General features: G+C 39.9%; 441 protein-coding genes, 2 tRNA genes, 5 pseudogenes, 5 riboswitches and 1 other annotated feature (2 of these 454 only partly in view). Of the genes and pseudogenes, 354 read left to right on the plus strand and 94 right to left on the minus strand.

Features of this window, described 5'->3' with window-relative positions; genetic code table 11:
• Together HNR53_RS00940 and HNR53_RS00945 are read left to right on the plus strand one after the other, a co-directional pair.
• Positions 1-7, plus strand: partial view of a class I SAM-dependent methyltransferase gene (locus HNR53_RS00940; protein ID WP_184521595.1) — the end only. It extends 641 nt beyond the left edge of the window; 7 of the gene's 648 nt are visible here — the last part of the coding sequence; the start codon falls outside the window, past its left edge; the stop codon is at positions 5-7.
• A gap of 255 nt (positions 8-262) precedes the next feature.
• On the plus strand, positions 263-1,033 hold the full coding sequence (locus HNR53_RS00945; protein ID WP_184521596.1) for a DUF3050 domain-containing protein: 771 nt from the start codon (positions 263-265) through the stop codon (positions 1,031-1,033).
• Positions 1,034-1,214: 181 nt separating this feature from the next.
• On the opposite strand, the gene HNR53_RS00950 is transcribed toward HNR53_RS00945, so the two are convergent.
• Positions 1,215-2,390, minus strand: coding sequence for a TraB/GumN family protein (locus HNR53_RS00950; protein WP_184521598.1), 1,176 nt, complete (start codon positions 2,388-2,390; stop codon positions 1,215-1,217).
• 208 nt (positions 2,391-2,598) lie between these two features.
• On the opposite strand from HNR53_RS00950, the gene HNR53_RS00955 reads away from it, so the two are divergent.
• Positions 2,599-2,671 (plus strand) — tRNA-Val (locus tag HNR53_RS00955).
• 133 nt (positions 2,672-2,804) lie between these two features.
• Here HNR53_RS00955 and HNR53_RS00960 read toward each other — a convergent pair.
• Entirely contained in the window at positions 2,805-3,053 is a 249-nt protein-coding gene (locus tag HNR53_RS00960) for a hypothetical protein (protein WP_184521600.1), read from the minus strand.
• A 199-nt stretch (positions 3,054-3,252) separates the two neighbouring features.
• On the opposite strand from HNR53_RS00960, the gene HNR53_RS00965 reads away from it, so the two are divergent.
• Positions 3,253-4,056, plus strand: coding sequence for an N-acetylmuramoyl-L-alanine amidase family protein (locus HNR53_RS00965; protein ID WP_184521602.1), 804 nt, complete (start codon positions 3,253-3,255; stop codon positions 4,054-4,056).
• A gap of 253 nt (positions 4,057-4,309) precedes the next feature.
• On the opposite strand, the gene HNR53_RS00970 is transcribed toward HNR53_RS00965, so the two are convergent.
• The 3 genes from HNR53_RS00970 to pxpB are packed head-to-tail and all read right to left on the minus strand — an operon-like array spanning position 4,310 to position 6,808.
• Positions 4,310-5,080: a LamB/YcsF family protein gene (locus HNR53_RS00970; RefSeq protein ID WP_184521604.1), complete on the minus strand. Its 771-nt coding sequence runs from the start codon at positions 5,078-5,080 to the stop codon at positions 4,310-4,312.
• Entirely contained in the window at positions 5,077-6,096 is a 1,020-nt protein-coding gene (locus tag HNR53_RS00975) for a 5-oxoprolinase subunit C family protein (RefSeq protein ID WP_184521606.1), read from the minus strand. Before HNR53_RS00975 ends, HNR53_RS00970 begins: the two co-directional genes overlap by 4 nt.
• On the minus strand, positions 6,089-6,808 hold the full coding sequence (gene pxpB, locus HNR53_RS00980; RefSeq protein ID WP_184521608.1) for a 5-oxoprolinase subunit PxpB: 720 nt from the start codon (positions 6,806-6,808) through the stop codon (positions 6,089-6,091). Before pxpB ends, HNR53_RS00975 begins: the two co-directional genes overlap by 8 nt.
• Before the next feature lie 189 nt (positions 6,809-6,997).
• On the opposite strand from pxpB, the gene fabF reads away from it, so the two are divergent.
• Both fabF and HNR53_RS00990 read left to right on the plus strand, forming a co-directional pair.
• Positions 6,998-8,239, plus strand: a complete 1,242-nt coding sequence (fabF, locus tag HNR53_RS00985) for a beta-ketoacyl-ACP synthase II (protein ID WP_184521610.1) — start codon at positions 6,998-7,000, stop codon at positions 8,237-8,239.
• A 198-nt stretch (positions 8,240-8,437) separates the two neighbouring features.
• Positions 8,438-11,290, plus strand: coding sequence for a cation-translocating P-type ATPase (locus HNR53_RS00990; RefSeq protein ID WP_184521612.1), 2,853 nt, complete (start codon positions 8,438-8,440; stop codon positions 11,288-11,290).
• 61 nt (positions 11,291-11,351) lie between these two features.
• Here HNR53_RS00990 and HNR53_RS00995 read toward each other — a convergent pair whose 3' ends face one another.
• Positions 11,352-13,025, minus strand: a complete 1,674-nt coding sequence (locus tag HNR53_RS00995; protein ID WP_184521613.1) for an ABC1 kinase family protein — start codon at positions 13,023-13,025, stop codon at positions 11,352-11,354.
• Positions 13,026-13,155: 130 nt separating this feature from the next.
• Positions 13,156-13,338: a hypothetical protein gene (locus HNR53_RS01000; protein ID WP_184521615.1), complete on the minus strand. Its 183-nt coding sequence runs from the start codon at positions 13,336-13,338 to the stop codon at positions 13,156-13,158.
• A 537-nt stretch (positions 13,339-13,875) separates the two neighbouring features.
• Between HNR53_RS01000 and HNR53_RS01005 the strand changes: the two genes are divergently transcribed.
• Both HNR53_RS01005 and HNR53_RS01010 read left to right on the plus strand, forming a co-directional pair.
• Positions 13,876-14,217, plus strand: coding sequence for a hypothetical protein (locus HNR53_RS01005; protein WP_184521617.1), 342 nt, complete (start codon positions 13,876-13,878; stop codon positions 14,215-14,217).
• Positions 14,218-14,662: 445 nt separating this feature from the next.
• Entirely contained in the window at positions 14,663-16,111 is a 1,449-nt protein-coding gene (locus HNR53_RS01010) for a tryptophanase (RefSeq protein ID WP_184521619.1), read from the plus strand.
• An 88-nt stretch (positions 16,112-16,199) separates the two neighbouring features.
• Here the strand turns inward: HNR53_RS01010 and HNR53_RS01015 are convergent, their stop codons facing one another.
• The 4 genes from HNR53_RS01015 to HNR53_RS01030 all read right to left on the minus strand — a co-directional run bounded on the left by HNR53_RS01015 (position 16,200) and on the right by HNR53_RS01030 (position 20,609).
• A complete protein-coding gene (locus tag HNR53_RS01015; RefSeq protein ID WP_184521621.1) occupies positions 16,200-17,018 on the minus strand; it encodes an EcsC family protein in 819 nt (272 codons plus the stop codon).
• A 194-nt stretch (positions 17,019-17,212) separates the two neighbouring features.
• The gene (locus HNR53_RS01020) at positions 17,213-18,760 is read right to left on the minus strand and encodes a solute symporter family protein (RefSeq protein ID WP_184521623.1); all 1,548 of its coding nucleotides are present in this window, start codon (positions 18,758-18,760) and stop codon (positions 17,213-17,215) included.
• Positions 18,760-19,119 (minus strand): DUF485 domain-containing protein, encoded by a 360-nt coding sequence (locus tag HNR53_RS01025; protein ID WP_184521625.1) that lies wholly within the window; start codon positions 19,117-19,119, stop codon positions 18,760-18,762. Before HNR53_RS01025 ends, HNR53_RS01020 begins: the two co-directional genes overlap by 1 nt.
• A gap of 353 nt (positions 19,120-19,472) precedes the next feature.
• Entirely contained in the window at positions 19,473-20,609 is a 1,137-nt protein-coding gene (locus tag HNR53_RS01030; RefSeq protein ID WP_184522725.1) for a glycosyltransferase family 4 protein, read from the minus strand.
• A 271-nt stretch (positions 20,610-20,880) separates the two neighbouring features.
• Between HNR53_RS01030 and HNR53_RS01035 the strand changes: the two genes are divergently transcribed.
• The 15 genes from HNR53_RS01035 to paaX all read left to right on the plus strand — a co-directional run bounded on the left by HNR53_RS01035 (position 20,881) and on the right by paaX (position 35,686).
• Entirely contained in the window at positions 20,881-22,014 is a 1,134-nt protein-coding gene (locus HNR53_RS01035) for a TIGR04053 family radical SAM/SPASM domain-containing protein (protein WP_246439172.1), read from the plus strand.
• A gap of 476 nt (positions 22,015-22,490) precedes the next feature.
• Positions 22,491-23,825, plus strand: a complete 1,335-nt coding sequence (locus HNR53_RS01040) for a phenylacetate--CoA ligase family protein (RefSeq protein ID WP_184521627.1) — start codon at positions 22,491-22,493, stop codon at positions 23,823-23,825.
• 210 nt (positions 23,826-24,035) lie between these two features.
• Positions 24,036-25,316 (plus strand): MFS transporter, encoded by a 1,281-nt coding sequence (locus HNR53_RS01045; protein WP_184521629.1) that lies wholly within the window; start codon positions 24,036-24,038, stop codon positions 25,314-25,316.
• A 231-nt stretch (positions 25,317-25,547) separates the two neighbouring features.
• On the plus strand, positions 25,548-26,507 hold the full coding sequence (gene paaA / locus HNR53_RS01050; protein ID WP_184521631.1) for a 1,2-phenylacetyl-CoA epoxidase subunit PaaA: 960 nt from the start codon (positions 25,548-25,550) through the stop codon (positions 26,505-26,507).
• Positions 26,508-26,527: 20 nt separating this feature from the next.
• Positions 26,528-26,875, plus strand: a complete 348-nt coding sequence (paaB, locus tag HNR53_RS01055) for a 1,2-phenylacetyl-CoA epoxidase subunit PaaB (protein ID WP_184521633.1) — start codon at positions 26,528-26,530, stop codon at positions 26,873-26,875.
• On the plus strand, positions 26,872-27,705 hold the full coding sequence (gene paaC, locus HNR53_RS01060; protein ID WP_184521635.1) for a 1,2-phenylacetyl-CoA epoxidase subunit PaaC: 834 nt from the start codon (positions 26,872-26,874) through the stop codon (positions 27,703-27,705). Before paaB ends, paaC begins: the two co-directional genes overlap by 4 nt.
• A gap of 29 nt (positions 27,706-27,734) precedes the next feature.
• Positions 27,735-28,235 carry a 1,2-phenylacetyl-CoA epoxidase subunit PaaD gene (gene paaD / locus HNR53_RS01065; RefSeq protein WP_184521637.1) on the plus strand — a complete coding sequence of 167 codons (501 nt, stop codon included), beginning with the start codon at positions 27,735-27,737 and terminating at the stop codon, positions 28,233-28,235.
• 15 nt (positions 28,236-28,250) lie between these two features.
• Positions 28,251-28,556, plus strand: coding sequence for an EthD family reductase (locus HNR53_RS01070; RefSeq protein ID WP_184521640.1), 306 nt, complete (start codon positions 28,251-28,253; stop codon positions 28,554-28,556).
• Complete coding sequence (locus HNR53_RS01075) at positions 28,553-29,329, plus strand: enoyl-CoA hydratase/isomerase family protein (protein ID WP_184521642.1); 777 nt, start codon at positions 28,553-28,555, stop codon at positions 29,327-29,329. Before HNR53_RS01070 ends, HNR53_RS01075 begins: the two co-directional genes overlap by 4 nt.
• 14 nt (positions 29,330-29,343) lie before the next feature.
• Positions 29,344-30,117, plus strand: coding sequence for an enoyl-CoA hydratase-related protein (locus tag HNR53_RS01080; protein WP_184521644.1), 774 nt, complete (start codon positions 29,344-29,346; stop codon positions 30,115-30,117).
• A 27-nt stretch (positions 30,118-30,144) separates the two neighbouring features.
• Positions 30,145-31,662: an aldehyde dehydrogenase family protein gene (locus HNR53_RS01085; protein WP_184521646.1), complete on the plus strand. Its 1,518-nt coding sequence runs from the start codon at positions 30,145-30,147 to the stop codon at positions 31,660-31,662.
• Positions 31,663-31,753: 91 nt separating this feature from the next.
• Entirely contained in the window at positions 31,754-32,629 is an 876-nt protein-coding gene (locus tag HNR53_RS01090) for a 3-hydroxyacyl-CoA dehydrogenase (RefSeq protein ID WP_184521648.1), read from the plus strand.
• The gene (locus tag HNR53_RS01095; protein WP_184521650.1) at positions 32,626-33,831 is read left to right on the plus strand and encodes an acetyl-CoA C-acyltransferase; all 1,206 of its coding nucleotides are present in this window, start codon (positions 32,626-32,628) and stop codon (positions 33,829-33,831) included. Before HNR53_RS01090 ends, HNR53_RS01095 begins: the two co-directional genes overlap by 4 nt.
• Positions 33,832-33,888: 57 nt before the next feature.
• Positions 33,889-34,665 carry an enoyl-CoA hydratase-related protein gene (locus HNR53_RS01100; RefSeq protein WP_184521651.1) on the plus strand — a complete coding sequence of 259 codons (777 nt, stop codon included), beginning with the start codon at positions 33,889-33,891 and terminating at the stop codon, positions 34,663-34,665.
• Between the two features lie 130 nt (positions 34,666-34,795).
• On the plus strand, positions 34,796-35,686 hold the full coding sequence (gene paaX / locus HNR53_RS01105) for a phenylacetic acid degradation operon negative regulatory protein PaaX (protein WP_184521653.1): 891 nt from the start codon (positions 34,796-34,798) through the stop codon (positions 35,684-35,686).
• 69 nt (positions 35,687-35,755) lie between these two features.
• Here paaX and HNR53_RS01110 read toward each other — a convergent pair whose 3' ends face one another.
• On the minus strand, positions 35,756-36,274 hold the full coding sequence (locus HNR53_RS01110; protein WP_184521655.1) for a gamma carbonic anhydrase family protein: 519 nt from the start codon (positions 36,272-36,274) through the stop codon (positions 35,756-35,758).
• 80 nt (positions 36,275-36,354) lie between these two features.
• On the opposite strand from HNR53_RS01110, the gene HNR53_RS01115 reads away from it, so the two are divergent.
• Together HNR53_RS01115 and HNR53_RS01120 are read left to right on the plus strand one after the other, a co-directional pair.
• The gene (locus HNR53_RS01115; protein WP_184521657.1) at positions 36,355-37,320 is read left to right on the plus strand and encodes an NAD(P)H-dependent flavin oxidoreductase; all 966 of its coding nucleotides are present in this window, start codon (positions 36,355-36,357) and stop codon (positions 37,318-37,320) included.
• A 43-nt stretch (positions 37,321-37,363) separates the two neighbouring features.
• Positions 37,364-37,813 carry a hotdog fold thioesterase gene (locus tag HNR53_RS01120; protein ID WP_184521661.1) on the plus strand — a complete coding sequence of 150 codons (450 nt, stop codon included), beginning with the start codon at positions 37,364-37,366 and terminating at the stop codon, positions 37,811-37,813.
• 2 nt (positions 37,814-37,815) lie between these two features.
• Here the strand turns inward: HNR53_RS01120 and HNR53_RS01125 are convergent, their stop codons facing one another.
• Entirely contained in the window at positions 37,816-37,989 is a 174-nt protein-coding gene (locus HNR53_RS01125; protein ID WP_184521664.1) for a hypothetical protein, read from the minus strand.
• Positions 37,990-38,064: 75 nt separating this feature from the next.
• A riboswitch (cyclic di-AMP (ydaO/yuaA leader) is annotated at positions 38,065-38,214 on the plus strand.
• A gap of 142 nt (positions 38,215-38,356) precedes the next feature.
• On the opposite strand from HNR53_RS01125, the gene HNR53_RS01130 reads away from it, so the two are divergent.
• Positions 38,357-40,177 carry an APC family permease gene (locus HNR53_RS01130; RefSeq protein WP_184521668.1) on the plus strand — a complete coding sequence of 607 codons (1,821 nt, stop codon included), beginning with the start codon at positions 38,357-38,359 and terminating at the stop codon, positions 40,175-40,177.
• A gap of 65 nt (positions 40,178-40,242) precedes the next feature.
• Here the strand turns inward: HNR53_RS01130 and HNR53_RS01135 are convergent, their stop codons facing one another.
• From HNR53_RS01135 to HNR53_RS01145, 3 genes are all read right to left on the minus strand, one after another.
• Positions 40,243-41,256, minus strand: coding sequence for an LLM class flavin-dependent oxidoreductase (locus HNR53_RS01135; RefSeq protein WP_184521671.1), 1,014 nt, complete (start codon positions 41,254-41,256; stop codon positions 40,243-40,245).
• 103 nt (positions 41,257-41,359) lie between these two features.
• A complete protein-coding gene (locus tag HNR53_RS01140; protein WP_377802070.1) occupies positions 41,360-42,556 on the minus strand; it encodes an MFS transporter in 1,197 nt (398 codons plus the stop codon).
• 162 nt (positions 42,557-42,718) lie between these two features.
• Positions 42,719-43,009 (minus strand): hypothetical protein, encoded by a 291-nt coding sequence (locus tag HNR53_RS01145; protein ID WP_184521674.1) that lies wholly within the window; start codon positions 43,007-43,009, stop codon positions 42,719-42,721.
• Between the two features lie 168 nt (positions 43,010-43,177).
• Between HNR53_RS01145 and HNR53_RS01150 the strand changes: the two genes are divergently transcribed.
• From HNR53_RS01150 to HNR53_RS01170, 5 genes are all read left to right on the plus strand, one after another.
• Entirely contained in the window at positions 43,178-43,708 is a 531-nt protein-coding gene (locus HNR53_RS01150) for an NfeD family membrane protein (protein WP_184521677.1), read from the plus strand.
• A gap of 1 nt (position 43,709) precedes the next feature.
• Positions 43,710-45,233, plus strand: coding sequence for a flotillin lipid rafts scaffold protein FloT (gene floT / locus HNR53_RS01155; protein ID WP_184521680.1), 1,524 nt, complete (start codon positions 43,710-43,712; stop codon positions 45,231-45,233).
• Between the two features lie 171 nt (positions 45,234-45,404).
• Entirely contained in the window at positions 45,405-45,503 is a 99-nt protein-coding gene (locus HNR53_RS01160) for a YjcZ family sporulation protein (protein ID WP_184521683.1), read from the plus strand.
• A gap of 42 nt (positions 45,504-45,545) precedes the next feature.
• Entirely contained in the window at positions 45,546-45,686 is a 141-nt protein-coding gene (locus tag HNR53_RS01165; protein ID WP_184521687.1) for a YjcZ family sporulation protein, read from the plus strand.
• A 162-nt stretch (positions 45,687-45,848) separates the two neighbouring features.
• Complete coding sequence (locus tag HNR53_RS01170; protein WP_184521690.1) at positions 45,849-47,429, plus strand: peptide chain release factor 3; 1,581 nt, start codon at positions 45,849-45,851, stop codon at positions 47,427-47,429.
• Between the two features lie 192 nt (positions 47,430-47,621).
• Here the strand turns inward: HNR53_RS01170 and HNR53_RS01175 are convergent, their stop codons facing one another.
• Positions 47,622-47,822 carry an alpha/beta-type small acid-soluble spore protein gene (locus HNR53_RS01175; protein WP_184521693.1) on the minus strand — a complete coding sequence of 67 codons (201 nt, stop codon included), beginning with the start codon at positions 47,820-47,822 and terminating at the stop codon, positions 47,622-47,624.
• A 255-nt stretch (positions 47,823-48,077) separates the two neighbouring features.
• Here HNR53_RS01175 and HNR53_RS01180 point away from each other — a divergent pair, with 255 nt between their 5' ends.
• On the plus strand, positions 48,078-49,442 hold the full coding sequence (locus HNR53_RS01180) for a TrkH family potassium uptake protein (protein ID WP_184521696.1): 1,365 nt from the start codon (positions 48,078-48,080) through the stop codon (positions 49,440-49,442).
• A gap of 49 nt (positions 49,443-49,491) precedes the next feature.
• On the opposite strand, the gene HNR53_RS01185 is transcribed toward HNR53_RS01180, so the two are convergent.
• A complete protein-coding gene (locus HNR53_RS01185) occupies positions 49,492-49,833 on the minus strand; it encodes a DUF3905 domain-containing protein (RefSeq protein WP_184521699.1) in 342 nt (113 codons plus the stop codon).
• Positions 49,834-49,989: 156 nt separating this feature from the next.
• Here HNR53_RS01185 and HNR53_RS01190 point away from each other — a divergent pair, with 156 nt between their 5' ends.
• Positions 49,990-50,151: a hypothetical protein gene (locus HNR53_RS01190; protein WP_184521702.1), complete on the plus strand. Its 162-nt coding sequence runs from the start codon at positions 49,990-49,992 to the stop codon at positions 50,149-50,151.
• Between the two features lie 4 nt (positions 50,152-50,155).
• Positions 50,156-50,287 (plus strand): hypothetical protein, encoded by a 132-nt coding sequence (locus HNR53_RS23370; RefSeq protein ID WP_281391613.1) that lies wholly within the window; start codon positions 50,156-50,158, stop codon positions 50,285-50,287.
• Positions 50,288-50,347: 60 nt separating this feature from the next.
• On the opposite strand, the gene HNR53_RS01195 is transcribed toward HNR53_RS23370, so the two are convergent.
• Complete coding sequence (locus HNR53_RS01195; protein ID WP_184521705.1) at positions 50,348-52,093, minus strand: B12-binding domain-containing radical SAM protein; 1,746 nt, start codon at positions 52,091-52,093, stop codon at positions 50,348-50,350.
• Between the two features lie 123 nt (positions 52,094-52,216).
• Positions 52,217-53,902, minus strand: a complete 1,686-nt coding sequence (locus HNR53_RS01200) for an L-lactate permease (RefSeq protein WP_184521708.1) — start codon at positions 53,900-53,902, stop codon at positions 52,217-52,219.
• A 314-nt stretch (positions 53,903-54,216) separates the two neighbouring features.
• On the opposite strand from HNR53_RS01200, the gene HNR53_RS01205 reads away from it, so the two are divergent.
• The 8 genes from HNR53_RS01205 (at position 54,217) to HNR53_RS01240 (ending at position 60,653) form a co-directional block, all read left to right on the plus strand.
• The gene (locus HNR53_RS01205) at positions 54,217-54,948 is read left to right on the plus strand and encodes a FadR/GntR family transcriptional regulator (protein WP_184521711.1); all 732 of its coding nucleotides are present in this window, start codon (positions 54,217-54,219) and stop codon (positions 54,946-54,948) included.
• A gap of 224 nt (positions 54,949-55,172) precedes the next feature.
• The gene (locus HNR53_RS01210; RefSeq protein WP_184521714.1) at positions 55,173-55,889 is read left to right on the plus strand and encodes a (Fe-S)-binding protein; all 717 of its coding nucleotides are present in this window, start codon (positions 55,173-55,175) and stop codon (positions 55,887-55,889) included.
• A gap of 24 nt (positions 55,890-55,913) precedes the next feature.
• Complete coding sequence (locus HNR53_RS01215) at positions 55,914-57,347, plus strand: LutB/LldF family L-lactate oxidation iron-sulfur protein (RefSeq protein WP_184521717.1); 1,434 nt, start codon at positions 55,914-55,916, stop codon at positions 57,345-57,347.
• Positions 57,347-58,066, plus strand: a complete 720-nt coding sequence (locus HNR53_RS01220) for a LutC/YkgG family protein (RefSeq protein ID WP_184521720.1) — start codon at positions 57,347-57,349, stop codon at positions 58,064-58,066. Before HNR53_RS01215 ends, HNR53_RS01220 begins: the two co-directional genes overlap by 1 nt.
• A 133-nt stretch (positions 58,067-58,199) precedes the next feature.
• On the plus strand, positions 58,200-58,877 hold the full coding sequence (locus HNR53_RS01225) for a stalk domain-containing protein (protein WP_184521723.1): 678 nt from the start codon (positions 58,200-58,202) through the stop codon (positions 58,875-58,877).
• A gap of 15 nt (positions 58,878-58,892) precedes the next feature.
• Positions 58,893-59,150, plus strand: a complete 258-nt coding sequence (locus HNR53_RS01230) for a hypothetical protein (protein ID WP_184521726.1) — start codon at positions 58,893-58,895, stop codon at positions 59,148-59,150.
• 14 nt (positions 59,151-59,164) lie between these two features.
• Positions 59,165-60,070 carry an FAD:protein FMN transferase gene (locus tag HNR53_RS01235; protein WP_246439175.1) on the plus strand — a complete coding sequence of 302 codons (906 nt, stop codon included), beginning with the start codon at positions 59,165-59,167 and terminating at the stop codon, positions 60,068-60,070.
• Complete coding sequence (locus HNR53_RS01240) at positions 60,063-60,653, plus strand: ferric reductase-like transmembrane domain-containing protein (RefSeq protein WP_184521729.1); 591 nt, start codon at positions 60,063-60,065, stop codon at positions 60,651-60,653. The genes HNR53_RS01235 and HNR53_RS01240 overlap by 8 nt, the downstream gene beginning before the upstream one ends.
• A gap of 43 nt (positions 60,654-60,696) precedes the next feature.
• Here the strand turns inward: HNR53_RS01240 and HNR53_RS01245 are convergent, their stop codons facing one another.
• Both HNR53_RS01245 and HNR53_RS01250 read right to left on the minus strand, forming a co-directional pair.
• Positions 60,697-61,947, minus strand: a complete 1,251-nt coding sequence (locus HNR53_RS01245; protein WP_184521732.1) for a sensor histidine kinase — start codon at positions 61,945-61,947, stop codon at positions 60,697-60,699.
• Complete coding sequence (locus tag HNR53_RS01250; RefSeq protein WP_184521736.1) at positions 61,940-62,617, minus strand: response regulator transcription factor; 678 nt, start codon at positions 62,615-62,617, stop codon at positions 61,940-61,942. Before HNR53_RS01250 ends, HNR53_RS01245 begins: the two co-directional genes overlap by 8 nt.
• 699 nt (positions 62,618-63,316) lie before the next feature.
• On the opposite strand from HNR53_RS01250, the gene HNR53_RS01255 reads away from it, so the two are divergent.
• Both HNR53_RS01255 and HNR53_RS01260 read left to right on the plus strand, forming a co-directional pair.
• Positions 63,317-64,321: a 2-oxoacid:acceptor oxidoreductase family protein gene (locus HNR53_RS01255; protein ID WP_184521739.1), complete on the plus strand. Its 1,005-nt coding sequence runs from the start codon at positions 63,317-63,319 to the stop codon at positions 64,319-64,321.
• Positions 64,322-64,344: 23 nt separating this feature from the next.
• Entirely contained in the window at positions 64,345-66,663 is a 2,319-nt protein-coding gene (locus HNR53_RS01260; protein ID WP_184521742.1) for a thiamine pyrophosphate-dependent enzyme, read from the plus strand.
• A gap of 195 nt (positions 66,664-66,858) precedes the next feature.
• Here HNR53_RS01260 and HNR53_RS01265 read toward each other — a convergent pair whose 3' ends face one another.
• On the minus strand, positions 66,859-67,200 hold the full coding sequence (locus HNR53_RS01265) for a hypothetical protein (protein WP_184521745.1): 342 nt from the start codon (positions 67,198-67,200) through the stop codon (positions 66,859-66,861).
• 285 nt (positions 67,201-67,485) lie between these two features.
• Between HNR53_RS01265 and HNR53_RS01270 the strand changes: the two genes are divergently transcribed.
• Positions 67,486-67,926 carry a MarR family winged helix-turn-helix transcriptional regulator gene (locus HNR53_RS01270; protein WP_184521748.1) on the plus strand — a complete coding sequence of 147 codons (441 nt, stop codon included), beginning with the start codon at positions 67,486-67,488 and terminating at the stop codon, positions 67,924-67,926.
• Positions 67,927-68,167: 241 nt separating this feature from the next.
• Positions 68,168-69,214, plus strand: coding sequence for a hypothetical protein (locus HNR53_RS01275; protein ID WP_184521751.1), 1,047 nt, complete (start codon positions 68,168-68,170; stop codon positions 69,212-69,214).
• Between the two features lie 240 nt (positions 69,215-69,454).
• Here HNR53_RS01275 and HNR53_RS01280 read toward each other — a convergent pair whose 3' ends face one another.
• On the minus strand, positions 69,455-70,069 hold the full coding sequence (locus HNR53_RS01280; RefSeq protein ID WP_184521754.1) for a CPBP family glutamic-type intramembrane protease: 615 nt from the start codon (positions 70,067-70,069) through the stop codon (positions 69,455-69,457).
• 225 nt (positions 70,070-70,294) lie between these two features.
• On the opposite strand from HNR53_RS01280, the gene HNR53_RS23080 reads away from it, so the two are divergent.
• Entirely contained in the window at positions 70,295-70,411 is a 117-nt protein-coding gene (locus tag HNR53_RS23080; RefSeq protein WP_221452168.1) for a DUF6254 family protein, read from the plus strand.
• Positions 70,412-70,570: 159 nt separating this feature from the next.
• Here HNR53_RS23080 and HNR53_RS01285 read toward each other — a convergent pair whose 3' ends face one another.
• A complete protein-coding gene (locus HNR53_RS01285) occupies positions 70,571-70,759 on the minus strand; it encodes a YkvS family protein (RefSeq protein WP_184521757.1) in 189 nt (62 codons plus the stop codon).
• 285 nt (positions 70,760-71,044) lie between these two features.
• Between HNR53_RS01285 and HNR53_RS01290 the strand changes: the two genes are divergently transcribed.
• The 4 genes from HNR53_RS01290 to HNR53_RS01305 all read left to right on the plus strand — a co-directional run bounded on the left by HNR53_RS01290 (position 71,045) and on the right by HNR53_RS01305 (position 73,124).
• Positions 71,045-71,311 carry a phosphocarrier protein HPr gene (locus HNR53_RS01290; RefSeq protein ID WP_184521760.1) on the plus strand — a complete coding sequence of 89 codons (267 nt, stop codon included), beginning with the start codon at positions 71,045-71,047 and terminating at the stop codon, positions 71,309-71,311.
• Between the two features lie 105 nt (positions 71,312-71,416).
• Entirely contained in the window at positions 71,417-71,878 is a 462-nt protein-coding gene (locus HNR53_RS01295; RefSeq protein ID WP_221452169.1) for a hypothetical protein, read from the plus strand.
• Positions 71,879-71,994: 116 nt separating this feature from the next.
• On the plus strand, positions 71,995-72,873 hold the full coding sequence (locus HNR53_RS01300) for an NAD(P)-dependent oxidoreductase (RefSeq protein ID WP_184521763.1): 879 nt from the start codon (positions 71,995-71,997) through the stop codon (positions 72,871-72,873).
• 68 nt (positions 72,874-72,941) lie between these two features.
• Positions 72,942-73,124: a hypothetical protein gene (locus HNR53_RS01305; protein WP_184521766.1), complete on the plus strand. Its 183-nt coding sequence runs from the start codon at positions 72,942-72,944 to the stop codon at positions 73,122-73,124.
• 43 nt (positions 73,125-73,167) lie between these two features.
• Here the strand turns inward: HNR53_RS01305 and HNR53_RS01310 are convergent, their stop codons facing one another.
• Complete coding sequence (locus tag HNR53_RS01310; protein ID WP_184521770.1) at positions 73,168-74,322, minus strand: aminotransferase A; 1,155 nt, start codon at positions 74,320-74,322, stop codon at positions 73,168-73,170.
• 409 nt (positions 74,323-74,731) lie between these two features.
• Here HNR53_RS01310 and HNR53_RS01315 point away from each other — a divergent pair, with 409 nt between their 5' ends.
• A complete protein-coding gene (locus HNR53_RS01315) occupies positions 74,732-75,637 on the plus strand; it encodes a chemotaxis protein (protein ID WP_184521774.1) in 906 nt (301 codons plus the stop codon).
• A gap of 128 nt (positions 75,638-75,765) precedes the next feature.
• Here the strand turns inward: HNR53_RS01315 and HNR53_RS01320 are convergent, their stop codons facing one another.
• A complete protein-coding gene (locus tag HNR53_RS01320) occupies positions 75,766-76,239 on the minus strand; it encodes a YkyB family protein (protein ID WP_184521777.1) in 474 nt (157 codons plus the stop codon).
• A gap of 254 nt (positions 76,240-76,493) precedes the next feature.
• Between HNR53_RS01320 and HNR53_RS01325 the strand changes: the two genes are divergently transcribed.
• Together HNR53_RS01325 and HNR53_RS01330 are read left to right on the plus strand one after the other, a co-directional pair.
• A complete protein-coding gene (locus HNR53_RS01325; RefSeq protein WP_184521780.1) occupies positions 76,494-78,062 on the plus strand; it encodes a Ppx/GppA family phosphatase in 1,569 nt (522 codons plus the stop codon).
• Positions 78,063-78,244: 182 nt separating this feature from the next.
• Positions 78,245-80,344, plus strand: coding sequence for an RNA degradosome polyphosphate kinase (locus HNR53_RS01330; RefSeq protein WP_184521783.1), 2,100 nt, complete (start codon positions 78,245-78,247; stop codon positions 80,342-80,344).
• 87 nt (positions 80,345-80,431) lie between these two features.
• Here HNR53_RS01330 and HNR53_RS01335 read toward each other — a convergent pair whose 3' ends face one another.
• Complete coding sequence (locus HNR53_RS01335; protein WP_184521787.1) at positions 80,432-81,310, minus strand: metallophosphoesterase; 879 nt, start codon at positions 81,308-81,310, stop codon at positions 80,432-80,434.
• Positions 81,311-81,508: 198 nt separating this feature from the next.
• Here HNR53_RS01335 and HNR53_RS01340 point away from each other — a divergent pair, with 198 nt between their 5' ends.
• The 9 genes from HNR53_RS01340 to HNR53_RS01380 all read left to right on the plus strand — a co-directional run bounded on the left by HNR53_RS01340 (position 81,509) and on the right by HNR53_RS01380 (position 89,939).
• Positions 81,509-82,717: an EAL domain-containing protein gene (locus HNR53_RS01340; protein WP_184521790.1), complete on the plus strand. Its 1,209-nt coding sequence runs from the start codon at positions 81,509-81,511 to the stop codon at positions 82,715-82,717.
• Positions 82,718-82,988: 271 nt separating this feature from the next.
• On the plus strand, positions 82,989-83,225 hold the full coding sequence (locus HNR53_RS01345; protein WP_184521794.1) for a YkuJ family protein: 237 nt from the start codon (positions 82,989-82,991) through the stop codon (positions 83,223-83,225).
• Between the two features lie 198 nt (positions 83,226-83,423).
• Positions 83,424-83,849: a cyclic-di-AMP-binding protein CbpB gene (cbpB, locus tag HNR53_RS01350; RefSeq protein WP_184521797.1), complete on the plus strand. Its 426-nt coding sequence runs from the start codon at positions 83,424-83,426 to the stop codon at positions 83,847-83,849.
• 60 nt (positions 83,850-83,909) lie between these two features.
• Positions 83,910-85,427, plus strand: a complete 1,518-nt coding sequence (locus tag HNR53_RS01355; RefSeq protein ID WP_184521800.1) for an MDR family MFS transporter — start codon at positions 83,910-83,912, stop codon at positions 85,425-85,427.
• Positions 85,428-85,509: 82 nt separating this feature from the next.
• The gene (locus HNR53_RS01360; RefSeq protein WP_184521803.1) at positions 85,510-86,142 is read left to right on the plus strand and encodes a CAP domain-containing protein; all 633 of its coding nucleotides are present in this window, start codon (positions 85,510-85,512) and stop codon (positions 86,140-86,142) included.
• Positions 86,143-86,273: 131 nt separating this feature from the next.
• Positions 86,274-87,161, plus strand: coding sequence for a transcriptional regulator CcpC (gene ccpC, locus HNR53_RS01365; RefSeq protein WP_184521806.1), 888 nt, complete (start codon positions 86,274-86,276; stop codon positions 87,159-87,161).
• 80 nt (positions 87,162-87,241) lie between these two features.
• Entirely contained in the window at positions 87,242-87,952 is a 711-nt protein-coding gene (gene dapD / locus HNR53_RS01370) for a 2,3,4,5-tetrahydropyridine-2,6-dicarboxylate N-acetyltransferase (RefSeq protein WP_184521809.1), read from the plus strand.
• 112 nt (positions 87,953-88,064) lie between these two features.
• A complete protein-coding gene (locus tag HNR53_RS01375; protein ID WP_184522735.1) occupies positions 88,065-89,195 on the plus strand; it encodes an amidohydrolase in 1,131 nt (376 codons plus the stop codon).
• A gap of 84 nt (positions 89,196-89,279) precedes the next feature.
• Positions 89,280-89,939 (plus strand): NAD-binding protein, encoded by a 660-nt coding sequence (locus HNR53_RS01380; protein ID WP_184521812.1) that lies wholly within the window; start codon positions 89,280-89,282, stop codon positions 89,937-89,939.
• Between the two features lie 41 nt (positions 89,940-89,980).
• Here the strand turns inward: HNR53_RS01380 and rnjA are convergent, their stop codons facing one another.
• From rnjA to def (HNR53_RS01395), 3 genes are all read right to left on the minus strand, one after another.
• Positions 89,981-91,648, minus strand: coding sequence for a ribonuclease J1 (gene rnjA, locus HNR53_RS01385; RefSeq protein ID WP_184521815.1), 1,668 nt, complete (start codon positions 91,646-91,648; stop codon positions 89,981-89,983).
• 3 nt (positions 91,649-91,651) lie between these two features.
• Positions 91,652-91,861: a DNA-dependent RNA polymerase subunit epsilon gene (locus HNR53_RS01390; RefSeq protein ID WP_184521818.1), complete on the minus strand. Its 210-nt coding sequence runs from the start codon at positions 91,859-91,861 to the stop codon at positions 91,652-91,654.
• A 411-nt stretch (positions 91,862-92,272) separates the two neighbouring features.
• Positions 92,273-92,821 (minus strand): peptide deformylase, encoded by a 549-nt coding sequence (gene def, locus HNR53_RS01395; protein WP_184521821.1) that lies wholly within the window; start codon positions 92,819-92,821, stop codon positions 92,273-92,275.
• 590 nt (positions 92,822-93,411) lie between these two features.
• On the opposite strand from def (HNR53_RS01395), the gene pdhA reads away from it, so the two are divergent.
• From pdhA to lpdA, 5 genes and pseudogenes are all read left to right on the plus strand, one after another.
• Complete coding sequence (gene pdhA, locus HNR53_RS01400) at positions 93,412-94,527, plus strand: pyruvate dehydrogenase (acetyl-transferring) E1 component subunit alpha (RefSeq protein ID WP_184521823.1); 1,116 nt, start codon at positions 93,412-93,414, stop codon at positions 94,525-94,527.
• A 3-nt stretch (positions 94,528-94,530) separates the two neighbouring features.
• On the plus strand, positions 94,531-95,508 hold the full coding sequence (locus HNR53_RS01405) for an alpha-ketoacid dehydrogenase subunit beta (protein WP_184521826.1): 978 nt from the start codon (positions 94,531-94,533) through the stop codon (positions 95,506-95,508).
• Between the two features lie 225 nt (positions 95,509-95,733).
• Positions 95,734-95,946 (plus strand): annotated as a pseudogene (locus HNR53_RS23130) (biotin/lipoyl-containing protein); the annotation flags it as partial.
• Between the two features lie 135 nt (positions 95,947-96,081).
• Positions 96,082-97,368, plus strand: coding sequence for a dihydrolipoamide acetyltransferase family protein (locus tag HNR53_RS01410; protein WP_246439199.1), 1,287 nt, complete (start codon positions 96,082-96,084; stop codon positions 97,366-97,368).
• Positions 97,369-97,371: 3 nt separating this feature from the next.
• Entirely contained in the window at positions 97,372-98,784 is a 1,413-nt protein-coding gene (lpdA, locus tag HNR53_RS01415) for a dihydrolipoyl dehydrogenase (protein ID WP_184521832.1), read from the plus strand.
• Positions 98,785-98,866: 82 nt separating this feature from the next.
• Here lpdA and HNR53_RS01420 read toward each other — a convergent pair whose 3' ends face one another.
• Entirely contained in the window at positions 98,867-99,244 is a 378-nt protein-coding gene (locus tag HNR53_RS01420) for a small peptidoglycan-associated lipoprotein (protein ID WP_246439185.1), read from the minus strand.
• A gap of 279 nt (positions 99,245-99,523) precedes the next feature.
• On the opposite strand from HNR53_RS01420, the gene HNR53_RS01425 reads away from it, so the two are divergent.
• Both HNR53_RS01425 and HNR53_RS01430 read left to right on the plus strand, forming a co-directional pair.
• Positions 99,524-99,823, plus strand: a complete 300-nt coding sequence (locus tag HNR53_RS01425) for a DUF3055 domain-containing protein (RefSeq protein ID WP_184521836.1) — start codon at positions 99,524-99,526, stop codon at positions 99,821-99,823.
• 279 nt (positions 99,824-100,102) lie between these two features.
• Positions 100,103-100,228 carry a GapA-binding peptide SR1P gene (locus HNR53_RS01430; protein ID WP_184521839.1) on the plus strand — a complete coding sequence of 42 codons (126 nt, stop codon included), beginning with the start codon at positions 100,103-100,105 and terminating at the stop codon, positions 100,226-100,228.
• Between the two features lie 141 nt (positions 100,229-100,369).
• Here HNR53_RS01430 and HNR53_RS01435 read toward each other — a convergent pair whose 3' ends face one another.
• The gene (locus HNR53_RS01435) at positions 100,370-101,839 is read right to left on the minus strand and encodes an aminotransferase class I/II-fold pyridoxal phosphate-dependent enzyme (protein WP_184521842.1); all 1,470 of its coding nucleotides are present in this window, start codon (positions 101,837-101,839) and stop codon (positions 100,370-100,372) included.
• 249 nt (positions 101,840-102,088) lie between these two features.
• Between HNR53_RS01435 and HNR53_RS23375 the strand changes: the two genes are divergently transcribed.
• The gene (locus HNR53_RS23375; RefSeq protein ID WP_281391614.1) at positions 102,089-102,211 is read left to right on the plus strand and encodes a hypothetical protein; all 123 of its coding nucleotides are present in this window, start codon (positions 102,089-102,091) and stop codon (positions 102,209-102,211) included.
• Positions 102,183-102,455: a UPF0223 family protein gene (locus tag HNR53_RS01440; protein WP_184521845.1), complete on the plus strand. Its 273-nt coding sequence runs from the start codon at positions 102,183-102,185 to the stop codon at positions 102,453-102,455. Before HNR53_RS23375 ends, HNR53_RS01440 begins: the two co-directional genes overlap by 29 nt.
• A 124-nt stretch (positions 102,456-102,579) precedes the next feature.
• On the opposite strand, the gene HNR53_RS01445 is transcribed toward HNR53_RS01440, so the two are convergent.
• The gene (locus tag HNR53_RS01445; protein ID WP_184521848.1) at positions 102,580-103,209 is read right to left on the minus strand and encodes a YktB family protein; all 630 of its coding nucleotides are present in this window, start codon (positions 103,207-103,209) and stop codon (positions 102,580-102,582) included.
• Positions 103,210-103,475: 266 nt separating this feature from the next.
• Here HNR53_RS01445 and HNR53_RS01450 point away from each other — a divergent pair, with 266 nt between their 5' ends.
• The gene (locus tag HNR53_RS01450; RefSeq protein WP_184521851.1) at positions 103,476-103,670 is read left to right on the plus strand and encodes a hypothetical protein; all 195 of its coding nucleotides are present in this window, start codon (positions 103,476-103,478) and stop codon (positions 103,668-103,670) included.
• Between the two features lie 166 nt (positions 103,671-103,836).
• Positions 103,837-104,637 carry an inositol monophosphatase family protein gene (locus HNR53_RS01455; protein WP_184521854.1) on the plus strand — a complete coding sequence of 267 codons (801 nt, stop codon included), beginning with the start codon at positions 103,837-103,839 and terminating at the stop codon, positions 104,635-104,637.
• 59 nt (positions 104,638-104,696) lie between these two features.
• On the opposite strand, the gene HNR53_RS01460 is transcribed toward HNR53_RS01455, so the two are convergent.
• The gene (locus HNR53_RS01460) at positions 104,697-104,882 is read right to left on the minus strand and encodes a YlaF family protein (RefSeq protein ID WP_184521856.1); all 186 of its coding nucleotides are present in this window, start codon (positions 104,880-104,882) and stop codon (positions 104,697-104,699) included.
• Between the two features lie 188 nt (positions 104,883-105,070).
• Between HNR53_RS01460 and typA the strand changes: the two genes are divergently transcribed.
• The 3 genes from typA (at position 105,071) to HNR53_RS01475 (ending at position 107,654) form a co-directional block, all read left to right on the plus strand.
• Positions 105,071-106,909, plus strand: coding sequence for a translational GTPase TypA (gene typA, locus HNR53_RS01465; RefSeq protein WP_184521858.1), 1,839 nt, complete (start codon positions 105,071-105,073; stop codon positions 106,907-106,909).
• Between the two features lie 129 nt (positions 106,910-107,038).
• Entirely contained in the window at positions 107,039-107,341 is a 303-nt protein-coding gene (locus HNR53_RS01470) for a YlaH-like family protein (RefSeq protein ID WP_184521861.1), read from the plus strand.
• 25 nt (positions 107,342-107,366) lie between these two features.
• Positions 107,367-107,654, plus strand: a complete 288-nt coding sequence (locus HNR53_RS01475; protein ID WP_184521863.1) for a hypothetical protein — start codon at positions 107,367-107,369, stop codon at positions 107,652-107,654.
• A 32-nt stretch (positions 107,655-107,686) separates the two neighbouring features.
• Here the strand turns inward: HNR53_RS01475 and HNR53_RS01480 are convergent, their stop codons facing one another.
• Positions 107,687-107,890 carry a YlaI family protein gene (locus HNR53_RS01480; RefSeq protein WP_184521866.1) on the minus strand — a complete coding sequence of 68 codons (204 nt, stop codon included), beginning with the start codon at positions 107,888-107,890 and terminating at the stop codon, positions 107,687-107,689.
• Between the two features lie 203 nt (positions 107,891-108,093).
• Here HNR53_RS01480 and HNR53_RS01485 point away from each other — a divergent pair, with 203 nt between their 5' ends.
• Positions 108,094-108,549, plus strand: a complete 456-nt coding sequence (locus HNR53_RS01485; protein ID WP_184521869.1) for a pyridoxamine 5'-phosphate oxidase family protein — start codon at positions 108,094-108,096, stop codon at positions 108,547-108,549.
• An 80-nt stretch (positions 108,550-108,629) separates the two neighbouring features.
• On the opposite strand, the gene HNR53_RS01490 is transcribed toward HNR53_RS01485, so the two are convergent.
• Positions 108,630-109,214, minus strand: coding sequence for a YhcN/YlaJ family sporulation lipoprotein (locus HNR53_RS01490; protein ID WP_343065251.1), 585 nt, complete (start codon positions 109,212-109,214; stop codon positions 108,630-108,632).
• Between the two features lie 364 nt (positions 109,215-109,578).
• On the opposite strand from HNR53_RS01490, the gene HNR53_RS01495 reads away from it, so the two are divergent.
• On the plus strand, positions 109,579-110,907 hold the full coding sequence (locus tag HNR53_RS01495) for a PhoH family protein (RefSeq protein ID WP_184521872.1): 1,329 nt from the start codon (positions 109,579-109,581) through the stop codon (positions 110,905-110,907).
• Positions 110,908-110,950: 43 nt separating this feature from the next.
• On the opposite strand, the gene HNR53_RS01500 is transcribed toward HNR53_RS01495, so the two are convergent.
• Entirely contained in the window at positions 110,951-111,451 is a 501-nt protein-coding gene (locus tag HNR53_RS01500; protein WP_184521875.1) for a molybdopterin-binding protein, read from the minus strand.
• A gap of 195 nt (positions 111,452-111,646) precedes the next feature.
• Between HNR53_RS01500 and HNR53_RS01505 the strand changes: the two genes are divergently transcribed.
• The 3 genes from HNR53_RS01505 to pyc all read left to right on the plus strand — a co-directional run bounded on the left by HNR53_RS01505 (position 111,647) and on the right by pyc (position 117,061).
• On the plus strand, positions 111,647-111,931 hold the full coding sequence (locus tag HNR53_RS01505) for an Fpa/YlaN family protein (protein WP_184521878.1): 285 nt from the start codon (positions 111,647-111,649) through the stop codon (positions 111,929-111,931).
• Positions 111,932-112,214: 283 nt separating this feature from the next.
• Positions 112,215-113,423, plus strand: a complete 1,209-nt coding sequence (locus tag HNR53_RS01510; protein WP_184521881.1) for an FtsW/RodA/SpoVE family cell cycle protein — start codon at positions 112,215-112,217, stop codon at positions 113,421-113,423.
• A gap of 197 nt (positions 113,424-113,620) precedes the next feature.
• On the plus strand, positions 113,621-117,061 hold the full coding sequence (pyc, locus tag HNR53_RS01515) for a pyruvate carboxylase (RefSeq protein WP_184521885.1): 3,441 nt from the start codon (positions 113,621-113,623) through the stop codon (positions 117,059-117,061).
• A 33-nt stretch (positions 117,062-117,094) separates the two neighbouring features.
• Here pyc and HNR53_RS01520 read toward each other — a convergent pair whose 3' ends face one another.
• Positions 117,095-118,048, minus strand: a complete 954-nt coding sequence (locus HNR53_RS01520; RefSeq protein WP_184521888.1) for a COX15/CtaA family protein — start codon at positions 118,046-118,048, stop codon at positions 117,095-117,097.
• A 583-nt stretch (positions 118,049-118,631) separates the two neighbouring features.
• Between HNR53_RS01520 and cyoE the strand changes: the two genes are divergently transcribed.
• From cyoE to HNR53_RS01555, 7 genes are all read left to right on the plus strand, one after another.
• Positions 118,632-119,570 carry a heme o synthase gene (gene cyoE, locus HNR53_RS01525; protein WP_184521891.1) on the plus strand — a complete coding sequence of 313 codons (939 nt, stop codon included), beginning with the start codon at positions 118,632-118,634 and terminating at the stop codon, positions 119,568-119,570.
• Between the two features lie 257 nt (positions 119,571-119,827).
• On the plus strand, positions 119,828-120,886 hold the full coding sequence (gene coxB, locus HNR53_RS01530; RefSeq protein WP_184521894.1) for a cytochrome c oxidase subunit II: 1,059 nt from the start codon (positions 119,828-119,830) through the stop codon (positions 120,884-120,886).
• Positions 120,887-120,920: 34 nt separating this feature from the next.
• Positions 120,921-122,813, plus strand: a complete 1,893-nt coding sequence (gene ctaD / locus HNR53_RS01535) for a cytochrome c oxidase subunit I (protein WP_184521897.1) — start codon at positions 120,921-120,923, stop codon at positions 122,811-122,813.
• Complete coding sequence (locus tag HNR53_RS01540) at positions 122,813-123,442, plus strand: cytochrome (ubi)quinol oxidase subunit III (RefSeq protein ID WP_184521900.1); 630 nt, start codon at positions 122,813-122,815, stop codon at positions 123,440-123,442. Before ctaD ends, HNR53_RS01540 begins: the two co-directional genes overlap by 1 nt.
• 4 nt (positions 123,443-123,446) lie before the next feature.
• Complete coding sequence (ctaF, locus tag HNR53_RS01545; RefSeq protein ID WP_184521903.1) at positions 123,447-123,779, plus strand: cytochrome c oxidase subunit IVB; 333 nt, start codon at positions 123,447-123,449, stop codon at positions 123,777-123,779.
• A 200-nt stretch (positions 123,780-123,979) separates the two neighbouring features.
• On the plus strand, positions 123,980-124,882 hold the full coding sequence (gene ctaG / locus HNR53_RS01550; protein ID WP_184521905.1) for a cytochrome c oxidase assembly factor CtaG: 903 nt from the start codon (positions 123,980-123,982) through the stop codon (positions 124,880-124,882).
• Positions 124,883-125,113: 231 nt separating this feature from the next.
• Entirely contained in the window at positions 125,114-125,575 is a 462-nt protein-coding gene (locus tag HNR53_RS01555; protein ID WP_184521908.1) for a DUF420 domain-containing protein, read from the plus strand.
• 56 nt (positions 125,576-125,631) lie between these two features.
• Here the strand turns inward: HNR53_RS01555 and HNR53_RS01560 are convergent, their stop codons facing one another.
• On the minus strand, positions 125,632-125,994 hold the full coding sequence (locus HNR53_RS01560) for a YugN family protein (RefSeq protein ID WP_184521911.1): 363 nt from the start codon (positions 125,992-125,994) through the stop codon (positions 125,632-125,634).
• Positions 125,995-126,293: 299 nt separating this feature from the next.
• Here HNR53_RS01560 and HNR53_RS01565 point away from each other — a divergent pair, with 299 nt between their 5' ends.
• The 9 genes from HNR53_RS01565 (at position 126,294) to coaD (ending at position 131,713) form a co-directional block, all read left to right on the plus strand.
• Entirely contained in the window at positions 126,294-126,725 is a 432-nt protein-coding gene (locus tag HNR53_RS01565; RefSeq protein ID WP_184521914.1) for a CBS domain-containing protein, read from the plus strand.
• Positions 126,726-126,923: 198 nt separating this feature from the next.
• Positions 126,924-127,985 (plus strand): CAP-associated domain-containing protein, encoded by a 1,062-nt coding sequence (locus HNR53_RS01570; RefSeq protein ID WP_184521917.1) that lies wholly within the window; start codon positions 126,924-126,926, stop codon positions 127,983-127,985.
• 89 nt (positions 127,986-128,074) lie between these two features.
• Positions 128,075-128,479, plus strand: coding sequence for a YlbD family protein (locus HNR53_RS01575; RefSeq protein WP_184521920.1), 405 nt, complete (start codon positions 128,075-128,077; stop codon positions 128,477-128,479).
• Between the two features lie 20 nt (positions 128,480-128,499).
• Positions 128,500-128,739: a YlbE-like family protein gene (locus tag HNR53_RS01580; RefSeq protein WP_184521922.1), complete on the plus strand. Its 240-nt coding sequence runs from the start codon at positions 128,500-128,502 to the stop codon at positions 128,737-128,739.
• Between the two features lie 199 nt (positions 128,740-128,938).
• Positions 128,939-129,343 carry a hypothetical protein gene (locus HNR53_RS01585; protein WP_246439187.1) on the plus strand — a complete coding sequence of 135 codons (405 nt, stop codon included), beginning with the start codon at positions 128,939-128,941 and terminating at the stop codon, positions 129,341-129,343.
• An 88-nt stretch (positions 129,344-129,431) separates the two neighbouring features.
• The gene (locus HNR53_RS01590) at positions 129,432-129,881 is read left to right on the plus strand and encodes a YlbF/YmcA family competence regulator (RefSeq protein WP_184521925.1); all 450 of its coding nucleotides are present in this window, start codon (positions 129,432-129,434) and stop codon (positions 129,879-129,881) included.
• 115 nt (positions 129,882-129,996) lie between these two features.
• A complete protein-coding gene (locus HNR53_RS01595; protein WP_184521928.1) occupies positions 129,997-130,272 on the plus strand; it encodes a YlbG family protein in 276 nt (91 codons plus the stop codon).
• Between the two features lie 385 nt (positions 130,273-130,657).
• On the plus strand, positions 130,658-131,215 hold the full coding sequence (gene rsmD, locus HNR53_RS01600; protein ID WP_184521931.1) for a 16S rRNA (guanine(966)-N(2))-methyltransferase RsmD: 558 nt from the start codon (positions 130,658-130,660) through the stop codon (positions 131,213-131,215).
• Positions 131,216-131,224: 9 nt separating this feature from the next.
• Positions 131,225-131,713, plus strand: a complete 489-nt coding sequence (gene coaD / locus HNR53_RS01605; protein WP_184521934.1) for a pantetheine-phosphate adenylyltransferase — start codon at positions 131,225-131,227, stop codon at positions 131,711-131,713.
• Positions 131,714-131,749: 36 nt separating this feature from the next.
• Here the strand turns inward: coaD and ylbJ are convergent, their stop codons facing one another.
• The gene (gene ylbJ / locus HNR53_RS01610) at positions 131,750-132,952 is read right to left on the minus strand and encodes a sporulation integral membrane protein YlbJ (protein ID WP_184521937.1); all 1,203 of its coding nucleotides are present in this window, start codon (positions 132,950-132,952) and stop codon (positions 131,750-131,752) included.
• 275 nt (positions 132,953-133,227) lie between these two features.
• On the opposite strand from ylbJ, the gene HNR53_RS01615 reads away from it, so the two are divergent.
• A complete protein-coding gene (locus HNR53_RS01615) occupies positions 133,228-134,019 on the plus strand; it encodes a patatin-like phospholipase family protein (protein WP_184521940.1) in 792 nt (263 codons plus the stop codon).
• Positions 134,016-135,044: a SepM family pheromone-processing serine protease gene (locus tag HNR53_RS01620; protein ID WP_184521943.1), complete on the plus strand. Its 1,029-nt coding sequence runs from the start codon at positions 134,016-134,018 to the stop codon at positions 135,042-135,044. The genes HNR53_RS01615 and HNR53_RS01620 overlap by 4 nt, the downstream gene beginning before the upstream one ends.
• A 13-nt stretch (positions 135,045-135,057) precedes the next feature.
• Here the strand turns inward: HNR53_RS01620 and HNR53_RS01625 are convergent, their stop codons facing one another.
• The gene (locus tag HNR53_RS01625) at positions 135,058-136,278 is read right to left on the minus strand and encodes a nucleotidyltransferase (RefSeq protein ID WP_184521947.1); all 1,221 of its coding nucleotides are present in this window, start codon (positions 136,276-136,278) and stop codon (positions 135,058-135,060) included.
• Positions 136,279-136,484: 206 nt separating this feature from the next.
• Here HNR53_RS01625 and HNR53_RS01630 point away from each other — a divergent pair, with 206 nt between their 5' ends.
• From HNR53_RS01630 to HNR53_RS01645, 4 genes are all read left to right on the plus strand, one after another.
• A complete protein-coding gene (locus tag HNR53_RS01630) occupies positions 136,485-137,009 on the plus strand; it encodes a YceD family protein (protein ID WP_184521950.1) in 525 nt (174 codons plus the stop codon).
• Positions 137,010-137,146: 137 nt separating this feature from the next.
• Entirely contained in the window at positions 137,147-137,320 is a 174-nt protein-coding gene (gene rpmF, locus HNR53_RS01635) for a 50S ribosomal protein L32 (protein ID WP_184521953.1), read from the plus strand.
• A 169-nt stretch (positions 137,321-137,489) separates the two neighbouring features.
• Positions 137,490-138,245, plus strand: a complete 756-nt coding sequence (locus HNR53_RS01640) for an enoyl-CoA hydratase-related protein (RefSeq protein ID WP_184521956.1) — start codon at positions 137,490-137,492, stop codon at positions 138,243-138,245.
• Between the two features lie 84 nt (positions 138,246-138,329).
• The gene (locus HNR53_RS01645; protein ID WP_184521959.1) at positions 138,330-138,980 is read left to right on the plus strand and encodes an RsfA family transcriptional regulator; all 651 of its coding nucleotides are present in this window, start codon (positions 138,330-138,332) and stop codon (positions 138,978-138,980) included.
• Between the two features lie 38 nt (positions 138,981-139,018).
• On the opposite strand, the gene HNR53_RS01650 is transcribed toward HNR53_RS01645, so the two are convergent.
• Entirely contained in the window at positions 139,019-139,495 is a 477-nt protein-coding gene (locus tag HNR53_RS01650; protein ID WP_184521962.1) for an N-acetyltransferase, read from the minus strand.
• 263 nt (positions 139,496-139,758) lie between these two features.
• Here HNR53_RS01650 and HNR53_RS01655 point away from each other — a divergent pair, with 263 nt between their 5' ends.
• The 45 genes and pseudogenes from HNR53_RS01655 to pyrE all read left to right on the plus strand — a co-directional run bounded on the left by HNR53_RS01655 (position 139,759) and on the right by pyrE (position 186,283).
• Complete coding sequence (locus HNR53_RS01655; protein WP_184521964.1) at positions 139,759-140,655, plus strand: 2-dehydropantoate 2-reductase; 897 nt, start codon at positions 139,759-139,761, stop codon at positions 140,653-140,655.
• Positions 140,656-140,657: 2 nt separating this feature from the next.
• Complete coding sequence (locus HNR53_RS01660) at positions 140,658-141,047, plus strand: DUF3397 domain-containing protein (protein ID WP_184521967.1); 390 nt, start codon at positions 140,658-140,660, stop codon at positions 141,045-141,047.
• A gap of 32 nt (positions 141,048-141,079) precedes the next feature.
• Positions 141,080-142,705: a bacillithiol biosynthesis cysteine-adding enzyme BshC gene (bshC, locus tag HNR53_RS01665; protein WP_184521970.1), complete on the plus strand. Its 1,626-nt coding sequence runs from the start codon at positions 141,080-141,082 to the stop codon at positions 142,703-142,705.
• Between the two features lie 198 nt (positions 142,706-142,903).
• Positions 142,904-143,335, plus strand: coding sequence for a division/cell wall cluster transcriptional repressor MraZ (gene mraZ / locus HNR53_RS01670; RefSeq protein ID WP_184521973.1), 432 nt, complete (start codon positions 142,904-142,906; stop codon positions 143,333-143,335).
• Between the two features lie 51 nt (positions 143,336-143,386).
• Positions 143,387-144,319 carry a 16S rRNA (cytosine(1402)-N(4))-methyltransferase RsmH gene (rsmH, locus tag HNR53_RS01675; protein WP_184521976.1) on the plus strand — a complete coding sequence of 311 codons (933 nt, stop codon included), beginning with the start codon at positions 143,387-143,389 and terminating at the stop codon, positions 144,317-144,319.
• Positions 144,320-144,369: 50 nt separating this feature from the next.
• The gene (gene ftsL / locus HNR53_RS01680; RefSeq protein ID WP_184521979.1) at positions 144,370-144,738 is read left to right on the plus strand and encodes a cell division protein FtsL; all 369 of its coding nucleotides are present in this window, start codon (positions 144,370-144,372) and stop codon (positions 144,736-144,738) included.
• On the plus strand, positions 144,738-146,966 hold the full coding sequence (locus HNR53_RS01685) for a penicillin-binding protein (protein WP_184521982.1): 2,229 nt from the start codon (positions 144,738-144,740) through the stop codon (positions 146,964-146,966). The genes ftsL and HNR53_RS01685 overlap by 1 nt, the downstream gene beginning before the upstream one ends.
• Before the next feature lie 90 nt (positions 146,967-147,056).
• A complete protein-coding gene (locus HNR53_RS01690; protein ID WP_184521985.1) occupies positions 147,057-148,979 on the plus strand; it encodes a stage V sporulation protein D in 1,923 nt (640 codons plus the stop codon).
• A 159-nt stretch (positions 148,980-149,138) separates the two neighbouring features.
• Positions 149,139-150,605, plus strand: a complete 1,467-nt coding sequence (locus HNR53_RS01695) for a UDP-N-acetylmuramoyl-L-alanyl-D-glutamate--2,6-diaminopimelate ligase (protein ID WP_184521988.1) — start codon at positions 149,139-149,141, stop codon at positions 150,603-150,605.
• Positions 150,602-150,763, plus strand: a complete 162-nt coding sequence (locus HNR53_RS01700; RefSeq protein ID WP_184521991.1) for a hypothetical protein — start codon at positions 150,602-150,604, stop codon at positions 150,761-150,763. Before HNR53_RS01695 ends, HNR53_RS01700 begins: the two co-directional genes overlap by 4 nt.
• The gene (gene mraY / locus HNR53_RS01705; RefSeq protein WP_184521994.1) at positions 150,730-151,704 is read left to right on the plus strand and encodes a phospho-N-acetylmuramoyl-pentapeptide-transferase; all 975 of its coding nucleotides are present in this window, start codon (positions 150,730-150,732) and stop codon (positions 151,702-151,704) included. The genes HNR53_RS01700 and mraY overlap by 34 nt, the downstream gene beginning before the upstream one ends.
• Positions 151,705-153,057, plus strand: a complete 1,353-nt coding sequence (gene murD / locus HNR53_RS01710; RefSeq protein WP_184521997.1) for a UDP-N-acetylmuramoyl-L-alanine--D-glutamate ligase — start codon at positions 151,705-151,707, stop codon at positions 153,055-153,057.
• Between the two features lie 93 nt (positions 153,058-153,150).
• Positions 153,151-154,251: a stage V sporulation protein E gene (spoVE, locus tag HNR53_RS01715; protein ID WP_184522001.1), complete on the plus strand. Its 1,101-nt coding sequence runs from the start codon at positions 153,151-153,153 to the stop codon at positions 154,249-154,251.
• Between the two features lie 245 nt (positions 154,252-154,496).
• Positions 154,497-155,594, plus strand: a complete 1,098-nt coding sequence (murG, locus tag HNR53_RS01720) for an undecaprenyldiphospho-muramoylpentapeptide beta-N-acetylglucosaminyltransferase (protein ID WP_184522004.1) — start codon at positions 154,497-154,499, stop codon at positions 155,592-155,594.
• Between the two features lie 107 nt (positions 155,595-155,701).
• Entirely contained in the window at positions 155,702-156,610 is a 909-nt protein-coding gene (murB, locus tag HNR53_RS01725; protein ID WP_184522007.1) for a UDP-N-acetylmuramate dehydrogenase, read from the plus strand.
• Positions 156,611-156,812: 202 nt separating this feature from the next.
• Positions 156,813-157,610: a cell division protein FtsQ/DivIB gene (locus HNR53_RS01730; RefSeq protein ID WP_184522010.1), complete on the plus strand. Its 798-nt coding sequence runs from the start codon at positions 156,813-156,815 to the stop codon at positions 157,608-157,610.
• Positions 157,552-158,286 (plus strand): DUF881 domain-containing protein, encoded by a 735-nt coding sequence (locus HNR53_RS01735; RefSeq protein WP_184522743.1) that lies wholly within the window; start codon positions 157,552-157,554, stop codon positions 158,284-158,286. The genes HNR53_RS01730 and HNR53_RS01735 overlap by 59 nt, the downstream gene beginning before the upstream one ends.
• A 52-nt stretch (positions 158,287-158,338) precedes the next feature.
• Positions 158,339-159,037, plus strand: coding sequence for a DUF881 domain-containing protein (locus HNR53_RS01740; protein WP_221452172.1), 699 nt, complete (start codon positions 158,339-158,341; stop codon positions 159,035-159,037).
• A 2-nt stretch (positions 159,038-159,039) separates the two neighbouring features.
• Positions 159,040-159,452: pseudogene (locus HNR53_RS01745) on the plus strand (small basic family protein).
• Positions 159,453-159,572: 120 nt separating this feature from the next.
• On the plus strand, positions 159,573-160,856 hold the full coding sequence (gene ftsA / locus HNR53_RS01750) for a cell division protein FtsA (protein WP_184522017.1): 1,284 nt from the start codon (positions 159,573-159,575) through the stop codon (positions 160,854-160,856).
• Between the two features lie 170 nt (positions 160,857-161,026).
• Positions 161,027-162,166 carry a cell division protein FtsZ gene (ftsZ, locus tag HNR53_RS01755; RefSeq protein ID WP_184522020.1) on the plus strand — a complete coding sequence of 380 codons (1,140 nt, stop codon included), beginning with the start codon at positions 161,027-161,029 and terminating at the stop codon, positions 162,164-162,166.
• Positions 162,167-162,466: 300 nt separating this feature from the next.
• Positions 162,467-163,393, plus strand: coding sequence for a sigma-E processing peptidase SpoIIGA (spoIIGA, locus tag HNR53_RS01760; protein WP_184522024.1), 927 nt, complete (start codon positions 162,467-162,469; stop codon positions 163,391-163,393).
• A 111-nt stretch (positions 163,394-163,504) separates the two neighbouring features.
• Positions 163,505-164,224 carry an RNA polymerase sporulation sigma factor SigE gene (sigE, locus tag HNR53_RS01765; RefSeq protein ID WP_184522027.1) on the plus strand — a complete coding sequence of 240 codons (720 nt, stop codon included), beginning with the start codon at positions 163,505-163,507 and terminating at the stop codon, positions 164,222-164,224.
• A gap of 155 nt (positions 164,225-164,379) precedes the next feature.
• Positions 164,380-165,159 carry an RNA polymerase sporulation sigma factor SigG gene (sigG, locus tag HNR53_RS01770; protein WP_184522030.1) on the plus strand — a complete coding sequence of 260 codons (780 nt, stop codon included), beginning with the start codon at positions 164,380-164,382 and terminating at the stop codon, positions 165,157-165,159.
• A gap of 139 nt (positions 165,160-165,298) precedes the next feature.
• Positions 165,299-165,574 carry a YlmC/YmxH family sporulation protein gene (locus tag HNR53_RS01775; protein ID WP_184522034.1) on the plus strand — a complete coding sequence of 92 codons (276 nt, stop codon included), beginning with the start codon at positions 165,299-165,301 and terminating at the stop codon, positions 165,572-165,574.
• 107 nt (positions 165,575-165,681) lie between these two features.
• A complete protein-coding gene (pgeF, locus tag HNR53_RS01780; RefSeq protein WP_184522037.1) occupies positions 165,682-166,506 on the plus strand; it encodes a peptidoglycan editing factor PgeF in 825 nt (274 codons plus the stop codon).
• A gap of 4 nt (positions 166,507-166,510) precedes the next feature.
• Positions 166,511-167,188 carry a YggS family pyridoxal phosphate-dependent enzyme gene (locus HNR53_RS01785; protein ID WP_184522041.1) on the plus strand — a complete coding sequence of 226 codons (678 nt, stop codon included), beginning with the start codon at positions 166,511-166,513 and terminating at the stop codon, positions 167,186-167,188.
• Between the two features lie 12 nt (positions 167,189-167,200).
• Positions 167,201-167,638, plus strand: a complete 438-nt coding sequence (locus HNR53_RS01790; RefSeq protein ID WP_184522044.1) for a cell division protein SepF — start codon at positions 167,201-167,203, stop codon at positions 167,636-167,638.
• Between the two features lie 6 nt (positions 167,639-167,644).
• Entirely contained in the window at positions 167,645-167,908 is a 264-nt protein-coding gene (locus HNR53_RS01795) for a YggT family protein (RefSeq protein ID WP_184522047.1), read from the plus strand.
• Between the two features lie 70 nt (positions 167,909-167,978).
• Complete coding sequence (locus HNR53_RS01800; protein ID WP_184522051.1) at positions 167,979-168,752, plus strand: YlmH family RNA-binding protein; 774 nt, start codon at positions 167,979-167,981, stop codon at positions 168,750-168,752.
• Between the two features lie 127 nt (positions 168,753-168,879).
• Positions 168,880-169,395, plus strand: a complete 516-nt coding sequence (locus HNR53_RS01805) for a DivIVA domain-containing protein (protein WP_184522054.1) — start codon at positions 168,880-168,882, stop codon at positions 169,393-169,395.
• A gap of 50 nt (positions 169,396-169,445) precedes the next feature.
• Positions 169,446-169,677, plus strand: a binding site (T-box leader).
• A 76-nt stretch (positions 169,678-169,753) separates the two neighbouring features.
• Positions 169,754-172,528, plus strand: a complete 2,775-nt coding sequence (ileS, locus tag HNR53_RS01810; RefSeq protein WP_184522058.1) for an isoleucine--tRNA ligase — start codon at positions 169,754-169,756, stop codon at positions 172,526-172,528.
• Positions 172,529-172,729: 201 nt separating this feature from the next.
• Positions 172,730-173,008: a hypothetical protein gene (locus HNR53_RS01815; RefSeq protein ID WP_184522062.1), complete on the plus strand. Its 279-nt coding sequence runs from the start codon at positions 172,730-172,732 to the stop codon at positions 173,006-173,008.
• A gap of 160 nt (positions 173,009-173,168) precedes the next feature.
• The gene (gene lspA / locus HNR53_RS01820; protein WP_184522065.1) at positions 173,169-173,663 is read left to right on the plus strand and encodes a signal peptidase II; all 495 of its coding nucleotides are present in this window, start codon (positions 173,169-173,171) and stop codon (positions 173,661-173,663) included.
• On the plus strand, positions 173,635-174,546 hold the full coding sequence (locus HNR53_RS01825; RefSeq protein WP_184522068.1) for an RluA family pseudouridine synthase: 912 nt from the start codon (positions 173,635-173,637) through the stop codon (positions 174,544-174,546). Before lspA ends, HNR53_RS01825 begins: the two co-directional genes overlap by 29 nt.
• A 222-nt stretch (positions 174,547-174,768) precedes the next feature.
• On the plus strand, positions 174,769-175,311 hold the full coding sequence (gene pyrR, locus HNR53_RS01830; RefSeq protein WP_184522071.1) for a bifunctional pyr operon transcriptional regulator/uracil phosphoribosyltransferase PyrR: 543 nt from the start codon (positions 174,769-174,771) through the stop codon (positions 175,309-175,311).
• 140 nt (positions 175,312-175,451) lie between these two features.
• Positions 175,452-176,732 (plus strand): solute carrier family 23 protein, encoded by a 1,281-nt coding sequence (locus tag HNR53_RS01835; RefSeq protein ID WP_184522074.1) that lies wholly within the window; start codon positions 175,452-175,454, stop codon positions 176,730-176,732.
• A 53-nt stretch (positions 176,733-176,785) separates the two neighbouring features.
• Positions 176,786-177,721: an aspartate carbamoyltransferase catalytic subunit gene (locus HNR53_RS01840; protein WP_184522077.1), complete on the plus strand. Its 936-nt coding sequence runs from the start codon at positions 176,786-176,788 to the stop codon at positions 177,719-177,721.
• Positions 177,684-178,967, plus strand: a complete 1,284-nt coding sequence (locus HNR53_RS01845; RefSeq protein ID WP_184522080.1) for a dihydroorotase — start codon at positions 177,684-177,686, stop codon at positions 178,965-178,967. The genes HNR53_RS01840 and HNR53_RS01845 overlap by 38 nt, the downstream gene beginning before the upstream one ends.
• On the plus strand, positions 178,964-180,061 hold the full coding sequence (locus tag HNR53_RS01850; protein ID WP_184522083.1) for a carbamoyl phosphate synthase small subunit: 1,098 nt from the start codon (positions 178,964-178,966) through the stop codon (positions 180,059-180,061). Before HNR53_RS01845 ends, HNR53_RS01850 begins: the two co-directional genes overlap by 4 nt.
• Positions 180,048-183,263 carry a carbamoyl-phosphate synthase large subunit gene (gene carB / locus HNR53_RS01855; RefSeq protein ID WP_184522086.1) on the plus strand — a complete coding sequence of 1,072 codons (3,216 nt, stop codon included), beginning with the start codon at positions 180,048-180,050 and terminating at the stop codon, positions 183,261-183,263. The genes HNR53_RS01850 and carB overlap by 14 nt, the downstream gene beginning before the upstream one ends.
• On the plus strand, positions 183,260-184,036 hold the full coding sequence (locus HNR53_RS01860) for a dihydroorotate dehydrogenase electron transfer subunit (protein WP_184522089.1): 777 nt from the start codon (positions 183,260-183,262) through the stop codon (positions 184,034-184,036). The genes carB and HNR53_RS01860 overlap by 4 nt, the downstream gene beginning before the upstream one ends.
• A 2-nt stretch (positions 184,037-184,038) precedes the next feature.
• Positions 184,039-184,947 (plus strand): dihydroorotate dehydrogenase, encoded by a 909-nt coding sequence (locus HNR53_RS01865; protein ID WP_184522747.1) that lies wholly within the window; start codon positions 184,039-184,041, stop codon positions 184,945-184,947.
• Positions 184,947-185,663 carry an orotidine-5'-phosphate decarboxylase gene (pyrF, locus tag HNR53_RS01870; RefSeq protein ID WP_184522092.1) on the plus strand — a complete coding sequence of 239 codons (717 nt, stop codon included), beginning with the start codon at positions 184,947-184,949 and terminating at the stop codon, positions 185,661-185,663. The genes HNR53_RS01865 and pyrF overlap by 1 nt, the downstream gene beginning before the upstream one ends.
• Positions 185,660-186,283, plus strand: coding sequence for an orotate phosphoribosyltransferase (pyrE, locus tag HNR53_RS01875; RefSeq protein ID WP_184522096.1), 624 nt, complete (start codon positions 185,660-185,662; stop codon positions 186,281-186,283). Before pyrF ends, pyrE begins: the two co-directional genes overlap by 4 nt.
• A 98-nt stretch (positions 186,284-186,381) precedes the next feature.
• On the opposite strand, the gene HNR53_RS01880 is transcribed toward pyrE, so the two are convergent.
• A complete protein-coding gene (locus HNR53_RS01880) occupies positions 186,382-188,103 on the minus strand; it encodes an Rqc2 family fibronectin-binding protein (RefSeq protein WP_184522099.1) in 1,722 nt (573 codons plus the stop codon).
• Between the two features lie 284 nt (positions 188,104-188,387).
• On the opposite strand from HNR53_RS01880, the gene HNR53_RS01885 reads away from it, so the two are divergent.
• The 17 genes from HNR53_RS01885 to spoVM all read left to right on the plus strand — a co-directional run bounded on the left by HNR53_RS01885 (position 188,388) and on the right by spoVM (position 206,330).
• Positions 188,388-191,066 (plus strand): calcium-translocating P-type ATPase, SERCA-type, encoded by a 2,679-nt coding sequence (locus HNR53_RS01885; RefSeq protein ID WP_184522102.1) that lies wholly within the window; start codon positions 188,388-188,390, stop codon positions 191,064-191,066.
• A gap of 102 nt (positions 191,067-191,168) precedes the next feature.
• Positions 191,169-192,044, plus strand: a complete 876-nt coding sequence (locus HNR53_RS01890) for a YicC/YloC family endoribonuclease (RefSeq protein WP_184522749.1) — start codon at positions 191,169-191,171, stop codon at positions 192,042-192,044.
• A gap of 244 nt (positions 192,045-192,288) precedes the next feature.
• Entirely contained in the window at positions 192,289-192,549 is a 261-nt protein-coding gene (gene remA / locus HNR53_RS01895) for an extracellular matrix/biofilm regulator RemA (protein ID WP_184522105.1), read from the plus strand.
• Between the two features lie 9 nt (positions 192,550-192,558).
• Positions 192,559-193,173 (plus strand): guanylate kinase, encoded by a 615-nt coding sequence (gene gmk, locus HNR53_RS01900; RefSeq protein WP_184522108.1) that lies wholly within the window; start codon positions 192,559-192,561, stop codon positions 193,171-193,173.
• A gap of 2 nt (positions 193,174-193,175) precedes the next feature.
• On the plus strand, positions 193,176-193,403 hold the full coding sequence (gene rpoZ, locus HNR53_RS01905; protein WP_184522111.1) for a DNA-directed RNA polymerase subunit omega: 228 nt from the start codon (positions 193,176-193,178) through the stop codon (positions 193,401-193,403).
• A gap of 158 nt (positions 193,404-193,561) precedes the next feature.
• Positions 193,562-194,782: a bifunctional phosphopantothenoylcysteine decarboxylase/phosphopantothenate--cysteine ligase CoaBC gene (gene coaBC, locus HNR53_RS01910; RefSeq protein ID WP_184522114.1), complete on the plus strand. Its 1,221-nt coding sequence runs from the start codon at positions 193,562-193,564 to the stop codon at positions 194,780-194,782.
• The gene (gene priA / locus HNR53_RS01915; protein WP_184522117.1) at positions 194,779-197,181 is read left to right on the plus strand and encodes a primosomal protein N'; all 2,403 of its coding nucleotides are present in this window, start codon (positions 194,779-194,781) and stop codon (positions 197,179-197,181) included. The genes coaBC and priA overlap by 4 nt, the downstream gene beginning before the upstream one ends.
• A 50-nt stretch (positions 197,182-197,231) precedes the next feature.
• Entirely contained in the window at positions 197,232-197,714 is a 483-nt protein-coding gene (gene def / locus HNR53_RS01920; RefSeq protein WP_184522120.1) for a peptide deformylase, read from the plus strand.
• Positions 197,714-198,658: a methionyl-tRNA formyltransferase gene (gene fmt, locus HNR53_RS01925; RefSeq protein WP_184522122.1), complete on the plus strand. Its 945-nt coding sequence runs from the start codon at positions 197,714-197,716 to the stop codon at positions 198,656-198,658. Before def (HNR53_RS01920) ends, fmt begins: the two co-directional genes overlap by 1 nt.
• Positions 198,659-198,660: 2 nt before the next feature.
• Positions 198,661-200,010: a 16S rRNA (cytosine(967)-C(5))-methyltransferase RsmB gene (gene rsmB, locus HNR53_RS01930; protein ID WP_184522124.1), complete on the plus strand. Its 1,350-nt coding sequence runs from the start codon at positions 198,661-198,663 to the stop codon at positions 200,008-200,010.
• Entirely contained in the window at positions 200,010-201,098 is a 1,089-nt protein-coding gene (gene rlmN / locus HNR53_RS01935) for a dual-specificity RNA methyltransferase RlmN (protein WP_184522127.1), read from the plus strand. Before rsmB ends, rlmN begins: the two co-directional genes overlap by 1 nt.
• Before the next feature lie 4 nt (positions 201,099-201,102).
• Positions 201,103-201,861 (plus strand): Stp1/IreP family PP2C-type Ser/Thr phosphatase, encoded by a 759-nt coding sequence (locus HNR53_RS01940; RefSeq protein ID WP_184522130.1) that lies wholly within the window; start codon positions 201,103-201,105, stop codon positions 201,859-201,861.
• Positions 201,858-203,834 carry a Stk1 family PASTA domain-containing Ser/Thr kinase gene (gene pknB / locus HNR53_RS01945; protein ID WP_184522133.1) on the plus strand — a complete coding sequence of 659 codons (1,977 nt, stop codon included), beginning with the start codon at positions 201,858-201,860 and terminating at the stop codon, positions 203,832-203,834. Before HNR53_RS01940 ends, pknB begins: the two co-directional genes overlap by 4 nt.
• Positions 203,835-203,856: 22 nt before the next feature.
• Positions 203,857-204,738: a ribosome small subunit-dependent GTPase A gene (gene rsgA, locus HNR53_RS01950; protein WP_184522136.1), complete on the plus strand. Its 882-nt coding sequence runs from the start codon at positions 203,857-203,859 to the stop codon at positions 204,736-204,738.
• 2 nt (positions 204,739-204,740) lie between these two features.
• A complete protein-coding gene (gene rpe, locus HNR53_RS01955; RefSeq protein ID WP_184522139.1) occupies positions 204,741-205,385 on the plus strand; it encodes a ribulose-phosphate 3-epimerase in 645 nt (214 codons plus the stop codon).
• 94 nt (positions 205,386-205,479) lie between these two features.
• The gene (locus HNR53_RS01960) at positions 205,480-206,127 is read left to right on the plus strand and encodes a thiamine diphosphokinase (protein ID WP_184522751.1); all 648 of its coding nucleotides are present in this window, start codon (positions 205,480-205,482) and stop codon (positions 206,125-206,127) included.
• 122 nt (positions 206,128-206,249) lie between these two features.
• Positions 206,250-206,330, plus strand: a complete 81-nt coding sequence (gene spoVM / locus HNR53_RS01965) for a stage V sporulation protein SpoVM (protein ID WP_071395378.1) — start codon at positions 206,250-206,252, stop codon at positions 206,328-206,330.
• 173 nt (positions 206,331-206,503) lie between these two features.
• Here the strand turns inward: spoVM and rpmB are convergent, their stop codons facing one another.
• Positions 206,504-206,692: a 50S ribosomal protein L28 gene (gene rpmB, locus HNR53_RS01970; protein ID WP_184522142.1), complete on the minus strand. Its 189-nt coding sequence runs from the start codon at positions 206,690-206,692 to the stop codon at positions 206,504-206,506.
• A gap of 419 nt (positions 206,693-207,111) precedes the next feature.
• Here rpmB and HNR53_RS01975 point away from each other — a divergent pair, with 419 nt between their 5' ends.
• The 97 genes and pseudogenes from HNR53_RS01975 to HNR53_RS02450 all read left to right on the plus strand — a co-directional run bounded on the left by HNR53_RS01975 (position 207,112) and on the right by HNR53_RS02450 (position 307,490).
• Positions 207,112-207,474 carry an Asp23/Gls24 family envelope stress response protein gene (locus tag HNR53_RS01975; RefSeq protein ID WP_184522145.1) on the plus strand — a complete coding sequence of 121 codons (363 nt, stop codon included), beginning with the start codon at positions 207,112-207,114 and terminating at the stop codon, positions 207,472-207,474.
• A gap of 17 nt (positions 207,475-207,491) precedes the next feature.
• On the plus strand, positions 207,492-209,162 hold the full coding sequence (locus HNR53_RS01980; RefSeq protein ID WP_184522148.1) for a DAK2 domain-containing protein: 1,671 nt from the start codon (positions 207,492-207,494) through the stop codon (positions 209,160-209,162).
• 6 nt (positions 209,163-209,168) lie between these two features.
• Positions 209,169-209,299, plus strand: a pseudogene (locus HNR53_RS23565) (L-serine ammonia-lyase, iron-sulfur-dependent, subunit alpha); the annotation flags it as partial.
• Entirely contained in the window at positions 209,292-211,340 is a 2,049-nt protein-coding gene (gene recG / locus HNR53_RS01985) for an ATP-dependent DNA helicase RecG (protein ID WP_184522151.1), read from the plus strand. The pseudogene HNR53_RS23565 and the gene recG, both read left to right, overlap by 8 nt.
• 177 nt (positions 211,341-211,517) lie before the next feature.
• Positions 211,518-212,081, plus strand: coding sequence for a transcription factor FapR (gene fapR, locus HNR53_RS01990; RefSeq protein WP_184522153.1), 564 nt, complete (start codon positions 211,518-211,520; stop codon positions 212,079-212,081).
• Positions 212,082-212,192: 111 nt separating this feature from the next.
• On the plus strand, positions 212,193-213,197 hold the full coding sequence (gene plsX / locus HNR53_RS01995; protein ID WP_184522156.1) for a phosphate acyltransferase PlsX: 1,005 nt from the start codon (positions 212,193-212,195) through the stop codon (positions 213,195-213,197).
• Between the two features lie 11 nt (positions 213,198-213,208).
• Positions 213,209-214,156 carry an ACP S-malonyltransferase gene (gene fabD, locus HNR53_RS02000; protein ID WP_184522159.1) on the plus strand — a complete coding sequence of 316 codons (948 nt, stop codon included), beginning with the start codon at positions 213,209-213,211 and terminating at the stop codon, positions 214,154-214,156.
• On the plus strand, positions 214,153-214,896 hold the full coding sequence (gene fabG / locus HNR53_RS02005; RefSeq protein WP_184522162.1) for a 3-oxoacyl-[acyl-carrier-protein] reductase: 744 nt from the start codon (positions 214,153-214,155) through the stop codon (positions 214,894-214,896). Before fabD ends, fabG (HNR53_RS02005) begins: the two co-directional genes overlap by 4 nt.
• A gap of 92 nt (positions 214,897-214,988) precedes the next feature.
• Complete coding sequence (locus HNR53_RS02010; RefSeq protein ID WP_184522165.1) at positions 214,989-215,222, plus strand: acyl carrier protein; 234 nt, start codon at positions 214,989-214,991, stop codon at positions 215,220-215,222.
• A gap of 147 nt (positions 215,223-215,369) precedes the next feature.
• Positions 215,370-216,134, plus strand: a complete 765-nt coding sequence (gene rnc, locus HNR53_RS02015; RefSeq protein WP_184522168.1) for a ribonuclease III — start codon at positions 215,370-215,372, stop codon at positions 216,132-216,134.
• A gap of 12 nt (positions 216,135-216,146) precedes the next feature.
• Positions 216,147-219,716: a chromosome segregation protein SMC gene (gene smc, locus HNR53_RS02020; protein ID WP_184522171.1), complete on the plus strand. Its 3,570-nt coding sequence runs from the start codon at positions 216,147-216,149 to the stop codon at positions 219,714-219,716.
• 31 nt (positions 219,717-219,747) lie between these two features.
• A complete protein-coding gene (gene ftsY, locus HNR53_RS02025; protein ID WP_184522753.1) occupies positions 219,748-220,734 on the plus strand; it encodes a signal recognition particle-docking protein FtsY in 987 nt (328 codons plus the stop codon).
• A 196-nt stretch (positions 220,735-220,930) separates the two neighbouring features.
• Positions 220,931-223,330, plus strand: coding sequence for a hypothetical protein (locus HNR53_RS02030; protein WP_184522174.1), 2,400 nt, complete (start codon positions 220,931-220,933; stop codon positions 223,328-223,330).
• Positions 223,327-224,262 (plus strand): ABC transporter ATP-binding protein, encoded by a 936-nt coding sequence (locus tag HNR53_RS02035; protein WP_184522177.1) that lies wholly within the window; start codon positions 223,327-223,329, stop codon positions 224,260-224,262. Before HNR53_RS02030 ends, HNR53_RS02035 begins: the two co-directional genes overlap by 4 nt.
• Positions 224,259-225,095, plus strand: coding sequence for an ABC transporter permease (locus HNR53_RS02040; protein ID WP_184522180.1), 837 nt, complete (start codon positions 224,259-224,261; stop codon positions 225,093-225,095). Before HNR53_RS02035 ends, HNR53_RS02040 begins: the two co-directional genes overlap by 4 nt.
• Positions 225,096-225,110: 15 nt before the next feature.
• Positions 225,111-226,673: a hypothetical protein gene (locus HNR53_RS02045; protein WP_184522183.1), complete on the plus strand. Its 1,563-nt coding sequence runs from the start codon at positions 225,111-225,113 to the stop codon at positions 226,671-226,673.
• A 13-nt stretch (positions 226,674-226,686) separates the two neighbouring features.
• Positions 226,687-227,697 carry an AAA family ATPase gene (locus HNR53_RS02050; RefSeq protein WP_377802079.1) on the plus strand — a complete coding sequence of 337 codons (1,011 nt, stop codon included), beginning with the start codon at positions 226,687-226,689 and terminating at the stop codon, positions 227,695-227,697.
• Positions 227,694-228,560 (plus strand): DUF58 domain-containing protein, encoded by an 867-nt coding sequence (locus HNR53_RS02055; protein WP_184522189.1) that lies wholly within the window; start codon positions 227,694-227,696, stop codon positions 228,558-228,560. Before HNR53_RS02050 ends, HNR53_RS02055 begins: the two co-directional genes overlap by 4 nt.
• A 4-nt stretch (positions 228,561-228,564) precedes the next feature.
• Positions 228,565-230,328: a vWA domain-containing protein gene (locus tag HNR53_RS02060; RefSeq protein ID WP_221452175.1), complete on the plus strand. Its 1,764-nt coding sequence runs from the start codon at positions 228,565-228,567 to the stop codon at positions 230,326-230,328.
• Positions 230,312-233,116, plus strand: a complete 2,805-nt coding sequence (locus HNR53_RS02065) for a VWA domain-containing protein (RefSeq protein WP_184522192.1) — start codon at positions 230,312-230,314, stop codon at positions 233,114-233,116. The genes HNR53_RS02060 and HNR53_RS02065 overlap by 17 nt, the downstream gene beginning before the upstream one ends.
• 166 nt (positions 233,117-233,282) lie before the next feature.
• A complete protein-coding gene (locus tag HNR53_RS02070) occupies positions 233,283-233,615 on the plus strand; it encodes a putative DNA-binding protein (protein WP_184522757.1) in 333 nt (110 codons plus the stop codon).
• A gap of 13 nt (positions 233,616-233,628) precedes the next feature.
• Positions 233,629-234,981: a signal recognition particle protein gene (gene ffh / locus HNR53_RS02075; RefSeq protein ID WP_184522195.1), complete on the plus strand. Its 1,353-nt coding sequence runs from the start codon at positions 233,629-233,631 to the stop codon at positions 234,979-234,981.
• Between the two features lie 133 nt (positions 234,982-235,114).
• Positions 235,115-235,387 (plus strand): 30S ribosomal protein S16, encoded by a 273-nt coding sequence (gene rpsP, locus HNR53_RS02080; RefSeq protein ID WP_184522198.1) that lies wholly within the window; start codon positions 235,115-235,117, stop codon positions 235,385-235,387.
• Positions 235,388-235,395: 8 nt separating this feature from the next.
• Positions 235,396-235,629, plus strand: a complete 234-nt coding sequence (locus tag HNR53_RS02085; protein WP_184522201.1) for a KH domain-containing protein — start codon at positions 235,396-235,398, stop codon at positions 235,627-235,629.
• Positions 235,630-235,796: 167 nt separating this feature from the next.
• Entirely contained in the window at positions 235,797-236,183 is a 387-nt protein-coding gene (locus HNR53_RS02090) for a YlqD family protein (protein WP_184522204.1), read from the plus strand.
• Positions 236,184-236,197: 14 nt separating this feature from the next.
• Entirely contained in the window at positions 236,198-236,716 is a 519-nt protein-coding gene (gene rimM / locus HNR53_RS02095) for a ribosome maturation factor RimM (RefSeq protein WP_184522207.1), read from the plus strand.
• Positions 236,716-237,456, plus strand: coding sequence for a tRNA (guanosine(37)-N1)-methyltransferase TrmD (gene trmD, locus HNR53_RS02100; protein ID WP_184522759.1), 741 nt, complete (start codon positions 236,716-236,718; stop codon positions 237,454-237,456). Before rimM ends, trmD begins: the two co-directional genes overlap by 1 nt.
• Before the next feature lie 133 nt (positions 237,457-237,589).
• Positions 237,590-237,934 (plus strand): 50S ribosomal protein L19, encoded by a 345-nt coding sequence (gene rplS, locus HNR53_RS02105; RefSeq protein WP_184522210.1) that lies wholly within the window; start codon positions 237,590-237,592, stop codon positions 237,932-237,934.
• Between the two features lie 141 nt (positions 237,935-238,075).
• Complete coding sequence (gene lepB / locus HNR53_RS02110) at positions 238,076-238,606, plus strand: signal peptidase I (protein ID WP_184522213.1); 531 nt, start codon at positions 238,076-238,078, stop codon at positions 238,604-238,606.
• An 18-nt stretch (positions 238,607-238,624) separates the two neighbouring features.
• Positions 238,625-239,512, plus strand: a complete 888-nt coding sequence (gene ylqF / locus HNR53_RS02115) for a ribosome biogenesis GTPase YlqF (protein WP_184522216.1) — start codon at positions 238,625-238,627, stop codon at positions 239,510-239,512.
• A 103-nt stretch (positions 239,513-239,615) separates the two neighbouring features.
• Complete coding sequence (locus HNR53_RS02120; protein ID WP_184522762.1) at positions 239,616-240,389, plus strand: ribonuclease HII; 774 nt, start codon at positions 239,616-239,618, stop codon at positions 240,387-240,389.
• Between the two features lie 118 nt (positions 240,390-240,507).
• Positions 240,508-241,860 (plus strand): hypothetical protein, encoded by a 1,353-nt coding sequence (locus HNR53_RS02125; RefSeq protein WP_184522220.1) that lies wholly within the window; start codon positions 240,508-240,510, stop codon positions 241,858-241,860.
• Entirely contained in the window at positions 241,857-242,147 is a 291-nt protein-coding gene (locus HNR53_RS02130; RefSeq protein ID WP_184522223.1) for an EscU/YscU/HrcU family type III secretion system export apparatus switch protein, read from the plus strand. The genes HNR53_RS02125 and HNR53_RS02130 overlap by 4 nt, the downstream gene beginning before the upstream one ends.
• Before the next feature lie 274 nt (positions 242,148-242,421).
• Positions 242,422-243,582 carry an ADP-forming succinate--CoA ligase subunit beta gene (gene sucC / locus HNR53_RS02135; protein WP_184522226.1) on the plus strand — a complete coding sequence of 387 codons (1,161 nt, stop codon included), beginning with the start codon at positions 242,422-242,424 and terminating at the stop codon, positions 243,580-243,582.
• Positions 243,583-243,597: 15 nt separating this feature from the next.
• Positions 243,598-244,500 carry a succinate--CoA ligase subunit alpha gene (sucD, locus tag HNR53_RS02140; RefSeq protein WP_184522229.1) on the plus strand — a complete coding sequence of 301 codons (903 nt, stop codon included), beginning with the start codon at positions 243,598-243,600 and terminating at the stop codon, positions 244,498-244,500.
• A gap of 138 nt (positions 244,501-244,638) precedes the next feature.
• Entirely contained in the window at positions 244,639-245,499 is an 861-nt protein-coding gene (gene dprA, locus HNR53_RS02145; protein ID WP_184522232.1) for a DNA-processing protein DprA, read from the plus strand.
• A gap of 365 nt (positions 245,500-245,864) precedes the next feature.
• Positions 245,865-247,943, plus strand: coding sequence for a type I DNA topoisomerase (gene topA, locus HNR53_RS02150; protein ID WP_184522235.1), 2,079 nt, complete (start codon positions 245,865-245,867; stop codon positions 247,941-247,943).
• Between the two features lie 193 nt (positions 247,944-248,136).
• Complete coding sequence (gene trmFO / locus HNR53_RS02155) at positions 248,137-249,444, plus strand: FADH(2)-oxidizing methylenetetrahydrofolate--tRNA-(uracil(54)-C(5))-methyltransferase TrmFO (RefSeq protein WP_184522238.1); 1,308 nt, start codon at positions 248,137-248,139, stop codon at positions 249,442-249,444.
• 61 nt (positions 249,445-249,505) lie between these two features.
• Positions 249,506-250,408, plus strand: coding sequence for a tyrosine recombinase XerC (gene xerC, locus HNR53_RS02160; protein WP_184522240.1), 903 nt, complete (start codon positions 249,506-249,508; stop codon positions 250,406-250,408).
• Positions 250,409-250,466: 58 nt separating this feature from the next.
• Positions 250,467-251,009, plus strand: a complete 543-nt coding sequence (gene hslV, locus HNR53_RS02165; RefSeq protein WP_184522243.1) for an ATP-dependent protease subunit HslV — start codon at positions 250,467-250,469, stop codon at positions 251,007-251,009.
• Positions 251,010-251,026: 17 nt separating this feature from the next.
• Positions 251,027-252,433 (plus strand): ATP-dependent protease ATPase subunit HslU, encoded by a 1,407-nt coding sequence (gene hslU, locus HNR53_RS02170; RefSeq protein WP_184522246.1) that lies wholly within the window; start codon positions 251,027-251,029, stop codon positions 252,431-252,433.
• 108 nt (positions 252,434-252,541) lie between these two features.
• Positions 252,542-253,321: a GTP-sensing pleiotropic transcriptional regulator CodY gene (gene codY, locus HNR53_RS02175; protein ID WP_184522249.1), complete on the plus strand. Its 780-nt coding sequence runs from the start codon at positions 252,542-252,544 to the stop codon at positions 253,319-253,321.
• 463 nt (positions 253,322-253,784) lie between these two features.
• Positions 253,785-254,180, plus strand: coding sequence for a flagellar basal body rod protein FlgB (gene flgB, locus HNR53_RS02180; RefSeq protein WP_184522252.1), 396 nt, complete (start codon positions 253,785-253,787; stop codon positions 254,178-254,180).
• Complete coding sequence (flgC, locus tag HNR53_RS02185) at positions 254,180-254,638, plus strand: flagellar basal body rod protein FlgC (protein WP_184522255.1); 459 nt, start codon at positions 254,180-254,182, stop codon at positions 254,636-254,638. Before flgB ends, flgC begins: the two co-directional genes overlap by 1 nt.
• Positions 254,639-254,694: 56 nt before the next feature.
• Positions 254,695-254,958, plus strand: coding sequence for a flagellar hook-basal body complex protein FliE (gene fliE / locus HNR53_RS02190; RefSeq protein ID WP_343065258.1), 264 nt, complete (start codon positions 254,695-254,697; stop codon positions 254,956-254,958).
• A 67-nt stretch (positions 254,959-255,025) separates the two neighbouring features.
• Positions 255,026-256,627: a flagellar basal-body MS-ring/collar protein FliF gene (gene fliF / locus HNR53_RS02195; RefSeq protein WP_184522257.1), complete on the plus strand. Its 1,602-nt coding sequence runs from the start codon at positions 255,026-255,028 to the stop codon at positions 256,625-256,627.
• Between the two features lie 17 nt (positions 256,628-256,644).
• Entirely contained in the window at positions 256,645-257,661 is a 1,017-nt protein-coding gene (gene fliG, locus HNR53_RS02200; protein WP_184522260.1) for a flagellar motor switch protein FliG, read from the plus strand.
• Positions 257,654-258,415 (plus strand): flagellar assembly protein FliH, encoded by a 762-nt coding sequence (gene fliH, locus HNR53_RS02205; RefSeq protein WP_184522263.1) that lies wholly within the window; start codon positions 257,654-257,656, stop codon positions 258,413-258,415. The genes fliG and fliH overlap by 8 nt, the downstream gene beginning before the upstream one ends.
• A complete protein-coding gene (gene fliI, locus HNR53_RS02210; protein WP_184522266.1) occupies positions 258,412-259,728 on the plus strand; it encodes a flagellar protein export ATPase FliI in 1,317 nt (438 codons plus the stop codon). The genes fliH and fliI overlap by 4 nt, the downstream gene beginning before the upstream one ends.
• 4 nt (positions 259,729-259,732) lie before the next feature.
• Entirely contained in the window at positions 259,733-260,176 is a 444-nt protein-coding gene (gene fliJ, locus HNR53_RS02215) for a flagellar export protein FliJ (RefSeq protein WP_184522269.1), read from the plus strand.
• Positions 260,177-260,184: 8 nt separating this feature from the next.
• Positions 260,185-260,790 (plus strand): MotE family protein, encoded by a 606-nt coding sequence (locus tag HNR53_RS02220; RefSeq protein ID WP_184522272.1) that lies wholly within the window; start codon positions 260,185-260,187, stop codon positions 260,788-260,790.
• A gap of 69 nt (positions 260,791-260,859) precedes the next feature.
• The gene (locus tag HNR53_RS02225; protein ID WP_184522275.1) at positions 260,860-262,365 is read left to right on the plus strand and encodes a flagellar hook-length control protein FliK; all 1,506 of its coding nucleotides are present in this window, start codon (positions 260,860-260,862) and stop codon (positions 262,363-262,365) included.
• A 14-nt stretch (positions 262,366-262,379) separates the two neighbouring features.
• The gene (gene flgD / locus HNR53_RS02230) at positions 262,380-262,787 is read left to right on the plus strand and encodes a flagellar hook assembly protein FlgD (RefSeq protein WP_184522278.1); all 408 of its coding nucleotides are present in this window, start codon (positions 262,380-262,382) and stop codon (positions 262,785-262,787) included.
• A 13-nt stretch (positions 262,788-262,800) separates the two neighbouring features.
• A complete protein-coding gene (locus HNR53_RS02235; protein ID WP_184522281.1) occupies positions 262,801-263,190 on the plus strand; it encodes a TIGR02530 family flagellar biosynthesis protein in 390 nt (129 codons plus the stop codon).
• A 75-nt stretch (positions 263,191-263,265) separates the two neighbouring features.
• Positions 263,266-264,108, plus strand: a complete 843-nt coding sequence (gene flgG, locus HNR53_RS02240; protein WP_184522284.1) for a flagellar basal body rod protein FlgG — start codon at positions 263,266-263,268, stop codon at positions 264,106-264,108.
• 125 nt (positions 264,109-264,233) lie between these two features.
• Positions 264,234-264,452 (plus strand): flagellar FlbD family protein, encoded by a 219-nt coding sequence (locus tag HNR53_RS02245; protein WP_184522286.1) that lies wholly within the window; start codon positions 264,234-264,236, stop codon positions 264,450-264,452.
• The gene (fliL, locus tag HNR53_RS02250) at positions 264,442-264,867 is read left to right on the plus strand and encodes a flagellar basal body-associated protein FliL (RefSeq protein ID WP_184522289.1); all 426 of its coding nucleotides are present in this window, start codon (positions 264,442-264,444) and stop codon (positions 264,865-264,867) included. The genes HNR53_RS02245 and fliL overlap by 11 nt, the downstream gene beginning before the upstream one ends.
• Before the next feature lie 39 nt (positions 264,868-264,906).
• Positions 264,907-265,905 (plus strand): flagellar motor switch protein FliM, encoded by a 999-nt coding sequence (fliM, locus tag HNR53_RS02255; RefSeq protein WP_184522292.1) that lies wholly within the window; start codon positions 264,907-264,909, stop codon positions 265,903-265,905.
• On the plus strand, positions 265,895-267,199 hold the full coding sequence (gene fliY, locus HNR53_RS02260; protein ID WP_184522296.1) for a flagellar motor switch phosphatase FliY: 1,305 nt from the start codon (positions 265,895-265,897) through the stop codon (positions 267,197-267,199). The genes fliM and fliY overlap by 11 nt, the downstream gene beginning before the upstream one ends.
• A 46-nt stretch (positions 267,200-267,245) precedes the next feature.
• Complete coding sequence (locus HNR53_RS02265; protein ID WP_184522299.1) at positions 267,246-267,608, plus strand: response regulator; 363 nt, start codon at positions 267,246-267,248, stop codon at positions 267,606-267,608.
• Positions 267,609-267,631: 23 nt separating this feature from the next.
• Complete coding sequence (locus tag HNR53_RS02270; protein ID WP_184522302.1) at positions 267,632-268,342, plus strand: flagellar biosynthetic protein FliO; 711 nt, start codon at positions 267,632-267,634, stop codon at positions 268,340-268,342.
• Positions 268,339-269,004, plus strand: coding sequence for a flagellar type III secretion system pore protein FliP (gene fliP / locus HNR53_RS02275; protein WP_184522305.1), 666 nt, complete (start codon positions 268,339-268,341; stop codon positions 269,002-269,004). The genes HNR53_RS02270 and fliP overlap by 4 nt, the downstream gene beginning before the upstream one ends.
• A gap of 16 nt (positions 269,005-269,020) precedes the next feature.
• Positions 269,021-269,290 (plus strand): flagellar biosynthesis protein FliQ, encoded by a 270-nt coding sequence (fliQ, locus tag HNR53_RS02280; protein WP_184522308.1) that lies wholly within the window; start codon positions 269,021-269,023, stop codon positions 269,288-269,290.
• Between the two features lie 4 nt (positions 269,291-269,294).
• Positions 269,295-270,071 (plus strand): flagellar biosynthetic protein FliR, encoded by a 777-nt coding sequence (gene fliR / locus HNR53_RS02285; RefSeq protein WP_184522311.1) that lies wholly within the window; start codon positions 269,295-269,297, stop codon positions 270,069-270,071.
• Entirely contained in the window at positions 270,072-271,154 is a 1,083-nt protein-coding gene (gene flhB / locus HNR53_RS02290; protein WP_184522314.1) for a flagellar biosynthesis protein FlhB, read from the plus strand. It abuts the gene before it with no gap.
• Positions 271,155-271,205: 51 nt separating this feature from the next.
• Positions 271,206-273,242 (plus strand): flagellar biosynthesis protein FlhA, encoded by a 2,037-nt coding sequence (gene flhA, locus HNR53_RS02295; RefSeq protein WP_184522317.1) that lies wholly within the window; start codon positions 271,206-271,208, stop codon positions 273,240-273,242.
• Entirely contained in the window at positions 273,239-274,396 is a 1,158-nt protein-coding gene (gene flhF / locus HNR53_RS02300) for a flagellar biosynthesis GTPase FlhF (RefSeq protein WP_184522320.1), read from the plus strand. Before flhA ends, flhF begins: the two co-directional genes overlap by 4 nt.
• Before the next feature lies 1 nt (position 274,397).
• Positions 274,398-275,267, plus strand: a complete 870-nt coding sequence (locus HNR53_RS02305) for a MinD/ParA family protein (protein WP_184522323.1) — start codon at positions 274,398-274,400, stop codon at positions 275,265-275,267.
• A 188-nt stretch (positions 275,268-275,455) separates the two neighbouring features.
• Positions 275,456-277,507 carry a chemotaxis protein CheA gene (locus HNR53_RS02310; protein WP_184522325.1) on the plus strand — a complete coding sequence of 684 codons (2,052 nt, stop codon included), beginning with the start codon at positions 275,456-275,458 and terminating at the stop codon, positions 277,505-277,507.
• Positions 277,508-277,557: 50 nt separating this feature from the next.
• Positions 277,558-278,019, plus strand: a complete 462-nt coding sequence (locus HNR53_RS02315) for a chemotaxis protein CheW (RefSeq protein ID WP_184522327.1) — start codon at positions 277,558-277,560, stop codon at positions 278,017-278,019.
• Between the two features lies 1 nt (position 278,020).
• On the plus strand, positions 278,021-278,662 hold the full coding sequence (locus HNR53_RS02320) for a chemotaxis protein CheC (RefSeq protein WP_184522329.1): 642 nt from the start codon (positions 278,021-278,023) through the stop codon (positions 278,660-278,662).
• Positions 278,655-279,158, plus strand: coding sequence for a chemotaxis protein CheD (locus tag HNR53_RS02325; protein ID WP_184522331.1), 504 nt, complete (start codon positions 278,655-278,657; stop codon positions 279,156-279,158). The genes HNR53_RS02320 and HNR53_RS02325 overlap by 8 nt, the downstream gene beginning before the upstream one ends.
• Before the next feature lie 27 nt (positions 279,159-279,185).
• Positions 279,186-279,950, plus strand: a complete 765-nt coding sequence (locus tag HNR53_RS02330; RefSeq protein ID WP_184522333.1) for a FliA/WhiG family RNA polymerase sigma factor — start codon at positions 279,186-279,188, stop codon at positions 279,948-279,950.
• A gap of 81 nt (positions 279,951-280,031) precedes the next feature.
• Positions 280,032-280,694, plus strand: coding sequence for a hypothetical protein (locus HNR53_RS02335; protein ID WP_184522336.1), 663 nt, complete (start codon positions 280,032-280,034; stop codon positions 280,692-280,694).
• Between the two features lie 154 nt (positions 280,695-280,848).
• Positions 280,849-281,562 carry a 30S ribosomal protein S2 gene (gene rpsB, locus HNR53_RS02340; protein WP_184522339.1) on the plus strand — a complete coding sequence of 238 codons (714 nt, stop codon included), beginning with the start codon at positions 280,849-280,851 and terminating at the stop codon, positions 281,560-281,562.
• A 142-nt stretch (positions 281,563-281,704) separates the two neighbouring features.
• On the plus strand, positions 281,705-282,589 hold the full coding sequence (gene tsf, locus HNR53_RS02345) for a translation elongation factor Ts (protein WP_184522341.1): 885 nt from the start codon (positions 281,705-281,707) through the stop codon (positions 282,587-282,589).
• Positions 282,590-282,686: 97 nt separating this feature from the next.
• Positions 282,687-283,409 carry a UMP kinase gene (pyrH, locus tag HNR53_RS02350; protein WP_184522343.1) on the plus strand — a complete coding sequence of 241 codons (723 nt, stop codon included), beginning with the start codon at positions 282,687-282,689 and terminating at the stop codon, positions 283,407-283,409.
• A 2-nt stretch (positions 283,410-283,411) separates the two neighbouring features.
• The gene (gene frr, locus HNR53_RS02355; protein ID WP_184522345.1) at positions 283,412-283,969 is read left to right on the plus strand and encodes a ribosome recycling factor; all 558 of its coding nucleotides are present in this window, start codon (positions 283,412-283,414) and stop codon (positions 283,967-283,969) included.
• A gap of 267 nt (positions 283,970-284,236) precedes the next feature.
• Positions 284,237-285,016, plus strand: coding sequence for an undecaprenyl pyrophosphate synthase (uppS, locus tag HNR53_RS02360; protein WP_184522347.1), 780 nt, complete (start codon positions 284,237-284,239; stop codon positions 285,014-285,016).
• 14 nt (positions 285,017-285,030) lie between these two features.
• On the plus strand, positions 285,031-285,816 hold the full coding sequence (locus HNR53_RS02365; protein WP_184522349.1) for a phosphatidate cytidylyltransferase: 786 nt from the start codon (positions 285,031-285,033) through the stop codon (positions 285,814-285,816).
• Between the two features lie 102 nt (positions 285,817-285,918).
• On the plus strand, positions 285,919-287,064 hold the full coding sequence (gene dxr, locus HNR53_RS02370) for a 1-deoxy-D-xylulose-5-phosphate reductoisomerase (RefSeq protein ID WP_184522351.1): 1,146 nt from the start codon (positions 285,919-285,921) through the stop codon (positions 287,062-287,064).
• 56 nt (positions 287,065-287,120) lie between these two features.
• Positions 287,121-288,392, plus strand: a complete 1,272-nt coding sequence (gene rseP / locus HNR53_RS02375; RefSeq protein ID WP_184522353.1) for an RIP metalloprotease RseP — start codon at positions 287,121-287,123, stop codon at positions 288,390-288,392.
• A gap of 80 nt (positions 288,393-288,472) precedes the next feature.
• Entirely contained in the window at positions 288,473-290,176 is a 1,704-nt protein-coding gene (locus HNR53_RS02380; protein ID WP_184522355.1) for a proline--tRNA ligase, read from the plus strand.
• 183 nt (positions 290,177-290,359) lie between these two features.
• Entirely contained in the window at positions 290,360-294,679 is a 4,320-nt protein-coding gene (locus tag HNR53_RS02385; RefSeq protein ID WP_184522357.1) for a PolC-type DNA polymerase III, read from the plus strand.
• 321 nt (positions 294,680-295,000) lie between these two features.
• Positions 295,001-295,471 carry a ribosome maturation factor RimP gene (gene rimP, locus HNR53_RS02390; protein ID WP_184522359.1) on the plus strand — a complete coding sequence of 157 codons (471 nt, stop codon included), beginning with the start codon at positions 295,001-295,003 and terminating at the stop codon, positions 295,469-295,471.
• A gap of 37 nt (positions 295,472-295,508) precedes the next feature.
• On the plus strand, positions 295,509-296,639 hold the full coding sequence (gene nusA / locus HNR53_RS02395; RefSeq protein WP_184522362.1) for a transcription termination factor NusA: 1,131 nt from the start codon (positions 295,509-295,511) through the stop codon (positions 296,637-296,639).
• 20 nt (positions 296,640-296,659) lie between these two features.
• Positions 296,660-296,944, plus strand: a complete 285-nt coding sequence (gene rnpM / locus HNR53_RS02400; RefSeq protein ID WP_184522364.1) for an RNase P modulator RnpM — start codon at positions 296,660-296,662, stop codon at positions 296,942-296,944.
• Positions 296,941-297,243 (plus strand): YlxQ family RNA-binding protein, encoded by a 303-nt coding sequence (locus tag HNR53_RS02405; RefSeq protein ID WP_184522366.1) that lies wholly within the window; start codon positions 296,941-296,943, stop codon positions 297,241-297,243. The genes rnpM and HNR53_RS02405 overlap by 4 nt, the downstream gene beginning before the upstream one ends.
• A gap of 19 nt (positions 297,244-297,262) precedes the next feature.
• Entirely contained in the window at positions 297,263-299,473 is a 2,211-nt protein-coding gene (gene infB / locus HNR53_RS02410; protein WP_184522368.1) for a translation initiation factor IF-2, read from the plus strand.
• Positions 299,470-299,751 (plus strand): DUF503 domain-containing protein, encoded by a 282-nt coding sequence (locus HNR53_RS02415; protein WP_184522370.1) that lies wholly within the window; start codon positions 299,470-299,472, stop codon positions 299,749-299,751. The genes infB and HNR53_RS02415 overlap by 4 nt, the downstream gene beginning before the upstream one ends.
• A 25-nt stretch (positions 299,752-299,776) precedes the next feature.
• Complete coding sequence (gene rbfA, locus HNR53_RS02420) at positions 299,777-300,148, plus strand: 30S ribosome-binding factor RbfA (RefSeq protein WP_184522372.1); 372 nt, start codon at positions 299,777-299,779, stop codon at positions 300,146-300,148.
• Positions 300,149-300,297: 149 nt separating this feature from the next.
• Positions 300,298-301,215 (plus strand): tRNA pseudouridine(55) synthase TruB, encoded by a 918-nt coding sequence (gene truB / locus HNR53_RS02425; RefSeq protein WP_184522374.1) that lies wholly within the window; start codon positions 300,298-300,300, stop codon positions 301,213-301,215.
• 34 nt (positions 301,216-301,249) lie between these two features.
• A complete protein-coding gene (gene ribF, locus HNR53_RS02430; protein WP_184522377.1) occupies positions 301,250-302,221 on the plus strand; it encodes a bifunctional riboflavin kinase/FAD synthetase in 972 nt (323 codons plus the stop codon).
• A 106-nt stretch (positions 302,222-302,327) separates the two neighbouring features.
• Positions 302,328-302,597: a 30S ribosomal protein S15 gene (gene rpsO / locus HNR53_RS02435; protein WP_184522379.1), complete on the plus strand. Its 270-nt coding sequence runs from the start codon at positions 302,328-302,330 to the stop codon at positions 302,595-302,597.
• A gap of 270 nt (positions 302,598-302,867) precedes the next feature.
• Positions 302,868-304,988, plus strand: a complete 2,121-nt coding sequence (pnp, locus tag HNR53_RS02440) for a polyribonucleotide nucleotidyltransferase (RefSeq protein WP_184522381.1) — start codon at positions 302,868-302,870, stop codon at positions 304,986-304,988.
• 167 nt (positions 304,989-305,155) lie between these two features.
• On the plus strand, positions 305,156-306,142 hold the full coding sequence (locus HNR53_RS02445; RefSeq protein ID WP_184522383.1) for a polysaccharide deacetylase family protein: 987 nt from the start codon (positions 305,156-305,158) through the stop codon (positions 306,140-306,142).
• Between the two features lie 112 nt (positions 306,143-306,254).
• Positions 306,255-307,490 carry a M16 family metallopeptidase gene (locus HNR53_RS02450; protein WP_184522385.1) on the plus strand — a complete coding sequence of 412 codons (1,236 nt, stop codon included), beginning with the start codon at positions 306,255-306,257 and terminating at the stop codon, positions 307,488-307,490.
• Positions 307,491-307,524: 34 nt separating this feature from the next.
• On the opposite strand, the gene HNR53_RS02455 is transcribed toward HNR53_RS02450, so the two are convergent.
• On the minus strand, positions 307,525-307,776 hold the full coding sequence (locus HNR53_RS02455) for a YlmC/YmxH family sporulation protein (protein WP_184522387.1): 252 nt from the start codon (positions 307,774-307,776) through the stop codon (positions 307,525-307,527).
• Positions 307,777-308,076: 300 nt separating this feature from the next.
• Here HNR53_RS02455 and dpaA point away from each other — a divergent pair, with 300 nt between their 5' ends.
• The 6 genes from dpaA (at position 308,077) to HNR53_RS02485 (ending at position 315,008) form a co-directional block, all read left to right on the plus strand.
• Positions 308,077-308,979: a dipicolinic acid synthetase subunit A gene (dpaA, locus tag HNR53_RS02460; RefSeq protein ID WP_184522389.1), complete on the plus strand. Its 903-nt coding sequence runs from the start codon at positions 308,077-308,079 to the stop codon at positions 308,977-308,979.
• Positions 308,976-309,575, plus strand: coding sequence for a dipicolinate synthase subunit B (gene dpaB, locus HNR53_RS02465; RefSeq protein WP_184522391.1), 600 nt, complete (start codon positions 308,976-308,978; stop codon positions 309,573-309,575). Before dpaA ends, dpaB begins: the two co-directional genes overlap by 4 nt.
• A 257-nt stretch (positions 309,576-309,832) precedes the next feature.
• Complete coding sequence (gene asd / locus HNR53_RS02470; RefSeq protein ID WP_184522393.1) at positions 309,833-310,882, plus strand: aspartate-semialdehyde dehydrogenase; 1,050 nt, start codon at positions 309,833-309,835, stop codon at positions 310,880-310,882.
• A gap of 166 nt (positions 310,883-311,048) precedes the next feature.
• Positions 311,049-312,272, plus strand: a complete 1,224-nt coding sequence (dapG, locus tag HNR53_RS02475; RefSeq protein ID WP_184522395.1) for an aspartate kinase — start codon at positions 311,049-311,051, stop codon at positions 312,270-312,272.
• A gap of 36 nt (positions 312,273-312,308) precedes the next feature.
• A complete protein-coding gene (dapA, locus tag HNR53_RS02480; RefSeq protein ID WP_184522397.1) occupies positions 312,309-313,187 on the plus strand; it encodes a 4-hydroxy-tetrahydrodipicolinate synthase in 879 nt (292 codons plus the stop codon).
• Positions 313,188-313,337: 150 nt separating this feature from the next.
• Positions 313,338-315,008 (plus strand): ribonuclease J, encoded by a 1,671-nt coding sequence (locus HNR53_RS02485; protein WP_184522399.1) that lies wholly within the window; start codon positions 313,338-313,340, stop codon positions 315,006-315,008.
• Between the two features lie 54 nt (positions 315,009-315,062).
• On the opposite strand, the gene HNR53_RS02490 is transcribed toward HNR53_RS02485, so the two are convergent.
• From HNR53_RS02490 to cysK, 3 genes are all read right to left on the minus strand, one after another.
• Positions 315,063-315,350, minus strand: a complete 288-nt coding sequence (locus HNR53_RS02490; RefSeq protein ID WP_184522401.1) for a YxcD family protein — start codon at positions 315,348-315,350, stop codon at positions 315,063-315,065.
• Positions 315,338-315,787, minus strand: a complete 450-nt coding sequence (locus HNR53_RS02495) for a hypothetical protein (protein ID WP_184522403.1) — start codon at positions 315,785-315,787, stop codon at positions 315,338-315,340. Before HNR53_RS02495 ends, HNR53_RS02490 begins: the two co-directional genes overlap by 13 nt.
• A gap of 126 nt (positions 315,788-315,913) precedes the next feature.
• On the minus strand, positions 315,914-316,837 hold the full coding sequence (cysK, locus tag HNR53_RS02500) for a cysteine synthase A (RefSeq protein ID WP_184522405.1): 924 nt from the start codon (positions 316,835-316,837) through the stop codon (positions 315,914-315,916).
• Positions 316,838-317,045: 208 nt separating this feature from the next.
• On the opposite strand from cysK, the gene HNR53_RS02505 reads away from it, so the two are divergent.
• From HNR53_RS02505 to cysI, 4 genes are all read left to right on the plus strand, one after another.
• Positions 317,046-317,408, plus strand: a complete 363-nt coding sequence (locus tag HNR53_RS02505) for a group I truncated hemoglobin (RefSeq protein WP_184522407.1) — start codon at positions 317,046-317,048, stop codon at positions 317,406-317,408.
• 158 nt (positions 317,409-317,566) lie between these two features.
• Entirely contained in the window at positions 317,567-319,609 is a 2,043-nt protein-coding gene (locus HNR53_RS02510) for a molybdopterin oxidoreductase family protein (protein ID WP_184522409.1), read from the plus strand.
• A 313-nt stretch (positions 319,610-319,922) separates the two neighbouring features.
• Entirely contained in the window at positions 319,923-321,797 is a 1,875-nt protein-coding gene (locus HNR53_RS02515; RefSeq protein ID WP_184522412.1) for an assimilatory sulfite reductase (NADPH) flavoprotein subunit, read from the plus strand.
• A gap of 293 nt (positions 321,798-322,090) precedes the next feature.
• The gene (cysI, locus tag HNR53_RS02520) at positions 322,091-323,809 is read left to right on the plus strand and encodes an assimilatory sulfite reductase (NADPH) hemoprotein subunit (protein WP_184522414.1); all 1,719 of its coding nucleotides are present in this window, start codon (positions 322,091-322,093) and stop codon (positions 323,807-323,809) included.
• A gap of 632 nt (positions 323,810-324,441) precedes the next feature.
• On the opposite strand, the gene phaC is transcribed toward cysI, so the two are convergent.
• Together phaC and HNR53_RS02530 are read right to left on the minus strand one after the other, a co-directional pair.
• Positions 324,442-325,530, minus strand: coding sequence for a class III poly(R)-hydroxyalkanoic acid synthase subunit PhaC (gene phaC / locus HNR53_RS02525; RefSeq protein WP_184522416.1), 1,089 nt, complete (start codon positions 325,528-325,530; stop codon positions 324,442-324,444).
• A gap of 47 nt (positions 325,531-325,577) precedes the next feature.
• The gene (locus tag HNR53_RS02530) at positions 325,578-325,988 is read right to left on the minus strand and encodes a poly(R)-hydroxyalkanoic acid synthase subunit PhaE (protein WP_184522419.1); all 411 of its coding nucleotides are present in this window, start codon (positions 325,986-325,988) and stop codon (positions 325,578-325,580) included.
• 347 nt (positions 325,989-326,335) lie between these two features.
• On the opposite strand from HNR53_RS02530, the gene phaQ reads away from it, so the two are divergent.
• From phaQ to fabG (HNR53_RS02545), 3 genes are all read left to right on the plus strand, one after another.
• On the plus strand, positions 326,336-326,764 hold the full coding sequence (gene phaQ / locus HNR53_RS02535) for a poly-beta-hydroxybutyrate-responsive repressor (RefSeq protein WP_377802071.1): 429 nt from the start codon (positions 326,336-326,338) through the stop codon (positions 326,762-326,764).
• A gap of 141 nt (positions 326,765-326,905) precedes the next feature.
• A complete protein-coding gene (locus tag HNR53_RS02540; RefSeq protein WP_184522423.1) occupies positions 326,906-327,412 on the plus strand; it encodes a hypothetical protein in 507 nt (168 codons plus the stop codon).
• Positions 327,413-327,818: 406 nt separating this feature from the next.
• Positions 327,819-328,559, plus strand: a complete 741-nt coding sequence (gene fabG, locus HNR53_RS02545) for a 3-oxoacyl-[acyl-carrier-protein] reductase (protein WP_184522424.1) — start codon at positions 327,819-327,821, stop codon at positions 328,557-328,559.
• Positions 328,560-328,750: 191 nt separating this feature from the next.
• Here the strand turns inward: fabG (HNR53_RS02545) and acsA are convergent, their stop codons facing one another.
• Positions 328,751-330,472, minus strand: a complete 1,722-nt coding sequence (gene acsA / locus HNR53_RS02550; RefSeq protein ID WP_184522426.1) for an acetate--CoA ligase — start codon at positions 330,470-330,472, stop codon at positions 328,751-328,753.
• 332 nt (positions 330,473-330,804) lie between these two features.
• On the opposite strand from acsA, the gene HNR53_RS02555 reads away from it, so the two are divergent.
• The gene (locus tag HNR53_RS02555; protein ID WP_184522785.1) at positions 330,805-330,969 is read left to right on the plus strand and encodes a hypothetical protein; all 165 of its coding nucleotides are present in this window, start codon (positions 330,805-330,807) and stop codon (positions 330,967-330,969) included.
• Between the two features lie 176 nt (positions 330,970-331,145).
• Here the strand turns inward: HNR53_RS02555 and HNR53_RS02560 are convergent, their stop codons facing one another.
• A complete protein-coding gene (locus tag HNR53_RS02560; protein WP_184522428.1) occupies positions 331,146-331,598 on the minus strand; it encodes a hypothetical protein in 453 nt (150 codons plus the stop codon).
• Positions 331,599-331,693: 95 nt separating this feature from the next.
• Between HNR53_RS02560 and HNR53_RS02565 the strand changes: the two genes are divergently transcribed.
• From HNR53_RS02565 to HNR53_RS02580, 4 genes are all read left to right on the plus strand, one after another.
• Positions 331,694-332,020: an aminotransferase yhxA gene (locus tag HNR53_RS02565; protein ID WP_184522430.1), complete on the plus strand. Its 327-nt coding sequence runs from the start codon at positions 331,694-331,696 to the stop codon at positions 332,018-332,020.
• Positions 332,020-333,267, plus strand: coding sequence for a glutathionylspermidine synthase family protein (locus tag HNR53_RS02570; protein ID WP_184522432.1), 1,248 nt, complete (start codon positions 332,020-332,022; stop codon positions 333,265-333,267). The genes HNR53_RS02565 and HNR53_RS02570 overlap by 1 nt, the downstream gene beginning before the upstream one ends.
• Before the next feature lie 29 nt (positions 333,268-333,296).
• Positions 333,297-333,701 carry a DUF350 domain-containing protein gene (locus tag HNR53_RS02575; RefSeq protein ID WP_184522433.1) on the plus strand — a complete coding sequence of 135 codons (405 nt, stop codon included), beginning with the start codon at positions 333,297-333,299 and terminating at the stop codon, positions 333,699-333,701.
• 136 nt (positions 333,702-333,837) lie between these two features.
• A complete protein-coding gene (locus tag HNR53_RS02580) occupies positions 333,838-335,505 on the plus strand; it encodes a glycerol-3-phosphate dehydrogenase/oxidase (RefSeq protein ID WP_377802073.1) in 1,668 nt (555 codons plus the stop codon).
• 47 nt (positions 335,506-335,552) lie between these two features.
• Here HNR53_RS02580 and glpK read toward each other — a convergent pair whose 3' ends face one another.
• Positions 335,553-337,043 (minus strand): glycerol kinase GlpK, encoded by a 1,491-nt coding sequence (glpK, locus tag HNR53_RS02585; RefSeq protein WP_184522437.1) that lies wholly within the window; start codon positions 337,041-337,043, stop codon positions 335,553-335,555.
• 500 nt (positions 337,044-337,543) lie between these two features.
• Between glpK and HNR53_RS02590 the strand changes: the two genes are divergently transcribed.
• From HNR53_RS02590 to HNR53_RS02600, 3 genes are all read left to right on the plus strand, one after another.
• Positions 337,544-338,395, plus strand: coding sequence for a transporter substrate-binding domain-containing protein (locus tag HNR53_RS02590; protein WP_184522439.1), 852 nt, complete (start codon positions 337,544-337,546; stop codon positions 338,393-338,395).
• A 69-nt stretch (positions 338,396-338,464) separates the two neighbouring features.
• Positions 338,465-339,238, plus strand: coding sequence for an amino acid ABC transporter permease (locus HNR53_RS02595; protein WP_184522441.1), 774 nt, complete (start codon positions 338,465-338,467; stop codon positions 339,236-339,238).
• Positions 339,239-339,254: 16 nt separating this feature from the next.
• The gene (locus tag HNR53_RS02600) at positions 339,255-339,995 is read left to right on the plus strand and encodes an ATP-binding cassette domain-containing protein (protein WP_184522443.1); all 741 of its coding nucleotides are present in this window, start codon (positions 339,255-339,257) and stop codon (positions 339,993-339,995) included.
• 57 nt (positions 339,996-340,052) lie between these two features.
• Here the strand turns inward: HNR53_RS02600 and HNR53_RS02605 are convergent, their stop codons facing one another.
• The 3 genes from HNR53_RS02605 to ystJ all read right to left on the minus strand — a co-directional run bounded on the left by HNR53_RS02605 (position 340,053) and on the right by ystJ (position 342,821).
• Entirely contained in the window at positions 340,053-340,406 is a 354-nt protein-coding gene (locus HNR53_RS02605; RefSeq protein ID WP_184522445.1) for a 2Fe-2S iron-sulfur cluster-binding protein, read from the minus strand.
• A gap of 22 nt (positions 340,407-340,428) precedes the next feature.
• On the minus strand, positions 340,429-341,340 hold the full coding sequence (locus HNR53_RS02610; RefSeq protein ID WP_184522447.1) for a catechol 2,3-dioxygenase: 912 nt from the start codon (positions 341,338-341,340) through the stop codon (positions 340,429-340,431).
• Between the two features lie 230 nt (positions 341,341-341,570).
• The gene (gene ystJ / locus HNR53_RS02615; protein ID WP_184522449.1) at positions 341,571-342,821 is read right to left on the minus strand and encodes an NADP-dependent malic enzyme; all 1,251 of its coding nucleotides are present in this window, start codon (positions 342,819-342,821) and stop codon (positions 341,571-341,573) included.
• 283 nt (positions 342,822-343,104) lie between these two features.
• Positions 343,105-343,280: riboswitch (cobalamin riboswitch) on the plus strand.
• Between the two features lie 86 nt (positions 343,281-343,366).
• On the opposite strand from ystJ, the gene cobT reads away from it, so the two are divergent.
• Complete coding sequence (cobT, locus tag HNR53_RS02620) at positions 343,367-344,416, plus strand: nicotinate-nucleotide--dimethylbenzimidazole phosphoribosyltransferase (protein WP_184522451.1); 1,050 nt, start codon at positions 343,367-343,369, stop codon at positions 344,414-344,416.
• Between the two features lie 229 nt (positions 344,417-344,645).
• Here cobT and HNR53_RS02625 read toward each other — a convergent pair whose 3' ends face one another.
• The 6 genes from HNR53_RS02625 to HNR53_RS02650 all read right to left on the minus strand — a co-directional run bounded on the left by HNR53_RS02625 (position 344,646) and on the right by HNR53_RS02650 (position 349,784).
• Complete coding sequence (locus tag HNR53_RS02625; RefSeq protein WP_184522453.1) at positions 344,646-345,533, minus strand: LysR family transcriptional regulator; 888 nt, start codon at positions 345,531-345,533, stop codon at positions 344,646-344,648.
• Between the two features lie 236 nt (positions 345,534-345,769).
• Entirely contained in the window at positions 345,770-346,945 is a 1,176-nt protein-coding gene (locus HNR53_RS02630) for an acyl-CoA dehydrogenase family protein (protein ID WP_184522455.1), read from the minus strand.
• Positions 346,946-347,113: 168 nt separating this feature from the next.
• Positions 347,114-347,959 carry an ATP-binding cassette domain-containing protein gene (locus HNR53_RS02635; protein WP_184522457.1) on the minus strand — a complete coding sequence of 282 codons (846 nt, stop codon included), beginning with the start codon at positions 347,957-347,959 and terminating at the stop codon, positions 347,114-347,116.
• Complete coding sequence (gene cbiQ / locus HNR53_RS02640; RefSeq protein WP_184522459.1) at positions 347,959-348,747, minus strand: cobalt ECF transporter T component CbiQ; 789 nt, start codon at positions 348,745-348,747, stop codon at positions 347,959-347,961. The genes HNR53_RS02635 and cbiQ overlap by 1 nt, the downstream gene beginning before the upstream one ends.
• Positions 348,731-349,039: an energy-coupling factor ABC transporter substrate-binding protein gene (locus HNR53_RS02645; protein ID WP_184522461.1), complete on the minus strand. Its 309-nt coding sequence runs from the start codon at positions 349,037-349,039 to the stop codon at positions 348,731-348,733. Before HNR53_RS02645 ends, cbiQ begins: the two co-directional genes overlap by 17 nt.
• 1 nt (position 349,040) lies before the next feature.
• Positions 349,041-349,784, minus strand: coding sequence for an energy-coupling factor ABC transporter permease (locus HNR53_RS02650; RefSeq protein WP_184522463.1), 744 nt, complete (start codon positions 349,782-349,784; stop codon positions 349,041-349,043).
• Between the two features lie 172 nt (positions 349,785-349,956).
• Positions 349,957-350,146, minus strand: a riboswitch (cobalamin riboswitch).
• A gap of 205 nt (positions 350,147-350,351) precedes the next feature.
• Positions 350,352-350,537: riboswitch (cobalamin riboswitch) on the plus strand.
• Positions 350,538-350,695: 158 nt separating this feature from the next.
• Between HNR53_RS02650 and cobJ the strand changes: the two genes are divergently transcribed.
• The 11 genes from cobJ to cobA are packed head-to-tail and all read left to right on the plus strand — an operon-like array spanning position 350,696 to position 361,840.
• On the plus strand, positions 350,696-352,339 hold the full coding sequence (gene cobJ, locus HNR53_RS02655) for a precorrin-3B C(17)-methyltransferase (RefSeq protein WP_184522465.1): 1,644 nt from the start codon (positions 350,696-350,698) through the stop codon (positions 352,337-352,339).
• A gap of 15 nt (positions 352,340-352,354) precedes the next feature.
• A complete protein-coding gene (locus HNR53_RS02660; RefSeq protein WP_184522467.1) occupies positions 352,355-353,269 on the plus strand; it encodes a sirohydrochlorin chelatase in 915 nt (304 codons plus the stop codon).
• Between the two features lies 1 nt (position 353,270).
• The gene (cobK, locus tag HNR53_RS02665; protein WP_184522469.1) at positions 353,271-354,041 is read left to right on the plus strand and encodes a precorrin-6A reductase; all 771 of its coding nucleotides are present in this window, start codon (positions 353,271-353,273) and stop codon (positions 354,039-354,041) included.
• Positions 354,042-354,054: 13 nt separating this feature from the next.
• Entirely contained in the window at positions 354,055-354,705 is a 651-nt protein-coding gene (locus HNR53_RS02670; protein WP_184522471.1) for a precorrin-8X methylmutase, read from the plus strand.
• A gap of 2 nt (positions 354,706-354,707) precedes the next feature.
• Positions 354,708-355,820, plus strand: coding sequence for a cobalt-precorrin-5B (C(1))-methyltransferase (locus HNR53_RS02675; RefSeq protein ID WP_184522473.1), 1,113 nt, complete (start codon positions 354,708-354,710; stop codon positions 355,818-355,820).
• On the plus strand, positions 355,804-357,018 hold the full coding sequence (cbiE, locus tag HNR53_RS02680) for a precorrin-6y C5,15-methyltransferase (decarboxylating) subunit CbiE (RefSeq protein ID WP_184522766.1): 1,215 nt from the start codon (positions 355,804-355,806) through the stop codon (positions 357,016-357,018). The genes HNR53_RS02675 and cbiE overlap by 17 nt, the downstream gene beginning before the upstream one ends.
• Entirely contained in the window at positions 357,011-357,718 is a 708-nt protein-coding gene (gene cobI, locus HNR53_RS02685) for a precorrin-2 C(20)-methyltransferase (RefSeq protein WP_184522475.1), read from the plus strand. Before cbiE ends, cobI begins: the two co-directional genes overlap by 8 nt.
• Positions 357,715-358,494 (plus strand): precorrin-4 C(11)-methyltransferase, encoded by a 780-nt coding sequence (gene cobM / locus HNR53_RS02690; RefSeq protein ID WP_184522477.1) that lies wholly within the window; start codon positions 357,715-357,717, stop codon positions 358,492-358,494. The genes cobI and cobM overlap by 4 nt, the downstream gene beginning before the upstream one ends.
• Positions 358,491-359,633, plus strand: coding sequence for a cobalt-precorrin 5A hydrolase (locus tag HNR53_RS02695; protein ID WP_184522480.1), 1,143 nt, complete (start codon positions 358,491-358,493; stop codon positions 359,631-359,633). The genes cobM and HNR53_RS02695 overlap by 4 nt, the downstream gene beginning before the upstream one ends.
• The gene (locus tag HNR53_RS02700) at positions 359,630-361,021 is read left to right on the plus strand and encodes a cobyrinic acid a,c-diamide synthase CobB (RefSeq protein ID WP_184522483.1); all 1,392 of its coding nucleotides are present in this window, start codon (positions 359,630-359,632) and stop codon (positions 361,019-361,021) included. The genes HNR53_RS02695 and HNR53_RS02700 overlap by 4 nt, the downstream gene beginning before the upstream one ends.
• Before the next feature lie 42 nt (positions 361,022-361,063).
• Positions 361,064-361,840, plus strand: a complete 777-nt coding sequence (gene cobA / locus HNR53_RS02705) for a uroporphyrinogen-III C-methyltransferase (RefSeq protein ID WP_184522769.1) — start codon at positions 361,064-361,066, stop codon at positions 361,838-361,840.
• 99 nt (positions 361,841-361,939) lie between these two features.
• Here cobA and HNR53_RS02710 read toward each other — a convergent pair whose 3' ends face one another.
• Together HNR53_RS02710 and HNR53_RS02715 are read right to left on the minus strand one after the other, a co-directional pair.
• The gene (locus tag HNR53_RS02710) at positions 361,940-362,332 is read right to left on the minus strand and encodes a DUF3147 family protein (RefSeq protein WP_184522484.1); all 393 of its coding nucleotides are present in this window, start codon (positions 362,330-362,332) and stop codon (positions 361,940-361,942) included.
• 19 nt (positions 362,333-362,351) lie between these two features.
• Positions 362,352-362,711 (minus strand): DUF3147 family protein, encoded by a 360-nt coding sequence (locus tag HNR53_RS02715; RefSeq protein WP_184522486.1) that lies wholly within the window; start codon positions 362,709-362,711, stop codon positions 362,352-362,354.
• Between the two features lie 317 nt (positions 362,712-363,028).
• Here HNR53_RS02715 and HNR53_RS02720 point away from each other — a divergent pair, with 317 nt between their 5' ends.
• Positions 363,029-363,535 (plus strand): hypothetical protein, encoded by a 507-nt coding sequence (locus HNR53_RS02720; protein ID WP_184522488.1) that lies wholly within the window; start codon positions 363,029-363,031, stop codon positions 363,533-363,535.
• Between the two features lie 64 nt (positions 363,536-363,599).
• On the opposite strand, the gene HNR53_RS02725 is transcribed toward HNR53_RS02720, so the two are convergent.
• From HNR53_RS02725 to HNR53_RS02735, 3 genes are all read right to left on the minus strand, one after another.
• Positions 363,600-363,746: a FeoB-associated Cys-rich membrane protein gene (locus HNR53_RS02725; protein ID WP_184522491.1), complete on the minus strand. Its 147-nt coding sequence runs from the start codon at positions 363,744-363,746 to the stop codon at positions 363,600-363,602.
• Complete coding sequence (gene feoB / locus HNR53_RS02730) at positions 363,746-365,701, minus strand: ferrous iron transporter B (protein ID WP_184522493.1); 1,956 nt, start codon at positions 365,699-365,701, stop codon at positions 363,746-363,748. The genes HNR53_RS02725 and feoB overlap by 1 nt, the downstream gene beginning before the upstream one ends.
• A 134-nt stretch (positions 365,702-365,835) precedes the next feature.
• On the minus strand, positions 365,836-366,051 hold the full coding sequence (locus HNR53_RS02735) for a FeoA family protein (protein ID WP_184522495.1): 216 nt from the start codon (positions 366,049-366,051) through the stop codon (positions 365,836-365,838).
• 593 nt (positions 366,052-366,644) lie between these two features.
• Between HNR53_RS02735 and HNR53_RS02740 the strand changes: the two genes are divergently transcribed.
• From HNR53_RS02740 to HNR53_RS02765, 6 genes are all read left to right on the plus strand, one after another.
• Positions 366,645-367,508: a gamma-glutamylcyclotransferase family protein gene (locus HNR53_RS02740; protein ID WP_184522497.1), complete on the plus strand. Its 864-nt coding sequence runs from the start codon at positions 366,645-366,647 to the stop codon at positions 367,506-367,508.
• Between the two features lie 111 nt (positions 367,509-367,619).
• A complete protein-coding gene (locus tag HNR53_RS02745; protein ID WP_184522499.1) occupies positions 367,620-368,450 on the plus strand; it encodes an MBL fold metallo-hydrolase in 831 nt (276 codons plus the stop codon).
• A gap of 96 nt (positions 368,451-368,546) precedes the next feature.
• Entirely contained in the window at positions 368,547-369,122 is a 576-nt protein-coding gene (locus HNR53_RS02750) for a TetR/AcrR family transcriptional regulator (RefSeq protein WP_246439191.1), read from the plus strand.
• Between the two features lie 58 nt (positions 369,123-369,180).
• Complete coding sequence (locus HNR53_RS02755) at positions 369,181-370,380, plus strand: YhgE/Pip domain-containing protein (RefSeq protein ID WP_184522504.1); 1,200 nt, start codon at positions 369,181-369,183, stop codon at positions 370,378-370,380.
• Positions 370,381-370,503: 123 nt separating this feature from the next.
• Positions 370,504-371,274 (plus strand): YqjF family protein, encoded by a 771-nt coding sequence (locus HNR53_RS02760; protein ID WP_184522506.1) that lies wholly within the window; start codon positions 370,504-370,506, stop codon positions 371,272-371,274.
• A 434-nt stretch (positions 371,275-371,708) separates the two neighbouring features.
• Positions 371,709-373,061, plus strand: a complete 1,353-nt coding sequence (locus tag HNR53_RS02765) for an amino acid permease (protein ID WP_184522509.1) — start codon at positions 371,709-371,711, stop codon at positions 373,059-373,061.
• 208 nt (positions 373,062-373,269) lie between these two features.
• Here HNR53_RS02765 and HNR53_RS02770 read toward each other — a convergent pair whose 3' ends face one another.
• The gene (locus HNR53_RS02770; RefSeq protein ID WP_184522511.1) at positions 373,270-374,364 is read right to left on the minus strand and encodes a DUF1648 domain-containing protein; all 1,095 of its coding nucleotides are present in this window, start codon (positions 374,362-374,364) and stop codon (positions 373,270-373,272) included.
• A 55-nt stretch (positions 374,365-374,419) separates the two neighbouring features.
• On the minus strand, positions 374,420-374,800 hold the full coding sequence (locus HNR53_RS02775; protein WP_184522512.1) for a GntR family transcriptional regulator: 381 nt from the start codon (positions 374,798-374,800) through the stop codon (positions 374,420-374,422).
• Positions 374,801-375,187: 387 nt separating this feature from the next.
• Here HNR53_RS02775 and HNR53_RS02780 point away from each other — a divergent pair, with 387 nt between their 5' ends.
• The 4 genes from HNR53_RS02780 to HNR53_RS02795 are packed head-to-tail and all read left to right on the plus strand — an operon-like array spanning position 375,188 to position 380,513.
• Positions 375,188-376,933: a polysaccharide deacetylase family protein gene (locus tag HNR53_RS02780; protein WP_184522514.1), complete on the plus strand. Its 1,746-nt coding sequence runs from the start codon at positions 375,188-375,190 to the stop codon at positions 376,931-376,933.
• Between the two features lie 5 nt (positions 376,934-376,938).
• A complete protein-coding gene (locus HNR53_RS02785; protein WP_184522516.1) occupies positions 376,939-378,213 on the plus strand; it encodes a glycosyltransferase family 2 protein in 1,275 nt (424 codons plus the stop codon).
• Positions 378,214-378,239: 26 nt separating this feature from the next.
• Positions 378,240-379,385, plus strand: a complete 1,146-nt coding sequence (wecB, locus tag HNR53_RS02790) for a non-hydrolyzing UDP-N-acetylglucosamine 2-epimerase (protein WP_184522518.1) — start codon at positions 378,240-378,242, stop codon at positions 379,383-379,385.
• 42 nt (positions 379,386-379,427) lie between these two features.
• Positions 379,428-380,513 carry a glycosyl hydrolase gene (locus HNR53_RS02795; RefSeq protein WP_184522520.1) on the plus strand — a complete coding sequence of 362 codons (1,086 nt, stop codon included), beginning with the start codon at positions 379,428-379,430 and terminating at the stop codon, positions 380,511-380,513.
• An 84-nt stretch (positions 380,514-380,597) separates the two neighbouring features.
• Here the strand turns inward: HNR53_RS02795 and HNR53_RS02800 are convergent, their stop codons facing one another.
• Entirely contained in the window at positions 380,598-381,713 is a 1,116-nt protein-coding gene (locus tag HNR53_RS02800) for a response regulator (protein ID WP_184522522.1), read from the minus strand.
• Positions 381,714-381,849: 136 nt separating this feature from the next.
• On the opposite strand from HNR53_RS02800, the gene HNR53_RS02805 reads away from it, so the two are divergent.
• The gene (locus HNR53_RS02805) at positions 381,850-384,894 is read left to right on the plus strand and encodes a hybrid sensor histidine kinase/response regulator (protein ID WP_184522524.1); all 3,045 of its coding nucleotides are present in this window, start codon (positions 381,850-381,852) and stop codon (positions 384,892-384,894) included.
• 80 nt (positions 384,895-384,974) lie between these two features.
• Here HNR53_RS02805 and HNR53_RS02810 read toward each other — a convergent pair whose 3' ends face one another.
• Positions 384,975-385,547 (minus strand): DJ-1 family glyoxalase III, encoded by a 573-nt coding sequence (locus tag HNR53_RS02810; protein ID WP_184522526.1) that lies wholly within the window; start codon positions 385,545-385,547, stop codon positions 384,975-384,977.
• Between the two features lie 248 nt (positions 385,548-385,795).
• On the opposite strand from HNR53_RS02810, the gene HNR53_RS02815 reads away from it, so the two are divergent.
• Complete coding sequence (locus HNR53_RS02815) at positions 385,796-386,347, plus strand: GNAT family N-acetyltransferase (protein ID WP_184522528.1); 552 nt, start codon at positions 385,796-385,798, stop codon at positions 386,345-386,347.
• Positions 386,348-386,661: 314 nt separating this feature from the next.
• Here the strand turns inward: HNR53_RS02815 and HNR53_RS02820 are convergent, their stop codons facing one another.
• Positions 386,662-388,350 carry a diguanylate cyclase gene (locus HNR53_RS02820; RefSeq protein WP_184522530.1) on the minus strand — a complete coding sequence of 563 codons (1,689 nt, stop codon included), beginning with the start codon at positions 388,348-388,350 and terminating at the stop codon, positions 386,662-386,664.
• Positions 388,351-388,519: 169 nt separating this feature from the next.
• Entirely contained in the window at positions 388,520-389,953 is a 1,434-nt protein-coding gene (gene pdxR, locus HNR53_RS02825; protein ID WP_184522532.1) for a MocR-like pyridoxine biosynthesis transcription factor PdxR, read from the minus strand.
• 160 nt (positions 389,954-390,113) lie between these two features.
• Here pdxR and HNR53_RS02830 point away from each other — a divergent pair, with 160 nt between their 5' ends.
• The 7 genes from HNR53_RS02830 to pepF all read left to right on the plus strand — a co-directional run bounded on the left by HNR53_RS02830 (position 390,114) and on the right by pepF (position 398,162).
• A complete protein-coding gene (locus tag HNR53_RS02830; RefSeq protein ID WP_184522534.1) occupies positions 390,114-391,403 on the plus strand; it encodes a benzoate/H(+) symporter BenE family transporter in 1,290 nt (429 codons plus the stop codon).
• Positions 391,404-391,478: 75 nt separating this feature from the next.
• Positions 391,479-391,958 (plus strand): CBS domain-containing protein, encoded by a 480-nt coding sequence (locus HNR53_RS02835; protein WP_184522535.1) that lies wholly within the window; start codon positions 391,479-391,481, stop codon positions 391,956-391,958.
• Positions 391,959-392,138: 180 nt separating this feature from the next.
• Positions 392,139-393,329 (plus strand): MalY/PatB family protein, encoded by a 1,191-nt coding sequence (locus HNR53_RS02840; protein ID WP_184522537.1) that lies wholly within the window; start codon positions 392,139-392,141, stop codon positions 393,327-393,329.
• 76 nt (positions 393,330-393,405) lie between these two features.
• Positions 393,406-395,058, plus strand: a complete 1,653-nt coding sequence (ggt, locus tag HNR53_RS02845) for a gamma-glutamyltransferase (RefSeq protein ID WP_184522539.1) — start codon at positions 393,406-393,408, stop codon at positions 395,056-395,058.
• Between the two features lie 72 nt (positions 395,059-395,130).
• Positions 395,131-395,706: a chromate transporter gene (locus tag HNR53_RS02850; protein ID WP_184522541.1), complete on the plus strand. Its 576-nt coding sequence runs from the start codon at positions 395,131-395,133 to the stop codon at positions 395,704-395,706.
• Positions 395,703-396,236, plus strand: coding sequence for a chromate transporter (locus HNR53_RS02855; protein ID WP_184522543.1), 534 nt, complete (start codon positions 395,703-395,705; stop codon positions 396,234-396,236). Before HNR53_RS02850 ends, HNR53_RS02855 begins: the two co-directional genes overlap by 4 nt.
• 135 nt (positions 396,237-396,371) lie before the next feature.
• Positions 396,372-398,162, plus strand: coding sequence for an oligoendopeptidase F (pepF, locus tag HNR53_RS02860; protein ID WP_184522545.1), 1,791 nt, complete (start codon positions 396,372-396,374; stop codon positions 398,160-398,162).
• A gap of 53 nt (positions 398,163-398,215) precedes the next feature.
• Here the strand turns inward: pepF and HNR53_RS02865 are convergent, their stop codons facing one another.
• Positions 398,216-398,989 (minus strand): DUF1189 domain-containing protein, encoded by a 774-nt coding sequence (locus HNR53_RS02865; RefSeq protein WP_184522548.1) that lies wholly within the window; start codon positions 398,987-398,989, stop codon positions 398,216-398,218.
• A gap of 155 nt (positions 398,990-399,144) precedes the next feature.
• On the opposite strand from HNR53_RS02865, the gene HNR53_RS02870 reads away from it, so the two are divergent.
• Complete coding sequence (locus HNR53_RS02870) at positions 399,145-399,624, plus strand: DUF456 domain-containing protein (RefSeq protein ID WP_184522550.1); 480 nt, start codon at positions 399,145-399,147, stop codon at positions 399,622-399,624.
• Between the two features lie 76 nt (positions 399,625-399,700).
• Here the strand turns inward: HNR53_RS02870 and epsC are convergent, their stop codons facing one another.
• The 4 genes from epsC to HNR53_RS02890 form a co-directional block, all read right to left on the minus strand.
• Positions 399,701-400,621, minus strand: coding sequence for a serine O-acetyltransferase EpsC (gene epsC / locus HNR53_RS02875; protein ID WP_184522552.1), 921 nt, complete (start codon positions 400,619-400,621; stop codon positions 399,701-399,703).
• A gap of 224 nt (positions 400,622-400,845) precedes the next feature.
• Positions 400,846-402,189 (minus strand): bifunctional folylpolyglutamate synthase/dihydrofolate synthase, encoded by a 1,344-nt coding sequence (locus HNR53_RS02880; protein WP_184522554.1) that lies wholly within the window; start codon positions 402,187-402,189, stop codon positions 400,846-400,848.
• On the minus strand, positions 402,182-403,513 hold the full coding sequence (locus HNR53_RS02885; protein WP_184522555.1) for a bifunctional folylpolyglutamate synthase/dihydrofolate synthase: 1,332 nt from the start codon (positions 403,511-403,513) through the stop codon (positions 402,182-402,184). The genes HNR53_RS02880 and HNR53_RS02885 overlap by 8 nt, the downstream gene beginning before the upstream one ends.
• Before the next feature lie 244 nt (positions 403,514-403,757).
• Positions 403,758-404,483 carry a hypothetical protein gene (locus HNR53_RS02890; protein WP_184522557.1) on the minus strand — a complete coding sequence of 242 codons (726 nt, stop codon included), beginning with the start codon at positions 404,481-404,483 and terminating at the stop codon, positions 403,758-403,760.
• Between the two features lie 321 nt (positions 404,484-404,804).
• Between HNR53_RS02890 and HNR53_RS02895 the strand changes: the two genes are divergently transcribed.
• The 6 genes and pseudogenes from HNR53_RS02895 (at position 404,805) to HNR53_RS02915 (ending at position 411,656) form a co-directional block, all read left to right on the plus strand.
• Entirely contained in the window at positions 404,805-406,880 is a 2,076-nt protein-coding gene (locus HNR53_RS02895) for a chemotaxis protein CheA (protein ID WP_184522559.1), read from the plus strand.
• Positions 406,881-407,104: 224 nt separating this feature from the next.
• Positions 407,105-407,596, plus strand: a complete 492-nt coding sequence (locus HNR53_RS02900) for a chemotaxis protein CheW (RefSeq protein ID WP_184522561.1) — start codon at positions 407,105-407,107, stop codon at positions 407,594-407,596.
• Between the two features lie 211 nt (positions 407,597-407,807).
• Positions 407,808-408,749 (plus strand): annotated as a pseudogene (locus HNR53_RS23605) (HAMP domain-containing protein); the annotation flags it as partial.
• A 261-nt stretch (positions 408,750-409,010) separates the two neighbouring features.
• Positions 409,011-409,700, plus strand: a pseudogene (locus HNR53_RS23610) (methyl-accepting chemotaxis protein); the annotation flags it as partial.
• 87 nt (positions 409,701-409,787) lie between these two features.
• Positions 409,788-410,603, plus strand: coding sequence for a CheR family methyltransferase (locus tag HNR53_RS02910; protein WP_184522564.1), 816 nt, complete (start codon positions 409,788-409,790; stop codon positions 410,601-410,603).
• A 33-nt stretch (positions 410,604-410,636) separates the two neighbouring features.
• Positions 410,637-411,656, plus strand: a complete 1,020-nt coding sequence (locus tag HNR53_RS02915) for a protein-glutamate methylesterase/protein-glutamine glutaminase (RefSeq protein WP_184522566.1) — start codon at positions 410,637-410,639, stop codon at positions 411,654-411,656.
• Positions 411,657-411,704: 48 nt separating this feature from the next.
• Here HNR53_RS02915 and HNR53_RS02920 read toward each other — a convergent pair whose 3' ends face one another.
• Complete coding sequence (locus HNR53_RS02920; RefSeq protein ID WP_343065255.1) at positions 411,705-412,772, minus strand: GIY-YIG nuclease family protein; 1,068 nt, start codon at positions 412,770-412,772, stop codon at positions 411,705-411,707.
• 717 nt (positions 412,773-413,489) lie between these two features.
• Between HNR53_RS02920 and HNR53_RS02925 the strand changes: the two genes are divergently transcribed.
• Positions 413,490-414,866: an MFS transporter gene (locus HNR53_RS02925; protein WP_184522568.1), complete on the plus strand. Its 1,377-nt coding sequence runs from the start codon at positions 413,490-413,492 to the stop codon at positions 414,864-414,866.
• Between the two features lie 37 nt (positions 414,867-414,903).
• On the opposite strand, the gene HNR53_RS02930 is transcribed toward HNR53_RS02925, so the two are convergent.
• Positions 414,904-415,524, minus strand: coding sequence for a hypothetical protein (locus HNR53_RS02930; protein ID WP_184522570.1), 621 nt, complete (start codon positions 415,522-415,524; stop codon positions 414,904-414,906).
• A gap of 220 nt (positions 415,525-415,744) precedes the next feature.
• On the opposite strand from HNR53_RS02930, the gene HNR53_RS02935 reads away from it, so the two are divergent.
• The 3 genes from HNR53_RS02935 to HNR53_RS02945 all read left to right on the plus strand — a co-directional run bounded on the left by HNR53_RS02935 (position 415,745) and on the right by HNR53_RS02945 (position 417,213).
• Positions 415,745-416,272 carry a nitroreductase family protein gene (locus tag HNR53_RS02935; protein ID WP_184522572.1) on the plus strand — a complete coding sequence of 176 codons (528 nt, stop codon included), beginning with the start codon at positions 415,745-415,747 and terminating at the stop codon, positions 416,270-416,272.
• A 189-nt stretch (positions 416,273-416,461) separates the two neighbouring features.
• Positions 416,462-416,653, plus strand: coding sequence for a hypothetical protein (locus HNR53_RS02940; protein ID WP_184522574.1), 192 nt, complete (start codon positions 416,462-416,464; stop codon positions 416,651-416,653).
• Positions 416,654-417,015: 362 nt separating this feature from the next.
• Positions 417,016-417,213, plus strand: a complete 198-nt coding sequence (locus tag HNR53_RS02945; RefSeq protein ID WP_184522576.1) for a hypothetical protein — start codon at positions 417,016-417,018, stop codon at positions 417,211-417,213.
• Positions 417,214-417,429: 216 nt separating this feature from the next.
• Here HNR53_RS02945 and HNR53_RS02950 read toward each other — a convergent pair whose 3' ends face one another.
• Positions 417,430-418,761 (minus strand): hypothetical protein, encoded by a 1,332-nt coding sequence (locus HNR53_RS02950; RefSeq protein ID WP_184522578.1) that lies wholly within the window; start codon positions 418,759-418,761, stop codon positions 417,430-417,432.
• Positions 418,762-418,881: 120 nt separating this feature from the next.
• Entirely contained in the window at positions 418,882-420,126 is a 1,245-nt protein-coding gene (locus HNR53_RS02955) for an MFS transporter (RefSeq protein WP_184522580.1), read from the minus strand.
• A 248-nt stretch (positions 420,127-420,374) separates the two neighbouring features.
• Between HNR53_RS02955 and HNR53_RS02960 the strand changes: the two genes are divergently transcribed.
• Positions 420,375-420,800 (plus strand): DUF4395 domain-containing protein, encoded by a 426-nt coding sequence (locus HNR53_RS02960; RefSeq protein ID WP_184522775.1) that lies wholly within the window; start codon positions 420,375-420,377, stop codon positions 420,798-420,800.
• Between the two features lie 80 nt (positions 420,801-420,880).
• Here HNR53_RS02960 and HNR53_RS02965 read toward each other — a convergent pair whose 3' ends face one another.
• Positions 420,881-422,188, minus strand: a complete 1,308-nt coding sequence (locus tag HNR53_RS02965) for a M48 family metallopeptidase (protein ID WP_221452182.1) — start codon at positions 422,186-422,188, stop codon at positions 420,881-420,883.
• A gap of 172 nt (positions 422,189-422,360) precedes the next feature.
• Between HNR53_RS02965 and HNR53_RS02970 the strand changes: the two genes are divergently transcribed.
• Positions 422,361-422,756, plus strand: a complete 396-nt coding sequence (locus HNR53_RS02970; protein ID WP_184522582.1) for a hypothetical protein — start codon at positions 422,361-422,363, stop codon at positions 422,754-422,756.
• 95 nt (positions 422,757-422,851) lie between these two features.
• Here the strand turns inward: HNR53_RS02970 and HNR53_RS02975 are convergent, their stop codons facing one another.
• Positions 422,852-423,109 carry an alpha/beta-type small acid-soluble spore protein gene (locus HNR53_RS02975; RefSeq protein ID WP_184522584.1) on the minus strand — a complete coding sequence of 86 codons (258 nt, stop codon included), beginning with the start codon at positions 423,107-423,109 and terminating at the stop codon, positions 422,852-422,854.
• A gap of 158 nt (positions 423,110-423,267) precedes the next feature.
• Positions 423,268-424,065, minus strand: a complete 798-nt coding sequence (locus tag HNR53_RS02980; RefSeq protein WP_184522586.1) for a Cof-type HAD-IIB family hydrolase — start codon at positions 424,063-424,065, stop codon at positions 423,268-423,270.
• A gap of 130 nt (positions 424,066-424,195) precedes the next feature.
• Here HNR53_RS02980 and HNR53_RS02985 point away from each other — a divergent pair, with 130 nt between their 5' ends.
• Together HNR53_RS02985 and HNR53_RS02990 are read left to right on the plus strand one after the other, a co-directional pair.
• Positions 424,196-424,987, plus strand: a complete 792-nt coding sequence (locus HNR53_RS02985; RefSeq protein WP_184522588.1) for a WG repeat-containing protein — start codon at positions 424,196-424,198, stop codon at positions 424,985-424,987.
• Between the two features lie 107 nt (positions 424,988-425,094).
• Positions 425,095-428,301 carry a DEAD/DEAH box helicase gene (locus HNR53_RS02990; RefSeq protein ID WP_184522591.1) on the plus strand — a complete coding sequence of 1,069 codons (3,207 nt, stop codon included), beginning with the start codon at positions 425,095-425,097 and terminating at the stop codon, positions 428,299-428,301.
• 125 nt (positions 428,302-428,426) lie between these two features.
• Here HNR53_RS02990 and yppF read toward each other — a convergent pair whose 3' ends face one another.
• Positions 428,427-428,654, minus strand: coding sequence for a YppF family protein (yppF, locus tag HNR53_RS02995; RefSeq protein WP_184522593.1), 228 nt, complete (start codon positions 428,652-428,654; stop codon positions 428,427-428,429).
• A 366-nt stretch (positions 428,655-429,020) separates the two neighbouring features.
• On the opposite strand from yppF, the gene HNR53_RS03000 reads away from it, so the two are divergent.
• From HNR53_RS03000 to HNR53_RS03020, 5 genes are all read left to right on the plus strand, one after another.
• A complete protein-coding gene (locus HNR53_RS03000) occupies positions 429,021-429,830 on the plus strand; it encodes a hypothetical protein (protein ID WP_184522595.1) in 810 nt (269 codons plus the stop codon).
• A 221-nt stretch (positions 429,831-430,051) separates the two neighbouring features.
• Positions 430,052-431,662, plus strand: a complete 1,611-nt coding sequence (locus tag HNR53_RS03005; RefSeq protein ID WP_184522597.1) for a GGDEF domain-containing response regulator — start codon at positions 430,052-430,054, stop codon at positions 431,660-431,662.
• Between the two features lie 90 nt (positions 431,663-431,752).
• Positions 431,753-432,127, plus strand: a complete 375-nt coding sequence (locus tag HNR53_RS03010; protein ID WP_184522599.1) for a response regulator — start codon at positions 431,753-431,755, stop codon at positions 432,125-432,127.
• A complete protein-coding gene (locus HNR53_RS03015) occupies positions 432,114-435,011 on the plus strand; it encodes an ATP-binding protein (protein ID WP_184522600.1) in 2,898 nt (965 codons plus the stop codon). Before HNR53_RS03010 ends, HNR53_RS03015 begins: the two co-directional genes overlap by 14 nt.
• Before the next feature lie 182 nt (positions 435,012-435,193).
• Entirely contained in the window at positions 435,194-435,802 is a 609-nt protein-coding gene (locus tag HNR53_RS03020) for an SET domain-containing protein (RefSeq protein ID WP_184522602.1), read from the plus strand.
• 116 nt (positions 435,803-435,918) lie between these two features.
• On the opposite strand, the gene HNR53_RS03025 is transcribed toward HNR53_RS03020, so the two are convergent.
• Positions 435,919-436,650 (minus strand): YqcI/YcgG family protein, encoded by a 732-nt coding sequence (locus HNR53_RS03025; protein WP_184522604.1) that lies wholly within the window; start codon positions 436,648-436,650, stop codon positions 435,919-435,921.
• Positions 436,651-436,832: 182 nt separating this feature from the next.
• On the opposite strand from HNR53_RS03025, the gene HNR53_RS03030 reads away from it, so the two are divergent.
• The 3 genes from HNR53_RS03030 to HNR53_RS03040 all read left to right on the plus strand — a co-directional run bounded on the left by HNR53_RS03030 (position 436,833) and on the right by HNR53_RS03040 (position 439,993).
• On the plus strand, positions 436,833-437,279 hold the full coding sequence (locus HNR53_RS03030; protein WP_184522606.1) for a DinB family protein: 447 nt from the start codon (positions 436,833-436,835) through the stop codon (positions 437,277-437,279).
• 251 nt (positions 437,280-437,530) lie between these two features.
• Complete coding sequence (locus HNR53_RS03035; RefSeq protein WP_184522608.1) at positions 437,531-438,445, plus strand: VOC family protein; 915 nt, start codon at positions 437,531-437,533, stop codon at positions 438,443-438,445.
• A gap of 609 nt (positions 438,446-439,054) precedes the next feature.
• Positions 439,055-439,993, plus strand: a complete 939-nt coding sequence (locus HNR53_RS03040) for a magnesium transporter CorA family protein (RefSeq protein WP_184522611.1) — start codon at positions 439,055-439,057, stop codon at positions 439,991-439,993.
• A gap of 49 nt (positions 439,994-440,042) precedes the next feature.
• Here HNR53_RS03040 and HNR53_RS03045 read toward each other — a convergent pair whose 3' ends face one another.
• Positions 440,043-441,038, minus strand: a complete 996-nt coding sequence (locus HNR53_RS03045) for a hypothetical protein (RefSeq protein ID WP_184522612.1) — start codon at positions 441,036-441,038, stop codon at positions 440,043-440,045.
• A gap of 184 nt (positions 441,039-441,222) precedes the next feature.
• On the opposite strand from HNR53_RS03045, the gene HNR53_RS03050 reads away from it, so the two are divergent.
• The gene (locus HNR53_RS03050; protein WP_184522615.1) at positions 441,223-441,927 is read left to right on the plus strand and encodes a DUF421 domain-containing protein; all 705 of its coding nucleotides are present in this window, start codon (positions 441,223-441,225) and stop codon (positions 441,925-441,927) included.
• A 121-nt stretch (positions 441,928-442,048) separates the two neighbouring features.
• Here the strand turns inward: HNR53_RS03050 and HNR53_RS03055 are convergent, their stop codons facing one another.
• A complete protein-coding gene (locus HNR53_RS03055; protein WP_184522616.1) occupies positions 442,049-442,714 on the minus strand; it encodes a nuclease-related domain-containing protein in 666 nt (221 codons plus the stop codon).
• Positions 442,715-442,943: 229 nt separating this feature from the next.
• Positions 442,944-444,911, minus strand: coding sequence for an FUSC family protein (locus tag HNR53_RS03060; protein ID WP_184522618.1), 1,968 nt, complete (start codon positions 444,909-444,911; stop codon positions 442,944-442,946).
• 182 nt (positions 444,912-445,093) lie between these two features.
• On the opposite strand from HNR53_RS03060, the gene HNR53_RS03065 reads away from it, so the two are divergent.
• Positions 445,094-445,543 (plus strand): EVE domain-containing protein, encoded by a 450-nt coding sequence (locus HNR53_RS03065; RefSeq protein WP_184522621.1) that lies wholly within the window; start codon positions 445,094-445,096, stop codon positions 445,541-445,543.
• A gap of 71 nt (positions 445,544-445,614) precedes the next feature.
• Here HNR53_RS03065 and HNR53_RS03070 read toward each other — a convergent pair whose 3' ends face one another.
• Positions 445,615-447,069 (minus strand): aldehyde dehydrogenase, encoded by a 1,455-nt coding sequence (locus HNR53_RS03070; RefSeq protein ID WP_184522623.1) that lies wholly within the window; start codon positions 447,067-447,069, stop codon positions 445,615-445,617.
• Positions 447,070-447,348: 279 nt separating this feature from the next.
• Here HNR53_RS03070 and HNR53_RS03075 point away from each other — a divergent pair, with 279 nt between their 5' ends.
• The 7 genes from HNR53_RS03075 to HNR53_RS03105 all read left to right on the plus strand — a co-directional run bounded on the left by HNR53_RS03075 (position 447,349) and on the right by HNR53_RS03105 (position 453,875).
• On the plus strand, positions 447,349-448,050 hold the full coding sequence (locus tag HNR53_RS03075; RefSeq protein WP_184522625.1) for a hypothetical protein: 702 nt from the start codon (positions 447,349-447,351) through the stop codon (positions 448,048-448,050).
• 78 nt (positions 448,051-448,128) lie between these two features.
• Positions 448,129-448,374: a YkuS family protein gene (locus tag HNR53_RS03080; RefSeq protein WP_184522779.1), complete on the plus strand. Its 246-nt coding sequence runs from the start codon at positions 448,129-448,131 to the stop codon at positions 448,372-448,374.
• Between the two features lie 208 nt (positions 448,375-448,582).
• Positions 448,583-448,686: riboswitch (SAM riboswitch) on the plus strand.
• A gap of 95 nt (positions 448,687-448,781) precedes the next feature.
• Positions 448,782-449,105, plus strand: a complete 324-nt coding sequence (locus HNR53_RS03085; RefSeq protein ID WP_184522627.1) for a hypothetical protein — start codon at positions 448,782-448,784, stop codon at positions 449,103-449,105.
• Positions 449,106-450,033: 928 nt separating this feature from the next.
• The gene (locus HNR53_RS03090) at positions 450,034-450,819 is read left to right on the plus strand and encodes an ABC transporter ATP-binding protein (RefSeq protein WP_184522629.1); all 786 of its coding nucleotides are present in this window, start codon (positions 450,034-450,036) and stop codon (positions 450,817-450,819) included.
• A gap of 2 nt (positions 450,820-450,821) precedes the next feature.
• Complete coding sequence (locus HNR53_RS03095) at positions 450,822-452,480, plus strand: hypothetical protein (RefSeq protein WP_184522632.1); 1,659 nt, start codon at positions 450,822-450,824, stop codon at positions 452,478-452,480.
• A gap of 250 nt (positions 452,481-452,730) precedes the next feature.
• Positions 452,731-453,234: a hypothetical protein gene (locus tag HNR53_RS03100; protein WP_184522634.1), complete on the plus strand. Its 504-nt coding sequence runs from the start codon at positions 452,731-452,733 to the stop codon at positions 453,232-453,234.
• Between the two features lie 26 nt (positions 453,235-453,260).
• Positions 453,261-453,875, plus strand: coding sequence for a G protein-coupled receptor family protein (locus tag HNR53_RS03105; RefSeq protein ID WP_184522636.1), 615 nt, complete (start codon positions 453,261-453,263; stop codon positions 453,873-453,875).
• A 67-nt stretch (positions 453,876-453,942) separates the two neighbouring features.
• Here HNR53_RS03105 and HNR53_RS03110 read toward each other — a convergent pair whose 3' ends face one another.
• Positions 453,943-454,503: an SLOG family protein gene (locus HNR53_RS03110; protein ID WP_184522638.1), complete on the minus strand. Its 561-nt coding sequence runs from the start codon at positions 454,501-454,503 to the stop codon at positions 453,943-453,945.
• 176 nt (positions 454,504-454,679) lie between these two features.
• Here HNR53_RS03110 and HNR53_RS03115 point away from each other — a divergent pair.
• The 5 genes from HNR53_RS03115 (at position 454,680) to HNR53_RS03135 (ending at position 459,024) form a co-directional block, all read left to right on the plus strand.
• A tRNA-Cys gene (locus HNR53_RS03115) sits at positions 454,680-454,753 on the plus strand.
• Between the two features lie 63 nt (positions 454,754-454,816).
• The gene (locus HNR53_RS03120; RefSeq protein ID WP_184522641.1) at positions 454,817-456,976 is read left to right on the plus strand and encodes a xanthine dehydrogenase family protein molybdopterin-binding subunit; all 2,160 of its coding nucleotides are present in this window, start codon (positions 454,817-454,819) and stop codon (positions 456,974-456,976) included.
• Positions 456,973-457,446 carry a (2Fe-2S)-binding protein gene (locus HNR53_RS03125; protein ID WP_184522643.1) on the plus strand — a complete coding sequence of 158 codons (474 nt, stop codon included), beginning with the start codon at positions 456,973-456,975 and terminating at the stop codon, positions 457,444-457,446. The genes HNR53_RS03120 and HNR53_RS03125 overlap by 4 nt, the downstream gene beginning before the upstream one ends.
• Positions 457,431-458,291, plus strand: a complete 861-nt coding sequence (locus tag HNR53_RS03130; RefSeq protein ID WP_184522645.1) for an FAD binding domain-containing protein — start codon at positions 457,431-457,433, stop codon at positions 458,289-458,291. Before HNR53_RS03125 ends, HNR53_RS03130 begins: the two co-directional genes overlap by 16 nt.
• A 172-nt stretch (positions 458,292-458,463) precedes the next feature.
• Positions 458,464-459,024, plus strand: coding sequence for a hypothetical protein (locus tag HNR53_RS03135; protein WP_184522647.1), 561 nt, complete (start codon positions 458,464-458,466; stop codon positions 459,022-459,024).
• Between the two features lie 56 nt (positions 459,025-459,080).
• Here the strand turns inward: HNR53_RS03135 and HNR53_RS03140 are convergent, their stop codons facing one another.
• On the minus strand, positions 459,081-460,679 hold the full coding sequence (locus HNR53_RS03140) for an acetolactate synthase large subunit (RefSeq protein ID WP_184522649.1): 1,599 nt from the start codon (positions 460,677-460,679) through the stop codon (positions 459,081-459,083).
• A 293-nt stretch (positions 460,680-460,972) separates the two neighbouring features.
• Between HNR53_RS03140 and HNR53_RS03145 the strand changes: the two genes are divergently transcribed.
• A protein-coding gene (locus HNR53_RS03145) for a DNA adenine methylase (RefSeq protein ID WP_184522651.1) crosses the window boundary here: on the plus strand, positions 460,973-461,373 show its beginning. Its footprint extends 466 nt past the window's final position; only the first 401 of its 867 coding nucleotides appear in the window; the start codon lies at positions 460,973-460,975; its stop codon lies beyond the right edge, outside the window.

The raw sequence follows: 461,373 nt of genomic DNA on the forward strand, positions 1-461,373 counted from the left end.
ATATTGAAGGAAAGCACGCTTATGCAGACGCACATATCTTCTTAATGATAAATACCTTGTTACGTAGTAGACAAGCATTACAAAAGGCTGACTCAAGTTGAAGGGGCAGCCTTTTATCGTAAGAAAACCCTCTCTAGAAAAATAAACCAAAGGTATCATTGGAAGTATAACCGATAAAGTATATAGTATTACTGTGGTTTTATACTGTGGTTTGATATAATACTCGAATTACATAAAATAAATATAAAGGGGTAGTAGTTACATGTCTGTAAATGTACTAGACGAATTGCAATCGATTAGAAAGGAACTCCTCGCTCATCCTATTTATCACGAACTAACAACACCAGATAGAGTCAGAGTTTTTATGAAGCATCATATTTTTGCTGTTTGGGATTTTATGAGTCTATTAAAAAGGCTGCAAAGATCGGTAACATGTGTAGATGTTCCGTGGTTTCCCTATGAACAGCCGTTATTTTCCCGACTCATCAATGAAATTGTTGTTGCAGAGGAATCTGATATTAATGGCAAAGGCGGCTTTTCGAGCCATTTTGAGTTATATTTAGAGGCGATGGAGGAGTGCGGCGCAGACCGTGGACCGTTCAATGCCTTTGCAGACAGCCTAAAGGATGGAAAAGATTTTCAGGCAGCACTTTCTGAAAATCCATTAATTAGAGGCACTGTCCGTGATTTTGTTACATTTAATTTAGATTTAGCTTTGCATGGGGAACTGTTTGAGGTTGCCGCTGTATTTTTCTTTGGCCGCGAGGGGCTGATTCCGGAAATGTTTAAGCCATTAGTCGATTCATTGATGGAAACTGGCAGTTCAAGTGAGCGGCTAGTATTTTATTTAAATAGACATATTGAAGTGGATGAGGACCATCATGGACCGCTTGCAGAGCAATTATTCTTGGAATTATGCGAAAATGATCCCGAAAAATTAAGCAGGGCCAGAGAAATTGGAGCACAAGGCTTGAAAGCAAGAATGGCATTATGGAATGGCGTTTTAGCAGAAATTAAAGAACGAAATCTTTGATAAAACTGGCTGTTAAACGTTTTGTAAGATAAAAAGGGGTTATGAAGGACAAAATTCGGATCATACAACAGAAAAATGTCCTTCATCAGGTCTATGAAGGACACCCATCCTGCTCAATATGTAAAAATTAAAGGGGCATCCAGAAGCCGGAAATACGACTTTGTGGACAGCCCCTTTATCATTATTGGAAATTCTGGATAAATAAACGGACAACATCTGCTGCACCAATGAAAGTCCCCAATGAGCTTCCTAAGTTGGCCAGTACGACAACCAGCAGGATACGAGTTACTTTATTGTTCCAAAATCCTTTGAAACTATAGACGTCCTCAGAAAGGCTTTCAAAGTCCCTTACACTCGGCCTGCGGATTAAGGCTTGGACGATCCCGGTAAACCATCCGGCGGCCGTAATCGGATCCAGCGCCGTAATCGGGGCAGCTATAAAGGCGGTCAAAATCGTTAATGGATGTCCGAAGGCCAATGCTGTACCAAGTGCTGAAAGGGATCCATGCCAAAGGAACCAGCTGATCGTCTGCTGTAATCCGACGGTTGGATTCGTATAAAAGGTATAAGCAATCAAAGAAATAATAATGATGGGAATCGCCCAGCCAATAATTTTTGGTGCCTTTGATTTTGGCGGCGTTTTAACTAACTTCGTTAAATCATGTTCTTTCTTTATTTCTTCTGTAATGCCAGGGACATGGGCAGCGCCCAAAACGGCTACCACTTTCTTTCCTGGTGCTTCTTTTATTTTTTGCGATAAGTATTGATCCCGTTCATCAATTAAAGGTGTCTTTAATCGGGGAAAGCTGACCGTAAATTCATTCAAAATCGAATTCAGCATATCCTGGGATTTCATTTTTTCTAATTCTTCTTCTGAAATCGTTTCATTGCTGAATATACTATAGATGATTTGTGAAAGTAGCTGCATTTTCCCCCAATAGCCAACATTATGCCAAATCCGGGAAAAAGTGACTTGAATATCGCGGTCGGCCAATACTAATTCTGCATTGACATCCTTCGCAGACTCAATCCCCTGAATCATTTCCTGCCCTGCCTGAATGCCCATCTGACTCGCCATCCGTTTCTGAAACGAGGAAATGACGAGGTTCATTAATAATAAAGTAGCTTTCTTCTGTTTAATGACTTTAAATATATCCATATCCTTCCATTTGTTTCCTGCTGTAATGGATTGATATCTTTGCTCATCAAGTTCGACACAGACTGAATCTGGTCTTTCGGCTTCAATCACTTCCTTAACTTGTTCAGCACTTTTTTTCGATACATGCGCTGTACCAATCAGGATGATTTCTTTTTCATCTAAAAAAATCCTTGTAATGTTTTCGCTCATTTCTGACATATACTACCTTCCTTTAATTATAACTATCTGCGTGGTGTCCCATCTTTATACAATGATAAACTAGAATGGGGCAAATGAGAATTTTTTTAACGGAATTTTTCCTAAAACAGATATTTTTACAAAAGATATACAATTGGAAAAGTGGATTGACAATTCATTGATGGAATAATATAATAGTAATTGTCCTCAGTGAGGTAATTAAAACTTCGATTCCGTAGCTCAGCTGGGAGAGCGCCACCTTGACAGGGTGGAGGTCGCTGGTTCGAGACCAGTCGGAATCATACAGATTTACGAAGAAAAAGCCGCTCTTGTTTTTAAGAGCGGCTTTTTCTTTCTTAGTAATGAATTTATATAAACGATACTGTTTTTTATAAGACAAAAAAAGCAAGGCCAAATCCCTGCTTGGGAAAATTTCTATGCTTGAATCTTCTCTGGCATCATTTTAAAGTGCAGTTTGTAAATTTTATCATTATTTTCTTCATTAATTGTGCAAGTGACAAATTTACCTCTGCGGGTTCTGTTTTTGCCGTCTGTTATGATGCAGTCGATAACATTAGGATTTTGGCTTGAGCGAAATAACTCAGTCACTGCATGTAAATCCTCACGATTTTCCTCTTTGAGTATCTCTTGGCTGAAAGCATCAACAAAATGAATTTTATACAAGAGCAACACCTCCAAAACTATTATAGTTGTTGTGAAAGGGTTTTTATATCGTGTTCACAACTTTGACATTGTTAAGATTTTATTAACGTCGTTATACACTTATTTTGTTGGCAAAGTCTTTTTTCTTCCTGTTAGTGATTTACTTGTCCAAACGGGTGGCTCTATTGCTGCATATAAAAATAGCAAGAGGTGATAAATTATGTTCAAATTATACCTGGACCCTGGACATGGCGGTTCTGACCCTGGTGCTGTTGGTAATGGATTGCAGGAAAAAGATGTCACACTGGCAATTTCACTAAGGTTAAAGGACATGTTAATGAATGAGTATAATAATGTCTTAGTTAAAATGAGCCGTACCGGAGACACATATCCTACGTTAACAGAGCGAACCAATGAAGCAAATAATTGGGGGGCTGATTATTATCTTTCCATTCATATTAATGCAGGCGGCGGAACAGGTTTTGAAAGCTATGTGGATACAGGGGTTGATTCAGTCACGGTAAATTATCAGAATATCATTCATACAGAAATTGGCAAGGTAATCGGGATAATAGACAGGGGAAAAAAACAAGCCCGCTACCATGTCATCCATGCATCGAGAATGCCTGCACTTCTCACAGAAAACGGATTTATTGATACGGCTGCAGATGCAGCGAAAATGAAAGATGCCAAGTGGATTGATGCTGTTGCCCGTGCCCACGTAACCGGATTGGAAAAGGCATTTAAGCTTGAAAAAAAAGTTACAGCAGTACCAGCGATTCCATCAGAAAAGGAGGAGGATGTGATGTCGCAAAAATTTGAAATGTCGAATCAAGCCATTAGAGACGCTGTTTCAACCGTCTTACTGCGCTTTGAAAAAAAAGAACCGGCACTTGCGGCCATCTGGCGTGAAAAAGCTAATAAAGGGGAATTAACGATTTCAGATGCGGTAGGGCTGCTGTATGTTGCAATTGAACGAGGCTATATTACGGGGAAATTAAGTGATTCTGAATCACAGTCCTAAAGTGTGATTAAGAAGGCTGAGCAAAGATGTGGTGTTCAAGCACCTTTTTGCTCAGCTTTTTTTGGCACTTTATGAAAGTATAAAATTGCAGCGAAGGAGAAACTCGACGTAGCTGCAATTTTTAGGAATAAAGTATAAGTGCAATAAGGCTTTTCTAAGAGCTTCAGCTCTTAGAAAAGCCAATCGGGCCCTGCGCGACTACGCCTCTGTCTTCGCCTTTCAGGCTCGCCAATCGGCGAGTTTTCTTTATAGATTAATTGATAAAATCACTGATTTTTGCTATGTTAATGCCTGCTTCCAATAAGGAGGCGGTAATATATTCGGCAAATTCTAAAGCCTTTGCCCCATCTCCATGAATACATATGGTATCAGCTGTAATGGATAGATCATCACCTTGCAGTGATAGCACTTTTCCTTCCTTTACCATCCGTATAACTTGATTTAGAGCGGCCTGATGATCTGTGATCAAGGCGTTTTCTTCTCTTCTTGGAGTTAAGGTTCCATCCCGCTGGTACGTGCGGTCCGAGAATACTTCACTGGCTGTATGAAGCCCGGCTTTTTGCCCTGCTGCAATTAATTCGCTCCCGGCTAATCCGAAGAGGATCATTTCGGGATCGATTTTATAAACGGCCTCTGCAATGGCTTCCGCCAAAGCAGGATTTTTTGCAGCCATATTATAAAACGCTCCGTGCGGTTTAACATGCTGAATCCTTCCGCCTTCGGCATTAACAAAACCATACAGAGCCCCAATCTGATAAATAACAATGTCGTATGCTTCCTGCGCTGAAATCTGCATTTCTCTTCTCCCGAAACCGGTAAGATCCTGGAGTCCGGGATGGGCACCTATCCCGACATTTCGTTCTAAAGCCATTTTGACTGTTTTTCTCATTGTTGCCGGATCCCCTGCATGGAAGCCGCAGGCAATATTGGCAGATGTAACAAAATCGAGAATTTTTTCATCACATCCCATCTTATAAGCGCCGAAGCTTTCACCCAAATCGCAATTTAAATCGATGATATTCATTGAAAACCTCCTAAACCAAATTTGTGTAAAATTCCTTGTTTTAGCTGTAATAGATTTTTTTCTCTTTCGATATAAAGCCGTTGAGCTTCCTCATGGGAAATTTTTTTGAAATGAATGCGATCACCGGGCTTAGCTTGGGCAATCAGCGGGAAATCGACCGAGGCAATCTGGGCCATTTTCACATAGCCGCCTGTCGTTTGCCGATCGGCCAAAAGGACAATTGGATTTCCGTCCGCAGGAACTTGTATCGTTCCATAGGTAACAGCCTCAGACAATAATTCCTGTGGATTCTCGAGCTGCAGTGGAGGACCCTGCAGCCGGCATCCCATTCGATCAGACTGCGGTATCACATGAAAAAGAGAATTGAACAATTGTTTCTTGCTGTCTTCGCTGAAAAGGTGATAGTGTCTGCCTTCCATCACGCGAATAACCGGATTGTTCTCGAAACTGGGAATAAGATTTGGCGAAACGAACCAGTCCGCTGCAGCGAAGGGCTTGTGATTTAAGCTGGCATTTAGATATTCGGCTATGTAACCGGCAAGAGTGCTCCTTGGATTAACGGAAATTTCATCACCAGACTGTAAAGCTCTTCCACGGAACCCGCCCATTTCGGCACGTAAATAGGTGGAAGCACTGTTCATTAGTTTTGGAACGGAAAAACCGCCTGCAACAGCTAAATAGGTCCGGCAGCCTTGTTTCGCTGCGCGTAGATGAAGAACCGTGCCTTTTTTTACTAGTACAGGTCTCCAAGCAGGGATTAAGCTGCCGCCAGTTATCGCAGGTGATAAGTTTCCGCCGCAAATGGCAATTAGAGAATCCTCCTGGAAGAGAATTTCCGCCCCCAATAATGTCATCTCGATTGTTGGTGCATTTTCGTTATTTCCTGTTAATATATTCGCTATCCGGTGTGAAAAGAGATCCATCGCTCCACTGGAGCCTACGCCATATTTTTGGAATCCAAATCTGCCCATATCTTGAATAGTGGAGAGGAGTCCGGGTTTAATAATTTTAATCATGGTAACCCTTCTCCCATTTAATAAATTCTTCAATACTTATTGGATGGAATTTTACCTTATCGCCTGCCCTTAACAGCGACGGCGGTGTAAGTTCGGGCTGAAAAAGCTGCAGCGGGGTTCGTCCGATAATCTGCCATCCTCCCGGTGTTTCAATCGGGTAGATACCTGTTTGTTTTCCGCCGATTCCAACTGATTGAGCCGGAATCTTCAAGCGCGGAGTTTCTTTACGCGGAGCAGCTATTTTCTCTGACATTCCACGTATATAAGGGAATCCTGGAGAGAAGCCGATCATCTGCACAATGTAATCACCAGAGGAGTGAATCTGAATCACTTCGTCTGATGTCAGACCGTTTGCTGCTGCTACAAAGTCTAAATCAGGTCCGTATTTCCCTCCGTAACATACAGGTAATTCTATAACCCTTCGTTTCATTGCATGATCGCTTATTTCTTGCGACAAAACAGGGGTTAATTGTTCTCTTGCATATTCATAGGGCAGCTGCTTTTTAGTTAAAGCTTTACAGGCAATTTTCATTGGATTATACATAATGGAAATGCTTGTGAATGCCGGAATATATTCAATTATCCAATCGAATGGGTGGTTATCCAGGTAAGAGGAAAGATACTGAACTTTATTTAAAGTTGCTTCATCAGGGGTATCTCCAAGAATAATCATGATGGCCTGGTCACCCATTGGTGTTAATTGATAGTCCATTTTTCCCCTCCTATTTATCATTTTTCCTCTAATGTTCAGCAATTTAGTAGTTTATAATAGATAGAGCATGATAGTCTTAATTATAAGGCGGGATTATTCCTAATACAAAGAAATTGACGTAATCGTATTATTTTTGAAAACGAACAAGAAGAAGGTTAAAATAGTCATATTAAATATAGGAGCGATGGCATGAAAAAAAGAGTAGTTGTGACAGGTATAGGAGCAGTGACTCCTTTAGGAAATAATGTTTCTTCAACTTGGGAAAATATTAAAAATGGTGTGTCAGGTATTGCACCGGCAGTCAGAATTGATGTCGATAAAATAGATGTTAAATTGGCGGGGGAAGTAAAGGGATTTGAACCGCAAAACTTTATGGATCGGAAGGAAGCCAGAAGAATGGGGCGGTTCAGTCAGTTTGCTGTTGCCGCTGCAAAGATGGCTTTTGAAGATGCAGGACTGCAAATGGACATGAATGTTATCCCAGAACGTGTCGGTGTCTGGATTGGATCCGGAATCGGCGGCTTAGGCGAATTTGAGGAACAATACAGAAAGTTCCTTGATAAAGGACAGAGAAGAGTAAATCCATTTACGATTCCGATGTTTATTCCAGATATGGCATCGGGCCGTGTATCGATTGAATTGGGTGCTAAAGGAGTCAATAATTGTTCTGTAACGGCCTGTGCTTCCGGTTCCAATTCCATCGGCGATGCCTTCCGTGCTATCCAGCATGGAAATGCGGATGTGATTGTGGCAGGAGGGGCAGAGGCGTCTATTACAGAAATGACGATGGCGGGATTCTCGAATATGACGGCACTCTCTACGAATCCTGATCCAAAAACGGCAAGCCGCCCATTTGATAAAAATCGTGACGGTTTTGTCATTGCCGAAGGAGCCGGGATTATTATTCTCGAGGAGTTAGAGCATGCCATCAAGCGCGGTGCTCACATATATGGGGAAGTTATCGGCTATGGTTCAACAGGTGATGCCTATCATATCACATCCCCTGCACCGGATGGAGAAGGTGCCGCGCGCGCTATGAAACTTGCGCTGGAGGATGCAGCTATTCCGAAAGAAGAGATTGATTATATCAATGCCCACGGTACCTCAACACCGTTAAATGATTTATACGAAACCATGGCGATAAAGGAAGTATTTAAAGAACATGCCTTTAACTTATCGGTAAGCTCTACGAAATCCATGACGGGGCATATGCTGGGAGCAGCCGGCGGAGTAGAAGCGATCTTTTCCTTATTAGCGATTAAAGAAGGAGTCCTTCCGCCAACTATCAATTATGAAACGCCTGATGCAGAGCTGGATTTAAATTATGTGCCAAACACTGCGAAAAAGAAAGAAGTCAATGTCGTTTTATCCAACTCTCTCGGATTTGGCGGTCATAATGCCGCATTAGTTTTTAAAAAATTTGCAGAATAACTAGTTTCGCTTCATTATAATCTCTTATTCACTAATGCCTATCGATACAACATTCGATAGGCATTTTTGCATGTTCCAGCTATATCAATTGTCATAAATCATTACGATTTTATTCAAAAAAACGTAAAAAAATGGAAAAAATCTATGATAAAATGGGATTGAACCAAATCATGGCTTTGGGAAAGGGAGAGGCTTTCAATGAATGAACGAAGCAGAAGCTCAATCCATGAAAACGGTCAATCCAAAATGATCGAAGTGGATCCGCAAAAAATTTCAGAGTTAGCACCATCTGCTGTTTTTTCCTATTTACAAACAAGTCAGGAAGGTCTTTCGGAAGCTGAATCTCAGGAACGCTTACACATATATGGGGAAAATGCAATAAAAAGTAAGCAATCATTTCATTCCATAAGGGTATTCAGCAGGCAGCTTTTTAATTTAATGGCTGTCATGCTGTGGATTGCTAGTATTTTGGCAGTCATCTCTGGGAATTTATTATTAAGCTATGTGATGTGGTTTATTATCATTATTAATGCCTTTTTTTCTTTTTTTCAGGAGAGAAAGGCTTATAAAGCATTGCAATCGCTGGAAAAGATGATTCCTAATCAAGTGAAGGTGTATAGAAATGGCGAAATAACGATGCAGCATGCCGAGCAATTGGTTCCCGGTGATGTTGTCTATTTAACGGCAGGAGATAAGGTTCCTGCTGATATCCGGATTGTCGCTGCAGATGGATTATTTGTGGATAACTCGATGCTGACGGGTGAATCAATCCCGGTTGACCGGGATGGTGAGGCTGACCATTTAGGAGGAAAATCGATTGTCTACAGTCATAATATTCTTTTTGCCGGCACATCGATTACGGGAGGAAATGCGAAAGGGATTATCTATGCAGCGGGGGAGAATACCCAGATTGGAAATATTACGCAGACAACGGCGCATATTATCAGAAGAAAAAGCACACTAGAGTTTCAAATTAGAAAAATAACAAAGGTTCTTGTCATCATTGCTCTCATTTTAGGCGCTTTGGCTTTTTTGATTTCTAACTTTATCACAGGAGTCGAAATCAATGCAGCCGCCATTTTTGCTATTGGTATTATTGTCGCCAATATTCCGGAGGGACTAATGCCTACGGTAAGTTTATCATTAGCCATGGGCGTACAGAGAATGGCGAAGAAAAAGGCACTGGTAAGGAATCAGTCAGCTGTCGAAACATTGAGCTGTACTTCTGTTATATGCACCGATAAAACAGGAACGCTTACCCAGAATGCCCTATTAGTGAAAAAAATCTGGACCTCTGATGGGATGGTGGAAGTCAGCGGGGACGGCTACGGAAAGAGCGGGACACTTTCCGGAGTAACAGAAATAAACAGAAAAACACTGGAAAGGTTTTTTACCGCGGCAGCTATCTGCTCAGATACGGTTTTGAAAAGTGATGAAAAGAATCAGCATTGCTGGAAAGTTATCGGTGACCCTACAGAAGCCGCCATTTTAATTGCCTCGGAAAAATTTAACCAGCCAGTGGCAGAAGTAAAGGACCAATTTGCATTGGCTAAAGTGATTCCATTTAGTTCGAGTACAAAAACCATGACGGTTTATGCCTATTCGAAAAATGAGGAAAGCCAGCAATTGATTCAATTTACAAAGGGAGATCCGGCAAAAGTAATTGACCGCTGCTCCTTCATTTTTAAGAATGGAAGGTCTGTTGTCTTAACAGCGGAGGAAAAAAAGGGAATTCATATGGTTCATGATACGATGGCAAATGAAGGATTCCGCTTATTGGCCGTAGCTTCCGCTCAAGGGACAGAAGGAGCAGAAGAGCATTTTCAAGGTATGACGCTTCTGGGACTGGCTATTATGTATGATCCGCCGAAGAAAGGTGTGCAGGAGGCAATTGCCGATTGTTACCGTGCCGGCATTAAGGTCACAGTGGTAACAGGGGATTATAGTTTAACGGCGGCAGCAATAGCGAAGCAAATAGGCATTATAAAGGATCACTATGTCGCGATTACCGGAACAGAGCTGGAACATATGAGCGGAGATGAATTGGCAGAAAAAATCGATACAGATATCCCGGTCATCTTCGCTAGGACAACGCCGAAGGATAAATTAACAATAGTAGAAGCCTATCAAAACTTGGGGCATATCGTTGCTTCAACCGGTGATGGTTTAAATGATGTTCTGGCATTAAGAAAGGCGGATATTGGAATTTCAATGGGGAAAAACGGTTCCGATGCGGCTATTGAGTCGTCTGATGTTGTCCTCTTGGATGATAATTTTGCCACGATTGTCGAGGCTGTTAAAGAAGGGCGGAGCATCTATAATAATATTCAAAAGTTTATTACTTATATATTAGCGTCCAATATCCCGGAGGTTGTGCCATTCCTCGTCATGGGGATATTCAATATTCCTCTTGCACTAACTGTGCTCCTTGTACTGGCGATTGATTTGGGGACCGATTTGATTCCGGCTATTTCCCTTGGGGAAGAGGAAGCAGAAGAAGATGTTCTTGATTATCCTCCGAGAAAGATGTATGAAAATATTCTGAATAAAAGAGTCCTGATCCGCTCCTATGGATTTCTAGGTTTAGCGGAAGGGGTCATAATGTTTGTTATGTTTTTTATCGTGTGGCATGATTTTGGCTATAGTCTAGAGGAAGTCCGTTCATTTACTGCTTCTATCACAAACGGTACTGCAGGTGAACATATCTCTTATGTCTATTCATATGCGATTACGTTAGCCTTTGGGGCTGTCATTGCCTGCCAAATTGGGAACGTTTTCGAATGCAGGTCAGCACATCAATCGTTTCTATATTCCTTGAGAAAGAGAAACCATTTAATGTTATGGGGGATTTTACTAGAAATAGTATTATTTCTGCTCATTGCCTATGTACCTTTTCTCCAAATGCTGTTCGGCACGAAGGGACTGCAAATAGAACATCTATTATTATTGCTGCTATGCCCTGTCGCTCTCATACTGCTTGAGGAAATACGAAAAAGGATTACAAAGAAAATGAAAGAGATTAAATCGATCAATCTGCAGGCAGGCACATAAATGTGCTTAGTCGGACAGATTCCAAGCCGAAGCCAAACCCGGCTGTGGAATCTTTTTTTTCTTACATCCGTCCTGATTTAAATATGGCAATCAGCATGAAAATAAACATCGTCGTCGCGACGATGGATCCGAATTCAATAACATGAAAGTTCCAGAGGACACTGGACTCGCCGGAAATGGCCGATCCAATGATTAGGCCAACCATTAAAATGCTAAAGGATAAAAGAATAATGCTAAAGGCCAGTCTGTTACTGATTTTATCCAATCTCTTCAAGAAATTCCGCAGCTCTGGAACACCGATTTCAACATGCAGCTTTCCTTTTTGCACAGTTGATGTAAGAGCAGAGAGCTTCTTCGGTACATCCGATATGAGCCGGGCATTCTCGAGAAAGTCAGTCAAGGAATTTTTCATGACTTGTTTTGGTCCATAGTGCTGGCGGATTAATTTCTCTCCAAAAGGCTTAATGGCCTGCATAATACTGATTTCAGGATCAAGATCGACTACAATTCCCTCAATTGTTAATAATGTTTTTCCAACAATGGTCATGTCAGTAGGTATTTGGATATGATGCTGAAAAATAATGGTGAAGAGATCGTTTACTGTTTCACCTAATTTTATATGGGCAAATGGAGTATCGTAGTATTTCATTTGTAACTCATCGATCGCATGATTTAAGGAAGACAAATCGGTCTCTGCGGAAAGAATCCCCATTGATGAGATGGTTTTGACCATTCCTTTTGTATCGCCTTTCTGCAATTGAATCACTAAAGAAGCAAAATAAAATTTTGTTTCTTCACTTAAACGACCGACTAACCCGAAGTCTAAATAGGCAATTCTTTCGCCCGGCAGCACATAGATATTGCCTGGATGGGGATCTCCGTGAAAAAAACCATCTATTAATATTTGCTGCAGCATGGATTCTATAATCCGCTTAGCAATTAATTTACGATCATATTTTTCTTCCTCAAGCTTTTTGAGGTTATTAATCTTAATTCCCTGAACAAAGTCCATTGTCAGGATCTTCTTCGTCGTAAGGTTCCAGTACACTCCTGGAATGTATATCTCCGGCTGATCGATGAATGGCTTGGCAATTCGTTCGCTGTTTCTTGCTTCCATTAAATAATCAAGTTCGGCATGAAGGGAGCGGGCAAATTCATTCATCATTTTTCGAATTTGATAGGTTTTGGCCCATGAAAAATTTTCTTCCATTATTCTGGCAAGGTCATCGAGGATTTCTAAATCAGTTTCTACTATCGGTAGAATATCCGGCCGCTGTATTTTAACAGCGACAGGTTCTCCTGTTTTTAAGACAGCGGCATGAACCTGTCCAATCGATGCTGTGGCAAGAGGCGTTTCATTAAATTCGCGAAACAGCTTTTCTGGTAAGCCTCCCAGCTCTTCCTCCATACATTCCTTGACTTGTTCATATGAAAAGGCTGTGACCTGATCCTGCAGCAGCTCCAACTCCTTTGTAATCGCTTCTGGAATTAAATCCCTTCTTGTACTGGCGATCTGTCCTAGTTTAATAAAGGTAGGTCCCAGTTCCTGAAGTGTATGGCGAAGCTTGGCGCCGATCGTTTGCATAGTGTAATGTTCTTCCATTTTGTGCTGTTTCTTCGGTAGGTAAGGATTGGTAAAGCCGAGGCGATAGATAAAATAATGAAATCCATTTCGCAGAAAGGCATTAATAATTTCCTGGTAGCGGTGTGCATGTTTAATTTTCCTGCCGAGCATACAAACTCCTCCAAACGAGTATGATCAAACGATCTATATTAATGATACAACATTTGTTGCAGGAATGTACATTTGACTGCCAACTGAGGGGCATTAGAAAAAGCTGTTGAACATTTCAACAGCTTCATGGTTAACGTTGAATTATGGAATTGGAATAGTTTTTTACCAGTTTTTGTAGATTTCGATGACCTTCTCTTACCTTGATCGTTTCTTCAATAATTCTTTGAAAGCCTTCTAAATCTTTATCAGAGGCATTTAAGACGGATCTCGTTACACTCTCGGCGATATTTTGTAAAGAAATTTCGGAACTCATGAACAACGACCACCTTTCTTTTATTTGATGCATGCATTTCCTCACTATTAATTTAACGAAAAAGGGCTTATTTTCCTGCAAAGTAGGAGATATATTTATCTACATTTATCATCATATTCATTCGTATTTGGCGCTGCTTCTACAGCTGTTTCAGCTAATTTCAATCCTTTCGTCGAAAAAAACAAAGAAAAACCTATTTTAATAATGGAATTTAAAAAAAGCAACAGATAAAAAATGAAAAATGTAATATTTGTAGTAAAAACTCAATAAAGTTCAAGAAAGTTTCACATATAGGAACCTTTTATTTGACATGCATAGTTATTTCAATTAGGATAGTAAAAAACAGATATAAACAAAGTGTAAACGCTTTCTTTTGCGTGTTGCATTTGTTAGGAATATCTCAGACTGTGTTGAGCATACGCTTAGTTTGGATGATTTTTATCCCAATCTATCCGCTCCAGAAGAAGAGTTCTTTTCATCATCAAAAGATCTCTTCTTACTACAGTAACTTTAGTAAATGAAAGGGGATTCTTTTTGATGATTATGAATGAGACCTTCTTGGAAGTAAATGACTATTTAGATTTATATCTGCTTGCAGGATCTTTACAAGATAAGGCATGGCAGCAGCAAATCATTGGAAAAATGCAAGATTTGCCAAAGGAAAAAGTTCAGAGAGAAAAATCATTAAATATCGATGAGTTGGCGAAAGAATTCCGCATGATTAATACGGATATTCTTGATTTATATCATCAGTTACACCGAGATCCGGAAAATGCTGGTTTGCGAGATATGGTTTCAAGATTAGAACAAAGACGTAAGTATTTAATGAAAAAAATCCATGCGGTAGAAACTAAATTACAGCATCACTCTTCAAAATAAATGGCAAGCAAATCTGGCTTAAAGGTAAAGGAGCTGTGCTTCCTTACGGACAGTCAGATTCTTTTTCGGAAGGATTGCTCAAAATTGAGCAAATAAATAAGTTGCAGCGAACTATTACACTATTAACCCCTTTCAAATAGTTGTGGTTCTTTCTTAACAAGACTTTAGGAATCCTTTTTAGAACTTAATAGCAAGAAAATGTAAGCGCTTATCAAAATGATAGGTGTTTTTTAATATTTTTATTATTTCCCGTATAAAGACTCTTTAAAATTTTTGTAAAATAATGTAGAATTGTAATTGAAAGTTTTTCTGCACAAATGCTTTAAAGCGGTGAAGTAATAACTGAATAAGAGTATAGAGATACAGCATTTGAAAAAGATGCTATGACTCTTTTTATATAATCATGTCGGTCAACAAGTGATTTATTGAATAGGAGTGGAGATTAATGTCAAAAGTGAAATTTTATTATGGTAATGATGTACCACTGGAAATGCACAAGGTGCGAATTGTGCAAAAACTTAATCTGCTGCCAGTGGAAGAGCGTTTAAAGGCAATGGAAGAAGCCGGGTATAATACCTTTTTATTGCAAAACTGTGATGTTTTTATGGACATGCTGACTGACAGCGGTGTCAATGCCATGAGTGACAGACAGCAGGCGGCAATGTTAGAAGCTGATGACAGCTATGCAGGTTCAGCTACTTTTACCAAGCTTAAAAATAAAATTGAAGAAATTTTCGGGAAAAAGTATTTTCTTCCTGCTCACCAAGGAAGAGCATGTGAAAATATTATTTCACAAGTGTTTGTAAAGCCTGGTTCAATTACTCCAATGAACTATCATTTTACTACTACGAAATCCCATATTGTCTTAAATGGCGGAACCGTAGAGGAAATATTTTATGATGAAGCGCTAAAGATTAATAGTGATCATCCATTTAAAGGAAATGTAAACATAGAAAAATTAAGAGATCTAATTGAAACAAATGGTGTAGACAAAATCCCTTTTGTCCGTATGGAGGCAGGAACAAACCTTATTGGCGGTCAGCCATTTTCATTGCAAAATATGCGGGATGTGCGAAAAGTATGTGATGAATATGGAATTATGCTTCTTTTAGATGCCAGTCTTCTATCTGATAACCTTTATTTTATTAAAGAAAGAGAAGAAAGCTGCAAGGATATGAGCATTAGAGAAATTACACGAGAGATAGCCGATTTGTCCGAGGTGATTTATTTTTCGGCACGGAAATTAGGCAGTGCCCGTGGTGGGGCGATTTGTACCAGCAATAAAGATGTCTATATGAAAATGCGGGAATATGTAACACTTTATGAAGGGTTCCTAACTTACGGAGGAATGTCTGTACGTGAAATGGAAGCTATTGCAGTTGGTCTTGAAGAAACTATGGACGAAAACATGATCAATCAAGGACCGCAATTTATTGCTTATATGGTCGAAGAATTACAGAAAAGAGGAGTTCCTGTTGTCACACCTCCAGGTGGATTAGGCTGTCATGTTAATGCAATGGAATTTGTTGATCATATTCCGCAAAATGAATATCCGGCAGGTGCTCTTGCTGCAGCAATCTATATTATCAGCGGCGTTCGCGGCATGGAAAGAGGAACGATGTCGGAGCAAAGAGATGAAGATGGAACGGAAATTTTATCAAATATGGAGCTTGTTCGTCTGGCGATGCCGCGTCGTGTCTTTACACTGTCACAAGTGAAATATGCGGTCGATCGTGTTGCTTGGCTGTATGAAAACCGCAATTTAATCGGCGGCCTGAAATTTGTAGAAGAACCAAGTGTTTTACGTTTCTTCTTTGGAAAATTAACGACAACATCGGATTGGGCGAATGAATTAGCGGCCAAGTTTAGGGCAGATTTCGGCGATAGTTTATAATAGGACCATTGCATTCTGCAGACGATGGAGTCAGAAGAGTTATCCGAACCCTCTTAGCGCTTAGGCGTTAAGAGGGTTTTTCTTATAGTTATGCTTCATCGTTATCAGAAGCTGGCTCTATTTCCAGCCTTTCCTTAATCCTTCTTTTTCGATAAAGCATCTTTCCGGCCTCAGCAATATCGTTCACAGCTGAGCGGTTAATGAAGGCACCAAAAATAAGCCCGGCAATCGGAATCATTTGAAACAGCTTTTTCCAGCCCATTTGGTCACGATAGGTAAAAACAACTTCACGCCAGCCTTGTAATTCAGACAATCCCTCCCTTTTGACTGTTTCATTTTGCTTATCGAAAAGTGATAATTGCGAAAGGAGTGCTTGTTTTCCTACTATATCAGAGGAAACAAATTGCAGGCATTTTACAATAAACAGCCGTTCTTTTTTATCATTTGGATCATAGCCATAGCAAATGGCAATATCCTGCAGCGTTTTTAATTGCAAGCCCAGCAGAAGGGGAATATCAAGCGTGATGGTGAAAATTCCCCCAATTCCTGTACTGGCTCCTTGAAGAGCTGCTATTTTCTTGCGGCTTCCAGATAGTTTTTCAACGGTCTGGTCCATCCTAGAGATTGGAAGCTTTGCTGCACGTTCGAGTGAATGAATTTCGGGATCTGAATAATAGGAAGAAAGAGATGATACGGAACTTAAGTAACTGCCGCCGGTCTGAACATACTGACCGAGTTCATCCAAAATCGCACCAATCTTTTTTTGTATGAACGCCGGCGTCCATTTATCAATGATTTTAAAGGGCATTCGCCCTAATTTTTCCCAAAACCATAAATCACTTTGCTCTTTCTCCCAGGCGTCTATTTTGCTTAATTCTTCACATAACCATTCTTTTGAATCATTCAACGTGATACTCTCCTCTAAATTAGTTTAGGTAATAGTACGAATTAGAACCGAAAAAAGTTTCGTCATGAATATTTTCCTCCTGCTTAAAAAGTGCCTGCTTTTTGTTGGGGTTTCCTAGCCGCAACAAATAAGGCGCTGATCGCAGCACCTTATTTGAATTGAATATTTTGTTATATACCCCGGGTCAGTGACTGTTAATGCTTTTCAGGTGCACTGATACCGAAGCCAGTGTTTGTTTTGAATAATACCTCTGCGTAACGGCCTGTTTCTTTTTTAGCTGAGAGAACAGTACCGAGAAAAGCTCCAATAAATCCTAATGGAACGGTAAAGATAGTCGGATTTGCCAGCGGGAATAATGGGTTTCCTGTCAGAATGGCAACACCCGGTTCAGGATTCCATACATTCGGGCTTAAAAGTACAAGTATCACAGAACTAATTAATCCGACAAGCATTCCGCTAATCGCACCGGTCGTATTAAACTTTTTCCAATAAATTGTTAATAGCATAACCGGCAGATTAGCACTGGCACCAATTCCCAATGCCAATACGGATAAAAATGCCACGTTTATATTTTGCGCAACTAAAGCTAAAAGAATGGATGCAATCGCTACTACAATTGACGAAATACGTGCCACCTTCATTTGCTGTTTTTCTGTAATCTGTCCCTTTTTAATAATTTGACCGTAAATATCATGGGCAAATGCAGAAGCTGATGTTAAAACAAGCGCCGAAACAACGGCAAGGATCGTGGCAAAGGCAACCGCTGAAATAAAGGCGAATAAAAAGTCGCCGCCGACTGACAACGCTAACATTGGAGCCGCCATATTACCAGAGGGATTTGCCGCTACGATTTTGTCCCAGCCAACATATGTAGTTGCACCAAAGCCCAGGAATACAACCATTAAAAAGAATGCTCCGATAAACCATGTTGAGTAAACGACAGACTTTCTTGCTGTCACCGCGTCTTTAACAGTGAAAAAGCGGATGAGTAAATGCGGCAGACCTGCTACTCCAAAGACCAATGCCATATTTAAGGAAATCATATCCAATCCATTGCTGTATTTGTTTCCTGGATTGGCTAATTGGTCGCCAAACGGGCTTGCTGTTTTGATTTGTTCAAACATCTGAATGATGCTGAAGTCAAATTTGGCGAACACGAGGAAGGTTAAGACAAACGACCCGCCTAGTAAAAGAACAGCTTTGATAATCTGTACCCAGCTTGTTGCGGTCATCCCTCCGAAAATAACATAAATGGTCATTAATATTCCGACAATGATAACGGCGAGCCAGTAATCAATTCCCAGCATTAAGCTAATCAATCCGCCGCCCCCGACTAATTGGGCAATCATATAAAATAGTGAGATAACGAGTGTACTTGCGGCTGCTGTACCGCGCACTTGATTGGATTTGAAACGGGAAGTGATCATATCTGCTAATGTGTATTTTCCTAGATTGCGCATCGGTTCAGCAATTAAATAAAGCAGGAAAAGGAAGCCTAATAGATTTCCAACACTCATATAAAAGCCGTCGAAACCAATTAGAGCGATCGCGCCGGTAATTCCAAGGAAAGAAGCCGCTGACATAAAATCCCCAGCAACAGCCAGTCCATTTTGTGTTGCCGTTAAACCGCCGCCGGCAGTATAAAAATCACTAGTGCTTTTCGTCTTTTTAGAAGACAAGTAGGTAATAAACAAGGTTAAGGCAATGATGCTTACGAATAAAATGATGGAGAGAGTGCTCATTAACGCAGCTCCTTTCTAAATTTGTTTAGGATTTCTTTTGATAAATTATCTAATTTTTCTGACTTCTTAACATAAATAAAACCGCATATCCAGACAAGAAGAAACTGCAAACCAGCATAAACCCAGGCGCCTGAAATCGGTCCGATTACTTCAGAATGAAGAACGTTGGTGTAGGCAGCGAGCAGCGGCATTGTAAAGTAAAAGACGAGAAAAAAGATAGTAGTCGGAATAATGAATGTCTTTTTTCGCTTTAACAGCCCCTTAAATTCCTCGGTTTGAACCAGTTCTTCAAAAGGAATGTCCGCCTCATTGTTTTTTCTTTGAGCCGAACCTTCAAGCAGTTGATTTTGTTGTGCCATAAACAATACCTCACTTTATTATGGTTATTTGTATTTCAATATTTATTGCTATGTCTATTTCCTGAAATATCACCCCTGTTTTTAGTGATGAATAAAGAGAAAGTTAAATTTTATCCTCGTAATATTCATCGATCGTTTTTACTACGATTGTGTTAAAATTGTTATGTCCTAATGAATAATAGCATAACTGGTTTTCAAAGTAAACAATATTTTTAATTTTCAGAATAATGGAAACAAATGTGACTTGAGGAATAGGTTTCTTTGGAAGATGACATGACAGTGCCGGCTTCCTGTCGGGAGCCGGCTGGCTGCGTATTGCGGGCATTCTCGAGCGGTAATGGTTCAAAGTTTTATCAGGCGTATTTCTTATTTTTATTAATGATGGCAGCGTATTGCAGAATGAGATGCTCAAATATGTTGTCCCATCTTTGTGATAGCGCATATTTTCTTCCTTCCATTGCCATTTGCCATCTTTCACGATCATGTGACAACAGATGAACGATCGCATGAATAAATTGCTCTACAGATCCAGGCTGACAAAGAATCCCATTGACACCTTCGACAATGATATTTTTAACTCCTCCTGAATTCGATCCGATAACAGGAGTGCCGCTGGCGAGTGCTTCTAAGACAACATTGCCAAAGGTTTCAGTAGGGGAGGGGAAGACAAATATATCTGATACACTGTATATTTCTGCTAATTGCACTCCGCTTAAATAACCTGTAAAAATCACATTTTCGGGTGCTTCGCTTTCAAGTTCCTTCCGTAAAGGACCATCGCCGGCTACAATCCATTGAATATGCTGATGGAGATCCTCAGGAATGCCTTTTGCAATAGACATCAATGTCATTAAGTCTTTCTCAGGAGCCAGCCTGCCTACATAGGTAAGAATATATCTTTTGCTTATTTGATATTTTTCGCGCACGGTTCTTTGTGAATAATTAGGATGAAAATGCTGGCAGTCAACTCCCCGCGGCCAAATTTCCAAATTTCTAAACTGCTGTCTGCTAAGTTTTTCATAAGTATCTTGTGAAGGGACAAAGAGTTTTTCAAACGGCTGATGAAACCAGTTCATATATTTCCAGATGAACTTAGATAAAAAAGGAAGTTCATAATAGGATAAATATTGCTCGAAATCTGTGTGGAAGGAACCGACAAGAGGAATATTTAATTTTTTGGCGTAATAGACACCGCAAAGACCCATATTAAACGGCGTGGCAACATGGATTAAATCAGGAGAGAAAGCCTGTAGTTCGTTTTTGATCTGCTTTGGTTTTGGAAGAGCCAGGCGGCATTCAGGATATAAGAAAAAAGACAGTCCCTCAAATCGATGAATATTTTCCGAAACATATTCATTTCCTGTTGACCTCGGTGCAAAGACTTTAAAAGAAATATTTTGTTTATGCAAATAATCAGTTAACCGTTTTAATGTACGTGCTACGCCATTGATATCGGGGTAAAAGGTATCGGTGAAAATGGCCATTTTCATGTTTATCAACTACCTCTCCTGAAGTTTTGCCTTTATTTCTATTTTATCGGAGGAAGGTCATTAGTTTCTTGATGCAGTGTTAAAAGGATGTAAATAATTTGTGTACTGCTTTGGCATTTGCTCTAATGTTAGGAGTTCAACGTGGAATGTGAATATTGTTACTATTATTGTGACAAATATTGCAGGTGAATCGGCGCAAATCCATTTATACTAGTAGGTGAGAGTCTTAATCTATAAGATTTAAAAATAATTAAAAGACTGGTGATAAAGTATGCAGCATGCGGGTCATCCACATAGAAAGATGATCGATTATAACAAAAATCCATTTATTGTCATATGGGAAGTGACGAGGGCATGCCAATTAAAGTGTGTGCACTGCCGTGCCGATGCCCAGCTCAATCCGGATCCGAATGAATTAACGCATGAAGAAGGCTTAAAGTTGATTGATGAAATCTATGAAATGGATAATCCAATGCTTGTTTTTACAGGCGGCGACTGTATGATGCGGGAAGACCTTTTTGAATTAGCAGAGTATGCGGTGAAAAAAGGAATGCGTGTTTCCATGACACCAAGTGCGACACCAAATGTAACGAAGGAAAGAATGCAGCGGGCAAAAGAAGTAGGACTTTCACGCTGGGGCTTCAGTTTAGATGCGCCACGTGCCGAAATTCATGATAAATTCCGCGGAACACCAGGCTCGTTTGATTTAACCCTTGAAAAAATAAAATATTTAAATGAATTAGATATGCCGCTGCAAATCAACACAGTGATCTCGCGTTATAATTATGACTATTTAGAGGAAATGGCTGAATTAGTTGCGAAGATGAAGGTTGTTATGTGGTATATCTTCCTTCTTGTGCCAACCGGAAGAGGACAGCTTGATGCTTGTATAACTCCTGCTGAGCATGAAAAGGTATTTCGCTGGTTATATCAGCTAAGTAAAACAGCGCCATATGATATTAAAACGACAGCAGCGCAGCATTACAGACGGGTTGTTTTACAGGAAAAAATGCGGGAGCATTTAATCGAAAAAGGCGAAATCCAGTATGAGGATACAATTACAACGGATATGGCTTCAATGAAAGATGGATTAAAGCGGGCACCTAAAGGAGTCAATGACGGCAATGGCTTTGCCTTCATATCACATGTCGGTGATGTGATGCCAAGCGGTTTGCTGCCAATTAAGGCAGGAAATATAAGGGAAACGCCGCTTGCGGAAATTTACCGCGAAGCAAAAGTATTTAAAGACCTCCGCCAGCCAGATAAATATAAAGGAAAATGCGGTGTCTGTGAATATAATAAAATCTGCGGCGGTTCCCGCTCAAGAACCTTTGCCGTAACCGGCGATTATATGGAAAGTGAACCGTTTTGTGTTTATATTCCAGAGGCACTGCGGAAGAAATAAAATGAAACTTTGCTGTTTTTTTTGAAAGCTCACTTAAAAGAATAGAAGGAAGGCTGTTTTATAAAGTTGGTGTGATAAACTTATAAAGCGGCCTTTTTACATATAACGGCAATAAATAAGTTGTCTTTGGAATGAAAGATAAGTCATGAATAGATAGTATCTAAAGTAAAAATATTTTTTTATATTTTAAAGTTGAAAATACTGAAAATTAAAAATATACTATATTATAATGAAGTTAATTATAATTAAAACATTGATATATTTGGTTTTTCTACAAAAAAAATCTATATAAAAAAAGTAGTATGTGTAATCCTTATCATTATCTGAAAATTCCTAATATATTTACAATTATTTATGGATGTGATAGTTTATAAATATCAACAATATAACAAGATTTTTTAAATTCGTTATATTCTTGTTATACAAAGGTTGAATAAATAGAAGCCACTAGAAAAGTAGATAAAGGAGAGGGAAATATGATTATTCATAATGAGGAAACGTATTCGCGTAAGGAGATGGAAACGCTTCAATTAAGTCGCTTACAAAAGACGGTTGAAAGGGTCTATCATCATGTACCGTTTTATCAAAACAAATTTAAAGAAAACAATATCATACCTGAAAGCATTCAATCGATCGAGGACGTAAGAAAACTTCCATTTACAAAGAAAAAGGATTTACGCGATCACTACCCATATGGCTTGTTTGCCGTTGACATGAAGGATATCAATCGTATTCATGCTTCATCTGGAACAAGCGGCAAACCTACAGTTGTTGCTTATACAAAAAATGATATTAAAAATTGGTCTGAAATTGTCGCACGCGCTATTTCAATTGCCGGAGGAGAACCGGATGGGATTTTTCATAATGCATACGGATACGGACTGTTTACAGGGGGTCTAGGTCTTCATTATGGTGCGGAGGAGCTTGGTATGGCAACTGTTCCAATTTCCGGGGGAAATACAGACAGACAAATTACAGTGATTGAGGATTTTCAGCCAACGGTCATTGCCGGTACACCATCCTATGTGTTAAAAATCGCTGAGGAAATGAGCAGTCAGGGAATTGACCCGCGTAATAATTCACTTAAATATGGTATTTTTGGCGCTGAACCATGGTCAGAGGAGATGAGGAAGGTTCTAGAAGAATCCTTTGATATTAAAGCATGTGACATCTACGGCTTAAGTGAAGTTATGGGACCCGGTGTAGGGATGGAATGTCATGAGGCGCAGGATGGATTACATATTGCAGAAGATCATTTCATCATTGAAGTGATTAATCCTGATACGTTAGAACCAGTTGCCGATGGAGAAGAAGGAGAATTAGTCTTTACAAGCTTAACGAAGGAAGCTTTTCCTGTTATTCGTTACCGGACAGGAGACATTGCTTCTATAACAAGGGAAAAATGCAAATGCGGCAGAACGACTGCAAGAATGTCACGTGTAAAGGGCCGTATTGATGATATGCTGATTGTCCGCGGTGTCAATGTGTTTCCTTCAGAAATCGAGCATTACTTAATTCAAATGGATGAACTGGCGCCACATTATCAAGTTCATTTAAAACGGAAAGATAATCTGGATATTGTAGAACTTCAGGTTGAATTAAATGAAAAGATTTATCAGAAATTAAATGGAAATATGGATCATGAATCGATTAAAGGAATTAAAAAGCTGGTTCAGCATTCCATGAAAAATCATTGTTTAATCAGTATGAATGTAAATGTAATGCCGCCAAGAAGTATACCGAGGTCTGAAGGGAAAGCAATCCGGGTAGTAGATCGCAGACAAGAAACAGAGCTATTACAGAAGATTTAACGCGTATAAATTTCCGAATATTCAAAATACGGGGTATGTACAATTTTATTTGACATACATTTCAGGGCTGGTACTTTATTAGGATGCTTGTAAAAAGCGTATCTCCTAAAGTGCCATCCCTTTTTTACAGAGTATTAAATTTAAAAAAATACAATGGGGACCAATAAGTTTTCGATAAGAGGAGTGGTTCGATTGGATAAAGGAGGATAAATGAATATTTCTAACATTCATAGAGGATGGATCGTTTTAGCGGTAACATTATTGAACGTTTTTGCCAGCCTGGGTTTAGCCCGCTTTTCCTTTGCGGTCATTCTCCCGTTTATGAGGGACGGTTTAAATATTTCCTTTACACAGGCAGGTTTAGTAGCATCGGCTATGTTTTTTGGTTATTTGGCCAGCGCGTTCTTTACAGGCAAGTTCATTCATCGATATAAAGAAAAGAAGGTTATCATTGCTTCTATGATTATGATAATGGCGGGAATGCTCCTGAGTGCCAGAGCTGAGCAGTTTTGGCTGGCATATCTCTCCTGTTTGATTATGGGGGCAGGGTCTGGCGCCGGCAATATTACATCATTGGGTCTGGCGGGAAAATGGTTTTCTCCTTCACATAGGGGAAAGGCGTTAGGGATTACAAACTCTGGATCGGGATTGGGGATGGTCTTCAGTGGTTTGGTGATTCCACTAGCAATGATGCTCCATACAGAAGGGTGGAGAATCGGCTGGGGAATATTGGCCTTTTGTGTTGTCATGATCCTGCTATTAAACATTCTATTTCTTGAGGAGGATCCAAAGAAACTAAATTTAAAGCCGATCGGGATCGGAACGGAACAGAAAAGCAAGCAGCTACATAGAAATACGAGACTAATGATTGAGGATGTCTATCGAAATAAATATATTCTTTTAATCGGAATGGTTTATTTGACCTGGGGCTTCTCCTATTTAATCTTTTCAACGTTTTTTGTGGATTTTTTAATGATAGAAGCAAATATTGAGATGCACTTGGCTGGGAGATTGTTTGCCATAGCTGGAATCAGCAGTATTGTAAGCGGCTTTATTTGGGGGAGTATTTCCGATAGAATTGGCCGCATGTTCACATTATTTCTTATTTACATCATTCAAACGATCCTATTATTAGCATTCGCCCTTACATCAAGCTACTATCTCCTGTTAATAGAAACGATTATTTATGCGATGACGTTGTGGGCTGTTCCTACCGTCATTGTTGCAGCAATAAGTGATATTACCGTACCTGTAAAAACCCCCTTGGCGATAGGTTATATCACGCTTTTTTTTGGGATTGGCCAGTGGGTTTCACCCGTTATCACGGGCTCCATTGTAGAAAGCAGCGGTTATACAATGGCTTTCTATCTATCATCTGCTGTTTGCTTTATTGGAGGTATAGGTTGTTTCTTTTTACATCTTGCCCTTAACAGGCAAAGGAGATCACACTTGACAGGAGTCCTTCGTGAGGCGAGCAATAACGAAGGTTAAGTATAACACAAAAACGATGATTCACTTAATTACTGTTATATTTAGAATTTTACCTGTCATTCTATCAGCCCTAATATACGGAAAGGCAGGTAGAATAATAGCCTTTCTATCATATGAAAAATAAAAATATAAAATATTCAGAAAATAGTTGCAATAGATATAACAGTAAACTATAATAACGTTATAGAAACGTTATATAACATATTTAAATTAATTAAGGAGGCAGCATAAATGGTAAATATCGCGCCAAAGGTAGAAGAGACTGAAAAATTAGAGGCTTTCATGAAGCGAATTGAAGCTGGGGATAAAATTGAAGCAGATGACTGGATGCCGGAGGAATATCGGAACGCTTTAATTAAATTAATTTCCATGCATGGAATAAGCGAAATCATGGGGGCTTTTCCGGAAAAGGAATGGGTTCCGAAAGCGCCTTCGCTATACCGAAAGCTTGGGATTATGGCAAAGGTTCAGGATGAAATGGGTCATGGTCAATTATTATTACGTGTTGCAGAGGACTTATTAAAGCCATACGGAAAAAATCGCGGAGATTTGATGGAAGATTTGTTTAACGGCGATTTAAAATTCCACAACGTTTTCCATATGGCAACGAAATCCTGGGGGGATGCAGGGTTAATTGGCTGGCTCGTCGATGGAGCTGCCATAATTACACAATCTAATATGCTGGGAACTTCTTATGGACCTTATGGAAGGGCCCTGCAGCGTATATGTGCAGAAGAAGTTTTTCATGCGCAGCACGGTGAAGCGATTATTTTAGCACTTGCTGAGGGAACAGAAGAACAAAAGGCAATGATTCAAGATGCGCTGAACCGCTGGTGGCCTGCACTCTTAATGTTCTTTGGACCGGCAAGCAGCGAAACGACAGGTTCCTCCAAACAGGATGTAACGATTAAGTACAAGATTCGCCCAAGAACAAATGAAGAGCTGAGACAACTATATTTTACAAAATATATTCCTCGGATTAAATCACTGGGAATAACCATTCCGGATCCAACTCTTCATTACGATGAAGAAAAGCAAGTCTGGGTCTACCAGCAGCCGGATTGGAATGAGTTTAAGCAAATTGTTTCAAATAAGGGACCTCGCTCACAGGCAAGATTAAAGCTGCGTCGTACATCTTATCTGAAAAATGCATGGGTTCGTGAAGCGTTAGCCGCTGGCAATGAAGCGTAAAGAAAGGGGAATAAATACTAATGGAAAATAAAAAAGAATTTTATCAAGAATTTGAGGTATTCAGCAGAAGAACAGCAACAGCTGCTCTGCAGCATCAATTCAGCCTGCTTGCACCAAATGAAGAGATCGCCCTTGTGATGGCACAAGAAAATTTCATGAGAAGAGAGCCGGTAGCAGATATTTGGGTGGTAAATAGAGAGAATATTCGTAAAACCGGGGCGGAAGAAAGAAACGTTTTAAAACGCCTGGATAATAAAGATTACCGGACAACAAAAGGGTATGGTTATTTAAAGAAAATCTGGCGTGAGCACGAGCAAAAAATGTTTGATGAAAAAGAAATTATCTCATGGGGGGAGACAAGCAAATGAGCGAGGCGGCAGTAAAAGTGGTAAATAGTGATGTTATTGAGAATCCAGCAAACAAAGAAGCACTGATTCAATTATTATTTCAGCTTGCAGATGATGAATTTCTTTATTCCTACCGCGGTTCAGAGTGGCTTGGTCTTGCACCGCATATCGAAGAAGATGTAGCGTTTTCCTCCATCAGCCAGGACAGTATGGGACATGCTGCTTTGTATTATCAGCTCCTTGAAAACCTTAGTGCCGGCAAGGCGGATGATTTAGCTCACGGGCGTCCGGCACAAGAAAGAAAGAATTGTATTTTAGTAGAAAGAGTAAACGGACCTGGATACTATATGGAAGATCCCGATTATGATTGGGCATATGCCGTCGTACGCAATTACTTATATTCTCTAGCAAAAAAAGTGAAAATTCAATCTTTAAAACAAAGCTCCTATCAGCCGCTTGCAGATGCAGCAGTTAAAGTTGATACAGAACTATTCTATCATTTAATGCATTGGAAAACTTGGTTTGTACAGCTATTTAGTTCTACTGAAAAAGCAAAGGAACATATGAATGCCGCATTTATCAAAGTGATGAATGATTTTCATGATGTATTTTCGTTTGGAGAGTACAACGAAAAAATTCAGGAGTGCGGATTTATAGATGCAGAAAGCGTCTTGAAAGCTAAATGGGAAGAGTTGTTAGTTCCTGTATTAGAGAGTCTTGGCTTAATCCTCCCGCAGGCAGCCAGCGGCGTAGTCATGAACGGCAGAAATGGTGAGCACACAAAAGAGCTTGAAGAGGCGCTTTCAGTACTAAGCGAAGTGTATAACACCGATCCAAATGTTCCTTGGTAATAAGATAAGAAGAAAAGAGGTGTCAAACGATGCATGCACCGACTCAAATCACAGAAAAAGATATTCTAATTGTTTTAGAAAAAGTAAAAGATCCGGAAATCGATACAGTCAGCATTCTTGACCTTGGAATGGTTGAAAACATTATGATTCAAGATAACAAGGTGAAGATTGAAGTATTGCCGACTTTTATCGGCTGTCCAGCTCTGGAGATTATCCGCGGCAACATTATGAAAGCCGTGAATGAATTGGAGGAGGTAGAGGAAACGGTGGTGGAATTTATCCACACGCCTCCCTATACCTCCGATCGGATTACGGAAAAGGGCTTGCAGGGGCTGAAGGCATTTGGCATTGCCCCGCCGCCTGAGTTTGTAAGCGACGATGGTTCCTGGCATGTTGACTGCCCGTATTGCGGCTCAACCTATGTCACATTAGATAATATTTTTGGACCCACAGCCTGCAGAAGCATCCTCTACTGCAAAAGCTGCAAAAATCCATTTGAAGCAATGAAGCTTATTTCAACTACGATATGAAAAGAGGTTACTACATTGGTTAAATTAATGGCATTTTATAAACAGCCGGAAAATAAAGAAGCATTTGATGAGCACTATTTTAATGTCCATGTTCCCATTACAGAGAAAATTCCAGGTCTGCGAAAAATGAAAGTAACAAAGGGTACGGGTTCTCCAATGGGCGGCGAGGCAAAGTATTATTTAGTCTGTGAAATGTATTATGACAACATGGAGGCATTACAAGCAGGTATGAAATCCCCGGAAGGAAAAGCTTCTGGCAAGGATGTTATGAGCTTTGCCGGCAATATTGTGTCCTTTATGATTGGCGAGGACCACGAATGAGTTCCTTTGAGTTTATCGAAGTGTCCATTGATGAGGGTGTAGGAATTATTGAATTAAACCGCCCGAAGCAATTAAATGCGTTAAATCGAAGCATGGTTAGAGAAATTGTGACGGCATTGGAACAATTGGATGGGAATGAAGCGGCAGCCGCTATTCTGATAACTGGGAAGGGACACTCCTTTTCAGCCGGAGCAGATATTGATGAAATGGCAAATAACAGCCCGATTCAATTGGAATTAATCAATCAATTTGCGGATTGGGATCGTATTTCCCTCATAAAAAAACCAATTATTGGCGCCGTTAAAGGTTTTGTGTTTGGCGGAGGATTTGAGTTGGCATTGAGTTGTGATGTATTGATTGCAGCAAGCGGGACACAATTCTCCTTTCCAGAAGTCAATCTCGGTGTCATGCCGGGTGCAGGTGGAACGCAGCGCCTGACTAAGATCGTCGGAAGGGTCAAAGCACTTGAATGGGTTTGGACCGGAGAGCGCATCTCTGCTGAAACAGCACTTGCACATGGCATGATCAATCGAATTGTATCAGAAGAGTTATTAATGGAAGAAACGAAAAAGTTTGCGAAAAAGCTGGCTAAGAAGCCGCCATTAGCATTAAGGCTGATTAAAGACTCGATCAATAAAGCCGTTGATTATTCCCTATATGAAGGAATGCAGTATGAACGGAAAAACTTCTATTTATTATTTGCTTCCCAGGATCAAAAAGAGGGGATGCAGGCCTTTATCGAAAAAAGAAAAGCACAATTCAAAGGAATATAAGGCGGTGCAGCAATATGTATGAAACAATACAATACAACATTGAAAATGGAGTAGCAACGATCGAATTAAATCGTCCTGATAAATTAAACGCCTTTAACTCCATCATGATTCGTGAAATGACAGTGGCATTAAAGGAGGCAAATAAAGATCCAGAGGTACGATGCCTGATGATCACCGGTGCTGGACGCGGATTTTGCTCCGGGCAGGATTTAGCGGATGTGAATGAAGAAATGGATCTTGGAGAAGTACTTCGCACACAGTATACTCCAATGGTGAAACAGCTTCGGGCAATCGAAAAGCCAATTGTTGCTGCTGTGAACGGAGTGGCCGCAGGTGCTGGATTCAGTCTTGCTCTTGCTTGTGACTTTCGTATTGCAACAGAAAATGCCAGCTTTGTCAATGCATTTATCCATGTCGGCTTAATTCCGGATGCAGGGAATCTCTATTATTTGCAAAATCTTATTGGTTATGCAAAAACGGCTGAACTTTCGATTCTGGGTGAGAAGATTTCATCAGAGAAAGCGCTGGAATTGGGAGTAGTAACAAAGGTTTTTCCGGCAGAAACCTGGAGAGAAGAAGTGGTTAAGTTTTCGGAATATTTGGCGAATATGCCTACAAAAGCCATTGGTCTAATTAAAAGAAATCTAAAACTAGCAAATGACCTATCATTTGATGATTATTTAGAAAAAGAAGCAGAAGGCCAGCAAATTGCCGGCTCCACAAGAGATCATCATGAAGGTGTCCAAGCCTTTATTGAAAAAAGAAAACCTGTTTTCAGCGGGAAATAAACCGAACATCAAAGGAGAGAAAGTAATATGTCAACCATACAACAATCTGCAGCAGAAAAGCCATCCGTAAAACGTGATTTCTATCATTTGATCATAAATGGTGAAAAAGTAGAAAGCAGCAATGGCGGAACGATTAAAACTTATAATCCGGCAACAGGAGAATTAGTTGCGAATGTTGCTAAAGCGACAAAAGAAGATGCGGAAAATGCCGTACAGGCTGCACGCCAGGCTTTTGATCACGGTAAATGGAGGAAATATCCGGTTAACAAGCGCTCCCGTGTCTTAAATAAAATTGCTTCTATTATGCGGTCCCGCTTCAATGAATTGGTAGAATTAGAGATTTTAGATACAGGTAAATCGCTGTCAACGGCACAGGGGCAGGTAAATCAGGCGATTGAAGATTTCGAATTTTATGCAGGTGCCATCGTATCACATGGCGGTCGGGTCAATGCTCTGCCGGGTCAATTCCATAACTATACAGAGAAAGAACCGGTTGGTGTTTGTGCACAGATTATTCCTTGGAACTATCCATTAATGATGGCTGCTTGGAAAATTGCCCCAGCTATTGCTGTAGGCTGCTCAATTATTGTAAAACCAGCGTCCTTAACACCGCTTACAGCGATAGTGTTAGGTGAAATTTGCCTTGAGGCAGGGGTCCCAGCGGGTGTGGTCAATATTGTTCCTGGTTCTGGCTCTGAAGTTGGAAATTATTTAGTAGAACATGAATTAGTAGATAAAGTAGCTTTTACAGGTTCTACGCCAATTGGAAAAAATATTATGGCAAGAGCTTCACAAACATTAAAACGTGTGACATTAGAGCTTGGCGGCAAATCTCCTAATATCGTTTTTGCAGATTGTGATATGGAAGCAGCGGTAGCCGGTTCATTATACGGCATTTTCTATAACACAGGGCAATCTTGTGAGGCCCGTTCCCGTTTATATGTTCATGAAGATATTTATGATGAGTTCGTCAACAAATTTGTCGAGAAAACAAAGCAATTAAGATTAGGAAATCCTTTTGATGAGGGAACACAAGTTGGATCGATTATTGACCAAAATCAATTGGATGTCATTGATGGATTCGTTCAGTCTGCAATTACAGATGGCGCGGATATTTTAGCAGGTGGAAAAGCAGCGGTAGTTGCAGGGTTTGAAAACGGCTATTGGTACGAGCCAACAGTTATTGCGAATGTAAATCATGACATGAAAGTCGTTAAAGAAGAAATCTTTGGTCCGGTTGTTGTCATCATGAAGTTTAAGGATGAGAAGGAAGCAGTCAAACTGGCAAATGATACTGAATTTGGTTTAGGATCGGCCATTTGGACAAAAGACGGAGCACGTGCAACTCGCGTAGCGAATCAAATTCAAGCAGGTATTGTGATGGTGAACTGCCCATTCTCAGCAATGCCGGGAACACCGTTTGGCGGATACAAGCAATCAGGCTTTGGACGCGAGCTTTGTATTGAAACACTTGATTTGTACACAGAGACAAAAAGTATTGTTTCCTACTATGGCAGCCATCCGCTAAATCCATTAGGTGTTTAATTCAAAACCAATCATTTCTGAGTACGAATTGTCTGATACTACGGGCAGATTCGTACTCTATATACATACATGATAAAAGGAGAGTTGAGAAATGATTAATCAAATTGTCGTTGTTGGTTCGGGTGTTATGGGAAGAGGGATCGCTTACGTCGCAGCGGTAGGCGGATTTTCTACAACTGTTTATGATACGAACGAAGCTGCATTAGATAATGCCAAAAATGAATTAAATAAAATTCTCGAAAAGTCTTTAAACAGAGGCAAACTAACGGCAATGCAAATGGAAGAAGCGAAAAATCGTCTAACTTTTTCTACTGCATTGGAGAAAGCTGTTAAATCGGCTGATCTTGTGATTGAAGCAGTACCGGAAGTTGCCGAGATTAAAAGACAGGTATTTGAATCTCTTGAAGCATATGCTCCGGAACATTGCTTTTTTGCTACCAATACATCCACGATGAGTCCTACTGAGATTGGTTCTTATGGAAAACGTCCGGAAAAAACAATTGCGATGCATTTCTTTAATCCGGTTCATAGAATGCCGCTTGTTGAAATTGTCAGGGGTCTTGAAACAAGTGACGAAACAGCTAACACAATTAGAGCAGTTGCGGAACAGATGGGCAAAGAAACCGTGGTGATCAATGAATTCCCTGGTTTTGTGACAAGCCGAATCAGCTGCCTTGTCGGCAATGAAGCCTTTTACATGCTTCAGGAGGGGCTGGGAACACCGGAAGAAATTGATAAAGCGATTAAATTAGGTCTGAATTATCCAATGGGACCATTCGAATTAGTAGATTTAGTTGGTTTGGACGCACGTTTAAACAACTTAAGACAGCTTCATGAAAAGTTAGGCGAGAAATACCGTCCGGCCCCATTATTAGAACAGTATGTAAAAGCGGGAAGACTAGGACGCAAATCAGGTAAAGGGGTCTATGATTATACAGCTGGGAAAAAAGAGGTGCTGACAAAATGAGAGAAGTAGTAATTGTCGATGCAGTACGTACACCAATAGGGAGATATAAGGGAGCTTTAAAAAGTGTCCGCCCGGATGATTTAGGGGCGATTGTGATTAAAGCGATTTTGGAGAGAAACCCGAATCTTCCTGCTGAGGAAATTGAAGAAGTCATATTGGGAAATGCCAATCAGGCTGGCGAGGATAACCGGAATGTGGCCAGAATGTCCTCTCTTTTAGCGGGTCTGCCAATATCAGTGGGAGGTACGACACTTAATCGATTATGCGGTTCGGGTCTTGATGCGGTGATGTATGCAGCGAGAGCGATCGCTGCTAACGAAGGCGATATCTATATTGCCGGCGGAACAGAAAGCATGACACGTGCCCCTTTTGTTATGGGAAAACCTGAAGTAGACTATCCGCGGGGGTCGATGGAATTACAGGATACAACGATCGGCTGGAGATTTACAAATCCAGTTCTTGAGGAAATGTATGGCGCCGATTCCATGCCGCAAACAGCCGAAAACGTAGCACAGCAATTTCAAATTTCCCGTGAGGACCAAGATCGGTTCGCTTACGAAAGCCAGCAAAGGGCGAAAAAGGCGATGGAAGAAAATCGCTTTGCCGATGAAATCGTTCCTGTTACGATAAAAGATCGCAAGGGAAATGTAACGGTTGTTGCACAGGATGAACATCCTCGTCCTGATACGACAGTGGAGAAATTAGGTAAGTTAAAATCGATATTTGCAGGCGGTACCGTAACAGCCGGTAATGCATCCGGGGTGAACGACGGGGCATCTGTACTGCTATTAATGAGTGCAGAGAAAGCGAAAGAGTTGAACTTAAAACCATTAGTAAAATATGTTGTTGGGGCTACTGCCGGTTTAGAACCGAGAATCATGGGGCTTGGACCGATTTATGCAAGCAGAAAAGCACTGCAGAGAGCCGGATTATCGACTGAAGATCTCGGATTAATCGAATTAAATGAAGCATTTGCCTCACAGTCTTTGGAGTGTATGCGTCAATTAGAGCTTGACCCAGCAAAGGTCAATGTGAATGGAGGGGCAATTGCGTTCGGTCATCCTCTAGGTGCGAGCGGGGCGCGTATTTTAACTACTTTAATTTACGAAATGAAAAAACAGAATGTACAATATGGTTTAGCCACCATGTGTATTGGGGTCGGACAAGGCATTGCCGCCATTGTTGAAAATATACAAGATTAGCCTTCGAGAAATGTGGAATTTGTGAAAAAAGAGTCATAACTAAAGGGGAAATAGAGAATGTCAAAAGTGTTGTACAGTGTCGAAGATCATATTGCTACGGTAACGATTAACCGTCCGGATGTGTTGAACTGCACGGATTATGAAACACTGCAGCAGCTCATGAGTATTACAGCTGAAATAGAACTGAATCCGGATGTCCGTGTTGTCATTTTTACAGGAGCAGGAGATAAGGCGTTCAGTGCGGGAGCGGATTTGAAGGAGCGGAAAAGCTTAACTGAGCAGGAAGTACGCCGGAATGTTAAAGCAATCAGGGAAGTCTTTAATCGTATTGCGGAGCTTCCGCAGCCGACGATTGCAGCCGTAAATGGCTATGCGTTTGGTGGAGGCTTTGAATTGATTTTAGCATGTGATTTTGCCATTAGTGTCGAGGAAGCGAAATTAGGTTTGACTGAGACAAGCTGGGCAATTATTCCAGGTGCAGGCGGCACCCAGCGCTTGCCGCGTTTAATTGGAGAGTCAAAAGCAAAGGAACTTATTTTTACCGCTAGAAAACTTTCAGCCCAGGAAGCTTATGATTGGGGAATTTTATCGAGAGTAGTAAGCAAAGATGAGCTCATGCAGTCCTGCAAAGAATTTGCCGGAGAAATGTTGAAAAATGGACCGATTGCTTTGCGCCAGGCAAAGTATGCGATTACCTATGGTATGAATGCGGATCTGCAAACGGGATTAGCCATTGAAGCAAAGGCATATGAATTAACGATTCCGACAGAAGACCGTCTGGAAGCATTGCAGGCCTTCAGTGAAAAAAGAAACCCTATTTTTAAAGGAAAATAGTTGTTGATACTGGATTAAGAAATCAGATATGATAATAGTAATTCCCGTAGTGTATCCATGATGTAGCGTTCGACGGGATGAAAATAACTTCTTGTGTTTGACAAGTGGAGCGGTTAGGAAGTGTGACAGTATGAGCAGAACACAATCATTAATACTAACCATCTATGGCGATTACATCCGGCATTACGGTAATCAGATTTGGATTGGCAGTTTAATTCGTTTATTAAAGGTGTTTGGACACAACGAACAGGCAGTTCGTGTTTCGGTCTCAAGAATGTCGAAACAAGGTCTCCTGCAATCGGAAAAAGTAGGAAATAAAAGTTTTTACAAATTAACAGAACGCGGGATCAACCGTGTAGATGAAGCGGCAAGAAGAATCTATAAACTAAACCCATATGAATGGGACGGAAAATGGCGCGTTGTCATGTATAACATCCCGGAAGAGAAAAGACAAATTCGTGATGAGTTAAGAAAAGAACTTCAGTGGAGCGGCTTTGGTAATTTGTCAAACGGCTGCTGGGTTTCCCCTAATAATCATGAAAAGGGAATTCACTTATTAGTTAGTAAATATAATGTTGAAGACTATGTACATCTTTTTCTATCCGAATATAAAGGACCAAGGTCTGATTTTGTATTAGTAGAGAATTGCTGGCCTTTAGCAGAAATTGAAGAAAAGTATGAGCAGTTTATTGAAGAATACAGTAAGAAATTCATTATTCATCAAAGCATTATTCAAAGCGGTGAAATGACAGATGAAGAATGCTTTATTGAAAGAGCTTTTTTGGTTCATCAATATCGAAAATTTTTATTTATTGACCCAGGGCTTCCAAAAGAATTACTGCCAGAACGCTGGAATGGAAACCATGCCGCACTTTTATTTAATCAGTATTATCAAATGCTGGCAGAACCATCCAATCGTTTTTTTGAGGAAATTTTTCAGGAAGATAATGACCTGGGGAAAAAAAATAAATTATATAATGCGAAGGAATATCCTTTAATTGGGCAATCAAGTAAAAAGTGAGTCAGCTGGCAAATAAGGGTTGTCCAAAATAAAGGTGTCAAACATTTGCATGTCAGACACCTTTATTATTCAACCCTGCTTTAATATTTGATTATACATATAGCTTTTTTCTACGTATGCATCAATGGAAAGCTGAATCATTTCCAGGTCCTTTTCATTGAGCTCACGAACAACCTTTCCCGGTGAACCGACTACGAGAGAACGGGGCGGGATGATTTTTCCGGATGGAATTAATGAATTAGCAGCAATAATACATTCTTCTCCAATGACCGCTCCATCCAAAATAGTCGAACCCATGCCAATAATGGAACGTTTTTTGATTGTACAGCCGTGCAGCACAACATTATGTCCGACTGTTACTTCGTCTTCTATTATGACGGGAGAGCCTTGATACAAGTGGATTGTGGTATTATCTTGGATACTGCATCTATCTCCAATTGTGATTGAATCCTCATCACCGCGTAATACAGCATTAAACCAAATGGATGATTCTTTGCCAACCTGGACATCGCCAATTAAATATGCCCCAGGTGCTATAAATACAGTGTCGTGTACTATTGGTGTTTTATCCTGAAAGGGAATGAACAAGGAAAAATCCTCCTTCTATATTTTTAATTTTCAATAAATTATAACATATTTTAATATTCTTGATAAGGTGGGAAGGGATAATGAAATCTATTTGTGAACTGTTGTCGATTCGGTATCCGATCATTCAAGGAGGAATGGGAAATATTAGTCATGCGGCTCTGACGGCTGCTGTTTCAGAAGCGGGAGGTCTCGGTACAATTGGAGCTGGAACCATGACTCCCCGTGAAGTAGAAGCGATTATTTTAGAAACAAAGAGAAAAACGAAAGCCCCGTTTGCCGTTAATATTGCCCTTACAGTCAGCCCATACGTGTCAGATTTAGTAGATTTAGTCATTAAGCATCATATTCCTGTTGTATCATTATCTGCCGGAAATCCTGGACCGTTTATCCCTGTTTTTCATGAGCATGGCATCAAGGTAATCGTGGTTGCAGCTTCTGTAAAGCATGCCCAAAAGGCAGAAGCAGCAGGTGCCGACTTGCTTGTAGCGGAAGGATTTGAAGCGGCAGGAATTAATTCCAATCTTGAATTGACGACATTTACCTTAATTCCGCAAATAGCAAAGGCAGTATCCATTCCCGTCATTGCGGCCGGGGGAATTGGAGACGGGAAAGGGCTGGCAGCTGCTTTCATGCTTGGGGCAGCAGGAGTGCAAATGGGAACCCGTCTTATTGCTACACAGGATGGACGTTTTTCTGCAGAATATAAAGAAAAGCTGGTACAAGCAAGCGGCGTTGATACTAGGATTGTCGGACGTTCTGTTGGCCGTGTAAGAAGAGTGTTACATACAGGCTATACTAAAAGATTGCTGCTGGCAGAAGAAAATGGAATCAGTTTAGAGGAATTTAATGAGTTAACATCAGAGGACAAGCATATTAAAGGAGCTCTGATGGGAGATACTGATAACGGTTTTATAAACAGCGGACAGGTGGCCGGTCTTATTACGGATATTCCAACGGTTAAGGAACTGTTTTCAAGCATGATCGAGGATGCAGCTTTACAAATGGAGGCAGTGAGAAATAGTTTAGCCTTGGTAAGCAGCAAATAATATCAATATCCGCACTATTGCGAATTTAGGAGGCAAGAAAAACATGAGTACAGCGCTAAGTGAACAGGAATTGCATGAGAAATATTATAAAGATATTTTTAATCATTTGGAACAAGAACCCTATGCCCAATATCTCGGCATGAAATTAATTGAACTTGGTGCTGGAACGGCAACAGCTGAATTAGAGGTAAAGGACCATATGCTGAACTCACACGGTACGGTTCATGGAGCCATTATATTCTCGTTGGCAGATTATGTATTTGCTGCAGCCTGTAACTCCTATGGAAAAACTTCCGTTGGTTTATCCACAACGGTGAATTTTATGGCACCCGGTTTGAACGGCTCGATCATCAAAGCCATTGCTACGGAAGAAAAGCGAAATAATCGAACTTCCTGGTACAATATCCGAGTGGAAAGCGATGGGGAACTGCTGGCTTCGATGGAGGCATTAGCCTATCGGAAACACAGCTATTTTATCCCAGTTAAAGAATAAGCTTATGAGATGAAAAAACTGTTGGAATTCCGGCAGTTTTTTTGCCTTTCTTCCAAATCCAAAGCATCCTCTTTGTCCCGTTGTTTCTGATCCGGGCCGCCGTATAGATCTGAAATCTCTTCAGCGAGTTCATCTAAAAAATCATTTGAAAATAACGGCTTTTTTCCTTGCGGCATCTTGAACTCTCCCTTCCATTTTCTTTTTATATTTACTTTTATCCAATACAGGAGTATTATAATCAACAGTTTCGAATTTCTAAATCGCTGAAACCAAAATATGGTACGGGGGAACCATTTTCATGGGTTATATTCATATACCCTTGGGGTGAATCCTTAATTAGGTAGGGCTACTCAAAGGCCCGAATCCGACAGCTAACCTCGTAAGCGTTTATGAGAAGGAAGGTGAAGCTTGTGGGGCAGGACTTCTAATGTCTACAAGTCTATTTTACTATGGCTTGTAGGCATTTTTTATTTTATAAAGGTTTTTTTGAATTTATTAACCCTCAATGGTGAAACTACATTTAACAAATTGGTGGTGAGGATCATGGCTTTAAAAAGATTATTAATTGGCCGCCCTTTGAAATCAACTGAACTAGGTGAACAAAAGCTAAATAAAGCAAAGGCATTAGCTATTTTATCCTCTGACGCCTTATCATCAGTCGCCTATGGACCGGAGCAAATTTTGATTGTTCTCGTGACAATCAGCATGGCGGCATTTTGGTATTCGCTTCCAATCGCCATTGGCGTGTTAGTTTTGTTAACTGCTCTGATCCTGTCTTATAGACAAATAATTTTTGCTTATCCGCATGGCGGAGGAGCATATGTTGTTTCAAAGGAGAACCTCGGAGTAAACGCAGGATTAATAGCCGGCGGTTCGCTATTGGTTGATTATATTTTAACCGTAGCCGTGAGTGTATCGGCCGGAACGGATGCGATCACTTCTGCGTTTCCTGCTTTACATGAACATAATGTACTTATTGCCATTATATTCGTTGTTTTTATTACCCTCTTGAATTTAAGAGGTGTAACAGAATCGGCAACGATTTTGGCTTATCCTGTTTATTTGTTTGTCATTGCTTTATTTATCTTAATTGGTGCAGGTTTATATCAAATTGCTGCAGGGTCGGTTTCTCCTGAGCTCCATACACCTGTGGGTACACCGATTGCCGGAATTAGCTTATTTATTCTATTAAGGGCCTTCGCCTCCGGAAGCTCGGCATTAACAGGTGTTGAAGCGATTTCGAATGCCATTCCGAACTTTAAAGAACCGGCACCTGTGAATGCGGCCAAAACATTAACGGCGATGGGGGCATTGCTCGCTTTATTGTTTTCAGGAATTGTCGTCTTAGCTTATTATTACGGAATATCTCCGAAGGAAGAAGTAACGGTTGTTTCGCAGATTGCAGAAGAAATATTTGGAAGAAATTTCATGTACTTCTTCATCCAAGGGACAACTGCTTTAATTTTAATTCTTGCGGCTAATACAGGATATTCAGCCTTTCCTTTATTGGCTGTAAATTTGTCGAGAGATAAGTTTATCCCCAGAATATTTACCGTTAGAGGGGACCGCTTAGGCTATTCAAATGGCATTATCATCCTTGGTTTATTGTCCATCCTGTTAATCATTGCCTTTCAAGGACAGACAGAGCAGCTGATTCCATTGTATGCTGTCGGGGTGTTTATTCCGTTTACCTTATCACAATCCGGGATGATGGTGAAGTGGATTCGCGAAAGGCCCGCTGGCTGGGGAGTAAAGCTGTTTATTAATACAATTGGTGCTTTGATTAGTTTCACTGTAACCATTGTATTCTTCCTGACCAAATTTGCTCAAGTATGGCCAGTGATTATTTTTCTGCCCATCATCATTTTGACTTTCTATCAAATTCATAAACACTACGAATCAGTTGGAGAACAATTAAGAACAGCTTCGCTGGTGTCTAGTATCCCGATTGCCGGAAATGTGATGATTGTACCGGTGGCCGGAATCACCCGGGTTGTCGAAAATTCGATCAACTATGCAAAATCACTGAAACCAGATCAGATTATTGCGGTTAATGTTGCCTTTGACAGAGAGTCAGCGAAAAAGCTGGAGGAAAAATGGGCAAAGTGGCAGCCTGAGGTAAGACTTGTCACGCTGTATTCATACTACCGCAGTATTATCCAGCCATTGTCTAAATTCATCGATACCATTGAGCGAAAATCAAGTGAATCTCACTATCAGGTTACAGTGATTATACCGCAATTCATTCCAAAAAAGGGCTGGCATAATATTCTTCACAATCAATCAAGTATTTTAATCCGCACTGCTTTGCTTTATCGGAAAAATGTAGTGATTACAACGGTCCCTTATCACTTACAAAAATAGTGTCATTTGTTTTTTAACAAAAACAGGCGGAGAGAAAATATCTCACGCCTGTTTTAATTTGGAGATCAGCCTTTCATGATGTCAGCAATGATTTCGAAAGAACGCAGCCGCGCTTGATGATCAAAAATTTGCGCGTTGAACATGATTTCATCAACTTGGGTTTCTTGGGCTAATGTTTCAATTTCTTTCTTCACTTTTTCCGGGCTGCCAATAATCGTAAGACTTAGTTTATGCTGCAGTATCGCCTTTTCATAGTCGCTGCACATTTCATCCATATTGTCCACTGGAGGCTCAAGAGGTCCTCTCGTATTACGGATGAGGTTTAAATGATATTGTTTTAATGTTGTGGCTAAATAGGCTGCTTCTTCATCTGTATCAGCAGCAATGGCATTGACACAAACCATCGAATGCGGCTTATCCAAACTACCAGAAGCACGGAAGCTTTGTCGATATAATTGAAGTGCCGGCAATGTATTTTCCGGTGAAAAATGACTGGCGAAAGAAAACGGCAGTCCGAGAATCCCGGCAAGCTCTGCGCTGTAGCCGCTTGAGCCTAAGAGCCAGACAGGAATATTCAAGCCTTCTCCCGGAATAGCTCGAACTCGCATTTCTCTCCCCATATTTTCAGGCTGGAAGTAGGAGCGGAGTTCAGCAAGATGTTCTGGAAAATCCCGTCCATCGCTCATAGGTCCTCTTCGTAAAGCATAGGCCGTCATTTGGTCTGTACCTGGGGCTCTTCCAATGCCCAGATCAATCCGTTCAGGGAACAATGATTCAAGTGTCCCAAATTGTTCGGCAATAACAAGCGGCGAGTGGTTAGGGAGCATGACCCCGCCAGAACCTACTCGTATGGTTGAAGTATGTGACGCCACATGTCCGATTAACAATGAGGTAGCTGAACTGGCAATTCCGGTATTGTTATGATGTTCTGCAAGCCAATAGCGGTGATAGCCCCATTTTTCTGCATGGACTGCCAAATCTGCCGTATTTTTAAAGGAATCTGCTGCTGTACCGCCTTTTAAAACAGGTGATAAATCAAGCACAGAATATGTTATATCGCTTAGTTGTTTTTTATCCATTTCATCCTCTACTTTCCCTATTAAATGATCATATTTTATTGTTATCACAATCATTATACATGAAATATTCTTACAATACTTTTTAAAAAAGGCTTTATATGCACTAATTAGCCGTAACTTTTACTTCTTTGCTAAGAAAGAAAAGGTAACTAACAATCGAGATGAAGATGGACACTGCTGATGCCATATAGATGATACTATAGCCAAATGAATGGGCGATTTGCCCAAAAACAATCGCTCCAATGCCTATCCCCAGGTCAAAAAAGGAAAAAAAGGTGGCATTAGCCATACCGCGGCGGTTTGCCGGTGTTTGTGCAACAGACCAGGCCTGCAGGGCCGGCTGCAACGCACCGAAACCGCTCCCGTAGAGAATAGCTGCTGTAAATAATACAGCATTATTAGGCAGCCAGGATAACAGAAGCATAGCGGTTAATATCAACAACGCCCCTGGTATAAAAACAGCACGGTGTCCTTTTTTATCATAAAGCTTTCCAGCGAAAGTCCGGGTTAACATAAGGGCAAGGGCGTATAAAAGGAAATACAACTGAATCCCGGTAACGCCATTTTCAATCGCATATAATGGAAGGAACGTGGCAATTCCGCCAAAGGTAACGGTTATGAACATCATAAGCCAAGAAGGCTTTACGGCACTTTTTTCATAAAAGTCCCACCTTTTTCCTGCTGCTTGTTTTGTATGGTGTTCCGCTTTTTTGAACTTTATGGGTATTGATAATAATAGAGCCATGAGTCCAAAGAAGGCACAAGTGAAGAACAGCATTTTAAATGAGAATTCTTCTGCTAAAATCAGCCCAAGTGATGGTCCGATCGCCATGGCTAAATTACCTGATACACCAAAGAAACCTAATCCCTCTCCCCGTTTGTCAACAGGGATTAAATCGGTTGCGATCGTTCCTGCAGCAGTAGTTGAAAACCCCCAGCCGGCCCCCTGAATGATCCTCATAATAAATAAAAAGAGAATGCTTAGTGTAAAGGCGTATGAACCTACGGATAAGACAAAAATGGCAAGCCCTGTCAAATAGACCAGCGCTCTTCCTTTTGATTCTAAAGCGTGTCCGGCGATGGGGCGAAGTATAAGCGCGGAAAAGGTAAAAATTCCAACAACCAACCCGATAAGCTGATTATTCCCTCCTAGTTCTTCGATAAATAAAGGAATCGTCGGTAAAGTCATTTGAAATCCCAAAAATACAAAAAAGTTAGCCATACAAATTAAGCTAAAGTCCTTCGACCAGATTTTTCCCTCTCCTTGGGGGCCTTCAATTGGCTGTGTTTTTTCCATCATACATAAGGCCATCCTTTCCTATCATCGTAGTTCATATTGTACATTATTTGTCTATAAGATTCTAAATATATTACTTGCAGATTATGAGTTATACTTATCCCTTGCATTCTTTTGGGAATCTTTCTAATGAAACACGAAAAAACCTCTTGAACAGAGGCTTTGCTAATTCCAGTTCTCATATATAACATTTCCGCCGGTAAAATCAATCGTGTTTCTTTCTCCTTTATAAAGAAGCTTCCCTTTTTCCTCGACAATAAAGTTTTCATAGGTGAAGACCCTGCCGCCATCGGGCAGAGTAACAATGACCTTTTCCCCAAGTTTCTCTTTAGGAGCATCCACCCTGATTAATGATTGTGAATAAAAGTAGAATGAAAGAAGGACGGCGCAAAGTGCTGCGATAACATAAAGGATCCAGATTGGAAAAACACGTTTCTCTTGTTCTGAGTAATGCATGTTGACCTCCTGTCTTTTTACATGAACGTTAATCCCTATCATTACGGTATGCAGGGAGATCTTAATAAATGATAGGGTAGGCTGTTGAAAAATTTGCATAAATGTGGAACTTTTCTTGCTGCGATACGTATATAGGTTATCTCGAAAAATGGGGAGGAGGGATATAATGTGGATCTATTCGGAATGTCGCTTGAATCGGTTTATTTAATTGCTTTATTTGTTTCAGGTGCAGCTATTCTTCTTTATATGTTATTCGGTGATGTCTTAGATGGAGCCGGAGAGTTTTTCAATCCGACACTCATTTTGGCTTTTATTACGATTGGGTCTGCGGCAGGTTATATCTTTGAAGCATATTCTTCGATGAATAGTGTCTTTATTTTGCTTATCTCATGCGTTATCGCTTTTATTATTACCGCAGGCTTAAACCTTTTCATCCTTATTCCACTGTCATCTGCAGAGGAATCTCTAGCCTATACAGAACAATCATTGAAGGGGAGAATAGGCAAGGTGATCACATCGATTCCTGAAGATGGATTTGGTGAAGTATTAATTGAAAACGCCTCCGGCAGAATTGCCAAACCGGCAACGGGATACAAAAAGGAGGCGATTCAGGAAGGAACAAATGTATTAATTGTTGAAGCAAAGAATGGTGTCCTTTATGTAACCATGTACGATGATCTATATAAGGAGGGTTTTTAGAATGCTGGGTTTATGGATTGTAATTGGAATTGTAGTTTGCTTATTGATGGCATTAATTGGCGTATTTGTTGCCAAATACCGGACCGCGGGACCGGACGAAGCGCTGATTGTGACCGGCAGTTATTTGGGCCGAAAAAATGTTCATATCGATGAATCAGGAAATCGGATCAAAATTATCCGCGGCGGCGGGGCTTTTATTCTTCCTGTATTCCAACAGGCACAGCCGTTAAGTTTGTTATCCAGTAAATTAGAGGTCTCTACACCTGAAGTATATACGGAACAGGGAGTTCCGGTCATGGCAGATGGGGTGGCCATTATCAAAATTGGCAGTTCAATCGGTGAAATTGCTACTGCTGCCGAACAATTTCTTGGTAAAGCAACCGCAGACCGTGAAAATGAAGCAAGGGAAGTATTAGAGGGGCATTTACGTTCGATACTCGGATCGATGACGGTGGAGGAGATTTATAAAAATAGGGATAAATTTTCTCAAGAGGTACAAAGAGTAGCTTCACAGGATTTGGCGAAAATGGGACTTATCATTGTTTCATTCACGATTAAAGATGTTCGTGATAAAAATGGCTATTTAGATTCGCTGGGTAAACCGCGAATTGCTCAGGTTAAGAGGGATGCCGATATTGCCACAGCTGAGGCAGAAAAGGAAACGCGGATTAAACGTGCTGAAGCAGCAAAAGATGCGCAAAAAGCTGAACTAGAGAGAGCCACTGAAATTGCAGAAGCGGAAAAAATAAATCAATTGAATATGGCTGATTTCAGGCGGGAACAGGATATTGCCAAGGCCCGTGCCGACCAGGCCTATGACCTGGAAACGGCAAAAGCTAAGCAGGAAGTCACGGAACAGGAAATGCAGGTAAAAATTATTGAAAGACAAAAGCAAATTGAGTTGGAAGAAAAGGAAATCCTCAGAAGAGAGCGGCAATATGATTCAGAGGTCAAGAAAAAGGCCGATGCGGACCGCTATGCGGTTGAACAAGCTGCAGAGGCAGAAAAAAGAAGACAAATTGCTCAAGCGGATGCTAATCAATACCGTATTGAATCACAGGCCAAGGCTGAAGCTGAAAAGGTTCGTGTTGATGGATTGGCTAAAGCTGATGCGCAGCGGGCACAAGGGGAATCAGAAGCAGAAATTATCCGTTTGAAGGGATTAGCTGAAGCAGAAGCAAAACGGAAGATTGCCGAAGCATTTGAACAATTTGGTCAGGCCGCTGTTCTCGATATGGTATTAAAAATGATGCCGGAATATGCGAAACAAGTAGCAGCACCGCTTTCTAATATTGATAAAATTACAGTAGTTGATACAGGAAGCCGCGGACCAAATAGCGGTGCCAATAAAGTAACAGGCTATGCGACTGATTTAATGGCTACGATGCAGGAGACCCTCAAGGCTTCATCTGGCATTGATGTAAAGGAATTATTGGAAAACCTGTCGGGAAAAGGGAATATTCGCCAAAGTCTCGATGATATAACCATGGAATTAAGAGAGCAGAAGGATTCGAAAGTAGAATAAATAAAACAAATCGAATAGAACATATCAAGGCTGACCGCTCTGGTTGGTCTTTTTTTTGCTTGCAAAAAAGGACAAGTACTAATGAAAAAACCTAAATTTGTGTATTTGTCTATCGCATAATCGGGCGATGGTGAATAGGATATATGGAATTTAGATAAGGAGGTCTTTAACATGTCAGGAGAATGCGGGTATGGAGGCGGATTTGCCCTTCTAGTTGTTTTATTTATTTTGTTAATTATCATTGGTGCTTCTTGGGTTTACCCATGTTAATCAGTAAATACGAATAATGAAATGAGAAGGGGGAGTTTTTAAATGTTCGGATATGGATTTGGCTATGGTGGCTGCGGCTATGGCGGCTATGGCGGATGTGGATTTGGCGGAGGAGCATTCGCTTTAATTGTTGTTCTATTCATCTTATTAATCATTGTAGGTGCATCTTGCTTTAAATGGTAATTCGAAAGAAAAAAGAGGCTCTGCTTGAAAAGCGGCAGCCTTTTTTATTCAAACATTTGTCTTTTCTTTTAAAAAGAAATATTGCAAACTGTCTCCTGTAAAGCTAAGATTAAAACTATGAGTAAAAAATGAAATGATTTGGGTTTAAAGTGAGGAACATTTATGTCGAAAACATTTAAAGAAGAAGTACAATCACGACGTACATTTGCCATAATTTCCCACCCGGACGCAGGGAAAACGACATTAACGGAAAAACTGCTGCTTTTTGGTGGTGCTATTCGTGATGCAGGGACGGTAAAAGGGAAAAAGACAGGCAAATATGCAACAAGTGATTGGATGGAAATTGAGAAACAACGCGGAATTTCCGTAACGTCTAGTGTGATGCAATTTGATTATAAAGGGGCACGGGTTAATATATTAGATACCCCAGGGCACCAGGATTTCAGTGAAGATACATATCGAACGCTGATGGCAGTAGATAGTGCTGTAATGATTATTGATTCCGCAAAGGGGATAGAAGAGCAAACGCTGAAATTATTTAAGGTTTGCCGTATGAGAGGAATCCCAATCTTTACCTTTATTAACAAATTAGATCGCGAGGGAAGACCTCCGCTTGAATTGCTTGCTGAGCTCGAGGAAGTCATGGGGATCGAATCATATCCAATGAATTGGCCGATTGGAATGGGGAAAGAGTTTCTTGGAATTTATGATCGTTTTTATAATCGCATCGAGCAATTTCGTGTTGATGAGTCTGAGCGTTATCTGCCATTAAATGAGGATGGCGAAATTGAAGGGGAAGCCAAAATTAAGCAAAACAATCTATATGATCAAATGCTGGAGGAAATCATGCTGCTGGATGAAGCAGGAAATGAATTCTCCAAGGAAAGAATTGCAGATGGTTCCTTAACACCGGTATTTTTCGGCAGCGCCTTAACAAACTTTGGTGTGCAAACGTTCTTAGAGACTTATTTACAATTCGCACCTTCTCCACAACCAAGGGAATCGACGATAGGTAAAATTGACCCGCTTTCTGAGAATTTTTCCGGCTTTATTTTTAAAATTCAGGCAAATATGAATCCGGCACACCGGGATAGAATTGCCTTCTTGCGTGTTTGTTCAGGAAAATTCGAGCGGGGGATGACAGTAAATATTCCGCGGACAGGAAAGCAAATGAAGCTGGCTCAGTCGACGCAGTTTATGGCTGATGACCGCAGCACGGTGGATGAAGCTGTGAGCGGAGACATCATTGGTTTATATGATCCAGGTACGTATCAAATTGGTGATACGTTAACAGTCGGCAAAGAACAATTTCAATATGAAAAACTGCCCCAATTCACACCGGAGCTCTTTGTCCGCGTAACGGCGAAAAATGTAATGAAACAAAAGCATTTTCATAAAGGAATACAGCAGCTTGTTCAAGAAGGAGCGATTCAGCTGTACAAAACGGTCAAAACGGATGAATATTTACTTGGAGCCGTCGGACAGCTGCAATTTGAAGTGTTTGAGCATCGAATGAAGAATGAGTACAATGTCGATGTAGTAATGGAGCATCAAGGATCGAAGATTGCCCGCTGGATTGAAAATGAAGAATTTAATGAAAATCTATCAAGCTCCCGCAGTCTTCTCGTCACGGATCGCAATGGCAAAAAGGCCTTCTTGTTTGAAAATGACTTTGCTTTAAGATGGTTCCAGGATAAAAATCCAGAGATTAAGCTCTATAATCCAATGGATTCAGAACAATAACAGATCGTGTGGTTTGTGCAGTTAATGAAAAAAGTCCGGATTTCCGGACTTTTTGCCATTTTCATTTAACTTTATTCAGCAAACCCCGGTCGAAAAAGAGTGCGCCTCCGGCGAGCCTTGCATTTTTTAAAGGAAATTTTTCGAGCAAGCTCGCGAGTATCGGGCGCAAATACGCCAAGGCGTATTTGATAATTACGGTTGATTTCTTCCCGATAGATGAGCCTGAGCCTGCTGCACTAAACGTTTTGTAATTTCTCCTCCAACAGAACCGTTCGCGCGGGAAACGGTATCAGAGCCTAAATGAACACCAAATTCCTGGGCGATTTCATATTTCACTTGATCAAGATATTGCTCGATACCGGGAACAAGCAATTTATTACTGCTTCTTGCCATTCTACTCAACTCCTTTGATTACTCGTTTACAGAGACTAATATTACTCTGTAATAGTATTATGATGCAAAAATTCATTTTCATAAGTGGTAATAATTTTCGTTAGTGGCAAAAAACTAAAACTTTACCATTGCGTTTTGGCAGCTTTGAACATAGCTTAAATAAAATTTTTATTATTTTTTCCTATAATTCTTTAAAAGGCAGGAAATATTCATTAAGATAGGATTAGTTCGATCTTAGAAAGGATCTACTTTACAATGTTGAAAAAACTAAAGGTAAAATTGGACAACATCACTCCTGCACAGGCAATACTATCCTTTTATTTTATTGCTGTTACGGTTTCAGTCCTGCTTTTAAGCATTCCTGCTGTTCATCAGGAGGGAGTAAAGGTATCCTTAATGGATACTATCTTTACGGCTATTAGTTCTGTAAGTGTGACCGGATTGAGTGTTATCAATATATCGGAAACCTACAGTGTATTTGGTATCTTTGTATTAATGTTTGTTTTCCAATTTGGCGGGATCGGTGTCATGTCGCTAGGGACATTCTTTTGGCTCATTTTTGGTAAGAAAATCGGTTTACGGGGCAGACAGCTGATTATGGTGGACCATAATCAAACCAGCCTTTCCGGACTTGTTGCCCTGATCATTGAAATTTTGAAAATGATTTTGCTGATAGAGTTTGTTGGGGCATTGGTTTTAGGGTTTCATTTCTTACAGTATTATCCGACCTTTTGGGAAGCGATGTTAAATGGCTTGTTTATGTCTGTCAGCGCCACCACTAATGCTGGTTTGGATATTACCGGTGCCTCCCTGATGCCGTTCGCGAATGATTATTTTGTCCAATTAATTAATATCATTCTGCTAACATTGGGGGCGATTGGATTTCCGGTATTGATTGAGGTCAAAAATTACCTGTTTCATAAAGAAGAATCTTCACTGCCCTTTCGCTTTTCTCTTTTTACCAAAATCACCACTATTATGTTTGCCGGATTGCTTATTATCGGGACATTGTTGATTTTGCTATTAGAATTCCAGCACTTTTTTAAAGGAATGGTTTGGCATAAATCCTTATTCTATGCCTTTTTTCAGTCAGCAACGACACGCAGCGGCGGTTTGGCGACCATGGATGTTAGTGAATTTACTAGTCCGACCCTGTTAGTCATTAGTTTATTGATGTTTATTGGTGCCTCTCCTAGTTCTGTAGGGGGAGGAATCCGGACAACAACCTTGGCCTTAAATATTTTGTTCCTTTATCATTTTGCCCGCGGGAGAAAGGACATTAAAATCTTTAGGAGAGAAATTCATGAAACGGATATTTTGAAATCATTAGCTGTGACGATTTTGGCTGTCATTATTTGTTTTACGGCGGTCGTGATCCTCTCTATTACGGAGGAACATTCACTGCTTGAAATTATTTTTGAAGTTTGTTCCGCATTTGGTACAACCGGATTATCGATGGGGATCACCGCTGATTTATCATTTTTGGGAAAATGGGTCATTATGCTCCTGATGTTTATTGGGAGAATTGGACTTGTTTCTTTATTGCTTCTACTAAGGGGAAGAGGACCGGATAATGAGGTGAACTATCATTATCCTAAGGAAAACCTTATAATCGGGTAGCTGGCAGCTAAATCATCATGAAAAAGACAGGGACGGGTCCCTGTCTTTTTCAATCACTGCTATTGCTTACGTTAATAGTTGGATGCATAAATGGCGCAGTTTGTTTTAGTTTCTGCTTTTCCAGTAATTCTTTGTTGGCATCTGTATTCCAGCCAATATCATTCGTGGGATGCACCCATTCACTTCCTGCCATGACCGCCGGGTCGGTTTCCGTACTCCAATTTTCTAATGGGGATTCCTTAGATGTGTAAAAGCTGTCTCCAATGGTTACACCATGCGAGTTAACAAATGGAGGCTGCATATCAATTGGGGTATCTTTAAAGCTTGGCGCATTGATTTGATGCGGCAGAGTCTGATTGATCGCCATTGTTTTTTGGACTTTCTTTTTCATTAGCACTCATTCCTTTTTAGCTTATTTTTTCACGGAAAAGGCGTTTTATGAACTGTAAAATAAGGAAGGATTTTAAAGGCATGAAACTTTCTGCTAAGTGAAAAGATAAACGATATTAAGGCATTTTTGCCGAGAGACAAGAGGAGGAAAAACCTTATGGCTAAACGAAAAGCAGAATTTGATGCAGCAGTAAAACATAGTAAAACACCGAGAAAGAATATGCAGGAAACAGAGTTTTCATCTGAATTCAGCCACGGTGAAAATCCAATAAAAGGTGCTAATCGCAATTCAAAGCAGGGAAGAGAAGGGAGAAGTTAAAGCTTTGAAAAAGAAAAACGCGCAGAAAAGTGAAAATACTCATGTTGAATTTGGAATGGAATTTGGCGATCTCAATGCAGCTAAACAGTTTGAAATCCCTTTTATGAATCAGAAGAAGGGGACAAAAAAGAAATAAATGAAATGAAGCTGGCTTAAGGGATAACCAAGGGAGCCAGCTTCATTGCTATTTAAGTGATTATTTTACCTTGACCGGATCAAGTGTTACTAGCATAGGTTTTTCTGCTGCAGGATTAAAATAAACAAAAAGCAGCATCGATTTTTTTACAAGAGTGCCATCGGTTAAATACTGATCGATGTCAAATGAGACAGGTTCGATTACTGTATGTTTAAATAATTCCTTTTCATCTAATTCTATTCCATTTAATAAAGCAGGATTCTCGATGATGCCTTGATAATAACCTGTCCGTTCCTGCTTCGTCAGACCTTGCTCCCACCATGGTTTTCTTGGTTTATATTTATGGCGGGAAAGATAGTCGTACTTCATCATGTCACGGATGGTATCGATGTCTGCTGCACGGCTATAAACAAGAAATTCATCCAATCGCTTGAATAAATCCTCTAATTGATGTCCGATCCGTGACCAGCTCATGTTTTCCCAATAGCTGCCGAAGTCCTGAAAGAAATCAAAGGCTGAAGGGAAGAGATTCGTGACAATATATTCAATGCTATGGTCCATACGATGGTCATTCCAATATTTTTCCAAGACATCTTCTACTTGTTTAATGCGGATCACATCATCAAAGGGCAGTACCCTGTTGCTTAAGATTTCATAGGGGGCATTCTCCATATAGACATATTGATACTCATCAGCTTGCCTGCGCAGCCCGGTTCCCCGCAGCATTTTTAGAAATCCCAGCTGTAATTCTTCAGGACGCATTTCAAATACATCATTAAATGTTTTACGAAAAGAATCGTAATCCTCCTCAGGCAGGCCGGCAATTAAATCAAGATGTTGATCAATCTTCCCTCCGTTTTTCACCATCGTTACCGTACGCGTCAGTTTTTCAAAATTTTGCTTCCTTTTTACAAGTTCGTTTGTATAATCATTCGTTGACTGTACACCGATTTCAAAACGGAATAGACCTGGTGGAGCTTCCTTATTCAAAAATTCAATGACTTCTGGACGCATGATGTCTGCCGTTATTTCAAATTGAAAAACGGTTCCCGGCAAATGTTCATCAATTAAGAACTGGAAAATATCCATTGCGTAGCTTCTGCTGATATTAAAGGTCCGATCGAGAAATTTAAAGGTTTTAACACCATTCTTCATTAAATAGCGGATTTCATCTTTAATAAATTCACGGTCAAAGTATCGAACACCGACCTCAACAGAAGATAAACAAAACTGGCAGTTAAACGGACAGCCGCGGCTTGTCTCAATATAGGCAATTCGTTTGCTTAAGGAAGGGACATCCTCAGGAAAGCGAAAGGGTGAAGGAATGGTGCGTAAATCTATTTTATTTATCTGTGGATTAAGCTTCAGTTCACCACTGCTTTTTCTGAAACAAATTCCTCCAACTTGATCAAAATGATTTTCGCCTTCTAATTCCTGCAGCAGCTGTTTGAACGCTGCTTCTCCTTCTCCGGTGATAATAAAATCTACTGCCTTTATCTTTTCCATCCATTCGCGTGCATCGTAGGAAACTTCCGGTCCTCCGAGGACTATTTTTATATTAGAATCAATTTTCTTTAGCAATTGAATCACTTTAATCGTTTCTTCCATATTCCATATATAACAACTAAAACCGATGACATCCGCTTTCATGCGATATAGATCTGTCACTATATTCATAATTGGATCTTTGATGGTATATTCTGTTAATTCTATTTCATATTCCGGCTGCGCATAGGCCTTTAAGTAACGAATGGCTAAATTAGTGTGAATAAACTTGGCGTTAATCGAGGTACAGATAATTTTCATGCAAACAATACTCCTTCAATATTATTAAAGCATTCTCCTATGTATTGTATATTATAGAAGAAAAAAACGAAATCTATTTAGAAAGTATTGAAAAACCCTTCCAAAGAGGAAGGGTTGAAGATATTAAGATACTACTAAAAAAGATAATACATTTGCCATCAAGTAGACAAGAACACAAGCGAATAGCAATACAATCATACTATGCTTAAGAACATATTTCATGACACTGGATTCTTGTCCGACCTGTCCGGTAGCACCCGTTGCAACGGCTAGTGATTGCGGAGATAAAACTTTACCGATATCAGCACCGATAGCGTTTGCACTTACAGCTAAAGTTGGATTCATACCAATCGATAATGCAGTTTGATGCTGCAACGAGCCGAACAATACATTTGCGGATGTACAGGAACCGGTAACAAAGCCGCCAAGATAACCTAGCATTGGTGCAAAGAACGGGAATAGTGCACCTGTTTGCGCTAATAGCAATGCGATCGTTGTAATCATTCCTGATGAATTCATTACATAGGCAAAGGCAACGACAAATGCGATGGTTAGTAAAGATAATTTAAGATTGCTTAATGTTTCAAACAATGTAGCAGCCCAGTCTTTCCATGAAATTCCTAAGAGGAATTTAGATATAACGGCTGCGAATAAAATTGCTGTACCTGGTGTGGCTAAAAAAGTGATGGCATACGTTGCAGCAATTGGTACTCCTTCACCATTCAAAATATTATTATGCAGTAATGGTACTTCCGGTGCAATAGAGAAGAAAGCACCGATGGAATTGATTGCTTGTAAAATTCCATTTTCTCCCGTGTAGCTTCCAGTTAGGGCAGTTTTCACAGCCGGAAGCGCCCAAATAACGACCATAACCATTAATGTAATAAAAGGTGCCCATGCACCTACTATTTGGCCTGCTGAATGCTTGGCTTCTTTTTTATGTAAAGGAGCCTCGGAAGCTGCAGCAACTTCGTCTTGCGGAAAGTGATAGATTTGTTTCGGTTTCCAAACTCTTAAGAATAATACAAGTGCAGCTAATGAGACTACAGCTGCCAAAATATCCGTTAACTCAGGTCCGATTAAGTTTGAAACTAAAGATTGTGTTAAGGCAAAGGATACACCAGAAACAAGAATGGCGGGAATAATTTCCATTGTTTTTTTGAAACCGCTCATAATCACAACGATATAGAACGGGATGAGTAATGAAATGAATGGCAAAATTCTGCCGACCATTGCGGATAAATCCCCGACTGGAATTCCGGTAGGACCAGAAATGGCAATGATCGGTGCTCCAACGGCTCCGAAGGCAACGGCAGACATATTAGCAACTAAGCAAATCCCTGCTGCCATGAGAGGGTTAAAACCAAGTCCTACTAATATCGCCGCAGAAATAGCCACTGGTGCACCAAATCCTGCAGCACCTTCTAGAAACGCTGAAAATGAAAAGGCGATAAGTAGGATTTGCAGCCGTCTATCATCTGTTATAGATACGATAGAACTACGAATGATATCAAATTTTCCGGTTTTCACTGTTAAATTATAAAGGAAAACAGAGCAAAGAATGATCCAGCAAATCGGTATCAAACCAAAAATAGCACCTTGTGTAGCAGACATGATTGGCAGCATCAGGGGCATCTTGTAAACAATTGCAGCAATAATAATGGTAATGATTAAAGTAAGCAGACTTGCTTTCCATGCTGCCATTTTTCGAGCAATCACCAATAAAAAAACAATGATTGGAATTAAGGCCACGATGGCTGAAATTCCTAGATTGCCTCCTATTGGCATAAAGTTTTGAACATATTCCATCAATAGAACCTCCACTTTGCTTTTAATTTATTTTGTTTCTCGAGTAAAGCATTAATGCATACTATAAGAGAACCTCCTTGTCAGTAAACGGTTTCATTCCATCTTTAAATAAATAAATTCATTTAACCAACGTTAGCAAATAAGGTCATCTGATGACTAGATAACCTTACTAGCTAGAATTATAATGGGGGTAAATATAAAAAACAATATGTTTGTGAAAAAATTATGAACTTTATTTGTATTAAATATGTTAAATTAACGATATAATTTTGATAACATGGGATTAGATATCGTTCTTGGAAAGGGGGATTCTGATGCAATATAAACAAATTAAACCAAAAAAGATTTATGAGGAAGTTGCTGAGGCTTTGCATGAAGGGATTCGCAGTGGAGTGCTTAAACCTGGGGATAAGTTGGATTCTGTGCAGCAATTAGCGGAAAATTTCCAGGTTGGGAGATCTGCTATTAGAGAAGCATTATCTGCATTGAAAGCAATGGGGTTAATTGAAATGAGACAGGGAGAAGGCACCTATGTCAAACAATTTGAGGAAAGCAGTATAAAATTTCCTCTTTCAACTGCTATGCTGATGAATAAAGATGATGTGATGAATTTGCTCGAGGTCAGAAAGATAATTGAAAAAGGGGCAGCGATGTCTGCAGCATTAAGAAGAACACCAGAAAATATAAATTTGATGAAGGAAGCACTAGAAGAGATGAGGACTGCACATGGAAATGAGGAATTAGGTGAAAAATCCGATTTGAAGTTTCATCTTGCTGTTGCCTCTTCTACCCAGAATTCAATATTGGTCAAGCTATTGAATGATGTATCTGATTTAATGCAGCAAACAATGAAAGAGACAAGGAGAATCTGGCTTTACTCTAAACATACGACCGTTGAACAGCTTTATGAAGAGCATCTTGCGATTTTCGAGGCAGTTCTGGAGAAAAATGAAGATAAAGCGAGAAAAGCAATGGAAACTCATTTAAATAATGTTGAGGTAATTATACAAAAATATTTTGATGAAACTAGGATTGATACTAAATAGAGGGGTTCTTATGACATTGAACTCCTCTATTTGCAGAAAAAATAGTTGAAAACCATTTCAATTCAGTGTATAAGTAATAAATGTGAACATTTTTTAACATCGAGTCATCAGATGACCTGTTGATTATATTAACAGATCATAATTAAATAATTCTCTGAATTATTGTCTTCTTTTAGAAAAATATAAGATAAATGATTTGTCATTTAGAAAGGGCTGAAAGAAATATGAAAGTATCTCTATTTGGAACATGTCTTGTCGATATGATGAAAGCGGATATTGGCATCGCAACAGTAGAATTATTAGAACATTTAGGCTGTGAAATAGATTATCCAGAAGGTCAGATATGCTGCGGACAGGCAACCTATAACAGTGGATACTTAGGCGAGACCATACCTGCTATGAAAAAAATGATCGATACATTCCAGGATTCTGAATATGTTGTCAGTCCTTCAGGTTCATGTACCTATATGCTGCATGAATATCCACATATATTTAAAGATGATCCTATTTATGGGCCAAAGGCGAAAGCATTTGCGGAAAAATCCTATGAATTAACACAGTTTATTGTCGAAGTTTTAGGAATTGAAGATGTTGGTGCAACCTTCAATGAGAAGGTCACTTACCATCCATCCTGCCATATGACAAGATTACTTGGGGTGAAAGAAGCACCATTAACACTGTTAAGCAATGTAAAAGGATTAGAATTCACAGAGCTGCCTGGAAAAGAACAATGCTGCGGCTTTGGCGGAACTTTCTCCGTTAAAATGGGGCAAATCTCAGAGAAGATTGTTGATGAAAAAGTGGATCATGTAAAAGAAACTGGAGCTCAAGTTTTAACTGGTGGCGACTATGCCTGCCTAATGAATATTAAAGGGCGTTTGGAAAGACTTGGTGTACCAATTAAAGTCATGCATATTGCGCAAATATTAAACAGCCGTTAACAAAGATGAAGGGAGGAAGTAACTATGGCAATTAAAACAAAATATGCTGAGGAAAAGTTTAAAGTTCGGGTTGGAGAGGAAGTAAAGGATTCCTTTATGAGAGGAGCTGTAGCAAGTGCTACAGATACCATTAATGGCAGAAGAAAGAATGAAATAGAAGAATTAGGAAATTGGGAAGAATGGCGAAATCATGCAGAAGAAATTCGTCAACATGTCCTTGAAAATTTAGATTACTATTTATACCAATTAAGTGAAAACGTATCTAAAAAAGGCGGTCATGTTTTCTTTGCTAAAACTGCCGAAGATGCTACAGACTATATTAAAGATGTAGTGAAAAAGAAAAATGCGAAAAAGATTATTAAAGCAAAGTCCATGGTAACGGAAGAAATCAGTTTGAACCATAAGCTTGAAGAGGCCGGCTGTGAAGTGGTTGAAAGTGATTTAGGAGAGTTTATTTTACAATTAGATGATAATGACCCGCCTTCACATATTGTGGTACCAACTTTGCATAAAAATAAAGAACAGATGCGGGATGTATTTGAAAAGAAACTTGATTATAAAGGCTCCTCAAAGCCTGAAGAGCTCGCTTTGTGTGCCCGTCAAATCCTGCGGCAAAAGTTTCTGGAAGCAGATGTCGGTGTTATCGGCTGTAATTTCGCTGTCGCTGAATCAGGTTCCACGACATTGGTTACAAATGAAGGAAACGCGGACCTTGTTTCCGATCTTCCCAATACACTAGTTGTCTGTATGGGGATGGAGCGTCTTGTCCCAACCTTTGACGAAATGGAAGTCTTGGTAGGGATGCTGACAAGAAGTGCCGTGGGCCAAAAATTAACAAGTTATATTACGAACTTAACAGGTCCGCGCCAGGAAGGTGATGTTGACGGTCCTGAGGAATTCCATTTAGTCATTGTCGATAATGGCCGTTCTGATATTCTTGGTACTGAATTCCAGTCTGTACTACAATGTATCCGCTGCGCAGCCTGTATTAATAACTGCCCGGTATATCGTCATATTGGCGGTCATTCTTATGGATCAATTTATCCAGGTCCAATCGGGATTGTGTTAACTCCGCTTTTAGATGGATACGAAGGAAATAAAGAACTTCCTTACGCATCAACATTGTGCGGAGCTTGTACAGAAGTATGTCCGGTTAAGATTCCGCTGCATGAGTTGATTAGAAAACACAGACAGATTATTGTCGAGCAAGAAGGAAAAGCGCCATTCTCCGAAAAAATGATGATGAAGGCCTTTGGTATTGGAACATCGAATTCATCTCTTTATAATTTAGGTTCCAAAATGGCACACACTGTAGTAAAACCTCTTACTACTGGCAATAAAATTACAAAAGGTATCGGACCGTTAAAAGAGTGGACAGATTATAAAGATATGCCGATGCCGAATAAGGAAAGATTTAGAGATTGGTTTAAAAACCGCTCAAAAGGAGGGAAACAGTAATGCCAGGAACTGTTCAAAATCGTGATGCTTTTCTCGATACTATCGCCAACCGTCTTGGCCGCGAGAGAAAAACAAATGTAACGCTGCCAAAATGGAAGTATAATCCTCAGGAAGAAGTCTATAAAGGTGCTTCAAGCGACGAGCTTTTAGAATTATTTATAAAGCACGGAACTGGAATCAACTGTGAAGTTTTTGTTGCGGACAAGGCACATGCCGCTAAAATTGTGCATGATAGAATTAAGGAATTGGGCGGCGGTCCTGTTGTAACGTGGAAAGACTCCCGCTATGAAGAATCCTTTGCTCTTGGAAAGCTTTTTAAAGAAGAACTGCCGCAAGAAAAAATTGAAGTGTTCGAGTGGAATTCTGATCTTGGCCGGGAAAATATTGAAAAAGCGAATCATGCCAATATCGGGATTACAATTAGTGAGATTACTTTAGCAGAATCAGGTACAGTTGTTGTATTCAGCGGTAAAGACAGAGGGAGAACAGTAAACTTTTTACCGGAGTACTCCATTGTTTTAGTTCCGAAGAGCACGATTGTGCCGCGTATGACGCAAGCGGCGAAGATATTACGTGAAAAGGTGAAAAAAGGTGAAGTAATTCCTTCATGCATCAATTATATTACTGGACCAAGTAAATCTTCTGATATCGAAATGAAACTGGTAGTAGGGGTTCATGGACCAGTAAAATTAAATTATATTGTTGTGGAAGATTTATAAAATAAAGTAAAAACTGTCACGCATCCAGCGATGACAGTTTTTTTATGAAAAAATTATAATGTTTTGTTTCAGTTTCTTTTCAGTTTGCCTGACTATACTGCAAACATAGAGAAAAATAAGGGAGGAAATATTAGTGAAGAAACTGATATTAATCACATCGGCAATTCTTTTATTATTCGGGTTGTCCTTTGGCGTGACGGTCATGGCTGATGACGATGAACATGAGCGTGAGGATCATGGGAAATACGAAGGATATGAAAAACAGGAAAGCTGGAAATATGACGGAGAAGAGAAAAAACGAGACCATGAAGATCATGAAGACGATGATGATGAGTATGAATACAAAGAAAATAATCAGATCGGGGAATACAATTCATACGTGCAATCGGAACAGACAGGTTATTGGAATATTTGGACAAGAGAGGTTGTTAATCATTCATCAACAGCTCTTCCTGTATTAACACCGTCTACTATCTCATTGACAGTGAATAACAAACCAGTAGAAATTTACGGAGTTCCGCAAAACGGACAGCTGCTCGTTTCCGCAGAGAAGCTGGCAGAGAAACTGGGCGCTGAAGCAAAGGTGTATACCATTAGTAAAATAGTCAAAGTAACAAAAGGTGAAAATGAATTAATTATTCGCTCCGGTTCAAATGCCGCCTATGAAAACAGCGTAAAAACACCAATGCCGGCAGAGGCTGTTTACTATGAAAAGTCTGTTTATATCCCAATATGTGTATTGGCTAATGCTCTTGGCTACCGGATTGACTGGGCAGAAGCAGAACAAAAAATAAATCTAGTGAGTATTTAAAGGGAGGAATATAAGATGAACGGAAAAACAAAGGCAAAATGGGTTGTAGGGGTAACGGGTACCATTTTTTCGGCATTTGTGCTAACACAATTTGCGGCTGGAGGAACTGATGCAAATAGCAGCAAGGACCAGCTTGATACAGTCCAGGCTGCAAACATGTCTGAGGAAGAAAAAAAGCTCACGCAATTAGACTGGAGCAATTTTACGACATCTTCCATTAGCTATTCAGAATCGAATATGCAGCAAAGCGACAGGCAGACAAGGCGATCATAAGGTGCGTGGTTAAATTGGAAGAACTCGAATTGGAAGCAATGAACACCGTTTTCTATGCAGGGGTTTCAAACTGTGTCATTGCAAATTGGCAGGATCACATCCGCAATTGGTTTGCTTATGTAGAAAGAGAATGGTCCCGGTTTAGGGAGGATAATGAATTAGCAAGAATTAATGCTCTTGCCATCGGTTCAGAATTGCAGATTCATCCATTACTATTGGATCTTTTGCAGAAAGCAGACAGCTTACGTGAAAAAACAAAGGGGTATTTTAATCCCTATCTGAAGAAATATATGGAAAACAACGGCTATAATCGCTCGTTTCCTTTCCAAATAGCTTGTGCGACAGTAAAAACGGTGCTGGAAGCCCCACATTATGAAAAAACGTTTTTGTTTGATAAAGAGAAAAGCACTATTTGCCGTATCGGATATGGCGAAATTGACCTCGGCGGAATTGGGAAGGGATACGCCGTTGAAACAGCCGCACAATGGCTAAAGAACACAGGGAATGCGGCATTTGGCATAGTGGATGGCGGCGGAGATATGACTGTTTGGTCAGATGGCAGCAAATTATGGCGGATTGGAATTGCTCACCCGATAGAGACTGGGAAAGAAATAGGGCAGTTTTCACTATACGATGGCAGTGTTGCGACATCTAACCGGCTTTACAGGTGCTGGAAAGACGGGGATGTGATGAAACACCATATATTGGACGGTCATACAGGAAAGCCGGTTCATAGTAACATCATTCAGGCAACTGTTATCACAGAGAGTCTTTTAGATGCGGAGGCGGCGGCAAAGCTATCCTTTATGGTGAGTTTATCTGAACTGGATGTGTCTTTTTCAGAAATTAATCGTGAGATTCAGTTTGTACTGATGACAGAAAATGGAGAGGTTATTAAGGGATGGGATGTTCATGAATGAACTATTGACAGTTTGGAATTTCATTAGGCTTTCAGGTCTGCTTGCGTATTTATTATTAACGATATCGGTCATTGGCGGTATCGTCAGTTCGTGGTCTATTCTGAAGAAGAAAAAGGGAGATCTGCTGGCTCTTCATCAAATGAGCGGATGGGCTGGGTTTTTATCGATTCTGTTTCATTTAATGTTTATTTGGCAGGATAACTATGTAGACTATACACTCAGTGAAATTTTGCTTCCGTTTGCTGATAATGAATTTCCCTTCGCTTCAGGAATAGGGGTCATTGCTTTTTATTTATTTTTCCTTGTGTTATTTTCCTCAGACTTTATGTTGAAGAGGTTAGGCAAAGCACGATGGAAATGGATTCATATTTCGGTGTTCCCGGCATGGATTTTGATGACCCTGCATGGAATCCTTATTGGAACAGATTCCTCAGAAACATGGGTTAGGCTGCTTTATGCCGCTTCTATTTCTCTCGTATTGCTTCTCCTGACAGCCAGATTATTAACATCTAGAAATAAGCGTCATGAAACAGGTCATCAGAAAAAAACGATGATGAAAACAATCCCATTAGAAGAAAAGTAAAAATGAGAAGTGCTATTCAACTTCTCATTTTTACTTTTCTTATTTAGTTTGAAGACTTGGTTTGAAAAGTGATCGTGAAGGCCGTGCCTTTGCCTAAACTGCTTTCCACTGCGATGATGCCTTTGTGCATATCTGTAATGGCTTTGGCAATCGACAATCCTAAGCCGGAACCATTGCGGTGCCTCGATGAATCACTGCGGAAAAATCGGTCGAAAATATAGGGAAGCTGCTCTTGCTTAATGCCGCACCCAGTATCTCGTACGGAAATCATAATTCGATCAGATACTTTCTTTAATGTTAGTGTAATACTGCCGCTGTCAGTATAATGAATGGCATTATCTAATAGGATATAGATTAACTGCTGCACCCGTTCTTTATCACAATGAAAGGATACCCCAGATTCAATGTTTTGCTGAAATTGGATGGAATCCGGCATAATTGATGAGAAGCGTTTGCTTATTGAAGCCAGCAATTGGGATAGATCTATATTTTCCCTTTGAAGCTGTATTTGGCTTTGGTCGCTTCTTGCTAAGAAAAGCAGGTCATTCACCAGTTCTTTCATTGAAATTGTCTCCTCTTTTAAATCGGAAACCACTTCGCGTCCAAATTCACTTAAATGTTCTTTTTCATCTCTTTCTAATAAATCAATGGAACTGTAAAAAATACTGAGTGGTGTTCGTAATTCATGGGAGGCATCCGAAATAAATTTCCGCTGCGAATCAAATGCCTGCTTAATTGGTTTCATCGCCTGCCCGGCAAAATAATACCCGAGAAAGGCAAAGGCAAGGCTGAATAATACCGTTAATAGCACCATAATCCATGTAATGGTTTGAATGACATGAATTTGTTCGGTTACATTTTTTCCGATAATCGCATAGCCGTATAAAATCCCTTTTTCCTGCAGCGGTCTTTTAAATAGTAAAAAATGATAACCCTTCCATTCCATTGTTGTTGTAATAGTGGAACTCTCTGTTATTCTTTCATCTTCTCTCAATCTATCCATAGAAAATGGGGCGGATTCCAGACCGCTATAGAGATCGTGTCTTTTATCAAAAACATAGTAAAAAATTTCGCTGCCATGTTCCGAGCGGATCAGCCCTTGATTGGTTTCATTTTTTAAATGATTAATGAAAGCATGATTGTTTGCTGTAAAAAATGAATACAGCTGGTTCTGCTCATTTCGTTCAATGACACTCGAAATCAAAAAATATAAGGTAACAATAAAGATTAGTAACAGACAAAGCAGTGTTAGACTGAATAGTAAGGTTAATTTTCTTTTAACAGATTTAAACATCCAGTTCTCTCATTTTGTAACCAACCCCTCTAACATTTTGAATCAAGGATGGCTTACCAGGCAGATCAATTTTTCTTCGCACAAGCTTGATGAGGGCATCGAGTGCATTATCTGAGACGTCATTTTCGAAGCCCCATATTTTATCGAACAGCAGCTCTCTTGTGATAATTTGCTTTGGATTTCTCATTAATATCTCGAGTAATTGATATTCCTTTCGCGACAATTCAATGTTGTTTTCATCCCGGAAAACAGAGTGGGTAGTTAAATTTAATTTCAGTCCATCCTTTTCAATGATTTCTTCAAAGATTTTAGGCTTGCGCCGTGATAATGCTCTAAGTCTTGCCATTAACTCTCCAAATTCAAAGGGCTTTACAATATAATCATCTGCACCTGAATCCAAACCGGTAATGACATCTTCCACCGAATCCTTTGCTGTCATAAACAGAATCCCGCCTTGAAAATTCCGCTTGCGCAGCACTTTACACACTTCAATTCCATCCATCACAGGCAGCATCCAATCCAATATGATGATGTCATATGGATTGAAAAGGGAATAATCATTGGCATCCCTTCCGTTTTTTACCCAATCGACTTTGCTGAACTCTTTAGTAAGCAAATGTAATAACAATTTTCCTAACCGTTCGTCATCCTCCACGAGAAGTACATTCATCCATTTTTCCACCTTTCATCACTATGAACATAATCTCCTATTTGTATCATAGCAATTCAAACTGAAAATTGCGTGAAATTGGAGAAGATATTTTGGATAAATTAGAGCAATAAAACACATTTTATAAAAAATGAGTCATAGGACCTTGTTTTTTTATCCAAATTCCAGTGTTCATAATCGAATAGGTCGATAGGCTCAGACAAAATTCAACATATAAATAGAATACAAATAAATTATCTAAATATTGATAATATTACTTCCTTGTAATTTGCCAAACTAAAATAGGAGAACTGATAAGGAAATAAAAGTCATGTTTCGACAAACATATTGATATTATTCTATGATACAGGACTTATGTTCAATATAGGGTTAAAAAGCTTAAACTGTAATAGTGTTATAGCGGTGGGAATAATCTGTTATATAATATGAAAACGCTTATCTACCGCGTATTTAATAGATTTATTTACCAAAATAATAAACTGTACTATAAATTTTTTAAAATATGTTTGATTTTTATCACAGATACTTGTAATATTATTTTATATTATTAGAGAGCAATCAAAACAAAAGTAATAGAGCTAGTATTTCATATTAGTCAGAGGGGATAGCTGCCAGGCTGAGTTGAAAAGCATTGTTTAATAGAAAATGCGGCAACTTAGTAAGTGGTACTCGCTTTCCATAATAGAAGGGAGAATAACAATGTCTGTTTTACCTAAAACAAACGATTTGGGATTTTTTGAAATCCGCCTTGAGTCAATTGGAGGATTAGGAGCAAACTTAGCGGGTAAATTACTTTCCGAAGCTGGGGTAGTTGGAAGTGGTTTTAATGGACTTAGCTTTTCATCTTATGGTTCTGAGAAAAAAGGATCACCAGTAAAAGGGAATATTCGTTTCTGTGACCCATTCACTCAAATTCGTGATACAACTCCTGTTGAGCGCCCGCATGTAGTAGCGGTTTTCCATGATGCGCTATTTAGAACACAAAACCCTACAAGCGGTATGTATCCAGATACTACTGTTTTAGTTAATACAAAAAGAACTCCAGATGAAGTGAAAGAATTAGCAAAACTTGAGGGCGGTATCGTAGCTGTTGTAGATGCTACGCAAATTGCTTTAGAAGAAAAAACAAAAGTAAACACAGCGATGCTTGGAGCAATCTTTAGAATTCTTGATTTCTTAGATGCAGATGCAATGAGAGATACTATTCGCCGTACTTTTGAAAAAAAATATCCTCATTTAGTAGAATCAAATATTCGTACATTTGATCGCGGTTACAATGAGGTTGAATTTAAAACATTTGAAGTAGGTCCAGATGTAGTTGTTAAGCCGTTTGTTCGTCCTGAGCCTGTTTTAGGATATGAAACACAGCCAATCGGTGGACTTGTTATGGATTCAGGAAATAATATTTTCAAAGATTTAAGTATTTCACGTTCTGGTATGCTTCCTCATTTCCATCAGGAAAAATGTATCAACTGTGCACAATGTGATACAGCTTGCCCTGACTTCTGCTTTGTTTGGAATGAAGAACCGGATAAAAAAGGCCGTCCGCAAATGTTCCTTAAAGGAATTGATTATCAATATTGTAAAGGCTGCTTAAAATGTGTTGAAGCATGTCCGACAGATGCCCTGCAAAGTGCTGCTGAAACAAATGACGGCTATGCAGATGCCCACCGCGTACCACATTTATTTGAACTTGTAAAATAATTGAAAGAAAGGTGAATACGAAAATGTCTAAAGAGATTATTATAGATAAAGAAAAAGCAGGTTTATCAGAAGGTAAAGTAGAACAAAGTATTTTATTTGAATCAGGTAATGAAGTAGCAGCATATGCTGCAGCGCAAATTAACTATCATATTATGGGATACTACCCAATTTCTCCTTCTACTGAAGTAGCTCAATTCCTTGATGGAATGAAAGCAAGAGGACAACATGATATTAAATTAATCGCTGCTGACGGTGAACACGGTTCTGCAGGAATTTGTTACGGTGCAGCTACAGGCGGCGGCCGTGTATTCAATGCCACAAGTGCCAATGGTTTCTTATATATGCTTGAACAATTACCAGTTCAATCCGGAACTCGTATGCCAATGGTATTAAACTTAGTAAACCGTTCAGTTTCTGGCCCGTTAAATATCCACGGTGACCACTCTGACCTATACTTTGCATTAAATATTGGCTGGCCAATTCTAATGGCTCGTGATCCGCAAGTTGTTTATGATATGAATATCATGGCAATTAAATTAGCGGAAGATCCAGAAGTCCGCTTACCGGTTATTGTATCTTATGACGGATACTTTACTTCACACCAAAAGAGACGTTTACAAGTTATTAAAGACAGCAATGAAGTTCGCAAATTTGTCGGCGAAGTTCCAACAGAATTCCCGCATGCTTTAGACCGTGATAATCCGGTAACAATCGGTGCTTATATGAATGAGCCTGATACTATTAACAACCGTTATCAACAATCTCAAGCGATGTATAATGCAGAGAAAGTTTTCGAGAGAATTTCAAAAGAATTTGCTGAGTTAACAGGCCGTGAATATCCAATTCTTGACCAATATGGAATGGAAGATGCTGAAGTAGCTGTATTCTTATTAAACTCAGCTACAGAAGTGGCTAAAGGTGTTGTTGATAAATTACGTGCAAAAGGAATTAAGGCAGGGGTTATTTCTCCAAATATCCTTCGTCCATTCCCGCAAAAACAACTTGCTGAAGCATTGAAAAATGTAAAAGCTATTACAGTCGGAGACCGTGGCGATTCTTACGGTGCACACGGCGGTAACATGTCTATGGAAGTAAAAGCAGCACTTCATACTTACGGAAACAGTGAAACAAAAGTGATTACACGTATCTTTGGTTTAGGCGGAAAAGACTTCTATGCTGATGAAGCAGAACAGTTCTTCCAATTAGCGATCGATGCTGTTGAAGCCGGCAAAGTGGAAGTACCATTTGATTATTTTGGTCACACTCCTGGTAATCCAGAATTAGCACCAAAGCGTCGCATCGAACCATTGAAAAAAGAAGATTTACGTACAGGTCTTATTTCAGTAACTCCTAATGAAGAAACTGGTGAATTAAAAGTTAAGATTCCGCCGCTAAGAGCGTTAACGAAAAAACCAAAACGTATTTCTTCAGGACACGGAGCATGCCCTGGATGTGGTATCTTCTCTGGTTTAGAAACATTCTTTAAAGGAATTGAAGGGGACATTGTTACATTATTCCACACAGGCTGTGCAATGATCGTTACAACTGGATATCCTTACAGTTCACATAAAGCAACTTATATTCATAACCTATTCCAAAACGGTGCGGCTACATTATCTGGGCTTGTTGAAATGTTCCACGAAAGACAACGCCGTGGTGAATTCAAGGCACTTGGATTAAGCGATGATTTCACATTCGTTATGGTAACTGGTGACGGTGGTATGGACATCGGTATGGGACCGGCAATTGGTGCTGCCCTGCGTAACCACAAAATGATCATCGTGGAGTATGATAATGAAGGTTACATGAATACAGGAAGCCAATTATCTTATTCTACACCGCTAGGACATATGACAAGTACTTCTGGTGTTGGACCATACCAAGCAGGTAAAGCTTTCCATCATAAAGATACAGCTCAAATTATGGCTTCAACAAATATTCCATATGTGTTTACGGGTTCAGAAGCATACCCGCAAGACCTTGTGAAAAAAGGTGCCAAAGCACAATGGTATGCCAATAATGTAGGTCTAGTATATGGAAAAATCTTGATTGCTTGTCCGTTGAACTGGAAATCCAATGAAACATTAGGTCAAACGATTGTAGATGCTGCTGTTAATTCATGTTTCTTCCCTCTTTATGAAGTGGAAAAAGGTGTTACAACCATCACTTATAATCCAGAGGATAAAAATAAACGTATTGAACTTACAGAATGGTTAAAATACATGGGTAAAACAAAACACTTGTTAAAAGAAGAAAACAAAGCCCTTGTTGCAGAGTTCGAGAAAGAAGTAGAACGCCGCTGGAATCAACTTAAAGCAAAACATGAAAGTCCATATCTATAATAATAATAATAAGATCGAGATTCCTAATTGCTGGAGTCTCGATTTTTTGTTTGGTTTAGGATGTAATACTATTCAAAGTGAAATTGGAAGGATATCGTTTATTCTTTTATGTATGCTATTTAAACACTATGTGTGTATTTAATCACAGGAACTACGAAAAGGAGGCACTGCGGGTGAAGGGAATGCGAGGATAGTTTAATGGAAGTATCTTGCGAGGAGGTGTCCGGCCTTTCCTGCTTCTTCAAGCTTTCTTGCTGCTGAAAAGGCGCAATGAATGGATTTATAGTATTCTGAATGATAAATGGGTTTTTCACTGTAAAAGCTTCCCTCAGAATCAGCGAGGTAAATAGAAACTTTCCAGTGGTATTTTTCAGCATCGGTTGTTTCCGCCTTCCCTTCTATTGCGATTAAGAAATGTGTGATAGTCAAAGGTGCAGCTCGCCAGTCTTTATCAATTTGAACGCTTCTTTTCTGTTCATTCTTTCCCATTGGTATGAGTGCCTTTTGATAAAAATCGCTAAAATTGATTTGATTCATGTTTTTTCCCCCTAGTAAAACGGCTTTATAATCTTTATGCCGATTTTATTATAAAATAGAAATAAGTCGAATTGGGTACGAAAATGTTACATTATTTTGAATTGATAAAGCGCTTACATATCTGTGTATTTATATTATTACGGCATTGAAATGGATGAATTGTCGATAAATTGACATGGATCTTACTTTGTTTTATGCTTATAATTTAATATAATATATTTACTTATAGTATAATATTAAAGTGAATTTAAATATATTATTATTAAATAAAGGATTTGGTAAAACATGGATTTAGAACCGCAGGATCAATCACTTAAATTATATATTGTCCTATCCCGCGCTTTTCGTGCGATTAATGAGCATGTAAATAAACAAATTCACCGCTACGGCCTCAATCCAACGGAATTTGCCGTGCTTGAGCTGCTCTATCATAAAGGGGACCAGCCTCTGCAGCAGATTGGCGGGAAAATATTATTAGCCAGCGGGAGCATGACATATGTAATTGATAAGCTGGAAAAGAAAGAGTATATTGTCCGGGTGGCATGCCCAAATGACAGACGTGTTACCTTTGCTCAAATTACGGAAAAGGGAAGAAAACTAATTGAACAGGTCTTTCCTTCTCATCGAAATGAAATTGACAGAATCATGTCTGCTTTATCTGAGGATGAAAAAGAAACAGCCATTCAAATATTAAAGAAGCTTGGATTATCCGTAAAAAAATATTAGTTCTGTAAAATAAGCAAAATAACAGAAGTGTCAAATTGATTCACTTCTGCCACAAGTTCAAAAAAGGAGTCGTGATGACTCCTTTTTTAACGTTATCCATTTAAACTTACATCTCATCTTCTCAATAAAGATGTGCTTTTTGTTTGGAAAGTAAAGGATGTAAATAATTACGGCATAAAGCAAAAAAGCTCGTCTTTGTTTGTCCTTCTGATCATATAGTGAAGGAAGGGAGGGTGAGCAAGTGAAAACAAATTGGGGAGCTGCGATCCAAATAGCTGCTGTTTATGTTGGAACAGTTGTTGGAGCGGGCTTTGCAACAGGAAGGGAAATTGTTGAATTTTTCTCCAGATTTGGTTTTATCGGCTTAATTAGCATGCTTATGTCAGGATATATCCTCATCTTTCTTGGCACGAAATTAATGGTACTGTCAGCCCGTATCCAGGCGAAATCCTATGAAGAATTTAACGAATACCTTTTTGGAAAAACATTTGGAAAAGTGATTAACTTGTTATTGATGCTAATGCTGATAGGGGTCTGTGCTGTTATGCTGGCGGGGGCAGGAGCCGTGTTTCAAGAGCAGCTGGGGTTTTCAAAGCTTATCGGCGTGTTAATCACGATTATATTATCATATATTGTCATGATAGTTGGAATAAAAGCGTTGTTTGCTGTTAATACATTTGTGGTTCCGCTTATGATCACGTTTAGCTTTATCCTGATGATTTTGTCTGTTAAACTGCCGCATTTTCTCGATCAATTATTGTATATTCCTTATGTAGAAGACGGATGGAAGGTTGTAGTTGCTCCATTCTCTTATACGGCGTTTAATTTATCTCTTGCTCAAGCAGTATTAGTACCGGTTGCTTCGGAGATTAAAGATGAAAGGATCATTAAAAGGGGCGGAATATTGGGAGGGGCAGCTTTAACGGTTATTTTGATAGCAGGACATTTAACTTTGATTATGCTTCCAGATTTTACAACATATGAAATTCCTATGGCTGTCATTATGAGGAACTTGGCGTCAGGCTTATATTGGATTTTTATCCTCGTTATTTATGGGGAAATATTCACTTCAATTATTGGTAATGTATTCGGGCTGGAAAAACAAATAAAGCAATATGTATCGCTGCCCAAAATGGTTACCGTTACCGTAATTTTTTCCGTCACTTATATTTTGAGCTTATTTGAGTACAGCCGCCTTCTATCCTATTTGTATCCGCTCTTCGGCTATGTCAGTATGATCTTTATCTTACTATTGTGGATGAAACCAGATAATCATCTAGAAAATTAAAGGTGCAGACCTCGTCTGCACCTTTGTTTGCTTAACTTTATTCAGCAGAAGTCCTCCACTTCTAAAGTTAAGGGATGAATGCAGAAAAGCTTTCCAATTCAGTGGGGGTTCAAATCCATGCTGAATGAAGTTAAGCCTCCGGCAGATGCCTCGATTTTTCAAAGGAAATTTTTCGAGCGAGCTCGAAAAAAATCGGGCGCAAATTCGCCTCGGCGAATTTGATAAAGTAATCTTATCCTCCTATCTAAACGGAAGTAGAACGAAAGTGAACAGATCAAAAACTAAGTGAGAAATGATCAGCATATGCATGTTTCTTTTCCATGCATACAAAAATCCCCAAAACAGTCCGGCAATGAGCGCAGCAAAAAAGTGAATAAAGTATCCTGAATAAAGCTGAACAGAAGCATATAATACGGCAGCTAAGAGGACACTGTATTTGATGTTTAGCTTTGTGGCAGACAGTTTTTTTTGCACAAAACCGCGCCAAAATAACTCTTCACCTGGAATAATAAATAAGAAGAGTACGATATAATGCCAAATTTGTGAAGGTGAATAAGATCGATAAAGACTGGAAATCTCACCGTTAAAAGGTAAATGAAAGAAACCAATAAGCACGTTTCCAAGCCAAAACAAAGCAAAAAGAACGATTCCAGAAGCAACACCATAGAAACTATATGATAGAACAGAGCATTTATCATCTGTTTTCAGATGGAAAATAGCATAACTCATTAACAGCAGCATGGCTGCTGTAAACATATACCAGAAAGTAGCTTTGTTCTGAAAAGTAAGATACATCAAAAGATGTGCGATGACTAAACCGATGATTAAACGGATATCAATCGAAAGTCTATTCACTGCGATACCCCTTCCTTGTAGACAACTATCATTTTAACAAAAAAAAGTTCAATAAGATAGGAGTGTAATGACATATTCATTGAATTTTAATTATGCTTAATAATCTTTTACCAGCACTTTTAGCAGCTAAAATCTTAACCGGATAAAAAGTATAAGAATGGTGAATCCTATTTGTGACCAGCAGCCATGGTTTGTTTAACTATTCAAATGGAAGGAAAGATGTATATGACGAAACAAAAAAACGAGAAAGAAAGAGCATGGTCAGTAAGAAAACAGGATCAAAAACCACATGGTAAAGTAAAGTCATTAAAGGAATTGGCAAATGAAGTAAGAGATTCCTAAGAGGAAAAGCAGAGTCATTTGAGGTCTGTTATCATTGAGGGATTTGATAAATGTATTCAATCTGCTTATTGCCCGGCTTTCTTTTTTTCGGACAATAAGCAGAGAATGATCATTCCAAAGAAAATCCTTTTTGCGATGCATTGTAAGTGAAAGAAAAGATTAGCCAGCCGACTCTCTAATGATTTTATAGTTTTTATGATTGACAACGGTCCTGGATTCTATTTGTAGGTCCTGGAAATTTTCCATATAAGTTAAATCAACGATTACTGAGTTTTCATATACTTTTTCTACTATTCCTTGTAAGCCTTCTCTAAATTCTATAATATTGCCTACTTCTGCCCTTTTCAAAATCGTCATCACTCCTCAGTATTTGAAGTTAATAAACATTCTGCACTACTTTTCACTGTCCGTAAAGGATTTTATTGAAAATTTCAGCGATATTATTAAAATTATTTTTCATTGCGATAAAGGATACTGTATTTGCTGTGTAATTTTTTGTTAATATATATATGTATTGCATGGTATGGTATAGTATCAATGGTAAATCTTGATCTGAATAATCGTTTTGATTAAATTTAGGCAGGAATACATATAGCTGTACGATTGAACATTTATTGAAGGAGTTTGATGAAGATGGTTGAAAAACAATTTACGGTAATTTCCGATACAGGAATTCATGCTCGGCCGGCAACACTGCTAGTGCAAACAGCAAGCAGGTTTGTTTCTGATATCGATCTTGAATATAAAGACAAGAAGGTGAACTTAAAATCAATTATGGGTGTGATGTCATTAGGAATTGGCAAGGGTGCAGAAATTAAAATTATGATTGATGGCAATGATGAAAATGAAGCATTAACCGCTTTGCAGGAATTAATGGTAAAAGAAGGATTAGCGGAATAAAAGGGATGATCAGGAGATTGGTGTATTACAGCCAGTCTCTTTTTTTATTATCGAGGTTTAGCAAATGTTTATAAGGGAAAAGGTGGTGGTAAGGAGGAGTCAGCCATGAATATAGTCAAATTACGCTTCATCATCGCTTTTTTTTGTCTTTATACTCTTGTGGGGTGTACGATAAAGGACGAACCGGCGATTATTAACCGAAATGCGGAGGTACTGCTGACAAATAAAAATGAACTGCAGTTCCGCTTTAAGATTAATGAAAAGGTTTTTACAACGGAGAAAATGTATAAGGTGAAGGTTCACATTCACAATAAAAGATTAGCATCCGCTTTGGGTAGCGAGGAAATTATATATGGAGAAACAGAAATTTTCAACGGGGAATTATTAGAGGTTGAAAATGGCAGGTCATCCTTTATCTATATGGACCCGATTCCACTGCTGAAAGACTTGCATGTTTTTGACATTAACAAGATGATCTCAGAACAGCAGGCAGTTTCAGTAGAAATTACAAGTAATGAAGAAGTGATTGCCAAAACATACTTAACTAATTTCACATCGCAAATGTAATCACAAAGAGTCATCCATCATGAGATGAATTTTATTTACTGTTTTTTCCATAAAAAGTATACCTATCAACATTGTGTTGTTAAACTAATCATATACGATGAAGGGAGAGAAGTTTCATGCTGGCAAGAGAAAATACGGTTATTGGTTTTATCGGAACAGGAGTAATGGGGAAAAGTATGGCAGGTCATCTGCTGAGGGCAGGTTATCCGCTATGCGTGTATAATCGGACAAAGGAAAAAACAGAAGATTTATTACAACAGGGGGCAGAGTGGGCTGATTCAGCAAAAGAAATAGCTGAAAAATGTAATGTGATCTTTACCATTGTTGGTTACCCAAAAGATGTCGAAGAAGTTTATTTAGGGGAGCAGGGGATCATTACGAATGGAAAACCAAATACATATGTCATTGATATGACAACCTCTACTCCAACCTTAGCCGTTAAAATACACAGTGAGGCAAAGAAAAAGAACATTTTTGCCGTTGATGCACCGGTTTCCGGCGGAGATATCGGGGCAAAGGAAGCCCAGCTATCGATCATGGTTGGCGGAGATGAAGAAGTTTTCGCGGAACTAAAACCGCTTTTCCAGCATCTCGGGACAAATATTGTTTATCAAGGAAAAGCAGGGGCAGGGCAGCATACAAAAATGTGTAATCAAATTACGATAGCATCTAATATGATCGGCGTATGCGAAGCGATTGTTTATGCCGAAAAGGCCGGTCTGGACCCGGAAAAGGTACTGGAAAGCATTACCTCGGGGGCAGCAGGCAGCTGGTCGTTGTCCAATTTGGCTCCGAGAATGATAGAGGGGAATTTCGAGCCAGGATTTTACATCAAACATTTTATTAAAGATATGAATATTGCGTTACAGGAAGCGGAGTCAATGGGAATGGAAACCCCTGGTCTTTCATTGGCGAAAAATATGTATGTTAGATTAGCGGAAAATGGGGAAGAAAACAGCGGGACGCATGCACTCTATAAGTACTGGAAGAAATAGAGCGGAATAATGGAAGAAGCTGCGAATCATACTAACCTAGAAGAAAAACTATTCAGGAGGTTTTTTGGATGGCGAAAAAAAATAAGAAGAATGATCCGCAGCAGAAAAATAAAAAAGGCTTTGACTCAGCAGTCCTGAATCAGGAGTTCGCTCATGAATTCGGCAGCGCTGAGGCCAATAGAATTCATAAAGAAAAAGCAAAGAAGGAAAAGGCATCCAAGAATGCCGGGAAATATAAAGGCGGTTTATAAAATACTTCAAACGCCGTTTAATGAAGAAAAATGCAGGCCAAAATTAGGCCTGCATTTTTTCGATAAAGGATTCGATTCTATTTAATCCTTCTTTTAATGTTTCCATATCGGAGGCGAAAGAAAGCCTGAAATAGCCTTCACCGAAGCTGGAAAAAGCACTGCCGGGTACGACAGCTATTTTTTCTTCTTTTACTAATGAAAGACAGAAGTCAAAGGAGGACAGCGCTTGATCTGGTATTTTGACAAAGAAATAGAAAGCTCCGTCAGGTTTTTCTACCTGCAGCCCCATATCGATTAAGCGGCTGTAAACGTAATCTCTGCGTTCCAAATAGGCTTCTTTCATTGGGAGGCAATCGTCCATACCGGCAGTTAGTGCCTCTATCGCCGCTATCTGCGCAACTGAGGCCGCACATGTTACATTGTATTGATGTACCTTTAATATATGCTTTGTTATGGCAGCGGGAGCAAATAGCAACCCTATGCGCCATCCAGTCATGGAGTGTGATTTTGACAATCCATTAATGACAATGGTTTGATCCCTTAAAAAAGAAGCAATGGAAACGTGGGGCTGATCGTATACCAATTCACTGTATATTTCATCGGCAAGAATGAAAATATCCTTGTCTTTAAGCAACTCTGCTACTCGGCTTAGTTCTGCTTTACTGAGGCTGACCCCTGTAGGATTAGATGGATACGGCAGAACCACACAACGGGTGCGTTCTGTCAGATATTTTTCAATGATTTCAGCGGTAAAGCGGAAATTATTTTCCCTGATGTCAGCATAGACTGGTTTTGCGCCGCAAAGCTTAATAATTGGCTCATACCCCGGATAGACAGGTCCTGGTAAAATGACCTCTGTATCTTCTTCAAGGATAGTGCGGAAAGCGATATCAATGGCTTCGCTTGCACCGACTGTTACAATGACCTCTGAATCTGCATCATAATCCAGATTGTATTTTTTTTTCATAAAGTTTGCTGCGGCATGACGAAGTCTTAAATCTCCTGCATTATGTGTATAGGATGTGAAGTTATCATCAATAGCCCGTTTGCCGGCTTCTTTCACATGTAACGGTGTCGGGAAATCAGGCTGACCGATTGTCAGGGAAATCATCCCTTCCGTTCCTGCCACCATATTAAAAAATTTTCGGATGCCTGATATTTCGATCTCCTTAACTTTACGATTAATTAAATGTTCCACACGATTCACCCTCCCAAAACAATAAACTTATTTTAACGTATACAGCCGCTAAATAAAATAGGGCGGAGCAGCAGAAGATATTTTTTGGATAAATATTGACCGAATCAGGTCTTAAATAAAACAGAAAAAAGACAGGCACTTAAGTGTCTGTCTTTTTTCTGTTTCTACGTTATATTAATAGCCATAATCCCAGTCGACTTCTGCATCATACGAAACCTTTGAATATTTTTATTATTAATGCAGAAGTGGAAAAATGAAAATGAATACCCAAAAAGAGGTGTACCACAGTTTCAACGGATGTTTCGTATCCATTTTATTGGAGGAAAGTAATAAAAAAGTCCTGATTTGTTTCCCTTTCATGGTATAGTAATGGTATAGATTCAAAAAATGATAGGCGGGTTGAACTATTATGGGTAAAACACAAGGGATTTTACTTGAAACAGGTACAAATGAATTAGAAATCGTTGAATTTGGTATTGACAATAATAAGTTTGGAATCAATGTAATTAAAGTAAGGGAAATCATAAATCCCCTCCCTGTAACGAAGGTTCCGCAAACCCATCCTCAGGTGGAAGGGATCATTGAATTAAGGGGTGAAGTTCTTCCAGTTGTGGATGTGGCGAAGGCTATCGGCTTTCCTCCATCAGATACACCTGAGAAAGATAAGTTTATCGTTACTGAATTTAATCAACAGAAAATAGTATTTCATGTTCATAGCGTTTCCCAGATCCATCGGATATCCTGGGAACAAATTGAAAAACCTTCTGAAATGTATCAAAGCTCTGATAGTCATATCATTGGGGTTATTAAATTACACGGAGAAATGATTTTGCTCTTAGATTTTGAAAAAATCGTTGTCGAAATCAATCCGGAGATAGGTATAAGTTTACAGCGTGTGCAGAAGATTGAAAAGCGTGATCGCTCAAATAAACATCTTATGATTGCTGAAGATTCGCCGCTGCTTCGCAAGCTTTTACATGATACGTTAACAGAAGCTGGATTCAAATATATGGAGTTTTTTGAAAATGGAAAAGATGCCCTTGAATATTTAGAAAATCTGCTGGCTGAGGGAAAAGAATTGGAAAAAGAAGTTCAGCTTGTGATTACCGATATTGAAATGCCGCAGATGGATGGTCATCACTTAACGAAAAAGATAAAGGAACATAGTCAATTAAGCAAACTGCCCATTATTATTTTTTCTTCATTAATTACCGATGACCTGCGCCATAAAGGGGAAAAAGTTGGTGCCGATGCTCAAGTTAGTAAACCTGAAATAGCGGAATTAGTCCAATTAATTGACCAGTTTTTAATATAAGAATGTTCTCGTTACAACAGAAAAAAGCCGGCTGCCCGGCTTTTTTTTCATTGATAAATGGTATAAAGCGGCTCCAGACAAACGTCAAAAACCCGCAGATGAGTGCAGGATACACGTACGTATTGAAATTAAAAGTAGCTTTCTCCAAGTTTTTTAAAAACTGGTTTTGTATATTTCTTCTTTGCAGCATGATCTGCTTTATCATCTTCTGTCATTCCGGTATATGTAGTAAGAAGCTTTTTCGCCTGTGTTAATGAGAGGGTTGTTTTTGGATTTCTTACATGACTGTCCAGCTTTCCTAAATGCGGAAGTTCAGCAAAATCATTTTTGGACGGCGGAAGGTGGAATGTATATTTGCCACAAGAAATTAATACATCTGACTGCTGCTGGCTGTATTTTGGATTATTAGAAAAGTGAAGTCCGACTTTCTTTGCTCTGCCTTCTTTAATAAGTTTATGAAGAGCTGAATACTTAAGTTTATATAAATATTTTGGATTGGGTGCCGTTTTAGCGTGCCGGTTAACAATGAAGATCGCTTGTGAGAGGTTTTCAATTGTTGGCTTTAATTGAGGATAGGAAGATTGATTCTGATTACCAGTCAATTTCAAGACTCCTTTCAAAATATTTGATGAAATAATCTGATTTTTTATGAATTCATTTATTTCCTAGTTAAATTACCCTAATTTTATTATACCCCTTTTTGAGTACAAAAGAAAATACATTCTTAAGAAAGTCAACAGAGGAAACAGTTTCAAGAGGATGGGGATTCTATTAGATGAAGATAAAAAAATCACCATGATGACAAATATTTGGTATGATCATGTTAATTGACATTTTTTTGTAAGGGAGAAGTTTGATGAAGAAAGAAAAATGGGCAGTTATTGATATCGGTTCAAATACAATCCGTTTAGTCATTTATGAGAAAATGAATCACGCCAGCTTAAAAGAAGCTGAGAATATAAAAACAACGGCGAGGTTAAGGCATTATTTAACAGATGAAGGAACCTTAAATTCAGAAGGTGTTGCTCTTCTCATTGAAATATTACAAGAGTTTAATGAAATTATCCATTTTCATAAGGTAGAAAAAATTTATTGTGTAGCAACAGCTACCATCAGACAGTCAAAAAATCAACAGGAAATAAAAGCACTTGTGAAGGAAAAAACAGGCTTAAAAATGAAAATCTTTTCTGAAGAGGAAGAAGCCTTTCATGGCTTTTATGCCGTTTCACGCTCAACCTCAATTGATACAGGAATTACCATTGATATAGGAGGGGGAAGTACAGAGGTTACCTATTTCGAGAACCGGGAAATGAAACATTTTTATAGTTTCCCGTTTGGTGTTGTCTCATTAAAAGAACAATTTATGAATGGGGAGCGCATAACAGAAGATGAGAAAAAACAGCTGACCGCATTTATCCTCCAATCCTTTCATCAACTTCCCTGGTTGGAAAATGTCCAGGTGCCTGTGATTGCGATTGGCGGCAGTGCACGGAATATTGCCCAAATTGATCAAAATCTGAAAAAATATCCTATTGCGGGAATCCATCAATATGTCATGTCACTTATTGATTTGGAACAAGTTCAGCAATATTTACAGGGGCAGTCTATTTCCCAATTAGAAAAAGTAGAGGGGCTTTCGAGAGACCGTGCCGATATTATTGTACCAGCAGTTGAGGTATTTGTGCAGTTGTGTAATTTTTGCAGTTCATCCATGTTTATGTTCAGCCGAAAAGGATTGCGGGACGGAATTTCAATGAAAAAAAGTGATAAAAGTAAAAAGATACTGAGTACAGATCAAATTATCACAAATAGTATTTCGGAACTTATGGTTGATTATCATGTGGACAGCCTGCATGCGATGCATACCGGCAGTCTTGCAGCAAAGCTTTGTGCAGAAATCAGTCCATTCTATAAATTTCATGATATAAAAGAGTTGGGGAAATTTATTTACTTCGGCTCACAAATTTATTACTTAGGGGAATATATTGATGACGATGCCAGCAGCCAGCATACGTTTTACTTGCTGGCGAATCAATCTATAAATGGTCTCATGCATAAAGAGAGGGTTAAGCTTGCCCTCATTGCTTCATTCAAAAATAAAACGTTGTTAAAACAATATTTATCAGGCTTTGGGTCCTGGTTCTCTAGGGATGAAATCGATGATATCCGAGTAGGTGGTGCCATTGCAAAAGTGGCTTCAGCTCTGGATTCCTCTAAAAGATCGATCGTTAAAAAGGTAACATTTGAAATAATCGATCAGGATTCTCTCCTGCTTGTTATTTACAGTAATGGCAAAGCGTTTGTGGAACAATATGAAACAGAAAAACATATTCGTCAATTAGAAAAAGCAATCAATAAAAATATTACCCTGAAATTTGTCCGGTTGGATTTGAAGGGAGAAAAGGAGCTTCACCATTGCCGATAAAGTTGCCTGTTTATTCATTCATTCAGAAAATAATGAAAGACTGGTACGGCTGTCATGAACAAAGGTTATTTCCTTATTAATATAAGAAAACTTCAATTATTTACAATTTCTTAACAACAGTGCAGCATAATTTTTGTTATGATAAATTTGTCGAATATTGTAAACGAAGGTGTGGGGTATGTGTGAGTCTAGAAAATCGATTTAATTATCCTGCTTATTATAACAACCGTGAATTGAGCTGGCTGGCCTTTAATGAGCGCGTATTACAAGAGGCTATGGATAAACGAAATCCTTTATTAGAGAGAATCAAATTTTTAGCGATTTTCAGTTCGAATCTTGATGAGTTTTTTATGGTACGTGCAGCCGGTTTAAAAGACCAGGTTAAAGTGGGGTATATGAAACCGGAAAATAAAGCGGGGATGACGCCTAAACAGCAATTAACAAGGATTTCCGAAAAAGCACATGTCCTTGTTAAAATGCAGGACGAAATTTTCCAAAAGAATATCCTCCCTGCGCTAAAGCAAGAGGATATCCATATATTAAAATTTTCAGAGTGGACTAGTCAGCAGAAAAATAATTTAGAGCACTTTTTCGATGAACAAATTTTCCCAGTGTTAACACCGATGGCGATTGATGCTTATCGCCCATTCCCACTATTGTTAAATAAGTCCATTAATTTGGCAGTTTCGCTTGTAAACGAGCTTGAATGCGACCATAATCCGCAATTGGCACTTGTCCAGGTTCCATCTGTGTTAAAACGATTTATCGAAATACCGTATATGGATGATAAATCCAGCTTTGTTCTGTTAGAAGATATTATTACTTATTTTATCGGCAAACTGTTCAATGGATATAAGGTGGTTTCTGTTACGCAGTTTAGAATTACGAGAAATGCGGATTTAACGATTCATGAGGAAGGGGCCCGCGACCTGCTTCATCAAATTGAAAAGGAATTAAAGAAAAGAAAATGGGGAGCAGCAGTGCGCCTGGAAATTAAGCTGGATCGTCCGGACAAGCAGATATTGGAATATTTGCTGGATGAGTTGGAAGTAAAAGAGGAAGATGTTTACTATATTAACGGTCCGATTGATAAAACCTTTTTGATTTCTTTTTGCAAAGTATTTGCTGAACGGAGAGATGATTTGGCGTATGAGCCATTCGTCCCTATGCCGGTCTTCGGAATGCATAATGGAGCAGATATTTTTCAGCATGCATTACAGGAGGATTTGCTTTTCCACCATCCATACGATTCGTTTCAGCCTGTACTGGATTTTGTTTCTGATGCAGCTGATGACCCGGATGTATTGGCGATCAAACAAACTCTCTACAGGGTGAGCGGCGATTCGCCTGTCATCGAGTCCTTGAAACGCGCAGCTGAAAATGGAAAGCAGGTAACGGTTTTAGTTGAATTAAAAGCAAGATTTGATGAAGAGAATAATGTTCAATGGGCAAAGGAATTGGAAAAATCCGGCTGCCATGTCATCTATGGGATGACACATTTAAAGACCCACAGCAAAATTACGCTTGTTGTCCGCAGGAAAAATGGCGCCATAGAGAGATTTGTCCATTTAGGTACGGGAAATTATAATGACCAGACTGCTAAAATCTATACGGATTTAGGCTATATCACAACGAAACGAAAATTTGGCATTGACGCGACGAATTTTTTTAATTATTTAAGCGGCTACACAAGAAAACCAGATTATCATCATCTGGTTATTGCTCCTCATGATATTAGAGGCGAATTCATTAAATTAATCGATAATGAAATTGAATATCATAAAAAGTATCAAAATGGTCATATAATCGCGAAGATGAATTCACTAACGGATAAACCTTTGATTATGAAACTGTATGAAGCATCATGTGCCGGTGTCAAAGTTGAACTAATTATCCGCGGCATCTGCTGCTTAAAACCGGGAATTGAAAAAATCAGTGAGAATATCCGCGTGATCAGTATTGTTGGTAGATTCCTTGAACACAGCCGGATTTATTTCTTCCATCATAATGGCGAGGAAAAGATCTATTTATCTTCTGCTGATATGATGACGCGAAATATGGAAAAGCGGGTAGAAATCTTGTTCCCAATTTTTGAAGCGAATTTAAAGAAAAAATTAAGGGGCTTTTTACAATTACAATTGGCTGATAACGTAAAGGCCCGGGAGCAAAATAGCGAGGGGATTTATCATTATGTCAAAAGGGGAGAAAAGGATCCTGAAATTGATAGTCAGCTTATTTTAACGGAGGAGTCCATGTTTATTCCTGAAGACGATGATGAATAACTTTTCTTCCTGGAAAGTACGAAAAAGAGAAGGGATTGACCCGATGTTATCAATCCCTTCTCTTTTTTAATTTGCCTGGCAAGTGCTTTATTCGTTTCGCTGGGATGTTAGAGTAAACAAGGTTAATTCAGGTTTTGACAGAAATCGAAACGGCAGACGGGTTGTACCGAGCCCGCGATTTACATATAAAAGGAAAGGCAGGGAATGATCAATTTCATATAGACCCTCATGATAAATATCACTAAAAGGAGGAGTATATAGAGCGCCGTATAATGGAATTCTTACTTGCCCTCCATGACTATGCCCGCTTAATTGCAGATGAATATTGTATCGTGCTGCTTGCAAGGCGATATCTGGTTCGTGCGACAGTAAAATATTAAATCTGTCGGCAGGCAATGTGCCTGCCGTTTGCGCTAAATCCGGTTTGCCCAGCAATGCGTCATCAAGTCCGCTAATATAGATAGAGCTGCCATCCAGGAGCTTTATTTCCCTGAATTCATTTTGCAATAGAACAAAACCGCAGCTTTCCATTATATTTCGATAAATGTCCGTGCCATAGCCTCCATGGTCATGGTTGCCGTAGACAGCAAACTTCCCGTAAGGAGCTTCTATATTTTGCAAAATAGGGGCAATTTTACTGCTTTCCAAATATTTATTTGGCTGATCCATTAAGTCTCCGGTAAAAAGAACGATATCCGGTTCCAGCCGATTGATATGCTCCACTAGTTTTTTCAGCTGTCCAATTGTATATTGAAAACCAATATGGGTGTCTGAGAATTGAACAATTTTGAATTGATCAAAGCCCCGTGGGATAAGGGTGTGGGAAATAGAGTGTCGATTGATTTCAAGTAACTTGGGTTCAATATCCCGAGCGTAATAATATCCGCCTGCACCTGCAGCAAGCAATGTAGATAACGTTCCAAATGCCCGTTTCAAAAGGGTCCTGCGTGAAATTTTTCGCGGCATATAATCTACCAACCTATCTAAAAAATAATCCGTAATTATATCATAACAAAGGTTGATTTGAAAAAGAATATTAAGTATTGAAGTTATAAAATAAATATAAGAAAGATTGTGAATTTATGGAGAAAAGGTATGCTGATTTTATGTAAATTACTTATTTTAATATGATATAATAAAACATCATTTAATGGGGGGTTCAAAATGGATGCATTGGATATCCTTACTGATTTAGATCATGTCATTCCATATTTCCAACCGATATTCAGTGCAGATGAACATCGAATCATCGGGTATGAAATATTTGGCAGGTATATAAGCGGCGGCAAGGTTGTCAGCTTAGGTCCCTTTTTTCAAGATTCAAGTATCCCGGATGAATATCGGCTTGAAGTCGATAATACGGTTCTGACAAAGGCATTGGAACAGGCGTTATCCATAGAGAAGGACATCCTTTTATTCGTAAATCGCGATGCAGAGGTTTTAACGCATAATGATGGGGAAAGTTTTTTACAGCTTTTGCTCCAATTTCAGGAAAAGGGAATATCCTTAAATCAGATTGTCCTGGAGATAGATGCTGCGGATCCAAAGTATGATGAGATTGCCCATTTAATGAACTATTATCGTACATATGGCATAAAGATTGCTATTGATAAGATGGGAGATGACAGCAGCCATCTTGATCGAATTGGTCAGTTAAAGCCGGATATTGTGAAAGTAGACCTTCTCCCTTTGCGATCGATGAATCTTTCACCTGTCTATCGGGATATTTTATATTCACTGTCCATTTTGGCAAGGAAAATCGGTGCGACACTGTTGTTTAAGAATATAGAAATGGTATATCAGCTTCAGTTTGCCTGGCAGCATGGCGGACGGTATTATCAAGGTTTTTATTTAGGAAAACCTGATGAGGAGTTTTGTGTCCGGGACATTCTGAAAGATAAGATGAAAAGTGAATTTCACGGTTTTATTTTGTACGAAAAGAGAAGGCTGGAAGCCGTTTTCGATGTTTCAGAAAAATTCCAGGCGAAGCTTCAGGATTTATTAAGTAAGAATCGAAAGACGGCAGATTATGAAGAAATGATGAACCTCCTTGTCAAGAGCCTTGATGATATTGCTTTTAGAATGTATGTATGTGATGAAGATGGTTTTCAAAAAACAGCGAATATGTTTAAAAAAGACAATGAGTGGATGGTACAGCCGGAATATTACCAAAAAAACTGGAGTTGGCGCCCTTATTTTTTAGAGAATATCTTTAAAATGCGGCATGATAAAAAGGGAATCCTGTCTGATTTATATCGTGACATTGAAACGGGGGAAACGATTCGAACGTTTTCCTATCCGTTAAATTCCCAGGAATATTTATTTATTGATTTGTCATATGAGTTTCTTTACCGGCAGGAAGGTTTGCTCTAATGGTGAGAATTTCAGAGTGTTTTGTTCACCTTTGTCGAAAAATAAGGCGAAATTTAGCGAAAAAACGCTTTACAAAGAAATTTTTGTAAAAAAAACATGAGAATTCTTCATGTTTTACTTGTGAAACCAAAGCCTTTATTTTATGCTGTAATTATTGATGTGTAAGGGATGATATGGAGGAAAATTCTGACTTCATAAGATGCGTTTAGAAACATATCAATTGAGAAACCTAGTAATGAGATACTCGGTTTTTTTTGAAAGGAGAGGGAGCATGTCACAGCTTCAAGGTATAATTTCTAGGCTAAAAAGCCTTCAAGAACAATCAAGCAGCGGAGAACCTTCACAGCGTTTTTTCGAAGTAAATGGTGAAAGAAAATGTCAGGTTACCTATCAGCCAAAGAGTGAAACTTTTGAGTTGGAGGTTTATTTTGACAAAGAAAAACCAAAGAGATACCAATTCGATAATATTGATATGATTACCATTGAAATCTTTGATTTAATTCAATAATTGAGTGAGAGGAACCTAAGGGTTCCTTTTCCTATTTATTGAAAAGGACTGGTTCCCCTTTATTATTGACTTTAGCCATATGTGTAGGGCGGTATAAGGGGCCGTAATTTATACTATTGAAAGCGTTTTAAAAGCGGAATCAGTAAAATTGTGTTAAAATGGAATTTGCGAAATTGAAAGTTAAAGGTGTGTTCATCCATGATTAATCTTGGAAGTGAGTTTTTAAAAATGAATATCCGTGATCTCATGATACCCTCTGAAAAAGTGGCACATGTTCAAGTAGGAAATAATCTGGAACATGCCCTTCTGGTTTTAACGAAAAGCGGTTATACGGCAATTCCGGTATTAGACCCAAATTATAAGCTTCATGGATTAATCAGTATGTCGATTATTATGGAATCCATTCTTGGCCTCGAGCGCATAGAATATGAAAAGCTGGAACAAAAACCGGTTCAGGATGTTATGAAGAAAGAAATTCCCCGTCTAAAAATTAACGCTTCAATGCCCCATACCCTTGAACTGCTTGTCGATCACTCTTTTTTATGTGTAGAAGATGATGCTGGGTTTTTTGAAGGGATTATTACGCGCAAGTTTATTCTGCAATTATTTAATGATCATCTCTAAAATTGCCATTATCTACTGAGATTTTAGCTCCCTTACCACAATAGACAGAGGTGTTCACTTATGACTAAAGCCCATTTGAAAGGGCGGGCGGCAAAAAAAACGAACCGCCCTTTCGTTTTAGCATCCATCATGCTTGCGATGTATATGGGAGCAATCGAAGGAACCATTGTATCGACCGCCATGCCTGCTATTGCCGGTGATTTAGGCGGGTTTTCATTATACAGCTGGATCTTTTCTGCTTATTTGCTTATGCATACGGTGACGGTCTTAATCTATGGGAAGCTTTCTGACCTGTATGGAAGAAAACCTGTTATCAATTTTGGTATCACCATGTTTTTAATAGGCTCTTTGCTTTGCGGGCTGGCTGAATCCATGACGATGCTGGTCATTTTCAGACTGGTCCAAGGTTTTGGGGCAGGTGCTGTTACGTCTATTGCGACAACAATTGTCGGAGATATTTATACAAAAGAAGAACGTGCTAAAATTCAAGGGTATCTTTCCAGTGTCTGGGGGATATCGGCTATTCTTGGTCCCGCACTAGGGGGGCTCCTTGTTTCCTATCTAAGCTGGAAATTTGTTTTTTGGCTGAATATTCCGCTTGGAATCTTGGCGATAGCTGGAATCACTTTGTTTTTACATGAGACGGTAGAAAAGAAAAAACATACAATTGATTTCGCCGGAGCTTTTTATTTAACTGTATCGGTGGCCGCATTGATGCTTGTGCTAGTTGAGGGAGGCACCAGGTGGTCCTGGTTATCCTTTCAGTCGTTGGGATTACTCGTTTTAAGTATAATTGTTTTTGTGGTATTTTACTTTCAAGAGAAAAGGGCTGCCGAACCGATGATGCCCTTTTCGATTTGGCGGGTTCGTTCGATATTTATTGCCAATATTACATCGCTGACTACGGGGATCATGCTCATTGGAATTGCAAGTTTTCTCCCCGCCTTTGTCCAGGGGGTGATGGAACGCTCGCCCATTGAAGCAGGTTTTAGTTTAACCACGATGTCGATTGGCTGGCCGCTCGCTTCTACTGTTGCCGGAACTCTAGCGTTAAGGATTGGATTCCGCACGACATCGCTTCTAGGCGGAGCAGCCCTGATTGTAGGAAGTATCATTTTTGTCATTTTGACACCCGAAGCCGGACCGCTTTTGGCCGCTCTGGGTTCTTTCTTTATCGGAGTTGGGATGGGACTGACTTCAACGACATTTATCGTTTCCATCCAAAGCTCTGTAAGTTGGAATGAGCGGGGGATTGCCACGGCATCCAACTCGTTTATGAGAAATCTAGGTAATACCATTGCTGCTGCGCTGCTCGGCGGCATTTTAAACAGCCAATTAAAAAAATACTTCGCAGAACATAGCGCTGGGATGAAAATAGATGTCGATTCCGTTGATATTTTGTTAAACGAAGAGGCGAGAGATAACCTTTCAATCGGGATGCTAAACCTGCTGCAAAATGGTTTAACTCATTCCTTACACATTGTTTATTACGTTGTCCTCTTTATTGCAGTAATGAGTTTTGTTTTGATTTGTTTCTTTCCAAAATACGAGGAAGAAACAAAAAATGAAACGCCGTAAATTTGAAATTCTTCCATTTACAATTGCTCATACTTCCTCTTATCTATCTGCACACTATAAGGGTGAGAGGAGTTGATAATGGATGAAAAAATTACTTTCCATTCTATTTGCCGTTATTCTTGGGTTGGGAATATCATCTACCCAATCTGCAGAGGCACAAACAATCAAAATGTTTAAGGAACCTCCTTTTGAGTATTATAAGGTTTCCAGAGGGGATACATTCTGGTTTATTGCGAAACGTTATGGTCTGGATTACAGAAAGTTAATGTCTTTAAATCCAACGGTCAATCCTTATCAGATGCAAGTTGGCTCAGTGATTCGTTTGAAGTCTTCCGCGGCTCCATCCTCTTCTTTTGAAGAGGAAGTTGTACGTTTAGTGAATGCTGAACGCTCTAAACAGGGATTGCCTGCGTTAGTCCATCGTGCTGATGTAAAGAATGTAGCGGAGAAAAAGGCTATGGATATGATTAACAGCAACTATTTCTCCCACACTAGTCCAAACTATGGCAGTCCCTTTCAAATGTTAAAAACATTTGGCGTTTCCTACCGTTCCGCTGGGGAGAATATTGCAAAAGGGCAAAGATCACCACAGGAGGTCATGAACTCTTGGATGAATTCCTCAGGACATCGGGCCAATATTTTGAATAGGGGATATAATGCCATTGGTGTCGGTTATTATAATGGAGCATGGGTACAAATATTTATTGGATCCTAATCAAAGCTTAAAGGAGACTGACGGCGTCAGTCTCTTTCACATGGTTTAGGGAATACTGCCGCTTGATATAAAACTGTCAGGCAATGGGTTATTGCTTTATAATAAAGAAAAACTTATCAAAGAGGTATGCGATGTCTACATTGTCTGAACTCCATCTATTAACCGTTCTGGCACAAGAAATGAATATGAGAAAGGCTGCGGAAAAATTATTTGTTACACAGCCTGCACTTTCCCAGCGATTACAACATATCGAAAAGGAATGGGGAACAAAAATATTCTTACGTTCGCAAAAGGGATTATCGCTTACTCCAGCGGGAGAATTGATTGTCAGATTTGCCGCTGAAACAATAGAGAAAGAAGAACAAGTCCGGGAAGCTATCCAGTCGCTTGATACGAAAGTGCATGGTACATTGAAAATTGCTGTTGCATCCATTGTTGGGCAAAATTGGCTTCCGAAAGTGTTAAAAAGATTTGTGAACCGCTATCCCCAAGCGAAAATTTCCTTAATCACTGGCTGGAGCAGTGAAATCCTAAAAGCTATTTATGAAGGACAGGTTCATGTCGGGATTATCCGTGGCACCCCTGATTGGAAAGGGGTTAAAATCCATCTCTTTGATGACAGCCTCTATCTAGTAGATACCGAAATAACAAGTATTGATCAGGTATTAGGAACTGATCGACCGTTTGTTCAATTTAAAAGTGATTCAAACTACTATCAGGAGATTCAGGAATGGTGGCACCGGCAATTTCAAACGATGCCGAAGCGGACGATTATTGTCGACCAAATTGAAACATGTAAACAAATGACGTTCAATGGAATCGGTTATGCTATTTTGCCGGCGATAACGCTAAATGGTAATGAGTCTAATATTTTCAAAATCCCCTTACTTGACGAACAGAATCGGGAAATTAAACGCGAAACATGGCTCTTAGGTTATGAATCATCTTTTCGGCTCAATCAAGTAACAGCTTTTGTTGATATCGTTAAGGAATTTGTTGCTGAAATAGAACATAATTAATTTGTTCTTGTCTAGATTGATTTTGTTTGATAAAGTAATTTTTAGCAATATTCGTAATTACGTTATGGAGGGTTTTAAATATGAAAATGATGGATGCCAATGAAATTATCTCATTTATTCAAAATAGCAAAAAATCAACACCGGTGAAAGTATATATAAAAGGAAAGTTAGAAGGAATTGACTTTGGTGCTGAAAGTAAAACCTTTATTACTGGCTCAACCGGGGTTGTATTCGGTGAATGGGATGTTATTAAAGCGGCTATTGAAGCAAATCAATCACAAATAGACGATTATGTGATTGAAAATGATCGGAGAAATTCTGCTATCCCATTAGTAGATATGAAGGGAATTAATGCTAGAATTGAGCCGGGTGCGATTATTCGTGATCAGGTGGAAATTGGCAATAACGCTGTCATAATGATGGGAGCTTCAATTAATATTGGAGCAGTCATTGGAGACGGAACGATGATCGATATGAACGTAGTACTTGGCGGCAGAGCGACTGTGGGCAAGAACTGTCATATTGGTGCCGGAACTGTCCTGGCCGGTGTTGTTGAACCGCCTTCTGCTAAACCAGTGATAGTGGAAGATGATGTTGTGATTGGGGCTAATTGTGTCGTTCTAGAAGGGGTAACAGTTGGACAAGGTGCAGTTGTTGCAGCTGGAGCAGTTGTAATTGACGATGTTGCTCCATATACAGTTGTAGCTGGAACACCGGCACGTATTATTAAACAAATTGATGAAAAAACTAAATCTAAAACTGAAATTAAGCAGGAATTGCGCCAGCTATAATCGAATTATTAGGGACTGATCCGTATTTTGGGTCAGCCTCTTCTTTCATTTTCAAGGGTTTAAACATTAATTAAGGTTAGCGGATTGCATAAACTTAAACGAAGGGGAAGTAATCAAATTGAATCCATTTGTAAAAATTCGCCGCGAGCTTCACCAAATTCCTGAGCTGGGCTTTCAGGAATTTAAAACACAAGCATATTTATTAAACTATATCGAAACATTGCCTCAGGAAAGATTAGAAATCAAGACATGGGAAACTGGTATCTTCGTCAAGGTAAAAGGGAAAGCACCGCAAAAATTGATCGGCTACAGAACAGATATTGATGGTCTTCCTATAGTGGAAGAAACAGGTCTTGAGTTTTGCTCCCGTCATCAAACAGAGATGCATGCATGCGGACATGATTTCCATATGTCCATTGCTCTCGGCTTATTAACTCATTTTGTGCAAAATCCAATAAATGATGATCTGTTATTTATTTTCCAGCCGGCTGAAGAGGCTCCGGGTGGGGCAGAACCGATGATGAGAACGGAGATTATGAAGGAATGGCGACCTGATTTAATCCTTGCACTTCATGTTGCACCTGAATACCCTGTCGGCTCGATCGCGATTAAAGAAGGGCTTTTATTTGCTAATACTTCAGAGTTGTTCATTGATTTAAAAGGAAAGGGAGGTCATGCGGCATACCCTCATCAAACAAATGACATGGTTGTTGCCGCTTGTGCATTAGTCTCTTTGCTGCAATCGATTGTTTCACGAAACGTAGATCCTTTGGACAGTGCAGTTATTACAATTGGTAAGATTGAAAGTGGTACTGTACAAAATATCATTGCTGAAAATGCCCGGTTGGAGGGTACGATACGTACTCTATCAGCAGAATCTATGGAACAAGTTCAGAAAAGAGTCAGTGAGGTCGTTAAAGGAATCGAAATCGGTTTTCAGTGTGAAACCAAAATCGATTTCGGCAGTATGTATCACCAGGTTTATAATCATGCGAAAGTGACAAGGGAATTTATGGAATTTGTCGAAAATCATACAGATGTCAATGTCATTGTATGTGAGGAAAAAATGACAGGCGAAGATTTTGGTTTTATGCTAAAGGAAATTCCTGGTTTTATGTTCTGGCTTGGTGTTGATTCCGAGTATGGACTCCATCACTCTAAACTAACGCCTAATGAAGGTGCTATTGATATAGCAATCAACATGATAGCACAATATATCGAGTTTAAAGGTAATGAATCATGATGATTCATTACCTTTTTCCATGGAGTTTTCAGAAAGATATTGTGTTAAAATAGGAACATATTGTGATCGCTGGAGGAGTTAAAGGTGAAAAAGGAATTTGCAGTCATTGGATTAGGCCGTTTTGGCGGGAGCATCTGCCGTACTCTTGCTGAAGAGGGTATGGAGGTCATGGCCATTGATAAGGATGAAAACCGCGTGAATGAATATTCGATGATTGCTTCACATGCGGTTGTAGGGGATTCAACCGATGAGAAAGTACTGAAGGGGCTGGGGATCCGTAATTTTGATCATGTCATTGTTGCCATCGGTGACGATATTCAAGCAAGTATTTTGACGACCATTATCTTAAAAGAATTAGGAGTAAAAAATATTACGGCCAAAGCACTGAACGATTATCATGAAAAGGTATTGATAAAAATAGGAGCCGACCATGTGGTTCACCCGGAACGGGATATGGGGAAGCGAATTGCCCATAATATGATTTCAAATAGTGTATTAGATTATTTGGAACTCTCCGATGAGCATAGTATTGTTGAAATTGTTGCCAATGAAAGGATTGACGGCAATTCCATTATTGATTTAGATATTCGGGCTAAATATGGGATTACGATTGTCGCCATTAAACGGAAGGATGAAATTATTGTATCGCCGCAGGCGAATGAAGTCATAAATAAAAAAGATATTCTCATTGTCATAGGCGCAGATACAGATATTAACCGATTCGAAAAGAAAGCATTGCAATAAAAAAACACCCTGAGTTCTTATGGGTGTTTTTTTAGATCCAATCAAACTTCCATGATGATTGGCAAAATCATTGGACGCCGTTTTGTTTTTTCGTAAAGGAATGGTGCAAGGGTATCTGTAATTTCATTTTTAATTTCCGACCATTGCGAAGTACGCCGCTCCATTACCTTCGTTAAATGCTTTGTAATTAAACTTTGCGCATCATTGATTAAATCGCTCGATTCCCTCATATAGACAAATCCACGGGAAATGATATCAGGTCCTGCGGCAACTTTGAAGTCCTTCATATTAATGCTTACAACAACAACAACAAGTCCTTCTTCGGAAAGGATTCTGCGGTCTCTCAGAACGATATTGCCGATATCGCCAATTCCGTTTCCATCAATGAAAACACTTCCTGAAGGGATTTTTCCTGTAACCTGTGCTGTATCTTCACTTAGGGCAAGAACTTCGCCGTTATCCATAATAAAACAGTTTTCCTCAGGTACACCGCAATCAACACCAAGCTTTATATGCGTTTTAAGCATTCTGTACTCTCCATGAATCGGCATGAAGAATTTCGGCTTAATGAGGCGCAGCATTAATTTTTGTTCTTCTTGCCCGCCGTGCCCTGAAGTATGAATATTATTCAATTTCCCGTGAATCACTTCGGCGCCTGCTTTAAACAGCATGTTAATGATTCGATTGACACTTGTGGCGTTTCCTGGAATGGGTGACGATGAGAAAACAACAGTATCACCAGGGATGATTTGAATTTGGCGGTGAGTCCCGCTGGCTATCCTAGAAAGAGCTGCCATTGGCTCGCCTTGGCTTCCTGTACATAAAATCGTTACCTTGTTTGCCGGCAGACGATTAATCGTTTGCGCATCAATGAATGTTTCCTTTGGTGCTTGAATATACCCTAAATCTAACCCGATATTAATCGCTGCTTCCATACTGCGACCAAAAACAGCCACTTTGCGCCCATTGGCAACAGCTGCTTGTACTACCTGCTGCAGACGATGGATATTGGACGCAAACGTCGCAAAAATAATCCGGCCTTCTACCTTACGGAAAATATCATCTATCGTTTCACCGACCAGTCTTTCTGACATCGTAAAATGAGGTATTTCACTGTTCGTACTGTCAGAAAGGAGACAGAGAACACCTTCTTTACCGATTTCCGCCATTTTTGTTAAGTTTGCCGGTTCCCCGACTGGCGTAAAGTCAAATTTAAAGTCCCCTGTATGGACGATTTGTCCTGGAGGAGTTTTCACGACAATTCCATATGAATCAGGAATGCTGTGAGTCGTTCTGAAAAAGGTGACAGAGGTTTTTCTGAATTTTACAATGTCATCTTCCTTAATTTCGTGCAGTACCGTCTGTCTTAATAACCCATGCTCTTCTAATTTATTCTTGATTAATCCCAAGGCGAGCTTGCCGCCATAAATGGGAATATTAACTTGTCTTAAGAGGTAGGGAATACCGCCTATATGATCCTCGTGTCCATGTGTTATAAAGAGACCTTTAATCTTGTCCTGATTCTTTACCAAATATGTATAGTCAGGGATCACATAATCAATTCCCAGAAGTTCATCCTCAGGGAATTTAATTCCGGCGTCTATCAGGATGATTTCATCTTGAAATTGAACACCATACGTATTTTTACCGATTTCCCCCAATCCTCCGAGGGCAAATACAGCCGTTTGATCATTTTTTACAAATTTCATACATTATATCTCCAATACTTTAAAATCTTCATTTAGTTGTTCATACTCTAAGCTTGCTCCCTCAAGAGGAGTTATAAACTCAATATTATACGGGCGCTCAGATAATTTTCTGCGAATGTCTCTTACTGATTCTCCGTCCACATAAATACTTTTTGTATTTTCCCGAACAGGCACTTGTGTTTTAAATTCTTGATAATAAACTTTATAAATCATGATAATCGCTCCTTAATCCAATATAGACTTTTTCTATTATATAAAAAAACAATGTTAATTTCATGTTTTAGGACCATTTTAGTGAAATTTCATTATCATTTTAATAATGAAGGAGCCCTTCGCAAGAGTGAAGGGCTCAAATAATCACGCAATTGATTTTTTTCGCAACATATCATTCCACTGTTTTAAGAGCTTCTTTCTCAGCCTCTTTAACATTGTGGATCATCTCCTTACTTCTATTTTAAACAATCCTAGTGTAAAGTAAAGTAGGAAAGTGTGTTTAAAACAAGTTGTTCTTCTTTTTATTTATATTATATGTAAAAAGAACAACTACTTTCATGGAGATGTCTGGTAATTGTTGCATCTTTTTTTTAGCGCATACTGCAACATGGCGATTCATTTTTTTGTTTATTAAATCATAATGGCGTTTTCCGGAATCTTCATCGGGTTTTCTTTATCGATATGGTCATAAAATAAAATTCCATTTAAATGATCAATTTCATGCTGGAATACGATCGCAGGCAGCCCTTTTAATCTGATTTTGACTTCATTCCCTGCACCATCGACCCCTTTTACGGTGACCCTGGCATGTCTCGGTACATATCCCCCGTGTTGTTCATCTACAGATAAACAGCCTTCGCCGGTGGATAGAAATGCCTGCTCTACGGAGTGGCTGATAATCTTCGGATTAAAAAGGGCATAGCTGAAGACTTCCCCTTTTTCATCTGTAACATGAACAGCAATCATTCGTTTCGATACATTTATTTGCGGAGCGGCTAATCCAATGCCTGGACGCAGGCCTAATTCCGCAGCAATTTCCGGATTTTGGCTGTTTTTTACGTATTCCATTAATTCTTTTAAAATCTTTTTATCCTCTTCAGATGCAGGAAGAGATACTTCCGCTGCTGTCTGACGTAAAACAGGATGTCCATCACGGATAATATCATCCATTGTTAGCAATCCTCATCACTACCTTCCCAAATCATTTAGCACAATTGTAGCAAAAATAACAAAAAAAGTTAATAAAACAGATTCACTTGAAGAATAAGAAGGAAATAATATTTTTCACACAACATGAATGATCGCATTAATATATGATATTAAATCGAAAGTAGGAGATAGTACATTTCTTTGCTATAACAGATATTATTAAAAATAATTTATATAATACAGATAATGAATTTGCGTGTAACAGTTTATGATTGTTTTGCAAAATTAGAAAGGGAGGAATAGTAAAAACACAATCAAATTCGTTGACTAAACTATTTTTTGTAGTATACACTTAAGGAGAAATAGTTAGTTGTACCAATAAAATAACAAAGTTGAGTAATACAGTATATAATATGATAATGAAATTCATTTTCGAAGCAAAGTGAAAAATCGGGTGAAAATATTCCTGCTATTTTTCTCAATGAGGGGTTTGTCGAAAGCTTTTAAAGTTTTAGTGAAATACTAATAGAGAAGGGTTCTATTTTATCGCATGCTTTGGAAAAAGGGATTTTTGGATAATCTAAATAAAGTCTATGTAAAGTAATGAAAGGATGACTGGGATGGCTTCAAATACACAGAAGGCATATTTTGATGCAAACACTCAAGCGAGTAAGATAGCAGAACAATTTGAAATGCTGCAAATATTAAATGAAGAGGGCAAAGTGGTGAATGAAGCAGCAATGCCCCAGCTTAGTGATGAACAGCTTCAAGAATTAATGCGCCGCATGGTTTACACCAGAATTCTCGATCAGCGTTCCATTTCGTTAAACAGACAAGGACGGTTAGGGTTTTATGCTCCTACTGCAGGTCAGGAGGCTTCACAGCTGGCTTCGCAATTTGCCTTGGAAAAAGAAGATTTTATTTTACCCGGCTATCGTGATGTTCCACAAATCGTATGGCATGGACTGCCGCTTTATAAAGCCTTCTTATGGTCAAGAGGACATTTTGAAGGCGGGCAAATTCCGGAAGGTGTAAATATATATATTCCGCAGATTATTATTGGTGCACAATATGTGCAAACAGCCGGTGTGGCATTAGGACTGAAAAAGCGAGGCGTGAAGGCAGTTGCTATTACGTATACAGGTGATGGAGGTACATCGCAGGGAGACTTTTATGAAGGGATGAACTTTGCTGGAGCATTAAAAGCGCCCGCGATCTTTATCGTGCAAAATAACCAATTTGCCATATCTACCCCTCGTGAGAAGCAAACAGCTGCTGTAACGCTTGCGCAAAAAGCGGTTGCTGCCGGAATTCCGGGGATTCAAGTAGATGGAATGGATCCTCTTGCTGTGTATGCAGCGGTACATGATGCCCGCGAACGTGCGATAAATGGTGAGGGACCTACTTTAATTGAAACCATTACCTATCGTTATGGTCCGCATACAATGGCTGGTGACGATCCGACCCGCTATCGTACATCTGAACTTGATAATGAGTGGGAGAAAAAGGACCCGCTTGTCCGTTTCCGTAAATTTCTTGAGGAAAAAGGATTATGGAGTGAAGAAAAAGAAAACGAAGTAATTGAACATGCCAAAGAAGACATAAAAGAAGCAATCAAAAAAGCGGATGCTGCTCCAAAACAAAAAGTGACTGATTTAATTTCCCATATGTATGAAGAACTTCCGCAAAATTTAAAAGAACAATATGAGATTTATAAAGCAAAGGAGTCGAAGTAAGCCATGGCGCAAATGACAATGATTCAAGCCATTACGGATGCGTTACGTACTGAATTGCGCAATGATCCCAATGTATTAATTTTTGGAGAAGACGTTGGCGTAAACGGCGGGGTGTTCCGGGCGACGGATGGCTTGCAAAAGGAGTTTGGGGAAGAGCGTGTATTTGATACTCCTCTTGCTGAGTCAGGAATAGGAGGTCTGGCATTTGGGTTATCTCTACAGGGTTTCCGTCCTATCCCGGAGATTCAATTCTTTGGTTTTGTTTTTGAAGTAATGGATTCTATTTCCGGGCAATTAGCCCGTTTGCGTTATCGTACGGGTGGTACATTTAACGCTCCTGTAACAATTCGTGCTCCATTCGGCGGGGGTGTGCACACTCCCGATATGCATGCTGATAGTTTGGAAGGTTTGCTGGCACAATCTCCTGGATTAAAGGTTGTGATCCCATCCACACCATATGATGCAAAAGGACTGCTTATTTCAGCTATCCGCGATAATGATCCGGTCGTTTTTCTTGAACATATGAAGCTTTACCGTTCATTCCGCCAGGAGGTGCCTGAAGAGGAATATACCATTCCATTAGGGAAGGCGGATATTAAACGAGAAGGTACTGATATTTCCATTATTACGTATGGTGCGATGGTTCATGAATCATTAAAAGCAGCGGAAGAGCTAGAAAAGCAGGGGTTTTCGGCAGAAGTAATTGACCTGCGAACTGTCAGCCCGCTGGATATTGAGACGATCATTGCTTCTGTAGAAAAAACTGGACGTGCCATTGTTGTTCAGGAGGCGCAAAAACAAGCTGGTGTAGCGGCACATGTGGTAGCTGAAATTAATGACAGGGCGATTCTCAGTCTTGAAGCACCGGTATTGCGGGTTGCGGCGCCTGATACCATATTTGCATTCCCTCAGGCAGAATCAGTATGGCTTCCAAATGCAAAAGATGTACTTGAAACGGCGAAGAAAGTGCTTGAGTTTTAGATAGACTTAAAATGAATGCCATTGTCCTGCGTGGTTTTATTACTGGTTTCTATCCTCTTTTGTGAATAGTGATAGAAACCTTCGTTTTATGGGGCAAATATTTTGTTTCATATTTACTAATGATAAACTTGAAATTAAGGCAAAATAAGGTATGTCAGTTCGGATAAGGACAGAAAATTTCTTTACTGCATATTGAATATGGCATACATAGGAGGGTGAATTTCAGTGGCATTTCAATTTAAACTGCCAGATATTGGTGAAGGAATCCATGAAGGTGAAATTGTGAAATGGTTTGTCAAGCCTGGTGATAAAGTACAAGAAGATGATGTGCTCTGTGAAGTGCAAAATGATAAAGCGGTAGTGGAAATTCCGTCTCCGGTTGAGGGAACAGTTGAAGAAGTATTAGTGGGGGAAGGGACAGTTGCTACTGTAGGCCAGATTCTTGTAACTTTTGATGCGCCGGGATATGAAAATCTGCAATTTAAAGGGGATGAAAGCGGACAGGATTCTCAGGAGCCGGCACCAGCAGCTGCACCAACTCCTGCTGCAGTATCTTCCTTATTTCAGTTCAAAATGCCTGATATCGGTGAAGGAATCCACGAGGGCGAAATTGTAAAATGGTATGTAAAACCAGGTGATAAAGTTCAAGAAGATGCTGTATTGTGTGAAGTACAAAATGATAAAGCGGTAGTGGAAATTCCATCTCCGGTTGAAGGGACCGTTAAAGAAGTATTAGTGGGGGAAGGGACAGTTGCTACTGTTGGACAAGTCCTTATTACCTTTGATGCGCCAGGATATGAAAATCTGCAATTTAAGGGAGCTGAAGCAGCTGAAGCAGTACCTGTGCAAGAAGCAGCAAAGCCTGCAGTTGCACAGCCTCAAAATGCGAATGCGGTGGATCCAAACCGCCGCGTGATTGCTATGCCTTCTGTTCGTAAATATGCACGTGAGAAAGGGGTAGACATCCGTTTAGTTGCCGGCAGCGGCAAAGGAGGTCGAGTATTAAAAGAAGATATTGATACATTTGCGGCAGGCGGAGCTGCTATAGAGGCACATGTACCATCATCACAAGTGCAGGCAGAGACCGGTGCTCAAGCACAAGCTGCAACTGAAGCAGCAAAACCGGTGAAAACAGCAGCAGCTGTTTCCGAGGGGCAATATACTGAAACCCGCGAGCCAATGAGCGGCATTCGCAAAATGATTGCCAAAGCGATGGTGAATTCTAAACATACGGCACCGCACGTAACGTTAATGGATGAAATAGAGGTAACAAAACTTGTGGCACACCGTAAGAAATATAAAGAAGTCGCTGCTGAAAAAGGAATTAAATTAACATTCCTGCCGTATGTCGTAAAAGCATTAACAAGTGCGCTGCGTGAGTTCCCTGCTTTAAACACTTCGTTAGATGATGCAGCAAATGAAATTATTCAGAAACATTATTATAACATTGGTATCGCAGCGGATACGGAAAGAGGTCTGCTCGTTCCCGTAGTGAAGGATGCGGATCGTAAATCTATTTTCACGATCTCAAATGAGATCAATGAATTAGCAGCTAAGGCTCGTGATGGCAAACTAGCACCTGATGAAATGAAGGGGGCATCATGTACCATTTCAAATATTGGTTCTGCCGGTGGTCAATGGTTTACTCCGGTCATCAACCATCCTGAAGTCGCAATATTAGGAATTGGGCGCATCGCGCAGAAACCAATTGTCAGCGATGGTGAAATTGTTGCGGCTCCTGTGCTGGCTTTATCATTAAGCTTTGATCATCGCATGATTGACGGGGCAACAGGGCAAAATGCGTTAAATCATATTAAACGTTTACTAAATGACCCTGAATTATTATTAATGGAGGCGTAAGAAATGGTAGTCGGCGATTTTCCAATTGAAACAGATACTATAGTCATCGGTGCAGGTCCTGGAGGATATGTAGCAGCTATTCGCGCAGCCCAATTAGGTCAAAAAGTAACGATAGTAGAAAAGGAATATGTTGGCGGCGTATGTTTAAATGTGGGGTGTATTCCTTCAAAAGCCCTTATTGCTACGGGGCACCGTTATGAAACAGCTAAACATTCTGATAAATTCGGTATTACAGCTGAAAATGTAAAAGTAGATTTTACAAAAGTGCAGGAATTTAAAGCAGGTGTTGTGCAAAAGTTAACTAGCGGCGTTGAAGGATTATTAAAGGGGAACAAAGTAGAGATCGTTCGTGGTGAAGCGTTCTTTGTTGATAGTCAATCATTAAAAGTAATGACGGAAAAATCTTCGCAAACTTATAATTTTAAAAATGCGATTATTGCCACAGGATCTCGTCCGATTGAACTTCCTGCCTTTAAATACTCTAAGCGGGTACTGAACTCCACCGGTGCTCTCAATTTAGCGGAAGTTCCGCAAAAAATCGTGGTGATTGGCGGAGGGGTAATCGGTATTGAATTGGGTACAGCTTATGCTAACTTTGGAACGCAAATTACGATTTTAGAAGGTGCCGAAGAAATTCTTGGTGTTGGTTTTGAAAAACAAATGTCTGCTTTGGTAAAACGTTCGTTAAAGAAAAAAGGAGCAGAAATATATACAAAAGCTATGGCTAAAGGCGTAGAAGAATCAGAAAATGGGGTCATTGTAACCGCTGAAATCAAAGGGGAAGAAAAGAAATTTGAAGCTGATTATGTTTTTGTCATGGTCGGAAGACGTCCAAATACAGACGAAATGGGTCTGGAACAGGCGGGAGTAAAGGTTTCTGAGCGCGGATTGATTGAAATTGATAAACAATGCCGTACTAACGTAAGTAATATCTACGCCATCGGTGATGTGACAGCAGGTCCTCAATTAGCACATAAAGCTTCCTATGAGGCGAAAATTGCTGCTGAGGCCATTGCAGGTCATACGTCTGTTATTGATTATGTCGGTATCCCTGCTGTGGTATTTTCGGATCCTGAACTTGCCACCGTTGGATACACGGAAAAAGATGCAGAGGATGCAGGCATTGAGGTTATTACAGCCAAGTTTCCGTATGCCGGCAATGGCCGCGCATTATCACTTGACAGTACAGATGGATTCGTAAAATTAGTCACAAATAAAGAAGACGGGGTTGTCATTGGGGCGCAAATTGCCGGCGCTAATGCATCTGACATCATTTCTGAATTAGGGATGGCTGTTGAAGCCGGAATGACTGCAGAAGATATTGCCTTGACCATTCATGCGCATCCAACGCTGGGTGAGATGACAATGGAAGCTGCTGAAGTAGCCTTAGGAAGCCCGATTCATGTATTAAAATAAAGCGGGACTTTGATTATTTCACAATGATCCATTATGCAGCAAAAAAGACTGACTTATTGAAGCCGGTCTCTTTTGCTGTTTATTAATTTCTGGATAGAGCGTTTGCAATAGGATTAATGATATCCCTTGTTTCTGCATCGCCTTGTATTTGAACAATAACATGATTGTGATAGTAAACTAATATGGCAGGGCAATGATTAACTCTAAATGTATTGTAATATTCTTCCACTTCTGAAGCGGTAAGTACTTTCATGTTTTTTATTTCCTCGGGATACTCCTTTTTAAGTTCAATAATGGCATTATAATAAGAAATTTCCTCTTCATATTCTTCCTCATCAGAAAAAAATACGATTTGTTTACTATTACTAGCTAAAGATAATGAATCTGCTTGCTCTTTGTTTTCACAAGCAGTCATCAATAAAAGAGTAGAAGCCATCATAAGAAGGGGGTTCCCTTTCATTTACCCATTGCCGCCTCACTTTATTTCTGTTAATAGATAAAAAATCCTTTAAGAATATTCCTTATTCTAGCACAGAAGATAGCTGATAATCATATTGTCATTTATTTGTTATAAAATTGATAAACATATGAGTGTACAAGAGTAAAAAAGTGTCAATTAATTCATAAAACTTTTTGACGAATTTAAGAATATTGACACTGATTACTTGCATAAATGACTGGTTGTAAAATATAATAAAAATCTAATCAGAATATAAAAAAGAAGAGGGGAGAGATATTAATGATGAATTTTGAGAAACTCTATGATGAAGATGAAAATGTTAAGGTTCGTTTTATTGGTTTTATTACGGAACACACTCGCTATGATTTTGGAATTGTTTACACCAACCTATTCTTTGGAAAGCCCCTTGTAGTTTGTATGCAAACTGGTCGCTCAACACTCCTCGACCCAAATGACCTCGAAGATATCGATTATTTACAGTCAGCGTTTAGAATTGAAAATTATAAGGATGCTGCCGATTTAGCTGAATTTTTCTATCGGACATTACCAACATCCCCGTTTGAACCTCAATACGATTAATAGAATACTAAGATTTCGTTGAGTGAAGATGATGACGAATGAGACGATAGATAGTATTCATCAATTTTATATGAGAAGATCACGGATTTTGAGGCACAGTTTAATTTGAAATGTACATCCAAGTACATTCAAATACACTGTGCCTTTTTTATTCCCCTTTTTAAACAAATGTGTTATACAATTTAGGGTTGAAATTTGAATAATGTTATATTATTATAGAGTTACAAAGTTAAAACGCTTTCTTAAACGTTTAGTTATGACAACAGAGGAGATGTGAAGATGGGTACAATCGTATGCCAAGAATGTGAAGCAACATTAGGTTATTTTGAAGATGAAAAGGTAACGGTTCTTTATTCTTCAACTTGCAATTGCTCCAACCATAAACATAACAAAGAAGATAAATAATCAAAGAGAATAATCACAAACATTCATTTCTATTTTAAGATAAGCATGCAGAGCGCATGCTTTTTTCAATGCTTGATAAACAAAAAAAGAAAGAGGAGGACAATATTTGTCCTTCTCTTTCTCTGGAAAAAGGTATTCTGCTTATCTGATCGCTGTGTGTTCTTTTATGACACGCAGTTTTTTGAAATCAAAGTCTTCAGGGCCCTGTACAGGAAGACCTGCTTCTCTGTTTTTCTTAATATAGATAAGATTATCTGCAGTAATGATCTCACCTGGAATGAAGATTGGAATACCAGGTGGATATACCATAATAAATTCGGCGATAATTCTGCCTTCAGAATCATCGAAATCAACCAGTTCTGTTTCAGCATAAAATGCATCTCTTGGCGTTACGGCTAAAACCGGAATATTTGGCAATAGCACTTGGGTAGATATCTTCTCAGCTTGTTCTGTACGTTCCTCGGCTAATTGTCTCAATGCTTTAATTAGAATATCCGCATCCCTTTTTGTATCCCCTGCGGTAATGATACAAAGAATATTATATAAGTCAGACATTTCCACTTCGATAGAGTAATGTTTCCGAAGCCACTTTTCTACAGCGTAGCCGGTCAAACCTAAATCCTTCACAGAAATAATGAGTTTTGTCGGATCGTAATCAAACGCCGCTTCTGTTTCCAAAATTTCATCTCCGACACAGTAAAGATGATCAATTTCATTGACATGATCCCGTATATAATCAGCCATCTGGAGTGCTTGATCGACAAGTTCTCTTCCTCTTGTTGCGAGTTCCTTTCTCGCCACATCTAAGGATGCAAGCAGCAGATAGGAAGTTGAAGTTGTTGTCAGCATACTTAAAATGGATCGAACCCGTTTATGGGACACAAGTTTGCCTCTTACGTTTAGGATAGAGCTTTGCGTCATGGAACCGCCTAATTTATGAACACTTGTTGCTGCCATATCTGCACCGGCCTGCATGGCGGACAGCGGAAGTTCATCATGAAAATGAATATGGACTCCGTGTGCTTCATCGACTAAAACGGGCATGTTATATGAATGAGCCAAATCGACAATACTTTTTAGATCGGCTGATATACCAAAATAAGTCGGATTAATAACCAATAGTCCCTTAGCATCTGGATATTCCTCTAATGCACGTTTCACGGAATGAATGGTAATACCATGAGATATACCAAGATTTTCATCTATTTCCGGATGAATGAAAATAGGGATAGCACCAGAAAATACTATTGCGGACATGACGGACTTATGCACATTACGCGGCACGATAATTTTATCTCCTGGACCGCAAACGGCCATAATCATGGTCATAATAGCTCCACTGGTTCCTTGAACGGAAAAGAATGTATAGTCGGCACCAAATGCTTCTGCAGCTAAATCTTGGGCTTCTTTAATAATTCCCTTTGGCTGATGCAAGTCATCAAGGGGTCCAATATTAATTAAGTCAATTGATAAAGCATTATCGCCAATAAATTCACGAAATTCTGGAGCAATTCCGTTCCCTTTTTTATGACCAGGAATATGGAACTGAACTGGATTTTTTTTTGCATGTTCAACTAAGCCACTGAATAATGGTGTATTTTGCTGGGACAATTGATTACCACACCTCTTTTATATAAGATCATAGTAATGTAAATGGCATTCGATGCAGTAATAATCGATTCTATGCATTTTCAGCCTACTATTTAAAAATCATAAACAAAACAAATGAATTATAGCACTATTACATAAGGTTGAAAAGAGTTTTTTTCCTTCTTTAAAAGGAGCATCAATTTTACGGTGCTATGCTGCATGCTGTTAGCGGGATATAGGGATTAATTTGTATTTTAAGCAGGAGAAAGAATGAAGAAAAAAGAAATAAGTGCTGCAAGTGCTTTATCATTTATGAATGTATTAGTAAAATCAAATTATATTTGGACAGAAAAGGATGAGCCATATGGAATATCAATACCCGATAGATTATGATTGGTCAACAGATGAAATTATCGAAGTTATCCACTTTTTTGAAGCCGTGGAGCGTGCTTACGAAAAGGGAATTGAGCGTGATCAGATGCTTGCTGTTTATAGAAGGTTTAAGGGAATCGTTCCAAGTAAAGCAGAGGAAAAGAAACTCTGCGGGGAATTTGAGAAAATGAGCGGGTATTCTTCTTACCAAACAATGAAAAAGGTAAAAGAATCAGAATCCGGTAAGATTATTAGAATGACTTAACGAAAAAATGCATATAATGAAAAACAAACCAAAAGGGTCTGACTATTTAGCGCCAGACCCTGAGATTTAAGGAAATGCTCCACCCACATTATATGCTTCCTACTGAACTTTTATGTTTCTTAAATCAAGAGGTTTCAATCATTTTGTATAAAGGAAGCAAGGTTTCAAAAACAAATTGAGTCTGCTCCAAAAGTTGATTCCCCGGTATGGTAATGGCTTGTTGTTTTGAAATTTGGTATCCGCATAGTATTTCCGCTTTTTTAACCGTTTGTACACGGACAAACATGTTTGTCAGATCCTCTTGTGACAACTGCCCATGTTTTTGAACTTCTGGTTTCATATGGTCAACCGACCAAACAAAATCTTTTGGTATCTCCCGGTAAATATTTTCGACGTTTAGTTCTAGTCTTCTGCCAAATTCGGATTTGTGGGGCGCTTCGTATATAAGGGCAAACCAGATAAACAAGTGCGTTCTCCATAATCCAATTTGAAAGTGCGGCAGCATCTTGTAACCGCGGGAGTTACTGGCAAAGGCAACCCAAGTATCCTTTGGCGGATTAATCGTCCGGCGTGCATGTTTTGCCACATGGGCGAACATTTCATCACCTGTCATACTGGATAATATCGGTGCAAAATAAGCCCCGAGCGTTTCGAGTTTGGGCCGGATATGTGTTTTAAGTGCCTCCATCCGCGCATCGAGTCCATCTATTAAAAAAACATCAAAGTCTGACTCTGTAAAGCCATTAAAATTCATTCAATCAACCTCCTATCAACCTCGTCAAATATTGTAGCACAAACAAAATAATCAAGATATAAATTGAATCGTGAAATTGTTGGGGATAAAAGGATGGGTGACTTCAAACATTGAGTTTAGTCCACCCGTGCAAAATGAATGAAAATATGTGATAGGCAAGAGTGCAAATTTGTTGCAAGAATTGCGCTCAGCACATATTATATTAATACAAATAATCAGATTATTTCCAAGATTATTACATGAAATTTGGAAGGGGTGTACTGTCAATGAAGCAAGTAATGAATTCAGTGAAGAAAAAAGCAGTGGAGAAACAAAGAACAGCTGTATTAAGATTGGAAATGGACTATGAACTGGCAACGCTGTTTGAGGCAATGGGAGAAAATAATGAAAACAAGAAAAAAGAAAGCAAAGAAAAACTGGAAAAGATTAGACAGGAACTTCTAAATTTAAAAGCCCTCTAAGTAAAAAAGGAGTAAAAAAGAGAAAATGAATATGCTGATTTCAGGTTAGAAACGAACTCTCCGCGGGACTCAAGAGTTCGTTTTTTATTTTCATAAAGGATTTGGTAAAATAAAGGTGAATACTAATGATAGTAAACGATGACTAAAATAGCAGGTGATGTTCGCAATGCCAAATTGGAAGGAAATAGATTTACAAGCAAAGCAATGGATGAAAGAAGCAGGAGAAATCATAAAAAGCTCCTTAAGCAGAACATTGAAAATCAAAACAAAGTCCAACCCCAATGATCTTGTGACTGAAATGGATCAAGCAATCGAACAGTTTTTTATCAAGAATATCAAGGAGACGTATCCTGGACATCGAATTATAGGCGAAGAGGGGTTTGGCGATAAAGTAACACAACTGGATGGTATCGTCTGGCTCATTGATCCCATCGATGGGACCGTCAATTTTGTCCATATGCAGCGGAACTTTGCTATTTCCATTGGGATATATGAAGATGGGATAGGGAGGATTGGCTTAATCTATGACGTAATCCGTGATGAACTATATCATACCATCAGGGGGAATGGTGTGTTTATGAATGATCTTCCTCTTGAGCAATTAGATACCGTCCAAGTGCCGGAAGCGATTATTGGGTTAAATACCACCTGGGTGACAAAGAATACACGCATTAACCCAGCGATTCTCGGTGCACTTGTAAAGGATCTTCGCGGAACGAGGTCATACGGCTCGGCTGCGTTGGAAATGGCTTCAGTGGCGGCAGGAAGGCTTGATGGCTATATTACTTTACGGCTGGCACCGTGGGATTTTGCTGCGGGAAAAATAATGGTAGAAGAATTAGGCGGATACGTAACAGATTTAACGGGGAAATCAATTAATTTACTTGGACAAAACTCGGTACTTGTCGCAAAACCCGGTCTGTACGAAGAGATTTTGAAAAATTATTTAAACAACGGGAATTGGTAATTAGGTCATTTCTTATGATGAATCCTCTTCAACTTAAAGGCAAAAAAAGGGGGGAACGGTTAAAGAGTACCGTTCTCCCTCATTTTTTTCTTCCTCATAAATCCAAACCCCATAATGAAGATGAACAGAATAGCAGAAACGATGACACCAACGATATTTTCTGCAGCTACAGAAATTCCGAACCCAACTATGCATGCCGCACCGGCAAAAGCTAATAATAAAAATATCCAATGGAATTTTTTCATGAACGATGCTCCTAATTCTAAATCAATTTTTATTTTAACGACTATGTATATTTTACACAAAAAAGTTTTAGGTTTCTACTTTAAGTGTGATATAATGTTGCAGTTAGTTTGACGATCATTTAAGGGACAAGAAAAAGCCCTTTTATAGATAGAAAATGTTTTACTTATTATAGGTAGGAGGAAATTTTTTGAAGATCAGAGAGGATATTCGTAATATTGCGATCATTGCCCACGTCGACCATGGAAAAACAACGCTAGTCGATCAATTGTTAAAGCAAGCAGGTACATTCAGGTCAAATGAGCATGTAGAAGAGCGTGCAATGGATTCAAACGATATTGAAAGAGAACGCGGTATCACTATTTTAGCGAAAAATACTGCCATTCAATATAAAGATAAGAAAATCAATATTCTTGATACACCTGGGCATGCTGATTTCGGCGGAGAAGTAGAACGGATCATGAAAATGGTTGACGGTGTTCTTTTAGTCGTTGATGCCTATGAAGGCTGTATGCCGCAAACACGATTTGTTCTAAAGAAAGCACTGGAACAGCGTTTAACACCGATTGTGGTTGTGAACAAAATTGACCGTGATTTTGCCCGTCCGCTCGAGGTTATTGACGAGGTGCTTGACTTGTTTATTGAATTAGGTGCGGATGAAGACCAGTTGGATTTCCCTGTTATTTACGCATCTGGTATTAATGGAACAGCAAGCATTGATCCGGAGAAACAAGATGAAAACATGCAGGCGCTGTATGATACGATTATTGACCATATTCCTGCACCTGAGGATAACCGGGACGAACCGCTGCAATTCCAAGTGGCTCTTTTAGACTATAATGAGTTTGTCGGCAGAATTGGGATCGGCCGTGTTTTCCGCGGAACGATGAAAGTCGGTCAACAGGTTGCACTCATGAAGCTTGATGGAACGGTGAAAAATTTCCGCGTAACTAAACTTATGGGCTTTTTTGGCTTAAAACGTGTTGAAATTGAAGAAGCTTTTCCAGGAGACTTAGTGGCGGTTTCCGGTATGGAAGACATCAATGTTGGCGAAACAGTATGTCCGATTGAGCATCAAGAGGCACTGCCGGTATTAAGAATTGATGAACCAACGCTGCAAATGGAATTTGTTGTGAATAACAGCCCGTTTGCCGGACGTGAAGGAAAATACGTTACATCTAGAAAAATTGAAGAGAGACTTCGTGAGCAGCTTCATACCGATGTCAGTCTTCGTGTGGACAATACAGACTCACCTGATGCATGGATCGTATCGGGACGTGGAGAACTGCATTTGTCCATCCTGATTGAAAATATGCGCCGTGAAGGCTATGAGCTCCAAGTATCAAAACCGGAAGTAATTGTTAGGGTTATAGACGGGGTTCGCTGTGAGCCGGTTGAAAGAGTTCAAATCGATATTCCTGAAGAGCATACAGGAGCAGTTATGGAGTCAATGGGATTCCGTAAAGGCGACATGCTCGATATGATCAATAATGGCAGTGGTCAGGTCCGTCTGATATTCAATGTGCCAGCCAGAGGTTTAATCGGGTATACAACAGAGTTTTTAACATTAACACGCGGATTTGGTATTATTAACCATTCATTTGACAGCTACCAGCCGATGCAGTCTGGCCAAGTTGGCGGAAGACGCCAAGGGGTTTTGGTTTCCATGGAAAATGGAAAAGCTTCCACCTACGGTATTATGCAGGTAGAGGACCGGGGCACCATTTTTGTTGAGCCGGGTACAGAGATTTACGAGGGAATGATTGTCGGCGAACATACTCGTGAAAATGACTTAGCGGTAAATATTACAAAAATGAAGCAGCAGACAAATGTTCGTTCAGCAACTAAGGATCAAACGAACACAATTAAAAAACCGCGTATTTTAACGTTGGAAGAATCACTGGAATACTTGAATGAAGATGAATATTGTGAGGTAACACCGCAATCTATCCGTCTGCGTAAAAAGATATTGAATAAGAGTGAACGTGAGAAAGCAGAGAAAAAGAAAAAATCTGCTGAATTGGCATAAAGGCAGGCAAAAGGGAGACGGAAAATATCGTCTCCCTTTCGTATTTACGATTGCCTTAATAAATAAAGTATAATTGAATCAAATGTTTATACATAGTATAGTGGATTTTAGATAGAAGGGGGAAGAACGATGGACATAACAGAGAGATTATCTTTTTTTGCTGCTTTATTTAAAGTGAATGAACATCCGGATCTTGGAATGTGGCTTCTGTATCTTACGATCTTGATTTTAAGTATCATTGTCTATAAACTAGGGTTTGCACAGAAATTACCTTTATTGAAATCAGTGATTATTTATCTCTTTTTAATTTTTGGTTGTACGTTTTTAACTTTCTTAGGTATTTTCCTTCCAATTGCTGAAGGTCTAGTCGTTGCGGTCTTAATATTAGTAATTTACAAGATCCGTTTACATCGTCATAAAAATGCACAATAAATGAAGTGATACGAGGGGGATTGTGATGGAATCCATTCAGGATGCAGTCTACAATTGGTTAACGATAAAAGTGGTGAGTGATGCCAGACCAAGAGATTTAGCGGCTGTAGAAACGGAAAAAATGTTTTTCTCGATCCTTGAGACGGAACATGCTCTTGCTGACATTACCATTGAAAAGGATGAACAGATGTATTATGTATCCTTTATAAAGGGCGGAAAGCAGGAAAAACTGCGTTTTCCGAGGGATTTAATTGAAGTAATGATGAATCAAATTAACGAAGCTCCTGATCGGTATACCATCTATCCGGAATAAAAAATCCTCCAGCACATCTGGAGGATTTTTTATTAATCCCAGTCATCGGGATTTTTTTTGCTTCGGTACAAATGGAAATTTCCGGAGGCAATTCGTTTTTGTGTTCTTTCTGTGATTCGATCGGAACACGCTTTACACATATACGTGTTTATCGGCCGGTTGCGCAGCCGTTTCGCCTGGAAGGAATTATCATCAATAGATTCGATTGTATCGCAAATTACACATTTTACTCTCATGATTACACCTCTATATTCAATTCTTTAGCATTTCATTTGCCGCAGGAGTCACAGGAATGATTGTATGTTTATTATATAATATGTTTATAATAGTTTCGAATTTATCTCACTAGAAGGAGCGAATGCATGGTTTCATATGGCAAAACAGTTGAAAGTACAATGCTTTCATAATATGATGAAAATATGAAGAAGGGGGCTAAAATATGGTAAATCAAGTTGAGCCAAAATTACTGCAGCCATTAGTTGATTATTTGCAAAAGGAACGTTTAGTTCTTCTTTCAACAATTGATTATGAGACAGGAGCTCCAAATGTCAGTGCTATTTCATGGGTGTATGCCCAAAGTGAGCAGACGATACTGTTTTCTGTTGATAATCGTTCTCGTATTGTAGAAAACATTAAACATAACGCAAAAATCGTCCTGAATCTTATGGCCAATGAATCAACGTACTCCATAAGCGGAGAAGCAAAAATTATCCAGGAAAAGCTGGAAGATGTTCCGTTAAAACTGGCGTTAATAAAATTAGATATTCAAGAAGTAAGAGATGTTATGTTCTATGGTTCAAAAATAACAGTTCTGCCCGAATATGACAAGACGTATGATTTAAATGCGGCAAAAAAATTAGATAATCAGGTTATGCAAGCAATGAAAAAAGCTTAGTCTTCTTTTGACTAAGCTTTTTGAATGGGAATTTGCAAGGTACGTATGGTTTCTTCTCGTTAACCAGATTCACCAAAGTCTTATTTATGATGATTTGACTGCTCCTGCTGCTGGTTTTCTAGGTTTTGCCTTTGGGTACCATTGAGCGTTTGTTTTGGCTTTTCAGTAGGATGATTAGCAGGGGATGGTTCCACCATATCAGCTGGAATTTCCGGCATTAACCGTCCTGAAATATCAGCTAATTCATTCATAATTCCCTGGACGGGTTTCCCATTTTGCATATCAGTGTATATTTCTTTCAAACGAGCATTTATATCTGGATCAGCAACTACTACTGCCCGTGCCCCGTGAGGATCCTTTTTTAAACTTTCGGCAACAGAATATTTTATCGATCCTACTTCGGAGCGATCTAAATTTTTATCTACATCAATTCCAACAATGGCATATCTCCCGAGAACAACAGCAGTGGCATCATGAACATTCGGCATACTTGACGCAAGACTAACCAAATGTTTTGAGATCTCCTGCCCAGTTTCTTTATCCACCTCTTGGATCGTACTATTTTTAACGTCAATGACCTGATCATGCTGCTCTGAAATTTCATTTTTAGTATTACATCCACTGAGGATTAAAAGACTTAAAATAATGATCATACATGCCCTCACGATTACGAACCTCCTAAATAATAAGCTTGAATTTCCTAAAACGATGCCTTTATAAAGTAATTATTGAAATCATTACTGGTTATTGTGCAAAATATCTTCTATCTTTATGCGAAAAAACATATATTTTATCAAAGTTCTAATCGAACAAAAGTTGTACAGAAAATAAGGAGAGTGACATCCTGAAAACAAAACTTTCGCTTATAGGCTCCGTGACCTAAAATTTGAAACCCTGCGATATCTAAAAACTTGACTGCAAATAGCTGTGTGCTTTACGAGAGGCAAAACAATGAAAGAAGCTTTTCGCCAAAATAGAAAGATAAGCGCATCACAGTAATAAAAACACATAGGAGCAGGAGGCATCGGATTGAGCAAAATATACGTTTTAGATACTAATGTGTTATTACAAGATCCAAATTCAATTTTCTCATTTGAAGATAATGAGGTTGTGATCCCAGCGGTCGTACTAGAAGAAGTGGATTCAAAAAAACGATATATGGATGAAATCGGAAGAAATGCCCGTCAAGTATCTAGGATTATCGATGGTTTAAGGGCGAACGGTAAGCTTCACGAAAGAATACCGTTTGAAAATGGCGGGGGCTTAAGAATTGAATTGAATCATCGTTCATTCCATCAACTGCAGGAGATTTTTATTGAAAAAACGAACGATAATCGAATTCTGGCCGTTGCGAAAAACCTGTCACTTGAAGAAGATACAAAGGAGAACGGGCGTCAGGTAATATTAGTCAGTAAGGATGCATTGGTCCGGGTGAAGGCGGATGCAATTGGACTGGTATCGGAGGATTTTCTCAGTGACAGAGTCGTTGAAAATGATCATATTTATACCGGCTTCCTCAAGATTTTTATCGGGACAGAAATCTTAAACCGATTTTATGAAAAAGGGGAATTACCGTTAGTGGATGTAGCAAACCACCCTTTTTATCCTAATCAATTTATCCTGCTTAAGGATGCGCTTGGTTCATCATCATCTGCTGTCGGAATGGTCGATAAACACGCGGCGAAAGTAAAAAAACTAATTTTTGATCATGATCATATATGGGGGATCAAACCGCGTAATGTCCAACAGACGATGGCTGTTGAATTGCTGTTAAGAAGGGATCTGCCGCTGGTTACATTAATTGGAAAAGCAGGGACCGGGAAAACATTACTCGCTCTTGCAGCAGGATTAATGCAAACGGAGGATTTGGGAGAATATAAAAAGCTGCTCGTAGCCCGCCCGATCGTTCCAGTAGGAAAGGATCTCGGCTTTCTGCCAGGGGAAAAAGAGGAAAAGCTGCGGCCTTGGATGCAGCCTATTTATGATAATCTTGAATACTTGTTTAATGCAAAGAAACCGGGCGAATTAGAGGCGATCTTAGCCGGCATGGGTTCTATTGAAGTCGAGGCTTTAACGTATATAAGGGGGAGAAGTATCCCTGACCAGTTTATCATTATTGATGAAGCGCAAAATTTAACAAAGCATGAGGTAAAAACCATCTTAACAAGGGTAGGAGAGGGAAGTAAAATTGTCCTAATGGGTGACCCGGAGCAAATCGATCATCCTTATTTAGACGCATATAACAACGGTCTTACATATGTGGTCGAAAGTTTTAAGGATCAGCAGATTTCTGGTCACGTCAAACTGATCAAAGGGGAAAGATCGGGGATTGCCCAGCTGGCTGCTGACTTACTTTAAAAAAGAAAGGAGAGAAAGCAGCTGTTTTCTCTCCTTAAATGTATCAGGATTCCAGTCTGAAACCTGTTACATGTTTGATTGGATCCTGTTTATTGCTCCCATCATTGAATAAAAGGTGTACCGGTCCATCTTCTGTTAACGGTTTTCCATTTTGGGAAAACTTGAGAATCATTTCCTGCGCTTGAGCAATCGGAACCGCTGTTTCCTCTTCGCTAGTGACAATGATTACCTGTTTAGCCTCTTCTAACGGCTCGGCATTTTGCAGAAAGGGTTTAAAAGGCATTCCGAAAGTACCGGTTAATAAAATTTCTTTTAAATATTTTTTTCTGGTTGGTTCTGTGTCCGGAGGAGCAGCACCCTCCAATATTTCCTGATCCCAATGCTTTGAAATGTTCCTGGTGTAATCCTCTAATGTATCGATATCCCCTTTGTGTTGTTCAAAATAAATGTCTAAATCAATTTTACGATCATCAAAAATCCAGACACTCGGATCAATGGTGATGGGAAACCTAACCTTTCCATGAACCGTAATGATCTTCTCCATAGTTGTCCTCCTTCGTTTAAGGCTATTTAAAGTATACAAAAATAATAATTTGCTGTCATTTCGTGCACCTCGGCAAAAGAAGATAAGGGGATATGCCCTAAAGATGGGATAATCTTCTTATAGTAGTTGCTTTTTTTGATATTAAAGTTTAAAATTTAAAGACAAGATAATCGCTCGGATACGGGGGGATCAGTTTTGGCTTCTGAAATGACTGTTGATAGTAATAAAGAAAAAGCGGGTGCGCTACTGAAAGCTGATGCTGTGAAAATATTAAAGCTTATTCAAGTGCAGATGGATAATCTTACTATGCCGCAATGTCCGCTTTATGAAGATGTTTTAGACACGCAAATGTTTGGATTATCGCGCGAAATTGATTTTGCTGTCCGTCTTGGTCTAGTCGATGAACAGGAAGGAAAAAATCTCCTGAATGAATTGGAAAGAGAACTGCTTCTATTGCACGAGGCTGCCATAAAAAAATAAGCAAAAAACTCAAACAATGGCTTTCCTTGTTTGAGTTTTTTTTCCAATTTACTATGTTACTTTTTGAACAATAGAGTTTAACCTCGGTCATCCTATATTATATAATAAGAATATGCATTGAAAATGAAAATTCTTTATTGCGTAACTTCTTATTAACTAGTATTATGTAGTATAAAATACCAACACATCGGTTAAATTACTCTTTTCTTCTCTCGGATAGGCAGGATATTTGATAGTATAGTAGAATAAGTAATACAACTTTTAAGACGAGGGAAGAGGTTGGATGTTAAAAAAAATTCTGAAATCATATGATTATTCGTTTATTGTTGTCCTAGCGATGTTAACGATTTTCGGTCTAATTATGGTATATAGTGCCAGCATGGTTTCGGCGGTTCAGGTATACGAAGTAGCAAGTGACCATTTTTATCAGAAGCAGCGCTTTAATTTAATTGTTTCGGCGGCTGTATTTTTGTTTGTTGCCATTATTCCGTATAAACTGTATCAAAGTAATAAATTTTTGATGCTGATCGTTTTTGGCTCGCTTTTCGGGTTAAGTGCCTTGTTTATCTTTGGACATGTAGCCGGGAACGCGCAAAGTTGGTTTAAAATCGGTACTTCAAAGCTCCAACCTTCGGAATTTGTCAAATTATGTGTTATTATGTATTTATCTGCTGTTTACGCAAAGAAACAGCCCTACATAAATGAATTTAACAAGGGGGTAGTGCCTCCTTTAGTCTATGTAGTTTTTGCTTGTATTTTGGTAGCAGCTCAGCCGGATTTTGGTACAGCCTTTATTATCTTTTTAATTGCGGCCACGGTGATTTGCTGTTCCGGGATGAGCCTGCGAAATATTATGAGGCTGACCGGAATTGGTTTAGTGCTCATCATTCCAACTGCCATTATTATGAGGAAAGAGATTTTCTCTGATGTCCGCCTTGGACGTTTCCTCGCCTATAAAAATGCTTTTACTGATGAGCAGGGAGTAGGGTGGCAATTAGCTAATTCCTATATCGCTATTGGCTCGGGCGGATTAAAAGGTGTTGGATTGGGGCAAAGTATTCAAAAACTAGGTTATCTCCCTGAGTCGCATACGGATTTTATTATGGCTGTCATTGCAGAAGAATTGGGGATTTTTGGTGTTGCATTTGTATTAGTATGTTTAGGATACATCATTTTAAAGGGGATTTTTGTCGGAGTAAGGTGCAAAGACCCGTTTGGCAGCCTTCTTGCCATTGGAATATCATCAATGATTGGCATTCAATCCTTTATTAATTTAGGCGGCATCTCAGGAGTTATTCCTTTAACAGGAGTTCCACTGCCATTTGTCAGTTACGGGGGCTCCTCGCTATTGCAATTATCTATTGCAATGGGGATTCTTGTGAATATCTCTATGTTTGTAAATTATGAAGAAAAATATAAGCGTAAAGATGTCAAATCGCCTTCTGAGAAGACGAAGGATGGGGCAAGACAAACCTATTATTTTCGTAAATAAACGTGGGGGGTAACTTCCCTGCGTTTTTTATAAATGGCTGGGTTACAAGTTTGTTGATAGAGAATAAATTTATTTCTTAATGATACGCATGTTACGAGCCCGCTTAATAAAAAATAGTAAAGCGGGCTGTATAATGACGTTCAACAAATAATCAATAACAAGGCCAAAAATTTTTAAATAAATGAGGTGTTTTTTAAGTGAGCAGACGCATCAATAAAGTCTTAGTCGCGAATAGAGGGGAAATTGCTATTCGCGTTTTTAGAGCGTGTGACGAATTGGATATTCGTACAGTTGCGATTTATTCAAAAGAGGATTCTCTTTCCCTGCATCGTTATAAAGCCGACGAAGCTTATTTAGTAGGAGAAGGAAAAAAACCGATCGATGCGTATCTTGATATCGAAGGTATCATTGAAATAGCAAAAGAAAACGAAGTAGATGCCATCCATCCTGGATATGGATTTTTATCAGAAAATATCGACTTTGCAAAAAGATGTGAAGAAGAAGGCATTATTTTTATTGGACCGAAGTCTCAACACCTTGACATGTTTGGTGATAAAGTTAAAGCAAGAGAACAGGCTATTAAAGCGAATATTCCTGTTATTCCGGGTTCGGACGGTCCTGTAAACAGTCTGGATGATGTAAGGAACTTTGGCGAAACACATGGTTTCCCTATTATCATCAAAGCGTCATTGGGCGGCGGCGGCAGAGGTATGCGGATTGTCAACAGCGTTGATGAAGTAGCGGAAGCATATGACCGTGCAAAATCAGAAGCAAAGGCTGCTTTCGGTAATGATGAAGTTTATGTTGAAAAATACATTAGTAAACCAAAGCATATCGAAGTTCAAATTATCGGAGATGCTCACGGAAATATTGTTCACCTATATGAACGTGACTGCTCCATTCAGCGTCGTCATCAAAAAGTAGTTGAAATTGCTCCGAGTGTATCGCTTTCTGAGGACTTACGTAACAGAATCAATAATGCAGCTGTTCATTTAATGAAAAATGTGAATTATATAAATGCCGGAACGGTTGAATTTTTAGTTTCCGGGAATGAATTTTATTTTATCGAAGTCAACCCTCGTGTACAGGTAGAACATACTGTAACTGAAATGATCACAGGAATTGATATTGTTCAGACGCAAATTCTTGTTGCGGAAGGATTTGACCTTCATGGCAAAGAGATTGATATCCCAAATCAAGAAGGCATTATTACACTTGGCTATGCGATTCAATCACGTGTAACAACTGAAGATCCTTTAAATAACTTTATGCCGGATACAGGTAAAATAAATGCTTACCGTTCAGGCGGAGGCTTTGGCGTACGGCTTGATGCAGGAAATGCCTACCAAGGTTCTGTCATTACACCGCACTATGATTCATTACTTGTGAAAGTTACCACACATGCCCATACATTTGAGCAGGCTGCCATCAAAATGGTACGTAACCTTCATGAATTCCGGATTCGCGGTATTAAAACGAATATCCCATTCCTGATCAATGTGGTCAATCATGAGAAGTTCCGCAATGGTGATTACGATACATCCTTTATTGATGAGACGCCGGAACTATTTGTTTTTGAAAAGCGCAAAGACCGTGGAACAAAAATGCTTAACTATATTGGAACGGTCACGATCAATGGATTCCCAGGAATTGAAAAGAAAAAACGTCCTGTTTTTGACAAGCCAAGAATTCCGAAGATTGCTTCAGACTTAGAAACAAAAAATGGAACAAAACAAATCTTAGACGCACAGGGTGCAGATGGTCTTGTACAATGGGTAAAAAATCGGAAAGAAGTATTATTAACCGATACAACCTTCCGTGATGCACACCAATCATTATTAGCAACAAGGATTAGAACGAATGAGTTCAAAAATATTGCTGAACCGACAGCTAAATTGCTTCCTGAATTATTCTCAATGGAGATGTGGGGCGGTGCAACATTTGATGTAGCTTATCGCTTCTTGAAGGAAGATCCATGGGTAAGATTAGAAACATTAAGGAAGCAGATTCCAAATGTATTATTCCAAATGCTGCTTCGTGCTTCAAATGCCGTAGGTTATAAAAACTATCCGGATAATGTCATTCGTGAATTTGTGGCCAAATCAGCTGCAGCGGGAATCGATGTATTCCGTATTTTCGACAGCCTAAACTGGATTAAAGGGATGGAAGTCGCCATTGACGCAGTAAGACAATCAGGAAAAATTGCCGAAGCTGCTGTTTGTTATACCGGAGATATTTCAGACCCAATGAGAAGCAAGTATGATGTTAATTATTATAAAAATATGGCTAAAGAATTAGAGGCACAAGGTGCTCATATCTTAGCCATTAAAGATATGGCCGGCTTATTAAAGCCGCAGGCAGCGTATCGTTTAATCTCAGAATTAAAAGACAGCGTAAATATTCCAATTCACCTTCATACACATGATACGAGCGGAAACGGAATTTATACGTATGCAAGGGCGATTGAAGCTGGAGTTGATATTGTCGATGTAGCCATCAGTACAATGGCCGGAATGACATCACAGCCAAGTGCTAACACACTTTACTATGCTTTGGAGGGTAAAGATCGCCAACCAAATGTTAGTATTGAATCATTAGAAACTCTTTCGCATTATTGGGAAGATGTTCGTAAATACTATCAGGATTTCGAATCTGGTATGAAATCTCCGCATACAGAAGTTTACCAGCACGAAATGCCTGGCGGACAGTACAGCAACCTGCAGCAGCAGGCAAAAGCAGTCGGTCTTGGTGATGAATGGGATAACGTTAAGAGAATGTATGCTACTGTAAACCAAATGCTTGGAGATATTGTTAAGGTAACTCCTTCTTCTAAAGTTGTTGGAGATATGGCGTTATTTATGGTGCAAAATAATTTAACTGAAGAAGATGTATTAACAAAAGGTGATACCATTGATTTCCCTGATTCTGTGATTGAATTATTATCCGGATATCTTGGACAGCCTCAAGGCGGATTCCCTGAACAATTACAAAAGGTTGTGCTGAAAGGAAAAGAACCAATCGCGGTTCGTCCTGGAGAGCTTCTTGAACCAGTAGATTTTGCTGCATTAAACGAGGAATTAACAAATGAAGTAAGCAAAAAAGTGACTGATCATGATCTTCTTGCCTATGCCTTGTATCCAAAAGTATTTGTTGATTATGTAAAAGCAGTTGAACAATACGGAGATATCTCTGTTTTGGATACACCTACATTCTTCTATGGTCTTCGTCTTGGCGAAGAAATTGAAGTGGAAATTGAAACAGGTAAAACACTAATCGTGAAGCTTGTATCAGTTGGTCAGCCGCATCCAGATGGAACCCGGGTTGTATACTTTGAATTAAACGGTCAAACCCGTGAAGTGGTTATTAAGGATGAAAGCATCAAGTCAACAGTTGCTACGAAAGTAAAAGGAGATCCGAAAAATCCAAGTCATCTCTCTGCTACCATGCCTGGTACAGTAATCAAAGTACTAGTTGAGAAAGGTGAAAAGGTAGAAAAAGGGGATCATCTCGTTATTACAGAAGCCATGAAAATGGAAACAACTGTTCAGGCTCCATTCTCAGGAACCATCAAGGACATTTATGTTCAAAATGGTGAAGCCATTCAAAATGGAGATTTACTGATTGAATTGGAAAAGTAAAGTAAAAAAGAGCTGCGAATTCGCAGCTCTTTTTTACTTCGACAATGATTCTTTATTCGTAGAGTGCTGTTGAGACACATTTGCGTTTATTTTACTTCTGTATGAGAGCAGAACAAAATAGCTCAACATTCCAAATAAACATGTAATGAATAGTGCGTGGGCAAGCGCAATATACAGACTGTAAAGCGGCAGAATGACGATGAAAGCACCTGCAATGACCTGTAAAGAAACTAGTATAAAAGAGATGATCCAACCCCAATAAATAACTTTTTGCTGCCGATAATTTTTCACTGCAAAAAAGGTAATATAACAAATCCAAATAAAGATAAATCCTGCTGCAGCTCGATGACCCATTTGAACCCATTCGTAAAGGTTGGTCGGAAGAATTAATTGATCATTACGGCATAGCGGCCAATCACGGCACACATGGCTTGCATTCACATGACGCACAAGTGCACCTGTGTAAACAACGAAATAACTGTAAATCGTAACAGCAAAAATATGCTTTTTTAATCGGACATCAAGAATCAATTTCTCAGCATCAAATTTTTTATCTATTTCAAAAATGAGCAGAGTTAACAGAAATACAGTGGCGAAAGAAATCAACGATATTCCAAAGTGGAGCGCAAGGATAAAATCTGATTGACCCCATTTTACTGCTGCTGCACCAAGAAGACCCTGTAAGACTAAAAAGAGAATAGAACTTACAGTCAAAAATTTGGTTTCTCGGATATGTCCAATCGTGCGCCATGCCATTATCGATAAAACGATGACCAATAAGCCGACAGAGCCGGATACCACACGATGGGCTAATTCAATAATTAATTCACTGGTTATTTCATCGGGAACAAGCTTTCCGTGGCAAAGCGGCCAAGAGCGTCCGCAGCCCATTCCTGATTCTGTTTTGGTAACCAGTGCACCTCCAATTAAAATAAAGAGCATTCCAATTGTAGTTAAAACAGATAACCATTTGAGAGCACGATGCAAACCTTTTCACCTACTTACTATTAGTTCAACAAAAATTATAATCTAGTTGATCATATCCGATTTTATAAAAATATGAAAGATCATATAGGGAAAATATTTTGAATTTATTGAAAAATATAGCTTTTTCCTTTAAAATTCATAGAATAATTGGTAAAATAGCTGAAAAAATTGTGACAGTTTTTAGAAGTTTTTATTCACAAGTTTACTTATTCATAAAATTTAATGAAAGATGCAGGAAAAGCCTGATGGTAAACTTGGAATTGTTTTTTTATTATGTCACTAAAACGACACATTTTAAAGAGAAATAATTTCATTTGTCATTATTTTTTCACAAATTATACAAAAAAAATTCACAAAACAGGGTATAATATGTTTTAATAGACAAGAAAGGTCCGAAATTGATTAAAATGTCGGTAATTAACAACATTGTAATTGTAGTAATATAAGAATCCGCAATCGTTATTACTTTGCATTCCCGAAATATTGGCATGAAAAGCAAGGATGGAATTGTTGCTTAGAATGGCTTATATTAATAATAAGGGAAGGTGTGATATTTGTAATAGCGAAAAAGGGAGGAAGAGTTATGTCTAATTCGAGGACACTTACAAAAGCGGTCATACCTGGAGATAAAGGTTCTCTAGCAACAGACATACCGAAAACAACTATGTGGAAAGATTTTCTTGCATTGATAAAAATTGGTATTGTCAATTCGAACCTAATTACTGCATTTACAGGTTTCTGGTTAGCTTTACAGTTTTTAGATAAGGGGTTTTTTGCAAATCTAGATATTTTATTTTATTCTATGATAGGTTCAGCACTTATCATGGCCGGGTCCTGTTCGCTGAATAACTATATTGATCGTGATATTGATCATCTTATGGAGCGAACAAAATCAAGACCGACAGTAACAGGAAAAGTAAAACCTTTTAAAGTAGCTGTCATGGGTATTGGATTGATTTTAATTGGACTTATCTTTTTATTGTTAACAACCATTACTGCGGCTGTTATCGGCCTCATTGGTGTTTTTAGTTATGTAGTAGTATATTCTATGTGGTCTAAGCGTCGTCATGTTTCAAATACAATTGTCGGCAGTGTTTCCGGAGCGGTTCCGCCGTTAATTGGCTGGGCTGCAGTAGATCCAAATCTAGATATTATGGCCTGGATGTTATTTTTGATTATGTTTGCCTGGCAGCCGCCGCACTTTTATGCACTAGCTATGAGGCGTTCTGAAGAATATCGCAAAGCCGGTATTCCGATGCTTCCAGTAGTCAAGGGATTTGCGACAACCAAAATTCATATTTATTGTTGGATAGCTGCGTTGATACCTCTTCCTTTTTTCATGTCTGAATTAGGTTTGCCATTTGTGATCCTTGCAAGTGTCTTAAATATCGGCTGGATTTTAGCTGGTATTTATACAAATAAGTTTAAAGACGACATGAAATGGGCAAGAGTCATGTTCATCTATTCATTACAATATCTTACTATCATATTTGTCGCTATGGTAATTGTCACACTCATATAATGTTTTTTTGCTAAAAAATTGACAAATAAACTTCTGTGGTGTATAGGTCTTATATGTAAATAAATTACATATAAGACCTATACATTATCTGTTATCAGGAGAACGATAGACATAATAGGATGCAAATACATAATTATACTGTTTTTTTGATAAGGTAGTGAGGAGATTCTTTCTGGCTTTAAGTTATATATTAAAGTTTGAAAGAATTTTACCATATTTTTAAGAAATTTATCACGAAAGAGGGGTATGATGAAGCAATGAAAAGACTGTCAAATTGGCGTCTTATACCGTTATTATCGGTGCTGGCGCTTATGCTTTCCGGCTGCGGTGAACCTTTTATCTCAGCATTAAGGCCAGCTGGTGAAGTAGCAAAAAAGCAGTATGATCTAATGGCCTTAAGTACTGCTATTATGGTGGGAGTTATCGCTATAGTTGTCTTAATATTCTTAATAGTCGTAATAAAGTTTCGAAGAAAAGACAACAAAATTCCAAAGCAAGTTGAAGGAAATCACAAATTAGAGATCATCTGGACTGCTATTCCAATTCTTTTACTTTTAATCCTTGCGGTTCCAACAGTAGCTGCAACCTTCAATTTAGCTGATACGAAAGAAATGGATAAGCAAAACTCCAATGCGCTCGTCGTAAATGTACGTGCTAACCTATACTGGTGGGAGTTTGAGTATCCAAATGAAAAAATCGTAACAGGACAGGAACTAGTTGTACCAACAGATGAAAAGGTTTACTTTAACTTAAAAGCATCTGATGTCAAGCATTCATTCTGGATTCCTGCTGCCGGTGGAAAAGTGGATGTAAATACTGATAATTCAAACAAATTCTGGCTTGAATTCGACAGCAAAAAAGCCAGTGAAGCAAACAATATTTTTTATGGGAAATGTGCTGAGCTTTGCGGTCCATCACATGCATTAATGGATTTTAAAGTAAAGGCAGTACCGCGCGCCGAATTTGATCAATGGGTAGCGGATATGCAGGATGTAAAAGAACCTGAGCAGGCTGCAACAGATTTGGCAAGCCAGGGGCAAGACGTATTTAACAAGAGCTGTATGGGCTGCCATGCTGTTACACCAAGCAATGCAACACCTGAAGCTGCTAGGTTAGCGCCAAATTTAACAAACTTTGGTGAACGTACGACGATTGCCGGTGTCCTTGAACATAATGAAGAAAACTTAAAAAAATGGATTCGGGACCCAGAAAGCTATAAGCCGGGCAATAAAATGACAGGGGCTTATAACGCACTGTCAGAACAAGAGCTTGATGCGTTGACGAAGTACTTAATGACTTTAAAAGTACAAGATTAAAAAGGGGAATATGCTGTAAAAGGGAGGACTAATTGTGAGTACCTATGCACAAAAAAAAGGGCTTGGCGCTTTTTTGTGGGACTATTTAACAACGGTAGACCATAAAAAGATTGCACACCTTTATTTTATTGCTGGGGCACTGTTCTTTGTTATCGGTGGATTAGAAGCGATGATGATTCGTATCCAGCTGATGAAACCTGATAATGATTTTGTTAGTGCCGGATTATTTAATGAAATTATAACCATGCATGGAACAACGATGATTTTCTTGGCAGCAACACCGTTGTTGTTTGCCTTTATGAACGCGATTATGCCATTGCAAATTGGGGCACGGGATGTTGCGTTTCCATTTTTAAACTCTTTAGGTTTTTGGTTGTTTCTTTTTGGTGGAATATTTTTGAACCTTTCTTGGTTTTTAGGCGGTGCACCAGATGCCGGATGGACATCCTATGCATCACTATCACTCGAATCACCGGGGCATGGGATTGATTTTTATACTATTGGTCTGCAAATATCCGGTTTCGGAACCTTAATGTCAGGAATTAACTTTTTGGTTACGATTATTAATATGCGTGCACCAGGAATGACTTTCATGAGAATGCCTTTGTTTACCTGGACAACATTTGTCGCATCGACTTTAATTTTATTTGCCTTTACACCGCTGGCTGTCGGGTTGTTTTTACTAACCTTTGATCGTTTGTTCGGAGCAAATTTCTTTGATGTAGCAGGCGGCGGAAACACGATCATTTATGAACATATTTTTTGGATTTTTGGACATCCTGAGGTATATATTTTAGTGTTACCTGCCTTTGGAATTTTCTCGGAAATTTTTTCAACATTCTCAAGAAAAAGACTATTCGGATATTCATCCATGGTTTTTGCTACCATGTTAATCGGATTCTTGGGATTCATGGTATGGGCTCACCATATGTTTACAACAGGACTTGGTCCGGTTGCGAATGCTATCTTCTCTGTGGCCACGATGGCCATTGCGGTTCCGACAGGAATTAAAATCTTTAACTGGCTGTTCACAATGTGGGGCGGAAGCATAAAATTTACAACTCCAATGTTATACGCCGTGGCATTTATCCCATCCTTTGTTATGGGGGGAGTAACGGGAGTTATGCAGGCAGCTGCACCAGCAGACTATCAATACCATGACAGTTATTTTATCGTAGCGCATTTCCACTATGTTATTGTCGGTGGTGTTGTGTTTGCTCTCTTAGCTGCAACTCATTTTTACTGGCCGAAAATGTTTGGTACTATGTTGAATGAAACATTAGGTAAAATTGTTTTCTGGTTATTTTTAATCGGTTTCCATTTAACATTCTTTATTCAGCATTTCCTTGGTTTAATGGGGATGCCGCGCCGTGTATTTACCTTCCTTCCTAATCAGGGCTGGGAAACTGCGAACTTAATTAGTACGATTGGTGCCTTTGTTATGGCAGTCGCAGTTATTATCACGGTGATCAATGTCATTATTACTTGTGTTAAAAATGAGAAAGTAGGCAACGATCCATGGGAAGATGGACGAACGCTTGAATGGGCAATTGCATCACCGCCTCCTTTCTATAATTTTAAACAAACACCGCTTGTACGCGGATTAGATCCATACTGGATTGAAAAAATGGAAGGCAAAAAGGAACTGACACCTGCTGAGCCGCTTGGAGATATTCATATGCCGAACTCTTCCTTTAATCCATTTATGATTAGTTTAGGATTGTTTATTACTGCATTTGGTGCGATGTTCCAATATAATATGGAAAAAGATGATGTGTTCGGAAATCCGGCAGGGGTTATTACTTTTATCATCGGGCTTGTTATTACTTTTGCATCGATGGCATTCCGTTCTGTAAAAGATGATCACGGTTTTCATATCCATAAAGAAGATTTAATGGATAGCAATGATAAAGGGGGGAAGGCATAATGATGGCGGAAGAAAAATGGACTGCTGAAACATGGCCTGCTGCACCCGAACGGCAAACGTTAGAAGCGAAAAATAAATTTGTAGGTTTTTGGCTCTTCTTAGGCGGCGAAACGGTTCTCTTTGCCACGTTATTTGCCACATACCTGGCCTTAAAGGATAAAGTACCAAGTGCGGACCATAAGCTCGCAATTGACCTATTTGAGCTGCCGCTTGTTTTTGCCACTACAATGATCCTGTTAACCAGTTCGTTAACAAGTGTTTATGCCATCTATCACATGAAGAATTTTCAGTTTAAAAAGATGATGGTGTGGCTGGGAGTGACCGTTTTATTAGGGGCATCATTCTTAACGCTGGAAATTTATGAATTTAATCATTATGTGCATGAATTTCATCATACCTTTACGAGCAGCGCCTTTGGTTCAGCGTTCTATACACTGACGGGATTCCACGGAGCTCACGTAGCGTTTGGGTTATGCTGGATTCTAACCTTAATGGTTCGTAATGCAAAAAGAGGACTTAATCTGTACAATGCGCCTAAATTTTATATTGCCAGCCTTTATTGGCATTTTATTGATGTCGTTTGGGTATTTATCTTTACGGTTGTATACTTGATGGGGATGGTGGGATAATCTGATGAGTAATGAACAATTAAATTCGGTTAACCACAATGATATACACTATCGGCGGAAGAAAAATGCGGAGGAAATGAAACATCAGGTAATTACCTTCGCCTTAATGATTTTCCTGACATTGGCCTCGTTTACCGCCGTTGCTTATGATGGATTTTCACCATGGTTTACTGTACCATTCATTGTTTTGCTTGCAGTTGTACAGGTAGCCTATCAGTTGTATTATTTTATGCATATGAGTCATAAAGGGCATGAAGTAGCTGCCATATACATGTTCAGCGGGATTTTAATTGCTTTTATTACCGTATTAGCCTTTGTTACGATTATCTGGTGGTAAGAAAGCATTTTATTGGAGAAATAAAAAAGGGGGATCGGCTGTGCTGATTTCCCTTTTCTTTTACCGTGAGCACATGAGATAAAGGACGTTAAATTGAGTTTTTACCATTGTGACAGTATAATTGATGTATATGATAGATGGTGGGCACGAGAGGTCTATCGTTATAGAAAATAAACAAGTAAAGGGTGGTGAGTCTATAAATGACATTGGATGTATTCGGTTTTCGAGCGTTATGGAGTCCTTATTTCTTCATCGCTGTTGTCCTATTCACAATTTCCTATTTTGTCCTGACGATTAAATACAGGTATTTATTTAAAGAAAGTAAGCCGCTGACATTTTCCCAAGGGATGCTGTTTATTTCGGCTATGATCCTACTCTATGTGATAAAAGGGTCTCCGTTAGACTTAATGGGGCATATCATGTTCTATGCTCATATGATTCAAATGGCATTTTTATATTTACTAATACCGCCGATTTTGATCGTGGCTATACCTGCATGGGTTTGGCAGAAAATTTGGTCTGTAAGGTTTTTGAAAGGGTTATTCACTTTTTTTACGAAACCATTACTTGCCCTTATTCTATTTAATGGCATGTTCTCTCTCTACCATATGCCGCTGATTTTTGATTTAGTGAAAACAGATATGTGGCTTCATGCAGCTTACACAAGTGTACTATTCTTGTTCTCCCTTTTTATGTGGTGGCCGCTGTTGAATAAAATAGAAAAATTGCAAACCCTTTCCGGATTAAAGAAAGTAGCTTATATTTTTGCCAGTGGAGTCCTATTAACACCTGCATGCGCGCTGATCATATTTAATGATCAACCGATGTATGCTGCCTATTCAGATCCGGAAGCATGGATGGAGGCAATGCAGCTGTGCGTGCCTGCCGGAACATTGGCGAACCTAAATATAAATGGTCCTGAAATGTTTGCCTCTATGTCTCTCCTTCATGATCAGCAGCTTGGCGGCGTGTTGATGAAAATCATTCAGGAAGTCATTTATGGTGCTATGCTGGCCAGAGTTTTTTATGAGTGGTACCGTAGTGATCAAAAGGAAGCTGAGGAGCAGCAAGTTTCCCATCTGGACCCCTATTCTATAAAATAAATATTGTCCTGTAATAAACCTCTCAATTCATGTAGTTGAGAGGTTTCATTTGGGTGATAAAATAAATGTCAAGCAGGAATGTCACACTTTTCGTAAAAGAATAGTCTGATATAGTAAAATTGTGTGAAAACATTCTGTTTATTCTTGTATTCCCTATACTGCTCCACTAAACTTATAATAGCTAGAGTACGATTGATCCATTAATCCATAATTAGAGAGGAAGCAATCATCATGGACTTACCAATTTTACCTACGATAAGTACATCTTTTATCGTCATTAGTGCAATAACCGTTGCGATTGGCTGGAACTTAATCCGTCAGCGAAAAAGAGAAGCGCATAAAAAAACAATGATGCTGGCAGCTTTGTTTGCCGTTATTTTCTTCCTTATTTATGCCAGCAGAACGATATTTATCGGCAATACGGCCTTTGGTGGACCAGAGGATATTAAGATTTATTATACGGTCTTTTTAATATTCCATATAACATTGGCAACAGTTGGAGCAGTGCTAGGAATTATGATGCTGGTAACTGGGTTTAAAAATAACTTTGCCTTCCATCGTAAGATAGGTCCTGCTACAAGTGTAATATGGTTTTGTACAGCTATTACAGGTGTAGTTGTTTACTTATTATTGTATGTGTTTTATCATGGCGGCGATACAACTTCAGTCATTAAAGCGATACTAGGTTTTTAAAGAAGGCATTAAAAAAAGGTGCTGCGGTTTTCCGCGGCACCTTTTCTAAAAAGAAGTTATTTTTTTGCAATTGCGCTGATTTCTTCTTTTAGATTTGTTAAGATCGTTTCACATTGTGTCACTAAGGATTTAGGGAAGTTTTCTCCTTCGCCATACTCGACACCATGCGGATAATAATATTTGCCCAGTAATGGAGTCAAAAGCTGTACCAGCGCTTTATTTGCGCCTACATCCCCTTCAACTGCATACCCTTGTACGCGAAGATAGAAAACGCCTTCATTTAATTCAAATTTTCGATCGTATGTAACCCTGTCATAATCCCATTGGCTTTCTCTGACTAGCCCATATTCAAGCATTACATCATCAAGGCGTCTTAAATCAGCTTTTAACCCTTCAAATCCTGTGTTTTCAAATTTCATCCTGTACCCCTCCCAACAACCTCGGTTTCATTCAATCATGAAAATGGTTCTGTTAATTTCACAACAAAGTTTACCCAAATTTAATAATAGTGGAAAAGCGATTAAGTTGCAATCCATTTTCGGGAAGAAAAATGACTGAAAAGATAATCTTTTTATAAAGATGGCGTGCCCTGGATGAAGGAACAGGGGGTGATTTTCCCTGAGTTTGCATAATACGTGATGAAGTGGAGAAAATGATTAAAGAAGAACATTTAAGACTAGATTATGTCTTGATACATGATAAGGAGGAATAGTGGGAAATGAAAAGAATTCGCGATATTATGACAGATGAAATTGAATGCTGTTCTTTGTTGGATAATGTCTATGAGGTAGCGGTAAAAATGAAGGAACTCAATGTTGGCGCTATCCCGATCGTAGATGAGGAAAGACTTATTGGGATGATTACGGATAGGGATATTGTTGTTCGTGGTGTGGCCGGGAAAAAGCCTGGTTCAACAAAAGTAGGAGAGATCATGAGTGACAGCTTGTATACGATTTCACCTGATGCTAATGTAACGGAAGGGGCCCATTTAATGGCGCAGCAGCAAATTAGACGCTTGCCGGTAGTAGAAGGTGAACGCTTGATTGGTATCGTAAGTCTGGGAGATTTCGCCATAAATCAACTTACAGACCAACAGGCAGGAAGTGCTCTTACCGATATTTCAGAGCAGCAAGATTTTATCCAACATTAAGGCACCTTTAAGGTGTCTTTTCTGTATGCAAAGCGTGGATTCCGGTTCCATCATCCTCCAAATGTAAAAGCCCCCAGAACGATTATTTTGATGCTCTCAAAATTAGAAATCATCACGCTATCAAATTGAAAAGCTGGAATGATATAATAATGGCAAGCAATGATCATTTATGGACGAATAAAGAGAATCAGCGAGGAGGTGAGTCTCTTAAAAACTTTTATTCGAATTATGATTAGTTTAGTGACTGTAGCTGCTATTGGTTTTTGGATAAATGTATCTGATAAGGAGAATCAAGGGGTTCCTGATAATCAGGACTATACAGTTTCGGATGAAAATCAAGATGAAAACATTCAGCCGTCGTCTGCAATCCATTTTAAAACAGAAGGATTATTTCGTTTAATTGGAAGTACAAAGAAGGAGGTCCGAAAACAACTAGGTGAACCTTCAAGGGTGGATCTATCTGCCTATGGGTATGATTGGTGGATTTACAATAAGAATCAGGATGAGTATTTACAAGTCGGAATGGATAAAGGAAAGGCTGTTACCGTTTATGCACTCGGTAAGGATGTTGATATTAGTCCATTTTACATTGGGCAGTCCATTGGAGACATTTATGCAATGAATATTATCGATACGAATATCAGTTTCGAATATAAAGATAGCTCTTATCATTTTGAATTATCCGAGGAAGAAATTAATACCAATCCGCTTATTCACATTGAAAATGTTTTTGTGCAATTATACATTGATAAATTTACTGGAGAATTATCGAGTATTCGTTTAATGAATGCGCCGACTTTAATTAAAATACGGCCGTATGAACTATTATTTCGAGGGGATTTATTAGAGCCGCCAAATGACATCGAAATCGATGAGAAGAAATTAGAACGTGATTTAGAAATGCAAGTTCATGAGATGGCAAATATTTTCCGTATCCGCCATAAAGCAGAACCGCTGCAGCTGGATGAAAAAATAGCAGAAGCTGCTTATTCCCATAGTGTGGACATGTTTGAAAGCAATAATTTCTCCTCAACATCGGAGGAATATGGCGAAGTTTCTGAGCGATTAAGAGCAGGGGGCGTCAACTTTCAAAGCTTCGGCGAAAATATTGCGTACGATTACATTGATGCAGCAGATGTACTGGAAGGATGGTTAAACGATAAAGAGTATCGCGATCATTTGCTGAATGCGGACTTTACCCATTTTGGGGCAGGTGTTTATAAAAACTATTACACCATGGATATGATTCAAAGGCAGTAACCTGTGCTGCTGGATTGTTTTTCTATTCACCAATTTTTGTGCCATACATAAAGTAATATAGGCAACTGCTTAGGTTGAGGTGAATGGATATGACAACTAAAAAGCTTCATCCGTCGATTGAGGAATTTAAAGAGTTTGTCAATAAAAATCCCCAAATCATAGATGAAGTGCGATCTGGGAAAGCAACATTACAGGAATTGTATGAGGATTGGTACTTGTTTGGTGAAGAGGATGCCAGGTGGGATGCTGACCGTGCAGAAAAAAACACTGAAAAAAATACATCCAGTATAAAAGGAGGAGATTGGCTGACACATTTTTTAGGGTCAATGAAAAAGATGGATCCCAATCAAATTCAAGGTCAATTAGGTCAGTTAAGCAAGGCCCTCGGAGCTATTCAGAATGTAATCATGCAATTACAGGGCGGAGCCGCCGGTCAGGGCATAAAAGTCTCAGCACAAAAACCAAATCATCCATTTCAATTTAGGAAAGATTGATTCTCACGGGGAGAAGATAGATGAGAAAAGATGTATATATGTATTTGGAGCAGCAAAAGGAATTAATGGCATTCCTTCGTGAGCAGCCTGTCTGGTACAGAAGATTGACAAGAGATCCGAACAAATTGCAAAATATGGAAATTGAGGCGCTGCATTATTATAAAAAAACGATCCCTCATCATGTTGCGAAATTTTCCAATGGAGTGCAAATGGCTACTATGATGATGAGCATGTTTCAGGCTATGAATGCAGACAAATAGCGAAGTATAACGGGATAGTGCCAGAACTAAGGAGAGAAGAACTCCTCAGACTCTGGCATTTTTGTTTTCCATGCAAATATATTTTTTACCCCACAAAACGGATTTTAGAGTAAAAATACAACGATCGGCAAACACTACTATCAGATTTAGTCTATTAGACATTTGTTTTTTTACGAAACAAATGACAGGAGTGATAGTAATGAAAAATATGTTTTACGCAGGAACACTGTTCATGATATTGATGATGCTTTCAGCGTGCCAGAAGGATATACCGGAACCAGAAACGAAGAAATTTGTCATCCTGCAGGAAGCGGCAGTACAGGCATCAGGACTTACCATAGAGTCGAATGATTCTTTTGTAGTTAAGCATCAAGTTAGGGGCAGTGATGTATATTTTGAATGTATGGTAAAGGGGACTTCGTTTAGAAATGGGGGGGCAAAAATTATCCTTTATATTGATGGTAAAAGAACAAAAGAAGTAAACAATGCTGCTTTTATTGTGAAAGGGCTCAATAAAGGAATGCATAAAATAAAGCTTGAATTGAAAGCAGCTAATCAGCAAACAGCTTTGGCTGAAAAAGTAATGGATATTGAAATCAAATGATAATGGAGGAACCTGCCATCAAAGTGAATGGACCTGCATTTCGCTTTTACTCTGTTTCATGCTAAAATAGGAGCGGAGGTGTTTTTTCTTGCTTGCTACTATCGAAAGTGTATTAATATTAGAAAATGCCGAAAAAATAGCGGAAATGATTAATCAATCGGAAATTGCCGCTTATTATAGATTATGTTTAGATAAATTGAAGAACAACGAAGAAACGCAGAAGAAAATCCGCGGCTTTATAGAGATGAAGGAAAAGTATGAAGAAGTGCAGCGGTTTGGTCAATATCATCCCGATTACAAAAAAGTAATGAGGGAAATAAGAGAAGTGAAACGAAAGATGGATTTGGATGAACATGTTGCCGAGTTTCGCAAAGCCGAAAATGACTTGCAGGGCTTACTTGACGAGGTAAGTGTTATTATCGGACGTGCAGTTTCCGATAATATTAAGGTTCCTACAGGTAATCCGTTTTTTGACAGTCTTTCAAATTGCTCAAGCGGCGGTTGTGGAAGCGGTGGCAGCTGCGGGTGTTCAGTTTAATTAACGATTAAAAGGAGTGTGCCATTCGCTGCCGCTCCTTTTTCGTTTCTCAAGATTGAAAAGAGTTCGTTTTTTGTGTAGACTAAGAATAGAAATGTAAATGAGGAGAAATGTTATGATAGGACAGCGGCAAGGTATAATCGTTTGGCTGAATTCCGTTAAACATGCAAAAATGCTCAGAAGATTCGGCAATGTCCACTATGTCTCAAGAAGACTAAAATATGTTGTATTATACTGCAATCAGGAAGAAATCGATGAGTTAATGAATAAATTAAAAACCTATTCATTTGTAAAAAAGGTTGAACCATCTTTTAAACCTTATGTAAAAATTGAGTATGAAAATTCGAAACCGGATAAAGCGAAGGAATACGATTATAAGATGGGGATTTAAAGCGAGAATCCAGGCAATACTCGCTTTAAATTTATTCCTGGGAAAATATCTAAATTATTTCGACTATTCATAATTGAAATAAAATGCTATAATAAAAAAGCCCTGCAGATTTTCTGCAGGGTCCTTCTATATCCTTACGGATTGAAGGTAAAGGGAGAGGAGAAACCGGAGGAAGAACTTATGGGGAAACGTAAGTCTTCTCCGCGGTTGGCAACAACATCCTCGAATGATGTTGTTATCACTATTATTTCCATAATTGGGGGCGATATACCTGAATTTTGATGATAATTTTTATCAGTAAGTATTTTAATTGAATTTAACTATAAGTAGTGTATGATAGGATTGGAAAAAAAGTTAATGAAATTAAAAATACTGTGGTGATTTTATGAGAGTGGTTTCAGGTAAATGCAAAGGAAGGCCTCTAAAAGCGGTTCCGGGAAATTCTACCCGGCCAACTACCGACAAAGTGAAGGAAGCCATTTTTAATATGGTTGGTCCGTATTTCGACGGCGGAATAGGGCTGGATTTATTTGCTGGCAGCGGTGGTCTCGGCATAGAAGCATTAAGCAGAGGACTGGATAAAGTCATTTTTGTGGATCGAGATAAAAATGCTATTCAAACGATCCATGAGAATATACATAAATGCGGTTTAGAACAATATGCGGAGATTTTCCGCAATGATGCTGAAAGGGCTTTAAAGGCGGTCTCAAAAAGAGAGCTGCAGTTAAATTATATATTTCTCGATCCCCCGTATAAAAAGCAGCAGTTGGAAAAATTAATGGAAATCATTGCTGAAAACAAATTACTGCATCCTAATGGAGTCATTATTTGTGAGCATGGCTCTGAATTCGAAATGCCTGATGAAATGACGGATTTTGAGAAAAGTAAAAATGAACAATATGGGATCACAACAGTTTCTATCTATGTGTATCGGAAAATGTAGGAGGAGAAGATGGAAAGAATTGCAATATGTCCAGGAAGTTTTGATCCGATTACAAATGGACATCTAGACATTATATCGAGAAGTTCACGTATTTTTGATAAATTGTATGTGGTTGTGTTAAATAACGAATCAAAGCATCCTTTATTTACTGTTGAGGAAAGATTGGAGTTAATTAGAGAAGTAACAAAGAAATATCCGAATGTAGAAGCAGATGTCTACTCAGGTCTGTTGGCTGATTATGCAAGGGAGGTAGGTGCCACAGCCAATATCAGGGGGCTTCGGGCTGTTTCCGATTTTGAATATGAAATGCAAATTACCTCGATGAATAGATTATTAAACCATGACCTTGAAACATTCTTTATTATGACAAGAAATCAATATTCTTTTTTAAGCTCAAGTATCGTAAAGGAAGTTGCAAAATATGGGGCAGATATTTCTGAACTAGTTCCTGGGGTAGTAGAAAAGGCTTTAAAAGAGAAATACTCTGATAATAAATAAAATACTGAAAGATGAGCAGGCTGAATTGCTCGTCTTTCAGTATTTTTTTGTCCATACCATTCTTTTCGCATAAATCATAACGTAAACAGCCAGGATACAGATAGTAAACAGCGCCCCGATATCTGCCCATTGGACGGTGGAGTTTTGCAGGAAGCTGACTGGTATTGCGCTGGGTGTCTCCTCGTGGTCAAATACCTCTGTATAAAGCGGCTGCCAAAGGATATAGGTATACACTGCCGCAAATCCTCCCTGCAGAATTCTGGCAATGAAAAAAGGCTTGAAATTAATGTCCGTTTGGGCAAGGATACTTGCCACCTGGGCATGAACGCTTAAACCGCTGAATCCCAGAATCAGACTTATAAGAACAGCTTGTTGCATTAATGCTGTATCTTTGGCTTCACTTATTAATTGACTTCCCAATGTAATTTCAAATAATCCTGAAATAAAGGGAATACTAAGTTCAGCCGGCATGCGGATTAGTTGAAAAAGAAATGTAATGGTATTGGCAAAAAAAGGCGTAATGTGGAGAAGGAACAGCAATTGATTTAAAACAGAGAACAAAATGATAAAGCCGCCGATCATTAATAATGTTTGAACTGAAGACATGACAGCATCACCTAGTAATTTTCCAATAGGCCGGTTATCCTCGATTCTTGTTTTATGGAGTGCGGAAAGGGCTGCTCTAAGCGAAATGTTTTTTTTATTTGTTTCTTTTCTTATTTCATCTTTTCCGTAAAACCGCATAATAAAACCAACCGTAATATTACCTAAGTAATGGGCTGCTGCAAGCATGATGCCTAGTTTGGCATTTTCAAAAAAACCTACTGAGACCGCACCGAAAATAAAGAGCGGGTTCGAGGAATTAGTAAAAGAGGCCAAGCGTTCCGCTTCAATTTTCGTCAACTGTCCTTCTTGTCTTAATCTTGCCGTAAGCTTGGCACCGGCAGGAAAACCCGATGCCATGCCCATTGCCCATACAAAGCCTCCTGCACCGGGAACGCGGAATAATGGTCTCATGAAGGGTTCCAGTAAAACGCCGATAAACCTGACAACACCGAAACCGATCAGCATTTCTGAAACAATAAAAAAAGGTAATAGCGAGGGGAAAACAATTTCAAGCCACATATTCAGTCCTCGAACGGAAGCAGCAACAGATTCTTGAGGAAAAGCGATAAGTGATAAAGCCAGTAATGAAGCAGCTAAGGCTAAAATAATGCTTTTTAATTTGGAACGAAACACTTCAGATCCTCCCTCAAGCTAAACTATCTGTCTATAATATGTAATTAATGGTAAAATAGTAATGAATGTGAAGCCGGTACGCCTTAGGACACCAAGTGTTGTTTGGTTAAAGACTGGACTTTTTCATACTAATGCTATTGCTCCTTATCCCAAACAAGCAGTGCTGGACCTGTCCCCATATAATTGAATATACTCATAGAACGGCAAAATAGACCATATTATTTAACAGTACCTATCCGTATTATTTAACAGTACCTATGAGAGAGGGGATTTTTTTGGACCGGCCAAAAATTGGTTTAGCGCTTGGTTCGGGAGGGGCACGCGGTTTCGCCCATTTAGGGGTTTTGAAAGTATTAGTTGAAAATGGCATACCTATTGATTTTATAGCTGGAAGCAGCATGGGCTCATTAGTAGCCTGTTTTTATGGGGCTGGAATTGATATAGAAAGGCTGTATAAAATTTCGACAGCTTTTAAACGGAAATATTATCTCGATTTTACTGTTCCTAAAATGGGATTTATTGCTGGGAAAAGAGTCAAGGAGCTAATTCGTGTATTTACGAAAGGGAAGAAGCTTGAAGATTTAATGGTACCGATTGCCGTTGTTGCCACTGACCTTTTGTCAGGGAAGAAGGTTGTCTTTACGGAAGGACCGATTGAAGATGCCGTACGTGCCAGTATTTCGATACCGGGAATTTTTGTTCCGGAAAAAATTAACGGACGTCTGCTGGTGGATGGAGGCGTTGTTGATCGGATTCCTGTTTCTGTTGTGAAGGAAATGGGAGCAGATATTGTGATTGCTGTTGATATTTCACATATCAATAAAAATGCTGAAATTACATCCATCTATGATGTCATCATGCAGAGTCTTGATATCATGCAAATGGAACTGACAGAACAGAGACAAATTGCATCAGATATTATGATTCGTCCAAGAGCCGAAAAGTACGGTTCTCGCAGCTTTACTAATATTGATGAGATCATTATGATTGGAGAAGAGGAGGCTCTAAAGCATATTACTCAAATAAAAAAAACGATGGAACAGTGGAAGGGGTCTCATCAAGGATGAAAGGCCATAAAGGAATACGCAGATTTTTCATCATCATGGCTATATTATTAGCTTTATCTTTTTATTCGCTGCCCTACTATGTTTCTAGACCGGGCATGGCAAAGGAACTGGAACCTATTATTAAGGTTGACGGCGGGCACGATGAAGAAGGAAGTTTTATGCTGACAACTGTCCGCATGGGAAAAGCCAATGTCTATTCTTATGCAATAGCGAAATGGAGCAAATATCAGAAAATCTATCCGGTTGCTGAAATCAGGAGCGATAATGAAACAGACGAGGAATACAATGTGCGGCAGCTTCATTTAATGGATGCTTCTAAATTAGCAGCCATAGAAGTGGCCTATAAAAAGGCTGGGAAACCCGTTAACTATGAATATGCAGGTGTGTATGTATTGAATGTCATACCGAAAATGCCTGCAGAAGGGAAGCTTAAGCCGGGAGACCGTATTTTTCAAGTGGATGATCATGAATTTACTTCATCGAAAGAATTTCTTGATTATGTCAGCGAAAAAAAAGCCGGCGATACGATTGCTCTTACGTATGAGAGAAATGATGAGATCCATGATACGAAAATTACGCTTGAAAAATTTAAAGATGCCGAAAATATTGGGCGTGTCGGTGTAGGTATTGGTCTTGTTGAGGATAAAAAAATACGGGTAAAGCCGGAGGTTACCGTGAAAACGGATGAAATTGGCGGACCGTCAGCAGGGTTCATGTTTTCTCTTGAAATTTATAATCAATTGACAGAGGATGACCTAACAAAAGGTTACGAAATAGCTGGAACCGGTACCATATCTCCCGATGGAACAATTGGCAGAATTGGCGGTATAGAGCAGAAAATAGTTGCGGCAGATAAAGCTGGTGCTGAAATCTTTCTCGCCCCAAATGAAAAAGGTAACAAGGATTCAAATTATCTTGCTGCTGTTAAAACCGCTAAAGAAATTGGCACGGATATGAAGATTATCCCGATTGATCATTTTGATGATGCTGTTGAATATTTGGGAAAATTAAAGGAAAAAAAATAAAGCAGAGATTGCTTTATTTTTTTTCAATATATAAGGGCTGCTGCGAAAATTCTAACTCCAATGCCTTTTGCCTGTATTTTTGCGGCAGTCCCATAGCATAAATTCTTGCTGCTTTGGAATCGAGCCTGATCAGTGGATCGTCAAATGAGGCACGCTTAACGATGATCGGCAGGGAGATTTCCTTTTTGTAACGGTTCAAATAGGCGCGGCCGTTCCTAGTCATACCGAGAAGCCTGAGATAACTGACTTTTTCCTCCGCCATTTTTACATCTGTCTTTTTTGTCCGGGTAAGTATATGCGTCAAAGCCCTTTGCAGTCGCGTCCATGTATATCTTTTCGTTTTTAAGGCATTCATAAATTCGCTAAAGCTTTCTGCTTTTGCTGCTAAAGCAAGAAATCTATTTTCAAGCCCTTCTTCCATTTCGTATATATCCTTTAATTCTTCAGCTGTTGTCTGTAATAACAATAGTTTTATATAGGACCAATAGTTTTCCCAATTGTGAAAGCTGCCAAAAGACCTTTGATAGCTGGTCAGCAGCCTATACGTATCGTCAGGTACGTATGACTGAATAGCTGATCCCTCATTTGTCCGGGAAAACAAAGCTTTACGAATGCTGGTTGCGCTGGCAATAGGAGAAGAAGTGAACTGTTCATCATGATAGTCCGCATTTTTCCTCTTAATGGTAGCCATTTTTAGCGAAGCTTGCTGCTTTTGGGCTGCTGTGACATACTGAAAACCTAATATATTATTGGGTTTCGTTAAATCAATTAAGTGTTTATCTGGTTCCAGGCTTGCAAATGCAAGCGAAAGTGCTTTAGGGTAACTATTACCCTGTTGTAAAAAGGCGTGGATCGCTGCTTTATATTTCTCATCATGCTGATTCAGGAATCGATAGGTATCGTAGAAACCTTCGATATCGCCTGATTCACTGCCAAAACAGATGGAAGAACATCCGGCGGCTGAGAGTAAGGATACAGCTCCATTTGCAAATGTATCGGCTTTTTGCACAGCAAATGCATAGGGAAGTTCGAAAACTAAATCAATTCCTCCGTTCAATGCCATTTCCGTTCTTGCCCATTTAGAAACAAGGGCGGGTTCGCCCCGCTGGAGGAAATTACCACTCATCGCTGCGATCACAACATCTGCACCACTAACTTTTTTTGCTTGTTCTAAATGATAGATATGTCCGTAATGGAAAGGATTATATTCAACAATAACGCCTGTTGCTTTCAATGAAAAAACTCCTTAAATTTCTATTGTTTCATTATATTTTCTATTTTATCTAAATAAATGGTTGCAAACAAATATAAAATGGATACAATACATAGAGTATGGGTCTGAATCGAACGCTTTAAACACCAAAAGAGGTGTAAAGAAAAAATATTGACAAATAAATAGTTGAAAGCTATAATTACCTTTGTTGCCTTGGAGTGATATGGATGAAATGGACAACAAGTCAGTTGCAAAAATACCGCAGCAAGGAATTTCCAATAGATGAGATCGTAAATGCAGATGAAATTATGAAGGTTGATCCAACGATTCGTTCGGTTTCACCCATGCATATTATCGGTCATGCTGATATTGGTTCAAACAGAGTGACATTTCATTTAACGATAAATGGCTATCTCATTCTTCCTTGTTCACGCACTTTAGTTGATGTGAAATATCCAATTAATGTTGACACAACAGAAACTTTCCTTCTGAATGGCTTTAGTTATGAAAGCGAAGAGGAGGTACATCAAGTAAAAGGCGATGTGATAGACGTCATGCCGATTATTCATGAAATTCTATTACTTGAAGTACCGATGCAGGTTTTCTGTGAAGATAGCAGTGAAGAGGGCGCGCCACAATCCGGAAAGGATTGGGAAGTCATTCAGGAGAATGATCGGAAAGAGAAAATCGATCCGCGTCTTGCTGGACTTGCTAAGCTTTTTGAGCAAAATGATCACTCTTCTGATACATAATCAGAAGATGAATAAGAAACAATTGAAGACATCAACTGAACAGTTAGATATCTAGATCCAAATGGAATAGGATGGATGCTTTTAAGTTTGAATGCCTTCATTTTTCTTTCTTAATACTCTTTAAGGAGGTGGGAATAATGGCTGTACCTTTTAGAAGAACTTCAAAAACTGCGAAAAGACAACGTCGCACTCATTTTAAATTACAGGTGCCAGGTATGACAGAATGCCCAAACTGTGGTGAAATGAAACTAGCTCACCGCGTATGCAAAGCTTGCGGAACATATAAAGGAAAAAATGTTGTAAACAACTAATTTTTCTTTGCAGAAGATAGAAAGCACAAGAACAAATCGTTCTTGTGCTTTTGTCATTGTTGAACGCGATTTGTTACATCCCAAATGGAGAAAAAAGTATAAAAAGTAGTTGTAATAATATGAAAATTATTCATACTTAAATTAGACAACTATTTTGGAGGGAAATAAAGTGACGCCATACATATTAGAAGAACATGCAGAAGGTTATTTATTATTTACCATTAATAGACCGGAAAAGAGAAATGCTGTCGATTATGATATTATAGATGGTTTAAATGAGGCTGTTAAACAGGCTGCGAACAGCAATGTGAAAGCGCTTATCATTACCGGGGCGGGAGACAAGGCATTTTGTTCAGGAGGAGATTTGTCTGTTTTTCATCAATTACGTACTGAAGAAGAGGCGTATGGAATGCTGTCGAAAATGGGCCGGGTATTAACGGATCTTTTACTGCTGCCAATACCTACGGTGGCACTTATGAACGGAACGGCAGTCGGCGGTGGCTGCGAACTGGCCTCGGCATGTGATTTTCGTATTGCCAGACAAGGGGTTATGGCAGGATTTGTACAAGGGAAGCTGGCGATTACTACCGGATGGGGAGGAGGAACCATGATCCAAGAAAAAATGCTCCACGGTAACGGACTGAAAATGCTTATAGAAGCCGAGCTCTATGATACCGATACATTAAAGGAATTAGGATTCCTTCACGATATTTATCCTAACACTTCTGAGTCAGGACTTAAGTTTATGGAGCGGTTCCTACAGCTTGACCGCGGTGTGCTTGAGGCATATAAGAAAGTATCGATTCGAAAATGGAAGAGCATGGGTATTGTTGAGAGAATTGATGCAGAAATCAGACAATGTGCCAAGCTTTGGGCAAGAGAGGAGCACCACCTGCAAGTAGAAAAATTTAATAATAAGAAGTAATTATAAGAAATCTGATATGATATCAGTCTATCTTTTCTAGTAGATGCATATGAATGAATAAAAAAGACTAGGAGGGATATTCTGATGTCAACTACTCGTCAGGACGCATGGACACGTGATGAAGATTTGCTTCTTGCAGAAGTTGTTTTACGCTATATTCGTGAAGGCGGAACACAATTGCAGGCTTTTGAAGAAGTTGGTAAAAAATTATCCAGAACCGCTGCAGCCTGTGGATTTCGTTGGAATTCAGCGATTAGAAAACAGTATAAATCTGGTATCGAGCTGGCAAAAAAACAACGAAAAGAAGGGAAAAAACGGCCTGCTGCTGAAAAGGAATTTACGTGTGATGAAACGGAAGATTCCCTTTATACCGCTGAGGGAAATGCTGTCCCGGCTATACAGCACGCTGCACCGATAGCAAAAGAACTTTCTTTCGAAGAATTACTTTCTTATATAAATAAACTCTATGATCAAGCGCTTGATTCATCCGAATATCAAGAAATTATCTCTAAGTACGAAACGGAGATCTATTCACTGGAGAAAAAAGTAAGAGAGTTAACGGTTAATAATGAACGGCTTGAAAAAGAAATGAGGGCAATGGAGAGTGACTACAAAGCATTAATTGAAATTATGGAAAGAGCCAGAAAAATGGTTGTTTTGAAGGAAGAAGAGTTTGCCCAGAAGGTAAAGTTTCAAATGGATAAAAACGGCAACCTGGAGAAGCTGGACAGATAAAAAGCAAGCGGACAATTAAGTTGTCTGCTTGCTTTATTTCATTCATGATCCTTTTCATGGATTCCTTCCGGGAACCAAATAAGCGGATTTTCCCCTAAATCACGATCTAATTCATAGCTGACTGGATTAAAGCCCATCCTTTTCCAGAATTCTCTCGAGTTGATCCGTGGATTGGTCTTGATCGGCATGCCTTTTTGCTTAGCAAATTCAACAAGTGCCATACCATATCCTTTGCCTTGGTAATCTGGCAGGACTTCTAATTTCCATATTTCTAAATAGTCTACTGTGGGTTCAAAATATCGATTATATTGACCGGAAATTTGATACATACTCATTCGGGCGACAAGCTTATCACCGAAATAGATACCAAAGAATGGTGAATCGCTGTCATTTTCAATCATATTTGCCTCGAGATCTTCGGACATAGACAGTTCCTGAATTCCATATTCTTTAAACTTCTTAAATTCTTCAAGGGTCTTGTAGTTTACCTTTAATTTCTCAACAACAACTGTCATTCAAATTCCCCCTTTTTGCTTCCTGTTTCGGAAAACTGCATGCGTATAAACCATCTTTTTAATAAAATGCAAAATATTAAGATTCTTCACACTATAATTATAACATTTAAATAAAGAAAAGTGATAGCAACGAAGAAAACGGTTACATTTTTATTTGTTGACCTACTGATAAATTTAACTTTCAGAAGTTTCACCTTATAATAGTAAATGTAACTTATTAATGAGACGATCATTAGGCCAAGAAAAGGGTGTGAATGTACATAATGAAAATTGGAATTATTGGCGGGGGTTCTATCGGTCTGTTATTTGCTTGTTATTTAAGCCGAAAGCAGCCTGTCTGTTTATATGTCCGGACAAATGAACAAAAGAAACTGCTTCAGGAAAAGGGGCTGATTTTCGTTCGGGAGACGGAAGAACAGACAAATTGGATTGAAGTTAAATTATATTCTGAATGGCGCGGAATGGAAGATGCAACACTAATTGCCGTTAAACAGTACCAACTGGACAATATGATGGGAATTTTGAATAAATACAGTAATGCGGGTAAGTCAATCGTCTTTTTACAAAATGGAATGGGTCATATAAAGAAGCTGGACTGCCTCGCGGGAAATATATATGTCGCTGCGGTGGAGCATGGAGCCATGCGGACAAATGGGAATCGGGTCCTCCATACAGGACTGGGAACAACAAAGATTGCCCCATACCGACAGTCAGATCCACAATTTCTTCATTGGCTGGACTCAGAGTACAAGGACATGTTTCCATTTATAATGGAAGAAAACTATGAAAATATGCTATTAAAAAAACTGGTCGCGAATGCAGTGATTAATCCATTAACGGCTGTCTTACGGGTGAAAAATGGAGAAATCATTGAGAATCCTCACTATTTCCAAATGGTTCTGCTGCTCTTTAGCGAAATTGAACAAAGTCTCGAGCTTGAGGATGGACAAGCCTATTTTAAAAATGTACGGGCGGTCTGCATGAAAACAGCTGAAAATCAATCCTCGATGCTGCGTGATTTGGAGGAAAAACGTCCGACAGAAGTAGATGCCATCTTAGGCTATATTTTGGAAAAAGCAGGTGAAAGAGAAATAAACACTCCAGTCATGAAGGCATTATTCCATGCAGTGAAAGGAAAGGAGTGTAATGTGGAGGGGTAAATATGACAGCATTCTTTTCTTCAATCATTGCAACATTCGTGACTATTCCGTTATTAGGGTATATAATCGTTTTTATTGTAAGTAAGTTAATAACTAAGAAACATCGGAAATCGATTGGAATGGCCCTGGATGTTACAACACTGCTGCTTATTATTTGTGTACATTATTTAATTATGGCCATTTGGGAAATTTCCCTGCTTTGGCTGATATTCATTATTCTGATATTAACAGCTGCAGCATTTGTTGTTGCTCAATGGAAGGTAAAACACGATATTCATCTGACTAAAGTATTTAAAGGGTTTTGGCGCTTCAATTTTTTATTATTTAGTTTTGTATACTTTGCGTTGCTTATATATGGCCTTATTTTACGAGTCAGTTTGTCTGTTTCATAAATTTGAATTAGTAATTAGAAAGGAAGTCATACATGGAGATGTATAATCTCTCGCTGCCGGCTGTCAATCGGTTTGCAACAGAATACTTGGACAGCACACCTGAAATACAGCGTTTTTTTCATTATCAATACCAAGTATCTGACGATTATCGGGACAGACTTTCAGAATTAAAGCACCGGACATTTATGAGAAAAGAATTGATCCAATGTATTGAAAAATATATGGAGCCATTTCCAAGCTCGAAAGAAGTGGAACGGTCATTAAAAAAACTGGCTGAAGAAAATGGTGTCGCTGTTATCGGAGGGCAGCAAGCAGGTATTTTAACAGGTCCCCTTTACTCTATACATAAAATTATCTCCATTATTGTCTTTGCAAGGCAAAAGGAAGCGGAGTTGAATGTTCCTGTTGTTCCAGTCTTTTGGATTGCAGGAGAAGATCACGATTTCCAGGAAGTCAATCATATATATATCGAAAAAGAAGGCAGAGTCCAAAAGGAAGTTTATCCGGAGCAAATCCGGGAAAAGAAAATGGTATCTGATATCAGCCTGAATCGAGAACGGTGTTTAAGTTGGATTGAAGAAATCATGGCTACATTTGGCGAAACGGAGCATACCAATGACCTGCTTGCTTTTCTGCATGACACGGTAGAAAAATCTTCCAGTTTCGTTGATTTTTTTGCCTCTATCGTGATGGAGCTTTTTAAGGATGATGGATTGCTGATTGTAGATTCCGCTGATCCCGGCATTCGTCATCTGGAAAAAGAAATATTCTTAGCGCAAATAGAAGAGGGAACACAAATCACTAAATGTGTGAAGGATATGCAAAAAGAGATTGCTGCTAAAGGTTTTAAGCAAATGATTGAAATAACGGATCATGCGGCAAATCTTTTCTATAATGATCCTCATTTTAAGGAAAGGATTTTACTTGAATTCGATCCGAAAAAGCGGCTCTATATCGGCAAAAATGGGGCAGTCCGCTTAAAAATCTCTGAACTGCGGCAAATAGCGGCTGAATTCCCGGAGCAATTAAGTAATAATGTCGTAACCCGTCCTCTGACACAGGAAATGCTGTTTCCGACATTAGCATTTATTGCCGGACCTGGAGAAATTGCTTATTGGGCTGAATTGAAAAAGGCTTTTGAAAGCTTTTCACTGAAAATGCCGCCGATTGTTCCGCGCTTAAATATCACGCTTTTGGATCGATCAATAGAAACTGATTTGCAGGAACTAGGCTTAAAGCTTGAAGAGGTACTATTAAATGGGACTGAAAAGCGGAGGCAGGAATACGTAGCGTCTGTAAAGGACCCGGAACTTGAAAAGCTGTTTCAGCATACAAAAGAAAGTCTCCGCAGCCATTATCAATTAATAGAAAATAGGATAGATAAAGGTTTGCTTCCGCTTTTAGAAAAGAACCAGAATTTGATCGTTAGTCAGATTGAATTTATGGAAGCAAAAGCAGAGGCTTTTCTTGAGACAAAGCATGAAATGATTCTCAATAAATTCAAAAGAGTGGAGAACAGCCTCCGTCCATTGGGTGCACCGCAGGAACGGATGTTAAATGCTCTTCAGTATATGAACAGTTATGGGATCCGCTTTCTTGCTGGTTTGGCGAAATTTCCCTATACATTTGATGGAAGTCATAAGGTTATTAAAATATAGGGCTTTGGACTTTATCCTTTGTGATAAAGTCCTTTTTTTGCGGAGATTTTTTCACGAAAAAATTATAGAACATTCTGTCATTAAATATGTCAATAAAAAGCAGAAGGATTTTTTTAAACATTAGGTGAATTATTAAAAATAAGTGGAGGAATGTGGAGGGATGTGGTAAGGTTGTCTTAGAAAGTGGGGGAAACAGGTATGTTCATGGGCGAATATCATCATAACGTTGATGTAAAAGGCCGCTTGATTGTGCCTGCTAAATTCCGTGAAGAACTAGGTGAGGTCTTTGTCTTAACTAGGGGTCTTGATCAATGCTTATTTGGTTACCCTATGAGTGAATGGAAGGTTATTGAAGAAAAATTAAAAGGTCTTCCGCTTACAAAAAAAGATGCCCGCGCATTTACCCGCTTTTTTTTCTCTGGTGCCACGGAATGTGAAATTGATAAACAAGGTCGCATAAATATTGCAACCCCGCTCGTAAACTACGCAAAGCTTGAAAAAGAATGTGTTGTTCTTGGCGTTTCCAATCGAATTGAAATATGGAGTATGGATATTTGGAACGATTATTTCAGTGAGTCAGCGGATTCTTTTGCTGAGATTGCAGAAAATATGATCGGGTTTGATATATAATAATCGTTATGATTCAATATCCTAATGGTTCGTTTGGAAAGGTGGAAACACATGTTTAATCACACAACTGTATTATTAAATGAAGCCGTTGCTGGTCTTGATATTAAACCGGACGGTATATATGTAGACTGCACATTGGGTGGAGCCGGTCATAGCGAATTAATCCTTTCAAAGCTTGGAGATAGCGGGAGATTATATGCTTTTGATCAGGATGAAACAGCGATAGCTCATGCGAAGGAAAGACTTGCTTCGTATAGTGATAAATTAACGATAATAAAAAGCAATTTTCTCCATTTAACTGAAGAATTGGCAAAATTGAATGTCTTGAAAGTTGATGGCATCCTATATGATTTAGGTGTTTCGTCGCCGCAGCTTGATAACCCGGAAAGGGGCTTTAGCTATCACCATGATGCCCCGCTTGATATGAGAATGGATAAAGAAGCCTCACTTACTGCATTTGAAGTGATCAATCATTGGACATATGAAGCTTTGGTTAGGATTTTCTTTCAATATGGCGAAGAAAAATTTTCCAAGCAAATTGCCCGGAGAATAGAAACGATCCGGGAAAAGTCTCCAATTGAAACAACCGGACAGCTGGTAGAACTGATAAAAGAGGCTATACCGGCACCAGCACGAAGAAAAGGCGGTCATCCTGCTAAAAGAATTTTTCAGGCAATTCGGATTGCGGTTAATGATGAACTAGCTGTTTTTGAAAACTCTTTGGAACAGGCCATTGCTCTTTTGCATCCAGGTGGAAGAATCAGTGTCATTACCTTTCACTCGCTGGAAGACCGGATTTGTAAAGCAACCTTTAAGCGGGCCAGTGTATTGCCGGATCTGCCTCCGGGGCTCCCTGTTATTCCGGAAGAATTTAAGCCGGTGTTAAAATTAGTTTCAAGAAAGCCGATATTACCTAGTGAAGAGGAACTAGAACATAATAACCGCGCTAGATCGGCAAAACTTAGGGTTGCTGAAAAACGATGATCATTTTTTAAATATAACCAGTAAGGTACTTAATCAGGAGGGAAGAACGCATGGGAAATTTGGCCAGCCAGCTTCGCCGGGAACAACAAGTTGAGCATAATCAAAAACAGAAAATTCAAGTTAAAAAGAGATTAACTGAAAAGAGAGGAATGTTCACGCCTGGTGAAAAGCTGCTTGGATTAATCTTCGGTGCATTCGTCTGTTTTGGTTCTGTTCATATCATTTCAAACCAGGCATCTATCTATGTACTCAATAAAGATATCCAGGATACAAAGAAAGTGATTCAGGAACAACAAAGGATTAACAGTGATTTAAATATTCAGGTCAGCGAATTAAGCCAATATGACCGTATCAGGGCGAAGGCCAGGGAATTAGGTCTTGAATTAAATGATCAAAATGTTAAGGTTGTGCAGGAATAATGATCAAAAAACAGAGAAATATTAATTTCGGAGCAGCGCTATTATTTGTAATATTTTGCCTGCTCTTTTTTGTCTTATTTTTCCGCTTTATCTATATTCAAGCAACCGGTACGGTTGAAGGTCAAGTTTTGGCAGAAAAGGCAGAAAACAAATATACCGGAGCAACGACAATCGAGGCAAAACGCGGAACGATTTATGATCGAAATGGTGAAGTGATTGCCGAGGATAAAAGTTCCTATAGTTTAATTGCCATTCTTAGAAAAACGATGACAACAGATAAAAATGATCCGCAGCATGTAGTGGATGCTGAAAAAACAGCGCGGGAATTGGCGAAATATATTGATTTGAAGGAATCTACGATTCTAAAAATTATCCGCGATGGGCAGAAGGATGACCGGTTTCAAGTGGAGTTTGGTTCTGCCGGAAGGGATCTCACCGTTGAGACGAAAAAGAAAATCGAAAAATTGAAGCTTCCGGGTGTCTCCTTTACGCGAAATATGAAACGATTCTATCCGAACGGAATTTTCGCTTCACATGTTGTTGGTTTTACGGAAACAAAGGAAGCGAAAAATCATCAAACCGTAACAACAGGCAAGCTGGGCATTGAAAAGCTTCTTAATGATGAATTAACAGGAAAAAACGGAGCATTCCAATATGAAAGTGATGTCTGGGGATATTTGCTGCCAAATGGAGAAGAACAAATCACTCCGGCGCAAGACGGGAAGAATGTTTACTTAACGATTGATCGCAAAATCCAAATTCTGCTTGAAGATGCGATGAATAAGGCAAATAAAGAATTTTCACCGAAAAAAATCATCGGGATTGTTGCAGATGCGAAAACAGGAGAAATTTTGGCGATGAGTCAGCGTCCGACCTTTGATCCGGAAACAAGGGCAGGAATTGAAAAAAGCTGGTACAACGAGGCTGTTGAAACATCCTTTGAACCAGGCTCAACGATGAAAATATTCACGCTCGCTGCTGCTGTTGAAGAAGGCGTTTTTAATCCGAATGAAACCTATCAATCTGGAAGATATGTAGTGGACCCCAGATCAAAAGCGGTGCCCGACCATAATGGCGGGAGGGGCTGGGGAACGATCACCTTTTTAGAAGGGGTGCAAAGGTCATCGAATGTGGCATTTGCTAAATTAGCCAATGAGAAAATTGGCTTTGATAAATTTCGAGAATATATCAGCTTATTTGGTCTTGATAAACCGACAGGCATCGACCTGCCAAATGAAACAGGCGGAAAAATCGCTTATCACTATGCGATTGAAAAGGCGACAACTGCTTTCGGACAGGGTACAGCGATTACGCCAATTCAGCAGGTTCAAGCAGCAACAGCCGTTGCGAATAAAGGACAAATCATGCAAACACATGTCGTCGATAGAATTGAAGATCCGAAAACAGGAGCAACGATTAAAAAGTCGGAGCCAAAAGTGGTTGGTACACCCATTTCGGAAAGCACGGCGAAACAAGTCAGGGATTATTTGGAAACGGTTGTAACCGCAGAGAATGGTACGGGGCATAATTATGCTATAGAAGGCTATCCAGTAGCAGGAAAGACTGGTACGGCCCAAATCCCGGGAAAAGGCGGTTACCTGTCAGGCTCTGGCAACTATATCTATTCGTTTCTCGGAATGGCGCCGAAGGATGATCCGAAGTTGATCGTATATGTTGCTGTGCAGCAGCCGAATTTGGAAAAAAACCCTGACGGATCCGTACCCGTTGCCAATATTTTTAAATCAGTTATGAAAAACAGTTTGCAATATTTACAAATTGAACCAAGTGATCAAAAACCGATCGAGGCTGTGACTCTTCCAAAAGTCACTGACCTGGCTGTAACGGAGGCTGAAGAGAAACTAGCAGTATTGGGCTTGAAACCTATAGTATTAGGAAATGGAACGAGAATCATGAAACAAATTCCTGCAGCAAATGAGACGTTGCTTCCTGGAGAGCGGGTTATTCTGAAAACAGATGGGAAATTGACGGCACCTGATATGACAGGATGGTCATTCAGAGATGTCATGAAAGTCGCAGAATTAGCTAAAATGAAGCTAAATTCAACAGGCAGCGGCTATGTTAGCAAACAAAATGTCGTTTCTGGTGCTGCTCTGAAAGCAGGGGAGCATTTAATCGTTGAACTGCAAAATCCATCTGCAGCAGCGGCAAAATCTAATGATGAAGCGGAAGAAACAGAGGGCATCGAAATGAAGGTAAAAGATCAATAATGACTGATTCCAGCTGAAGTTCATTATTCTATCGGAAAAGGTACGAGCATATATTGGAACGAGCCATATACGAAAGGGGTTCGTTCTTTTATGCGTGTTTCAAATGTTACCGTCAGAAAACGGCTGACCATCGTGTTATTAATCGGGATTCTGGTATTTTCCATCATTGATATGCGGCTTGGATATGTGCAATTCCTGCTTGGCAATCAATTAACGGAAAAAGCAAAAGGGTTATGGAGCCGTAATATTCCATTTGAACCACAGCGGGGAGAGATTGTCGATCGAAATGGGGTGGCACTGGCTGCCAATATCAGTGCACCTACGGTATATGTGGTTCCGCGGCAGGTTAAAAACCCGGCAGAGGCGGCGGAGAAAATTGCAGCTGTATTAAATATGTCGAAAGAAAAGGTATATGGATTAATCACGAAGAAGACGAGCAGTGTTAAAATTCCTGAAGGACGGAAAATATCGCATCAAAAAGCAAAGGAAATTCGTGCTCTTGGTATCGAAGGGGTTTATATTGGGGAAGATTCGAAACGTCATTATCCCTTCGGCAATTATCTTTCGCATGTGCTTGGTTTTGCCGGGATTGACAACCAGGGATTAATGGGTCTTGAATTATTTTACGATAAAGAACTTAAAGGGAAGGAAGGCTCGGTTAAGTTCTATGCCAATGCTAAGGGAGAGCGGATGAATGATATGGCGGACGATTATGAACCTCCTGTCGACGGGCTGGATTTAAAGCTCACCATTGATTCGCGGATCAACACCATCATGGAGCGCGAATTTGATAATGCTGAAGCTGTCTATCATCCGGATGGCTTAATTGGGATTGCTATGGATCCGAAAACTGGTGAAATTTTGGCCATGGCCAGCCGTCCAAGCTTTGAACCAGATAATTTTCGTAATGTCGCTCCAGAAATATACAATCGCAACCTGCCTGTTTGGAGTACTTATGAGCCGGGTTCTACTTTTAAAATTATTACATTGGCAGCAGCACTCGAAGAAGGAAAGGTCAACCTTGAATCCGATCACTTCCACGATCCGGGCTCTGTAACGGTAGGAGGGGCAAGGCTTCGCTGTTGGAAAAGAGGCGGTCACGGAAGTCAATCCTTCCTTGAAGTTGTGCAAAACTCCTGTAACCCTGGATTTGTTGAATTAGGGGAAAGGCTTGGCAAAGATAAATTATTTCAATATGTGAAGGATTTTGGCTTTGGACAAAAGACCGGCATTGACCTGCAGGGTGAAGGGACAGGAATTCTCTTTAAATTAGACCGTGTTGGACCGGTGGAGCAGGCAACAACAGCCTTTGGCCAGGGTGTATCTGTCACCCCTATTCAACAAGTGACCGCCGTGTCTGCGGCAATAAATGGCGGGACATTATATACGCCGTATATTGCGAAAGAATTAATCGATCCAAAAACCGGTAAAGTCGTAATGCAAAAAACCCCTCAAGCGAAGCGCAAGGTCATTTCGGAGAAAACATCCGAACAGATACGGTATGCACTTGAAAGTGTCGTAGCTCAAGGAACCGGCGGCAAGGCTTTTGTTGAGGGCTATCGCGTCGGCGGTAAAACAGGAACAGCGCAAAAGGCGCAGAATGGCCGCTATTTGGAAAATAACCATATTGTCTCTTTTATCGGATTTGCTCCGGCAGATGATCCGCAAATTGTTGTGTATGTTGCTGTTGACAATCCAAAAGGAACCATCCAATTTGGGGGTACTGTTGCCGCACCAATTGTCGGCAGGATCATTGGTGACAGCCTGCGTGCCATGGGGGTAGAGCCGCGAAAAGAACAAATTGAAAAGAAAATTAAATGGCCGGATACTCCAATGGTAGAGGTCCCGGAGTTAGTGGGGATCACGAAAACGGATATTGGCGAATTGATGCTTAATTTAAAAATTGACGCAAGCGGCGAAGGGGATACTGTCGTACGGCAAACACCGCAGGCAGGAGTAAAATTAAAAGAAGGATCAACGATAAGACTTTATTTTGACAATGTAGAAGACTAGTTAGAGGGGGCGGTTAGTAACCTTCGCCGCCCTCTAACTTTTTGTTTAAAAAAGGATAATATAACAAACGTAAATAGAAAAAGAGCTATTTTTCATGTACAATAAGAACGCTGTTATTTTTTTTGCAATTTACTTTCTGCTTGAAAGGATTTGAGAAAATTGAAATTACATACTTTACTTTCGCAGTTATCTCCGTTTATCTCAATGACCGGTGAGAATCCTGACATTACTTCGATTGAAAACGACAATCGCAAAGTGAAAAAAGGCAGTTTATTTATCTGTATAAAAGGCTATACCGTTGATGGGCATGATTTTGCGGCTTCTGCTGAAAAAAATGGTGCTGCCGCTGTTTTAGCTGAACGAGAACTGCCCTTGAGTATTCCAGTTATCGTCGTGAAGGATACAAAAAGAGCATTGCCTGTTCTTGCCGATTTTTTTTACGGTCATCCGACGCAGAACCTGCAGCTGATCGGAATTACAGGAACAAATGGAAAAACGACAACCAGCCATTTAATTGAACAAATTTTATCTGATGCGGGAAAACAGACGGGTTTAATTGGTACTATGTATACGAAAATAGCAGGTCAAATGGATGAAACAAAGAATACAACACCGGAAAGTTTAACCTTGCAGGGGATTTTTAAGAAAATGATCGATGCTGGTGTCGACGCCGCCGTCATGGAAGTTTCTTCCCATGCCTTGGTGGAAGGCAGGGTCCACGGCTGTGACTATGATGTCGCCGTTTTTACCAATTTGACACAGGATCATTTAGATTTTCACAAAACAATGGATGAATACAAACGGGCTAAAGGATTGCTGTTTGCCCAGCTTGGCAATGCTTTTTATGAAACACGACCTAAATATGCTGTGTTAAATGCAGATGACCCGGCAGGCAAGGAATATTTGCAATCTACAGCAGCTAAAGTGGTTACATATGGAATTGAACAGGAATCTGATTTCCGTGCCGCCCAGATAAAGATGACAGCATCAGGCACAACTTTTCAATTACAGAGTCCTTTCGGTATCCGGCAGATTAATATGAAATTAATTGGCAAGTTCAGTGTCTATAATGTACTGGCATCCATTGCAACTGGTGCTGTTTCCGGTACCGGGATTGATTCTATCATTGCTTCGATTGAAAATGTGAAAGGTGTATCAGGCAGGTTTGAAGCGGTTGATGCAGGTCAGGATTTCACCGTAATCGTGGATTATTCGCATACTCCAGACAGTTTAGAAAATGCCTTAAATACGGTGCGGCAATTTGCCGAAAAAAGAATTTTTGCCGTTGTTGGCTGCGGCGGTGACAGAGATCGGACGAAGCGCCCTCTTATGGCTGAAATTGCCTGCAGACTTGCCACCGACCCGGTGTTTACCTCTGATAATCCCCGTACGGAGGACCCGGAGGCAATATTACAGGAAATGGAATCAGGGGTCAAAGGTAAATCATATAAAAAAATTGTTGAACGAAAAGAAGCAATTGAATATGTCATAAATGAAGCAGGTGCTGGTGATGTTATTCTGATTGCGGGAAAAGGACATGAAACGTATCAGCAGATTGGCCGCGAATTCTTCGACTTTGATGATCGATTGGTGGCTAAACACGCGATTGAGGAGAGAAAGAAATGAAATGGTTAGGCAATGGTTCCGCTTCGGACATTTCTGTCGGAAGCGGTCTTAAGATTATGAAGAGTACATATGATATAGCTATGGCTCCTATTCGTGATGAGAATAAGGGAAAGGGGGGAATGACATGCTGGTGCAGGTTATCTTGTTCACAACGTTAGTAAGTTTCCTTATCACTGTATTGTTATCACCGATTACCATCCCTTTCTTGAAAAGATTGAAATTTGGACAAAGTATTCGCGAGGAAGGACCGAAATCACATCAGAAAAAAACAGGCACACCGACAATGGGCGGAGTCATGATTTTACTATCGATTATTGTAACGACTTTAGTGATGACGGGGAAATTCAGTGCACCAACGGCCCAGACATATTTGCTCTTATTTGTCACCATCGGTTTTGGGGTATTAGGATTTTTAGATGATTTTATTAAAGTCGTGTTAAAAAGGAATCTGGGATTAACCTCAAGACAGAAATTTTTGGGTCAGATCTTGGTTTCGGTTGTGGTTTACTTTATATTACAGCAAATGGATTTTTCAACAACTGTTTCCATTCCCTTTACGGAATATTCTTTAGAACTTGGTTATTTTTATGCGCTGTTCATTGTATTTTGGCTGGTTGGTTTTTCAAATGCTGTCAATCTAACGGATGGTCTCGATGGACTGGTTTCAGGAACAGCGGCGATTGCTTTTGGGGCATTTGCTGTTTTAGCATGGAACCAATCACAATATGAAATTTCTATATTTTCCGTTGCCGTAGTCGGAGCGGTTCTTGGATTTCTTGTTTTTAATGCCCATCCGGCAAAAGTATTTATGGGAGATACCGGTTCATTGGCATTGGGCGGGGCTATTGCAGCCATTGCTATTTTAACGAAGCTCGAACTTATTTTAATTATTATCGGCGGCGTTTTTGTTATCGAAACCTTATCTGTCATTCTGCAGGTCATATCTTTTAAAACAACAGGAAAGCGGATTTTCCGCATGAGCCCTCTGCATCATCATTATGAACTGTTAGGCTGGAGCGAGTGGCGTGTAGTCGTGACCTTTTGGTCAGTAGGATTATTGTTTGCGGTAATCGGAATCTATATTGAGGTGTGGTTATAATTGAAAACAATCGATACGTATCTTCATAAAAAAATATTAGTTTTAGGTTTGGCAAAAAGCGGCGTCGGAGCAGCATCACTGTTACAAAAACTGGGCGCATTCGTAACAGTAAATGATTACAAACCTTTATCGGAAAATCCTGAAGCGCAAGGGTTATTAGAACAGGGGATCACTGTTATTTGCGGAGGTCATCCGATTGAACTGCTTGACGAAGGATTTGAATTGATTGTCAAGAATCCAGGGATACCGTACCATAACCCAATGGTTGAAGGGGCAGTGCAGCGGGGAATTCCTGTCATTACTGAAGTAGAACTGGCCTATCAGATCTCAGAAGCACCATTTATTGGGATTACCGGGACCAATGGAAAAACAACGACCACTACTCTGGTATTTGAAATGCTGGATGCAGGGAATAAAAAGCCGCTTATCGCCGGAAATATCGGTACGGTAGCATCAGAGGTTGTCCAAAAAGCAAACAGCAGCAATCAGATTGTTATTGAACTTTCATCCTTTCAATTAATGGGAATTGAGAGCTTCAAACCACATATCGCGATATTAACCAATATTTATGATGCCCATCTTGACTATCATGGAACAAAAATAGAATACGTGAAAGCGAAAGCAAATATTACTAAAAATCAAACGAAAGATGACTTTTTTATTGTCAATGTAGAACAAGAAGAAGTTCTTGAGGTAGCCCGCCAATCGCAGGCGCAGATTATTCCGTTTTCGGCGAAACGAATTCTGGACTACGGTGCTTTTGTTCAAGACGGATGGGTCTTATTTAATGAAGAACAGATTATGAAAATGGAGGATATCAGGCTGCCAGGGGCACATAACCTCGAAAATATATTATCTGCGGTTGCAGCGGCAAAGCTTTCCGGTGTTTCGAATAAGGCTATTTTCCAGGTGTTGAGCACTTTTACCGGCGTAAAGCATCGCCTGCAATTTATTAAAGAAGTTCAAGGCAGAAAGTTTTACAATGACTCGAAAGCAACGAATATTTTAGCAACAAAAAATGCACTTGCAGCCTTTAATGGACCGACTATCCTTCTCGCAGGCGGTCTTGATCGCGGAAATGAATTTGATGAATTAATTCCATCCTTTCAAAATGTAAAAGCGATTATTACCTTTGGGCAGACAGCTGAGAAAATGGAAAAGGCAGCGGAGCTCGCTGGAATAAAAATCATCAAGCGTGTCGATAATGTTAAAACAGCCGTACCTCTTGCTTATCAGCTATCAGACCCCGATGATGTGATTCTTTTATCACCGGCATGTGCAAGCTGGGATCAGTTTAAAACTTTCGAAGTAAGAGGGGACATTTTTATTGAAGCGGTGCATATGCTTAAGTAAGGGCTTGTCTTAATAAGAAGCAGAACGGTCTTACTTTAGCTTTTTACTGTTTCTTACATAGGCTCAAAAACTTGCATTTCGAGGTGTAGTCTTGTGCCGACAAAAAAAACGACTCCTGATATGATCTTAATGCTCTTGACTTTTTCACTCTTAGCTATTGGACTGATTATGGTTTACAGTGCGAGTGCCATCTGGGCAGAATATAAATTTGATGATTCTTTTTTCTTCGCTAAGCGGCAGATGCTGTTTGCCGGAGTAGGGATTATCGCCATGTTCTTTATTATGAATATTGATTACTGGACATGGAAAACCTGGGCTAAGATGCTTCTGATTATTTGTTTTGTCCTTCTCGTACTTGTATTAATTCCAGGGGTCGGAAACGTTCGTAATGGCTCAAGAAGCTGGATTGGTATCGGTGCTTTTTCGATTCAGCCGTCTGAGTTTATGAAATTAGCGATGATTGCATTTTTGGCCAAGTTTTTATCAGTACGTCAGAAATACATCACTTCATTTAAAAAAGGACTGGCGCCATCGCTTGGATTAGTCTTTTTAGCGTTTGGCATGATTATGCTGCAGCCTGATTTAGGTACAGGTACCGTAATGGTAGGCACATGTATTGTGATGATATTTATTGCAGGTGCAAGAATCAGCCATTTTTCTTTCCTTGGCATGATGGGAGTTGCCGGATTCGTCGCTCTTGTGTTGTCGGCTCCTTATCGTATTAAGCGGATCACCTCATTCTTAGATCCATGGGAGGATCCGCTTGGCAGCGGATTTCAAATCATTCAATCTTTATATGCAATCGGTCCGGGAGGCTTATTTGGATTAGGACTTGGTCAAAGCAGGCAAAAGTTTTTCTATCTTCCGGAGCCGCAAACTGATTTTATTTTTGCTATCCTTGCTGAAGAACTCGGCTTTATCGGCGGTTCTCTTATTCTGTTATTATTTTCCTTGCTGCTCTGGCGCGGAATCCGGATTGCCCTGGGAGCTCCGGATTTATATGGCAGCTTTTTAGCCGTCGGGATTATTGCTATGATTGCGATTCAAGTTATGATCAATATCGGGGTTGTTACGGGGTTAATGCCGGTTACCGGGATTACGCTGCCGTTTTTAAGTTATGGCGGTTCCTCGTTAACCCTTATGCTGATGGCGATAGGCGTATTATTAAATATCAGCCGGCATTCGCGCTATTGACATAATAAAGAGTTGGCCTGACTTTTGGTCAACTCCTTTTTTGCGTTGAGAGAACTATTTATTGTAACATTTTGTGACAAAATAATGATTGCTGCATTACAATATGAAAACATTCTATTGTTGGTAACTTTTTCTGTTTTAGAATATAGTAGAATGTAAAAGATAAAGTACTTTTTCTCATACATTTGCTGTATCTGATTTTTTCTATGTTATAATTTTAATATTTGTTTTTATGAGGTGAAACAATGAAGATTGTTGTAAGCGGGGGAGGAACCGGAGGCCATATATATCCGGCACTGGCTCTGATTCGGGAAATACAAAAGGAAACTGCTGATGCTGAATTTTTATATATTGGAACAGAAAAAGGGTTGGAAAGCACGCTTGTGCCGCGGGAAAATATACCGTTCAAGCCGATACATATAACAGGCTTTAAACGTAGTATTTCCCTGGAAAATGTTAAAACGATTCTTCGCTTTCTTAAAGGAGTAAAACAAAGTAAACAAATGCTGCGGGAGTTTCAAGCTGATGTTGTGATTGGAACTGGTGGATATGTATGCGGACCGGTTGTTTATGCGGCAGCAAAACTGGGAATCCCTACGATCATCCATGAACAAAACAGTGTGCCGGGTTTAACGAATAAATTTTTAAGCCGGTATGTTAACCGGATTGCGCTGTGCTTCACTGAAGCAAAATCGTTCTTTCCTGAAGATAAAGTGGTGCTGACAGGGAACCCGCGTGCTTCTGAGGTGTTAAATCAAGATGGGATTAAGGGCAGGCTTTCTGTTGGCTTAAACCTGACGGATCCGATGGTGCTGATTGTCGGCGGCAGCCGCGGAGCGCGTCCGATAAATGATGCGGTCCTGCAGTCATTGGGAAAACTAAGAGAAAGACCTTATCAAGTGCTTTATGTTACGGGTGAGGTGCATTATGATAAGGTAAAAAAGGAAGTGGAACAGATTGGCAGCCCGACGAATGTTGTGATAAAACCATTTGTTCATAATATGCCGCAAGTGTTGGCAGGAACGGACCTGACTGTTGCACGGGCGGGGGCAACAACTTTAGCGGAATTAACCTCATTAGGGATTCCGAGTATCTTAATTCCAAGCCCTTATGTCACAAATAATCATCAAGAGAAGAATGCCAGATCTTTAAGTGATCATGGTGCCGCAGAACTGCTGCTGGAAAAAGATTTAACCGGTGAATCACTACTGGAATCCATCGATCGGATCCTATTAAATAATACTAAGCTTAAAGAGATGAAATCGGCTGCCAAAGAACTGGGGATTCCGGATTCAGCGAAAAGGTTGTACCAATTAATGCTGGAACTTACCTCGGTGAAATGATAGTCGCCTATTTAATATCTTTTGCATATACTATTGGAACTAAGTTGCCGCTTACTTGCCGTTTGTCAAGCTTTAGTGTCCACTGACAATTGTTTTAGGAGGATACAATGAAGAATTTTTTAACTGAACTAAAAAGTATGAATGTTGGGTTAATCAAAGAAAATGAACCGTTATCGAGTCATACAACGATAAAAATCGGAGGTCCGGCTGATCTATTTATCGAGCCGTCATCCATTGAAAATTTAGAGAAAACAATGGAATTGGTTCGGAAATATAAGCTGAATTGGAGAGTCATCGGCCGAGGATCGAATTTACTTGTTTCGGATAAGGGAATTGAGGGAGTGGTCATCAAGCTGGGGGAAAAGTTGAACCAGTTAGAAATCGCTGACACAAGAATAAAGGTTGGTGCAGGATATTCCCTCATCAGTCTTGCCCTTGCTTCAGGAAAAAGGGGATTATCAGGACTTGAATTTGCCAGCGGAATCCCTGGTTCAGTCGGAGGTGCCGTGTATATGAATGCAGGGGCACACGGTTCGGATATTTCTAAGATTCTGACGGAGGCACATATTCTATTTGCGGACGGAACACTGTCATGGCTGAACAATGAAGAAATGGAATTTTCTTACCGTACTTCCGTCCTGCAAAAAAAACGTCCCGGAATTGTTGTCGAAGCAAAGTTTCAGTTGACGGCAGGAAACAAGGAAGAAATTATCGCTGTGATGCAAAAAAATAAAGATTATCGCAAAGAAACACAGCCTTGGAATTTTCCTTGTGCCGGAAGTATTTTCCGCAATCCTCTTCCTTATTACGCGGGAAAATTAGTGCAGGATTCGGGTTTGAAAGGTTACCGGATCGGCGGCGCACAAATTTCAGATATGCATGGTAATTTTATCGTAAATGCCGGGAATGCAAAGGCTGAAGATGTGCTCCAAATAATTGAATATGTCCAGACAACGATATTTGATAAGTATCATGTGAAAATGGAAACTGAGGTAGAAATAATAGGTAGAAAATGACAGTAAACGAAAAGTCCAATTTGCCATTTATTGTGTTATAATTCTTTATGATATCAATAGCGAATTAAATCCATGATAACGGCATGAATAATCGTGCCGTTGTTTTAGCTTTATTTTTCAGTGGAAATATGGATTCATGATGGACAGGTATGGAGTTATACTCTGTTCATCATGTTGGATTACTTAATGTGGGGTGATTGGGATGGAAAATGGAAAAATCGTCTCCATCGAAGACCGAATTCCAAAGTTAAAGCTGCAGCGCAAAAAAAAGGCGAACCGCAGACTAATTATGCTTTTACTGCTATTCTTTTTGCTGATAGCTTTTATCATCTATTTCCAGTCACCATTAAGCCAGGTAAGGGCCATTAAAATTTTTGGAAATAGAGCTTATTCAGTAAAAGAAATAACAGAAATTGCCGATATTACAGATGATACAAATCTATGGAAGGTAAAGGGGAAAAATATTGAAGGGAAGTTAAATGAACTGCCGGAAATTAGAGGGGCAGATGTGAGAATCCAGTGGCCTAATACGGTGTCGATTGAGATAAAAGAATATAAAAGGATTGCCTATATTTCGAAGGGGAAAGAATTCCTTCCGGTTCTAGAAAATGGTGAAGTGCTTGAAAAGAAAAAAACAGCTAATCTTCCTTTGAATGCACCTGTACTTTATAGTTTTTCCGAAGGGGAACCATTAAAAGAGATGATAGAAAACTTGGAAAAACTTCCCCCAGAAGTTTTAAATTCTATATCCGAGATTCACTACACTCCTAAAAAAACGGATGCCTATCATATTTCCCTCTTTATGAATGATGGCAACGAAGTAAGTGCGATCATCACAACTTTTGCCGAGAAAATGTCTCATTATCCTTCAATTTTAAGTCAATTGAAACCTGAGCAAAAGGGAACGATTGATCTGGAGGTTGGGTCATACTTTAAAGCTTATGAACAATCAGAAGGAGCTGAACCGAGTGAATCCGAGGAAGATCGTAAGGAAGAATAGGGTTATCATTACGATCGTTTGTCTTGTTTTTGGATTTATGGTCTCCTTTTCTTACCATCTAACCAATAGTCAAAAGAAAAAATCAAATATTACCAGCGTCCAGTTTACACGTGACATGGCGCTGCGGGATGAATTGATTGAACAAGAAGAAAAAAATCGTAAACTGCAACAAGAACTTGGGAAAAAGCAACAGCAAGTTTTAAAAATTGAAAAGCAATTATCAAATGAAGCGGAATCCTTTTATCATTTGGCAGAAGATGCAGAAAAATACCGGATGTACCTGGGAAAAGTAAAGGTAAAAGGGCAAGGTGTGCAGGTAACATTGGCTGATGCTGATTACAAGCCAAGTGAAAACACTGTAAATAATTATATTGTCCATGAACATCATGTGTTCAAAGTAATTAATGAATTGTATATTTCCGGAGCAAGTGCTGTGGCCATTAACGGGCAGCGGCTAACACGGAAGTCATATATATTATGCAATGGTCCTGTCATTGAAGTGGATGGCTACCAGCATCCTGCACCATTTGTCATTACGGCAATAGGAGATCCTGACACTATGGCCGAAGCCTTGAATATCAAGGACGGTGTAAAGGATCTTTTAGTGAATGAAAATGTTCAATTTACACTTGAAAAAAGGGACCATCTTTTGATGAATGCCATATATGGAAGTTAATTGAGGAGAAGAGGCAGGAGGATTATACATAAAAGACAAAAAATTTATCAGTATGACGCTTATTACTCTTATCATAGGCATGATGATTGCTGTTCAGTTTCAAACAGTCCAGGAGCCGATTGTGCGGGATACTCGTGATACACAACAGCTTAGGGACGATTTATTGAAGGAAAAAGAGCTCCAGTTAAGTCTTATTCGTGAAATTCAATCGAATGAGGAAAAGTTAGGGAAATATGAAACAGAGATGGCTCAAAGTAAAGAAAAGATTTTAAGGGATACCTTAAATGAGTTAAAGTCGGATGCTGGATTGACAGAAACGTCAGGACCGGGAATTGTGATTGCCATTGAACCGCTGAAAGAAGAATTGCTGCTGGGAAAACCAGTTAAGTCTATCTCACCAGATTTATTACAATTGCTGGTCAATGAATTAAATCAATATGGGGCTGAGAATATTTCCATTCAGGGACAGCGTATGATTAATTCAACCGTTATCCGGGATATAAATGGAGAAACAAAAGTAGACGGTTATGCGCTGAATCAATTTCCGATTTTGATAAATATAACTGTTGAGACGATTGAATCTGCCAAACGGCTGTATAATCAGATGCAGGTATCTAAATCTGCGGACGAGTTTTTTATTGATAATCTTCGGTTATCCGTCTCAGAGCCACAGGCAAAAGTTGTGGTACCGGCCTATCAGGATACAATAAGGATTCAAAAACTAGAGCTTGCGGAATCTAAAGGAGGATAAATATGTGGCTTCCTATACTCGGGTTACTTATTGGTTTGATTATCGGCTTTCTGACCGATATTAAAATTCCTGTTGAATACTCGAATTATTTATCTATTGCGGTACTGGCCGCACTTGATACATTGATTGGAGGGATCAGGGCATATCTGCAGGATATTTATGATGAAAAGGTATTTGTTTCAGGTTTCTTCTTTAATATAATCTTGGCTGCAAGTTTAGCTTTTCTAGGTGTACATCTTGGTGTAGACTTGTATTTAGCGGCAGTTTTTGCCTTTGGCGTAAGGCTATTTCAAAATATAGCTGTTATCCGGAGAATTTTATTAAGCAAAATGTCTATGAAGAAAGAAAAAATGTAAAAAATTATATTTTTATAAAGGGAAATAATTTAGGTTTGCCGAATATTTCTAAGATATAAGTAATATATAATCATCTGTAACGCTTACAGCATCATAGCTTATTTAAAATGTCATGAAACAAAAGTCTGCTGTAAGGATATTTTTAATAAAACAGTAATTGTAAAGGGAGGTGCCATAGAATGAACAGCAATGAAATATATGTGAGCCTTGACATCGGTACATCCAGTGTGAAAGTTATCATAGGTGAAATGGTCAACGACTCATTAAATATTATCGGAGTAGGAAATGTACCATCTCAAGGATTACGTAAAGGTTCGATAGTCGACATAGATGAGACCGTTCATTCTATTCGGAGGGCAATTGAACAAGCTGAAAGAATGATTGGCATGGATATCAGGACTGTAATTGTAGGAATTACAGGTAACCATTGTTTGCTTCAGCCATCGCATGGTGTAGTTGCCGTATCGAGTGAAAATAGAGAAATCACCGATGAGGATGTTGCTAGAGTGATTGATGCAGCGCAAGTAGTCTCCGTACCCCCGGAAAGAGAGATTATTGATGTGATTCCAAAGCAATTTATTGTGGATGGACTTGATGAGATCAATGATCCTCGCGGTATGATCGGCGTTAGACTTGAAATGGAAGGAACCATCATAACTGGATCGAAAACCATTCTACATAATATTTTACGCTGTGTGGAAAGAGCAGGATTGGAAATATCAGACATAACGCTGCAGCCGCTTGCTGCTGGAGCATTTGCTTTGTCCAAGGATGAAAAAAATCTTGGCGTGGCACTCATTGATATTGGCGGAGGTTCTACAACAATTGCCTTATTTGAGCAAGGAGGGCTCCAGGCTACAATTGTTCTTCCTATCGGCGGAGATCATATCACAAAGGATATTTCGATTGGACTCAGAACATCATCAGAGGATGCAGAAAGAGTGAAAAACAAATATGGACATGCGTTTTATGACCATGCTTCTGAAGACGTTGTTTTTAGTGTTCCGATCATTGGAAGTGATCAGCACCAGCAGTTCAACCAATTAGAACTAAGCGATATTATCGAAGCCAGAGCAGAAGAGATCTTTGAGTTAGTGCAAAAAGAACTCAAGTCAATGGGAATCACTGATTTACCAGGCGGTTATGTACTGACAGGCGGTGTAGCGAATACACCAGGCATTTTAGAACTTGCCCAGGCAGTATTTCAGAATCGTGTTCGTGTCGCTATTCCTGATTATATCGGCGTGAGGGAACCACAATATACGACAGCTGTCGGATTAATAAAATTTGCTTATAAAAATGCGAAAATTCAAGGAAGACAAATGGGAACGCCAATAGTCTCCCATGAAGCTAAAGATAAACGACCATCAAAACCAGCTCAAGTAAAAGCTAAGCCTGAAAAACCTCAAGAGGAAAAAGTTTCATCAAAGGTAAAAAAGTTTTTTGGCTTGTTTTTTGAGTAACGTGTAAAAAATATACTGATATAATGTGGCAGCGATAGCCTCCGGCGGAGACTTGCGATTTTTTAAGGAAAAATACCTGAGCGAGCACGCGAGTATGGGCGCAAATTTTGCCGAGGCGAATTTGATTATGTAATGCTAACAGGAATATCGACGAATTAGGAGGATTTGTCATGCTGGAATTCGAAACAAGTGTGGAGTCATTAGCGACGATAAAAGTAATAGGTGTTGGCGGCGGCGGGAATAACGCTGTCAATCGTATGATAGAGCACGGTGTACAGGGAGTTGAATTTATTGCTGTTAATACAGATGCGCAAGCATTAAATCTCTCCAAGGCCGAAGTGAAAATGCAAATTGGTGCAAAGTTAACACGGGGGCTGGGTGCCGGAGCTAATCCTGAAGTTGGAAAGAAGGCTGCAGAGGAAAGTAAAGAAGCAGTTGAAGAAGCATTAAAAGGTGCAGATATGGTCTTTGTAACGGCTGGTATGGGCGGTGGAACGGGTACAGGCGCTGCTCCGGTTATTGCGCAAATCGCAAGGGATTTAGGGGCCTTAACAGTTGGTGTTGTAACTAGACCATTTACTTTTGAAGGCCGGAAACGTGCCACTCAGGCTGCAGGCGGAATTGCAGCGATGAAGGAATCAGTCGATACGTTGATTGTCATCCCGAATGACCGCCTATTGGAAATTGTTGACAAGAGTACACCGATGTTGGAGGCGTTTAGGGAAGCGGATAATGTTCTTCGCCAAGGTGTACAGGGGATTTCTGACTTAATTGCCGTTCCGGGATTAATTAATTTGGACTTTGCCGATGTTAAAACGATTATGTCCAATAAAGGTTCAGCCTTAATGGGGATCGGTATTGCCAATGGAGAAAATCGTGCTACTGAAGCAGCAAAGAAGGCTATTTCATCCCCATTACTGGAAACTTCTATTGATGGAGCACAGGGTGTATTGTTAAATATTACGGGCGGCTCAAACTTAAGTCTTTATGAGGTACAGGAAGCGGCTGATATTGTCGCAAGTGCCTCAGACCAGGATGTTAATATGATCTTTGGATCTGTCATTAATGAAAATTTAAAAGATGAAATTGTTGTAACAGTCATTGCAACCGGGTTTAATGAAGAAATTGCCCAGCCGAAACCGTTAAGACCTGCTTTCGGACAAGCGCAAAAATCCGTACCATCATCTGTGAAACGGGAGCCGAAAAAAGAAGAACCGCAGATTGAACAGCCAAGAACGATTACCCCGCAGCATGGCGAAGATACACTTGATATTCCAACGTTTTTAAGAAATAGAAATAGAAGAAGATAATTTTAAAAAAAGCTTGCAATGATGCAAGCTTTTTTTTTTTGCTTTAGAGAAGCAGGTTGAATCACCTTCAATATGATGCAAACTTTTTTCCAAAGGAACCGATTGACAAAAAGCGGAGGAAAAGGCGAAAAATACTGCTTTTTTATGCCCAGAAAGTGACACACTTCATCACACCCGATACGATATACTTTTGCCTAACAGATTAATAGAAGCCAAACTATTCAGGGAAGATAAAAAGCATTAAGTCTATTAAACAAGAAATGCGTATTCAATTAAACTTGTTTTCAAGGAGGATCTCATTTGGCTGTTTATTTAGATATTATTTGGCTCTTGAATTTTATGTTTGACAGCCTCCTTTTATATTTAACAGCTGTTATTTTGAAGAGGAAATTTCGTTATTGGAGACTTTTTGCAGGGGGGATGATTGGCTCTCTTATTATATTATTATCTGTAACACCCTTAAATGTCTATGCAGGGAATCCTATCGTCAAATTCTTATTTTCTATCCTGATGGTGTTCACGGCTTTTGGCTATAAACGCTTTAAATATTTTGTCAACGGTCTTTTGCTTTTTTATTTCATTACATTTCTTGTCGGAGGGACATTGATTGGTGTCCATTATTTTATGCAGTTTGATATGAATCTTTCATCTTCAGTCTTTTTAGCTAGTGTGAAAGGTTTTGGAGATCCGGTAAGCTGGCTCTTTGTGATCATTGGCTTTCCATTGGCCTGGCATTTTTCAAAGAATCATTTTGAAAAAATGGAGGTTGCTAAAATTCAGCATAATCAGCTGATTAGTCTTGATATTAGTATTGAGGGTAAAACTTTTCGCTTTACAGGGCTGGTTGACAGCGGCAATCAGCTGTATGACCCTATTTCAAAAATGCCAGTCATGTTTGTGTCAGTAAATAAAATGGTTGAGGAACTGCCGGAAATGATCAGAACCATCGCTTTATCCTCAGAAGAAATGATCATGGGAGATCAATCGATTGCTCCCGAATGGGAAAATAGGATGCGAATTATTCCTTTTAAGGTAATGGGACAAGAGCATCAACTGATCATCGCCCTAAAGCCGGATAACATTACGATTTATCAAAACGAGGAAACGATTATAGTGGATAAGGGGCTGGTATCCTTTACGATGCAGCAGCTCTCATCTGATGATGCTTTCCAATGTATCGTCCACCCAAAAATGCTAAATGGAATAAAACAGGAAAAGGCCGGCTAAAGACGCCACGTCCTAATGTCTTCGCCGGCACTGGCACATCCTGTGCATCGCCGAATCGGCTTGACCAGGATGCAGGGAATTTATAAAACATTGTTTTTGAGGGGGATTAGGATGAAAAAATTGAAACTTCGCTTATCGTACTATTGGTATAAATTGTTGATTAAGCTTGGCCTGAAATCGGATGAAATATACTATATTGGCGGAAGCGAAGCACTGCCGCCTCCATTAAGCAAGGAAGAGGAGGAAGTACTGCTTGAAAAACTTCCTCATGGAGATAAAGCGGCAAGATCCATTCTCATCGAACGAAACTTAAGGCTGGTTGTTTATATAGCGAGGAAATTTGAAAATACGGGAATAAATATTGAGGATCTGATCAGCATTGGAACCATTGGTTTAATCAAGGCAGTCAATACATTCAATCCGGAGAAAAAAATCAAACTGGCTACATATGCATCACGATGCATAGAAAATGAAATCCTTATGTACTTAAGGAGAAATAATAAAATCCGCTCAGAAGTCTCATTTGATGAACCGCTCAATATAGACTGGGATGGCAATGAATTATTATTATCGGATGTTCTTGGGACGGATGATGATATCATTACAAAGGATTTGGAAGCCAATGTCGATAAAAAACTTTTATTAAAGGCCCTGCATCAGCTTTCTGATAGGGAAAAGCAAATTATGGAACTTCGCTTTGGGCTTGGTAACGGAGAAGAAAAAACACAAAAGGATGTTGCCGATATGTTAGGAATTTCGCAGTCCTATATCTCCAGACTGGAAAAGAGAATCATCAAAAGACTAAAAAAAGAATTTAATAAGATGGTGTAAATAATTTTTTTTCGCGAAAAAATCCCGTTAATTATTAGACTCCTTGAAGTCTGACTCTTCCGAGCGGTCCCAGGACCCATTTCGATGGTGCATATTTTTCCTTACAGGGGAGATACTGTTTTTTGTACAGCAGCTCCTGTAAGGAGGGAAATGGATTGACTCGAAACAAAGTAGAAATTTGCGGTGTTGATACATCAAAGCTTCCAGTTCTAAAAAACGAAGAAATGAGAATACTCTTCAGGCAAATGCAACAAGGGGATATATCCGCACGTGAAAAGCTCGTTAATGGAAATTTGCGTCTTGTTTTAAGCGTGATTCAACGCTTTAATAACAGAGGCGAGTATGTTGATGATCTTTTCCAGGTGGGCTGTATTGGACTTATGAAATCGATTGATAACTTTGATTTAGGACAAAATGTAAGATTTTCTACTTACGCTGTTCCAATGATTATTGGAGAAATCAGGCGGTATTTACGGGATAACAACCCAATTCGTGTTTCTCGTTCTTTAAGAGATATTGCTTATAAAGCACTGCAGGTACGAGAACGGTTAATGAGTGAAACATCCCGGGAACCGACGGCGGAAGAAATCGCAAAAGTGCTGGAGGTGCCTCATGAAGAAATTGTCTTTGCACTCGATGCGATACAAGATCCTGTTTCCCTGTTTGAACCTATTTATAATGACGGCGGAGACCCGATTTATGTAATGGATCAATTAAGTGATGAAAAAAATAAGGATATTCAATGGATTGAGGAGCTTGCACTTAAAGAAGGCATGAGAAGATTAAATGAACGGGAAAAACTAATCCTTCGCAAAAGATTTTTCCAAGGAAAAACGCAAATGGAAGTAGCCGAAGAAATTGGAATTTCCCAAGCACAGGTTTCCCGCCTTGAAAAAGCGGCTATCAAACAAATGAATAAAAATATTCAAAGCTGAAGCTGTCTCTTAACGGGCAGCTTTTTTACGTGCAGTCAGGTTTTAAGTAATCATCAAGCAAAGAGTTTATCAATTTCATACATTTTTCATTCTCACTCCTTCATATATATGAATAAAAGATAATATAGGAGTGAATTTGATGGTGAAAATTTCTGAATTTCAAATAAAGGATGTAGTAAATATTTCTGATGGGAAAAAGCTAGGGAATATTGGCGATATTGAAATCAATCTCCAAACAGGAAAGGTTGAAGCAATTATTATCTCAGGAACAGGTAAAATATTAGGTTTTTTCGGCAAAGATGAAGATGTAGTCATACCATGGAAAAATATCATTAAAATCGGTGAGGATGTCATACTTGTTCGCTATAAAGATAACGTCGAAGTAAAAATAAGCGAAGAAGAGCCCTCATCTTGAAATTTACTGTGAAGGGTGATTGTTCTATGCTAAAATAAAGGGGAACTTCCATAATATAGTTAGAAGTTCCTAAAATCTAAAGATGTTATGATAAACGGAGGATAGGTATGGAACCATTCGTTTTACAGGAAAAGGAATACCTTGTTCTTGCTGATTGGGTCCAAAAGTATCCCAATTTGCAGGCAGGGTTTACAACAAAAAACGGCGGACTGAGCAAAATGGAATTTTCAAGCTTGAACTTAGGTTTCCATGTGAAAGACTCCTTTGAAGCCGTTCTTCAAAATCGAAATATTACCGCTGATAAACTCTCCTTTCCATTAGAAAATTGGGTTGGCGCCGTACAGACACATGAAGTGAAAATACAAAAGGTAACAAAAAGCGATAGAGGCAGAGGTGCTGCGGATTATACAAGCGCATTTAAAGCAACAGATGGTTTCTTTACGGTAGAGAAAAATATTCTCCTTACTTTGTGCTTTGCTGATTGTGTGCCAATCTTCTTTTTTCATCCGCCGTCCGGTGCTATTGGAATTGCTCATGCAGGCTGGAAGGGGACAGTAAACGGCATTGCCGAGGAAATGCTTCGTACTTTTCAAGCAGAGGGAATTGAGGCAAAAGACATATTAGTCGCAATTGGACCTTCAATATGCGAAAATTGTTATATCGTTGATGACCGTGTGATTAAATTAGTGCAAAATAGACTAGAAGGTGTCGATAATAAGACATATAATTTAGTCAACGACCATCAATATAGACTTAATTTAAAGGAATGCAATAGGGAAATCCTGTTAAATGCAGGGGTAAAAAACGAACATATTAGTTTGACAAATTTTTGTACCAGCTGTCATCAAGAGTATTTTTATTCACACCGAAGAGATCAAGGCAAGACTGGGCGTTTGGTGGGTTTCATCGGCTGGAAGGAGGACAATCAGTAATAAAATGAGAGTGATCGAAAATTTACAGAAGATTAAAGAAGAAATTGCAGCAGCATGTGTAAAATCCAACCGAAGTCCTGAAGAAATTACCATCATCGCTGTAACAAAATATGTTTCCGTTGAGCGTGCAAATGAAGCGATTGAAGCAGGACTCACACACCTTGGTGAAAACTATGACGAAGGCTTAAATGCCAAATGGGAAGTGCTGAAGGACAAGCCAATCTGGCATTTTATCGGTTCCTTGCAAACGAGAAAGGTAAAAAATATTATTGATAAGGTGGATTATATTCACTCGCTTGATCGGCTTTCTTTGGCAAAGGAGATTAACAAACGTGCCGATAGAAAAATAAAATGTTTCGTTCAAGTGAATGTCTCTGGTGAGGAATCTAAACATGGCTTGACTCCGGAAGAGGTACCGGCATTTTTAGAGGCTTTACAAGAATTTCCGAATATTGTAGCTGCCGGATTAATGACAATGGCTCCGTTTACCGAAAATAAGACTTTGCTGCATCAATGTTTTCACAGATTAAAAGAACTGCAATTGGCAGTACAAAACATGAATTTAGATTATGCGCCTTGTACAGAGTTATCAATGGGAATGTCAAATGATTATTCTATCGCCATTGAAGAAGGTGCAACAATGGTGCGAATTGGAACGGCTCTAGTCGGGGAAGATGCGTAGGAGGTCCAAAAAATGAGCATTAAGTCGAAATTTAAAAATTTATTCTTTTTAGAAGATGAATATGCCGAAAATGAGGAATCATCTTATGAAGAAGAATATGAACCGGTAAAACAGCAAAAACAAACGGCACCAAAACAAAATATTGTCAGCCTGCAAAGTGTGCAAAAATCATCAAAGGTTGTGCTTGTTGAACCCCGTATTTATGCAGAGGCACAAGACATTGCAGACCATTTAAAAAATAGAAGAGCAGTAGTCGTGAATTTACAAAGAATCGAAAAGGATCAGGCAAAGAGAATTATCGACTTTTTAAGCGGCACGGTGTATGCCATTGGCGGCGACATCCAAAAAATCGGTCTCGATATTTTCCTTTGTACTCCTGATAATGTCGAAGTTAGCGGCAGTATTTCACAGCTGATGCAAGAGCAAGAATTTGAAAATACGAGGTGGTAAGCTTTAATGTTTTTGATATTTTCTTTAATAACTAGACTAATCTCTATTTACTCGTGGGCATTAATTATCTATATTCTGATGTCTTGGTTTCCAAATGCCCGTGATACCAAGATCGGCCAGTTCTTAGCGAAAATCTGTGAACCATATCTGGATCCATTTCGTCGGATTATTCCGCCGCTCGGGATGATTGATATTTCTCCAATTGTGGCATTTTTAGTTTTGAACTTTGCGACTTCAGGGTTATGGCAGCTATACTCCTGGATTACATGATAAGCTGGAAATTTAATAGAGGCTCATATAAGGAGCCTCTTTCTATTTCATTATATTAAGGTGAACAAATATGTCTATTTATCAGCATTTTCGTCCGGAAGAGAAGGAATTTATCGATCAGGTGTTGAATTGGAAGGAGTATGTTGAACAGTCCTATTCTCCAAAGCTGACTGATTTTCTTGATCCGCGTGAGCAGCAAATTTTAAAGATGATTATTGGCGAACAAGGAGAAGTTCTGTACGCTTTCTCGGGCGGCATGGACTTTACAGAAAGAAATAGGGCACTTATTTTTCCAGATTATTATCAACCACAAGCGGACGATTTTCATATTACATTATTTGAAGTGGAGTTTGCGAAGAAGTTTTTAAGTTTAACGCATCCTCAAGTTTTGGGAAGCCTGATGGGAATCGGCTTAAAACGCGGGAAATTCGGTGACATCATGATTGTCGGGGACAGGGTTCAATTCTATTGTGCCCAAGAAGTCAGCGAGTATGTCAGGCTGGAGCTGCATTCTGTCGGTAAAGCTGCTGTCATACTGGAAGAAAAACCGTTAACAGAGGGTCTGCCGCCTGAGGAAGTTTGGACAGAGCAGACTGTAACCGTTTCTTCCTTGCGAATTGATGCTGTTATATCAGCGATTTTCCAGCTTTCACGGCAAAAATCACAAACGCTTATTCAGTCAGGATTCGTGAAAGTAAATTGGACTGTGAATGAAAATCCTTCGTTTGAATGCGGCGAAAGCGATACGATTTCAGTACGCAAATATGGACGAGCTAAAATTCTTTCCATTGACGGTAAAACAAAGAAGGATAAATGGAAAATCACAGCAGGAAGACAAAAATAATGAAAGTTAAGAAGGAAATTCAAAAAATTTGTCGAAAAAGAATTATTTATACATAGCGTATTATAAGGGAGTTCATTCTGCTCTTTTTAAAAGAGAGGCTTTGTTAAATAGAATTGGAGGTGGCATAATGGCTTTAACACCATTAGATATCCATAATAAGGAGTTTAGTAAAGGATTTCGCGGCTATGATGAGGATGAAGTGAATGAATTTCTTGATCAAGTCATTAAGGATTATGAATTGGTCCTTCGCGAGAAAAAGGAGTTAGAAGATCGTTTAAATGAAGTGAATGATCGAATGGGTCATTTTATTTCCATTGAAGAAACCTTAAACAAATCAATCATTGTCGCTCAGGAAGCAGCAGAAGAAGTGAAACGGAATGCGCATAAAGAAGCAAAGCTGATCATGAAGGAAGCGGAGAAAAACGCGGACCGAATTGTAAATGAATCTCTTTCAAAAGCGCGGAAAATTGCCCTGGAAATAGAAGAGCTGAAAAAACAGTCAAAAGTTTTCCGTACCCGGTTTAAAATGCTGATTGAAGCACAGCTTGAATTGCTTGATAACGATGACTGGGATCATTTACTTCAGTATGAATTGGACGCAACCGAATTAAAAGCAACTAGTGAAGAAGATTCCTATGCTTGACGAATCGGGGATAAAAAGCATATAATCTTTATTAAAAGTTTTCCATATGATAATTGACGATGACAGGGACAGTACGGCTTATTAAATCTTATGACAGCGAATCAGGGAAGGTGGAAGCCTGATATAAGGATAAGACTGGAAGATCACCCTTGAGTTTCTTGCTGAAACTGTGAAACAGGAATAAGCAAGGCGTGACATTCGCGTTAAGAATGTTATCGAGCGGATAGGAAAGTTTCTATCTACAAGGGTGGTACCGCGGGAAAAAGCCTTCTCGTCCCTTTTTGGGATGTGAAGGCTTTTTATGTTTCGTAAAAAAATTCTAGTGAATATTTTCACTCATATAAATGGAGGAAATGAAATGGATTACAAAGACACGTTACTAATGCCAAATACTGAATTTCCAATGCGTGGTAATTTACCAAAACGGGAACCGGAAATTCAAGAAAAATGGAATGAAATGGATATCTATAAATTAGTGCAAGAAAGAACAAAAGACCGCCCAATGTTTGTTCTGCATGACGGTCCACCATATGCAAATGGGGATATTCACATGGGTCATGCTTTAAATAAAATTCTGAAGGACTTCATCGTCCGCTTTAAATCGATGACTGGTTTCAATGCTCCATATGTACCAGGCTGGGATACACACGGACTGCCAATTGAACAGGCATTAACCAATAAAGGCGTTAAGCGGAAAGAAATGTCTATTGCTGAATTTAGAAAGCTTTGTGAAAAATATGCCTACGAACAAATTAATAATCAGCGTGAACAATTTAAGCGTTTAGGTGTCCGCGGAGACTGGGAAAACCCTTATATTACCCTGAAGCCTGCTTATGAAGCACAGCAGATTAAAGTCTTCGGTGAAATGGCGAAAAAGGGCTATATTTATAAAGGGAAAAAGCCGGTTTATTGGTCTCCTTCAAGTGAGTCTGCACTAGCAGAAGCTGAAATTGAATATAAAGATGTGAAATCTCCTTCGATTTACGTGGCATTTAAGGTAAAGGACGGTAAAGGTGTACTGGACACAGATGTGCAAATCATTATCTGGACAACAACCCCATGGACCATTCCTGCAAATCTTGGTATTTCTGTCAATCCGGAGCTTATCTATGTCGTCGTTGAAGTAAACGGGCAAAAATATGTAGTGGCACAGGAACTATTGAAAACCGTAAGCGAAGAAATTGGCTGGGAAAATCCAGCTGTCTTAAAAACGGTGAAAGGCAGCGAGCTAGAATATATTGTTGCCTCCCACCCGTTGTATGGCCGTGATTCTCTAGTTATGCTCGGTGACCATGTCACACTTGATGCCGGTACTGGCTGCGTTCATACAGCACCCGGGCACGGTGAAGATGACTTTTTAGTTGGGCAGAAATACGGTTTGGACGTATTATGTCCTGTTGATGATAAAGGGGTTATGACAGAAGAAGCGGAAGGCTTTGCTGGTTTATTTTATGATAAAGCAAATAAAGCCGTCTCAGAAAAGCTTGAAGAAGCTGGTGCATTGTTAAAGCTTTCTTTTATTACTCACTCCTATCCGCATGATTGGAGAACAAAAAAACCGGTTATTTTCCGTGCAACTGCGCAGTGGTTTGCATCTATTAAAGATTTCCGCGAAGATTTGCTTGAGGCGATTAAAGAAACGAAATGGGTGCCGGCATGGGGAGAAACAAGACTTTTTAACATGGTTCGTGACCGCGGTGACTGGTGTATTTCCCGCCAGCGTGCCTGGGGTGTTCCAATCCCGGTCTTTTATGCTGAGAATGGTGAACCTGTTATTACAGATGAGACGATCGAACATATTTCTAATCTATTCCGCGAACATGGTTCAAATGTTTGGTTTGAGCGTGAAGCGAGTGAGCTGCTTCCTGAAGGCTTTACACATCCGGGCAGTCCGAATGGGGTATTTACAAAGGAAACAGATATCATGGATGTTTGGTTTGATTCAGGTTCCTCCCATCAAGCAGTATTAGAAGAACGTGATGACCTCAAGCGCCCTGCTGATTTATATTTAGAGGGCTCTGACCAATATCGCGGCTGGTTTAATTCATCTTTATCAACTGGAGTCGCGGTAACTGGGAAAGCTCCTTATAAAGGGGTATTAAGCCATGGTTTCGCTTTAGATGGTGAAGGAAGAAAAATGAGTAAATCAGTGGGAAATGTCGTCGTTCCGGCTAAAGTAATGAATCAATTAGGAGCAGATATCCTCCGTCTATGGGTAGCCTCTGTTGATTATCAGGCAGATGTTCGTGTATCTGATGCGATCCTAAAACAAGTAGCTGAAGTGTACCGCAAAATCCGCAATACATTCCGCTTCCTTTTAGGAAATTTAGCTGATTTTAATCCGGAAACAGACACAGTTGCCTACGAAAATCTGCGCGAAGTCGATCAGTTTATGCTGGTGAAATTAAATGACCTGATTAAACAAGTTCGCAATCACTATGAAAATTATGAATTTGCCGGAATTTATCATGCCGTCAATAATTTCTGTACGCTTGACTTGAGTTCTTTCTATCTTGATTTCGCTAAAGATATTCTTTATATTGAAGCGAGTGATCAGCATGACCGCCGGGCGATTCAAACTGTTTTATACGAGAGTCTATTGTCTTTGACAAAATTAACAGCGCCAATCCTGTCTCATACAGCGGATGAGGTATGGAACTTCATTCCGTCAGTTCAGGAACCAAGTGTTCAATTAACAGACATGCCGGAAGCGAAAGAATTTGCTAATGCGCAGGGGTTGAAAGACAAATGGCAGTTATTTTTGCAGCTTCGTAACGAAGTACTAAAAGCACTTGAAGAAGCGCGTAATGAAAAAGTAATTGGAAAATCATTAACAGCTAAAATTAGCCTATATGTAAATGATAAAACAAAACAATTGCTTGATTCCATTGAAGAAAATCTAATGCAGCTCTTCATTGTATCCGACTTTGAAGTGGCTGGTTCCTATGAGCAGGCACCAGAACATGCATTGCAGCTTGAAAATACAGCCATTGTTGTAACCAAGGCAGATGGCGAAACATGTGAACGGTGCTGGATTGTAACACCGCATGTTGGAGAAAACGAAAAGCATCCAACACTATGCCCGCGCTGTGCCGATGTTGTGAGTAAACATTACAGTCATTTAGCAAAATAACATAAACGCTCAGATATATATCATGTTAGTAAAAGCCGGACAATTTGTCTGGCTTTTGCTATGTAAAAATATCTCCATCACAAAAATCATAAAATTTTTCCACCAACGTTAATTGTTGTTCACCTTGTCAAATCTTTGAGCGATTTTGAAAAAAGTTCAAGGGCATTCTATAGGCAACAACATGAAACGGAGGTAGCGGTCATGGATATGAACACGAATGAAATCTATTCTGAACTCCGTAAAACGAAACAAGAATTACTGCAAAGACTCGAAGATCACAACGGTTCCCCACTAGTGAAGCCATACATACTTGGTGAGCTGAAAGATATTGAAAGCGCTCTTAATAAGCTTGAAAAAGGTACTTTCGGAACCTGTGAAATTTCCGGCGAAATTCTACCCCAAGACCTGCTTGCGCTGATTCCTATCCTAAAGTCAGTGGAGGATTGCCAAACGATCCGTTATTTTTTTCGCAAAACCTAAAGCAATCTTGTACTGTCGCTTTTTTCTTTGATATGCTAAAATGCAAAGGAGAATCTTTACTAAATTGCCGAAAAGCCGAAATAGAGGATAATATTGTTTTCATATGATACGCAAATTGTATGAAGGCTAAGTCTATGCTTTTCTACTGGAGGTCGCCTTTGTGTTTTATTACATAGCCATAGCCTTAATTGTGATTACTCTTGATCAATGGACGAAATGGTTAATTATCCAAAATATGGAATTGAGTGAAAGTATCCCCATTATCGATTCTTTTCTATATATAACCTCTCATCGAAATACTGGTGCAGCATGGGGGATATTGGAAGGGCAGATGTGGTTCTTTTATGTCATTACAACGATTGTGATATTGGCTATTGTATTTTATTTAAAGAAAGCAGCAAAAGAAGGAGTATTATTCAAAATCTCTTTAGCGTTAATGCTTGGCGGAGCCGTTGGAAACTTTATTGATCGTATTTTTCGTCAAGAGGTAGTTGATTTTATTCATACATATCCTTTTGGATATAATTTTCCAATTTTTAATATCGCTGATTCCTCGCTTGTGATCGGAGTGGCATTATTAATGGTTTATATGGTGATAGAAGAGAGAAGAACAAAGGAGAAAGCAAATGGAGAAAGTGGAACACATCGTTCTTGAACAGGAAAAATCAGCACGGATTGATAAGATTATTTCCGGCCTGAATCCGGATTGGTCTAGAACACAAGTACAGCAGTGGATTAAGGATGGACAGGTGCTGGTTAATGGACAGGCCGTGAAAACAAATTATAAGTGTAATATAAATGATCAAATTGAGATTATCATCCCTGAGCCGGAAGTTCTTGATGTCATTGCGGAAGAAATGGACTTGGATATTTATTATGAAGATGAAGATTGTCTTGTGGTGAATAAGCCGAAAGGGATGGTCGTTCATCCGGCTGCGGGTCATGCAACGGGTACGCTGGTGAATGGTTTGATGGCACACTGCAAGGACCTGTCCGGAATTAACGGAGTATTAAGACCGGGAATCGTTCATCGCATCGATAAAGATACTTCCGGTTTATTAATGGTGGCCAAAAATGACATGGCTCACGAAAGTTTAGTCAATCAATTAGTGGAAAAAACGGTCACGAGAAAATACTTAGCGGTTGTTCATGGGAATATAGCGCATGATTATGGGACGATTGATGCCCCGATTGGCAGAGATCCGAAAGATCGGCAAAGTATGACCGTTATTGACAACGGAAAACATGCAGTTACTCATTTTCACGTTCTAGAGCGTTTTAAAGATTTTACATTGGTGGAATGCCGACTCGAAACAGGGCGGACACACCAAATTCGTGTCCATATGAAATATATCGGCTACCCGCTCGCTGGTGATCCGAAATACGGTCCGCGGAAAACATTGAATTTGAATGGGCAGGCGCTTCATGCTGCTGTTCTGGGGTTTAATCATCCCCGTACGGGTGAATATTTAGAATTTGAGGCACCGCTCCCTGAGAGTTACGAGCAGCTGCTTGTGAAATTGCGAAATAATCATTGACAAACGATCGGCAGTGGCATAATATTGTTTTAGTTGAATAGGTCCTTTAAATCAGTCCCGTGAGGCTGAGAAGGAGACGGATATCAGAAAGACGCAGCACTGTCTTTGTAACTGATCTGCTTTCGTTTGCCCTCTTGCCTTTTGGTAAGAGGGCTTTTTCATGAAACAGAGTACTCATTGGATAGCCTAACGAGGATATTATGAAAAGAAAGGATGAGTGCGATGACACAAAAAGCGATTGTACTAGATGATCAGGCTATTCGCAGAGCATTAACAAGAATAGCGCATGAGATTATTGAGAAAAATAAAGGCATTGAAAATCTTGTGCTCGTGGGAATCCGTACAAGGGGGATTTATCTCGCAACCCGGCTGGCCGAAAGAATTCATCAAATTGAAGAAAAAAGAATTCCAGTTGGAGATTTAGACATCACCCTATACCGTGATGATTTAACAAAAAAAACAGCTGACCTGGAACCGCTGGTAAAAGGAACCCATATAGAAAATGATATACATGATAAGACCGTTATCCTCGTAGATGATGTCCTTTATACAGGCCGTACAGTCAGGGCAGCGCTGGATGCACTTATTGATCTTGGTCGTCCAAGCTCGATTCAGCTTGCAGTACTAGTTGATCGCGGTCATCGGGAACTGCCGATAAGGGCCGATTATGTTGGAAAAAATATTCCAACATCCAGTTCTGAAAAAATTGTGGTTGAGTTAAAAGAAATTGATCAATTAGACCAAGTCAGTATTTACGAAACATAAATACCCCTTTTAAAAGACAGCACAGAGAGGCTGGTAAAGGGAATGAGCAAGGGATACCTTCCTTTGTTTTGCCCTATGCCCTCTTTGTAGCTGTACAAGAGGGTTTTCATTTCTATATTAACAATGAAGGGAACACAACGATGAATAAACCAGCTTTAGATGTAAATGAAGTACCTTCTCCCTTGCAATGGCTTACCTTAAGCCTCCAGCACCTATTTGCCATGTTCGGTGCCACTGTTTTAGTACCGGTACTGGTTGATTTAAGTCCGGCAATCGCCTTAATTTCAAGCGGATTAGGCACATTCGCTTTTCTCATCATTACGAAATGGCGGGTGCCTGCCTATCTCGGTTCGTCCTTTGCTTTTATCGCACCAATTATCGGGGCAAATGCTATCGGGGGTAAGGGCGGTGCCATGATCGGGGCTTTTATTGTCGGGATTGTCTACGGGGTCGTCGCCTTACTCATTAAGCAGGCAGGTTACCGCTGGATCATGAAATTACTTCCGCCTGTTGTAGTGGGTCCTGTCATTATGGTCATTGGTTTAGCGCTGGCGGGAACTGCGGTTGGCATGGCAATGAATAATCCGGCAGGAGAATATGACATGCTCTATTTCTCGGCAGGTCTGGTTACGCTGGCGGCAACGATAGTGTTTAATATATTCTTTAAAGGGTTTCTTGGGATGATTTCGATCCTTGCCGGTATTATTGTCGGGTATCTGTATTCGCTAAGTATCGGTATCGTGGATTTTTCTCCTGTATTAGAAGCAAATTGGTTTGAATGGCCGGAATTTATCATTCCATTTGTGGACTATGATGTAAAAATATCACTGGATATTCTCTTCCTTATGATTCCGATTGCTATCGTTACGATATCGGAACATATTGGGCACCAACTCGTACTGAGCAAGGTTGTTGGACGTGATTATATTAAAAACCCGGGATTACACCGTTCTATCCTTGGTGACGGTACAGCAACAATGATTTCAGCGCTTATTGGCGGACCGCCAAAAACCACTTATGGTGAAAATATTGGTGTTTTAGCTATTACAAAGGTATACAGTGTTTATGTTCTTGCCGGGGCTGCGTTTTTCGCCATTATCTTTGGCTTTATCGGGAAAGTTACGGCATTGATTCATACAATACCGCAGCCGGTAATGGGCGGAGTTTCCATCCTGCTCTTTGGGATTATCGCTTCATCTGGTTTAAGGATGCTCGTTGATAGTAAGGTTGATTTTGGAAAGAATCGTAATCTGGTTATCGCCTCTGTTATTTTGGTCCTTGGAATTGGAGGAGCGCTGATACAGGTGACAGATAAATTCCAATTGCAGGGAATGGCGCTGGCAGCGATTATCGGAGTTGTATTAAATCTGATTCTCCCAGGCAGAGACGAAGTGGTTGGAGACTTGTTTGAAACGGATTAAAGAGTAAGTAAGGCAAAAATAATAAGTTCGCATTTTAAAGGGAGGCTGTTATTGTGAAGGATTTATTAACTACTACGTCATTATCTATTGGGGAAATACAAAATATTTTAGATGATGCACATCGTTTTTCAAAAGGAGAACAGTGGAGACCTGCTCAGCAATCATTTGTCGCGAACTTGTTTTTTGAACCTAGTACGAGAACGAAATCAAGCTTTGAAATGGCCGAAAGAAAACTCGGATTGGAGGTAATTCCATTTGAAGCAAGCCAGTCTAGCATGCTTAAAGGAGAAACGCTTTATGATACAGTCCGGACGTTGGAATCCATTGGGGTTCAAGCTGTGGTAATCCGCCATAATGTCGACCAGTATTTCAATGAGCTCGTGGGACGTATCGGAATTCCGGTTATCAATGCCGGTGATGGATGCGGCCATCATCCGACGCAATCATTACTAGATTTGTTGACCATTCAACAGGAATTTGGCCGCTTCGCCGGATTGAAAGTCGCGATTATCGGAGATATCCGTCACAGCCGGGTAGCACGTTCAAATGCAGATGTTTTAACAAGATTAGGCGCAGAAGTTGTATTTTCAGGACCAGAAGAATGGTTTGATGAATCGCTGTTAGAAAACGGAAGTTATGAGGCTGTTGATTCAGCGATAGAAACATCTGATGTCGTCATGCTGCTGCGAATCCAGCATGAGCGTCATCATGAGGAGAATTCCGGTACAGCGGAAGAGTATCACCGTTCATACGGTTTAACAATCGATAGAGAAAAAAGAATGAAAGCAAACAGCATTATTATGCATCCTGCTCCAGTGAACCGTAATGTCGAAATCGCAGATGAATTGGTTGAATGCAGCCGTTCAAGAATCTTTACGCAAATGAAAAATGGTGTGTTTGTGCGGATGGCTGTTTTAAAACGCGCATTTGAAAGCAAAGGGGGAACAGCAGATGTCAATGGTTGTCAAAAATGGCAGATTGCTCATTAATGGAGAATTAACAAAGGCTGACATTCTGATTGAGGACGGGAAAATTAAGGGAATTGGCGAATTCCCATCTGATTCTGCCGAGGAGATGATCGAAGCAGACGGCTTAGTAGTGGCGCCGGGCTTTATTGATCTGCATGTGCACCTTCGTGAACCTGGCGGCGAAAAGAAAGAGACGATCGCTACAGGTACACTTGCGGCGGCAAAGGGCGGTTTTACAACGATTGCTGCTATGCCGAATACAAGACCTGTGCCGGATACAGCAGAACAAATACAATGGTTGAATGAACGGATTAAGGAAACTGCCGCTGTGAAGGTGCTGCCATATGCTTCCATTACTGTTAGAGAAGCAGGCGGTGAATTAACTAATTTTCAAAGCCTGAAGGAGGCAGGAGCGTTTGCCTTTTCCGATGACGGTGTGGGGGTGCAGACGGCGGGAATGATGCTCGAGGCAATGAAAGAAGCAGCAAAAATGGATGCTGTCATCGTCGCCCATTGCGAAGAAAATTCGTTAATTAATAAAGGTTCGGTACATGAAGGGAAATTCTCCAAAGAACATGGCATGAATGGAATCCCTTCCGTCTGTGAATCTGTACAGATTGCCAGAGATGTTCTGCTTGCAGAAAGTGCAGGCTGTCATTATCATGTATGCCATATAAGTACGAAAGAATCTGTCCGTACTGTCAGGGATGCAAAACGGGCGGGTATTAAAGTAACGGCAGAAGTCACACCGCATCACTTAATTTTATGTGAAGATGATATTCCTGAATTGGATGCCAATTATAAAATGAATCCTCCTTTACGCGGCGCAGATGATCGTGCGGCCTTAATCGAAGGTCTTTTAGATGGCACGATCGATTTTATCGCTACAGACCACGCGCCGCATACGAGCGAGGAAAAGGCTGAGGGGATGCAGCTTGCTCCTTTTGGGATAGTCGGTTTAGAGACAGCATTTCCTCTTCTTTACACCCATTTTGTCGAGAAAGGGATTTTCACTTTAGCCCAGCTGATTGATTATTTAGCAGGGAAACCGGCTAAAAGCTTCGGTCTTGATGCAGGGGTGCTTCAGGCAGGAGCACCGGCAGATTTGGTATTGCTCGATCTTAATCATGAAGAGATAATAAACCCTGAAGAGTTTTTATCAAAAGGTAAAAACACCCCTTTTGCGGGCTGGACATGTAAAGGCTGGCCGACAGCAACGATAGTTGAGGGAAAGGTAGCATGGAGAAAAGGACGTGAATTAATATGAAGAGACAATTAATACTTGAAGATGGAACAGTTTTTATTGGGGAAGGCTTTGGCAGCGAAAATGGCATTGTTGGGGAAGTAGTATTTAATACAGGAATGACTGGTTATCAAGAAGTACTGTCAGACCCGTCGTATTGCGGTCAAATTGTGACCTTAACTTATCCGTTAATTGGCAATTACGGAATTAACCGTGATGATTTTGAATCAATCAATCCGGCAATCAGCGGTTTTATTGTAAAAGAGGCAGCTGATTTCCCATCCAATTGGCGCTCTGAAAAGTCTTTGGATGAATATTTTAAACTGAAAGGAATTTCAGGTATTGCTGGAATTGATACAAGAAAGTTGACAAGAATTATTCGCCAGCATGGAACTTTAAAGGGTATTATTTGTAAAATGGATGAAAATATTGATGCGGTACTTGAGAGATTACGGGCAACAGAAGTGCGCCGTGATCAAGTGAAACAAGTTTCAACTAAAACCCCTTATCCGAGTCCAGGAAGAGGAAAAAGAGTTGTATTAGTGGATTTTGGCATGAAACACGGTATTCTTAGAGAACTTAACCGCCGTGATTGTGATGTGACAGTTGTTCCATATACAATAAAGGCGGAAGAAATTTTGCAAATGAGCCCGGACGGGGTTATGCTTTCTAACGGACCCGGAGATCCAAAGGATGTACCGGAAGCAATCGAAATGATTCAAGGTATTTTAGGAAAAGTACCGTTATTTGGAATATGCCTTGGTCATCAATTATTTGCACTGGCGTGCGGTGCCGATACTGAAAAAATGAAATTCGGTCATCGTGGTGCCAATCATCCGGTAAAAGATTTAAGAACAGGCAGAGTGGATATTACTTCACAAAATCATGGATATACCGTAAACGAAGATTCTGTAGCTAATACAAGTTTAGAAGTAACTCATATTGCATTAAATGATGGAACGATTGAAGGATTGAAGCATAAAGATTTTCCCGCATTTACAGTGCAGTATCATCCGGAAGCTTCACCGGGACCTGAAGATTCAAACAACCTTTTCCAGCAATTTCTTGACATGATTGATGCGGTAGAACAGGAGGGGCAAGTATATGCCAAAGCGTAATGATATCAATAGTATTTTAGTGATCGGTTCAGGACCAATTGTTATTGGTCAGGCAGCGGAATTTGATTATGCAGGAACTCAAGCATGTATGGCATTAAAGGAAGAGGGTTACAAAGTCATTCTTGTCAACTCAAATCCTGCTACGATTATGACGGATACAGAGATTGCCGATGCGGTTTATATTGAACCACTGACACTTGAATTCGTAGAAAGAATTATTCGGAAAGAAAGACCAGATGCCCTGCTTCCTACTTTGGGCGGACAGACTGGACTAAATTTAGCTGTTGAATTAGCGAACTCCGGAATTTTAGATGAGTGCAATGTTGAAATTTTGGGAACAAAGCTTTCCGCTATCCAGCAGGCTGAAGACCGTGATTTATTCCGTAATTTAATGAATGAATTACATGAACCCGTGCCGGAAAGTGAAATTATTCATAATCTAGATGAAGCATATAAATTTATTGCTGAAATCGGCTATCCGGTCATTGTTCGTCCTGCATTTACATTAGGAGGTACAGGCGGCGGAATTTGCTACAATGATGAGGATTTAGTTGAAATTGTGACCAGCGGTTTAAAATACAGCCCGGTAACTCAATGTTTATTAGAAAAGAGTATTGCAGGCTTTAAAGAAATCGAATATGAGGTAATGAGAGACTCTGCAGACAACGCGATTGTTGTATGTAACATGGAGAATTTTGACCCGGTTGGTATTCATACAGGGGATTCCATTGTTGTGGCACCGAGCCAAACATTAAGTGACCGTGAGTACCAGCTGCTGCGTAACTCATCATTAAAAATTATCCGTGCGCTAAAAATTGAAGGTGGATGTAACGTTCAGCTTGCGCTTGATCCAGACAGCTTTAACTACTATATCATCGAGGTAAATCCTCGTGTCAGCCGTTCGTCTGCGCTGGCTTCAAAGGCTACCGGTTATCCGATTGCTAAGCTTGCAGCAAAAATTGCTGTTGGCTTAACTCTTGATGAAATGATGAACCCTGTTACCGGAAAAACATATGCATGCTTTGAACCGGCATTAGACTATGTCGTTTCAAAAATCCCGCGCTGGCCATTTGATAAATTTGAATCAGCCAACCGCTTACTTGGTACGCAAATGAAAGCAACAGGGGAAGTTATGGCTATTGGCCGTACGTTTGAAGAATCTTTATTAAAAGCGATTCGTTCCCTTGAAAGTAATGTTTACCACTTTGCCTTGCCACACGGCGAAGAATTTAGTGATGAAATTATTGAGAAAAGAATCCGCAAAGCAGGAGATGAACGACTCTTCTATATTGCTGAAGCCTTAAAGCGCGGTGTAACCATTGAGACGATTCATGAATGGAGCCAAATTGATTTATTCTTCCTATATAAATTGGCAGGAATCATTAAGTTTGAAAAATCTTTAAGCAGCCATGCCTTTGACTATGAATGGGGAAAAAATGCAAAGAAAAAGGGCTTCTCCGATCGTGCTATCGCAGCTGCGTGGAATACAACGGAAAAAGAAGTATATGACTGGAGAAAACAGGCGGGGATCATTCCAGTGTATAAAATGGTTGATACTTGTGCTGCTGAGTTTGAATCAGAAACACCTTATTTCTATGGCACATATGAAGATGAAAACGAATCGATCGTAACAGATCGTCAAAGTGTAGTTGTCTTAGGCTCTGGTCCAATCCGCATTGGTCAAGGGGTTGAATTCGATTACGCTACAGTACACTCTGTCTGGGCTATTAAAGAAGCGGGTTATGAAGCGATTATTGTCAATAACAATCCAGAAACGGTATCGACCGATTTCAGTATTTCAGATAAATTATACTTCGAGCCGCTGACAATTGAAGATGTTATGCACATTATTGAATTGGAAAAACCAATCGGAGTTGTTGTTCAATTCGGCGGACAGACGGCCATTAACCTTGCAGATCAATTAGTTGCACATGGTGTGAAAATTTTAGGTACATCTTTAGAGGACTTAGACCGTGCTGAGGACCGTGATAAGTTTGAACAGGCACTTGTTGAGCTTGGAATTCCAATGCCTAAAGGAAAAACAGCCCTTTCTGTCGATGAGGCTTTAAAGATTGCTGATGAAATCGGCTATCCAGTTCTTGTTCGTCCTTCATATGTACTAGGCGGAAGAGCAATGGAAATTGTATATCAGAAGGAAGAACTGCTGCATTATATGGAAAATGCCGTGAAAATTAACCCGGATCACCCGGTATTAATTGACCGTTATTTAACAGGTAAAGAAATTGAAGTGGATGCCATCTCTGATGGTACGGATGTAGTCATCCCGGGAATCATGGAACATATTGAGCGTGCAGGTGTTCACTCTGGTGACTCGATTGCGGTATATCCGTCACAAAGCTTAACGCCGGAAATTAAAGAGACACTTATTTCTTATACAGAAAGAATGGCTAAAGGATTAAACATTATCGGCTTATTAAATATTCAATATGTCGTATCGAAGGGCGAGGTATTTGTACTTGAAGTAAACCCGCGTTCTAGCCGTACTGTCCCATTCTTAAGCAAAATTACGAATGTACCGATGGCCAATATTGCGACAAAGGTTATTCTTGGTCAGTCATTAGCGGATCAAGGATACAAATCAGGTCTTGTTCCTGAAAGAAAAGGTGTTTATGTAAAAGTTCCTGTATTCTCCTTTGCTAAGCTTCGTCGTGTTGATACAACATTAGGACCGGAAATGAAATCAACCGGTGAAGTAATGGGGAAAGATTATACATTGGAGAAAGCATTGTATAAAGGACTTGTTGCTTCAGGGATTAAGATTCAAAAATTTGGTACAGTTCTGTTAACCATTGCCAATAAAGATAAAGAGGAAGCACTGCAGCTGGCGAAACGTTTCTCAGCTATTGGCTATCGCCTGATGGCTACTGAAGGGACAGCAGCCTATTTACAGAAACACGGAATCCGTGTAAGTGTCGTCAGCAAAATCGGTTCAGAAGGTCCGGATTTACTAGATGTCATTCGCAACGGCGAAGCCCAATTTGTTATTAACACGTTAACAAAAGGGAAACAGCCTGAAAGAGATGGATTTAGAATCCGCCGTGAAGCCGTTGAAAATGGTGTTCCTTGCTTAACATCACTAGATACAGCTGAAGCGATTTTACGCGTTATCGAATCAATGAATTTCTCTGCTGAAGCAATGGATGGTCCTGTGACCACTTCAAGTGAGGCTGTTCTCTTATGATGAATAAAGAACTTTGTACGGTTATTTCACAAACAGAAATTGCAGACTCAATTTATGAGCTCACCTTAAAAGGTGAGCTTGTCAATCATATGGAAGAACCAGGACAATTTGTTCATATCAAGGTATCAAATAGTACGGATCCACTGCTGCGCCGGCCAATTTCGATTGCCAGAATTGATCACTCTAAAAAAGAATTTACCATTATTTACAGGAAACAAGGGAATGGAACGGCCATTTTGGCGGAAAAAAAGACGGGGGATCATGCAGATGTGCTTGGACCTTTAGGACATGGTTTTCCGCTTGCTGAAACTTCACCAGGGGAAACAGCATTACTAGTAGGCGGTGGGATCGGTGTACCGCCGTTGTATGAACTCTCTCATCAGCTGGTAAAAAAAGGAGTAAAGGTTATTCATGTACTTGGTTTTCAAACAAAGTCTGCGGTCTTTTATGAAGACAAATTTGCAGAATTAGGGGAAACCTATGTGGCAACTGTAGATGGAACCTTAGGCACGAAAGGGTTTGTCACAGATGTGATTAAAGAAAGAGGACTGCAGTTTGATACGCTTTATTCATGCGGCCCGACTGCCATGCTAAAGGCGCTTGAAGCAAATTATCAGGATAAGAAAGTATTCTTATCACTGGAAGAAAGAATGGCCTGCGGGATCGGAGCCTGCTTTGCCTGTGTTTGCCATACAGGCGCTGAAAACAGCCATACATATAAAAAAGTATGCAGCGATGGTCCGGTATTCAGGGCAGGGGAGGTAATACTATGAGTATGCTTGATGTACAGCTGCCTGGCTTACACTTAAAAAATCCTGTGATGCCTGCATCCGGCTGTTTTGGGTTTGGACGTGAGTTTAGTGAATTGTACGATTTGAGCCGTCTTGGGTCGATTATGATCAAAGCAACAACAGTTGAACCCCGTTTCGGAAATCCAACACCAAGAGTTGCTGAAACACCGGCAGGGATGTTAAACGCTATCGGTTTGCAAAATCCCGGGTTGGAAAAAGTGATCTCTGAAGAATTGACATGGCTCGATCAGTATGATGTTCCCATTATTGCCAATGTTGCCGGCTCAACGGTTGAAGATTATGTGACCGTAGCAAAAGAAATTTCGAAAGCTTCGAATGTACATGCCCTTGAACTAAATATTTCTTGTCCAAATGTGAAAACAGGTGGAATTGCCTTTGGCACGATTCCGGAGGTTGCAAAGGATTTAACACGAAAAGTGAAAGATGTCTCAGAGGTTCCAGTCTATGTAAAACTTTCACCAAATGTGACAAATATCGTGGATATGGCCAAAGCAGTAGAAGCAGGCGGTGCGGATGGTTTAACCATGATCAACACCCTGATTGGAATGAGAATTGACATTAAAACGGCGCGCCCGATTATCGCGAATCGAACGGGCGGTCTTTCAGGTCCGGCAGTTAAACCGGTTGCGATCCGAATGATTCACGAGGTAAGCCAGCATGTTAATCTTCCAATTATCGGAATGGGCGGTATTCAAACAGCTGAGGATGTTATTGAATTCTTTTATGCCGGAGCTAGTGCAGTAGCGATTGGTACAGCAAATTTTGTTGACCCTTTTGTTTGTCCAACGATCATAGAGGAATTGCCTGAACTGTTGAAAACCTTAGGCTATGACCATATATCTCAATGTATGGGAAGGAGCTGGAAGCAGTAATGAATAAATCCATCATCGTAGCCCTTGATTTTGCCTCAAAGAATGAGGTGTTCCAATTTTTAAATCTCTTTGGGCAAGAGAAATTATTTGTCAAAGTGGGGATGGAGATTTTCTATCAAGAGGGACCTGCCATTGTCCATGAAATAAAAGAAAGAGGACATGACATTTTCCTTGATTTAAAGCTTCATGATATACCAAATACGGTGAAGAGAGCCATGACCGGACTGGCAAAACTCGGCTGTGACCTTGTCAATGTTCATGCCGCTGGAGGCAGGGAAATGATGGAGGCAGCGATAGAAGGACTGGATGCCGGTACGAGAGTGGGGGCAAAACGTCCCAATTGTATTGCTGTAACACAGTTAACGAGCACGTCAGAAGAGCAGATGAGAAATGAACAGTTAATTCAGGTACCGCTGATCGAATCAGTGCTTCATTATGCAGAACTGACTAAGAAAGCCGGGCTTGACGGTGTCGTATGTTCTTCACACGAAGCGGGGAAAATAAGAGATTCCCTTGGTGCTCACTTTTTGACAGTGACCCCAGGAATCCGCCTTCAGGATGATGCTGTTGGAGATCAGAAAAGGGTGGCTACGCCGGAATTTGCCAGAAAGGCTGGCGTTTCTGCGATCGTGGTAGGACGTTCGATTACCCGGTCGGAGAATCCGCAGGCAAGTTATCAAAAGTTTATTCAATCATGGGAGAGTGTGAGTCAATGAAGAAAATCATCGCAGAAAGTTTATTAGAAATAAAAGCTGTTTCTCTTCGGCCAAACGATCCTTTTACATGGACATCAGGGATTATTTCGCCGATTTATTGTGATAATCGTTTAACCCTCTCTTATCCTGAAATAAGAAAAAAGATTGCTGCGGGACTTGCTGAAATCATTACAGAAAAATTTCCAGGTACAGAGCTTGTGGCTGGGACAGCAACTGCAGGGATCCCTCATGCAGCATGGGTTAGTGAAGTATTAAATCTGCCAATGTGTTATGTGCGCTCTAAAGCGAAAGAGCACGGCAAAGGAAATCAAATTGAAGGAAAAGCAGAAAAGGGTCAAAAGGTCGTTGTCGTTGAAGATTTGATTTCAACAGGGGGCAGCGTGATTACAGCTGTAGAAGCTTTACGCCAAGCAGGCTGTGAAGTATTAGGTGTGATATCCATTTTCACCTATGAATTGGCGAAAGGCAGCCAGCGCCTTGAGGAAGCTGATATTACTGCCTACTCCTTAACAAATTATTCCACTCTTGTAGGAGTAGCGGGTGAAAAAGGCTATATCGAAGCATCTGATATGGATAAGCTGCTGGAATGGCGTAAAAACCCTGAAGTCTGGGGAAAATAATCAACTTAAAATAAATAGCTGTGTTAAATCATGTTTAACAGAGCCAAAATAAATAAAAAAAGCAGCCGCCCTGATTTTGCCAGGCCGGCTGCTTTTTTTCACATTGTTGGCTGTTTCTTAAGCTTTTGTACGATCTCAGCATCAGGAGTAACAAAAACGGTTTGCTGATTGTCATAAATGACAAATCCCGGCTTGGCACCAGATGGCTTTTTCACATGTCTGACGAGGGTAAAGTCAACCGGTACAGAACTGGAATTTCGCGCTTTGCTGTAGAAAGCTGCCAAAATAGCGGCTTCATGAATCGTTTTTTCCTTAGGAGACTTGCTCCGGATCACAACATGGGAACCTGGAATGTCTTTTGTATGGAGCCAGATCTCATCCCGTGCTGCGAACCGATTGGTTAAATAGTCATTTTGTTTATTATTTTTCCCGATAATGATTTCCGTCCCATCTGAGGCAAAAAAGCGATCGAGCACCGGTTTTTGCGATTGGTTCTTCTTCATTTGCTTTTTCTTGCGCGCCTTGATATAACCTTCTTCAATTAATTCTTCGCGAATTTCAGCAATATCCTTTGCTGAAGCCGTTTCAACCTGCTGTAAAAGAGCATCGAAGTAGGCTGCTTCTGTCTCTGCTTTTTCAATTTGCTCATGAACAATGGAAAGAGCAGTCTTTGCCTTTTGATATTTCGTGAAATACTTTTGCGCGTTTTCTGCAGGAGTTTTTAACGGATGCAGCGGAATGACAACAGTGGCACCATTTTCATCGTAGTAGTTCACGACCTCAATGCTCTCCATTCCTTTTTGTACGGCATAGATATTCGCTGTTACTAATTCGCCAAAAAGCTGGTATTTCTGGGCTTCCTCTGCTTCTTTAATGGTTTCCTGCAGCTTGATAATCTTTTTCTCATTTTTCTCTTTTTCGTTAATAATAAAGCGTTCGATATCATGTGCCTGCTGCTTCACCCGATCCCGCTCGGCTTTGCCAAAATAAAAATGGTCCAGCATGAGCGAAAATGATGGGAAAGACTTGCTTTCACCTTGTACATGTCCAAGCGGAAAGAGATAAAAGTTCTCCTTATCTCCGCTATTCATAATGCTTGGCGCATAATCATGCGCATTGATCCGTTCGATCAAAGATAGAAAAGCCTTTGGAACCGTCGTCCGGTTTACCAAGCCCGCTTGGTGTGTAATCTCCTTAGCAAAAAGCGGAGAAATGCCGGAATACTGGCTGATAATTTGTTTGTCGATCTTTCCCGCATTAAAATCCAGTCTAGAAAGGATGTCCTCTTCATTTGCTGCAAATGGATCTGCTTTGTGCTGCTCCGGCGGAAATATGTATTCTTGACCCGGGAGTACAGCCCGGTATGAATTTATGGCAAAAGATACATGCTTGATGCAGTCAAGAATCATATTTCGCGATTGATCCAACAGAATAATATTACTGTGACGTCCCATGATCTCGACAATTAGTTTCTTATAAGAAGTGTCGCCAATTTCATTTCTTCCTTTTATATCGAAGATAATAATCCGGTCCAAACCATGCTGGTGAATATCCTCTAAAATGTAGCCTTCTAAATGTTTGCGCAGCAGCATACAGAACATGGGCGGTTCTGCAGGATTATCGTAACCCTCCTCCGTTAATTGCACCCTGGCATGAGCAGGGTGTGCAGAAATCAGCAATTTATGATTTTTCCCATTCGCTCTGACCACCATAATCATTTCATGCTGGTACGGCTGGTGGATTTTATTAATCCGCCCTCCCTTTATCGATTCTGTGAGCTCTTTTGTCATAGCCCTTGTAAATAAACCATCAAACGACATATACAACATCCTTTACTGGAAAAATAACCTATTATGATCATCCTGTCGGTACGAATCATTCTTGTCTTTACTGTACAAGTTGCGATACAGATGTGCAACCATCTTAGCATTTTTTCGGACAAGGGTGAATAAGCTTTTCTTAGAGGAATTGGTTTGCGCTGTTTAAATGAATGGTGAAATGGAGAGCTTAACTTTTTTTTCAAAACAGGTTTTGAGATTGATAGGATTTCCTTTAGATCCGTTCATTTTACAGTTCAAAATGAAGGGGGAAGTGAGATGGCGGGATGAAGTACCATGAGATGAATAGACAAGAAGTAGAGGAAGCCTTAAATACAGACCTCTCTTCAGGATTAACCAGTGATAATGCAAAAAAACGCCTGAATCAGTACGGGTACAATGAATTGGAAGAAGGGGAAAAACAATCGGCACTGCTTTTGTTCTTCAGTCAATTCAAAGATTTTATGGTTCTTGTCTTATTAGCAGCAACATTTATCTCAGGACTTTTAGGAGAATATATTGATGCGATCGCGATCATTGCCATTGTCATTGTTAATGGGGTTCTTGGATTTTTCCAGGAAAGAAAAGCGGAAAAGTCACTCCATGCTCTTAAGGAATTATCAGCACCTCAAGTCCATGTATTGCGTGACGGCTCGTGGATGAAAGTATCCTCGAAGGAAATCGTCCCGGGGGATGTATTAAAGTTTACCAGCGGCGATCGAATTGGAGCAGATGTCCGTGTCATAGATTCGAAAAGCTTGGAAATTGAGGAGTCTGCGTTAACAGGCGAATCGCTTCCAGTACAAAAAAGCGTCAATCCCCTTAACAATGAAAATCCCGGAATCGGAGATATGGAGAATATGGCGTTTATGGGGACGATGGTCACGAGAGGAAGCGGTGCCGGGGTCGTAATTGGCACTGGAATGAAAACTGCCATGGGACAGATAGCTGACCTGCTGCAAAGCGCGGAAACGATGATCACTCCATTACAAAGAAGACTGGAGCAGCTTGGTAAAATTCTGATTGTGACAGCGCTCATTTTAACGGCACTCGTCGTCGTGATGGGCGTGCTGCAGGGCAATGAATTATATACGATGTTTTTAGCCGGGGTTTCCTTGGCGGTAGCAGCGATCCCGGAAGGATTGCCGGCGATTGTAACAGTTGCGCTGTCGCTCGGAGTACAAAGAATGATCAAACAGAATGCCATTGTAAGGAAACTGCCTGCTGTCGAGACCCTTGGCTGTGCCTCCGTCATTTGTTCCGATAAAACAGGGACGCTGACACAGAATGAAATGACGGTTACCCATTTGTGGAGCGGCGGTAAGACCTGGACGGTTGACGGAGTCGGATATGAACCAAGGGGGTCTTTTTACAAAGAGGAAGCGGCGATTGAATTAAGTGTGGAAAAAGCGCTGCAGCAAATGCTGATGTTTGGCATGCTCTGCAATCATGCTGAATTAATTGAAAAGAAAAAAGAGTATGTGATAGACGGAGATCCAACAGAAGGCGCCCTCCTTGTTTCGGCCATGAAAGCCGGGTACAACCGGGAACAATTATTAAGCCAATTCGAAATTGTCCATGAGTTTCCGTTTGATTCAACAAGAAAAATGATGACTGTCATTGTCAAGGATCAGAGCGGCAAACGTTTTGTTGTCACCAAAGGAGCACCTGATGTTTTGCTGGGAAAAAGTACGGCTATTTTATGGGATGAGCGAAAAAAATGGCTCGACCGTGAAACGATAGAAGGGGTACAATCAGCGATTAATCAATTAGCATCGCAGGCATTAAGAACGATAGCGTTCGGCTATAAGGAAATTTCCCCGCAAACCGTCATCTTAAATGAAACAGAGGTTGAAAAGGAATTAACGCTGATTGGACTGCAGGGAATGATTGACCCGCCGCGTCCGGAAGTAAGAAAGGCTGTAAAAGAGTGCAAGGAAGCCGGAATTAAAACAGTGATGATTACCGGGGATCATGTCATTACAGCCAAGGCGATAGCGAAACAACTCGGCATCCTGTCCCATCAATCGAAGGTGCTCGAAGGCTCAGAGCTATCCAATATGTCAGTCGAAGAACTCGAGGAAGTGGTTGAAGATGTGTCTGTTTTTGCCCGGGTTTCCCCGGAGCATAAATTAAAAATTGTGAAAGCATGGCAGAATAGAGGGCATATCGTGGCGATGACAGGGGATGGAGTCAATGATGCTCCGGCTATTAAAGCAGCTGACATCGGCGTAGCGATGGGGATTACAGGAACGGATGTAGCCAAAGAAGCATCGGCGCTTGTATTGCTTGACGATAACTTCGCGACGATTAAAGCGGCGATTAAAGAAGGACGGAATATTTATGAAAACATCCGTAAATTCATCCGCTATTTATTGGCTTCAAATGTCGGGGAAATATTGGTGATGTTATTTGCCATGATCCTTGCGCTGCCATTGCCTCTGGTACCGATTCAAATTCTGTGGGTGAATTTGGTGACGGATGGTCTGCCGGCAATGGCGCTTGGATTGGATCAGCCTGAGGGGGACGTAATGAAGCGGAACCCACGCAGTCCACGGGAAGGAGTATTTGCCAGGGGACTTGGCTGGAAGGTTGTTACGCGCGGTTTTTTAATCGGGATCGTTACCCTGCTGGCATTTATGATTGCCTACCAGCAAAATCCGTCTCACCTTGAATATGCTCAGACCGTTGCGTTCGCCACGTTAGTACTGGCCCAGTTAATCCATGTGTTTGACTGCAGAAGTGAAAAATCCATCCTGGCTCGTAATCCGTTTGGCAATAAGTATTTAGTGGGTTCTGTCATTCTTTCCCAGCTAATGGTGCTGGCAGTTATTTACTATCCGCCGCTCCAGCCTATTTTTCATACAGTGCCAATCAAAGCGTTTGATTGGCTTGTGATAACCGGACTGGCCGCCATTCCAACATTTTTACTAGCAGGCTCATTTTTATTAAGAAAAACAAAATGAAGTATGTTATAATTTCAAGGTGATAGAGACGGCTCTGTTGCCTTTCTTTTTTTTGTCTTCATTAAGATAGGTACAGATGGATGCGGAATGGATGTGAAGGAAATGGTTATGAGTATGACTGGTTTTGGCAGGTGCAAGAAAGGGATTGATTCCTTTTCAATCTCTGTTGAAGTGAAAACTGTTAACCACAGGTTTTCAGAATTTTATATTCGAATGCCCCGTCACTTTAATAAAATAGAAGATAAAATTAAGAAAATATTGAATACCTATCTACATAGAGGAAGAATGGAAGTATATGTAACCATTGATGGTGAAGGAATTGTCAATCGAAAGGTCCAGGTTGATTGGGAACTGCTTGAAAATTTAGTACAGTCCATTTCTCAAATTCAGCAGAGATATGGTATAAAAGAGGGACTTTCTCTGCATGATTTGCTAGGCAGGGAAGACATTATCCATATTGAGGAAGAAGAGACAGGCAATGAGGAAATTGATTCTATTCTCCTCGCGGCAGTTGAAGAGGCCGTTATCGGTGTAAAGCAAATGAGAGAGCTTGAGGGAGCTGCACTGGAAAAAGATTTGAGCACACAATTACATCATCTTCAGGACAAGGTATTGGACCTGAAGGTAAAGGCTCCGGCTGTTGTACACATGTATCAGGATAGATTAACGAAGCGGATTCAGGAATTCGCCAGCGGTCAACTAGAGGAAAACCGCATATTGACGGAAGTGGCTGTTTTCGCCGATAAAGCGGATATTAATGAAGAATTGACACGGCTTCAGAGCCATATTAAACAATTTGAGAGTATCCTTGCTCTCACAGAACCGGTTGGCAGAAAACTCGACTTTCTGATCCAGGAAATGAATCGTGAGGTAAATACAATTGGTTCAAAAGCAAATGATTCTTCTATTGCCAAAGAGGTTGTCGAAATGAAAAGCATTCTCGAGAAAATGAAGGAACAAGTGCAAAATATCGAATAAAGCAGTTTAGAAAACACTTGTCAAGGCGATAATAATCATTTATCATCATTCAGCAGGAATCCTGCACTTCTAAAAGTGGAAAATGAAAACGATAAAGATAAATTATTCATAATTGAAACTTAGACTGAATGATGATAAGCCTCCGGCGGATGCCTCGGATTTTTAAAGGTAATTTTTCGAGCAAGCGCGCTAGTATGGGCGCAAATTCGCCGGGGCGAATTTGATCAATGGGGAGGAGCATCAAATGATCAAGCTGATAAATATCGGGTTTGGTAATATTGTTTCTGCCAACCGGATCATTTCTATTGTGAGTCCTGAATCTGCTCCCATTAAAAGAATTATTCAGGAGGCACGTGACCGGGGTTCATTAATTGATGCAACATATGGCAGAAGAACGAGAGCTGTACTTATTATGGACAGTGATCATATTATTTTAAGTGCAGTGCAGCCTGAAACAGTTGCACATCGTTTGAACGACCGGGATGAAATAATGGATGAAGGGTAGGACGCTTTAATGCATGAAAAAGGGTTGTTAATTGTATTATCAGGACCATCAGGAGTTGGGAAAGGGACTGTAAGGAAAGCTATTTTTTCTCAGCCTGATTTGGATTTCAAATATTCTATCTCAATGACAACAAGAACTCCACGCGAGGGTGAAGTGGATGGTGTTGATTATTTCTTTAAAACAAGAGAGGAATTTGAATTGCTCATCGAGCAGGGGAAATTACTCGAATATGCTGAGTTTGTCGGAAATTATTACGGCACACCGGTAGACTATGTTCAGGAAACACTGGACAGCGGGAAAGATGTCTTTCTTGAGATTGAGGTACAGGGAGCACGCCAGGTAAGGGAGAAATTTCCTGATGGCTTGTTTATCTTTTTGATGCCGCCAAGTTTATCAGAATTGAAGAACCGAATTGTGACAAGAGGCACTGAAACAGAAGAAATCATTAATAATCGTCTGAATGTCGCCAAGGAAGAAATCGAAATGATGCACTTATATGATTATGTAGTGGAAAATGATCAAATTGAACTGGCATGTGAACGAATTAAGGCCATTGTCGTAGCAGAACATTGCCGCAGAGAAAGATTAGAACCAAAATATTTAAAAATGCTGGAGGTTAAATAAACATGTTATATCCATCTATTGATTCATTAATGACAAAAATTGATAGCAAATATTCTTTAGTATCTGTTGCCGCTAAACGGGCACGGCAAATGCAGCTGGGTGCACCGGTATTATTAAACCGCTATATCTCGCATAAAAATGTTGGGAAAGCACTTGAAGAAATTGATGCAGATCGATTAGTCTATCGTATTTCAGACAAAGTAAATGTAGAATATAGAAATGAATATTAATGTCAAGGGCTGATATCATCAGCCTCTTTTCTTTGTTTAAGGCAAGAATCAAGGTGCTCTTTTCATGACATGATTTGATTGATTCATAGTGAAAATTAACCAGTCTTCTTGCATAATAAACATATATGGATTCTAGATAGTAAACGGGGGTCAGGTTTATGTTAATCGGGAAGAAAATACTATTATGTGTTACTGGCGGAATTGCTGTCTATAAAGCGGCAGCGTTAACAAGTAAACTTACTCAAGCAGGAGCCGAGGTACGAGTCATCATGAGCGAATCTGCCGCTGAGTTTGTCCAATCTCTGACTTTTCAGGCATTATCACGTAATGATGTATATACGAATACCTTTGATGAAAAGGACTCGAAGAAAATTGCCCACATTCACTTAGCAGATTGGGCTGATTTGGTCTTAGTAGCACCTGCCACAGCAAATGTGATCGGAAAGCTGGCAGGAGGAATTGCCGATAATATGGTGTCAACGACTCTTCTTGCGGCCACTTCTCCTGTATGGATTGCACCGGCAATGAACGTCCATATGTACGAGCACCCCGCCGTCCAAAGGAATATGGAAACACTAAGGCAATATGGCTATACATTCGTTGAACCTGGAGAAGGTTATTTAGCATGTGGTTATGTCGGTAAAGGCAGAATGGAAGAGCCAGAAATCATCGTGGCAAAAATATCTGAGTTTTTTTCGCAGAAGAATCCAGGAAATCCGGGAAATCTCGCTGGAAAAACCATTGTCATCACAGCGGGACCTACGAGGGAAAAAATTGATCCCGTTCGTTTCTTGACCAATCATTCAACTGGAAAAATGGGGTACGCTATTGCCGAAGAAGCGATTGCTGCAGGCGCTAAGGTCATTTTGATTTCCGGTCCGGTGAGTCTTCGTCCGCCGCATGGGGGTGAAGTCATCCATGTGGAAAGTGCCGAAGAAATGTATCATGCTGTATTAAAGCATTTTGACCAAGCTGATATCGTCATTAAAACGGCAGCAGTGGCGGATTACCGTCCAAAGGTTAGTTATGACCATAAAGTGAAAAAACAGCCTGGTGACCAGGTAATTGAACTGGAACGGACAAAGGATATTTTATTGGAGCTTGGAAAGCGAAAACAAGGACAGATTTTAATCGGATTTGCTGCTGAAACGGATCAAGTGGACAAGTATGCCCAAAGTAAACTAGAAGCAAAAAATGCTGACATGATCGTCGCGAATAATGTCCGCGTAAAGGGTGCCGGTTTTGGAACAGATACAAATATTGTTACGATTCATAAAAGAAACGGCGAAAAGATTGAACTGCCACTGCTGTCAAAAAATGAGGTTGCTGTCAAAATTCTTGAGGAAGCAGGACTGCTTCTGAAGGAAAATGCTCAATGACGGTGGCAAAAGTGATTGTGGATGTTCCGGCAAAACAAACGGACAGACCGTTTGATTATTTAATACCCGCGAACTTGCTAGGGTGTATATCCCCTGGTATGAGAGTAGTGGTTCCATTCGGTCCGCGTAAAGTGCAGGGCTTTGTCGTTGCTGTTGAAACACAGTCTTCGTTTGACCATCTTAGGGAAATTATTGAGCCAATGGATATAGAACCGGTTCTAAATGAGGAGCTGCTCTATCTTTCTGACTGGCTGACTGAACATACTTTATGCTATAAAATCTCCGCTTTCCAGGTGATGCTCCCTCCAGCGCTGAAAGCCAAATATGAGAAAAAGATTAAGCTGAAGAGCCGACCATTTATACATGAGCTGGATGAAGCCATTCGCCCTTTCTTTTATGAAAAAGACATCCTTCATTGGGATGAGGTACTTAAATCGGGACAGCTTTCTGTGTTTCAGAAAAGTACAGCTGCTGGAAAATTAGAAGTATTATATGAAGTGAAGGAACGGGTAAAGAAAAAACAGGTTAAGATGATTACGTCACTTGTTAAAAAGGAAGATCTTGACAGGCTTGAGATCAAGAGCGGTAAACAAAAGCAAGTATTGGAGTATTTTGCGGACAACCCTGAAAGTATTGAACGAAAGTACTTACTGAAAACATTGAACATTTCTTCCTCTGTTTTAAAGAGCTTAATTGATAAGGGCTGGGTGGAAGAAACCGTTAAAGAAGTTTACCGTGATCCATATGAGGACCGCATCATCCAAAAAACAGAGCCGCTTAAGCTGACAAATGAACAATCTGCTGCGATCGGACCGATATTATCGTCAATCGAGGGTGAAAAACATGAAGTGTTCCTTTTATACGGGGTTACCGGGAGCGGAAAAACAGAGGTCTATTTACAATCGATCCAAAAGGTGATCGCACAAGGCAGAGAAGGGATTGTTCTTGTCCCAGAAATAGCCTTAACTCCGCAAATGGTCAATCGGTTTAAAAGCCGGTTTGGTGATCAGGTAGCGGTTCTGCACAGCGGTCTCTCTGTTGGTGAAAAATATGATGAATGGCGAAAAATCCAGCGCAAGGAAGTAAAAGTTGCGGTCGGTGCACGATCCGCCATTTTTGCACCTTTTGAAAATCTTGGTATTATTATTATTGATGAAGAACATGAGACGAGCTATAAGCAGGAGGATAATCCGAGATACCACGCGCGCGATGTAGCGATTGAACGGGGAAAAAGACACCAATGTCCCGTCGTGCTTGGCAGCGCAACACCTTCTCTGGAAACCTTCGCTAGGGCAAAGAAGGGTGTATATAAGCTATTAACCTTATCTAGAAGGATGAATGATCATAATTTACCGGATGTCCAAATCGTTGATATGCGCGAAGAATTAAGAGATGGCAACCGCTCGATGTTTTCGCGGATTCTGCATGAAAAAATCGAGGAACGGCTGGTCAAAAAAGAACAAATCGTCTTATTTTTAAATAAGCGGGGACATTCTTCCTTTGTTATGTGCCGTGACTGCGGTTATGTCATCCAATGTCCCAACTGTGATATTTCCTTAACCTATCACCGTTTTAACCAGCAAATGAAATGCCATTATTGCGGCTATGAAGCAATGGTGCCCAATGTTTGCCCGGAATGCGGGAGTGATCATATCCGCTATTTCGGAACCGGGACGCAGAAGGTTGAAGAAGAACTGGGTAAGATTTTTCCCGAGGCAAGGGTCATTCGGATGGACGTGGATACGACATCAAGAAAGGGAGCGCATGAAAAGCTGTTGACCGCTTTTTATGAAGGAAAAGCAGATATCCTGCTGGGAACGCAAATGATTGCCAAGGGACTGGATTTTCCCAATATCACCTTAGTAGGAGTTCTGTCTGCTGATACGATGCTGCATCTGCCTGACTTCCGCTCAAGCGAAAAAACATTTCAGCTGCTGACACAGGTAAGCGGCCGAGCTGGCAGGCATGAGCTGGCAGGGGAAGTGGTTATTCAAACTTATTCCCCTGAGCATTACAGCATTGAACTAGCCGGTGAGCAGGATTTTGATAAATTTTATCAGAGAGAAATGATGATGCGGAAAGTTCATCAATACCCGCCGTTTTATTACATTGCTCTTATTACGGTGCATCATGAGGAACTGCTGAAGGTCGTTGATACAATCGAGAAAATAACAAGATTTCTCCATTCCCGGCTAAGTCGAAATACGTTGATCCTTGGACCGGTGGCTTCACCTATCCCAAGAATCAATAATAAATACCGTTATCAATGTTTAATAAAATATAAACGGGAACCTGGATTAACGCAAATCTTAAAGGAGATTCTTGACCATTACGGGAAGGAAGCTCATACGAATGGACTGCAAGTATCCATTGATACAAATCCGTTTATACTAATGTAATAATTAGAATTTTGTTTTTTTAGATGAACAAATTATAGGAGGAACTTGAGTTGGCAGTAAAAAAAATAGTTAAGTATCCAGCGGAGATATTGGAACAGCCTTGTAAGCCAGTGACCGTTTTCGATAATAAATTAAAAAAGCTATTAAATGACATGTACGATACGATGATTGAATTTGACGGAGTCGGTCTCGCTGCTCCGCAAATCGGAGTAGACTTGCAGATTGCTGTTGTCGATATCGGCGATGAAAGCGGTACGATTGAATTAATTAATCCGGAAATTTTAGCAGCCACGGGGGAACAGACGGGTGTAGAAGGCTGCTTAAGTTTTCCGGGACTGTATGGAGAAGTCAGCCGCGCCTTTTACGTTAAAGTAAAAGCACAGGATAGAAAAGGCAAAAGCTTTAAAATAGAAGCAGAGGACTATCTGGCACGTGCGATCCAGCATGAAATTGACCATCTGCACGGTGTATTATTTACATCAAAGGTGTCAAAATATATTGATGAAAAAGAATTAGAGGAGGCGGGAAATTAATGACAAGAGTTATTTTTATGGGAACACCTGATTTTTCTGTCCCAATTTTAAGGCAGATGATTCAAGACGGCTATGAAGTAATTGCGGTAGTTACACAGCCGGACCGTCCTGTCGGCCGAAAAAAAATACTGACCCCTCCTCCTGTAAAAGTAGAGGCTATAAAACTGGGAATTCCTGTTTACCAGCCGGAAAAAATCAGCCGTGCGGAAGAATTGGCTCCAATATTAGAACTGAATCCTGAATTGGTGGTAACGGCTGCATTTGGTCAGATTTTACCAAGGCAATTGCTTGAAGCACCTCGTTTTGGCTGTATTAATGTACATGCATCACTTCTGCCAGATTTACGCGGCGGGGCTCCTATCCACTATTCGATTATCCAGGGAAAAGAAAAAACCGGCGTTACGATTATGTATATGGCAGAAAAGCTTGATGCCGGTGATATGTTAACGCAGATTGAAGTGCCTATTTTGGAGAATGATAATGTGGGTACACTGCATGATAAGCTTAGTGCTGCGGGAGCAAAGCTTTTAGCGGAAACGATCCCGCCCTTGCTCGAAGGCCGTCTTTCACCGATTCCACAAGTGGAGGAACAGGCTACGTATGCCCCAAATATCAAACGTGAGCAGGAAAAGATTGACTGGGCACAGGATGGTGAGACCCTCTATAATCAGATTCGCGGTTTAAACCCTTGGCCAGTCGCCTATACAACATTTAACGGCAATGTGATGAAGATTTGGCAGGCTGTTAAAGCAGATATTGGTACAAGCAGCGAACCGGGGACGATTATCAAAATTGAACCCGATGGCTTTACGGTGGCAACTGGCAATAAAACAGCGCTAAAAGTGATCGAATTGCAGCCTTCAGGCAAAAAGAAAATGACTGCGGAACAATATTTAAGAGGGTCTGGTTCTGAAATCGAGACCGGAATGGTTCTAGGGGATTAAACATGAAAACGAAAAAGAAAAATGTGCGTGAAACAGCGCTTGATATTCTCGAAGGTATCGAAAAGAATCAATCATATAGCAATTTGATGTTAAACCATGCGATTAAAAAAAATGAACTTGATCAGAAGGATATTCCTTTGCTGACTGAATTAACTTATGGTACATTACAGCGGAAAATAACGCTCGATTATTTTCTTGCCCCATTTATCGCAGAAAAGAAGCTGGAAAGCTGGGTTCGGCAATTATTAAGATTAACGCTTTATCAAATGTTTTTTTTAGATAAAATTCCGGATCGGGCTGCTATTTTTGAAGCAGTTGAAATCGCCAAAAAGCGTGGTCATAAAGGGATTAGCAGTTTGGTTAACGGGGTTTTGCGCAGCATCCAAAGGGAAGGGCTGCCTTCCTTTGCTGAGATATCAGACAATGCTGAACGCCTGGCTGTGAAGACAAGCCATCCGCTTTGGCTGGTGAAACGCTGGATCACTCAGTTTGGCTTTGAAGTAACAGAAGAGATGTGTGAGTTAAATTTGACTGCCCCGGAGATGTCCGGTCGTGTCAATTTGACTAGAATCAGCCGCGAAGAATGTTTGGCAATGTTAGAGGAAGAGGGCTTTGCTGTAAAAGCAAGTGACGCAGTACCGGAGGCCATCATCTGTTTAAAAGGGAATCTGGCCAATTCCTCTGCCTTCCAAACGGGGCTTTTGACGATACAGGATGAAAGCTCTATGACCGTTGCTCATGCTCTTGGTGCAAAAGAGCAGCAGCGCATTTTGGACGCATGTGCAGCGCCGGGCGGAAAAACCACTCATATTGCTGAGCAGCTGAGGGGAACAGGGCAAGTGATTGCGCTAGACTTACACGAACATAAAGTGAAGCTTATCCGTGATAATGCCCAGCGCCTGGGACTTGCGAATATCCGTGCAGAAGCACTTGACAGCCGGAAGGTTCAGGAGCATTTTGAGAATGAATCCTTTGATCGGATTCTGTTGGATGCTCCATGTTCAGGACTTGGTGTGATGAGAAGAAAACCTGATCTAAAATATACGAAAAATGAAACGGATTTACTAAAGCTTCAAGATATTCAAATATCCCTGCTTGAATCGGCAGCACCATTGTTAAAAAAAGGTGGTATTCTTGTTTACAGTACTTGTACAATAGATCAGGAAGAAAATCAGAACGTAGTAAAGGCTTTTTTAGAAAAACATCCCGAATTTGAATTTGACCTGACGGTGAAAAATAGATTGCCGGAAAGAATCCGCGGTTACATGAAAAATGGGGAACTGCAAATCCTGCCGCAATATATGAATTCAGATGGCTTTTATATCGCTTGTTTGAGAAAGAAGGTGCAGTAATGGAAACATCCGTAACAACAGAAAAAACAGAAACAGTCATTGAAAAAATCTCTATTTATTCTTTACAGCTGCAGGAATTAAAAGACTGGTTAAAGGAACACGGGGAAAAGGCTTTTAGAGCGGAGCAAATTTTTGACTGGCTCTACAAAAAAAGGATTGCTGATTTTTCGGAAATGAGCAATCTCTCCAAGAATTTGCGGGAAATTCTCGAAGAGGATTTCACCTTGACGACGTTAAAGACCTTGGTTAAGCAGGAATCGGCAGACGGTACGATTAAGTTTTTATTCGAACTGCATGACGGGTTTTCCATTGAAACGGTATTAATGCGCCATGACTACGGCAATTCAGTTTGTGTCACAACACAGGTTGGCTGCCGGATTGGCTGTACATTTTGTGCCTCAACGCTTGGGGGTCTAAAGCGGAACCTTGCGGCAGGGGAGATAGTGGCTCAGGTAGTAAAAGTACAGCAGGCCCTTGATGAAACAGAAGAACGGGTAAGCTCCATTGTGATCATGGGTATTGGCGAGCCGTTTGAAAACTATGATAACATGTTATCCTTTTTAAAGATTATTAATCATGAAAAAGGACTGAATATTGGGGCCCGCCATATTACCGTTTCTACAAGCGGGATTATCCCAAGAATCTATCAATTTGCCGACGAAAATATGCAAATCAATTTTGCTATCTCGCTGCATGCGCCTAATACTGAAATCCGCAGCAGACTGATGCCGATTAACCGAGCTTACAAACTTCCAGATTTATTGGAAGCAGTTCGTTATTACATTAATAAAACCGGCCGCCGTGTGAGTTTTGAATATGGTTTATTCGGCGGGGTAAACGATCAAGTGGAACATGCCCAAGAGTTGGCACGGTTAATCAAAGGGATTAAGTGCCATGTCAATTTAATTCCAGTCAACTATGTACCTGAACGGGATTATGTGCGGACACCGCGTGAGCAGATCTTTAAATTTGAAAAAACTTTAAAGGATGCCGGGGTTAATGTAACGATTCGCCGTGAGCAGGGTTCTGATATCGATGCAGCATGCGGACAGCTTCGTGCAAAGGAACGTAAAGAAGAAACGAGGTGAAGGTATGAAGATGATTTTTATGACTGACCAAGGAAAGGTCCGTCAGCATAATGAGGATTGCGGAGGAATTCTTTATAACAGGTCAGGCCAAATCTTAACCGTTGTCGCAGATGGAATGGGCGGTCACCGGGCCGGGGATGTTGCCAGTGAAATGACTGTGATGGAGTTAAAACGATTATGGTCCGAGACCCCGGGTATCACGACCGCAGAACAGGCAGAAAAATGGCTTAAAGTGAGTATCAATCAAGTGAATACAACACTTCATGAACATGCCAAAACCCATTCTGAATGTGATGGAATGGGAACGACAATCGTTGCTGCCATTATTACAAATTTATTTTTGACGGTCGCCCATATCGGAGACAGCCGCTGTTATATTCTGAATGAAGCCGGCTTCTCGCAAATAACGGAAGATCATTCGCTTGTCAATGAATTGGTCCGATCAGGGGAAATTACCAAGGAAGATGCGGAAAATCATCCGCGAAAAAATGTCCTGATTAGGGCATTAGGCACTGAAAAAATAGTCGAAATGGATATTAAATCTATGGTCTTTGAAGAAGGCGACATCCTCCTTCTTTGCTCTGACGGTCTCTCCAATAAAGTGACGGAAATAGAAATAGTTGAGTGCCTGAAAATGGAAACTTTGGTCAATGAAAAAGCCGCCAGGTTAATTGAACTGGCAAATCTCCATGGCGGCGAAGATAATATCACCTTAATCATTGTTGATTATGAACGGGAAGCCGGCCAGGGTGATGGACAATGATGATTGGGAAGAGAATTAGCGGACGCTACAAAATATTGGAGATGGTTGGCGGCGGAGGAATGGCAAATGTTTATTTAGCCCATGATATGATTCTTGACCGCGACGTAGCCGTTAAGGTCTTGCGTCTTGATTTTGCCCATGATGAGGAGTTTATTCGCCGTTTCCATCGGGAAGCCCAATCAGCGACCAGCCTTGCTCACCCGAATATTGTCAGCATTTATGATGTAGGGGAAGAAGAGCAGTCGATTTATTATATTGTTATGGAATATGTTGAAGGAAAGACGCTAAAACAATACATACAACAGAATTCACCGATTCCAGTCGACAAGGCATTGTCGATCATGCGTCAATTAACTTCAGCCATTGCCCATGCCCATCAAAATCATATTATTCATCGTGATATTAAACCGGATAATATTTTAATTGATCAACATGGAAATGTAAAAATTACTGATTTTGGTATTGCTATGGCCTTAAGTGCGACCAGCATTACACAGACCAATTCCGTCATTGGTTCTGTCCATTATTTATCACCTGAGCAGGCAAGAGGCGGGGTGGCTAATCATAAATCGGATATTTATTCATTAGGTATTGTGATGTTTGAGCTTTTAGCCGGGAGACCTCCATTTTCCGGAGAATCCGCTGTTTCAATCGCTTTAAAGCATTTACAATCTGAAACACCGTCATTAAGAAGATGGAACCCGTCTATTCCGCAAAGTGTAGAGAATATAGTCCTGAAGGCTACAGCAAAAGATCCCTTCCTCCGCTATGAAAATGTGGAGGAAATGGAAGATGATATTGTCGTTGCTCTCGAACCGGAGCGGATGAATGAACCGAGATTCATCATCCCGGAGGATAATGATGCAACAAAAGTGATCCCTGTTATTACGAACGACAGGCCTTATTCAAATCTTGATGATACCATTATTCACAGCAAAGAAACAGTGGCAGAAACAGGCGCTGCCTCTGTTCAGAAAAACGCTCATGGCAAGGATGGAAAGAAACGGAGGAAATTACCGGCTATTTTAGTTTCTGTTTTAGCCGGATTAATTATACTAGGTGTATTAACGGTAACGGTCTTTCCGGCATTTTTTGAACCGAAAGATGTAGAAGTACCTGATGTATCAGGCATGGCGCTGGACAAAGCCGTTTCCGATCTAGTTTCTGCCGGGTTTATTATTAGTGAAACAAGAGAAATCAGTTCCGAAGAGATCGAAGAAGGTTATATTGTCAAAACAGAACCAAAGGCAGGCAGGCTGGTGAAAGAGGGCACAAAAATCATCCTATATGAGAGTATTGGGAAAGAAACATTTGAGCTCTCAGATTATACAGACCGCAATTATGAAGATGTTGTAGCACTCCTTAAGGATAAAGGCTTTAAGGATATTAAGAAAATAGAAGAAGTAAACGATGATGTTGAAGCTGGAACGATTCTGGATCAAAACTATCCGGAAGGCGACCAGGTGATACCGGACGAAACGATTCTTGAATTTACCGTCAGCAAAGGTCCTGCTCTCATTGAAGTGAAAGATTTAAGAGATTATAATGTAAAGGCAGTTCAAGATTATGCAAGTTCTGCAGGATTACTGGTTGATGTTTCACAGGAAGAGTACAATAATGATGTACCAAAAGGGCTGGTTATTTCGCAAAATCCGGAGCCGGGAACAAAGGTAAAAAAGGGTTCAAAAATTACGGTTATTATTTCGAATGGACCGGAACAAATTCCTCCCGCAAAGGTTACACGAGAAATTACCATTCCATATGAACCTTTAGTTGAAGGTGAACCGCAAGAGGTGCAAATCTATATTGAGGATATGAATAGAGGTATGACTCAGCCTTATGAAACCATCAACATTACGGAAACAGTAAAAAGAATCATTGAAATGGATATTTTGCCGGGAAACACTGGAGGATACAAAATCATTCGTGATGGCAAGGTCATTATCGAGGAAGAAGTACCCTATCCGGAATAAAGAGAAGTAAGGGAGCGTTGCTATGCCTGAGGGCAAAATTGTTAAAGCGCTAAGTGGGTTTTATTATGTATTAAGCGGGAATGAAATCTATCAATGCCGTGGCAGAGGGGTATTCCGTAAAAATAAAATTACCCCACTCGTTGGCGATGAAGTAGTATTTCAAATTGAAAATGATACAGATGGCTATATTCTTGAAGTAAAGAAACGAAAAAATGAATTAGTCCGCCCGCCGATTGCCAATGTTGATCAGGCCATTCTTGTTTTTTCAGTTGCTGAACCTGAATTTAGTACAGCCTTATTAGATAGATTTCTTGTTCTCATCGAATATCATCATATTCGTCCGATTATCTGCCTGACAAAATTAGATTTAGCAGATAATGAGGAGAAAAGAAAAGTTGAACAATATGCCAATGAATACAGACATGCCGGGTATCATGTCTTGCTGACTTCCTCTGAAACAGAGGAAGGGATTGATAAGCTTCTGCCCTATTTGGAAGGGGAGATATCTGTTTTTGCCGGTCAGTCGGGGGTTGGAAAATCATCTTTACTGAATGTCCTCAGACCGGATTTGACTTTAAAAACGAATGAAATCTCCAGCCATTTAGGCAGGGGGAAACACACGACACGCCATGTTGAACTGATTCACATAGGAAATGGGCTTGTTGCCGATACACCGGGATTCAGTTCCCTTGAGTTTACTGAAATTGAAGTGGAAGATTTAAATTTTTGTTTTCCAGACATTCAAAAAATCAGTGAGGATTGTAAATTTCGCGGCTGTTTGCACCTTTCAGAGCCAAAATGTGCTGTCAAAGTAAGTGTTGCAAATGGGGAAATCCCCTCCTATCGATATGATCATTATAAGGAATTTCTTGAGGAAATAAAAAATAGAAAGCCGAGGTATTAAGCATGGTTAAAATAGCACCATCGATATTATCTGCTGATTTCTCTAAGCTGGGAGAAGAGATAAAAGATGTAGAAAAGGGCGGAGCTGACCTGATTCACGTTGATGTGATGGACGGGCATTTCGTGCCGAATATTACAATTGGACCTTTAGTGGTGGACAGTATCAGACCGATAACAAAGCTGCCGCTTGACTGCCATTTAATGATTGAAAATCCGGATCAATATATAGAGGCCTTCGCCAAGGCAGGGGCTGATTATATAACGGTCCATGTTGAAGCATGCAGACATCTTCATCGTACGATTCAGTTGATTAAATCATTCGGGGTAAAAGCGGGTGTTGTTTTAAATCCTGCAACTCCTGCTGAATGGATCGAGCCAATCCTTTCTGATGTGGACATGGTTTTACTGATGACTGTAAATCCGGGTTTCGGCGGACAAAAATTTATTTCTTCGGTGCTTCCGAAAATAAAAAGGGTCAGAGAAATGGCCGATGAAAAAGGGTTTAATCTGGAAATCGAAATAGACGGCGGGGTAAATGAGGAAACGGCCGCACGATGTATCGAGGCAGGTGCAACGATATTAGTTGCGGGGTCAGCGGTCTTTAATCAGCCTGACCGTAGACAGGCGATTGCGAAATTAAAAAGCTAATCTAAAAAAAGAAGTCAGCGCTGAAGCAGACTTCTTTTTTTAATTGCAAATGTGTTATAACTGAAAGTAGATAATGAAAGAAAGGAACATGAACGTGATTATTCATATATTGGGCGGAGGTCCCGCAGAACTTTTACCGGATATTCAGAGCTTACAAGAGGAAAGGATCGTATGGGCGGGGGTTGATCGCGGCGTCTACACTTTATTATCACGGGGAATCAAGCCGAATATTGCCTTTGGAGACTTTGATTCTGTCTCATGCGAGGAATTAACCTTTATTGAAGAAAGAGTTGAAAATCTCATTAAATTTAAGCCGGAAAAAGATGAAACGGATATGGAACATGCGTTAAATTGGGCAATCACTCAGAACCCGCAAATCATTCGCATTTTTGGCGCGACCGGCGGACGTCTCGACCATATGCTGGCAAACCTGCAGCTGCTCATTAATCCAATTAAAAATAAATCACATGTGCAGATAGAAATGATTGATCAGAAGAATATCGTATTTTTGAAACAGCCTGGAGTCTATTCGATTGAAAAGCTGGAAAAGAAGAAATATATCTCCTTTATTCCAATGATGAATGATGTAAAGGGCGTTACGTTAAAGGGATTTAAATATCCTTTAAACGATTATCATATCGAACTTGGATCCACCGTTTGCATAAGTAATGAACTTGTTGCTGATTATGGTACTTTTTCTTTTTCGGAAGGCATATTATTGATTGTAAGAAGTACCGATTAATTTTCTCAAATAAAAGTACTTATTTTTCATATGTGAATAGGATAGTGTGGATGGAAAATACGGTGTCGTAACGATTCGAATGCGGCCTTTGCATTAGTGAGATGGTTGAGGAGGGACTTTGAATGAAATTTTATACAATTAAATTACCAAAATTTTTAGGCGGACTTGTTCGGGCCATGCTTGGAACTTTTAAAAAAGGTTAACAGGCAGTCTTAAACTCATTTCCTTTATAGATTATGACAATCTGGCACCCATAGAATGGGTGCTTTTTATATTTGTTGTGTATTAAAATGAAGGATAAAAAAAGAAATCGGCGGATCCGCCGATTTCTTTCATCCCGAATTTTGAGCTCAAACTTCGAGACGCGTAAAGTGAATTATACGCGTTCTACTTTTCCAGATCTAAGTGCTCTTGCAGATACCCAAACACGCTTTGGTTTACCATTTACAAGAATACGAACTTTTTGAAGGTTAGCACCCCAAGTACGTTTGTTAGCGTTCATTGCATGGGAGCGTGCATTACCTGAAGTTGTTTTTCTACCAGTTACAACACATTTACGTGGCATTTATTTTCCCTCCTTACTGCAAAAACTGAAACGATCAATGTATCAGTTACAAAGTAATATCAGATTTTGGTCAATCTGGAATAATGGAAAAAACAGGATGAACCGCGTTTTTCGTCCATTAAAAGATACTTTAATAATTTATCACACAACCATCACGATTGCAATACTTCTATTTAAACCTTTCAAGAATAATTACTTGACAATAAGAAAAGCGGAACCGCCTTGCCCAGCTGCGACAAGCAAAAGAAAAGGCCAGGGAGAAGGTTGTTCTTTAACCTTCTCCCTGGCACAGCTTAAGACCTCGATCAGTTAGGCGGTGGAGCTGGACAATTCAGCGGGGATAGGAATTGCTTTCAAATTGATTTCCATTATAGTAAAATGGCAGTAGTCAAGGAGCAAATTCCAAAGGGGGATTATTTATGTCCATTGAACTAAAAACCACTTATGGCCAAATTGATATTTCGAATGATGTTGTTGCGACCATTGCAGGCGGAGCTGCTGTTGATTGTTACGGCATTGTCGGAATGGCTTCAAAGAATCAAATTAAAGATGGTTTAACTGAAATATTACGCAAAGAAAATTTCACCCGTGGTGTAATTGTACGCCAGGAAAATGATCAAGTACATATTGATATGTATATTATTGTAAGTTACGGAACAAAGATTTCTGAAATTGCCCATAATGTACAGTCAAAAGTAAAATATACATTGGACCAAACAGTTGGACTTGCCGTTGACACAGTAAATATATTTGTTCAAGGAGTTCGTGTTGTGAATCCGTAATGGAGAGGGGAATTTATGTGTCAATTACCGTGTTAGATGGAAAACGTTTCGCGGAAATGATCATACAAGGAGCAAATCACTTAGCAGTAAATGCGAAATATGTTGATGCTTTAAATGTTTTCCCTGTTCCGGATGGTGATACCGGAACAAATATGAATTTATCAATGTCTTCAGGGGCAAAAGAAGCGAAACAAAACGTTCAGGAGCATATCGGTAAAGTTGGAGCGGCACTGGCAAAGGGATTGCTGATGGGCGCGCGGGGGAATTCCGGCGTTATACTATCACAGTTATTTCGCGGTTTTTCCAAGGCAATTGAACAAAAAGAATTTATTAATGGTACTGATTTTGCCCATGCTTTTGAGGTTGGTGTTGAAAGTGCTTACAAAGCCGTGATGAAGCCGGTGGAAGGTACTATCTTAACTGTAGCAAAGGATGCAGCCAAAAAAGCTGTTCAAGCAGCTTCAAAGCATGATGACATTATCTACATTATGGACGAGACTTTGCAGGAAGCGAAGCAATCATTAAAGCGGACGCCTGAACTGCTCCCTGTATTAAAAGAGGTCGGCGTGGTCGACAGCGGCGGACAAGGACTTGTTTTCATCTATGAAGGTTTCCTTGCAGAGCTTAAAGGTGAAAAACTGCCGGATGTACCGGAAGTGATGCCGACGATGGATGAACTTGTAAGTACTGAACATCATCGCAGTGTTCAAGGGCATATGAATACAGAAGATATTGTTTATGGCTACTGTACTGAATTTATGGTTCGGCTCGATAAAAATAAGCCATTTTCTGAGGAGAACTTTCGCCAGGAGCTAAGCGAGTACGGCGATTCTTTGCTGGTCATTTCAGATGATGATGTAGTGAAAATTCACATCCATTCAGAACAGCCGGGAAATGTATTAAATTATGGTCAGTCTTATGGCAGCTTAATCAAAATGAAAATTGAAAATATGCGTGAACAGCATTCGACCATTGTTGGGGAAACCCATGCAGTGCTGCAAAGTTCTTCACCACAGTCTCTGGGTGAAAAACAGAAATATGGGATTGTGACAGTTTCTCAGGGCAGCGGAATCGCCGAGCTTTTCCGGAGTATTGGAGCCAATGAGGTAATTGAAGGCGGTCAAACAATGAATCCAAGCACGGAAGAAATTGTGAAAGCGATAAGTTCGGTCAATGCAGAAACGGTCATTATTTTGCCAAACAATAAAAATATCATTATGGCTGCAGAGCAGGCCGCTGAAGTCAGCAATGAACATGTCATGGTGATTCCTTCAAAAACCGTTCCCCAAGGTATGGCGGCTTTGCTAGCCTTTAATCCAAGTGCTGATGCAGCGGACATAAAGAAACATATGACAGATGCTTTGGTTAATGTAAAAACCGGACAAATTACTTTTGCTGTCAGAGATACAACGATTGATGGACTTGCGATCGAAAAAGATGACTATATGGGAATTTTAGATGGGAAAATAATTGTAAAAGATAAAGATAAGGCCAGGACAGCCAGTGAACTTCTGGCGCAAATGATTGACGAGGATTCGGAAATTGTCACCATCTTTAAAGGCGAGGATGCATCTGAAGAAGATGTTGCAGGGATTGTCAGCCTTCTAGAAGAAACATATCGTGATGTAGAAATAGAAGTGCAAAATGGAAATCAGCCATTATATCCTTTTATCTTCTCGGTAGAATAAGGAAGTGCCATGTACGAAATAGGCCAGACGAGACAACCACATTAAGAGAAACTGGACAGGGAGGGTTAGCGGCAAAACCAACAGGAGGGAAATACGAAGCACAGCTCTTTGGTCAGCCGCTTAAAATAAGTGATTAATCCATTAAAGCAATCCGTTACTGCCGTAAAAGGCATTGGTGAGGAAACGGCAGCTGCATTAGCGGAAATGAAGATAAATACAATTGAAGATTTACTGGAGCATTTTCCTTATCGCTATGAGGATTACCGGCTTCGCGATTTAGCTGAAGTAAAACATGAGGAAAAAATAACAATAGAAGGGAAGGTTCATAGCGAACCTTCTCTTACCTATTATGGACGTAAACGCTCAAGATTGACGATTCGGCTCTTAGTTGGACGCTATTTAATTCAAGTCGTGTTATTTAATCAGCCCTATTTAAAAAACAAAATAGCCATTAATGATACCGTTACTGTTTCGGGGAAATGGGACAGCCACCGGCAACTGATTACGGCTAATGAAATGAAAATCGGCGGTACTCTCGGAAGCAATGACTATGAACCGGTTTATGCTGTAAAGGGAAGCATTACCATGAAGGGAATCCGCCGTTTTATTAAATTGGCTTTTTCCCAGTACGGACATCTAAGCCATGAAAATATACCTGAAACACTGCGGAAAAAATACCGTCTTCTGAATCGGAGGGATGCTCTTCATGCGATGCATTTTCCAGCAGATCAGAACGATTTAAAGCAGGCAAGAAGACGTTTTGTCTATGAAGAATTTCTCTTATTTCAGCTGAAAATGCAGGCACTAAGAAAAATAGAAAGGGAGAATTCAAAAGGAATATCCTATCAGTATAATGAGGATAAAGTAAAGGCGTTTATTGAGCAGCTGCCCTTTCCTTTAACGAATGCCCAGCATAGGGTGATGGGGGAGATCCTCACTGATCTCAGATCCCCTTACCGAATGAACAGATTACTGCAGGGGGATGTAGGCTCAGGGAAAACAGTGATTGCCGCGATAGCCTTGTACTCATGCGCAACTGCAGGTTTCCAGGGTGCCTTAATGGTACCGACGGAAATACTTGCCGAGCAGCATGTTGATTCTTTGAAAGCTTTGCTTGAGCCTGCGGGGGTATCGTGCGAATTGCTGACAAGCTCTGTAAAAGGCAGACAGAGAAAGGATATTCTGACAAGATTACATGAAGGTGAAATTGATATTTTAATTGGAACGCATGCGCTGATTCAAGATGAAGTAGAATTTAAACAGCTTGGACTTGTGATAACAGATGAACAGCATCGTTTTGGGGTGGAGCAGCGCCGGATTTTAAGGGAAAAGGGGGAAAATCCGGATGTATTATTTATGACGGCTACCCCGATTCCACGGACGCTTTCGATTACCGTCTTTGGCGAAATGGATGTTTCTATTATTGATGAAATGCCTGCCGGGAGAAAAAGGATCGAGACGTACTGGGTCAAGCAAGAGATGCTGGAGCGGGTCCTTCAGTTTATCCGTAAGGAACTGCAAAAAGGACGCCAAGCCTATGTAATTTGTCCATTAATTGAAGAGTCGGACAAGCTGGATGTGCAAAATGCGATCGATGTGCATATTACCCTTAGTTCTTATTTTCAAGGCCGTTATCAAATTGGCTTGATGCATGGGAGACTGCCTGCTGAAGAAAAAGATCAGGTAATGAAGGAATTCAGCGAGAATAAAACCCATGTGCTTGTTTCGACTACGGTAGTAGAGGTAGGAGTGAATGTACCGAATGCTACCTTGATGGTCATATATGATGCCGAACGTTTCGGTCTGTCGCAGCTGCACCAGCTGCGGGGAAGGGTTGGCCGTGGAAGTGAACAATCCTATTGTATCTTATTAGCCGATCCAAAATCGGAAACAGGCAAGGAACGAATGAAAATCATGACGGAAACGAATGATGGTTTTGTTCTTAGCGAAAAGGACTTAGAATTGCGCGGACCCGGCGACTTTTTTGGCAAAAAGCAAAGCGGAGTACCAGAGTTTAAAGTCGCTGATATGGTCCATGATTACGCAGCACTTGAAACGGCGAGAAATGATGCATCTATTTTAGTGGAATCCAGCTATTTCTGGCAGGCTGAGGAATACCAGGCTTTAAGAACTTATATTGAAGAAACGGGAGTGCTTGCGGGGGAAAAGCTGGATTAATCTTTTCCTCTCTGAATGAAGCTGCTGCAGTTCAGCGGGGATGTACTCGGACATTCTTATCAGCACATCATCTATTTAAGGCAGAAACAAGGGAGCGTATTGTTCTTCTTGCATTCTGCCTTATTAAATTATATACTACTATTAGTACCTAGTCTTAGTATCACGGACGGTGGAAAAATGCGGAGAAATAAAAAGGACAGGCAGCGATGTTTAAAGGAAACAATAAATGAAAATCCATTCATTACGGATGAAGAATTGGCGGAGAAATTTTCTGTCAGTGTACAGACGATCCGTTTAGACCGGCTTGAATTATCCATCCCTGAATTACGGGAACGGATCAAAAATGTCGCGGAGAAAAAATTTGAAGATGAAGTACGCTCATTGCCAATTGAAGAGGTCATTGGCGAGATTATTGATATCGAGTTGGATAAAACAGCTATTTCCATTTTCGATGTAAAGCAGGAGCATGTGTTTAAACGGAATCAAATTGCCCGCGGACATCATTTGTTTGCTCAGGCGAATTCTTTAGCTGTAGCCGTGATTAACGATGAATTAGCGTTAACGGCTAAAGCAAATATTCATTTTGTCCAGCCTGTTAATCATATGGATCGGGTGATTGCAAAAGCAAGGGTAAAACGAATTGACGAGGAGAACGGCCGGACCGTAGTAGAAGTGAATAGCTTTGTTAATAATGAGATTGTTTTAAAAGGTGAATTTGTTATGTACCGCTCACCAAAATGAAAAATGTCAGCTGATTTCCGGCGGGCGAGACTTAAAACTGCACTAATAATGAGGCTGTACGATTATTAGGTGAAGAGCAACAAGACCACGATAAGCGAAAAGGAGACCGTAATGAAAATCGCAATCGATGCAATGGGCGGTGATCATGCTCCTAAAGAAATTGTTCTGGGGGCCATGAAAGCACTTGACACCTACAAGGATTTACATATTACACTTGTCGGTGATGAACATAAAATAAAAGCATTTACGAAAGAGCAGGAAAGACTGGCAATTATACATACTGAAGAAGTCATATCCGGCACGGATGAACCCGTACGTGCTGTAAGAAGAAAGAAAAATTCATCCATGGTATTGGCGGCAAAAGAAGTTTCTGAGGGAAGAGCGGATGCCTGCATTTCAGCTGGGAATACAGGGGCCTTAATGGCTGCCGGGCTATTCGTCGTAGGCCGGATTGAAGGGATTGAACGCCCTGCTCTGGCACCGACACTTCCGACCATTGGAGGAGAAGGTTTTGTTTTGCTTGATGTAGGTGCGAATGCCGATGCAAAACCGGAGCACCTTGTTCAATACGCCTTGATGGGTTCTATTTACAGCCAAAAAGTAAGAGGAATTGAAAACCCGCGGGTAGGATTATTAAATATCGGTACCGAAGAGAAAAAGGGCAATGATTTGACAAAACATACATATGAAATGCTGCAAAAAACGGATATCCATTTCATCGGCAACGTAGAAGCAAGGGATTTATTAAACGGAGTGGCTGATGTAGTGGTAACAGATGGATTTACTGGCAATATGGTTTTAAAATCTATTGAAGGAACAGCGATATCCGTCATGAAAATGCTAAAATCCGCTTTAATGTCCAACTTGAAGACGAAACTTGCGGCGGCAGTATTAAAGCCAGATTTAATGAAAATTAAGACGCAAATGGACTATTCAGAATACGGCGGAGCCGGACTTTTCGGTTTAAAGGCACCTGTCATAAAAGCACACGGTTCTTCTGATGCCAATGCTGTTTTTAATGCCATTAGACAGACGCGGGACATGGCAGCACATCAGGTAACAGATACGATCAGGCAGACAGTGGAAAAGATAAACCGCAATGAAATAAAAGATTAAGGAGAAAATAAATGAGTAAAATAGCCTTTTTATTCCCCGGGCAGGGGTCACAAACAGTTGGAATGGGAAAGTCAATTGCAGAAGCGAATCCAGCGTCTGCGGAAATATTTGCGAAAGCTGATCAAAAGTTGGGCTGCTCCCTTTCTGATTTAATTTTTGCAGGACCGCAGGAAGAACTGACTCTGACAACGAATGCCCAGCCTGCCCTTTTAACAACCAGCATTGCTGTATTAGAATATTTTAAAGAATCAGGCATTACACCTGACTATTGTGCCGGACACAGCCTTGGTGAGTATACAGCCCTTGTCGCTAGCGGCGCCTTTTCTTTTGAAGAGGGAGTGTATGCTGTCCGCAAAAGAGGAGAGTTTATGGAAATAGCTGTTCCTAATGGTGAAGGAACAATGGCGGCAGTATTAGGCCTTGACAGTGAAAAGCTGCAGGCTGTAACAGATGAAATTACAAGCGGCGGGAATCTCGTCCAGCTTGCGAATATTAACTGTCCTGGACAAATTGTTATCTCCGGAACGAGAAAGGGCGTTGAACTTGCTTCAGTGAAAGCGAAAGAAGCAGGTGCCAAGCGAGTTCTTCCATTAGAAGTCAGCGGTCCTTTCCATTCTGAATTAATGAAGCCGGCAGCTGATAAATTAAAGACCGTTTTAGATGAGATGGACATTCAGGATGCAAAAGTGCCGGTTATAGCGAATGTCACAGCGGAGGAAATGGTTCAGTCTGGGGATATTAAAGAAAAGCTGATTGCACAATTGTATTCACCTGTTCAGTGGGAAAAAAGTGTGCAAAAGATGATCGATCTTGGTGTTACGACATTTATTGAAATTGGACCGGGTAAAGTATTATCTGGATTAGTGAAAAAGGTGAGCCGCACAGTGACTACATATGCCGTTTCTGATGAAACAACATGTAAAGAAGTCATTGAGGCATTGAAGGAGGCGACTAAATGAAATTAGCTGGAAAAACAGCCCTTGTAACAGGAGCATCAAGAGGCATCGGACGTGAAATTGCCCTTGAATTAGCGAGACTCGGTGCCAACGTAGCAGTAAACTATGCCGGAAGCGTTGCAAAGGCAAATGAAGTAGTGGATGAAATCAAACAAATGGATCGGGATGCATTTGCAGTTCAATGTGATGTTTCAAATGGCGACGCGGTGGCCAATATGATAAAAGAAACAATCGACCGCTTTGGCAGTATCGATATTCTTGTCAATAATGCCGGTATTACAAAGGACAATTTGTTAATGCGGATGAAGGAAGACGAATGGGATGCCGTTCTTAATATTAACCTTAAAGGTGTTTTCCTTTGTACAAAGGCTGTCACCAGACAAATGATGAAACAAAGGAGCGGAAGGATTATCAATATTTCCTCCATTGTCGGTGCCAGCGGCAATCCCGGTCAGGCCAATTATGTAGCGGCTAAGGCCGGTGTCATCGGTTTAACAAAAACAAGTGCAAAGGAATTGGCTTCCCGAGGAATTACCGTGAACGCAGTTGCACCTGGTTTTATCACAACTGAAATGACGGATCAGTTGACAGAGGAATTGAAACAGGAAATGCTTAAAAATATTCCTCTGGCCCAATTTGGCGAACCGAAGGATATAGCGAAAGCTGTTGCCTTCTTAGCTTCAGAGGACAGCCGCTATATTACCGGTCAGACGATCCATGTAAACGGCGGAATGCTGATGTAGCGCACTTTTTATGTGCATTACCATAAAATGCAGGTTTTTCTAGATTATTTACTTGAAATATTCTATAATACCTGAGGGGAGGTGAACGACCAATGGCAGATGTTTTAGAACGTGTAACAAAAATCATTGTTGACCGTTTAGGTGTTGAAGAATCTGAAATTAAATTAGAGGCTTCTTTCAAAGACGATCTTGGCGCTGATTCCCTTGACGTAGTTGAACTTGTTATGGAATTAGAAGATGAATTTGATATGGAAATTTCTGACGATGATGCTGAAAAAATTGCAACAGTCGGCGACGCTGTGAATTACATACAAGCAAAACAATAATCGTTAGATAAAAGGAAAAGCTCCGTTTCAAGACGGGGCTTTCTTATATATAACAGTAAAATGATGATCAAAAGGTTTTTTCGTTTAGTCTGCTTTTTATGTAAACTTTTTTATGCAAGTAAATATAAGGTCAAGGTGGAATAGGTTATGCGTAATAACGGAAGGGATAAATACTCAACCAGAATGATAGATAAACAATTTTATGATTTTCAGGAACAAATTAATATTCATTTTTCCAATGAAAAACTTTTAAAACAGGCTTTTACCCATTCTTCCTATGTGAATGAACATCGCAGAAAGCCTTTTGAGGATAATGAACGTCTCGAGTTTTTAGGTGATGCGGTTTTGGAATTAACCGTTTCTAAATTTTTATTTCTTAAATATCCGATGATGAGTGAAGGGGAATTAACAAAACTGCGTGCAGCGATTGTATGTGAACCCTCATTAGTGGCTTTCGCCAATGAACTCCACTTTGGCAGGCTGATTCTGCTCGGAAAAGGGGAAGAATTGACTGGCGGCCGCGAAAGACCGGCACTTTTGGCTGATGTATTCGAAGCCTTTATTGGGGCGCTTTTTTTAGATAAAGGGCTTGATTTTGTCGTTGCCTTCCTTGAGAAATATGTGTTTCCTAAAGTGAATGCCGGAGTATTCTCCCACGTCATGGATTTTAAAAGCCAGCTGCAGGAATTAATCCAGCGTGATAGTACGGGTGTGATTGAGTATCGAATTTTATTGGAAAGAGGACCTGCCCATAACCGGGAATTTGTCTCCATCGTTCTTTTAAACGGAGCGGAAATTGGGAAAGGTACGGGGAGATCGAAAAAAGCTGCTGAACAGCATGCTGCGCAAATGGCTCTGGAAAAACTAAAAGGACACCTGCAGGAACCATTAACAGAAACTCATCCAGAGTAAGGAGGAAAGAAAGTGTTTCTTAAACGATTGGATATAGTGGGCTTTAAATCGTTTGCTGAGCGAATAGCAGTGGACTTTGTTCAAGGCGTTACCGCTGTAGTTGGTCCAAATGGCAGCGGTAAGAGCAACATCACCGATGCTATTCGCTGGGTTTTAGGGGAACAGTCTGCGAAATCCCTTCGCGGCTCAAAGATGGAAGATATTATTTTTGCCGGAAGTGATTCGCGTAAGCCTCTGAACTTTGCAGAAGTCACTTTAACATTAGACAACGAAGATCAATCTCTGCCGCTTGATTACAATGAGGTGAGCGTTACCCGCCGTGTCTTCCGATCAGGCGAAAGTGAATTTTTCATTAATAAGCGAACCTGCCGTTTAAAGGATATTGTTGAATTATTTATGGACTCAGGCCTTGGAAGAGAAGCTTTCTCGATTATCAGTCAGGGAAAAGTGGAAGAGATCCTTAACAGTAAAGCTGAGGAAAGACGGGTCATTTTTGAAGAGGCTGCAGGAGTCCTGAAATATAAAACGCGGAAAAGAAAAGCAGAAAGCAAATTAACAGAAACACAGGAAAATCTAAACCGGGTAAACGATATTCTCCATGAATTGGAAGGTCAAATAGAACCCCTGAAAATCCAAGCTTCGATGGCAAAGGACTACCTGGAACAAAAGGAAGCACTGGAAAAAATTGAAGTATCTGTTACGGTTTATGAAATTGAGGACCTGCATGCCAAATGGAAGGCTGCATCCGAAAGATTGGAGCAGCAGAAACAGCAGGAAATAGAGCTTTCAGCGCTTCTTCAGGGAAAAGAAGCGAAGCTGGAAGAACTGCGGGATCATATGGCAGCAGTGGATGAATCAATAAGTGATTTGCAAAATGTATTGCTTGAAACAAGTGAAGAGTTAAAAAAACTTGAGGGTAAAAAAGAGGTCCTGAAGGAAAGAAAGAAAAATGCAGCACAAAATAAAGAACAACTGCAAAAAAATATCGCTGAGTTAACGCAAAAGGTAAAGAATTTACAAGCTCAGTCATCGGGGCTTGATGAGCAGGCAGGTATATTAGCGCAGGAATCCCGAGAACAGAAGCAGCTGTTGAAAGAAAAGCAGTCTCAGCTGGGTCTGTTAAGTGAAAATATGGAACAAATCATTGATGATTTAAAAAGTGAATATATTGATGTCCTCAATGAACAGGCCGCTGCGAAAAATGAGTTAAATAATCTAGAGCAGCAATTAAGCGGTCAGGAAGTGCGGAACAAAAGGCTTGAGGAAGAAAATGCAAAATATGTGACCGAGCGAAAAAGTATCCAAATACGAAAAGAGGAGACCGAGGGCTCCCTTTTATCAGTACGCACTGAATTGGATGCTCAGGTTCATAAATTTAGAGATTCTCAATCGCAGTATGAAGCATTGAAAAACAAATATGCAAAAGAAGAGTCCACCCTTTATCAGGCCTATCAATTTTTACAAAAAACGAAATCCCGCAAAGAAACGCTTGAAGAGATGGAAGAAGGATTTGCCGGCTTTTTCGTTGGTGTAAAAGAAGTCCTGAAGGCACGGGGCAGCAAGCTCCAAGGGATTGAAGGAGCGGTTGCTGAACTTATCAGCGTTCCAAAGGAATATGAGACAGCTGTTGAAACAGCACTTGGAGGCAGCATGCAGCATATCGTCGTCGGGACGGAGCAGGATGCACGTAAAGCGATACAATACATCAAGCAGAACCGTTTTGGCCGGGCTACCTTTTTGCCGCTTAATGTCATAAAAGGCAAAGCACTTTCAGGCAGTCAAAGGGAAATACTAGCCGCTCATCCTTCCTTTGTTGGGATTGCAGCTGATTTAATCTCCTATGCTTCTCGTTATGAAGAAATCGTCAAAAACTTACTCGGTACTGTCCTTATTGCGGAGGATTTGAAGGGTGCCGGAGACATGGCGAGGCTGCTCGGGTACAGATTCCGCATTGTTACGCTTGACGGGGACATCGTGAATGCGGGCGGTTCGATGACAGGCGGTGCTTTGAAACAAAATTCCTCTTCGCTCCTGTCGCGGAAAAGTGAGTTAGATGAGTTAAAGGAAAAGCTGGCTGTTATGGAAGCAAAAACAGCATCCTTTGAGGCTGAAGTGAAGAGATTAAAACAGGCGGTAATGGAAAAGGAACAAGAGATAAGTACTCTCCGGAAAAACGGAGAAGCCCTCCGCCTTCGTGAGCAAGCGGTAAAAGGTGATTTGCGCGAAATCGATATGCAATTGTCGAATATTAATGACATGCTGTCTCTCTACGACCTGAATAATCATGAGTACTTGAGTGAAAAAGCCAATATTACTGAACGCAAAGAAAAACTTCATGCCCGCTTAGATGATTATAAAGCACAAACTTCGCAGCTAGAGGAACGAATTCAGCAGTTAACTGAGCAGAAAAATACCCAGACGCAATCAAAAGATGCCCTGCTTGGTGAAATCAGCGAGCTAAAAGCAGCTATAGCGGCGAAAAATGAGCAGGTGAATCATGTCCAGGAACGATTGCTGCTGGCGGCGAATGAACGAACTGAAAGCGAAGCAAAACTTCAGGAGTATCACGAGGATCTGCATCTCCTCGTTTCAGATATGACAGACAATACTTCCGGCGAAGAATATTTAGAGGAGGCCGTAAAAGAAAAACTGCGTGATAAAGAGGAAACCATCAGCTTGATCGCGGACCGCAGAGAAGAAAGGCTGAGTATGCAGAATGCCCTTGAAGATCTTTCGCTGGAAACAAAGGAATTGAGGCGGCAGCATAAAGGTATGACGACAATCCTGCAGGATGATGAAGTTCAGTTAAATCGTCTCGATGTCGAACTGGATAATAAATTAGCCCATTTAAGGGAAGAATATCTCCTTTCGTTTGAGGCGGCAAAAGAAGAATATCCGCTAACGATGCCGATTGAAGAGGCACGGAAAAAACTAAAATTGATTAAGCTGGCTCTAGAAGAGCTTGGCACTGTCAATCTTGGGGCGATTGATGAATATGAACGGGTATCCGATCGATATGAGTTCTTACTTGAGCAAAAAACAGATCTTCAGGAAGCAAAGGATACATTATTCCAGGTCATTGATGAGATGGACGATGAAATGAAACGACGTTTTCAACAGACGTTTGAAGGGATTCGTTTCCATTTTGAATCAGTTTTTCAAGAGCTTTTCGGCGGCGGCAGAGCAGATTTGCGCTTAACGAACCCGGATGCACTACTCACAACGGGTGTTGAAATTGTCGCCCAGCCGCCGGGGAAAAAATTACAGAATCTTGGTCTTCTATCAGGGGGAGAACGGGCGCTGACAGCTATTGCTCTTTTATTTTCCATTTTGAAGGTCCGACCTGTTCCATTTTGCATTTTAGATGAAGTAGAAGCAGCCCTTGATGAAGCAAACGTCTATCGTTTCAGCCAATATTTAAAAAGATATAGCAGTGAATCTCAATTCATTGTGATTACACACAGAAAAGGGACGATGGAGGAAGCGGATGTATTATACGGGGTCACGATGCAAGAATCGGGTGTCTCTAGGCTTGTCTCCGTCCGTCTTGAAGAATCAAATGAATTTGTTGGAAACAGTTAATTGTTCTATATTTTATTAAGGAAGTGAAATGATGAGCTTTTTTAAAAAATTAAAAGAGAAAATTACCAAGCAGACTGATACTGTTACGGAAAAGTTCAAGGATGGATTATCGAAGACAAGGGACAGTTTTTCAAGCAGAGTAAACGAACTGGTTTCGCGCTACCGTAAGGTCGATGAAGAGTTTTTTGAAGAATTGGAAGAGATTTTAATTCAGGCGGATGTGGGCTTTGAAACCGTTATGACCTTAATCGACGAGCTGAAAATGGAAGTAAAGCGTAAAAATATTCAGGACCCTGCTGAAGTTCAAAGTGTTATTTCTGAAAAATTGGTCGAGATTTATGAAGGCGGTGAAGAGCAGTCGTCGCAGTTAAATATTCAGGAAAATGACTTGACGGTTATTTTATTTGTCGGTGTCAATGGCGTAGGGAAGACAACGACAATCGGCAAGCTGGCTCATCAATTTAAATCCGAGGGTAAAAAAGTGTTAATGGCAGCCGGGGATACGTTCAGAGCCGGTGCGATCGAACAACTAGAAGTATGGGGCGAGCGTGTCGGTGTTGAAGTAATCAAACAAGGAGCTGGCTCGGATCCGGCAGCAGTGATGTTTGATGCGATTCAGGCGGCAAAATCACGCAAAGCGGATATCCTTTTATGCGATACGGCGGGGCGTCTGCAAAATAAAGTCAACCTGATGAAAGAACTTGAAAAGGTTAAGCGGGTCATAGAAAGAGAAATACCAGGGGCTCCGCATGAAGTATTGCTTGTTCTTGATGCAACAACCGGGCAGAATGCCTTGATACAAGCTAAAACATTTAAAGATGCTACAGACGTCAGCGGTATTGTGTTGACAAAGCTTGATGGAACGGCAAAAGGCGGAATTGTCCTGGCAATTCGCAACGAGCTGCATATTCCGGTCAAATTTGTTGGGCTTGGGGAAAAAATGGATGATCTCCAATCCTTTGATGCAGAAAAATATGTTTACGGTTTATTTGCCGATTTAGTGGAAAAAGAAGCATAGGGAAAACGTTCAAAAGGCTGACAGTTTTGTCAGCCTTTTGTTACTGTTATTGGCAGGAAAAATATGTAATTATGAGGGAAAATATACTTTTTTAAAAATTTTGTTAAATTATGCAGGTGAAAGTGTTTTTTTACCCGTCTATATAGTGGAAGGAAAAAAAGTATATTTTTATTACATAGCAAGGGGGAGTCTCAAGTTGCGGAAGTACATAAAAGGAGTCATCGTTTTAGTCTTACTGTTTTTTGCTTTTTGTTTCGTTGCGAAGCCTGTATTTGCTGAATCAACTGGAGTTAATGTAAAACTGGAAGCAGGAATGGACGGAAAAGTAAAAACAGGAAGGGGGTTTCCACTGCAAATTACAGTAGAGAACACTGGTCCGTCATTCAACGGCGACCTATTGATTGATTATTATCCTTCCCATAATACGGGAGGAACACTTGCAGTCCATTTGGATCTTCCGAAGAACAGTACAAAGACCTATATTATATCTGTTCCGGGAATGACACCGGATCATCCGGCACAGTATCAAAAAAAGTCTGCTGTTCACTTGTACAGCGGGGATTGGAAGGATGGCAAGGAGGTTAGCTTTTCTGGCAATAAAACGCTGCCGTTAAAGTATATCGAGTTTGATAAACAAGTAATCGGAATCATAAGTGGAAATATTGACAGATTGAAGGAATTAAAAACAATTTCCACGATGAATAATCGCCCCATTGAAATTGTAGAATTGCAAAACAGCCAAATACCTAAACAGGCTCTCGGGCTGGAAATGATCGATTATCTTCTTGTGGATGATTATATCTTGACCAAGCTTAATGACGATCAGCAGGAAGCGATCCGGACATGGGTAAATAATGGCGGTGTATTCATTGCCGGGGGTTCTCCTCATGCAGCACAGTCCTTCGGAAAGCTAGCGGAATTGCTGCCGATAAAAATGAATGCTGAAGTGCAGGTTAATTCAGGGTTTCTAAAGGATGGCAATAGAGAGGACCCTGCTTTTAACGAATTAACTGTGTTTACTGGCAGTGTGGAAAAAGATGCTGAGGTGGTGTCCGAGAGCGGCGGTATCGCAACCGTGATGAAAAAGAATTTTGGCATGGGTACCGTGATGCAAACCGGATTTTCCCTTGGGGATGAGCCCCTTGCCTCGTGGAAGGGTTATGGCGAATGGTTTTATGAGGTGCTCATGCAAGGGGCAGACAAGCCGTCCGTTGCGGCGGGACCATACGGACCGGATGTTTATGGCGCTTTATATTATGAATTTGCAGAAATAAATGAATATTTCCCTGCCTCGCACTTTTCCATTTGGCAGCTGGTCGGACTCTTGCTGGGCTATTTTATCATTCTTGTTCCTATTCTGTATTTTATTTTAAAAAAATTGGATAAGCGTGAGCATGCCTGGTGGATTATCCCTTCACTTAGCATTGTAATGTCCGCTGCTATATTTGGGATTGGCGCTAAAGACAGGATAGCGAATCCGCGCTTGAATCAGATGGGGATCTATGTGAATCATCAAGGCTATTTAACCGGGTATCAGGCTGCTACCCTGCTTTCAAATAAAAGCGGAACCTATTCACTAGAAATACCTAAAGATCAATTTAAAGCGCTGCCCAGCACAAATATGATGATGCCGATGCCTTCTGCCGAAGGAGTAATTGAGGAAAAACGCAAGGAATATGAAGTAGTGTTTCAGGATGTAGAGTATTGGTCATCCCGGACTCTTTACGGCGATGCAAAGAAAGAATCAGACGGCAGCTTTCAGACAAATTTGACAGTTGCTAACGATGTACTAAAAGGAACAATCCAGAACGAATATCCGTATGATTTCAATGATATTGTCATTTGGACCGGAAGGGAAAGACTCAGTCTTGGACCGTTAAAAAAAGGGGAAGTGCTGAAGGTCAACGAAAAGGTAAAACAAAGTATTCTATCGCCGCCAACGGCATTAAATACGCGGGGGTACTCGATGCCGGGCGGCCCGGGCACCAAGACAGATATGGAAGCCATGAAGAAAGAGCGTCTGGAATATGCAGCAGGCACATTTTTGAGTGAATCGATTCACTCAAGGAGTCTCCCTGTTCTGGCGGGCTTCACGAATGATGAGGTTATTGCACTTGATATGACGGGGGAAAAAGAAAAGAAACATCACGACAACCTCATTGTTGAACCGTTTGAAGCGGAAGTGAACTTAACAGGGGATTTTACGCTGACAACGGATGGATTAGTGAGCAGCTTTAACGTGATCAATGGCAGAATTATTGAAAAGACCCCAGTTGCAGATGAAATCCTGCTTGAAGAGGGTCAATATGAGTATGTATTGCAATTACCTAAAGCAGCAGCTGTCAAACCTCTCCTGCTAAAGGAAATTCTAATTAGAACAAAGGGCAGCCAGGCAAGCTTTGAATTGTACAATTATCAAACAGCAGAGTATGTCCCGATTGAAAAGACGACAGTAAAAATAACAGCCGCGGAGCAGGCGGAAGAGTTTATGGCGGAAGATGGGAAAATCATGCTCAAAATCACCAAACAAAACAATGGCGGCGATCCATTTGTGATTCTGCCGGATATCACCATAAAAGGGGAGGTACTGCCATGATTGAGATTCAGGATTTAACGAAGCGATACGGTCGATTTACAGCGCTGGATTCACTGAATTTGCATATTAATAAAGGAACGGTGTTCGGCTTCGTCGGGCAGAATGGGGCCGGAAAGTCTACCACCTTTTCAATCCTGGCTACCTTGTTAGCCCCGACATCAGGCACTGCAACGATAAACGGGTTTAATATCGCGCGTGAGCCAAAAATGGTGCGCAGACAGATTGGCTATATGCCGGATTTCTTTGGTGTTTATGATCAATTACGGGCGGTAGAATATTTGCATTTCTATGGTGCGAGCTACGGGATTCCGGTAAGAGAAAGAGATAAATTGATTCCGCAGCTGCTTGAGCTTGTGAATCTGTCTCACAAAAAAGATGACTATGTGGATGTTCTTTCCAGAGGGATGAAGCAGCGTTTATGTCTTGCCCGCTGCTTGATCCATGACCCGGAAGTCCTTATCTTGGACGAGCCTGCGTCAGGGTTGGACCCGCGGGCACGGGTAGAAATGAGAGAAATATTAAAAGAATTGAAGACGATGGGAAAAACGATTTTGATATCTTCGCATATTTTGCCGGAACTAGCGGAAATGTGTGATTCGATTGGGATTATTAACGGAGGCAAGCTGACAGCTTCCGGGACAGTCCATGAAATACAGGAGCGGCTGAAGGGAGAAAAATTGCTCATCGTTAAAATGTATCAGGACGTAGAAAAGTGTCTGGCATTATTTGAGGACGATCCCAATGTACTAGATTTAAAGATTTTAGAGGACCATATGTCACTGCAATTTATCTATAAGGGAACAAAAGAAGAGCAAAGCATGCTGCTGAAAAGGGCAATGCTGCATGATTTGCCGATTATCAGCTTTTCAGAAGTTGAGACCGATTTAGAGGATGTATTTATGGAGATTACAAAGGAGGCTGATCTGACATGAAGCATATGATGATGAATCCTGTCCTCAATAAGGAATTCATGCTGCGCTTTCGCTCGCCGAAAAGCTTTCTTGGGCTGCTGTTTTATCTGCTGGCGATCGCCCTGATTATCGTTGGTTTTATTTTCATTCAATCGATGACAAGTCTGCAAGGCTTTTTTAAACCAAATCAAAGCCGCGAATTGTTTATGATAATGTCCTTTATGCAGCTGGCATTAATTTTGTTTATCACTCCCGGTCTGACTGCAGGAGTGATTAGCAGTGAAAGGGAGAGACAGACGCTTAACATTTTGTTAACGACTACCCAGTCGTCAACCAGCATTATTATGAGCAAGCTGGTTTCGTCTGTTTCTTATTTATTACTCCTTATTATTGCCAGTCTTCCGCTTTATAGCATTGTCTTTTTATATGGCGGTATTTCACCGGGACAGGTGCTGCAAAATCTTGCCTTGTATATGTTTACAATTATCGTCTATGGGGCTGTCGGTGTGCTGCTATCAACTTTGATCCGGAAAACGATCGTATCCATTGTGACTGCTTATGGCGTGACCTTATTTCTTGCAGGGGGTACAGCGTTTATCACGTTAATTTTAACATCCTATATACAGGGAATCCCTGGTAACACACCCGCGGTAAATCCTGCGCCTTATTTTGCAGCGATGCTGAATCCACCCATTATTTTATTTAGTTTAATGCAGCCGGATTATATGGAAGAATTCAGCCGGATGACAGGAATTGAATTTCCGCTTTGGGGATCTTTTTTAATATCCTATATCATCCTCTTTTTTGCCGCGATAGTTTGGAGTATCAAGAAGCTTCGACCAAATATGAAATGATAGCGGGTGATGAACATGGAAGAAAAAGTGGCATTCCTGCAATTATTGAAACCGGTGCGAAAGCAGCTGTGGACTGCGCTTTTCGTTTGTGAGTTCCAGTTGTATTTTCTGTTTCTTGGTGTATGGCTGGCATGCATTCTTCTGTTGTCGCGGATCATCGTCATTCCCTTTCCCTTGCATTACAGTATCCTTGGAGCAGCGGCCCTGATGGGGCTTCTGCTCTTTAGAATATGGAGGAAACGTCCGGACGATTATGATGCGGTACTGCTTTTTAATCGATTTGTTGCGGATGACCGGGTGGTGACGGCTTATTCATTTATCGGCAAGGGTGGCTTGATGGAAACATTACAGCTGCAGGATGCCGTTAAGCATATGAAACGAAAACAGGAGGAAGTGCTGCAGCGAAGAAAAAAACACCTGGAAAAGCGCATGCTTCTATGGAGTGCTTTATTATTTGCCGGATGTGCAATTCTTTTCATCCTCCCTAATGAAAACAGTGACTTGGCGAAAAAGAGGGAAAATGATATTAAACTGGTCAACAAGGCAGAAAAAGAGCTGAAGGAGAAGCTGAAGCAGGAAAAGGATGAGGGTGTGAAAAAAAGCTTGGAGGAAGCGAAGGAAAAAGTGGCACAAAGTAAGACAGCAGAAGAGGCGCTTACGAATTTAGCCAAACAAATGAAAGAGCTGGAATTAAAGGTGTTGAAGGAGAAAGAGAAACAGGAAGTCTTGAAAGACTGGCAGGATTCATTAAATGAATCTGGAATAAACCAATTAGCGGAATTATTAGCGAAAAAGGACCTGAGGAAAATTGAGAAAGAATTGGCTAAGTTGAATGGACAATGGGAGAAACTCCCGGAAAAACAGAAAGAGGCCATGCAATCATTTACAGGTCAGGAACAGCAGCTGTCAGCTGAAGAATTGGAGCGAATCGTAAAAACGATAGAAGAAGCGCTCCAGTCAGAGGACATATTGGCAGATCTTGCAAGAGCTAAAACGGCTATAGAAAGCAGCGGGCAAGCTTTGCAACAGCAATTAGCAGCAAATGGTACCCCACCTGAGAAACTGGCATTTTCCTCGGGGAATGGAGGCAAACCATCGGGAAATAAGTCAAACGGCAACGGACAGACTGGAGTAGAAAACTCGGTCTCATCACAAGGAAAGAGTTCCACAGGGGCGAATCAGTCAGGCAGCAATGCAGCCGGAAATGGCACTGGATCAGGAAATGGGTCAGGCAGCGGCTCTGGTTCAGGGGCTGGTTCTGGAGGAGGCGGCACAGGGAGCGGGAATGGAAGCGGCGCAGGTCTTGGTGAAGGTCCAAGAGGGTTTTTGACGATTCCGGAAAAAACCACTGGAAAAGAAAACAGGGAAATCGACGGCGGACAGCTCGGTGAAGGAGCGGCAGCGGAGCAGACAGAAGGGAGCGGTCCTGTTATGAAAGGGACAGTTCGTCCTTATGAAGAGGTATACGGTGAGTATGAGGAGTCCTACCGGGAAAGTTCCGACCGATACAAGCTGCCGGCAAACTTGGAAAAAATTGTGCAAAACTACTTTACAAATATCGATCCAAATGGAGAGTGAAAACATGGAAGAAATGAAGGCGCAGGAACTGGAACAGCAATTCCTCCAGGCAGCAAAGATCATTGCCAGGGTAAAGGAGGAAATCTCCTCATTCATCGTTGGTCAAGAAGAGGTGATTGATGTCGTCCTTTGGAGTGTTTTTTCGGGCGGGCACGTTTTGTTAGAAGGTCTTCCTGGGCTGGGAAAGACGATGCTGATTCGGACCATTTCTGAATGTCTAGACTTGAGTTTTTCCCGGATTCAATTTACACCGGACTTGATGCCATCCGATATCACAGGAACAATGCTGCTGCAGCCTGATGATCAAGGCAGGCAGAATTTTGTGTTCCATAAAGGCCCGTTATTTTCCCATATTGTCCTTGCTGATGAAATTAACCGGGCCACTCCAAAGACACAGAGTGCTTTGCTTGAGGCGATGGGTGAGAAGACGGTAACGATAATGGGAGATACAAAAAAGATGGAAAGTCCGTTTTTTGTTTTAGCTACACAGAATCCCATTGACATGGAAGGAACCTACCCGCTCCCGGAAGCGCAAATGGACCGTTTTTTATGTAAAATTCTTGTTCGCTATCCTTCACATGAAGAATTAAAGGAAATTGTTCTCCGTACCACGGGAAAGAAAAAGGTCCAAGTAGCGAAAGCAGCAGCAAAAGAGGATGTCTTGGCTTTACAGGATTTGACAAGAGGAATACTCGTATCAGAGGAACTGCTTGATTTCGCCGTCAGGATTATTTCTGCGACACATCCGGATGGGGAGGAAGCACCTGAGTCTGTACAAAAACATGTCCAGTATGGCAGCGGTCCCCGCGGTCTGCAAAGCTTAATTAGTATGGCTAAAGCCCGTGCCCTTATGAACGGAAGGTATCATATTTCAACAGGAGATTTAAAGCAGGCATCTCTCCCCGTATTGCGCCACCGCATCCTGTTGAACTTTGAAGGGGAGGCAGCAGGGATCACAGCGGATACAATCATTACCGAGGTTCTGGATAAGGTAAGCGGACAGGGCTCGGGGAGTATACGATGAATGGATCGCAGCACTTTCTAGGTAAACTGCAGCGGCGGAAACTGCTTGTCAAAGATAAGAGAAGGGGCATACAGAAAGGACAGCGGAAAGCAAATACATTTGGTTCATCACTTGAATTCTCTGATTTTCGCTTGTACCAGCCGGGGGATGATGTAAGGCAGATTGATTGGAATATTTATGGACGGACGCAGAAGCACTATATTAAACGTTTTCTCGATGAGCAGGATATCTCGGTCTCTATTTATCTTGATTGCACTTCCTCGATGCGTATTCTCCCCGGTAAATGGAGTGCAGCAAAACGGCTCGCTGCTTATTTTAGTTTTATTATATTAAACAGCGGCGACAAGCTGCTATTTTTCCCTGTTTCGAGCAATACAATGCTGCCGATTAGAAGAAAAGGTGCCTTATATGCAAAATCGATCTTTCAGGATATTATGACGCTCGAGGATGTGTCAAGGACGGGAGAATTTAGTGAGCATCTAGCTTCTCTTCTCGTAAAAAACAGTCAGCTTGCCATCATCATAAGTGATGGAATGGAGCCATTCGAAAAGATGGAAGGTTTGTTCAAAAAGCTTCAATCATTAAAACAAGAAATTTGGTTTTTTCAAGTATTAAGTGCTGAAGAGCTGGAGCCGGATTATTCTCAAGATATGCGGTTGATTGACAGCGAAACAGAAGAGTATGTCAATGTCAGTATGAACCAGGCGATTAAAACGGAATATGAATCAAGATTAAAAAAACAGAACGGGCAGTTGGAAACCCTTTGCCGATGCTATGGAGGGCAATATTTACTATTGTCGGAGAAACAAGATTTGCAAACTTATTTTTTACATGATCTGCCGGCAAAAGGATTGGTGAGGTGAGAACATGATCCAATTATTAAATCCGCTATCCTTCCTGCTGGTCCTGTTTATCGCTGCTGTTGTCTTTTTCTACTTTTTCCGCAAGCAGTATGAGGAGAAATTGATTCCTTCGAATATGCTGTGGCGGGAAGTGATGAATGAATGGCAGGCTTCGCCATTTTTGAAAAGGCTGCAGCAAAATCTACTATTTTGGCTGCAAATCCTCGCGCTGCTATTGTTAATGTTCGCTCTCACCCAGCCGAGCTTCTCTGAGGATCGTTTAAAGGGTGAACATATCGTCTTTATTATGGATACGTCTGCCACGATGTCAGCGGATGATAGAGATATGACTCGTTTTGAACGGGCGAAGCAGGAAGTGAAGGACCTGGCGAAAGCACTGCAAGGTCAGGAAGTCACACTGATCAAAGCAGGACAAAAGCCTGAAATACTATTAAACCGTGAAAATCGCAAAAGAATGGTTTTGCAGGCGATAGATGAACTGCAGTTGACCTATGATCATGAAAATATCAAGAAGGCCTTAAATCTGGCAGAATCTGTTTCATCACAGTCAGATACTTCTTGGTATATCTTTTCCGATAAGCTAACTAAGGACATGGTGAAGCAATATGATCACGATATAGAGGTACATAATATCGGCAAAAAACTAGAAAATATTTCGCTCGCATCATTCGGTGTAGGACAGGTTAATGGACAGATCCACGCAGTTGCTGTTATTGATAATCAAACAGATAAGGAAAAAAACATAGCCATTACGATCAAGGCCGAAAAGAAAAGTGTGGTGACAAAAGAGGTTAAAGTCGAAAAGAAGGATTCAATGGTTGTATCGTTTTCAGATCTTCCTGCGAAACCTTATTACGAAGCCTCGCTTGCAGTAAACGACGGATATACGGTTGATAACAAGGCAGCTAGTGTGTACAGTGATCCATCACCGAAAATGTATGCGGCAGGGGAAGTGAATCCATTTGTCATAAAAGGTTTTGAAACGATTGGCGTTGAACTGATTCAAAGCGACGAAGTGAGAATAGAGAAGGAAACTGGCATTGTAATGATGGAAGGAGCGGAAGTCGGGGCACTTCCTAATATGCCTGCTATTGTATTTAATGCGAATGAGAGGATTGAACTGACTGAACCGCTTATCACGAAGCAGGATCCAATTTTTGCATATGTACATCCGGAAAAGATGTTTATCAGCCATGGAAAAAAAACATTGGTTGAAAATGGGCTGGAGACGGTTCTGTCCAGCGGCAGCCAGCCGCTTATTCAAAGGGGAATTCTCAATGGACAGCCTGTGATTATGGTGAACTTTTCAATAGCGGACAGTGACTGGCCGCTTCATCCTGATTTTCCGGTTTTTTTATATAATAGTTATCAATGGCTGGCGAACCAGTCGGGATTTCTTGGTTACTTTAATCCAGGTGAGGAAAAATGGATGCATTCCAGCAGTCCTGGACATGTTTTAGGCATCTACAATGACAAGGATGAAAATTTAGATTCGATTGATACGGAGAAGGAGCCGATGACTGCACCGGCATTTCCAGGGATTTACCAAGCCGTTAGTGGTGAGGAGATCTTTTATTTCTCTGTTTTGCTTGATGAGAGAGAAAAAGTACCTGCCGTTGCTGCATCCTTTACCATAGATGAACAAAAAGGCGGAGAAAAAGAAGCAGGGCAGCAGTACAATGATTCTCTTATTCTAATTCTTGCATTTCTGGCCTTTTTGGTCATGGCGGTTGAATGGGAGGTGTATCGTCGTGGGTTTAGAACTTAAATATCCCCTCATGCTGCTTTTGCTCCTGCCGGCAGGATGGTTTATCTATCTATATATGAAGCAGGCCATTTCGATAAAAAAATGGACAGCAGAGGTGAAGTTTACGGCTCTCTTGCGCGGTCTATTATTTCTTGTCTTGGTTTTCGCTTTAACGGTGCCGCAAATCTTATTTCCGGCAAAAGAGGATCATGTCATCTTTTTAGTCGACCGTTCAGCAAGCGTACAAGGCTCTGAAGCAAAGATCCTGGATTGGATTGAAAAAAGTGCATCAGAAAAAGATATAGAGGATACTTATGCCGTTGCAGCATTCGGGAAAGATACGGCGATAGAGCGGTCGTTAAAAAAGACTAACGAACCGCTCAGCGACTTTCATACCGAGACAGAGCAAAGTGAAACCAATATAGAGGAAGCTTTGACCTTTGCCTCTGCGCTTATTCCTAATGACTCCGGAGGGCGTATTGTCCTTTTTACGGACGGAAATGAAACAGCTGGTTCCGCTAACGAAGCGATAGAAATTTTAAAAAGCCGTCATATTCAACTGGATACAGTGGTGGTGGAACAAGTACATGCTGATGATCTTTCACTCGAAGAATTGACGGTCCCCCCTGTGCTATTTGCGGGAGAAAAAACCCGCCTCGCGTTAACGATAAACAGCACTTCTGCGAAAAAGGCGGCTGTTCGGATTTCCGTAAATAATAGAGAAATTTTAAAGAAAACGATCAACGTGAAAGAAGGACGGAATGAGTTTGATTTTTTACATCACGTTGAGGAGAGCGGTTTACTGATTTATAAAGCAGAAATCATCCCTGAAGAGGATCGATTCTTGGAAAATAATGTCCTCTATTCCGTCGCAAATGTAAAAGGCACGCCGAAGATTTTGACAGTTGAAGTAGACAATTCAGGCAGTATCGTGCCGATTTTGCAGCAATCAGGATTTGCTGTCGAGCAGCGTGGACCTGAACAGCTCCCAACGACATTATCTGGTTATCTAGCCTATCAGTCCATCATCTTTAATAATGTTCCGGCAACAGTAATAAAGGAAACACAAATGAACTTAATCGAACAGGCGGTAAAAGAATTTGGCACAGGATTTATTATGGCTGGGGGAGAAGAGAGCTTTGGGCTCGGCGGTTATTTCAAAACGCCAATTGAAAAATTACTTCCGGTAGATATGGATATAAAAGGGAAAAATGAAATGCCCTCACTGGGACTGATCCTCGTTATGGATCGCTCCGGAAGTATGGCAGGGAATAAATTAGCATTGGCAAAAGAAGCGGCAGCCAGATCTGTATCGCTGCTTCGTGAAGAAGATACCCTCGGATTTATCGCTTTTGACAGCGGGCCATGGAAAGTGGTAGAGACTGCTCCTCTTAAAGACAAAGACGAGGTCATAGATAAAATCCAAAAAGTATCGCCTGGAGGCGGAACTGAAATTTATTCTTCACTGGAGTTAGCCTATGAAGAGCTTAAAGATTTAAAGCTGCAGCGAAAGCATATTATTTTGCTGACAGACGGGCAATCTGCGCTGAATCACAATTATGATCTTTTAACAGAAGAGGGCAAGACAGAAAATATTACTTTATCAACTGTCGCCCTTGGAGGAGATGCCGACCATGCTTTACTGGAGCAATTAGCTGAAAACGGCGGAGGGAGATACTATGATGTGACGGATTCCTCCGTCATTCCAAGTATTTTATCAAGAGAAACGGTTATGGCCTCGAGAACCTATATTGAAGACCATCCATTTTACCCGGGAATTCAGACCTCTACTGATTGGCGGATGTTTCAGGAAGGCGTTCCACAGATGAATGCTTATATTGCCACAACGGCGAAACCAAGGGCGGCTGTGCCGGTCCTAAGTGAAAAGAAAGACCCGGTTTTAGCGGAATGGCAGTATGGAATGGGCTATACGATGGCATTTACTTCGGACTTTTCCGGTAAATGGTCAGGTGACTGGGCGGCATGGTCCAAGTGGCCGCAATTCATTAATCAAATGATAACTAAATCATTGCCTAAATATGATAGTTCCCCATATGATATTTCACTTCATAAGGAGGATGGGAATACAGTCTTAGTGATAAAATCAGCTGGCGGGAGCACATTGCCGCTTGATGTATCCCTCGTAACTGACAAGGGGAAAAGGCTTGAAACCAATACAAAGATTACTGGACCCGGGACGTATGAAACGGATATTCCGGACAATGCAGGCATGTATTTTCTTTCGGTGAATGAAACAACAGAAACAGGTGATGTGAACAATTATCAAACTGGATTTACGGTTCCATATTCGAGTGAATATTTGACTACTGGTCATGATGAAAAAAGAATCGCAGAACTGGCGGACCGCGGAAAGGGAAAAGTATTGCAGCAAGAAAAGGATGCCTTTCGACCGCTGCCGTATTCCTCTTATCATAAACAATCGCTCAGCCAATGGCTCATCCTTGCTGCTTTTCTCTTGTTTTTTAGCGAAATTGCCCTGCGCCGCTTTGGGCTGAAAAGACTTGCACATTGGACCCGCTTAGATATCAGAAATAAAATAAGAAACGAACATTCTGATACCACCTTAGAAAAAATCGTTAAAGTGGAGAAGTTGAAAACGAGAGCGAAGAACAAGCTTGTTGTGCAAAGAAAAATCACGCAAGAAAACAAGCCGGAAACAGAAGAAAAAATGAACAGAACGAAAGTGGATAAAATGAAACAGTCCAATGGTGAAGGAAATATAACAGAGGCTGAAAAGGAAGAAAGAATGAGACGTCTCCTTGAAGCCAAAAACAGAAAGAATAAATAACGCTCCAAATTCGCTGCATTTTATCTGTCTTACTTTTTGCCTGAAATAGATGCCAATCAGTTAAAAATGCTGTTGTAAAGGTCTTTTCTTGACATCTTATAGATATGTGTGTAGACTGTTGTTTGTAAAGGCTTTTCACTTAACATCGGGGAAAGGACTGGCGCGGATGCTTGAAAAAACAACGAGAATGAATTATTTATATGATTTTTACCAATCGTTGTTGACGCCAAAGCAGCGCAGCTATATGGCGCTTTATTATTTGGACGACTTTTCCCTAGGCGAAATTGCAGAAGAATACAATGTTAGCCGTCAGGCTGTATACGATAACATTAAACGGACAGAGGCAATGCTCGAAGAATATGAGGAAAAGCTATTATTATTTGAAAAATTTCAAGAGCGGAGCAAGCTGATTCAAGAAATGAAGGAGCTGCTGAAAGAGGGGACTCCATTGCAGCAAACTCTGCTGGAAATGGTTGCCGAGCTTGAGAAATTAGATTAGGGGGCTAGTCTGCATGGCATTTGAAGGTTTGGCCGACCGACTGCAAAACACGATTCAAAAGATTCGCGGTAAAGGAAAAGTATCAGAAGCTGACGTTAAAGAAATGATGCGTGAGGTAAGGTTAGCGCTTTTAGAAGCAGACGTTAACTTTAAAGTGGTAAAGGAATTTGTCAAAAAAGTAAGTGAACGCTCTGTTGGACAGGAAGTCATGAAAAGCTTAACTCCGGGGCAGCAGGTCATTAAGGTCGTTAAGGAAGAATTAACAGAGTTGATGGGCGGCGAACAAAGCAAAATTGCTGTGGCAAGCCGTCCGCCAACGGTCATTATGATGGTTGGTCTCCAAGGAGCAGGTAAAACGACGACCACTGGTAAATTAGCGAACCTGCTGCGGAAGAAGCATAACCGGAATCCGTTGCTTGTGGCTGCCGATATCTATCGTCCTGCAGCGATCAAACAGCTTGAGACACTTGGGAAACAATTGAGTATGTCTGTTTTCTCCCTTGGAGACAAGGTGAGCCCTGTAGAAATTGCTAAACAGGCGATTGAAAAAGCAAAAGCCGACCATCATGATTACGTACTGATTGATACCGCCGGGCGTCTTCATGTTGACGAAGCACTGATGGATGAACTGAAGCAAATAAAAGAGCTGACAAATCCGGATGAAATTTTCCTTGTCGTTGATGCAATGACTGGTCAGGATGCCGTAAATGTGGCCTCCAGTTTTAATGAACAGCTGGGCTTAACCGGTGTTGTTTTGACAAAACTTGATGGCGATACCCGCGGAGGAGCAGCCTTATCGATTCGTTCTGTAACGAATACGCCGATTAAATTTGTCGGACTTGGGGAGAAAATGGATGCTCTTGAGCCATTTCATCCAGAAAGAATGGCTTCAAGGATCCTTGGCATGGGTGATGTACTTACCTTAATTGAAAAAGCACAGGCAAATGTAGATGAAGAGAAAGCGAAAGAATTGGAGCAGAAAATGCGTTCGGCTTCGTTTACCTTTGATGATTTTCTCGAACAGCTGGGACAGGTCCGCAATATGGGACCGCTTGATGAGCTGCTAAAAATGATGCCCGGTGCAAACAAGATTAAAGGTCTGGATAATCTGCAAATAGATGATAAACAAATATCCCATGTTGAAGCGATCATTAAGTCCATGACAAAAGTTGAAAAGGTTCACCCGGAAACGATTAATGCGAGCAGGAGAAAGCGGATTGCTAAAGGCAGCGGTACATCTATCCAAGAGGTTAACCGGCTCTTAAAACAATTTGAAGATATGAAAAAAATGATGAAACAAATGGTTGGCATGCAGCAAAAAGGAAAGAAAAAAGGCGGTTTCAAACTGCCGTTTAAACCATTCTAATCAAGTTTTTCGCTCAGAAAAACGGGTCAGGCAGAGGATCATTTTTTGCCTGACAAGAAAAAACACTTTACAAAACATTTAACAATTGATATTATACTATCTTGTGTGAAACTATTCGGAGGTGCAATTAATAATGGCAGTAAAAATTCGTTTAAAGCGTATGGGAGCTAAAAAATCTCCTTTCTATCGTATTGTTGTAGCAGATTCTCGTTCTCCTCGTGATGGACGTCAAATTGAAACAGTTGGAACATACAATCCGGTTGTACAACCAGCAGAAGTAAAAATTAACGAAGAACTTGCATTAAAATGGTTACAAAATGGTGCAAAACCATCTGATACGGTTCGTAACCTATTCTCTCAACAAGGAATTATGGAGAAATTCCATAACATTAAAAACGGTAAATAATTGATCTGATGAAGGATCTGATTGAAACAATTGTAAAGTCCCTCGTTGATTTTCCGGATGATGTTCAAGTAAATGTTCATGAAGAGGAAACCCGCATTACCTATCAGCTTTCCGTCAATAAGTCTGATATGGGAAAAGTGATTGGAAAGCAGGGACGCGTTGCCAAAGCGTTACGAACAGTTGTTTATGCCGCAGCAAGCTCATCACAGAAGAAGAAAACTTTTCTTGAAATCAGTGAATGAGTGAAAAAGCTGAAGCGAAGACAATAGCAAAGCGCAAGTGCCTCACTCAGGCGCTTGCGCTTTCTTTATTAAGAAGATGAATAAAAAGATATTGAATAAAAAGTGTCCCTTCAAATACATTTATTTTTAACAAAGCAATGTAATCAAGTATGATAGGAGGCTCTTGAATGAAATTACTGCAATCTGTGGTGGTCAAACAAGTATTAACAGAAAAAAGCAAAGGTGAACTTCAAGATAAATATCATACGAACAGGCTCCAGCTGCAAAAAGAAAGTGAACAGCTTCGTTTTGAACTCAAGAAACTGGAAAAAGAGAAGAGGTTCCAGCAGCAAAGTCTCAAGCGGCAATTTGAGCAGGAAATTCAGAGAAGACAAGAGAAAATAAAACTCATTGATTTTCAACTGGAACAATTACATATGCTACCGTTAGGAAGCGAATTAAAGGAAAAAGAAGTCCAGGCGATAGTGGATGTCGAAATAGGTGCAAGCTGGAGCGACATAACAAAAGGACGGACGATTGTCATAAAGGACGATATTGTGCAAGAAATACGCTAGAGGTGATAGTCTAGATGGAAAAGTGGTTTAATGTTGGGAAAATTGTAAATACACATGGAATCAGGGGGGAAGTCCGTGTCATTTCCAAAACGGATTTTCCTGAAGAACGTTATAAAAAGGGGAATACTTTATTTTTGTTTATGCCGGATCGTAAAGAGCCCGTACCATTAACGGTCCAGTCGCACCGGGTCCATAAAAACTTCGATTTGCTGACTTTTGCAGGTTATGACAATATTAATCAAATTGAACCATTTAAAGGCGGCATTTTAAAGGTTCCTGAAAGCCAGCTGGGCCAGCTTGATGAAGATGAATTTTATTTTCATGAAATTATCGGCTGTACCGTATTCACGGATGAAGGTGTGGAAATTGGTAAGGTAAAGGAAATCCTCACACCTGGAGCGAACGATGTTTGGGTTGTAAAAGGCAGTGGCGGCAAAGAGCAATACATCCCTTATATAGCTGATGTCGTAACAGAAATTGATATCGAAAACAAGAAAATTACGATAACACCGATTGAAGGATTGCTCTCATGATGAAAATTGATGTACTGACCCTTTTTCCGGAAATGTTTCCAGGTGTATTCGGGCATTCCATTTTGAAAAGAGCGGAAGAAACAAATGCCGCCTCCTATCGGGTTATTAATTTCCGGGAATACGCCGATAATAAGCACCAAACCGTTGATGATTACCCATACGGCGGCGGTGCAGGGATGGTGTTAAAGCCGCAGCCCATTTTTGATGCGGTGAGAGATATCACGGACAAATCCGAAGCAAAGAGACCGCGTGTGATTCTCATGTGCCCGCAGGGTGAACGGTATAATCAAAGAAAAGCCGAGGAACTGGCACGAGAGGATCATTTGATTTTTATTTGCGGCCACTATGAAGGCTACGATGAGAGGATCAGAGAGCATGTTGTAACAGATGAAATCTCTATTGGGGATTTTGTGTTAACAGGAGGAGAACTAGGGGCGATGGTCGTCATAGACAGCGTCGTCCGCCTGCTCCCCGGTGTTTTAGGTAACGAACAGTCACATATGAAGGATTCTTTCAGCACTGGCTTATTGGAGCATCCACATTACACACGCCCTGCTGATTTTAGAGGAATGAAGGTTCCAGATGTGCTTCTCTCCGGCAATCACCGTTTCATTGAGGAATGGAGAGCGAAGGAATCGCTTCGCAGAACGTTTTTACGCCGTCCTGATTTATTAGAGGAATTTCCATTAGAGGATGAGCAGCGAAAATGGCTTGAGGAATTTAAAAATGAGAAGATTTAATGTTGAATTATTCATCTATTTATGTTAAGATATTTTTTGTGACTTAGACTGGTATTCCAGTTTTGTCTTATAACGATGTTCCGCTGCATTTATATTATGATTGTGCAAGAGCATCCGGGAGGAGTTGAAAACGATGCATAAATTAATTGAAGAAATTACAAAAGAACAACTTCGTTCAGATCTTCCTGCGTTCCGTCCTGGTGACACTGTACGTGTACACGTAAAAGTTGTTGAGGGAACACGTGAGCGTATTCAGATGTATGAAGGTGTTGTTATTAAGCGTCGTGGTGGTGGAATCAGCGAAACTTTCACAGTTCGTAAAGTTTCTTACGGAGTAGGCGTTGAGCGTACTTTCCCTGTTCACACACCAAAAATTGCGAAGCTTGAAGTAATTCGCCGTGGTAAAGTCCGCCGTGCGAAACTTTATTATCTGCGTAACCTGCGCGGTAAAAAAGCTCGTATCAAAGAAATTCGATAAGAGAGTTGAAAAGGGAGCTTGGTTTACAAGCTCCTTTTTTTCAGTTAAACTCGTATTTGATTATGTTTTTTTCGCAAAGTAAAATAAAATTTGCTTCATTATACAAATTTTAATTACCTGAGATTGGCAGGGGAATGTGATTTGGCAAAGAAAAAAAATGAATTATGGGAATGGATTAAAGCACTTTTAATTGCTGTTCTACTAGCTGTTGTGATTCGCTATTTTTTATTTGCTCCAATTGTAGTGGACGGGCTGTCGATGATGCCGACATTACATGACCAGGACAGGATGATTGTCAACAAATTCAGCTATACAATCGGTGAACCGGAACGCTTTGATATTATTGTTTTTCATGCACCGGAAAATAAAGATTACATAAAGCGCGTGATCGGTCTCCCAGGTGAAACAATCGAATACAAAGACGATACACTTTATGTAAACGGAAAAGCCTATGAAGAAGACTATTTGGATGAAAATAAACAGGAAGTCATTGATGGACCGCTGACAGAACCATTAAAGATCACCGTTCCTGAAGGCGAACTGTTTGTCATGGGAGATAATCGCCGCTTCAGTAAAGACAGCCGCCATATCGGAACTATTCCGATGGAAAAGGTACTGGGTAAAACCAAAGTCATTTATTGGCCGCTGGAGGATGTTAGCATTATTAAGTAAAGTTGGAGGTTTAAGCTTTTGACAATTCAATGGTTTCCAGGGCATATGGCGAAGGCCCGAAGACAAGTTTCAGAAAAACTAAAATTAATTGATATTATCTTTGAATTAGTGGATGCTCGTATCCCGCTATCGTCACGCAATCCGATGATTGATGAAATCATTCAGCATAAGCCAAGGCTTGTCTTGCTGAATAAAGCCGATATGGCGGATAAAAGCACGACAAAGGAATGGATTGAGTACTTTAAGGAAAGAGAGATTAAAGCATTAGCGATTAATTCGCATGCCGGGACTGGAATGAAAGAGATCGTATCGGCGTCCCAGGAGATATTAAAGGAAAAATTCGAACGCATGAAAGCCAAGGGGGTAAAACCGCGGGCCATCAGAGCGATGATTGTCGGGATTCCTAATGTAGGGAAATCGACTTTAATCAATCGTCTTGCGAAAAAGAATATTGCCAAAACAGGCAATACGCCTGGTGTCACAAAGGCGCAGCAATGGATTAAGGTCGGAAAAGAACTTGAATTATTAGACACCCCCGGAATCCTTTGGCCAAAATTTGAAGATCAGGAAGTCGGACTGAAGCTGGCTTTAACAGGTGCGATTAAAGATACGATCCTGAATCTTCAGGATATAGCCATATACGGTTTGCAATTTTTAAAAGTACGATATCCGGAACGATTGAAAGAAAGGTTTCAGCTGGAAGATTTTCCTGAAGATATCGTAGAATTTTTTGATCGCATCGGTGAAAGACGCGGCTGCCTAATGGGCAAAGGTGAAATTGATTATGATAAGGTCACCGAACTGATCATTAGGGAAATCCGCACAGAAAAAATGGGTGCTCTTTCGTTTGAAAGGCCCGGACAGATATCGAATCTGCCTCCAGCAGAGGAAATAAAAAGTAACTAATTTTACCAGATATAAGAAATGAGACTTTTCATAGACGAAAGGTCTTGTTTTTTTTACACTGATAGGGATCGAAAAAATGCTGCGAGATGGAAAAGAGGTTTTTATTTTGAAATGGACCGTGAAAGAAATTGAAGAAAAGCTTGAAACCATTCATCATCAGGATGATCCATTGTATCAGCAGTTTGCAGCTGATGAGCGTAAAGGTGTTCAGAAGGCTTTAAAGCGGTGGATACATAAACAGGAAGAAATGAATAAGAAACATGAAAGGTTCATGGATATGACAGTCTATGAACAAAAGTATCATAACCAGGGCTTTAAATTAATCGCGGGAATTGATGAAGTTGGCAGAGGACCTCTGGCAGGACCGGTCGTAGCTGCCGCTGTCATTCTCCCGGAAGACTTTTATTTGCCGGGAATAGACGATTCAAAAAAATTAAGTGAAAATCTCCGGGAGCGGTTTTTCCTTGAAATTCAGGAGAAAGCTGAAGCCATTGGTATTGGCATCATTGATAACGATGAAATTGACAAGATTAATATTTTTGAAGCAGCGAAAAAGGCCATGCTTGAGGCGATCCAGCAGCTTGAACCAAAACCGGATTTTCTTCTCATTGATGCGGTCAAATTACATACCCCCTATCCGTTTGATGCGATTATTAAGGGGGACAGCCTCAGTGTTTCCATTGCGGCTGCATCGATCATTGCAAAGGTCACACGGGACAGGATGATGAAGGACTATGAGAAACGCTATCCGCAGTATGGCTTTGCCCGCAATGCCGGTTACGGGACAAAAGAGCATCTTGAAAGTATAGCGGCACATGGAATAACACCCATTCATCGGAAAACTTTTGCCCCTGTAAAGGATTATATAGGAAGTTAAAGTGTTTTAGCTTCCTGTGCCTATCGCCTCTGGAGAAAATATTTTTAGGATTGAACACTTTTTGCTATGATGAAAGTATTACAGGCAATGAAGCCGGCATCCATGAAGGTGAATGAAGATGAAACCATTATTTCTAAATCATATTTTACATGAGGGCAATACGCCGCAGATTAAAGCACTCTCATTTCGTCCGGGACAAGTGTTTACAGGGAAAATAATAAAGCTTTTCCCCGATAATTTAGCTGCGTTGCAGATAGGGGCACAGAAAATAATTGCCCAATTAGAGGCGCCGTTAGAAGCCGGAAAACCATATTGGTTTCAAGTAATGCCCGGAGACGGGAAACCTCGCTTAAAAGTGCTGGTGAATGCCACAGAGAACTTAAGAGCCAACCCCCATGATGCACTATTAAAGCAATTATCACTTCCTCAAACAGCGGAGAATCAATCGTTAATCCGTTTCTTGCTCAAGGAACAACTTCCCATTCATAAGGAGATCTTCCAGCTGGCAGGCGACTTACAAGCTCTCAGCCTCAAATCTGCCGAAACAGAGGCTGTAAAGCTGTTGTTAAATAAAGGGCTGCCGCTGACAAAAACCTCGTTTCAGGCTGTACTCAGTGCTTTAAATAATGAATCATTATCTAAAAGTATTGAAACACTGCGCAGTCTTTTGGAGACTCACACTTATACAGAAGAAGGGGAGAAGCTCTTACGCTTTTTGCAAAATCTATTTGGAAAGGTTTCGGATGACCCTGTTCTGCCCGGTGTGCAAATGAATCGAGAAGATTTATCTGGATCATTTCCCGTTCAATCAGGCCAGACCTTAAGTGACCGCCCAGTGTTTGTGCAATATCTGAAAGAAATGATGCAACAAATGGGGCTTGCATATGAACAGGAGCTTGTACATGTTCTAAAATCTCCGCAAGAAGGTCAGGAGATCAGTCGTGAATCACTTAAACCATTATTAATCGATTACCTCATGGGAAGTCCGGCAGGTCCCGTGCAGGAAGCGGCCGAAAACGTATTGAATAAAATAACCGGAATTCAACTGTTAGGGACAGAGTCAGGACCGATCCAGCAATTTGCGCTGCAACTTCCGATCATGCTTGGACAAAAAATGGTTGATTTAACGATGCAATGGAGCGGAAAAAGACAAGAGAATGGACAAATTGATCCGGCTTATTGCCGCATATTATTTTACATCGAACTTCAGTATTTACAGGAAACGATTGTCGATATGCAGGTGCAGAACCGGATCATAAGGCTTCGGGTAATAAATGAGCATGAGCAGTTGAAGCATCTTGCTGCACCTTTTATTGAAGGGTTAAAGGAGAACCTGGAAACGCTGAACTTTACACTTTCTGCCGTGCAGTTTACCAGACAGGCAGAAGATGAAATCAAAACTGCCGCAAAGCAGCATGGTGCAGCGATATTTGATCAAGGGTATTATTCAGGAGTGGATATCAGGATATGACAGACAAACAAAATGAACAAAGAAAAACGGCTATTGCTCTAAGCTATAATGAAAAGTTAGCAGATGCCCCGATAGTTAAGGCAAAAGGGAAAGGTTTCATTGCTGAAAAAATAATCGCTGCAGCGAAAGAGCATCAAGTGCCGATTCAGGAAGATCCGACACTCGTGGAACTGCTGGGAAAATTAAATATCAATGAGAGGATTCCGGAAGAATTATATCAGGCCGTGGCTGAAGTATTTGCCTTTATTTACCGGACAGACAAAGAAGCGAAGAATACAGGAAGATAAGGTCATGCGTGTCTTATCTTTTTTTTGTTTTTTTTGGATGATGCTTTCGCAAAATAGTAAAGAATGGGCAAATAAATAAATAACAAAAATTACTTTTGTTAGAATATTTGAAAAACGTTGTAAATTTTTTATCATTATAGTAGACAAGTATCATTTCATTCTATAAAATGAAATCAGTGCAATTTTTATTTTAGTAGAAATTTTCTGGATTAGGGAGTATTCTGCTATTTAAAGGGTAATGTTTTCTTATTAGGTTAGATTAGGAGGATGGGAAATGAATATTCATGAGTACCAAGGAAAAGAGATCCTCAGAAAGTATGGGGTATCGGTACCAAATGGCAAGGTTGCTTTTACAGTGGATGAAGCTGTTGAAGCGGCAAAAGAACTAGGTTCAAGTGTTTGTGTTGTCAAAGCACAAATTCACGCTGGGGGGCGTGGAAAAGCCGGCGGGGTAAAAGTAGCGAAGAACTTGGATGAAGTCCGTACATATGCGAATGAAATTCTTGGTAAAACGCTTGTTACACACCAAACAGGTCCTGAAGGAAAAGAAGTTAAACGTTTGTTAATTGAAGAAGGCTGCGACATAAAGAAAGAATATTATGTTGGACTAGTATTAGACCGCGCAACTTCACGTGTTGTGTTGATGGCATCTGAAGAAGGCGGAACAGAGATTGAAGAAGTGGCAGCAAAAACACCGGAGAAAATTTTTAAAGAAGAAGTTGATCCAGTTGTTGGTCTTATGCCATATCAGGCACGCAGAATTGCCTTTAATATTAATATACCGACTGAATTAGTGAATCAAGCTGTAAAGTTTATGATCGGACTTTACAATGCATATATTGAAAAAGACTGTTCAATTGCAGAAATCAATCCGCTTGTAGTAACAGGTGATGGAAAAGTAATGGCTTTGGATGCTAAATTAAATTTCGATTCCAATGCGTTATACCGTCAAAAGGACGTTTTAGAATATCGCGATTTGGAAGAAGAGGATCCAAAAGAAATCGAAGCATCCAAATATGATCTAAGCTATGTAGCATTAGACGGAAATATCGGTTGTATGGTAAACGGTGCAGGACTTGCCATGTCTACAATGGATATTATTAAATATTACGGCGGTGAACCGGCTAACTTCCTTGATGTCGGGGGCGGTGCAACAGCTGAAAAAGTTACAGAAGCATTCAAGATTATCCTTGCAGATCCAAATGTAAAAGGTATTTTCGTTAATATCTTTGGCGGCATTATGAAGTGTGACGTTATTGCAGCAGGTGTTGTGGAAGCTGCGAAACAAGTTGGCTTGCAAATTCCGCTTGTTGTCCGTTTGGAAGGAACAAATGTTGACTTAGGTAAGCAAATTTTACGCGAGTCAGGTTTAAATCTTGTTGCAGCTGAATCCATGGCTGACGGTGCCCAAAAAATTGTTTCGTTAGTGAAATAAGAAAGGAGAATTATTGTGAGCGTATTTATTAATAAAGACACGAAAGTAATCGTTCAAGGGATAACCGGTTCAACGGCCCTTTTCCATACAAAGCAAATGTTAGAATATGGTACAAAAATTGTTGGGGGAACTACTCCCGGTAAAGGCGGACAAGAAGTAGAAGGCGTGCCGGTATTTAACACGGTTAAAGAAGCGGTAGATGCTACTGGTGCCACTGCATCTGTTATTTATGTTCCTGCTCCATTTGCAGCTGATGCCATTGTTGAGGCAGTGGATGCTGAGCTGGAATTGGTCATTTGTATTACAGAACATATTCCTGTATTGGATATGGTAAAAGTGAAACGTTATATGGAAGGCAAGGAAACTCGTCTTGTCGGACCAAACTGCCCTGGAGTCATTTCAGCAGATGAGTGCAAAATCGGTATTATGCCGGGTTATATTCATACAAAAGGCCATGTCGGTGTAGTATCCCGTTCTGGTACATTAACGTATGAAGCGGTTCATCAGCTGACACAAGCAGGAGTCGGTCAGACAACGGCTGTGGGAATTGGCGGAGACCCTGTCAATGGGACAAACTTTATCGATGTATTAAAAGCTTTCAATGAAGATCCAGAAACTGAAGCAGTGATTATGATCGGTGAAATTGGCGGAACAGCTGAGGAAGAAGCGGCAGAATGGGTAAAAGCAAACATGACAAAGCCGGTTGTAGGATTTATCGGCGGTCGTACAGCACCACCAGGGAAACGTATGGGTCATGCAGGCGCCATCATTTCCGGAGGAAAAGGAACGGCAGATGAAAAGATCCGTGTTATGAATGAATGCGGAATTAAAGTTGCTGAAACACCTTCAGTCATGGGAGAAACATTGATCGAAGTGTTAAAGGAAAAAGGTCTTTACGAAAAATGTAAGACACACTAATACTGTGCTAATAGTAGATAGTCCCTCCTAAAAGAGGGACTATTTTCCGTGTTTATTATTCTGCGATTTTTTTCTTTATTTTCATGTTATTATAGTATCATAATAATAAATCGCTTCGTCATTTAGAGGAGGTATACGATGAATGATTTTAAGAAAAGGCTTGTTCTTCTTCATCATTGTCCCGGAGCAAGCTGGAAACACATACTTTCAATTCTAAAAAAAGATCCGCAATTAATCTCCCTGTACGATGAACAGCGCCTGAAAGACTTTATCCCTTCCCCAGCAGCCAATGCCATTCTAAAGGATTTCCATTCTCCATCACTTATCCATACACTCAAACTATATGAACAAAACGGCATCTCGTGTGTCACTATTTTTGATCAGGAATACCCTGTTATGCTGCGGGAAACATCTATGCCGCCGTGGGTCCTTTATGCCAAGGGAGATTTGGGACTGCTAAAGACTAAGCATCTGCTTGCTGTCGTTGGTTCCAGGCAGGCAACGGCATATGGAAAAAAGGCAATAGAACAATTGTTTCCTCGTTTAATCGGAAGTCAGATTGTCATTGTAAGCGGACTGGCGGCGGGGATTGATGCGTATGCTCATCAGACTGCGATACAGTATGGCGGGAAAACCATTGGTGTCATAGCAGGGGGATTTAATCATCTGTATCCAAAAGAAAATGTCCTGCTGGCAAATGTAATGATGAAGGATCATCTCGTCCTGACCGAATATCCATTTTTCATGAGACCACAGAAATGGCATTTTCCGTTGCGTAATCGGATCATTGCGGGTCTATGTCAAGGCACCCTAGTTGTCGAGGCAAAACAAAAGAGCGGCTCCCTGATAACGGCTAATTATGCGGTGCAGGAAGGAAGGGATGTGTTCGCCGTACCGGGACATATTCTTGGTCCGCACTCAACTGGAACCAATGAACTCATTCAACAGGGGGCAAAACTGATCATCTCTGCACAAGACATCTTGGATGAAATAATTTAAGCAGAGAATGTATGAAGTTTATTCTTCTCATATATAATGAAATAAAAAACTTCTCTTGTCTTTTCTTTGACATTTTACGAAATATTCAACAAAAAGGTTGAAATAATACTAAATTTGGTATACATTTTGCAACAGAAGTTTAGCTATTTATACCATAAGGAAAACCATATTTTCGTTCATTTCGAATGATTATATCAGAAATTTATCAGTGAATGTAAACGTTTTCTATTCCTGAAATGGAGGGGCATCCCATTTTTTGTTTGACAGATGGATTAAAAATAGACAATAATAATGAATATTTTAACTGAACAGTAATAGAAGAAAAAATTAAGTGGATAGTATCCCTCTTAAGGAGGATTTTTTGCATGTCGGAATTTCTTGTAATCGTTGAATCGCCGGCGAAGGCTAAGACGATTGAGAAGTATTTAGGAAAAAAATATAAAGTGAAAGCTTCAATGGGACATATTCGGGATTTACCAAAAAGCCAAATGGGTGTTGATGTAGAAAATCATTTTGAACCAAAATATATTACCATTCGTGGAAAAGGACCCATTCTAAAAGATTTAAAGACAGCGGCAAAAAGAGCGAAAAAAATCTATCTCGCAGCCGACCCCGATAGAGAAGGGGAAGCAATTGCCTGGCATTTAGCGAACAGCTTGGATTTGGATGTCCATTCGGACTGCAGAGTTGTATTTAACGAGATCACAAAAGATGCTATTAAAGAGTCCTTTAAACACCCGCGCCCGATCAATATGGATTTGGTTGATGCACAGCAGGCTCGGAGAATACTAGATCGGCTCGTTGGATACAATATCAGCCCATTATTATGGAAGAAGGTTAAGAAGGGACTAAGTGCTGGGAGAGTACAATCTGTAGCCGTCCGCTTAATCATCGATAGAGAAAAGGAAATTAAAGCATTTGAGCCGGAAGAATACTGGTCAATCAATGGGGAGTTTTTGAAAGGAACCGAAAGCTTTGAAGCCTTTTTTTATGGAATTGATAAAGAAAAACGCGAGTTAACCTCAGAGGAGCAAGTAAAAGAAGTATTAGCTAAAATGGAAGGTAACCGCTTTATTGTGGAATCCGTTACAAAGAGAGAAAGACGGAGGAACCCTGCTGTTCCATTTACAACCTCTTCCCTGCAGCAGGAAGCAGCCAGAAAACTGAATTTCCGGGCCAAGAAAACGATGATGCTGGCACAGCAGCTTTACGAAGGGATTGATCTTGGAAAAGAAGGGACTGTCGGTTTAATCACCTATATGAGAACTGATTCCACTCGTATTTCCGATATCGCTAGAGAAGAAGCTGCCGGATATATTGCGGCAAACTTTGGTGCAGATTATGTCGTGCAGGAGAAACGGAAAGAAAAGAAAAACACTAATGCTCAGGATGCCCATGAAGCAATCAGACCTACAAGTACACTAAAGGAACCCAATAGTTTAAAAGAATTTCTCTCAAGAGACCAATTAAGGCTTTATAAACTGGTTTGGGAAAGGTTTGTGGCCAGTCAAATGGCTGCAGCTGTAATGGATACGATGACTGTTGATTTAAGAAATGGTTCAGTCTTATTTAGGGCGAACGGTTCAAAAATAAAGTTTCCCGGTTTTATGAAGGTCTATGTTGAAGGAACAGATGACGGAGAAGAAGAAAAAAAGGATCGTCTCTTGCCGGATTTGCATGAGGGAGACGAAGTATTCCAAAAAGATATTGACCCGAAACAGCATTTTACACAGCCACCGCCAAGGTACACAGAAGCGAGGCTGGTCAAAACACTTGAAGAGCTTGGGATAGGCCGTCCATCCACATTTGCCCCGACGCTCGATACGATCCAAAAAAGAGGTTATGTATCACTAGATAACAAACGTTTTGTACCGACTGAGCTTGGCGAAATTATTATTGAATTAATGATGGAATTCTTCCCCGAAATCCTTAATGTCGAATTTACCGCAAAGATGGAGCAGGATTTGGATTACATTGAGGAAGGGAAAATCAATTGGGTACAGGCGATTGATGGATTTTACCAGGGATTTGAAAAGAAACTTGAAATAGCAGAAAAGGAAATGCAGCAGATAGAGATTAAGGATGAACCAGCAGGAGAAGACTGCGAACAATGTGGAAATCCAATGGTTTATAAAATGGGCCGCTATGGAAAATTCATGGCTTGCAGTAATTTTCCGGAGTGCCGTAATACAAAAGCAATTGTAAAAGAAATTGGTGTGAAATGTCCGAAATGTAAAGAAGGCAATATAATTGAAAGAAAAAGTAAAAAACGACGGATTTTTTATGGCTGTGATCAGTTTCCTGAATGTGATTTCCTTTCTTGGGATAAACCGCTGCCGCGGAATTGTCCTAAATGCGAATCTCTGTTAGTAGAAAAGAAATTGAAAAAAGGCGTACAAGTTCAGTGCGTGGAATGTGATTATAAAGAAGAACCGCAAGCTTAAGGGTGAGCAGCATGCTCACTCTTTTTTCAGAGAAAAGTTTTCCAAGACTGGCGGAAAAACTGCCTTTTATCTTTATTCTTTATGTCGAATCATGTACAATGCATAGGGAGAAAAATAATACTAGTATGAGTTATAGTTAAAGCATAAGATATATAGTTCATTGTTTTTAGATGAATTTTTTGGAGGTTTATTCATGGCAAATGATGCAGTAAAAGTCATAGGTGCTGGTCTGGCTGGAAGTGAGGCGGCCTGGCAGTTAGCTAAGAGAGGGATAAAGGTCTGTTTATATGAGATGAGACCGGTCAAACAGACGCCGGCACATCATACAGAGCAATTTGCTGAATTGGTATGCAGCAATTCATTACGTGCCAATTCGCTCACGAACGCGGTCGGGGTTTTAAAAGAGGAAATGCGGATTCTTGATTCGCTCATTATTCGTGCTGCCGATGAATGTGCTGTACCAGCGGGAGGTGCATTAGCAGTAGACCGTCATGAATTTGCAGGACGTGTTACGGAAAGTTTGAAAAGTCATCCAAACATAACCGTCATTAATGAAGAGGTAACAGAAATTCCAGAAGGTGTGACCATCATTGCTTCTGGACCATTAACAAGTGAAAAACTGTCAAAAAGAATCATGGATTTGATCGGAGAGGACTATTTATATTTCTACGATGCAGCCGCGCCTATTATTGAAAAAAGCAGTATCGATTTGAATAAGGTTTATTTAAAGTCACGTTATGATAAGGGAGAAGCGGCATATTTAAACTGTCCGATGACAGAAGAAGAATTTAATCGCTTTTATGAGGCCCTTATAACTGCGGAAACAGCAGAGTTAAAAGAGTTTGAAAAGGAAGTCTATTTTGAAGGCTGTATGCCGATAGAGGTAATGGCTAAACGCGGCAAAAAAACCATGCTCTTTGGACCAATGAAGCCGGTCGGGCTGGAAGACCCGCGAACCGGGAAAAGACCGTTTGCCGTTGTGCAGCTGAGACAGGATAATGCAGTAGGAACTTTATATAATATTGTCGGTTTTCAAACGCATCTGAAATGGGGGGCACAAAAGGAAGTACTGCAGCTGATACCAGGACTAGAACAGGCTGAAGTTGTCCGTTACGGTGTGATGCATCGAAATACGTTTATCAATTCCCCAAAGTCTTTAAAGGCTACTTATCAGTTAAATTCGGAGGAACGGATATTCTTTGCTGGACAAATGACAGGTGTTGAAGGATATGTTGAGTCAGCAGCAAGTGGTTTGATAGCAGGTATTAATGCGGCCCGGCTTGTCCAAGGAAAAGCTCCGCTTGAGTTTCCGGGAGAAACATCTATGGGAAGCATGGCTAAATATATTACGGCTGCAGATTCGAAGCACTTTCAGCCGATGAATGCCAACTTCGGCTTATTTCCTGAATTACCTGTAAGGATAAAAGGGAAAAAGGAAAGATATGAACAGCATGCAAAAAGGGCATTGGATACAATTCAGAAATTTGTGAACAGTATGTAATCTTGTTGTTGCAATCTCTTTGATTATGTTATGATAATGGTATCATGCGGGGGGAGCTCAAGTGAACATTGATGTAAACATTTTATTAAAATCATTTATTGAATATTTACAAATTGAGAGAAATTATTCACAATATACAATTGAGTCCTATCAGCATGATATCAATGAATTTTTTTTGTTCATGAATGAGCAAAAGATTGCAAGTCTCACTGAAGTTACCTATGCCGATATTCGGATCTATTTAACCTTACTTTATAAAAAGAATCTGGCCAGGAAAACAGTGTCCAGAAAAATATCCAGTTTACGGAGTTTTTATAACTATATGCTTAGGGAAAAACTACTGACTGACAATCCTTTTTCCCTTGTAACGATGCCAAAAATTGAAAAAAGACTCCCTGATTTTTTTTATGGGGACGAAATGAAGCAGTTATTTGCAGCCTGCGAGACGGATACATCATTGGGGTTAAGGAATTACGCATTGTTAGAGTTATTATATGCAACTGGAATTCGTGTAGGTGAATGCAGCGGTTTACGTTTAAAGGATGTGGATTTCTTTTTGTCCACGATTCTCGTTCATGGGAAAGGACAAAAGGAAAGATATGTTCCTTTCGGCTCTTTCGCACACGATGCCCTGGAAAAATACATACAAAACGGACGTCGCCTATTAATGAAAAATCATGATTCCCATGACTTTTTCTTTGTGAATTTTCGCGGTGGACCATTAACTGCCAGAGGGATAAGAGTAATCTTAAATAAAATAATTGAGGATTCATCATTAAAAGGAAAAATACATCCCCATATGCTGCGGCACACCTTTGCGACCCATTTGCTTGAAAATGGGGCTGATATGAGAACTGTTCAAGAACTGTTAGGGCATGCTAATCTTTCCTCAACACAGGTTTATACACATGTAACCAATGAATATTTAAGAAGGTCCTACATGAATCACCACCCGCGAGCATAATGAAGAAATGATAGAATTATTGGGCTTAAAATAAATGTTCGGAAAAGGAGGAGCTTTGATGGGTCAATTTCATGCAACTACCATATTTGCCATACATCATAATGGGAAATGTGCCATGGCTGGTGACGGTCAAGTAACAATGGGGAATGCCGTTGTGATGAAACATACTGCAAGAAAAGTCAGAAAGCTGTTTAATGGAAGAGTAGTGGCAGGTTTTGCTGGTTCAGTTGCCGATGCTTTTACCTTATTTGAATTGTTTGAAGGAAAACTGGAGGAATTTAATGGCAACCTGCAGCGTGCTGCCGTTGAATTGGCGAAACTCTGGAGAAGTGATAAAGTATTACGGCAGCTTGAGGCAATGCTTATTGTCATGGATGTGAATAATCTTTTGCTGATTTCAGGAACCGGGGAAGTCATTGAGCCGGATGATGGTATTTTAACCATTGGTTCAGGCGGCAATTATGCGCTGGCGGCCGGACGTTCTTTAAAACGATTTGCCGGAGATCAATTATCAGCGAAAGAAATTGCCAAAGCTTCCCTTGAAATTGCTTCTGAAATTTGTGTTTATACGAACAATAATATCATTGTGGAAGAACTGTAGAGGGAGGAGCCATGGATATGTCAAAGAGTTTAACTTTAACCCCAAAACAAATCGTGGAGCGCCTAGATCAATTTATTATTGGCCAAAAGGATGCTAAAAAGGCAGTTGCAGTAGCGCTTCGCAATCGTTACCGCCGCAGTTTGCTCGATGAAAACATTCGTGATGAAATAAGCCCGAAAAACATATTAATGATCGGACCGACTGGTGTAGGTAAAACGGAGATTGCCCGTCGGATAGCAAAGCTAGTTCAGGCTCCTTTTGTAAAAGTGGAAGCGACAAAATTTACGGAAGTCGGCTACGTCGGTCGTGATGTTGAGTCAATGGTAAGAGATCTTGTTGAAACATCTGTTCGACTGGTAAAGGAAGAAAAAATGCTTAGCGTTAAAGAACTTGCAGAGGCAAATGCAAACCGCCGTTTAGTGGATTTGCTTGCTCCATCCAATAAAAAGGCCACTGCGATGAAAAATCCGTTGGAAATGCTTTTTGGGGGCGGAAATGGGCAGGATGCACAGGAAAGTAATTCATCAGATGATCAGAACCAGCAGGAAAAAAGAAAGATCGTAAAAGAAAAACTGGCATTCGGTGAATTAGAAAATGAGCTGGTGACTGTTGAGGTAGAGGAGCAGACTCCTTCTATGTTTGACATGCTGCAAGGATCCGGTATGGAACAAATGGGACTGAATATGCAGGATATGCTTGGAAGCCTGGTTCCTAAAAAGCGGAAAAAGCGGAAATTAACGGTTCAGGAAGCCCGTAAAATACTTACCCAAGAAGAAGCGCAAAAGCTGATTGATATGGACGAAGTAACACAGGAGGCAGTTTCCAGGGCTGAGCAGTCCGGTATTATTTTCATAGATGAGATTGATAAAATAGCGAGCAAAAATAGCGGCGGTTCATCAGTTGATGTTTCCCGTGAGGGAGTACAGCGGGATATCCTGCCAGTTGTTGAGGGTTCAACTGTTGTAACAAAATATGGTTCAGTTAAAACCGATCATATTTTATTTATTGCTGCGGGTGCCTTTCATATCGCGAAGCCGTCTGACTTGATTCCTGAATTACAGGGCAGGTTTCCAATTCGGGTTGAATTAACGAAACTTACGACAGATGATTTTGTTAAAATCTTAGTCGAACCAGATAATGCCCTAATTAAACAATATCAGGCATTATTGGCAACGGAAAGTATACAAATTGAATTTTCTGACGATGCTATACGTAAGATAGCAGAAGTAGCCTTTGAAGTAAACCAAAATACAGATAATATTGGGGCAAGAAGATTGCATACCATCTTAGAAAAGCTTCTCGAGGATTTATCCTTTGAAGCACCAGAAATAACACTGGAGAAAATTACGATTACGCCTCAGTATGTAGAAGAAAAACTGGATGCCATATCTAAAAATAAAGATTTAAGTCAATTTATTTTATAATTTTGTCATAATGGTAAGTAAAAGGTAGAAAATTTTCTAAAAAGGCTGTAATTACGCAGAAAATAGATATATAATATTTGGGGCTCTAGAAATAGGAGGAAAAAAGGAATGGATTTACTATCAAAAACAAGAAAGATTAATGCCATGCTGCAAAAGACAGCAGGTAAAGCGGTAAACTTTAAGGAAATGGCTGAAACAATGAGTGAAGTCATTGATTCCAATGTATTTGTTCTTAGCAGACGCGGCAAATTACTGGGTTATGCGGTAAATCAGCAAGTGGAAAATGATCGAATGAAAAAAATGATTGAGGACCGCCAATTCCCTGAAGAATATACAAATAACCTATTAAATTTAAATGAAACGACTCCTAATATTGGAATCGATAGTGAATATTCAGCATTTCCAACCGAAAATAAAGGACTCTTTGCTTCTGGTCTGACAACAGTTGTTCCAATTAGCGGCGGAGGAGATCGTTTGGGTACATTAATTTTATCCAGATTAGAATCACAATTTAATGATGATGATTTGCTTCTCGCAGAATACGGTGCAACCGTTGTTGGAATGGAAATTCTGCACGAGAAAGCAGGGGAAATTGAAGGGGAAGCCCGCAGCAAAGCGGTTGTACAAATGGCAATCAGCTCATTATCATACAGTGAACTGGAAGCTATTGAGCACATTTTTGAAGAATTGAATGGAAATGAAGGTCTGCTTGTTGCTTCGAAAATTGCGGATCGAGTTGGGATTACCCGTTCTGTTATTGTTAATGCCCTGCGTAAACTTGAAAGTGCCGGCGTTATTGAATCTCGTTCTTTAGGAATGAAAGGAACTTATATTAAAGTATTAAATGATAAGTTCTTACTAGAATTAGAAAAGCTAAAAACAAACTAAAACTTTTTTCATAAAGGCTAGCCAGAAATGGTTAGCTTATTTTTTTTGCCTTTTAAGCGGGTTCTGTATATTAGTATAATATGTTCTGTATAGAGAACGATAAAATTCGACAAACAGAAAAATCGTCTGATAAGGAAATATTTATTACCTAAAATGAAAAATGTAATAAAATAGCAATAAGTTAAATGGGTCTAAATGACTAATTTGCTTGTTATAATCAGAGTGTATTTTGGTAATTTAAGTGAAAAAACTTTCTTAAATCTGCTTATATCAAGGGTTATAGTAAAGTTAGAGCATTATTTTTGATAAAACAGTACTATTGTCATAGTAAAAACAACGCAACTGCCATAGACATATAATTACAAATTCATTACAATTAATTTGTATGATATATTCGTCTTTATTCTGCATTTTTCTACAAAAATATTCATATATATTATTATATTAATATAGAGGTGTACTGATGAATCTTTTTTCGGGAACGATTTCCAGCCTTGAACATGCACTCAACTATTCGTCAACAAAACAAAAAGTGATCTCGCAAAATATTGCAAACGTTGATACGCCAAATTATAAAGCGAAGGGTGTAAGTTTCAAATCAGCCCTGCAAGAGGCTTTGGGAGACACAATTGATACATACCGTACTGATAAAAGGCATTTTGCTTTTCAAAAGCATTCTGCAGCTTCAGCAGTGATTGAAAATAAAAACCAGGTTTCCTATAACGAAAATGGAAACAGTGTTGATATTGATCAGGAAATGGCTGATCTGGCTTCAAATCAAATCTACTATAATGCCTTAACTGAAAGAATAAGCGGGAAATTTTCGACTTTGCAAAATGTGATTAGAGGTGGGAAGTAATGTCTATTTTTCATAGTATGAATACCACCGCGTCTGCATTGACTGCTCAGCGGCTTCGTATGGACGTCGTTTCATCGAATATGGCCAATGCAGATACGACACGTGCGAAACAAGTGGACGGGAAATGGATGCCTTACAGCCGCAAAATGGTGGTCATGGAACCAAAGGAAAGCCAATTTTCCAATCTGCTGCAAAAAGCAATGAACACTGGGGGAAATCAAGGTGCAGGAAATGGTGTTAAAGTGACCAAAATTATTGAGGATGATACACCTCCTCAGATGGTATACGATCCGGAGCATCCGGATGCAAATGAAGACGGGTATGTGCAAATGCCGAATGTAGATCCGTTAAAGGAAATGGTCGATCTTATGAGTGCAACTCGCTCTTATGAAGCAAATGTGACAGTATTCAACGCTTCAAAAAGCATGCTGATGAAAGCACTGGAAATTGGAAAGTAAAGGCGGGATAAGAATTGAGTCATATCTTTTTATCACCAGTAACAAATTCATTAAATATACAAAAAACGAATGGGCCGGCTGTTAGTCCATTTGCAGCACAAAAGAGTTTCTCGTCTTTTCTCAAGGATTCAATCGAGAAAGTCAATCAAACACAGATAGAGTCAGATAAATTAACAGAAAAGCTAATCTCAGGACAGGAAGTTGATTTACATCAGGTAATGATTGCAGCACAAAAAGCCAGTATCACAACTCAATTAACATTGGAAATAAGGAATAAAGCTGTAGAAGCATATCAGGAAATGATGAGAATGCAAGTTTAAGAGAGAGTGTGGTGAGTTCAGCGGTTATTAGCTGCAAACGAATCAGATCTATAACCGGGGGATTATCATGAATGAGTCGTTACAAAAAATTGTATCACCAATAAAAGAATACTGGACAAGCCGTTCCATAAAACAGCGCATCATGATGATTTCTTCATCTGTACTTATTATCATAGCTGCAGCAGTGATTACTTTCTTCATGACAAGGACAACACTGGTTCCACTATATAGTAACCTCACACCTTCTGAAACAGGGTCGATAAAAGAGAATCTGGATGGCAGGGGAATTGAATCGGAAATAGCTGATGGAGGTACAACGATAAAGGTTCCTGATGATCTGGCAGATACGTTGAAAGTGGAGCTTGCCGCAGAAGGATTGCCAAAGTCGGGGAGTATTGATTATTCATTTTTCAGCCAAAATGCCGGAATCGGCACAACGGAAAATGAATTTAAGGTGTTAAAACTTGATGCCATGCAGACGGAATTAGCGAATTTGATAAAAGGAATTGATGGGATTACTGATGCAAAGGTTATGATTAATCTTCCGCAAACAGGAATATTCGTCAGTGATCAGACCCAGGAAGCATCAGCGTCCATTGTCCTTAATACAAAACCGGGCTACCAATTTGAACATAATCAGATAAAAGCTCTTTATCAATTGGTCTCTAAAAGTGTTCCCAATCTGCCCACAGATAATATCGTCATCATGAACCAGAACTTTGAGTATTTTGATCTGGAAAATAACAATAATCTAACTGGTTCAGTTTACGCGAATCAACAAGGGATAAAAAAAGAAATAGAACGTGATGTGCAGCGGCAGGTTCAAAATATGCTGGGGACGCTGATGGGGCAGGATAAAGTAGTAGTGAGTGTTACGGCTGATATTGATTTTACCCAGGAAAACCGTGAGGAAAATCTCGTGACACCAGTGGATAAAGAAAATATGGAAGGCATTGCGATCAGCGCGCAAAAAATTTCGGAAACATTTACTGGAGAAAACGCTCAAGCCGGCGGTCCACCGCAAACAGAAACCCCTGCTGATACTGCAGATTCCCAATATTTAAAAGGAGACACGGGAACGGGGAACGGTGATTATGAAAAAGTCGACGACACGATTAACTATGAAGTAAATCGAATTCGCAAAGAAATCGTCGAAAGCCCTTATAAGATAAGGGATCTCGGAATTCAGGTTATGGTGGAGCCTCCTAAAGCAAATAATGAAAATTCACTGCCGCAGGCGCGGGTCGATGATATCGAGAATATCCTTTCTACCATTGTTAGAACTTCGATTGATAAAGATGAAAATACTCAATTAACCGATGAAGATATTAAACAGAAAATCGCCATTACGGTTCAACCGTTTAATGGGAAAATGGCGCTTGATAATCAGGCTGACTCCTCTGCAGTCCCTTGGTGGCTTTATGCAATAGGCGGGGCTGTGATTGCAGTATTAGGAGTACTAGCCTTTATGTGGCTTCGCTCACGTAGAAAATATGTTGAGGAAGATGAAGAAGTTTATGAAGATTTGGGACAGCTGCCTGATATTCCGGATGTCAATGATGACCGTGAAACAGAAAACAGTATCAGGAAAAAGCAATTAGAAAAAATGGCTAAAGAAAAACCGGAGGAATTTGCTAAGCTGTTACGGACGTGGATTGCTGACGATTAATTAAGAGGTGGTTAAGGTTGGTAAGGAAAGATCAAAAGGAATTAAGCGGGAAGCAAAAGGCAGCCATTCTGCTTATCTCCCTTGGTCCAGATGTTTCAGCATCTGTTTATAAGCATTTAAGTGAAGAGGAAATTGAAAAACTTACTTTAGAGATTTCCGGTGTAAAAAAAGTAAATTCACAGGCAAAAGAAGATGTTGTGGAAGAATTTCATCAAATTGCTTTGGCACAGGACTATATTGCTCAAGGCGGTATTGGTTATGCCAAAACAGTGCTGGAAAAAGCTCTTGGTGAAGAACAAGCCTCCGTTATCTTAAACCGGCTTACGTCTTCATTACAAATACGTCCTTTTGACTTTGCCCGAAAAGCGGATCCAACGCAAATCTTTAACTTTATTCAAAATGAGCATCCTCAGACTATTGCACTTATCCTTTCTTATTTGGATGCTCCGCAGGCTGGACAAATTCTCTCTGAACTGCCTCAGGAAATGCAGGCGGATATTGCCAGAAGGATAGCGGTCATGGATAGCACAGCACCGGAAATTATCAATGAAGTGGAACAGATATTGGAACGAAAGCTATCGGCAACTGTTTCGCAGGATTATACGCAAACAGGCGGCATTGAGGCAGTCGTAGAAGTTCTGAATGGCGTTGACAGAACTACTGAACGAACCATTTTGGACGCCCTGGAAATACAGGATCCGGAACTTGCTGAAGAAATTAAAAAGAGGATGTTTGTCTTTGAAGATATTGTGACGTTAGATAATCGGGGAATCCAGCGAATTATCCGTGATTGTGAAAATGAAGATCTATTATTATCCTTAAAGGTTTCCAGTGAAGAAGTGAAGGAAATTATCTTTAAAAATATGTCGTCCCGTATGGTTGAAACCTTCAAAGAAGAGCTAGAGTATATGGGTCCTGTACGTTTGCGTGACGTAGAAGATGCTCAATCCAGGATAGTGGCCGTTATTCGCCGCTTAGAAGAATCTGGTGAAATCGTCATAGCCCGCGGTGGAGGAGATGATATCATTGTCTAGGCTTATTAAACCGATAAGACAAACACTTGAACAGCCTGGGAAGAAGGTCATTACCATTAAAATGATTGGATTCTCTGACCAGGAAGTACATGAACAGGCTGAAGAACAGCGTCGTTCACCCGATGACTTATTGAATGAAGCCAGAAGAGAAGCAGAACATATCATTGCCCAGGCAAAAAGGGATTATGAAAAGGTGATGGAAGAAATAAGCCGGCAGCGTCATTCTTGGTCGGAGGAGAAAGAGGCACTGGCAAGCGCTGCTAAAGAAGCAGGCTACCAGAATGGCTGGAATGAGGGTCAGCAGCAGGGATATGCAGAATATCGCGGGTTAATCCAGGAGGCCAGGCAAATCATTGAAGCGGCGAAAAAGGATTATACAGCGTATCTTGAAGCTTCGGAAAAGGTTATTTTAGACATTGGTGTCAAAATTGCCGGAAAAATAATGGCACACAAAATAGAAGATGATGATTATTTCTTGACTCTGGTAAGTAGGGCATTAAAAGAAGCAAAAGAATGTCATAATATCCGGCTGCACGTTCATCCGCAATCCTATGAATTTGTTCTATCGCAAAAGGAAGAACTTCTATCTATCTTTTCACATGAAACAAATCTATTTATCTATCCTGATGAAGAAATGACTGTCGGGGGCTGTATCATAGAGTCAGAAACGGGCAGAATTGATGCAGGTGTTGATACACAATTATCTGAAATCAAAAAAATCCTAACAGAATTACTTGAGAGTGAAACACCATGAAAGCGGATCAGCTTCTTGAAGAGATTGATGAAATAGACTCATTTAAAAGATACGGCAGGGTGAAACAGGTAATTGGTCTAATGATTGAATCACAGGGACCTGAAAGTTCAATCGGTGATTTGTGTTTGATTCATATAGGGCAAAGAAAGAAAAGGGTGATTCAAGCGGAAGTAGTTGGTTTCCGTGAAGAAAATGTCATCTTAATGCCGTACACTTCAGTCAATGACATTGCCCCTGGAAGCCTTGTAGAAGCGACATTAAAACCGCTGGAAATAAAAGTGGGACCGGCCCTTATAGGGAGTGTTGTGGATGCGCTTGGACAGCCATTGGATGGGTCTTATTTACCAAAAGGACTATTGTCAGTCCCTACAGATCAATCCCCTCCAAATCCGTTAAAAAGACCTCCAATATCAGAACCGATTGAGGTAGGAGTCCGGCTTATTGATAGTTTATTGACAGTAGGAAACGGTCAGCGTGTTGGAATTTTTGCGGGAAGCGGTGTTGGGAAAAGCACACTTCTTGGTATGGTCGCACGCAATACGACAGCCGATTTAAATGTGATTGCGCTAATTGGTGAACGAGGAAGAGAAGTTAGGGAATTTATTGAAAAAGACTTGGGAGCAGAAGGACTAAAACGTTCAATAGTAGTAGTTGCTACATCGGATCAGCCCGCTTTGATGCGGATAAAAGGAGCTTTTGCCGCTACTGCGATTGCAGAATATTTTCGTGATAAAGGTATGAATGTCATGATGATGATGGATTCGGTCACAAGGGTCGCGATGGCACAACGGGAAGTCGGCCTTGCCATTGGCGAACCGCCGACAACAAAAGGATATACGCCGTCTGTTTTTGCCATTCTGCCTAAGCTGTTAGAACGGACAGGAACCAATGAACTTGGATCCATCACTGCATTTTATACGGTACTAGTAGATGGCGATGATATGAATGAACCGATTGCGGATACAGTCCGGGGGATTTTAGACGGTCACTTTGTTCTTGATCGCAGTTTGGCTAATAGAGGGCAGTATCCTGCCGTTAACGTCTTAAAAAGTGTAAGCAGGGTCATGAATAACATTGCCGGTTCAAGTCATGTGAAAGCAGCTGAGAGATTAAGGGAGAGACTCAGTACTTATTATAATTCAGAGGATTTAATCAATATTGGTGCCTATAAGAAAGGCTCTTCAAGAGAAATAGATGAGGCTATTCAATTGTACCCGCAGATTATTTCTTTTTTGAAGCAGGGGACGCAAGAAAAGATGACGATGCTGGAGAGTATTAACTCATTATTTGCATTAATCGGGAAAGGGGACTAAGTTCATGGCGTACCAATTTAAGTTTGAAAAAATCATGACTTTAAAAGAGCGGGAAAAAGATGAAGCCCTTTCTATATACAACGAATCTGTAAAAAGATTTGAGCAAACAGCAGAAAAATTATATGAATTAATGAAGCGAAAAGAAGATTTAGAGGAATATCAATCGAGAAGATTAAGCGAAGGTCTCCCTGTTCAAGAAATAAGACACCATCAGCAATTTATTGCCAATCTGCAAAAGTCCATCGATCAATATCAGAAGATGGTTATGAATGCCAGGAATCATATGACTTTTAATCAAGAGAAACTTCTGCAAAAAAATATTGAAGTAAAGAAATACGTGAAAATTAAAGAAAAAGATAAAATAGAGTTTTTAGATCTGTTGAAGCAGGATGAGGCAAAAGTAATGGATGATATTTCAATTCAGCAATTTGTCCATCGGGGAGTATAGGTGTTTACATGGAAGAGAAATTGCAGGAAGAAGCAGAAGAGAAATATTATAGTAAACTCCAATGGTTTTTTATGGTGATTATTATCCCCTCCATTTTTGCCCTTGCTGTGGCTTTGATTGTGGCAACAGTTGCAGGAGTCAATGTAGTAGACAAAGCAAAAGAATACAGTGAACATATACCTTTTCTTTCTTCCGGCAAACATGGAGACGAGAAAAAAATCGAAATAGTTGAACAGCAATTAACGGAATTACGGGCTGAAATAAAGGTTAAGGAATCGTCCATTGCTGAATTGCAAGCAAAAGTTGATACGAAAGACAGACAAATTGAAAAGCTTGAATTAGAAAGAAAACAATTGGAGAAAGAAATAGACAGTTTAGTCGCGATACAGACAGAAAACAAACGTGAATTCAAAGACATTGTCAAAACATATGAAACGATGTCGGCTAAAAAGGCCGCACCCATTATTACACAGATGAATGATAAAGAGGCTTTGGAAATTCTATCTCAACTAACATCAGACACTCTAGCCGCTATTATGGAACAAATGATTCCTGCTCAAGCAGCCAAGTATACTTCATTATTGAGCCAGAATAGTGATAAAAATGTTGAGTGAACATGAGATCGTTTTCTAAAAAAAATGAAACGAAGAAAAAAACGGATTGCTTGAAAGGGGGTGAAAGGAATGCAAATAACGTCATTAGGCGCAGTTCAGATAATGTGTATCGAGCGGGGAAAGCAACAGACACCCCAGACGGGAGGGTTTGTTAATCTTTTATCGGGACAAATGGATAGAATTAAGTCTGCCGGACAAAACCAATCCATTACAGAAGACGAAAGTTTATCGAATGAGGAAATGATGGAGCTGTTGCAATTGCTGCAGGCGGCGGATATCGCTGAACTGGAGAATGGACCTGAAATATTCCAGCAAATGCTGTCTAACTTTGAACTAGATAAGACTAGCTTCATTAAAGAGTATTTGCAGCTGAGCGATCAAGATTTACTTTCTTCCTTATCTTCCTTAATGGCGGGGATCAATCCTGGACAGCTGGAAGAGGAAGCTTGGCGAAATACTCTTGCAGGAACAAATGAGGAGCTAAATCCATACAATCAGCACATGCTTTCTGGAGCTGATTTTGAACAAATCAATTTCATCCAGTCTTTAGTGCCGCAAAGCGGACAAGAATTACTTCATACTCTTTCTTCATCTTTACCAAAGATAAACACTGAACAGATAGAGGAGGGAAATGTTAAAAAGGTTCTTGCCGATTTGAAAATAGCCTTTTCTCAAGGGGATGTTCAGGCAGCTTTTGCCGCATTTGCGCAATTGCTGCAAAGTTTGAATATGGATCAAGTAACCATTTCGCTAAACAAAAACGCTGCTAATGCTATACATTCACTTAAGCTCATGCAACTTATGTCTAAGTACGAATCATCCGAAAGTGAAAAGAAGGCTCTCAACGCTTTATTGGAAAAAGTCGAATTGTCCTTAAATGGAATAGTAAAGGAAGATAACACAGCAAACCGGAGAGAATTCCTGAAGCAGATTTTTACACCGGTACTTAAAGAAGCAAAACAAGGAACGTTATCGTTTATGCAAACACATTCACCTTATATTTCACGAGTGAGCACGGGTGAAGAACCAATGGGCGAAAATCCTTCAGTAAACCCGGGCAGTTTATCCACCGACTCCAATAGCAGCGGTCTGCTTCAGTTTCAACAAATGGCTAAAAGTGAACAACTGGTTTTAATGATGGAGAAATCGGGTCAGCCAGTTTCCTCCGAGCAGCTGATTTCACAGTTTGAAAAAATTCTCGCGAACAGTCAGATGGTGAAAATCGGAAATACACAGCGTATGTTTATCAAACTGAATCCTGAACACCTGGGAATGCTGAAGATTGAACTCATGCAAAAAGACTCTGCGATAATAGCAAGAATTACAGCCGTCTCAAGCCAAGCTAAGGATTTGCTGGAATCACAGCTGCAAAGCTTGAAAAATGCCTTTGGTGCGCAAAATATACAGTTAGATAAAATTGAAATAACGATGCAGTCCAATCAGCAGGAGCGGTTTTTACATAAGGATTCACAGCAGGGAAACAAAGAGCAGCAGGAAAATAAGAAGCAAAAAGAGCAGCAGCCTGAAGAATTTTCCCATTCATTTGCAGAAGCATTAATTAGTACAGAAGTATAAAGGGGGTGAAATGAATGGCGAATACGATTGATACATCCTTATTGCTTTCCACTTATAAGGAAGCAAAAAGCAAGACCGGTTCTAATGATTTAGGGAAAGATGATTTTCTGAAGCTATTAATCACACAGCTGCAAAATCAAGATCCGACTAATTCATTGAAGGATACAGATTTTATTGCGCAAATGGCGAATTTTTCTTCTTTAGAACAAATGACAAATATCAATAACGCTATAGAAAAGTCGGCAATGATGCAGGCAGGTATGATGATAGGGAAAAAGGTGACCTATCTAAATGAAGAACATGAAGAAGTATCAGCAGCGGTGGATTCCGTCTCCTTTAAAAATGGAAAAACATCCTTCCACTTAGATGATACAGCAAACACGATATTATCATCTTCGCAAATCATTAAAATTTCCCAATAAGGAGGTTGGTGGAATGAATGCTTTTAACTATCATCCGGTAACAACACAACCTTTTATTCCCGGAGAGTTTAAGACAGCGCAGAAGATCACACAGGGACAGCGATCAAACTTTGCTGCTGCACTGCAAACAGCGCTGGATAAGGAGGAAGGTTTAACCCTATCCAGACATGCTAAAGAACGGCTGGAGCAAAGAGGAATTCAGATCAATGCCTCCAGATGGGAACAAATCGGAGAGAAAGTCAGAGAGGCAAAAAAAATGGGTGTGAACGATTCCCTTGTGTTATTAGACAATGCAGCGTTAATTGTCAGTGCTAAAAATGAGACAGTGATTACGGCAATGAACAGGGCCGAAGCATCAGCACATATTTTTACCAATATCAATGGAACGATTTTAATGGACTAACAGGCCGGACCTCAAATGGAAGCCTGAGCAGCTGCTGACCGACTGATGCAGCAAAAATGGAAAGGGGAAATAACAATGTTAAGATCCATGTATTCTGGAATAAGCGGAATGAAAAACTTTCAAACGAAACTCGATGTAATCGGAAATAATATCGCCAATGTTAATACCTTCGGCTTTAAAAAAGGAAGAGCAACGTTTAAGGATGCGTTAAACCAAACTATTTCCAATGCAAGTGAGTCTGGACTAACAACCGGAGGAAAAAATGCCGTGCAGGTGGGACTTGGATCTGCATTGGCTACCGTTGATACGGTCCATACAAATTCCAACCTGCAGACAACAGGGCGTACATTGGATTTAGGGATTGAAGGTGACGGGTACTTTATATTGGGTGAAGAAGGAAGTGAGTCATTTCAGTATACTCGTTCAGGCAACTTTTATATTGATCAGGATGGTTATCTCGTAAACGCAGATGGATTATATGTTCTGTCTTCTGCTACTGTAGTAGGTGACACAGTAGCTAAAAATACTAATGCTATTCAGGTATATGATCCGACTGCAGGTAATATCTCTAGCTTTAGTATTGACTCTAATGGGAAAATTAATGTAATTGATTCAACTGGTGCACCAGTTGCAAATAGTCCTCAAATTGCCTTAGCAACATTTAGTAATTCATCAGGATTGGAGAAAGTTGGAAATAATACCTACCAAAAATCAAATAACTCCGGTGAACCAGATATCGGAGTTGTCGGAAATGCTGGTAAAGGAAGTATTGCTTCCGGTTTCCTGGAGATGTCCAACGTCGACCTATCTGAAGAATTCACAGAAATGATTGTCGCACAGCGCGGCTTCCAGGCTAATACAAGAATCATTACAACCTCTGACGAAATTCTGCAGGAATTAGTCAATTTAAAACGATAGGGTAGGGAGGTAGGAGGCTAAAGTATCGGATGTGATAGGCTTAGATGCTGTGTAATCTGAATCTTTTTTCACGGATAAATGGCGTTTTATGGTGTGATCGAGACTTTAGCCTCTAAAAATTAACAGTGATAAAAGTATCGCGATTAAACGGAAAACCCTTTATAATTAATGCGTTATACATTGAAACCATCGAAAGCTTTCCAGATACAACGATTACCTTAACAAATGGTAAAAAATACATAGTTAAAGAAAGTGAAACTCAAGTACTGGAGCGTATTTCCGCTTTCTATCACACGGTGAATCTTCTAGGACAACAGGTAGGGGGGAATGAGAATGAAGAATAAACTTGTCATGCTTATGATGATTTTACTTGTAGCAATTGCCCTTGCAGGTGCTGTTGCCTTGGTGTATGTCTTGAAGTACACAAACCAAGAACCGGGAAGCGAACCGTCCATTGAACAAGTGCTGGATGTTTCTGTCGATATCCCTGAGATTACGACTAATCTTGCCAGTGACGGATTTGTCCGCATAAGTTTTAAAATCCAAACGGACAGTAAAAAGGCAAAAAAAGAACTTGAACAAAGAATGTTTCAAGTGAATAACATTATCATCCTGGAACTCTCTGATAAAACAGCCGAAAATATTAAAGGCAGAGAAGGGCAAAAGCAGTTTGAGGAAGAGTTAAAAACACAAATTAATGAAATTATGCAGGAGGGCAAGGTTGAAAAGGTCTATATCACACAGTTCATCCTCCAATAACAAAAATAATGGATAGACTAACAACGGGGGGTGAGGAAGTTGTCTGGAGATGTTCTTTCCCAAAGTGAAATAGATGCCCTTTTATCAGCTTTATCCACTGGTGAGATGGACGCTGATGAGTTGAAAAAGGAACAGATGGAAAAACGGGTTAAAATTTATGATTTTAAACGCGCTCTCCGTTTTTCAAAGGATCAAATCCGAAGTTTAACAAGAATTCATGAAAATTTTGCCAGACTTTTGACCACTTATTTCTCAGCTCAGCTGAGAACTTACGTGCAAATAAGTGTCGCAACAGCCGATCAAATCCCTTATGAGGAATTCATTCGTTCGATACCTAAAATGACCATTTTAAATGTGTTTGAGGTTCCGCCATTAGAAGGAAGAGTCATTATGGAGGTTAACCCTAATGTAGCCTATGCCATGATGGATCGGATGATGGGCGGCAAGGGAGAAAGCATCAATAAAATCACCAATTTAACTGAAATTGAAACAAAAATTATGTCCTCGATGTTTGAAAAAGCATGTGAGTATATGAGTGAGGCTTGGGAAACCATTACTGACATTGATCCTGTGTTGTCAGAGTTTGAAGTCAATCCTCAGTTTCTGCAAATGGTATCACCTAACGAAACGGTTGTAGTGATCGCGCTCAATACGATGATCGCAGAGACTAGAGGGATGATCAATATCTGCATTCCCCACGTTGTACTGGAACCCATTATCCCTAAGCTTTCTGGTCACTACTGGATGCAGCATGAAAATAAAACGAGATCGCCCGAAGAAAGCAAGCGGCTTGAAAGCCAAATCCAACAGGCTATGCTGCCAATTTCAGTAGAACTGGGTACATCAAATATCTCCGTGCAGGATTTCTTGGTCCTTGATGCCGGAGATGTCATCGAATTAAATCAATCAATCGATAAACCGCTGATTGTAAAAGTAGGAAATGTGCCTAAATTTGTCGGGCAGCCGGGAAAGGCGAATAAAAAGTTAGCCGTTCAAGTATTAGATAGTTGGAAGGGGAGGGGTGGCCATGATGAGTGATGGTATGCTCTCGCAAGATGAAATAGATGCATTATTAAGAGGTGCGATAGATACTGGCGATAGTAACGATGAAGCAGTGCAAAACTTAGAGGTGGAAGATTACCTCTCTTTGATGGAGAAAGATACATTAGGGGAGATAGGGAATATTTCATTTGGCAGTTCTGCAACGGCATTATCGACACTGCTGAATCAAAAGGTCGAGATTACGACGCCGACCGTATCAGTGATTTTAAAAAGTAAATTACGTGAAGAATTCCCGCATCCATATGTCGCCATACAGGTCAGTTATACAGAGGGATTCTCAGGCGCTAATTTATTAGTGATTGAGCAGAAGGATGCAGCGATTATCGCTGATCTCATGTTAGGGGGAGATGGACGTATCTCAACCGAATTGCTGGGGGAAATCCAGTTGAGTGCTGTTCAGGAAGCGATGAATCAAATGATGGGATCGGCGGCAACTTCCATGTCTACGATTTTCAATAAAAGAGTGGACATTTCCCCACCTTCTATTGACGTTCTTGATATGCGCCAAGGAGAAGGCACAGATAAGATTCCAAATGATGATATGCTTGTAAAAATATCGTTCCGATTAAAAATTGGGGAGTTGATAGATTCAAGTATTATGCAGCTTCTGCCGATTGAGTTTGCGAAAGGTTTAGCAGGTGAATTGCTAAATCCTATTACTGACAACAACATTCCTGTAAGTGGCAGTCAGAGCATAAATCAAGCTGCGAATCCGCCACAAACGGAAAATCCCCATTTTCAGGAAAAGCAAGTACAGCAGCAAAACAACGGGATGAACAGTACAGTGAATCATGCGAAAGCAAATCCTCCTGTGCAGAATGTTTCGTATCCCGAGGAGCCTTTCCGTATGAATCATCATCATCAGACCATCCCGTCACAGGAAGAGCTTAGAAGGAATTCCGGTTCACAGCATCTTGGTTCAGGCTACGCATTCACTGAAGGGGCACAGCCGGTTATTCAACCAGCCGTATTCTCGAATTTTGAATCCTATCCGCTTCAAGAGACAGAAGCACGCAATCTGGAGATGCTTCTCGATATCCCGTTACAAGTAACTGTTGAGCTGGGGAGAACCAAAAGGTCTGTGAAAGAAATTCTGAATTTAACTCAAGGATCGATTATTGAATTGGATAAACTTGCTGGAGAACCGGTCGATATTTATGTTAACAGCAGATTAATTGCTAAAGGTGAAGTGGTGGTTATTGATGAGAATTTTGGTGTCCGGGTAACTGACATTATCAGTAAATCAGACCGCATTCATCAATTAAAGTAATACAATCCTTTTGACAAGACTTGTATTTTATGGAGGACTGAAGAAAATGGGAAACAGAATTTTAATTGTGGATGATGCAGCTTTTATGAGAATGATGATTAAAGATATTTTAAGTAAAAATGGCTATGAAGTAGTAGGAGAAGCAGCCGATGGAAATCAGGCCGTAGAAAAATACCGTGAATTACAGCCTGATCTTGTGACAATGGATATAACGATGCCTGAAATGGATGGAATCTCAGCATTAAAAGAGATTCGGCAAATGAATCCAAATGCCAAGGTCATTATGTGTTCTGCTATGGGACAGCAAGCAATGGTTATTGATGCGATTCAGGCGGGAGCGAAGGACTTTATCGTAAAACCCTTCCAGTCTGATCGGGTATTGGAAGCTATTTCGAAAACGCTGGGATAGAATTTCATTATAGAAGGTGCAGAATGGTACCAAAGGTAAGATTTTATTTCATAGGATTGATGTTTTTGCTTGCTTTGCTTGGGGGTAATGCTCAAGTCTATGCAGAACAGGTAAATAATAGTGTGAAAGACTGCATTGAAAAACCGGAAACATGCGGAGAACAGCAGGTTTCACCGCAGAAAGGAGATAAGAATACAGCAAACAGACAGCCGGACCAGTTAAATTCAACTCCAGTATCAGAGGAAACCGCCCCGATTGGATTAACGATCTGGGATTTTGGCAAAATGATTCTGGCGACTATTTTTGTTGTGGTACTCCTTTATTTTGTGCTGAAATTTGTGAATAAAAAAAGCACGATGTTCAAGAGTTCACAGTTAATAGAAAACCTAGGCGGAGTTCCTCTTGGTGCAAATCGTTCCGTACAAATAATCAAGATTGGAAGCCGATTATTTATTGTTGGAGTGGGTGAAAATATTCAGCTTCTGAAAGAAATCGAAGATGAAAAGGAATTCACACAAATAGTATCTGAATATAACAGCAAACTGGACCAATTAGTACAGCCAAATGTTCTTTTCGCGAAAATAATGAATAAGGTGAACAAGCGTAAGGCGGACAGCCTAGGAGCTGCGCCTCCTTTCCAATCGATGCTGAAGCAGCAGCTGACTGAATTGGCTCAAGAAAGAAAAAAGATCTATGAAGAAGTGGAAAAAAGTGAGGGCACGGATAAGCCATGAATGAATTTATGGAGTTTTTTAATACCAGTTCACCGGAAAACGTTTCGACATCCGTAAAACTTATTTTACTGCTGACCGTCCTAACACTGGCACCGAGCATTCTTATCTTGATGACTTGTTTTACGCGTATCGTGGTCGTGCTCTCATTTGTGAGAACAGCTCTTGCTACCCAGCAGATGCCGCCTAATCAGGTGATAATCGGCCTTTCCTTCTTTTTGACCTTTTTTATCATGGCACCAACATTTCAGGAGGTAAATGACAAGGCTTTAACCCCATTGTTTAATGAAGAGATCAATCTGGAACAAGCTTATGAACAAGCATCCATGCCATTTAAGGAATTTATGAGTGCCCATACAAGACAAAAGGATTTGGCTTTATTTCTAAACTATGCACATGCCGATACCCCGAAAACCATTCAGGATATTCCTTTATCTGCTCTTGTACCGGCATTTGCGATCAGTGAACTAAAAACAGCCTTTCAAATTGGTTTTATGATTTTTATTCCATTTCTCGTTATTGATATGGTTGTTGCCAGCGTCCTGATGTCCATGGGAATGATGATGCTGCCTCCGGTCATGATATCTCTGCCATTTAAAATATTATTATTTGTATTGGTGGATGGGTGGTATTTAGTAATTAAATCGCTTTTAGAAAGCTTCTAGAGAAGGTGAGTAAGAGATGACTCCTGAATCAGTGATTGCCATTGCGGAACAAGGGATTTGGACCGTCATGCTGATTGCCGGACCACTCCTGTTATTGGCACTTGTTGTCGGATTAATTGTTAGTATATTTCAGGCCACTACGCAAATTCAAGAACAGACATTAGCCTTTATTCCAAAAATCGTAGCCGTTTTGCTTGGAATTGTGTTTTTTGGACCTTGGATGCTGGGTCATATGCTGTCCTATGCCAATGATATATTCTCTAATTTAACTAGGTATATAGGATAATCATATGCTAGAGCTTATTCCAGAATTTCCGGCCTTTTTGCTTGTTTTCGCCCGGGTAACGTCTTTCTTTTTGATGCTGCCTCTTTTTTCATATCGGACAATCCCGGCACAGTTTAAAGTGGGGTTGGGCTTTTTTTTATCTATTCTCATGTATTTTTCAATGGATGTTCCGGTTTTGCAGATTGATAGTAATTATTATTTATTAATCTTAAAAGAAGTTCTTACAGGGATTCTTATTGGTTTAGTCGCATTTATGATTCTTTCTGCTATCCAGGTGGCCGGAGGGTTTATTGACTTTCAAATGGGTTTTGCCATTGCCAATGTGATTGACCCGCAAACAGGTGCACAAAGCCCGCTGATGGGACAGTATTTTTATATTATTTCTTTGTTTTTTTTATTAATGGTTAACGGGCATCATCTGATTCTTGATGGCATTTATAACAGTTATCAGTTTATTCCCCTTGAGCAAGGCTGGCTGCCGCTTGGAAATGCTAAGATAGCAGAATATGTGATTCGCTCGTTTAGTACGATGTTTATGATTGCCTTGCAGATGTCTCTGCCGGTTGTAGGCAGCTTATTCCTTGTCGATGTGGCTCTTGGCATTTTGGCCAGAACCTTTCCCCAATTAAATATATTTGTCGTCGGTATACCAGTGAAAATTGGGGTTAGTTTTATCATTCTGCTTGTTGTGATGGGCACGATGATGTTAGCAGTATCAAAATTATTTGAGACGATGCTTACGACCATGAGGGGACTCATGTCTCTATTTGGGGGGCTGTAAATGAAACTATTAACTTTAGATTTACAATATTTCGCCGGGGAAAAAACCGAAAAAGCCACTCCCAAGAAACGTCAGGATTCAAGGAAAAAGGGTCAGGTTGCAAAAAGCCAGGATGTTACGGTTGCCATTGGATTATTTGCTGTTTTTTTATTCCTATTATCTGCCGGATCTTATTTAAAAAAATCTATTCTATCTATTCTTCAACATTCCTTTCAGGAATATATGCTGATGGAACTAACTGAGGCAAATGTACAAAGAATTTTCTTTGAAATAATGAAGGAAATGGCTATGCTTGTTGGACCGATTATGCTTGTTGGATTAATTGCCGGTGTGGCCGCGAATTATTTCCAGGTCGGTTTTCTGTTTGCACCGGAATCGATTCAAATGAAATTAGAAAAAATCGACCCAATTAAAGGCTTTAAACGGATTTTTTCTCTTCGTTCCGTTGTTGAATTTTTAAAGTCAATTTTGAAATTGAGTATCGTTGGTGTCATTACCTTTCTTGTTTTATGGAGCAGAATGGATGAAATATTAATTCTTTCTCAAAAAACAATTGGAGCAGCATTAGCTACATTGGCTGATCTGACGCTGCAAATGGGCTTATTTGCTGCCGGTGCTCTTCTTTTCCTTTCATTGCTGGATTATTTATATCAAAAATATGATTTTGAAAAAAATATTCGGATGTCGAAGCAGGATTTAAAGGATGAATTTAAAAATTCAGAAGGGGATCCGTTAATCAAATCAAAAATTAAGCAGAAACAACGGGAAATGGCGATGCGGAGAATGATGCAGGAAGTACCAAACGCTGATGTCATTATAACGAATCCTACTCACTATGCCATTGCACTAAAATATGATGAAAAGAAGCTTGATGCCCCCTTTGTCGTGGCGAAAGGGGTCGATTATGTCGCTCAGAAAATCAAATATATAGCAAAGGAAAATCAGGTGATTATGGTTGAGAACCGGCCTCTTGCCAGAGCGCTTTACAGTCAGGCCGAAATTGGAGCAACGATTCCGGAGGAGTTTTTTAAAGCTGTTGCTGAAATTTTAGCCTATGTCTACCGTACGAAAAACATTATTTAAGCATGAGCTTAAGGATAGTGTTTTCTATCTTGGGGGAAAGGAGGGAATGTCATGTCAGTAAAAGAATTATCGGTATTTCTCGGTGTGATTATGATTGTTGCCATGTTAATCGTTCCGCTGCCAACTTGGCTCCTTAGTATATTATTAATCATTAATATTTCACTTGCGCTGTTAGTTCTTCTAACAACGATGAATATGACAGAGCCTTTGCAGTTATCAGTATTTCCTTCTTTGCTGCTTTTACTGACATTATTTCGTCTCGGGCTGAATGTCTCGACAACACGTGCTATTCTGACACACGGCGATGCCGGCGGGGTTGTTGAAACATTTGGTTCATTCGTTGTTGGCGGCAATATTCTTGTCGGTCTGGTCGTCTTTTTAATCTTGGTTGTAATTAACTTTATCGTTATTACAAAAGGATCGGAACGTGTTTCAGAAGTTGCGGCAAGATTTACTTTGGACGCAATGCCGGGAAAACAGATGAGTATTGATGCCGACTTAAATGCCGGCATGATATCCGAGCAGCAGGCGAGGGAACGGCGTGAAAAAGTCAGCAGAGAAGCAGATTTTTACGGTTCCATGGATGGTGCCAGTAAATTTGTTAAGGGAGATGCGATTGCCGGTATCATTATTGTGCTGATTAACCTCATTTTTGGGATTGTCATCGGAATGCTGCAACAGGGAATGGCATTCGCTGATGCGGCCAGTCATTTCTCGCTCCTGACTGTCGGGGATGGTCTTGTCAGCCAGGTTCCAGCCTTGTTAATCTCAACTGCAACAGGAATTGTCGTGACAAGGGCAGCCTCTGACGGTAATCTGGGACAGGATATTACGTCTCAATTATTTTCTTATCCTAAAATGCTCTATATCACAGGAGGGACTATTTTTGCCTTGGGATTATTCACTCCGATCAGTGATGTATTGACTATTCCTATTGCCGGATTACTTGTATTAGGCGGTTACCGCTTCTCGAAGGTGCCGGCAGGATACAAGGAACAGTTAGATGAGATAGAGGAAGAACAAGATACAGCAGAACTAAAAAGTCCTGAAAATGTCGTTACCTTATTAAATATGGATCCCATTGAATTCGAATTCGGCTATGGATTAATTCCGCTTGTAGATACAAACCAAGGCGGGGATTTGTTAGATAGAATCGTCATGATCCGCCGGCAGCTGGCTATCGAGCTAGGCTTAGTAATTCCGGTGGTGCGGATTAGAGATAATATCCAGCTGCAGCCAAATGAATACCGCTTAAAAATTAAGGGAACCGAAATGGCCCGTGGGGAACTTCTTCTCGATCACTATTTGGCTATGAGCCCGGGTGCAGACGATGACTCCATTTATGGAATTGATACAATTGAGCCGTCATTTGGTCTGCCGGCGAAATGGATTACAGAAGATATGAAGGAAGATGCGGAGATATTAGGGTATACCGTTGTCGATCCGCCTTCCGTTGTTTCTACGCACATTACGGAAATGATTAAGATGAATGCCCATGATTTATTGGGTCGCCAGGAGACGAAACAATTGATTGATCATTTGCAGGAAAGCTATCCAATTCTAGTGGAAGAAGTGACGCCAAATCCGTTGTCCGTTGGAGAAATTCAAAAGGTTTTGGCAAAACTATTAAAAGAAAATGTTTCGGTTCGGAATCTTCCGGTCATTTTTGAAACACTTGCTGATTTTGCAAAGATAACATCAGATACAGATGTTTTAACAGAATATGTAAGACAAGCGCTGGCGAGACAAATTACGAATCAGTATTCGCAGCAAAACGAATCGATAAAGGTCGTGACTGTTTCAGGTAAAGTCGAAAAGGTGATTGCTGATGGAATTCAGCAGACTGAGCATGGCAGCTATTTAGCGATTGATCCAACCATATCACAGCGTATATTGGAAGCCATTGCCGCACAGGTTGAACAGCTTTCCTTAATGGAATCCACTCCAATCGTTCTTTGTTCACCTGCTGTGAGAATGTATATTCGTCAATTGACCGAGCGTTATTTTCCACAAATTCCAATCTTGTCTTATAACGAATTAGAAGCCAATGTAGAGGTTCAAAGTGTCGGGGTGGTGAGTGTTGAATGAAGGTAAAAAAATATCGCGCATCCACAATGCCGGAAGCGATGAAGCTGATTCGCAGCGATCTGGGAAATGATGCGATTATTTTGAATTCAAGGGTGATTCAAACGAATGGATTCCTTGGCTTTTTTAAAAAAAGAAGCATCGAAGTGATTGCAGCGCTTGATGAAAAGCCGTTTGAAATGGTCCAGCAGATGAAACCAGATAAACGAAAGGCTGTGGCTATCCCAACTGCGTCCTCAAAAACAAGCACGGAAAAAACAGCCGAAATGAAAGAGGAACGAGAAACTGAAGAATTACGTAAAGAAATTTCTGAATTAAAATTGTTATTAAGCGGTGTTGTAGAGCGGAATGATAAAGAAGTTCCTCCTTTGCCTGTACCGATTCAGAAAATGCAGCAACTTCTTCTAAAACAGGAAATAAAGGAATTAGTGGTCGAGACAATCGTAAATGATGCCATGAAATGGTGGATAGAGGCTGGTGAAAGCAAATCAGAGGCAGAAGTGCTGATGTGGGCAAAGGAACATATGATGATGAAAATTTCACATTTGCCTTTTTCAGATATTTCTTTTACGAAAAAATTCATTACGGTTGTCGGACCGACAGGTGTAGGAAAAACGACTACGTTAGCGAAAATGGCCGCTGAATGTATTTTGAAACACAAAAAGAAAGTGGCCTTTATTACTACGGATACATATCGAATTGCGGCAATTGAACAGTTGAAAACCTATGCCAATATTTTAAATGTTCCCATTGAGGTTTGTTACAATATGGAGGATTTTCAAAAAGCGGTCACTCAGTTTGAAAACTATGATGTCGTGTTCATTGACACAGCTGGACGAAACTTTAGAAATCCTGCGAATGTAGCAGATTTGCAAAAGAATATTGACTTTAGCAAAGGATTGGAAACATTTCTTGTTCTCTCCTTAACATCTAAGCAAATGGATATGGAAGAGATATATCATCAATTCGATGCGGTACATATTGATAAAATCATTTTAACGAAGGCGGATGAAACCTCTACTTTTGGAGCGATGTTTAACATCATGTATTCCTGGCAAAAGCCTGTGGCATATATCACAAATGGTCAAAATGTACCGGATGACATTATTTCAGCAACTCCAGAAAAAGTAGTCAAATGTCTAATAGGGGTTAATTAGAATGAAAGATCAAGCTGAGAATTTACGCGAAAAGCTGTTAGCAAAGGAATTGGCGCTGCCCGTAAAAACTTTGGCCGTCATCAGCGGAAAAGGCGGAGTGGGAAAGTCGAACTTTGCCTTAAACTTCGCCATCGAATTGAAAAATAGAGGGAATTCTGTCCTAATATTTGATATGGATATTGGTATGGGGAATATTGACATTTTATCTGGATTATCGCCTTCATATTCCATTGCGGACTTTTTTTCTGAAAACCCCGTCCCATTAAGAAGGATGATCACAGAACTACCGGGGGGGCTCCATATAATTGCCGGAGGTACTGGGTTATCCACTCTTCCGAAAATAAATAAAGAATCGTTCTATTCTTTTACAGAAGAATTTACGAAGCTGTTAAACGACTATCATTATGTCATCTTTGATATGTCCGCAGGACTCAATGAAACTTCGTTGCAATTTATTTTATCAGTTGATGAAGTAGTAGTGTTGACAACACCAGAACCACCTTCTATTACAGATGCATATTCAGTGATTAAATATATTACAGCAGAGAATAAAGAAATGCCTTTTTCCATCGTGGTGAATCGTTCTCATAATGAAAAAGAGGGGATTGAAACATTTAATCGCATCTCAAGCGTCTTAAGACATTTTTTACAGAAGGATGTGGCCTTCCTTGGGATTCTTCCTGATGACCAAAATATAACAAAAGCAGTAAAAAGACAAATACCATTTACCCAATATAATGCGAAAGCACCATCTTCACGTGCACTATTTAAAATGACAGAAAGATTCTGCCAGCAGGAATTTCTACAACCGCGTCATGTAGTAAAAACGAATTTTGTTGCGAGGCTAAAACGTTTCTTGTTTGAAAGGTAGTGTATATAATGGAGGAAAGTACTCAGGAATGTAAATAAAAAGGAAAGAAACTTCTTTTAGGTTCTTTATCCATGAGCCTACAACAGGAAATATACGGTTTCCTGCTGCTCTGAAAGTAGTAAAAAAGAACCGAGTCGTTTGTACCGAAATAGGTTTAAATAGGTTTGATTCTGAAAGGTGTGAGAATAATGGATATTAGCCAATATTTAGAAGTCTTTATTGAAGAAAGCAAAGAGCATTTACAATCATGTAATGAGAATCTATTGATGCTGGAAAAAAACCCTGAGGATCTTTCCATTGTTAATGAAATTTTTCGTTCTGCTCATACTTTAAAGGGCATGTCTGCAACGATGGGATATGAAGATCTGGCCAGCCTTACACATCAAATGGAAAATGTACTGGATGCCATTAGGCAAAAAAAGATCTCTTTTAACCCGGAAATTCTTGATGTTGTCTTTTTAGCCGTCGATCATTTAGAAGCAATGATTCAGTCTATTGCTGGAGGCGGTGATGGAAAAAGAGATGTTTCGGATGTTGTAGAGAAGCTTAAGCTTATAGAAAATGGGAAAAGCCCACTTGCCGCAGAAGGCCGAAAAGAAACAGCCGCTGCTCGTATAGAGGAAACCATGCCATTAAACATCAGCTATGATGAATATGAGCGTACTGTCTTGGAACAATCCAAAGAACAAGGGTTTCAAATATATGAATTGACCATCACTTTAAATGCAGACTGTCTGTTAAAGGCAGCCAGGGTATATATGGTATTTTCTGCTTTAGAAAATACTGCTGAGGTGGTTAAGTCAGTACCATCTGTGGAGCGGCTGGAGGAAGAGCAGTTTGATCAGACTTTCACTGTTACCATTATTACAAATGAAGAGCCTGCTATTATTGAAAAGCAAATTATGACGGTTTCTGAAGTCAGCGCTGTTTCGCTTACACCACTTACTCTCGAATCATTGGAAGCTGCCCGTGGATCTGTTCCAAATGCAACTCACGACGAGGCCGTTTCTGTTCCGGTATTACAGGAAAACGAAAAGAATGAGCTGCAAAACGATGCAAGCAAAAATAACCATCAGTCACATGCAAAACAGAATAGTAAAACGATACGGGTAAATATAGAACGTTTAGACATACTTTTGAATCTATTTGAGGAATTAGTAATTGATAGAGGCAGACTAGAACAGATTTCCTTTGATTTGAAAAACCAGGAATTACAAGAAACGGTTGACAGGATGTCGAGAACAACAAGTGATCTGCAAAATATTATCTTAAATATGCGCATGGTACCAATTGAAACGGTATTTAACCGTTTCCCGCGTATGGTCCGGCAGCTGGCGCGCGATTTACATAAAAAGATAAATCTCGAAATCAGAGGAGCTGAAACAGAACTCGATCGAACGGTTATTGATGAAATTGGCGATCCGCTTGTGCACTTAATTCGTAATTCCATTGACCATGGAATCGAGACACCTGAAATTAGAAGATCACGTGGGAAAAGTGAAGAAGGAACGGTTATTCTAAAAGCGTATCACTCTGGAAATCATGTATTTATCGAGATTGAAGATGATGGCAATGGGATTAGCCGTGATAAAGTGCTGCAAAAGGCACTAAAGAACGGGATTGTCAGCCCGCAAAATGCCGCTGCACTATCGGATCAACAAGTTTATGAATTGATCTTTGCTTCCGGATTTTCAACTGCTGAAAAGATTTCTGATATTTCCGGCCGCGGCGTGGGGTTAGATGTCGTGAAAAATACGATTGAAAATCTTGGAGGGAACGTTTCCATCGATTCCATTGAAGGATCAGGCTCAAAATTCTCTATCCAATTGCCATTAACTTTATCCATTATATCTGTTCTGTTAATAGAGGTTCAGGAGGAAAAATATGCGATTCCGCTAAATTCAATCATCGAAACAGCCATCATCAAAAAAGAAGACATATTATTGGCACATAATCAAAAAGTGATTGATTTCCGCGGAAAAATTATTCCTTTACTGTACCTAAAGGATTTGTTTCAGGTTCCAGTTTCTAAAGAAAATGATGAATACACATCCGTTATCATTGTCCGCAAAGGTGAAAAAATAGCTGCGCTTGTTGTCGATTCCTTTATTGGTCAGCAGGAGATTGTCCTTAAATCATTAGGTGACTATTTTACCAATGTATTTGCTATTTCCGGGGCAACAATTTTAGGGAACGGTCAGGTTGCATTGGTTGTTGATTGTAATGCACTGCTGAAGTAGCTATCCATTCATATATTCAGGTAAGCAGGGATGAAAGAGGTGTAAGAAGTATGTCCGAAATAATGGCAAAAGAAATAAAATTAATCGTATTTAAATTAAATGGCAAAGATTATGGTATCCCCGTAAATGACGTTTATGGGATTGAAAAGGTACAGCATATCACAAGAGTACCTGGCACAGCAGTCTTTATTAAAGGAGTGATCAATCTTCGGGGCATTGTGACACCTGTTATTGATCTGAGGAAACGTTTTTGTATGGAAGAATGCCCATATTCAGATGAGACGAGAATTATTATCGTCGCCCATAACGACATAGAAGTCGGACTAATTGTAGATGCTGCTAATGATGTAATCGATATAAATGAGGATTCCATCGAACCATCTCCGGAAGTTGGAGATTATGAGGAGGATGATTCCATCAGCGGAGTTGTCAAACTAGAAAAAAGGCTGCTTATTTTAATCGATCTCGAAAAAGTTTTGGATCCTAAAAAAATAAAAACAGCAGGCCAGTAAGATGAGTTATTTAGAGCATATATCCTCTATACATTTGGATATTCTGAAGGAAACAGGAAATATTGGTGCAGGAAACGCAGCCACCGCGCTTTCAAAGATGATGAATAAGAAAATCGAAATGAAGGTGCCAAATGTCCGGGTCGTCTCGTTTGATGAAATGATGGAAATGGCGGGAGGGGCGGAGAGTATCGCTGCCATTGTCTACTTTAAAATAGAAGGAGAAGCACCTTCCCATATGTTTTTTGTCCTTCCTTTGGAACATGGGGAGAGGCTGGTGCGGCAAATGACTGGAAATAATAGCTTTTCATTTGCGGCACCGCCATACGATGAATTATCTATATCGGCATTTCAGGAGTTAGGAAATATCCTTGTCGGCTCCTATATATCTTCTTTATCTGATTTCACCGGTCTCAAGATGCATCCCTCCGTTCCAGCGATGAGCATCGATATGATTGGCGCCGTGATTTCATATGGATTTGTTGAACTATCCCAATTTAGCGATTATTGTTTAGTCATTGAAACGGCTTTTAAAGATGTGGAGAATAATCGAACTGAAAGTATGGATGGGCATTTCTTTCTTTTCCCGGATCCGGATTCGTCTGAGAAAATTTTTCGTTCACTAGGAGTTGCTATCGATGAATAGGATACAGCAAATAGTGAAAGTCGGAATAGCTGATATGAATATCGTCTCTTCTCCTGATTTGATTCGCACTTCGGGGCTGGGCTCTTGTGTCGGCGTTGTGATCTATGACAAGTCTAGGGAATTAGGGGGATTAGCACATGTGATGCTCCCGGACTCATCTCTTTCTAAAAATAGTACAAGTGCACTCAATCTGGCAAAATTCGCTGATACGGCTGTAAAAGAACTGGTATTACGTCTTCTGCAGCAAGGAGCAAGAAAAGAGGTCTTAAAAGCGAAGATCGCCGGCGGGGCGCAAATGTTTCAATTTACAAGCAATAGTGACATGATGCGGATTGGTCCAAGAAATGTTGAAGCCGTAAAAAAACAACTATTATCTCTAAGAATATCTCTTGTTGGCGAGGATACCGGAGGTAATAGCGGAAGAACGATAGAATTCAATCCAAAGTCAGGAGTTTTATCCATCAGAACGGTAAATAAAGGAATCACCTATTTATAAGTTGACGAAGGGGGCGACAGAGTCTAAATGGTACATGCTGCAACAGAAGATGAACAGCAATATTGGGAAAAATGGACAACCTCCCGTGACGAGGATGCCGGCAACTTTTTAATCAAAAAGTATCTATCTCTTGTTAGTTACCATGTACAGCGCATTTCTGTATCACTCCCTAAGAATGTTTCCAGAGAAGATCTGAAAAGCCTTGGGATGATGGGCTTATATGATGCACTGGAAAAATTTGATCCAAAAAGAGACCTGAAATTTGATACATATGCCTCGTTCCGGGTACGTGGTGCTATTTTAGATGGATTAAGAAAGGAAGACTGGCTTCCAAGAAGTACAAGGGACAAGGCGAAAAAAATGGATGCAGTAATCGGAAAGCTTGAGCAGCAATATTTGCGGAATGTTACAGCAGAAGAAATTGCTGAAGAATTGAAGATACCGATTGAAGAAGTCTATACCACAACGAATGAATATTTCTTCGCTAATGTATTATCATTGGATGAGGGAGTAAAAGAACATGACGATCCGGGATTACCGATCTTAACAATAAAAGATGAAAGAGCTGTCATCCCGGAAGAAAATGTCTTGAAAAATGAAGTCATTCAAGAAATGTCTGAATTAATAGCACAATTAAATGAAAAAGAACAACTTGTCATTAGCTTATTTTATCAAGAAGAGTTAACTTTGACCGAAATTGGACAAATCATGAATCTCTCTACATCAAGAATTTCACAAATCCATTCCAAATGTATTTATAAACTAAGAAAAGCTCTAGAAAAACTTATATAATGAAAGAAATGATAAAGGGAATCAGTTCTAGGATTATTCTTATTAAGTACAATCATTGAAGCATAAGGATAGAGGGGTCATATGTTAGTCTTTCTTATTATTGTCAGTATAATATTGAATATCATAGCTATGCTGGCTATTGTCATCTTATTTTTACGCCAGAATAAGCTTCTTCAGGTGGAGGAAAATCAAAAAAAGGCGATAAAGGAAATGGAACTGCTGATCAATTCTTATTTATTAGAAATGAAGGACGAAAACGAACATTTTATCCGTGAAGTTAAAAAGATAAAAGATGAAAAGCAGAATTTCTCTGTTGAATCATTCTCTTCTAAACCTGTTGATCTCCCGTTAAGTCACGAACCGGAAGTGGTGCATAACAGTGAAATGGAAAAGATCGAGTTAACCAGGGAAGCGCTGGATCTTTCCTCGCAGCTTGAAAAAACAGTCAGTTTGCAGGCTGTTAAGGCCTACCAGCAGCATACGCAAAAAAAACAAGAGGTTTCTATTCCCCCTCAAGCTATAGAAAACAAAGAACAGAGAAAATCAATTTTAGACATGAAACAAGCTTTATCTCTTGCTGAAAAAGGAAAGACAAAGCAGACCGAAGCATTGATCCAAGACTCCTTACTCACGCAAGTCCTGATCATGAAAAAAGAGGGGATCTCGGAGAAAGAAATGGCGCAAAAATTGAAAAAGGGAAAAACAGAAATTGAACTTCTTCTTAAATTTCGCGAAAACAAATAAGAATAACTTGATTTTCCCTTCACATATATGTTATATTTTAAAACGGTGTTAATACACACGTCTATTGATCTGAGTGGATGGTGCTGATTTATTTCAGTTTCTATTAAGAAATGATATAGGCGGAGGAAAATAAAAACCACTAGGAGGAACTATCATGTCAGTTATTTCAATGAAACAATTACTTGAAGCTGGTGTACATTTCGGACACCAAACACGCCGTTGGAACCCAAAAATGAAAAAATACATTTTCACAGAGCGTAACGGCATTTATATCATCGACCTGCAAAAAACAGTTAAAAAGGTTGAAGAAGCTTACAATTGGATGAAAGAACTTGCTGCTAACGGCGGTACTGTTTTATTTGTTGGTACAAAGAAACAAGCTCAAGATTCAGTAAAAGAAGAAGCAATTCGTTCTGGTATGTACTATGTTAACCAACGCTGGTTAGGCGGTACATTAACTAACTTTGAAACTATCCAAAAGCGTATTGGACGTTTAAAAGATATCGAAAGAATGGCTGAAGATGGTACATTTGATGTATTACCAAAGAAAGAAGTCGTTCAATTGAGAAAAGAACAAGAACGTCTTGAAAAATTCTTAGGCGGTATCAAAGATATGAAAGGTCTTCCTGATGCACTTTTCATTATCGACCCTCGCAAGGAAAGAATTGCTGTTGCAGAAGCACACAAATTAAACATTCCTATCGTCGGTATTGTTGATACAAACTGCGATCCGGATGAAATTGATGTGGTTATCCCTGCAAACGATGATGCAATCCGCGCTGTTAAATTATTAACAGGTAAAATGGCAGATGCTATCTTAGAAGCGAAGCAAGGCGAAGAAGTAGAAGTAGTAGAAACAAACGCTTAATCTTAATTGAAAGAATAAGCCTTATAATATAGAATAGACTGGATTTAGACAGGGAAAGGTGATAAGAGGGAAGCCCCCTTTATCACCTTTTTTTGAAGGAATTGCGAATTGAATACATAAATTATTAGGAGGAAGATACATTATGGCTACTATTACAGCGCAAATGGTTAAAGAACTTCGTGAAAAAACTGGTGCAGGTATGATGGACTGCAAAAAGGCATTAACGCAAACTGACGGTGATATGGATAAAGCAATTGACTTTTTACGTGAAAAAGGAATGGCATCTGCTGCGAAAAAGGCAGACCGTATTGCTGCTGAAGGTTTAACATCTGTGGTAGTAAATGGAAATGATGCTGTTATTTTAGAAGTAAATGCTGAAACAGACTTCGTTGCTAAAAACGAAGGATTCCAAACCCTTGTAAAAGAATTAGCTGAACATTTACTAGCAGCTAAACCAGCAGATGTTGATGCCGCATTAGCATCTACAATGGCGAATGGAGCAACTGTTGCAGACCATATCAGCGCAGCGATTGCAAAAATCGGAGAAAAAATGAATCTTCGCCGTTTTGAAGTAAAAACTAAAACGGATAATGATGCATTTGGTGCATACCTTCATATGGGCGGAAGAATTGGTGTATTAACAGTATTAGAAGGTACAACAGATGCAGATACTGCCAAAGATGTTTCTATGCACATTGCTGCTTTAAATCCTAAATATGTATCCCGCGATCAAATATCAGCTGAAGAAGTTGAACATGAACGCGAAGTACTTACACAACAAGCGCTTAACGAAGGTAAACCTGAAAAGATCGTAGTGAAAATGGTTGAAGGACGTTTAGGCAAATACTTTGAAGATATCTGTCTGCTTGACCAAGCATTTGTAAAAGATTCAGATCAAAAAGTACGTAAATTTGTTGAATCTAAAGGCGCAACTGTACGCGAATTCGTTCGTTACGAAGTAGGAGAAGGTCTAGAGAAACGTGAAGAAAACTTCGCTGAAGAAGTTATGAACCAAATGAAGAAATAATATTTGCTGAGATGTTTTGTCATACAGGGAACACATTGTGTTCCCTGTTTTTAAAGCAAATAAGGAAAAGAGTAGTATAATACATATGGAGGTTTCTATGGAGAGCCCAAAATATAAACGTGTTGTCTTAAAACTAAGCGGAGAAGCTTTAGCAGGTGAACAGGGGTTTGGAATTTATCCGGCAGTCATTAAATCAGTTGCATCACAAGTAAAGGAACTGGCTGATCTTGGTGTTGAAGTAGCCGTTGTTGTTGGCGGCGGAAACATTTGGCGCGGTAAAATTGGCGAGGAAATGGGCATGGACAGGGCGACAGCAGATTATATGGGAATGCTTGCTACCGTTATGAATTCGCTGGCATTACAGGATAGTCTTGAGCAGTTTGGCTGTGAGACAAGGGTCCAAACATCTATTGAAATGCGCCAGGTAGCAGAGCCGTATATCCGGAGAAGAGCCATCCGCCATTTAGAGAAAAAGCGGGTTGTTATTTTTGCAGCTGGTACAGGAAATCCTTATTTTTCAACTGATACAACGGCTGCATTAAGAGCCGCAGAGATTGAAGCAGAAGTCATATTAATGGCGAAAAATAATGTGGATGGAGTTTATTCAGCAGATCCTCGTATTGATAAAACGGCGAAAAAATACGATGAGCTTTCATACTTAGATGTCATTAAGGAAGGACTTGCTGTAATGGATTCAACAGCTTCGTCTTTATGTATGGATAATGACATTCCACTTATTGTTTTTTCTATTATGGAAAATGGAAACATCAAGCGTGCCGTCATGGGTGAAAAAATCGGAACTATTGTAAGGGGGAAATAATCATGCCGAAACAAGTTGTAGCTAATGCAAAAGACAGAATGACTAAAGCGATTCAGGCTTATTCACGGGAACTTGCAAGTATTCGTGCCGGAAGGGCTAATGCTTCACTTTTAGATCGTATTTCAGTTGATTATTATGGTGCTCCAACACCAGTAAACCAATTAGCCGGTATTTCTGTTCCTGAAGCGCGGCTTTTAGTCATCCAGCCGTATGATAAAACGATTTTAGGCGAGATTGAAAAGGCCATTTTAAAATCTGATCTTGGCTTAAATCCAACTAATGACGGAAATATGATTCGTTTAGCGATTCCAGCTTTGACAGAAGAACGCCGCAAAGAATTAGCTAAATTGGTCAAAAAGGAAGCTGAGGAAGCGAAAGTTGCGATTAGAAATGTACGCAGAGATGCCAATGATGACTTGAAAAAACTTGAAAAATCCGGTGAGATCACAGAAGATGATCTTCGCGGATATTCTGATGAAGTTCAAAAAGTCACTGACGAGTATATCAACAAGATCGATTCAATGACGAAAGAAAAAGAGAAAGAAATACTTGAAGTATAATTCGGACACATCTTTTGTGAAAGAGAACCCTCTATTGATTAGGGGGTTTTTAATCATGTTACGGGTTTTCGTAATAAAAGCAGTTACGTGGAGCAAAAATATATCGAGGATATTGATAAGCAGTGATTTTATAGGTGAATCAACCTTTTTTATAGAGATATCTTATCGTATTTTTGGTATGATATGAAAGAAAGAAATCCACTTGCCTTTGTACGAATAACTGATTTTTGTCGGAGGATGAGATAAATCTTTTTGGAGGAGCAATAAATGTTTAATAAATTTAATATATGGAAGAAAGCAGATATCTCTTCCAATCTCCGCGATCGAATGACAGAAGTAATGAAACAACCCATTCCCTCCCATATTGCCATTATTATGGATGGAAATGGGCGGTGGGCTAAAAAAAGGGCTTTACCAAGAATTGCTGGGCATCATGAAGGAATGAAAGTTGTTCGAAAAATTACGAAAATAGCTAATCAATTGGATGTAAAGGTGCTCACACTTTACGCTTTTTCTACGGAGAATTGGAAGCGCCCAAAAACAGAAGTGGAATATTTAATGAAGCTTCCAGAGGAATTTTTAGGTACCTTTCTTCCGGAATTAATTGAAGAAAATGTAAAGGTTCAAATGATGGGGTATAAGGAGGGGCTTCCTGCGCACACGACCAGCGCGGTGGATAAAGCTATCCGTGAAACGAAGGATAATACAGGTTTAATTTTAAATTTCGCTTTAAACTACGGGAGCAGAGCAGAAATAATTGAGGCGGTGAAAAGCGTCTTAAATGACTGTAAAAGTGGTATACTGAATGGAAACGAAATAACAGAAGAAGTTTTTGCGGAATATTTAATGACAAAAGGTTTGCCGGATCCCGATCTATTAATTCGAACAAGTGGTGAAATACGATTAAGTAATTTTATGCTTTGGCAGCTTGCCTATACGGAATTTTGGTTTACTGATGTGCTTTGGCCCGATTTTACAGAAAACCACCTATTAGAAGCAATCGAAGTGTTTCAAAATCGCCAGCGGCGTTTTGGAGGAGTACAGTAAAGGTGTTGACTTAGATGAAGCAAAGAGTTATTACAGCAGTCATTTTCGGGGCGGTTTTGATTTCCTTCACAATATGGGGAGGATTACCATTTATTGCGCTCACCTATGTTTTTGCATCCATTGCTCTTTATGAATTATTAAAAATGAGGGAGCTAAAATTATTTTCCTTTCCAGGGGTCATATCCCTGCTCGTTTTATGGAGTTTCTTGATTCCCGGCCAATATCAATTTATTTTAGAGTCCATTAATCTGACAAAGGTTGAAATTGCTCTTCTGGCTGTATTGTTATTTTTAACCTATACGGTAGCGACAAAAAATCGTTTTACATTTGATGATGTATCCTTTTCGATGATGTGTACTTTATATATTGGAATGGGTTTCTATTATTTTATCGAAACGAGAGAAAATGGTCTTGTTTTTATTTTTTATGCCTTATTTATCATCTGGACGACGGATTCAGGAGCTTATTTAATTGGACGAAAATTGGGAAAAAGAAAACTATGGCCTGAGATTAGTCCAAATAAAACCGTTGAAGGGGCATTGGGCGGCACGATTAGTGCCATTATTGTCAGTATTATTTATGTTCTGATCACTGATATGGACGTTGCCATTGCCTGGATTGCCGTTGTTACCATCTTTTTATCCATTTTTGGACAAATAGGAGATCTGGTTGAATCAGCGTTAAAGAGACATTATAACGTAAAGGATTCTGGAAATATCCTCCCAGGGCATGGAGGAATATTGGACCGCTTCGATAGTCTTTTATTTGTTTGTCCGCTGATCTACTTTTTCATCTTGTAGAATAGAAGAGGAAATCAGTTCTTTGTAGTGGAATGTAAAGTCATCATTGTTAATATGATAAAAAATAACAAGTGAGGCAATTGTGTAGGAGATGAGGGGTCATTGAAATATATTAGTTTATTAGGTGCAACTGGTTCAATAGGAACGCAGACAGTTGATATTCTTAAGAATCATCGGAAGGAATTTTCATTAGCCGCCATGTCTGTCGGAAGAAATATTCCTTTGGCAAGAAAGATCATTCATGACTTGTCTCCTGAATTGGTATCAACTATAAATAAAGAGGATGCAGAAATGCTCCAAGCAGAATTTCCCGGAATTTCATTTACGTATGGGGAAGAAGGAATTACGGATGTCGCTGTATATGATAAGTCTGAAATACTGGTAAACGGAGTAATGGGAAGTGTAGGGCTCCAGCCGACTCTGCAGGCGATTGAAGCACATAAAACAATTGCGCTGGCAAATAAGGAAACACTCGTTACAGCCGGTCATCTTGTCATGGAAGCGGCAAAGAATTCCGGAGTTCCGATTCTCCCCGTAGACAGCGAACATTCCGCCATTTTTCAGGCGTTGCAAGGAGAAAGAACAAAGAATATAGAAAGAATCATCTTAACGGCTTCCGGTGGAAGTTTTCGTGATCGAACAAGAGATGAATTAAATTCAGTAACGATTGAAGAGGCTCTTCATCATCCCAATTGGTCAATGGGTGCTAAAATCACGATTGATTCTGCTTCCATGATGAATAAAGGACTGGAAGTCATTGAAGCACATTGGCTATTTGCGCTTCCCTATGAAAAAATTGATGTATTACTGCATAAGGAAAGTGTTATTCATTCCATGGTTGAATTTCATGACAGCAGTGTGATTGCGCAGCTTGGCAGTCCGGATATGCGGGTTCCGATCCAGTATGCTTTATCCTATCCAGATCGTCTTCCCCTCCTTCATGCACACCGTTTAAATTTAGCTAAAATTGGACAATTGCATTTTCAAGAGATCGATTTGGAGCGCTTTCGTTGTTTAAAACTTGCCATTGAGGCTGGTAAGGCCGGCGGCTCCTATCCAACGGTATTGAATGCAGCCAATGAAACAGCTGTTGCTGCATTTTTAGAAAAACGGATCACGTTTTTACAAATTGAAGATTGTGTTGAGAAAGCTTTAAATCAGCATCAAAAACAGGAATCTCCAAGCCTTGCTGAAATTGAAGAAATTGATCGTGAAACTAGAGCCTATCTTCAATCGATTATTCAATGATGCCGCAAAAATAAACGTAAGTCTTTTACTTAATTCTTTAAAAAGGTGGTAATATATTGACTACTGTTATAGCCTTCATCGTGATATTTGGAGCGCTTGTCTTTTTTCATGAACTAGGTCATTTAATGTTGGCCAAAAGAGCGGGTATCTTATGCCGTGAATTTGCAATTGGTTTTGGTCCAAAGGTGCTTTCTTTTAAAAAGAATGAGACAGTATATACGATTCGTCTGCTGCCTATTGGGGGATTCGTGAGAATGGCCGGTGAAGATCCTGAAATGATCGAGATTAAGCCAGGCTATCGTGTAGGGTTATTGCTGAATAATGAAAATAAAGTTCAAAAAATTGTCTTAAACAATAAAAATAAGTTTCCCGATTGCCTTGTAATGGAAGTAGAACAAGCTGATGCGGAGCACGATTTGTTTATTAAAGGATACCTGGACGGGGATGAAGAAGAAGTGCTTCGTACTTATGAAATTCTTCCCGATGCAGTATACGTTGAAAATGGATCAGAAACGCAAATAGCTCCATATAACCGTCAGTTTGCTTCCAAAACACTTTGGCAAAGAACGTTAACCATTTTTGCCGGACCTGCGATGAACTTTGTCCTCGCTTTCGTTGTCTTTGTTATTCTGGCATTTATTCAAGGTGTTCCATCGACAGAACCTGTTCTCGGGAAACTGACTAAAGACGGTTCAGCGATTTCAGCGGGACTGAAAGAAGGCGATATTGTTCATGCCATTAACGGAGCGGAAATTGCAGAATGGCCGGATGTCGTAGAAATCATTCGCAAAAACCCGGAAAATGAATTAACATTCTCTATCGAGCGTGCTGGAGAGGAAATGGAGATACCTGTTACACCAAACATCAGTAAGGATGCAAAGGGGAGGCAAATAGGGGTAATTGGCGTCTACAGCCCAACCGAAAAATCCCCTGTAAAAGCGATTTCCTATGGAGTATCTGAAACCTATTTCTGGACAAAGGAAATATTCTTCGCTTTAGGAAAACTAATCACAGGTGAATTTTCCATCGATGCCTTATCAGGTCCTGTTGGAATCTATCAATCGACAGACATGGTGGCCCAAACAGGCGGTGTTATTTACTTGATGAAATGGGCAGCTATGTTGAGCGTGAATCTGGGAATTATGAACCTGCTTCCAATTCCGGCACTTGATGGTGGAAGATTATTGTTTTTTGCCGTAGAAGCTGTCCGCGGTAAACCGGTTGACCGCCAGAAGGAAGGTATGGTGCATTTCTTGGGCTTTGCTTTACTTATGCTTCTTATGCTGGTTGTTACATGGAATGATATACAAAGATTCTTTTTAGATTAACGATTCAATGTGGCAGGAACACATTTGAGCCTGCCACATACATTTTTCATGACATTCATTAAATATAGAGGTGCTAGTAGATGAAACAAAGTAAGATGCTTATCCCCACATTAAGGGAAGTTCCCGCAGATGCAGAAATTAAGAGCCATCAATTATTATTGCGTGCTGGTTTTATGCGTCAGAATGCAAGCGGAATATACAGCTATTTGCCATTAGCCAAGCGTGTGCTGCAAAAAGTAGAGCAGATTGTCCGCGAAGAAATGGATCATTCCGGTGCTGTTGAATTATTAATGCCGGCGCTGCAAGCTGCGGAACTGTGGCAGGAATCCGGAAGATGGTATACATATGGTCCAGAATTAATGCGGCTGCATGATCGTAATAACCGTGAGTTTGCCTTAGGGGCCACGCACGAAGAAGTTATTACAAGCCTTGTCCGTGATGAAGTGAAATCTTACAAGCGGCTGCCGCTTAGCTTATATCAAATCCAAACAAAATTCCGTGATGAAAAAAGACCACGTTTTGGCTTATTACGCGGAAGAGAATTTATCATGAAGGACGGTTATTCCTTCCATGCTTCACAAGAAAGTCTTGATGAAACCTATGCTGATATTTTTCAGGCTTATCACAATATCTTCTCCCGCTGCGGCTTAAATTTCCGTGCCGTTATTGCTGATTCAGGGGCAATGGGTGGAAAAGATACTCATGAATTTATGGTATTATCTGATGTTGGTGAAGATACCATCGCTTATTCAGATACATCTACCTATGCAGCTAATATTGAAATGGCTCCAGTTGATGTTCAGTATGAGAAAAAAGCTGAAACAGCAAAAGAAATGGAAAAAGTATTAACAGAAAACCAAAAGACGATTGCGGATGTGTCCGCCTTCTTAAATGTAACAGCTGAGGATTGTATTAAATCACTGCTGTTTAAAGTGGATGATCAGTTTGTATTGGTTCTTGTTCGTGGTGACCATGAAGTAAATGATATAAAATTGAAAAATTTATATCAGGCCGGGGTTGTGGAATTGGCTGAGCCCGAGGAAACGAAAGAGGTTCTTGGCTGTTCAGTAGGATCCCTTGGACCTGTTGCTGTATCCGGCGTAGAAATCATTGCCGATCATGCAGTAAAGGCGATTGTCAATGGTGTATGCGGAGCAAATGAAGAGGACTATCACTATATCAATGTAAATCCAGAACGGGATTTCACTGTCTCACGCTATGAAGATCTTCGCTTCATCCAGGAGGGAGATCCTTCGCCGGATGGTATTGGAAGGATTTTATTTGCCAAAGGTATTGAAGTAGGACATGTATTCAAGCTTGGTACCCGCTATAGCGAAGCGATGAATGCGGTTTACCTTGATGAAAATGGAAAAACAAAACCATTTATTATGGGCTGTTATGGAATTGGTGTTTCACGTACGATGGCTGCTATTGCAGAACAATTTAATGATGATAAAGGTTTGATTTGGCCTGTTAGTGTTGCTCCATTTGATGTTCATCTTGTTGCTGTCAATATGAAGGATGAAGCGCAGGCGGCATTGGCGGAGAAGCTTTATGCTGAAATGAAGCAAAACAAGCTTGAGGTTCTTCTTGATGATCGTCAGGAAAGACCGGGGGTTAAGTTTGCTGATAGTGATCTAATTGGGCTGCCGATTCGTGTGACAGTAGGGAAAAAAGCTGGAGAAGGAATTGTCGAAGTAAAAGTTCGTAAAACAGACGAAATGTTTGAAGTTCATACAGATGAACTGATGGCTAAAATATCCGTGCTGCTTGAAACATTGTAAACTTCACAAAGTCAAATGGTGTAAAAGGGGAGGTCCAATCAAGAGGACAGCCCTTTTTACGCTGTCATTCATAAATATGGAAATACCTGTTCACCTTAAACTTATATGTTATAATACGAGAGTGAAGATAAAATATGAATGAAAGATATAGATAGATTTTAAACGGAGGAGAGAGGTAGATACATGAGCATGGATTCTGGCAGAATTGAGCGATTTCAGCTCTTACTCCAACAACTGCAGCTTACTGAAGATGCCATTATGCCGTATTTTTCCAATGCCCAAATTGAAAAACTGGTCATTGAAAAGAAGGCTAGAAAATGGCATTTTCACTTTTTATTTGAAAAAATCCTGCCTTACAAAGTTTTTCGCGCATTGAGTGACCAATTAGAGAAAACTTTTTCCTATATTGCGCAAACATCGTTTTCAATCCGGGTACTTGATACACACTATACTGAAAAGCTTATTGCCGAATATTGGCAGACTTGTATTCAGGAAATAGACGGCATTTCACCGCCGGTTCTAAAGCTACTAAATGAACAAATTCCGTCATTGCAGGGAAATAAATTGCAGATTAAGGTACGCAATGAAATGGAAAGTATGTCTATTAAGAAGAAATACACCAGTCTGATTTCGCAAGTATTTACGGAATATGGTTTTCCGCAATTGATGTTTGATACAGAAATTTCAACTGAAGCAGCGAATGAGCAATATGAGGAATTTATCAAAGCGAAACAAAAAGAAGATGCAGAACGCGGGTTGCAGGCACTCATGGATATGCAGAAAAAAGAAGAGAAGGAAGCGGTCGAAGGTGTGGAATATAGCGGTCCGCTAATGATTGGTTTAACGATCCGTGATGATGTTGAATTCAAAAGGCTGGAAGAGATTGTTGATGAAGAGCGCCGCATTGCAATCGAAGGATATGTATTTTCTGCGGAGACAAAGGAGCTGCGCAGCGGCCGGACACTATTAACTTTTAAGATCACAGACTATACGAGTTCCATTATGGTCAAAATGTTTTCACGGGATAAAGAAGATGCCGCTCTTTTTGGTCTGGTGAAAAAAGGAATGTGGTTAAAGGTACGTGGAAGCATTCAAAACGATACGTTTGTTCGTGATCTCGTTATGATTGGAAATGACATCAATGAAATCACTCCGCCGAGCAGAAAAGATACAGCACCAGAAGAAGAAAAGCGAGTTGAACTTCATCTTCATACACCAATGAGTCAAATGGATGCCGTTACTCCTGTCAGCGCACTTATCAGTCAGGCGAAAAAATGGGGGCATAAAGCCATTGCCGTTACGGACCATGCCGGGGCCCAATCATTCCCGGAAGCATTTGGAGCCGGTAAAAAGAATGATATTAAAATCTTATATGGGGTAGAAGCGAATTTAGTCGATGACGGTGTGCCCATTGCCTATCATTCAGCCCATCGAAAATTGGAAGATGATACATTTGTTGTATTTGACGTCGAAACAACAGGACTATCTGCCGTTTACGATACAGTTATTGAACTCGCTGCAGTCAAAATCCACAATGGCGAGATAGTCGACAGATTTGAATCATTTGCCAATCCGCATCATCCACTTTCAGCTACGATTATTAATCTGACTGGAATTACCGATGACCTGCTGGTAAATGCACCGGAAGTAGAAGCTGTTTTAAAAAGATTCCATACCTGGACCGGGGATGCTGTGCTTGTGGCACATAATGCTTCATTTGATATGGGCTTTTTAAATGTTGGTTACAAGAGTATTGGACTGCCAAAAGCTGCTAACCCCGTCATTGATACCTTGGAATTAGGGCGTTTTCTTTATCCGGAAATGAAGAACCATCGTTTAAATACATTGGCGAAAAAGTTGAATGTTGAATTGACCCAGCATCACCGCGCGATTTATGATGCTGAGGCAACCGGCTATATTCTTCTCAAAATGTTAAAAGATGCAAATGAAAAAGGGGTCGAGTTCCATGACCAGCTAAATGATAATATGGGGAAAGGGAATGCTTACCAGCGGGCAAGACCGCGCCATTGTATTTTGATGGCACAAAATGATACAGGATTAAAAAATCTCTTTAAGCTCGTATCTATTGCCCATATCCAGTATTTTTACCGTGTTCCGAGAATCCCACGCTCCATTCTGCAGAAATACCGTGAAGGAATTATTGTCGGGTCTGCTTGTGATAAGGGAGAGGTATTCGAAGGAATGATGCAGAAATCCCCTGATGAAGTGGAGAAGGTTGCTGAATTTTACGATTATCTTGAGGTTCACCCGAAGGAAGTTTATCGGCCTTTAATAGAGATGGAGCTTATTAAAGATGAAAAGGCTTTAGAGGAAATTATCGGGAACATTGTCAAACTTGGTGAAAAATTAAACATACCGGTTGTGGCAACAGGGAATGTTCATTACCTGAATCCAAATGATAAAATTTACCGAAAAATCCTGATTAATTCACAGGGTGGAGCAAATCCATTAAACCGTCATGAACTGCCGGATGTTCATTTTAGAACAACAAATGAAATGCTTGATGCGTTCGCCTTTTTAGGCAAGGAAAAGGCAAAAGAGATCGTCGTGGATAATACAAATAAAATTGCTGATATGGTTGACGAAATAAAACCGATTAAAGATGATCTGTATACACCAAAAATTGAAGGTGCCGAGGATGAAATGCGAAATTTAAGCTACACCATGGCACGGAAAATTTACGGCGACCCGCTTCCGGAAATTGTTGAGGCACGCTTAGAAAAAGAACTAGCGAGTATTATTGGGAATGGATTCTCTGTGATTTACTTGATTTCCCATAAACTAGTGAAAAAATCACTTGATGACGGATATCTTGTTGGTTCGCGGGGCTCGGTAGGATCGTCATTTGTTGCGACAATGACGGAAATAACAGAAGTCAATCCATTGCCGCCGCATTATGTTTGCCCGGAATGTAAACACTCCGAATTTTTCAATGATGGTTCGGTAGGTTCTGGTTTCGATTTGCCGAATAAAGATTGTCCAAAATGCGGGACTCAATATAAAAAGGATGGTCATGATATTCCGTTTGAAACCTTCCTGGGCTTTAAAGGTGATAAGGTCCCCGATATTGACTTGAATTTCTCCGGTGAATATCAGGCACGTGCCCATGATTATACGAAAGTATTATTCGGTGAAGATAATGTGTATCGTGCCGGTACGATCGGTACGGTTGCCGACAAAACCGCTTTTGGTTATGTAAAAGCCTATCAGAATGATAATAATCTTCAATTCCGTGGTGCCGAAGTTGAGCGGCTTGCTACCGGTTGTACGGGTGTAAAACGGACAACAGGGCAGCACCCGGGCGGCATCATCGTTATTCCGGATTATATGGATGTATATGATTTTTCTCCGATACAGTTTCCGGCAGATGATCGAAACTCTGAATGGCGGACAACCCATTTTGATTTCCATTCCATCCATGATAATGTCCTGAAACTTGATATACTTGGACACGATGATCCGACCGTGATTAGGATGCTTCAGGATTTGAGCGGAATTGATCCAAAGACCATTCCGGTCGATGACCGCGAAGTAATGAAAATATTTACCAGTACGGAGCCGCTTGGTGTAACGGAAGAACAAATTAATTGTAAAACTGGAACATTAGGTATACCTGAATTTGGTACCCGATTTGTGCGGCAAATGCTTGAAGATACGAAACCGACAACTTTCTCAGAGCTGCTGCAAATTTCCGGTCTTTCCCACGGAACGGACGTATGGCTCGGAAATGCCCAAGAACTGATTCAAAATAATATTTGTACACTGAAAGAAGTAATCGGCTGCCGGGACGATATTATGGTCTATTTAATTTACCAAGGCCTCGAATCTTCATTTGCATTCAAAATCATGGAATCTGTCCGTAAAGGGAAAGGCTTGACAGATGAAATGGAAGAGGAAATGCGTAAAAATGAAGTACCGGAATGGTACATTGATTCATGCAAGAAGATTAAATATATGTTCCCGAAAGCGCACGCTGCAGCCTATGTTTTAATGGCTGTCCGGATTGCTTATTTTAAAGTGCATCACCCGCTTTGGTATTACGCGGCTTACTTTACAGTCCGCGCAGAGGATTTTGATGTCGAAGCAATGGTTAAGGGACCGGCAGCGATTCGGGCGATAATAGATGAGATTAATGGCAAGGGTCTTGATGCCTCAACGAAAGAGAAGAACCTTCTGACTGTATTAGAGCTTGCTTTAGAAATGACAGAAAGAGGCTTTTCTTTTAAAAAAATTGATTTATACCACTCTAGTGCGAATGAATTTATTATTGACGGCAAATCGTTAATTCCGCCATTTAATGCCATTCCCGGACTTGGGACAAACGCAGCCTTTAATATTGTAAAGGCCCGTAAAGACGGCGAATTTCTTTCAAAAGAAGACCTGCAGCAAAGAGGAAAGGTTTCGAAGACGATTCTAGAATATTTGGACAGCCAGGGCTGCCTTGAATCACTTCCGGATCAAAACCAATTGTCCTTATTCTAATCAGGTTCAAATTTGCCGGCTGAAGTCAAGCCGCTTCCGCTTTTCTCCGTTTGCATTAAGTTTTTGGTTATGTTATAGTTTTAGTGGAAATACTAAGGATAACTTTGGTAACTAAGAGTGGGGAAACCCACTCTTTCGTATTGTGTATGTATTTTTTTGCGAAGGGTTCTAATAATCTTTTGAATCGGTCTTGCTGTAAACAATACGATTGATTCTTGTAACTCCTGTGCTCCAAGCCATTCTTAGATGGCGCAAGCGATATACAGGAGTTTTCTATATTCATCCATTGCTGTGATGAGTGGCAGGTAAAGGAGGGAAACTGTGAGCAAAGTGACAGAAATTGTAAGCCAGCTTGCTAGTCCGATTATCGAGGATTTAGGACTTGAACTGGTTGATATTGAATATGTCAAAGAAGGAAGAGACTGGTTTCTTCGTGTTTTTATCGACAAAGAAGGCGGCGTTGATATTGAGGAATGCGGTTCGGTAAGTGAAAGACTAAGTGAAAAACTGGATGAAGCAGATCCGATTGAGCATAATTATTTTCTTGAAGTATCCTCACCCGGTGCTGAACGTCCTCTGAAAAAGCCAGCCGATATTGAAAAAGCAATTGGAAAAAATGTTTATATGAAAACGTATGAACCCATCGATGGAGAAAAAGCATTTGAAGGAATTCTAACAGCCTTCGATGGAGAAAATGTAACACTAGAAATAAAAGTGAAAACAAGAAAGAAAATAATCAATATTCCATATGAAAAGATAGCAAAGGCAAGACTTGCAGTTACGTTCTCTTAATAATTGTAAGGACCGTTAAAAAGGGGGATACATTCTCATGAGCAGTGAATTATTAGATGCTCTGGTATTACTAGAAAAAGAAAAAGGCATTTCTCGGGACATCATCATTGAAGCGATTGAAGCCGCATTGATCTCGGCCTATCGCCGCAACTTTAATCAGGCACAAAATGTCCGTATTGATATCCATTTAGGTAATGGAACAATGAGGGTATTTGCCCGTAAAGAGGTTGTAGACGAAGTATTTGATCCACGACTTGAAATTTCTCTTGAAGATGCCCTCAAAATCAACCCAAATTATCAAATCAATGATATTGTGGAACTTGAAGTAACGCCAAAGGATTTCGGCCGGATAGCGGCCCAGACAGCTAAACAGGTTGTTACGCAAAGAGTTCGTGAAGCAGAACGGGGAATTATTTATTCTGAATTTATTGATCGTGAAGAAGATATTATGACGGGTATTGTTCAGCGGACCGATCCTAAATTTATTTATGTAAGCTTGGGCAAAATAGAAGCCATTCTTCCAAGCAACGAGCAAATGCCAAATGAAAGATATAAGCCTCATGATCGGATTAAAGTCTTTTTAACTAAGGTGGAGAAAACAACAAAAGGACCGCAAATCTATGTTTCGCGTACACATCCAGGTCTTTTAAAGCGGTTATTTGAAATAGAAGTTCCGGAAATTTATGACGGCACGGTAGAAATTAAATCGGTGGCACGCGAAGCAGGCGATCGTTCAAAAATATCTGTTCACTCAGATAACCAGGAAGTCGATCCGGTCGGAGCATGCGTCGGTCCTAAAGGAACCCGGGTTCAGGCTATTGTAAATGAACTAAAAGGGGAAAAAATTGATATCGTCAAATGGTCTCAAGATCCTGTCGTATTTGTAGCCAATGCGTTAAGTCCGTCAAAGGTTCTTGATGTCATTGTTCATGAGGAAGAAAAGGCGACAACCGTCATTGTACCAGATTTTCAATTATCCTTAGCCATTGGTAAACGCGGTCAAAATGCCCGTTTAGCGGCAAAATTAACTGGTTGGAAAATTGATATCAAATCCGAAACGGATGCACGCGCTGCAGGTATCTATCCGCGTGAAGAGACACTGCTAAGTCTTTCACAAGAAGATGTGGAAGAAGATTCAGAAATGTCAATATTTGAAGATATAGATTAAATTCTTTTGGAGGGATGATGATGAATAATCGCAGAAAAGTCCCTATGCGAAAATGCGTTGTGACAGGTGAAATGAAGCCAAAAAAGGAACTCATTCGCATCGTTCGCTCAAAGGAAGGGGAAGTATCAGTTGATGTAACTGGTAAAAAATCAGGACGTGGTGCCTACCTCACACTGGACAAAGATACGGTCCTGTTGGCAAAAAAGAAAAATGTTTTATCCAGCCATTTGCAGGTTTCAATTGATGATTCTATCTATGAGGAACTCCTGCAGTTAATCGAAAAGGAGAATCGATTATCTCAATGAAGGAAAATCAATGGATTTCATTGCTTGGCTTAGCTAATCGAGCACGAAAAACAATATCGGGCGAGGAGCTGACCCTGAAGGAAATTAGAAACGGGAAGGCAAAGCTTATTTTATTATCAGCGGACGCCTCTTCCAATACAACCAAAAAGATTTGTGATAAGTGTAAATCGTATGGGGTACCCGTCAAAATCGTAGAAAGCCGTGATATTCTTGGACATGCGATAGGGAAAGATGCACGGGTAGTTGTGGCGGTATTGGATACAGGGTTTGCTAAAAAAATGATGACGCTGCTCGATTAATTTCAGCGGGGGTGAATATATGAGTAAAATGCGTGTTTATGAATATGCAAAGAAGAAAAACATATCGAGTAAAGAAGTTATAAATAAATTAAAAGATATGAATATTGAAGTTTCAAACCATATGACAATGATAGAAGAGGATGCGGTTGTAAAATTGGACGGAATATTTAAAAACAAAGAAGATAATAAGGCTGGCAATCAGAAGACACAAGAAAAGACAAATGAAAAGAAGGCAGTAGCAATCAATACAAAGTCCCCTGTAACACATAACAATAATGGGGATAATGATATTGATGTACGTGCTAAAGGTGCTAAACCAGCCCCTAAAAAGCATGTACCAAACCAGTCGAACCAAAAGGGCGGCTTTAATAAAAATAAAGGTAAAAACACTGGCAATAACCAAAACAGAAATAAAAATAAAGACCATAAAAAACCGCAGCAGCAAGTGCAGCCGGTTAAGAAAAAAGAGAAGGAATTGCCTGCGAAAATCACATTTAGTGAATCTTTAACAGTGGCAGAATTGGCAAAAAAATTACATCGTGAGCCATCTGAAATCATCAAGAAGCTATTTTTACTCGGCGTTATGGCTACCATTAACCAAGATTTAGATAAAGATGCAATTGAGTTGATCGCCGGCGAATACGGAGTAGAAGTAGAGGAAGAAATAAAGATTGATGCGACAGATCTAGAAGTATATTTTACTCAGGATGATGAAGCAGAATTAGTCGAAAGACCTTCTGTTGTCACCATTATGGGACACGTTGACCATGGGAAAACAACTTTATTGGATTCGATCCGCCACACAAAGGTAACGGCTGGTGAAGCTGGCGGGATTACACAGCACATCGGTGCCTATCAGGTTGTTGAAAATGGCAAAAAAATCACTTTCCTCGATACGCCTGGACACGCCGCTTTTACGACAATGCGTGCTAGAGGTGCAAAGATCACGGATATTACCATTCTTGTCGTTGCAGCTGATGACGGTGTAATGCCGCAAACAGTTGAAGCAATTAACCATGCGAAGGCTGCAGAAGTGCCAATTATTGTTGCCGTGAATAAAATAGATAAACCAGCAGCAAACCCTGATCGCGTTATGCAGGAATTAACAGAACACGGATTGGTTCCTGAAGCATGGGGTGGAGATACTATTTTTGTACAGCTTTCTGCTAAAAATGGAGAAGGTATTGATAATCTGCTTGAAATGATCCTGCTCGTAGGTGAAGTGGAAGAATATAAAGCGAACCCTAAACGAAAAGCTGTTGGAACCGTTATTGAAGCTCAATTAGATAAAGGCCGTGGTTCAGTAGCTACATTACTTGTGCAAAATGGAACACTAAGAGTAGGCGATCCGATTGTAGTCGGAGGTACATTTGGACGCGTCCGTGCCATGGTGAATGACCTCGGCCGCCGTGTAAAGGAAGCCGGTCCATCTACTCCTGTTGAAATCACGGGATTAAATGATGTACCGCACGCAGGAGACCGGTTTGTTGTCTTTGATGATGAAAAAACAGCCCGTCATGTCGGCGAGGCAAGAGCTTCCCAAGCATTGCAGGCGCAGCGTAGTGCGAATACAAGAGTCAGCCTGGAAAACTTGTTTGAGCATATGAAACAAGGTGAAATGAAGGATCTGAATATTATTATTAAGGCTGATGTACAAGGGTCAGCTGAAGCACTTGCTGCATCTCTGAAAAAAATTGATGTAGAGGGCGTTAATATTAAAATTATTCACTCAGCCGTTGGCGCCATAAATGAGTCAGATATCACTCTTGCAGCAGCCTCTAATGCGATTGTAATCGGATTTAATGTCCGCCCTGACAATAATGCGAAACGGGCTGCAGAAACTGAAGATGTGGATATCCGTCTACACCGTATTATTTATAAAGCGATTGATGAAATTGAAGCGGCGATGAAAGGGATGCTTGATCCTGAATTTGAAGAAAAAATTATTGGTCAGGCTGAAGTTCGCCAAACATTTAAAGTATCAAAAGTTGGAACGATTGCTGGAAGCTATGTAACGGATGGAAAAATTACCCGTGACAGCGGCGTTCGCCTTATCCGTGATGGTGTCGTCATTTTTGAAGGTGAAATTGACGCATTAAAACGTTTTAAAGATGACGCGAAAGAAGTAAGCCAGGGGTATGAGTGCGGGATAACCATTAAAAACTATAATGACGTCAAAGAAGGCGATATTATAGAGGCATATATTATGGAAGAAGTGGAACGTACATGATCGTTGGCTTAGCAGCCTGTGAATGTATGATTTACGAATCTCAATCCTTAAAGGATAAAAGGGCCGTGCTGCAGCGGATCATGACACGCTTAAAGCGAAAATTCAATGTATCGGTAGCAGAAGTTGATTTTCAGGATACGTGGCAGAGAACAAAGATCGCTATTGTTGTCGTCGCATCGGCACGTGTTCCGGCTGAAAGTGAATTGCAGCATGCCCTAAAATATCTTGATTCGTTCCCGGAAATAGAGCGGACGATCACCGATATAGAATATCTTTAATGGCTTTATTGAACGAGGTGAGAAGATGAGTGTTAGAGCAAATCGTGTGGGAGAACAAATGAAAAAGGAACTCGGTGAAATTATCGGGCGTAAAATTAAAGACCCGCGTATTGGGTTTGTAACGGTTACCGATGTACAAGTAACCGGAGACCTGCAACAAGCAACTGTGTATATTTCCGTACTTGGAGATGAGAAACAAAGGGAAAATACGCTGATAGGTCTGGCTAAAGCAAAGGGATTTATTCGCTCTGAAATTGGACAACGCATTCGCTTGCGTAAAACACCGGAAATTATATTTGAATTTGATGAATCTGTTGATTACGGAAACAGAATCGAATCACTGCTTCATCAAATTCATAAAGAAGAAAAAGACAACCAGCAGGATGATAAAGTGTAATCCCATATCAGAATGACATGAATGGATAGACGAATGTCTATCCATTTTTTTAAGGAGAGCGTTTAAGCTAATTACAGGTAAATCATTTAATTGCTGAACCATTACATAATGAAGAAAAAAACTTGATAATAAATGAAAGGAAATGTGAAATGGAAGGGATACTGCCACTTTTCAAAGAAAAAGGGATGACCTCACATGATTGTGTCTTTAAACTGCGGAAAATATTGAAAACGAAAAAAATTGGTCATACCGGGACATTGGATCCGGATGTTTCCGGTGTACTTCCTATCTGCATTGGACGTGCCACAAAGGTCGCGGAGTTTATAACAGATGCCGGGAAATCCTATGAAGGAGAGGTAACTCTCGGTTACTCTACCCATACGGAAGATGCATCTGGTGAAGTGGTTGAAAGAAAAACGATTGAGCGAATCATCCCAAGACAGGAAATTGAACAGGTTCTTAAGGAATTAACCGGATCGATCAGTCAGACACCGCCCATGTTCTCTGCAGTCAAAGTAAATGGCAAAAGGCTTTATGAATATGCCAGAAAAGGAATTGAAGTCGAACGGCCGACACGGCTTGTCAATATCTATTCGATTGAACTGCTGGATGACCGCTTGGATTTTTCCGGTGAAACGATCTCATTCCGCTTCCGGGTAACGTGCGGCAAAGGGACATATATTCGGACGCTTGCTGTTATGATGGGAGAGAGGCTTGGATTTCCGGCGCATATGTCTGACTTAATCCGAATTCAATCAGCTGACTATACCTTATCCGATTGTTTGACACTGGAAGAAGTTGAAATGAGAATGGAAAATGGCACAATTCAGGAGATTCTAAGACCGATTGAATCAGCATTGGCTTATTTGCCGAAATACGTGATAAATGATAAAATAGCGGAGAAAGTCAAAAATGGAGCAGTTTTACCAATTCCGCAATCATTAATAAATGAAGAGAATCCTATCGCGGTGGAAACAACTGATGGAATGGTCTTAGCGATATATGTTCATCACTCGGAAAAAGAAGGGATGATGAAACCATTAAAGGTGCTAAGAACCATCGGGTAAGTAAAATGCTGTTGAAGAAAAGGTGAGAAATACTGTGGAAGTACTTTACATAGACCATCCGCACCATATGAAACGTGAAGAACTCCCTCCGGTGGCTATGGCCCTTGGCTATTTTGACGGTGTTCATTTAGGCCATCAGAAAGTGATAAATGGGGCCAAAAAGGCAGCTGAGGAAATGGGAATAAAAAGCGCTGTCATGTCGTTTCATCCACATCCTTCTGTTGTTCTAGGCAAGACTGATAGAGTTGAGCATATTTCTTCGCTGGAAGACAAGATTCAGATTATCGATAGTCTGGGGATTGACTATTTTTATATTGTTCGCTTTACAGAGGAGTTTGCTAACCTGCTGCCTCAGGAATTCGTCGATCAATACTTGATTGGTTTAAATGTAAGGCATGTTGCTGCAGGCTTTGATTATTCTTACGGACGAATGGGAAAGGGCAAGATGGAAACTTTACCATTTCATTCAAGACAGCAATTTTCTTTCTCTGTAATTGAAAAGCTGCAAATAGGCGAGGAAAAAATTAGTTCTACCTTGATCAGAGAAAATATCCGCAAAGGCAGGATGGAGCTTCTTCCAAAAATGCTTGGCCGAGTATTTAAAACAACGGGCAAGGTGGTTCATGGTGAGAAAAGGGGAAGAACGATTGGTTTTCCAACCGCTAATATAGAAGCAGCAGATGAAAGTATGCTGCCCCCTACCGGAGTTTATGCGGTAAAAATGACTGTTGCAAATAAAACTTATCAGGGAGTTTGTAATGTTGGTTATAAACCAACTTTCCATAAAGAGCAAAAAGGCAGACCAACAGTTGAAGTTTTTCTTTTTGATTTCAAAGGCGATATTTACGGAGAAATTGTGACAGTTGAGTGGTATTTGCGGCTCAGAAGTGAAAAGAGGTTCTCGGGGATTGAAGAACTGACCTCACAGATTGAGAAAGATAAGCAAAATGCTATTTCATTTTTTCATAATCCAGAAAAACATATTGATACTTGCATTTTATCGTAAAAAGTTGTATTCTTATTATCGTACAAAAATGAACCTTTGCTTGGCAGAGCGACTCACCGACGCATGCTCAGTAACAGGGGATTTTAATTATTAGGAGGTGAAACGGATGGCAATCACTCAAGAACGTAAAAATGAACTTATCCAAGAGTATCAAACTCATGAAGGTGATACAGGATCACCAGAAGTTCAAATCGCTGTCCTTACTGAAAACATTAACAATTTAAATGATCACTTACGTGTTCATAAGAAAGATCATCACTCACGCCGTGGTCTTTTGAAAATGGTAGGGAAACGTCGTAACTTATTAACGTATCTACGTAATAAAGACGTTCAACGTTACCGTGTATTAATCAACAGACTTGGTTTACGTCGATAATCGTAAGAAAGCGGGATTTTTCCCGCTTTTTTATTAGCATAAAAATATATACATACAAAACAAATCGACCCATTTTTTGAAGTGCTGCCTCATTAATATGCGAACGGGGAAGTTAAGCTTAAAATTCAGAAAATGGTACATACTATAAGTAGGAATATAGATGATAATTAGCATATGTATGCTTTTATATAGAATCAGTATGTGCGGATCAATAAAAATGGTTTCGCAGTACCTCTAAAGTTTTAATAGGTAGAGAGGGGTTTTAAATGAATGGGACAAGATAAACATGAATATTCTGTTGACTGGGCTGGCCGTAAATTAACTGTTGAGGTAGGACAATTAGCAAAACAAGCGAACGGTGCTGTTTTAGTTCGATACGGTGATACGGTTGTTTTAAGTACGGCAACAGCTTCAAAGGAACCAAAGAATGTTGATTTCTTTCCGTTAACGGTAAACTATGAAGAAAAGTTATATGCTGTTGGGAAAATACCAGGCGGATTTATTAAAAGGGAAGGGCGTCCAAGTGAAAAGGCTATTTTAGCAAGCCGTTTAATTGACCGTCCAATTCGTCCTATGTTTCCAGATGGATTCCGTAATGACGTCCAATGTATCAGCATGGTTATGAGTGTAGAACAGGATTGTTCTTCCGAGATGGCGGCCATGTTAGGAACATCGTTAGCATTATCCGTTTCAGATATTCCATTTGGCGGTCCTATTGCTGGTGTTGTTGTTGGCCGTATTGATGGGCAATTCGTGATCAATCCGACTGTTGCACAAATGGAACATAGTGACATTGATTTAACGGTTGCAGGGAATAAAGATGCCATAAACATGGTTGAAGCAGGAGCAGAGGAAGTTCCAGAGGAAGTTATGCTTGAAGCGATTATGTTTGGTCACGAGGAAATCAAGAAGCTTATTGCTTTCCAAGAAAAAATTGCAGCTGAAATTGGTAAGGAAAAAATGGCAGTAACTTTGTATCAGGTTGATTCTGAACTTGAGTCAGAAGTGAAATCAATGTGTCTGGCTGATTTGAACAAAGCAGTTCAAGTTCAAGAAAAGCATGCACGCGAGGATGCTATCACAGAAGTAAAGAATACCGTTTTAGCTCACTATGAAGCACAAGAAACAGATGAAGAAACAATGAAGAATGTAAAAGAGATTTTAAATAAATTAGTGAAAGCGGAAGTACGCCGCTTAATCACAGAGGAAAAGGTACGTCCTGATGGCCGTAATCCTGATGAAATTAGACCTTTATCTTCTGAAGTCAGTTTGCTTCCACGTACACATGGTTCAGGCCTATTCACACGTGGACAAACACAAGCTCTGTCTATTTGTACGTTAGGCGCGCTTGGAGATGTTCAAATTTTGGATGGTCTCGGAATAGAAGAATCAAAACGTTTTATGCACCATTATAACTTCCCGCATTTTAGTGTTGGGGAAACAGGACCAATTCGGGGACCGGGTCGTCGTGAAATTGGACATGGAGCCCTTGGGGAACGGGCGCTTTCAGCCGTTGTTCCAGATGAAAAGGATTTCCCATATACGATTCGTCTTGTTGCTGAAGTATTGGAATCTAATGGTTCTACTTCACAAGCGAGTATTTGTGCAGGTACATTGGCGATGATGGATGCGGGAGTGCCAATTAAAGCTCCTGTTGCCGGTATTGCCATGGGATTAGTTAAATCCGGTGACTATTATACGATTTTAACTGATATTCAGGGAATGGAAGACCATTTAGGCGATATGGACTTCAAAGTGGCTGGTACTGCTAAAGGTGTAACGGCTCTGCAAATGGATATTAAAATTGAAGGCTTATCGCGTGAGATTTTAGAAGAAGCTTTGCAGCAAGCTAAGAAAGGCCGGATGCAAATTTTAGACTCCATGATGGCTACAATAGGTCAGCCGCGTGAGCATCTATCAGTATTTGCTCCAAAAATTTTAACGATGACCATTAATCCGGACAAAATCCGCGATGTCATTGGACCGAGTGGAAAACAAATTAATAAAATTATTGATGAAACAGGCGTGAAAATTGATATCGAACAGGATGGAACAGTATTTATTTCATCTGTTGATGAAGAAATGAACCAAAAAGCAAAACATATTATTGAAGATATTGTCCGTGAAGTGGTCGTAGGCCAGCTTTATCTTGGAAAGGTAAAACGAATTGAAAAATTCGGTGCATTTGTTGAGATCTTCAACGGAAAAGATGGTTTGGTTCATATTTCCGAGCTTGCCGAAGAGCGTGTTGGCAAAGTGGAAGATGTTGTGAAAATAGGCGATGAAATGCTTGTTAAAGTGATTGAAATTGATAAACAAGGCCGTGTCAATTTATCTCGTAAAGCTGTTCTAAAAGAGCAGCGTCAGCATCAGGAAAACAGCCAAGAATAACAGGCAGTTCCACAATATAGTGAAAAGAGTAGTCAGCGGGAAGGAACCCCCTGACTATTTTTGTGTTACTTCCACCGTCAAGAGCAGGAGATTACAAGTTTGTGTACCCTTTGTTCGTTCTACATTGTCCGAATCTTTCATAATTTATATGAGAGGAGGCAGGACTCATGAAAAAAATAATATCCCTTTGCGTTATTTTTTTAATTGCTTTTATCATGACAAATAATCGGTTTACCAATGAATTTATTACTGAAATGAAAGGAAATACTGTAGAGGTAGCAAAGAAGCATGATTCACTTTACATGGAAATAGAACAACAGGCAGAAACCTATGAGATACCGCCTTCAGATGCTAAAATTGACCCGGTATGGAAGGCAATACCCGGATACAATGGACAGGCAGTCGATATAGAGGCTTCCTATGAGAAAATGAAGAAAAACGGCAAATTTGATGAACGAAAGCTTGAGTTTCGCCAGGTTAAACCGCGAAAGCATTTAGCAGATCTTCCGCCAGCTGCGATTTATAAAGGAAATCCTGATAAACCAATGGTTAGTTTGATTATAAATGTTGCATGGGGAAACGAATATTTATCTGATATGCTTGCAACTTTAAAAAGGCATCATATACATGCCACCTTTTTCCTTGAAGGACGGTGGGTGAAAAAAAATCCCGAATTGGCAAAAATGATCACAGATGCGGGGCATGAAGCAGGAAACCACTCCTACACCCATCCGAATATGCAGAATCTGACCTCAGCTCAAATAAGACAGGAAATGGTGAAAACCAATGAAGTGATAGAAGCAACCACAGGAGAGCGCGTCCGGTGGATGGCGCCTCCGAGCGGCAGTTATAAAAATGAGGTAGTCCAAATTGCCGCTGAAGAGAAGTTGGGTACGATTATGTGGAGTGTGGATACGATCGACTGGCAAAGACCAACTCCGGATGTATTAATTGACCGTGTAATGAGTAAGATTCATAATGGAGCCATCATCCTTATGCATCCAACAGAACCCACAGCAAAATCGTTGGAACAGCTTATTGGGCAAATTAAAGCAAAAGGGCTGCAAATCGGTACCATTTCTGAATTGGTAAAGGAAGACAGAGTGACGGCAGCGCAAGCAAAAGTATACAATCCAGAAAAACCTCATCAATAAAAGAACTTTTCTGGTAATAAGTCTTGATTTTGGAAAAAATACTAGCAATAGTATATACTATTTTCACATAGCATTTTATTTGTTACTTGGTTTTAGTATTGGAGGAGTTTAATTGATAAAGAAATATACATGCCAGAATGGAGTAAGAGTTGTACTTGAAAATATTCCTACTGTTCGTTCCGTGGCAATAGGAGTATGGATAGGTACAGGGTCAAGAAATGAAACACCGGAAAATAACGGTATTTCTCACTTCTTAGAACACATGTTTTTTAAAGGGACGAAAACAAAATCGGCCCGTGAAATTGCCGAATCATTCGATAGCATTGGCGGTCAAGTAAACGCTTTTACTTCAAAGGAATATACCTGTTATTATGCAAAGGTTCTGGATAACCATGCCCAGTTTGCCCTGGAAGTTTTAGCAGACATGTTCTTTCATTCTACATTTGTAGAAGAAGAATTAGTAAAAGAAAAAAAGGTCGTATACGAAGAAATAAAAATGTATGAAGATACTCCGGACGATATCGTTCATGATTTATTAAGCAAGGCAATTTATGAAAATCATTCCCTAGGCTATCCAATATTGGGTACAGAAGACACCTTGTCCACTTTTACAGGCAATACATTGAAAGAGTATATGCATAATATGTATACACCTGAACATGTTGTGATTTCCGTGGCTGGGAATATTTCTGATACGTTCATTAAAGAGGTGGAAAAGTTATTTGGGTCCTATGAGGGCGGTAAAAGAGAATCGGTGGAATCTACACCTGATTTCCATATGAATCAAATTGCCCGGAAAAAGGAAACAGAACAGGCTCATCTTTGTCTCGGCTTTGAAGGTCTCAAAGTAGGACATGAAGATATATACAGTCTTATTTTATTAAACAATATTTTAGGCGGCAGTATGTCGAGCCGGCTGTTTCAGGATGTCCGTGAACAAAAAGGTCTGGCATATTCCGTATTTTCGTACCACTCCGCATTTGAAGACAGCGGCATCGTAACGATATATGGGGGTACGGGAGCCAGTCAGCTTGATTTACTGTTTGAAACGGTTCAGGAAACACTATCTATCTTAAAGAGAGATGGAATCACGGAAAAGGAATTAAAGAATAGTAAAGAACAGTTAAAAGGAAGCTTAATGCTGAGTCTGGAAAGTACAAACAGCCGTATGAGCCGTAATGGAAAAAATGAACTTCTGCTTTCAAGGCATAAATCACTTGATGAAATGGTCGAGCAAATTGATTCGGTAACAAAAGAGAGTGTTGACCAAATGGCTGCAGCTGTATTTAATGATAAATATTCAGTTTCATTAATTAGTCCCGATGGAGAACTTCCAAAAGGATTGTAGAAAAATGCCGGGAAACCCGGCATTTTTTTATGTCTTATTCACTATCACCCTGTACCTTCACATCTATGATAATCATATCCTGACCAATTTTCTTAATTTGCTCCCACTCGACCCGAATATCACCTCCCTGTTTTTTTATTCCAAACCATCTTAATGTTGGAATGAGCATGGCTTCAATTTGCCCGTTATTCACATTAATTTCAAGATCAGTTTGTCCTAAAACGCCGAGCCGCTCTGCTTTATTAATATCCACAATTTCTTTTCCGCTTAATTCACTTAACCTCACTAAAACACCTCCTAATCATGTCCTCATTACCATCTTACTGGCAAATATATTCTTTTAGACTAAGCAGTTCATTTTTACTTGCTTCCGTCTGAATGTCATTCCTTAGATGAGGAGTAAGGAAGGCGTCACCGATTAGGCACCCGTGACATATGATGTTGAAGTAGTATTCACAGTAAACCTTGCAAAGAAAGAAATAAGTGATATAGCAGATTCTTTGCTTTTTCATGCTGCTGAAATCATTTCAATTATTATTCAGTACGAATTTGAGCTTAGCTACAAATAAAAGAAGGTGAATATTTCATGCTGACAGATATGCAAATTGCAGTTATTGGCGGTGATGCGAGACAGCTCGAAATCATTCGAAAATTAACTGAGCTGGATGCAAAGCTCTCTTTAATTGGTTTTGAGCAGCTGGACCATGCTTTTACAGGGGCTGCAAAAGTAAAAATTTCAGAGGTGGATTTCTCGCATATAGATAGTCTGATCTTGCCAGTCTCCGGCACTAGTCTTGAAGGTCAAGTTGATACGGTATTTTCAAATGAGAAAGTATTTCTTCTGGAAGAATTGATTGCTCAAACACCATCACATTGTGTGGTATACACCGGTATTTCCAATCCATATTTAAACGGGATCGTGGAAAGGAGCAATCGGCGTCTTGTTCCCATCTTTAATCGGGATGATGTAGCCATCTATAATTCAATTCCTACAGTAGAAGGTACCATTATGCTGGCGATTCAGCATACGGATTTCACGATACATGGTTCGAATGTGATGGTATTAGGTTTAGGCAGAGTGGGAATGAGTGTGGCAAGAACCTTTGCTGCTCTGGGAGCTAAAGTAACAGTCGGTGCGAGAAAAACAGAGCATTTCGCCCGTATTACAGAAATGGGGCTGACCCCATTTCATTTAGATGAACTAACAAACTGGGTAAAAGATATTGATATTTGTATTAATACGATTCCACATCATATTGTCACAGCAGCGGTGATCTCAAAAATGCCCGCACATACTCTGATTATCGATCTGGCCTCGAAGCCGGGCGGCACCGATTTTCGTTATGCAGAAAAAAGAGGTGTAAAGGCTTTGCTGGCGCCAAGCCTCCCGGGGATTGTTGCCCCAAAAACAGCTGGCAATATTATTGCCAACGTTCTTTCCCAATTGTTACAAGGAGATTTTGATCGTCGAAAGGAGTCAAAAGCATGAGTTTAATGGGTAAACGTATCGGATTTGGATTAACAGGGTCCCATTGTACGTATGACGCTGTCTATCCCGAAATAGAAAAATTAGTTCAGGCTGGTGTAGAAGTATTGCCGGTTGTCACCTATACCGTAAAGAATACAGAAACTCGTTTCGGCAGAGGAGAAGATTGGGTAGAAAAAATTGAAATACTGACCGGACATAAAGCGATTGCTACGATTGTGGATGCAGAACCTTTAGGACCCAAAATTCCACTTGATTGCATGGTCATTTCACCTATTACAGGTAATACCATCAGCAAGTTTGCGAATGCGATGACAGATTCGCCTGTATTAATGGCCGCAAAAGCAACACTTCGAAATCAAAAGCCTGTTGTCCTGGGCATTTCAACAAACGATGCATTAGGTTTAAATGGTGTCAATATCATGAGACTGATGGCAACGAAGAATATTTATTTCATTCCTTTTGGTCAGGATGATCCGATTAAAAAACCAAATTCCATGGTGGCCAGAATGCCGATGCTCTCCGAAACAATCGAAGCTGCTTTACTGGGGAAACAGCTCCAGCCTGTTCTAGTAGAAAGATATAAAGATGGAAATTAGTTTTTCCCATAAAAGTATACTTCTTTCATAGTGGTTTATGATAAAATAAATGTTAAAATAATTAAAGTGGCGAATTCTATTATTCGCCTGCTTACTTATGACGGCAATTAAAGAGCATTGCTCATTCATCGATAAAATCCATTATAAGATGAGAACATCATGTTTCATTTTCTTATAATTTCGATAAGCATCAGCTGTCAAAATTATTTTCCAGAAAAATAGTATAATTTTTTTACTGATTGGAAGGGGACCACAGAATGACACAGGAAAAAGGATTTCATGTAGCAGTAGTTGGAGCAACAGGAGCAGTAGGACAACAAATTATTCAAACACTGGAAAACAGAAAATTTCCAATCTCTCAATTAACCCTTTTGTCTTCTGCACGCTCTGCAGGTAACAAGGTAGAAGTAAATGGCACTGAGTATACAGTTCAAGAAGCAACACCAGAAAGCTTTAAAGGCGTAGACATTGCCTTATTCAGTGCAGGAGGCGGTGTTTCAAAAGCTCTTGCCCCAGCCGCAGTAGAACACGGTGCAATCGTCGTGGATAATACAAGCGCATTCCGTATGGATGAAAATACTCCGCTTGTTGTACCAGAAGTGAATGAAGATGATTTACTAAAGCATAACGGCATTATTGCGAATCCAAACTGTTCGACAATTCAAATGGTCGTTGCACTTGAACCTATCCGTAAAAAATATGGTTTAGATAAAGTGCTTGTCTCTACTTATCAAGCCGTTTCAGGATCAGGCGCTGTTGCCATTGAAGAGTTAACGGAACAAACGAAAGCAATCATTAATAATGAACCATTTGAGCCAGCAGTACTGCCGGTAAGAAGCGATAAAAAACATTATCAAATTGCTTTTAATGCGATTCCGCAAATCGATGTATTTACAGAAAATGGATTTACTTATGAAGAAATGAAAATGATTAATGAAACAAAAAAAATTATGCATGAGCCTGAGTTAAGTGTAGCTGCAACATGCGTACGGATTCCGGTTGCTGTCGGTCACGCTGAATCTGTTTATATTGAAATTGGTACTGAAGGCGTTACTGCCGCAGATTTGAAAGAGCTGTTAAAAGATGCTCCTGGCGTTGTGCTGCAAGATGATCCAGCTAATCAGGTTTATCCAATGCCAGCAGATTGTGTCGGCTCTAACGATGTATTTGTCGGTCGTATCCGTAAAGATTTAGATGTTGAAAAAGGCTTCCACTTATGGATTGTATCTGACAACTTATTAAAAGGTGCAGCATGGAACTCTGTACAAATTGCAGAAAGCTTAATTAAACTCGGCTTAGTAAAATAATCGTTTTGGATCTTAAAATAATAGCAGGTAATTTTTCTTTTAGGCAAATTAGGACGAACTTGAACAAATGGAATCAGTGTTTTTAGCATATAATCGTAATAAAAATAGAATTGGGTAAAGCGATTCAAAAAAGTCCATTTTGTAAATGGATTTTCGAGGTGTTACGATGAAAATGATCGTCCAAAAATTTGGCGGAACTTCCGTTCGTGATGAAAAAGGCCGCCAGCATGCAAAAAAACATGTTCAATCTGCATTGAATGAAGGCTATAAGGTGGTTGTTGTTGTTTCTGCTATGGGGCGGAAAGGGGAACCATATGCAACCGACACCCTTCTGTCATTAGTCAATGGAAAAGAAAAACGAATAAGTAAAAGGGAAACTGACTTACTGCTCTCATGCGGTGAAATCATTTCAAGTCTGGTATTCACAAATATGCTGCTTGAAAGCGGCATTCGCGCAACAGCAATGACTGGGGCGCAAGCTGGGTTTATAACCAATAACGATCATACAAATGCCAAAATTATTGAAATGAAGTGTGATCGTCTTTTGTATGAGCTTTCGGACTATGATGTTGTCGTAGTAGCCGGCTTCCAGGGGCAAACGAGAGCAGGGGATGTAACAACCATTGGCAGAGGCGGGAGTGACACATCTGCCTCTGCGCTTGGAGCTGCATTAAATGCTGATTTTATTGATATTTTCACAGATGTTGATGGAATCATGACAGCAGATCCGCGCATAGCGGAAAATGCACGGCCCCTATCCGTCATAACCTACACTGAGGTTTGTAATATGGCTTATCAGGGGGCAAAAGTCATCCACCCTCGTGCTGTAGAAATTGCGATGCAGGCTAAAGTGCCGATTAGAATTCGTTCAACTTACTCAGATCATTTAGGTACATTAGTGACGATGGAATCCCTGGAAATGGGCAGCAGGATGATTGCTGAGCGGATGGTGACTGGGATCGCTCATCTATCAAATATCACACAAATTAAAGTTTTTGCTAAAAAAGGCCAGTATGATTTACAGACAGAGGTATTTAAAGGGATGGCTAATGAAAATATCAGCGTCGACTTTATTAATATCTCGCCGAATCAGGTTGTATACACAGTCACAGCTGAAATGACGGATAAAGCACTTTCTGTCCTTCATGAGCTTGGCCATGAACCGGTTCTTGAACGTGATTGTGCAAAGGTATCAGTAGTTGGAGCCGGTATGGCGGGCGTACCCGGTGTAACGTCTAAAATTGTTGCTGCCTTATCTGAAAAAGGAATACGAATTCTGCAATCAGCTGATAGTCATACAACGATTTGGGTGCTTGTCAAGCAGGCTGATTTGATAACTGCCGTCAATTCATTGCATGATGCGTTTGAACTTGAAAAAGAGAGTCAATAATTCGGATCCATGTAACGATTCGAGAGGAGTGAGATTATGGGTATTTTTGGCAGAATATCTACAGCAATGGTAACCCCTTTTGATAGTAAAGGCCATATTGATTTTCCTAAAACAACACAACTAGTGAATTATCTGCTGGCAAATGGAACGGAATCTCTTGTAGTGGCAGGTACAACGGGGGAATCTCCCACATTATCAAAAGAAGAGAAACTAGCCTTATTTGAGCATGTGGTAAAAGTAGTGGATAAAAGAGTTTCAGTCATTGCCGGAACGGGGAATTATAACACCTATGAATCGAAAGAACTAACAAAAAAAGCGGAGCAGCTCGGTGTGGACGCGATTATGCTGGTTGCACCTTATTATAATAAGCCAAATCAGGAAGGCTTATATCAGCATTTTAAAGCAATTGCTGAAAGTACGGCACTACCTGTCATGGTTTATAATATTCCTGGAAGATCAGCAGTCAATATTGATCCTGATACAGTTATTCGTTTAGCTGATATTGATAATATTGTTGCCGTTAAGGAAGCAAGCGGAAATTTAAATGCGATGGCAAAAATTATCGCTAATACGCCGGATGATTTCTACTTATACAGCGGTGATGATTCCTTCACCATTCCTGTTTTGGCGATTGGCGGCGCTGGGGTAGTTTCGGTCGCTTCGCATGTCATTGGCAATGAAATGCAGGAAATGGTCTCTGCTTTCCTCTCTGGTAATTTGCCATATGCAGCCAAACTGCATCAGCAGCTTTTGCCGATAATGGAGGGGTTATTTAAAGCTCCAAGCCCTGTACCAGTCAAAACGGCTTTACAGCTGAAAGGACTGAATGTGGGTTCTGTACGTCTTCCGCTTGTCCCTTTGACTGAGCAGGAAAGAACTCGTCTATTTGATTTATTAACGAAGGAAAATCAGTAAAATAAAAACCAGTTGGCTGCCAGCCAGCTGGTTTTTATTTTACAGTAAACGAACCCCTTTCGTATTTCAATGTTGTAAAGGGTTTTGGATTTCAAGTATAATGGAAATATCTGATCTCGATCGGCTTAATATCACATAGGAGGATTGGACTTGAATAGAATAGAAAATAATAGTATTAAACTTATTGCGATAGGGGGAGTTGGGGAACTCGGCAAAAATATGTACTTAGTAGAAGTGGATGAGGATATTTTTGTCATTGATGCTGGTTTAATGTTCCCAGAAAACGAAATGCTCGGAATTGATATCGTCATTCCGGATATCAGTTATTTAATCCAAAATCAGCACAGAGTGAAAGGAATATTTTTAACACATGGTCATGAGGACCATATTGGAGCGTTATCATATGTTCTGCGCCAGATTGATGTCCCCGTCTATGCAACAAGATTGACGATTGAATTAACAAAAGTGAAGATGAAATCACAGGATTATTCGGGTAGAGCAAGATTTGTAGAAGTGAATTCTGATACGGTTCTTGAATTTGACACAGCTACGGTCAGCTTTTTTAAAACCAATCACAGTGTACCTGATTCAGTTGCGATTTGCGTGCATACTTCAGAAGGGGCTATTGTACATACAGGGGATTTTAAATTTGATCAGGCAGCGGATGATTTATATAAACCTGAAATTGGTAAAATGGTTAAAATAGCTGAACAGGGGGTTTTATGTCTTCTGTCCGATAGTACAGAAGCTGAAAAGCCTGGATACACAACATCTGAAGCAGTTGTTGCGAGGGAAATGAACGATGCCTTCTATAATGCAAAGGGGCGGATCATCGCAGCTTGCTTTGCATCTGATTTAAACCGGATTCAGCATATTTTTGATGCTGCTTATGAAAGCAGACGGAAGGTTGCATTGGTAGGAAAAAGTCTGCAGCGTATTTTTGATATTGTCATTAAACTGGAGTATCTCCACGTACATGATGAAATCATTATCCCGTTATCAGAAATTAAAAATTATCCGGATGATGAGCTTGTTATTTTAACAACAGGACGCCAAGGTGAGCCGATTGACGCTCTGCAAAAGATGGCAAAGCAGACGGATAAATATGTCAATATTCAACAAGGAGATACAGTTGTTTTTGCAGTTCCTGCTATTAGAGGCAACGAATTGTTTATTTCAAGAACGGTCGATATGTTGTATCGTGCCGGAGCAGTTGTCTTAGCAGGAAAAGATTGCTACCATACATCAAGCCATGGCAGTCAAGAAGAATTAAAATTTATGATCAATATCATGAATCCGAGATTTTTTATTCCTGTTCATGGCGAGTATAAGATGTTAAAGGCACATGCAAAAGTAGCAAAAGATTGCGGGCTGACTGATGACCGTATTTATATCCCTGAAAAGGGAGAAGTGGTTGAAATTAAAAATGATCGTTTTCAAGCGGGAGGAAAAGTCCCTGCTGGAAATGTACTCATTGATGGCAGCGGTATAGGGGATGTCGGGAATATTGTATTAAGAGACCGCAAGCTCCTCTCTAAGGATGGGATACTAATTGTTGTGGTTACCTTAAACCGTGTAGAAAAGAAAATATCAGCGGGACCAGAGATTATCTCAAGGGGCTTCGTCTATGTCCGTGAATCAGAAAAGCTGCTTGATGAAGCAGCAAAACGGGTACATGATATCGTTGAACAAAGTATAGCAAAAGATACATTTGATTGGACCGTTATTAAACAGGATATGCGTGACAGCCTGAATCAATTTTTGTATGAAAAAACAAAACGCAGACCAATGATCCTGCCAATTATCATGGAAGTAAAATGATTGGTAAATAAAAAAACAGCTCGGCTATGTGCCGTTGCTGTTTTTTTATCTGGATTAATTAATTTCAGCGATAATCCCTTTATCGTCATCAAGGATCAATCGTATTCCTGCATAGGGATCCCTATATAAAAATTCATCGAGCCACAAGCGGATAGCTTCAATGATATTTGCTGTAATGAGCACCTGCTTACGGCCTCCTGTGTAGGCTTCTGCTGAATATCCATAGTCATCATCATACATCAATTCGATTTCAACATCCTCTGGTTTTATCTGTTTCTTTCGTGATATATACACGCATAGTGCATTTATAATATCCTGTTCAGAAAGGATTAATTTCTCCATGGATTAGGATCCTCTTTTTTCTTTTTATCCCTGAAAATAGAGAAGATCTTCCGAATGACGGCGATTAGGATCATAATTCCTAGTATATTGACCAGTAAGCCGAGAACAGAACCTAATATACCCATATTGGCAAATAGACTGCCGAATAGAAGTCCAGCTAATCCGCCGAGCATAAGACCTTTCATAAGTCCGCCGCTAAAGAATCCCCCTGTTTTGCCTTTATTGACCGTTGATTTATTAACAGTTGAATTAGTCGTATTATCTTTTTTCTGGAAATTAGTTGTAGGATTCGATCGATTGTTGTTCGGACTAAAACTTTTCTTTCCCGATTTGTATCCTTTCGCTTCAACTGTTGTAGTATGATCGTTGAAAATAACATTTCCGACAGGTGTAAAAATCAGAACCGCGGAAAATAAGGCTGCAATAAGTTTCTTCAAATGATTTCCCTCCGTATTTGTTTTGCATTACTGTGTGTGATTCGACTCTATGCTATAGTCTGATTTCACATAACTTTCTTCATGTATCTATTTACGAAAAAGACTGTAAAAAGTTTCATTTTTTCTTCAGCCTGGAAATAAGTCTGAGGAGAGATATCGTTCCCCAGTATCCGGCGCTAAGCATAGCACCCTTGCGGAAGACGGTAATTTTTTCGCAGTCTCCAAGGCAAAATAGGCTGATGCTGCTCCTGATGCACCAATGAAAATACCTTCGGCTGCAGCGAGTCTACATGCCATCGTTTGTGCGTCCGAATCCTTAATGAGCAGAATTTCATCATATATTTCCCGGTTTAATATTTTCGGGATAAATCCGGGTCCGGTTCCGGGTATTTTATGCGGTCCAGGCTCGCCCCCGGATAAAACAGGTGAACCATATGGCTCGACCACATAAATTTTCAAATTGGGAATCTGTTTCTTTAACTCTTCTCCGGTTCCTGTTACGGTGCCGCCCGTTCCAGCTGTTAATACAAACGCATCTAACCTGCCATCAAATGCTTCTAGTATTTCGACTGCAGTAGTATGGCGGTGTGCGTCAGCATTTGCGGCATTTTCAAATTGCATCGGGATAAAACTATTTGGTATTTCCCCGGCTAAACGGATGGCCTCATCGATAGCGCCTTGCATACGCAGATGAGCAGGGGTCAGGATCACCTCTGCACCATATGCCTTCATAATTTTAATCCTTTCCATCGTGGCATTCTCCGGCATGGTAATGATGCAGCGATATCCTTTTACCGCACTTACCATTGTAATGCCGATCCCTGTATTCCCAGATGTCGGTTCTATGATGGTGCTCTTGCCGGGAATAAGCTTTTCTTCAGCCTCCGCCCGCTCAATCATATTCAATGCCGCCCGATCTTTTACACTCCCGCCCGGATTAAATGATTCCAGTTTCATATAAACACTGGCACCATTTGGGTCAGGTAATTTGTTTAATTTTACTATCGGAGTATGACCGATTAAATCAAGAATAGAGTTGTAAATTTTCATAAAACTGCCTGCCTTTATAGTAGTAATAGTTATCTTTCGAAATCAAAGTAGATCAATAAGATTATTTTATAATTCTAAACCTAATAAAACAACTATCTAATCTTTTCAGGGTGTTTTTCGCCAAATACCATTATTTAGAAGGGCTGTATAGATTTTGATACATTAGGAAAAATATATCAGGATGATAAATTTAGGAGGGAAAAAAACCATGTCAGAAAATTTATATGAAAAAGTTGGCGGAGAAGGGGCCATCGCAAAGGTTGTGGATTATTTTTACAATGAATTAGTATTAAAGGATGATACCGTTAATCACTTTTTTCAACAAACGGATATGGAAAAGCAGCAGGAGCATCAAGCCAAATTTATCAGTTTTGCCTTAGGAGGACCGAATCAGTATTCAGGAAAATCAATGGAAAAGGCGCATGAAGGGATGAACTTAAAGCCGGAACATTTTCAAGCAATTGTAAACCACCTTCATGATGCCCTGGCACATTTCGGGGTCTCAGAGGCAGATATTGATACAGCGTTAACAAAAGTTGCGTCATTACGCGATGATATTTTATATAAATAAGATGGGCAAAAGGAGTCGGCATCATGCTGACTCCTTTTTATGACTATGATCAAACTTTATAAGAAAATAAAACAGAACTTTAGCCATAAATAATAAGATCCCTTATACTAGAAATGTCATAATCATTAATAGAGAATAAATATTAAAGGTGATCATACATGCAGTCATATATTCAGCAGCAAAATGGTATATTTCCTTCCGTTTGTTCCCTCGACTGCCCGGATCAATGCGGGCTTTTGCTTCATAAAAGGGATGGAAAAATTGTCAAAATTGAGGGAGATCCCAATCATCCGGTAACGAAAGGGATGATTTGCAATAAGGTGCGCAATTTTCATAAACGGATCTATGATGAAAAACGTCTGGAGTATCCGTTAAAACGGATTGGCAAAAAAGGAGAAGGGAACTTTACCCGGATCAGCTGGGAAGAAGCATTGGATACCATTGCCTCCCGCTGGAAAAAGATCATCGATGTGGATGGTCCGGAGAGCATCCTTCCGTATAGTTTTTATGGGAATATGGGATATCTTAATGCAGAAGGGATGGACCGCCGCTTTTTTCATCGTTTAGGCGCATCAAGGCTGGAGCGTACGATCTGTTCGGTTGCGGGATTGATTGGCTATAATTATACGATGGGCGGCAGCTTTGGGATCGATCCGGAAGATACCATTCACTCAAAGCTGATTATTTTTTGGGGGATTAATGCGGTCAGCACGAATATGCATCAAATTGCCCTCGCCCAGCAGGCACGGAAAGAAAACAATGCCAAGATTGTCGTAATCGATGTGCACAGAAACCAAACCGCAAAGTTTGCTGATTGGTTTATTCCGATTATGCCTGGAACAGACAGCGCCCTGGCGTTAGGAATCATGCATATTCTATTTGCTGAAAATCTTACCGATGATGAATTTTTACAACAATATACGGTTGGTCATAATGAATTAAAAGAGCATGTTAAACAGTACGATCCAAAAACCGTAGCAAAGATAACCGGTGTTTCGGTAACAGATCTTTACAAGCTTGCAAGATTGTATGGTACGGTTTCGCCCAGCTATATCCGGATTGGAAATGGAATTCAGCACCATGATAACGGTGGCATGAATGTCCGTACCATTGCCTGTCTTCCTGCTTTAACAGGCCAATGGATAAAAAAAGGCGGCGGCGCCATTAAAGGTAATTCTGATTATTTAGCCCACAACGCAAAAGTTCTGCAACGCCATGATTTATTACGTAATAAGAGAACACGCAAGATTAATATGAATGCAATTGGTGAGGCGTTAAACTTTATCGATCCGCCAATTAGGTCTATGTTTGTCTATAGTTCTAATCCAGCAGTTGTTGCCCCCAATGGCAGTCTGGTCAGAAGGGGGCTGGAACGCGAGGATCTATTTACGATTGTTCATGATCTATTTTTAACGGAAACAGCTAAATATGCAGATATTGTTTTACCGGCAGCATCTTCCTTTGAAAACACCGATTTTTATGCATCGTATTGGCATCATTATATGCAAATCCAGCAGCCTGTAATTGAACATTATGGTGAATCTAAATCGAATGTTGAGGTGTTTAAATTACTGGCAGAGAAGCTGGGCTTTGAAGAGGAGGCATTCCAAGAGACGGAAGCGGAAATGATTGCAGCAGCGCTTGATTATCCAGGCAATCCCTATCTGAAAGGGATAAGCTATGATGAACTGGTTCAGAAACAATATATAAAGGCAGAAGTCAAGCCATTGTTCCCGGGGAGACTTAAAACTCAGAGCGGAAAAATCGAGTTGTTTTCAAAAAAGATGGAGAAGTTAAAGCTTCCGCCGCTGCCAACATATATACCGCTTGTCAATGATGGGGATGGACCATTTCAGTTTGTCGCTGCACCCAATCATCACTTTTTAAATTCTACCTTCGCGAATAACCAAATGCACCAATCCTACGAGAAAGAACCAATCCTTCATATGAATCAAAAGGATGCTGTGCAAAAAGGGATTGAAGACGGAAGCATGGTCCGGGTTTGGAATCATCGCGGCGAGTGCCGGCTGAAGGCAGCAATAGGGGAAAATGTTCTGCAAGGTGTTGTGGTGACACAGGGTCTTTGGGAAGGGACTGATGACCGAAACAGGCTGGTAAACACGTTGACGCCTGATCGCCTAGCGGATATGGGAGGCGGTGCGGTCTTCTTTTCTGGAAAAGTAGATGTGGAGAAAGATTAGAGTATGGGGCAGCATCGGCTGCTCCATTTTGCGTATAAGGATTTCTAATGATAACAATAACTAATATTTATTTTACTTATGGTCGTTAATTTGATACATTTTCAATTAGCAAAGGGTTAGGAATCTTATCATCCAATCAAGTATTGTAATTCAAAAACCCACTTGACTTATAAGATTAATTGATATAACATATATCTTATTTGTAAATAGATAAATAAAACGACTAATCTATTTCATTTGGATGATTAATGAAAAAGGTCATTGTAGATGATACTACATATGATTAGTATATATTTTTGTGAGGTGGATATCGTTGCAACTTTCGGTATTAAACAGTCCGTTTAATCAGGAACAGGCAGAGCTCTTAAATCGTCTTCTGCCGACATTGACAGAATCCCAGAAATTATGGATATGCGGTTTCTTGGCGGCATCGCAGTCAGCATCGCAAACTTATGCGGCTCAGTCAGTACCACAGGCTGCTGCAACTCTGGAATTATTGGAAAAAATTGAATCTCCAGTAACAGAATTAGAAAAACAGGAAACCCTGCCATCCATATCCAATAAAGTTACGATTCTTTATGGGTCACAGTCAGGCAATGCCCAGGGAATGGCAAAAAAGGTTGGGCAAACATTAGAAGGACGGGGACTTGAAGTCACTGTTTCATCGATGAGTGATTTCAAACCAAATCAATTAAAAAAGGTGCAAAATCTTTTGCTTGTCGTAAGTACACATGGTGATGGAGAGCCGCCTGATAATGCTATCTCTTTCCATGAGTTTCTTCATGGGAAAAGAGCGCCTAAGCTGGATGAACTTCATTACTCTGTATTGGCACTTGGCGATCAATCCTATGATCAATTCTGCCAAACTGGAAAAGATTTCGATAAACGTTTACAGGAGCTTGGCGCAAGTCCAATATATCCACGTGTTGACTGCGATGTGGATTACGATGAACAAGCGAATAAGTGGCTGGAAGGTATATTGGCATTCTTTAGCGAAAATGAAACAAATAGTTCCGCTTCTGCCGGCGAAGTGAAAGCTGTTATTTCTGCGCAAGCATCAAACTATTCACGTCAGAATCCTTTTAAAGCAGAGGTTTTGGAAAATCTTAATTTAAATGGCCGAGGTTCAAATAAAGAAACACGCCACCTGGAATTATCTCTTGAAGGATCCGGATTTACTTATGAGCCCGGTGATGCATTGGGTATTTACCCGGAAAATGATCCGGCACTTGTCGAACTGCTTCTGCAAGAATTACATTTTAACGCGTCAGAAAAAGTTGCTGTGAATCAAGAAGGAGAAGTACTTCCATTAAAAGAAGCTCTTACAACTTATTTTGAAATTACCGCCTTAACAAAAGTATTGCTGCAAAATGCTGCAAATCTAACAGGAAATAAGGAATTACAGGAACTTGTTTCCTCCGAAAATAAAGAAAACCTAAAAGAATATATGGCTGGACGCGATTTACTTGATTTAGTCCGTAATTATGGTCCTTGGGATGTAACGGCACAACAATTTGTTAGTATCCTCAGAAAAATCCCGGCAAGACTATATTCTATTTCAAGCAGTTTTGCTGCAAATCCAGAAGAGGTGCATGTAACAATCGGTGCTGTGAGATACGAAGCACACGGACGAGAACACAAGGGCGTTTGTTCCTGCTATGCAGCTGAGCGCTTAGAGCCGGGCGATAAGATTTCAGTCTTTGTACAGTCTAATGGAAACTTTAAGCTGCCGGAAAATCCTGAAACGCCGATCATCATGATTGGACCAGGTACGGGTGTTGCTCCATTCCGTTCATTTATGCAGGAACGTGAAGAACAAGGAGCGCAAGGAAAATCATGGATGTTCTTTGGTGATCAACATTTTGTTACGGACTTCTTATATCAAACTGAGTGGCAAAAATGGCTGAAGGACGGAGTTTTAACCCGAATGGATGTTGCTTTTTCCCGTGACACTGAGGAAAAAATATATGTACAGCATAGGTTACTGGAGCGCAGCAAGGAAGTATATCAATGGCTTGAAGAGGGCGCAGTCCTATTTATTTGCGGCGACAAAGACAGAATGGCACGTGATGTAGAAAATACATTGGTTGAAATTATTGAGAAAGAAAGCGGCAGCAGCCGTGAACAGGCCGCAGCCTATCTGAATGAATTGAAACAGCAAAAACGCTATCAACGTGATGTTTATTAACTTTATTCAGCATAAGTCCTCCACTTCTATAAGTGGTGGGATGAATGCAATAAGTTAGTCTATTCAGTGGGGGTTTAAACCCTGACTGAATAAAGTTAAAGCCTCCGGCGGATGCCTCGATTTTTCAAAGGAAATTTTTCGAGCAAGCTCGAAAAAAATCGGGCGCAAATACGCCAAGGCGATTTGATATTTTGAAAGAACAAGAAAGTGTAATCGAATGAAAAGGCTTAGCCTTTTCACTAACCAATAGAAGTTAGTGTTTGCACTTTTCTTAATGAAAGGAGCATGCCAACATGGTGAGTAAAGTTTTAAAAGCACCGGAAGGACCGCCAAGTGATGTAGAAGGGATAAAAGAAAGAAGTAAATATTTACGCGGTACATTAAAAGAAGTAATGCTTGACCGCATGAGCGCCGGCATTCCTGAAGATGATAACCGCCTGATGAAACACCACGGCAGCTACCTGCAGGATGACCGTGATTTGCGCAATGAGCGGCAAAAGCAAAAGCTTGAACCGGCATATCAGTTCATGCTGCGCGTCAGACTTCCTGGAGGAGTAGCGACACCTGAACAATGGCTTGTCTTGGATGAGCTTGCTGACAAAAACGGGAATGGTACATTAAAAATTACAACGCGCCAAACGTGGCAAATGCATGGAATTTTAAAATGGAACATGAAAAATACGATTCAGGAAATTCATTCCACTCTTTTGGATACCATTGCGGCTTGCGGTGATGTGAATCGTAACGTGCTATGTACTCCGAATCCATATCAATCGGAAATTCATAGTGAAGTATATGAATATGCTAAATATTTGAGCGACTATTTATTGCCGCGCACAAGAGCGTATCATCAAGTTTGGCTCGATGAAGAAGTAGTAGCCGGCACACCTGAGGTGGAAGAAGTTGAACCGATGTACGGTCCGCTTTATTTGCCGCGTAAGTTCAAGATTGCGATTGCCGTACCGCCGACAAATGATGTGGATGTATTCAGCAACGACTTAGCGTTAATTGCCATTATCGAAGATGGTAAGCTGCTTGGCTTTAACGTGGGCATCGGCGGAGGAATGGGTTCAACCCACGGTGATACAGCAACCTATCCGCAGCTGGCAAAGGTGATCGGCTTCTGTACACCAGACAAAATCGTCGAGGTAGCTGAGAAAACCATTACCATCCAGCGTGATTATGGAAACCGTTCCGTCCGTAAAAATGCCCGTTTTAAATATACGGTTGACCGTTTAGGGCTTGAAACAGTTAAAGAGGAATTGGAACACCGCCTGGGCTGGAAATTAGATGAGGCCAAACCATATCAATTTGATCGAAATGGCGACCGCTATGGCTGGGTCAAAGGAGTACGCGGCAGATGGCATTATACTCTTTTTATTCAAAATGGACGAGTAGCAGATTTTGAAGGATATAAACTGAAAACGGCTCTGCGTGAAATTGCGAAGATTCATAAGGGAGAATTTCGCCTGACAACGAATCAAAACGTCATTATTGCGAATGTATCGAACCAAAAAAAGAAACAGATTGAGGAATTAATTCAACAATACGGGTTAACAGACGGCAGTCAGTATTCAGCGCTGCGCCGCAATTCTATTGCTTGCGTTGCTCTGCCAACATGCGGATTGGCCATGGCTGAATCTGAACGCTATCTTCCTAAGTTGATTGATAAGATTGAGGACATTATTGATGAAAATGGACTTCGTAATGAAGAAATAACGATCCGTATGACCGGATGCCCAAATGGGTGCGCCCGCCCAGGTCTTGGTGAAATTGCCTTTATGGGTAAAGCAGTTGGCAAATATAATATGTATCTTGGCGCAGCATTTGATGGCAGCCGCTTAAACAAAATGTACCGCGAAAACATTGGTGAAGAGGAAATTTTAAGCGAGCTGCGTGTTCTTCTTTCCCGCTATGCTAAAGAACGGAACAATGGTGAACATTTTGGCGACTTTGTTATCCGTGCTGGCATTATTAAGGCTACTACTGATGGTACAAATTTTCATGATTAATGGGAATATAAAATAGCTTATCTGTTCTTAGGTATAAAAATATATACAAAAAGACTGTTTCCAAAGGAAAACATGCGTTTTTCCTTTGGTGCAGTCTTTTTTCAACAAAATTCATTTATAAACTATACTGTTCATTATAGAACTGTCGAAACATCTGTTATGAAAAACATTGAATCTGTAAGCGGTTACAAGTAAAATGGAAGCAGGAGGATGACACGCGTGGTCATCATTGTAGTTGGCGAAGGCGGGGCCAATACGATTTGATTCGTCATTCAGCGATAAGCGGATGACCATTTTGATATTTTCGTTCTAAAGCTGCTGCATGGATAAAGAAGTGGATGAAGGGGGGAGAAGATGAAAGAACACAGAGTTCAATTGACCCATTTTGTCAGGGAAGACCGCTTTGAATTGAACTTGTATTTAACTTACTTATTTCAACAGTTCAAAAGTCGCTGCTCGTCCCAATTAAACCAAGAGCAACCGAACAAACTGAGTAGCAATATATTTAAAAGATAAATTATCAGAATATTTAAATATATTAATGGCGGTTCAGTTTCTAACCTATCAGTTACAAAGCGAACAGTTTATACTGTTCGCTTTTTTCATGAAATAGACCATCGATTTAACAGCTCTTATTTCGAGTGTGCTGTTACCCATTCCTCAACGAATGGATAAGTATACTTGCTGGCACTTCTGCCGACAGAAATGGAAACATGGCCTGCTGGAATCAATTTAAACGTTTTATCCTTACTGGAGATAATATCCATCAGTTTTTCGGTTTGCTCAGGAATTGCGATATGGTCTCGATCGGCAGCAATATTTAACACATTTGCTTTAATATCCTTTAGTTTGACCTGCATCCCGCGAATATAGAATTCATCCTTTATCAGTTTGTTTTTTTGATAAAATTCACCAATCCATTGTCTGTATGCCTCTCCAGGGAATGGAACTCCATCTTTCACCCACTTTTGCATCAGGGACCAGTTTTTAATAAAATCTTCATTGTCAGCGCGGTCAGCAAGCGTGACATATGGTCCGATATAATTTACAAGCGGCTTTAATAATTTATTGCCAAAATCAATGGTTTCAGGCGGAATATTTCCCAGTGTATCGACCATTTGATCTAATTGAAAATAGCGTTCATCCACCCATTTTGTATAAAGCCCGGCATTGGAGAAATCGAAAGGTGTTGTTAAAAAGATGATGTTACGAATTGGCAGTTGTGGATGAAGTGCAGCAAACATGGCCGTTAAGGTACCGCCAATACAATAGCCGAGCATCGTAATTTCATTGGCTCTGGAGGTACGCAGCACTTTTTTTACAGCACGGGGGATATAGTCCATTACGTAATCATCCAGTTTCATATGACGATCTTCATAACCTGGAGTTCCCCAGTCTAGTAAATAAACATCATGGCCCCGGTCTGTTAAGTATTCGATCAGGCTGCTCCCCGGGGTTAAGTCGAGAATATATGGTTTGTTGATTAAGGCATAAATCATCAGAATGGGAATTTTATTTGTTTTATTCTTGCTTGGCTGGTAGCGGTAAAGTTTTGCCTTATTTTTTGTCCAGATTATCTCTTTCGGTGTCTGACCTACTTTCGGTTCCGGATCAGTCGTCAACACATTTATGACTCTTTTATAACGTTTAATTTCCTTTTGATAATTCTCCGGTAACGTTTCCACTAAACCTTCTAAATCATTTGTTGAAGTAAAGGTCATCCAACAATCCCCCTTATTTAATGACGTGCCGGCTTTTTTTCGAAAAATTATTTTTGTACTCTTTCTTGGAGCACGAGGTTTACGAATTGATCCATTTTCTTTTCTAATTTCGAAATGCTTGTCTTTAATTGAGTGACTTCCTTTGCTAAAGAATGCTCAAATAGCTCGTCCTCCACCTTTTCGTCAAGATTTTCCAATTTTTCCTCAACATTAATGATTAAAGAGGCAATGTTTGAGATTTCTTCACGGGAAGGAATATTAAACTGCTTTAAATAGATGTCGGAAGTTTTATTAAGCATTTGTTGATAGGCAAGAAATCCACTTTGAAACTGTCCCATCCATTGAGCAAAGGACTCTTTCTCCAGCTGTTCATTAATCATTTCGCTTAAAGCGGCTTCTGTTCTATCGTACCAGGATTTCCAAAATGCAAATGGATCGAATAATGATTGTTGTGTCAATTAATTCATCTCCTAATAATTATTGTGTTTTCTAAAAATAGGCGATGCTATACAAAGGAATGCATCTGGATATGCGTGTACATGAAGAATGCTTCACACAGCCGCCAAAACATTCACACTACTTAATAGTAAGCGAAATGAGAGAGAAATAGGCAAAAGAAAAAACGTAAAATTCCTATCTATTTCCCAAAGGTCTGACAAGAAATCCTCATCCTGATTAGAAAATGCTGTCAATTCCAGTTGAAATGGTACGAAAGATTAAATAATTAGATAATTTCAACTAAACTTATTGACAATATTATCATATAGGTGTAAATTACATATATCAGTCATACACATATTTGTAGGTGATAGTATTGGTATCTAAAAATGAAAAACAAGACAAAAAGGGAACAGACAGTGTAGTAAGTACACCAAAAAATTTACTTATTCCAGTACTGTTATTGCTTCTCAAGAATTGGAATGCTCATGGATATGAGTTGATGCAAAAATTAACTCAGTTCGGTTTTCATTCCATTGATCAAGGGAACTTTTATCGTATTCTAAGACAACTGGAAAAGGATGAGTTGGTCAGTTCTGTATGGGACACAACATCAACAGGACCGGCTAAACGTATTTATTCAATTACTTCAGCAGGTGAGCAATATTTAGATATTTGGGCAGGTTCGCTCGAGCAATATCAAAAAATCCTGCAGCAATTCTTTAACATGTATAGTACATTCTTCACAACAGCAGGATTTACAGCCATGAAAGAAGATAAGGATGAACAAAGTTAACATCTTAGACAGGCATAAATTATTTTGAAAAGCTTAACATTTGCAAAAGCCTTTCGGCTGGCAAATGTTTAAGTTTTTATATAAAGGTCTGAAATCAGACCTTAGAAAAAGAAAAATAAAACATTTTTTTTGGAGGGTAATATGGCTGTGAAAAAAGAAGATTTAAATGCTTCAAATGTCGTGGATGTATTTTTCAAAGGATGGCTAAACCAATTAAGACTGCTTGAAGATATCGAGCAAAGATCCCTTCAAGTAATCAAAAGTCAAAAGGAATGGATTCAAGGAACACGTGATCAATACGATCAATTAGAAGAAAATTCTAAAAAGCTGACAACAGACTGGAAAGTTAATGTGGAAGAATTCCTTGCCAAAGGTCAAAAAGAAGTTGGCGGTCAAAACTTTTCCGAGCTGTTAAATAAAATTGAAGATATCGGACATAAGTCTCAAACAATCGCCTTTCTTCCAGGGAAAGCATCTTTCGATATTTTACTAAATTCACGCGACCAATTCGAAAAAACTTATATTGATGCTTTAGAGCAACAAAAGAAAGCGCGTGAAGAGTTAACAAAGGTATACGAAGAATCCTTAGAACAACTAAAACAATCTGAATTTTCACTCTTCAAACCATTTGAACTACAAGCGAAATAATACCTTTATTTAACAGAAAAGGAGGCAGCCTGCAGCAACTAATGCGGATATTTTTCGGGATACAGTAATATACATGATCCCGAAATCAATCTATATCGGTTGAGTTTCAGGTTTGCCTCCTTATTCTGTTTATTGTATAAGCTGCCCCTTTTATTCGTTCGGATTGAAAGGGGATGCAACAATACTCCTGATTAATTTGGTAATCCCAGGCGCTAAACACTGCTAATCATACGAACCATTACTTCTATTCTCCTCCCGCCGCTATTTCCAGCAAACTTTCTAATAATAGTTAAATTCATTCATTTTCCAGCGCTGAAAAAAATACAATAGATGCTGCCTAGTCCTGCTAATTTCCCTTATGTCTGCTCCATTGCCTTTTGAAAAAAACTGATGAGGTGAAATGTACATGAGATTAAAAGACAAAGTGGCGATTATTACTGGTGCTTCTGGTGGAATTGGTGAAGTCACGGCGAAAAAATTTGCCTTGGAAGGTGCCAAGGTCGTTATTGTAGATCTCAAAAAGGAGGATGTCGATCGAACAGTATTAGACTTGCAAAGAATTGGCTGCGAGGCAATCGGCTTTGATGCTGATGTAACTAAGCGGGAACAAGTGGACCAATTTATAAACGATACGGTAGCGTATTTCGGACGCATAGATGCTGTCATCAACAATGCCGGAATTACACAAGATGCTCAGCTCATCAAAATGACCGAGGAACAATGGGACCGGGTCATTGATGTCAATCTCAAGGGGGTTTTTAATGTAGCACAGTCTGCCGCGAAAGTGATGATCGAGCAAAAAAATGGCGTCATACTGAATGCTTCATCTGTTGTCGGCTTGTACGGAAATTTTGGGCAGACGAACTATGCGGCCTCTAAGTTTGGTATAAATGGAATGACGAAAACATGGGCAAGAGAACTCGGAAAATACGGCATACGGGTAAATGCCATCGCTCCCGGCTTTATCGCTACATCGATGACACAAAAAATGCCGGAAAAGGTACTGGAGATGATGAAGAATAAATCTCCGCTGAAAAGAATGGGAAGTCCTGAGGATATAGCGAATGGCTACGCCTATCTTGCTTCAGACGAAGCTTCCTTTATTACCGGTGCTGTTATCAGCATTGATGGAGGCGCTGTCATTTAGTCTTATTGATAGCCTTAGTTAAAGTTTAATGTTGGTAATAGCCTTATGGCGAACGTCGAAGTCAGCACATCCTATGCACATAAGGCGGTATCCGGATCGACAGCAAGTTTACCAGCGCCTATTGATAATAGAGAAGAGGCTGTCACAGCATGTGTTTATCACAGCTAAGACAGCCTCTTCCATATTTTTACTTAGTCTTCCATAGTTGACAAGTCGCCTGTCGGCAGACCAAGCTCCCAAGCCTTTAATACGCGGCGCATAATTTTACCTGAACGTGTTTTAGGCATTGTTTCCCGTACTTCGAATAAACGAGGGGCTGCATGTGCCGCAAGCTTTGTTTTAACAAAATTACGGATTTCTGTTAATAATTCAGGACTTTCAGCATATCCATCACGTAATGTAATGAACGCTTTAATGACTTCACCGCGGACAGGATCCGGTACGCCAATAACCCCAGCCTCAGCAACAGCAGGATGTTCAACCAGTTTGCTTTCTACTTCAAAAGGACCAACGCGCTCACCTGATGTATTGATGACATCATCCACGCGGCCTTCAAACCATAAATAACCGTCGGGATCCATATAAGCGGAGTCACCTGTAACAAACCAGCCATTTAAGAAATATTGTTCGTAGCGTTCAGGATTGTTCCAAATGGTCCGTACCATTGCCGGCCATTTTGGCTTAATAGCCAAATTCCCCATTGTATGAGGAGGAAGTTCATTTCCATAGTCATCGATGATCCCCACTGTAATTCCTGGCAGCGGTTTTCCCATCGAACCTGGCCGGATTGGGTTACAACGGAAGTTTGCACAAATGGCTGAGCCTGTTTCTGTCATCCACCAGTTATCATGAATTCTCAGGTTTAATGCATCAAGGCCCCAACGAACAACTTCAGGATTTAATGGTTCTCCAGCAGATAAAACGTGACGCAGATTTGAAAGATCATATTTTTTTAGCATCTCACTGCTATTACCCATCAGCATTCGTAAGGCGGTTGGAGCACTAAACCATACCGTTACTCTATATTTCTCTAATGTAGAAAACCATTCGTCTGCGCTAAAGCGCCCGCCGCGAAGGACATTTGTTACCCCGTTTAACCAAGGTGACCACATGCCGGCTGATGTTCCGGTAACCCAACCAGGATCCGCTGTACACCAATAAATGTCGTCTTCATGTAAATCATATACCCATTTACCTGATAGGTATTGGTGCACCATGGCATCATGAACCTGCAAAACTCCTTTTGGTTTCCCTGTCGATCCCGAAGTATAGATGAGAAGCATTCCATCTTCGCGATCAACCCACTCGATTGTATAGTCATCAGAATTTGCCATTAAATCTTTATATAAGATTTGGTTGTCGGAAGTTTTTTCTTCGGCACCGACTATAATTACGTACTGCAGTTCAGGTAATTCATCCACTGGAATTCTATGTAACAGTTCAGGTGTTGTGACAACAGCTTTCGCTCCACTGTCTAATAATCTATCTTTAACGGCTTCTTCCATAAATGCTTCAAACATTGGTCCGGCAATTGCGCCAATTCTGATAATTCCGAGCATCGTGATGTATAATTCTGGGCTGCGAGGCATAAAAATAAATACCCGGTCACCTTTTTCGATTCCATAGGAGCGTAACCCATTTGCATATTTACAGGATAAAGATTGTAAATCAGAAAACGTATATTCTTCATTTCGATTGCTATCGCAATAAATGAAAGCCTTTTTACTGCCTTTTCCTTCATCGACATGACGATCAATGGCTTCATACACCATATTGACGTTGCCAGTCTGGGACCATGTAAAATGCTGTTCAACATTTTTCCAATTCATCTCTTTGACAATTTCATCATAGTTAGATAAATTTGCATTTTGGTCAACTGTGTTAATTGTGATTGGTTCTAGTGCCGGTTTCATTTATATGCCCCCTCAAGATTATCGAAATAATGTTATATAACAGATTATAATACAAAAATATATTCTATAACAATAGTTTTTTTAATATTATTTTAAAAATTTCAATAATTCATACCAATATACTAATTTTGAATAATGTAAATAGGATAAACTAATTACTTCTTTAAAAATGGAGAAATATTGCATTTATTGCTGAACATACAAGTATAAATTTTCAATAAATTAATTAAAGTAATTTCTCTATATGAAAATAATATCTTCATAACTATTAGTTTTGCGATATAATAGTGATATTTATCACACATGTATATTTTATAAAGGAGTGAAGGTAAGTGAAAGTAATTATGGGGATGAAAGAATTCAATACTCCATTAAAATTGGTTGGTCTAAGAATGTTTAAAGCATATGATGGTCATCTCTATATCAAGCTTGGAAAGCGTCCAAGAAAAAGATTATTTATTATTGAACAATCAAACATGTCAAGAAAAATAGGCTGACTAGCTATTTGATTCATAATGTAAGTGGATAAGAAAGATTATTCATAAAAATAAGGAAAAGAGAATAGATTCTTCAAAGCGGTGCCGAATCCTATAAAGGCACTTTTTTTCTGTTCATTTCTATAATGAAGAAGAGAACAGGCGAACGATAAAGTTCAGCCCGTTATAGGGTGATTTTACTCAAATTTATACTCTGTTTCTTTTACATAGAGGACATAGGTTGAACGATCTTCGTCAATTTCTGCCGCTGTTACTTCATATTCATTTCTGCCAATTTGCAGAAACTCATTTCCGATAAAATCAAATGCTTCTTCATGGGAATTCAAATCGTATGTATATAAAAGCGGTGAATCTTCCTCGTGTTGGAAACGGATTTCAAGTGTGATTTGCTTGTAAATGGGGGCGTGATAAAAAAGTTCTTCTTCTGTATCCTCTTCCACATAAATAACAAACCTATTATCTTCCATTAAACTAGAAGTTTTGCGATAAATGATTCCTTCTTTTATAAAGTAATCACATCTTCTTCTGCAATAAATTTCAGTTTTGTTTAAATCCATATATTGATAGATGGCCGGATAATTCTTTGTTTCATCATTTAAACGATATTCCAAAATCGACAAATAATTCATGATTACTCTCCTCAAAATGAAAACTCTCATATATACTATATTACGGAATGAGAAAATTCTAAATAAAAAGTTTTGTTAGAATAGGGGGAAATTTTTTGTCGAAAACGAAATTACTTTTAACAGGGATCGTTTCTGCGGCAGTCATTATCGGGGTGACCAACTGCTCAAACAATTCATCACAGCCTAAGATGCCTGATGATCCTTCCTGTGATGATTGGGAATGGGACGATGACGACGGGGTTTGGGAATGTGATGATGAGTATTCCAGTCATTATGGACATTCCTACCATGGGGGAAAATATTATTCTTCGAAATCTAATTTGTATAAGGATTCGTCCTACAAAAGCTATAAATCAAGCAGTTCCTTTAAAAGCAGCAGCTCTGGTTTTGGTTCGGGATCTAAAGGAGGATTTGGCGGTTAATGTTTCATAAAGGTGACTTAGAACAGTTTTGCCAAAGCCGTCGGCAGGTTTACCAAGAAGTGAAGAATTTTTGGCCTGATTTGTTTCAAACAGAATATGCATTGTACGATATGTATTGTATTTCGCAAAGTGAGATAAAGAAAATAAGGGAAACAACAAATCGTGCCGGGCGGATATTTTTCAAAACAGCGAAGTTATTGCGAGCGGCTTCTGAGTCAACGCTGAAACAACTTGATTTGCCTAAGAAAATTCTCCCTTTTGTCCGTCATCAGGGATTACCAGTTGAATCCGTTATTGCAAGAATGGATCTAGTTAGAACAGATGACGGCTATAAAGTGCTTGAAATCAATTCTGATACGCCTACATTTGAAAAAGAAGTCTTCCATGTCAATAGATTCATCACAACAAAAATGAAAGCGGTAAATCCGAATGAGGGATTAGAAAAAGAACTAGGACATGCTGTGCGAAAAGCAGTGTTTGAATCGGCACTGAGATTGCAGCGGGATGAACCGTATGTTGTGTTTACGTCACATGAAGATCATATTGAGGATCGGGGGACCACCTGTTATCTACTGGAATTAGCGGAGCTCCCTGCGCGATATGTACCATTGCATCGATTGCATATTATTCGGCATGAAGGGTTGTTTGATGAGGCGGGACGCAGAATCGATATCCTATACAGACCTACTTATCCATTGGAGCATCTAATAGAGGATCGAGATTCAATGACAAAGGACTCCGTCGGGATTCAGCTTTTAGAACTTGTGTGTGATGGTAAATTAGCTGTGATCAATCCCATCTCGGCATTTCTTATTCAATCGAAGGCAGTCCAAGCGGTTATATGGGGATTAATGGAGTTAAATCATCCATTCTTTACTGAAGAGGAGAAGAGCTGGATTGGGAAATACTTTTTGCCTACATATATGGAAGAAGATCCATTTATTAAAAAAGGTCTCAAGTATGTGAAGAAGCCTTGCTTTGGCAGGGAGGGGGACACAGTTGAAATTTTTCAAGGACGAAAAAAAATTATGGAAGATGCACATAAAACCTATCGAAGTTCAGCACCCGTTTTTCAGCAATACGTTGACCTTCCAACCTCTTGGGTCCATACGACAAAAGGGATATATGAAGCTAAATTATTAATCGGCAGTTTTTTGCTGAATGGAAAAGCAAGCGGAATCGGTATCCGAGCCGGAAATCAAATTACGGATAATAACGCTTTTTTCCTGCCGGTTGGCATTAAATAAGCGAATATGGTGTAGAGAGGAAGAAGAGTATGAGCTTTATAGAGTTATTCACTTCAACAATATCTTATATTGGTGTGGCTTTATTATTATTATTAATCGGCATTATCTTATTTGAGGTCACCACGAAAAATAAGGAGTTTGAATTAATCAAAAACGGAAATAAGGCGGCGGTTTATGCCTTTGGCGGACGGATTCTAGGGTTAGGCATCGTCCTTTACTCCAGCATTTCGAATTCCATCAATGTATTGGATATGGTGATATGGGGCAGCGTGGCGATTGTGATGCAAATTATTGTCTTTTATTTAGCTGAATGGCTGACGCCTAAATTTAATGTGACAAAAGCAATTGATGAAGATAATCAGGCAATAGGTCTGTTTTTATTATTTTTATCTGTTTCCATTGGTTTAATTATTGCCGGTTCGTTAACATATTAATATAAATGATAATAAAACTTTTAATCAGTTGATACGGAACTTATTTTAGTCTAAACAGGAGAGGTTTGACAATACAGTGGAAGAGGCACCATTGTGATTGTTAAATCTCTTTTTTTCTTTTTAAGGGGGGAGAATGATGGAAATGGGGAGATTTTCATGCCTGGATAGAGTTAATATTTTACATGACATGGAGGCAATGGAGTTTGACGTACTGATTATTGGCGGTGGCATAACAGGGTGCGGGATTGCGTTAGATGCTGTAACGAGGGGAATGAAAACGGCAATGATCGAGATGCAGGATTTTGCCGCCGGAACATCGAGCCGTTCAACAAAACTAGTACATGGAGGTCTTCGTTATCTAAAAAACTTTGAATTGAAGTTGGTATCAGAGGTAGGCAGAGAACGAGCCATTGTGTATGAAAATGCTCCGCATGTGACAACCCCCGTACGAATGCTGCTTCCTATATATGGGGGTGGGACGTTCGGCATGTTGACAACAACCATAGGTCTTTCTCTATACGATTTATTAGCCGGTGTTCATAAAGCGGACCGTAAGCGGATGTTAGCAAAAAACGCTGTGTTGGAAAAAGAACCTCTTCTCAAAAGGGAGGGATTAAAAGGCGGCGGTTATTATGTAGAGTACGTGACAGATGATGCCCGCTTGACCATTGAAGTGATAAAAGAGGCTTCAGCAAGGGGAGCTAAGGCTGTTAACTACACAAAAGCAGCTACATTACTTTATCGGGATGGCAGGACCGCAGGAGTCATAGCGGTTGACCAATTAACGGGGAACCATTATGAAATTTATGCGAAAAAGATTATTAATGCATCAGGACCATGGGTGGATACAATCAGGGGGCTTGATCATCCTTTAAAGGGCAAAAAAATACGTCTTACGAAGGGAGTTCACATAGTATTCGAACAAGAGAAACTCCCTTTAAAACAAGCGGTATATTTTGATACACCTGATGGGCGTATGGTTTTTGCCATTCCACGCGATGGAAAAACCTACATCGGAACGACAGATACATTTTATCATCAGGATCCGATGCGGCCCAAAATGAATAAGCAGGATCTTCAATACTTAATAAAAACTGTTCAATATATGTTTCCATCTCTGCAAATAAAGGACGATGATGTTGAGTCAAGCTGGGCAGGGGTACGTCCTCTTATCTATGAAGAAGGAAAGGATCCTTCTGAAATTTCCCGTAAAGATGAAATTTGGGAATCTGAAACGGGATTGATTACAATTGCTGGCGGCAAATTAACCGGTTATCGCAAAATGGCTGAAAATGCGGTGAATCTGATTGCTCATTCTTTGCAAAATGAGGAGAGCCGCAGCTTCAACGCCTGTCAAACAAAACAACTTCCACTCTCGGGCGGCCATTTTGGCGGATCAAGGCAATATGATTCGTTTATTAACAGCAATCGCAAACAGGCATTAGAAGCAGGTTTTACGAATGAGCAATTTGAGAGGTTGGTACATCGTTATGGCTCCAACATGACCCGTATTTTTCATTATGCTGAAAACTATGATCCGGCAAACAAATATGCATTACCGTTGGAAGTATATGTTGAAATTATGTACGCCCTGAAAGAAGAAATGACCGTAAAACCGGTGGATTTTTTTATTAGGCGCACAGGATCATTGCTTTTCAATATTGAATGGGTGCACAAATGGAGGCATCCTGTACTGGAATTGATGGCTGACCTATTAAAGTGGAATGAAAAGAATAAAGAAGTTTATCAAAATGAATTAGAAGCAGAGCTGCTCGATGCAGTTCAGCCAAATAGAGAGGGATAGGAGGAGATAAAGTGAGGGGCAGGCTGCCCCGCCCCTCTAGTAAACGATTATTTAAACGCCATTGCCGCTTTTACAGCCTTTTTCCAGCCTGTATAAAGATCGGTTCTCTCTTTTACAGCCATATTTGGTGTGAATGAAGTCTCGATATTCCACTGTTTTGCAATTTCCTCCTGGCTTTTCCAATAGCCAACAGCTAACCCGGCTAAATAGGCTGCACCTAAAGCAGTAGTTTCGAGAATGCCAGGTCTTTCTACCGGAACATTTAACATATCGCTTTGAAATTGCATTAAGAAATTATTAGCAACAGCTCCGCCGTCAACACGCAATGCCTTAAGGGAAATATTTGAATCTGCCTCCATTGAAGTAAGTACATCTTTTGTTTGATAAGCAAGCGATTCTAAGGTAGCTCGGATAAAATGTTCTTTCGACGTACCTCGTGTTAAGCCAAATACAGCTCCACGGACATCGCTGTCCCAATATGGCGTGCCCAGGCCAACGAATGCCGGTACGACATAAACTCCGTCTGTAGAAGGTACGCTCGCGGCATACTTTTCACTTTCAGCCGCATGGGTAAACATTTGCAGACCATCGCGAAGCCATTGGATGGCAGAACCTGCGACAAAAATACTTTCCTCGAGGGCATACTCTACTTTTCCGTTAATCCCCCAAGCGATGGTGGTTAACAAGCCATGGTCAGATTGAACCGCATTTTCACCTGTATTCATTAACATAAAACAGCCGGTGCCATAAGTGTTTTTAGCCATCCCTTTTTCATAACAAGCCTGGCCGAACAAAGCAGCTTGTTGGTCGCCTGCTGCTCCGGCAATGGGAACATGGCAGCCGAAAAAGTGATAGTCAACGGTATGGCCGTAAATTTCTGAAGAAGGTCGAACTTCTGGAAGTATGGAGGCAGGAATGGTTAATATTTCTAATAATTCTTTATCCCACTGCAGTTCACGAATATTATACATCATCGTTCGGGAAGCATTGGAATAATCAGTAACATGGGTTTTGCCTCCGGACAGCTTCCAGATTAACCAAGTATCAATTGTCCCAAAGAGAAGTTCGCCGCGTTCCGCTTTTTCTCTAGCTTCTGCAACATGGTCTAAAAGCCACTTAACCTTTGTTCCTGAGAAATATGCATCAATTAATAAACCAGTTTTTTCTTTAATTTTATCTTCATAGCCATTCGCTCTTAGTTCAGCACAGATTTCATCCGTTTGCCGAGATTGCCAGACGATAGCATGGTAGATCGGCAACCCTGTATTTTTATCCCAAACAACAGCCGTTTCACGCTGATTTGTAATACCAATCGCTGCCACTTGTTCCGGTTTGATATTGGCTTCCGTTAAACAAGAGGCGATCACGGCCAAAATAGAACCCCATATTTCATTTGCATCATGCTCAACCCAGCCTGGTTTGGGGAAATATTGTGTTAATTCCTTTTGCGCAAAATGAATGATTTTTCCTTCCTTATTGAAAAGTACTGCACGGGAACTGGTTGTACCTTGATCCAAAGATAAAATATATTTTTCCATACCTACAGTCTCCCTTTATTTTAGATTACGTTACGTACTCTTTTCTTCGTTCTCATCATGATCATTTTCTTTTCTGTTGCTTTTTCACAGAAAGTAAGCGGTTGCAAGAATGAAAGTTGCAGTACCTATAATATACCATAAACTGCTATTGGCTGATGGAAGAAACCATCCTCGTAAAATCAAATTTCCAAATTCGTCTGTTGACAGATGATCTATGATATTGTAGGCTGAAGTTAACTATTTTAATATAATGATTTGATTAATACCTCGCTTGTATTGTGGGATAGAGGTTTCGATATTTAACAAACCTTTTGAGGAATTAGGGATAACTGTCAACATCAGGACCTGAGCCCATCTCAGGTCTTTTTATGTCAGCCTGGACATAAAATGAAGACAAACTAAGAACCGTTTCAGGCGTTACTTGTATATCTTGTTAAAAAGTTATCAGGCAGTATTTAAATTAACTCATTAGAGATAATAAAAAGGAGGAGTGGTCAACGATGAAAAATAAATTATTAATATTCTTGGTCTTGTCATTTTCAGCAATGATCCTGCTTGCTGGATGCGGCAATAAAGAAGAAGCGGCAGATTCTGAAAATGCCGGCGCGGCAAATAATGCTGACACATTTAAAGTGGGGCTTGAAGCGGGATATCCTCCATTTAACTGGACACAAACAGACAATTCGAATGGTGCAGTGAAAATGGAAGGCAGTGCAGAATTTGCCGGCGGATATGACGTTGAAATCGCTAAAAGACTTGCAGAAGGTTTAGGAAAAGAACTGGTTATTGTGAAAACAGAATGGGACGGCTTAGTTCCTGCGCTGAATTCCGGAAAAATTGATGCGATCATTGCAGGGATGTCGCCAACAGAAGAAAGAAAAAAATCAATTGATTTCACAGATAACTATTATAAATCCAACCTGGTAATGGTTGTGAAAAAAGGCGGAGATTTTGAAAAGGCCTCATCGATTCAGGATTTTAAAGGTGCCAAGATTACCGCTCAATTAAATACATTCCACTATTCAGTGATTGGGCAAATAAAAGGTGTTGATAAACAACCGGCAATGGATAATTTCCCTGCTATGAGAGTGGCTCTTGAATCAGGTGTTATTGATGGTTATGTTTCAGAACGTCCGGAGGCTGTGAGTGCTTCAGCAGCAAACCCAAACTTCGCCATGGTTGAATTTAAGGATGGATTTAGAACATCAGATGATGACACAGCCATTGCAGTAGGTGTGAAAAAGGGCAATGAGGATATCGAAAAAATGAATAAAATCTTAGCTGGTATATCAGAGGAAGAGCGCAGCAGTATTATGGATGAAGCAATTAAAAATCAGCCTGCAGCGCAATAATACATTTTGCGAAAAACCGGCTGCATCAATATGCAGTCGGTTTTTGTAATGGATATAAGGAGGAAAATAATGAGTTTTGAATGGGTAGTATCCATCTTTCAAGAATATTGGCCAATGTTCCTTCGTGGAGCAGGCATCACTCTGCTCATTTCCCTAATTGGTACAGTGATTGGATCAGTTATTGGATTAATAGTAGGGATTATTCGTACAATTCCAGTGCCTGAGCAAGGCGCAAAAAAAGGGCTTTTAAAGGTTATTAATGCCATTCTTTCTATTTATATTGAATTTTTCCGTGGAACACCGATGATTGTACAGGCGATGGTTATTTATTATGGCTCAGCATTAGCTTTTGGGGTAGATATGGACAGAATCGCTGCTGCTATCTTTATCGTTTCTATTAATACAGGAGCCTATATGTCTGAAATTGTCCGCGGCGGGATTGTTTCAATTGATAAAGGACAATTTGAAGCAGCACATGCCATCGGAATGAACCATTTTCAAACGATGCTCAATGTCATTTTGCCGCAGGCGGTACGTAATATTTTACCGGCGACCGGAAATGAATTTGTTATTAATATTAAAGATACGTCCGTATTGAGTGTTATTTCTGTATCGGAATTATTCTTCCAAACCAAAACGATCGCAGGAAACAATTTCAGATATTTTGAGTCCTTCTTTGTTGCAAGTATTTTATATTTAATAATGACATTTACCGTAACTAGGGTTCTGCGTTGGATCGAGCGGAAAATGGATGGTCCGGATAACTACGATATGATTATGATGGGAAATCAAATGCAGGTTGAGACTCCTGATGATATAGCAAGAAAAACAGGAAACAAGTAATAGGGGAGGCTAAAAAGTGGATACTGTTGTCGATATTCAGCATTTAAGCAAGTCATTTGGAAGCCATCAAGTATTAAAGGATATTAATTTCTCAGTGAAAAAAGGGGAAGTTGTTTGTATCATCGGTTCCTCCGGCTCAGGGAAATCAACATTGCTTCGCTGCGTCAATCTGCTGGAGCAGCCGAGCGGCGGCAGGATTATTTATCATGGGAAAAATATATTAGACAGTAAACACGATATCAATGCTTATCGGACAAAACTGGGTATGGTGTTTCAGCAGTTCAACTTGTTTAATAATCACAATGTATTAGGTAATTGTGTCGTAGGTCAAGTTAAGGTATTAAAACGTTCCAAGCAAGAAGCGGAACAAATAGCGATGAAATATTTAAAAGTTGTTGGCATGGATAAATTCGTGAATGCTAAGCCAAGACAATTATCAGGGGGACAAAAACAAAGGGTCGCAATAGCCAGAGCACTTTCGATGGAACCAGATGTGATGCTATTTGACGAACCAACTTCAGCACTGGATCCGGAGATGGTAGAAGAAGTATTAAAAATAATGAAGGAGCTTGCTGAATCGGGTCTGACGATGCTAATCGTTACCCATGAAATGGGTTTTGCGAAGGAAGTATCTGATCGGGTAGTCTTTATGGATAAGGGAGTAATCGCTGAAGAGGGACCTCCAGAGCGGATTTTCAATAATCCAACTGAAGAGCGGACAAGAGAATTTTTAAAACGGACGTTAAAAACCATTTAAAAATATGGTGAAAGAATGAAACAAAAAGAAGCAGCTGAAAATAGCTGCTTCTTTGGTCTAGACTATTTCTTTTGCGCGTTTTGCGGCTTGCATAGCTGCTTTAATGTAATCAAATTTCTCAGCTTGTGCTGCTGAATGATCTTCAATGGTGATATCACTCTTTGGCATAGCCCGGCAAGCTAATGCATAGCCTTCTTCTTCTTCTTGAAGAGGAAGGACGGAGCGTGAAACAGCCCCATGTTTTATTTCGCCTTCAACGACTTTAATTTTACACAGTCCGCATCCGCCCCGTTTACAGCCGACTTTAATCCCGCCGTGTGTACGGATAGACGCATCGAGAATATTTTCATTCTCATTTCCAGTGAAAGTTCGTTCATCAGGATGCGATACTTTAATTTTATATTCATTCATTATATTATCTCCGCATGCTCGATTAAGAGAATACAGACGTAAATCTCTCACCGGCATCTTTATCGAAATAAGAAATACCTTCGCCGACTTTATCGATTGTCCAAGTAATAGTAGGATGATCTTTCATTGCGATGTAACCGCCGCAGTATACTTCGTTACGGTTTCCGGATGGATCGAAGAAGTAGATTGTCGTACCGCGTGTAATACCATGACGTACAGGACCTTTATCAAGTGAAACATTATTTTTACCGATAATGTCAGCAGCTCTGCGGACATCATTCCATTCCTCAAGGAAGAAACCAACATGGTGCAGTTTGCCGTTAGGTCCTTTAATAACTGCGATATCATGTGGAGTATTTGTAACAAATAACCAAGTGGCTAAATAGCTTTCGCCATCTTCAAGAACTACTTTTTCAGCCATGCTGAAACCAAATACTTCTTGAAGTAGTTTAGTAGTACCTGCAACATCTTCGCCAGCAATTAATAAGTGGTCAAGGCGTGTAGGGGCAATTCCAACTAATCCATCTGGCCATGGAGCAGGGTTAACAATTGGAAGACCGTTTCCTACTTGTTCAATTTCGGCATATAATTCAACATATTGTTCTGTTGGTAATTGGAAACGAACAGCTTCCCCTTCAGCAATTCGTGTTCCAGCTGGAATACGTGTTGTAGCAACTCCATATTCATTTAATTTTTTCTCATAAGTATCTAAATCTTCTGGTGATTCAACTTTAAATGCAAGATGTTCCAATCCAGCGGTGTCGGCTTTTTGTAGGATTACACTGTGATGATCATGTTCGTCCCAAGCCTTTAAATATACAAGGTCATCTTCTCTAGCAGTTTCAATTAAACCGAGAACATTTTTATAGTAATTAATACTTTCTTCCCAGTTAGTCATTCTGATTTGTACTCTTCCTGTACGTAAGATACCCATTACATATTCCCCCTAGTTTACTATTAATTCGAAAAATCCCCATTTAAAAGGTCTGAAAGCCCTTTCATAGATTCATTTTATAACAATATTCTAAAATATCATACAGCATAAAGTGTTGAATTTTTTTGAGATTTTAGACTTAAACATGCTAAAAATGCTGAAATATAATTTTTCTTCAAGTAAAAAGCCCTATATAATCGCAATCATGGATTATATAAGGCCTAATTAAGTTAAATATGGATCGTTTCAGTTTCTTTTTCTGCCGGTGTTAATAACTGCTTTTTGAATAATTCTGTGTCGATTACTTTTCGTGCAACACCGGATTCGATAGCGGCATTGGCAACGGCTTCTGCTACATATGCCGCTACCCTGCTGTCGAATGGATCTGGAATCACATAATCGGCATGAAGTTCAGGATCCGAAATTAAACCGGCAATGGCATAAACAGCCGCTAGTTTCATTTCTTCATTAATATCTGTAGCGCGGACTTCCAATGCTCCTCGGAAAATACCTGGAAATGCCAGGACATTATTTACTTGATTTGGAAAATCAGAACGACCTGTTCCTATGACCATTGCGCCTGCTTCTTTTGCATCCCCCGGCATGATCTCCGGTGTCGGGTTTGCCATTGCGAAAATAATCGCATCGCGGTTCATAGAGCGAACCATTTCTTTTGTTACCGCGCCGGCAGCGGAAACACCTACAAATACATCTGCTCCAGTCAATGCATCTGCCAAAGAGCCTTGTTTATGCTCCTTGTTGGTAATGTTGGCCATTTCTTGTTTGAAAGGATTCATGCCAACTGTCCGTTCTTTATAAATAATGCCTTTTGTATCACATAAAATTACATCACTCACACCCATATTTAGAAGAAGCTTTACAATGGCTACCCCAGCAGAGCCGGCACCATTTACGACAACACGGGTTTCTTCAATTTTTCTGCCTGTCAGTTTTAAAGCATTAATCAGACCGGCAGCGGTAACGATGGCAGTACCATGTTGATCATCGTGAAAAATCGGAATATTACAAATATTGCGCAAACGTTCCTCTATTTCAAAGCATTGCGGTGCCGCAATGTCTTCTAAGTTTACTCCTCCAAAGGTAGGCTCTAATAGCTTAACAGTCTCCACAATCTTGTCCGGATCTTTTGTATCCAAGCAAATAGGGAACGCATCGACACCAGCAAACGATTTAAATAGCAGGGCTTTCCCTTCCATAACCGGCATAGCAGCTTTGGGACCGATATTTCCAAGTCCAAGTACGGCTGTTCCATTCGATACAACGGCAACAAGATTTCCCTTCATTGTATAATCATATACGGTGTCTTCATTTTCATAGATGTCCATGCATGGTTCGGCAACGCCTGGTGAATAAGCAAGACTTAAATCTTTCGCATTGCGTAATGGAACTTTAGAATATACTGCCAGCTTTCCTTGATTTTCCTTGTGCATCTTTAATGCATCTTCACGTAAACTAGACATACAACGAATACTCTCCTTTGGGCTTCTTTTACAAGATTTAAATTGAATAACGGATCTCTTGAAAAGATCGATTTTGGTGCTCATAGAGCAACAAGTGAATACAACACATATTATGGACAATAAATAGAGAAAAGAAAATAGTTTTTACAAAACAAGTCAAAATATTACAAACTTTTTGGAACGTTCTGATAGAAAAAACCTTTAAAATCAAGACTTATCAATAAATTAATTTTATAGAATTCTGGTTGACGAATAAATAAATCTTGTGTAAATTTAATTCATAAAGTAAATAAAAGCAGTAGGTGCCCATATGGGAGAATAGGGAATGAAGTGTAAGTCTTCAGCGGTCCCGCCACTGTAAAGGGAAGTTTCAACGATTATGCCACTGGTTTATCCCCGGGAAGGCCTGTTGAAATGTTGAACCTTAGCCAGGAGACCTGCCTATATGCTGTTATTATGTGAGTGATGGAAAAGCCCGCAGTTTATTTGTGATGGATAAACTGTGGGCTTTTATTATTTTCAAATAAAGAAATGAGGTAATCTTTATGAGTTTGTTACAGGATACAATTGGCAAGATTGAAAGCTTGGACAAGGAAATGACAGCGAAAGCAAGAGATAGGGTTAATCATTTAATCAAACCACCGACAAGCTTAGGTCGGTTAGAAGATTTAGCAGTTCAATTAGCAGGAATTACCGGAAATCTATTTCCAGTTGTCGACAATAAGGCAATTATCGTTATGGCCGGAGATCATGGTGTCTATGAAGAAGGAGTGACGAGCAATCCACAGGAAGTAACATTTGCACAAACATTAAACTTTGTAAAAGGTATAACAGGCGTTTGTGCTTTGGGCAGAGTATCAGGCGCAAGAATTATCCCTGTTGACGTGGGAATTAAAGTGGATCTTCCGGAGAATTCGGGAGTGATTAATCGTAAAGTAAAATATGGTACAGATAATATGGCGAAGGGTCCTGCGATGACAAGAGAGGAAGCGATTCATTCGCTGGAAATTGGCATTGAGATTGCTAATGCAGAGATCAATAAAGGCGCCAACTTGCTTGGTACAGGGGAAATGGGTATTGGCAACACAACCCCCAGCACGGCTGTTCTTTCCGTTTTAGGCAAGATTGATCCATTAGAGATTACGGGCAGGGGGGCTGGACTTGGTACGGGCGGTCGTGAACATAAGGCTAATGTCATAAAGAGAGCCATTGAATTAAACAAACCAAACGCAAATGACGGTATTGATGTGCTTGCAAAAGTAGGCGGTTTGGAAATCGGCGGGATGGCTGGAGTGATGCTGGCAGCAGCCGCAAGTAAAATCCCGGTAGTCATCGACGGATATATTTCTACTGCAGCAGCATTAATTGCTGCTGCTATTGAACCAAAAGCAAAAGAATATATGATTACTTCCCATGCGTCTGCTGAAATCGGCGGTCAAAAGGCCAGTGAATTATTAGGCATGAAGCCAATGCTGTATATTGATTTATGCCTTGGTGAAGGCTCAGGGGCCGCATTAGCCTTCCCAATTGTCGAGGCTGCTTGCAGCATGATGAAAAATATGGTGACATTTGCTGAGGCTGAGATGGAAATTTAATATCTTATTTAATAGAAGAAAGTAGGATCTTTCACAAACTTATATGAACTTTAAGTTGAATCTATATATATTAAAACTGAACATAGCGGGCACGAGTTTAGTTCGGACCCGCTAAGCATGCTTGGGACAAGCTCTTAGAATATTGCAGACATATGGCAAAAATGAACCTTATGTTTGCGGAACGAAATAGATAAAGGGATCTAAATGAGATTCATTTTCATACATAGACTCATAACATTGACTTTTCGAAGAATTCCTGACAAAATCTCTTAAACTGTTCTACCGATTGCGACATAAAATGACCTTTATGCCAAGCCAGACCAATTGTCCGCTTACAGATGGGATTCTCTATCTTCAATTGAACAGAGCGGTGTTTGTTAATTTTAGCAGCAAATAAAAATGGCGTAAACGTAACTCCGAGATTTAGTTCAACTAAATGCTGAATGATACTGGCCTCGGCTATTTCATAGACAATATTTGGCTTGAACCCTGCTTCCCTGCAGAAGTTATCTGTCAATTCCCGAAAATAATCATCCTGCGCCATACTAATAAATGGTTCGTTGGCGGCATCTATTAATTGAATGCTCCCTCTTCCGGCAAGATGATGCTCTGGAGGTACAGATAAGAAGATTTCCTCTTCGACTAAAGGCAGCCATTCTATATCAGAATGAATAATCGGAAAGGTAGAAATACAGATATTAATCTCCTGTTTTTCAAGTTGTTTGATGATGTCTTTTTCTATAAAAGCCTGATTTTGCATAAATTTAGCATCGGGATAGACCTCTAAAAATTCCTTCAACAGAAAAGGAAGTACGCTTGGAAAAGTGGTAGCAAATGAGATAAGACCTTTATCTGGACCAGCCATTTCTTCAACTTCGCGCTGCCCTTTTTCTAATTGGTAGAATGCCTGATTGACACGGTGAAGATAGGTTTTGCCATAGGGAGAGAGCTTAATCTGTCTTCCTTGGCGCTCAAAGAGCGGGACACCAATTTGTTTCTCTAAACGTGAGATGGTGTTGCTTAATGCTGGCTGTGAGACATTTAAAGCCTGTGCCGCCTTTGTCATATGTTCATATTCTGCCGCAGCTTGGAAATATTTTAACTGTAAAAGGTTCATCGCTGCCTCCTTACGTAGATTCATAATCTAAAGGTGATGATATTATTATAAAACTTGTATTAGAAAAATCAATAGAATGTTCCTATAATTTGAAATATACAGATAATTATTCCTAATGAAGCAGTCTATACTTATCTCTCTTTAACTAGCAGATACATAATGGAAAAGAATGCTGCCTGCGTATAGAAAGGACAGCATTCTTTTATTGTGCGAGTGATGAACCGTTTGTGGAAGATTTATTTTTTCATTTCACTAATCGCTGTTTGCGCAATTTTTGCAATGGTCATGTCATCCATTGGCGGATTATGCAGCCCTGCACGCGCATCACGATAATAGCGCTGCAGCGGGTTTGATAGCTGAAGACTTTTTGCCCCGACAATTCGCATCGCCTGATCCACAATTTTTAGACTGGAATTTGTCACAATGTGCTTGGCCGCACCCAATTCATTCGTTATGTAAGGGCGGCGTGAATGGTCATCGTAGAGTTCAGCCACACTGTACAAAAAGTGGCGTGCTTTCATTAACTCCAAGTCCATTTTCCCGATTAAGCTTTGCACATTCGGCAATTGGCTAATCGTGCCGGTGATACTGTTGGGAGAATAATCTGCTGCAAATTGAACGGAATAATCTCTTGCTGCTTGGGCAATTCCTAAGTAACATGCGGGGATATGCAGCAGCCAGGCATTTAATGATTTTCCTTTGGTCCCTTGAAAGAACTCAACAAAATTTTCTTCTGCAACTTCCACTTGGTTTAGGACCAAATCATGACTTTCTGTTCCTCTCATCGAGATGACATGCCAATTTTCTTCAAGAGAAAGCCCATTTGAATCCTTTTCGATCAAGAATACTCCGATGCCTCCTTTTTCTGCAATCCATGCAGTTACGAGAAAATGCGTCAGAGCAGGGGACATGGTCGTAAAGATTTTACGGCCGGATATTATCCATTTTCCTGCTTTCTTTTCCGCTGTAGTACCGGGGCGGCCGCCGCGGGTTGGACTGCCCGTTTGTGCTTCACTTGCAGCACGGTTTACTAACGCACCGCTCTTGACTTGTTGAGCAAAACGTTCCAACACACGCTTATCCCATAGTTTTTTTTCATAAAGTTCGCCAACGACACTTTGATGCCAGCCAATCGATAGCCCTGTAGCACCATCAAAGCTTGAAATCGTTTCTTGGAAAAGTACCATGTCCGATATGGAAATCCCTTCGCCTCCAAATTCCTTTGACAGCGGGAGTGTTGTATATCCCATATGAATCAGTGCTTGGATGTTTTCCACAGGAAATCTTGATTTTTCATCAATTTCCTGTGAATAGCTGCTAAAGGATGCTTGGTGTTTTTCCAGCTTATCGATCCATTCTCTTTGCCGTTCTGTTTTTATAAATAGTTGTTTCACTGACACACCTACTTTCATCGACTCCTTGATTCATTATACAATATTTGGTTTGTGTTGATTATGGTTAAGGTTCAAGGAATGTTGTCTTATTGCACTTATACTGATTTCCTAGAAATTGCAACTACGTCGAAATGCTTCTTCGCGGCAATTTTATGCTTTCCAATCAGTACAAAAAAGGTGAGGGAATTACTCACCTTTGAATGAATGGATCAGTTCAAACAGTTCATCCTTGCTGCGCGGCATTGAATTCGCTGCTGAGAGGAGTTGTTTTTTCTTTAATATTTGTGCGGTCTCAAAAACCCATGGTTTTTCTAAATGGGCACTAACTAAAATATCCTCTTGCTGAAAAAGTGAAACGGGGTGACCATGGTAAAGAAGTTCCCCATCACTGATGACAATGATTTCATCTGCCCATTCATAAGCAAAATGGATATCATGTGTGGAAAGAAGAATAGTTTTCTCCTTTTGATGTATGGTATTGAGAACTTGTTTAATTTGTTTGGAATAATAGGGATCCAAACCTGCAGTCGGCTCATCGAATAGGAAAACTTCCGGTTCCATTGCTAAAATTCCGGCAAACGCCACTCGTTTTTTCTGCCCTAAGCTCAAAAAATGGATCGGTCGATCCTGAAGGCTCGTTACATCCATTTCCTTCATCGCCCATTCTGTTTGCTTATTCACCTTTTCTTTCGACCAGCCTAAATTCATAGGACCAAACGAAATATCTTGTTTCACATTACCGGAAATCAATTGTGAATCAGGATCCTGAAAGGCAATCCCTACTTTTTTCCGAAGCGTTAATAAAGATTTCCGATCATATTGAACGGGTTTGCCCTCTAGTAAGATCATTCCGGATGTGGATTTAAGAATTCCATTTAAGTGTAAAAATAAAGTTGACTTTCCGGCCCCATTGTTTCCGAGCAAGGCAATCTTTTTTCCTTTTCTAATCGATAGACTAATATTTTTTAGAGCAGCCGTTCCGTCAGGATAAACATATGTAAGCTGCTTGAGTTCAAAAAGTACTTCATCCACTATAACAGCCCTCCAAACAGGATGTAGACGATGATAATTAAAAAGATGATACCTGTGATGATTCCCCAGCTCTTGAGTGAATATTGGTAGTACTCGTCTAAAAATAGAATTTCGCCCTCGTAACCGCGGGAATCCATGGCAACTGTCAGTTCTCTCGCACGCTGAAAGACGGCAGCAAATATAGCGGAGATTAATGAAGCCAGAGAATGAAAAGTTTGTTTTATAGAGTGGTAACCCAGACGGGATTGCTGTGCAAGATATATCCTCAGAGCGGATTCTATAAAGACAAAGATAAAGCGATAGGTAATTTCAATCAATTCCATTAACAATGCCGGCACTTTTAATTTACGCAGAACTTGAAAGATTGCCTGGACAGGGGTGGTCAGTATTAAAAAGTATAAACAACTGATGCTGCAGAGAACAACAAAGATAAGGGAAATGACCTTTTCAGCATTGCTTTCACTGATAAATATCTGCCAATTACCTATTTCAATCCTCCAAAGCAAAGCAGAATAAGGAATATCCCCTTGAGCAAAAGAAAACAATATCGTTAAGGTACTTGAAACAAGAAAAAAAACAGGCAGCAGTAGTAATTTAACATAATAGCGAAACGGAATTTTTGCTGCAAAAATCGTTAAAGAACTCATCACGATAAAGATGCTGATAGAGACGACAATATCTTGAACTGCTAGACTAAACATCAGCAGGAAAAAGGTAAGCACCATTTTCTCTGCCGGGTGAATCTTGTTCAAACGATTGATATAGGCATATTTATCGATGAGCAGCATTGGTTTTGTTTTTATCCTTCTCTGTCGTCCTGTTTTTCCCGCGTGTCCAGCCGACAAAATAGCCGATAAAGCCAGATCCGATTGCAGCCTGCAGTGCGAATAATAAACTTTCAATTTCCCCGCTTGGCGGTTCCCAAATATTCGAGAACCACGGTTCATAGCTTGAATTAATTTCGCCGATTAACTCTTCCGCTTGACCGTCGGCCCCGCCAAATTCTGCCCCTTTTTGCATAAACAATGGAATAATAGCAAGCAGAATAACGATGCCTAGTAGCAATAGATTTTTTTTCATATTAGCGGGCCTCCTTATTTAACACGCGGAGTGCTTTTAGTTCTGCTAGATTATATTTTTTTAAGAAATTCATGACAATAACGGTAAGCAGCCCTTCGCTGACGGCTAAAGGCAGCTGTGTAAAAGCGAATATTCCAGCGAATTTCGTGAATGATGCGAAAAAGCCCCCTGCCTCAGAAGGGAATGCAAGGGCAAGTTGAACCGAAGTCATCAAATAAGTACCCAAATCACCGATAAAGGCTGCTAAAAACACTGCTGCAGAATAAGACCAATTCAGTTTTCCGGCTCCTTTATAAACGAGATAAGCAAGAACCGGGCCGACCACAGCCATGGAAAATGAATTGGCGCCAAGGGTTGTTAAACCTCCATGGGCGAGAAGCAAAGCTTGGAACAGAAGGACGATCGTTCCGACAATGGTCATAGCAAAAGGACCAAACAATATCGTCCCTAAACCTGTTCCTGTAGGATGAGAACAACTCCCTGTAACAGAAGGAATCTTTAACGCAGATAAAACGAAAGCAAATGCCCCGGAGAGACCCAGTATCATTTTTGCCTCAGGATTTTCCTTAATCGTTTTACGAATAGAGCGAAACCCGAGAATGAGAAACGGCAGCGTCATTCCCCACCAAAAAATGGCCCATTCAAGCGGTAAAAATCCCTCCATAATGTGCATGGCAAAGGAGGTCGTCGGTACGATCATAAGCAGGAGCACAAAATAAATGATTTTGAAATTGAAATATTTCATCCGTATAACATCCCTTCAAATTAATCTTCAGCCTATTTTAGTTGAAAGGTGTACATGATTCGAAATGAAAAAGCACTTCTTTCAAGGAGAAAGAAGTGCTTAATGGCAAAATAATAAGTGTGATCATCCATCACATTTGCTCTATTTGCACACCCATCCTCGTAGGCTGAAACTGCTTCATCCTTTTACGGCAGGTCTCCTGGCTTAGGTTCATCACATCATTACAACCTTCCCATCGCAAGCGACAGTGGTGAAAAATATAATCATGCTCCTCCATACAGTGGCGGGACCGCGTTGGCTTTTAACCAACTTCCCTTTTAAGCTGAATCTTTTCAATCAGCACCGTAAAAGCTATACAATTGTAAAATTTCTCATTTAGTTTATCATGTGTTTTAACGATTTGCTAGAGTAAATAAAATTGTGAAAATAAAGCTGAATAAAGCTTGATAGAATAGGAGTTTAAGGATTCATAAAAATCAGAAAGATTAATTGACTCTTTTCATTTTGCTGAAGATCATTTATGATAGTTATACTTTATGTAGAGGAAAATTCCTCCATATTTTTAAATTAAATAATGTATTTAAAAGTGCCCTATGCGTCAAGCTTGGGATAATAGGGAAATCGGTGTGAATCCGATGCAGCCCCCGCTACTGTATTGCTGATGAATTGTCAAGACCACTGGTAAACGAACTGGGAAGGGACAATATTCATATGAAGCGAAGCCAGGAGACCTGCTTTTAAATGTGATTGTAACTTATTCGGAGGGAATGGGTGAAGCAGGCGAATTTATGAGACAGCTTTATGCTGCTGTTTTGTGGGATTTTTTGGCTTCTGAAACCTTAACTCAATGAGTTAAGGTTTTTTTCATATTCCTGAAGAAAATTCATGTGTACAGGTAAGGAGATGTCAGGATGCCGGAAAAAGGAAAAATAATCGTTGTTGGTTTTGGACCGGGAGATGTAAAGCATATAACAGAGCGTGCAATAGAGGCAATTAAAGAATGTGATTTTATTATTGGCTACAAAACCTATATGGAATTAATTCAAGATTTAATCACTGCTCAATCAGTGATAAGTACAGGGATGACAGAAGAGGTAAGCCGCGCACAGGAAGCAGTCAAACAGGCTGAACTTGGAAAAAAGGTCGCTGTGATTTCTAGCGGGGATTCAGGAGTATACGGAATGGCCGGTCTTGTCTATGAAGTGTTGATGGAAAAAGGCTGGAATGAAGCTGAAGGATTGGAGGTAGAAGTGGTTCCAGGTATTTCCGCCATTAATTCTTGTGCTTCCCTGCTCGGAGCCCCCGTCATGCATGATTCTTGCACGATCAGCCTAAGCGACCATTTAACACCTTGGGATTTAATTGCGAAAAGGCTGGAAGCCGCAGCAATGGCAGATTTCGTTATTGCTTTGTATAATCCGCGAAGCGGGCGGAGAACAAGGCAGATTATCGAGGCGCAAAGGATCCTGCTGCAATATCGTGCTCCTGAAACACCTGTCGGACTGGTGAAAAGTGCTTATCGTGAGCGGCAGAGTGTTGTATTAACCAACTTGGCAGAAATGCTGGAACACGAAATTGGCATGCTGACTACAGTTATTATTGGAAATTCATCGACATTTATTTATGACAATAAAATGATCACTCCGCGGGGGTATCAACGGAAGTACACGCTTAATGCAGAAAAGCAGCCGCTCGAACTTCATCAGCGTCTGCATAAGAATGCGGAGCCATGGGCACTCGTTCATGAGGCGAATCCGTCTCAAAACGCCCAGTCCGGTGCAGCTTTGTTAACCAAAGAACCTGAACAAAAAAGTAATTCTTTAGCAATCGCCATGGAGGCATTATCACGCGTTTCAGGGAAAATTCCTCAGCCTGCTGACATTGGTGCTATCCAACATCATTCAGAAACTATTTTTGAATTTGCTGTCAGCCCGGGGATAGCGAATAAGCATTTTACCCCTAACCAATTGCTTGCTTTGGCAGAGGCTGCTGGGGAAAAAGGAACGATTGAGTATACCCCGGATCATTGCATCGTGATGAGAATTCCTGCCCCTGATCCTGACAGCATCACTGAAAAGCTGACGGAATGCGGTTTGATCCTGTCACCAATTGGTCATGTCGTGAAAATAAAAGCCTGTGACTTCTGTGATGGCGAGAAAACAGAAGCCATTCCCTATGCAGATGAATTACATAATAGGCTTGGTGGAATGGAACTTCCAAAGGAGCTGAATATCGGCTTGAATGGCTGCGGCATGGCATGCTACGGAGCGGTTATGAATGACATTGGAATTGTTTTTCGCAAAGGAAAGTTCGATTTATTCCTCGGCGCTAAACCGGTAGGAAGAACAGCACATCCCGGTCAGCCTGTTGCGGAAGGGATAGAACCCGAAAGGCTGGTTGAAATGGTTTCGAATATTGTTGCCGAATATAAACAAAATGCGCATCCCAATGAGCGGCTATTTAAATATTTCAAACGTGCAAAGGAAATACAAGGTTTTCGCTACCAGGATATTACCCCAAAAATGAATATAGAGCCTGCACCCTGCGAGGACTAATGAGGAGGAAGATGAATGAGAGCAGTGTTATTTGTTGGACATGGGAGCAGATTAGAGGCCGGGAATGAAGAGGTTCGTATTTTTATAGAGCAGATGACCCCCGCTCTTGATCCTAGCTTAATGGTAGAAACATGCTTTCTCGAATTTGGTCTGCCGTCTATTTCCAAAGGGATAGAAAATTGCGTGGCTCAAGGGGCAACAGAAGTGATTGTCATTCCAATCATTTTACTCCACGCAGGTCATTCGAAGCTTCATATCCCTGCTGAGATTTTGGCCGCAAAGGAGAAGTATCCTGATGTGAAATTTATCTATGGGCAAACAATCGGTGTTCATCCAAAAGCATTGGAAATTGCGGTAGATCGTTTAGCGGAAACTGGCTTTGATGTAAATACAGACCATCCGGAAACGGCGGTTTTATTAATTGGCCGAGGCGGCAGTGATAGTCAAGCAAACAGTGATTTTTACAAAATTACCCGGCTGCTTTGGGAAAAGCTAAATGTCCGCTGGGTCGAAAGTGCCTTTATGGGAGTGACACTGCCGCTTGTTGACGAAGGGATAGAACGGTGCATCAAGCTTGGTGCTAAAAAGGTGATTCTTCTGCCATACTTTTTATTTACCGGTATTTTAATGGAGCGGATGGGAGAGATGCTGTTCCGGTTTCAGGAGCAATATCCTGATCATCAATTTGTACTGGCTAAATATTTTGGCTATCATCCAAAGCTGCAATTGATTTTAAAAGACCGTGTCATAGAAGCGGTCGAAGGCAGGTCGAGCGGTGAAGCTGATCTAGAAAAATACCGCTTTTATGCTGAGGAGCACAGCCATATACATCATCATGGACATGATCACCACCATGGACACGACCATCTTCATGGACAAGGTCATCCAAATGGGCAAATCCATGAACCTAAAGATGAGGTGAGAAAGTAACATGATTTTGTTCTTAGCGGGTACAAGTGATGCTCGGGAGTTAGCGATTGCTATTCAGGAAGCAGGGTTCCCCATTTTGGCATCTGTTGTTACAGTGTCTGCGGCGAAAAGCCTTCAGGAAGCAGGAATAAATACAAGAATGGGCCGTCTTACAGCTGCAGATATGATCGGGCTGATTAGATACAAAAGAATTCAGGCTATTGTGGATGCGAGCCATCCGTTTGCTGAGGAAGCATCAAAAAATGCGCTGCAGGCTGCTGAGTCAGCGAATGTCCCATACATCCGCTATGAACGGGAACTGCAGCAATATGATGATGGAAAATTAATCATTGTCCGTGATTATGAGGCTGCGGCCAAACTTGCCGCGGAAAAACGCGGGGTCATCATGCTGACAACAGGAAGCAAAACGCTTGAGATTTTTGCTAAAGAATTAGCAGGGTTAGAGAATACAAGATTCATTGCGAGAATGCTGCCGCGTATTGATAATTTGGAAAAATGCGCCGCACTCGGGATTGAACAAAAAAATATTGTCGCCATGCAGGGACCTTTTTCAAAGGAATTAAACAAAGCTTTGTATATACACTATGGTGTCACGCTGATGATTACGAAGGAAAGCGGAAAAGCAGGAAGTGTGGATGAAAAGATTGACGCTGCTTTGGAATGTGGAATCGAAACGATTCTGATTGCCCGTCCTGCGATTCAGTATCAAAACTTGTATCGCAGCTTTGCTGGTGTACTTAATCATTTGCAGACAAGACTAACGATTGAATAGGGGGAAATAGACGATGGATTTTAAAACAGATTTCAAGCCATTAACAGTGGAACCAGATAAAATTTATGATTATAGTTTTTCCATTATTGCCGAGGAAATGGGACCGCATGAATTCTCTGAGGATGAATGGAAAATCGTTCGCCGAATTATTCATGCCTCCGCTGATTTTGAATTGGGAAAAAGCGTGATCATTCACCCTGATGCCGTCCGTGCTGGAATCGAAGCGATTCGAAAAGGAAGGCATGTCATTGCCGATGTGCAAATGATTGAAAGTGGTACAGGAAAAGCCCGTTTTCAAAAACATGGCGGCGATCTGCATTGTTATATTTCAGATCCGGATGTAGCCGCAGAAGCAAAAAGTCTGAATACGACAAGAGCCATTATTTCGATGCGGAAAGCCGTCCGTGAAAATGAAGGCGGCATTTATGCAATTGGAAATGCCCCGACAGCATTGTTAGAGTTGATTCGTCTTATTAAAGAAGGGATTGCAAAGCCGGATTTAATTATTGGAATGCCTGTAGGATTCGTCTCTGCTGCGGAATCAAAAGAAGAACTGGCTAAATTGACGGAAGTCCCGTTCATAACCAATATTGGGCGCAAAGGCGGAAGCACCGTTACCGTTGCAGCATTAAATGCGATTTCTCTTTTAGCAGATGAGGAATAAAAATGGCAGAGAAAGTGAAGAAAGATAAGTCGCAAATGCGGCATGGCTATACAACCGGTGCCTGCTCAACAGCGGTGGCAAAGTCTGCATTAATCGCTCTGATTACAGGTGAGGTCCAGAAGACGGTAACGATTCATCTGCCTGTAGGGCGAGATGCTGAGTTTATTATTGAAAAATGCGCCTTTACGGATCATACAGGTTACGCAGAAACGATTAAGGATGCCGGTGATGATCCGGATGCAACACACCTGGCACTTATTGCAGCAGAGGTGTGCTGGGCAGATACGCCAGGCATTAAGTTAGATGGCGGAATCGGTGTCGGCAGAGTGACAAAGCCGGGGCTCCCGATTCCTGTTGGCGGAGCGGCAATCAATCCGGTGCCGCGGCAAATGATCATCACCACGGTTCAAGGGGTGCTGGATGAATTCAAGATCGATAGGGGAGTGAAGGTTGTTATTTCGGTGCCAAATGGTGAGGAAATAGCGAAGAAAACTTTAAACGGCCGTCTCGGCATTATCGGAGGGATCTCGATTTTAGGAACAAGAGGAATTGTCGTTCCTTTTTCCAGTTCAGCTTATATGGCCAGTATTGTAGAGGCAATTAGTGTAGCAAAAGCCTGCGGTTCCAATCATCTTGTATTGACGACAGGTGGGCGTAGTGAAAAATATGCCATGAACTTGCTGCCGCATTTACCTGAAGATGCATTTATCGAAATGGGTGACTTTATTGGCTTTTCCATTAAGCAATGCAAAAAACAGGGCATTGAAAAAGTATCACTTGTCGGAATGATGGGCAAATTTTCAAAGTTTGCCCAAGGGGTGATGATGGTTCACTCCCGGGGTTCCTCTGTCAACTTTGAATTTTTAGCAAATATTGCGAAAGATGCCGGAGTGGATGAAAAGCTAATCGAGGAAATTCTTCAGGCTAATACTGCTTCACAGGTTGGTGAAATGATGGCTGCAGCAGGGCAGGTTCAATTTTTTCAAAAGCTTTGTGAAACCTGCTGTTATACAGCATTAAAGCATATTAAAGGCGGCATTGAATTTGAAACGGCGATTTATTCGCTAAAAGGACAATTATTAGGAAGGGCTGTTGGCATTGACTCCATCGCTTAAATTAATCGGAATCGGAGATAACGGACAAGCAAGCTTATTGCCGCAATATATTCAATGGATTGAGGAAAGTGAAATCCTCGTTGGCGGTGAAAGAGTATTATCTTTTTTTCCTGAATACCGGGGAGAAAAAGTAGTAGTGAAAAGCGGATTAAAGTCTATTCTTGAGCGATTGCAGCATGAAACACGTCCGGCTGTTGTGTTAGCATCTGGAGATCCCCTGTTTTATGGGATTGGCGGTTATCTTTCCGGCAAAGTAGAGATTGAGGTTTATCCGTATATCAGCTCAGTTCAGCTGGCATTTGCGAAAATGGGGGAGAGCTGGCAGGATGCCTCTGTCATTAGTGTTCATGGACGGAGTATCAAGGGGCTGGCACAGAGGGTTGATGGAAAGGAAAAAATAGCGCTCTTGACGGATGAAGAGAATAATCCCAATCGTATTGCCCAATACCTTCTTTCCTTTGGCATGACCGAGTACCGTGCCTTTGTCGCGGAAAATCTGCAGGGAGAAAATGAAAAATCAGGCTGGTATGAGCTTGAGGAAATGCTTCATCATAAGTTTTCTTCCCTAAATGTAGTTGTTTTGAAAAAGACAGCCGATGGACCCAGATGGCCATTAGGGATTGATGATGAGGAGTTCTCACAGCGAAAGCCGGATAAAGGATTAATTACGAAAAAGGAAATTCGCGTCTTAAGTCTTTCTGCATTGCAGCTGCAGAAAAATAGCACGGTTTGGGATATTGGCACATGTACAGGCTCCATGGCGATTGAAGCGGGAAAGCTCGCACCTGAAGGCGGAATATTTGCGATTGAAAAAAATGAAGCTGATTTAGCGAATTGTATCGAGAATCAACATAAATTCAGGGTCGACATTACGGCGGTTCATGGAAAAGCGCCGACAGGCCTTGAGGCATTCCCGGATCCCGATGCGATTTTTATCGGCGGCAATGGCGGGGAGATGTCTGAATTAATTCAAACCTGCTGCAGGCGGTTAAATAGAGGCGGGCGGATTGTATTGAATGCCGCAACGATCGAAAATTTATACCGTGCCAATGAAGCTTTCACGCAGGCTGGTTTTCAAACATCTATTATGCATGTGCAAGTTTCCCGAAGTAAACCGATTCTCGAAATGAATCGTTTTGTTCCATTAAATCCTATCTATATCATAACGGCACAACGAAAGGAAGTCATGAATGAGTAGCATTGGTACATTATACGGTCTTGGTGTGGGACCGGGAGATCCGGAGTTAATTACAGTGAAGGCCTTCCGCGTATTACAGGAAGCTCCAGTTATTGCCTATCCGAAGAAACGTAAGGGAAGCAAAAGCTATGCCCATCGAATTGTGGACGTATATATCCGTCCGGAGGAAAAAGAAATGCTAGGTTTGGTATTTCCGATGACGAAGGACGAAGCAACTTTAGAACGTGAATGGAAAAAAGCCGTTGAAGCGATTTGGCAGCAGTTAGAAGACGGAAAAGATGTGGCATTTGTTACAGAAGGCGATCCGCTTTTATATAGTACATTTATTCATATGATGAAATTAATGCAGGATCTTCATCCAGAGGTAGAGATTAAAAGTGTTCCCGGTATTTCATCCGTTAACGCTGCCGCTTCAAGGCTTTCGCTCCCTTTAGCTGATGGTGATGAGCATGTAGCCATTATTCCGGCAAGGGGTGATTATGAAGCGATGAAAAGAGCGATCGCTGATCACGATGCAGTGGTATTTATAAAGGTCGCAAAGGTGATCGATTTAATGATCACGGTTTTAAAGGACTTAAATTTATTAGAGAAAGCTTATGTAGTCACAAAAGTAACATCGGACGAAGAAGTAATTTGGAAGATGAGCGAGCTTGATGGGGCAGAGCTGGAATATTTGACATTAATGGTGGTGCGGAAATGAGAAAGATTTATATTGTCGGAGCAGGCCCTGGAGATCCAGATTTAATTACGGTAAAGGGTCTAAAAATCCTGCAAAATGCCGATGTGATTCTATATACCGATTCATTAGTAAATGATGAATTAATCGCACAAGCAAAACCGGAAGCGGAAGTATTAAAAACAGCAGGAATGCATTTAGAAGAAATGGCTGCGATTATGATCGACAGGGTCAATGCGGGAAAAATGGTGGCACGGATCCATACAGGCGACCCTTCTATGTACGGGGCGATCATGGAACAAATGGCTCTCTTAAAAAAGGAAAATATTGCTTGTGAAGTGATTCCTGGGGTTAGTTCCGTTTTTGCTGCAGCTGCGGCAATTGGAGCTGAACTAACCATTCCTGACTTAACCCAGACATTGATTTTGACGAGAGCTGAAGGTCGTACTCCTGTGCCGGAATTTGAAAAATTACGTGATTTAGCCAGCCATCACTGTACCATCGCCTTGTTTTTAAGTGCGACATTAACGAAAAAGATTGTGAAGGAGCTGAGATCCGCCGGCTGGAAGAATGATACTCCAGTGGCGGTGATTCAAAAGGCATCATGGCCGGATCAAAAAATTGTCCGCACCACGCTTGAGCATCTCGATGAGGATATGCAAAAAAATGGGATTCGAAAGACGGCGATGATTTTGGCTGGCTGGGCGCTCGACCCAAATATTCATGATCAGGATGAATTTCGCTCAAAGTTGTACGATGTTTCCTTCACCCATGGATACCGCAAGGGTGTCAGCCAATGAGCATAGAGCTGAAAGAAGGTGAACTGGCTCCCATCCAGCAGCAAAACCCTTATGCCATCGCAGCGATAACAAAGCATGGGGTCGAGATTTCCCGCAGGCTGCATCAGGTATTTTCCCAAACTGATGTATATTATATGGATAAATTTTCCAAATGTGACGAAGAAATCAAGGGTATTCAGCTCTTCTCAGGCAGTGTCAAACTCTTGCTGCCCGCTCTTTTTCAGCAGTATAAAGGAATAATCTTGATTATTTCCCTCGGTGCTGTTGTTCGCATGATAGCCCCGCTATTAAAAGATAAGAAAACAGATCCAGCCGTGGTCGTTATTGATGATCGGGGCGAAAATGTGATCAGTGTTTTATCAGGACATATTGGCGGTGCAAATGAGCTTACCAGGGAGGTTGCGGCTGCTCTTCACGCAAGAGCAGTGATTACAACCGCATCTGATGTGCAAAAAACGATCCCGGTAGATTTGTTTGGCTCGCGCTTTGGCTGGGTATGGGATTCAGCTGAGAAGCTGACACCCGTAAGTGCTTCAGTTGTGAATGAAGAGCATACAGCCATTGTGCAGGAATCAGGCGAACTTAATTGGTGGATGTATGAAACACCGCTGCCGCAAAATCTAGTCATCTATGATTCGATTCAGGAAGCACTGAAAGCAAAGCCGAACGCAGCCTTAATTATCACTCATCGTTTGTTAAATAAAGAGGAAGAAACGATTCTTCAGAATGGCATCGTCTTTCGCCCGAAGTCGGTTGCGATTGGAATGGGCTGTAACCGGGGAACCACCGCGGAAGAAATCGAAAAAGTAATCATTGAGACCCTATCTGAGCTGGGGATTTCCCTGAAAAGTGTAAAAGCTCTTTGTACGATCGATTTGAAAAAGGACGAAAAAGGGTTGCTGGAAGTCACAGGAAAATACGGCTGGGCGTTCGTCTGCTATTCCCCTGCGACATTAAATCAGGCTGAAATTCATGCCCCGTCTGAAACTGTTTATCGCTATACCGGTGCTTATGGGGTAAGTGAGCCTGCCGTTCGGATCTATACGGGAGCTTCAGAACTTGAGCTGGTAAAGAAAAAATCCGGCAATGTAACCATCTCCGTGGGAGTCATGTCCTTTTCTAAGGAGGAATTTATGTGAGCAATAGAAGACTAGTGATTGCCGGAACTGGGAGCGGTGTCGGTAAAACCACATTTACGATTGGAATTATGGCCGCATTGCAGCAAAAAGGTTATACCGTACAGGGATTTAAATGCGGTCCTGATTATATCGACCCAACCTATCATACAGCCGTCACAGGAAGAGTATCGCGAAATTTGGACAGCTGGATGTTTACTCATGAAACAGTGCGTGAAATAACAGCCCGTGCCGCGATTGGTGCTGATATTTCCATTATTGAAGGGGTAATGGGCTTTTTTGATGGAAAAAGTCCGTTAGAAAATACAGGTTCAACGGCTGAAATCAGTATGATTACCGAAAGCCCGGTGATCCTCATTGTCAATTGTGCGAGTATGGCACGCAGCGCAGCAGCCATTGTAAAAGGGTTTCAAACATTAGCAAGCGGGCCGAATATTGTTGGGGTTATTGCCAATAGGGTTGGAAGTAAAGGTCATTTTGAAATCGTAAAGGCTGCGATTGAGCAGGAATGCCATGTACCGGTGATTGGGTTTTTAAAAGCAGAACAGGGAATTGATATTCCAAGCCGCCATCTAGGTTTGATTCCGGCTATTGAACGCAGAGAGCTGGATCCGTTTTTTGCCCAATTAGGAAGATTCATTTCTGAAACAGTTGATATCGATCGATTATATGAATTAGCAGAGACCCCCGAAATCATAATGGCAGACTCTGGATTATTCGGACAACAGCATGAAAAGAGTACCGCCATTGCGGTGGCACGCGATGCTGCATTTAATTTTTATTATCAGGAAAACCTGGAATTACTTGAAGCCTATGGTGCAAAATTGAACTATTTTTCACCACTCAATAATGAAGAAATTCCTGCCGGAAGTGATGGCTTATATATTGGCGGTGGTTTTCCTGAAGAATTTGCGAGCGTGCTTGCACGTAATGAGAAAGCAAAGAACTCCATACGTGCAGCGGTTTCAGGGGGAATGCCGACGCTCGCAGAATGCGGCGGCTTTATGTATTTAACAGAGTTAATCATCGATACAAACGGAGAAGAATATCCCATGGCCGGGCTGATTCCAGGGCATGTGAAAATGCAAAAGAAACTGGCGGCTCTTGGTTACCGGGAGATCATTGGCAGGAAGGATAATTTCTTAATTGGAGAAGGGATGCAGGCCAAAGGGCACGAGTTTCATTACTCCACTTTTGAAAGCCCGGAAGAGTTACCATATGCTTATGAAACAAAGGGCAGGGCAGGTTTTAAAGAGGAAGGCTATTTGACTGAAAGTCTTACAGCCGGATATACTCATTTTCACTTTGCCTCTAATCCGCAGCTGGCAAAACGCTGGATTGAGACTTGCATAGGATATAGACAGAAGCTAGTGACGCGCGGAGAGAGATAGTTCAAATTAAAGCGTGAACGCTACATACAAGGGAGAATTATAATAATGAAGGGAAAAGTCTATTTAGTAGGGGCAGGACCGGGGGACCCTAAATTAATAACCGTATATGGTCTTGAATGCATTCAAAAGTCTGAGGTTATTGCTTATGATCGGCTTGTTAATCCGAAACTGCTGGAATATGCAAGTGATACGGCGGAGCTGATTTTTTGCGGGAAATCACCAGGGAAACATCATTTGATCCAAGAGGAGATCCATTCACTTTTAGTGCAAAAGGCAATGGAAGGGAAAACCGTGACCCGTTTAAAGGGAGGGGATCCTTGTGTGTTTGGTCGTGCCGGAGAGGAAGCAGAAGTACTGGCGGAGCACGGAATACCATATGAAATTGTTCCGGGAGTGACGGCAGGCATTGCCGCCCCGGCCTATGCAGGAATTCCTGTAACACACCGTGAGCATGCCTCAAGCTTCGCCATTATAACAGGACATGGCCGTGAATCTAAAGGAGAGGAGCATCTCAATTGGGACGCACTGGCGCAAGGAATTGATACGATTGCCTTTTATATGAGTGTCGGCAACATTGCCTATATAAGCCAGCAGTTGATTTCCCACGGGAGAAATCCGCAAACTCCGGCTGCTGCCATTGAATGGGGGACAACAGACAAACAGCGGACCATTACAGGAACCCTTGCGACGATGAGTGAGATCATGCAAAAGGAGAGAATTCAAAACCCGGCGATGATTATTATCGGTGAGGTTGTGCGTCTGCGTGAAAAAATTAAGTGGTTTGAAAACTATGCGGCTGCCGGGCAGGTCATGGAATAAAGTAAATGCCCAGATAAAAAAGGTTCTTCCTCAGTTAACTGCTTTGAAGAACCTTTTCATTTATGATAGATCATTCTAAAATATAAAATGATTTTGCCTTTAGGCAGATTTCTGCTTCACTTTTCCATGACTGCTCTCTGGTTTCAGCGATATCCGTTCTTTTACTCCCGCAACGATGATGGAGCTGACAAGCCATAAAATAAGTCCTAATATAATGCTAAGGAGCCAATTATTCGTGCCATTTAAAACAATCCAAACGGTTGCTACACAAAAAACGCCGCCAATCATGCCGAAAACGGAGCCGTTTGCAATCTTTGCCGCACTTTCTGAACCGGCAGCTATCCCTCCCATTAAAACCGCCGTGATCATGACTGCGGGAAATGCTGCAAAAATGCCGCCAAGAATCTTCCATGGAGAAATAACGGTAATCAAATAGCTGATGGCAACAGCTGCACCGCCTAATAGAAAACGAATGAGCAAATCCTTATTCATCAAATATCCCTTCTCTTCATTAATTTGCTGTAATGAATACAACTGCGACAGATAGAATGAACCAACAGCCTATCGCCTGTAACAATCCATTTTTCCAGCCTTGCTTTGGCAGAAGGTATCCTGCAATAACAGCAATTACAATATTAATAGCCATTCCGATGATGGCTCCCTTAGACAGAACGATAGAATGTGTTATCAGCTCGCTTCCGCTAAAGTCTAAACCAGTTGTTAAGAGAGCAGCTAAATAAACGGCTGGGAATGCTGCGAAAATACCGCCGGCTTTTTCCCCCAATTTTCTTGACACAATGGTAGATACTACTACCGCCGCCCCTCCTAGTAAAAATCTAATCAATAATGCACTTAAAGTAATAGTTCCCATATATGGCGCCGCCTTTCTAGTTTTGATAAATGAAACGATCCTAGCTTGTATACATGTACAAATTTATCACTTTTTGACTTTCTATCAATCTCTATTCTGTGAACATATCATTACAATTTGTTCAAAGGTGAGCAAGGTTTTGGAATTAGTCTATGAATAAGCGAATTTATTGTTAAATGGAGAATATTTCAAAACCATTAGATCGTAAGATAATTTTAGCCATTTATCATTCCAAGACCATAATTCTTGTTAAAATAGAGGTATGGTTACGAAGAAGGGATAGGTCCTGGGAGATATTTGTCAGGGGAGGCAGTTTTGTGATTAAGGTGAAAACAGTAAAGATAGATGGCAAGAGTATTTATCTATTTAATAGTGCTCTCTATATTTTTGAATCCAGTATCGGCTATACACTGGAGCTTGATATGATCGTAACGGAAGTGATTTTGAAAAAGTATCGCAATGAAGAAAACTTAATTCTAGAAATAGAATTGGAAGATGGCAGAATGATTAGCTCCATCATGAATGTAAAAGTTTTGCCGGGGGGACTGCCGCAGCTGAATTTATTTTGCGACCTGGATGAGGGGGATCTGCAACTCTATCATGATTTGGACAGAGTAAATGAAAGCGACCTAACATTTCCCAATATCGAAGATGGGTTAACAATGGAAGAAATACGAAAAGTAGAAATGCCGAATGAAAAAATGAAATTAAAGTTAAGTTTGCCTATTGATCAGGTCGAATGGCTGGAAAAACAAAAACCCGGGGATATCAACGAAATGTTTAAAGAAATGATTTATGATTATTGGAAAAAATATCGAAAATAGGTTCCTCCTATTATTAGAAAAAACCTGCAGGTTCTCTGCAGGTTTTTTCTAAAAGTTTAATAGATTATCTTTTAGCGGTATGGCACTTATCTTGATCCGAACAGCTTGTGCCGCAGTTACATTGATTATTTTTCATATTGGAAAAAGCCTTCTTACCGGCCAAAAAGAGAAGCGCGGCGAAAATGATTCCGACAACAATCGTAGAGGTCATTATAGTTCAACTCCTAACTGAGTCCGTATAAAATCGGCCCTTCTAATGATAAGTATGACAGTCAGAACAAGTAGCACCGCTATAATAATAGAGGGCATAAAGCCAGCTGCGGGCGTTCCGTATACGATCAAGGAACCAGCTTGTGTAACAAGCATCGCTAACGAATATCCGATCCCAAATTGGAAAGCCAAGGCTCTGAATAGCCATTTTTTTGAACCCAATTCAGAATTCATTGCACCGATGGCAGCAAAACATGGCGGTGTAAATAAATTGAATAATAGAAATGCCAACCCAGTTACAGGTGTAAAGAAATCTGATAGTACTCCGCCCGGTGTATGCAAGGCATCTGTAGAAGCCCCTGCTAAAAGGACTGCCAAAGTGGCTACAACATTTTCCTTGGCAATAAAACCAGTAATAGCAGCAGCTGCCAGCTGCCAGCCGATAAATCCCAGCGGTATTAACAGGGGAGCAATGATTCCGCCGATTGAGGCCAGAATACTTGTGCCTTGTCCTGTCACAGGCTGCAGGTCCCAGCTATATGCCGAAGCAAACCACACAATGGAATTACAGACAAGAATAATGGTGGCAGCCTTATAAATAAATGCTTTGGCCTTATCAATCATTTGCGTAAAAGCATATTTCAAACTGGGAGCCTTATATTCGGGCAATTCCATTATAAAGTGTGAGCTATTATCCCAAACGAATATTTTCTTTAATAAAAGACCGCCAATTAAAATCATTAAAATGGAGACAATATAAATGCTTGGTCCTACCCATGTATGTTTTGGAAAAAATACGGCTGTAAATAGGGCAATGATTGGCAGTTTTGCTCCGCATGGAACAAAAGGTGTCAGAATCGTTGTCATTCTTTTTTCGTTGATATCTTCAATGGTTCTAGTTGCCATAACACCAGGAATGGCACACCCGGAACCAACAATCATAGGAATGATAGATTTACCGGATAAACCAACTTTTTTGAAAAACCGATCCATTAGCAGCGCTACCCTTGCCATATAACCGGAATCTTCCAGAAGGGATAAGCAAAAGAAGAGCACCATGATTAAAGGAATGAAGCCGATAACTGCTCCAACACCGCCGATAGCACCATCAACGATGATCGCCTGCAGTAACGGATGTACACCTAGTCCTTCAAGGAAGGAATTGGCTGCATTGGGTACAATTTCTCCAAAAAATACATCATTCAAATAGCCTGATAAATATCCGCCAAGCCCTTCAATGGAGAAGGAGAAAATGGCCCACATCACGACAAAAAAGAGGGGCAGTCCTAACCATGTATTGGCCACAATTCGATCGACCCTATCCGAAACCGTTAACTTATTGGCTTCTATTTTTCTAACGAGGCTTTTGCCAACAACTTCATTCACATATTTTTGTCTAGTTTTATCTGAATGTTCTGTAGTCTCGCTGTAAAACCGGGTCATAGTTTGCGGTTTCTTCTCATTAACCCGCTTTACTGCTTTGTTTATTAAATCTGAAATGCCTTTTTCCTGCCTGGCAGAAATAGGAATAACGGGACAATGCAGTTCATTGGTTAAAACGCTTTCATCAATGGAGTCGCCTCGTTTAGCCAAAACATCGCTCTTATTAAGGGCAATCACGACCGGAATCCCCAACTCAACCAACTGGGTAGTAAAAAACAGGCTTCGGCTCAAGTTGGAGCCGTCGACAATGTTTATCATAATATCAGGGGATTCACCCAAAATATAGTCCCTTGTAATGGCCTCTTCACTTGTATATGGTGAAATAGAATACGTTCCCGGAAGATCTACAATCTGAATCTCCATATCCTTAGGAGTATATTTCTTTTTTAAATCTGCGTGCTTAGCAGCTACCGTAACACCCGACCAGTTCCCAACAGATTCCGTTTTACCTGTTAACACATTAAACAGCGTTGTTTTCCCCGAATTGGGATTACCCGCTAATGCTATTTTCATAGATAAACCCCTTTCAATATATTTCTTGAATAACATTCATTCTCAATGGGTGTGTAAAAAAAAAGACTGAAAATCTAGTAATAGAGCTTAATTTAAAACTCTTCTCAGAATAATCAAACATATTAAACGATAGTTTATTGCTCTACTAAAATAGATTTGGCAATCTTCTTTTCAATAGCATAACGGCTGTCTTTAATATTGACGATATAATTTCCAGAAAGAATAGAAATAAGTGTGATTGGCTCTCCTTCAAAACATCCGAGTGAAACAAGGAAGTTTTTTATTTTCTCTTTTCCTTCTATTCCTTTTACTGTAACGGCCTGCCCGATCTTTGCATCTGTTAAAAACATCCTGTCCCCCCTTTTTCTATCTTCTGCTTCATATCCTATCTCTCTTATTATTGATAAAGTATATCATTATCATATTCATATTCCAATAAAATCCCAAGAAAATGAATGTGACATTTTTGTAACAGAGCAACATTACTATAGTTTTATGTATGGAAAGCGCTAACCTAAAAGGTTGCAAAGAAAGACACTGATTCAAAAAAAAACTATTGAAGAAAAATGTTAGCAGTCTATGGCAAAACTAGTCACAGAGGATTGAAAATCTTTAGGTATGTCAACTGAATAGTCGGGAAATAGCTGAATAAGCGAATATGAGAAAATCCTCACCACTGGCTGGAAAAGCTGTTGTGGTGAGGATTTTTTTTATGCTTATAGTTCAAGTAAATTCATTTCATTCGGTACTCTTATTTTCAAATTGAACGGCTTTTTCTGCAACAGGCCTGGTGCCGGGTAAGAGTATTGCGGGACCAAAAGAATGTTAAATAGGAGAAATGATTGTAATATGGAGATTCGATCCTTCATAATTTATATAAGAGCAAGTAAAGCCAATGGGTACATAATGATTGTTTCGCCATTATTTACGAGGGGGGAGCAGGATGGAGAATTGTCATTTAGTTTTTGTTTATGGTACGCTAAGAAAATTTCAAAATCATTCCCATCTTCTTGATACAGCGGTTCTGGTTGCTTCACAGTGCTGGACAAGCGGTAAATTATATGATTCATCATACGGTTATCCTTTTATGGTGCAGGCAAATGACAGGGTATATGGTGAACTGTATCAGCTTGATTCAGAGCAATTGAAAATGGTGGATGATTTAGAAGATTATCAAGGTCCCGGACAGGACAATCTTTATGAGAGAGTGGAGCAAACCATTTTTTCGGATAGCGGAACCTGGCAGGCTTTTGTCTATGTTCTGCCAAAGAGCAAGAATAAGGATTCGCTGTCATTAATAAAGGAAGGTGACTGGAGTGTTTACCGCCTTCTTAAGGACCATGATCGCCTTCTTTACTTTGCTTATGGAAGCTGTATGGACATGCAAAGCTTTAAGAAAGCAAAAAAAGAACATTATTTTCAACAAGTGATCGGCCGCGGCATTCTGGATGGCTTTACCCTGAGGTATACAAGAGTGTTATCGGACGGCGGCCGTGCTGACATTGTGGAAGAGGGCGGAAAAGTAGAAGGAAAAGTGTATCAAATTTCATCACAGGCTGTTTCATACCTTCATGAAAGAGAAGGGGTCAAATATAACAGTTATCGTCCGGCCATCGTGCCTGTCAAGCTGGATAATCATATGATAAAAGAAGCCCTGACCTATATCGTGGTAAAAAAAGAGCGAGAAGTTGCACCACCTGTCTATTATATGGACTCTATTCTTAGGGGCGGAACCGGCTTCCTCAGTCCGGCTTACTTGAATAAACTAAAAGAACAATATAAGCTATTATTGAATAACAAAGTTTGAACGGATGATTTTTTCTCGGCATCGGCTGTTCATTGGCTGGTGCCAGGGAGAAATCAATATTTATCATCAACTTATCAAATAAATCCTGGCCCCTTTGAGGAGGAAGAACTTGTGATTGTTTGGCAGGACCAGCATACAACGCTGTTTAAAAGTGCTTTATATGAAACGATTTCTGCCGTGGTGCTGACAGAAGATTGCATACTGGTCTCGGACCCTGGCTGGCTGCCCCATGAAGTAGAAGAAATCAGGAACTATGTAGAATCCATTCGAGAAAACCGGTCTCTCTATTTATTATTTACCCATTCTGACTATGACCATATTATCGGGTACAAGGCATTTCCGGATGCCAATGTCATTGCAAGTGAAGCATTTAACAATAAAAGCAGTGCTGAAAAAGAAAATATTGTAGAGCAAATTAAAGAATTTGATGATGGATATTACATAACAAGAAATTATGAGATTGAATTTCCCGACGTACACATACCAATAGCCACAGAGGGAACGGTTTTAACCACCGGGCAGACAAAATTGACATTCTTTCAGGCACCCGGTCATACGGATGACGGAATTTTCACTGTCATTGAGCCGTCAGGAGTGCTGCTTGCAGGAGATTATTTATCTGATATTGAGTTTCCTTTTATTTATGATGACAGCATACAATATGAAAAGACGATTGGAAAATTAGATGATATATTAGACCATTTCGATATAAGGCTGCTGGTAACAGGTCATGGAAATCCTACTAGTGATAGATTAGCAATGAGGAAAAGGCAGCAAGTTGCGCAGGATTATATTCAAAAAATGAGAAAGTTGATCATGGAGGATGATCAGAACGGACTTCAACAGTTAATAAAAGGCTGTAAATTTCCAAGAAATTTAGAAAAATGCCATCAACAGAATATAGGGCAATTGCAAAAGGAATTAAACCGTTTATACCAGTAAATAATTGGATAAAAAATGTTGACTTCCTGTTTAAGGATCATTTACTATAAGTTATGTAAGTGAGCACTTGCATTGTGAATCGAAGGTTGGATGAATATGAACGATACGTCGAAAAGAATTATTACCGCATTTGTTGAATTATTTCGTGATTATGGATATAAAGGGACAACAACCCGTGCTATTGCTGAAAGAGCCGGAGTGAATGAGGTCACGATCTTCCGCCATTTCGGCAATAAAAAGGGCGTTATGGATGCAGCTATGCAATCGATTTCGTACAGACCTTTTTTGGAGAAAATCATTAAAGAAGAAATGATTTGGGAGCTGGAACATGACTTATGGAGAATTGCCGAAGAATACCATAAGTATATGGATAACATACAGGATTTAGTTTTGATTAGTTTCAGGGAAGCAGGATTGTATCCTGAGCTTAATGAATTCGTCATTAAATTTCCCAAAGAAATCAAAGAAAACATGATTGCTTACTTTACTGAAATGAATCGCAGGGGAAAGCTGATAGAAACAGATATGGAGCTTCAGGCGATGAATTTTATCTGGCTGAATTTTGGCTACTTTATCTCTAAATCGCGCTTCGGAGACCGATTAATTTCCAACACGAGAGAGGCTTTTCTACAGAATAGTGTAAAACTTTTTGCTAGGGGTTTAACCCCCTAGTAAAATTTTTATCATATATGTAAGCATGTACTTGCCTTAAATAAAAAGGAGGATGATTATGAAAGCTGTAAAATCATTGTTGAAGTTCCAAGAAACCAAAATCGGGTTAGTAACAGCCTTTGCCTTTCTGTTGATTTTCTTTTGCATTTGGATGACCGCCTATAATGGAATAACCGATAGGGCAGACAATTTGAAAATCGGTTTTGTTAACGAAGATGGATCATTAGGGTTGAAAATAAAAGAAACACTGGTGCAAAAGGTGCCGTTTGATATGCAAACCTATTCATCCCTGCAGGATGCCAAACAAGAGATGAATGAGAGAAATCTGGATATGGTGATACTGATTCCAAAGGATTTTTCGCAAAGTATCCAAACAAATGAAGAGGCTAAAATTGAATATTTTATTAACCAGGCAAATGCTTCCATGGCAAAGCAGATAATGGATAATGCGGCTCAGAATATAACGAAAACAGTAAATGAAAACATCTATTCCTATAAGCAGCAGGTGATGCTGCAAAATGGATCAGGTCAATTGACTTCGCTGGTTCCTTCGCAGGAGCTCACGCAGGTTGTTTCGCAAAATATAACGCAAATCGTGCAGTCACTTAACGTCAATACTGTCCAATCTTCTGTGCAAAAAACAAACAACGCCGAAGGATTTGCGGTCACAATGGTGCCCATGATGATGATTCTTGCTTCATTCGTCGGTTCCATGATCATGAGTATGAACATTAATATTGCCGCCATGAAATTAAAAAATACACACGGTAGATGGTCTATTTTTTCTGCAAGACTTTTGCTCAATTTGGGAGCATCTCTTCTTTTATCATTGCTAACGATTCTCTTAATGCTGGTGTTTAATATTGAATGGAAAACATCTATGCTTCAAACGTGGATTTTTCAAACATTTGTCTTCTTTTCTTTTATCAGCCTGACGCAAATGTTTGTCATCGTCTTTGGTACAGGTGGTATGGTTTTTAACATCATTTTTCTCTCTATTCAATTAGTGACGTCAGGTGTAATGGTGCCGAAGGTGATGCTTCCGGAATTTTATCAAACCATCTCTGCTAGTTTACCAGCAACCTATGCAGCAAATGGATACTACACTGTTATATTTGGCGGCAAAGAGCTGTCGGGAGATATGAATCTTTTGCTTATCATTTCGGGAATCACTTTGCTGATAGCTGCAGTAAGGCTTATTTTTCAGAAAAAGGCTGCGCAAAAATCGAAAGTGGAAGCTGTAAACCCAGTTGGTTAATCAAGAAAATAAGGCAGTTTCTCTTTGAAGGCACCTCGTCTTGAAGGGGAAACTGCTTTTTGTTGATAATTACATAATAGAACATACTAAATAGGAATGACAGTTGGTAAAGAGGTGCTAAATATGAATTTTGTTGAATATTACAATCCGCAGGAGATCATAAAGATAACCGAGCATCGTCCGAATCCATTGCCTGATTTACCCTGGGTTTCAACACAGAGGTGGGAGGATGTGTTATTCCTGCATTGGCCGGTTTCCCCTGACTTGCTAACACCACATCTTCCCCAAAGTCTCCAGCTGGATTTGTATGATGGTACGGCATGGATTGGGATGGTCTTTTTTCAAGTGAAAGGGATGCGTCCGCGCTTATTGCCGGCAGTGCCATTTATCAGTTCCTATCTTCAATTAAATGTAAGAACATATGTGACATATAAGGGAAGGTCTGGTGTTTATTTTTTTCGTCTTACTGTAGATTCAATCCTGGCTTGTTTTTTGGCAAAAACATGGTATTCCCTTCCTTTTATGATGGCAGAAATAAAAATGGATAGTCAAGGTGACGATATCCATATGGTTAGTAAAAGGAAAATTGGGAAGTTCGAGGAAAGAATGTCCTGTTCATATACCCCTGAAGCTTCAGTATTTCATACACAAATGAACACATTAGATCATTGGCTCTTTGAGCGCTATTGCTCATGGAACATGAGGCAGGGAACTTTACTTCGAATAGATATCCATCATACAAAATGGAATTTGCAAAAAGCCGCAGCAGTAATCCGCTCCAATACGGTGACAGACTTTTTAACGGCAAAAATATCACAAAATAATCCGATTGTTCATTATTCATCCGCAAAACAGGCTCTTTTCTGGCCTCCTGTAAAAGAGAGACGTTTTTAAGTGTGCGAAAAATGTCAAAACTATATTGACCTAAGGATAAATGACTGATAAAATTTAATTATAATTATTGCGCGATAATTTAGAATAAACTAATCAGCTCAATTTATGTATGAAATATTATCTTAACCTATTATTTTTATGTTTTACATAACCAAATATAAAGTTGATTGTTATGGTCCAAACGCGTACAGGAGCTGTTTCTGGGGAGGAACGCTATGGTTTTCGGCGCCGAAGGATTCACAATCTCAGGTAAAAGGACTGTTTTTTCATATTAAGCTATTGATTGGCTTGTATGAATCGAAAATGCTTTTCTTGAATATTGAAGTATGGAATCCTTTCAATATTTCACAAAACTATTATTGAATCCGTTTAACTTTGATTCCGCAACAAGGTTCAACATATCCGTATCAATCTGGTTTAGGGGGGCATTTAAAATGGAGCAGAAGAAGGAATTAAAAAGAGACCTGAAAAATCGCCACGTCCAGCTCATTGCTATTGGCGGTACGATTGGAACAGGGTTGTTTTTGGGAGCAGGAAAAGCAATAGAATTAGCGGGACCTTCTATCATCCTGGCATATTTAATTGTAGGGATTGTCTTATTCTTTGTAATGAGGGCATTAGGAGAATTATTGTTGTCAAACGCCGGTTACCAATCATTTACAGAATTCTCCGTTGAGTATATCGGACCATGGGCTGGATATGTGACCGGTTGGACGTATTGGTTCTGCTGGATTATGACCGCCATGGCAGATATTATTGCGGTCGGTGTATATGTTCGTTACTGGTTTGATATCCCACAATGGATTCCAGCCTTAGCCATTTTAGTCATTTTGCTGTTTTTAAATTTATTAACAGTTAAGCTATTTGGTGAGTTAGAATTTTGGTTTGCCTCCATTAAAGTCATTACCATTGTAGCGCTAATTATTATCGGTTTAATCATGTTATTCATGGGCTTTCAAACAGATTCAGGTACTGTTTCGGTTAAAAATTTATGGGAGCACGGCGGAATATTTCCGCATGGAATAAATGGCTTCTTACTTTCATTCCAAATGGTGGTATTTGCCTTCGTTGGGGTTGAATTAGTGGGGGTTTCCGCTGCGGAAACAGCAGATCCGCACAAAAATATCCCTTCCGCGATAAACAAAATCCCAGTAAGAATCCTGCTATTCTATGTTGGGGCACTATTCGTCATCCTAACTATTAATCCTTGGGACAAGCTAAATGCATCTAGCAGCCCATTTGTTCAGGTATTTAGTTTAGTTGGTATTCCTGTCGCGGCAGGCATCATTAATTTTGTTGTCTTAACATCTGCAGCCTCTGCATGTAACAGTGGTTTATTTTCAACCAGCCGAATGCTGTATAATTTGAGCAATAATAAGCAAGGACCCGCTAGTCTGGCCAAACTTAACAAAAACCATGTACCAAGCAACGGATTACTTACGTCAGCAATTGTCCTATCAATCGGAGCTCTTTTAAGTAAGCTGATTCCGGAGACTGCCTTTGGTATTGTAACCACGATTAGTGCGATTTGTTTTATTTGGGTATGGAGTATTATCTTAATTTCCCATATCCGTTATAAGAAGACAAGACCGGAGTTACACAAGAATTCAATTTTTAAAGCTCCGCTTACACCATTTATTAATTATGTTGTATTAGTATTTTTTGCCGGCTTTTTAATCATTATGCTTGTATCAGAAGCGACACGGACAGCTTTATTATTAACGCCGATATGGTTTATCATGTTATTTATCATTTATGGAGTAAGAAAGAAGAAAGCAGGGCAATAATTCAAATAACGAGGCAAGCTCCAAGACGAAAAGAACGCTCAGCAGCGTATGAAAACCTCCCGCTTCCAGAAAGAAGGAAGCGGGAGGTTTTAGTATTTTTTAAGTCATCGCATAAATCACATATGGATGTGCAGCATAACCAGGAAAATTTGTTATAACAATAACATGGAGAATCTTTAAAAATGTGTTCCCCAAACCATTGTTCAGGTTATTGCCAAAAGGCAATCAATAAAATAATAATCAGCGGTACAATCACAATGACATAGCCCAATGGATTGGCAAAATTAAGCGTCCAGCCGACGCCAAATCGTTTCTCAACAAAGATAGATGGATCATTTCTATTAAAATATATGAGCCCGCCCTTCCAATAAGAATCTTCATCGAGGTCGGTAATTTTACTATCGGCCTTACCAAAATTTTGTTTATCGGTACGACCGACCTTTACCGCAAAGACGATCGTTCCTGCTAAAACGATAACGAGAAATGCAAGTGGTGCACTAAGCATGATAGAACCTGAGAAAATCGCCGGATGGATCGTTGTGAGTTGGAAAAAGCTCATCATCATTGTCAGTAAAATACAAATGATAAACAGAAACCAACTTGAATATTTTCTTAATGTCAGCTGCCGAATTCGTGAAGCATCTGTAGCGGTTGCGCTTAGTTTAATGCCGGAGTTTTTGGTCCCGATATGAATCCCTAGGAACATGAGCTGCAGGAATAATAACATGAACATCAACGATACCGCAGAAAATAGTGTTTTCCCAGTAAAGGCATCAGCTTTTCCATTTACGCCCCAATGAGTAGGAATTTGTTCAGGAAGAATTTCAAATTTTAGCGCGGTATATCCAATCATACCAATCGTAAGGAGGATGGGCAGTAGATAGATATACCATGGAAGCATTTCATCCTGAGAGCGAATGGATAAATCCGTAACTCTCACTTGTTTTAAATCATCTATCCACTTTTGCGCTTTCTTTAATTGAACCGTTTTCCCATGAAAATAAAAGTAGAATGACATGCTGATAAGAATAATACTAAATTCAATGAAGACCCCAGCTAAAACGATCTTTTCCTCTCCGGGATGGCTGGAAAGGACCCAAGCCGAGAAAAATCCCAATAGGAGAAGGGAAATAATGGAAACCAATACGGCATACCTTTTTTTATAGGCTCTCAATGGCAGAGCCTGGATATAAGGTTCGGGTATCGTTACACCAAACACAACTGACCGTTTGACTAAAAAGGGAACCGCAGTCTGCATCGCTGCTAAAATAACACTTATGATAAGAAAGATAGCGAATGACATCGAAATGTACCTCCTTTTTGCAATCATTTTTTTGTCCGCATATGGCGGTGGTTCACTATTGATTTTGCGAAAAGTCTTGCAGGATGGAAGTTACAAGCTTAATAACTTGCTCCTTATTCATTCCTAGAACAAGGGCTTCAGCAATAAGCGGCCGGAAATCATTGATTAACCGTTGCTTTGAGGATGAGGTAAGTTCATTAGCAGTAGAAACGACTGCACCTGATTTAGGAATAATTTCAATAATCCCTTTCTTTTCCAACTCATGATAGCTTTTATTCACTGTATGCATATTTACACCAAGGTCGGAGGCGAATGACCTGACGGATGGAAGTGAATCACCGGGATGTAAATCGCCTCGGGCAATTCCTTCAATAATTTGATTGGTCAATTGTGTATAGATAGGAATGTCTGATTCCGCGTCAATTTGGATAATCACCTTATTCCCTCCCTTCTGTTCTATATCTATTATAACAACGCTGTTCTATGAAGTCTAGAACAAATTAATAAATTGTTCTATAAATTATATAACAATTTATCCTGTGTTCAAATATTGAGAAGCTTAATTAAAGATGAATAAAGATACAGGCAGTGATAAAAGTACACTTGTAGGTGCTTTTATAACTGCCTATTTATTTTGGCTTATTTAGAATTCTAAAAAAGTTTAAGTGATTTGTAAGAGCAACCTATTATGATTATAAATAAGGTGTAAATAGTGCTAAAAATAGTTTAACAGTTATCGCTTTTCTTAAACACGCCTTATTGTTCGTTATATGGAATGAAAAATTCCCTATAGTGGATTATCGATAATAGAGGAGGGAAAGAATTGAATACATCCCGAAGGAAATTCATGAAGATTTTTAGTTGTTGTCCTTTTTTTGTCGCACTTATTCTTTTGCTCTCATCGCAGCAAGCAGCCTATGCAGAAAAAACAGATGTGCCAAAGGTTTTAGTGATCTATACAACCATTGAGGGTGAAATCGATGATAATCTAAGGAATTTGGATATGTTAATCGGTCACTTTACAAAAGATATCACCTTTATTAGCAGTGACACTGTGGAGAAGGAAGATTTAAAAGATGTGACGCATTTATTTTACTTTGGTGAAATTGACGTCCAACTGCCAGCCGCAAAGTTTTTAAATCTATTCGATGATTATTCGGGTCAGTTTGTTGCGATTGGTTATAATTCAGAGCAGCTTAGCAGCAAATTTTCTTTCGTCAATCAATCTTATGAAGCAGAAATTAATCTGCTATATCCAGTAGATAAAAAGCAAAAAATGGTGGATTTAAAGAGTCAAAATATCCTGGGAATTGAACCAAGTGAAGGGACGAAAGTGCTGCTGGAAGGGAAACAGGTTGAACTTAACCGCTTCTATCCGATCATGGTTCAAAACGAAAACCAATATTACTATGCATTTGATGGACTCTATTTAGAAAATTCCATCCCTTTTGGCAATATTCTTTATCAGGTTTTTAAGGCCACTCCAAGCGGCAGCCATCCGGGTTATATCCGTTTAGAGGATGTGCATCCATTAGTTGATCCAAAACCTCTCAAAGAAATTGCTCAAATTCTTAAGGAAAAGAACATTCCTTATATGGTGGCTGTCATACCAACCTATACCAATCCCGATACAGGGAAAGAATCTAGGTTTTCAGATTCTCCGGAACTATTGAAAGTATTGAAACAAATTCAGAAGGATGGCGGCAGTATTGTACTCCATGGCTATACGCATCAATTTAGAAGCAGTGAAACAGGGGAGGGTTTTGAATTTTGGGATGTTGAAAATAATACTCCCATATATTCTTCTGCGGATAAAAAATTTCAGATGAGAAAGGAAAATGATTTTGCTTCAAAAGAAGATTATTTTTCTTACATTAATGAATTACAAAAATTTGAAACGAAATATATAGAAACAAAAGTTACAAAAGGGATAGAGGAATTAAGTCAATATGGTCTTTATCCAATTGCTTACGAGGCACCGCATTATACGATGTCGCAAAATGGTTATAAAATCGTTTCCAAACACTTTTCAACTTATGTCGGGCAGGTACAGCTAAGCGACACGGATTGGCAAGTTATGAATACAACACCTAATATCACTTCGCCATCTTTCCTTCATGGGATGCGGCTTTTGCCAGAAACAATGGGTTTCTATGAACCAAACAAGCCCTTGACAATACTAGAAATGGTCAATAAAGCTGCTTTGATAGGCACTGCAGAAGAAGGAATGTATGCCGCTTTCTATCATCCTTATTTGGGAGTAGATGGTTTTAAAAAGGTCATAGCTGAAATGGAAAAAATGCCTGACATTTCCTGGATTGATTTAAAACAGATGGATAATCGGGTGATTACGGAGAATATTGGAATCTATACTGAAAATGGGGAAATCATTTTTAAGAGAAACCAAGGAAGTTCAATATTGCCGTCAATGAATGTAGCAGGAATGTATGTAAAGGGAATAATAGATAAGCTGGTATGGGGAATGGCGATTGTCGGTGCTGCAGCGGTCATGATGTTTATTATTTTCACAGTTTATTTGAATGGAAGAAAAAAACAAATAGAGGGATGATGTTGTTGGCAAATCTATTATTATACGTATCTCTTTTTCTTATTTGGGGGATGTTGTTTTATCATGCGTTTCTCATGATTGGCGGTTATTTGCATTCATTGAAATTTGAAAAATTCAAACGTAAATTAACGGTACCTTCCCATGGATATCCGACGGTCAGTGTCCTGATACCGGCACATAATGAAGAGGTCGTTATTGAGGATACGATTAAGTCCATGATCAAGCTGAATTATCCGAAGGAAAGGCTGGAAGTGATCGTGATTAATGATAATTCCAGTGATCAGACAGGTTCGATTATCGACAAATATGCGGAACAGTATCCATTTATTAAGGCGGTTCATACGAAACCGCCGCATGCGGGGAAAGGAAAATCGGGAGCATTAAATCAGGGGTTAGCGAATTCTAGCGGAGAATTAATCATTGTCTATGATGCAGATAATACACCGGAGCCGGATGCCGTTCGTAATTTAGCATTAGGATTAGCGAATGATGATAAGGCTGGGGCACTTGTAGGAAAATTCCGTGTCGTGAATGCGCAGAAAAATTTATTAACCAGGCTGATTAATATTGAAACACTTACATTTCAATGGTTGGCACAGGCGGGACGCTGGTTTTGGTTCAAAATGACAACCATTCCAGGGACGAATTTTGCCATTCGAAGATCGATCTTAGACAGACTTGGCGGCTGGGATGAAAAGGCTCTTTCTGAGGATACCGAGTTAAGTATCCGGGTATATAACCTTGGCTATTATATCCGCTTTTTCCCTGCTGCAATCACTTGGGAGCAGGAGCCGGAGACGATCGGTGTTTGGTGGCGCCAAAGGACAAGGTGGGCAAGGGGAAATCAATATGTGATTATGAAATACTTTCTTACCTTTTATAAATTAAAAAATAAAAAAGTCTTTCTTGACCTCTTTTATTTCTTATTTACTTATTTCTTGTTCTTTGGCGGTATTATCCTGTCACATGGTATTTTTATCGTCAATTTAATCGTAGATTTAGAATTGACCATCGGATTGGTGTCTTATGCGCTGTTATTGATAGGGTTTCTCCTCTTCGTCACAGAAGTGTGTCTGGCATTAAGTATGGAAAGTAACCAATTAACCTGGAAAAACTTTTTCATCGTATTATTGATGTATTTTACTTATTCACAGTTGTGGGTCTTTCTCGTCGTACGCTCATCTTATTTAGAAGCAAAGAGAATCCTGCTCGGTCAGGAAGTGAAATGGTATAAGACACAAAGATTTAAACAAGATACGGATCATAAATCAGCTGTATAAAAAACTTATGTAGAGGTGGAGTGTTCATGAAAGTAATGACCATTTTTGGAACAAGACCAGAAGGAATTAAAATGGCACCCGTGGTAAAAATGTTAAAAATGGATCCGGAGATCGATTGTATTGTTGTCAATACAGCCCAGCATCGGGAAATGCTCGATCAAGTCCTAGAATTGTTTGATATTATTCCAGATTATGATTTAAATATGATGCGGGCAGGACAATCAGTCGAACAACTGACGGGTTCCATGCTTACCAAGCTTTCAGCCATAATTGAACAGGAGAAGCCTGATATCGTACTGGTTCACGGAGATACGTCGACAACCCTTATGGGTGCATTTGCTGCTTTTTTGCAAAAAGTGCCGCTTGGACACGTTGAAGCGGGCTTACGAACCTATCAAAAATATTCTCCTTTTCCGGAGGAAATGAACCGGCAGATGGTCAGCCGCCTGGCAGACTATCATTTCGCACCGACGGAAAGAAATAAAAGCGACTTATTAATGGAAAATATTGCTGAAAAATCGATTTATGTAGTTGGAAATACTGTCATTGATGCCCTATTAGATGTATCGATAAAACCGTATGAATTTAAGGGAGAATTAAAAGATATTTTTTCGAACGGACTTCATACTATTTTATTAACGACACATAGGCGTGAAAACTTTGCTGACCTTGAAAACATTTATGAGGCGATTAATCAATTGATTCATGAGTATAAAAATATTCAAGTGGTTTTTCCCATTCATAGAAATCCTGAGATCCGGAAAAAAGTCTATCAATCTTTTTCTCACAGTGAACGTGTCCATTTAATCGAACCTTTAGATTATGAAAGCTTTGTCCATGTGATGAAGCATTCTTTCCTTGTTATTACGGATTCAGGCGGCATACAAGAGGAGGCGCCTTCCTTAGGAAAGCCAGTCCTTGTGGCTCGAGAGACAACCGAACGTCCTGAGGGTGTAGAAGCCGGGACCCTAAGATTGGTCGGGACATCGGCACAAAAAATTTACGAGGAATGCAGCAAGCTCATTCTTGATCATAGTGAATATTATAAAATGGGGGAAATCAAGAATCCATTTGGTGATGGAAATACCTCCAGTCGGATTGTAGAAATCATTAAAGCGGAACTCAAGCAGCAATGCGAGACAAAGAAGTCACTTGTAGAAGTGGAAAAATAGTTAGCTGGTGAAGATGTGAAAAAAAGCAGGTGGACATTGGTGATGATGATTATGCTAGTCGGTATTGCGCTTCTGTTCTTTTTGCTGAATAAGGAAGGGCAGTCATCAATACCAGCAGCTACAGAAGAATTTATTGATGAATGGTTAAGAAACGAAAATGGAACACTGGCAACTTATATGGAGCCAACAGAAACCGAAGATGAAGATTTGGTACAAGGGAGAGAGGCATTGTCAGAATCCATCGGGTTATGGATGGACTATGCCCTTCTCAAGGAAGATAAAAGATTATTTGCAGAGGCCTTTCAGTTGTTAGAGGGATATTTTCTTGAGGATGATGGATTTGTCCATTGGAAATTGACAGAGACAGGAGAAAGTGAGGTTTCAACAAATGCCCTTGTAGATGATCTCCGCCTGATTCATGCTTTATTTCTCGCTAGTGAAAAATGGAAAGTGAATAAATATGAAAAGGCAGCAGTCCGAATTAGCCAATATATCACACAGTACAATCGTTACCAATATATATTAACTGATTTTTATGATAAGGAACATCATTATGCAAGTCATCGTCTTATGTTGTCATACATTGAACCGGATGCCCTAAAAGCACTAAAGGAGAGGGGATTAATCGGGACAGAAATGTATGAGAATATGCTGGGCATACTAGAAAATTCACCACAAGAAGGTCCGTTTTTCCCAAAATTCTTTGATATCAAAAAGGAAGAATATTCATATGATCGCAGCATTAATATGATAGACCAGTCACTTGCCGCTTATTATATTGAAAAAAGCGGTTATTCTACAGACCAGTTTCTTGCCTTTATTAAGCAGGAATTAACATTGCACGGGAAAGTCGTTGGTCAATACGATAAAGTAACAAAAAGTCCAATAGTAGAATACGAGTCGCCAGCTCTATATGGCTGGCTTATCCTATATAGCATCGAAGCGGGTGAAAAAGAACTGGCACTACAACTTTATCAAGAGATGGTAAAATTTCGTACTCCGTACTTGAAATATAAGGGGGGGTATTCAGTCTATCATAATAATACACATATATTTGATAATTTAGTCCCTTTATTAGCAGAAAGAACTCTGTGTAATTTGAAGTTGGTAAAAGTGGTTAATCCATAATACATTGTCGTTAGAGGATATTCCTGACTGGTATGTAAGCAATCCAAAAGCCAATAAAGTTTGGCTTTTGGACGATATGTTTAATTAAAAGAGAGAATGATAAATTCTCGTCAGGGATATATCCGGTTCAATTCCCAAATCTTCTGTCAGCCGCTCTTTGTATCTTTCAAAAAGTATTATCGCCTCAGAGCGGTTGCCTTGGTGAATAAGTATCTCCATACATTGTTTCATCATTTCATCGTCATATGGGTTCATTTTTAATTGCAACTGAAGAAAATGGAGAGTTTTGTTGTCATCAATATTTTGGTGGAATGCTATTGCTCTATTTAAAAGAGCGGATACTTTTTCGTGATATTTCTGTGATGATTCATACGCCCATTCGTATCCATTTAATTCCATATAGGCTCCCGTATATAGCCCAATGGCATTTTCTATCTCTAATATGTTTGTTTCATCCAAGGTATCTATATGCTGAAATATTCTTTCAACTTCAAACGCATCACAATCAATATTCTCCAACGTCATAGAATAGCATTGGTTAGAAAAGGTAATACAATTGGAATACCCTAGTCCATTAAGTATTTTTCGCAGATGGGACAGGCATGTGTGAAGATTTATTTTCGACTTTTTGTAGTCTTGGTCAGGCCATAAACTTTCTATTAGAACGTCGCGATTAATATATTCATGCATATGGGTGAGCAGGAATCCAAATAATTCCTTCACCTTAGCTGTTTTAAAATGAATAGGCTGCTCATTTTGAAAAGCCTGTAATTCATGAAAACATCTAATCTTGAGTGTGTTATCGGGAGATTCTTGAGTTGGAGGATCTTTTATTTCTCCGATTTTCTCCTTCAGTCTATTAATCGTTTTCTGAAGTCGTCTTTTTGTAACAGGCTTTAATAAGTAATCAATTGAATTGATTTCAAATGCTTTTACTGCATATTCTGAATGGGCGGTTACAAAAACAATATGGATAGATGATTGAATCGATAGGATCGCCTCGGCAAAGTCTAATCCGTTCAATTCCCCCATTTCAATGTCTAGAAAAGCAACATCAACTTTTTCTCTTTTCAAATCTGAAAGGATCTTTTCCTGCTTTGTATACGTATGAACAATACAAATATCAGGAAACTCTTTTAATTTATTTTCTAATGAAAGGAGAGAAAACTCCTCATCATCAACTATTATCGTTCGAATCATTAAATATTCCTTCTTTATACCATATAATATATATTAATAGTGTAAAATAATGTAAAAAATAGGTTAATATGATCATTGTACTACAATATTATAATGATTTAAAATATTGTGACATCCAATCTATTAAGGAGAATTTATGAAACGTAAAATAGCTGTAACTATTTCAGTATTCCTGTTTTGTATCACTCTTTTTTCTTTTGTAAAAGGTTCACCATTCTATTGGAAAAACGAGTCACATGTGGTAAAGGGTGTTTTAAATTTAGAAAATTGGAATGGAGAACAGCAAAAGGTTATTTCGTTAAATGGGGAATGGGAATTTTATCCTAATGAATTGCTGGCTCCCGATACTTTTCAAGATGAGAAACAGCAGAAGCAATTTATACAAGTCCCTAATAATTGGGACAAGTATTTTTCAGGCAAAAACATAGAAACAGGTACATACCGCATAAAGGTTCAATTACCGGAGGATGGAATGTACGGATTGAAGGTAAATTCCATTCGGCATGCAAGCAAAGTATTTATTAATGGGAATGTGGCTGGTGGCATAGGGATTCCCTCCTCCGATATAAGGAAATATGAATACCGTGAAGGGAAATATTTAGCATTAGGCAATAGTGAAAATAGGAACATCGAAATTGTGATTCATTGTGCTAATGTGAATCTGCCAAATGGAGGGATCGTAAAACCCATTCTTTTTGGAAAGACTGATGACATTATTAAGGTTTCAAATCAAAGCATATTATTTGATGGTTTCATAGTTGGCGGTTATTTTTTATTAGCGATCGTCTATTTTCTTCACTATATTCTAGGGAGAAAACAATTGAATGAATTATACTTTGCCCTATTCAGTTTATTTCAAAGTGTATATGTTTCAACTCAGAACGAGAAAATTATATATCTGTTTTTTCCGGAAATACCCAATCCGTTATTGTTAAGCATTCAGTTATCCTTCATCCATTTATCCGCTTTATTCTTTTTATTATTTGTACATGATTTATTTCGTGAGGCTGAAAATCAAATCATTACGAAGTGCCTTGTAATGTTGATAAGTGTACAAGCGATATTATTTGGGATACCTAACTTAGTTCATTCCATTACTTATCCGATGATTCCAATCCAATATATCCAAATTTATCTTGTCTTTATATCGGGGATCACATATGTTTATCTATTTATCATTTTAATCAGGGCATTTTTTAAGTACAAAGAAGGAGCCGGATTAATATTAATTGCTGTTACCGCTTTTACTTGTTATGGACTTTCCCTGGGACTTGAACTGCTTCTAGAAATTGATGTCAGCCAAATTCCTCTATTATTATATCTCTTGATGAGTGTGTGCCTTTCTTTTTTCATTGCCTTCCGGCGTCAATTAGCCTATGAAAGAATAGATTATCTGGCACAGGAACTATTGGTACAGGGGCAGTTAAAGAATCAATTCATTATAAATATCGCTCAAGAGTTGAAAGGACCGATGGATAGCATTCTTGATTCCTCCAAAAGGCTTATGGAAGGAAGAGAGGGACCTTTAAAAAGGAAGCAGCAGGAATTAGTGATATTTATTCATGAATTAGGTAAAAAACTAGATTGTTTAGCCTATGATCTAAGAAATGTGAGTTCAAACCGTACAAAATTGAAGTTAAACTTACAGCCAGTGGATGTGAAAATCCTGTATAACATGGTGGATGAATTATCATTTTTAATTAAAAACCCTGATGACTTATTTATTGAAAACAACATCCCGCTAGATCTTCCGAATGTGCTTGCTGAGGAAAATAGTTTGAAACAAATTGTCTACAATCTTATCCACAATGCAATAAAGTTCACGAGGTCTGGAAAAATTACTGTATCAGCAGATGTAAAGGGGAACATGATGCATATTTCTGTAGAAGATACTGGGATTGGGGTTGAAGAGAAATATTTAGAGCAGATATTTGAAACCTTTTATCAAGTTCCCTATGCAAATAATGAACGTTTGGGAGGATTGGGAATTGGATTAAGCATTACAAAGCATTTGGTGGAATTGATGGGCGGGGAGATTTCGGTTACTTCAAAACCGAAGAAAGGCACTTGTTTTACGATTACTTTACCGCTCCAAACAGGAGAGCTTCAAGGTTCCGCGAAGGAGACATACAGTCATCCTGCGGCTGCGATTGAAATGTCGGAGGAATTGATGCCAGAAAGAGTTTTATCTCAGGGTCAGAGGGATCCCCAAATATTATTGGTCGGCGAAGATGACCAGCAATTAGTAAGTATGAGTACGTTTTTATCGGGACAGGGGTATTATATTATGACATGTACGAATAGTGAGGATGCTTTGAATCTATTAAAGAAAAAAGAAATAGATCTCACGATTATTGATCTAATGATGTCTCATAACTCTGGATATGAATTAATAAAAAATATTAGGGCAGAACACCATTTAGTTGAACTTCCTATTCTTATTTTGACAGCATCCGGTCAGTTTAGTAATCGATTTCACTTTTTCCAAATAGGTGCAAATGATGTCATGCAAAAACCGATTATTCATGGAGAGTTTATCTCCCGGATACAGTCGCTGCTTGCCATGAAAGATGCCGTACAGCAATCCGTTCACAATGAACTCAATTACTATTATGCACAAATCACGCCCCATTTTCTTTTTAATACTTTAAATACGATCATTGGATTAAGCTATAAGGATACCGAAAAGACAAGAGAAGCTCTTGAGCACTTAGCGGTTTATTTTCGCGCAAAATTAGATTTTCAGAAACATCATAGTGTTGTGTGGCTCGATGAAGAGATTGAATTAGTCCAGTCTTATCTGGAAATAGAGAAGCTCCGCTTTGGAGAACGATTAATCATTGAATATGATATTGATGAGAATATTAATGTGTTAATACCGGCAATGACCATTCAGCCTTTAGTAGAAAATGCTGTTTTACATGGATTATCCAGTATGAAAGAGAGCGGGATTTTGAAATTATCCATTGGGGAAGAGGATCGCTTTATTAAAATAACAATTGAAGACAATGGAGCAGGAATTCCAGAAAACAAACAAAGCCAACTTCTTCACGGACAAAATCAGAGAATTGGATTTAAGAATCCTGTGGAAAAATTAAAATTAATTAAACATTCTTCTTTTCACTTATGGAGTGAAGTTGGCAAAGGTACAAAAATTACGATTCTACTACCTAGAGAATAATATTCTTTATTAAAAATTATGCTGGAGCAGGCTGCTGATTTTCAGCGCCTGCTTCAGCGTGATTCAATCACGACTTGGTGTTACGCCTTTAAAGCTTCCTCTACAAAAGTCATTAAGGTTCCATTTTTCACTTTTTCCGCTGTTTCTTTTCCTGCTAATGCCTCGATGATTGCTAAGGCAAAATAGGAAGTAGTCGCAGGACCGCGAGAAGTAATGACGTTCCCGTCTTTGACTACCGCTTCTTCCGAGAACTCCTTGAAATGAATTTGTCCTTCAAATCCTGGGTAGCAGGTTCCTTTTACTTTTTCGGCAATACCGGCCGCTTCCAAAGCCAGCGGTGAGGCACAAATAGAGGCTACCAGTTTATTATCCTTGTAGAAGGATTGTAAAAGGGATGTGACTTTTTCGTTTTCAGCAAGATTTGTTGCCCCTGGTATACCACCAGGTGTGATGATCGCATCATATTCTTCACCTTGGATATCCTCAATTAATTTATCTGCTAGGATATGTACTCCATGTGCACTTACTGTTTCTAATTTTCCTGTAATCGATACGAGGTCGATAGAAATGTCTGCGCGGCGCAGGAAATCCACTACCGTTAACGCTTCAATTTCTTCATAGCCATTAGCTAATAAAATCAATGTCTTTTTCATTAATATCACCCTTTTTTTATCAGTATTAATGCTATTTTAAATGAAACGTCCTAATTTTCCAACTCTTTCACATTCATCCTGCAAGATGAAATCTATTCACCCGCCTTTAAGAATGGAAACATCCTAATAGGAGAGGGGGATGAAAAAGTCAGCAGCTGCAGAAATGATTTCCGTTTGGTTGAGCCAAATTGTATAATAGGATTCGATTCAGGAACCAACAAAGTTGTATACATAGGAGATGAATTCCCGTGGATTTTTTAACGGTTGATCACTGGGATGAAGACATATGGCAAAAGTGGAAGGAGATTTATCTCGAAGCTTTTGGCGGAAAAAATGCAAAACCGGAGAAAGTTCTTCGCAATATGTTTCGCAAGCAGATGTCTTCTTTTCATTTGGCGGAGGATCAGGGCAGGGTTTACGCAATTGCTTTGTCCGGAAAATTAGAAGGAACAACCTCGCTTGTCATTGACTATCTAGCTGTGAAGAAGAATGCTAGAAAACAGGGGATCGGTGTGCAGATGGTTGATTATTTGAAACGATGGGCAAAGGACAATCATCACTTTGACAGTATTGTTATTGAAGTGGAAGCGGAAGAAACAGAGGAGAATACTGAGCGCGTGGAATTTTGGAAACAATGTGGATTTCAGGATACTTCGTATGTCCATCATTATAAAGTCGTCCCGGAGCCGTATCAGGCGATGTACCTCAAGTTAGTTCCCGAAGCATTTATTCCGGAAAAAGCCGAGACCATCTTCCAACATTTCAGCCAGTTTCATCAAAAATGTTTTCGCGGAGCATAAATAAAATGCGTTTCCAATATTGAATGGGAACGCATTTTTTATCATACCGGCATTTTAGATGCGAAAATCTTTTGTAATATTTTTATACTCCTGCTCATTTAAAATGCCCAGCTTTTTAAATAATGTCGAATAGCTGAGTATCTTCAACCTTGTCCTTTTGGAGTAATTCATCCTTAACAACTCCTTTTCGATATTTTATGCATATTTATTTGAAATGTTGCGTAGGGGCAACAAATTTGTTTGGAACTAATCTTATTTTTGAAAAATAGAAAGGAGCCGGACTTTTCATTTAGATGAGACGTCCAGCCCCTTTTTTAACTGCTTTGCTTTTGCTTATTTTGTGTATATGGGAAATACCCGCGGTCGGCATGGAGCATATGTCCAATGATAATATCATCGACAAGGAAGGAGAAGAAGGCCGATGACTTAAGTTCTCCTTTCTGGTAAGCCTCTTTAAGCTCTAGGGCTTTTTTAACCAGACCTGTATGAATTTGTGCATGTCTTTCATATCCTGGATAGCCAATGGAGGATAAAATTTCTTCTTCGCTGGCAAAATGGTCCACAACATGAGTTAAAACGGTATTCAACTGCTGCAAAGTCTGCTCATAGCCGGCATTTGAAAGGGAGAGGTAAATCAGGCTGTTTCCTTGTTTAATCAAATCGCGATGCTGTTCATCGATTACTGTATTGCCACTTTCCCATTCAACCTTCCATTCCAAGCGGACAGAAGCCACAGGTACATCATGCTGATTATCGGCACTGACAACGCGGTTGCGCCCGCCTTCTTTGGCCCGGTATAAGGCTTCATCAACCCGCTTATACCAGCTGTAAAATGATTCATTTTTCCTTCTTTCCGCAACGCCGAAGCTTGCTGTCACGACTCCGGCTATTGGATGTTCAGTGCTTTCTAACAGCTTGCGGATTTTTTCTGCAACGACAAGGGCTCCAGCTATCGTACAATGCGGCAAAAATATCGCAAATTCTTCACCGCCCATCCTTGCGATAATATCGGATTTACGAATATTATTTTTGGTGATTTCAGCCGTGTGTTTTAGTACTTCATCACCTGTTGGATGCCCCCATGTGTCATTAACCCGCTTGAAGAAATCAAGGTCTATGAGAATCATGGATAGAGGTTCATTGTATCGATCGGAACGGCTCATTTCATTTTCTATGATTTGATCGATATAATGACGGTTGTACAGACTTGTTAACTCATCTGTTATTGCCAGCTCATTTAATTCTTCGTTTTGCTCTTGCAGGTTTTTAGTCAGCTGGAGCAGTTTGATTTCTTCCAGGCGTTTTTCGGTAATGTCTCGTGCAGATGCATATATATATTGATCGTTTGGCTGCGATCTCCATTCTAAATATTTATAAGAACCGTCCTTACAGAGAATTCTGTTAATAAAGCCGGAAATTGATTTCTGCTCTTTTAATTCATCTATGACTTCCATTGTACTTGGGATATCATCTGGATGTACAAGGGAAATAAAGCTTTTCCCCTCTAACTCCTTAACAGGATAGCCGAGTGTATCTTCAAAATTTTTATTTACTCTGATAAACACACCATTTGTATTGGCGACACAAAGCATATCTAAATTTACTTTTAGAAACCCCTCGATCCCTTTATCCAGCACATATTCCATTGTCACTTCATCGTAAACGCAGGCAAAAGTATCATCATTTAACGAAAACACTGTAACCCGAAGCCATTTTTGCAGGGATACTTGGTGAATGTCAAAGTGGGTAGTTTCACGATTCATGATCGCTCGATTTAACATGTCCTTCCATTTATATTCGCCCTCCCAGCCTTGCGGGAATATTTCATAAAAGCTTTTGTGTTTAACCTCTGAGGCTTGTAAAAGTAACAATTTTTCACATGCTGCATTTAGCGCTAAATATTCATAGTCAAAAGGTATTCCTTCGTCATCCAGCAATACTCTATGGTATGAATAAGCTGTTGGAGATTTTTCAAAGAACGTTTTATAATAATGGTCCTCCATTATCATACCCCCATTACTACTTTTATTTTATATTACTATTCTACAATAAAATCGGCATTGAAAGTGAAACGGATTACATTATTCCTGTGACACAATGCTCACAATACAGAATAGTGGAATTTCTGATTTTAAAATAAACGAAAAAAAGCAGGAGAATCACCCTCCTGCTTCAAACTTTGTCCAGCACTTTTGCAAACTTTAAAACAGCTTCTTTTATTGCTTCCCGCTGCAGGCGGGCATAGGTGAATCGGACATATCCGTTCGGAGACCCGTATACACTGCCAGGCATAAACAAAATTTTATTTTTTATCGCCTCTTCTACGAGCTTTTGATCATCTACTTTTTGCTTGATTTTGCACCAGCAGAAAAGGCCTCCTTTCGGCACGCTGAACTCAACTTTATCACCGAGGTACTCATTTAATGCCAAAACCATTTCATTTCTTCTTTCCAGCAGCTCCTGCTTTAGAAAAGCTAGATGTTTCGGATATTCAGGGGATTGGATAAATTGATTGGCAATTAACTGCGGAAAAATACTTAAACCGAAGTCAATTTGCTGCCGGGCATCAGCTAAGCGGTTAATGACTGACTCTGGACCCATGATCCATCCGACCCGCAAACTTGATGCAATGACCTTTGACAGTGACCCAACATAAAGCACGTTGCCGCTCTTGTCAATTGATTTAAGCGGGTAGTGCGTCTTGCCATCAAAAGAAAGCAGACTGACCGGGTCATCTTCTACGATAGGTATTCCTAGCTCAGCAGCAATTTCCAAAACTCGTTCCCGTCTTGGCTCTGTCATGACGCCCCCCGTCGGACTTTGAAAGGTCGGATTTAAAAAAATCATCCTGATTTGATGTTTGCGGTATAAGGTCACAATGTCATCGGGATTGATTCCTTCAGCATCGACGGGAAGAGCAAAGATTCTAAGACCTGCCGATTGAAACAATGGCAGTGAATAGCTGTAGGAGGGAGCCTCAATGGCTACGGCATCCCCGGGATTTAGCAGGCACTGTGTAATGAGATATAGAGCCTGCTGAGCACCTGATGTAATGAGAATAGAGGAACTGGTTACATTGATGTCATGATATTCCTTTACATAGGATGCTAATGTCTCCCGAAATTCTAAATGACCTTGGGGATGCACATAGCCTAAATTACTTGGAAAAGCATGCTGGTTAAAAGAAGCTTGTAAAAAGCTTGCCGGGAATAAATCTGTGGATAATTCACCGCCGGCCATATTATAGCCGTCTTTCATGACCTTTGCTTCATCGCGAATCCGTTTAATTAATGGGTAGGTAGGTAAAAAAGAGCCTCCTTCAATATATTTTCGCCAGTTGGTAACGCCTTTAGGAAGGATGCCCCACTTATGTGTACTGACACGGGTGCCGCTGCCTTTTTTCCTCTCTACTAAACCGGATGCTTGAAGTTCGTCATAGACATGAACAATGGTCATCCGATTCACATTTAATTGTTCGGCCATTTTTCTTTCTGAAGGCAAACGGCTCCCAGGAGGAAATTCACCGTAAGCAATTTTTTCTTCAATATATTCAAAGATTTGCTGATAAATTGGCTTATCACTTTCACGATTTACAGACCATTCCATACTTTTCACCTGTTCTTTTCAAAATGGCAGCTTGAGCAGCTGTAAAAATTGGATGAGTGTAAATCATCCAATTGGATGATTACAATGACAATTGATTAAATTATTATAATATTAACATATAAAATACCATGCAAATAGGATTTAGAAAGAGGTGCTACCTATGAAAGAGACTGTTTTTCGTTCTAGTGTGAAGGACTTAAGACAAAATTTAAATGTAAATACGATTAGTGCCGGATTAGTGGCCGCTATTTTCGGATGTACAGGTCCGGCGTTAATTATCATCGGCGGAGCAACAAGCGGCGGCCTGACTTATGCCCAAACGATCAGCTGGATCTTTGCGACTTACTTTTTCAGCGGACTGCTTGGCATCTATTTGGCATTAAAATACCGCCAGCCTATCTCCGGTGCTCATACGATAGCAGGGGCCGTTCTCGTAGCTGGTTCTTTAACCCATTTTTCATTAAATGAAGCAATAGGTGCTTATATCGTGGCCAACATTATTGTCATCCTGCTTGGTGCTTCTGGATTGATTGATAAAGCGATGAAGTGGATTCCGAGACCGATTGTCATGGGGATGATCGTAGGGGTGATGATTCGGTTTACAACCGAAATGATCAAATCAGTCACGATATCACCGTTATTGGCAGGTTCAGCGATTCTCGTCTTTTTACTTTCACAACGATATTTGAAGAAGGTACCACCTGTATTATCGGCATTAATTGTAGCTGTTATTCTAGCGGTGGCAACAGGTGCCTTTAATGTTCAGAATGTTCAGAATAAATTAATTCTCCCGCAGTTTATTATGCCGGAATTCAGTTTGGATGCAATTGTTTCGATTGGGATACCGATTGCTTTATTAATCATCGCTACAGAAAATGCCCAGGCAGCAGGAGTATTAATGGCACAGGGATATAAAGCGCCAAACACGGCAATGGCGGTGAACGGTTCAATCGTCGGGCTTATTGCCGCTTTATTTGGAGGTCATGCCATTAATATTGCAGGACCAATGACGGCGATTTGTTCCGCAAAAGAGGTTGGTAAAAAAGAAAGCAGATATGCCGCATCTGTAGCCAATGGGTTTTTCTTCTCTGTCTTTGGTCTCTTTGCCGCATTTGTCGTGCCATTTGTTATTGCGATGCCGAGTGTCATTGTCACCGTTATTGCAGGACTTGCTATGCTGGGTGTTCTAATCAATTCTCTTAAAACGGCTTTTTCTGATACAAAATTCCAAATGGGTGCTTTTTTTGCCTTAACGATTGGGATGTCCGGGGTAAACTTCTTTAACATTGGGGCGCCATTATGGGCGATATTAGGCAGTTTGCTCGTTTCCTTCCTTGTCGAAAAAAGCCATTTTGCTTCAAGAGAAAAGCCGGAAAATGCAAAGGAAGAATCAGCACCTGAGGAAAAGGTAAACCAAGCGAAAAAGGCAAGTGTGGAAACAACGGCATAAGCAATAAGAATTGTAAATGATTTAGAAATCATGTTCATCCTGTGTATAAATTTTACTATTTTGGGGGGAGCATTCATGAAAGCTCACGAAATAATGAATAACCAGGTAGTGAAAGTGAAAGAACAGGATAGTGTCTACTTATGTATTAAAAAAATGCTGCAATATAATATCAGTGGACTTCCTGTTGTGAATGAACGGAATGAACTCAAGGCTTTTTTGAGTGATGGAGATATTATGAGGGCGGTTGGAAAGACAAATGAAATTGTGCTCGGGACGTTACTTTATGCCGATGTTTTCCAGATTGATCCTAAAGGGTTTGAAGAGAGGGCACAGGAGATATTGACATTAAACGTAATGGAAATCGCCCAAAAAAAGGTATATACCGTGAAGTTGGATGAGGAAGTGGAAAATATTACAACTGCGATGGCAAAACAGAAAATAAAGCAGCTGCCGGTGGAACGCAACGGGGTACTAGTGGGTATGATAAGCCGAGGCGATGTGATTCGAAACACCTTTAAATCGATTAACGAATGTCTGAAAAAGTCAGTATGCTAAAATGCAAAAGTAAAAATCCCAGCCTATCCATTACGTGTGAGAAGCTGGGATTTTTATTGTATAAATTGAGTGAATACTGTCGTTTAACAAACGTACTTTAGGTGTCTTTTACTAATTTTTGCTATACTGAAAGATGATGAAGCAGAAACTCTATCCTAAAAAGCAGAGGTGAAATAGGACTTGAAATATCATTTTGATGAAATCGTTAACCGCAGAAATACATATTCCTATAAGTGGGATGGCGGGAAATATATCACTAAATCGGGTTTAACAAACCGTTACGATGAAGAGACGCTGCCGTTATTTACCGCTGATATGGACCTGCCTGTACCGCAGCCTTTACTAGATGCATTACATAAAACGGTAGAACACCGGATTTTTGGCTATTCGATTTTTCCGGAAGAATATTATACTGCGATTCAGCATTGGTTTAAAAAGCGTCATGACTGGGAGATCAAAAAAGAAGAAATTGTCTATTGTCCGGGAACGGTTTATGCGACAAAGGTGGCAATTAAGGCATTTACGGAGCCTGGTGACGGCGTCATCATTCAACGCCCGGTTTATCCGCCATTTACGAGGGAGATTACTTCAAATGGACGTCAAGTTGTCAATAACGCTCTGAAATATGATGGAGAAGGATACTATACGATTGATTTTGAGGATTTTGAGGAAAAGGTAAAAAACGATAAAACGAAATTATTCATATTATGTAATCCTCATAATCCAACAGGAAGAATTTTTAAAGATGAAGAATTAAAGAGACTATCAGACATTTGTGCTAAAAATAATGTAATCATCGCCGCAGATGAAATTCATGGAGATTTAATTCGAAAAAGTCAAACCTTTACTCCTATTGTGAAGGCTGCTGAAAATACGGATCATATTATCACGTTTACAGCGATTAATAAAACCTTTAATTTAGCTGGTCTGCATTGTACGAATGCAGTTATTCCGAATCCGGAGCTTAGGAAGAAATTTAGTAGTCATGTAGATATGAAATCAGCTTCACCATTTATGATCTCCGCCCTCATCTCCGTGTACAATGACGGGGAAGAATGGTTGGAACAACTGAATGAATATCTTGATGGCACAATGGAGTGGGTTGGGCAATTTTTAGCAGAAAGAATGCCAAAGGTGAAAGTGAAAATCCCTGAAGGAACGTATGTGATGTGGATGGACTTTAGCGAATACGGCTTGCAACCGAAAGAAGTCCATGAACGAATATATAATCGAGCGAATGTCCTGCTGCAGGACGGGGTCATGTTTGGCAGAGAAGGAATTCAACATCAAAGAATATGTATCCCATCACCTAGACCAATCATCAAGGAAGCGTTCGCGAGGATCGCGAGAGAGTTTGAGGATCTTAAATAGGAAGGCAGAGGCTGTTTCGTAAAGTGTTTTTTACACCGTATGGAACAGCCTTAATTTACATGATGGGGGAGAGAAAATGAGAGGAAGGACTGAATCCTACCGCCCAACAACGATGGCACCTAATGGTATGATTACTGCTCCGCATTATCTGGCATCACAGGCAGGGTTAAAGATATTGCAGGAGGGAGGAAATGCAGTAGAAGCAGCTATCGCGGCCGCCGCTGCCATCGGAGTCGTTTATCCTCATATGAATGGAGTTGGCGGAGATAATTTCTGGTTGATTTATAATACATACGATAAAGAATTAAAGGCGTTAAATAGCAGCGGGAGAGCAGCCCAAGGTGCAACCATTGATTTTTATCAGAGGCAAGGTTTTAAGAAAATCCCATCACGGGGTGCATTGGCTGCGAATACCGTTCCAGGGGCAGTCGCCGGTTGGGATCAGGCATTTGCCTATTCCATAAAAAGGATGAAGGGAAATCATCGCTGGAGTGATTTGCTCAAGCCTGCCATTCAGTATGCAAAAGAAGGTTTTCCTGTCACACCAAGTCAGGAATATTGGACCAATGTAAATTTAGACAACAGCGATGATGAATTTAGGCATTTACAGCGTTATTCCGAGTTTAGCAAAATCTTTTTAAAACAAAATGGTACTTCCTACCGTGCCGGGGAAATGATGAAACAGCATGATTTAGCACTTACTTTAGAAGGAATTGCGTCGGAGGGCAGTGCGTTTTTTTATAAAGGAGAGTTAGCGACGGAAATGGTGCGGGACTTGCAAGAGAACGGAGGGATGCTAACGTATGAAGACTTCGCGCAGCATCTTTCGGATTGGGTCCATCCAATCTCAGTCCAGTACAGAGGATATGATGTCTATAACCTTCCTCCGAATACGCAAGGTTTTGCCTCCCTATCGATATTAAATATTCTGAACCAGTTTGATTTGCAATCCATTGAAGAAGGGACGGCTGAGTATTATCATCTATTAGTAGAGGCTATTAAACAGGCATTCTCTGATCGGGATCAGTATTTAACCGATCCTGAGTTTTCTCCTATTCCATTGGCTGAATTATTGTCCGTAGAAAGGGGCAAAGAATTAGCCGGGAAAATTCAATTCAATAAAGTCTTAAATTTGGAAAAACCGTTAGATCCAAAAGGGGATACCGTATGGTTTGGCGTGGTTGACAAAGATGGCAATGCGGTTTCGTTTATCCAAAGCATTTATCATGAATATGGGGCGGGTTTCATTCCGAAAAATACCGGTGTTCTCTTACAAAACAGGGGAAGCTTTTTTTCCTTGGATCCTAAAGCTGTCAATTGTCTGCAGCCTCGGAAACGGACATACCATACATTGAATCCAGCCATGCTTTTTAAAGAAGAAAGACCGTATTTAGTCTATGGCACGATGGGCGGTGAAGGACAGCCTCAGACGCAGGCTGCACTTGTCACACGGATCCTGGACTATGGCTTTTCGGTCCAAGCTGCCATTGAAGCGCCGAGATGGCTGTATGGCAGAACATGGGGGGCGGCGTCCAACAGTTTAAAAATCGAAGGAAGAATTGATAGTAAGATCATTCATACTCTTCAAGCGCGAGGGCATAGAATGGATGTGCTTGAACCATTCTCCGATGTGATGGGGCATGCCGGAGCGATTAAAATCGATCCGGTTACCAATGTAAAATTTGGCGGGGCCGATCCAAGAGGTGACGGTGCAGCAATTGGATATTAGACGCCTGCAGCAAGGCATGAAGCAGAGTGAATTAATCCCATTAATGTGTGGCAGAATTAAGGTGGTTATTTGATGAAATTACAGATGAATATATTTATAGCGTTTTTTCGCTCGGGGATTCTCGGTTTTGGCGGCGGACCGTCCGCGATTCCTCTTGTCCATAAAGAGGTGGTTGGCACCTTTAAATGGATGGATGACGAGCAATTCAGCAATATCTTGGCATTGGGGAATACCCTTCCTGGTCCGATTAATACGAAAATGGCCGGATATATCGGATATCGTGTTGGCGGCAGATTAGGAATGATCACAGCATTGACGGCTTCTGTTTTACCAACGATTATTCTGATGCTGCTCCTTTTGACTTCATTTAATCAATTTAAGGATAATCCAAGGGTGATTGGTATGACGAGGGCGGTTGTTCCCATTGTAGCGGTCATGATGGGAGTATTAACCTGGCAGTTTTTAAAAAAGACAAAAGCAGGGCTGGGTTGGAAAGTGGGAATACTGCTTCTGGCGGCGAGTTTGATTGCCATGAACCTTATCCATATCCATCCTGGTATTGTCGTCGGATCCCTATTAGTGATTGCGCTAGCGATTCCAGATAAGAAAAAGAAAGTAAATGCAGATGAAAAAAGGGAGAGCCTATGATTTATTTTCACATATTTATTGCGTTTTTAATACCCGGATTAGTTGGTTATGGCGGCGGCCCGGCATCGATACCGCTGGTTGAGCATGAAGTAGTCAACCGCTATCAATGGATGACCACAAGCGAATTTAGTGAAGTGCTGGCGCTGGGGAACGCTTTGCCGGGTCCGATCGCCACGAAAATGGCTGGTTACATTGGCTTTGAAGTAGGTGGGATTTGGGGGGCAGTGGTTGCTGTTTTTGCTACGGCGGGTCCTTCCTTATTTTTAATGATTATGCTGTTAAATCTTATTTACAAGTATAAAGATTCGCCAAGAGTAAAAAGATTATCTAAGATTGTGCTGCCTGCAGTTGCTGTATTAATGGGGACATTAACATTTGACTTTTTCAATACATCTTATCATGCTAATGGTATTTGGGTGACGGTGTTTATTGCCGGTATCAGTTTATTATTATTAGAAAAGTGGAAGGTGCATCCGGCGTTTGTCATTGCAGGAGGACTCATCTTTGGCGCCGTATTTTTAGGTTCATAATGGAGCAAAGCAAATCCGCCTTCAGATTATCCGATGAAATATGCTTAAATTTTAAGGGCAGCAAGTGCGCATGATATAATAACCATAATAGGAAGGGCTGGAAATACAATAAGTAAATACTAAAGGAGTGGTTGAATGACTATCACATATAAAAGTCGAAATGAAGTACCGGAACAGGAAAAGTGGAATCTTGAAGATATTTATGCTGACATCGGCAAATGGGATGAGGATTACCATCAGATTGAACAAATGAATGAAAAACTAAAAGATTTTGATGGAGCTATTCATGATGGATCCTCATTATTTCAATATCTGAAACTGAAGGAAGATCTATCCTTTATTTTTAATAAGCTTTATGCCTATGCGATGTTAAAGGGTGATTTGGATACGAGAGATACAGAAGCACAATCGTTAATAGATCGTGCCAAAAGCTTGAGTGTAAAGATAAGTGCGGCGAATTCCTTTTTTATGCCTTACTTATTAAGCCTTGAGGAGGAAACGCTGCATGAATATATAGCAGCAGAAAAAGGCCTCGATTACTTTAAAGAGGACTTATTAGATTCCTTCCGCTATAAATCCCATGTATTAAGCAAGGAGCAGGAAGGAATCCTCTCTCAAATGGGTGAAGCACTATCTGTACCAAGTCATGTATTTGGCATGATTAATAATGCTGATATCAAGTTTGGCGAAGTGACAGGGGAAAACGGAGAAAAGTTAGAACTGACAAGAGGCATGTATGCGAAAATCATGGAGGATGAAGACCGGGATAAACGGCGCGAGGCCTATAAAGCCTATTATCAGCCATATGTACAATTGAAAAATTCCATTGCGGCAACTTTATCTGGTGCAATCAAAAATAACGCCACAACAGCCAAAATCCGTCAATATCCTTCTGCGTTAGAAAAGGGATTATTTGGCGATCGTGTTCCGAAGGATGTTTATGAAAATTTAATTACAACAACCAAGCAGCATATTGCTCCGCTGCATCAATATATGAAAATCCGTAAAAAGAAGCTTCAATTGGATGAGCTTCGTGCTTACGATATGAGTGTACCGCTCGTCAGCGGTGTGAAAAGAGTCATTCCCTATGAAGAAGCCTTTGCAACAATGTGCAGCGCACTGCAGCCGCTCGGTGAAGATTATAGCAAAATTTTACATGAGTTTAAAAACGCCCGCTATTTGGATGTACGAGAAACTCCGGGGAAACGATCCGGTGCCTACAATTTGGGTGTATACGGTGTTCATCCCTATATTCTCCTGAATCATCAGGATAATTTAGACAGTTTATTTACTTTAGTGCATGAATGCGGCCACGGTGTACACAGTAAGCTTAGTTCACAGTATCAGCCGCAAATAACGGCACGATACAGCATTTTTGTTGCGGAGGTAGCATCAACTGTCAACGAGGTTCTGTTAATCAATTATCTTTTAAATAATGAAAAAGATGAAAAGGTTCGTTACTATCTTCTGAACCATTTCATTGATCAATATAAAGGTACATTCTTTACTCAAGTGATGTTTGCGGAATTTGAAAAAATAACCCACGAAATGGCAGAAAAAGGCATGCCTTTGAATGCGGAGGCATTTAACAGTATATATGAATCGTTATTCCGTGAATATAATGGAGACGAAGTTGTTTTTGATGATGAAGTTAAATATGGCTGGTCAAGAATTCCGCATTTTTATCGTCCTTTCTATGTTTATAAATATGCTACCGGGTATACATCGGCGATTCATTTGGCCACAAGGATCCTAGCAGGTGATCAAGATACGCTAAAATCCTATATTGAATTCTTAAAGAGCGGCAGCTCCGACTATCCGCTGGAATTATTGAAAAAGACGGGTGTGGATTTAACAACTTCTGCACCGATTGAAAGTTCTTTGGCGAAATTTTCTGATCTGGTGGAGGAATTCTCAAAGATGTAATTATTGTTCAATAATAAATCCCCCAATGCCTCTTGCGTTGGGGGATTCATCTTTTAATCTAAGACATCTTGTGTAATTATTTCCTTTAAAGTCAGCATTAACATAATGAGAGCGACAAACCAGTGAATCATGAGACCCCCTGGTACAATGGTTTTTACACTTTCCATGATCGTAAAGAAAATGGTTGGCAGTGTGACACAGTAGGCAGAGAGACGCCATAGATGACGGTACTGAATCGTTTTGTTCACCATGCTTTGCAGCAAAAGACCGAACAAAGCTAATAAGGATACTTCAATAAATTTCATCGCTGATGAAAATAGGTAAATGAATGCATCAGTAACAGGCACCATCACAGGAAGCATGGACTCCATTGAAGATAAAAAGTTGGATAAATCCTTGTCCGTGATCGTCGTAATCCCCATCATCGTATAGGCAAAAGATTGTGATTGACCTGCAGCAGCATAGACCCATTCATTTTTCAGAAAGGCAATCGTGTTATTGTCCTGTGCAATTTCTTGCTGAGTCACTGTACCGGTACTGTCAAAGATAAACGTCAAATCGCCTTTGTTAACGGTAATCGGTGAAGTTTCTGCAGAAGTTAATTCCCCATTTTCAATCGTAAATGATGGCAGTTCTTTCTCTAACGTTTCTTTAATCGTAGTAAAACCGCTCGTCATGGAAGTGTTAAAATAATAAACGCTTGGCAGAACAGAAATCAAGACCAATAAAAAGACATAAAGAATGGTTTTTCCAATCCCTTGATGCTGAAATGTTGCAATATCCTTTGGAGAGTAAAGACTGACAATTAATTGCTTAAATATATTCATTTTGACACACCTTTGTTGAGATTCATTTTATATTGTAGCTTTTTAGCAGGAAATTGTACAATTGTAAGCATGATAAATTATAATAGGTCTGTATTTGTTATATTTTGAAGTTTCAATGTATTATAGCACGAAAAATGGCGAAAGGAGGAAGAGGAATGGAATATGTTTATTGGGGTTTAATCATTCTTGCATTTATTATTGCTTTTGTGGGTTTAATCTATCCGGTAATCCCGAGTGTTATGTTTATCTTACTGGGTTTCCTGTTATATGGCTTTCTGTTTTCCTTTGAACCTTTTAACTGGTTTTTCTGGTTAGTTCAAGGGCTATTTGTTATTTTACTGTTTGGGGCCGATTATATTTCCAATATGATTGGTGTCAAAAAGTTTGGCGGCTCGAAAGCGGGGGTTTGGGGAAGTACAATTGGACTGTTAGTCGGTCCGTTTGTCATTCCTTTTCTTGGAATTATTCTAGGACCGTTTATCGGTGCTGTGATTGCAGAATTACTTGTGCATAGAATAGGATTTAAGGACGCAATCAAAATTGGCTTTGGTTCTGTTGTTGGTTTTATCAGCAGCGTCATTACAAAAGGGATCATTCAGGCAGCCATGGTGATATACTTTTTCTTTTTAGTGTAATGCCATTCCTGCAGCAGGGAAAAGAACATACCTGAATCCAGCACTATTCCAAGCGCAAAGGATTCAGGTATGTTCGTTAATTTCCGTTTTTAATGGTGGGTGATGGTTGAATATTATAAACCTTTGAAAAGGGAGGAACGGATTCAGTCAGCCAAATATTACCGCCGATAACGGAATCATGACCAATCGTAGTATCGCCCCCTAAGATTGTTGCACCAGCATAAATGACAACATTGTCTCCAATATTAGGGTGCCGTTTTAGTCCTTTAATCGGCTTTCCTTCTTCATCAAGCGAAAAGCTTTTTGCCCCCAGCGTCACACCTTGGTAGATTTTGACATGATTTCCTATTGTACACGTCTCACCAATGACGACTCCTGTGCCGTGATCAATAAAGAAATGATGACCGATTTCTGCTCCAGGATGGATATCGATTCCTGTTCGCTGATGAGAGTATTCGGACATAATCCGCGGAATGATCGGAACATGCATTTCATATAACTCATGGGCAATTCTGTGTATCGTAATAGCCTCAATGGAAGGATAGCTTAGCAGAATTTCCTCTGTTGTCACAGCAGCTGGGTCTCCGTTATATGCTGCCTCAATATCAGTTTGTAAGTTTTGCCGGATTTCCGGAAATTTATTGATAAGTTTTATGACGATATCAGTTGCTTTTATTTTACATTCTTCACATTCATCCTGGGATTTATCTTGAATGTCAGTGTTATTGACTAAGGCCTTCTTGATCAGATCTCTCAATTCTAATGCCGCAGTGCGCAGATTATTCCCGATGATAATATTAACCTTTGTTTCATCAATCGGATACTTTTCATATACTCCTGGAAATAGTGAGGAGCGGAATTGATGGAGAATTTTATATATTTTTTCTTTGCCTGCGAAACCAATCGTTTTGTCAATAAAAAAATGACTGTGATTGATACTTTCCAAGGATTTTGAAATATTCGGTATTTCATTATTAAGCCATTCATTAAGTTTCATGTTGAGCAACCCTCCTGAACAAAATAATACCATAATCTTAGGAAATCAGGGCTAAAATATTGATGAAAAATACTTTGTTATTTTTGTAAGTGTTGGTAATTGAACGGTTTTATAAAGGGAAAAGAAGGCTTAATAAAATGGCAAACATTTAATTAAGCCTTCTAATATTAGTATCTGTTATTTACTCCATGAACTAGTGTTTCGTGATTTGAATGAATCATGGGTTATATCCCGATATCCAGCAGGGATTGATGCCATAAACGTTTCGCATTGGCAATCAGGGTCTGTGTACCGGCGATAAGGATGGTATCGACATCCTGATCTTCTTTCGCTAATGCAATGGCATTTACTAACAGACTGGTTTCAGCGGAAGCAGGCAGCAAGGACTTTGCGTACTCCCCGGCATCTTCAGGAAAAATTAAATGAGAAATATCAGGTTTTGTCACGATAATCTTAGAGGAAAACTCTGATAATACTCTAATAACCCCTTTATAATCCTTATTGGCAGGTACTCCAACGATTGTTACAATTTTGCTGCTGCCAATACTTTGAAGAACATCCTGCAAATAGAGTGCCGATTGCCGGTTTATCGTACCATCCAAAATCACGGTTGGATCATGATCGATGACCTCGCATCTTCCCGGCCATTGCAGAGTTTGCAAGCATTTCGCTAATGTTTCATAAGGGATTGGACCATTTATGATGTCCTCGCATACTTTGACCGCAGTTGCTGCATTCACAGCTTGAAAACTTCCCAAGAGAGGGAGATTAAGATTTTGATAGGAAGCGTTGCTTGTTTGAATATTGAATTGAGTTCCTTTAGGACTCAGCGATACATGGCTGGCCAAAAAGTCCATATTATAATAGGCTTTTTTCACAGCAGTGAGTTTCTTTAGCTTTTCCTTTATGATAGAAAGGGTCCCGATTTGTTCGCTAATATAAACCGCTTTTGTATGCTGTTTCACGATGCCAATCTTATGGGAAACAATATCCTCAAGCGTTGGTCCCAGATTGGGTATATGTTCTTCCATGATCGGGGTAATCACGGCATATTCATTATGTAAAATATTTGTATCATCAAATTGTCCGCCTCTGCCACATTCGATGATATTGATATCGGTCCCGTTTTCTTTAAAATATTGTACGGCAATGGCCAAATTAATGCCGATTGGACCAATATATTGATCGGGAGGAAGTTTTTCCTGTATCGTCCGAACAGGTTCCAGTATTTGATTGCTTAAACGGATAAAATCTTCATCTGTTATTGCTTTCCCGTTTATTCTAATCCTTTCGTTAAAATGAACTAAATGCGGTGAGGAAAATAAACCGACTTTAAAGCCTAAATGTGCCAGGATGGAAGAAATCATCCGGGAGGTTGAACCTTTCCCTTTACTTCCTGTAACAAGAATATATCTTTGTCCCTGATCAGGAGACTGCAGGAGATCAAAGAGTTGCCTGGTTAACTCCGGTTTTCTTACTTTTTCGTCATTTTTCTCAAGAACATTTCCGATAGCCCTGATATATGAGTGATAGATAAGGTCTTCAGCTTCCTTCATTGATTTAAGCAAAATAATTATCCCCTTGATTGATGATATTTTTAATTCTTCCGACTAAATAAAGCGACCCAGTCACTAATACGGTCCCATTAATGTTGGCGGCATTTTGATAAAGATACTGTAAGGATGACTCGATATTTTCAAATGTCCGATAGTTTACATGTCCTAATGTATCTAGTTGAGAAGTGATTTCCGAAAAACTGACTCTTCTTTCAATAAAGGGATTGGGTACTAAAAGGATTTCGGTCCCTTCGAGATAAATTGATTGCATCATATCGCGAATATCCTTATTGGATGAAACGGTCATGATTATTTTTGAAATGTCTAAATTCAATGTTTGAATATTCTTTTTCAGGGTCTCAAGCTCCAGGCTGTTATGGGCTCCGTCAAACAAGAATGAAATCCCATGATGCCGGACCATCTCCATTCGGCAGGGGATAGCAGTGTGCTCGATTCCTTTTCTAACTTTCTCCCACGCAAAATCATATCCCAGCTGCGAAAGGCACTCGATAGCAGCAAGTGCATTCGAAGTATTCTGAACCTGATGTTCGCCGAGAAGAGGCAGAGAGATCTCATTTAAAATAAGGTCCATTCCCTTATAATCAAATTGATTACTTTGAACACTTGTACGAACATTTTCGGAATGGTAATCTCTTTCATAAAAAACAAAGGGTTGATTGGCTTCCTTTTCTTTTTCTTCTGCAATCGTCCTGGCAGCAGGATTTTTCATGCCGCAGACAACAAATTGAGTCTCTTTCTTCACGATGTGCAGCTTATCCTGTGTGATTTCTTCGATAGAGCTTCCTAATAGATGACAGTGATCAAGTGTTATTTCCGTTAAGATGGCAACGATCGGATTGAAAACATTCGATGGATCGGAAGCACCGCCGACGCCATTTTCAAAGATGACAAGCTGAATATGATGGTTTGTGAAAAAAAACAGTGCGATTAACACCATCACATGCATATGCCCAATCTCTTGAAAACGGGGATAACTGCGTAATCTATCGGCGATATCGAGTACTATCTGTGAAAACTCTTCCTCGTTGATTTGCCCATCATTCATACGGAATCTTTCTTCATATTTAGCCAGATGAGGTCCGGTGAAGACACCGTGTACGATTCCGTTTTCATGAAGCATATTGGAGAGAAGAAATGTTGTAGATCCTTTGCCGCATGAACCGGCAATTTGAACAAATTGGAACTCATCCAGATTGATGGAGCAATGCTCTAATAACTCATTCATAATATGAAGATGGTGCTCATTTCTTCGATTAATGGTACGCTTATAAAATTGGCTTAAATATTGGATGGCTTGTTCATAACTATTCATCATTAGGACTCCTATTTAAGTTTCTAAGATAGTTTTTCTAAAATAATTTTTCTTCCTTATTCTAGCATATAAACCATTTTAGCGTCATTATCGGTCAAAATGGTACCAGTAAAATTAATGATGCAAAAAAGGGGCTCGTCGTCTGAGGATATAGAAGAATTTGACTTTTTAATGCAGGGAAATCCAGTATTTTATGAATTTGAGAAAACATTAGAGGGGGATATCCCCTCTAATGTTTTGCATCAAGCTAGGCGTTTAATGAACTTCCTGCAGTTTTTTGCGTTTTTACACTATCTTTAAGCAGATTTATAAAATATAAAATCAACACGAGGGAAGAGATTAAGGAAATGGATCTAGTGATTTGAATATATACAATATCAATTATACCGGCATCGAGGAGAAACAAGAAGATATAAGTGCCTCCATAGAGCAGCCCAAAAATGAATCCTAAAATGCCAATCACTTTATAAGATGTTTTATGTTCCTTTTTAAATAAAATAAGCATAAAAGATGCAATCGCAATAGCCCCAAGGAAATGCAACAAGTCGGAGATAATAAATAGTCCTGTAATAAGAGTTTCCCCTGCAGCTTCAAAATCAATCAGAAAATAAGTAAATCCATCCACTATTTTCCCCGCGAGTCTTAATACAAATCCAACCATAATCATGAAAAAAAGCTTTTTATGATGAAAATAAATACCTTGTTTATAAAGAAATAGGATAAATAGAAAGAGAAACAAAGCTTGAGTGATATTCAATATATCAGCTGTAACAAAAATGGAGTATGCTTCTACCCGGTTAATGAGTAAATCATTCACAATAAAGAACAGCATCAATAGAAACCAGATGATGCTTCCGCTTAATCCGAGCATTGCAGGGTTAGCTAAAGGTTTGTCAGTAAGATTGGTTAAAATTGAGGTGTTGCTCGAATGAATAGTGTTCCCCGATCCGCTTATTTCATTTTTCTTCCTCATCAATAATTTCCCCCTTTAATGAAGACAGAGTTGCTGTCAACTGTTTTGACTCCAGATGCAGACAATCCCGTTAACTATTTATATGTGCATAACAGCGCTGTCTTTACCATTATTGTAAATGAGTTTGATAGTAAATTGATTATCTAATTCTATATATTGTAAAAAGTTTATCCTATGGATAACGACTTAATTTTAAAATTGTCACAATTCAACTCTTTTGCATCTATTTACCTATACAGAATTCTTCATTATAATAAAGATAAAATAGTAAAAAAGTCACTTTCTTCCGCTTGCTTAATTAGGACAAAGGGGGGTGTGGATATGTCTGATTTTCATTCGAATGAACAATTTCTAGATATGTATATTTTTGAAACTGCGCAAAATATTGAACAAATTGAAGAAGCGATCCTCTCCAGCGAGGAATATGACGGTTATTCCCTTGAAGTGATCAACGATATATTCCGCCATATGCATACGATCAAAGGTTCATCAGCGGTGATGCATTTTGAGCATATATCTACACTAGCTCATGCCATTGAGGATTTGTTTTTCTTTATTCGCGAAGAACAGCCGCAGAATTTGGATACATCCAGTATAAATGACCATATTCTCGCCGGGGTAGACTTTATTAAGGTTGAACTAGAAAAAATTAAGAATGAGGATGCAGCAAATGGAGATGCCGGCAATTTAATCAGCCATATCAGAAATTTGCTGGAAGTGTTAAAAGGAAATGGCATTTCCGCTCCCCCGGAAAAAGCTGAACGATTAGAAAACCATATTACTTCAGATTGTTATGAAAGCGCTCTCCAATCCTTACCAAAAAACATCTTCAAAGCCACTATCTTTTTTAAAGACGGCTGTGAAATGGAAAATATCCGTGCCTTTGCTATTATCAGCCATCTTAAGGAATTTATAAAAGAAATATATCATCTCCCAAAAGACATCATTGAAGATGGAGAGAGCGTAAATATCATAAAAGATAAAGGATTTGTTATCTATGTAAAAACAGAACAGTCCTATGAAGAAATGTACGATTTTTTTATACAGACCATTTTTTTAAAGGAACTGCGGCTGGTCGAACTCGAAGACGATCAGGAAATTAAGAGACTCTTTGCAGAAGAAAAAAAGCCTGTACAATATGACAATCCCATTAAAACGGCTAAGGCGGTCCTTCAGGAGGAAAAGGAAGTTCATTCCTCTCATGTTCAAAGTATTATCAGTGTTAATGTAGCCAAATTGGATAAACTGATGGATTTAGTTGGAGAAATGGTGATTGCGGAAGCAATGGTCATCCAGAATCCGGATCTTGAGGGGTTGGAGATAGATAACTTTCACAAGGCTTCAAGACACTTACATAAAATTACGACTGAAATTCAAGATATGGTGATGTCGATACGAATGGTACCGCTTGCCAATACATTTCATAAAATGCACAGAATTGTCCGGGATATGGGCAAAAAGCTGGGGAAGGAAGTAAAACTGCAGATTATTGGGGAAGAAACGGAAGTGGATAAAAATATTATTGAACATATTTCCGATCCGTTAATGCATATTGTCCGTAATTCAATTGATCATGGGATTGAAAACGGAGAAGAAAGAGAGGCGAAAGAAAAGCAGAGAAAGGGTACGGTTACCATTGAAGCGAAAAATTCAGGCAGCGATGTACTGATCATGATCAGTGATGACGGAAAAGGGCTGAATAAGGAAAAATTGCTTGCACGGGCAAAAGATCATGATTTGATATCGAAACCAGAAAGTGAATTAAGTGTTAAAGAGATTTATAACCTTATTTTTATTCCGGGTTTCTCTACGAAAGAGAATATTACTGAATTTTCCGGCAGGGGAGTAGGGATGGATGTTGTGACCAGGAATTTAGAAGCTGTTGGAGGATCAGCTTCGGTTGACAGCCTCGAAGGGGCCGGGACAACGATTACCTTAAAAATCCCCCTGACCTTAGCCATTATTGACGGAATGAATGTCCGAGTCGGAAACTCCCGTTATACGATACCGATCACGACCATTAAAGAATCATTCCGGCCAGAAAAGAAAGATATTTTCACAGATCCGGATGGCAATGAAATAATCATGGTACGAGGAGATTGCTATCCGATTCTCAGACTGCATGAATGCTATGGAGTCCATACTGAAATAACAGATTTTATGGAGGGCATTTTCATCATGGTCGAACAAGACAATCACATCCTATGTTTGTTTGTCGACGAATTAGTCGGACAGCAGCAAGTAGTGGTCAAGACCCTGCCAGATTATATTAAAAACAAACGGAAAATTCAGGGGCTTGCAGGGTGTACGCTGCTCGGAGATGGAAGCATCAGTTTAATCCTGGATATTGGAGGTCTTGTCAACTTAAAGGTGCAACAGGCGATTATTACTAGCTAGGATGAAATCACAGTTTTTAACTTCATTCAGCAGAAGTCATCAACTTCTATAAGTGGGAGATGAATGCAAAAAGTTTTCCAATCAGTGGGGGTCCAAATCCCGGCTGAATGAAGTTAAGCCTCCGGCGGATGCCTCGATTTTTTAAAGGAAATTTTTCGAGCGAGCTCGAAAAAAATCGGGCGCAAATTCGACGGGGCGAATTTGATAAAGGAGCTGAGATGGTAATGAGCAAGGTAGAAGTGCGTGAGCTTCTTGAAGAGGAGGAAGACACACAAAAAGGGAGGTTTTTGACCTTCGAGTTAGGCGAAGAATCCTATGGAATTGAAATTAAGTATGTAACTGAAATTATCGGACTTCAGCCTGTAACGGAAATTCCTGAACTGCCAGATTATATTAAGGGCATCATCAATTTACGAGGTACAATCATCCCTGTTATGGATGTAAGACTCCGCTTTAAGAAGCCATTTCGGGGATACAATGATCGGACTTGTATTATTGTGGTTAACATCGGTGAGATTTCAATAGGACTTATCGTTGACAGTGTTTCGGAAGTTCTTTCTATACTGGATGAAGAAATCGTGCCACCTCCTGAAGTAAACAAAACAGGCAATAAATACATAAAGGGAATTGGCAAGGTTGGAAGTGGTGTAAAGCTGCTGCTTGACTGTATTAAACTGCTGGACGAAAACGATGTTGAAGAATTAATCACTTTATAGAAAGAAGGGGTAAGAGGTGAACGGGTTTCGAAATCTGACCATAACCAAAAAGCTTTTCGTGACTTTTCTATTTGTTACAGCTATTACAGGAATCATCGGTATTGTTAGTGGGGCAATCATTGCAAGGTACACTGAAGAAATGAGCATGTTAACCGTACTTTACTCCCTGCTTATTTTAGTTATTGCCATCGCCATTTCTACATCTATCGGAATGGTTACGGCAAAAATAATCAATAAGCCGCTAACCATGTTAACTGAATCAGCAGACAAACTTGCTGCTGGTGATTTAAATGTGCAGCTTGAGTATAAGGCTAAGGATGATATAGGCCATTTGATCTCATCATTCTCTAAAATTGTTCATAATTATCGTACACAAGCCGAAGCGGCAGATAAAATTGCTGCCGGGGATTTAAATATTGATATGAAAGTACTATCAGATAAAGATATTCTCTCAAAGAGTATCAAAAATGTGATTGAAACACTGCGCCAGCTGATCGCGGAAATGGAGAATATGTCTAACGAGCATGATGCCGGGGATATCGATGTATTTGTTTCAGAAAACCGTTTCCAAGGGGCATACAAGACAATGGCTTCGGGTGTAAATAAAATGGTACAGGGTCATATCAGTGTGAAGAAGAAAGCAATGGCCTGCATCGCAGAGTTTGCCAGAGGGAATTTCGAGGCTGAACTGGAAAAATTTCCTGGTAAAAAGGCATTTATCAATGACAATATCGAAGCACTGCGTAAGAATCTAATTGATGTCAATACTGAGGTTCATACGCTGATCATCGCCGCCCAAGAAGGAAGATTAAGTGAAAGGGCAAATGCACAGGCTTTTCATGGAGATTGGTCAGCATTGATGAAAGGTTTGAACGGTCTGATCGATGCTATTATTGAACCGATAAATGAAGCTGCCGGCGTACTTGATGAATTATCAAAAGGTAATTTACAGATAAGCGTGAAAGGAAACTATAAAGGGGATCATGCGAAAATTAAATACGCCTTAAATGACAGCATCAGTACATTATCCTCCTACGTGAATGAAATTTCCCATGTACTGACTGAAATGGCCAATGGAAATTTGGATGTGCTGATTACAAGAGAATACAGAGGGGATTTTGAAGATATCAAAGTATCATTAAATAATATTGACCAAGCATTGAATGAAATGATGTATGAAATTAACAGCGCCTCCCAGCAAGTAGCATCAGGTTCCAGACAGTTATCTGATTCAAGCATGGCTCTGTCGCAGGGAGCTACTGAACAAGCCAGTTCCATTGAGGAATTGACCGCTTCACTAGAGGAGGTTTCATCGCAAACAAAGGAAAATGCCGAAAATGCAGGGAATGCAAATAACCTTGCCATGGACGCGAAAGCCAATGCCGAACAGGGAAATATCCAAATGGCAGAAATGCTGAAAGCGATGGAAGAAATCAATATTGCTTCCGGCAATATTTCCAAGATTATTAAAGTGATTGATGAAATAGCCTTCCAGACTAATATTCTGGCATTAAATGCTGCAGTCGAAGCAGCAAGGGCCGGACAGCATGGCAAAGGATTTGCTGTAGTGGCGGAGGAAGTTAGAAATTTAGCTGCTAGATCAGCAAATGCCGCGAAGGAAACAACCGATCTGATTGAGGGCTCAATTCATAAAGTAGAAGATGGAACGAATATAGCGAATGAAACTGCTGCTGCCCTAAACAAGATTGTTGCAGGGGTTGCAGGCGTAGCGAATCTGGTCGGTAATATTGCAACGGCTTCGAACGAACAGGCTTCAGCTATTGAGCAAATAAATCAAGGGGTGATGCAAATATCTAAGGTTGTTCAAACAAACTCAGCCACTTCGGAAGAAAGTGCTGCGGCAAGTGAAGAACTGGCGAGCCAGGCAGAAATGCTGAAAATACAGGTAACAAAATTTAAGCTTAGAAAAATAAATGGCTATGCGGAAAGCTACAAAGGATTACAGGAAATAAAGCCTGAGGTAATGAAGAAACTTGAACAAATGAATGAACGGAGAAAGCCAGATCATCAAAATGATTCATTTGCTGAAGTTGCAGCTGCGAAACAGATTGTTCTAAGTGACAGTGAATTCGGGAAATATTAACAAACCATAGAGAGATGGCCATTCTATACGTCAGAATGTGTATCATCTCTCTATTTATTTATCTACTAGTGTAAGGCAGGGTCATTGATGATTACGATTACTGATAAAGAATTTAAACAATTAGCCGAATATATAAAAGTAAATTATGGTATTTTTTTAAAAAAGGAAAAGAAGGCACTTGTCATGGGCCGTCTGCAAAATGTCCTGCAAATGGAGGGATTTACAAACTTTACTGATTATTATCAATATGTCATTGCCGATAAAAGCGGCTCCGCTGTCAATACGATGATTGATAAAATTACAACCAACCATACATTTTTTATGCGAGAGTCCGATCATTTTTATTTTTTTAGGGATCAGGTCCTTCCCTTTCTTAAAGCGACCGTTAAAAATAAAGATTTGCGGATATGGTGTGCAGCTTGTTCTTCCGGGGAAGAAGCTTATACTCTTGCAATGATTATTGATGCTTTTTTTGCTGAAGAGAAAAAGACATGGGATACGAAAATCCTGGCCACTGATATCTCCGACCAAGTACTCCAAATTGCTAAACAGGGAGTTTATAGCAAAGAAAGTATCGATCAGCTTCCCTCCCATTGGAAATTGAATTATTTAGATAAATATGATCGGCAAAATTATAGGATAAAAGATAAAATAAAGAGTGAAGTCATTTATCGGAGATTCAATTTAATGGATCATCTTTTTCCTTTTAAACGAAAGTTTCATGCCATTTTTTGCCGAAATGTGATGATTTATTTTGATTATGATACAAAAATAAAACTGGTCAATAAGTTTTATGACCATTTAGAGACAGGAGGTTACTTGTTTATTGGTCATTCAGAATCTCTGAATGGGGGCGGTACGAAATTTAAATATATAATGCCAGCGGTATATAGAAAGGAATAATGAATACACTCCGCAGCAAGCGAGGTCATTGGAATGGGAGTAAATCGTAAGATAAAAGTATTAATTGTAGATGATTCTCTTTTGTTTAGAGAAGTGTTAGCCATGGGTTTATCAACTGATGCGAAGATTGAGGTAGTTGCTAAAGCCGTAGATCCATTTGATGCAAGGGACAAAATACTAGCCTATCATCCTGATGTCATGATTTGTGATGTGGAGATGCCTAAAATGAATGGAATTGAGTTTATTAGAAGGCTTCTGCCGCAATACAAATTACCTGTCATTGTCGTAAGTACGGTAAGCAGTTCAGTATTTGATGCTATGAATGTCGGTGCAGTGGACTTTGTTTCAAAGCCGGATATGTATTCCCGCCATAACGTCGAGGATTTTTTGCATGATTTAATCACAAAAATAAAAGTAGCTGCCATTTCAAAGGTGACATTGCCAAAAGCGTTTTCTCAACAGCTAAAAGGGACCGTTAAAGAAATCAACTCCAGCCGGATTATTGCGTTTGGCGCGTCTACTGGAGGAACAGAGGCTCTTTTCAGTGTTTTACATAGTCTTCCTCCGACAATACCCGGTATTTTAATAGCCCAGCATATTCCGCCTGTTTTCTCAAAAATGTTTGCTGAAAGAATGAATAACATGACCCAGTTGAATGTTAAGGAAGCGGAGCATGGGGATTATGTAGAGCAGGGAAAAGTCTTGGTTGCACCAGGTGGCAAGCATATGAGGATAAAAAGAATAGGATTGCAGTATAAAGTCGAAGTTCAGGAAGGCGATAAAGTGAATGGTCACTGTCCCTCTGTAGATGTGCTTTTTGAATCAGTCGCAAAAGAAGCTGGAAGCAAGGCAATTGGTGTAATTCTTACAGGCATGGGAAACGATGGAGCAAAAGGCCTGTTATCAATAAGACGAGTGGGCGGGAGGACTATCGGACAGGATGAAGAGTCTTCCGTTGTTTATGGAATGCCGAAAGTGGCACAAACTATCGGTGCTGTCGAGAAACAGGCCCCACTTAATCGAATTCCTCAGTTGTTATTATCTATGCTCTAAGTAGTTTCATCAACCGAAAAGCAGGGAGAGAACGTATTCCCTGCTTTTTTATTCTTTTAGGATTAATTGGAAAAGCTGTTTTTCTATATTTCTCTCATATTCATGCAGAGACCAACTGTCAGGTATAACAAAAAATCTGCTGCCGCTATGTTTTAAATAATGATAAATGATTTGTGCCTCATCTATTTCATCCTTACTTGTTCTATGGGGATGGTTATCATGGGAATGAATCTGGTTCTTAATTTCTTCCTTAAGAATCTCTAAATTCATGCTTTTTAGAACGTATTTCTTGCTAAATATAATCTGGTTTCTATAAATCAAGAATAATTTTATCGTATTTGGGTTTAAGAGTTCGGCTGCAATAATATGGTTATTTTCTTCCGTAAACTGGATGATATGTTCTTTATGCAGGAGTGATTGGATAGCGTTCATACAATCCCTCCATTTTACAGCTTCTTCAAAGTGGCAATTTTCAGAAGCAGTCACCATTCTCTGCTGCAGCTCTTCAAGAATCCCTATGTCAGTACCGGCAAATAGAGCCATTAATTTTTCAACAATCCTACGATACAAATTGATTGCGGATCCTCCGCGGCACATACCGATGCATAAGTGTAAAGAATAGTTTAAGCAGGCGGAACCTTGATTTGCCGGAGCACTGCAATTGATTTTATAAAAGTCTTTTATTCCTTCTACTGCTCGTTTCACAGTATTCTTGTTTGTAAATGGACCAAAATAATAATAACCGTTTCTTTCGATTGCTTCATTTGTGATGACGATTTCTGGCAGACTGCTATTCATGTTGATAGAGATATAGACATATGATAAAGGGTTTTTCATTAGCGAATTATAAAATGGTTTTAACTCCTTTATCAATTGGCATTCAAGCATAAAAGCCTCGAATTCCGTATCAGTCTGGATAATGTCAAAATCCTTTATTTGCTGAACGAGCTTCATGACCTTTGGAGAATGATTGATAGAGTGATAGAAATAGGACTGTACTCTCCGTTTTAATATTTTCGCTTTTCCCACATAAATGATACTGCCTGTGGAATCTTTCATTAGATATACACCAGGAGATAAGGGAAGGTTTTTAATCTTTTCTTTTAGATTCACCATGATATTCACCTTTCAAACATTGTCTCATTCTAAGAATCTTATTCTGTAAAAAATTATACCAAAGATCAAATGAACAATAGATGAACAATTTCTTTGCAAATCATCATCAAGTGAGAGCCTTTATAGCATTTTCAATGGGTAATGAAAAAACGGGAATATTGTACTAATTATCAGATAATTCACAAAATATAGAACAGAATCGACTTAACATTATAGTAAATCTACTATTTGTACGTTGTTTAAGTTTCAAATAGATTGTGAATGATAGTGAAAACAATCCTTTTTTACTAATAGTAACTTTTGTTTATAGGAATAAGGATGTTCGATTAAATATCCAATTTAGGTAATATAGCACTGTCGAAAATTACGATCTATAAATATTTCTTTGAAATAGACGCATTTATTAAAGGATATTTTTATATAATAAAAAATTTTACTATAATAACATTTAAAATCAATTGACTATTATAAGGATTATAAATATACTGAAAAAAGTAAAAGTGAATTAAATATTTCAGGAGGTGGAAGTTAGTCTTACCAATTAACAGATTTGACTGGATGCAAGGGGTGACTTTCATACGTAGTTTTGTATCGGAAATCATAAGAGTCAGGCGTTATTGGTCGAGAACTGCTGTTATAAAATATTAGAATTTGTATCCTTTTTATTTACTGAATTTTCTAAAAATTGAAAAAATAAAAAAATTGGAGGAAGTTTGAATGGCAAGAATTAATCCAACTGAAGTAATTGGAAAAAGTAAGTTTAATCGGTTTCATGTAGCATTGTTTATTTGGAGTTTTATGGTGATTTTATTTGATGGTTACGATTTATCGGTTTATGGAACTGTATTACCGGTATTAATGGAAGAATGGAAATTAGATCCGGTCGTTGCGGGTTCAATGGGAAGCTATGGGCTCTTTGGAATGATGTTTGGTGCCATTCTATTTGGTATACTGGCAGACAAAATAGGTAGAAAGAAAGTAATATTAATTAACGTCGCAATTTTCAGTTTATTCACATTTTTGTGCGCATTTGCAGATAATGCTACTCACTTCTCTATCTATCGCTTTATTGCAGGTTTAGGACTTGGCGGTATTATGCCGAACATTGCTGCATTAATTACAGACTATGCTCCAAATAAAATGAAAATTAAATTAGTCTCTCTTACATTAGTAAGTTTTGCTGTCGGTGGAGCAATGGCACCAACTTTAGGAGTTCTATTAATTCAAAACTTTGGCTGGCAATCCGTGTTTTGGGTAGCGGGTTCACCGTTATTAGCCCTGCCATTCATGATGGCACAGCTTCCTGAATCCACAAGCTATTTGGTTAGAACGAACAAGAAAGAAAAACTATTTGCTACACTTAATAAAATCAATCCTGCTTTAACATTTAATGCAAATGATGAAATTGTAGAAGAAAAAGTAAACGTTACAAAAGTTCCTGTTGTTGGGTTGTTTAAAGAAAACCGTGCATTAAGTACTGTGGCATTCTGGTTTGCTTTCTTCTGTGCTTTACTAATGGTATACGGATTAAACACATGGCTGCCTAAGTTAATGATTGCGGCTGGTTATGGACTAAATTCAAGTTTAACATTCCTTATTGCTCTTCAAGGCGGAGCGGTTATCGGTATTCTTACTCTTAGCAGCCTTTGTGAAAAATATGGTTCCAAACGCGTACTTATTCCGACTTATATTGCCGGTACCATTGCTTTATCTTTACTAGGTTTTGGCGGAAATTCAGTTGTTATTTTCATCTTAGTAGCCATTGCGGGTGCAGCTACAACAGGTGCACAAGTATTAATTCAAGCCTATGTAACATCTTTCTATCCTTCAGAAATGAGATCAACGGGGATTGGGATTGCTTCAGGTGTAGGACGATTAGGAGGTATGCTTGGACCGATCTTGGGCGGTTTCCTTTTAACTCTTACATTGCCTAATTTCATGAATTTTGTGGTATTTGCTGTTGCCGGACTAATTGCTGCCATTTCAATTTCTCTAATCCAAGATAAGTATTCTACGTCAAATGTTCTGAATCAGGCTGAGTCAAATCTCGCTGATGCAGAGAAAAAAGGACAAAAGGCAAGTGCTTTAAATTAAACGATAATTAACATTTGAAAAGCTTGAAGCGAACCTCTTATTGGTTCGCTTCAAGCATTTTTTCATGTTGTTCTCGATTTTGTTCTTCCCCATCCTTTTCTTCTATCATTTTTGCATTCCCCTTACACAAGGTAATTCCTGACCATATAAAGGAAACGCCTCCAAGAAAATGTGCTGCAATCAAACCATATGGAATCCAGATCATGAAAGGTGCAAGTAAGAGCAAGGCAGTGCTCCATCTTGAAAGAATTCCTTTCCATAATGAGAGCCCTGAAAAAATCAGGATGCCTGATAACATCGAATAAATTGCAAGGTGTTTCCCATATTCCATACTGTGTAAAACGATATTTGACAAGTCCGGAATATTTTTAAAAAGATCAAAATAGACAAATGTTTGAAACCAATGATAGCCAATCCAGAGATATAGGCTGATAGATAAAAGGAGAAAGCTAAAGAGACCATAGCCGCCAAAGTCTTTGTACTGAATAAGGTAGTGTCCAATTAGTCCAATGGCAATAAAGATAAATGCCAAAAGATAAAAATAAGCCGCGATAAATGAATGTGGATCTAAATGAATCCAGGGCTGCACTAAAGTAATGAGGAGCCCGCCAATAATGGAAAACCAGCCAAACACCCGAAGCATTTTCTCAAATGTCAACACATCACCCCTTCCGTGGAGAAACTCCTTTTAAATAAGGATATGCTCTCAGTAGAAAGATAATGAATCCCGTAAAAAAAGCGAATGGCATGTGCTTCTTCTAAATAACGATTAAATGTTTCATTTAAAATATGTAAAATAGATATATCTTTATTGTATTCCGAGCAGATTAGTTGTATTTTAATAAGGAGCGAAGATTACAAGAAGGGTGATGAAGATAATGAATATCATAGATGTCATTCAAAAAAGACGGGAAATAACCAAGTATCAAGATAAGCCAATAGTAAAAGAGGAACTTGAAAAGCTATTGAATGCAGGATATTTGGCCCCAACAGGAAATAATTTACCTTCAAGGGAATTGATATTAGTCACTAAGCGTGAAACTTTGCAGCACTTATCTCAATCTACTCCTTTTGTCCCCTGGCTTAGGGATGCTCAAGCGGCAATCATTATCACCGGCCGGCCTGATATAAGTAAATATTGGCTGCAGGATGCTTCTATTGCAAGCGGGTTCATTTGGTTAACGGCAGTGGATTTAAATATTGGTGCTGCATTTGGTGCTGTGTACCATGCGGACGATGCGGCTGAGTCTAAGAATAGAGAAGATTTCGTTCGTGATGCCCTTGCCATTCCAAGTGATCGCCGTATCATTGCCATTTTAGGTTTTGGTTATCCTGAAGAAGAACCGCCAGCGAAAGAATTGCCGCCAAGGGAATCTATAATTAATTATGATCAGTTTAATATTTAGATAATTGCAGGAAAGCATAAAGTGCTTTCCTATTTTTTGCATACGCAAAAAAATTGGCGCAGTGGTTTAACGTTCATACATATGCTGAAAATAAAGGTGTTTGATTGTAAATAGGTTCATATAATTTAAATGAAGAGGGAGATATTCAGTTGTAACACTTCCTCCATCTAAAGAAAGAAGGTGGCTGGTATGTCTTTCGCACATTTCAATGAGATTTATGAAATATGCAATGGAATGCTGAAGAAGGATGAAGCAGTTGTGAAGACGAAGCCAAGGATGAAAAAAAGGTATGTGATGAAATCCCGTCCTGTTAATCAGCGGCAAAAACTCAAGGATGCAGAGGACGAACATGGGAAAGGAAAGTGTTTTTTTTATGTATAAGAAGATAAATAGACAAAGGAAATCCCCAGTCATTATTAGAATGGCGGGGATTTATTTATTACAGCTAACGCAAGGGATAAAATTAGCCGCTCTTCACGAAGAAATGAAATGGAGAAAGACTGTTTGTTTAATATATTACCATATCGAATATGGCCGAATCGGATAATAGGACATCTATCATCTATATGTAAAAACACCTTATATTGTGGGGTTAGAATCAAAACCACTCGTTATGGGGTCAAAATGATAATATTTTCCCGAATAGAAAATTAATGTGATTTGTTCAAGATATGTATCATAAACTGTTTTCGAGGGGGAGACCTTTAGTAAAGCTTCTAATTCTTTGAAAGTAGGTGGCGAGTTTGTCTTTCGCACAATTTGATGATATTTGTGAAATTTGTTACGGAATGATGGAGGAGGAAGAAACGGTAGTAGAAGAGAAAAGGACTGAACCGGAAAAGTTAGATAGGAAAGTTGGACTTTCGAATGGTAAGAAAAGGAGGGAAATGACAGCAAGGGAAATAGTAAAAGAAAAAGAGAGACAGTTAATCTATAAATAAGGCAAGGGGATAGTTCTCTTGCAGCTTCACAAACATAAGTACCAAAGGGAAGTAAGAGAACTGTCCCCTTTTAGCTTCTTTTCCTGAGAAACACCCTGTTTTACATGCAGAATCTGACGGGAATGCTGCGCAGTAGTACAAGCTGGGCAATGTGAAGAATATATAAGAAGCAGGGACTCCTGCTTCTTTTTCGATTGAAAAGCTGACATCCTTCTCCTAGGCGATAAGTGAAATGATGGCAATGCTGATAAAGGCAACTACAAATGAGTGAAGACCGTTTGCCCCTAAGCCCACACTTCTTCCTGAAAGTCTGGAAAAACGGCTGACCAGCAGATTGAGTCCTGAGAATGGACTAAGAGACATAGATATTGCCCAAGAAAGAAGAAGAATCAAGGCCACTGCCAAGTTGCTGACTCCTAAATCAACTACGCTAAGCTGCATGGCTAAAGCTCCGATAACAGCAATTTGGTGAATTCCTATATAAGTAATGCAAAGAACGATCAAAATGAGGGCAAAGGCAAATAAGAAAAAGGATTGATTAGCTAGTCCGGCAAGAAGGTCACTGACACCATTCATTACCGTTGTGCCTTTTAAGGAAAATGCCAGCATGCCTGCGCTCATAAACAAGACAATTTCATTGCTCATTAACGGAACATTTCGGTCTCGGAAATCCTTTAGCAATGGAGGCATTCGTTTCCAATTTCCCCGCTTCACCGCAAATAATAGCGGTACAATAACTGCCAATAAACAAACGATCACGATCATGGACCAATTGGTTAGTTCTTCAACTAATAGACAGACCCCCATTAGACAGGCCACGAATAAAATTAGTTTGATCAGCTGATAGCGGTCTGCTTTGTCTAAAGGTACGATAGCGGCAGAGCTTCCTGCGAAAGGATGTCTTCTTTCCCAAAGAGCAAACAAGAGGTTCCCGATCACGAGCGAAAGAATGGAGAAACCGAGACCATATAGAATAAATTCTTCGTAAGAGATATGCAGATAATGGATCATTAAGGATACGGATGCAAAATATGGCGACCACATCGATGCCGTAGCAAAGCCGACTACATAGCTTTTCGCCGTTAACGCTGATGGCAGCTTTAAATCCTCGAGAAACTCATTAATAATTCTGACAGATGCTAAATTTAATATCGGGCTCAGAAAGAATAGGGTTCCTGTAATCCCGGCATACATTTTTTTCGGCTGACTAAGCAAATTATGCAGTAAATGAGAAACTGATTTAAAAAAGCCTCCTATTTTCAAAGGGATGGAAAGAAGCGGAGCGAGGGTAATCAAACAAAGTAAAGGAAGGATTAAAAAGATCCCTTCGCTGATTCCGCTGAAACCCGTTCCTTTCAACAGCTCAACCCCGATTCCAACTCCCATCATCACCAGTCCGAGTATGCCCGGCATGCGGTTTGCGTTTAAAATACTGCCGATAAAAGCGAATAGAGCCATGATGACAACAAGATATTGCAGCCACTGAAATTGCGCGAAATATTGCACTAAAAATAAAAAACACATACTTAATATGAGATAACTTCGCAAGGTAAACTCCCCCCTTTACCGAAAGCAAGGATGGCATTTGCCTTGCTTCCTATTACTCATTGCAGGATGACCTCCACTCATTGAAGGAAGAGAGGGGAGCCATCCTATAAAATTTTTACGTTAAACTTTTTCGGGCAGACTGTTTTCTTCAGCTGCAATATGATGGCTCGTTTTCTCGCCAAATGCACCGGAACGCCAGATTTGCAGGCATGAAATCAGCATCAGAATACTAGCTAATGACAATGCCCAAAAGCCTGCGGTAAAATCACCAGTCCATTCACGCAAGACACCAAAAACTTCAGGACCAATTAATACTCCCATATTTTCGCCAATGATGACAATCGACATCGCTATCCCAATGGTTTCTTTTCTTTTTGCCAAAAGCGGAGCAGCTCCAAAGACAATCGTCGGAGTAAATCCTGCAATCAGGCCTAAAACTGTGGCAATGATATAAAACATTACGACTGAACTTGAGTTAAAAAGCGGCCAGACAAGGATAAAAATAACTGCCGGCACGGCAAAAATCCCGAGATGATTTCCGCATTTTTTTAATAGAAAGCCCGAATAGATATTACTTATCATTGTAAACAATGCTACTATACTTGGAATCAATGTCGCAATAGTGAGATTCATAGAAGTTGTTTCCGTTAAGTAAGTAGAAATCCACGTATTAAAGGAAAAAAAGGCAAAGGTAAAGGAAGTAAAGGCAAGGGCTGCCCACCATACATTTTTGTTTTTTATCTCACTTAATAAAACCTTCTTATCAAGTTTAGCAGCTTCCGCTTGTAAGGCATCCTTTGGGTTTTGTTCATGTTTCGGAATCATCTTTGCGTAAAACAGAAATCCTGCTATAAGTATAACCATAAGGGCAATCCAGAATATGTCTGAACCAAATGTTAAGACAAATTTTGGAGCGGATAGAAACATGATTAAACTGCCGACTGGAATCCAGGTCGACCAAATTCCCATAGCGACACTTATCATTTTCGCCGGAACGTAATGACCGATCGCAGATGGTGCGGCAACCGATACAAAACCGAAGCCAATCCCTGCAATAATTCTTCCTAATAATAGGAGCGGAAAGTTATTGGCCAGCAAGCAGACAATAATACCGAAAAATAAAAATCCGATTCCCAATAAACCGATTTTACGAACACCGTACCGCCCGACGATAAACCCGCCGGGAACCGCTGCTAAAACAGTTGCTAAAGCGAATAAAGACATTAACAGTGCCGAACCTGTGTAAGTGACTTCATATTGATCCTTTACTAAAGGTAAAATGGGTGGAATTGAAAATTGTACAATGGTCGCTAATACACCTGTTGAAAAAGCCGCCCATAGAATCATCCATGCTGAACGTTTCAATTGAATATCCTCCTCCTATTTTTAAAAATTCAAACTATTCATAACAGAAGTATATCCTGCAATGATGATAACGTCCAATTTATTATAATTATCATTTTGATACCCCTTCGTTATCAAAGTAGTGATTCAGATTCAAAAACAAGATTCGGATGTTTATTTATTTTTTTATAATCTTTTACTGTACAAAAGAGTAAGAAATGCTTAAAATTGTAGTTAACATATATAACACATTGGAAAGGTTGGTTATTATGGTGGAATTTCCTCGTTCAATTCCTCGTCCTCTGGTGAAAATAAATCAGTGGGTGATTGTGATAAGTGTATTAGTAACCTGGCTGACTGGAGCCGCATGGTTTCTTTTGATACCGTTAATTGCGGGACTCTCTGGGATCTTATTTGGATATAACCCGATTATGCAATTGGCAAAAAGATTTCTTAAAAAGCCGAAGGAAAGTTATATTCCGGAAGAATGGGGGCAGCAGCAGTTTAATCAAAAGATTGCTGTATTCTGCCTAGGTGCAGGATGGTTAAGTTTTCTATTAAATTGGAATACGGCAGGGTATATCTTTACAGCGATGGTTGCCATTGCGGCATTTATCGCTATTTTAGGATTTTGCATTGGCTGTTTTATCCTTTTTCAGTGGAAACAGTTTCAATACAGAAGGACACAGTCATAAGAAGTAAATCTTGTTAAAATTCTTTTTTTAATCTATGCAGAAAAAGATGCAGGCAGTTGCCCGGCATCTTTTTCTATTTGCTATTCTAATAGATCTACATGTTTTCTATCTTTGTATTCAAGAGCATATTCATAGGCGGTCTTGTTTGAACTGTCTTTCAAAGTTGGATCGGCACCTTTTTCTAATAATAGTTTGGCGATCTTTGTATCTTCACAATTGAGAACAGCATTTATTAACGGAGTTGTTCCCCAATCATCGGTTGTATTCACATCAGCACCATTTAATAGTAATAGTTCAACTGCTTCATCATTCGTCCACATGACCGCGTGCTGCAAGGCAGTAGAACCTTCGCTGTCTGTTTCTTCAATATCTGCCCCATCATCAAGCAATTGCTGCAGTTCATCTAAGTCATTATTCTCTATGGCCATGTGTAAGGCCGGAACGTCGATTGGATCTTCCTCATATAAATAGTCGTCCTCTAAAGAGCCGCCCGCTGCAAGCCAAGTAGCCAACGCGTTTGAACCATGCGCGAATGCCAACGATCCGCCGATTACTGCCGCAAAGAGAATAATAGAGACGATTACAGCAATAATAGGACCTCTTTTCGTTTCCTTGACAAGATGGTATTGTTCAGGATAAACCCAATGTTCAAGAGCATTGATTCGTTTCGGTAAATCGGGATGAGTGGAAAGCTTCTCGCTAATCCAGGAAAAGAATCCCTGTTCTTCATTGATTTGCTGAACAAATGCTTCTTGATTGACACGGCCCGATAATTTTTTCCCAATGGCCAGCATGACGAGAGCTTCTTTTGAAGCTTCTAAATTGCCGGCATAATAGGCGGCATAACGGTCACAGGTATATTCGCACGCGCGCATATAGGCTTCTCCTAAAAACGGAACATACATAGCCGGAAGGAGGAAGAAATGCACCAATACGTGGCGCCGTTTCAGATGCGCAAACTCATGTGCCAGAACATACAACAGTTCATCCTCGCGGTGTTCCGCATGCAAGTCAAAGATTTCCGAAAAGATCACGACCATTTCTTTACCGAAAAAGCGGGTGGCAAATGCATTTAATAGTCCTTGTGATTCCATCACATAAATATTAGGTACCGCATTTAATTCCATTTTTTGCGCCAGTAATTCCGCTTTCGCATAAATCTCCGGAAACTGCTGCTGACTGATGCGGACTCCATTGCGGCGAATCGAAGCCATTGACAATGCATGGAGACAATAGGAAAAAAGAACGATGACCCCGATAATCATTATGCCAACTATCGAAAATAATAGCCCAAGGTAAGCTAATATACTAAAAACCAGTGTTAAGGCAAAGTACGTCGTTTCCTTTGAATGAACTAATTGATTTTTTAATCCTTTTACTTCGATCATATAACCCCTCTTTATATTCATTTGGAAAAATAATTCCATGGGGATTATATAATATTTTTCGAATTATTTAAATAGTAGAATATAAAATATAAAACTTACCAGCCATTTTGCGATCACTCAACTATAATATAAACAAAGCTTTATTGGAGAAAAATGAAAAGGGGTCCTAAAGTTGAGTCAGAAAAAGAAAGTGAAGACAGGCAAAAAAAGGGGCAAGAAACAAAGAAACATGACAATAAAAGAAAGGATCATCAATCATCCATTATTCGTTGCATTGATAGGGATACTAGTAATAACAGCATTTGCTTGGGCGTATGAAACGATTGGGGTCATTTCATTTCTTGTTTTTCTTGTATCGGTTCTCGCAACGGCGGCAATTGGAATTCTTATGATCTATCTTTTCTTTACATTAATAGAAGAAATGCGGAAGGGACACAGCTATACAGTTTTTAATACGGATACACCGATGAAGAGGTTTTTTGAGTATGTTTTTATTACGATTTTTACGCTAGGCATAGGCATTTTTTTCTTGATCATAGCAGTGAAGAATGTGTTAAATGCCGTCTAATAAAGAAGCGGTGGACGATTGTATATTTATTGAATGAGGGCGGTTTTTGTGTTTCTTGTGCAAAGCTTGAAAACCGCCCCTTGCTTTTTTTTAGTTTATTGTTTTTTTGCTAAGTTTTCCTGAGCCATCTTGACCAGTTCTTTGACCATACTGCCGCCTAGTCTTCCCCCGACTCTGCCTGCCTGTTCAGACGTAAGACTTCCATTATAGCCTTTTTTTAAAGGAACCCCTACTTCTTGTGCTGCCTCGAATTTGGCATCACCCGGATTATTAGTACCTACAACCTTCGCTTTTAAATCATCCAGCCCTGTTCGTGCTTCGCTGACAAGTATTTTATTTCTCTTTCTGGTCATCACACAACCTCCTTGTCTTTAGGATATCCCGCACTTTTTTAATTATAAATATATTCACTGTAGTACCGTTTCTTCTACTTATTAAATACTATCCAAATCGTAAAAAGCCATTCCCAAAGGTTTCAGAAACCTATGAGAATGGCTTAATTATACTGCTGTTAAAGGTTTAATAAATGTTTGACAGCGTAGGCAAATCCATTTTCATCATTACTTGTTGTGACAACGTCCGCTTCCTGCTGGATCGTGAACGGTGCGTTACCCATGGCAATGGAGGTGGTGGCGGTTTTAAACTGGGCAAGGTCATTGCCTCCGTCTCCAAAGGCAAATATTTCATCAAAGGGGAGATTTGTTATTTGCTGGTAGCGGTCCAATGCCGACCCTTTATTGGCATCAATGGAAGTAAACTCCACATTGTTAGGATGTGAAGATGCGATGGATAAGGCAAATTTTCCATGCAGTGCTTTCTTAGCCTGGTCAATTTTTTCTAACTGATCCCGGCGTGAGACGGCCATAACTTTATAAATTTTAATATTCTCTTTTTCAAGGATTTGTTCATAATCATATCCTTGAAAAATCGGTTCAATTTCATCGTCTGCTTTATCCTGAATTTCTGGATTTCGGCACGGAAAACCGCCTTGATTCGTATAGACCATTACCCATAATCCGATTTCTTGTAAAATAGGAAGCAAATCCTTATAAATCGAAACCGGCAGCGAAGCTTCGTACAGAACTTCTCCGGAATTGGAATATAATACTGTGCCATTAATGCTGCAAATAGGAAGTTCTAGCTCTCTTATTGTTTCGAATTTGATGACATCATCATAAGCGCGTCCAGTGTTGATAATGATGTGGTGACCATTTGCGTTGAGTTCACGCAAAACCTCTTTATTTTCTTTTGATATTTCATGCTCTGAATTTAAGAGGGTTCCGTCTAAATCAATGGAAAAACATTTCATTTATCGATCCGTTCCTTTCTAATAAGTCATTATGCCTACTATAGCAAAAATTCCCCTTAGAAAAAACAATTATGATTCATTCAAGACGATTCCCCCATATGATATAGAAAAAACCACGGGGGAAAGTGAAATGTCAGGCTGCGGTGAGGTCAGGTTGTTTCCGGCTTCTGTTAAAACAACATCCGGGATAAAATGGGGATTTATTAATGAAAAAGGGCAGTTTGTGATTCAGCCTCAGTATATAAATGCCTATAATTTTACTTTCGGAAAGGCACTAGTTCAATTTTGGGATCAATCGTATGCGCTTATTGGATTGAATGGTAAGATTCTGCAAACCTACCCTTTTCAAGAGATGGGGGAACCTAGTGAAGGGCTGCTTTCTTTTACAAAAAATGATCAAGACCTGACAGGATATGTGAATGAATCAGGCATGGTTGTAATATCGCCGGCATTTACCAGCGGTTCGGAATTTTTTCAAGGAAGAGCTGTTGTCGGTGTGGAAAAAAATATCCGTGACAGACAAGGGCTTATCGATAAGACAGGTGCCTTTATCATTCCGCCGGAATATGACCAAATCATCTTACTGGGAGAAAATAGAGCGGCGGTAGGAAAAGTACTTGATTCGGATAATCTTTTTAAGGGTCCTGTTTATGCGATTGCCGATACGGAAAGCGGACGTATCTTTACTGATTTTATTTATGATCATGTGCATCGTTTTCAAGGGGAGTTCAGTTCGGTGACAAAGGGAGTGTATTCCTTTTTTATCAAGAAAAATGGAGTACCAGCAGCAAGCTTGCCGATTATTCACGGAATAGGTGAATTAAAAATAAGCGGGAATGTCGTGAAAGCTGAAATGGATGGAAAACATTCCTATTATGACCTTCAAGGTAATCCCATTAATAATGAATCTTCATTTGTGTAAGGAAAACCTTTGACTTTACATTTTGAAAAATGAAAGGTAAGGTTTTTTATATTGAATAATATTAATTCAAGATAGCGCCGGAAAAAATCCTCGGGAAGTGGAGATAAATGAAACTCAGAATCAATCAAAAAATGATTAAAGATATGTGCGGAAATGCCGCCTTCAAACGAGGAGAAGCTTATTACTACGGAAATAAAGTTACCTTTCAAGATGTTCATGATGAAGGCCTGGCAGCCGTCGTTTCGGGAACGGAAGATTTTCACGTCATACTGAAAAAGGATGGGAGTGGAAAGCTGGCGTCCGATTGTACTTGTCCAAAGCTCTCGTCCTTTCAAAAGGAATGCCAGCATGTGGCAGCCGTCTTAATAGCCTTACATCAACAGCAAAACAGGGGAAATTTAACTGCTGAAAAGGAAAGTTTCTTTGAAGATACTCAGGAATCGGAAGAAGGATTGATGGCTTTTTTTCGCAGCAAGCACGGACGCTCGAGTGCAAGACAGAGGCATTTTGAAACAAGAAAAGTGCTGCGGCTTTTCTTTCAATGCCAATTTGTTACATCAGGGAAACATAATCTTCTTGCGCTGGCATTACAGCTAAATTCCATTCATATAAAAAATATTCGCCGCTTTTTGCACGATATTCAGCATGGAAATTCATCGGAACTTACTGCTGAATTTACTTATGAACCGGAACTGCACTGCTTTGAATTGGAAGAAGATGAGGTGCTTGAGCAGCTGTATCTGATAGCAGCCGATGAAACCATGTATTTGGAAGGACAGACTCATCCTTCAAGTGAGGGTACCTTGCTCACCATCCCGCCATCGGCTTTAGAAAGGCTTCTTCCTTTATTAGAAAGGGTGTCCTCAATCGTGATTGATCAGAAAGGAAAGCACTATGAGCCATTGTCATGGTCTAACCATTCACCCCCACTGAAATTCGCCTTAGCAGAAACCGGGAATGGAAAATATACGCTTCAGGTTCATGAGTTGAGCGAAATAGTCATGATGGATTCTTATCAAATGATTTTTTTTAAAGGAACTCTTTTTCGGTTAACGAGAGAGAATTACGAGCTTCTGGTTAATTTACAGGAAATGATGGAGACAACTGGGAAGGAACAAATTCCGATCCATCAGGATCAGGTTTCTTTTTTCATGGAAAAAGTAGTGCCAGGTTTGAAAAAAATAGGCGATGTACAGTTTCCACGCCATTTGGAAAATCATTTTAAAACGCCATTATCGGCCAAGCTTTTCTTAGACCGGGTAAATAACCGCCTCCTTGCTGGGCTTGAGTTCCATTATGAACGCATTATCATCAATCCATTGGAGGAAAAGGAACGGACAGCTTCCTCCAATGTCGTCAGGGATACGGAGAAGGAAGAGGAAATTCTGCGAATAATGGAGGAAAGTGAATTCGCGAAAACAGACAGCGGTTATTATTTGTATAACGAAGAGCTGGAATATGAGTTTCTCCTCCATGTTTTGCCAAAAATGAAAAGCTTAGTGCAAACTTATGCTACAACTGCGATACGGGATCGAGTTTTCAAGGGCCATGCAAAACCGAGGATAAGAGTCAAGGTCTATAAGGAACGGATCAACTGGCTGGAGTTTAAATTTGAGATGGACGGGATCCCGGAGCAGCAGATTCGGAATGTTCTCGCGGCTCTTGAGGAAAAAAGAAAATATTACCGCTTAAAGGATGGTGCCTTGCTCTCCTTAGAAACAAGTGAGTTTGAAAAATTAAAACGCTTTTTATATAGTATTCCTAAAGAAGAGGATTGGGAGGCATTAGAAAAGGGCCTGGATGTTCCGGTTATCCGCGGTTTACAGCTGATGGATAGTGTGGAGGATCAGGAGTTTTTTATGCAGGAGGAATCCTTTCGTCAATTCCTGGATGATCTTCAGCACCCAGAAAAGATGAAGTTCGAACTTCCGCCTGCATTAGAACATGTATTAAGGGATTATCAAAAGCATGGGTTTAGCTGGATGAAGACATTGGCGCACTATGGCTTTGGCGGGATTTTGGCCGATTCCATGGGGCTGGGGAAAACACTGCAAAGCATGGCATTTATTGTGTCAGAACTTGAATCCATCCGGAGCAAAAAGGCCCCGGTCTTAGTGGTTTGTCCTTCATCCCTAACGTACAACTGGCTGAGCGAATTCATGAAATTTGTGCCGGAAATTGGTGCTATCGTTGTGGACGGACAGAAAGCGGAGCGTGAGTCATTACAAAAAGATGCCATGGAAATGGATGTAGTAATCACATCCTATCCTTTGCTGCGGAAGGATATCAAATGGTATGAAAGGCAAAAGTTTCATACCGTGTTTTTTGATGAAGCACAGGCATTTAAAAACCCATTAACAGAAACCGCCCGTGCAGCAAAGAAAATCCAGGCGCAGTATTATTTTGCCCTTACAGGGACTCCGGTTGAAAATGCATTAGAGGAGCTATGGTCCATTTTTCATGTCATCTTCCCGGAACTTTTCTGCGGTTTAAAGGAATATAGTAAATTGACAAGGGCAGCAGTGGCAAGAAGAGTGCGCCCCTTTATTCTGCGCCGGATGAAGGAGGATGTTCTTAGGGAATTACCTGAGAAAATGGAAACCCTTGAAGCAACAGAACTGCTTCCTGAGCAAAAGAAACTTTATGCAGCCTATTTAGCAAAGCTGCGTCATGACACATTGAAACATTTGGACAAGGATACCTTGCGTAAAAATCGGATTAAGATTCTTGCTGGTTTGACACGGCTGCGCCAGATTTGCTGTCATCCCGGTTTGTTTGTTGACGGTTATAATGGAAGTTCGGCGAAGCTGGACAGGCTTCTGAAGATCGTAGAAGAAGCGGGCCATTCCGGCAGACGGCTGTTGATTTTTTCTCAATTTACAAAAATGCTGGGAATTATCGCAAGAGAACTCGCGGCTTCCGGACATCCCTTTTTCTATTTAGACGGACAAACTCCATCCTCAGAGCGGGTAGAGCTCTGTAATCGTTTTAATCAGGGAGAACGTGATTTTTTTCTTATTTCCCTAAAAGCAGGGGGAACCGGCTTGAATTTAACCGGTGCTGACACGGTTATCCTCTATGATTTATGGTGGAATCCTGCTGTTGAAGAACAGGCAGCTGACCGTGCTCACCGGATGGGGCAAAAAAATACCGTTCAGGTGATCAAACTGATTGCCCGCGGTACGATTGAGGAAAAAATGAATGAATTACAGGATAAGAAACGGCATTTGGTCGAGGAAATCATGCAGCCAACAGAGTCAGCCTTTTCGTCACTAACCGAAGAGGATATAAGAGAATTGCTGTTGATCGAATAATGTAAGGAAATGCAAAGGCTGGCTCAAAGGATTGTTGAGTCAGCCTTTTTCCTGCCTTTACGGATAAACAATGGCTCTTCTTTTTACCTGAAATGAAAAAAGAGCGGGATCATTTCCGCTCTCGATTAACTTGGAATACTGATTGTATCATACAAGTATATTGAATCCATAATATAAGATTGAGGCTTTTCAGCTTTTAATTTATCAAGTTCAGAATACAACTTTTTATATTCAACAATGGACATTTCTTCTTGGATGTACTTCCTTTGAATAAAGTCTAATAGTTCATTGCTATGTAGTGGGCGATACTCTTTTTCTAGTAAAAATAAATGAATTAATTTATTAAGTAACATGACTATCACTCCTTTAGTTGTATGATGTTTAGATGTATTTTCACTTCGTTAACAAGTATAGCACAGTAATTAAATCGGAAAATATTTTTTGAAAATTTAAACTTACGACATTATTCTACAATAGTGAAGAATATGTCGAAAAATCGATGGTTTTCTAGTTATTGTATATATCATTATGAAGAGATTGATTGATAAGAATCTAAATTCCTAGCAAAAAAGGAGCGAGACTAAATCATCTGGCGCTTTGGCGATAAAAACTAAAAATAGCCTCCGTACATTTACGAGAAATCTTGGACAAGTAGGGGTTTGTCTTAATCAATCCCAATTGTTTTGAATATGATTTCTATTAAAGGGAGGTGTTGGGAAATGTATCTGGCAGGTTTTTATTCACCTAAGGAAAAAAAAGGTGTAACAGAGTTGTCGCTATCGGTGTATCATTGGCTGAAAAAAAATACAACCTTGTCCGTAGCTTTTATAGCCTATGGGACATTGGAAAAGGAAGAGATGTCACTTGAGCTTATACATGGATTTTCTCAATGGACTGTCTCCGAACAAAAGCGGCAAGTGAGAAAAATGAAGAGGAAATATGATATTATCATCTACGATGCTTCCAGTCAGCTTTCAGAAGGAGTATTAAAGCTATTACCGATTGTTGACAGGCTTTTTGTGGTTGGGGAAGAAAACAATGAATTTGCCTTGAAAATACATCAAATTATTCAATTTGATAAAATTTTTGATAACAGAGTGAAAAATTTTATTACTCATCTGCAGGGCAATAAAACCTTTGTGCTCCGTGAAAGTAAGGGAGACCGTGTCATGGGCTTCCATTATAAAAAAGAAGAAACAAATCATATCGGGGAGATGGTATACACTGACTATGTCACATGCTATTTGGAAAAAACATTAATTGAAAGGCATGTAAAGATCTTTGAACAAATCAAAAAAATCCCCAGGGAAGAATTATACAGAGGTTTATACGAATTAGGGATCGATTTTGAGAAGGGACTTCTTTTTCATAAATTTGTGCAGCACCGGGAAGCGTTAGGACAAACTTACGAAGAAGCCATCGAAAAATTGTTTCCAGTATTCATCAATTCCACTTTCGCAGAACTTCTGCAAAAGCTTGATAGTGAAATATATTTCATAACAAAGCTTAATAAGCAAATACCATCTTAATCCAATCCTCAAAAATTTATTAATATTATTTCCATATATAGAAAAAACGGAATAACTGAGCCTCACAGGACATTGCCAATTTGTGGAGGATCCCTAGCTGGAATATCATTTTATCAATTGTTCACCCGTTACTATAGCAATTGTGATATTATAGTAGTAAAAGATTTTTTTGTTTCGTAACTAGTTATTTTAATGAAAATAAGCAAAACGGAGTAGATTGAATGGAGAAATATCAACAGCATTTATTGAAGAATATTCGCAGTCAATTGAATATTTGGATGGAAGAAAAAGAACATATTTCTCACGATGATGTATATCGTTTCCTGCATTCTATTGCCGGGACAGCCGGAACGATTGGCATGTCAGAAATGTCTTCAATTGCCAAAGATTTAATGGGGCAGATGAAGACATTAGAAGTGAAGGACTGGACGATCAAAGAAATTCAAGATTTTATTCTCACTCTTCTATCACATTGCTATGAATACAGTAATAATAGCGTGGAATGTAATGCAGCAGAACAACATGTTAAAGACGGTCAGCCCTTTATTCTTGTGGTTGATGATGAAACATCCATGCTCATGTTTCTAAAGGAAGAACTGGAGAAGTACGGTTGGATCGTGATGGTCGTCTCCGATCCCGTCAAAGCGATTTCAGCTTTTTATGACATGCGGCCGGACTGTGTCATTATTGATATACATATGCAGAAGAAAGATGGATTTGAACTATTGGCATTTTTGAAGGAGAAATTAAAGCAATGGTTAATCCCTACCGTGATGATCAGTATCGATAATTCGAAGAGTAATCGGATGAAAACCTTTGAACTGGGTGCGGATGATTTTATCGCTAAGCCGTTTGAAATAGATGAATTGTATGTACGGGTAAAACGCCATATCGAAAGAAAGAAATTGATTGATAATTTAATTTTAACGGATGAATTAACCCGGGTTTATAACCGGAAATATACTGGTTTTGCTTATGATACGATGTGTTCATCCATAGGTAGAAGGGATGAATCATTTTGTCTTGCTGTTCTCGATCTTGATCATTTTAAAATCGTGAATGACAGCTATGGTCATTTAACTGGAGATATCGTGTTAAAAGAATTTGCTGCTATGCTCAGTAACCAGTGCCGCAGTGGTGATATTGTTATCCGCTATGGCGGGGAAGAATTTCTTTTGTTTATGGAACGGGTTTCTGCACCACAAGGAAAGGAAATTCTCGATCGTCTGCTTCAGGATTTCCAAAGTCATTCCTTTTCAATTGGAGAGGATTCCTTTACGTGCACCTTCTCAGCCGGGATTGTTGAAGTAAATCGAGCGAATGATTCCCTGAACTATTGGATAAAGCTGGCTGACGATGCCTTATACAAAGCAAAATCCCTAGGACGGAAGCAGATTCAAATTAGTGAAAGCAATAAAAAAATTATTCATAAAAAACCGCTTCGTATTGCTATCATTGACGATGACCCAATCATTCGCACCATCCTTGAGGATAGTTTCTCGCGCATGACAAATGAATTAAAGTTTGCCTTAAATGTCAAAACCTTTCGCGGCGGTGCTGAGTTTTTAGGAGCTCAGTGGTCTTACTCGAATGAAAACTATATGGTCGTTCTGGATGGAATTATGCCGGAAATGGATGGTTTAGAGGTGCTGCAGAGTCTTCGTGCTACGACCCGTCAAAATCAATATAAAGTGATGATGCTAACCTCAAGGAATAGTGAAAAAGATATAGCGCGAGCGCTGGAACTAGGAGCGGATGATTACGTGACAAAGCCGTTTAAAATGACTGAACTTGAAGCAAGAATCAGTTATCTTTGTAAACGAATGAAATAGATTTGCCGTAATAGATAACAAAGAAAAAGGCGGGATATCACATTAGGAGTTTGTTGATACCGTTTTAGTTTGAATTCAGGGAGGTTTGAAATGACAGCTAAAATTTTACTGGCTGAAGATGAAGATGTGCTGCGCATGCTGGTTGTGGATAGCTTGGAAGACGAAGGATATGAGATTGATGAAGCATGTGACGGCAGTGAAGCCCTCGAATATGTAAGGAAGTATGATTATGATTTAATACTGATGGATTATATGATGCCGGGGATGACAGGATTGGATGTCATTAAAGAAATCCGCAAAATGCCGGAAAAACAACGGGTGAAAATCATGATGCTTTCGGCAAAAAGCCAGAAATCCGATCAGGAGCAGGTTTTGCAGGAAGGGGCAAATTATTTTATGGCTAAGCCATTCAGCCCGCTTGCCCTTGTCCATAGAATTGAGGAGATACTAAGTGAAGACAAATAAACCGATAAAGAAGAGTATTGCCCATCAATATCTTCGAATAATGGTTCTATTTTCAGCTGTCTTAATGATAGGTTTTATCTCACTTATCGTTTATAATGGGAAAATTCAAGCCGATTTTGAAGAAGAAAATGAAGATTTAGAAAGGGAAATGGCAGCGGTAAATCAGCTTGAAAAGACTTATACTTCCATTGTACTGAATATGCGCGGATATTTTGCCTTTGGCGATGAATCAATAAGAGATAAAGCTTTTGCCAAACAAGAGGAAGTATTAGAGAGCATTCAAATGCTGAAGGAAGAAGCTGATTTAAAGGAAGATAACGTATTTATTTCTCAAGTAGAAAATTTTCACAGATATTACTTCGACGTTTTAGTCCCTCAGCAAATAAAAGTCTTTCAAGCTAGAAATGGGCAGTGGGAAGACTCACCCGGACTGAATCAATATAATTCTGAGAAAATAGAAACGTTTTTATCCAGTATTCTTGCTTACCATCAAAGTAAGGATTTACAGATTCAACAAAACTTTATTGATTATTCATCAAAACAGGAACTGCTTCAGTGGGCTATGATAGCTTTTGTTTCTTTAATGCTTTTATTATTGATTACCATTATCAGAGCAAAAGTGAAATCAATCGGGCAACCGCTTCAAGAATTGGCCCTCGCATCGGAAGAAATATCTGCGGGCAGAGAGGTTGATATACCTAAGTACGATGGTCGGGAAGACGAGGTTAGTCTGCTTTCCCGTTCGTTTGAAAAAATGATTAAGAGTATTCAAGAGAATGAACAAAATCTTCTGGCACAAAATGAGGAACTGATGGCACAGCAGGATGAACTGCAAATGCAAAAAGAAGAACTGGAACACGCAGTTGATATTATTCAAACTAATGAAGCCAACTTAAAACGCAGAAATGAACTGATGCATTCATTATCCAATTCACTAAATAAGCAGATCGTTTTAGAGGGTGTGGTTGAAAATATCTGCCACATCATGAATGCAGACCGAGGCATTATCGCGTTAATGGATTCCACGAATGCTTATGCAGCCTTTGGCTTAGCTGATAAGGAAGAGGTTCAATTTATGCGTAATCTTCATTCAGGCATGATCGACAGATTAATAGAAAAGAAAAGAGCTTATAGTATCAAAAGAAATTGTACGCCGCTTGAAAAAGGCTACCATACCGAGGAATTATATTGTTATGACTTATATATCCCGGTTTTGTCTTCAACCGGCCAAGTGGCTGCAGTCATGATGTTTTCCCGTTATGCCAATCCATATTCAAAGGACGAAATAAAGGAATACGAAGGAACATGTAAGCAAATATCAATCTCACTTGAAAAAATAAGAGTGTATGAGGATTCCGAATTTGAACGGTTATTAACAAGGGATATTTTAAATACGATACATGAGGGTGTTCAGTTAGTTGACGAAAACGGAGTGATCACTCGGGTTAACTCCAAAATGCAAGGTCTTTACCAAGAAGTTAAAGCTGCTGAATTGGTCAATGTACCGCTTGAACAATGGAGTCATAAAGTAGGCACATCTATTGCAGATGGCGAAGCGTTTCTTGAGTTTATGCAGGCAGTCACAGCAGGTAAAACCACTCCGGAAGAAAGACATGTTTACCATATTAATGGACCGATCAAACAGGTAATCCAAGTGTATGTGGAAGAACTGTATCGCGGCAATAAAAGAGTTGGTACACTGCTGGTTCACAGGGATATTACCAAAGCCTACGAAGTGGATCAAATGAAATCTGAATTTGTCAGCACTGTCAGCCACGAGCTGCGGACACCTCTCTCCAGCGTTCTTGGATTTACTGAATTAATGCTAAACAAAAAATTAAAGCCGGAGCGGCAACAAAAATATCTGCAGACCATTTATCAGGAAGCCAAGCGTTTAACGGCATTAATCAATGATTTTCTCGATGTCCAGCGCATGGAATCAGGAAAGCAGGCATATGAGAAAAAGTATGTCGATATGATTCCAATTATTAAACGTCGTTTGGATACCGATAGAGTCAATCACCCAGATCACTCGTTTATCCTGAATCAAAGCACTGAAAATACGACGGTTTTAGGCGACGAGGATAAAATTACCCAGGTGTTGAATAATCTTTTCAGCAATGCCGTCAAATATTCACCAGACGGCGGAGAAGTCAAAGTGACTGTTTTTGAGAATGAAAACAATGTATGTATTGATGTAAAGGACCAGGGTCTTGGCATCCCTGAAGATGCATTGGAAAATATATTCACGAAGTTCTACCGTGTTGATAATTCTGATCGCAGAAAAATTGGAGGTACCGGTTTAGGACTGTCTATTGTAAGTGAAATCATGAAGGCGCATGAAGGAAGTGTTAGTGTTACTTCAGAACTTAAAAGGGGCAGTACTTTTACATTAAGCTTCCCGCTTATACTTTCGAAAAATACTGAGATGGAAAAAGAAAGTGAAAATGTTTCATTGGAACCAGTGACCAATCGAGTCGATGTCAATGTCATTGTCATTGAGGATGATCGCAATTTGGCCTCTTTATTGCAGACGGAACTGGAGGATAATGGATTCCAAGTGCTGCAATATACAAATGGCGAAGATGCCATGCATGCGATTGAGCAATATAAACCCGACACGATTGTACTGGATATTATGCTGGACGAAACAAGCATGAATGGATGGGAAATATTAGAGAAGGTGAAAACGAATCCTGATTTGAAAGATATACCTATTATCGTTTCCTCGGCATTAGAAGAGAAAGAAAAGGGCTTCAGCCTTGGCGCTACAGAGTATCTGGTTAAACCATATCCGCCGCATAAGCTTTCCAGTACAATCCTGCAGACTCTATTAAAGAAAGAAAAGAGCGGCCAGATACTTGTACCAAGCAGTGCAGAATAATCATGCAAAAAAACTTGTTTTCTTTATTTCTAGGAAACAAGTTTTTTATTTATATGTCGAAAAGCCTGATCGTTTTTTTGCTGTATGATATGAAGAAATGAATTGCGCAAAAGAATTAGCAACAAGCTCGTACCATATGAATAAAATAGCATTAAATTGAAGGAAAAGGGGTGTGCAGGGAGATGATGTTTCCGCACACAAAATTGAAGTATATAAATGAAAATATCGGATTTGGCGTGTTTGCAACGAAATTTATTCCAAAGGGAACCATTACCTGGGCATTAGACGAGTTGGACCATTTACTTGAACCGGAGTTTGTGAAGAGCATGGATAAATATCGGCGCAAGGTTATTAATAAATATTCGTATCGAAACAGGAAGGGACAATATATTCTTTGCTGGGATCTTGGAAGGTACGTAAACCATAGTTATCAGGCTAATTGCAGAGCAACAGCATATGACTTTGAAGTGGCTATTCGCGATATACAACCAGGTGAGCAGATAACGAGCGATTATGGAACATTGAATATCGGAACAGCATTTCGGGGGAGCCTGAAGAAGAGAACTGTTAGAAAAATGGTAAAGCCCGACGACCTCTTATATTATTACAAGGAATGGGACGAAGAGGTACTAGAAGCATTTAAACATTTTCATCATATCGAACAGCCGCTGCTTCATTTAATCCAGCCAGAGTTTTTGGAAAAAGTAAAGCAGGCGGTGCAGCAGAATAAACTCCCTGATTCAATTAAAAGTAACTACTATGATCGTTCTGCAAAACAGAAAAAACCATAATAAACATGCACTCTAGTACTGCCAATTCCCTTATATCTTCTATAGATTATTCAAAATCCCCTTACGTGATAAGATTTTTTACCTCTGTTCAATGTGTAAGGTGTTTGCTTGCTTAATTAAGGCTGTTTTTTATTTAATAGATTAGTAAATGGACAAGCAGAAGGCATAGTTTCGTCATCTCTTAGAAAATACTGTTTCCATTCATAATTGTCTTCCTCCCCGTACCACTTTAACTCAGGGTGCACGGGGACTTCGTCATAATTCATTAATCGTTTCCGAATAAGTGATTTCATCTGTTCAACATTAGGATGTGTTTGGTGAAAATGCTGCAGTACCCATCGCGGGGTAATGGCCAGCATCATAAAAGGAAATGACCGGCTTCTTCTTTTTTTGTGTTCGGGGGTGGCACAATAAACAAAATACGATTCACCATTAAAGGTGAATTCCCATACCGGATTATGCGGGTTTTGTGTTAAATAGTGATGTTCATCAAGCTCACTAACACCCGCTAGCGTTTTCCAAAAAAGCTGTTCATACTCTTCCATAGTGGCTGCTGAAGTTAGTTGGAAAAAGATAATTAATGAGGTATAAGTGCCGCATTCTCTTGAAATCGTTCCATATGTCTTTAATACATTCGCAAGCTTTAAAATCGATGAGACTTTTTCTAATTCAGCAATAAAAGCATATCGTAAGTGATATAAGTGAAAACCCATCGTCGCCGGAATGCAAGGAAACGGATGGACCCCGTCTGTCATCTTATCCTTAAAAGCCATAAAAGCATCTTGTTTCCAAGGCTTTAGCAGATGTAAATGCTGTTCGATTTCTTTCTGCTGAAAAATGTTATTCATCAGTAAAACCTCCTCTTATCCACAATATTGGAAGTGGAGTAAATAGGTGAATGTCCTTGGAAAAGAAGGGGAACTGTATGTAATAAAGGAGAAAACTGATGTTAATGCAGGAAAAACCTGCAGACCTGCTTAATACTATAAATGGTTGGAATATGATGAATCGAAAAATATGGAGGGTAAACATGAGTGAATTATTAAAAAAGCAATTTAATCTTGGCAGAACAGGTTTATTTCCGAATTTGGAAGGTTTAACCGATGAACAGGCGGATGTACAGTTAGTGCAGCTTCCGAATACAATTCGCTGGCAGGCCGGGCATATTTTGACAGCGGCAGAGAACTTTTTATTTGGCACAGAGAGTCAGCTTCCGGAAGAATATCAGGCGTTATTTGGCTATGGTTCAAAACCGTCGGCATGGAATGGTGAAGTGCCAAGTATAGAAATCCTGATCGGAGAGCTAAAGGGCCAGCTCGAGAGAATCAATGCTATTCCGAATGAACGATTTGAGGAAAACCTGCCTGAACCTATTTTAGGGAATGCAACCTATGGAGAATTATTCAGTTTTACGGCTTTCCATGAATTAACCCATATTGGTCAGATACATACGATGCAGAAACTGGTTCAATCTTAAATATTGATAAGAAAAGAAAAACTGGAGTCAATATGATTCCAGTTTTTCTTTTATTCCATTGCAATGGAATAGGAAAAACCGTTCCATGTTACAGTGAAATAGAAGGGTTATTCTATAAATAGTGAACGATGGCTCCAAAATATAATTTTAGATTTTGAAAGCGTTTATAAAAAAAGAGTGATTAGACAAAATATTTAAATATGTTTAAAATTAAAATATATTCGAATAACAAGTTATGGGAGGAAAAAAAGTTGCTACGTTATAAAAAATTAGGTTATGGGGTATTAAGTGTTACTGATTTAGAAAAGTCATTGGATTTTTACACAAATGTTGCGGGAATGCAATTTGTTGAGCGCGATGAAACTAGCGTTTATCTGCGCACAAGTTACGATCACCACAACATGATTCTGGAACAGGGACCAGAAGCAGGTTTGAAACGAGTTGCTTTTGAATTAGAAAAAGCGGAACAATTTGATGACGCTTTCAAATATCTTCAAGAGCAAGGATTAAACCCAGTTGAATTGAGTGCAGAGGAATGTCAAAAACTAGCACAAGGAAGAACATTACGCTTTAAAGACCCAGTGATTGGTTTAACTCATGAGATTTATGCAGACATTATGCAAATGGGCTTGCCTTACACTTCTGCGAATGGATTAGAAATTGAATGTCTATTGCATATCGTATATGAAACACCACAATTCAATGAGTATTATGACTTCTTTGTAAACAAATTGAATTTCGCGGTATCTGATACTGCTGGAAGAGAAACTTCATGGGCTTGGCTGCGCTGCTTCCCGAACCCTTACCATCACTCATTTGCGATTACAGAAGGTCCGAATAATATCTTAAATCACATTGCCTTCAAAGCAAAAACAGTTGATGATATCGGTAAACAAGTGAACAATTTAAAAGAAAAGAATGTTCCAATTCTGTTTGGACCAGGAAGACACCATCCATCAGGAAGCATTTTCCTATACTTTGCTGACCCAGATGGCATTACGGTTGAATACAGCCAAGGTATGGAAGAATTCCCTGAAGAGGGCGCAAGAGAACCACGCCGCTTAGAGCCAAGCTTACACACTCTTGACGAGTGGGGCGGAAGTCCACAACCTGGATTTGGAAAATACGGAAAGTTATTAGCTGAAGAAGCAGAAACAGTAAAATAATCGAATATAAATATGAAAGAAGCAGGGGATCCGGGGGGATGTCCCCTGCTTCTTTTTTTTGTGCAAAATGGTATATTAGAATAACATAGTGGAGGTAACTCGACTGTCGTTGCACTGTCATCGCGGCAGCATTAGAATAAGGGTAAACCATAGTATGAGAGGTTCGATAAGCATGAACATTAGCAATATTTTTATTGTGAGCCGGATGTGTAGGAAAATCTGGGGAGATTATGGAAACAGCAGATATTAAGTTTTTGTAAAAAGACAGAAGACATTAATGACCCTTACGCTTCCTAAGCCATTGTGGACACTGTTTTGGCTGCAGCAGAACCGTTTTGTTGTTCTATTAATCTAGTTTACAAAAAATAGTTATTACAGTAGAATGTTGAGGGGTTAATTATTAAAAGGAGATTTGCCGAGGCGAATTTGATTAGATTGGAGCTGAATTTATATGAGTAGTCAACATTGTCACGAACCGGAGCCTGAGCCAGATTCGAACAAAGAGGAAGTCATTAATAGACCATTCCTTAAAAGTTTGAATACTGATACAAATTCAGCTTTGTATGGCCAAGATTTCTGACTTCCTCATAAAAGAGGAGGTTTTTACCCATGTTAATGATTTATAAATCCGATTTGCAAGGGTGTCTGCAAGAAGCCGACGAAATAACCCCTGGCTGCTGGATCCAATTAATTGCCCCTAGCGAAGGGGAAATTCAGGAGATTTCGAATGAATTAGAAATACCTTTGGAATATTTGAAGGACCCTTTGGATGAAGAGGAGCGGTCCCGGATTGAAAAACACGATGGGAAAATTCTTATAATCGTGAATGGCCCATTTGTCTCATATGACGATAAAGGGATTCCTATCTATGATACGATTCCGATTGGCATGATTATCGCGAACAATTGCTTTGTTACCATTTGTTCAAAGGATATTCCTATTTTTCATGCCTTTTCCGCAGGGAAGATTAGAGACTTTTTCACCTATAAACGAACAAGATTTACGTTTCAAATCCTTTATTCCATTGCTACATCCTTTCTCAAGTATTTAAAACAAATCAGCAAAAAGACGGATGCCATTGAATCTGAACTGCATCAATCAATGAAAAATAAAGAGCTATTATCGCTGTTGAATTTTGAAAAAAGCTTGGTTTATTTTACAACCTCTCTAAAATCCAACAATATCGTGATGCAAAAAATGATGAAAAGCAATTATTTGAAAATGTATGAAGATGATCAGGATTTGCTGGAGGATGTCATTATCGAAAACCAGCAAGCCATTGAAATGGCTGAAACTCATTCGTCGATTTTAAGCGGCATGATGGATGCCTTTGCCTCGATCATTTCCAATAATGTCAACATTGTGATGAAATTCTTGACATCCTTTACCATTATCCTGGCACTGCCAACAATGGTCGCAAGCTTTTACGGGATGAACGTGGCGCTTCCGCTGCAAGAATACCGTTATTCCTTTGTAATTGCGATTACGATTTCTTTCATTTTAGCAGGCACGACAGCTTTTATTTTCTGGAAAAAGAAATTCTTTTAACTTCAACTTCATTCAGCATAAGTAAGCATGGACTAAATCCATGCTTTTTCTATCGGTCTTTTATCGAATGGTAAAAACCCTTGGCTATATCAATAAGGGAAAATAAAATAACGAACAAGGCAAATCCCCAGATGAGTTTGTTCCAATTTGCGGCAAATGTAGCTCCGCCAAGTTTTAGGTTCCCGTCCATTAATGTCAGAAATTGAGGATGAAATAGGTCTGGATTGCTCAGCATGACACATAGTAAAGTAATGGATAAAGTATGATAGATTAAATTGAAGAAGGAGATTTTAAATGTCCACCTGGCATAAGCAAGCTTAATGACTCCAAGTGCAAATTCAATGAGCGCAAGTCCGAGCAAAAGCGGGAAATAGGAAATTAAAATATTTTGCTTAAAAAGAGGGGCGATTAATGTTAAACTTTCAAAACTGGAGCCGGTTTGCTCGTACCAGCCTAGCCATTTATCTGCATGGAATAACAGGATCAGCCAAATGACAATCCAAAAGAGGCTGAACAACACTTCGGCCCGTGAGATTGTTCTTTTTTGTTTATAGTTGGGGAACCAAAGTGTATTTATGGATGGAATTCGCTCAGCTGGAATCCCGACCCATTCCATAATCATGAAACCAATAGTCACCCAGAGAAAAACATGCGCAAAAGCATCGAAAGCGGATACGAATATATCAATAAATAAAGCGACAATAAAAGAAACGATATGGATTTCTTCTTTGATGGCAAGAAATCTTTCAATAATGATGGAAAAGGAAGTAATGAACAAGAAGATTAAGGCAAACAAGACTACAAAACGAATATATTTTTCGAAATAGGGAGGAGCAATTAAATATTTTTTACCCTTCAGCCTGTAAGTAAAGACCCATTCAGCCGGCGAACCTAAATCCTGCAATATTCTTTGAACATCTTCATGAGTAAACCCCTCTGGCAGTTTCTCTTCGATTAGGGCACGTAACTCCTTTTCGGCGCCACTGCGTAATCTCTGCGGTAGCCTGTTTTTCACATCCTCCACATAAACTTCAATCAAGTCCATCTTTCTCATCTCCCAATTAACATCTTCTTACACATACATATTTCGACATACAGGGAAATATTACCTGCCATTAATAGTGCAGCAAAATGTTATTATCTGTGCCTGGAAGGTGAATTTTTTTTTTGGAAAAAAATCCGTCAGAATTGGAATAATAAGCTTTACCTAGATCAGGGGTGTGATAAAAATGGATTTTGTACACGGCCAGGAACATCTTACATCGATTCAATGGGCATTTCGGGCAGTTATTGCCTACTTCTTTCTCCTCATTGCAGCGAAAATGATGGGACAGCGTGCTATTTCCCAGCTGCGGCTCATTGATTTTATCATGGCTTTGGTGTTAGGAAATATCATTGCGCATCCTTTATCAGACGCAAGATCAGCCTTAAAAGGAGCGATGATAACTACCACTGTCCTCGTTGTCTTATATCTGTTGAGTGTATGGCTTATTTTGAGAAACCAGGGGCTAAGAAGTGTTGTTCAGGGGAAGCCATTTCCGTTGATAAAAAATGACCAGATTCTGGTGAAGAATTTGGCGAAGGCGAGAATATCAATTGATTTCCTTTTATCAGAATTAAGAAAGAAGCAAATTACTGATGTTCAGCAGGTGGCCCTTGCCTTATGGGAACCAGATGGCAGCATTTCTCTTTTTTTAAAACCGCAGCATCAAACGGTAACACAAACAGATATAGCGCTGCCCGTAAAATCCTTTGATTTACCGCGGACGATTGTGAAGGAAGGGAAGCTGGATTTTCAAGCATTGCAGGAATTGGGAAAAGATGAATCCTGGGTAGAAAGCAAACTAAAAACGGAGCATAATGAAGAGGTACACAATATTTTACTGGCTACGATCGACCAAGCTGACAGCGTAAGAGTTTTTCTCTATCACTGACCACTTTTTTTATCCATTGATAAGATGAAGGGGGAGAGTGGCAGAGGGAAATCAAGAGCAATTTTCTGTAAAAAAAACTGCCGTCCTACTATGGTGGCAGTTTAACAGCAAGAAGCCTTCCTCACATGGAGGATTTCTTGTTTCGCGATTTATATTGGTTGATGTCAGTAATAAGATGATATTGGTTTCTTCTATGCTTGATGCTTTTTTCCAAATACGGTGAGGAAAGGAGATCTTTAATTGCCTTCCTCTCTTTATAGTAAACAAAGATATCCTTAGATTCATGCTGGAGTACCCAAGATAGTTTGAATCTCTTTATTACTTGTGCTTTTTTTATCGGTTTCTCTAATTTCAAATGAGAACGCTTTCCAAAAACAATGACAGAATGAACTGGAATATTATGTAACGCATCCCTTAAATAATAATGAAGTTCTTTGATGAGCTGATTATTTTGCAGGATGGGATTATAGAAATTCTCCGGATGGTCAGCAACAATCTGGGTCCAATATTTACTGTTTTCTGATCCCTTTATTACACCATTGTAATTTTTCGTTTCAATGACATAAAGTCCATTTTGATTAATGACGATATGATCGATTCGTACAGACGAGCCATTTTTTTTCGGTATGTATACATCATGCAACACAATACAATTTTCGGGCAGCTTATTTAATAATTTGGTAACGTTATTGTCTTCAAACCGTTCGGTTATTTTTTGTGGACTTCTTCTTTTTTGCCAATAGATGAATACGATGATGATACCAGATAGCAAGAACCATAACTTCATCTGAGGCCCCTCCCCTGTAAACGTTTTCCTTAATTACAGAATATCATAATTTTTAGAATATCCTTTTTGACAGATTATTTAGAATTTGACCCGCTAAAGCGTTATTTGTGGGCAGAATTATATCATATTACAAATCAAGCAGAAAAAATCATTAAAAATATATGATAAAAAAGAAGGTGATAACCAGTATCATGCTGATTATCACCAAAAATACAAACGAGCGTATTGATCAAGAAAATTCCTTTGGCAGATTTCGGAGCATCAGTGACTTTTGCAAAGTTTTGAGCTCTTGTTGGATTCCCGGCCAGCCCGGTATTTCGGGTACTGTTTTTACGGCGGGTGATATCTTTCGGTCTGCGGCATTTGCCATCGATTCGCAAGAATACAGCAATTGGGCTAGGGATTCATCGGAAAGGATTGGACGGCTTTTTTGTTCAGAGCATGAATCCAGTAAATAGGCTAAATGATCCAAGGTGAAGATGACCGCCCAATAATATTCCAGTGCTTTCCGGTTTTTCGGAATCTCACCAGCTGCGGTATCGTAAAGGGTTTTTAAGTTATTTAGGTTCGTGCGCATTTTCATTTTTTCTCTAGAGCCATCGGTCTTAAAATCTGGACCTTGATCAGAGAAAAGGACGAGCAGGAATTGTGCCTGACTGCGAATCGTTTTTGAGATTAAATGCGGGATTCTGCTGGAAGCAGAGCGCCTTCCGACGAGAAAAACCCCAATAAGGCCTATCGCGCTTCCAAGCAGGATATCAATTAATCTTGCTGAGGCGAAATAGGAAAAACTGAAACTTGCGTGACTGGTGCTTTCTGCCATCAGTAATGCGTTCGGCGTGAAAAATAATGCAGCTAAACCGTAATTTTTGACAATGAAAAGCTCGGTTATGGAGGTCAGCAGAAATACGAAAAAGGCAATCATATACCCATTAGGGTGTGTCGCAAGAATGACCCCTGCGATTAAAATCCCTAACACCGTACCAACACCTCTTTGAATGGCCCGGTGAAAGGTAGCAACAATGGTCGATCCTGCCATTACTGCTACACAGCTTAGCGGCACCCAATAGGAGCGGGCAAATTCAAATTCATAGGCAATTATCCCTGCTAAAATGGTTACTACTCCAAATCTAAGTGCCGAAATAAAAACAATCGAGTTTTTATCAAAGGCACCCATGATAATGGTCTTAAACGAGGGCTTCGAGATTTGTATAACCAGATCGATCTTCTTGTCAGGTTCATTTAAGACAGCGTCAGCATCAAATATTCTGCTAAATAATCCAAAAACGGTCTCATCCATCTCAAATGGCAGCAATATTTTCTTTGTGGGATGACTGTTTTTCTTTTTCTCATCAAGTAAATGGGCAATGTGGCGGACAAATTGTCCCGCCTCGTCTGGCAGCCTTGATTTACTTTCTGAAAAATGCTCAATTATGTATAGAAAGATTACTTTAGCGTGATCATTTATGACATACAATCGTTTAAATCTCTCTGTGCTTCTCCAAGGAATATGACCGGCAGCAAGTGTTTCTTCGCCTTCTTTCAGAATCTGTATAACCTGATTCCTTGTTTTATTAAATTTTTCTGTTCCGACTGCGTCAATCAAATGGGCCAGTTCTATATACACCCTCTTTACGACACCAGTTTCCGGTCCATGGGGTTCAAATAGATAACCGATCATGGCGATCACCCAAGACAAGGCGCCGCCTAGAAAAACCAAACCGGCACGAAGTGGTGCTGCATCAGGATCCTCCGGCATCCCTGTTGTCATCGCAAAGACTAGGACAAAAAAGATCGCTGAGGGTCCGATTATTTTTAAAGCACCAAAAATAAAGGTTGAAACGGCACCAATAATCCCAATAAGGACAGCAATCGCGAGCGGATGAGGAGCTGCCAGGGTCCCTAATGCGGTTAGTATCGTCATCGCAATGACGACGGAAAATAATTTCTTTGCTCTTTGAGCATAAGGAATATTAAAGGTATAAAGATATGTGAAGCTTCCTAATCCAGCCATCAGACCATATTCTAAATGACCAAAAAGCAACCCAATGATAATCGGGATGGATGCTGCCAGTCCTGCACAAAAAGCTTTTACCCATGGAAAAGGCTTTCGATTTACAGTCATAGCCTGCTTTAATATTGATGGGGGTTTAGTCGGAATGGATGGCACTGTTTTTACGGCTTGTTTTTCGTTCATATAATTGTAAAGTTCTCCTTTCTACACCAAAGGGACCTGTAGATGTTGGTGTAATTATAGTCCTTATTTAGCAAAAAGTGTATATAGTTAAGGTTAACTATTATATTATTTCATTGAAAGCTATCACTTAGTCAAAGTATAGACTTCTTCTTTCTATCAAATAGATTTTCAGAGGTGAAGACATGGGGAAAAGGACATTATGGTTAATGATTGCTTCAGATAAAGCCGATACGTTCCGTTGGGAGCATATTATGGACGGCAGTTCTGTCCGTTGGAATATGCGCAACGTGTATCGTAATTTCAAAAATGCGCGAAAAGGGGATATCATCCTATGCTATCGCGGCGGCAGTGTGCATAATGCTTTAGTCGGCATTGCGGTGGTAGAGGAGGAGTTTTTCGAAGAAAGCATTATCGTAAGGGGCGTTCGGGCCTTTAAAAAGGAAATCCCATATGATGACTATAAAAATACGCTTATTTATAAATCTACCCAGGCCGGAAGAATGAGAAACCGGGGCACCCTGTTTGCCGTAAATGATGAGTTTGTACAATGGGTAATCCATAGGCTGCTGGCAGACGGGGATGAAGAAAGTGCCGGCATTTTACGATTAGGGGAAGGTACCGAATGTCATTGAATGCAAAAAAGTCACAAGCAGCATCCTCTTAATTAGGAGGAGCTGCTTGTGACTTGATACGAATTTATATATTATAATTTAATACAAACGTTTGATAGTTCTGAATAGAATTCAAAGCTGTGAATTCCACCTTCACGGCCAATACCAGATGCTTTCATTCCGCCAAATGGTGTGCGTAGATCACGAAGGAACCATGTATTTACCCAAATGATTCCAGCCTCAACTTCTTTTGCCACGCGGTGAGCACGACGTAAATCGTTTGTCCAGATTGAAGCACTTAAACCATAATCAGTATCGTTCACTTGATCCAAAACATCTTCTTCTGTATCGAATGGAATAACTGTTACAACAGGTCCAAAGATTTCTTCATTCACAACGCGGCAATTACGGTCAAGCCCTGTGATAATTGTTGGTTCTAAGAAATATCCTTTTTCTAATCCTTCAGGACGTTTTCCGCCGGCAACAATTTCTCCGCCTTCTTCTTTTGCTAATTCAATGAAGCTTAGAACGCGTTCATAGTGGTCTTTACCGATTAATGCACCCACTTTTGTTGCTGGGTCAAATGGATCGCCGACAACTAATTCTTTTGTTTTTGCAACGAATTTTTCTAGGAACTCATCATATGCGGAGCGTTCTACATAGATTCTGGATCCGCAAAGACAAACTTCCCCTTGGTTAATAAAGCTTGATTTTAAAGTTGTTTCAATTACTTCATCTAAATCAGCATCAGCGAAAATGACGTTTGGATTCTTACCGCCAAGTTCGTATGAAAGTTTTTTCAATGTGTTAGCTGCAGACTTCATAATCGTTTGTCCAGTTACAGTTTCACCTGTAAAGGTAATAGCATCAACATCTTTATGTTCAGTAAGGGCTGTACCTACTAAACCACCAGAACCATTGACGATATTGACAACACCATCCGGAACGCCAGCTTCCTTACAAATTTCCCCGATGATTGTCGCAGTTGTTGGAGTTAAACTTGCAGGTTTGATGACAACTGTGTTACCAGCAGCAAGGGCTGGAGCAAGTTTCCAAGTCATTAATAATAAAGGAAGATTCCATGGGCTGATAATCCCAACAACCCCAACTGGACGACGAATGGAATAGTTGAATGCTACATCGTCTGTTTCATATGCTTCTGTTCCAACTGAACGTAGGAAATCTGCAAAGAAATGAAAGTTAAATGCTGATCTTGAAATATCAATTGCAGTGGACAACCAGATTGGTTTCCCAGTATCTAATGATTCAAGACGTGCAAGCTCATCTTTTCTTTCCAAAATAATATCGCCAATTTTACGAATAACCGCGATTCTTTGATCTAATGTGAACTTTTTCCAAGGACCTTTTAATGCTTTTTTGGCAGCTGCAACTGCTGTGTCCACTTCTTCTTGGCCACCTTGTGCAATAACGCTGATGACTTCCTCTGTTGCCGGGTTAATATTGTCTTTTACTTTTCCTGAAAGAGAAGGAACATATTCCCCGTTAATAAAATGTAAGCTGTCTACTGATTTTACTAAAGTACTCATTGATCTGCCCCCTAAATTTATTGTAAATCAATCCTATGTATTCAATTTTTTTATAAGTGTGGATTGATTATAGTGAGTTACGTTTTTCACAATGCAATCTCTGAAAATATAATATAATTAAAATGTTCAGATAAATATAGTGGAATTTCTCTATATGCAACAAGTTAAATTTTTTTGTTCAAAATTACACAAATAATTATTCTTAGCAAATTGTTCGCAATATATTTATCCGGCATGGACATAATATATTCGATTAACTTTGAAAGGATGGGATGTTTGATGTCGTTAGAATGGTTTGACCGAGTATGCGGTGATCTTCAAGAACAATTGGAGTCTATTTGTGAGGAATACGATCAAGTTGGTCAAATGAAAATAGAAAGATCCGCCAAACATCCACGAATAGAGTTTTTTGTTGAAACTGCAGATATCGTAACAGAGGAGCTGGAACGTGATTATTTTTGTACTCTTTTCTTTGACCCGGAGAACGAGGAGTTTTACATTGAATCCTTTGATGTTGACAGCGGACATCCGGCAAAAATTATTCTCACTGATATAGAGGAGATTGTTGCAGAAGTTCATGACAGCCTTCATGACTATTTCAATGATGAAGGATACGAACTGAGCGATGTAGAACATGAGACGGTGTTTGCTGATGATCACGATGAAGAATATTATGAAGGTTTGCGTATGGATGATGGGAATATATTTGAAGAAATTGATGTAGAATGGACGACCCCAGAGGTTACAGCATTCCAACATGAGGATGAAGTAGAAGTTACTTATCAATTCGGTGTCATACAGGAGAGCGGTGATGGGGTATTAAAAAGAGTAAACCGGGTATGGAGTACAGATGATGAATTGATAAAAGATGAGTCTCATTTTATTTTTAGCAAAGAAGAAGCCAGCACGATTATTGCGATGATTGCCAGCAATATGGAGCAATTAAGTGCGTTTGATGAAGGTAGTGTTCAATGGGAATGAAGGTCTGCAGCACTTAAAAAATTGAATACATATTAAAGCGGGAAATGGGAAAATTAGTTAGGGAGGAGGTGTATAATGATGCAAAGAATCGGTGTTGAGGGATCATTGACTAATATTTCTGAAGCATTACGTGCGAAAGGCTATGATGTCGTAGAATTAAATGGCGGAAGTAATGTGCAAAACTGTGATTGCTGTGTCATAACCGGTCTGGATTCGAATATTATGGGAATGCAGGATGTGCAAACCAGAGGTTCGGTGATTGAAGCAACCGGCTTATCTGCAGATGAGGTTATTAAACAAATTGAGAGTAAAACGAGACATTAAATTCGTTTTTTGAATTTATTAAATATAGTATCGGTTCTGTTGCAGTAGATCAGGAGAACCGTCTCATTCTATTTATTGGGTATCCGCTACGGATACTCTTTTTTTGTCAAATTTTGCTTCAAAAGTCCAGCTCATGGTAATAATATCTACTTCTTTATACTTCTTTACACTGCCGCCATTATTATGTTAAATTAACTATAATAAAATAAGGTTATCGAGAGTGACAAAGAGAACTGGCTCCACGACGTCACTGCAACCTGCCTTTCGAGTAAGGTGCTTCAACCAGCAAAGCATGCCTTTGAATGATAACAATGAACAGGCTCTTTGTTGCATCCTAAGCAATGAATAGTCTTTTTTTGTTCCGTTTTTTCTTTGATAACCTGAAATTTTATAAAGGGGAGATAAACATGAACATTAGCGGAGTGATTAGGGGATACATGTCTAAAAACATGGGTGTGGAAGAATTTATTGTACACGTAGCAACGTTAATGGAAAAGCAATTGAAGGAATGGGACGAAAACTATGAAGTTTATGTTATGAAACTGACAGACTATGAGTTTATTGTAAAAAATAATGATACGTATTACGGAGTAGATATTTCCGCAGATGAAATTGCTGAATTGCAAAATAAGAACCCGTTTGCCCTTGATAAAAAATTATGGATAGAATTAGAACACCAGGGACTAAATATTTTACGAGGGTATGGGGATTATCTTGATAAGGTTTTTTAATTAATTTTTTATATAAATCAGAAGCGAATGATCTAAGGCAAAGTATGGTGCTTCAGGGAACAAATAATACGATATTGACACCTCTTTTGTAACCATTACAAAGGAGGTTTTTTAATGAATAGGCATAATATAAAGTACAGGGAACAAATGAGTGGTATTTAATTAACAGAATATTCACAGGTTAAGCGGTTACAAAAGGAAAAGGGTGTTATACTAAGAGTGTAGAAAAGATATAAAAAGCCATTTAAAGCTTAACACTTTTGGAGGCTCAACCATATAGTGTTCGTTCCGGTAAGTGGAAGTGAACGAAAAGCTATATCTCTTCAAAATCAAGTGAGGATGAAGAGGGGCTAAAACAATTGAATACAAGGGAGGTATTCAAACGGAATAGAGTAATCGAATAAGCTAATCAGTTTGAAGATAATCATAATAGAAATTGAAGCTTCGTTCGAAGTAGAAGTGGCAATATCAATTATGGCGAACCGAATGGCATGAAAAGCGCAGAAGAAAGCTCTAGGCCAAAAATCAAGTTACTAATAAATGTGAGACAAACGTTTCACAAAAGGTAAAATGATTGGAATCCCTGTTACCCTTGACCTGTAAAAAATCGTTAAATTGGTAAGTAATATGAAATGCGGGACAAACACAAGTTGGCAGTATAGCCCTAGTAGTGAAAAAGAGTTTCACTACATGAAAAATTGTTCGCATACAGCCAATATCGATGGTTGGGTCTCCAAAAGTGTTAAATGAAAATCCTCTAAAAATAGAGGATTTTTTTTTGTAATGGAAAGAATAGAGTAAAGGAAATTGTACGTGTATAAGCTTTGTCTGTAAGTTTTTAAATAATTATGAAAAATGATCAGTGTTTCTGATTTTGCAGTAAAATAATGTTAAAGTAGTATAATAATGTAATAGATGGGGTGGGGAGATGGACGTGAATGAAATGATATTGACGATTGAGGATTTACGAAAGGATTATGGTTCCAAAAGTGTTCTGAACGGGATTTCTTTCCAGGTTAAGAGAGGCGAAATAATCGGTTATATCGGTGCTAATGGTGCGGGAAAGAGCACCACTGTAAAAATCCTCCTCGGGATTGAAGGAGACTATACGGGTAAGATAACCTTCTTTGGCCGCGATATTTCCGATGGGGATGTTGATTACAAAAGAAAAATCGGCTATGTTCCAGAGGTTGCTGAAGTGTATGACAACTTAACCGGCCAGGAGTATTTAACCTTTATCGGTGAATTGTACGGTCTGACGTATGAGCGTGCTGATTATAAAGCAAAAAGCTTGATGGAGCTCTTTGGAGTCGGCGAAGTCTATCATTCCCGGATTGCTTCGTATTCAAAAGGGATGAGGCAGAAGCTTTTGATTATTTCCAGTTTGTTACATAATCCTGAATTGCTGTTCTTTGATGAACCCATTAATGGATTGGATGCCAATAGCGTGCTGATTTTTAAAGAAATCTTAGCCTCATTGGCAGGACATGGAAAAACGGTATTCTACTCCTCCCATATCATGGACGTTGTCGAAAAAATCAGCAGCCGGATCATTTTGCTAAAGGACGGAAAAATTGCCGCAGATGGAACGTTCGAGGAATTAAAACACCATAATCAAGAAGGGACATTGGAACAGATTTTTAATCAATTAACCGGCTTCAGTAATCACAAAGAGCTGAGTGAAAGATTTGTTTCCATTGTAGAAGAGGTGTAGCGATGAGGGACTTTCCAACATTGAAGCTGTTAGATCGATTCGAAAAAATATTCCAGCACTTTGGTGTAGATTACAAGGTAATGAGAAGGATATTGCAGGTTAAGCTCCTAATGGATAGGCGCCGTGTTCCAACGATTTTTATGCAGAATGCCAACAAAAAGAAGGGATACGAAAAGAAGGATCGGAACCATTATCTCCATTCATTATGGATCTATGTCTTTTTCAGCCTTTTCATGATTCCCTTTATCATAATGGGAGAAAGCTATATATTTCAAATGAGCCTTGTTTACGGCTTGGTCACTTTTATGGTTATGACATCGATGATTTCGGATTTCTCATCTGTATTGCTCGACATCCGTGATCGGAATATTCTCTTTACAAAGCCCATTGATAGAAAAACGATTAATGCCGCTAAAATGTTCCATATTTTATGTTATTTATCGCTGCTGACGCTGGCTATTTCCGGTATTCCTTTGCTCGTCGGTCTGCTTAGACATGGCATTGTCTTCTTTCTTGTTTCTGTTGTAAACATTATCTTGCTTGATTTATTTATTGTTGTATTGACAGCTCTTTTTTATATGTTTATCTTAAAATTTTTTGATGGCGAGAAATTAAAGGACATTATCAACTATGTTCAAATTGGTTTCTCACTTGCGATTATGATTGGCTATCAATTTCTTACCCGCTCATTTGAGCTCGTTGATTTAACCATGTCGCTGGAACCAGCTTGGTGGCAGTTATTTATTTTTCCCATGTGGTATGGAGCGATCGTGGAATTGGCGGTAAATGGCAGTTTCAATTCCTTCTATCTGTTATTAGCAGCCCTCGGAATCATGGTCCCGCTTCTGTCTTTTTGGCTTTACATACGTTCTGTACCATCCTTTGAGAAAAATCTGCAAAAACTTTCCTACCATGGGAAAGCTAGTGAGAAGAAACGCACAAAATTTAGTGAACATTTGATAAAAGTGATTTGTCCTGCGGATGAGGAAAGAGTATTTTACCGCTTTGCCGGGATCATGCTCCGTAATGAACGGGATTTCAAGCTTAAGGTTTATCCCTCTTTAGGGTTTTCTATCGTCATGCCGTTTATCTTTCTCTTAAACATTAATGGAATAAATGGTGAGGGAATGGCTGATCTTTCAAGCAGCAAGTCATATTTAAATATGTATTTCAGCTTGATTATTGTTCCGCAGGTTGTCATGATGCTGCGGTATTCAGGCAAATATAAAGGCGCTTGGATTTATAAGGCAGCCCCGATAAATGAACTAAAGTCTATTTTCAGCGGTACGATGAAGGCTTTTCTCGTCAAGCTCTATCTGCCAGTCTATCTGTTACTCAGCATGGTCTTCATCTACTTGTTTGGGATGCGAATCCTTCCAGATGTCATCCTTATGTTCATCAATGCCTGTCTGTTTGCAGTGGTTTGTTTCTTGCTGTTAAAAAAATCAATTCCTTTTTCAGAGTCATTCGATACATACAGTCAAGGAAACGGCGGAATTTTATTAGGACTTATCTTGTTTGTAGGAGTTTTTGCCGGCTTGCACTACCTTAGCACGCTTTTTGTATTCGGTGTCTATATATATTTGCTTTTGGCAGCTGCCGTGCTATTCCTTTTATGGAAACATGCCTTTCGTTTATCATGGAGAAATGTGGGCGGATAAAAGAAAACCCATATCCTAACAAAATAATTCTATGATCTCTATTTCTATCCATAGACAGTTCTTTTCTTCACATCAGCCCATAATGGCTCAGATGAAGCGAAAGGCTGTTTTTTTATTTGTGTGAAAATAGTAATTAATCCTTATATTCCCAGTCCATCAACTTATCTATAATTATACTTGTGTATAAAACAAATGCAGATGAAGTAAGAGTTTCACATTTCCATTTCCAAGAACGGGAAGCCATTTTTATTTGCAGCAAAATACAGGGGAGGAAACTAAGCTGGAAAGCAGAACAAAGAAATACTATTCCAATCGAGTAAAGACGGGGATACTGGCGATTATCTGTTTTGGATCAATTTATCTCATTTATTCGAAATTACTTTCAAATCCAACTGGGCTGGCGCCAACAGGTATTGTCTTCGTATGGGCACTGATGGTGATTTCGTTGGTAATGGGGGTAATTAGCCTGGTTAAAACGCTTGATCCAAGACCAATTGTCGAGATTATGCCGGAAGGGATGCTAATTCGAACCTTTCTTTTCTTTGAAGATATAGTCATGTGGGATGAAGTGGCGGGTGTCAAGCAGGAAAAATATACGAACCAAGTCGTCAATGTTCATGGATATGCCAGAGTGACTACCTATTTTTTAAGAATATATCGTCCGAATCAACGTCCGCTCGCTATCAATCTATCCTTATTAAATACGCGGGGGAATGATTTGCAGAACACAATCCAATTACATATGCACGAATAAGAGTTCTTGTTTTAGGGGAGTAAGATATGACTGATGAAAAAATACTGAGAAAACATAATCAATTGGTATTAAAAATAGAAAGGATAAAAAATAATAGTTCTTCTAAGACTGAGAAAATCATTACTTTTCTTATGACAGTTCTAGTCTATTGCTGGATTCTTTATTACTTTTCGACAGTTGATATAAATCCATTAACGATTATCGGTTTTATTGCTGTTTTCTTTCTTCTATGGCTGCTGATGTATATAGCATCTGTTTTTATTTACGGGATAACGATGGCGCTGAAAAAGCAGGAAAAATTGGAGCATAAATTAGATAATTATAAAAAGTTAATTAGCCAACGAGTTGCGCCTCATAATGTTTATTATCAATTTGCTATTTCATTTCCGGTTATTAAGGAAAACGATCGTTACTATGATGAAGACAATGGGAATGTCTTTTTCCTAGCAGCAGATGAGGGGAAACCGGAACGGATTGTGCTGCAGGATACAAATATAACCATTAAACCAGCACCATCCATTGACGATCCTGCCGAGTACCGCATTTATGCGAAAATTGTTCAATCCGGGATATTCCAGGATGTTGTGATCGGTACTTATCGGGAATTAATTGTTCCAAGTCAAAAGAAAATCGGTTTTTAAGCGAGCGGGGACGGGGTGATGCTTGATCTCGCTGTCACGGAATGAAGCATATCTTCCGTCCTTTTTTTTACCAATCCCAATGTTTCAGCTGTTCCTCTTCGACGATATCTTGTATATCATAGGCACTGATCGTAATTACTTCATAGCCATCCTCTTCATAACGCTTCATGGCCTTTTCTTTAATGTATTTTGGACTGCCTTCTTTTCCATCTTCATCGTAAAATAAAAGAATGCCGTCTGTATTATCGAGAAGGAATTGATCCCGCGCACGGAACTGCCATGGTCCTTCATAAGGACGTTTCGTAACGGTGCTGACGAAATCGGCCTGTTCCAGGATCAGCAAATATTCTTCCTGCTTTTCTTCCTTCCAATTTTTCTCCTGGTCCAGAAAAGGGGTAATAACCGCTAATTTTAACTCAGGATACTCTTCCTGTAATTGAAATACAACTTCCGCTGCCCACAGCTCCGTGCCCTGCTGGCCCGAAATAATGACCCATTCTAATGCTTCGTTTTCGATTTGATAGCGCAGCCTTTTCTCAATCGCTTTTTTGACAAAACCAATTCCAGGGTCTTTGCTGTTGAAAAATAATTCATGCATTTTATACCCGGTTACCCATAATCGTTTCATGCGTCATGTACACCTTCGATTCAATTTTTAATGTTCAAACCTATTTTACAGGAAAAAGCGGTAATGAAACAAAAGCCTAGAGAATATTTCCCCTTCTAATGAATAATTTTAAGTAAACAAGTTTTAAATAGGCATCGCCTTGAATAGAATGAAATTACACTTCGTTTATTATCTATGGCGGCATAGCCAAGCGGTAAGGCACAGGTCTGCAAAACCTTCATCACCGGTTCGAATCCGGTTGCCGCCTCCAAGTTTTTTTTATTTTTGTACATATTTTTCTATCTCTTAGAAAGAGCCGAAGGGTGTTGTTGCCATGAATCCCAAAGACATAAGCATCTCCGTGCCCAAAAAGGACCACAAAGGAAAAGTATCGGGGCAGCTGCCCTATATCAGTGATATAAAAGCAGCGAATATGGTTTATGGTGTTTTGGTTCGCTCGCCCATTGCTTATGGGAAAATCATTTCCATTCAATTGCCTAACCTGCCTGATGGATATGAAGCCGTTGGTGCCGAACACATTCCCGGTCCGAATTATGTCAAAATAATCAAAGAAGATCAGCCCATTTTTGCCAATGAGTGGGTCAATTATATTGGTGAGCCGATTCTCATGTTTGTTGGCGAAGAGCTGGAAGTTCTGTACAGTTTGTTAAAAGAAGTAGATATAGAATTTGAAGAACATCAGGCTATTTATACATTGGACGAGGCGATCGCACAAAAATCTGCCGCATCCTATTTGGCCAGCTATGAATTCGGCGAAAGCTTAGCGAGCATTTCAGCTATTGAGGGGAAAGCAGATCAAATTATCGAAGAAGAATATGATACGGGTTATCAAGAGCATGTCTACCTTGAACCGCAAGGGATGCTCGCGATTTATAAGGATGATGAAATCATCGTCCAGGGATCGATGCAATGTCTTTATTATATAAAAAATGCATTGTTAAGCGCGTTAGCCTGCAGCAATGACGAAGTCAGAGTGGTTCAAAGCACAACTGGCGGAGGATTCGGCGGCAAAGAAGATTATCCTTCCATGATGGCTTGTCATGTAGCTGTTGCTGCAAAAACAGTCAAAAAATCAGTGATGCTCGTGTTCGACCGTTCTGAGGATATGCTGGTCACGACGAAAAGGCATCCAGCCAAACTTAAATATCGAACGGCGCTTGATAAGGAAGGAACTATATTGAGCATGTGTGTGGAAATCTATCTCGATGGCGGAGCGAATACGGGATTAAGCGCTGTCGTGCTGCAGCGCGCTTTAATAAACAGTGCCGGCGTTTATAAAATTCCCCATTTTCATGCGAAAGGCTATGTGTTAAAAACGAATACCGTTCCGAATGGTGCCTTTAGAGGCTTTGGTGCTCCACAAAGCTTTGCCGGTATCGAAAGTCATATGGGACATTTGAGTAAACTGGCAAAAATCGACCATCTCGAATATAAACGAAAATACCTCGTCAAACAAGGAGACCCCACGATCACTAAAGGTGAATTCCGCGATCCAATATTAATGGAAGAAATGATTCAAGATCTGCTTTTTACATCAAATTACCAAAAGAAAAAAGCAGACTTTCAACGCTTTAATCAACAAAATCAGCGTTACAAAAAAGGCATCGGTGCTTCATTGTTTCTCCATGGCTGCGGCTTCACAGGCAGCGGCGAAAGAGATCATATTAAAGCAACGGTGAAGCTGGTTAAATCAAAGGACGACGGGGTAGCGCTTAAAATCTCAAATTCTGATATGGGACAAGGCATTTTGACAACATTGTGTAAAATCGTCGCCAAAGAATTGGAGCTCCCGTACGAAGAAATTTCATATCCTGATCCCGATACAAAAGAGGTTCCCGATTCCGGTCCTACTGTAGCTTCCCGAACAACAATGATTGTCGGTAAATTACTTGAACGTGCGGCAAAAAAACTGAAGGCTCAGTGGCAGCCAGGAGTGGAACAGGAGATAGTGGAACACTATGTTCACCGTGAAATGATCCCCTGGGATGAGAAAACCTTCACAGGAGATGCTTATCCGGCTTATTCCTGGGGTGCCAATATCGTTGAAGTAGAAGTAGATACGTTAACGGGAAATGTAAAGTTAGAAAAAGTATCCGGCAATTTTGAAGTGGGAAAGGTCATCGATGAACGGATTTTGAAAGGTCAAATTGATGGCGGTCTGGCTCAAGGATTAGCTTACGGTTATCTGGAAAAGATGACATCAAAACGAGGCTCGATCCAACAAAAAAGCATATCAGATTATGGACCGCCGACCTCATTGGACGTTGTTGCAATCGAAAGCAAGGTCTTTGAGAACCCCTATGATGATGGTCCATATGGGGCGAAGGGTGCCGGTGAATTAACTTTAATCGGCGGCGCGCCGGCGGTTCAAGCGGCAATCGAGGATGCATTGCAAACTTCTTTTCAACAAATTCCGATTACCCCTGAAGTCATTATGAATCGTCTTTGGATGGAAGCAGGTGAAGAAGAATGATTGGATTTAAACTAAATGGAAGAAATGTAGAAACAGACGCCCCTCCAACTGCAAGATTACTAGATATATTAAGAAGTGAATTTGCTTTAATCGGAACAAAGGAGGGCTGTGGGGAAGGGGAGTGCGGGGCCTGCAGTGTTTTTGTCGAAAACCATTTGCAAAACAGCTGCCTGATTCCAATTGGCTCGATTGCTGGTGCCGAAATTCAAACGATAGAAGGGATCTTAGAAACAGAACAATTTAAGATTTTGGATGAGTGCTATTCTCTTGCCGGAGGAGTGCAATGCGGCTATTGCATTCCGGGAATGATCATGGCAAGTATAGCTTTATTAACAAAAAATCCTCATCCTTCAGAGGTTGAAATTCGTGAAGGCATTTCCGGAAATCTATGCCGCTGTACGGGCTATAATATGATTGTTGATGCTGTGAAACATGCAGCTAAATGTGACGGCGTATGGCAGAGAAAATAACCGCGTATCGCTTCGATTGTTTAGCCGACACTTTGAGCCAAATGAATAGAGAGACCTGTACCATTTTCGCCGGCGGCACCGACATCATGGTCCTTCATAAACATAGAAGGGGAGTACCTCCCAAAATCCCGATGCCGATGGTTTTTATAGATCATCTTTCTGAATTAAAACAAGTGTATCAAAATAACGACGATCTCCACATCGGGGCCTGCTGTACCTATAGTGAATTACTTGAAAATCCGCTCATTCCTTTCGCCTTAAAGCAGGCAATGAAAACCATTGCAGCCCCGGCCATTAGAAACCGGGGAACATTAGGCGGCAATATTTGCAACGCCTCTCCAGCCGGTGACACGCTTCCTTTATTATATGTTTACAATGCCAAGCTGCTGCTGCGCTCCGTAAATGGTGAGCGTCTGGTGGAAATTCGTGATTTTGTTCAAGGTCCAAGAAGAGTTCAACGCTTGCACAATGAACTATTAACGGAGATTATTCTGCCGTCCGTATGGAAGGAAGATGCATATGTTATTTTTGAAAAAGTAGGCAACCGCCATGCAGATGCCATTGCCAAAGTTTCGTTTGCTGGTTTCATCCGGATTCGCAAGGATCGAATCGATGACATTCGATTGGCATTTGGTGCCGTTGGACCGACTATCCTTCGTTCCGTGGATATGGAGAAAAAACTGCTTGGCAAAATGATCCCATTAGCTGATTCAGACATCGCTGCGATTGTTGCCGACTTTGCAAAAATGATTAGACCCATCGACGACCAGCGTTCCACAGCTGTTTACAGAAAAACGGTGGCGTTAAATCTTCTCCGCTATTTTCTGAGCCTGAAGTCATCTTAAGCGAAACAGTGAAACAAATAAGGAGATAAACGGAGCAGGTGAATTAGCCTTTTGGCAACATTAAAATTTATCATCCGCCGATAATGGCCCCTGCTTATTAAAGCCGGGGCCATTTTGTTGTACCATTTTAAGAGGAATTTTGATCCTTATTGACATGTGATGAGGTGGACAAATGTACTTATTAAAGTCAATATCAGATGAGATTCAAGTTGTTCAATTACAATTTCGTAAACAGACAAAAGCGAAGAAGATTGTTTTAGGTTCATTCCTTGCCGGTCTAGCTGCTATCCTTCAGTCAGCAGGTGGTCTTTTACCGGGAGTGGGCTATTTTATCAGCCCATTTGCTACACTGCCTATTCTGATTGGTACGATGTTTTCTCTCCCGATTGGAGGGATGGCTTATTTTCTTACAATGCTTCTGTTACTCATTATGCAGCCTAGTGAATTATTTGTATTTCCTTTGACAACAGGATTGCTCGGGATAGGCACAGGCGCCGCTTTTTCCTTTTTCCATAAAAGAATAAGTCTTATTTCTGTTGGCGCCATTCTTTTAACGATCGGAATTAGCAGTTTACTCTATATATTCCGTTTTCCTGTTCTAGGTCCGGCTGTATCCCATTCCTTTTCCTTCCTTACATGCGGTAGTATTTTCATAGGTGCCTTCCTTTACAATTGGCTATGGGTTGAGATGGCTGTATTCTTTTTTAAAAGATTAAAGATGCTTGTCACTTAGTGGTCTTCCATATAAATGCAGCATGATGACCAGAGTGGATGGCAGGTAAGGTATGCTCAATTTTGCATAGCTACTTCAATTAAGACTATTTCATCTAAAGTATGCAGGGTCTCTATTAGAATCGTTTCAAATTCATTCATGTTTCCGACTCGCATTCCCTTAATGCCAAAACTCGCCGCTAGTTGAACAAAATCAGGATTTTGAAAGCGTACACCATAACTTTCTCCGAACAATTTAGTCATTTGCTGGACCTCTAATTTTAACATCGAATCATTTATCACAATGATGACGAAGGAAAGCCCAAGCCGTTTGGCAGTCTCTATTTCAGCAAAATTCATTAATGCTCCGCCATCACCGGTAATGCAAATGACAGGGTCCTTCGGGCAGGCTAGTTTGGCACCAATAGATCCTGGAATGGCGATTCCCATCGAGGCCAGCCCGTTTGAGATGATGAGCCGGTTTGGCTTTTTAGGCTGATATGTACGGGCGATAGAGACTTTATGGGCGCCTACATCAGAAATGACAATTGTATTCTCTGTAGTGAAATCCTCAATACAATGAAGGATATCTTCGATTGTAAATGGAGTACTGCTGGTTTTGGTCTGTTGTCCGTCGTTTATTTGATAAGCACTCATAATTTTTTCCTTAAGATTACTATAGGGGATCCACGGTTTGGCAGGGGATCCCATTTGATTAAGTAATTGGAGTGTCTTCTGAATGTTCCCCACACATTCTATTGCGACTGGATAGTATTCATTCATTTCTGCTGGCAAAGAATCAATATGTAACACGGGAATCTTTTTATAATTCCAATGCTGCGGAAGTTGTTCTACAAAGTCGACACCGATAGCAATTAATAAATCAGCTTCTTGCATCCCAGTTAAAACTAGATCATTTTCATTAAATCCAAACGTAAAATAATTAGCAGGGTGTGCTTTGTCTAAAATGCCTTTGGCCATAAAACTGTGTGTTACAGGTGCTTGAAGGGTGTTGATAAAGGTCTGAAGCTCAATCGCTGCATCCTGTCTTATGACACCGTTTCCAACCAAAATAAATGGTTTCATATGGCTTTCTATCAGGGTAATGGCAGACTTTAATGTTTCCAAAACTGGGACATTTTCAGGTAAAGGATTTACGGACAAAGGTTTGTTGCTTATTTTTTGCGTTAAAAAGTTTTCCGGAATGACAACGGCCACTGAACCCGGTTTTTCCATTTTAGCCTCTCTGAAAGCCTTTCGAATCATTGCCGGAACATTCAGCGAATCTGTGAGTTGTGTGCTCCACTTTGTTGCGGGTTCACACAATTTTACGATGTCTAAATATTGGTGTGATTCTGGATGGTGCCGCTCCATAGAAGCTTGCCCAATCAAGGCAACTAGTGGTGAATGGTCGAGTTTGCTGCTTGAGATTCCAGTCAAAAGGTTTGTAGCGCCTGGGCCTAAAGTGGATAAACAGACACCTGCTTTCTTTGACAGTCTCCCATACACATCCGCCATAAAAGCAGCCCCTTGTTCATGCCTCACATTGACAAATTGAATTTGCTTTGATTTTGCTAATGATTCAGCGAGGTCAAGCGTCTCCTTGCCAACGATCCCAAATACATATTCTACACCTTCGTTTTCTAAACAATGGATGATACAATCGGATACTTTCATATATTCTCCTTATAAGTTTTTTTGTGAATAGTCGATCTAGCTTTGAACTTTATAATCTATGTTTGCGGAAATTGAAAATAAACTATCCCACAAAATCTTAATAAATGGAAGGATATTGGTAAGTCTCTTGTTTAGTTTGATGTAATATGACGTTCTTATTCAATCGAAGTTCGACAATAATATGGTGAAATTTAATGGTTTATTTGTCGATATGAAAATGATATGATGAAATATAGAATTTCTGTTCGTATATTTTGATAAGATATTATGGAAGGAAAAGGGAGAGGGGTAAATTGGCAATAGGAACAAATAACAATCTGGTACAGCCATTCTTAAAGTGGGCTGGCGGAAAGCGGCAATTGCTTCCGGAGATTCGCAAGTATATTCCCCAGAGTATTAACACTTACTACGAACCATTCATTGGCGCCGGTGCTGTTCTTTTTGACCTGCAGCCTAAGAAAGCGGTCATTAATGATGTGAATATTGAATTGGTTAATATTTATCATGTAGTGAAACATAATGTGGACGAGTTAATTGACACATTAAAAAAGCATGAAAATGGAAATGAAAGTGACTATTTCTATGCGATCCGCTGCCTTGATCGAAATAAGGAAGAGTACACTCAGCTCTCAGCTGTGGAAAAAGCGGCAAGAATGATTTATTTGAATAAAACTTGTTTTAATGGTCTTTTCCG

Origin of the sequence: Bacillus benzoevorans (genome assembly GCF_014207535.1) — a bacterium.
In the GTDB taxonomy this organism is placed as follows: domain Bacteria; phylum Bacillota; class Bacilli; order Bacillales; family Cytobacillaceae; genus Bacillus_BD; species Bacillus_BD benzoevorans.

Coding starts and splice junctions, on each gene's coding strand:
- HNR53_RS01390 (WP_184521818.1), bottom strand. CDS start 91,861: ATGATTTATAAAGTTTATTATCAAGAATTTAAAACACAAGTGCCTGTT.
- HNR53_RS01230 (WP_184521726.1), top strand. CDS start 58,893: ATGAACGGAAAAACAAAGGCAAAATGGGTTGTAGGGGTAACGGGTACC.
- rimM (WP_184522207.1), top strand. CDS start 236,198: ATGGAAAAGTGGTTTAATGTTGGGAAAATTGTAAATACACATGGAATC.
- HNR53_RS01655 (WP_184521964.1), top strand. CDS start 139,759: ATGAAAATTGGAATTATTGGCGGGGGTTCTATCGGTCTGTTATTTGCT.
- HNR53_RS01040 (WP_184521627.1), top strand. CDS start 22,491: ATGATTATTCATAATGAGGAAACGTATTCGCGTAAGGAGATGGAAACG.
- HNR53_RS02320 (WP_184522329.1), top strand. CDS start 278,021: ATGAGTTATTTAGAGCATATATCCTCTATACATTTGGATATTCTGAAG.
- HNR53_RS01115 (WP_184521657.1), top strand. CDS start 36,355: ATGAAATCTATTTGTGAACTGTTGTCGATTCGGTATCCGATCATTCAA.
- HNR53_RS02670 (WP_184522471.1), top strand. CDS start 354,055: ATGGATTTTAAAACAGATTTCAAGCCATTAACAGTGGAACCAGATAAA.
- HNR53_RS01090 (WP_184521648.1), top strand. CDS start 31,754: ATGATTAATCAAATTGTCGTTGTTGGTTCGGGTGTTATGGGAAGAGGG.
- HNR53_RS02895 (WP_184522559.1), top strand. CDS start 404,805: ATGTCTGATTTTCATTCGAATGAACAATTTCTAGATATGTATATTTTT.
- HNR53_RS03105 (WP_184522636.1), top strand. CDS start 453,261: ATGACTGATGAAAAAATACTGAGAAAACATAATCAATTGGTATTAAAA.
- flgG (WP_184522284.1), top strand. CDS start 263,266: ATGTTAAGATCCATGTATTCTGGAATAAGCGGAATGAAAAACTTTCAA.
- cyoE (WP_184521891.1), top strand. CDS start 118,632: ATGTCTAATTCGAGGACACTTACAAAAGCGGTCATACCTGGAGATAAA.
- coaD (WP_184521934.1), top strand. CDS start 131,225: ATGGAAAGAATTGCAATATGTCCAGGAAGTTTTGATCCGATTACAAAT.
- rnjA (WP_184521815.1), bottom strand. CDS start 91,648: ATGAAATTTGTAAAAAATGATCAAACGGCTGTATTTGCCCTCGGAGGA.
- HNR53_RS02980 (WP_184522586.1), bottom strand. CDS start 424,065: ATGAAATGTTTTTCCATTGATTTAGACGGAACCCTCTTAAATTCAGAG.
- paaD (WP_184521637.1), top strand. CDS start 27,735: ATGCATGCACCGACTCAAATCACAGAAAAAGATATTCTAATTGTTTTA.
- HNR53_RS02505 (WP_184522407.1), top strand. CDS start 317,046: ATGTCAGAAAATTTATATGAAAAAGTTGGCGGAGAAGGGGCCATCGCA.
- rlmN (WP_184522127.1), top strand. CDS start 200,010: ATGGAAACATCCGTAACAACAGAAAAAACAGAAACAGTCATTGAAAAA.
- HNR53_RS02760 (WP_184522506.1), top strand. CDS start 370,504: ATGAATTTTGTTGAATATTACAATCCGCAGGAGATCATAAAGATAACC.
- HNR53_RS03065 (WP_184522621.1), top strand. CDS start 445,094: ATGGGGAAAAGGACATTATGGTTAATGATTGCTTCAGATAAAGCCGAT.
- trmFO (WP_184522238.1), top strand. CDS start 248,137: ATGGCAAATGATGCAGTAAAAGTCATAGGTGCTGGTCTGGCTGGAAGT.
- HNR53_RS01700 (WP_184521991.1), top strand. CDS start 150,602: ATGAAATGGTTAGGCAATGGTTCCGCTTCGGACATTTCTGTCGGAAGC.
- HNR53_RS01075 (WP_184521642.1), top strand. CDS start 28,553: ATGAGTTCCTTTGAGTTTATCGAAGTGTCCATTGATGAGGGTGTAGGA.
- HNR53_RS01340 (WP_184521790.1), top strand. CDS start 81,509: ATGGATGCATTGGATATCCTTACTGATTTAGATCATGTCATTCCATAT.
- HNR53_RS01140 (WP_377802070.1), bottom strand. CDS start 42,556: ATGATGGAAAAAACACAGCCAATTGAAGGCCCCCAAGGAGAGGGAAAA.
- HNR53_RS01045 (WP_184521629.1), top strand. CDS start 24,036: ATGAATATTTCTAACATTCATAGAGGATGGATCGTTTTAGCGGTAACA.
- HNR53_RS01095 (WP_184521650.1), top strand. CDS start 32,626: ATGAGAGAAGTAGTAATTGTCGATGCAGTACGTACACCAATAGGGAGA.
- HNR53_RS01200 (WP_184521708.1), bottom strand. CDS start 53,902: ATGGAATATGTTCAAAACTTTATGCCAATAGGAGGCAATCTAGGAATT.
- HNR53_RS02415 (WP_184522370.1), top strand. CDS start 299,470: ATGATCGTTGGCTTAGCAGCCTGTGAATGTATGATTTACGAATCTCAA.
- fliQ (WP_184522308.1), top strand. CDS start 269,021: ATGACTCCTGAATCAGTGATTGCCATTGCGGAACAAGGGATTTGGACC.
- HNR53_RS01500 (WP_184521875.1), bottom strand. CDS start 111,451: ATGGAGAAGATCATTACGGTTCATGGAAAGGTTAGGTTTCCCATCACC.
- HNR53_RS01080 (WP_184521644.1), top strand. CDS start 29,344: ATGTATGAAACAATACAATACAACATTGAAAATGGAGTAGCAACGATC.
- HNR53_RS02900 (WP_184522561.1), top strand. CDS start 407,105: ATGAGCAAGGTAGAAGTGCGTGAGCTTCTTGAAGAGGAGGAAGACACA.
- HNR53_RS01555 (WP_184521908.1), top strand. CDS start 125,114: ATGGACTTACCAATTTTACCTACGATAAGTACATCTTTTATCGTCATT.
- HNR53_RS02710 (WP_184522484.1), bottom strand. CDS start 362,332: ATGAATAAGGATTTGCTCATTCGTTTTCTATTAGGCGGTGCAGCTGTT.
- pxpB (WP_184521608.1), bottom strand. CDS start 6,808: ATGGACTATCAATTAACACCAATGGGTGACCAGGCCATCATGATTATT.
- pknB (WP_184522133.1), top strand. CDS start 201,858: ATGATGATTGGGAAGAGAATTAGCGGACGCTACAAAATATTGGAGATG.
- trmD (WP_184522759.1), top strand. CDS start 236,716: ATGAAAATTGATGTACTGACCCTTTTTCCGGAAATGTTTCCAGGTGTA.
- HNR53_RS02235 (WP_184522281.1), top strand. CDS start 262,801: ATGAATGCTTTTAACTATCATCCGGTAACAACACAACCTTTTATTCCC.
- flhF (WP_184522320.1), top strand. CDS start 273,239: ATGAAGGTAAAAAAATATCGCGCATCCACAATGCCGGAAGCGATGAAG.
- sucC (WP_184522226.1), top strand. CDS start 242,422: ATGAATATTCATGAGTACCAAGGAAAAGAGATCCTCAGAAAGTATGGG.
- yppF (WP_184522593.1), bottom strand. CDS start 428,654: ATGTTACTTAATAAATTAATTCATTTATTTTTACTAGAAAAAGAGTAT.
- HNR53_RS01325 (WP_184521780.1), top strand. CDS start 76,494: ATGAAGAAAGAAAAATGGGCAGTTATTGATATCGGTTCAAATACAATC.
- ystJ (WP_184522449.1), bottom strand. CDS start 342,821: ATGTCTAGTTTACGTGAAGATGCATTAAAGATGCACAAGGAAAATCAA.
- gmk (WP_184522108.1), top strand. CDS start 192,559: ATGCATGAAAAAGGGTTGTTAATTGTATTATCAGGACCATCAGGAGTT.
- HNR53_RS01405 (WP_184521826.1), top strand. CDS start 94,531: ATGGCGCAAATGACAATGATTCAAGCCATTACGGATGCGTTACGTACT.
- ftsL (WP_184521979.1), top strand. CDS start 144,370: ATGGGAAATTTGGCCAGCCAGCTTCGCCGGGAACAACAAGTTGAGCAT.
- HNR53_RS01135 (WP_184521671.1), bottom strand. CDS start 41,256: ATGGATAAAAAACAACTAAGCGATATAACATATTCTGTGCTTGATTTA.
- HNR53_RS01265 (WP_184521745.1), bottom strand. CDS start 67,200: ATGAATCAAATCAATTTTAGCGATTTTTATCAAAAGGCACTCATACCA.
- HNR53_RS01215 (WP_184521717.1), top strand. CDS start 55,914: ATGGCAATTAAAACAAAATATGCTGAGGAAAAGTTTAAAGTTCGGGTT.
- cbpB (WP_184521797.1), top strand. CDS start 83,424: ATGATTAATCTTGGAAGTGAGTTTTTAAAAATGAATATCCGTGATCTC.
- HNR53_RS02920 (WP_343065255.1), bottom strand. CDS start 412,772: ATGGTGAATCTAAAAGAAAAGATTAAAAACCTTCCCTTATCTCCTGGT.
- HNR53_RS01440 (WP_184521845.1), top strand. CDS start 102,183: ATGGAATATCAATACCCGATAGATTATGATTGGTCAACAGATGAAATT.
- HNR53_RS02365 (WP_184522349.1), top strand. CDS start 285,031: ATGAAGCAAAGAGTTATTACAGCAGTCATTTTCGGGGCGGTTTTGATT.
- HNR53_RS01185 (WP_184521699.1), bottom strand. CDS start 49,833: ATGAAAAAGAAAGTCCAAAAAACAATGGCGATCAATCAGACTCTGCCG.
- HNR53_RS00990 (WP_184521612.1), top strand. CDS start 8,438: ATGAATGAACGAAGCAGAAGCTCAATCCATGAAAACGGTCAATCCAAA.
- HNR53_RS03040 (WP_184522611.1), top strand. CDS start 439,055: ATGTTAATGATTTATAAATCCGATTTGCAAGGGTGTCTGCAAGAAGCC.
- HNR53_RS03130 (WP_184522645.1), top strand. CDS start 457,431: ATGGCAGAGAAAATAACCGCGTATCGCTTCGATTGTTTAGCCGACACT.
- HNR53_RS03045 (WP_184522612.1), bottom strand. CDS start 441,038: ATGGACTTGATTGAAGTTTATGTGGAGGATGTGAAAAACAGGCTACCG.
- HNR53_RS03095 (WP_184522632.1), top strand. CDS start 450,822: ATGAGGGACTTTCCAACATTGAAGCTGTTAGATCGATTCGAAAAAATA.
- rpe (WP_184522139.1), top strand. CDS start 204,741: ATGGTTAAAATAGCACCATCGATATTATCTGCTGATTTCTCTAAGCTG.
- HNR53_RS01645 (WP_184521959.1), top strand. CDS start 138,330: ATGTCAACTACTCGTCAGGACGCATGGACACGTGATGAAGATTTGCTT.
- carB (WP_184522086.1), top strand. CDS start 180,048: ATGCCAAAGCGTAATGATATCAATAGTATTTTAGTGATCGGTTCAGGA.
- HNR53_RS01420 (WP_246439185.1), bottom strand. CDS start 99,244: ATGAAAGGGAACCCCCTTCTTATGATGGCTTCTACTCTTTTATTGATG.
- HNR53_RS02060 (WP_221452175.1), top strand. CDS start 228,565: ATGATCCAATTATTAAATCCGCTATCCTTCCTGCTGGTCCTGTTTATC.
- HNR53_RS03085 (WP_184522627.1), top strand. CDS start 448,782: ATGAACATTAGCGGAGTGATTAGGGGATACATGTCTAAAAACATGGGT.
- coaBC (WP_184522114.1), top strand. CDS start 193,562: ATGTTAATCGGGAAGAAAATACTATTATGTGTTACTGGCGGAATTGCT.
- HNR53_RS02510 (WP_184522409.1), top strand. CDS start 317,567: ATGCAGTCATATATTCAGCAGCAAAATGGTATATTTCCTTCCGTTTGT.
- HNR53_RS03050 (WP_184522615.1), top strand. CDS start 441,223: ATGGATTTTGTACACGGCCAGGAACATCTTACATCGATTCAATGGGCA.
- HNR53_RS01145 (WP_184521674.1), bottom strand. CDS start 43,009: ATGCATTACTCAGAACAAGAGAAACGTGTTTTTCCAATCTGGATCCTT.
- HNR53_RS01470 (WP_184521861.1), top strand. CDS start 107,039: ATGGACATAACAGAGAGATTATCTTTTTTTGCTGCTTTATTTAAAGTG.
- HNR53_RS02220 (WP_184522272.1), top strand. CDS start 260,185: ATGGAAGAGAAATTGCAGGAAGAAGCAGAAGAGAAATATTATAGTAAA.
- HNR53_RS01360 (WP_184521803.1), top strand. CDS start 85,510: ATGAAAAAATTACTTTCCATTCTATTTGCCGTTATTCTTGGGTTGGGA.
- hslV (WP_184522243.1), top strand. CDS start 250,467: ATGGGTCAATTTCATGCAACTACCATATTTGCCATACATCATAATGGG.
- epsC (WP_184522552.1), bottom strand. CDS start 400,621: ATGAAACTTAATGAATGGCTTAATAATGAAATACCGAATATTTCAAAA.
- HNR53_RS01125 (WP_184521664.1), bottom strand. CDS start 37,989: ATGCCGCAAGGAAAAAAGCCGTTATTTTCAAATGATTTTTTAGATGAA.
- HNR53_RS02850 (WP_184522541.1), top strand. CDS start 395,131: ATGAAATTACAGATGAATATATTTATAGCGTTTTTTCGCTCGGGGATT.
- HNR53_RS01485 (WP_184521869.1), top strand. CDS start 108,094: ATGGTAAATCAAGTTGAGCCAAAATTACTGCAGCCATTAGTTGATTAT.
- HNR53_RS02795 (WP_184522520.1), top strand. CDS start 379,428: ATGATGATTATGCTAGTCGGTATTGCGCTTCTGTTCTTTTTGCTGAAT.
- HNR53_RS01030 (WP_184522725.1), bottom strand. CDS start 20,609: ATGAAAATGGCCATTTTCACCGATACCTTTTACCCCGATATCAATGGC.
- HNR53_RS00965 (WP_184521602.1), top strand. CDS start 3,253: ATGTTCAAATTATACCTGGACCCTGGACATGGCGGTTCTGACCCTGGT.
- HNR53_RS01170 (WP_184521690.1), top strand. CDS start 45,849: ATGTCGAAAACATTTAAAGAAGAAGTACAATCACGACGTACATTTGCC.
- HNR53_RS02265 (WP_184522299.1), top strand. CDS start 267,246: ATGGGAAACAGAATTTTAATTGTGGATGATGCAGCTTTTATGAGAATG.
- HNR53_RS02975 (WP_184522584.1), bottom strand. CDS start 423,109: ATGACCAGAAAGAGAAATAAAATACTTGTCAGCGAAGCACGAACAGGG.
- topA (WP_184522235.1), top strand. CDS start 245,865: ATGTCGGAATTTCTTGTAATCGTTGAATCGCCGGCGAAGGCTAAGACG.
- fabF (WP_184521610.1), top strand. CDS start 6,998: ATGAAAAAAAGAGTAGTTGTGACAGGTATAGGAGCAGTGACTCCTTTA.
- HNR53_RS01305 (WP_184521766.1), top strand. CDS start 72,942: ATGGCGAAAAAAAATAAGAAGAATGATCCGCAGCAGAAAAATAAAAAA.
- HNR53_RS02490 (WP_184522401.1), bottom strand. CDS start 315,350: ATGGAGAAATTAATCCTTTCTGAACAGGATATTATAAATGCACTATGC.
- HNR53_RS00945 (WP_184521596.1), top strand. CDS start 263: ATGTCTGTAAATGTACTAGACGAATTGCAATCGATTAGAAAGGAACTC.
- HNR53_RS03120 (WP_184522641.1), top strand. CDS start 454,817: ATGAATCCCAAAGACATAAGCATCTCCGTGCCCAAAAAGGACCACAAA.
- HNR53_RS02735 (WP_184522495.1), bottom strand. CDS start 366,051: ATGTTTTTAACAGATGCAAAGATCGGGCAGGCCGTTACAGTAAAAGGA.
- fapR (WP_184522153.1), top strand. CDS start 211,518: ATGCGGAGAAATAAAAAGGACAGGCAGCGATGTTTAAAGGAAACAATA.
- fliI (WP_184522266.1), top strand. CDS start 258,412: ATGAAAGCGGATCAGCTTCTTGAAGAGATTGATGAAATAGACTCATTT.
- HNR53_RS02315 (WP_184522327.1), top strand. CDS start 277,558: ATGTCCGAAATAATGGCAAAAGAAATAAAATTAATCGTATTTAAATTA.
- coxB (WP_184521894.1), top strand. CDS start 119,828: ATGAAAAGACTGTCAAATTGGCGTCTTATACCGTTATTATCGGTGCTG.
- HNR53_RS02560 (WP_184522428.1), bottom strand. CDS start 331,598: ATGAATTATTTGTCGATTTTGGAATATCGTTTAAATGATGAAACAAAG.
- rnc (WP_184522168.1), top strand. CDS start 215,370: ATGCGTAATAACGGAAGGGATAAATACTCAACCAGAATGATAGATAAA.
- HNR53_RS01430 (WP_184521839.1), top strand. CDS start 100,103: ATGGGTACAATCGTATGCCAAGAATGTGAAGCAACATTAGGTTATTTT.
- HNR53_RS02090 (WP_184522204.1), top strand. CDS start 235,797: ATGAAATTACTGCAATCTGTGGTGGTCAAACAAGTATTAACAGAAAAA.
- HNR53_RS02540 (WP_184522423.1), top strand. CDS start 326,906: ATGGCTGTGAAAAAAGAAGATTTAAATGCTTCAAATGTCGTGGATGTA.
- HNR53_RS01480 (WP_184521866.1), bottom strand. CDS start 107,890: ATGAGAGTAAAATGTGTAATTTGCGATACAATCGAATCTATTGATGAT.
- lpdA (WP_184521832.1), top strand. CDS start 97,372: ATGGTAGTCGGCGATTTTCCAATTGAAACAGATACTATAGTCATCGGT.
- rpoZ (WP_184522111.1), top strand. CDS start 193,176: ATGTTATATCCATCTATTGATTCATTAATGACAAAAATTGATAGCAAA.
- HNR53_RS01255 (WP_184521739.1), top strand. CDS start 63,317: ATGTCTGTTTTACCTAAAACAAACGATTTGGGATTTTTTGAAATCCGC.
- HNR53_RS01540 (WP_184521900.1), top strand. CDS start 122,813: ATGATGGCGGAAGAAAAATGGACTGCTGAAACATGGCCTGCTGCACCC.
- HNR53_RS02725 (WP_184522491.1), bottom strand. CDS start 363,746: ATGACCTCTACGATTGTTGTCGGAATCATTTTCGCCGCGCTTCTCTTT.
- HNR53_RS01300 (WP_184521763.1), top strand. CDS start 71,995: ATGCTGGCAAGAGAAAATACGGTTATTGGTTTTATCGGAACAGGAGTA.
- rsmD (WP_184521931.1), top strand. CDS start 130,658: ATGAGAGTGGTTTCAGGTAAATGCAAAGGAAGGCCTCTAAAAGCGGTT.
- cobT (WP_184522451.1), top strand. CDS start 343,367: ATGAGTTTGTTACAGGATACAATTGGCAAGATTGAAAGCTTGGACAAG.
- HNR53_RS01835 (WP_184522074.1), top strand. CDS start 175,452: ATGAATAAACCAGCTTTAGATGTAAATGAAGTACCTTCTCCCTTGCAA.
- dprA (WP_184522232.1), top strand. CDS start 244,639: ATGAATGATTTTAAGAAAAGGCTTGTTCTTCTTCATCATTGTCCCGGA.
- rpmB (WP_184522142.1), bottom strand. CDS start 206,692: ATGCCACGTAAATGTGTTGTAACTGGTAGAAAAACAACTTCAGGTAAT.
- pyrE (WP_184522096.1), top strand. CDS start 185,660: ATGAAGAAAATCATCGCAGAAAGTTTATTAGAAATAAAAGCTGTTTCT.
- HNR53_RS02805 (WP_184522524.1), top strand. CDS start 381,850: ATGAAACGTAAAATAGCTGTAACTATTTCAGTATTCCTGTTTTGTATC.
- pepF (WP_184522545.1), top strand. CDS start 396,372: ATGACTATCACATATAAAAGTCGAAATGAAGTACCGGAACAGGAAAAG.
- HNR53_RS03140 (WP_184522649.1), bottom strand. CDS start 460,679: ATGAAAGTATCCGATTGTATCATCCATTGTTTAGAAAACGAAGGTGTA.
- HNR53_RS02835 (WP_184522535.1), top strand. CDS start 391,479: ATGAAAGCTCACGAAATAATGAATAACCAGGTAGTGAAAGTGAAAGAA.
- HNR53_RS01450 (WP_184521851.1), top strand. CDS start 103,476: ATGAAGCAAGTAATGAATTCAGTGAAGAAAAAAGCAGTGGAGAAACAA.
- HNR53_RS01195 (WP_184521705.1), bottom strand. CDS start 52,093: ATGAAAATTATCTGTACCTCGATTAACGCCAAGTTTATTCACACTAAT.
- rpsP (WP_184522198.1), top strand. CDS start 235,115: ATGGCAGTAAAAATTCGTTTAAAGCGTATGGGAGCTAAAAAATCTCCT.
- HNR53_RS02055 (WP_184522189.1), top strand. CDS start 227,694: ATGAATGGATCGCAGCACTTTCTAGGTAAACTGCAGCGGCGGAAACTG.
- HNR53_RS01805 (WP_184522054.1), top strand. CDS start 168,880: ATGGCTTTAACACCATTAGATATCCATAATAAGGAGTTTAGTAAAGGA.
- HNR53_RS03055 (WP_184522616.1), bottom strand. CDS start 442,714: ATGAAGTTATGGTTCTTGCTATCTGGTATCATCATCGTATTCATCTAT.
- HNR53_RS02990 (WP_184522591.1), top strand. CDS start 425,095: ATGAAACTCAGAATCAATCAAAAAATGATTAAAGATATGTGCGGAAAT.
- tsf (WP_184522341.1), top strand. CDS start 281,705: ATGGCTACTATTACAGCGCAAATGGTTAAAGAACTTCGTGAAAAAACT.
- flhA (WP_184522317.1), top strand. CDS start 271,206: ATGTCAGTAAAAGAATTATCGGTATTTCTCGGTGTGATTATGATTGTT.
- HNR53_RS02910 (WP_184522564.1), top strand. CDS start 409,788: ATGATTACGATTACTGATAAAGAATTTAAACAATTAGCCGAATATATA.
- flgC (WP_184522255.1), top strand. CDS start 254,180: ATGTCTATTTTTCATAGTATGAATACCACCGCGTCTGCATTGACTGCT.
- bshC (WP_184521970.1), top strand. CDS start 141,080: ATGGAGATGTATAATCTCTCGCTGCCGGCTGTCAATCGGTTTGCAACA.
- fliR (WP_184522311.1), top strand. CDS start 269,295: ATGCTAGAGCTTATTCCAGAATTTCCGGCCTTTTTGCTTGTTTTCGCC.
- HNR53_RS01005 (WP_184521617.1), top strand. CDS start 13,876: ATGATTATGAATGAGACCTTCTTGGAAGTAAATGACTATTTAGATTTA.
- HNR53_RS01035 (WP_246439172.1), top strand. CDS start 20,881: ATGCAGCATGCGGGTCATCCACATAGAAAGATGATCGATTATAACAAA.
- acsA (WP_184522426.1), bottom strand. CDS start 330,472: ATGAAACCGGCACTAGAACCAATCACAATTAACACAGTTGACCAAAAT.
- ctaF (WP_184521903.1), top strand. CDS start 123,447: ATGAGTAATGAACAATTAAATTCGGTTAACCACAATGATATACACTAT.
- HNR53_RS02610 (WP_184522447.1), bottom strand. CDS start 341,340: ATGGGTATCTTACGTACAGGAAGAGTACAAATCAGAATGACTAACTGG.
- HNR53_RS01580 (WP_184521922.1), top strand. CDS start 128,500: ATGAGAAAAGATGTATATATGTATTTGGAGCAGCAAAAGGAATTAATG.
- HNR53_RS02885 (WP_184522555.1), bottom strand. CDS start 403,513: ATGATGAATAGTTATGAACAAGCCATCCAATATTTAAGCCAATTTTAT.
- HNR53_RS01735 (WP_184522743.1), top strand. CDS start 157,552: ATGAACAATCAGAAGGAGCTGAACCGAGTGAATCCGAGGAAGATCGTA.
- codY (WP_184522249.1), top strand. CDS start 252,542: ATGGATTTACTATCAAAAACAAGAAAGATTAATGCCATGCTGCAAAAG.
- HNR53_RS01180 (WP_184521696.1), top strand. CDS start 48,078: ATGTTGAAAAAACTAAAGGTAAAATTGGACAACATCACTCCTGCACAG.
- HNR53_RS01890 (WP_184522749.1), top strand. CDS start 191,169: ATGGTTATGAGTATGACTGGTTTTGGCAGGTGCAAGAAAGGGATTGAT.
- HNR53_RS02915 (WP_184522566.1), top strand. CDS start 410,637: ATGGGAGTAAATCGTAAGATAAAAGTATTAATTGTAGATGATTCTCTT.
- HNR53_RS03020 (WP_184522602.1), top strand. CDS start 435,194: ATGATGTTTCCGCACACAAAATTGAAGTATATAAATGAAAATATCGGA.
- fabG (WP_184522162.1), top strand. CDS start 214,153: ATGAAATTAGCTGGAAAAACAGCCCTTGTAACAGGAGCATCAAGAGGC.
- floT (WP_184521680.1), top strand. CDS start 43,710: ATGCTGGGTTTATGGATTGTAATTGGAATTGTAGTTTGCTTATTGATG.
- HNR53_RS00975 (WP_184521606.1), bottom strand. CDS start 6,096: ATGATTAAAATTATTAAACCCGGACTCCTCTCCACTATTCAAGATATG.
- HNR53_RS02870 (WP_184522550.1), top strand. CDS start 399,145: ATGGAATATGTTTATTGGGGTTTAATCATTCTTGCATTTATTATTGCT.
- fabG (WP_184522424.1), top strand. CDS start 327,819: ATGAGATTAAAAGACAAAGTGGCGATTATTACTGGTGCTTCTGGTGGA.
- HNR53_RS01345 (WP_184521794.1), top strand. CDS start 82,989: ATGTCACAGCTTCAAGGTATAATTTCTAGGCTAAAAAGCCTTCAAGAA.
- ftsA (WP_184522017.1), top strand. CDS start 159,573: ATGAACAGCAATGAAATATATGTGAGCCTTGACATCGGTACATCCAGT.
- ccpC (WP_184521806.1), top strand. CDS start 86,274: ATGTCTACATTGTCTGAACTCCATCTATTAACCGTTCTGGCACAAGAA.
- HNR53_RS01270 (WP_184521748.1), top strand. CDS start 67,486: ATGGATTTAGAACCGCAGGATCAATCACTTAAATTATATATTGTCCTA.
- HNR53_RS03060 (WP_184522618.1), bottom strand. CDS start 444,911: ATGAACGAAAAACAAGCCGTAAAAACAGTGCCATCCATTCCGACTAAA.
- dpaA (WP_184522389.1), top strand. CDS start 308,077: ATGCTGACAGATATGCAAATTGCAGTTATTGGCGGTGATGCGAGACAG.
- HNR53_RS02650 (WP_184522463.1), bottom strand. CDS start 349,784: ATGAAATATTTCAATTTCAAAATCATTTATTTTGTGCTCCTGCTTATG.
- HNR53_RS02810 (WP_184522526.1), bottom strand. CDS start 385,547: ATGAAAAAGACATTGATTTTATTAGCTAATGGCTATGAAGAAATTGAA.
- cysK (WP_184522405.1), bottom strand. CDS start 316,837: ATGAAAATTTACAACTCTATTCTTGATTTAATCGGTCATACTCCGATA.
- HNR53_RS01000 (WP_184521615.1), bottom strand. CDS start 13,338: ATGAGTTCCGAAATTTCTTTACAAAATATCGCCGAGAGTGTAACGAGA.
- mraY (WP_184521994.1), top strand. CDS start 150,730: ATGCTGGTGCAGGTTATCTTGTTCACAACGTTAGTAAGTTTCCTTATC.
- HNR53_RS01455 (WP_184521854.1), top strand. CDS start 103,837: ATGCCAAATTGGAAGGAAATAGATTTACAAGCAAAGCAATGGATGAAA.
- HNR53_RS02385 (WP_184522357.1), top strand. CDS start 290,360: ATGAGCATGGATTCTGGCAGAATTGAGCGATTTCAGCTCTTACTCCAA.
- HNR53_RS02755 (WP_184522504.1), top strand. CDS start 369,181: ATGAAAGCTGTAAAATCATTGTTGAAGTTCCAAGAAACCAAAATCGGG.
- priA (WP_184522117.1), top strand. CDS start 194,779: ATGACGGTGGCAAAAGTGATTGTGGATGTTCCGGCAAAACAAACGGAC.
- flgB (WP_184522252.1), top strand. CDS start 253,785: ATGAATCTTTTTTCGGGAACGATTTCCAGCCTTGAACATGCACTCAAC.
- HNR53_RS01160 (WP_184521683.1), top strand. CDS start 45,405: ATGTCAGGAGAATGCGGGTATGGAGGCGGATTTGCCCTTCTAGTTGTT.
- HNR53_RS02740 (WP_184522497.1), top strand. CDS start 366,645: ATGGAGAATTGTCATTTAGTTTTTGTTTATGGTACGCTAAGAAAATTT.
- HNR53_RS01315 (WP_184521774.1), top strand. CDS start 74,732: ATGGGTAAAACACAAGGGATTTTACTTGAAACAGGTACAAATGAATTA.
- pdxR (WP_184522532.1), bottom strand. CDS start 389,953: ATGGAATGGTCTGTAAATCGTGAAAGTGATAAGCCAATTTATCAGCAA.
- remA (WP_184522105.1), top strand. CDS start 192,289: ATGATCAAGCTGATAAATATCGGGTTTGGTAATATTGTTTCTGCCAAC.
- truB (WP_184522374.1), top strand. CDS start 300,298: ATGGAAGGGATACTGCCACTTTTCAAAGAAAAAGGGATGACCTCACAT.
- HNR53_RS02380 (WP_184522355.1), top strand. CDS start 288,473: ATGAAACAAAGTAAGATGCTTATCCCCACATTAAGGGAAGTTCCCGCA.
- HNR53_RS01785 (WP_184522041.1), top strand. CDS start 166,511: ATGAGAGTGATCGAAAATTTACAGAAGATTAAAGAAGAAATTGCAGCA.
- murB (WP_184522007.1), top strand. CDS start 155,702: ATGAAGAATTTTTTAACTGAACTAAAAAGTATGAATGTTGGGTTAATC.
- HNR53_RS01730 (WP_184522010.1), top strand. CDS start 156,813: ATGGAAAATGGAAAAATCGTCTCCATCGAAGACCGAATTCCAAAGTTA.
- cysI (WP_184522414.1), top strand. CDS start 322,091: ATGGTGAGTAAAGTTTTAAAAGCACCGGAAGGACCGCCAAGTGATGTA.
- HNR53_RS03110 (WP_184522638.1), bottom strand. CDS start 454,503: ATGAAACGATTATGGGTAACCGGGTATAAAATGCATGAATTATTTTTC.
- HNR53_RS02715 (WP_184522486.1), bottom strand. CDS start 362,711: ATGGGAACTATTACTTTAAGTGCATTATTGATTAGATTTTTACTAGGA.
- HNR53_RS01165 (WP_184521687.1), top strand. CDS start 45,546: ATGTTCGGATATGGATTTGGCTATGGTGGCTGCGGCTATGGCGGCTAT.
- cobJ (WP_184522465.1), top strand. CDS start 350,696: ATGCCGGAAAAAGGAAAAATAATCGTTGTTGGTTTTGGACCGGGAGAT.
- HNR53_RS02830 (WP_184522534.1), top strand. CDS start 390,114: ATGAAAGAGACTGTTTTTCGTTCTAGTGTGAAGGACTTAAGACAAAAT.
- HNR53_RS01865 (WP_184522747.1), top strand. CDS start 184,039: ATGCTTGATGTACAGCTGCCTGGCTTACACTTAAAAAATCCTGTGATG.
- HNR53_RS02085 (WP_184522201.1), top strand. CDS start 235,396: ATGAAGGATCTGATTGAAACAATTGTAAAGTCCCTCGTTGATTTTCCG.
- HNR53_RS00970 (WP_184521604.1), bottom strand. CDS start 5,080: ATGAATATCATCGATTTAAATTGCGATTTGGGTGAAAGCTTCGGCGCT.
- rsgA (WP_184522136.1), top strand. CDS start 203,857: ATGCCTGAGGGCAAAATTGTTAAAGCGCTAAGTGGGTTTTATTATGTA.
- dapD (WP_184521809.1), top strand. CDS start 87,242: ATGAAAATGATGGATGCCAATGAAATTATCTCATTTATTCAAAATAGC.
- HNR53_RS03030 (WP_184522606.1), top strand. CDS start 436,833: ATGAGTGAATTATTAAAAAAGCAATTTAATCTTGGCAGAACAGGTTTA.
- HNR53_RS01205 (WP_184521711.1), top strand. CDS start 54,217: ATGCAATATAAACAAATTAAACCAAAAAAGATTTATGAGGAAGTTGCT.
- HNR53_RS02960 (WP_184522775.1), top strand. CDS start 420,375: ATGGTGGAATTTCCTCGTTCAATTCCTCGTCCTCTGGTGAAAATAAAT.
- pyrH (WP_184522343.1), top strand. CDS start 282,687: ATGGAGAGCCCAAAATATAAACGTGTTGTCTTAAAACTAAGCGGAGAA.
- HNR53_RS01850 (WP_184522083.1), top strand. CDS start 178,964: ATGAAGAGACAATTAATACTTGAAGATGGAACAGTTTTTATTGGGGAA.
- ctaG (WP_184521905.1), top strand. CDS start 123,980: ATGACATTGGATGTATTCGGTTTTCGAGCGTTATGGAGTCCTTATTTC.
- HNR53_RS02445 (WP_184522383.1), top strand. CDS start 305,156: ATGAAAAAAATAATATCCCTTTGCGTTATTTTTTTAATTGCTTTTATC.
- HNR53_RS01660 (WP_184521967.1), top strand. CDS start 140,658: ATGACAGCATTCTTTTCTTCAATCATTGCAACATTCGTGACTATTCCG.
- fabD (WP_184522159.1), top strand. CDS start 213,209: ATGAGTAAAATAGCCTTTTTATTCCCCGGGCAGGGGTCACAAACAGTT.
- HNR53_RS02125 (WP_184522220.1), top strand. CDS start 240,508: ATGAAACCATTATTTCTAAATCATATTTTACATGAGGGCAATACGCCG.
- HNR53_RS01250 (WP_184521736.1), bottom strand. CDS start 62,617: ATGAATGTACTTCTCGTGGAGGATGACGAACGGTTAGGAAAATTGTTA.
- HNR53_RS02405 (WP_184522366.1), top strand. CDS start 296,941: ATGAAGGAAAATCAATGGATTTCATTGCTTGGCTTAGCTAATCGAGCA.
- ileS (WP_184522058.1), top strand. CDS start 169,754: ATGGATTACAAAGACACGTTACTAATGCCAAATACTGAATTTCCAATG.
- HNR53_RS02325 (WP_184522331.1), top strand. CDS start 278,655: ATGAATAGGATACAGCAAATAGTGAAAGTCGGAATAGCTGATATGAAT.
- HNR53_RS01295 (WP_221452169.1), top strand. CDS start 71,417: ATGAATATAGTCAAATTACGCTTCATCATCGCTTTTTTTTGTCTTTAT.
- HNR53_RS01335 (WP_184521787.1), bottom strand. CDS start 81,310: ATGCCGCGAAAAATTTCACGCAGGACCCTTTTGAAACGGGCATTTGGA.
- fmt (WP_184522122.1), top strand. CDS start 197,714: ATGACAAGAGTTATTTTTATGGGAACACCTGATTTTTCTGTCCCAATT.
- HNR53_RS01740 (WP_221452172.1), top strand. CDS start 158,339: ATGACGCTTATTACTCTTATCATAGGCATGATGATTGCTGTTCAGTTT.
- rsmB (WP_184522124.1), top strand. CDS start 198,661: ATGAAAACGAAAAAGAAAAATGTGCGTGAAACAGCGCTTGATATTCTC.
- HNR53_RS01790 (WP_184522044.1), top strand. CDS start 167,201: ATGAGCATTAAGTCGAAATTTAAAAATTTATTCTTTTTAGAAGATGAA.
- HNR53_RS02675 (WP_184522473.1), top strand. CDS start 354,708: ATGGCAGAGAAAGTGAAGAAAGATAAGTCGCAAATGCGGCATGGCTAT.
- HNR53_RS03080 (WP_184522779.1), top strand. CDS start 448,129: ATGCAAAGAATCGGTGTTGAGGGATCATTGACTAATATTTCTGAAGCA.
- HNR53_RS02580 (WP_377802073.1), top strand. CDS start 333,838: ATGGAAATGGGGAGATTTTCATGCCTGGATAGAGTTAATATTTTACAT.
- HNR53_RS02940 (WP_184522574.1), top strand. CDS start 416,462: ATGTCTTTCGCACATTTCAATGAGATTTATGAAATATGCAATGGAATG.
- HNR53_RS01475 (WP_184521863.1), top strand. CDS start 107,367: ATGGAATCCATTCAGGATGCAGTCTACAATTGGTTAACGATAAAAGTG.
- HNR53_RS02595 (WP_184522441.1), top strand. CDS start 338,465: ATGAGTTTTGAATGGGTAGTATCCATCTTTCAAGAATATTGGCCAATG.
- HNR53_RS01085 (WP_184521646.1), top strand. CDS start 30,145: ATGTCAACCATACAACAATCTGCAGCAGAAAAGCCATCCGTAAAACGT.
- paaX (WP_184521653.1), top strand. CDS start 34,796: ATGAGCAGAACACAATCATTAATACTAACCATCTATGGCGATTACATC.
- HNR53_RS01175 (WP_184521693.1), bottom strand. CDS start 47,822: ATGGCAAGAAGCAGTAATAAATTGCTTGTTCCCGGTATCGAGCAATAT.
- HNR53_RS01445 (WP_184521848.1), bottom strand. CDS start 103,209: ATGAATTTTAATGGCTTTACAGAGTCAGACTTTGATGTTTTTTTAATA.
- HNR53_RS02985 (WP_184522588.1), top strand. CDS start 424,196: ATGTCAGGCTGCGGTGAGGTCAGGTTGTTTCCGGCTTCTGTTAAAACA.
- HNR53_RS03025 (WP_184522604.1), bottom strand. CDS start 436,650: ATGAATAACATTTTTCAGCAGAAAGAAATCGAACAGCATTTACATCTG.
- mraZ (WP_184521973.1), top strand. CDS start 142,904: ATGTTCATGGGCGAATATCATCATAACGTTGATGTAAAAGGCCGCTTG.
- HNR53_RS02335 (WP_184522336.1), top strand. CDS start 280,032: ATGTTAGTCTTTCTTATTATTGTCAGTATAATATTGAATATCATAGCT.
- asd (WP_184522393.1), top strand. CDS start 309,833: ATGACACAGGAAAAAGGATTTCATGTAGCAGTAGTTGGAGCAACAGGA.
- rpsO (WP_184522379.1), top strand. CDS start 302,328: ATGGCAATCACTCAAGAACGTAAAAATGAACTTATCCAAGAGTATCAA.
- HNR53_RS01630 (WP_184521950.1), top strand. CDS start 136,485: ATGAAATGGACAACAAGTCAGTTGCAAAAATACCGCAGCAAGGAATTT.
- HNR53_RS01290 (WP_184521760.1), top strand. CDS start 71,045: ATGGTTGAAAAACAATTTACGGTAATTTCCGATACAGGAATTCATGCT.
- HNR53_RS01825 (WP_184522068.1), top strand. CDS start 173,635: ATGGAGAAAGTGGAACACATCGTTCTTGAACAGGAAAAATCAGCACGG.
- pgeF (WP_184522037.1), top strand. CDS start 165,682: ATGGAACCATTCGTTTTACAGGAAAAGGAATACCTTGTTCTTGCTGAT.
- HNR53_RS01650 (WP_184521962.1), bottom strand. CDS start 139,495: ATGACAGTTGTTGTTGAGAAATTAAAGGTAAACTACAAGACCCTTGAA.
- HNR53_RS01210 (WP_184521714.1), top strand. CDS start 55,173: ATGAAAGTATCTCTATTTGGAACATGTCTTGTCGATATGATGAAAGCG.
- cobK (WP_184522469.1), top strand. CDS start 353,271: ATGATTTTGTTCTTAGCGGGTACAAGTGATGCTCGGGAGTTAGCGATT.
- HNR53_RS01190 (WP_184521702.1), top strand. CDS start 49,990: ATGGCTAAACGAAAAGCAGAATTTGATGCAGCAGTAAAACATAGTAAA.
- HNR53_RS01595 (WP_184521928.1), top strand. CDS start 129,997: ATGATAGGACAGCGGCAAGGTATAATCGTTTGGCTGAATTCCGTTAAA.
- fliJ (WP_184522269.1), top strand. CDS start 259,733: ATGGCGTACCAATTTAAGTTTGAAAAAATCATGACTTTAAAAGAGCGG.
- HNR53_RS02765 (WP_184522509.1), top strand. CDS start 371,709: ATGGAGCAGAAGAAGGAATTAAAAAGAGACCTGAAAAATCGCCACGTC.
- HNR53_RS02695 (WP_184522480.1), top strand. CDS start 358,491: ATGAGCATAGAGCTGAAAGAAGGTGAACTGGCTCCCATCCAGCAGCAA.
- HNR53_RS03135 (WP_184522647.1), top strand. CDS start 458,464: ATGTACTTATTAAAGTCAATATCAGATGAGATTCAAGTTGTTCAATTA.
- HNR53_RS01690 (WP_184521985.1), top strand. CDS start 147,057: ATGCGTGTTTCAAATGTTACCGTCAGAAAACGGCTGACCATCGTGTTA.
- HNR53_RS01940 (WP_184522130.1), top strand. CDS start 201,103: ATGAAGATGATTTTTATGACTGACCAAGGAAAGGTCCGTCAGCATAAT.
- ftsZ (WP_184522020.1), top strand. CDS start 161,027: ATGCTGGAATTCGAAACAAGTGTGGAGTCATTAGCGACGATAAAAGTA.
- HNR53_RS02130 (WP_184522223.1), top strand. CDS start 241,857: ATGACAGACAAACAAAATGAACAAAGAAAAACGGCTATTGCTCTAAGC.
- feoB (WP_184522493.1), bottom strand. CDS start 365,701: ATGAAAATAGCATTAGCGGGTAATCCCAATTCGGGGAAAACAACGCTG.
- cobM (WP_184522477.1), top strand. CDS start 357,715: ATGAGAAAGATTTATATTGTCGGAGCAGGCCCTGGAGATCCAGATTTA.
- flgD (WP_184522278.1), top strand. CDS start 262,380: ATGGCGAATACGATTGATACATCCTTATTGCTTTCCACTTATAAGGAA.
- HNR53_RS23080 (WP_221452168.1), top strand. CDS start 70,295: ATGACGAAACAAAAAAACGAGAAAGAAAGAGCATGGTCAGTAAGAAAA.
- rnpM (WP_184522364.1), top strand. CDS start 296,660: ATGAATAATCGCAGAAAAGTCCCTATGCGAAAATGCGTTGTGACAGGT.
- HNR53_RS01425 (WP_184521836.1), top strand. CDS start 99,524: ATGATGAATTTTGAGAAACTCTATGATGAAGATGAAAATGTTAAGGTT.
- HNR53_RS01245 (WP_184521732.1), bottom strand. CDS start 61,947: ATGTTTAAATCTGTTAAAAGAAAATTAACCTTACTATTCAGTCTAACA.
- HNR53_RS01025 (WP_184521625.1), bottom strand. CDS start 19,119: ATGGCACAACAAAATCAACTGCTTGAAGGTTCGGCTCAAAGAAAAAAC.
- HNR53_RS02225 (WP_184522275.1), top strand. CDS start 260,860: ATGCAAATAACGTCATTAGGCGCAGTTCAGATAATGTGTATCGAGCGG.
- plsX (WP_184522156.1), top strand. CDS start 212,193: ATGAAAATCGCAATCGATGCAATGGGCGGTGATCATGCTCCTAAAGAA.
- HNR53_RS02305 (WP_184522323.1), top strand. CDS start 274,398: ATGAAAGATCAAGCTGAGAATTTACGCGAAAAGCTGTTAGCAAAGGAA.
- pyrF (WP_184522092.1), top strand. CDS start 184,947: ATGAATAAATCCATCATCGTAGCCCTTGATTTTGCCTCAAAGAATGAG.
- dpaB (WP_184522391.1), top strand. CDS start 308,976: ATGAGTTTAATGGGTAAACGTATCGGATTTGGATTAACAGGGTCCCAT.
- HNR53_RS01565 (WP_184521914.1), top strand. CDS start 126,294: ATGAAAAGAATTCGCGATATTATGACAGATGAAATTGAATGCTGTTCT.
- HNR53_RS03005 (WP_184522597.1), top strand. CDS start 430,052: ATGGAGAAATATCAACAGCATTTATTGAAGAATATTCGCAGTCAATTG.
- pdhA (WP_184521823.1), top strand. CDS start 93,412: ATGGCTTCAAATACACAGAAGGCATATTTTGATGCAAACACTCAAGCG.
- HNR53_RS02590 (WP_184522439.1), top strand. CDS start 337,544: ATGAAAAATAAATTATTAATATTCTTGGTCTTGTCATTTTCAGCAATG.
- hslU (WP_184522246.1), top strand. CDS start 251,027: ATGTCAAAGAGTTTAACTTTAACCCCAAAACAAATCGTGGAGCGCCTA.
- HNR53_RS01410 (WP_246439199.1), top strand. CDS start 96,082: ATGCCTGATATCGGTGAAGGAATCCACGAGGGCGAAATTGTAAAATGG.
- fliP (WP_184522305.1), top strand. CDS start 268,339: ATGAATGAATTTATGGAGTTTTTTAATACCAGTTCACCGGAAAACGTT.
- HNR53_RS02570 (WP_184522432.1), top strand. CDS start 332,020: ATGTTTCATAAAGGTGACTTAGAACAGTTTTGCCAAAGCCGTCGGCAG.
- HNR53_RS01815 (WP_184522062.1), top strand. CDS start 172,730: ATGGATATGAACACGAATGAAATCTATTCTGAACTCCGTAAAACGAAA.
- pyrR (WP_184522071.1), top strand. CDS start 174,769: ATGACACAAAAAGCGATTGTACTAGATGATCAGGCTATTCGCAGAGCA.
- HNR53_RS02660 (WP_184522467.1), top strand. CDS start 352,355: ATGAGAGCAGTGTTATTTGTTGGACATGGGAGCAGATTAGAGGCCGGG.
- uppS (WP_184522347.1), top strand. CDS start 284,237: ATGTTTAATAAATTTAATATATGGAAGAAAGCAGATATCTCTTCCAAT.
- HNR53_RS01240 (WP_184521729.1), top strand. CDS start 60,063: ATGAATGAACTATTGACAGTTTGGAATTTCATTAGGCTTTCAGGTCTG.
- HNR53_RS02310 (WP_184522325.1), top strand. CDS start 275,456: ATGGATATTAGCCAATATTTAGAAGTCTTTATTGAAGAAAGCAAAGAG.
- HNR53_RS23375 (WP_281391614.1), top strand. CDS start 102,089: ATGAAGAAAAAAGAAATAAGTGCTGCAAGTGCTTTATCATTTATGAAT.
- pnp (WP_184522381.1), top strand. CDS start 302,868: ATGGGACAAGATAAACATGAATATTCTGTTGACTGGGCTGGCCGTAAA.
- HNR53_RS01775 (WP_184522034.1), top strand. CDS start 165,299: ATGGTGAAAATTTCTGAATTTCAAATAAAGGATGTAGTAAATATTTCT.
- HNR53_RS00995 (WP_184521613.1), bottom strand. CDS start 13,025: ATGCTCGGCAGGAAAATTAAACATGCACACCGCTACCAGGAAATTATT.
- fliF (WP_184522257.1), top strand. CDS start 255,026: ATGAATGAGTCGTTACAAAAAATTGTATCACCAATAAAAGAATACTGG.
- HNR53_RS03010 (WP_184522599.1), top strand. CDS start 431,753: ATGACAGCTAAAATTTTACTGGCTGAAGATGAAGATGTGCTGCGCATG.
- HNR53_RS01130 (WP_184521668.1), top strand. CDS start 38,357: ATGGCTTTAAAAAGATTATTAATTGGCCGCCCTTTGAAATCAACTGAA.
- dapA (WP_184522397.1), top strand. CDS start 312,309: ATGGGTATTTTTGGCAGAATATCTACAGCAATGGTAACCCCTTTTGAT.
- rplS (WP_184522210.1), top strand. CDS start 237,590: ATGCATAAATTAATTGAAGAAATTACAAAAGAACAACTTCGTTCAGAT.
- HNR53_RS01460 (WP_184521856.1), bottom strand. CDS start 104,882: ATGAAAAAATTCCATTGGATATTTTTATTATTAGCTTTTGCCGGTGCG.
- sigE (WP_184522027.1), top strand. CDS start 163,505: ATGAAAAAATTGAAACTTCGCTTATCGTACTATTGGTATAAATTGTTG.
- paaA (WP_184521631.1), top strand. CDS start 25,548: ATGGTAAATATCGCGCCAAAGGTAGAAGAGACTGAAAAATTAGAGGCT.
- HNR53_RS01685 (WP_184521982.1), top strand. CDS start 144,738: ATGATCAAAAAACAGAGAAATATTAATTTCGGAGCAGCGCTATTATTT.
- wecB (WP_184522518.1), top strand. CDS start 378,240: ATGAAAGTAATGACCATTTTTGGAACAAGACCAGAAGGAATTAAAATG.
- HNR53_RS02890 (WP_184522557.1), bottom strand. CDS start 404,483: ATGAGGAAGAAAAATGAAATAAGCGGATCGGGGAACACTATTCATTCG.
- HNR53_RS02770 (WP_184522511.1), bottom strand. CDS start 374,364: ATGTCATTCGCTATCTTTCTTATCATAAGTGTTATTTTAGCAGCGATG.
- HNR53_RS01010 (WP_184521619.1), top strand. CDS start 14,663: ATGTCAAAAGTGAAATTTTATTATGGTAATGATGTACCACTGGAAATG.
- HNR53_RS02050 (WP_377802079.1), top strand. CDS start 226,687: ATGAAGGCGCAGGAACTGGAACAGCAATTCCTCCAGGCAGCAAAGATC.
- HNR53_RS03070 (WP_184522623.1), bottom strand. CDS start 447,069: ATGAGTACTTTAGTAAAATCAGTAGACAGCTTACATTTTATTAACGGG.
- infB (WP_184522368.1), top strand. CDS start 297,263: ATGAGTAAAATGCGTGTTTATGAATATGCAAAGAAGAAAAACATATCG.
- HNR53_RS01845 (WP_184522080.1), top strand. CDS start 177,684: ATGTCAATGGTTGTCAAAAATGGCAGATTGCTCATTAATGGAGAATTA.
- HNR53_RS02575 (WP_184522433.1), top strand. CDS start 333,297: ATGAGCTTTATAGAGTTATTCACTTCAACAATATCTTATATTGGTGTG.
- HNR53_RS00950 (WP_184521598.1), bottom strand. CDS start 2,390: ATGTCAGAAATGAGCGAAAACATTACAAGGATTTTTTTAGATGAAAAA.
- HNR53_RS02965 (WP_221452182.1), bottom strand. CDS start 422,188: ATGATCGAAGTAAAAGGATTAAAAAATCAATTAGTTCATTCAAAGGAA.
- HNR53_RS01260 (WP_184521742.1), top strand. CDS start 64,345: ATGTCTAAAGAGATTATTATAGATAAAGAAAAAGCAGGTTTATCAGAA.
- frr (WP_184522345.1), top strand. CDS start 283,412: ATGCCGAAACAAGTTGTAGCTAATGCAAAAGACAGAATGACTAAAGCG.
- HNR53_RS01585 (WP_246439187.1), top strand. CDS start 128,939: ATGAAAAATATGTTTTACGCAGGAACACTGTTCATGATATTGATGATG.
- fliL (WP_184522289.1), top strand. CDS start 264,442: ATGAAGAATAAACTTGTCATGCTTATGATGATTTTACTTGTAGCAATT.
- HNR53_RS02070 (WP_184522757.1), top strand. CDS start 233,283: ATGCTTGAAAAAACAACGAGAATGAATTATTTATATGATTTTTACCAA.
- ffh (WP_184522195.1), top strand. CDS start 233,629: ATGGCATTTGAAGGTTTGGCCGACCGACTGCAAAACACGATTCAAAAG.
- HNR53_RS01860 (WP_184522089.1), top strand. CDS start 183,260: ATGATGAATAAAGAACTTTGTACGGTTATTTCACAAACAGAAATTGCA.
- spoVM (WP_071395378.1), top strand. CDS start 206,250: ATGAAATTTTATACAATTAAATTACCAAAATTTTTAGGCGGACTTGTT.
- cbiQ (WP_184522459.1), bottom strand. CDS start 348,747: ATGCTGCTCATCGATAAATATGCCTATATCAATCGTTTGAACAAGATT.
- HNR53_RS02040 (WP_184522180.1), top strand. CDS start 224,259: ATGAAGCATATGATGATGAATCCTGTCCTCAATAAGGAATTCATGCTG.
- HNR53_RS02035 (WP_184522177.1), top strand. CDS start 223,327: ATGATTGAGATTCAGGATTTAACGAAGCGATACGGTCGATTTACAGCG.
- HNR53_RS02330 (WP_184522333.1), top strand. CDS start 279,186: ATGGTACATGCTGCAACAGAAGATGAACAGCAATATTGGGAAAAATGG.
- ftsY (WP_184522753.1), top strand. CDS start 219,748: ATGAGCTTTTTTAAAAAATTAAAAGAGAAAATTACCAAGCAGACTGAT.
- HNR53_RS01975 (WP_184522145.1), top strand. CDS start 207,112: ATGTCCATTGAACTAAAAACCACTTATGGCCAAATTGATATTTCGAAT.
- cobI (WP_184522475.1), top strand. CDS start 357,011: ATGAGTAGCATTGGTACATTATACGGTCTTGGTGTGGGACCGGGAGAT.
- dapG (WP_184522395.1), top strand. CDS start 311,049: ATGAAAATGATCGTCCAAAAATTTGGCGGAACTTCCGTTCGTGATGAA.
- murG (WP_184522004.1), top strand. CDS start 154,497: ATGAAGATTGTTGTAAGCGGGGGAGGAACCGGAGGCCATATATATCCG.
- HNR53_RS01800 (WP_184522051.1), top strand. CDS start 167,979: ATGTCTATTTATCAGCATTTTCGTCCGGAAGAGAAGGAATTTATCGAT.
- HNR53_RS01100 (WP_184521651.1), top strand. CDS start 33,889: ATGTCAAAAGTGTTGTACAGTGTCGAAGATCATATTGCTACGGTAACG.
- ggt (WP_184522539.1), top strand. CDS start 393,406: ATGAGAGGAAGGACTGAATCCTACCGCCCAACAACGATGGCACCTAAT.
- HNR53_RS02625 (WP_184522453.1), bottom strand. CDS start 345,533: ATGAACCTTTTACAGTTAAAATATTTCCAAGCTGCGGCAGAATATGAA.
- HNR53_RS03090 (WP_184522629.1), top strand. CDS start 450,034: ATGGACGTGAATGAAATGATATTGACGATTGAGGATTTACGAAAGGAT.
- HNR53_RS02820 (WP_184522530.1), bottom strand. CDS start 388,350: ATGGAGGACCATTATTATAAAACGTTCTTTGAAAAATCTCCAACAGCT.
- HNR53_RS01120 (WP_184521661.1), top strand. CDS start 37,364: ATGAGTACAGCGCTAAGTGAACAGGAATTGCATGAGAAATATTATAAA.
- phaC (WP_184522416.1), bottom strand. CDS start 325,530: ATGACCTTTACTTCAACAAATGATTTAGAAGGTTTAGTGGAAACGTTA.
- HNR53_RS03125 (WP_184522643.1), top strand. CDS start 456,973: ATGATTGGATTTAAACTAAATGGAAGAAATGTAGAAACAGACGCCCCT.
- HNR53_RS03075 (WP_184522625.1), top strand. CDS start 447,349: ATGTCGTTAGAATGGTTTGACCGAGTATGCGGTGATCTTCAAGAACAA.
- rpmF (WP_184521953.1), top strand. CDS start 137,147: ATGGCTGTACCTTTTAGAAGAACTTCAAAAACTGCGAAAAGACAACGT.
- HNR53_RS02935 (WP_184522572.1), top strand. CDS start 415,745: ATGAATATCATAGATGTCATTCAAAAAAGACGGGAAATAACCAAGTAT.
- HNR53_RS02270 (WP_184522302.1), top strand. CDS start 267,632: ATGGTACCAAAGGTAAGATTTTATTTCATAGGATTGATGTTTTTGCTT.
- HNR53_RS03000 (WP_184522595.1), top strand. CDS start 429,021: ATGTATCTGGCAGGTTTTTATTCACCTAAGGAAAAAAAAGGTGTAACA.
- HNR53_RS02645 (WP_184522461.1), bottom strand. CDS start 349,039: ATGAAAAAAAATCTATTGCTACTAGGCATCGTTATTCTGCTTGCTATT.
- HNR53_RS01020 (WP_184521623.1), bottom strand. CDS start 18,760: ATGAGCACTCTCTCCATCATTTTATTCGTAAGCATCATTGCCTTAACC.
- HNR53_RS02865 (WP_184522548.1), bottom strand. CDS start 398,989: ATGAATATATTTAAGCAATTAATTGTCAGTCTTTACTCTCCAAAGGAT.
- HNR53_RS02010 (WP_184522165.1), top strand. CDS start 214,989: ATGGCAGATGTTTTAGAACGTGTAACAAAAATCATTGTTGACCGTTTA.
- HNR53_RS01795 (WP_184522047.1), top strand. CDS start 167,645: ATGTTTTTGATATTTTCTTTAATAACTAGACTAATCTCTATTTACTCG.
- paaB (WP_184521633.1), top strand. CDS start 26,528: ATGGAAAATAAAAAAGAATTTTATCAAGAATTTGAGGTATTCAGCAGA.
- fliY (WP_184522296.1), top strand. CDS start 265,895: ATGATGAGTGATGGTATGCTCTCGCAAGATGAAATAGATGCATTATTA.
- HNR53_RS01575 (WP_184521920.1), top strand. CDS start 128,075: ATGACAACTAAAAAGCTTCATCCGTCGATTGAGGAATTTAAAGAGTTT.
- rbfA (WP_184522372.1), top strand. CDS start 299,777: ATGAGTGTTAGAGCAAATCGTGTGGGAGAACAAATGAAAAAGGAACTC.
- HNR53_RS02925 (WP_184522568.1), top strand. CDS start 413,490: ATGGCAAGAATTAATCCAACTGAAGTAATTGGAAAAAGTAAGTTTAAT.
- paaC (WP_184521635.1), top strand. CDS start 26,872: ATGAGCGAGGCGGCAGTAAAAGTGGTAAATAGTGATGTTATTGAGAAT.
- flhB (WP_184522314.1), top strand. CDS start 270,072: ATGAAACTATTAACTTTAGATTTACAATATTTCGCCGGGGAAAAAACC.
- rpsB (WP_184522339.1), top strand. CDS start 280,849: ATGTCAGTTATTTCAATGAAACAATTACTTGAAGCTGGTGTACATTTC.
- HNR53_RS02855 (WP_184522543.1), top strand. CDS start 395,703: ATGATTTATTTTCACATATTTATTGCGTTTTTAATACCCGGATTAGTT.
- HNR53_RS01560 (WP_184521911.1), bottom strand. CDS start 125,994: ATGAAATTTGAAAACACAGGATTTGAAGGGTTAAAAGCTGATTTAAGA.
- HNR53_RS01880 (WP_184522099.1), bottom strand. CDS start 188,103: ATGTCGTTTGATGGTTTATTTACAAGGGCTATGACAAAAGAGCTCACA.
- glpK (WP_184522437.1), bottom strand. CDS start 337,043: ATGGAAAAATATATTTTATCTTTGGATCAAGGTACAACCAGTTCCCGT.
- HNR53_RS02750 (WP_246439191.1), top strand. CDS start 368,547: ATGAACGATACGTCGAAAAGAATTATTACCGCATTTGTTGAATTATTT.
- HNR53_RS02045 (WP_184522183.1), top strand. CDS start 225,111: ATGGAAGAAAAAGTGGCATTCCTGCAATTATTGAAACCGGTGCGAAAG.
- HNR53_RS02800 (WP_184522522.1), bottom strand. CDS start 381,713: ATGATTCGAACGATAATAGTTGATGATGAGGAGTTTTCTCTCCTTTCA.
- HNR53_RS01510 (WP_184521881.1), top strand. CDS start 112,215: ATGTTAAAAAAAATTCTGAAATCATATGATTATTCGTTTATTGTTGTC.
- nusA (WP_184522362.1), top strand. CDS start 295,509: ATGAGCAGTGAATTATTAGATGCTCTGGTATTACTAGAAAAAGAAAAA.
- rsmH (WP_184521976.1), top strand. CDS start 143,387: ATGTTTAATCACACAACTGTATTATTAAATGAAGCCGTTGCTGGTCTT.
- HNR53_RS02605 (WP_184522445.1), bottom strand. CDS start 340,406: ATGAATGAATATAAAATTAAAGTATCGCATCCTGATGAACGAACTTTC.
- HNR53_RS01220 (WP_184521720.1), top strand. CDS start 57,347: ATGCCAGGAACTGTTCAAAATCGTGATGCTTTTCTCGATACTATCGCC.
- HNR53_RS01885 (WP_184522102.1), top strand. CDS start 188,388: ATGAAGTACCATGAGATGAATAGACAAGAAGTAGAGGAAGCCTTAAAT.
- HNR53_RS01620 (WP_184521943.1), top strand. CDS start 134,016: ATGAAAGGCCATAAAGGAATACGCAGATTTTTCATCATCATGGCTATA.
- HNR53_RS02630 (WP_184522455.1), bottom strand. CDS start 346,945: ATGAAAGTAGGTGTGTCAGTGAAACAACTATTTATAAAAACAGAACGG.
- HNR53_RS01355 (WP_184521800.1), top strand. CDS start 83,910: ATGACTAAAGCCCATTTGAAAGGGCGGGCGGCAAAAAAAACGAACCGC.